The following is a 360,812-nucleotide window of genomic DNA, read 5'->3' on the forward strand; positions in this document are numbered from 1 at the left end:
CTGTTGCGGGGCGATCCGGACAAGCTGATGCCCGGGGAGATTCGCGATGCAGAGACCGGTTCGTTTGCCAAGTCGATGACGGAGACGGGCCATCAGGTGCTGTCGACGGTGCACGCGTCGAGCGCGTTCGGCATCGTGACGCGTCTGGTCAGCGAGGAGATCGGCATGCCGCTCGCCGCCGTCACTTCGCCGAACTTTCTGACGGCCATCGTCTATCAGAAGCTGCTGCCGGTGCTGTGCGTGCATTGCAAGCGTCCAGCCCCCGAGGCGCTCGACGCGGCCACGCTGTCGGTGATCGGCACGCTCGGCATCGATACGTCGAAGGTCTGTGTCGAAGGCCCCGGCTGCGAGCGGTGTCGCGGGCGCGGCACCGGTGGGCAGACTGTCGTGGCGGAAGTGTGCGAGCTGACTGACGAACTGCTCGATCTGCTGCGCGAAGGGCATTACTGGGAAGCCGAACGTCATTGGCGTGCATGCCATGACGGCGACCTGACCAGCCCTCACATGACCGGCAAATCCGCAATGGAGCACGCGATGTTCAAGATGTCGCAAGGCCTCGTCGATCCGCACGACGTCGAAGCCGCGTTCTGCAAGCTCAAAAAATTTCATTTCCGTCAGACGACGTCGCTCGGCACGTCTTCTGCGCGACGTCTCGCCAGCGTGTGACGTTGCACTGATGCCCGCCTGACGTTCTGCACCCACTGCCATGATCGAAGCTGCCAACCGCCTGCTCGCCAAACTCTCGCCCGCGCGTGACCCCTATCCCGGATTGACGAAGGCCAAACGCCGGTTCCGCAAGACCCGCGCCAAGTTCTACAGCGACTTCGCCGATGCCATCGAAGACGGCGCCAATCCGTTCGAACTGTTCTCGCGACGCCATGCCCGTGCCAAGGAGCGTCGCAATCCGATGGCGCCGCTTTACGCCGTATGGCGTGACCGTGCGAGTTCGAAGAATCTGCAAAAGTCGTGGGCGGGCACGATTCCCGAGGAAGACCTCGTCGTGATCGCCGCCGGCGAGAAGGGCGATCTGCCCGGCACGCTGCGTTTTCTCGCGCGCGTGGTCACGCTTCAGCAGCAAACCCGCGCGGCCATCGCCGGTGCGGTGGCGTTGCCGATCTTCATGTCCGTGCTGCTCGCGGCGATTCAGCTCGGCGTGGCGTACGGCATGATGCCGATCATGACGGAGATCATGCCGCCCGAGAAATTTCCGCTCGTCGGCGCGGGGCTTTACGTGATGTCCGGGTTCGTCGCGAACTGGTGGCCGTTCCTCTACGGCGTGCCGGTCGCGCTCGTGGTCATGATGTCGCTGTCGTTCCGCCGGTGGACGGGGCCGATGCGTCGCCGTCTCGATAACTTCGGCCCGTACGCGGTGTATCGCGACGTGCGTGCGGGGGAGTTTCTCGTCGCGCTGGCGGCACTCACGAGCGCCAAGACGTCGGTGTTCGATGCCGTCTCGCTGCTGCTCGCGCGCGCGTCACCGTGGTTGCGATGGCATCTCCTGCGCATGCGTGCGTCGCTCAAAAGCGAGCGCAGCATGATCAAGGCGATGGATACGGGCATCTTCAACGAGGAGGTGTTCGATCGTCTCGTCGAGTATTCCGGACGCACCAACTTCGACGCCGGCATTCGCAAGATCGGGTTGATGACGATTGAAGAAGTCGCGGAGCGCATCAAGACACGTTCCGCGACGCTGCGCTCGGTGCTGCTCGCGATGGTCGGCCTGACCATCATCTTCACCGTCGGCGGCATGCTGCAAATCGGCCACGCAGCCGGTGAGTACGCACAGTCGATGTTCTGACGATGACCGCGCTCGTCGATGTTCTGTGGGCGGCGTTTCGTGCCTTGCCGCGAGAGGCCGTGGCGGCAGCGATGGCTGTGTTCGGGTTGTTCGTCGGCAGCTTTCTCAACGTGGTCGTCTATCGTCTGCCACGCATGCTGGAAACGCAATGGGCCCAGGAGGTCGCGGCATGGTCGGGGCAGATGCCGCCGGTCACCCCGGTCTTCAACCTCGCGTGGCCGCCGTCGCGTTGCCCGCGATGCGAGACGCGTATCGCGGCCCATCACAATCTGCCGGTCTTCAGCTATCTGTGGTTGCGCGGTCGATGTGCCGCCTGTGGCACGGGCATCTCCATGCGCTATCCGCTCGTCGAGATGGTCGTGGGGGTGCTGTTCGCCGTTGTCGCGTGGCTATTCGTGCCCACACACCAGTACGCGGCCATGCTCGCGTGGTGCGGCTTCGGGGCGACGGCGTTCGCGCTGGCGCTCATCGACATGGACACGCGGCTGCTGCCGGACTGGCTGACGTTGCCGCTGCTGTGGGGTGGTCTGCTGTGCAGCGTGATGCACGTCACCTTGCCTGTCGACGAGGCGGTGCTCGGCGCAGCGCTGGGGTACGGTGTGATGTGGACGATTGCGGCGGTGTACCGCGCACTCACACAGCACGATGGCCTTGGCGGCGGCGACGCCAAGCTCGTCGCCGCGTGCGGGGCGTGGCTCGGGTGGATCGGGGTGCCGCTGATGCTGGCCTTCGGCGCGGTGGCCGCGACGCTCGCCTTCGCCGTCTTCGGCATGGTGCGCGGCCGCGCGTTGCGCGAGCCGCTACCGTTCGGTCCGTGGTTGGTGCTTGGGGCGCTGGCGAGTTTGTTGTGGGGCGAGCCGTTCCTAGACCTGTGGTTGCGCACGCACGGCTGAGAGACCCGGTTCGGCGGAGGATTGCGCTCGCGCTTCCGTGAGCGGAGCCTCCGCCCGACGCTCCCCATCGGCACGTGCTCCGGTCCCGGGCGTGATCGTCGAGGAGGACAGGGAAGCCGACGATGCAGAAGCACTCGCCAGTATCAGATCCGCGGCCTTCTCGCCGATCATCATCGATGGCGCATTGGTGTTGCCGCCGATGAGCGTCGGCATAATCGATGCATCGACCACACGCAGTCCCTCGACACCCCGCACGCGCAGTTCCGGATCCACCACCGATGCCGCATCGCTGCCCATCCGGCAGGTGCCGACCGGATGGTAGATGGTGTCGGCGCGCGCACGGATCAACGCGGTGAGCGCTTCATCCGATTCGATCCCGCGACTGTGCAACTCGTGTCCGCCGAACTTCGCGAGCGACGGCGCGGCGAGTATGCGCCGGATCACGCGCGCGCCGCGCAGCAAGGTGTCGACATCCTCCTGCGCTTGCAGGAATGCCGGGTCGATGAGCGGCGCATCGCGCATGTCGGACGACGCGAGCGTGACACGTCCCCGGCTCTTCGGTCGCAGCACGCAGGCGTGCAACGAGAGGCCGCGTCGCAGATGCAGACGTCGGTTGTGGTTGTCGCAAATGCCCACGAGAAAGTGCATCTGCAAGTCCGGTCGCGCGAGTGACGGATCGCTCTTGAGGAAGCCCCCGGCCTCGGCCACGTTGCTCGCGAACAGCCCGCGCCGGTCGCGCAGATAGTCGATCCCCTGCATGAGCAGATGCCACAACCCCGCCGGTGTGTAGCCGACGAGGTCGCGCTGAGCGACGTACTTGTTGACGATGAAGTCGATGTGGTCTTGCAGGTTTTCGCCAACGCCCGGCGCATCGACCCGGACTTCCAGACCGTGCGTGCGCAGTTGTTCGGCCGGGCCGATGCCCGAGCACATCAACAACTGCGGCGAGTTGAAAGCGCCGGCGCTCAGCACGATTTCCGCACGTGCGCGGATGGTTTGCAGTGCGCCCTGACGTTGCAGTTTGATGCCCGTCGCACGCTTGCCGTCGAAGACGATGCGCTGCACGAGCGCGTCGGTGATCACATGCAGATTCGGGCGCGACTTGCCGTGCAGATAGGCGCGCGCGGCGTTCCATCGCTGGCCGTCTTTCTGCGTCACCTGATAGACGCCCGCGCCCTCGTAATGCTCGCCGTTGAAATCGTCGGTGACCGGAAATCCGGCTTCGCGCGCAGCGTCGACATAGTGCTGCGAGAACGGATTGACGGTGCGCAGATCGGCCACGTTGAGTGGCCCGCCCGTGCCATGCCACGCGTTCGCGCCGCGTTCGTTGTTTTCGTTGCGACGGAAGTAGGGCAGCACGTCGTCCCATCCCCAGCCGGTACAACCGGCCTGTGCCCAGTCGTTGTAATCGTCGGGATGCCCGCGTGTGTAAATCATCGCGTTGATCGAACTGGAGCCGCCGAGTCCGCGTCCGCGCGGCTGATACCCCTGACGTCCGCCAAGTCCCGCTTGCGGCACGGTGCGATAGCCGTAGTTGCGGCGCGACGCGAACGGCACCAGGGCGGCGAGGCCGAGCGGCAGCCGCACCAGAAAGCTGTTGTCCGGCGGACCGGCTTCGATGAGTGCAATCGTGCTGCCCGGCAAGCCGTCGGCCAGACGCGCAGCGAGCGCGCAACCGGCCGAACCGCCGCCGACAATGACGTAGTCATAGTCCATGCTGTCATCCTCCCTTGGATGGCACTGCATTCACTCTGATGTTGCGGTGTTTTCGAATGCGTTCGCTGTGTCAACTGCGTCAGCTGTTTCGGCTTGTCGTTCTCGGCGATGCCGATGTCTCGTTCTTATCCTTCTTTGTGCATGTCCCGACTTCGTTGTGTCCCGAAGGGTGTCGGTGGCAGTGACTTTGCAGCGGCACTCATTGTAGGCAGACATTGCCCGCGTTCGGGGGTGAAGTGAAGCATTCCTCTAATTTGGATGACTTCACGGACGTGGGCGCTATGATGAAATGATCGCCTTTAGGTAACCGTCCCATGCTTGGCATCGTGACGTTACCCGACCGGTGGACAGCCGGTGCCCATGACGGCAGATGCGTGCCGCACGGGGGCTGGACAAGAACACGGAGACACGCACGGAGACACGGATGACCGAAGCCTGGCAGACGCATGACGTCACCAATCAGGTGCCGCCGCTCACGGATTACAACCTCTACGCGACCGATGCCGCCTTGCAGGCTGCCGTCGCCGCGTTCGATGCCGACTGGCATGCGAAGACGTTGCATCGGCAGGGCGCGCGTCTGGGCGAGGCCGAAGTGCAGCAATGGGCGCAGGACGCCAATCGTCACGAACCGGAGCTGCAATCCTTCGATTCGCGAGGCAATCGCATCGACCGTGTCGAGTTTCACCCCGCATGGCATTCGCTCATGGCGCTTTTGCGCGGTGCACAACTGCAATCGCTGCCGTGGGCGCATCCACGCGGCGGGGCGTTTGCCGCGCGCACGGCATCGTATTTTCTGCATGCGCAGAACGAGGCCGGCGCGTTGTGCCCCACGACGATGACGTTCGCGAGCATTCCCGTGCTCGCCAAGGAAGCGTCGCTTTTCCCCACGATCAAGGACAAGCTGCTCGCGCCGCAACACGATCCGCGCGATGTGCCGCTCGCGCAGAAGCACGCCATCCTCATCGGCATGGGGATGACGGAAAAGCAGGGCGGCTCGGACGTGCGCACGAACACCACGACCGCGACCGATGGCGGCGACGGCACGTTCTCGCTCGTCGGTCATAAGTGGTTCTTCTCCGCGCCGCAGTGCGACGCGCATCTGGTGCTCGCGCGTGAGAGCGACAGCGATGCGCTGTCCTGTTTCTTCGTGCCGCGCTATGCCCCCGACGGACGCAAGAACGCGGTGCAGGTGCAGCGTCTCAAGGACAAGCTCGGCAATCGCTCCAACGCCAGCAGCGAAGTCGAGTTTCAGGGCGCGTACGGCACGCGTGTGGGCGCGCCGGGTCGCGGCGTGCCCACGATCATCGAGATGGCGACGTACACGCGGCTCGATTGTGTGATCGGCAGTGCGGCGATGATGCGCACGGGCGTCGTGCAGGCGATTCATCATGCGCGGCATCGCACGGCGTTCGGCGCGAAGCTCGTCGATCAGGATCTGATGACGACGGTGCTCGCGGATCTCGCGCTGGAGTCGGAAGCCGCGACGTGGCTGGCGATGCGTCTCGCGCAGGCCTTCGACGCAAGTGCTGTCGATGACGACACACCGGTGCAACGCGCATGGCGACGCATCGTGCTGCCCGCCGCGAAGTTCTGGGTGTGCAAGCGCGCCCTGGAGTTTGCCGGGGAATGCATGGAAGTGTGGGGCGGCAACGGCTACGTCGAAACGGGGCCGCTCGCGCGGTGGTATCGCGAAGCGCCTGTGAATTCGATCTGGGAGGGTTCCGGCAACGTGATGTGCCTCGACGTGCTGCGCGCGATCAGCCGCGAGCCGGACGTCGCGCAAAGCTGGTTCCAGTGGCTGACCGAGCGCACCGCGTCACATGTGACGTTGCGCGCAGCACTGGCGCAGTTGCACGGCTGGCTCGCCGCCGACCCGGCCACGCATGCGGTGCGCGCGCGTGCCATCGCACAACAGATCGTGTTGCTCGCGCAGGCGGCGTTGTTGCTGGAACACGCACCGTCCGAACTGGCCCACGGGTTCATCGAGAGCCGGTTTTCGAACGCAGGGGGACGCGTGTACGGCGTGATGCCGCACACGCTCGCCACCGGTGTGCAGCGCGCATGGCTCGACAGAGCGTTTCTCGCGTGAGGGGTAGGGCTCGAAGCGCAAACGATCGGCACGAGACAGGCATAAGACACACGCAGCACGCGTGCCTGATGTGCATGATGCACTTTTCATAACGACAACACATCGACGGCGACCGCCGGTGCCTTCATGCACCGGGGCTTGCAGGGAGGAGAACGGCATGGGACACAAGGACGAGCCGGGCGCGCTTCACAACGAGCTTGATCAGAGACTTCACGATGGGCTTCATGCCGCGCAGGCGTTGCCTACGTCGCAGGGCGACGACATGGCGCGCGCACTGCTGTTGCCACGCTTCGACGCGATGCGTCGCGCACACGACGCCGCGCCGCATGTCGACTGGTCGACGCGCAAGCGTCACCTGACGGCGCTGCAAGCGATGCTGCACAAGTATCGCGAGCCGTTTGCGAATGCCATCGACGCCGATTTCAACGGGCGCTCGGCGCAGGAAACCGACATGCTCGAACTGTTTCCGTCGCTCGGCAACCTGAAGCATGCGCTGTCGCATACGCGTCGCTGGATGCGCGGTTCGCAGGGCTGGGCGAATCTCTGGCTGCTGCCCGCGCGGCGTGCGGTGGTGCCGCAGCCGTTGGGCGTCGTGGGCGTGATCGTGCCGTGGAACTACCCGCTGTTTCTCGCCGTCGGCCCGCTCACTGATGCGCTGGCAGCGGGCAATCGCGTGATGATCAAGGTGTCCGAAGTCACGCCGCGATTCGCGGAAGTCTTCGCGTCGGCCATCGCGCAAACCTTCCCGCCGGAGTGGGTGACGGTCGTCACTGGCGATGCGCAGGTCGCACGCGCTTTCTCGACGCTCGCGTTCGACCATCTGCTGTTCACGGGGGCGACGTCCATCGGTCATCACGTCATGCGTGCGGCGAGCGAGCATCTCACGCCAGTCACGCTGGAGCTGGGCGGCAAGTCGCCCGCCATCATCGGGCCCGGTGCGCGTTGGGAGCACGCCGTGGAGCGCATCATGCTCGGCAAGCTCCTCAATGCCGGGCAGACGTGCGTGGCCCCTGACTACGTGCTCGTGCCGCGTGAGAAGCTCGACACGTTCGTGACGACGGCACGGCAGGTGGCCGCCCGCATGTATCCGGACGCGGTTCATAACCCGCAGTACACGAGCATCGTGTCGGCGCGTCACTTCGAGCGGTTGTCGGGGCTGGCGAACGAAGCGGCGGCGCAGGGCGCAACGTCGCATGCGTTGTTCGACACGCCGGCGGAGGCTGCACGCCGACGTCTGCCGCCGGTCGTGCTGACGGGGGTGCACGACGGCATGCGCGTGATGCGCGAAGAGATCTTCGGCCCGTTGTTGCCCGTGGTGCCGTATGACGATCTGGACGCGGCGATTGCGTACGTGAACGAGCGTCCGCGACCGCTCGCGCTGTACGTCTTCGATACCGACAATACCCGTATCGACCGCGTGGTCGACGGCACGATTTCGGGCGGCGTCACCATCAACGACACGCTGCTGCATGTGGCCGAGCACTCGCTGCCGTTCGGCGGCGTGGGGCCGTCGGGCATGGGCGGGTACCACGGCGAGGCAGGGTTCCGCACGTTCTCCAAGGAGAAGCCGATCTTCCGTCAGGCGCGATGGAACGGCGCGGGGTTGCTCAACCCGCCGTACGGTAAGGTGTTCGCCGCCATGATCCGGCAGTTGATTCGCTGATCGCCGGATTCGTCAGCGGCGCACTGAGGCGCTCCCAATAACAAAACCCCCGCCGGTTTGACCCGGACGGGGGTTTTGTTTATCTGAGGCCGGTTCACACCGGCTTCAGACGTGATGCGGAGTGCCTTGGTGCGGTATCAGGCTACGGCGCGCAGACCGGCGTCGGCCAGCAGCGCGTCGGCGCGATCGGTGGCTTCCCACGAGAATTCCGGCTCTTCGCGGCCGAAGTGGCCGTAAGCGGCAGTCTTCTCATAGATCGGACGCAGCAGGTCGAGCATCTGGATGATGCCCTTCGGACGCAGGTCGAAATGCTTCTCGACCAGCTCGGCGATGCGCTGATCGCTGATCTTGCCCGTGCCAAACGTGTTGACCATGACCGACGTCGGACGCGCCACGCCGATGGCGTACGAGACCTGGATCACGCACTTCGAGGCCAGACCGGCAGCCACGATGTTCTTCGCGACGTAGCGGCCGGCGTAAGCGGCCGAGCGGTCGACCTTCGACGGATCCTTGCCCGAGAACGCGCCGCCGCCGTGCGGTGCAGCACCGCCGTACGTGTCGACGATGATCTTGCGGCCCGTGAGGCCGGCGTCGCCCTGCGGGCCACCGATCACGAAACGGCCGGTCGGGTTCACCAGGAACTTGATGTCGCCCTTGATCAGTTCGGCTGGCAGCACCGGCTTGATGACTTCTTCGATGACGGCTTCGCGCAGCGCTTCCAGACCGATGTCCGGCGCGTGTTGCGTCGAGAGCACCACAGTGTCGATGCTGTGCGGACGGCCGTTTTCGTACTTGATGGTGACCTGCGACTTGGCGTCCGGACGCAGCCAGGGCAGACGACCGTCGCGGCGCACTTGCGACTGGCGCTCGACCAGACGGTGCGACAGGTAGATCGGCAGCGGCATGAGTTCCGGCGTTTCATCGCAGGCGTAGCCGAACATCAGGCCCTGGTCGCCGGCGCCCTGATCGAGGTTGTCGTCATGCGCACGGTCCACGCCCTGCGCGATGTCCGGCGACTGACGGTCGTACGCCACCAGCACGGCGCAACCCTTGTAGTCGATGCCGTAGTCGGTGTTGTCGTAACCGATGCGACGGATCGTTTCGCGTGCGACTTGCTGATAGTCGACCGTGGCGGTCGTGGTGATTTCACCTGCGAGCACGACGAGGCCCGTGTTGCAAAGCGTTTCCGCAGCAACGCGCGCGTACTTGTCTTGCGTCAGGATAGCGTCGAGAACGGCGTCCGAGATCTGGTCGGCAACTTTGTCCGGGTGACCTTCGGAGACGGATTCGGAGGTAAAGAGATAGTCGTTCGCCACTTCTGGCTCCTCTAACGATATTTGGCGACTCACGTTGCCGTCATCGGAGGGGAAGCGGCGACGCTTTAGCGGAAAATTGGTCGAATGCGCTGCCTCAGTCGGGTTGCCCATTCGAATCGCCCCGCAAGTTGTCAGTTAACTCGGCGATGTCGCTTATTATACGCCCCTGAAGAAATCCTGCTTGCGACATGTCAACCACTCCCAAGAAATCGCTCGGGTACTACCTCAGCGTGGGTCTGCTGCGCGGACTCAATCTGCTGCCCTATAGCTGGGTCGCCCGTTTTGGCACGGGGATCGGCCATGTGCTGTACTCGATTCCCAGCTCCCGGAAGCGGGTGGTGCACACCAATCTGCGCCTGTGTTTCCCCCACTGGGACGACGCTACCCGCGAGCGCGTCGCCCGGGCGTCCTTCGTCCATGCGATCCGGAGCTATGCCGAGCGCAGCTTTCAGTGGTTTGGCAGCGGCAAGAAGCTGGAGCGGCTCATCGAACTCGACTCCGCCGTGGACCTGCGCGCGCCGGATATGCCGCCGACCATTCTGTTGGGTTTCCATTTCGTGGGCATCGAAGCGGCGTCCGTCTTCATCAACTACTCGCTGCATCGGCCTTGCGCGTCGCTGTACACCCCGATGTCCAACCCGGCGTTCGACGCCATGGCCCGTGAGCAGCGCGGCCGCTTCGACGCCGAGATGATCCCGCGTGGCGACAGCGCTCGTGACGTGTTGCGCATGTTCCGCAAGAAAAAACCCGTCATGCTGGCCGCCGACATGGACTACGGCGCGCGAAACTCCACGTTCGTGCCGTTTTTTGGCGTGCAAACCTGCACGCTGACGTCGGTTTCGCGGTTGGCCGAAGTCGGCCGCGCCCAGATTCTGCCGTTCATCGGCGAGGTACTGCCGAATTTCAAGGGCTACCGGCTCAAGGTGTTCCCGGTCTGGGAGAACTATCCGAGCGGTGACCCGGATGCAGACGCCCGTCGCATGAACGCGTTCCTCGAAGAACAGATTCTCAAGATGCCGGAACAGTATTACTGGGTTCACAAGCGCTTCAAGACGCGCCCCGAGGGCGAGCCGGGCGTCTATTGACCGGCACCGGATGCGCGTCAACCTTCTCCACTACAATAGCGGCATGAAGCTCAAATTCACCAAGATGCAAGGCGCCGGGAACGACTTCGTCGTGATCGACGGCATCTCGCAGACCATCGATTTCACGCCGGAACAGTGGCGTGCGCTCGCCGACCGTCATTTTGGCGTTGGCGCTGACCAGCTTTTGCTCGTCGAACGCGCGACGCTGCCGGGCGTGGACTTCCGCTACCGCATCTTCAACGCCGACGGCGGCGAGGTCGAGCATTGCGGCAACGGCGCGCGCTGCTTCGTCAAGTTCGTGCGCGATACGGGCCTCACTGACAAGCAGACGGTGCGTGTCGAGGTGCAGCAGGGCGTGATCACGCTCACGATGCGCGAAGACGGTCAGGTCAGCGTGGATATGGGCGCACCGATTCTCACGCCGTCCGACGTGCCGTTCGATGCCACCGGGCTCGAAGGCCGCCGCGAGGGCGACGACACGCTCTGGCCGCTCGACGTGGGCGGCAAGACCACGTGGATTTCCGTCGTGTCGATGGGCAACCCGCACGCCGTGCAGGTCGTCGAGAACGTCGATACCGCGCCGGTCGAGACGGACGGGCCGCTCGTCGAGCGTCACCCCCGCTTCCCGCGCCGTGTGAACGCCGGATTCCTGCAAGTGGTGAGCCAGCACGAGGCGCGTCTGCGCGTGTACGAGCGCGGCGCCGGCGAAACGCTCGCCTGCGGTACCGGGGCCTGTGCGGCAGCGGTCGCGGGCATCCGTCGCGGCTTGCTCAAGGCGCCCGTCGCCATCGAGACGCACGGCGGCACGCTCACCATCGACTGGGACGGCGCAAGCGGTCCGGTCATCATGACAGGGCCGGCTGCCACGGTCTTCGAAGGCACGATCGAGGTCTGAGACGGCAGCAGGACGCAGCGCAACGGCCTGCGCGCCCCGGAAGGTCATGAGGCGCAGGGCTGAGGTTACAGACGGATTCTGATTTAGCGACCCAGGCGGCCGCAGGCGCTCCTTGTGTTCGAGGGGCGGCCGGCGGCAGTTGACGAACAGCAGACGGACATTCATGAACGACCGAGATATTGCGGAATACCTGATCGCGCATCCCGACTTCTTCGAGCGCCACGCCGAATTGCTGGCCGGCGTGCGGCTCACCAGCCCGCACGGCCAGCGAGCGGTGTCGTTGCAGGAGCGTCAGATCGAGATGCAGCGCGAGAAGACCAAGCAGATCGAGCGGCGCCTGGCCGAATTGATGCGCTATGGCCACGAAAACGACGATATCTCGGGCAAATTGCACCGCTGGACCCTCGGTCTGCTCGGCGAGCGCGATCCGCATGCGCTGCCCGAAGCGATTGCCCGGGGTCTGCGCGACGTCTTCAACGTGCCGTTTGCCGCCGTGCGCCTGTGGAACGTGGCTGCGCCGTATCAACCGGCCGAGTTCGCCCGCAGTGTCAGCGAAGAGGTGAAGATCTTCGCGTCGAGCCTCGCAACGCCGTACTGCGGCGCCAATACCGGCTTCGAAGCCGTGACGTGGCTGGGCGCGCCAAGCGATCCCGCCTCGGTGGCGTTGCTCGCGTTGCGCGACCCGCAAATGACCGACGGGCCAGTGTTCGGCCTGCTGGTGATGGGCTCGGACGACGCCCGCCGCTTCCACGAAGGCATGGCGACCGATTTCCTCACGCAAATCGGCGAGCTGGCCGGGGCCGCCCTGGGCAAGCTGCGCGCCGACGACTGATGTCCTCCGGACCCCGGGCCGGGCGCGACGCCAAGGGTGCATCGGTGGCGCCGGCGGCATCGGCCTCATCCGATTCATCTGATACCCCGCCCGGGACGGACGACCGCGATGCCACCGATGGCGCTGACGACGCCACGCCGCTCGAACCGGGCATCCGCACCTACCTCACGTCTCTCGTCAGCGAGCGCAAGCTCGCTGCGCTCACGCTGGAAAACTACACGCGCGACCTGCGGCAATTGCAGCGTCTGGCGAGCGGTCGTGCGCTCGAATCGCTGCAACACGGCGACATTCGCCGCTTCGTCATGAAGCTGCATGCCGAGGGGCTGGTCGGGCGGTCGATTGCCCGCAAGCTCTCCGCCTGGCGCGGCTACTTCGCCTGGCTCGCTCAACGCACGGCGCTGGCCGCCAACCCCGTCGAGGGGGTGCGCGCGCCGAAACAACCCAAACCGTTACCCAAGGCGCTCTCGCCCGATCAGGCATCGGCGCTCGTCGAGTTTGCGACGGGCACGTCTGCCGAGGCGGTGCGCAACCGGGCGATGTTCGAGCTGCTGTATTCGTCCGGCCTGCGTCTGTCCGAACTGACGGGACTCGACCATCGGTATGTCGAGGCGGACGGCTACCGGTCGGCAAGCTGGCTGGATCTCGCCGAGCGCGAGGTCGTGGTGACGGGGAAGGGCAACAAGCGGCGTCGCGTGCCCGTGGGCGAGAAGGCGGTGCAGGCGCTGGCCGAGTGGCTGGAGATGCGTGCGCCGCTGGCGACGACCGAGCCCCACGCGCTGTTTCTCTCGGCGCGCGGCAAGCGTATCGGGGGACGGGCCGTGCAGCAGGGGCTGGAGCGTCACGCGCTCGCCGCCGGGCTGCCGACGCATGTCCATCCCCACATGCTGCGGCACTCGTTCGCCACGCACGTGCTTCAGTCCTCGGGCGATCTGCGCGCGGTGCAGGAGATGCTCGGTCACAGCAACATTTCGACGACACAGATCTACACGAAGCTCGACTTCCAGCATCTGGCGAAAGTCTACGATCAGGCGCACCCGCGCTCGCGCAAGAAGACCTGAGCAGGCTGCCGGGACCGGAGTCGGTGTAGAATCGCGTCCTTCCCCGCAAGTCCCGAACGCTGTCCTGAGAGCTGTCGCAGTGGGTCTCCCCAGCCGGCTGCCCCAGGCGCCGACCCGGACACGCTGCGCGTATCGCTCAGGCGCCCCTCGCGACGCGAGACTTGCCGTCACCCCGAATGCAACCGTTGGTCCGTCCCGCATGAATACCTTGACCCTCAAGCCCGGCAAAGAAAAGTCCTTGCTGCGCCGCCATCCCTGGATCTACGCCACCGCCGTGGCGCGTGTGGACGGCAACCCGGCATCCGGTGCAACGGTCGTGGTGCGTGCCGCCGACGGCCGCTTCCTCGCGCGCGCCGCGTTCAGCCCGGTGTCGGCCATTCGCGCCCGCGTCTGGACGTTCAACGAAAACGAGCCGGTCGATCACGCCTTCTTCAAGCGCCGTGTGTCGGCAGCGCTCGCGTATCGCGAAGAAATGGTGCAAGACACGGGCGCGACGCGTCTGATCTTCGGTGAGGCCGACGGCCTGCCGGGGCTGATCGTCGACCGTTATCAGTCCGCACCGGGCCAGCCCGCCACCGATCAGCTCGTCTGCCAGTTCATGGCGGCGGGCGTGGAAGCCTGGAAGGACGCCATCACGAAAGCGCTGGTCGGCGCGACCGGCTGCCCGAACGTCTACGAACGCTCCGACGCCGCCGTGCGCGAGCGCGAAGGCCTGCCGAGCCTTACCGGTGTGCTGGCGGGCGACGAACCGCCCGAAGCACCGGAATCACTCACCACGCATGAGAACGGGGTGAAGTATTACGTCGACGTGCGCAACGGTCACAAGACGGGCTTCTACGTCGACCAGCGCGACAACCGTCGTCTCGTGCAGCAGCAGGCCAAGGGGCGCGACGTGCTCAACTGCTTCTGCTATACCGGCGGGTTCTCGCTGGCGGCGCTGGCGGGGGGCGCACAGAGCGTGCTGTCCATCGACTCCTCGGGCGATGCGCTGGCCATCGGCGCGCGCAACGTGGCGCTCAACGGCTTCGACGCTGCCCGCGCCGAATGGCTCGATGCGGATGTCTTCAAGACCCTGCGCGCCTTGCGCGAAGAAGGCCGCACGTTCGACATGATCGTGCTCGATCCGCCGAAGTTTGCGCCGTCGGCGCATCACGTCGACCGCGCAGCGCGCGCCTACAAGGACATCAACATGGCGGGCTTCAAGCTGCTGCGTCCGGGCGGTCAGTTGCTGACGTACTCGTGCTCGGGCGCCATCGATGCCGATCTGTTCCAGAAGATCGTGGCCGGTGCGGCCGTGGATGCCGGTGTTGACGCCCGTATCCTGCGTCGCCTCTCGGCAGGCATGGATCACCCGATGCTCACGCAATTCCCGGAAGGCGAATACCTCAAGGGACTTTGGTTGCAGCGAATGTAAGTGTTCGCTATTGGTGTGCGTCGTCGTGTATCAACCCCGCATCAGCCCAGCGTCAGACCGACCACACCCAAAGCGATCAGGACGGCGCCGCCCACGCGGCGGCGCACCTCCCCTTCTCCGAGCACCCGCACGCCGAGCAACGCGGCGACCATCATCGACATCTCCCGGGCCGGGGCGACGTGCGACACCGGCGCGTACTTGAGCGCGGTCAGGATCAGGAAGTAGGAAATCGGCGAAATCGTGGAAATCACTGCGATCTTGCGCCAGTTGGCTTGCCAGAGCACCGCGATACGGGACGGGCGCGAGAGTGCCGCCGGTGCCGAAAGCACGACCCGCAGCACGTTCTCCAGGTAGTAATAGACGAGCGGCGCGAGCATCATGGTGCGGATCGCGTAGGCGTCCGCCAGTGTGTACGACGCGATGAACGCCCCCGTCAGTACCCCCCAGCCTGCGCCCGCGTGCATGCTCCCGCGCCGCAACAGTCGCTCGCCGCCGGCGATCACCAGCACGCCGCCGACCACCAGCACGATGCCGCCGACGGCCAGCCATCCCGGGCGTTCCCCCAGCAGCACGATCGCGCCGATCGAGGAGAGCAAGGGGCCGGTGCCGCGCGCGAGCGGGTAGACCACGGACAGATCGCCCACGCGATAACCGCGCTGCAAGACCAGCGTGTAGCCGTAGTGAAGCAGGGCGCTCACCGCGATGACGCCCCAGCCAAGCAGGGACGGCCAGCCGATGTCCGTGGCGCTCACGAAATACAGCGCGAGCGGCGTGTACAGGACGACCGTGACGAGTGCGTAGAGGAAGACCAACTGCGGGCCACCGCCTTCACGGGTGTCGATCCGTTTGGCGACGAAATTCCAGGTGGCATGCAGGAGCGCGGCGGTGACGACGAGGGCGAGGGCGGTGAGCGACATGACGAAGGGGGGTTTTGTGTCAATTGTATGACGCATTGCCCGTTCACTTCCGGTCACCTGCCGCAAATGGGAGTCCGGAAGGGGCCGGATGTCCCGGATGCGGGCCAATGCGCCCCCGGAATGCCCGGTTTGCCCTGGGGTTGCCCTGTTAACATGCCCGACATGCCCGACACATGGCCGCTTTCATCGCCATCCTTCGTCGAAAGCCCACTTTTGCAACTCGGTTGCAGCGCTGACGGCGCTGTGCTTAAATCGATTCATGAGCCTTACTCAATTACAACCGTATCTGGAAGCCGCCCGCGCGAGCTTGCAGGAGCAATCGGGCCGCGTGACCTCGGGGCGTGTACGTGTGCTCGCGTTGCTGCTCAAGGCTGGTCGGCCTCTCACCCATCAGGAAGTGCTGGCCGATCTGGCGACCGACACTGACCCGCTCGACCGGGTCACGGCCTACCGGGTGCTCGACTGGCTGGTCGCGCAGGGCTGGGCCATCAAGCAGGCGGGCGACGACCGCATCTTCCGCTTCGTCATGGCCGAGCATGTCGACCCCGCGCGTGCCAATGCGCCGCGCCCGCATACGCAGCACGGTCATTTCCGCTGTGTACGCTGCCACCGAACCTTCTGTCTTGACGATTGGCCGCAGCATCCCCAATTGAGCGAGCGCGAACTCAAGCGTCTGCCCGAGGGGTTCGTCGGCGAACAGGTCGAGCTGCTGATTCACGGCACCTGCGCCCAGTGCGCCGGCGCGACCAACTGAGTCACTTCCCGGCACCCTTTCGTCACCTCGGGTACAGTGAGTGACATTGGGGTGCTGCGGAGCCTATGTCCGCACCCATTTGCGCGTTTTTCACGCATTTCCGGATGGCCTCTGGCGGCCCCGGAAGTGCCGCTTCATAACAGGACCTTGCATTCATGACTCCCGTCACTATCCTGACCGGCTTTCTCGGCAGCGGCAAAACCACGCTGCTCAAGCGCATCCTGACCGAAGCGCACGGCATGAAGATTGCCGTCATCGAAAACGAGTTCGGCGAAGAGAACATCGATAACGACATCCTCGTGCAGGACAACGCCGAGCAGATCGTCCAGATGAGCAATGGCTGCATCTGCTGCACGATCCGTGGCGATCTCGTGCAGGCGCTCTCCGACCTGAACAGCCAGCGCGACGCCGGCTCGATCAAGTTCGACCGCGTGGTCATCGAAACGACCGGCCTGGCGAACCCGGGGCCGGTGGCGCAGACCTTCTTCATTGATGACGAAGTGGCTGACACCTACCGTCTGGACGCCATCATCACGCTGGTCGATGCCAAGCACGGCCAGCAGCAGCTCGATCAGCACGAAGTGGTGCAGCGTCAGGTCGGGTTTGCCGACCGCCTGTTCATCACCAAGGCCGATCTGGTCACGCCCGAAGCGCTGGACGATCTGAAGCATCGCCTTGCGCACATGAACCCGCGCGCGCCGCAGCAGGTCGTCGACTTCGGTCAGGCTGACCTGAAGCAGATCTTCGACATTCACGGCTTCAATCTGAACGACAAGCTCGACATCGATCCGGACTTCCTCGCCGCCGACGAGCATGCGCACGACCACGGTCACGACCATGACCACGATCATTCGCATTGCGATCACGATCATGGCAAGTGCGACCACGAAGGGCACGATCACGGGCATCACCATCACCATCATCACGCCCATCACGACGACGCCATCAAGTCGTTCGTCTTCCGCAGCGAGAAACAATTCGATCCGGCCAAGCTGGAGGATTTCCTCGGGAGCATCCTGCAGGTGTACGGCGAACGCTTATTGCGTTATAAAGGCGTATTAAACATGCGCGGTATCGACCGCCGGGTCGTGTTCCAGGGCGTTCACCAGATGATGGGTAGCGACGTGGGCACGAAGTGGCAACCCGGTGAGACGCCGAACACCAAGATGGTGTTCATTGGCGCAGAACTGCCGAAAGACATCATCCTGCAAGGGCTGGAACGCTGTCTGGTCTGAGCGGAATCGCCGAATCGGGTGACGGGAAAGCCCTTAATCGGGGCTGTCGAACGATTCGGTTACAATACCTGCCCACTGGGGCTGCCGCCAGCGAGCTGACGCGGCACTCTGGGGGGTAGGCAGGGGAGCACCGTCATGGCCACCGCCTCTCGCAAGACTGCCACCGCACGCCCCACGCGCCGGTCTGAACCGGCGCCGGAAGCGGGCGCCAAGCGTGCTCCAGCAGGCAAATCGAAGACGGGCGACGAGGCCGCCGCCAAGAAGGGGCCGCCCAAATCGTCCGGCAGGAAAGTAACCCAAGAAGCCGCCCGCGGCATTGCCGGTAAGCAAGACGTGCCACCCGCTACAGGGGCATCGCCGGATCATCCGAAAGAGACGCCACAGAAACCCATGAGCAAGCAACGACTTTTGACCGAGGCCGAAATTCTGAAGATGTCCGACAAGGACTATATGAATCAGGCTCAACTCGACTTCTTCAAGAATCGTCTGGAAGAACTGCAGGCCGAAATTCTGCGTAACGCCGGTCAGACGACCGAGAATCTGCGGGAAACCATCCTCGTGCCGGATCCGGCCGATCGCGCCACGATCGAAGAGGAGCACGCTCTGGAGCTGCGCACCCGCGATCGCGAACGCAAGCTCCTGAAGAAGGTGCAACAGTCGCTGGCTCGCATCGAGTCGGGCGACTACGGCTGGTGCGAGGAAACCGGTGAGCCGATCGGCGTGCCGCGTCTGCTCGCCCGCCCGACGGCCACGCTCTCGCTCGAAGCTCAGGAGCGCCGCGAACTGCGTCAGAAGCTGTTCGGCGACTGATAAGACGACGGGCCCGATACCGCGCGGTGGCGGCAATCGGGTACCTCGGTCGATCGAAGGCATGTCTTCCCGACATGCCTTTTTTCTTTTCTTTTTTGACGCCGACCGGCCGGCCACCGATTGACCCGGTCCGGATTGTCGTGTGCGCGCAACGCCTCGCCGGTCTCGCCGTACGCGCCGCTTTATGGCAAAATTGCAACTCAGTTGCAATTTAAGCCTCCCATGCCGTCCATCGATTCCGCTTCCCGCTCATGGCGCGCGCGTTCGCGTGCGCCGTTGGGGCGTGGGCGCAGCGGCTGGATTGCATGGCTCATCGCTGCGTTGCTCTGCGTGCAGATGTGGGGGTTGCAGCACGAGATCGCGCATGCGCGCGAGCTGGCCGGCATCGGGCAGCCAGCGTCGGCCCATGGCGTTGCCGGCACGAGCGCCGCAGGCCTTTCTCATGATGTCGATGAGGATGCCGACGACGACTCGGACGCCGCGATTGCCGCCGACTGGTCCGTGCAATCCGCGCGCACGACGCACACCAGTTTCGGCACCCATCACCATCACTGCCATCTCTTCGAAGGGGCGACGCTCGCGGCTGCGATGGCCGTGGCGATGCTCCAATGGACAGGCGGTGCCGACACGGCGCAGGCGCCCCTGCGCGCCAATGGACGTAGCCATGCGAGCGCCGTCCTTCTTCCCTTCGATTCCCGCGCGCCACCGGTCGCGGTCTGACGCTTCAACGTCTCCGACGTTTTCCACGCATCTTCGCCCGCACTGACTTCGACGTCCGCAGCGCTCCGGTGTCTCACCGGCCTGCCCTGTCGGCGTGTTGCCGTGCGCGCGTTCGTGCCGATTCACGGGCATCCGGGCACCGTTCGAGGACGGGCGCGCCCGCGCTCATCAGACCGACAAGAAACAAGACCGATATGGCCACTCCCTCTTCCGTCGCCGCCCGCGCGACGCGCTCGCTGCACTCACTCACCGACGACTTCCCTGCGGATGTCACGCCCGCCCACGTGGCCCATCGCCGTCGCGCGTTGCCGACACTCGCGCCGTTGCCGCTTGCGGCGGCGCTCACGTTCGCCGCATTCGGCACCTTCGTGCTGACGAGCCCGTCGGCGTTGGCCGCTGAAACGTCGACGTCGTCGCCCGCATCATCGGCACCGTCAGGCGCTGTCGATACGACGACCGCTACCGCTGCACCGGCAACTCCCGCATCAAACCGCGCGGCTGCGACTGCACAGGGCGAAGCCGCGCTGCCGGTCACTTTCGTGACGGGCAACCCGCTCGGACGCGCCGCTGCCGATCTCGCTGCGCCCATCACCGAGCTGGACGGTCTTGCGCTGGCGTTGCGCCGCGCCACCACGCTCGGCGAGACGCTCGACGGCCTGCCGGGCGTGTCGGCCACGTCGTACGGGCCGAACGTCAGCCGCCCGATCATTCGTGGTCTCGACGGCGACCGCATTCGTGTACTGCAAAACGGCACCGCCTCGCTCGACGCTTCGTCGCTCTCCTACGACCACGCCGTGGCGCAGGACCCGCTGAGCATCGAGCGCGTTGAGATCGTGCGCGGCCCGGCGGCACTGCTCTACGGCGGCAATGCCGTCGGCGGCGTAGTCAACACCATCGACAACCGCATTCCGCGCGAGTCGCTCACGGGCATTTCCGGGGCGACGGACTTCAGCTACGGCGGCGCGAACCGTGAGCGTGCGGGCGCGGCGCAACTCGAATTCGGCAACGGTCAGTTCGCGTTCCATGTCGACGGCTTCGCACGCAAGAGCGCCGACCTGCGCATTCCCGGCTTCGCCCGTTCTGCCCAGCAACGCGCGCGCGACGATGCCGATACGCCGCAACCGTCGGGCACGCTGCCCAACAGCAACGGACAGACGAGCGGCGCCGCAGCCGGCGCCTCATGGACGTGGGCCGACGGCTACGCCGGGCTGTCGTACTCCGGCTACGACTCCGATTACGGCACCGTCGCCGAAGAAAACACGCGCATCCGCCTGCGTCAGCAGCGTCTCGCGCTGGCGAGCGAAGTGCGCAACCTGAGCGGCCCGTTCACCGCGTTCAAGTTCAACTTCGGCTACACCGACTACGAGCACAAGGAAATCGAGAACGGCGCGACGGGCACGACCTTCAAGAACCACGGCTACGAAGGACGCTTCGAAGCGCGCCACGCGAAGATCGGCCCGCTCGAAGGCGCGGTGGGCGTGCAGTTCTCGCAGAACACCTTCTCGGCACTCGGCGAGGAAGCGTTCGTGCCGAAGAGCGACACCACCAACGTGGCGCTGTTCGCGCTCGAAGAGTGGGCCGTCAATCAGGCGGTGAAGCTCTCGTTCGGCGCGCGCATCGAGCATTCGAGCGTGAAGCCGAGCGCCGGCGGCAACGCGCGTTTCGACAATTTGCCGTCGCGTAACTTCACGCCGGCCAGCGTCTCCGCCGGTGCGGTGTTCGCGCTGGCGCCGGCGTGGTCCGTAGCGTTGAACACGGCCTACACGGAGCGCGCCCCGACCTTCTACGAGCTGTACGCCAACGGCCCGCACCTTGCGACCGGCGTCTTCGAGATCGGCGATCCGCAGGCCAAGATGGAAAAGGCGTTCTCGACGGACTTGTCGCTGCGCTACGAGAACGGCCCGAACAAGGGCAGCGTCGGCGTGTTCTACAGTCGCTTCACCAACTTCATCGCGCTGAACAACACCGGACTGACGGTCGACGGCGAAGAGAAGCCACTGCCGGTCTATCAATACGCCGGTGTGCCCGCCGATCTTTACGGCTTCGAAGCCGAGGGCCGTGCACGCGTCTGGCAGGGCTATGGCAATCTCGACGTCGAGCTGCGCGGCGACTACACCATTGGTCGCAATCGCGACACGGGCGAGCCGCTGCCGCGTATCGCGCCGTTGCGTCTGACGGCGGCGCTGGTCTACGGCCTCGGTCACTGGGGCGCACGTCTCGAAATGGTTCACGCGAGCAATCAGGCACGCGTGCCTGCAAACGATCTGACGACGAGCGGCTACACCACGCTCGGTGCTGCGCTCACGTATCAGTTCAAGGCGGGTGGCGCGCAGTGGCTGGCCTATCTGAAGGGCGAGAACCTGACCAATCAGGAAGTGCGTCTGGCAAGTTCGGTCCTGCGCGACATTGCGCCGCAGGGCGGCCGTGCGGTTCGCGTGGGATTGCGCACCACGTTCTGAGCGTTCAGACATCGCTGTAACACGTCAAATACGCCGCAAAATCGAAGCAATTTCCGAGAAATTGTTTCGCATCCTCCGATTCGCGCGGTGCAACGCCGCGCGAATCCCGCGATCCATGCCGCATCCTCGGGCATCGGCCAAACGTCGATGGCGCGTCTCTTACGACGCCGTCGACGCCTCTTGATATTCTTTCGATTGCCCTAAACTACAGTCACGTCTCGCCCGGCAGGGCGTGCCCGCATCGTCTTTCTCACAGAGGGATGCGAGGCGCGCGGCATCCGGGCCAATCGTTACGGGGCGCACGTCGCCCCCCGAAAAGGAACAGGCATGGAGCAATATCACGGCACCACTATCGTCTCCGTTCGGCGCGGCGATCAGGTCGCGCTTGGCGGTGACGGACAGGTCACGCTCGGCAACATCGTGATGAAGGGTACGGCGCGCAAGGTCCGCACGATCTATGACGGCAAGGTCATGGTCGGCTTCGCTGGCGCCACGGCAGACGCCTTCTCGCTGCTCGACCGATTCGAAGCGAAGCTTCAGAAGCATCAGGGGCATCTCACGCGCTCGGCCGTCGAACTCGCGAAGGACTGGCGTACGGACCGCATGCTGCGCCGTCTCGAAGCGATGATGATCGTCGCCGACGAGCAGACCACGCTGGTCATCACCGGCAACGGCGATGTGCTCGATCCGGAAGGCGGCGTGGCGGCCATCGGTTCGGGTGGCTCTTACGCCCAGGCGGCGGCGCGTGCACTGGTCGAGAACACCGACCTCACGCCGGCGGAGATCGTCAAGAAGGCGCTGACGATCGCGGGCGAAATGTGTATCTACACGAACGACAATCACATCATCGAATCGCTGCCGCCGAAGGCAGCGAAGTAATCACACGAACATCGACGAACAACGACGGATGACGCACGCACCGCAGCAGGTGGACTCCTGCGGTGCGAATAGCCGACCGGCGGCTGATCGGCACCACGACAGCTGTCCGGCCGGGCGTCACCTTCCTTGCGAACCCCTAATCTGGCGAACGTCATGACCCATATGACCCCCTCCGAGATCGTTTCCGAACTCGACAAACACATCATCGGCCAGCACAAGGCCAAGAAAGCCGTTGCGGTGGCATTGCGCAACCGCTGGCGCCGTCAGCAGGTGGCCGAGCCCCTGCGTCAGGAAATCACGCCGAAGAACATTCTGATGATCGGCCCGACGGGCGTGGGCAAGACCGAGATCGCCCGCCGTCTGGCCAAGCTGGCCGACGCGCCGTTCATCAAGGTCGAAGCGACGAAGTTCACGGAAGTGGGCTATGTCGGTCGCGACGTGGACAGCATCGTTCGCGATCTCGCGGAAATTGCGATCAAGCAGACGCGTGAAGCCGAGATGAAGAAGGTGCGTACCAACGCCGAGGATCGTGCTGAGGATCGCATTCTCGATCTGTTGCTGCCGACGGGCCGCGAATCGTCGCGCGACATTCGTTTCGGTTCGGCGTCGCACGACACCGAGCCGAGCGGTGAGGACAACGCGACGCGTCAGACCTTCCGCAAGCGTCTGCGCGAAGGCGCGCTCGACGACAAGGAAATCGAACTCGAAGTCGAAATCCCGGCACAGGGCATGGAAATCATGGGCCCGCCGGGAATGGAAGAGATGACCGAGCAGATCAAGGGCATGTTCGCGAATCTGGGCAACCAGAAGAAGAAGCGTCAGAAGCTCAAGATCAAGGACGCGCTCAAGATCCTGACCGACGAAGAAGCGTCGAAGATGCTCAACGACGAAGAAGTCAAGCAACTGGCGCTGCGTAACGTCGAGCAGAACGGCATTGTGTTCCTCGACGAAATCGACAAGATCGCCACGCGCAGCGAAGTGGGCGGCGGCGACGTGTCGCGTCAGGGCGTGCAGCGCGATCTGCTGCCGCTGGTCGAAGGCACGACCGTGAGCACGAAGTTCGGCATGATCAAGACGGATCACATTCTGTTCATCGCGAGCGGTGCGTTCCATCTGGCCAAGCCGAGCGATCTGATTCCGGAGTTGCAAGGCCGCTTCCCGATTCGCGTCGAACTCGAATCGCTGTCGGTCGAAGACTTCGAAGCGATTCTCACGCAGACGGACGCAAGCCTCGTCAAGCAGTATCAGGCGCTGCTGGCCACGGAAGACGTGACGCTCGAATTCGCACCGGACGGCATCAAGCGTCTCGCGGAAATCGCTTTCTCGGTCAACGAGAAGACGGAGAACATCGGCGCACGCCGTCTGTACACCGTCATCGAAAAGTTGCTCGAAGACATTTCGTACAGCGCGGGCAAGCAGTCCAGCGAAGTCGTGACGATCAACGCCGACTATGTGAACCGCTTCCTGGAAGAAGTGGCGCAGAACGAAGATCTGTCGCGCTACGTGCTGTAAGGCGTCGCGTCGCGCACGCCGAGAGAACGGCGTAACGTGACGCGCCGACGCCGCTCCGGTGACACCCCAAACGTTGAACGTCGTGTCAACTTTGGGGTGTTTTACATTCCGGGGCGTCGTGGGGCGAGAGCGTCGTGTCACCGGTCAAAAGCGGTTAAGGAGTCTGTCGATCCACGCGTCGCTGCCATCGGCGAATTCGCTCTCGAAAAGCAAGTCGGACGGTGCGGGCGAATGGACGTCCGGCGTGCCCGGGCAGAGGTTCGCCCAATCCTCTATGGTGTGTGGCGTATCGGTGTCGGCCGTGTCCGATGTGCGATGGGTGAACGGTAGCGGCGAGTTGTCATCTCCCATCGACGCGGGCAGGTATGGGCCAATGCCCTCGCCCTGCGTGCCTGGATACCAGTGCAGGACGACGGTCGGTACCGGATCGCGAGTGTCGTTCGCACCTCGTACATTGCTCAAGTCAGGGATATATGGCGTGCGTGACACCAGTTCTGCGTTGTCATTCAGCCGTCTACGGCCGCGTAACCTGAGCTTGCCGTCGACCGTTAATACCTCACGTAACTGGTTCGCGTGAACGCCAAGCCTGACTGCCAACTGTGCGAACCCTCCCGCTGCGGCGCAGAGTGCCGGGCCGTTGGCCTGCAACTGGCGTAGATTGGCCAGGCTGAATGCATGCTCCGTGCGATCGAGCCGCGCGCGTCCCAGATCCCGTAGTTCGCCGTCGGCATTCACATACTGGCTCAAGCTGGCGCGAGGGACGCCATACGCCAGCGCTACGCCCGTCAATCCCCCGAGTCGCGCATATTCCTCCTTCGGAATGCTCCGGATCACGTCGGCGTATTTGCTCACCCGGAAATACCCCAGTCTCCGGCCAGTGCTCCGATTCCCGGTCGTGATGCGCTTCACAATGGATCGTTGCACGATGGACGGATGTAGGGCGTCGTTCCCCTGAGCGTGCCACGTGTTCTCCAGCGTGGGCGTCGATGATGCGATCGCGTCGGTAGTTGCCGAACTGAGCGTCGGTAAGCCGACGTCCGGCATGCTGGAGATATTTGCGGGGTTCGGCGGTGGATGCGTCGCGTCGTGCAGACGATCGGTCGCAGGTTGCGGCAAGTGATGCCATTGAGGAGGGATTGGTAAAACGCGCATATCCGTCGCACTCCTGTGTGCAATGAAAGACGACAGGTGCGCGCATCGCCAGTGAGAGCAGAGGCGACCGTGGCAAGTCGCCGCTTCGGTGCGCGCAGTCGTGACAGGGTCGCCGAACCGGCGCTGCCACGATTCCAGATATCGAGCACGTTGGAGAACACAGGCGTGCCGGCGAAGCGCCGGCAATATGTCGCAGTACGTTGCTTAAGACAACGTATGGGGACACGATGCCCCAGAAGCACACCACGCGCTTGTGATGTGCTCCATGTCGCGTAGTTGCTACTGCTTGACCGGCCGCTTGAGCAGTTTGCGCTGCAACGTGCGGCGATGCATGTTCAGCGCCCGCGCCGTGGCGGAGATGTTGCCGTTGTGCTCGGCGAGCACGCGTTGAATGTGTTCCCACTCCAGTCGGGCGACCGAGAGCGGCGACGGGTTTTCGATGGCTTCGTCCGCCTGTGTTTCGCTGGCATCGCTGCGCAGCGACGCGAGAATCGTGTCGGCGTTGGCCGGTTTGGCGAGATAGTTGTCGGCGCCGTCCTTGACCGCCTGCACGGCGGTGGCGATGCTCGCGTAGCCGGTGAGCACCAGCATGCGGGCCTTCGGTTGCAGCGCCCGCAGCGGTGCGATGAGCGGCAGTCCCGAGTCGTGTCCGAGATGCAGGTCGACCGAGATCAGGTCGAACTGTCGCGTGCGTGCGGCAAGCAGCGCGGCTGCGCTGTCACCAGCGATCTGCACGTCGTAACCGCGACGCGTCAGCGCACGCGCGAGCGTTTCGGCAAAGACGACGTCGTCGTCGATGAGAAGAAAGTGGGAGGCGTTCATGTCTGACTCCGCGAACCGAAGAAGAAGGTGGCCAGCGGCAGGCGCAATTCGGCGCGCGTGCCTTGCGGCGTGTTAGGGGTGAGCGCGATGTCGCCGCCGAGACGCTGCGCGCTGGCAAAGGCGAGATACAGCCCCATGCCGTGCCCGCCATGGGTGCTCATGACCGGGGAGTTGCCCAGGCGGGTGCGAAGCTCGGCCGTCATGCCGGGACCTTCATCGCAAACGGTGAAGCGCACGTCCTCGGCGCCCGCGATCACATCGAGGGTGACCGACGACGGGCTGAAGTACGCCGCATTGTCGAGCAGGATGGTGAGGATCTGGCCGACCTGCACGGTGTCTTCGATGCGTGCCGTCAATTCAGGCGGCACGCGCAACTGAAACTGCACCTGCGGATGGCGCAAGCGCCATTGCGTGGTGAACGCGGGCAGCCACTCGGCCAGCGGCTGACGCACGGGTGCCGCCGCGCGCGTCTGCACGTGACCGATGGCGCTCTTGCATAGCGCGATCTGTTGTTCGAGCGTCTGAAGGTCCGGCTCGAACGGCTTCAATGCGCTGTTGCCCAGGCTCTCGCTGCGCAACTCGCCGACCACCACCGCCATCGTCGACAACGGCGTGCCGAGTTCGTGCGCCACGCTCGCGGCCTGTGCGCCGAGCGCAGCCATCCGTTCATCGCGCAGCAGCCGTTGTTCGGCGCGGGCGAGCTGGGCATCACGCGCGCGTAGCGCACGCGACATGCGCGACACGAACCATGCGATCACGAGCACGCTAACCACGAAATTCACCCACATCCCGGCAAGGTGCAGACGCAGCAGGTTGCCCGGGTCGGCGAGATCGAGCGGCACGTACTGGAAGTTCAGTGCGCCATAGGCCACGAGCGAGAGCAGCGCGAGCTGCGAGGCGTTGCGCCACGGCAGCACGGCCGCCGCAATGGCCAGCCCGGGCAGGAACAGGGAGACGAACGGGTTGGTCGCGCCGCCGGAGAAGAACAACAGCGCGGTGAGCGCGGCCAGATCGACGAGCAACTGGCTCATCAGATCGAGATCGGTACGACGTTTTGCCCGCTCGACACCGCGTCGCGCACGTATCCAGGTGAGGACGTTGAACAGCACTTCGAGCGCGACGATGGTGAGCATCGGCTCCAGCGGCAAGCGCACGCCGAGCCAGAGTTGGGCGACGCCGATGGTGGCGAGCTGGCCGACGATGGCCAGACAGCGCAACCAGAAAAGCTGGACGACGTTGGTCCGCTCGATGGGAAAATGAGTCATACGATAAGTGTACCAAGTCCGGGTCACGGGCCATCCGGCGTCGCGAGGCGCTGCGACACTCTGCCGCAGCGCCGTGATGCCCCGTATCGCAATGCCCGCACACGCGTTCGGCGGCGCGCGACTACAATGGCCGTTCACGTTTTGCGCGACCGGTTGTCGCGCGATGTCTTCGTCGAAAAGACAGACATGAACCGACGATATTCAGTCCGTCGACAACAAAAAGGAGTTTGCATGAAGCACAAGCTTTTGGTGGCGGTCGCATTCAGTCTCGGTTTGGGCGCGGTGTCCGCCATGGCCCAGACTGCCAGGGTCGATGTCTCCGACGCATGGGCGCGCGGCACCGTTCCCGGTCAGACATCGTCCGCCGTCTACATGACGCTGCAAGCGCATCAGCCGACCACGCTCCTGAGCGTGAGCACGCCGGCGGCGGCCAACGCCGAAGTCCACGAAATGAAGCTCGAAGGCACGCTCATGAAAATGCGCGCGCTGCCCAAGGGCCTGCCGCTCGACGCGAACAAGCCGGTGGAACTCAAGCCGGGCAGCTATCACATCATGCTCACCGACCTGAAGGCGCCGCTCAAGAAGGGCGACACCGTGCCTGTGACGCTGAAGTTCGAGACGGCCGATCATAAGACGTCCGAGCAGCAGGTGCAGGCCACCGTGCGCGATCTGACGGCTGCCGCCCCGGCCGGTGGCGGCATGGCCGGTATGGCGCACGGTGAGCATAAGTAAGTCTCAATAAGCCATTCCCATGCGGTTGTCGCTCGCGCCGGGGCGTTTGCCCGGCGCGGTTCACCGCCGAGGTGGCGCTTCCGGAGACTGCCGACGTTATCGGACGATCAGACGATCAGACGACGTCACCCGGATCGGCAGCCGTGCCGTCGACCGAGACCCCTGCAGCGAGTAGCGCCTCACGCAGACAGGTCGGGCAGAGGCAGGCGTCGACATTCTGACGGGCCGATGCGGGCAGGCGTGGCCAGTCGAGGCACCAGCACTGCACGTCGCGGGGGCCGCTGTCCGGGGTGGTGCCGGCGACGTCAGGGGCGGCGCCCCGCCCGACGTCCGTGATCCTCGCGCCGCAGGCCACTTCCGCCCCGCATCGGGGGCAGCGCGTCGGGGCTGTCCTGCCGTCGCCCGAAGGTGTTCCCATTGTTCCCTGACCTCGCTGGCGATCCATCATTTCCACGTGATGAGAGGCGACGCGCCGTCTTCGTGACCGTACACGCCGCCCGCACCTTCTGCATCCGCCCCCGAGTTGCACAACTGCAACAGCGCAACGGCTGTCATCGACCGGCCACATGCGGCCAACTGCGGCCCGCAGATGGGCGGCGCACGAAGGGGTGAAAGAGTGACGAGGCAAAAATCGGGCACTGACGGGCGTCCTATGATGAGTGAAAGGGATGATACGCACGTAAGATGCTGTGCCGCTGACGGGGCGAGAATCGCCGCTTTTGCGGTTACCCCCCGGCACGTGCCGAGCGCGGGCGGCAGGCGTTGTCCGATGTGACCGTCGGACCCTTCCGATTCCCGTCAAAGCCCCGCACGTCAAGGCTTCTTGGCTGTACAATTCGCCCTGTTTCCTGGTCCATCCGCTTCACCTTCCGAACCTTCCCGCCATGTCCGATCAGCAACTGAACTCCATCGACGACATCGCACCCGCTCTCAAAGCCGAAATTCTGGCTGAGGCGATGCCGTACATCCGCAAGTATCACGGCAAGACCGTGGTGATCAAATACGGCGGCAACGCCATGACCGAAGAGCGATTGAAGCGCGGTTTTGCGCGCGACGTGATTCTGCTCAAGCTTGTCGGCATCAACCCGGTGGTGGTGCACGGTGGCGGCCCGCAGATCGATCAGGCGCTCAAGAAGATCGGTAAGCAGGGCACGTTCATCCAGGGCATGCGCGTGACCGACGAAGAGACGATGGAAGTGGTCGAGTGGGTGCTCGGCGGCGAAGTCCAGCAGGACATCGTCATGCTGATCAACCAGTACGGCGGCCAGGCTGTCGGTCTCACCGGCAAGGACGGCGGTCTCATCAACGCTCGCAAGATGATGATGCCGGATCGCGAGAACGCCGGTCAGTTCCTCGACATCGGTTATGTCGGCGAAGTCGACTCGATCAACCCGGCCGTGGTGCGCGCGCTTCAGGACGACGCCTTTATCCCGGTAATTTCGCCGATCGGTGTGGGCGAAGACGGTCAGGCGTACAACATCAACGCCGACCTCGTGGCCGGCAAGCTTGCCACGGTGCTGGGCGCCGAGAAGCTGGTGATGATGACCAACATTCCGGGTGTGATGGACAAGGACGGCAATTTGCTGACCGACCTCTCGGCCCGCGAGATCGACGAACTGTTCGCAGACGGCACGATCTCGGGCGGCATGCTGCCGAAGATCTCGTCGGCGCTCGACGCCGCCAAGAGCGGCGTGAAGTCGGTGCACATCGTCGACGGCCGCATCGAGCATTCGGTGCTGCTGGAGATTCTGACCGAGCAGCCGTTCGGCACGATGATCCGCTCGCACTGAGCGCGACGTCGACAAGGCCGCCGGGGCGATCCGGCGACCTGCGAGTTACAGGCGGACCCTTCGGGGTCCGCTTTGCATTTGGGCGGCTCAATCGGGCGCCGTCAACTGACGCAGTTCGTCGAGCAGCTTTGCCGCCGGGCTCGGCAGAATGCCCTGACGGCGGCGGAAAGCGGTGAGCGTACGTGTGGCGCGCACGGACGCAATCGGCAGCGTATCCATCACCCGTGCCGAGGCTTCGACGTCGTACATCGGCTCAGGCATCCACGTCAGGAACCCGCAGCGCGCCACCATGCTCTTGAGCACCGGCACCGAGCGTGTCTCCACGACGATGTTCGGCAGGCCCAGCCCGTGCGCGGCGAACACGCCCTGCATGTGCGCGTAGGGCGCAGTGCCGCGCGGCGGAATCGCCCAGCGCTCGTGCAGCGTATCCGCCAGCGTAATCGTCTCGCGCTGGCGCAACGGGTGATCGCATCTGGCAACAACGTAACTGTCGTCTTCCCAATGGCAGTCGGTGATCGCGACGATGTCGTCCGTGTCCGGTGCGACGGTCGAGAGCGCCAGATCGATTTCATGCCGCATCAGTCCCTGTGCGAGCCGGTCCCACACACCTTCAATGATCTCCACGCGCAGATTCGGCCAGCGGTTGAGCACGCGGTCGACCGCGAGCGGCAGCACATGACTGGCGATGGCACCGACGGCGCCGACCTTGATCGTGCCCTTCGCCAGCCCGCGCATCGCGTCGATCTCCTCGCGCGCATGCTCGGCTTCGCGCGCGAGCAGCATGGCGTGAGGCAGCAGCGCGTGGCCGAATGCCGTGAGCTCCATCCCCTTGCTGTGACGCTCGAACAGCGGCGCGCCCAACTCCGTCTCGAGACGCTTGATCGTGCGGCTGAGCGCTGGCTGCGTGAGATGGAGTTCGGTGGCGGCGCGCCCGAGACTGCCGGTGGCAACGATGGTCGTGAAAGCGCGTAGCTGCTGGAGATTGAGGCTCATGGTGGACGACGAAACTCCCGAACGCGGATCAACGGAGATGGCATGGACCGCAAGGATGGCGAGGGTGGCGTGGGCAGCGGTCGTCAAAAAGTCATGCAAAAGCGTAATGACTTCGGCACACAAAAGCAATTCCGATGCATATATCGGCTGCCTATACTTTTCGAACCGCCAAGAGACCAACGCCTCCATGAAAGACAGCCGAGAACTCCATGCCGGCCAGCACGCCGGCGCACCCCAGCCCCTCACCGTGCGCGAGGTCGTGATCGACCTGATGCGTCGCCACGGCATGACGAAGGTCTTCGCCAATCCCGGGTCGACGGAACTGCCGTTGTTTCGCGACTTCCCCGAAGACTTCGACTACGTGCTGGGTTTGCAGGAAGCCGTCGTTGTCGGCATGGCCGACGGATACGCGCAGGCCACCGGCAACGCAGCGTTCGTGAATCTGCACTCCGCCGCCGGTGTCGGCAATGCGATGGGCAACATCTTCACGGCGTACAAGAATCAGACACCGCTCATCGTGACGGCCGGTCAGCAGGCCCGCTCGATCCTCCCGTTCGACCCGTTCCTCGCCTCGGTGCGCGCCACCGAACTGCCGCAGCCCTACGTCAAGTTCAGTCTCGAACCGGCGCGTGCCGAAGACGTCCCGCTCGCGCTTGCCCGGGCGTATCACATTGCGATGCAGGAGCCGAAGGGACCGGTCTTCGTCTCCATTCCGGTGGACGACTGGGATCGCCCGGCCGAGCCGGTGCCGCCGCGTCAGGTGAGTACGCGCGTGCAAGCCGAGCCGGCGGCGCTGGCGCAACTCGCGGCGGCGCTCGATGCGTGCGAGCGTCCCGTGTTCGTGGTCGGCTCGTCGATCGATCGGGCGGGGGCGTTCGACGCCGTCGTGGCACTCGCCGAGCGTCACAACGCCCGCGTGTTCACCGCACCGATGTGTGCGCGCTGTGCCTTCCCGGAAGATCACCGTCTGTTCGCAGGGTTTCTGCCGCCGATGCGCGAGAAGATCGTCGGCCTGCTCGGTGGTCACGATCTGATTCTCGTGATCGGCGCCCCGGCGTTCACGTATCACGTGGAAGGCGCCGGGCCGCACGTGCCGGAGGGGGCATCGCTGTTCCAGTTGGTCGAGGATCCGGGGCTGGCCGCATGGACGCCGGTCGGTGCGTCGGTTGTCGGCAACGTGCGTCTGGGTGTGGAAGCGTTGCTCGCACGTGAGATGCCGAACGAGCGCGTCGCGCCGCCTGTGCGTGCCGTGCCGCCGGTCGCGACGGTCAACGCGCCCGGTGAGCCGATGACGACCGCGTTTGCGCTTCAGACGCTGGCGCAAGTGCGCGACGCACAAGATATCGTCGTGGAAGAAGCACCGAGTGCGCGACCTGTCATGCAGCAATACCTGCCGTTCACGCAGGCGGGCACCTTCTACACGATGAACAGTGGCGGCCTCGGCTATTCGATGCCGGCGGCTGTCGGGGTGGCAATGGCCCGGCCCGGGCGCCGCATCGTCTGCCTGATCGGCGACGGCTCGGCCATGTACTCGATTCAGGCGCTGTGGAGCGCGGCGCAGGCACGGCTGCCCATTACCTTCGTTATCCTGAACAACCGACGCTACGCCGCGTTGCAGGAGTTCGCACCTGCGTTCGGGTTCGGCCCGAAGGATCCCGTGCAGGGCACCGACCTGCCGGACCTCGATTTCGTGCGCATGGCCGAAGGCATGGGGGTACGGGGACAACGCGTGGAGCAGGGCAGCGCGTTGCGCGACGTTCTGTCGCACGCCATCGATAGCGGCGAGACGCGCCTCGTCGAACTCGTGGTGGCATGATGCACAGCGCATTCCCTGCATCCTTCGATGCATCCCTCCATGCCCCCAACCACGTGGCGACGACCGGCGCGCGAGTCGGCGCATCGCCGGTGTCGAATCAGGAGACGTAAGTCCATGTCAGTCCAACAACATCCCGAAGTTCTCACGATGCTCATCGGCGGCCAGCGTGTCGCCGCCGCCCACGGTGCGACGTTCGAGCGACGCAATCCGCTCGACGGCGAAGTGGCGTCGCGTGCGCCTGCTGCGAGCGTCGACGATGCCCGCGCCGCCGTGCGCGCCGCATCGGACGCCTTTCCCGGATGGTCGAACACCGGCCCCGGCGAGCGCCGCGCGCTGCTGACGAAGGCGGCCGACCTGCTCGAAGCGAAGCTGGAGCAGTTTCAGGTCGCGATGGCGGCCGAGACGGGGGCGTCCGGCCTGTGGGCGGGATTCAACGTGCATCTCGCGGCGCAAGGTCTGCGTGAAGCGGCAGCCATGACGACCCAGATCGCCGGCGAGATCATTCCGTCGGATGTCCCCGGCAGTCTCGCGATGGGCGTACGTCAGGCCGCGGGCGTGGTGCTGGGCATCGCGCCGTGGAACGCGCCGGTGATTCTCGGCGTGCGGGCGTTGGCGCTGCCGCTTGCATGCGGCAACACCGTCGTGTTCAAGGGCTCCGAGTTGTGTCCGGCGACGCACGGCCTGATCGCCGACGCGCTCGACGAAGCCGGTCTGCCGCCGGGCGTCGTGAACTTCATCACGAACGCACCTAGGGACGCCGGGGCCATCGTGCAGGCGTTGATCGCCGAGCCCGCCGTGCGTCGGGTGAACTTCACCGGTTCCACGCGCGTGGGGCAGATCATCGCGGGGCTGTGCGCCGAACATCTCAAACCCGCGGTGCTCGAACTCGGCGGCAAGGCCCCGTGTCTCGTGCTCGACGACGCCGATCTCGACGATGCCGTGAACGGCGTGGCCTTCGGTGCGTTCGCTAATTCGGGGCAGATCTGCATGTCTACGGAGCGCATCGTGGTGGCCGAGGCGATTGCCGACGTGTTCGTCGACAAGCTCGCGGCCAAGGCGCGCGCGCTGCCGCTTGGCGATCCGCGCCATGGCCCGGTCGTGCTGGGTTCCGTGATCGACATGTCGACGGTCGAGCGCTGCAACGCGCTGATCGACGACGCGCTCGCCAAAGGCGCGAAGCTGCTGTGCGGCGGCCGTGCCGAGACGACGCTCATGCCCGCGACGCTGCTCGATCACGTCACGCCGGACATGCTGATCTACACCGAGGAGTCGTTCGGCCCGGTCAAGGGCATCGTGCGTGTGAAGGACGACGAAGCCGCCATTGCATGCGCCAACGATAACGCGTACGGCCTCTCGTCCGCCGTGTTCAGTCGCGATATCGCGCGCGCGATGGGCGTTGCGAAGCGCATCGAGTCCGGCATCTGCCATATCAACGGCCCGACCGTGCACGACGAAGCGCAGATGCCGTTCGGCGGCGTGAAGTCGAGCGGATGGGGACGCTTCGGCGGCAAAGCCGGCGTTCATGAATTCACCGATTTGCGCTGGATGACGGTGCAGACCACTCCGCGTCATTACCCGTTCTGAAGCTTCATCACCACCATACCGCCGCAGCCGGGACACCGGAATAGACGGCCGGAGGAGACAACCGTGTCACAACCGTTTGAAACCGTCCCTGCGGGCGCGGGCGCCGTATCTGGCGCTGCGTCCGGCGCTTCGTCAACGCTCCCGGCCAGCACATCAGGCAGTCCATCAGGCGGCACACCGGCCAGCCCGTCGGACCACGCAACCCGCCATCACGACACCCCGACGGCGGCCACGCCGAACTTCGGTCGCGTGGTGGCTGCCAGTTGCTTCGGCACGGCCATCGAGTGGTACGACTTTTTTGTCTACGGCTTTCTCGCCCCCATCGTGTTCGATCGGCTGTTCTTCCCGCAGCTCGACCCGATGACGGGCATGATCGCCGTGTTCGCAACGTTCGCCGTCGGCTTCGTCGCGCGCCCCATCGGCGGCATCGTCTTTGGTCACTACGGCGACCGCATCGGGCGCAAGTCGATCCTGTTGTTCACGCTGATTCTGATGGGCGTCGCCACCACGCTCATCGGCCTGCTGCCCACGTACGCCATGGTCGGCATGTGGGCGCCGATCATGCTCGTGACCTTGCGCTTCATTCAGGGCTTTGCGCTCGGCGGTGAGTCCGTGGGCGGGTTGCTGATGACGGTCGAGGGCGCGCCCGCGCATTTGCGCGGCCTCTTTGGCGGACTGATTCAGGCAGCGGGGCCGACGTCGATCGTCGGGGCGTCGCTCGCCATCGTGCTCATCACGCGCTTGCCGGAAGACGATTTGCTGACGTGGGGCTGGCGTCTGCCGTTCCTCGTGAGTCTGCTGCTCGTGGCGCTGGGGACGTATGTCCGCCTGAAGGTGGAGGAGTCGCCGAGCTTCAAGGCGGCGGAGCAGCATCGCGACATCGCCAAAGTGCCGGTCGCCGAGGTCATCACGCATTACTGGCGCCCGACGCTCGTCACGTTCTTCATCTGTCTGGCGGAGACGAGCTTCTTCTATCTGGTGGCGATTTTCTCGCTGTCCTACGGCACCAAGACGCTCGGTCTGCCGCGCAACGTGATGGCCGATGGTGTGCTGTACGCGAACATCCTCGCCATGCTCACGATCCCCGCGTTCGGCATGCTCTCCGACAAGCTGGGACGCCGTCCGATGTTCCTGATGGGGCTGGTCGCCACGGCGATTTTCATCTATCCGTTCTTCCTCATGATGGGCAGCAAGGAGACGACCTTCGTCGTGCTCGCCATCGTGATCGGCGCGGGCGTGATCCATCCCATGATGTTCGGTCCGGAAGGCAGCTTCTTCTCCGAGTTGTTCGACACGCGGGTGCGCTTCTCGGGCGTGTCGCTGGGCAAGCAGATCGGCACGGTGATGGGCGGCGGTCTGGCGCCGATGATTGCGGCGAGTCTGCTGGCGTGGAGCCACGGGCAGATCTGGCCGGTGATCGTCTATTTCCTCGTGCTCGCGACGATGGCGCTGATCTCGACGGTGCTCGTGCGCGAGACGAGGCATCGGACGATGTGACGATCCCCGCGACTTCCCCTCGACGTCGATGAAAACCAACAGCCCCGCTCGCGATGCGAAGCGGGGCTGTTGGTTTTTGAACCCGCTGCCGCGACCTCAGCGACCTCAGCGACGACTCCGCTCAGAGGTCGAGCACGAGCATGGCGGACTTGCTGCGCGAGCAGCACGGCAGGATCTGATCGTTGGCGGCGCGCTCGTCGTCCGTGAGGTAGACGTCGCGATGGTCCGGCGTGCCGTCGATCACACGCGTGAGGCACGTGCCGCACACGCCTTGCTCGCACGACATCTGCACTTCGACACCCTGCGCCGCGAGCGCCGCGACGATCGTCTCGCCGGCCGGCACGTCGATCACGCGGCCGCTCGAATGCAGCTTCACCTGAAACGCCCTGTCGGCCTCGCCATCCGCAGACTCGTGCACCGGCGCGGCGAAGTACTCGCGATGCACATTGCCTTCGGGCCATTGCGCGGCTTCCGCTCGGGCGAGCACGGCCTCGATAAAGCCCGCCGGGCCGCAGACATACAGATGCTTGCCTCCGGACGGCTGCGCCAGAATCGCATCGAGATCCGCGCGTTCGCCTTCGCTGTCGAAGTACAGGCGCGTCTTCGCCGCAATCCCTTCGCGTGCGAAGCGGTCGCGAAACGCCGTGCGTGCCGGTTCGCGTGTGCAGTAATGCACTTCGAAGGACGCCTCGCTCGCCGCCAGCGCCTCGGCCATACAGAGAATCGGCGTCACACCGATACCGCCTGCAAGCAGAATGCTGTGCTTCGCCGAATCGGCGAGCGGGAAGTGATTGCGCGGCGCGCTGATCTCGATCTCCGTGCCCACCGTGAGCGCATGCATGCCGACCGAGCCGCCACGCGATTGGGGATCGCGCAGCACCCCCAGGCAGTAGCGGTGCGTCTCGCCCGGCGCGTTGCACAGCGAGTATTGCCGCACGCAGCCGTCTGCCACATGCACGTCGATGTGCGCACCGGCAGTGAACGCCGGGAGCGCACTGCCGTCGACACTCACCAGTTCGAATTCGCAGATGTCGGTGGCGACATCGCGCTTGTTCGCCAGCCGGACCTTCATGCTGCGTTCTCCACACCGGCGCTCGCCGTGCCAGCGCGTTCGGCGTCGATCAGACGGTCGAGCACTTTGCGGGATTGCACGCCGCCCGCGTCGATGTTGAGCTTGAGAATCTTCTTGTCCGGGTACGCCGACAGGTTGCGCTGCTGTGCTTCGAGGACCTCCTGGTCCTCGGCGAAGATACCGCCCTGGCCCTTCTTGATCGCGGCCGTCAGTTCGGCATCCTGCGGCTTGAAGTTGCGTGCCATGCCCCAGAAATACCAGATCGATTCGTCGGTCTCCGGCGTGATGAAGTCGACGACGATGCTGCCGGCCTTCTTGTCGGCGGGGGCGTCGTAGCCGCCATGACCGGCGTGCGCGACACCGACTTCGATCATCACGTGGCTCGGCGGCGTGAAGCGGCAGACTTGCCAGCGGTCGCACGCGACCTGATCGTCCAGACCGTTCGCGCGCAGTGCACCCGCCCAGAACGGCGGCGCCTTGATGTTTTCCATGTGACGCGCCGTGATCACCATGTCGCCCTCGACGGTCGTCTTCGGCGGGGCTTCTTCGATCTCCTCCTGCCCGATGCTCGTCGCGTGCACGTAGGTCTCGTGCGTGAGGTCCATCAGGTTGTCGATCATCAAGCGATAGTCGCACTTGATGTGATACAGGCCGCCGCCGTACGCCCACTGCTCACTCACCGCCCACTCCAGGTGCGGGATCTCGTCGGGATTCGCGAGTGCTGCATCGCCCGGCCAGACCCAGACGAAGCCGTAACGCTCGACGCACGGGAACGACCGCGTCTTCGGAAAGCCGCCGACACGTTGACCGACCATCTTCGTGCACTTGCCGCCGCCGTCGACCGTCAGGCCGTGATAGCCGCACACGAGGTGCCCGTCCTTGACGAAGCCCAGCGAGAGCGCGGCGCCGCGATGCGGGCAGAAGTCTTCGAGCGCAGCGGCGTTGCCATTGCCGTCACGGAAGAACACCATCGCTTCGTTGCAGATCTTGCGGCCCAACGGCTTGTCGGCGAATTCGTCCGGCGTACACGCGACGTACCAGGTGTTTTTAAGGAACATGATCGTTTGTCTCCTTGGCGTGCCTTGTCAGGGGTGCGGCGCGCTCTCGTTTCGATAAGGGATGGGTCGGATTCGGCGACGGCGCGCGCCTCAGAGCAACTGCGCGCCCATGCTGTGTTCTTGCGTCACGATGTGCTCGCGGCACATGAATTCGGCGCGATCGGGCTGCCGCGCGGCAATCGCCTCGACGATGGCGTGATGCTGCCGATGCGCGTAGGCGATGATGTCTGCGTACTGGCGCCGGTCCTCATGACCGAACGCTACCGTGCGGGGGGCGACGAACGGCACCAGATTGCAGCGCGCGATGAAACCTTCGAGCAGGGGATTGCGAGCGCCGGTGACGAGCAGGTCGTGAAAGCGCGCATTGAGCGACGCGTAGCCGATCTGGACTTCGGGCGTCATCGTGTGATCGGCGAGCAGGGCGTCGCCCTCGGCCAGCAACTCGCGCAACTGCCGGAGCAGTTCCGCGCTCGCGCCTTTCTCGGCAAGCAGGCGTGCGGCGTAGCCTTCGAGCGCGCCACGCAGATGCAACGCTTCGACACTCTCCTCACGCGTGTGCGCCCGCACCGCGTAGCCACGCTGTCCGGCGCGCACCACCAGTCCTTCCTCGGCGAGCACCGGCAGCGCCTGACGCACCGGCATGCGCGACACGCCCAGTTGCTCTGCGAGCTTCGCTTCGGCCAGACGCTCGCCCGGCGCAAGTTCGCCCTTGAGGATCATTTCGCGCAATTGAACCGTGGTCGGGGTGGGATGCAGCATGCGTCTCCTTTCGTTTCCTTTCCTGCGTGCCAGACAAGCGGGGCTTGGCGGCATCGGCTTTTTTTCATTATGGGATCCCGTAATTCGTAAACGCATTGGTAAATACCCTTGTTTATGCCAATACGGGATCCCGGATAGACTCGGCGCTGCATAAATGCGGGCTCGGATTCACGAACGGATTCTGCGGCCCGGGCATGACAAAACAAGAGACGGAGACTTTCAGCGTGGCAAAGATCATTGGCGGGATCGGGACGTCGCACGTGCCGACCATCGGTGTGGCGTACGACAAGGGCAAGCAGCAGGATCCCGCGTGGGCGCCGCTGTTCCAGGGCTACGAGCCCGTAGCGAAGTGGCTCGCCGAGAAGCAGGCCGACGTGCTGGTGTTCTTCTACAACGACCACGCCACCACGTTTTTCTTCGACATGTATCCGACGTTCGCCCTCGGCGTCGGCGAGTCGTTCCCGATTGCCGACGAAGGCGCCGGGCTGCGCCCGCTGCCGCCGATTCGCGGTGACGTGGCGTTGCAGGCGCATATCGCCGAGTCGCTCGTGAACGACGAGTTCGACATCACCGTCTTCCAGGACAAGCCGATCGATCACGGTTGCGCGTCGCCGCTGCCGCTGCTCTGGCCGCACAAGCCGGACTGGCCCGGCACGGTCGTGCCGATCGCCATCAATGTGTTGCAGTACCCGTTGCCGACCGGGCGTCGCTGCTACCGCCTCGGTCAGGCGGTGCGTCGCGCCATCGAGTCGTATCCGGAAGACCTGCGCGTGGTGGTCGTGGGCACGGGCGGCCTCTCGCATCAGATTCACGGCGAGCGCGCGGGGTACAACGACGAAGCGTGGGACCGCGAGTTTCTGGAACTGCTGGAGCATGCGCCGGAGAAGCTGACCGAACTCAAGCACGTGGACTACGTGCAGCGCGGCGGTGCGGAGAGCGTCGAACAGATCATGTGGCTGTCGATGCGTGGCGCGATGGGGCCGCGCATCAAACGTCTGCATCTGAACTACTACCTCGCGACGACGACGGCGATGACCGTCGCGCTGTTTGAAGACGACTCAGAGGAGGTGGTCGCATGAATCCGCAACTCGAAGGTATCGAAGCGATCACCGGCACCTATGCATTCGATCTGCGCGTGAGCAACCGCACGCTCAAGCTCAATCGTTTCTTCTGGCACATGATTCGCGCGGAGAATCGCGAGACGTTCCTGAACGATCCCGTCGCCACGATGACCGCCGCGGGACTCACGGCGGATGAACAGGCCATGGTGCAGGCGCAGGACTGGCTCGGCCTCGTGCGTCACGGCGTGAACTTCTTCGTGCTGGAGAAGTTTGCCCGCGTGGTGCGCAAGACCAATCTCGAAGTCTATGCGCTCATGCGCGGCGAGACGCTCGACGAGTTCATGGCCACGCGACGCGTGCCCACCATGCGCTGACATGGCCATCGACACTGCCATCAGCCTGACGAACGCGCCGGCCGCGCCCCGGCTGGCGTGCCACGAACGCGGCACGTGGAGCCGTGCGCCGCAAAGCACCGAGGCGACGCTGCTGTGCCGCAAGCTGCGCGGCTTGCGCGCCATGGTCGCGGTGCTCGAATGCGACTCGGTCGCGCGTGCGGCGCGCATGCTGCATCTGTCGCAATCGGCCGTGGCGCGCTCGATCTCGGACATTGAGGCGGAGCTGGGTTTTCCGCTGTTTCACCGCAGCGGGCGCGGCCTGATTCCGAATGCCGCGGGTCAGCGGCTCGGGGTGCGTGCCACGCGTGCGCTTGCCGAACTGGCGAACGGCTACCGCGAAGCGTTCGCGGCGACGGCGTCGCAGGCCGACGGCGGTGCACGTGCGGCAAGCCGCTTCGCCGCAGTGGTTGCGCCGCAGCAACTTACGAGCTTCATCGCCGTGGCCGAGTTGGGCAGCGGCCCGCTGGCGGCGAATCGTCTGCAATGCTCTCAGCCGACGATTCAGCGCAATCTCGATCAGCTCGAAGACCTCATCGGCATCAAGCTGTTCCGACGCACGCCGCGCGGCACGCGTCTCACGGACGAAGCGTTGGCCTTGCTCGGTCCGGTCAAACGCGCGCTCGCGGAACTGGCGATTGCGGAAGACGAACTCGCCCCGTTCGGCGGACGTCAGCAGGGCACCGTGATCGTGGCGGCGTTGCCGCTGTCGAGTGGTTTTCTGTTGCCCAAGGCCATCGACAGCCTGCTGCACAAGTCGCCGTATCTCACGGTGACGGTGGTCGACGGGACTTACGAAGCGCTCGTGCGTCAGTTGCGACAGGCAGACGTCGACATGATCGTCGGCGCCTTGCGAGCGAACGACGTGCCGCCGGACATTCGTCAGGAAGCGTTGTTCGAAGATCATCTGTCGGTGGTCGCGCGCGCCGATCACCCCTGCCTGACGTCTGGCCGAACGCCAACGCTCGCGGAACTCGCAGAGTACGGCTGGGTAAGTCCGTTGCCGTGCACGCCCGCGCGCGGCGTCTTCGAGCGCGTATTCCATGCCGAAGGGCTGGCGCTGCCTCGCACGCAGGTGCACGCGAGCAGTTCACCGGTGGTGCGCGGGTTGCTGTCGTCGAGCGACCGGTTGGCGTTGCTCTCGCCTGTGCAGATTACGTCGGAGTTGCGCACGGGCGAACTCGCCGTCGTGCCGGTGTCGTTGCAACACGCGCGTCGCTCGATTGGCGTGGCGACACGTCGTGACGGATTGCTCTCGCCAGCGGCGGAGCAATTGCTCGACGAATTGCGCGCGCTCGCGCCGACGATGCAGCATCCGACGTAAAAGTACCGTGACGAGCGCGAATCGCGCTCGCCAACCCGCTTGCGAGCGCGGCGAAATTCGACGAATTCGCCATGACTTGCATGTCTCGCCTCATTCCCCCGCCCGCGATTTTCGCGGCGCGGCACACTCCCTGACGACTCCCCGCTCCGCCTTGTGTGGCGGGCATTCCATCGGCGGAACGCCATGCGTCCCGCAGCGCGAAATTCCCTTCGAAAAATTCATCTCGAAACCTAGGGGAAATCTCGGGGATATACGAAAAACGCAACGCTCGACGCGAGAAGGTCGTTCGACGTCGACATTTCGTCTGCCTAAGCTGTTCCGCATCACATAGAAAAGGCGCGCCATCCCCCGGCGCGACCTCACAACCGATCGGCGCCGCTAACGCCGACGAGGAGACGACACCATGAACAAGCGCCATCTCTGGCTTGCGGTAGCACTCGCGAGCGTCTGCCAATTCACCGCTGTCTCGGCCCGCGCCGAGGAAATCAAGGTCGGCATGCTGGGGCTGTTCTCCGGCTCGGCGTCGTGGTGGGGCACGGAATACCGTCGTGGCGTCAACCTGTGGCTCGAACAGAACAAGAACAAGGTCGGCGACGACACCATCGTCGTGCTGGAGCGCGACGAAGGCGGCGTGAACCCGCAGCGCACGCGCCAGCTCGCACAGGAACTCGTGGTGCGCGATCAGGTGCAGTATCTGTTCGGCGGCTCGTTCACGCCGAACGTGCTGGCGATGGCCGATGTCGTGAACCAGACCAAGACGCCGCTCGTCATCGGTAACTCGGGCACTTCCAGCGTCACGCTCAAGTCGCCGTACTTCGTGCGCACCGGCTTCACGCAGTGGGCCGTGAGCGTGCCGCTCGTCGAATACGCCGCGAGCAAGGGCGTGAAGAATGCCGCCATCGTGGTGGCCGACTTCGCGACCGGTTACGACGCCATCGACGCCTACAGCGAGACGTTCAAGAAGTCGGGCGGCAAGATCGCCGTCGAAGTGAAGGTGCCGCTGGGCACGACGGACTTCTCCAGCTATCTGCAACGCGTGCGCGATGCGAAGCCGGACGCCGTCTTCATGTTCATGCCGGTCGGCCCGATGTCGGCAGGCTTCGTGAAGGCGTTCAAGGAGCGCGAACTCGACAAGGCAGGCATCCAGCTCTTCGCCACCACCGAGACCATGGAGTCGGATCTGCCGGCCATCGGCGACAGCGCCCTGGGCACGATCACCGCGCTGCACTACTCGCCGTTCCTCACCACGCCGGAGAACACCGCGTTCGTGAAGGCGTACAAGGCCAAGTACGGGCCGGGCGCGCTGCCGTCGATCGCCTCGGTGTCGGCCTACGACTCGATGACGCTCATCGCGCAGATGATCAAGGCGACGAAGGGCAAGAAGGACGCCGACAAAGCCATCGCCGCCGTGAAGGGCTACTCGTGGGTGAGCGCCCGCGGTCCGGTGTCGATCGATCCGAAGACGCGTGAAATCGTGCAGAACGTGTACATTCGTCGCGTGGAAACCATCGACGGCAAGCTGGGCAACAAGCCGATCGAGACGTTCAAGTCGGTCGTCGAGCCGTGGCACCTCAGCCACCCGCAAGTGGCTGCAAAGTAACGCAGGCGATGTCCCCCCTGATTCGCTCTGTTCGTTAGGTTCCGGTAATTCGTCATGACGCAATCGCTTGCCACTTTCCTGTCGTTGTCGATCGACGGTGTGGCCTACGGGATGCTGCTGTTTCTCATCTCCGTGGGCCTCACGGTCACGCTCGGCGTGATGCGCGTGGTCAACCTCGCGCACTCCGCTTTCGCCATGATCGGCGGTTATTTCACCTTGTGGGCCATGCAGCGTGCCGGGCTCGATTTCTTCGTCGCGCTGCTCGTCGGCGTGCTCGGCACGATGGTGCTGGGCGCGGTGCTCGAGCGCACGCTGTATCGCTGGGTCTACACGGCCAACGGTCTGGGGCAGTTGCTCATGACGATCGGGCTGGCGTTCATCATCTGCGCGATCGCCAAGAACCTCGCCGGTACGGAGTTGCAGACGATTCCGGTGCCGCAGGGATTGCGCGGCACGTGGGACTTCGGTGCGTTCTCGGTGTCGGTGTATCGCATCTTCGCGCTGGTGTGCAGTGCGGTCGTCGCCTTCGGCATCTGGCTCGGGCTGGAACGCACGTCGTTCGGTGCGAAGCTGCGCGCCGCCGTCGACAACCCGCGCATGGCGCGCTGTGTCGGCATCGACGTACCGCTCGTGTTCTCGATCACGTTCGCTATCGGTTGCGGTCTGTCCGGGTTGGGCGGTGCGCTGTCGAGCCAGATCCTGCCGCTGGAGCCGTACTACGGCCTGAAGTATCTGGTGCTCGTGCTGATCGTGGTTGCCGCCGGTGGTCTGGGCAGCTTGCGCGGTTCGCTGTATGCCGGGCTGCTGTTGGGCCTGATCGACACGCTCGGCCGTTACTACGTGCCTGCGCTCGGCGCTTTCATGATCTACCTGGCCGTGCTGGCCATTCTGCTGATCCGCCCGCAAGGGTTGGTCGGCCGCGCCTGAGCGGAGGATGACGATGTCGCAAACGAATCCTTCGCCGTCGACGGCCAACATCGGGCAAGTGGCCCCGGCGCTGCGTCGCAAGCGTCTGGGCATGCTCGACGCGCTGCTGCTGCTCGCCGCCGTCGCCACATACTTCTTCGCCGATCTGTATCTCGCGCTCGCCACGAGCGTGCTGATCATGATCATCTTCGCGCTCTCGCTCGACCTCGTGCAGGGCTATTGCGGTATCGAGACGCTGGGGCACGCGGCCTTCTTCGGCAGCGGCGCCTATGCGGCAGGACTGTTCGCGCTGCACGTGTCACCGAATCCGCTGCTGGGGCTCGTGGCGGGCGCCGTGGTCGCGGGTGTCGTGGGACTGATCACGGGTGTGGTCGTGCTGCGCGTGAGCGGCCTCACGCAGATCATGCTCACGCTTGCCTGCGCAACGCTGCTCTATGAAGCGGGCAACATCGCCAAGTCGATCACGATGGGCGACGACGGCCTGACGGGCTACACCATCGCGCCGGTGCTCGGCTTGTTCGAGTTCGATATCTACGGCCACACGGCGTATCTGTATGCGCTGGCGGTGTTGCTCGTCGTGTATCTGTTCACCCAGTTCCTCGTGAACTCGCCGTTCGGGCTGACGGTGCAGGGCATTCGCGAGAACGCCATGCGCATGTCGCTGCTCGGCGTGCGCGTGGGGCTGCGTCGTCTGATGCTCTACACGATCGCCGCGGCGGTGGCCGGTGTCGCGGGTGCCCTCTCGGCGCAGGTCAACAACATCGTGGCGTTGGACACGCTGTCGTTCACGCTGTCGGCCAACGTGCTCGTGATGCTCGCCCTCGGCGGCACCGGACGTCTCTATGGTGCAGTACTCGGCGCGGTCGTCTTCATGGTGCTGTCCGATCGCATCGCCGCCATCGACCCGACGAACTGGCTGGCCGCGCTCGGCGTGCTGCTGATCGTGGTGGTGCGCTTCGCGCCGGACGGGCTGATCGGCGTGGTCGATCGCATGGCGGCACGCGTGCGGCGTCCGGCCCCGGCGGTGACGTCGACCGATAACGGCAACGGCAATACGCATCACGCGCTCAACGCGAAAGCAACGACCACGGACAAGGAGGTGACGCCGTGAGCGCTGCACTCGAAATTCAGGGACTGTCCAAACGCTTCGGTCAGTTGGACGTGACCCGCAACGTCAGCTTGTCGCTGCCGGTCGGCGCGCGTCACGCGCTGATCGGGCCGAACGGCGCGGGCAAGAGCACGTTGATGAACCTGCTCACCGGCGTGCTTAAGCCGAACGCGGGCGTGGTGCGTGTGGGCGGGACGGACGTCACGTCGATGCCGTCGCACAAGCGCGTGAAGCTGGGCCTGGCCCGCACGTTCCAGTTGAACACGCTGTTCGACACGCTCACGGTCGCGGAGAACGTGGCGCTGGCGCTCACGTCGCGACGCGGTCTGGACGGGCGCATCGGCAAGCCGCTGGCGAGCCGCCCGGCTGTGGTCGAGGAAGCGGCGGAACGGCTGCGCGAACTCGGCATGATCGATCTCGCCGGCAAGCGCATCAACGAACTGGCTTACGGACAGCGGCGTCAGGTCGAGATCGCGCTGGGCCTGGCGCTCGATCCGAAGGTGCTGCTGCTCGACGAGCCCGTCGCAGGCGTGCCGTCGGGGCAGGGACGCAAGCTGTTCGAACTGCTCGAACGCCTGCCGCAAGACGTCGCCGTGATGGTCATCGAGCACGACATGGATCTGGTCTTCCGCTTTGCGCGCCGCATCACGGTGCTGGTCGAAGGCGCGGTGCTCATGGAAGGCGAGAAGGACGAAGTGCGCAGCGATCCGCGCGTGCGCGATATCTATCTGGGGCGTCGCCATCATGACTGACATTCTGCTCGAAGCCGGCGGACTCAGTGCCGGGTATGGCGAGACGATCGTGCTCGAAGACCTGAGCCTGCGCGTGGCGGCCGGTGAGGCCGTTGCCATTCTCGGACGCAATGGCGTGGGCAAAAGCACGCTGCTGCTCAGTCTGCTCGGACTCACCACGCGCCACGGCGGCGTGTTGCGCTATCGCGACGACGACATCACGTCGTGGCCCGCGTACAAGCGGGCTCGTGCGGGACTCGCGCTGGTGCCGCAGGAACGCGAAATCTTCAAATCGCTTTCCGTCGAAGAGAACCTGCAAGTGTCGGCGATGGGCGATGTCGCCGGCGCGACCAATGCCACCAATACCGGGGGCGATGACGCCTGGACGCTGGCGCGCGTGTACGACCTGTTCCCGCGCCTGAAGGAGCGGCGTCGCAATCTCGGCAACCAGCTCTCGGGTGGCGAGCAGCAGATGCTCGCCATCGGCCGCGCACTCATCGGCAATCCCCGCGTGATTCTGTTCGACGAGCCGTTCGAGGGGCTCGCACCGGTGATCGTCGATCAACTGGTCGACGCGTTCTGGAAGCTGCGCGCCGACGGCGGTATGGGTGTGGTGCTTGTGGAGCAGCACGCAGAGCTGGGGCTGGAACTCACCGATCGGGCGCTGGTGCTCGACCGGGGGCGTCAGGTCTGGGCGGGACGCAGCAGCGATCTGACGGCGTCGCCGGAATTGCTCGGCTCGCTCGTCGGGCTGGAAAGCGCCTGAGCGGCGCTGACGACATCTGCAACACAAGCGACACGCAAGCGGCACATGCGACACATCAGCCACACGTATCAGAGTCAAACACATGAGCACAACACAGCACACCAATGCCGCAGGCCCGTCGGCGCCATCGGGTCTCTCGGGTCTCGTGGTCAGCGCGCACTCGGCCGACTTCGTCTGGCGCGCGGCAGGCACCATCGCCACGCACGTCACGCAGGGTTACCGCATGAAGATCGTCTGCCTGTCCTTCGGCGAGCGTGGCGAGTCGGCCAAGCTCTGGCGCAAGGGCGCGGAGATGACCGAAGCGAAGGTCAAGACCGCGCGTCGTGAAGAGGCGCAGCGCGCCGCTGACATTCTGGGCGCGGAGATCGAGTTCCTCGACATCGGCGACTACCCGATGCGCGTGTCGGACGAAACGCTCTTCAGGCTCGTCGACATCTATCGCGAATTGCAGCCGTCGTTCGTGCTGAGCCATTCGGAGAAGGACCCCTACAACTTCGATCACCCGCTGGCGATGCACGTCACGCAGGAAGCACGCGTGATCGCGCAGGCCGAAGGTCACAAGCCGGGCGAGAAGATCATCGGTGCACCGGCGGTGCTCGCGTTCGAACCGCATCAGACCGAGCAGTGCGAGTGGATTCCGAACACCTTCGTGGACATCACGCCGGTGTGGGAAAAGAAGCGCGCCGCCATCGAGTGCATGGCCGGTCAGGAGCATCTCTGGGATTACTACACGCGCGTGGCGCTGCAACGCGGTGTGCAGGCCAAACGCAACATCGGCATCACGGCGGCGCGCGACATCAAGTACGCGGAAGGGTTGATGCGTCTGACCCCCGTCGTCGCTCAGCACCTCTCGTAAGCCATGCCGTCACTGTCACCCGTTATGGAGTCACTGTCATGATTCGCGGCGTTGTCGTTCGTCAAATTCCCCGTGTCGATGCCGCCACGCTCGACATTCTGCGCAGCGCCGGCAGCGCTACCGTACACGAGGCGCAGAGCCGCCTCGGCCTGATGGCGACGTATCTGCGTCCGATCTATACAGGCGCTAGCGTTGCAGGCAGCGCCGTGACGGTGCTCGCACCGCCCTCCGACAACTGGATGCTGCACGTGGCGGTCGAGCAGGCGCAGCCGGGCGACATCGTCGTGGTCGGCGTGACCTCGCCGTGCGACGACGGCTACTTCGGCGATCTGCTCGCCACGTCGATGAAAGCGCGCGGCGTCGCGGGTCTGATCATCGACGCCGGTTGCCGTGACATCGGCACGCTCACCGAGATGCAATTCCCGGTGTGGTCGAAAGCCATCTCGTCGCAGGGCACCGTCAAGGAAACGCTCGGCTCCGTGAACGTGCCGGTGGTGTGCGCCAACCAGATCGTGAACCCGGGCGACGTGATCGTGGCAGACGACGATGGTGTCGTCGTCGTGCCCTTCGCCACGGCGCAGGTCGTCGCCAGGGCTGCCGCGGCTCGCGGTGCCGACGAAGCCTACAAGCGCGGCGTGCTCGCGGGCGGCACGTTGGGACTGGACTACTACAAGATGCGTGAGCGCCTCGCGGCAAAGGGCTTGCGCTACGTCGACTCGATCGACGAGTTGACGAGCGAGTGAGCGGTCCGTCCATGATGCATTCCCAAACGCGCATTCGCGCCGCCGTCATGCGCGGCGGCACCTCGAAGGGGCTCTACTTCCTCGCCGACGATCTCCCGGCGGATGTCGCCACGCGCGACGCCGTGCTGCTCGCCGCGATGGGCTCGCCCGATGCGCGCCAGATCGACGGCATGGGCGGGGCGAACCCGCTCACGAGCAAGGTCGCCATCGTCTCGAAGGCGACGCGCCCCGATGCCGACGTCGACTATCTGTTCGCACAAGTCGTGGTCGACGAAGCGCGTGTCGACTACGGACAGAACTGCGGCAATCTTCTCGCGGGCGTAGGGCCGTTTGCGATCGAGCGAGGGCTCGTCGCTGCCACGGGCGACGTGACGGACGTCGGCATTCACATGGTCAACACGGGACAGGTAGCGGTTGCCACGGTGCAGACCCCGGATGGCGTCGTGAAGTACGACGGCGACGTGGCCATCGACGGCGTACCGGGTACGTCCGCGCCGATTCCACTGATGTTCCGCGATACCGCCGGCTCGTCCTGCGGCGCACTGTTTCCGACCGGGCAGCGTCAGGAGGTCGTCGAAGGCATCACGGTGACGTGCATCGACAACGGCATGCCGCTCGTGCTCATGCGTGCGCAGGACCTCGGATGTTCCGGTGCGGAGTCCTGCGACCAGCTCGAAGCCGGGCCGGCATTTCAGGCGATGCGCGAGCGGATCGAGGCGATCCGTCTTGCCGTCGGTCCGCGCATGCATCTGGGCGACGTGCGCTCGCGCACGGTGCCGAAGATGTGTCTCGTCGCGCCGCCGCAAGCCGGGGGAGCGCTCGCCACGCGGTGCTTCATCCCGCATCGCTGTCATTCGTCCATCGGTGTGCTCGCGGCTGTGAGCGTGGCGACGGCGGCGGCATTGCCGGACACCGTCTGTCATGAGATGGCCGTGGTGCCGGACGGCGACGCGCCGCTGCTTTCCATCGAACATCCGACGGGTGAATTCACCGTGCGGCTGGCGCTCGGTCTCGATGCCGACGGCACGACGGCGGTGACCGGTGCAGGTTTGCTGCGCACCGCGCGCTGGCTGTTCGACGGCGAGGTGTGCATTCCCACGCGTGTCTGGACGCAAGGAGAGGTGGCATGAACTTCGAACGTCCCCCGTTGCTCATGCTTCCCGGCCTGCTTTGCGATCAGGTCGCGTGGGCGGCGACCGCTGCCTTGTTGCCCGAATTCGATTGCCGCGTGCCTGCCTGGGGCGCGCTCGACACCATTGGTGCGATGGCCGAGCACGTGCTCGCCACGACGCCGGAGCCGCGCTTCGCGCTCGCCGGTCATTCGATGGGCGGACGCGTCGCGCTGGAGGTGGTGCGTCGCGCACCCCACCGCGTGAGTCGTCTCGCGTTGCTCGATACCGGTTATCAGGCGTTGCCCGATGGCGAAGCCGCCGAGAAGGAACGGAGCGGTCGCGCGGCGTTGCTCGCCCGTTCGCGCGAGCACGGCATGCGCGCCATGGGACAGGTCTGGGCGACCGGCATGGTGCATCCCGATCAGATCGGCACGCCGCTGTTCGACGCGATTCTCGACATGATCGAGCGCAGCGATTCCGAGCAGTTCGCGGCGCAGATCCGGGCGTTGCTCGGCCGGCCGGACGCCACGCCGCAACTGGCCGACATCTGTTGTCCGACGCTCGTGCTGTGTGGTCGGCAGGACACCTGGAGCCCGCTCGCCCGTCACGAAGTCATGGCCGGCGCGATTCCCGGCGCGGTGCTGAGCGTGGTGGAACACAGCGGCCACATGAGTCCGATGGAGCGGCCCGAAGCCGTGTCCGACGCGATGCGCGCGTGGATGGCGTTGCCGTCGGTGGAGGTTTCGCCGTCATGACGCAGCCATTCTCGCTGGAAGATCCGCAGCCCCTACAAACCGAAGGCGATGCGCCGCAGGACGAGATCGTCGATCAGCAGAGCCTCGACGCACTGCGTGCCAAGCAGGCGTGCCACGACCTTGTGATGCGCTTCGTGTTGTGCAACGACCGGCGCGACCCGCACGGACTCGCGGCGCTGTTCGCGGAGAAGGGCGTGCTGGTGCGACCCAATGGGGAGACGTTGGTCGGTCGCGCGGCCATTGCCGCCGCGTACGCGGATCGTCCGGCAGGTCGGCTCACGCGGCACCTCGTCGGCAACGTGCTGATCGACGTGACGTCGGCCACCGGCGCCATCGGCAGCAGCACCGTGTTGCTGTGGAGCGGCTCGGCGCAGGACGTGCCGGGGCCGTTCGGGCGTCCCGCGCAAGGCCGTCAGGTGATGGGCGAGTTCGAAGACACGTTCGTGCGCACCGCGCAGGGCTGGCGCATCGCGCGCCGCGAAGCCCGGTTCACGTTCGTACGCGAGGCGTGAGCGGCAAAGCGCGCCAGAGATGCCAGAGATGCCAGAGATAGCGAGGGCCGACGCCGAAGGCAGCACAGGAGGCGGCGCCGGTCACTCGCAAGCGCAGGAAAGCAGTACCCGGAGGCGGCCGCAGTGCCGTCCCGAAAAAGGCTGGGCCGAGGGCAATGCCACCGGTTCGGAGGGTGTGGTTTGGAGTAGCGGTATCAAAAAACAAGGGGACAGAAGTGAAAGTGAAATACGCATTGGCCGCTGGCCTGCTGCTGGGTGCAGGCCTGGCGCACGCGCAAAGCAACGTGACGCTGTACGGGATCATCGATACCGGCATCGCCTATTACAACAATGCCGCCAACGGTGGCAGCTTCGTCGGCGAGCCGACCCTCACGGGTAAGGTGCCGTCACGCTTCGGCTTCAAGGGCGTCGAAGATCTGGGCGGCGGTCTGAAGGCCGTCTTCACGTTGGAAAACGGCTTCCAGCCGGGTACCGGCGGCCTGAACTATGGTGGACGTCTGTTCGGCCGTCAGGCGAACGTCGGTCTGTCGGGTTCGTGGGGGACGTTGCTCATCGGCCGTCAGAACAACATGACGTTCTACGTCACGGGCAACGCCGACGTGATCGGGCCGTCGATCTTCTCGCTCGCGAGTATCGATCCGTACATCGCCAACGCACGTAGCGACAGCGCCATCGGTTACATGGGCAAGTTCTCCGGCGTGACCGTCGGCGCGACGTACAGCTTCGGTCGCGATGCGTCGTCGGCAGGCGGCCCGTCGGCGACCAACTGCGCGGGTAACGTCGCGGGCAACTATCAGGCGTGCAAGCAGTTCACCGGCCTGATCGGCTACGACTACGAGAACTTCGGTATTTCGGCGTCGTACGACCAGATGCGCGGCAACACGGGCGCCGCCGCTCCCCTGACCAGCTCGAATTACACCGATTCGCACTCGGTCATCAACGCCTACTACAAGTGGTCGTCGGGTCGCGTGGGTGGCGGCTGGATCCACCGTAACGTGAGCGCCGATGCCGCATCGCTGCGCTCGGACATCTACTTCATCGGCTTCACGTATCTGCCGACGATCACGTGGGCGTTCGACGCGCAAGCCATTCGCTATCAGTTGAAGAGCCGTGCCAACGCGACGATGCTCATCGGCCGCGCCACGTACTCGCTGTCCAAGCGGACGTCGCTGTACGGCATGGCCGGCTGGGTGGCGAACAGCCAGAACGGTGCGGTGGCGATTGCCGCCGGCGGTTCGGTCGTCACCGGTGGCAATCAGTTCGGCACGATGCTGGGCATTCAGCACACGTTCTGAGCGAGCGGCACCTGACGCGACACTAAGCGCGATATCAAGCGCGATATCAAGCGCAACACCAAGCGCGACATCAAGCGCGGCACCGCGTAGCGAGCACGTGTGAGGCGTCCGGGGGGACGACGCGCACGTGACGCGGTGCTGCGTCACTCCCTGTTGCGGGCGCATGCCGTGGTGGCGTGCTGCGCACCACCAGAGAGTGATCCGGCAGACGTTGTGCGGCATGACCGTGTGCAGCCGAACATTCCCCGAGCTGCACCATTGCGCATGATTTTCCTGCCCGGCCCGGGCTATGATGCCGACACAGGCACTGGCTGGCGAGAAGCGATTCCCGGGCCGAGACTTTTTCCTTTCACGACGTTTTCTCCATGAAGCCACCGATGGCCCCCGCCGCACCGCTCGCCGAAGGACTCAGCGCGAGTGCGCGCCGCATTGCCGTGCCATCCATCCTGCTGGGCACCTTCCTCGGCAATCTCGATGCCTCCATTGCCAACGTTGCGCTGCCGACCATCGCGCGCGATCTCGTGGCCGATCCGGCGGCGACCGTCTGGGTCGTCAACGCCTATCAACTGATTTTCGCGATGGCCGTGCTGCCGCTCGCGGCGCTGGGCGAGAAGCTCGGTTACCGGCGGGTGTTTCTGTTCGGCGTGGCGGGATTCACGCTGGCATCGCTCGGCTGTGCGCTGGCGCCGAGCCTGTCGTGGCTCGTTGCGGCGCGCGTGGTGCAGGGGCTGTGTGGCGCGTGCATGTCGACCATCGTCCCCGCGTTGTTGCGTATGGTCTTTCCGCAACACATGGGCGGACGCGCCATCTCTTTGCTTGCCCTGACGGTCGCGCTGTCGACGGCCGCCGGGCCGAGTGTCGCGGCGGCAATCCTGTCGCTCGGCGACTGGCGCTGGCTGTTCGCCATCAATCTGCCGATCGGACTGGTGGCGCTGGCGGCGTCGGCGCGGTTCCTGCCGCGCACGCCGGGGGCCGAGCGTCGCATCGATGTGCCGGGGGCGTTGCTCAATGCCGCGACGCTCGCGCTCATCATCATCGGTCTGGGACACATCGGTGAAGCGGGCCATCACGGCGTGGCCGCGTTGCAGATCGTGCTCGGGCTGATCGTCGCCGTGGTGCTGGTGCGCCATCAGCGCAGCCGGCAGGCGCCGTTGTTGCCGCTGGATCTGCTGCGCGTGCCGGTACTGGCGCTGTCGTCGCTCACGTCGGTGGCGTGCTATATGGCGCAGACGCTGGCGTACGTCGGCATGCCTTTTCTGTTGCAGCACACCTTCGCGCGTGGTGAAGCGGCGACAGGGTTGCTGATTACCCCGTGGCCGCTGGTGATCGTGTTCGTCGCTCCGCTGGCCGGGCGTCTGTCGGATCGCTTCGACAGCACCCGCATGAGCGCACTCGGGCTGGGGGTGTTCGCGGCAGGACTGGCGTTGCTCGCGTGGCTACCTGCCGGTGCGAGCGACTGGGCCATTGCATGGCGTATGGTGGTCTGCGGCATCGGTTTCGGTTTTTTCCAGACGCCGAACAACCGGATCATCATGATGGGCGCACCGCGCGAGCGCAGTGGCGCGGCAAGCGGGCTGATGACGATTGCGCGCACGGTGGGCATGACGCTCGGTGCCGCAGTGGTGGCGCTGCTGTTCGATCTGTATGGCGACGGTGGCGCGCGGGCGGCCATGATCTGCGCGACGGCGCTGGCCGCGCTCGGGGGCGGGGTCAGTTTGTTGCGGGTCCGGGCGAAGGCGCGGGCCGGCAGGTAAAACGACGGACGCTGTGAGCATCCGCCGCGGCTTTCGATATCTTGTATGGGGAATGTATGGGAATCAAACGACGAGGGCAGGCGGCGTAAGGCGGGCCGGGCGAATTTGTCAAAGCGGGCCTCGCGCGATAGCATCTTGCCTTGCTGTGACGGCGCCGCGTTCCCGGGCTTGAGGGACGCATTCACTGATGGCGTCGGTCATGTTCACGTATCTCCTCGCAAGAATCCGCTATCTCCGTGCCTTCTTCTCACGTTCTGAGCCGGCGACGCCGGGCGCTTCGCGCCCGCAGCGAGCACGGCACGCGCGGTCCGGTCTGGCTGTTCGATCTGGACAACACGTTGCACCGCGCGTCTCACGCGATCTTTCCGCGCATTAACCGCGCGATGACCGCCTATATCGTCGAGAAGCTGGGGTTGGGGCAGGACGAAGCCAATCTGTTGCGCTCGACCTACACGGAACGCTATGGCGCGGTGCTGCTCGGACTGATCCGGCATCACGCGATCGATCCGCATGAATTTCTCGCGCGCGTTCACGAGTTGCCGCCGCTGGCCGAAGTGCTGCGCGCCGAGCGCGGCATCGCGCGACTGCTGGCCGGTTTGCCGGGACGCAAGATTCTGCTGACGAATGCGCCCGCGCATTACGCCATGCCGATCGTCGAGGCGCTGGGCATCCGTCGGCATTTCGAACGCTGCGTGAGCATCGAGGACATGGCGGACCGTCGCGCCTGGCGCGCGAAACCGGACGCGACGATGCTGCGCCGCCTGCTCGTGCGCGAGGGGCTGGCGCCCGCGCAGACGTGGCTCGTCGAGGACACGCGTACGCACCTCAAACATCTGCGACATTTCGGCATCAAGACAGTCTGGATCACGGGGCATCTGCCGATCAGAAACAGTCTTGGCAAGGTCATGCCGCGAAGTGGCCGCCCACACTACGTGGATATCAAAGTACAATCTCTGCGCGAGTTACGGGCGTGCCTAGCGACCGGGGAAGGCGCGAAACGCGTGGCCCGGGCAGTCCGACAATCAAATCCCAACTGATAACGACCAGACGATGCAGCAGGAAAACTCTTCGAACGGCGCCGGTTACGGCACCGCCGATGCGCTGGAGGCCGCGCCAGCGCCGGTGAAGACCACCCGTCCCAAGCCGGGCGAGCGCCGCGTGCAGGTATTGCAAACCCTTGCCGCCATGCTCGAAACCCCCAAGGGCGAGAAGATCACGACGGCTGCGCTGGCGGCGCGCCTCGACGTTTCGGAAGCGGCGCTCTATCGCCACTTCGCGAGCAAGGCCCAGATGTTCGAAGGCCTGATCGAATTCATCGAACAGACCATCTTCGGTCTGATCAATCAGATTTCCGCACAGGATCAGGACGGCGTGTCGCAAGCACGCGCCATCGTGCTGATGCTGCTCGGTTTCGCCGAGAAGAACCCCGGCATGACGCGCGTGCTGACCGGCGAAGCGCTGGTCGGTGAACACGAGCGTCTGCAAGAGCGCATGAACCAGTTGCTCGACCGCATCGAGGCGTCGCTGCGCCAGGTGCTGCGTCTGGCGGCGGCACAAGGCACGTTACCGGAAACGTTCGACGCCAATTCGCGGGCGAACCTGCTCGTGTCCTACGTGCTCGGCCGCTGGCACCGTTTCGCCAAGAGCGGCTTCAAGCGCTCGCCGGCCGAAGGCGCTGAGCCGCAAGTCGCGGCACTGCTGCGCTAAGCCGGTGGTCTGCGCCCTGTGCGCAGATTACGTTATACTTTTGCAACACGCGATGAGGCCGACGCAATACCGTCGGGCCTTGTCGCGATGATTGGCGCGCCGATTTGGTGACTCGCTTGCGGGCGCGCGAATGACTCTGCCGGAGACACTCCGGCGTGGGACATTCACTAAAAATGCGGCTAAAGAGGTCGTTCGCGCACCCCGCCGTTTTTCCGTCGACCCCTTTTCCCGCACAGAACGCTTCAGGACTTCGTCCGTCGATTCGTATCGTCTTATGAATCGGCGCAGACGTTGACCGGCATGTTTCGGACAGGGATTTATGGAATCTTCAATCGGAATCGTCACGCCGCAGCGGATGCATTTCGCTGAGCCGCTGGCATTGCAGAACGGCAGCACCCTCGCGGGCTACGACCTGATGGTCGAGACCTACGGCGAGCTCAATGCCGATCGCAGCAATGCGGTGCTGGTGTGTCACGCGCTCAATGCGTCGCATCACGTGGCGGGCATCGCCGCCGACAACCCCAAGGATGTCGGCTGGTGGGACAACATGGTCGGCCCGGGCAAGCCGCTCGACACCAATCGCTTCTTCGTCATCGGGGTGAACAACCTCGGTTCGTGCTTCGGATCGACCGGACCGATGAGTCTCGACGAATCCACCGGCACGCCCTACGGCGCGCGCTTCCCGGTCGTCACTGTCGAGGACTGGGTCAACGCGCAGGCACGTGTGGCCGATGTCTTCGGCATCCGCAAATTCGCCGCCGTGATGGGCGGCAGTCTCGGCGGCATGCAGGCGCTCGCGTGGAGCATCATGTATCCCGAACGAGTGGGGCACTGTCTGGTGATCGCCTCCACACCGAAGCTTTCCGCACAGAACATTGCGTTCAATGAAGTGGCGCGCTCGGCCATCCTCTCAGATCCGGATTTTCACGGCGGCGACTATTACGCACATGGCGTGGTGCCGCGTCGCGGGCTGCGCGTGGCACGCATGATCGGGCACATCACGTATCTGTCCGACGAAGACATGGCGACCAAATTCGGCCGGGCATTGCGACGTGCCGAAGCGCTGGTCGACGATATCAAGGCCGGGGCAGACGGTAATGGAAGCGGTAACGGAAACGGCAAGGACGACGGCTACCGCTTCAGCTTCGACGTGGAGTTCGAAGTCGAGTCTTACCTGCGCTATCAGGGCGACAAGTTCGCCGAGTATTTCGACGCCAACACGTACCTGCTGATCACGCGCGCGCTCGACTATTTCGACCCGGCGCGCACGGTCGGCGGCGATCTGGCGAAGGCGCTGTCGCACACGACGGCGAAGTATCTGATCGTGTCGTTCACGACCGACTGGCGTTTCGCGCCGACGCGTTCGCGCGAGATCGTCAAGGCGCTGCTCGATACGCGTCGCACGGTCAGCTACGCCGAAATCGATGCGCCGCACGGTCACGATGCTTTCCTGCTTACCGATTCGCGTTACCACAATCTGGTGCGCGCCTATTACGAACGTATCGCCCAGGAGGTCGGGGTATGAGTCAGTCCACCATTTCGGCGAACGGCGTAGGCGGTGTGTCGCTCAGTGCGCAGGCGGCGCAACTGGCGGCGTCGCGCGATCGTATCTCGGCGTCGCTCGCGGATCGTCCCGACTTCCGGGTCATCGCACGATGGATCGAACCGTCGTCGCAGGTCCTCGATCTCGGGTGTAGTGACGGGTCGTTGCTGCGTCTGCTGACCGATGAACTCGGTGTGAGCGGGTACGGCATCGAGATCGACGACGCGGGCGTGCTGGCGTCGGCGCAGCGCGGCATCAACGTCGTTCAGCAAAATATGGAAGACGGCCTGAAGCTCTTCGAGGATCAGAGCTTCGACACGGTCATTCTGTCGCAGACGTTGCAGACCATTCACCGCACGGCGGACATCTTGCGTGAGACGGTGCGCGTGGGACGCGAAGCCATCGTCTCTTTCCCGAATTTCGGCTACTGGCCGCATCGTCTGTCGGTGTTGCAGGGACGTATGCCGGTGTCGAAAAGCTTGCCGTTCCAGTGGCACAACACGCCGAACGTGCGTGTGCTGACGATCAAGGATTTCGAGGCGCTGGCGCCGGACGTCGGTGTGAAAATTCTGGATCGTGCGGTGTTGCATAACGGGCGACTCGTGTCGGTGGGCGCGAACTGGCGTGGTAGTCTTGCGGTCTATCGCGTCAAGCGTTCCTGAACCGACGGCAGCGTGCGGGGCAGCGTAGCGCCGGGCCCCTGACGGAAGCAGACACGGGGGCCGGGTGCCATGCACCGCAGGCGGCTGGCCCCAACTGTCCTTTCCATGACCGATTCGCTGCGGCCCGACGACGGGCGCGTCTTTCACCCCACGCGGATGCTCATCTGCGTGATTCTCGGGTTCACCTCCGGTCTGCCGCTTTTCATCCTGCTCAATCTCGTGCAGGCATGGTTGCGCAGCGAGCATGTCGATCTGAAGTCGATCGGTCTGTTCGCACTGATTCAGTTCCCCTACACCTGGAAGTTTCTGTGGGCGCCGCTCATGGATCGTTTCGCGCCCAATCTGCTGGGCTGGAAACCGGGGCGGCGTCGCGGCTGGATGTTCATCACGCAGTTGCTGGTGGCCGGGGCGGTGGCGATCATGGGGACGTATTCGCCGCAGCGCGATCTGATGACGATTGCGGCGCTCGCGGCGGCGCTGGCATTCTTCAGTGCAAGTCTCGACATCTGTCTGGATGCCTACCGGCGCGAGCTGCTGTCCGACCGTGAGCAGGGGCTGGGTACGGCGATGCACGTGAATGCCTACAAGGTGGCGGGTCTGGTGCCGGGATCGCTTGCGCTGATCATGGCCGACCATCTGCCGTGGTCGCAGGTGTTTTTTGCGACGGCAGCGTTCATGCTGCCGGGCATCGTGATGACGCTGGTGGTGAAGGAGCCGGAGATTCGCGGCACGCCGCCGAAGACGTTGCGCGAGGCGGTGGTCGAGCCGTTCCATGAATTCGTGACACGCGGCGGGTGGTCGCAGGCGTTGCTGGTGCTGGCGTTCATCTTTCTGTACAAGCTGGGCGATTCGATGGCGACGTCGCTGGCCACGTCGTTCTATCTGGATCTGGGTTTCACGAAGACGCAGATCGGCGTGGTCGCGAAGGCGACGAGTCTGTGGGCGAGCGTGGCGGGCGGCATCATCGGCGGGATCTGGCTGATCAAGCTGGGCATCAACCGGGGGCTGTGGGTGTTCGGCGTGCTGCAACTGGTGTCGGTACTGGGCTTCGCATGGCTGGCGGAAGCGGGCGCGGTGGTGGCGGGGTTGGGGGCGGTAATCGCGTTCGAGGCGTTCACGGCGGGGTTGGGGACGGCCGCGTTCACGGCCTACATTGCGCGCACGACCGACCCGCGCTACACGGCAACGCAGTTCGCGTTGTTCACGAGTCTGGCGTCGGTGCCGCGCACGTTCGCGAATGCGGGTACGGGCTACATCGTGGACGGTGTGGGCTGGCTGACGTTCTTCCTCATCTGCACGGCACTCGCAGTGCCGGGCATGCTGCTACTACCCAAGGTCGCCCCGTGGGGCGCCGACGACGACGGCGGTGATGGCGTGCCTGCGGCAGGTGGGGCGCGGTAAGCCTGATCGATGTGTGGAAAGCGCGAGGTAGCGCAAACAAAAAGGCCAATCCCGCAAGGATTGGCCTTCTGTTTTTCGCTTGCTGTACCTGCCGCAAGACTTACAGTGCGTGATCGTAGTCCACCGTCAGCGGTGCGTGATCGCTGAACTTGATGTCGCGGAACACCGACGTAGTTTTTGCCTTGCCTGCGATACCCGGCGTGGCGATCTGATAGTCGATGCGCCAACCGACGTTCTTCGCATACGCCTGTCCGCGATTGCTCCACCACGTGTATTGCTCGGCGCGCTGGTCCAGCGTGCGGAAGACGTCCACATAACCGTGATCGTCGAACAATTGGGTGAGCCACGCACGTTCCTCTGGGAGGAAACCCGAGTTCTTCAGGTTGCCCTTCCAGTTCTTGATGTCGATTTCCTTGTGCGCGATGTTCACGTCGCCGCACAGCACGACTTCGCGTCCTGCGGCCTTGAGCTCAAGCAGGTGCGGCATGAAGTCGGCCATGAAGCGGAACTTCGCTGCCTGACGCTCCTCGCCGCTCGATCCCGACGGGATGTACACCGAGATCACCGACAGATCGCCGTAACGCACCTCGACGTAACGACCTTCCGCGTCGAACTCCGTATTGTTCCAGCCGATGACGATGTCGTCCGGCTCGCGTCGCACGTACACGCCCGCGCCGCTGTAGCCCTTCTTCTCGGCGTAGTGGAAGTAGCCCTGATAGTCGTGCGGCTTGAGAAAGTCCGGCGTCATGTCCGGCAACTGCGCCTTGATTTCCTGCACGCAGAGGATGTCGGCGTCCTGATTGCCGAACCACTCGAAGAAGCCCTTCTTGGCGGCCGATCGCACGCCGTTCAGATTCGCGGTAATGATGCGCATGAGTGTCGAAGTGTCGAGGTGTCGCGCCGTCGTGCGACAACACGACAGCTAGGGGGAAATTTGTCAGCGGCAAGGATACCGCAATCGTCGGATGACGTCGGATCGCCCCCCCCCCGCCCGCAAACCGGACATGCCGATGTCGTGACACGTGGGGCGACCCCGGCATCGGCACGCGCCGTCGCACATGGCATGGCAGACAAACTTTCGCCTCCCGTCAGGTGCGGCGCGCTCCGCCCGCGATGGCGGCCTTGGCCTCGCCGTCGCCACCCGGGCCGAGAATGTCGCGGGCCAGCGCGAGCCAGCGTCGCGCCGCGTGCGAGAGGTAGGAGTCGCGCCGCCATGCCATCGCCAGATCCCACGGAATTTCCGGGTCGCGCACATCGGTCATCACGAAACGCTTCGGATCCAGCCGCGCGCAGAAAGGCTCCGGCAACAGCGCGATGCCCACGCCGTTGTCCACCATTGAGGCAATGAAGTCCCACTGGCTGGAGCGTCCGGCAATTTTTGGCGTGAAACCTGCCCGCTGACACGCGGCAATCACAAACTCCGAGAGCGCAAACCCTTCGCCATAGAAGACGAAAGGCTCGTCGCGCAATTCACCGAGACCGACCGAGGCGCGTCCTTCCCAGCGAGAGTCGCGCGGTGCGATCAGACGCAGCCGGTAGTGACACACCGGCAGCACCTCCAGCACTGTCGGATCCACCGGCAGCAGCACCGCGCCCAGTTCGATCTCGCCCGCGAGCAACGCCTGCTCGATGGCCCGCGATCCGGTCTCGAACAACTTCATCTCGATGTCGGGATAGTGCTGGTGAAATGCGCCGATCACCGGGATGAACAGATCGCCGCCGAGCGGGGGGATGCCGATGGACAGCTCACCCCGGGAAACGGTCTCGAGGTCGGCCAACTCCTGTTGCAACCGCGCGTGGGCTGCGAGTACGTCCTGACCGCGCTCGAAGACAACGCGTCCCGCGTCGGTCAATTGCAGCCGACGTCCCATGCCGCGCTCCTCGCGCAACATCAGCGGCGTGCCCAGTTCGTCTTCCAGTGCCTTGACCATCTTGCTCACGGTCGGCTGTGTGACGAAAAGCGCTTCGGCTGCCGCCGTGAAGCTCTGCTGTCGCACAACTTCAACAAATCCTCGTAACGCACGCAGTTCCATTTTGGTTCTCTCGAATGCACCTTAATGGTGCCGAATCGACGTAAGCCCCGTCCCGCAAGGCTTTTTCATGCACTATTAGGGTTAATACTTAAATTATTCCGATTTGGAATCGATTTGATACGATTAATTCATTATATTTATGTTGCGGTGCTTCCTATACTCCTCTCCATATTCGTGAAAACCCTTATGGAGTCCGCCATGACCAAGACGATCGCCAGCCGTGTGTATACCCGCAGCAAGGGCATTGTCAGCGTGCTCTGGCAGATTGCGCTCCTCACGGGTATCTATCTGGCAGCCGATGCTGCGTCGCGTCATTTTCATCTGCCCCTGCCGGGCGGCGTGCTGGGTCTGCTGGTCGTCGTGGCCCTGCTCATGAGCGGCGTGCTGAAGACGGAGAAGATCAAACGCGGCGCGGAGTGGTTTCTGGCCGAGATGATCCTCTTCTTCGTGCCGCTGGTCGCCGCCGTCATGCAATACACCGACCTGCTGCGTCAGGAAGGCCTGCAACTGCTGGCCGTGATCGGCGTGGGCACGGTGCTCGTGATGATCTCGACGGCGCTGGCCGTGGACTTCGCCTGCCGTGCCGAACGTCATCTGAAGCGCGCCCTCGTTCGCATTCCGGCTCGCCGTGCGCATGCGCACGACGCCCGCTGATGCCGCGCGAGTCTTGCCACACTTTCCGCGCGTCTAGCGGTTGCCGGGACTTGTCATGAATCATACGGCGCTCCTGCTGCTCGTTCTTACCGTCTTCTTCTATTACGTCTCGAAGCGCCTTTACGCGCGCTTCGGCAAGGTGTGGCTCGGGCCGGCGATTCTCGCCCCGATCCTCGTCATCGGCGTGATGATCGGCGGCGATATTTCCTATACGACGTACATTGCCGACTCGCGCTGGCTCGTGTGGCTGCTCGGGCCCACGACGATCGCCTTTGCGGTGCCGATCTACGAGCATCGCGACATCATCCGCCGTCACGCCTTCGCGCTGACATTCGGCGTGCTCGTGGCGATGGTCGTGGCCGTGGGCAGTTCGTACGTGCTCGCCCGGTTGTTCGAACTGCCGCCCGAGATGGCGCGCAGCCTGCTCGCCCGTTCCATCTCCACGCCGTTCGCGCTGGTCGTATCCGATCAGCTCGGCGGCTCGCGCGATCTCGTCGGGCTCTTTGTCATCATCACCGGCCTGATCGGCATGCTGCTCGGCGAGGCATTGCTCTCGTGGCTGCCGCTGCGCACGCGCATGGCCCGTGGCGCACCGTTCGGCGCAGGCGCGCATGGGTTCGGCACGGCCAAGGCGCGTCAGATCGGTGGCGAAGAGGGCGTCGTCGCCAGCCTCGTCATGATGATCAACGGCGTGCTCATGGTGCTCGCCGCACCGTTGATCGCCCATCTCCCGCTCTGAGAAAAAATAACCCTTCGGGCGTCGCCCCTGACGCAACGCGGCCCATCAGTTTTGCTACAATGCCGGGGTCTTGAGGAGCGTTGCGACAGCCGAAGTGCTGCCAGGCTCAAGATCCTTCCTATTGGCCCCGCCGGCCGCCGGATTACCTCCGGATCGTTGGCGAGTGGGCCCCAAGAACGGCGCTCACGTCCCAACTATCTAGACTTTAGAGAAAGGAGGCGTGATGAACGCCGTAGTCGATTCGAAGTTTTCCGATTTCCACGTTGCCGATATCAAGCTGGCCGACTGGGGCCGCAAAGAGCTGACCATCGCCGAGAGCGAAATGCCGGGTCTGGTCGCCACGCGCGCCGAGTTCAAGGCCAGCCAGCCGCTCAAGGGCGCCCGCATCGCCGGTTCGCTGCACATGACCATTCAGACGGGCGTGCTCATCGAGACGCTGACCGCGCTGGGCGCCGAAGTGCGCTGGGCCTCGTGCAACATCTTCTCGACGCAGGACCACGCTGCTGCCGCTATCGCCGCTGCCGGCATTCCGGTGTTCGCCTTCAAGGGCGAGTCGCTCGACGAATACTGGGAATACAGCCACCGCATTTTCGAATGGCCGAACGGCGAGTTCGCCAACATGATTCTCGACGACGGTGGCGACGCCACGCTGCTGCTGATTCTGGGCAGCAAGGCCGAGAAGGACATCTCGGTCGTCGGCAACCCGACGAACGAAGAAGAAGTCGCGCTGTACGCGTCGATCAAGCGTCACCTGGAAGTCGATCCGCAGTGGTACAGCAAGCGTCTGTCGCAGATCAAGGGCGTGACCGAAGAGACCACCACGGGCGTGCACCGTCTGTACCAGATGGAAAAGGACGGCACGCTGCCGTTCCCGGCCATCAACGTGAACGACTCGGTCACCAAGTCGAAGTTCGACAACCTGTACGGCTGCCGCGAGTCGCTCGTCGACGGTATCAAACGTGCTACCGACGTGATGATCGCGGGCAAGATCGCGCTCGTGGCCGGTTACGGCGACGTGGGTAAGGGCTGCGCGCAAAGCCTGCGCGGTCTGGGCGCCACGGTGTGGGTCACGGAAATCGATCCGATCTGCGCGTTGCAGGCGGCGATGGAAGGCTACCGTGTCGTGACGATGGATTACGCTGCCGACAAGGCCGACATCTTCGTGACGGCGACCGGCAACTTCCACGTGATCGATCACGACCACATGGCCGCGATGAAGCATCAGGCCATCGTGTGCAACATCGGCCACTTCGACTCGGAAATCAACGTGGCGTCGACCCGCAAGTACCAGTGGGAAAACATCAAGCCGCAAGTCGATCACATCATCTTCCCGGACGGCAAGCGCATCATCCTGCTCGCCGAAGGCCGCCTCGTGAACCTCGGTTGCGCTACGGGCCACCCGTCGTTCGTGATGAGCAACTCGTTCACGAACCAGACGCTCGCCCAGATCGAACTGTTCGTGCACGGCGCCAAGTACAAGAACAGCGTGTACGTGCTGCCGAAGCATCTGGACGAGAAGGTGGCGCGTCTGCACCTGGGCCGTATCGGTGCCGAACTGACCGTGCTGAGCGACGATCAGGCGAAGTACATCAGCGTCGACAAGAACGGTCCGTTCAAGCCGGCTCACTACCGCTATTGATCGTTCGTTGGTGTCGCCGGGCTGCCGCTAGCGCTTGACGATGGCGTCAGGCTGCCGGTGCCTCGCACGGAGGGGTGCGGCGCGCCGGCAGGCGGCGAGAACACGGTGCGGCGGCGTCAGTTGCCGCCGCGCTCGCATTTCCCTGTATTTCCCAACGCCGGTGACGGTAGACGTCCGTGCCCGGCATGCATAACGGAGCTTGCCATGCGTCTGCTGCTGATTTGGCTCATCAATGCCATCGCGCTTCTCGTTTTGCCGTACATCGTGTCGGGCGTTCAGCTCAAGGGCATCGGCACGGCGCTGATCGTTGCGGTCGTGCTCGGCCTGATCAACGCGTTCCTGCGTCCGTTGCTCGTCGTGCTCACGTTGCCCGTGACGGTGGTCACGCTGGGGCTGTTCATCTTCGTCATCAACGCGCTGTTGTTCTGGCTCGCTTCACACGTGGTCAAGGGCTTCGAAGTCTCGGGCTTCTGGGCGGCGCTCTTCGGCTCGCTGCTGTACAGCCTGATCTCGTGGATTCTGTCGGCGCTGGTGTTCGGCGGCGAACGCGCCACCAACGTCTGAGTCTCAACGCCGTCACGCCATCGTGTCGGCGGTTATTTGCAGGAAACCCGTAAGTCATGTCGCAAGCTCTTCGTGCCGATCAGGCCCTCGTCTCCCGGGGGCTTGCCGCGTCGCGCACCGTCGCCCAACGTCTGATCGATGCCGGTCGCGTGTATTACGCGGGCACGGAAACGGCGCTCAAGAAGTCCAGCCAGCCGGTGGCGAGCGACGAAGTGCTGGAAGTGCGTGCGGCGGCCGACGGCCTGCCGGGTGAAGATCGCTACGTGTCGCGCGGTGGCCTGAAACTCGCCGGCGCGCTGATACAGACGGGACTCGACGTGACGGGGCGTGTGGCCCTCGACGTCGGTCTTTCGACCGGCGGCTTCGCGGATTGCCTGTTGCAGGCGGGCGCGGCGCAGGTCGTGGGTGTGGACGTCGGACACGGACAACTGCATCAACGACTGATGGGCGAGCCTCGGCTGGTGTCGCTCGAAGGGATCAATGCACGGCATCTGTCGCGCGCGATGCTCGACGAACGTCTGGCTGAAGCCACTGGCGCCACGCCAGACGACGCCCCGAAGACGGTGCCCGAAGCGGGCTTCGATCTGATCGTCGGCGACGTGTCGTTCATCTCGCTCACGCTGGTGCTGCCGGCGCTTGCACCGCTGCTGGCCACGGGCGGCGATCTGCTGATGCTGGTCAAGCCGCAATTCGAAGTGGGACGGGAGCACATCGCGCGTGGTGGCCTCGTGAAAGATACCGCGCAGTACGCGCAAGTAGAGACAAAAATCCGCACCGCCTGCGAAGCGCTCGGACTGACGGTAGCCGCCTGGCTCGACAGTCCCATCGCCGGCGGCGACGGCAACCGGGAGTTTTTCGTGCACGCCACGCATGCGGCATGAGCGGCTCTCTCGATAACAAGACGATCATGACGCAACCTTCCTTCAGTTTCGAATTCTTCCCGCCCAAGACCGCCGACGGCGCGGAGAAGCTGCGCGCTACGCGCGAGCAACTGTTCCCGCTCGGCCCGAAGTTCGTCTCGGTAACGTTCGGCGCCGGTGGTTCGACGCAGCAGGGCACGCTCGACACCGTCATCGAAATCCAGCGCGAAGGCGTGGAAGCCGCACCGCACCTGTCGTGCGTCGGCTCGACCAAAGACAACATCCGCGAGATCCTCAATACCTACCGGGGTAACGGCATTCGTCACATCGTGGCGCTGCGCGGCGACCTGCCGTCAGGGATGGGCGAGATCGGTGAGTTCCGCTACGCGTCGGAGCTGGTCGAATTCATTCGCGCCGAGACCGACGACTGGTTCCACATCGAAGTGGCCGCTTACCCGGAATACCACCCGCAGGCGAAGTCGCCGCGTCTGGATCTGGAGCACTTCGCCAACAAGGTGAAGGCGGGCGCGAATGCGGCGATCACGCAGTATTTCTTTAATGCAGACGCCTACTTCCGTTTCGTCGACGATGCTTCGCGGCTCGGCGTGACGGTGCCGATCGTGCCGGGCATCATGCCTATCACGAATTACTCGCAGATGATGCGGTTCTCGGAGATGTGCGGCGCTGAAGTGCCGCGCTGGATCGCCAAGCGCCTTGAAGGGTTTGGCGACGATCGCGAGTCGATCCGGGCTTTCGGCCTCGATGTGGTCACGGCACTGTGCGAGCGCTTGCTCAAGGACGGCGCGCCGGGACTGCACTTCTACACGCTCAACGCCGCGTCGGCGACCAAGGCGATGTGGCAGCGTCTCGGTCTGTAAGGGGCGTCGCGCAATCGTTTGCCAATCGATTGCGGGTCAGAAGTCAATCCTGATCATAATTGGGTGATTTCCTATGCAAAAACACCACAAATCCTCCATTCGGTAGGGATTTGGTGTGTTGTTACGCGGGTGAAGCTTCAGTAATATCCCTCGAGAGTTCGGTGGCGTCATGCTGCCGAGCGTCAACTCAACCTCGAGGAGCCTATGAAACAGACTCTCACCCTGCGTTTGCTGTTGGCTGCAACTGCGCTGGCCGGTGCGACGGCGATGATGCCCGCATCTGCTGTCGAGCTCCCGAACAAGACCCTCGTCTACTGCTCCGAGGGCAGCCCCGCCGGTTTCGATCCGGGGCAACTCACCACCGGTACCGATTTCGATCCCGCCGACGCCATCTACAACCGGCTCATCGCCTTCGTGCCGGGTGAGACTGGCGTGATGCCGTCGCTGGCCGAGAAGTGGGATATCTCGGCGGACAACAAGATCTATACCTTCCACCTGCGCAAGGGTGTGAAGTTCCACACCACCGATTACTTCAAGCCTACGCGCGACTTCAACGCCGAAGACGTGAAGTTCACGTTCGAGCGCATGGGCGATCGCGAAATGCCGTTCCGCAAGGCCTATCCGACGGAATTCCCGTATTACGTGGACATGGGCATGCAGGCGGACATCGATCGCATCGAGATCGTCGATCCGTACACCGTGCGCTTCGTGCTCAAGAAGGTCGACGCGCCGTTCATCCAGAATCTGGCCATGTCGTTTGCGTCGATCCTGTCGAAGGAATACGCAGACAAGCTGCTCGCGGCGAACAATCCGCGTGACATCGCCCTCAAGCCGGTCGGCACCGGTCCGTTCATCTTCCGCAGCTACACGAAGGACGCCACGCTGCGCATGGACGGCAATAAGGAGTACTGGAATACGAACCTGCCGCCGAAGGTGGGCAAGCTCGTCTTCGCCATCACGACGGACGCCAACGTGCGTATCCAGAAGCTCAAGCGCAACGAGTGCCAGGTGGTGACGTACCCGCGTCCGGCGGACGTGGATGCGCTCAAGGCCGACATTCAGGCGCAGGGCAAGGCATCGAAGATCAAGATGCCCGATCAGGTCGGGTTCAACCTCGGCTATGTGGCCTACAACGTCAAGAAGGCGCCGCTCGATCGCGTGGAAGTGCGTCAGGCGCTCGACATGGCGATCAACAAGCAGGCGATTCTCCAGTCGGTGTACGGCTCGGCCGGGCAGTTGTCGAACGGTGCGCCGATGCCGCCGACGCAATGGTCCTACGACAAGAACATCAAGCAGGCCGCTTACGATCCGGAGAAGGCCAAGGCGCTGCTCGACAAGGCGGGCGTGAAGGGTGTCGAGATCACGCTGTGGGCCATGCCGGTGCAACGTCCGTACAACCCGAACGGCAAGCTGATGGCCGAGATGATTCAGGCCGACTGGGCGAAGATCGGCGTGAAGGCCAACATCGTCACGTACGAATGGGGCGAGTACATCAAGCGTGCCAAGGCGGGCGAGCATGACGCCATGCTCATCGGCTGGACGGGCGACAACGGCGACCCCGACAACTGGCTCGGCGTGCTGCTCGGCTGCGATTCGATGAACGGCAACAACTTCTCGAAGTGGTGCTACAAGCCGTTCGACGACCTGATCAAGCAGGCACGTCAGACCACGGACCAGAAGGAGCGCACCAAGCTCTACACGCAGGCGCAGGAGATCTTCACGCAGCAACTGCCGTTCTCGCCCATTGCGCACTCCACGCAGTACAAGCCGATGGCGACGAACGTGAAGGGCTTCAAGCTCAGCCCGTTCAGCCGTAACAGCTTCGCCGGCGTGTCGCTCGACTAAGGCTGGACGCCGCTGGACGAAGTGGTATCAAGCCGGATCGGGTGATCCGGACCGGACATCGCCGACGATCTCGGCGCTGTCCGGCGCACACAACAAGAAAGTCGACTGGCCCGGCCGCCGCGCCCGGGCCAGCTCGCAGCAAGTGGACAGAAGACCGTCCGAGACTGACTAACGCGGCAAAGTGCGGTCCGTCCCTGCCGGGGGCGGGCGGCGCGCGATGCCCCCACGGAACATTCCTATGCTGAGATTCGTCCTGAGACGACTAGGCATGGTGATACCGACGTTCATCGGCATCACTATCCTCGCGTTCGCGCTCATTCACCTCATTCCCGGCGATCCGATCGAGGTGCTGGTGGGCGAGCGTAATCTCGACCCCGTCATGCACGCCGAAGCGATGAAGCGACTGGGGCTCGATCAGCCACTCACCACGCAATATTTCGTCTATCTGAAGCACGCGGCGCAGGGTGACCTCGGACGCTCCATCGTGACCAACGAGGGCGTGCTTCACGAATTCTTCGCGCGTTTCCCCGCCACGCTCGAACTGGCCTTGTGCGCGATGATTTTCGCGCTGGTCGTGGGCTTGCCCGCTGGCGTGGCCGCGTCGCTCAGACGCGGCAAGATGCTCGACCACACCACCATGGGCGCAGCGCTCACCGGCTACTCCATGCCGATCTTCTGGTGGGGGCTGCTGCTCATCATGCTGTTCTCCGTCGACTTGCAGTGGACGCCCGTGTCGGGGCGCATCGGTGTCGAGTACGACGTGCCCAGCGTGACCGGCTTCATGCTCATCGACACGTTGCTGTCGGGAGACGAAGGGGCGTTCGCGTCGGCGTTCAGCCATCTGATCTTGCCGACCATCGTGCTCGGCACGGTGCCGCTGGCGGTGATCGCACGCATGACGCGCTCGGCCATGCTCGAAGTGCTGCGTGAGGATTACATCCGCACGGCGCGGGCGAAGGGGCTGTCGCCGTGGCGCGTGATCGTCGTGCATGCCCTGCGCAATGCGCTGATTCCGGTCATCACGGTGATTGGGCTGCAAGTCGGCACGTTGCTCGCGGGGGCGGTGCTCACCGAGAACGTGTTCTCGTGGCCCGGCATCGGCAAATGGCTGATCGACGCCATTCTCCGGCGCGACTATCCGGTGGTGCAGGGCGGCATTCTGCTCATCGCGACGGGCGTGATTCTGGTCAACCTGCTGGTCGACGTGCTCTACGGCGTCGTCAACCCGCGCATCCGGCACTGAGGAGGTCATCGATGAGTGACACGCCTGCTACGCTGCCGCCCCCCGCCGCGGTCACGGCGACGCCTCGCGCGCGCCTGATCCGGGAGTTCCTGCGCAGCTTTACCTCCAACCGCGGCGCGACCGTCGCGGCCATCATTCTGTTGCTGATGTTCGCGGCGGCGATTCTCGCACCGCTGATCTCGCCGCACAGCCCCATCGAACAGTACCGGGACTTCGTGAAAATCCCGCCCGCGTGGTTCGAGGGCGGCAACGCCAGATTCCTGCTGGGCACTGACGAGGCCGGACGCGACATTCTTTCGCGCCTGATCTACGGCTCGCGTCTGTCGTTCTGGATTGGTCTGTCGTCGGTGGTGCTGTCGCTGATTCCCGGCATTCTGCTCGGGCTGCTGGCGGCCTTTTTCCCGCGCTGGCTCGACACGCCGATCATGCGTCTGATGGACATGATGATGGCGCTGCCTTCGCTGCTGCTGGCGGTGGCCGTGGTGGCCGTGATCGGCCCGGGGCTTGCCAACACGACCATCGCCATCGCGATCGTGACGTTGCCCGCGTATGTGCGTCTGACGCGTGCGGCGGCCATCGGCGAGTTGCAGCGCGAATACGTCGTGGCGTCTCGCATGGCGGGCGCAGGCACGCTGCGTCTGATGTTCTCGACGGTGCTGCCGAACTGCGCGGCGCCGCTCATCGTGCAGGCGACGCTGAGCTTTTCGGTGGCCATTCTCGACGCGGCGGCGCTCGGCTTTCTCGGCCTGGGCGTGCAGCCGCCGCTCGCGGAGTGGGGCTCGATGCTCGCGTCCGCCCGCGACTACATGGAAAGTGCCTGGTGGATCGTGACGCTGCCGGGACTTGCGATCGTCATCTCGGTCCTTGCCATCAACCTGGTCGGCGACGGCCTGCGCGATGCCCTCGACCCCAAACTGAAGCGAATCGCATGAGTCTGCTCTCCATTCGAAATCTATCGGTCGACTTCGACGGCGCGCGCGCGGTCGATGCCATCGACCTCGACGTCGGTCAGGGCGAGATTCTCGGCGTGGTCGGCGAATCCGGTTCGGGCAAGAGCGTGACGATGCTCGCGCTCATGGGCCTGATCGACGCCCCGGGGCGCGTGAGCGCCGACGAGGTGCGCTTCGACGGCAAGGATCTGCTGGGCGCGTCCAAGCGTGAGCGTCGCAACATCGTCGGGCGCGACGTCTCGATGATCTTTCAGGATGCGCTCACCAGCCTGAACCCGAGCTACACCATCGGCTATCAGATCGGCGAGGTGCTGCGTCGGCACATGGGCTTGCGCGGACGGGCGCTGCGCGAGCGCATCGTCGAGTTGCTGGAGCAGGTCGAGATTCCCGATGCCGCGAACCGCCTTGGCGCCTACCCGCATCAACTCTCCGGGGGGATGAATCAGCGGGTGATGATCGCGATGGCGATCGCCTGCCGTCCCAAGCTGCTGATTGCCGACGAGCCGACGACCGCGCTCGACGTCACCATTCAGGCGCAGATCATGGCGCTGCTGCTGCAACTCCAGAAGGATTACGGCATGTCGCTCGTGCTGATTTCCCACGACCTCGCAGTCGTGGCCGAAGTTGCGCACAAGGTGGCGGTCATGTATGCGGGACAGGTCATCGAAGTCCAGCAAGTGCCGGCGCTGTTCGATGCACCGCACCATCCCTACACGGAAGCTTTACTTGCCGCGATCCCCGAGCACAACCGAGGGGTGCGCCGGCTGCATACGCTGCCGGGGGTGGTGCCGGGGCGCGACGACCGTCCGGCGGGGTGTCTGCTCTCGCCGCGGTGTCCTTACGCTGACGCCCATTGCCGCGAGGCGCAGCCCGCGCTCACGCCCTACGTCGGGCCGAGTGCTGTGGGTTCACCGCGTGTGCGGTGTTTCAAGCCGTTGCCGCATGCGGTGGCTGAGGTCTCGGGTGGTCGTTCGACGGGAGGTGCGCAATGAGTGAAACGGTTTTCGCGACACCGCCGGGAAGTCCGCAGGTGGGGGCGTCGGGTGGGAATGTGGTGTTATCGGCGCAGGATTTGACGCGTTTTTATACCGTGGGACGCGGCATGTTCCGTGGGGTGGCGAGCGTCAAGGCGCTCAATGGCGTGTCGTTCGAGCTCAAAGCCGGCCGTACGCTGGCGGTCGTCGGCGAGTCGGGGTGCGGCAAATCGACGCTGGCGCGGGTGCTCACATTGATCGAAGCCCCCACGTCCGGCAGACTCTTCGTCGATGCGACCGAGACGACGGCGGCTTCTGCGGGCGAACTGGCGCCGTTGCGCACGCGGATTCAGATGGTGTTCCAGAACCCGTATGCGTCGCTCAACCCGCGCAAGACGGTGGGACAGGCGCTCGATGAGCCGCTGGCCATCAACACGTCGCTCAGCCGCGCCGAGCGGGGCGAGAAGATCGCCGAGATGATGCGTACCGTGGGTTTGCGCCCGGAGCATGTGGCGCGTTATCCGCACATGTTTTCGGGCGGCCAGCGTCAGCGCGTGGCGATTGCCCGGGCGATGATTCTGTCGCCGGCGATTGTGGTGGCGGACGAGCCTGTTTCGGCCCTGGATGTCTCAATTCAGGCACAGATCCTGAATCTTTTCATGGATTTGCAGGACCGATACGCGACGAGTTACGTATTCGTGTCGCATAATCTCGCGGTGGTCGAGCATGTGGCCGACGACGTCATGGTGATGTATCTCGGCCGCGCGGTCGAACACGGTCCCAAGGCCACCGTGTTCGGCAAGCCGCTGCATCCGTACACCAAGGCGTTGATGTCGGCGACGCCGGCGATCAAGGCGTCCGAGCGTCGTGTGAAGATTCCGCTGATCGGCGAATTGCCTTCGCCGCTGCGTCCGCCGCCCGGGTGTGCCTTTGCGCCGCGCTGCCCGTATGCCATCGACCGTTGCCGTGAGGAAGTGCCGCAATTGCGCGAATTCGAGGGACGTCTGGTGGCGTGCCATCGTGTCGAAGACATAGAGGGATAACGAGATTGGGTGGACCACCACGCGCGACACCTGTTCGCCGGGGCGTTGCTTTGACCGGCTGGCTGCTGGGTTGCTTGCTCATGACGCTCGCCGTCACGCTGGACGCGGCATCGACTGCGGCCCCGCGCGCGGTGGTGCCGCGAACCTTCCCGTTGGTGGTCCCGGAGCCCGGTGAACCGCCGCCGGGCGCCAATCTCCCGTTCTATGAAGCCCGCAAGGGCGACATGACCATCTACGTGATGGGCACCCTGCACGTCGGCAAGCCCGACGACTACCCGTTCCGCAAAGTCGTGGTCGATGCGCTGCGCGTGTCGAAGGTGGTGGCGTTCGAGCTCTCGCCCGACGATCTGACGATGTCGCAGGACGACGTGCAGAAATACGGCATGTGTACGCGGGCCTGTCTGCCTCGGTTGATTCCTGCGCCGTTATGGCGCAAGTTGCGCGACCGGCTCAAGGGCAATCCGCCCATGCTCGCCGAGATTCGTCACATGCGGCCATGGCTGGCGGCGCTGCTCGTCGAGACGCTGGACTCGATGGGCGCCGATTTGCAGACCGAGTACGGCACGGAAAACCAGTTGGAGAACATCTATCGCGGCCGGATCGTCGGTCTCGAATCGCTCGCCGAGCAGATGGATGCCTTCACCGGTCTGACCGGGGCGCAGCAAAACGAGCTGCTGGCTCAGGAGTTGGTGCTCACCCCGAAGACGGCGACGGCGCAGGTCGAGGAGTTGCACCGGCTGTGGCGGGCGGGGGATGCCGAGCTGGTGTTCGACTGGTCGCAGAGCAAGGCGGCGCAGGTGCGACGCAACGTGGCCCTGGCCGACGCCATCGACGAGCGCATTCTCTACTCGCGCAACCGGCGTTTTCTCGCACGCATGCTGTTCCTGGCGGACCCGGGCAAGCCGGTATTCGTCGCGATCGGCACATTGCATCTCGGCGGCCCGCATGGCGTGCTGCAACTGCTGCGCGAACACGGGTTCTCGGTCGCGCAGCGTTGAAATATCGGTAGTCGATCCGACCGTCCGACCCGGTCATCGGAAAATTGGGCGATTCGCATAGGAATCGCCCGAGAAATCTCCCGACCCGATTGACTCGCCCATCCCTGACGATTAATTTGGCAACACTCGTGTGAGTGGCCCCCCGCCCAAATCCTAGTCAGGAATCACGATGCAGATTGTCGATCAGCAGAACGCCGATTCATTTGTGCGCCGCCAGCCGGTGTTCGCCCCGATCCCCGTGCCTGAGCTTTACCCGCTCAGCGCTGAAGAAGAAGCCCATATCCGCCGCGAAGCGCAGATGCTTTACGACGCGACGATTCGTGGACTTGCGGATGTCGCCGCAGGCCGCAAGTTACCGAGCGAGGTTGTCAAAACCGGATGCTCCGTCGATCTCAATCCCGAATACTTCGAGACACCCCACGATCCCGACGAGATCGATGTCGAAGAATTTTTTGCAGTGCTGATGGGGCTGAGAGATCTGGAGGCCGGACGGGTGGTGCCGGATGAGATTGTCAGTGCCGAAGCCGATGAATGGATGCGGAGGCTTCAGGAGCAACTGTGAGCGCGACGATTCTATGGTCGAAATTGGCCCAGAGGGATCGCATCATTGCCAGGACATCGCTGGCGAACTTCAATCTGAACGCCGCCCTTGCCTTCGAGAATGCCGTGCGGCGTTCAGTCAACATGCTTCGCACCTTTCCTTCCATCGGTCGGCCCGGCCACATACCCAACACCCGGGAGCTTGTCTCGCACAAACGCTACCGAATGATCTATCGCTTAATGGAGAATGAAGTACTGATCATGAAACTACATAACGTCAGTCGGCCGTGGCCGCCCAAAAACCATCATTTTCATGATTGATTAGTGTGTTACCCGGCGGCCCCCGCATCCCTTCACGCGAGCATCCCTCGCGCTTCGATAAAGCTGATGATCTCCTGAAGGCCTTTGCCTTCCTTCATGTTCCCCATCACGAACGGACGCATTCCCCGCATCTTCTGCGTGTCGGAGCGCATGATGTCGAGCGACGCGCCGACGTACGGGGCGAGATCGGTCTTGTTGATCACCAGCAGATCAGACTTGGTGATGCCCGGGCCGCCCTTGCGCGGAATCTTCTCCCCACCGGCGACATCGATCACGTAGATGGTGAGGTCCGACAACTCGGGGCTGAACGTTGCCGCGAGATTGTCGCCACCGGACTCGATGAAGACGACGTCTGCATCCGGAAAACGATCGAGCATGCGTTCGACGGCTTCAAGGTTGATCGATGCATCTTCACGAATCGCCGTGTGCGGACAACCGCCCGTCTCGACGCCGAGAATGCGTTCGGGTTCCAGCGCACCCGCGACCGTGAGCAGGCGCTGGTCTTCTTTCGTGTAGATGTCGTTGGTGATGACGACGAGATCGTAACGCTCGCGCATGGCCTTGCAGAGCATCTCGGTCAGTGTGGTCTTGCCGGAGCCGACGGGGCCTCCGATGCCGACACGCAGCGGCGGATTCTTCTTGGTACGACGGGCGTTGGCAGTTGTCGTCATGGCGAATGTCGTGGTGGCAGTGAAATTGCGAAATGGGGCTAGATGAGACGAAATATGACGAAGTAGAACGACAGCGAAGGACGCGATGCTCCGCGTCAGGCAAGCGTGACTACGAGCGGAAAAGCCGTGAGTACTGCGTCTCGTGACGCGACGCAAGAATGGCGAGTGCCGGGGAAAACGTATTGATCTGGTCGTCTGGCAGCGACGCTGCCCGATGCGCGGCTTCGACCACGCGCGCACGCAGCGCGACGATCACGCGTTGCGCCGCAAGCTGTCCGAGCGGGACAGCCTTGAGCGCACCGGCAACCTGATTCTCGAGCCAACTGAACGCATAGGCGACGAGCGTGTCCGGCAGCGCGGCACCGTGCGTCAGCGCGGCGAACGCGAATGCCGTCGGCAGGGCAATCGGCTTGATCGACGACAGGTATGCGCGCTGCTCCGCGTCGCCCCATTCGAGCGACACGGCGAGTTGCGTGAGTGACCAGCCCATCTGTTCCGTCTCCGCACGGAGTTCGGCCGCTTCGCGGGTCGCGAGCAGCCAGTCGTTGACGTGCTTCAGCGCAGCCTTATCCCGTGCTTGCCAATGACGCCACTGTCGTGCGAGCAGGGCCAGCTCACCCGTCGTGAACACACCGTCGAGCTGACTCGCGATCCATCGCTCGGCACTGGGCGCGTCGTGGATGATGCCGTGCTCGACCGCGGCTTCAAGGCCTTGCGAATAGCTGAAGGCGCCGATGGGCAGCGCAGGCGAAGCGAGATGCAGCAGCGCCGCGAGCGATTGCAACGACGCCGCTGCAACCGGCTCAGTGAGAGGACTGGCCAGACTTGCCGTCATCGGTCGGACTCACAGTAGGAGAGGCAGGGCTTGCGTCTGTCGCAGCGACTTTCTCGTCATGTGCATGACCGCAGCCTGGGCCATGCACATGTCCGTGATCGTGGTCGTGCGAGTGTCCATGCGCATGATCGTGACCGCAGCCTGGGCCATGCACATGTCCGTGGTCATGGTCGTGCGAGTGTCCATGCGCATGATCGTGACCGCAGCCTGGGCCGTGCACATGCCCATGATCGTGGTCATGGTCATGTCCATGGTCATGCGAATGCCCGTGATGCTCATGAAACACTTGCTGTGCGAGCGCGAAGTCCTCGGCGAACGTCGCATCATGCCCATGCTTGTGACCGCCGCCATAAGCGCCAGCTTCCGGCTCGAACGGCATCAACGCTTCCGCCACGTCGACGTCCAGCCGCAGCAGCATGTCGCGCAGCACCGGGTCGTATTCGAGCTTGAGATAACCGTCACCGACTTCGACAGGCGTATGACGATTACCGAGGTGATACGCTGCACGCGTGAGCGCGAGCGCAGTCGATGCCGTCACGAGCAGCACGGTCTCGGGCGCAGCCTCCACGCGGATGAAGCCACCGTCGTCAGCGACCAGCATGTCGCCACCCCGCAGCACCGTGCCGCGCGGCAGGAACAAGGCGACGTCCTCACCGGTTTCCAGCGTCGCCCGCAGACGGCTCTTGCTGCGCGCGTCGAACGGCAGCACGAGCGCCGGGGCGCGACGCGCGAGCGGTGCGGCGATGCGTCCCGCTTCGAAGCGCTTTTCAACACGACGCAGCGTCGACGACGAGGGGTTGTCCGCCGGAGCGGGCGATGCGGAATCTTGCGGCATGGGTCAGAAAAGGAAATAACGTTGCGCCATCGGCAGCACGGTCGCCGGCTCGCACGTCAGCAGTTGGCCGTCCGCGATGACCTGATAGGTCTCGGGGTCGACGCTGATCTGCGGCAGCCAGTCGTTGTTGATCATGTTGGCCTTGGTCACCTGCCGGATATTGCGCACCGGCACGATGCGCTTGGACAGCCCGAAACGGCCCGCCACGTCGCCATCGTACGCTGCTTGCGACACGAACGTCAGCGAGGTGCGCGCCATGGCCCCGGCCCGTGCCCCGAACATCTCGCGGTAATGCACCGGCTGCGGCGTCGGGATCGACGCGTTCGGGTCGCCCATCAGCGCCGTCGTGATCATGCCGCCCTTGAGAATCAGCGACGGCTTCACGCCGAAGAACGCCGGCTCCCACAGCACCAGATCCGCCCACTTGCCGACTTCCAAAGACCCGATCTCATGCGCCATGCCGTGCGTGATCGCCGGGTTGATCGTGTACTTCGCCACGTAGCGCTTGACGCGGAAGTTGTCCGACTGTGACGAGTCTGTCCCGAGCGCGCCGCGTTGCACCTTCATCTTGTGCGCCGTCTGCCACGTGCGCATGACGACTTCGCCCACACGCCCCATTGCCTGCGAGTCCGAGGAGATCATCGACAGCGCGCCGAGGTCGTGGAGGATGTCTTCCGCCGCAATCGTCTCGCGACGGATGCGCGACTCGGCAAACGCGATGTCCTCCGCAATGGCCGGATCGAGGTGATGGCAGACCATCAGCATGTCGAGGTGTTCGTCGAGCGTGTTGATGGTGTACGGCCGGGTCGGATTGGTCGACGACGGTAGCACGTTCGCCTCGCCGCATACCTTCAGGATGTCCGGAGCGTGACCGCCGCCGGCGCCTTCGGTGTGATACGTGTGAATCGTGCGACCCTTGATCGCCGCGACGGTGGCTTCGACGAAGCCGCCCTCGTTGAGCGTGTCGGTGTGAATGGCGACCTGCGTATCGGTGGCGTCGGCCACGGACAGGCAGGCGTCGATGGCGGCAGGCGTGGAGCCCCAGTCCTCGTGAAGCTTCAGGCCGATGGCGCCGGCTTCGATCTGCTCCATCAACGGCTCGGGCTGACTCACGTTGCCCTTGCCGAGGAAGCCGAGGTTGATCGGCCAGCCGTCGGCGGCCTGGAGCATGCGCTCCATATGCCACGGCCCCGGCGTGCAGGTGGTCGCGTTGGTGCCCGTCGCGGGGCCGGTGCCGCCGCCGAGCAGCGTCGTCACGCCGGACGATAGCGCCTCTTCGATCTGCTGCGGACAGATGAAGTGGATGTGCGAATCGATACCGCCGGCCGTGACGATCATGCCTTCACCGGCAATGACCTCCGTCGCCCCGCCCAGCGGAATCGTCACGCCCGGCTGGATGTCGGGATTGCCCGCCTTGCCGATCCCCCAGATACGGCCATCCTTCAGGCCGATGTCGGCCTTGACGATGCCCCAGTGATCGATGATGACGGCGTTGGTGATGACGGTATCGACCACGTCGGCGCGGGTGCGCTGCGACTGCCCCATGCCGTCACGGATCACCTTGCCGCCGCCGAACTTCACCTCTTCGCCGTAGATCGTGTAATCGCGTTCGATCTCGATGATGAGTTCCGTATCGGCCAGACGCAGCCGGTCGCCCGTCGTCGGGCCGAACATTTCCGCATACGCGCGGCGAGAAATCTTCATAGCGCCCCCATGACGCGACCCGCAAAGCCGTAGACGCGGCGATCGCCCGCCAGCGCCACCAGTTCGACCGTTCGTTGTTGCCCCGGCTCGAAGCGCACCGCCGTCCCGGCGGCGATATTCAGGCGAAAGCCACGCGTGGCGTCACGGTCGAATTGCAGGGCGTCGTTGACCTCAAAGAAGTGGAAGTGCGAGCCGATCTGGATCGGACGGTCGCCGGTGTTGGCAACCGTCACGCTGAGGGTCGGACGACCCTCGTTCAGCGTGATTTCGCCATCGGCAGGCAGCAGCTCTCCGGGAATCATGGGCGTCTCCGTCTCCGGGAAATGTTCGGGTGTCTCGATCAGGTCGCCGCGACGAGCAGCGTCGCGCCGTAGGCGAGCACGCCCGCGCCGAGCAGACGCGGCAGCCACACCGTGCGGTTGCGCAGTGCCACGCCCGCGGCGATGCCGATGCAATGCAGCATGCCGGTCGCGGCCAGGAAGCCGGCCATGTAGTGCATGGCGCTCGCTTCATCAGGCAACTCCGCGCCGTGCGCGAAGCCGTGGAAGATCGCGAACGCACCGACGATGGCGGCGCCGGCCCAACCGGGCAGTTGTGCGCGCGTGGCCAGCATCAGACCGAGCACGAGCAGCGAGACGGCGATCATCGGCTCGACCAGCGGCAGGGAGAACCAGTGCATCATGCCGAGCAGGCCGCCGGCGGCGAGCATCGCGACGAAGGCGAGCGGTGCAGCCCACACGCGTTTGGACGTCAGCGAACTCCACAGTCCGACCACGATCATCGCGCACAGGTGATCGGCGCCGGTCAGCGGATGCAGGAAGCCTGCGGCGAAGCTGCTTGCGGCGTCGTGGCCCGGATGCCCCGGGTGGGCGAGCGCGACGCCGGACGTCGCGAGCAGCGCGAGGCCGGTCGCCACGCGAGCGAGGCGACGTGCGCCGTTGGGAGTGACGGAGGTCGTTTCGCTCACGTCGTGCAGGTGGTCGGGGCGGGGCATGGGGGGACGTCCTAAAAGAATGGTTATCGAGGACAAATCAATCGGGTCACGGCGACGTTCTGTGTCATTCAGCGCCTGGCTGACGACACCGAGGTGTCCGTGACGCTCAGGGAATCGGGTGATGCACGGTGACGAGCTTGGTGCCGTCCGGGAAGGTGGCTTCCACCTGAATGTCCGGAATCATCTCGGGCACGCCTTCCATGACGTCGTCACGGGTGAGCAGCGTCGTGCCGTAATGCATGAGGTCGGCGACGGTGCGTCCGTCGCGCGCGGCTTCCATGAGGGCGGCGCTGATAAACGCCACGGCCTCGGGGTAGTTCAGTTTCAGACCGCGGGCACGCCGCCGTTCGGCGAGCAGGGCAGCGGTGAAAATGAGCAGCTTGTCTTTTTCGCGTGGCGTGAGCTTCATCGTGACAGGTGAATTTCAATGCGAAGGGGTCAGGGGACGGGCGTCGTTGCCGCACATCATAAGCACGAGTCCAACGCCGCGCCACTGGGTTTTACCGTCGCCGTGTTACGCACCAAAACCGTGCGAAATCCGCGGCGTCGCGACGGGGCGTGCGGCGTGGAAACTGCGACGACGTGCCCCGGTTTCACTGCGAAATCATTGAGAGATGAACCGCTGCAATTCCTGCGTGGCGGGCTGCGTGAAGAGCTGTTCCGGATCGCCGGATTCCCAGATCTTCCCCTGATGCATGAACACCACGCGGTCCGACACGTGGCGGGCAAAACGCATCTCGTGCGTGACGAGAATCAGCGTCATACCTTCCGCGGCCAGGTCTTCGAGCACCTTGAGCACTTCCGCGACCAGTTCCGGATCGAGCGCCGAAGTAATTTCGTCGCACAGCAGCACCGCCGGGTGCATCGCGAGCGAACGGGCAATCGCCACGCGCTGCTGCTGGCCGCCGGAGAGTTGTGACGGATAGCTGTCGAACTTGTCGGCCAGCCCTACCTTCGCCAGCATGGTGCGGGCCACTTCGCGCGCCTCGGCTTTCGACGTCTTCTTGACGACCTTCTGCGCGAGCATCACGTTCTCGCCCGCCGTCAGATGCGGGAAGAGGTTGTATTGCTGGAACACCATGCCGACCTTCAGGCGCAGGGCGCGCAGATCGGTGTCACGTGCGCCGACGAGCACACCGTCGACGTCGACGCTGCCGGCATCGAAGCTCTCCAGGCCATTGAGCGTGCGCAGCAATGTGCTCTTGCCCGAGCCGCTCTTACCGATGATCGATACGACCTGACCGCGCTCGACTTCCATGTCGATGCCTCGCAGCACGGGGTTTTCGCCGAAGCGCTTTTGCATTCCCCTGACTTTAATCAGCGACATGGAGTTTCCTTTCGAGATGACGCGCCCACAGCGACAGCGGGTAGCAGGCAGCGAAGTAGAGCAGTGCGACGAGGCCGTACACGGTGAACGGCTGGAACGTCGCGTTGGTAAGCATGGTGCCGGTCTTGGTGAGTTCGTCGAAGCCGATGATCGACGCGAGCGCCGTGCTCTTGACGACCTGCACCGAGAAGCCGACCGTCGGCGCGATGGCGATGCGCAGCGCCTGCGGCAGGATCACGTGACGCAACTGTTCGCCGTAGCGCATGGCGAGGCTCGACGAGGCTTCCCACTGACCGTGCGGGATGGCGTCGACGCAGCCGCGCCAGATTTCCGTCAGATAGGCGCTCGTGTAGAGCGTGAGGCACACGGCGGCGGCCACCCACGGCGACACCTCCAGGCCGAGCAACGGCAGCCCGAAGAACACCAGAAACAGTTGCATGAGCAGCGGCGTGCCCTGAAACACTTCGATGTACAGCGCCACGGCGCGCGCGGCCCACTGCACGCGACCGACACGAATGACCAGCAGCAACAGCGCGACCAGTCCGCCGCACACGAAGGCGATGGCCGAGAGGGCGAGCGTCCAGCGACCGGCGAGCATCAGCCCGCGCAGCATGTCCCACAACGAGAATTCGATCATCGCGCACCTCCCTTGACCTTGACCATGCCGCGGAACAGGCGTCTGGCGCAGCGCATGAGCACGCGACGCAGCGCGATGGCGAGCACGAGATAGAGCGCGGTGACGATCAGATAGCTTTCGAAGGCGCGGAACGTGCGCGACTGCACGAAGTTCGCGGCATACGACAGATCCGGCACGGAGATTTGCGACACGACTGCCGAGCCGAGCATCACGATGACGATCTGGCTTGCGAGCGCCGGGAAGACCTTGGCGAACGCTTGCGGAAGGATCACGTGACGCAGAATCTGCCCTCGCGTCATGGCGAGCGACAGCCCGGCTTCCGAGAGTCCGCGCGGCACCGCCCGCATGCCGGCGCGGATGATCTCGGTGGCATAGGCGCCGAGGTTCAGACTCATGGCGATGATGGCGGCGGTCGTCTCGTCGATGCGAATGCCCAGACTGGGCAGACCGAAGAAGATGAAGAAAAGCTGAACGATGAACGGCGTGTTGCGAATGAGTTCGACGTAGGCGCCCGCAAAGAGTCTGGACCAGTTCGATCCTTCCTCGCGGGCGACGGCGCACAGCGCACCGATGATCACGCCGATGACCGTGGCGATGGCTGTGAGCACGATCGTCAGCGCGGCGCCGCGCACGAACAGCATGAAGTATTGCCGCAGATCGGCAAAGTCTAGGACGTAATGCATGAAGCGGACATGGAGGGATGCACGTGGGCGGTCAGCGAGGCGTGACGCTTAAGCGTTTCTTGCGCCTCGGGGAGTTATGCGTGTCTGCGGTCGATCAAAGGTCGGTCGGCAGCGGCATGCCGAGCCACTTCTGCGAGACCTTGCCCAGCGAGCCGTCTTTCTTCGAGGCGGCGATGATCGCGTTGACCTTGGCGAGCAGACGCGGCTCGTTCTTGTTCAGGCCGACGAAGCAGGGCGAGTTCTTGATGAGGAACTTCGGCTCGGGCAGCTTGGGCGGATGCTTCGCGACGATGGCGGCGGCCACGACGTTGCCCGTCGCAACGAGTTGCACCTGACCCGACAGGAACGCCGAGATGGTGCCGTTGTTGTCTTCGAAGCGCTTGATGGTGACGTCAGCCGGGGCGACCTTCGAGAGTTCGAGGTCTTCCACGGCGCCGCGCGTCACGCCGATGGTCTTGCCCGACAGGTCGGCGGGCTTGGCCACGGCGAGGTCCTTCGGACCGAACACGCCGTTATAGAACGGGGCGTAGGCGTCGGAGAAGTCGATGACCTTCTCGCGCTCGGCGTTTTTGCCGAGGCTGGAGATCACGAGATCGGCCTTGTTCGTCGTGAGGTACGGAATGCGGTTGGCGCTGGTCACCGGCACGAGTTCGAGCTTCACGCCCATGCCCTTGGCGAGCAGCGCTGCGGTGTCGATGTCGTAGCCGACCGGCTTCATGTCGGCGCCGATCGAGCCGAACGGCGGGAAGTCCTGGGGCACGGCCACACGCAGGGTGCCGCGCTTGACGATGTCGTCGAGGCCGTCGGCGTGCGCGGCGCGCGGCATGACCACCGCGAACGCGGCGATGGCGCTCACGCTCAGCATCAGCGTGGCGAAGAGACGGCGGGCACGGGCGCGCGCGCCGAGCGTGGCGGCGATGGTGTCGTGAGCGGTGGTGGAGCGGATGAACGGCAGCATGTCGGCAACCTCGTGGGTCGGGGGCGAAGCATTCCGGTAACAGGAGTGTTCCGGCGGCCGGCTCATCTGGTCTGACCGGTCGATACAGTGAGGTAGCAGGAATCGTGCCCGGGATCGTCAAATCGCGTGCAGGCTTACGGCACAAGGCGAAGAGGCGCGTCGGCCAACGAAGGGCGACATCGGCGCGGGCTGGCGCGCAAAGGCGCGTTGCCCGAAGTTGGTGCGTAAACGTGAGGGCCCACGCGCACCCTGGTAACGGATATCACCGTAATGGTGCGTGGTGGTGGAGAGGTGGGCGAGGGGAGGAGTGAGGGGGGAGAGGGGGAGACGGGGCGAGAGAGGGCGCGCGAGGCGCCGGGTGTCAGCGCGACGTCTCACAGGGATCGGCGCGGTGACTTGACGGCGAGGGAGCGGAAGCTGACAGTGGCGGCGTTGCGATCGGATCGCTTTCCCAACTGAATGCTTCGCCGGAGATATGACGATGTCAGCCCAGCTACACCTCGACCCCACCAAGTCCGCGTTGCTCGTGATGGACTATCAGCCGTTCATCCTGCAACACAACGTCGCGCCGGAACGTCACGCCGGGATTCTCGGCAAGACCGCGCAATTGCTTAGCGCGGCCCGTGCCGCGAAGATGACGGTGGTGTATGTCCAGGTCGGGTTCCGCGCCGGCCATCCCGAAGTCAGCGCGCGCAATCGCATCTTCTCGGGGATCAAGGCGAACGGCGTGCTGCTGCTCGATCAGCCGGACACGGCGATTCACGACGATGTCGCACCGCAAGCCGGCGAAGCGGTCGTGATCAAGCATCGTATCGGCGCATTCAGCGGCACCGACATGCAGACGCTGCTGCGCTCGGCCAACGTCGATACGCTCGTGCTTGCCGGTGTGACGACGAGCGGCGTGGTGCTGTCTACGACGCGTCAGGCGTTCGATCTCGATTATCGCGTGGTGATTGCGCGTGACTGCTGCCCGGACCCCGACAGCGAAGTCGAGCGGGTGCTGCTGGACAAGGTGCTGGCGCGCAACGCGGATATCGTCACCGCACAGGACGTGCTCGGCGCATTGTCAGCGTGAACGGCAGGCATCGGCACGTGCGTTGCGGTCGTGTCGATGCGTGTATTGAGGCGTACACGAGGTACGCCACTCGTCAGCGGGCCCTTCGTCGGGCCTGTTGATACGGCTCGTCGCCGGAGTACAGGTCGCTTTACCTCGGAGCGATCAATCCTGCCCGGTGTGCTTGAGCAGGCTGTCGCGCATTTTCACGATGGCCTTTTGCGTGCGGTCGAATTCCTCCGGATCCAGTCCGGTCGCGGCGACCAGATCACGCTGCCCACCCTTCTCGCGTAGCTGTCTGCCGGCGTCCGTCAGGCTGACGATGACTTGCCGTTCGTCGGCGGGATCGCGCTGCCGGCGCAAATAACCCAGTTCTTCGAGCTTTTTCAGGATGGGCGTGAGCGTGTTCGATTCGAGGAACAGCTTCTCCCCCAGCTGCTTCACGGAAATACCGTCGTGTTCCCAGAGCGCCACGATCGCAATCCACTGCGTATAGGTCACGCCGAGGTCTTCGAGCAGGGGCTTGTAGGCACGGCCGAAGGCCAGGTTGGCCGAATACACCGCGAAGCACAGGAAGTCGGAAAGCTGAGGCAGCGCGGGCTCGGGAGTCTTCGATTTACTCATGTCGGTCGGGTCGGATCAGTCGATTTACGATATACATCGTATCCGATTTAATCGGAATGCGTTGACTTTTGGATTTCGTTGCTGCAATATGCATCGCATCCGATCAAATCGGATGCGAATCAAAAGAAGTATCCACCGACGAAACCCAAGAGGAAATCATCATGGCAAGCAAAGTGCTCTATACCGGCAAGACCCACACCACTGGCGGCCGCGACGGCTGGGCCCGCAGTTCCGACAGCAAGCTCGACATCAAGCTGTCCGCCCCCGGTTCCACCGGCGCGGGCACGAACCCCGAGCAACTCTTTGCTGCGGGCTGGTCTGCGTGCTTCATCGGCGCGATGGGGCTGGCGGCGGCCAAGCTGAAGATCCAGTTGCCTGCCGATACCGCTGTCGACGCGGAAGTCGATCTCGCGAATGCCGATGGCGCGTACTTCCTTCAGGCGCGTCTGAACGTCAGCCTGCCCGGGCTCGAGCGCGATGTCGCCCGTTCGCTCATCGACGCGGCACACCAGACTTGCCCGTATTCCAAGGCGACCCGCAACAACATCGACGTCGAGCTGAACCTCGTCGGATGACCTGACTTCCGGAGACATCGACATGCCATCCGCAAAGCGCTCGCGCTCCATGCGCTCTCTTCGTGCGGTCCGCCTGATGGCGGTTTCCGCGACCGTGCTGTCCATCGGCTTGATCACGTCCGCTGCGGCTGAGGCCGCACAACCGGTCGGCGAGACAGCGACGGCAAGCGCATCGACGCAAGCCGTCGACACCTCGATTCGTCCGTTTCACTACCACGCCTCGGACCAGGCGTTGAAGGATCTGCGTCGGCGTATCGTCGCCACCCAATGGCCCAGCCGCGAACTGGTGAACGACGGCTCGCAGGGTGTTCAACTGGCCACGATGCAGCGGCTGGCGCAGTACTGGGCGAAGGACTACGACTGGCGTCGCGTGGAAGCGAAGCTCAATGCGCTGCCGCAGTTCGTGACGACCATCGACGGCGTCGACATCCACTTCATCCACGTACGCTCGAAAAACAAGAACGCCTTGCCGATCATCGTGACGCATGGCTGGCCGGGGTCGGTCATCGAGCAACTGAAGATCATCGATCCGCTGACCAACCCGACAGCGCATGGCGCTCAGGCGGACGATGCCTTCGACGTCGTCATCCCGTCGTTGCCGGGCTATGGTTTTTCCGGCAAACCGACCGAACTCGGCTGGGACCCGGCGCACATTGCGCGTGCGTGGACAGAGCTGATGCGTCGACTCGGCTATCAGCACTTTGTCGCGCAGGGCGGCGACTGGGGCGATGCCGTGACCGAGCAGATGGCGGTGCAGGCGCCGCCGGCGTTGCTCGCGATCCATACGAACATGCCGGGTGCCGTGCCCGACGAGATTCAGAAGTCGCTCGATGCACATCAACCGCCCCCAGCTGGTTTATCGGCGGACGAAAAGCGCGCGTACGAGCAACTCGACTTCTTCTATTCGCACGGGCTGGCCTATGCGCAGGAGATGAGCGCGCGTCCGCAGACGCTCTACGGCATTGAAGATTCCCCGATCGGTCTGGCGGCGTGGATGCTCGACCACGACGCCCGCAGCTACGCGCTGATTGCCCGCGTGTTCGATGGCAAACAGGAAGGGCTGACGCGCGACGACGTGCTGGACAACATCACGTTGTACTGGCTCACCAAGACTGCGGTGTCGTCGGCGCGGTTGTATTGGGAGAACAAGCTGGCGTTCTTCGCGCCGAAGGGCATCAAGATCCCGGTTGCGGTCAGCGCGTTCCCGGACGAGCTTTATCAAGCGCCCGAAAGTTGGGCCAGAAAGGCGTTCCCCAACCTGATCTACTACAGCCGTCCGGCCAAGGGCGGTCACTTCGCCGCATGGGAGCAGCCGGAAACGCTGACGCAGGATCTGCGTCAGGCATTCAGGTCGATGCGTCAATGAGGGTGTGACAGAGTGGCGGCAAAGGGCGGACGTGGTTCGCCCTTTGTTGCGTCCGTCGCCGTGCTTTGAGTCGTATCAGGTCGACCAGATCCGCAGCGGTTCGGCGGGAACGTTGTGCACGAGCGGGCGGAGCTTGAGCCAATGGGCGATGAGCAACCGGCGGGCTGTCTCCATGTCGTGACTGAGCACGCGCAGCACCAGCACATTGCCCGGCAGGCAGGTGATGCCCGCGCGAATCTCGTCGTCGAACGGCAGTCCTTCGGCCAGCGCCTCGGCCAACTCACGCGTGCATGCCGGACCCACAGCCCACAGTGCGGCGAAGACGGGGAAGCCCGCGAGGCCGGTCGCGCCGGTGCGTTGGGCGTCGTCCGCGCCGAGCACCGCCTGCTCGGCCCACAGCAGACGGTCCTGCGCGTCGCGCAATTCGAAGTTCGAGCGCCAGCGGCCCTGCGTCCATTGCTCGCCAGCGGCCTGACGACCGAGGAGCGTCGCGTCCCAGCCGATCGCCGTGGCGTGATCGCCGAGTCGCACCGTGATCGTCTGACGCGCATCGGCATGCTCGAACACGATGTTCTCCAGCGGCAACCAGTCGAGCTTCGCGCCGTCGCGCACGGTGAGCTTGATGTCCTGCGTGCCGAAGCGCCCTTGCGACTTGTACCACTTGGTCGCGCCCGGCGTCGTCAGCACGGCGTGCGCGTTATTGCCCACGTCGATGTCGATGGACAGCGCATCGCCCCCCGCAACGCCGCCGGGCGGATGCACGACGACCGCGTGGCAGATACCCGGGCCTTCCGGGTGAAGCGACTTCTGAACGACGAGCGGGCCCTTGTGCCGACGCGTTGCAAGCACGGTGCGCGCCTGCTGACGCACGAAGCCGAGTGTGAGTTCGGCATGCCAGCCCGTGGATGACGTCGCGGGTGCCGCCGACGCCGATGTCGGCGCAGAGGTTGACGGCATAGCGGTGGGAACGTCTGGATGATTCATGAGAGACGGAAACTTGCGCAAGCGCGGGCGTGCCTGTGGACGGTGAGCGAATACCGAATCGCGGGTCGCGAACAACACGGCACGCAACACCGCTCGCGGGCTAACGGAATATCGCGACGAATGGCGCGAATCTATCACGCGCCGCGACGTCGCGACATCCCGTTCGGCGTTGGATGCGTCGACGCGTCGACGCGTCGTTACACCGCCACCATGTGCCGCACACCGTCGGCTTCCATATCCTTGCCCAGACCGCTCGCGACGATGGCCCCGCGACTCATCACGCGGTAGTGATCCGCGAGTTCGAGCGCGAAGTCGTAATACTGCTCGACGAGCAGCACCGTCATGCCGCGCTCATCCACGAGGCGTCGCAGCGTGCGTCCGATGTCCTTGATGATCGACGGCTGAATGCCTTCCGTCGGCTCGTCGAGAATCAGCAGCTGCGGATCGCTCATGAGTGCGCGTCCGATGGCGAGCTGCTGCTGTTGTCCGCCGGACAGATCGCCGCCGCGCCGCTGCTTCATGTCGCGCAACACCGGGAACAGCTCGTAGATGTCGTCCGGCACGCCGCGCTTGGCTTCACGCGACGGACGGCTCGCCGCGCCGATCAACAGATTCTCCTCGACGGTGAGGCGCGGGAAGATCTCGCGCCCCTGCGGCACGTACGCCAGTCCGCTCGACACACGGGCATAGGAGGGCGAGGACGTAAGCGTCTTGCCGCGCCACGCGATGCTTCCCGACTTTACCGGCACCACGCCCATGAGGCATTTGAGCAGCGTGGTCTTGCCCACGCCGTTGCGTCCGAGCAGCACGGTGAGTTGCGCGTCGGGCACCGTGAATTCCACGTTGCGCAGGATGTGACTGCCGCTGTAGTACTGATTGAGTGCGTGAATTTCCAGCATGGTCAGCGTCCCAGATACGATTCGATCACGCGCTCGTCGCGTTGCACCGCGTCGAGCGTGCCTTCGGCGAGCACCCGGCCTTCGGCCATCACCGTGACGAGACCCGTTTCGCCCGCGAGCGCCGCGACGAACGCCATGTCATGCTCGACCACCATCATCGAGCAATGGCCGCGCAGACGGTTGAGCAGTTCGGCCAACTGCGCCGTTTCCTCGTCGGTCATACCGGCCGCCGGCTCGTCGAGCAACAGCAACTGAGGCTGCTGCATCAACAACATCCCGATCTCCAGCCGCTGCTTCTGACCGTGCGACAACTGACCGGCGCGCACGTGCGCCTGATGTTCGAGATGCGTGAGCGCGAGGACTTCTTCGATACGGCGTCGCATCAACGGGGTGAGCATCGCCCACAGCGCGTGGAACCAGCGCTTGTCGCCGGCGCAGGCGAGTTCAAGGTTTTCCCAGACACTGTGATGCTCGAACACCGTCGGCTTCTGGAACTTGCGACCGACGCCAGCCTGCGCGATGGCGGGTTCGTCCAGTCGCGAGAGGTCGAGCGTCTGCCCGAGGAAGGCGCGACCCGAGTCGGGACGCGTCTTGCCGGTGATCACGTCCATCATCGTCGTCTTGCCCGCGCCGTTCGGACCGATGATGCAGCGCAGTTCGTCGGTCTTGATCGACAGCGAGAGATCGTTCAGCGCGCGAAAGCCGTCGAACGATACGGAAATGTTCTCGAGGTAGAGGATGAGGCCGTGCGACGTATCGATCTCACCCGGCACCACGAGGTGCGACATGCCGGTGGCGTCGCCGCTGACGGTCACGGAGGCATCCGGCGCGTCGGCCTCCTGCCAGCGAATGTCGTAGTCGGGTCTCATGCGCGGTCTCCGGAAACGGGATGGGGCACGTCGCCTTCGGCGGCAGCCGGCGCGTGCTGCGTGCGTTTGCGCGTGAGTTGCGAGACGAGTCCCATCACCCCCTGCGGCAGCAACAGCGGTACCAGCACGAACATCGCGCCGAGGAAGAACAGCCAGTATTCGGCGAAGTACGCGGTGAAGAAGCTCTTTGCACCGTTCACGATGAACGCACCGGCAATTGCACCGATGAGCGAGCCGCGTCCGCCGATGGCGACCCAGATCGCCATTTCGATGGAGTTGACCGGCGCCATCTCGCTCGGATTGATGATGCCGACCTGTGGCACGTACAGCGCACCGGCAATGCCGCACAGCATGGCGGACAGCGTCCACACGAACAGCTTGTAGCTGAGCGGCCGGTAGCCGAGGAACATGGCGCGCGATTCGCCGTCGCGAATGGCAGTCACGACACGGCCGAACTTCGACACGACCAGCGCGCGGCACAGCAGGAACGCACCGACCAGCACCGCGAACGTCACCAGAAACAGCACGGTGCGCGTGTTCGCCGAGGTGATCGAGTAACCCAGAATTCGCTTGAAATCCGTGAAGCCGTTGTTGCCGCCGAAGCCGGTTTCGTTGCGATAGAACAGCAACATGGCTGCAAACGTGAGCGCCTGCGTGATGATCGACAGATAGACGCCCTTCACACGCGAGCGGAACGCCAGATAGCCAAAGAGCCAGGCGACCACACCGGGCAACGCGACGACGAGAAACATCGCCCACGCGAAATGCTCGGTGCCGGTCCAGTACCAGGGCAGTTCCTTCCAGTCGAGAAACACCATGAAGTCCGGCAGGTCGCTGTGATACACGCCGTCACGGCCGATGCCGCGCATGAGGTACATGCCCATCGCATAGCCGCCGAGCGCGAAGAACAGGCCGTGACCGAGACTCAGAATGCCGCAGTAGCCCCACACCAGATCGAGCGCGAGCGCCGCGATGGCGTAGCACATGATCTTGCCGACGAGCGTCATGGCGTAAGCCGACAGGTGCAGCGGATGCGTGGCGGGCAGCACCAGCGCACACACCGGCACGATCACCATGACGGCCAGCACGAAAGCCAGCAACAGCGGGGCCACGTGTTTGGGCAGCAACCGCGCGCGTGCCGGAACATCCAGCGACATCGTCGGTGCAACGCCTTCGGGGAGAAAGTTCGACGTTTGCATTCAGGCCTCCGCGCTGCGCCCTTTGAGCGCAAACATGCCCTGGGGGCGCTTCTGGATGAACAGCACGATCAGGATCAGCACGGCGATCTTGGCGAGCACGGCGCCCCACACGGGTTCGAGCAGCTTGTTGGCGATGCCCAGACCGAACGCGCCGACGATCGTCCCGGCAAGCTGACCCACGCCGCCGAGCACCACGGCCATGAACGAGTCGATGATGTAGCTCTGACCGAGGTCGGGGCCGACGTTGCCGATCTGCGAGAGTGCGCAACCGCCCAGTCCGGCGATGCCTGCACCGAAGGCGAAGGCGTAGCTGTCGACGCGTCCCGTCTTCACGCCCACGCAGGCGGCCATGGCGCGGTTCTGCGTCACGGCGCGAATGAACAGGCCGAGGCGCGTGAGGTTCAGCACCGACCACGTAATCGCCACGACAGCCAGCGCGAACACGAGAATCACGATGCGGTTGTACGGCAGCATCAGGTTCGGCAGCACGGCAATGCCGCCGCTCATCCATGACGGATTGATGACTTCGACGTTCTGCGCGCCGAACAGCGTGCGCACCGCCTGAATCAGCAGCAGGCTGATACCGAAGGTCGTGAGCAGCGTCTCCAGCGGACGTCCATACAGATGCTTGATGACGGTGCGCTCCAGCACGAAGCCGACGGCGGCCGCGACGAGAAAGGCCGTCGGCACGGCAGCGACGAGATAGAAATCGAACGCACCCGGTGCGAAGCGCTGAAAGAGCGTCTGCATGACATAGGTGGCATAGGCGCCGATCATCAGGAATTCACCGTGCGCCATGTTGATCACGCCGATGAGGCCGTACGTGATCGCCAGACCGAGGGCGGCGAGCAGGAGCACGCTGCCGAGCGAGAGACCGGCGAAGACCGTGCCGAAGAACTCGCTGCGGCGCTGTGCCGACGCCAGTTGCGTGAGGGCGATGTCGGCGGCGCTGCGCACGGTGGCATCCGGCTCGGCGTAGGTGCCGTCAGCCTGTTTGGCGACGATGGGCAGCAGCAGGTCGCGCATCTGCGGATCGCCGGCGGCGGCGATCAGGTCGATGGCTTCGCGGCGCTTCTTCGGATCGGCGTCGTGCAGGGCCGTTTGCGCCCAGAGCTGATCGAGACGCTTGCGCAATGCCGGGTCCGTCTCCTTCTGGCGGGCTTGCTCGATGAGCGCCTTGAACGCGGGCGACGGGTTTTGCAGCATCGTGTCGATCGCTTGCGCACGCGTGTCGTGATCCGGCGAGAGCAGCGCACCGGCGGCCGCGGCGGTGGCGACCTTCGCGCGCAGCACGTTGTTGAGCGTGAGCGATCCGGCGTCGTCGGCCTTGACCGGCGCGCCCGTGATCGGGTCGACGTATTTGTCGTCCTTCTGAATGGCGATGCTGTTGCCCACGGTAGCTGCCGTGTCGTCGGCGAGCGCTTTGAGCAGGGCTGCGGCCTGCGGCGAACCGTCGGCAGCGAGGTGATCGATGGCTTGAGCCTTGGCGTCGAAATCGTCACCGGCGAGGGCGGCGAGATCGTCGTTGGTGACGGCCGCACGGGCCGTGGAGGACATCGTCAGCGCAGCGCCCAGAGAGATCAGGACAAGGGCGGCAGCGGTCCAGCGTCTTATCGTTATCATGCGAAACCTCTGCATGCGCCGGAAGCCGTCGGTGCGGCTCCGGCGCAGGGAATGGAAGGAAGATCAGACCTTGTCGGGCTTGCCTTCGTTACCCGCGATGAACGGGCTCCACGGTTGGGCGCGCACGGTCGACTTCGTCTTCCACACGACGTTGAACTGACCGTCCGGGCGGATTTCGCCGATCATCACCGGCTTGTGCAGGTGGTGGTTGCCGTCCATGACCATGTCGAAGCCGTCCGGCGACTTGAAGGACTGGCCGATCATGGCGGTGCGCACCTTGTCGACGTCCGTGCTCGCGGCCTTCTCGACGGCCTGCTTCCACATATGCATGCCGACGTAGGTGGCTTCCATCGGGTCGTTCGTCACGCGCTTGTCGCCGCCGGGCAGCCCCTTGGCCTTGACGTACGCGAACCATTCCTTCTTGAACGAATCGTTGGTCGGGTTTTTCACCGACATGAAGTAGTTCCACGCCGCGAGGTGACCCACCAGCGGCTTGGTGTCGATGCCGCGCAGTTCTTCTTCGCCGACGGAGAACGCCACGACCGGCACGTCCGTCGCTTTCAGGCCCTGGTTGCCGAGTTCCTTGTAGAACGGCACGTTCGAGTCACCGTTGATCGTCGAGATGACGGTGGTCTTGCCGCCCTGGGCGAACTGCTTGATGTTGGCGACGATGGTCTGATAGTCGCTGTGACCGAACGGCGTGTAGACCTCCTGAATATCCTTGTCGGCCACGCCCTTCGAGTGCAGGAACGCGCGCAGGATCTTGTTGGTCGTGCGCGGGTAGACATAGTCGGTGCCGAGCAGGAAGAAGCGCTTGGCACTGCCGCCTTCCTTGCCCATCAGATATTCCACGGCCGGAATCGCCTGCTGGTTCGGCGCGGCGCCGGTGTAGAAGACGTTCTTCGACATCTCTTCGCCTTCGTACTGCACCGGGTAGTAGAGCAGGCCGTTGAGTTCTTCGAAGACCGGCAGCACCGACTTGCGCGACACGGAGGTCCAGCAGCCGAACACGGCGGCGACCTTGTCCTTGGTGAGCAACTGGCGTGCCTTTTCGGCGAAGAGCGGCCAGTTCGACGCCGGGTCGACGACCACGGCTTCGAGCGGACGACCCATCACGCCGCCGCGGGCGTTGATGTCGGCGATGGTCATGAGCGCGACATCCTTGAGCGACGTCTCCGAGATGGCCATCGTGCCCGAGAGCGAATGCAGGATACCGACCTTGATGGGCTGCTTGCTTTGCGCGAACAAGTTCGGCGCCATGCCGGTAAGCGATGCGGCGCCCGAGAGGGCCGCCATCTGGAGTAGCGTGCGTCGTTTCATGGTACGTCTTCCCCTATTCCTGGTTAGACCGGAGGATCCGGTATTCGGGGACTAACGCAAGGGCCGTGCCAGCATGCGTGGATGTCGCCGCGATGGCGGCTTCTCACGTGTGCGAGCGACGTATCGGAGGCCGACCGGATGGCCGGAATTCACCTTGGTATTCAAACTTGCATCCAAGTTTTCCGGGCTTTGGCGCGCAGGCGAAAGTTGACCTCCCATCGTCCTTTCGGCCGAGGGGTGGCCGCCCGGCGAGAGGCACGTTGGTGCGGTGACGCGCTGAGTTGGTGCGCACCGATTTGGCGCGACGCTCGCGCTGTGGATCACCTTTGTGCATGGGAGGCCGGGTAAGGCTGGGCAATCGTCTGCCGATCTCCGCCGAGGCGGCCGGGCGCACGATCGGCGAACGCGATCCTCCCACTCGGTGGCACTTTTTGATGCATGATTGGCATTCGTGCCAAATCGGCCGACGGCAAGATGAGGACTCTCAACGATTCCCCACTTGTCTGATTCCACGCATATGACCGATACCGTCGCCGGGCGCGATGCGCCACCTACCGATCCAGCCGAGCTTGCGCGCCGCCGACTCGGACGCCGCTACGCCGCCGTGCTTGCCGCCTGCCAGGCGCTCTACACCGCCGCGCTGTCGGTCGACCTGACGCTCACGGGCCTCGTCGGCTACATGCTGGCGTCCGACAAGGGCTACGCCACGCTGCCGTTCTCGTTGATCACCGTGGCGTCTGCCATCACGACGATCTTCGCGTCGATGCTCATTCAGCGCTTCGGCCAGCGACTCGGCTTCGCGCTGGGGGCGCTGTTCGGCACGGTGGGCGGGCTGGTGTCGGTCATGGCGATCTACGAGCGTCACTTCGCCATGTTCTGCGCGGGCACGGCATGCGTGGGCGTCTTTCAGGCGTTCGCGCGTTATTACCGGTTGGCGGCGGCGGACGTCGTGCCTGTCGAAGACAAACCGCGTGCGATCTCCGTGGTGCTCACCGGCGGTGTGCTGGCCGCCGTGATCGGCCCGGCGCTCGCTGCCGGCAGCAAAGACTGGCTCGCGCCGGTGACGTTCGCCGGGTCGTATCTCGTCGTCACGCTTCTGTCGGGCGTCTCGCTGGTGCTGCTCGTGGGATTCCTGCGCGATCTGCCGGTGCATGCGGCAAGCGGCGCGGCGGGCGCTGCTCATGAGTTGCCGGCGCGGCCGCTGGGCGAGATCATGCGTCAACCGATTTACATGGCGGCGCTGGCGAACAACCTGATCGGCTTCATGGTGATGATGTTCGTGATGACGGCCACGCCCATCGCGGCCGTCGCCTGCGGTCACAGCATCGACGATGGCGCCCACATCATCGAGTGGCATCTGGTCGGGATGTATGCGCCGTCGTTCTTTTCCGGCCATCTCGTGAAGCGCTGGGGCGTGGTGCCGGTGCTGCTGCTGGGTATCGGCATGTCGGCGCTGTGCGGCGTGCTGGCGCTGATGTCGACGAGTCTCGCGTATTTCTATGCTGCGCTGGCGTTCCTCGGTGTCGGCTGGAACTTCATGTTTGTGGGCGGCACGACGCTGCTGACCATGTCGTATCGTCCGGCAGAGCGTGCACGTGCGCAGGCGGCCAACGAATTCATCACCTTTGCCGGGACGGCGCTGGCGAGTCTGTTCGCCGGTCAGTTGCTGGCGCGTTTCGGCTGGTCGACGATCAATCAGGCGACATTCCCGCTGCTGCTGATCGCGGCGATGGCGACGGTGTGGTACGCCGTCGATGCGAAGCGGCGCGAGATGCAGGTCGCGGCCTGATGCACACCCGTTCATGAGTTCATCTATGTGTCCGTCCCTGCGTCGATAGCCATCATGAATCCACCCGATCATCCACCCCGTCTGGTCGCGTTTCTCATCGTGCCGCCGTTCGTTCTGCTCGACCTGGCGGGGCCGTTGGATGCGTTTCATGCCGTCATCCGCAACTACACGGAGACAGGGCAGGAGGCGCCTTACCGAACGGTGGTGGTATCCGAGCATGGCGGGCCGGTGGAGACGGGGTCGGGCATTACGTTGCACACGGAGCCGATGCGCGCGCTGGACACGATGCCGGTCGACACGCTGGTCGCGGTGGGTGGCGCGGTGGCGCATCGTCCTGCGGTGCCGGGGCCGGTGGGCGACTGGTTGCGCGGCTATGCGCCGAACGTGCGACGCGTGTGTTCTGTGTGTGTCGGGGCGTTCATCCTCGGTTCGGCGGGGTTGCTGGACGGGCGTCGCGCCACGACGCACTGGCTGGATACGGCGATGTTGCAGCAGTGCTTTCCGCAGGCGCTGGTCGAGTCCGATCCGATCTACGTGCGTCAGGACCCGGTGTGGACATCGGCAGGCATTACGGCGGGCATCGACCTCGGGCTGGCCTTGATCGAGGACGACTGGGGCGTGGACGTTGCGTTGCAGGCGGCGCGTCGGCTGGTGGTGTTTCTCAAGCGCGCGGGCGGACAGTCGCAGTTCAGTCCGCCGTTGCAGGAGCAGTTCGCGGCGGGCGCACCGTTCGGCGATCTGCATGCGTGGATGTCCGAGCGGCTGGACGGCGACTTGTCGGTGATGCGTCTGGCGGAGCAGGCGAACATGAGTGCGCGCACGTTCGCGCGCAGCTATCTGGCGCGCACGGGATCGACGCCCGCGAAGGCGGTGGAACGGATGCGTCTGGAAGCGGCGAGATTCGCGCTGCTCGACACGGACGCCCCGCTAAAACGCATCGCCGCGCGCGTGGGCTTCGGCGACGAACAGAACCTGCGCCGCGCGTTCCAACGTCAGTACGGTGTCACGCCGGTGGCGTATCGGGAGAGGTTTGGAGTGGGGGAGACGGTGTAGCACGGGGTGGCGCGCTGCTTCTTACGACGTAGTGAAATAGAGACGGAAACGTAAAGAGCCGCCATTGGAGAGAAATTCGGAATCTGCCGATTCCCGAATACTCTGGGGCCGTCGATACTTCTTGCATCGCGATTCTTGCCAGACTAGCCCCATGTGTTTCCCCATATTCATACGTTATTGCTTGTGGTGCGTCCTTGTGACGGTGTTGTCGCTCTCAATGGTGGCAACCGCACAATCGCAACGGTGCAGCGCATCATGGCCTTCAGTGAAACCGATCTTCGAATCGTCAATTCGCTACGGCAGTCCAGAGCACAAAGCCAATCCTTTCATCATCGTTCAGATTGATGGACAGCGCTTCAAGATGTTGCTCGATACTGGGTCGAATCGTCATGTCATGTGGGATGCGCGGTTGACGAAAGGGAAGACGGCAGCGGGAGGTGGTGCAGAGGTGCTGATTGCTATTGCATCATCAACGCAGGCACGTTCGCGCCTGCTCGAGATAGAAGACGCTGGCGGACGCCGGATCAAGCAGAGCTTTTATGTCATCGACGAAACACCGCTGATGGCAGATGGATTTTCCGGAATCTTAAGCCCTCAGTACCTGGCGGATGACAAGGTGTCCATCTTGAATTTCAAAGATGATTGCTTTTTCGTGAGTGATCGATTCGAGCCGGTCGCCAATGGGAAATTTCGAATCGCGGACGGAAAGGCATTGCCTAATAGGCATCGGGTGATGGCGATACCCTTGGGCGTTCACAATGCTCGAATCCCAGTGATTGTCGACTCCGGTGCTCAAACGACGTCACTTCCACGCGCTCTTATCAAAGGCGGTCGGCCAGGGCGTCGCAGCCCTCCAACCACCGATTTGTTGGGCGTTGAGGTGGTAAGTGACCCGCTTACGAAGCAAGTCGATCTCTCTCTCAATGGAGAAATCCTTCCTCGTCATCCAGTTGCATCGCGAGCCGTACCGGTTGAAGGCGGCGTTGCAAGTCTCGGCGCGATAGGGATGGACATCCTCCGCAACAAAATTGTGTTCCACGACGATGACCGTTGCCGTTTCGCATTGTTAGAGCCGATCAATGCGGCGGGGACCGATCCCGCAACCGTACAAGAACATTCGTAGGCGATTTACGCCGCCAGCCTCCCTGCCGCCGCACGATCCAGAAAGCGGAACAGGCGAGCGTCATCCGAGTAGGCGACGTTGAAACGGAACCAGTGGCAAGGCTCGTTGTGCGCCAAGAAGAATTCGCCCGGGGCCAGCATAATGCTCTCGAGCAACGCGGCTTCGGCCAGCTCCCGTGCCGAGGGAGATGTCGACGGCAGACTCCCGCACACGAACATCCCGCCTTCCGGTTGCGCCAGCAGCGTCACCCCATGCGATTGCAGTTGCGTGATCAGGCGCGCACGCGAGCGCGTGAGACGGTCCGACAGACGTTCGATGTGCTTGCGGTGGCGTCCTTCGGTGAGGATCGCATGCACGATGCGCTCGTTGATCTCCGACGACGTGAGACCCGCCACCATCTTGCTGCGCGCGATTTCGTGCGCCAGATCGCGTGAACACGCGAGATACCCCACGCGCACCGACGGCGAGATCGTCTTCGAAAAGCTCGACACGTAGATCACGCGCGATAACCCGTCCATCGCAGCAAGCGACGGTGTGCCAGCCGGGGCCAGTTCCCGGTAGATATCGTCTTCGACGATCCAGAAACCATGCTGCTCGGCACACTGCAATATCCGATGCGCCGACGCCGGGCTGAGCGACGTCCCCAACGGATTCTGCAACGCCGGATTCACGAACAACGCGCGTGGCCGATGCGTCTGCGCCGCCTGCTCCAGCGCCGCGAGATCCAGCCCGGCTTCCGTGCGGGGGATGCCCACGACGTTCAGGCCCGCGAGCCGCAACACCGCCAGCAAATTGCAGTACGCCGGGGCCTCGACCAGTACCGTGTCGCCCGGCTTGAGCAACGTCCGCACGATCAGATCGAGTGCCTGCGTGGCGCCCTGCGTGAGCACGATCTGCTCAGGCGGCGCGTCGATGGACAACTCGCCGAGACGGCGTGTGAGCCACTGTCGCAACGGCCCGTAGCCGTGCGGATGCCCGTAATGCGCAAAGTGCGCGCCCGGCCCCTTCGACAACGAACGCAGCGCGCCATGCAGACCGTCTTCGTCCAGCCAACTGTCCGGTAGCCATCCACAACCGCTTTTCACCGCGATGGAGTCGTCCGCGAAGATTTCGGACAGCAGCCACGCATTGGTGACCTCGCTTGCCGTCGTCGCCATCGTCGGTTTGCCGCTGCGGGTGAGCGTGCCGACGTCGCGGGCATCGGCTGCGCCCGCCACGAAGAACCCCGCGCCGCGCCGTGCCACGAGCGTGCCTTGCGCCACGAGACGGTCGTACGCCTCGACGACGGTGAAAGTGCTGATGCCGTGGGCCTTCGCCAACGACCGGATCGACGGCATCCGCATACCGGCATGCAGCGTCTGGCGCTGTAGCGCGTGCTCGACTTCACGCACGATCTGGTCGACGAGCGCTTCAGGCTGGGCGCGGTTCAGGGAAAAGGCGAGCGGCTGGACCATGGGGGCAGGATCACGATAAGTGTCCGCTGCATTGGCTGTTGCCAATACAGTTTGAACGATTGACCGATACAGAATATACATTTTCCGAGTGACTGTACATGTCTGTACCGGTCGACCTCTCGTAGCATCGTTCCATCCACCCGTGGCGGCCGGTATTCGTCTCTGTATCCGTATTCGATAGCCGGCCTTGTCCCCGGACAACCCTGACCGAGCCAAGCCCCCTGGGGAGACCCGCGATGAACATGATGAAAGAACTGAATCTCGACATGACGGCGTTCTGGATGCCGTTCACCAACAACCGCCAGTTCAAGAGCTCGCCGCGTCTGCTGGTGAAGGCCGAGGGCATGTATTACACGTCGTCGGACAATCGTCAGATTCTCGACGGCACGGCCGGTCTGTGGTGCGTGAACGCGGGACACTGCCGTACGGAGATCGTCGAGGCGATCCGTCAGCAGGCCGGTGAGATGGACTTCGCCCCTACGTTCCAGATGGGCCACCCGAAGGCGTTCGAAGCCGCCGCCAAGATCGCCGAGATCACCCCGCAGGGCCTCGACCGCGTCTTCTTCACGAACTCGGGGTCGGAATCGGTCGACACTGCGCTGAAGATGGCGCTCGCCTACCATCGTGCCCGTGGGGAGGGCCAGCGCACGCGGCTCATCGGTCGTGAGCGCGGCTATCACGGCGTGGGCTTCGGCGGCATCTCGGTCGGCGGCATCTCGCCGAACCGCAAGGCGTACTCGGGCCAGTTGCTGCCCGCTGTGGACCATCTGCCGCACACGCTCAACATCAAGGAAGCCGCTTTCACGAAGGGCCAGCCGACGTGGGGCGCTCATCTGGCCGACGAACTCGAACGTCTGGTCACGCTGCACGACGCATCGACCATCGCCGCCGTGATCGTCGAGCCGCTGGCAGGCTCCACCGGCGTGCTGGTGCCGCCGCAGGGCTATCTGCAAAAGCTGCGTGAAATCTGCGACAAGCACGGCATTCTGCTGATTTTCGACGAGGTCATCACGGGCCTCGGCCGTCTGGGCAAGCCGTTCGCGGCACAGTATTTCGGCGTAACGCCGGACATCATCACGATGGCCAAGGGCGTGAACAACGCCGCGGTGCCGATGGGCGCCGTCGCGGTGAAGACGAACGTGCACGACACCATCGTGAACGCTGGCAACGCCGGCGCCATCGAGTTCTTCCACGGCTACACGTACTCGGGCCACCCGCTGGCCGCCGCCGCTGCCTGCGCCGCGCTCGACCTGTACAAGAACGATGGCCTGTTCGAGCGCGCCGCCAAACTGGCGCCGCACTTCGAGAAGGCGATTCACGGGCTGCGCGACCTGCCGAACGTTCTCGACATTCGCAATCTTGGGCTGGTCGGCGGTATCGAACTGTCGACGCGCGACGGCAAGCCCGGCGCGCGCGCCCACGAAATCTTCGTGAAGTGCTTCGAGAAGGGCGTGCTGGTGCGCTACACGGGCGACATTCTGGCGTTCTCGCCGCCGCTCATCATCAGCGAAGCGCAGATCGACGAACTGTTCGGCACGGTGGCCGAAGCGATTCGCGAGACGGCCTGAGCGTAGTGGCAGGGCGGGCACACGTCCGCCTCAGACATACCTGATCTATCAACGACAGGCGTCTGCCTAGCAGACGTCTGCCAACGACACAGCTTTCACGGATATCGACATGAATCAACGAGTCAGCACCGAACGTATCGAGCATTGGATTGGCGGCGCCGCCGTGGCATCGGGCGAAGCCGAACTGCGTTTCGGCGAAGTGACGAACCCGGCCACCGGCGAGGTGATCCGTCAGGTGGCATTGGGCGGCGCGGCAGACGTCGCGCAGGCGGTCGCCGCCGCCCGCGCCGCATTGCCGGCCTGGCGCGCCACGCCGCCGATGAAGCGCGCCCGCGTGATGATGAAGTATCGCGAGCTGCTGGAGACGAATCGCGAAGCGCTCGTGCAACTGATCACGCAGGAACACGGCAAGACGCTCGACGACGCCCGCGGCGAAGTCACGCGCGGCATCGAAGTCGTCGAGTTCGCCATCGGCATTCCGCATCTGCTCAAGGGCGAGATCGCGCCGCAGGTCGGCACGGGCGTCGATACGTATTCGATCCATCAGGCGGTTGGCGTGTGCGCCGGCATTACGCCGTTCAACTTCCCGGCGATGGTGCCGCTGTGGATGTTCCCGATGGCGGTGGCCTGCGGCAACACGTTCGTGCTCAAGCCGTCGGAGAAAGTGCCGTCGGCGGCGCTGCTGCTCGTGCGTCTGGCCAAGGACGCCGGGCTGCCGGACGGCGTGCTCAACGTCGTGAACGGCGACAAGGCGGCCGTCGATGCGCTGCTCACGCATCCGGATGTGAGCGCCGTGTCGTTCGTCGGCTCGACGCCCATCGCACAGTACATCTACAGCACGGCATCGGCGCACGGCAAGCGCGTGCAGGCGCTCGGCGGCGCGAAAAACCACGGTGTGGTGATGCCCGACGCCGATCTCGATTTCACCGTCGACGCCCTCATGGGCGCGGCGTACGGCTCGGCCGGCGAGCGCTGCATGGCGATCTCGGTGGCGGTGGCCGTGGGCGATGTGGCGGACGAACTGGTCGCGCGTCTCGCGCAAGCCGCGAAGTCGCTGCCGGTCGGCGACGGCACCGACCCCGTCGCGCAGATGGGACCGCTGATCACCCGCGTGCACTGCGACAAGGTGAAGGGCTTCGTCGACGCCGGGGTGGATGAAGGCGCCAGGCTCGTCGTCGACGGTCGCGACCTCAAGGTGGCGCAGCGCGACAACGGTTTCTTCATCGGTCCGTGCCTGTTCGATAACGTGACGCCGGAGATGTCGATCTACCGCAACGAAATTTTCGGGCCGGTGCTGTCGGTGGTGCGCGTGAATACGCTGGAAGAGGCGATCGCCCTCATCAACCGTAATCCGTATGCCAACGGCACGGCGGTGTTCACGACGTCGGGCGGCGCTGCGCGTCGTTTCGAAGACGAAATCGAAGTCGGCATGGTCGGCGTGAACGTGCCGATCCCGGTGCCGGTGTCGTACTTCTCGTTCGGCGGCTGGCGCAATTCGCTGTTCGGCGATCAGCACATCTACGGGCCGGAGTCGGTGCGTTTCTACACGCGCTCGAAGGTCGTGACCCGTCGCTGGTCGGAAGGGCGTCCGGCAAACGCCACGTCGTCGCTGGTGATGCCGACGCTGGGGCAGTAAGCATCGCGTCGATGCCGGGGAGGGCTCCGGCATCGCGCATCGCGCAAGTAAAAAACGCCGTCCGGGAAGTCCGCGGACGGCGTTGTCATTTGAACGGTTCGGGAGACGTCAGCGAGCCGGTGCGATTTCCACGCCCTCGTTGAGCAGGAAGCGGCGGATGCGTTGGGCAAACTCCAGCGCGTGCTCGCCGTCCCCGTGCAGGCAGACGGTCTGCGCCTGAATCGGCACGAACGTACCGTCGATCGCGCGCACGCGTTGCTCGCGCACCATCATCAACGTTTGCGCCAGCGCGTCTTCTTCGCGCTCGATCAGGGCGCCGGGCGTGCCGCGTTTGACCAGCGAGCCGTCCGGGTTGTAGCCGCGATCGGCGAACACTTCCTCGACCGCGTGCATGCCCGCCGCGCGTGCCGCCTTCACCAGTTCGCCGCCCGCCAGCCCGAAGACCGCGAGGTCGGTGTCGAACGCGCGAATCGCCTCGACGAGCGTCTCGGCCAGTGCCGGATCGCGGGCCGCCTGATTGTAGAGCGCGCCATGCGGTTTGACGTGCGTGAGCCAGCCGCCCTGCGCGCGTACCATCGCCGCGAGCGCGCCGATCTGGTACAGCATGCCGGCGCGAATCTCGTCGAGCGGGAGTTGCATTTCGGTGCGTCCGAAATTCTCCCGGTCGGGGAAGCTCGGATGCGCCCCGATGGCGACGCCGTTCTCCAGTGCCCATCGCACCACCTGTTGCATCGTGCCGGCGTCGCCCGCGTGCCAGCCGCACGCCACATTCGCCGAACTCACGAGCGCGAGCAGCGCTTCGTCGTCATCGCAACCTTCTCCGAGGTCGACGTTCAGATCGATCTTCGTCATACATTCTCCTGCGGGAACGGCAGCACTCGCTCTGGCCTCGGTTCCCGTCTTCTCTTCTTCACTCAGGCGCTCTTGCGCGGCAGCCGGGTAATGGCCACCAGCTTCGGCTTTTGCAAAATGCCGCGATCGTGCCAAGCGAGTGCGCGCTCGATCTGCTCAAGATAACGCAGTTGTTCGCGGATCGCTTCGCGCGCTTCGGCCGCCGTGCATTCCGAAAAATACAGCGTGCTGCCGAGCCGCGCCTGACCGAGCCGCCACAGATCTGCGCTGATGACGGTGCCGATCTTCGGATAGCCGCCGGTCGTCTGGGCGTCGGCCAGCAGAATGATCGGCTGGCCCGACGGCGGCACCTGAATGACGCCGGGCAGCACGCCGTGCGAGAGCAGGTCGTGCATGCGGTTCTTCTTGCGCGCGAGCGGCTCCGGCCCCGACAGGCGATAGCCCATGCGATTGCTGTTGGGCGTGACCTGCCACGGATTTTCCCAGAAGCTCTTGTGGGCTGCCGTCGTGAAGTCGTCATATTCCGGCCCGGGCAACACGCGTACGCGATGCGCCAGCGGGTCCGACAACCACAGCGGCGGACGCACGCCCAGCGGCTCGGCGTCGCGCGCGGCGGCGCTTGGCTGGCCGATGGCGATGCGGTCGCCGTCGCGCAGGGCCCGCCCCTCGAAGCCGCCGAAGCCCGCCGTGAGGTCGGTACTGCGCGAGCCGAGGGTTTCGGGCACGTCGATACCCCCGGCCACGGCGAGATACGTGCGCATGCCGAAGCGCGAGGGATGCAGCGTCAATGTCTGCCCGCGTGTGACGCGAAAGCGCCACCACGACCACACGGGCTGGCCGTCGAGTTCGGCATGGCAGTCGGCGCCGGTCAGCGCGACGAGCGTGGCCGACTTGAAGCGCAGTGCGCACGTCCCCATCGTGATTTCGAGGGTGGCGGCGTTCAGTGCGTTGCCCACGAGGCGATTGGCGACGGCGCAGGCGAGCGGGTCGAGGGCGCCGCCGCTGGCGACGCCGAATTCGCGCTGACGGGTTCGGCCCAGGTCCTGAACGGTAGTAAGCAGGCCGGCACGCAGGATGTCGATCACAGGTCGAGACTCGCGATGGTGAAGCGCACGCGGTCGCCCGGCGCCAGCAGGGCGGGCGGGGTCGCGGCGGGGTCGAACAAGGCGCGCGTGGCATGGCCGATGATCTGCCAGCCGCCGGGCGAACTGAGCGGGTAGATGCCGGTCTGGTTACCGCCAATGCCTACCGAACCGGCTGGTACGGACAGGCGCGGCTCCGCACGGCGGGGGGTGGCGATGGAATCGTCCAGCCCGCCGAGATAAGCGAAGCCCGGCTGAAAGCCAATGAAATAGACAACGTATTCCGGTGCGGTGTGGCGCTGCACGACGGTCTTCGGTTGCAGGCGCGCATGTTTGGCGACGTCGGCAAGGTCGGGGCCGTGCTTGCCGCCGTAGTGCACCGGGATCTCGATGTCGCGGCCGACCTCGCCGGCGGCGGGTGGCATCTGCCAGACCTCGCGCAGACGCTCGCTCAGCACGTCGATGTCGGTGGCGAGCGGGTCGAAAAGCAGCGTGAGGTTGTTCATGCCCGGCACGACTTCGCGCACGTCGGGCCAGTCGCGGGCGAGGGCCGCCACATGCCAGACACGGCGCTGCGTGGCGAGCGTGGGGGTCGTCCCCGCTTCGCATACGAGCGCACTGTCGCCGAGCGGCAGGATCTTGAGCGTTGTCATGGATTAGCGTGGATGACCGGGGGTGACGGTGGGGGTCGTAGCGCCGGTGAGGACGCGGGCGAAGGTGGCCGATTCTGTGACGATGGCGTCGAGCGCCAGATCGTGGGCCTCGGCGTCGAGATGATCGATTTCGAGGGCGTCGTACGCAATGCCGAGCGTTTGCGGCGCGGGGGTCATCGAATGCAGGGTGCGGTCGTAGAAGCCGCCGCCGTAGCCGAGCCGCAAGCCGTCGCGCGTGAAGCCGACGCACGGCACCAGCAGCAGGTCGGGCACCAGCACTTCGGTGTCCTGCGGCACCGGAATGCGGTAGCGGCCTTGCGTCATGGGCGTGTCGGGGCTCCAGCGATGGAAGACGAGCGGCGTGGCCGGGGCGGTGACGACCGGCAGTGCGGCCAGCCGCAGGGTGCCTGCGGGGGCGGCGCTCAGCCAGGCGGAGATGACGGCGCGCGCATCGAATTCGTGCTGGATCGGCCAGTAGAAGCCGATGCAGCGCGGGGCGCGGCGCGCGAGTTCGTCGGCCAGCCGCACGGCGAGTGCGCCGTCGCGTGCCGGACGGGCGTCGAGCGTGCTGCGAGCGTCGAGCAACGCGCGGCGCAATTGGGCTTTCGCGGCCGTTGCATCCGCCGCATTTCGCGACGTTTGCGCCGCCGATTGGGCGGGGTCCCGTGCTATGCTTGAATTCACTTTTTACCCGACGCTCCCCCGAAGATGTCCGAACGTTTGACCCGAGTATATCGCGCCGCCGCGCTTGCCCTGACCGCTGCCACGCTCGTGGCATGCAGCACGACCGAGGCGACCGGCCGTCCCAAGGGGCAGTCGACGGCAAGCCGCTCGGCCACGTCTGCCACATCGGCCGATACGCTGTCGCAGCGCTCGCCGGACGACATCTTCGTACAGTTGCGCGAAGCCGCCCGCAGCAACGATGCGCCGCGCGCCACCGCGCTCGCCGCCATGCTCTCCGACTACGACGTGCCGTCGTACGTCCAGTACTTCCAGATCAAGTCGCGCATGTTCGACCGCTCGGGCAAGGCGCTGATCGACACCCCCGACGACGATATCCGCGCCTTCTTGCGCGCGTATGACGGCCAGGCCATCGCCGACCGCATGCGCAACGACTGGCTGCTGGTGCTCGGCAAACGTCACGACTGGCAGACGTTCGATGCGCAATATCCGAAATTCGTGCTCGACGACGACACCCAGGTCAAGTGCTACGCGTTGATGTCGCGGGCCTCGCGCGGGGAAAACGTCACGCAGGCGGCCACCGATCTGCTGACCACGCCGAAGTACTACGGCGAGGGATGCGTCGACATGATCAACACGCTGGCCGCGAGCGGTCAGTTGCCGCGCAAGGAAGTCTGGCATCAGATTCGTCTGGCTTACGAGGAGAACTACACCTCGCTTGGCAAGCAGATCGCCGACGCGCTCGGCGCTGTGCGCCCGGACGACAACCTGCTCGATATGGCGGCGTCGCGCCCGGCGCAGATTCTGGCGCGCGGCGTGGACGGCTCGGAGGCGTCGCGTCAACTGGCGTTGCTCGCCGTCGTTCGCATGGCCCGTTCGGACGCCATGCTCGCCGCCAGCAGCTTCGGCAGCATTGCCGGCAGCCTGTCGCAGGACGAGCGCGCCATCGGCTGGGGGGCGATCGGCATGCGCGGCGCGCTGTCGCAGAACCCGATGGCGATCAACTGGTATCGTCAGGCGGGCAGCGCCAAGCTTTCGAATACGGCACAGGAATGGAAGATCCGTGCGGCGTTGCGTGCGGGTGACTGGAACCTCGTGCGTACCGGCATCGAAGCCATGCCCACGGCATTGCGCGACGACGGTGTCTGGACTTACTGGTATGGCCGTGCGCTGCGCGAAGCCGGTCAGGGCGATGCCGCCCGGGCGCAGTTCCAGAAGATCGCGTCGCAACCGAACTTCTACGGCCAACTGGCGAACGAGGAACTGGGCAACAAGACGGCACTGCCTGCACGTACCGTCGTGACGCAAGCCGAAATCGACGCCAACCGCTCGAACCCCGGTTTCCTGCGCGCGGCGAAGTTCTACGATCTGGGCCTGCGTTTCGAGGGCAACCGTGAGTGGAACTGGGAACTGCGCAGCATGACGGATCGTCAGTTGATCGCCGCCGCGCAGTATGCGAACGGCATCGAGCTGTTCGACCGCGCAGTGAATACGGCGGATCGCACGAAGGTCGAGCATGACTTTACGTTGCGCTATCTGATGCCGTTCCGCGACAAGGTCGATCGTTTCTCCAAGAGTGTCGATCTCGACGAAGCGTGGGCTTACGGTCTGATTCGTCAGGAGTCGCGCTTCATCATCAATGCCCGTTCGTCGGCCGGCGCCGGCGGTCTGATGCAGGTCATGCCCGCTACGGCCAAGATGGTCGCCAAGCAGATCGGCATGGATTACAGCCCGGGCATGATGCACGACATCGATACCAATATCCGTCTGGGCACGAGCTACCTGTCGGGTATCTACAATCAGTTCGACGGTTCGGCCGTGCTGGCGTCGGCGGGTTACAACGCAGGTCCAGGGCGCCCGCGTACGTGGCGCTCCACGCTCGATCGCCCGGTCGAGGGCGCGATCTTCGCGGAGACGATTCCGTTTAACGAAACACGTCAGTATGTCGAGAACGTGCTGTCGAATACCACGTATTACTCGGCCATCATCACGGGCCGTCCGCAATCGCTCAAGGAGCGGCTCGGCGTAATCCTGCCCCAGTGACAGGGCAGCGGTCGGGGCCGCGTACCCGTGGTCATAACGCGGAGGTGACGCATGCGCTATAACGTTTGTATCGTCGGTGGCACGGGCTTCATCGGTAGCCATCTGGTGGCGAGACTGGTGACGTTGGGACATGCCGTGCGTCTGCCCACGCGGCGCGTGGAAGCGGCCAAGGCGCTTGCGGTGCTGCCTGGCGTCGAACTGGTCGAGTGCGACGTACACGACCCGCGCGCGCTGGAGCGTGTGATCGCCGGTAGCGACGCCGTCATCAATCTTGCGGGCATTCTGCATAGCGACCGGGGCACGCCCTACGGTCGCGCGTTCGCTCGGGTGCATGTGGAACTGCCGCGGAAGATCGCGCAGGCGTGCACGGATCGGGGCGTCACCCGCGTCCTCCATATGAGCGCGCTGGGCGCCGACCCGAACGGCCCGAGCATGTATCAGCGCTCCAAGGGCGACGGAGAGACGGCGATTCGCGAGACGGGCATTGCCGCCACGATCTTTCGTCCGTCAGTGGTGTTCGGTCCCGACGACAACTTTCTGAATACGTTTGCGAAGCTGCAACGCCGCTTGCCCATCGTGCCGCTGGCGAGTGCGCAGGCCCGCTTTCAACCGGTGTATGTGGCGGATGTCGCGCAGGCGTTCGCCACCGCGCTCGAGAACGACACGACCGTTGGCAAGACCTATGAGCTTGGCGGCCCGGACGTGTACACGCTGGAAGCGCTGGTGCGCTTCGCCGGTGCGGCGTGCGGTTGCGAGCGTCCGATACTGGCGCTGCCGGACAGTACGGCGCGGCTTCAGGCCATGCTCTTCGAGAAGTTGCCGGGCGAGCCGATCATTACGCGCGACAATCTCGATTCGATGACCGTAGACAACGTCATGACCGGTCCGCTTGCACCGGAGCTCGGCCTGACGCCGAACGGGCTGGAAATCGCCGTCGATTACCTCAACGGCGGTATCTGGGAAAAAAAGATGGCGGATTACCGGCGCTTCGCCGGGCGCTGAGGTTCCCGGGCGCGCTGCCGGCGAACGTCGGTCCGCGGCTCGCCGCCTCGCCACCTCAAGTATTTGCCATCGCAATGACAACACGCGGCGTGACCTCGCCGCGTGGGGAAGGAAAGTCCTCATGCAACTCATCATCGCCAACAAAAAATACTCCTCGTGGTCGATGCGCCCGTGGGTGCTGCTCAAGCATTTCGGCATCGCATTCGAGGAGAAGAACGTGTGGCTCGCGCAGCCCGACTCGCGCGAACAGATCCTGCGGTATTCCCCCACGGGCAAAGTCCCCTGTCTGATCGACAACGGCATCACCGTGTGGGACTCGCTCGCCATCTCCGAGTATCTGGCAGACGCCTATCCGCATCTTCCGCTCTGGCCCAAAGCGCTCGGCGCGCGGGCGCATGCGCGCAGCGTCTGTGCCGAGATGCATAGCGGTTTCACGGCGCTGCGCACGCATATGTGGATGAACGTTGCGGCGCACTGGCCAGGCGCAAGCGCCACGCCGGAAGTGCTCGCCGATATCCGTCGTGTCGAAGCGATCTGGGAGGATTGCCTCGCACGCTATGAAGGGCCGTTCCTGTTCGGCGACTTTTCGATTGCCGACGCTTTCTATGCGCCCGTGGTGATGCGTTTCGCGACGTTCGAGCCGAAGTTATCCGTGCATGCGCAGGCCTACGCCGACCGGATTCGCCAAGTGCCGGCCGTGCAGGCGTGGGTCGCCGCGGGGCGCGCGGAGACGCAAAGCGTCGCTTTCTACGACGCGCGCCCATGAAGATCTACGCTGTCGGTGGTGCGATTCGCGACGAGATGCTTGGCCTGCCCGTCAAGGATCGCGACTACGTCGTGGTCGGCGCCACGCCCGAGGAAATGGTGGCGAAGGGCTTCCGCCCGGTCGGTCGCGACTTCCCGGTATTCCTCCATCCCAAAACACAGGCCGAGTATGCCCTCGCGCGTACCGAACGCAAGACGGCGCGCGGTTATCACGGCTTCTCGTTCTACTTCGCGCCGGAAGTCACCCTCGAAGAGGATCTGATCCGGCGCGACTTCACCATCAACGCGATGGCCCGCGAGGTGCTGCCGGACGACAGTCTTTCCAGCGTGCTCGTCGATCCCTACGGCGGCAAGCGCGATCTGGACGCGCGACTGTTCCGGCATGTGGGCGAAGCGTTCGCGGAGGATCCGGTGCGGATTCTGCGATGCGCACGCTTTGCCGCGCGGTTCACCGACTTTACCGTCGCCGACGAGACGCTTGCGCTCATGCGTGAGATGACCGGCAACGGCGAGGTGGATGCGTTGGTAGCGGAGCGTGTCTGGCAGGAACTCTCGCGCGGTCTGATGGAACATCGGCCGTCACGGATGTTCGACGTGTTGCGTGCGTCCGGGGCGCTCGCGCGTATTCTTCCCGAGGTCGAACAACTGTGGGGCGTGCCGCAACGTGCCGACTTTCATCCGGAAGTGGATACCGGCGTGCACGTGATGATGGTGCTCGACTACGCCGCGACGCAGGGCTATTCGCTGCCGGTGCGCTTCGCCGCCCTCACGCACGATCTGGGCAAGGGAACGACGCCGGAGGACGTGCTGCCGCGTCACATCGGACACGAAGGCCGTAGCGTCGGATTGCTCGGACCGCTATGCGCGCGCTTGCGGGTGCCCGTGGACTGTCGTGAGCTGGCGCAGGTCGTCGCGCGCGAGCATGGCAACATCCATGCGAGCGGGAAGTTCGGCGCGGGGGCGCTGGTGCGTCTGCTGGAGCGGTGCGATGCGTTGCGCAAGCCCGAACGGTTCGTCGAGATCCTGCAAGCCTGTGAGGCCGACGCACGAGGGCGGGGCGGTGACTTCGCCACTGCGCCGTATCCTCAGCGCGCGCGTCTGATGGCGGCGCTGGACGCCGCACGTAGCATCGATGCGGGGGCGGTCGCACGTCAGTACGCCGACCATCCCGCGAAAATACGCGAAGCGGTGCAGGCCGCGCGTATCGATGCCGTTGCCGCCGCCGGACTGCACGGCGAAGGGGAGTGAGCGCGACTCAGATCACTCGAACGCCTTGTCGTTCGGATTGGCGTAAAGCTGCTTGAGCTGTTCGCTCATCGGGAAGTTGAAGCTGATGTTCTTGGGCGGCACCGGCGATTCGAACCACTTCTTGTACATCGTGTTGATCTCGCCGCTTTTCATGACGCCCGCCAGCGTATCGTCCACGAGCTTTTTGAACTCGGCATCGCCGTGTTTCATCATGAAGCCGTAAGCCTCGAACGACTGCGGCGTGCCCGTCACGACCCAGTCATCGGGGGTGCGGCCCATCGTGCGGGCGCCGGCGAGCAGCACGTCGTCCATCATGAACGCCTGCACGCGTCCGCCTTGCAGCATCGTGAACGACTCGCCGTAATCCTTGCCGGAGATGACGTTCATGTTCATCTTCTTCTCGTTGTTCATCTTGTTGAGGATGCGCTCCGAGGTCGTGCCGGCATTGGTCACCACCGCCTTACCCGCGAGATCCGGGAAATCCTTCACGCCACTGGTCTTGCTCACGAGCAGGCGGGTGCCGGCAATGAAGAACGTGTTCGAGAAATTGACCTGTGCCTGACGCGCCTTGAGGTTCGTCGTTACGCCACATTCGATGTCGACCGTGCCGTTCTGCACGAGCGCGATACGGTTCTGTGAGGTGACGGGAATGAAGCGCACCTGAAGGTCGGGCTTCTTCAGACGGGTTTTCACCGCGTCGACGACCTTGTTGCAGAGGTCCTGCGAGTAACCGATGACGTTGTGATTGTTGTCGTAGTAGGAGAACGGGATCGACGACTCGCGATGGCCGATCGAGATCACGCCGCTGCTCTCGATCTTTTGCAGTGTTTCCGATGCGCCCTGAGCCAGCGCCGCGCCGGCGACCGCCATCATCGCTACGCCCAACACCGCACGCAACTCGCGTGCGCCACGCGCGCCACGCATTACCCCGGTCAATCGTGTTTCGGTCATGTCCTGCTCCTAAGAAGGTCTTTCCGTGATCCATAACTGAATCATTTGTTTCATGTTAATTTTTTTGCAACAAATGATCAAATCGTAGTTAACCCTGAAAAATGGCAGGGGTGGCGCGACGGAAAGCACAGGCGCAGCCCAAGGCGAGGCTGTCAGCGGAAGCGGGGGGCGGGGAAGAAAGCGAAACGCGTTGCAACAGGTGTTGCGACGGGAAAGAGCGCGCCGAGCGGCTTACAACAAACGAATCAGCAGGTTGAAGACGAGCGAGAGCAGGACGGTCGACGCAAACGGGAAGACCATCTCCTTGCCGCGCCAGCGCAGACGCACGTCACCGGGCAGGCGGCCGATGCCGAGCTTGGTGAGCCACGGTGCGGCCGCCGAGAGAACGCAGATCGCGAAGAAGATGGTGAACATCCAGCGAAACATCGGCGTGGCCTCTCGGTGGCGTCTGGTTGGGGGTAGGGGATGCGGATCAGAGCGCGTGACTGCGGTCGCCCGTGGCGAATCCGATCAGGCCCGCCCATTCGTCCATGCCGCGCCCGAAGGCGATGACCTTGAACAACTCGCCCATCTCGGCCTCGGACAACAGCTTTTGTGCCGCAGCGGCCGCCGGCAGGAAGGTCTTCGGATCGGTCGGGTCCAGCGCGCTCATCAGATCGACGATGCCCGCGTTCATCAGGAAGCGTGCTTGCGAGGTAAAGCCCAGCAGGTCGAGACCAGCCTCGACGCCTGCGTCGGCCACGCCCGAAAACTCCACGTGTGCCGTGATGTCCTGCAAGCCCGGGTAATAGAACGGATCGTCGTGCGCGTGATGTCGGTAGTGGCACATCAGCGTGCCGCCCGCCCGCTGCGGATGGTAGTACTCGCGGGCCGGGAATCCGTAGTCGATCAACAGCAGCACGCCACGGGCGAGCAGCGGCGCCACACTGCGCACAAAGGCAGCCGCCGCTTCGTGCGTCTCCGTCAGATATTCCTGCGTCGGCGGCAGATCGGCCAGCGCGTCGAGGGCTTCGGGCAGGCGGCCTGTGTAAAGGCGCTCCTCCCATGCGAAGCCATCCGGCGTAAGCACGACACCGCGCTCGAACCACACGGGGTGGCCGTTCGCGTCAGGGCGACGCGCCCACAGGCGCACCGGCATGGCGTCGAGCACTTCGTTGCCGAGCATCACGCCCTCGAAGGCGTCGGGTAGCTGGTCGAGCCACGTCACGCGATCGAGCAGATGCGGTGCGGACTTTTCGATGGTGTCGCGCTGACGCGCGCGAAGCTCGCCGGACAACTCCATGATCGAGTACTGCTCGCACGGCGTGCCTTGCGCATCGAGTGCGAGCAGCAGGTCGGCGGCGAGGCGACCGGAGCCGGCGCCGAATTCCAGCACGCGCGTGTCGCCCGTCTGCTCGAAGATCTCGCCGAGCTGGCGCGCCAGCGTTCGTGCGAAGAACGGTGTGAGTTCCGGTGCGGTGACGAAGTCGCTGCCGTCGGCGGCGAGACGTCCGAATTTGGCAGCACCGGCGGCGTAGTAGCCAAGGCCGGGTGCGTACAGCGCGAGTTCCATGAAGCGGTCGAACGGCAGCCAATCGCCGTTCGCCGCAATGGCGTCGGCGAGATATGCCGTGAGGCGACGCGAGTGTTCGAGCGCGTCCGTCTCCGGAACGGGTAAACTATGGGGTTTCGGTGCGGCCTGATTCATGCGGGCATTGTAACGGAGACCGTGCGGACTGGCTGCTATGGTTGACATCGCAGCGTCTGCGGGCGAAATCGGGGGATTTTGCGCCGATTTTTGCCGGTTTTCGATGGTTTTGGCGAGGTTTTCGCTAGTTTGCGCAACGTTTGCCCTCCGCCCGGAGGGCCGCGACGGCGCGAGCGATTGCCGAGTCCCGCCGCAAACCTTGCGCTGTGCCGCCCGAAGTTAGCTCATCGTCCTGCCCGCAGACAGGCATTCGACAGGAAATCGCCGCATGACCGTTGCATCGACGCCACGCCCCGCCTCCGCCGCAAGCGACACTGCCCGCACGTCCGACGTGCCGCGCGTAGCGCTCGTGACCGGCGGCGCACGTCGCATCGGCCGGGCCATTGCGCTGAAGCTGGCTGGCCTGGGCTGGGACGTCGCGGTCCATTACGAGCGCTCGCACGACGAGGCGCTCGAAACCGTCGCGGCCATCGAAGCCATGGGTCGCCGCGCGGTGGCGTTGCAGGCGTCGCTTGCCGACGAAGCCGCCACGGCCGGGCTGATCGCCCGCTGCCGTGAAACGCTGGGCGTGCCGCGCTGCCTGGTGAATAACGCCTCGCGCTTCGAATACGATAGCGCCGACGATTTCGGGTATCAGGCGCTGGAGCGTCACATGCGGGTGAACGCGGGCGCACCGCTTGTGCTTGCGCGCGAAATGCACGCCGCATTGGGCGAGACCGGGCGCGGCGTTGTCGTCAACTTGCTGGATCAGAAGCTGGCGAATCCGAATCCGGACTATCTGTCGTACACACTGTCGAAAGCGGCGCTCGATGTGGCGACGACGCTGCTGGCGCAGGCCTTCGCGCCGCGTCTGCGTGTGGTTGGCGTGGCGCCCGGTGTCACGCTCCTGTCGGTCGATCAGACCCCGGCGGGGTTTGCTGCGGCACATGCCGCCACGCCGCTGGGGGCGTCGTCCACGCCGGAGGACATTGCCCAGGCCGTCGCCTATCTGGCGGAGGCGCCTGCCGTCACCGGCACGGTGTTGTATGTCGATGGCGGGCAACATCTCGCGAGTTCGTCGCGGGACGTGAAATTTCTGACCGAGCCGGCCGATGCCGACCGGTCTCGTTGATTGTCATTACGAGTCTTCAAAATGCATAGCGCTCTTTCCCACCCCCGCCTGATGGACTGCCGTCGCATGTTCCTGCGCGACTACGAAGTGTTCATCAACATTGGCGTGCACGATCATGAGAAGCGTGGCGAGCAGCGCGTGCTGATCAACGTTCAGTTGTTCGTGCCGCTGGCCGAAAGCACGCCCACGGAAGACAAGCTCGACGAAGTGGTCGATTACGACTTCATGCGCGAGACGATCGCCAGGCGAGTGGGGCAGGGCCATATCCACCTGCAGGAAACCCTTTGCGACGATGTCGCGCGTGCGCTGCTGGCGCATCCGCGCGTGCGTGCCGTGGGTGTGTCGACCGAGAAGCCCGACGTCTACCCCGATTGCCACTCGGTCGGCATCGAAGTGTTTCAGATGAAGGATGCCTGACATGAGTGCCGTCATGCCCGAGACCGGTGCGCCGCTCACCGCCACCGCCAACCCGGCGAACGCTGCCACCGGTGCTGCCACCGACAGCGTGAAGAAAGCGCAGAAGCTCGCGTTCGAGAACAACAAGCTCGAAAAGCGTCTGTTCCGTCTGACGGGGCAGGCCATCGGCGACTACAACATGATCGAGCAGGGCGATCGCGTGATGGTGTGCATGTCCGGCGGCAAGGACAGCTACGCCATGCTCGACATCCTGCTCAAGCTGCGTGAGCGCGCGCCGATCGATTTCTCGATCGTCGCCGTCAACCTCGACCAGAAGCAGCCGGGGTTCCCTGAGCATGTGCTGCCGGACTACTTCCGTTCCATCGGCGTGGATTTCCACATCGAGAATCAGGACACGTACTCCATCGTCAAGCGCGTGGTGCCCGAGGGCAAGACGACGTGTTCGCTGTGCTCGCGTCTGCGTCGCGGCATTCTCTATCGTGTGGCCGGCGAGCTGGGCGCGACCAAGATCGCGCTGGGCCACCATCGCGACGACATCATCGAGACGCTGTTCCTCAACATCTTCTATGGGGGCAAGCTCAAGGGCATGCCGCCGAAGCTGCAATCGGACGACGGCAAGAACGTAGTGATTCGCCCGCTCGCCTATGTGCGCGAGCCGGATCTGGAGCGCTACGCCGAGTACAAGCAGTTCCCGATCATTCCGTGCACGCTGTGCGGCAGCCAGCCGAACCTCAAGCGTGCGGAGATGAAGTCGCTCATCCGCCTGTGGGAGAAGCAGCACCCCGGGCGTATCAAGTCGATTTTCAGCGCGCTGTCGAACGTGGTGCCGTCGCACCTGATGGACACGAATCTGCACGACTTCAAGAATCTGCGTGCGACGGGGCAACCCGATCCGCTCGGCGATATCGCCTTCGACGAAGCGCCCTGCGGCGATGACGGCGACGCGGGCATCATTCGCATCACGCAATTCGACGACTGATCGCACGCCGCGCTTCCTGACGCCTGGCCGCCCCTTTGCCGGGCGGCGGCGCAAGATCCCGACAGCCCTGATACCCGTCTTCCCATTCTCCCAATTTCGAATCGTCACGACGCCATGAACATTGTCATTCTCGCTGCCGGCATGGGTAAGCGCATGCGCTCCAGATTGCCCAAGGTGTTGCAGCCGCTCGCTGGCCGCCCGCTCCTCTCGCATGTCATTGCGACGGCACGCAAGCTCGCGCCTGGGAAGCTGATCGTGGTGATCGGGCATGGCGGCGATGCCGTGCGCGAAGCCGTGGCGGATGACGGCGTGTGCTTCGCCGAGCAGGCGCAACAGTTGGGCACGGGGCATGCCGTACAGCAGGCCGTGTCGCTGCTCGACGAGTCCGCCCCGACGCTCGTGCTGTATGGCGACGTGCCGCTCACGCGTGCCGAAACGTTGCAGGGCCTGCTCGACGCAGCGGGTAACGACAAGCTGGGCGTGCTGACCGTCGATCTGGATAACCCGACCGGCTATGGCCGTATCGTGCGCGACGCGGCGGGCAACGTGCAGCGCATCGTCGAACAGAAAGACGCCAACGAGGCGGAACTGGCGATTCGCGAGATCAACACCGGCATTCTCGTGGCTCCGACGCGCGCCCTGAAGGGCTGGCTTGGCGGTTTGAAGAACCAGAACGCGCAAGGCGAGTACTACCTGACGGACGTGATCGCCTGTGCAGTGGCGGACGGCGTGTCGGTCGTCACCACACAGCCGGCGTTTGCGTGGGAGCCCAACGGCGTGAACGACAAGGCGCAACTGGCCGAGCTGGAGCGCGACTATCAACGCAACGCGGCGGGCACGTTGCTCGCGGCGGGCGTCACGCTGATCGATCCGGCACGTTTCGATCTTCGCGGCGAGATCGTTTGCGGCACCGACGTCTCCATCGATGTGAATTGCGTCTTCGAAGGCAAGGTAACGATCGGTGATGGCGCGAGCATCGGCGCGAACTGCGTCATTCGCAACAGCACCATCGGTGCGGGAACGCACATTGAACCGTTCAGCCACCTGGACGGTGCGATGGTCGGCGCGAATGCGCATATCGGGCCTTATGCCCGTCTGCGTCCGGGGGCGGATCTGGCGGACGACGTGCACATCGGCAACTTCGTCGAAGTGAAGAATGCGGTGATGGGCAAAGGTTCGAAGGCGAATCATCTGGCATACGTCGGCGACTCGACCGTGGGTGCGCGCGTGAACATCGGCGCGGGCACGATCACCTGCAATTACGACGGCGCGAACAAGCACCGCACGGTGATCGAAGACGATGTGTTCATCGGCTCCGATTCGCAACTGGTTGCGCCCGTGACGGTTCGGCGCGGCACGACCATCGCTGCGGGCACGACCGTATGGAAGGACACGCCCGAAGATTCGCTGGTGCTCAACGGCAAGACGCAGGAAGCGAAGGCGGGGTATGTTCGCCCGCGCAAGCAGAAGCAGTAAAATCGGCGGTTATGTGCCGGTGAGCGCCTCCGATGCGCGTGCCGGCGAATGAAAAACGGATTTCATCCGATTGATCGAGCCAGACTATCTGGCACTGAGGGAAGCGAATATGTGCGGCATTGTCGGCGCGGTAGCGCGACGTAATGTAGTACCGGTGTTGGTCGAAGGGTTGCGTCGCCTGGAGTATCGCGGCTACGACTCGTGTGGCGTGGCGGTGTTGAAGGACGGTGTGCCCCAGCGGGCGCGCAGCGTGTCGCGCGTGGCAGACCTCGACGAGCAACTGGCGCAAACGAAGCTCGGCGGCGAGACGGGCATCGCCCACACGCGTTGGGCGACGCACGGCGCGCCGGTGACGGACAACGCGCACCCGATCTTCTCGCGCGACGAAGTGGCGCTGGTGCATAACGGCATCATCGAGAACCATGAGAGCCTGCGCGACGAGTTGCGTGGCCTGGGCTACACGTTCGTGTCGCAAACCGACACCGAAGTCATCGCGCATCTGATTCATCACATTCTGTCGAACGGCGCCGCCGACGATCTGTATCAGGCCGTGCGTCTGGCCACGCGTCGTCTGCATGGCGCCTATGCCATCGCGGTGTTCCGCAAGCAGGAGCCGCACCGTATCGTGGGCGCGCGTGCCGGGTCGCCGCTCGTCGTGGGTGTCGGCGATGGGGAGAACTTCCTCGCGTCCGACGCACTGGCGCTTGCCGGCACGACCGACCAGTTCATCTATCTGGAAGAGGGCGATGTCGTCGAACTCACGCTGCAAGGCGTGAAGATCGTGGATCGTAACGACGCTGTGGTGGAACGCGAAGTGCGCACGGTGCAGGCGTACACGGGCGCGGTGGAGTTGGGGCCGTATCGCCACTACATGCAGAAGGAAATCTTCGAGCAGCCGCGCGCGATCGGCGACACGATGGAAGGCGTAGAAGGCATTTCGCCGACGCTTTTCGGCGAGAAGGCCGAAGCGATGCTCAGCAGTGTCGACTCGATCCTGATTCTGGCGTGCGGCACGAGTTACTACTCGGGCATGACGGCGAAGTACTGGCTGGAGTCGCTGGCCCAGATTCCGACGCAGGTCGAAGTGGCGAGCGAATACCGCTATCGCGACAGCGTGCCGAATCCGAAAACGCTGGTCGTCACGATTTCCCAGTCGGGCGAGACCGCCGATACCATGGCGGCGCTGCAACATGCGCAATCGCTGGGCATGACGAACACGCTGGCGATCTGCAACGTGGGTACGAGTGCGATGGTGCGTCAGACGGCGCTGCATTACCTCACGCGTGCCGGCACGGAAATCGGCGTGGCGTCGACGAAGGCGTTCACGACGCAGCTCACGGCGCTGTTCCTGCTGACGCTGACGATCGCGAAGCTGCGTGGCCGCTTGCCGGCAGCGCAGGAAGCGGAGTACCTCACGCAGTTGCGTCACCTGCCGGCGGCGCTCAACAGCGTGCTGGCGCTTGAGCCGCAGATCATCGCCTGGGCGGAAGAGTTCGCCCGTCGCGAGAATGCGTTGTTCCTGGGACGCGGTCTGCACTATCCGATCGCTCTGGAAGGCGCACTCAAGCTCAAGGAAATCTCGTACATCCACGCAGAGGCGTACCCCGCAGGCGAGTTGAAGCACGGCCCTCTGGCATTGGTGACGGATCAGATGCCGGTCGTGACGGTGGCGCCGCGCGACGCGCTGGTGGAAAAGCTGAAGTCGAACATGCAGGAAGTGCGTGCGCGCGGCGGTCAGTTGTATGTCTTCGCCGACGCCGACACGCAGATCGCGAATGCCGAAGGTCTCCACGTGATCCGCATGCCGGAGCACTACGGCCAGCTCTCGCCGATCCTGCACGTGGTGCCGCTGCAACTGCTGGCGTACCACACGGCCTGCGCTCGCGGGACGGACGTCGACAAGCCGCGCAACCTCGCCAAGTCGGTGACGGTGGAGTGAGGTAGGGCGGCGGGGGCAGGGTCTTGGTGCCCTCAGCCAGACGCAATAAGAAGGCCGGCAGCGCGGTAAGCGTGCCGGCCTTTTTGCTTTGCATCGCGACGCGCAATGCCTGCGACGCCGGTGATCAGCAACCGATGACGCTCAGGTTACCGCCGACCACACCGCAAGTTCGTAGCCGTCCGGATCGATGAAATGAAAGCGCTGACCACCGGGAAACGAAAACACCGCACGGCTGATCGTCGCGCCTGCGTTTTCGATTCGGCGTTGCGTCTCGGCGAGATTGTCGGCATAGAGAATCACCAGCGGGCCGCCCGTACGCACAGCTTCACCGGTCGTGAACCCGCCGGTGAGTCGCCCATCGGTGAATTCCGTATAGGTCGGACCGTAGTCGGTGAACGTCCAGCCGAACACGCTGCCGTAAAACGTCTTGCTGCGTGCGATATCGCCGACATTGAATTCGATGTTGTCGATCTGACGATCGATGCCTCGATGGCTCATGACGCCTCTCCTGTCGCGGGCTGCGTCTCCGGCAGCACATAGTCGAACGCGTAAGCGTGTTGTCCGTCGGTGATCGTGATGAGCAACGTCCCCGTCAGGCCACTGAGCGCATCGGTGCCGGAGTCGGGAACGACAGTGATCGATTGCGCGGGCACGCCGCGTGTCATCGTCGAGCTGTGTTGCAGCACGAACGTTCCGGTGTGGCCCTCAAGCGTGCCGCGTACCGTCTCCATCGCGACGTAGCCCGCCGAGCCCGGGGTGCCGCTTCGAAACGCGAGCATCTCACCGTGCCCGGTCGCGCTCAGATCGCCGTGATACGTCTTGTCCAGCGAGAGACGCGCAAGTCCCGTACCTTCCGCAACCGGACTGAGCGGTTGCGGCCCGAGCTGGACATCGAAAAGACCTTTGGCAGTGCGATTCACTTACACGCTCCTCGGTTGAGATGACATATCACTCAATACTGTATTTTTGTACAGTATTGAGTGTACTCGAACCTGAGCAGGATGCAAGGCCGTTTTTGACTGGATCAACGCGAGAAAGTGAGCGAGCCAGTAAAAAAGGGAGCCCCTTGCGGAGCCCCCTGAAAATACTGGAGCACTCAAATCAACTACAAAAACATCTCGCGAAGATGTCGGCTTAGAACTTGTGGCGCAGGCCCGAGATCACAGCCGTTTGCGTCTTCGTGCTCGACAGGCCGCCGGCACCGCTGATCGATGCGGCCGTGGCGTCGCCGGCTGCCTTCTGATAGATACCGACCAGATACACGTCGGTACGCTTCGAGAGCAGATAGTCGACCGCTGCGTTGACCTGGTGATACTTCGGGCTCAGGTCGGCGAGCGTGGCGCTACGCGTGCTGGCGTCCGTGTACGTGTACGACAGGCCCAGCAGCAGCGACGGCGTCAGGTTGTACGTGCCGTTCAGTTCGTAGTTCGACACACGGGCACCCGTGCCGCCGACATAGCGCAGTTGCGTGTTGCTATACACGAAGCCGACGTTGGCCGGGCCGAACTTGTAGCTACCGCCCGCAGCCAGCACGCGCTGCTTGTCCACGCCGACCGTTGCCGTGCCGACCTTCGACGAGTAGAAGTCGCCGCTGTAGTCACCCGACACGGCACCACCGGTGTTGGCGCCGTTCGGCGTGCCGACTTCCAGGTAGCCGATGCCGAACTTGACCGGGCCGTTCGCGTAGCTCGCGCCCAGGCTCCATGCGCGGTTGTTCGCGAAGCCGGTGCCGCCTGCGCCGTTGTTGGCCTGGTTCGAGAAGCCGTACAGGCCGCCGAACGAGAAGCCGGCGTAGTTGGCGCTCGTGTACTTGATCGAGTTGTTGATACGGAACGAGTTGTACAGGTTGTCAACGTCGCCGACGTGCGCGCCGAGCTTCGTCGCAAACTGCTTGGCTGCCGTCAGGCCGCTCACGAAGTCGACCACGGAGTCGTACTGACGACCGATCGTCACGCTACCGAACGCCTTGTTCGACAGACCGACGAATGCCTGACGACCGAACTCGCGGGTGCCCTGACCCAGTTGGCCGTTCGTGATGTTGAAGCCGTTTTCCAACGTGAAGATGGCCGACGTGCCGTCGCCCAGATCTTCCGAGCCCTTCAGGCCCCAGCGGTTGCCCGATTGCAGACCATCGGCGGTCGTGAAGTTCTTGCTGCCGCCGACGTTGCTCACATAGGCGAGACCGCCGTCGAGAATGCCATACAGCGAGACGTTGCTCTGCGCGTGGGCTGCACCGGTTGCTGCGGCTGCGATAACGCCACACAGTGCGGCGGCCAATTGCGTCTTTTTCATCGGTCGATTCCTCTATCGATAACCTATTAGTCGATTCGAACCCTTTCGCCTGTGGACGGGCGCCCCGTGGGTTCGGGCCGAACTATATCGAACGAAGTCGTAATTCCATAGGTGTCTTAACGAAAAGGCATACGAACTGTCTTGTCGTTGCAACGCATCGAAACAGGTGCCGAAGAATCGCCACAATTTCATTTTCATGACACATGACTGCCGTATAAATCCAATGGCCGCGAAGTCCGGGAGTGCTCCTTCTCCTCAGTTGGACTGCATCAGACGTCGATTGCGCTCGGCGATCAATGCCGCATAGCGCTTGCGCACCTTCTCGGCGTACGTCTTTCGCAACGGTGCGCGGGTCTGACCTCCCCCTGCGTTATACGCACCGACCGCCTCCCATCCATAGCCGTATTGACGCACGAAGCCGGCAAGAATCCATGCGCCGGTGACGATCGACGTGCAGGCATCTTCACGCAATCGCCGCTCGCTTACGCCGTATTGCGAGAGGCTCGGCAAGTGCCGGCTGTTGATCTGCATCAGTCCGATGTCGTAGGTGCCATCCCGATTCACGTTGCGCGCCTTCATGTCCAGATTCGATTCGACTTGCGCGATGGCGTACAGCAATAGCGGGTCGAGTCGATAGCGCTCGGCCGCGACGTCCCAGCAGTCTGCGTGTGCGGATGGCGCGAACAGTGCCGCAAGCATCGCCGTTATCACGGCTATGGTTGCGCGCAGGGCGGGTGACGCGCTTAGCGCGGCGATGGGCGTCCACGCCGTGAAGATCTCGCGCCGCCTACGAGAACGTTGCGTCGCGTGCTGGCGTACTGGTCGCATAGGCTCCGATTTCTGCGTTGTGTGACTCGCGCGCCATTGTCGACGAGGCTCGGCCGAGATGGCTTGCAAAAAACGCACACCGCCGGTCCGGCAACGGGCCGGCCATCAATCGATTGGCTTTTCGTCGCTTGATGACGAAATCAATTGATGTCTCGTCATTTCGTCATAAATATCAGTTTTATAGACGAAATAACGCTACATTTCATCGGTCCCCCTCCCTAGAATGAAAGCACCGACGCGTCGCTGGCGAAGCCCGCGAGACGCCTCCGACCGACGTTCCTGAAAGGGGGAAAACATGAAGAAGATTGCCTTGCTGGGTGCGGGACACATCGGCCAGACCATTGCCCGTTTGCTGCATGACAGCGGCGACTACCGGGTGACGGTGTTCGACCGTAACGCACAGTCCCATCATGCGGTTCGCGAGTACGCACACGCGTTCGTCGAACTCTCCGGTAACGACACCGGCTCGTTGCAACGTGCCGTGTCCGGTTTCGACGCCGTGGTCAACGCGTTGCCTTACACGATGGCGACGAGCGCTGCGACGGCGGCCGTGGCGGCCGGTTGTCACTACTTCGATCTGACGGAAGACGTTGCCGCGACTCACGCCATCGCGCAACTCGCCGAGGGCGCCTCGACGGTCCTGATGCCGCAATGCGGACTCGCTCCCGGCTTCATCGCCGTCGCGGCGCACCATCTCGCCGCCTCGTTCGATCAGGTGGATTCCGTGAAGATGCGCGTGGGCGCCTTGCCCGCGTTCCCGACCAATTCGCTGAAGTACAACCTGACGTGGAGCGTCGACGGGCTCATCAACGAGTACTGTCAGCCCTGCGAGGCGATTCGCGACGGTGTCCGGCTCAGCGTGCAGCCGCTCGAAGACCTCGAACACTTCTCGCTCGATGGCGCCGAGTACGAGGCGTTCAATACGTCCGGCGGGTTGGGGACGTTATGTGAAACGCTGGCCGGGCGCGTGCGCGATCTCGACTACAAGTCGGTGCGCTATCCTGGGCACGGGGCGTTGATGAAGGTGCTGCTTAACGAACTCCGGCTCAAGGACGATCAGGAGACGATCAAGGCCATTCTCAAGCGCGCCATTCCCAGCACGTTGCAGGATGTGGTGCTGATCTTCGTGGTCGTGAACGGGCTTCGCGGCGGCACGCTCACGCAGGAAGTGTTTGCCCGCAAGATTTTCGCGGAGCGCAACAACGGGCACAGCGCCAGTGCGATTCAGATTACGACCGCCTCGGCGATCTGCGCCGCAGTGGACATGTTCTTCGCGAAGCAACTGCCGCAACGCGGGTTTATCCGTCAGGAGCAGATCGCGTTACCGGACTTCCTCGCGAATCGCTTCGGACAGGTCTACGCGCATTCGACGCACATTGAATCCCTGTCCTGACGAGACCCGAGGCAACGGCGTAGACAAAAAAACACGACGACCCGGCAAGCGGTGCACCCCCGCACCTCCGGGCCGTCGTTGAGGAAACGCTTTGGAGATTCTCTTGTAGTGATGGACTCGCGTCAGAAGCGGTGCTGGATGCCCGCCGTCACGCCAAGCTGCGTGTCTGCCGCGCCGGTCAGGTCACGTGACAGGCTGACCTTCTGGCCGTGCTTCGCGAAGGCGTAGCCGCCCGACAGGTACAGCGCCGTGCGTTTGGACATCGCGTACTGCGCGCGCAGCGAGATGAGCGTCGGATCGGCGTCGCCCGCGTCCTTGATGTCCTGATGGTAGATCGCACCGTACAGCGTGAACGCCGGCGTGAAGTCGTACGACGCGCCCAGCCAGTACATGTCGCTGCGCAGCGATGCGGTGCCCGCCGTCACGAACGTCTTCTTGTAGTTGCGATAGCCTGCCATCACCTTGGCGCCACCGAAGCGATAGCTCGCGCCGGCGTGAATGCCCTGGATGTAGTCCGTCGTGTCCGCCGGCGCAACGCTGTTGCCCGCGCCGTTCTGACGGTCATACGTCGCCACCACCGCGAACGGGCCGTTCTCGTAGCCGAGGGCGAAGTCGTATTTCGACGATGTCTTCGTGCTGCCGGCCACGTTGCCGAAGCCATACATCGCCCCGAACTTCAGGCCGTTGTAGTCGCCGTCGTAACGCACGACGTTGGACGAGCGCGAGAACAGGCCGTCCTTACGACCACCGGTCGCGGTCGAACTGGTCGCCCACGAGTAGTTCGGCGCATAGCCCATCGGGTCGAACTGGAGCATGTAGTCGTACGTCGTGGTGAACGTGCGGCCGATGGTGAACTGCCCCCACTTCTTGTGCGCCAGACCGACCGTCGCACGGCGGTCGAAGATCGCGCCCGGGCCGTCGTCGAACTGCCCGTTGACCATGTTGATGCCGCTCTCGAGGTTGAACACGGCCTTGAGATCGCCGCCGAGGTCTTCGGTGCCCTTGAAGCCGAAGCGCGACGTGTTCTTGCCTCCCGAGATTGCGCGCACGGCGCCGCCGTTGTCGCTGGCGTGGTTCACATACTCGACGCCCGCGTCGACGATCCCGTAAATCGTCACGTTGGATTGTGCGTGCGCCTGTCCGGCCAGCGTTCCCGCGGCGACCATTGCGGTCATGGCGGCCAACGCCATACTGCTTCGTTTCATTGTTGTCTCCTCTTTTTTGATTCTCGTGGTATTCGCGCGGGAGAGCGCCCGCGCATCGCATGAAAAGCGTGCGTGCCGGGTGGACGAATGCCCCCGGCACCCGCCGTCAGGCATTCGATTGCGCGAACGCCCAGCAGTCGTTGGCCGGAAACTCCACCCAGTGATGACCCGGTTCGCGCGGCACGTGGCCGAACGCGCGAAAGCGCAGCGAGCCGCAATGGAAGAGGTATTCCCAGCGGTCGCCGAGATACATCGACGTGACGAGTTGCGCGTTCACGCGGTTGTGGCCCGGGCCGTCGGCGACCTGCACGCGCTCCAGCCGGATGACGGCCTGCGCGTCCTGACCGGCAGCCAGCGTGTCGCGGGCGCGGGCTTGCAGCGCGAAGCCGTCGCCTGCGAGCGTGACGAGATCGCCGTCGACGGCGCTCACCGTGGCGTCGATCCGGTTGTTGCTGCCCATGAATTCGGCCGTGTATAGCGAGCGCGGCGATCCATAGAGTTCGGCCGGCGTGCCTTCCTGTTCGATGCGTCCGTTGCGCAGTAGCAGAATGCGGTCCGACATCGCCATCGCTTCGGTCTGGTCGTGCGTGACGCACAACGCCGACAACCCCAGCGAGACGATCAGCTCGCGCAGCCACGCGCGGGCTTCTTCGCGCAGCTTGGCGTCGAGGTTCGAGAGCGGTTCGTCGAGCAGAATGACGGGCGGGTTGTAGACAAGCGCTCGCGCAATCGCCACGCGCTGCTGCTGACCGCCGGAGAGCTGGAAGGGGAAGCGCTCGGCGAGATGGCCGAGACCGAGCTGATCGAGGGCGTTCTGCACGCGCTCACGACGCTCGGCCGCGCCCACCTTGCGCAGCTTCAGACCATAGCCGACGTTGTCCGCCACGGTGCGATGCGGCCACAGTGCGTACGACTGGAACACTAGCCCGAGCGAGCGTTGCTCGACGGGGCAGTCGATGCCCTTTGCGCCGTCGAAGAAGACCTGATCGTCGAGCGAGATACGGCCGTCGGACGGTTGTTCGAGGCCTGCGACAGCGCGCAGCAACGTGGTCTTGCCGCTGCCGGACGCGCCGAGCAGGCAAACGACTTCACCGGCCTTGAGTTCGAACGACACGCCCTTGAGGATGGGGTTGGTGCCGTAGCTCAGGAAGAGGTTGTCGACGATGAGCTTATCCATGCAATTTGACTCCGAAGCGCAACGCCACGCCCAGACCGGCGCCGACCATCGCGATGTTGATGACAGAGAGCGCTGCGACCTGATCGACCGCGCCGGTCGCCCACAGCGACACGAGCAGCGAGCCGATGACTTCCGTGCCCGGAGAGAGCAGGTAGACGGCGGTCGAGTATTCGCGCTCGAAGATCATGAAGATCAGCAGCCACGCGGCGAGCAGGCCGAAGCGAACGAGCGGCAGGGTGACGTCGAGACTCACGCGGCTGCGCGTGGCGCCCACGCTGCGGCCCGCTTCTTCCAGTTCGGGGCCGACTTGCAGCAGCGCGCTCTGAATGAGACGCATACCGTAGGCGAGCCACACGACCGTGTAGGCCACCCAGATGCTCCACATCGAGTTCTTCAGTTCGCGCAATCCAGGCACGAACAGGAAGATCCACAGGAACGCCAGACCGGCAAGCAGACCCGGCACGGCGCGCGGCAGCAGCACGATGTAGTCGAGCAGCTTCGCCGCCCAGTCGTTACGACGGTGCCCGGCGAACGCTACGAGCGAGTAGAAGCCCACGGCCATCGCCCCGCCGATCACGCCGATGCCCAGCGTGTTGAGAATGGCGCGCACGAGGTTGTCCTGCTCGAACAGCTCCGTGAAGTTCGACAGCGTGAGGACTTCGGCCAGCGCAACGCCTTCGCCCCAGTGCGTGACGAAAGAGCGCAGCACGATGCCCGAGATCGGCACGAACACCGTCACGACCAGCCACAGGGCAACGATGGCCAGCGCGACCCAGCGCCAGACGCCCAGCGGCAGCACCGTCTGACGACCGGCTTTGCCTTTGACCGTCACGAACTTGTTGGCGCGCTTGAGCAGGTGACGTTGCAGCAGCACGAGCGGGAACGTGATGGCCACGATGCACATCGCCACGGCCGCCATCAGGTGATACGACGGCACGCCCAGCTTGTTCGTGAGCTTGTAGAGATACGTGGCCAGCACGAGGTGACCTTCGGGGTCGCCCAGCACCAGCGGCAGGCCGAAGACTTCGAAGCCGAGGAAGAACACGAGCACGCCGGCGAAAAGCAGCGCAGGCATGGTCATGGGCAGGCTGACGTCGAGCGCGACCCGGAACGGACGTGCGCCGGCCACGCGGGCCGCTTCTTCGACGTCGGAACCGAGATTGCGCAGCGCGGCTGACGAGTACAGATAGACGTGCGGCACGTGCGTGAGGCCGACGATGATCGTGATGGCGAGCACCGAGTACACCGACCACGGCGCGTCGATCCCCGTGAGTTCACGGAACCACACCGAGTAGAAGCCCACGGGGCCGGCGGCCACGACGTAGCCGAAGGCGAGCACCATCGGCGAGACGAACACGGGCGTGAGCAGCAGCGGTTCGAGCCAGCGACGGCCCGGCAGGTCGGTGCGCACCATCAGGAACGCGAGAATGCCGCCGAACGGGATCGAGATGAACAGCATCCCGAACGCGATGATGAAAGAGTTCTTCACGGCCGACCAGAAGTCGGGGTCGGTGAAGATGAAGCGGTAACCGTCGATGCCGAACGTGCGACTGGCGTCGAAGAACGGCGCCGAGAGCAGGCTTTGCAGCACGATGAACGACAGCGGCAGCAACACCGCGATCGTGAGCACGGCAATGACGAGCCAGCGCGAGGTGGCGGCAAGCGCGCGCCAGGGGGACGCCACGTGAGGCGCGCCACCGTGAGGCGCACGCCCGGCAGGCACCGCAGAGCGGTTGGCGGTAGAAGACGACAGCATGAGGGTCTCCCTGCACCCCGCGGGGCGCATATCGAGAAAGGCTTGGGGAGAGGCGCTGCGTAGCGATGTCCTGACGATGTCGATAGGACGTCGATACGCGAGCGCCGGTCTTGAGGCTTGAGACTTAGGGGTGAATCAGCATCCGCTGGCCGCAGACTTCACGGCGTTATCGAGGCGAAATCAAGGCGCTAACTACGGCATCAGCGCTTGATCGACTGTTGCCAGCGCTTGAGGAATTCAAGTCGCTTGGACTGATCCAGATAGACGAGCAGGCCCGCGCCGATCGGAATCGGCTTGAGCGCCGCGCCGAGTTGCTGCGTGAGGTTCGCCATCGAGGTTTCGCCGTCTACGTCCGCACGGATCGAGAACAGGTTGGCCTGATTGGCGAGCAGCGTCTGGCCACGTTGAGAGAGCAGATAGTCGATCCAGAGCTTCGACGCGTTGGGGTTCTTCGCCTTCTTCGAGATCGTGACCAGACGGCTCACCACCTGCGTGTAATCGCGCGGATAGACGTAACCGATGGACGGATCCTTCTTCGCCTTGGCGAAGGCGTACGAGCCGAGGATGTTGTAGCCGATGAGGTTTTCGCCCGACGAGATGCGTTCCATCATCGCGCCCGTGCTCGATTGCAGCTTCGGGTTGAGCGCACCCATGGCGCCCACGAGCTCCCACGTCACTTCCGGATTCACGCGGGCGTCCTGCGTCAGGTAGTTGAAGCCCACGCCAGACTTTTCGATGTCGTAGGTCGTGACCTTGCCCTTGAACTTCGCGGGATTCGCCTGCAACAGCTTGATCAGCTCCATGCGCGTTTGCGGGACTTCGTTCGCGGGCAGCAGGCGCTTGTTGTAGACGATGGCGAGCGGTTCGTACGTCGTGCCGTATGCCTGCTTCTGATACTGCGCCCAGCCGGGGATGTGCGCGGCTTCGGGCGACTCGTAGCTGGCCATGGTGCCGTCGTTCACGAGCTTGACCTGAAGGTCCATCGCGGAGCTCCAGAGCACGTCGGCGCTGGTGCTGTTGGCGGCATATTCGCTGATGAAGCGGTTGTACAGCTCGGTGCTGTTCATGTCGTTGTACTCGACCTTCACGCCGTACATCGACTCGAAGTCCTTGATGAGCGGACGCACGAGCGCGGTGTCGGTCACCGAGTACACGATCAGCTTGCCTTCTTTCTTCGCGGCGTCGATGGTGGCCTGATAGTTGGCCGGGTAGCCGGCCGGTACCTGCGCGTGGGCTGCGGGCAGGGCGGCCATAAGCGTCACGGACGCCGCTATTGCGCCGAGTGCGCCGATCGCTGTCTTTTGCTGCATGTCATCCTCCGGAAGATCCCTTGAGAGGGATTTGTCGTTTTCGCGTGGCGCATGTTAATTTGCCGAAACTTTCAATTCGCTTTCGATTTCCTTTCGAATCCGGCCTGCGCCCCCTTTTTCGGGTCATGGATTTCCCTAGTGTCGGTGAGTGCGCTCATCCGCCCAAGTCGTGCGATTCAACGATCGACACGCCATCGAAAGCGAATTCTGCGGCGCTTCAGTGGTCTGGCATCTCATGCGTATCCTGCTTGTCGAAGACAATCCGAGTCTGGCTAAATCGCTCTCCGAAGCATTAGCGCAGGCGAACTTCGCCGTCGACTGCATGCACGACGGCGAAGCGGCCGATCACGTGTTGCGCACGCAGGAGTATTCGCTCGTGATTCTCGATCTCGGGTTGCCGCGTCTGGACGGCCTCGAGATCCTGCGACGCCTGCGCGCGCGGCGCAATCGTGTGCCGGTGCTGATTCTCACCGCGCACGGCTCGCTAGAAGATCGCGTGAAGGGGCTCAATCTCGGGGCCGACGATTATCTTTCAAAGCCGTTCGAACTCGACGAGCTGGAAGCGCGCGCCCGCGCACTGATCCGTCGGTCGCAGCATCACGAGAGCGCCGACGTCACGTGCGGGCCGCTCGTCTTCGATGGTGTGGAACGAAGCTTTCGTCTGGACGGCGAGCTGCTGGCCCTGACCAAGCGCGAGCGTGCCGTGCTCGAAGTACTGATCCTGCGCGGCGGACGCGCGATCAACAAGGAGGCGCTCTCCGAGAAGCTGTTCGGCATCGATGAGTCGGTGAGCCCCGATGCCATCGAAATCTACGTTCACCGGCTTCGCAAGAAGCTCGAAGGCAGCCGCGTCGCCATCGTCACGTTGCGCGGGCTGGGTTATCTGCTCGAAGAGAAGGCCGACGCCGCACCTTCTGCTGGCTGAGCGCGATGTCTCAAGATTGGCCGCCAGGCGCACCGCGTTTTCGTCTCACGCCGTACTTTTTTTGACGTCCTCCGTTCCATGCCGCAACCGAATCTTCGCCGCCAACTGGCGCTCTGGCTGCTGTTCCCGCTGCTTGGGCTGCTCGCTCTCGACACCTGGCTGACTTATCAGCGCGCGATGAGTGCGGCCAACTCGGCGTTCGACCGTTCGCTGGAGTTCTCGATCAAGTCGATTCGCGAAGGCACGCAACTGATCGACGGTGAGGTGCAGGTCAACCTGCCGTACCTCGCGCTGGAGATGTTCGAGTCGGATCGCGGCGGCAAGATCTATTACGTGATTCGCGAAGGCGGCGACGGCACGCAGGGCGGCGGCAACGATGGGCGCGCGGTGACGGGCTACCACGACTTGCCGTTGCCGCCGGTTCGGCTGACGCCCGAGCCGTACCACACGGCGTTCTACGACGCCGAATATCGCGGCGAGACGCTGCGCATGGGCGCGCTGCAATTGCCGGTGCATGACGTGCCGAATGCGAAGACGCGTGTGGTGTGGATCGTGGTTGGCGAGACGACGGAGGCGCGTCACGAACTGGCGCGTCAGATCCTGACCGGCGCCCTTCAGCAGGAAGTGCTGCTCGTGGTGCTGGCGCTGGCCATCGTCTGGCTCGGGGTGACGCGTGGTCTGCGTCCCCTGAACCGGCTCTCGGCGAAAGTGGCGGCGCGTGGTGAAGACGATACGACACCGCTCGATAACGTCGACTTGCCGACGGAGGTCAAGCCACTGGTCGAGTCCATCAATCAGTACGTAGGACGCGTTGGGCGCATGCAGGCCGCACGACAACGCTTCTTCGCCGATGCCGCCCATCAACTGAAAACACCGCTCGCGATCATTCAGGCCGAGTCCGAGCTGACACTGCGCGAATCGCTGAGCGCGCACGCGCGAGAGCGCGTCGAGCGGCTCAATCATGCGGTCAGGCAGGCCGCGAAGAGTGTCCGGCAGTTGCTGTCGTTGTCGCGCCTGGAGGCGGAGGGCGGTCCGCCCATGGCGATGGCCTCGCTACGACTGGACGACGTGGCCCGCAGCGTCGCGCTCGACTGGTCGCCGGTCGCTCGTGCCCGCCGGATCGATCTGGGCTTCGAGCACGACGGTGCGGTGACGGTTCACGGGCAGCGCGAGTTGCTGGCGGAGTTGTGCGGCAACCTGATCGACAACGCCATTCGGTACGCGGGGGACGAGGCGGTGATCACCGTTCGCACGCGTCTCGACGGGGTGGCGCCCGTCCTTCAGGTGATCGACAACGGGCCTGGCATTCCAGTGCAGGAGAGAGACGCGGTGTTCGAGCGCTTCTATCGTCGCGAGCACAGCGGCACCCCGCAACAAAACGCTGACGGCTCCGGACTCGGACTGGCGATCGTCAGGGAAATCGCCCGCAAGCATCACGCTCAGGTGTCGCTTGGCGATGCCCCCGGCGGCGGCCTCGAAGTCACCGTCCGATTCCCGGTGGACGGTATCGAATGAGTTTGCTGGATGAATTTTCCTTCAATCCCGATTTTGTGGGATGGATATTCCACGAAACCAGATATGCACAGCTAAATTCGCAAGCCTTTTCCCGCTTCCGGCGCGTACGATCGTTGCAACTTTTTTATGGCGGGGGCCGATCATGCGCGACAACGAATCATTCCATTACTTCGACTACGCGGCGACGACACCGGTGGACGCCACCGTGATCGCGGCCATGGCCGAATGTCTGGGCGTCGATGGCGTGTTCGGGAATCCGGCGTCCAGCTCGCACGCCGCGGGTGTCAGCGCGCGCCGTCTCGTCGAGCGCTCGCGGGCGCAGGTTGCGGCACTTATCAATGCCGACGCCAGTGAGATCGTCTGGACCTCCGGTGCGACCGAATCGAACAATCTCGCCCTCAAGGGCTATGCCGAACGGGGGCAGGCCCGAGCGCACCTGATCACGAGCGTTCTCGAACACAAGGCCATTCTCGACACGATGGCCTATCTGGAAAAGGGCGGCGCGCCCGTGACCTATGTGACGCCTTCGGCCAACGGCGAGATCACGGCAGATGCCGTTGCCGCAGCGCTGCGTCCTGAGACCGGACTGGTGTCGCTGATGCTCGTCAACAATGAACTCGGCACGCTGACCGACGTGGCTGCCATCGCAAAGGTGGTGCACGCCGCCGGTGCGTTGCTGCACGTGGACGCCGCACAGGCCCTCGGCAAGACGCCCATCGACGTGAAGGCCATGGGCATCGACATGCTGTCGATGTCGGCGCACAAGGTGTACGGCCCCAAAGGCATCGGTGCGTTGTACGTGAACAAGGACGTGATGGCGCGTATCGCCCCGCAGATCCACGGCGGCGGCCATGAGCGCGGTCTGCGCTCGGGCACGCTGGCGACGCATCAGATCGTCGGCATGGGCACGGCCTGCGAATTGGCCCGGCAGAACATGACATCGGATAACGTGCGCATTGCGGCGCTGAGCCGCCGGTTGCTCGATGGGGTGCTCGCGCTCGACGGTGTGGTGCACAACGCGGGCGCCGCCAGGCGCATTCCTCACACGTTGAGCCTGACCGTCGGGCATCCCGGCTTCTTCACGTTCATGCTCAACAGCAATCTCGCGGTGTCGTCGACCTCGGCGTGCAACTCCGGCTCCGGCCAGCCGTCACACGTGCTGAGCGGCATCGGGCTCGACAGTGAAGCGGCGAGCCGTACGGTGCGCCTGAGTCTCGGCCGTTTTACTTCCGAGGCGTCCGTCGATTTTGCGATTGCCTGCTTCGAGCGCGTGGTTTGTCAGTGCCGGGCGCTGGCGGCTTGATGGCGGTCTTGCGTCCCTTTCCCTCATTGCGCGTGTCGGTATCCGACGTCGCCAGTGCGGAAGTTTCCTGCTGCAACCACTCGCGGAACGCCGCGAGCCGGGGCAGCGTGGCGCACTCCGCGCGATACACCACGTAATACGCGAGCGGCGACGAACAATCCACCTCGGGGTAGAGCCGCACCAGACGGTTTGCCGCGAGGTCGTCGCGCGCGAGCACGCTGCGGGCGAGCGCGATGCCATGCCCGTCGATGGCCGCTTGCAGGACCGCGGCCGAGTTGTTGATCTTCAGCCCGGCGCGCGTCTCCAGCGACGCCAGCCCCGCGCGCTCCAGCCACTGCGGCCACGTCACATAGCCTGCGCTCTTGTCGATCGACAGATCGTGGATCAGCGTCATCCCTTTCAAACCGGCCGGCGTCTTCAATGCCGCATGCGCGCGTAATAGCGACGGCGCACACACCGGAAACACCTCCTCGTCCATCAGCTTCTCCGCCACGAGCCCCGGCCAGTGACCGAGTCCGTAGCGCACGCCGATATCGATGCCTTGCGCGACGAAATCCACCGGCTTGAGGTTGGTGTCGAGGCGCACGTCGGTGTCGGGCCACGCGCTCTGAAAACGGTCGATGCGCGGCAGCAGCCATTTCGCGGCAAAGGCGGGGCTCACCGCCACCGTCAGCACGCCGACGGTCGAGCCTTCACGGAGCTTGGCGAACCCAAGGTTCAGACGATCGAAGCCGTCGCGCAGGTCGGGCAGCGCGCGCTGGGCGGCCTGCGTCGGCACGAGCCGGGCGCGCCCGGAACTGCTGCGCTCGAACAGCGACAGGCCGAGCCATGCTTCGAGGCTTCGCACCATCTGACCGACGGCGGCGGGCGTCACGTTCAACTCGCCGGCAGCGGCGGAAAAACTCTGATGGCGTGCGCTGGCTTCGAAGGCGCGCAGCGCATTGAGGAAGACGGGAGCTTTCATATGAGAAAGATTTTCTTTCGATGCGACGCAGAATAACTGATTTGTGAAGCCGTTGCCCGGAGCGAACAATGCAGACATCGAAGGTTCGGTTAGTCGATATATGGCGACCGGGGCCTGCGAATCCCAACGTATCTCTGGAGTCATCAAATGCATAGTTTTTCTTCCAAGGTTGCCATCGTGACAGGTGGCGGTTCGGGCATCGGCAAGGAAGTGGCGGCACGACTGGTTGCGGCCGGCGCGAAGGTGGTCATCGGCGGGCGTGACGAGGCCAAGCTCAAGGCCGCGGCCGCGCAGATCGATGCGAGCGGCGCCGCCGTGCGCTATCTGGCGGGCGACATCGCGCGTCCGGAGACGGCGCAGGCGCTGGTGGATCTGGCGACGTCGGCGTTCGGCGGCGTGGACATTCTCGTGAACAACGCCGGGGTGTTCCGCCCGAAGGCGTTCCTCTCACTCACTGAAAGCGAGTACGACGGCTTTCTCGACATCATCCTCAAGGGCAAATTCTTCATGGCGCAGGCGGCTGCCAAGGCGATGTCGTTGCGCGGCGGCGGCGCCATCGTGCAGACAGGGTCGCTGTGGGCGTTGCAGGCGATCGGGGCGACGCCCTCGTCGGCCTATTCCGCTGCCAACGCCGGCGTGCACGCCCTCACGCGCAACCTCGCCATCGAACTCGCGCCGCTGCACATCCGTATCAACACCGTGGCGCCCGGTGTCGTGGAGACGCCTGTCTACAACACGTTCATGAGCGACGACGAAGTGAAGGCGACGCTGCCGGCATTCAACGCATTCCACCCGCTCGGCCGCAACGGTCAGCCGCGCGACGTGGCCGAAGCGATTCTGTTCCTCGCATCGGATGCCGCCGGTTGGATCACGGGCACCGTGCTGCCGGTCGATGGCGGCGTGATGGCCGGCCGTCACGCCTGAGGAGGACCTTGTCATGAAAGACTGGAACGGTTACCGCAGCGAACTGCTGGCTCGCGTCGGCGAGTATGCCAAGGCGAACCCCGAGTCGATGCGCGGCCTGCAAATGATCGACAGCGGCGCCGCGAAGATGGGGCATCTCGATGCGAAGACGCACGAACTGATCGCACTGGCTGTCGCGGTCACGACGCGTTGCGATGGTTGCATCTCCGTGCACACGAAGGCGGCCATCGAGCAGGGCGCCACACGCGAGGAAATCATCGAAGCGCTGACGGTCGCGATCTCGCTCAACGCCGGCGCGGCGCTCACGTACACCGCGCGCGTGCTCGATGCGCATTCGGCTTTCGTCAACACGCGTTGAAGACCTGGGAGACATCTCATGAAGCTGCAAGGCAAGCGTGCGCTCATCACGGGCGCGACGAGCGGTATCGGTCTGGCTACGACGCGATTGTTCGTGGAGGAGGGGGCGCGCGTCGCTGTCGTCGGCCGCGACGTGGCGCGCATGGAAGCGCTGCGGCAATCGTTGGGTGAGCGCGTCGTGCCCATCCTTGGTGACGTTCGTCGCGTCGACGACCTGCACCGTATCCGCGACGAAGTCGTTCAGGCGCTCGGTTCGCTCGACATCTTCTTCCCCAACGCAGGCGTTGCTTACGCGACACCGCTGGCTGATACGACCGAGGCGCAGTACGACACGTTGATGGACATCAATGTGAAGGGCGTGTTTCTGTCAATGCAGGCGATGGCGCCGATACTCAGCGATGGCGCGTCGGTGATTCTCAATACGTCGTGGCTCAACGAGGTGGGAACGCCGGGAATGTCGATGCTCTCGGCGTCGAAAGCGGCAGTTCGCTCGTTGGCGCGCACCTGGTCGAGCGAATTGCTGGCACGCCGCATTCGGGTGAACGCCGTGAGCCCGGGCGCGATCGATACGCCGATTCTGGACCGTCGGGGCGCGACGCCGGAAGAGAATGCGCACGCGAAGCAGCAACTGGCGTCGCGGATTCCGGTCGGTCGACTCGGCACGGCGGAAGACATCGCTCGTGCGGCGCTATTCCTCGCGAGCGACGATTCGCGCTACATGCTCGGTGCGGAAATCGTGGTGGACGGCGGGTTCTCGGCGCTGTAACCGTCGTGGGGGTGGGTGAAATTCGTCGTCTTGTATTATGCTTTGAACGACTTGCGATATAGCTGACTCCAATTCTCTCCCTCTCCCCACCCACCTTCATGTCGGAGGTATGTATGAGCAAAGAGAAAGAACGTCTGGACACCGGTTCGACAACCGGAGCAGGTGCCCCGGCGGCAAGCGACCGGAACACGTTATCGGTCGGTGCAGACGGCCCCCTCCTGCTGCATGATGTTCACTTCCTTGAGCAGATGGCGCACTTCAACCGGGAAAAGGTGCCGGAGCGTCAACCTCACGCCAAGGGCGCCGGTGCCTTTGGTATTTTCGAAACCACGGAAGATGTGAGCAAGTACACCAAGGCCTCGCTGTTCAGGAAGGGCGCCAAGGTCGACATGCTCGCGCGTTTCTCCACGGTCGCGGGCGAAGCCGGCAGCCCCGACACCTGGCGCGACGTGCGCGGTTTCTCCCTGAAGTTCTACACCGACGAAGGCAACTACGATCTCGTCGGCAACAACACCCCGGTGTTCTTCGTACGCGATCCGATGAAGTTTCCGCACTTCATCCGCAGCCAGAAGCGTCTGCCGGATTCGGGGCTGCGCGACAACCACATGCAATGGGACTTCTGGACCAACAATCCGGAGTCCGCGCATCAGGTGACCTATCTGATGGGTGACCGGGGATTGCCGCGCACCTGGCGTCACATGAACGGCTATGGTTCGCATACCTACATGTGGGTCAATGCGCAGGGCGAGAAATTCTGGGTCAAATATCACTTCCACACGCAGCAGGGCATGGAGTTCTTCTCCAACGCCGAAGCGGCCAAGATGTCGGGCGAGGACGCTGACTTCCATCGTCGCGACCTGTTCGACGCCATCGCGCGCGGCGACAACCCGAGCTGGATCCTGTCGGTGCAGGTGATGCCCTACGCGGACGCCAAAGCGTATCGCTTCAATCCGTTCGATCTGACGAAGACCTGGTCGCACAAGGACTATCCGCTGATCAAGGTGGGCAAGATGACGCTCAACCGCAATCCGGAAAACTTCTTCGCGCAGATCGAGCAGGCCGCGTTCTCGCCGGGCAACACCGTGCCGGGTATCGGCCTTTCGCCGGACAAGATGTTGCTCGGCCGGGCCTTCGCTTACAACGACGCCCAACGCAATCGCATCGGCACGAACTTCCATCAACTGCCGGTGAATCGTCCGAAGGTGCCGGTGCAGACCTATATGTTCGACGGCCATATGGCTTACGAGCATAGCGGCAACGCGCCGGTGTACGTGCCGAACAGCGGCGGGCGTCCGTATGCCGATCAGACGGGCGCGGCCGACGACGGCTGGGAGTCGGATGGTCCGATGGTGCGCAGCGCCTACACGCTGCACAAGGACGACGACGACTTCTCGCAACCCGGCGACCTGGTGCGCCATGTGTTCGACGACGCGTCGCGCACGCGACTGGTCGAGACCGTTTCGGGCGCGCTGCTCGGTGGCGTGCGCAGTCCGGTGCTTGAACGCGCATTCGACTACTGGAAGCAGATCGATCCGGACGTCGGCGCGCGTATCGAGAAAGCGGTGAAGGACGCGAAGAAGTAAACCCACTACTCCCACTGACGGAGTGACGGCGGGCGACGATGCACGACATAGTCCCCGCCGTTTTCATGGGTGAAAGGTTTGGCGTCCAGGGTGGCAATGCCTCCGAGAATCCGAGTTGCCGTGGGGGTCGCCCGCAACTGTTCTCGCATGGACGCGTCCATGCCATCGATTATCTTGGCCACACTGGTGTCCGCCTCCTGAATCGCACGTTCGGGATCGTAACTTCCCATCAAGTGCAGATATTCGGTCGCATGCTCGCCGAAGACCGTGCTGAATATCGTTTGCGATTCGAAGAGCATGATGAAGAGCGTCGGCGCGACGACCACGACCTCGAACTGCTCGCTCGACGCGTTGATGGTCAGTACGTCCTTGATGCGATCCTCCTGATCGTCGATGACGCCAGAGTGCGTCGAGTGAACGTCATGAATCACGAGCGTCTGAAGTTGCCGGAGATAAATGACGTCGCCCGCCGTCGAAGGGACGTCACTCAACGAGCTGGGGCAATAAAAGCGCGACGTCTCGACAAGGGTTTCGGGCAGCCATGCCTGAAGGAACGCAATCGCGTCGTTAGAGGGGCAAACAATGCTTCGTAAGTCCATGAACGCGTCTCCTTAGTTCGCACAGCTCATGCAATGCGCGCCTTCTTCCATGCACGCGCGGTACTTGCGTTTCAGTCCCAAGGCGAAATCCCGCTGCGCCAGACAGAATTCGATGTCGTCGCCTGTCCAGCAAAGAATCGTGGCGGGCTTGATCGAATTGACCAGATTGCGCGCGGTGTCAGAATAGTTGCCGCTGACGAACAGACAACCGATCAACGACGACGGGCGACGCGTGAGATGCGCGAGCAATGTTGCGATCGGCTCCTTGTTCGCGGCTCGCTTCGTTCGTGTCGACGGCTTCGAATAGTCCTTGCACTCGACAATGGCGGCGATGCCACCGGAATAGATCATGCCGTCGACCTGCTCGATGATCCTCCGGTCCTCGTGCCGCACCCGGAACGGCCACCTGACCTTCGCCCCACTAAGCTCGAAGCCTTTGAGCACGAGGTATTCCAACGCTCTTCCCGCATCCCAACCCGGTGTCGAACATTGTTTGACGTCGCGCCACAACCCCGCAACCTCCTCCCACCCATACCCCTTCACCCGTTCGATGTATTCCCTGTCCGCGACCATGCTGTCCTCCTTGAAGCTGAAGGCGATTCTAGGGGCGTTGGGGCGGACAAAACGGCAACTGGCCGATTTATCGGAATCCGCCGATGCGGTTCGGCATTTCGTCTGAGATATCGTCGAAAAATGTCACACATTGTGAGTGCGCTCGCTTCCTGATAGCATGGCGACTGCTGCACGGAGATGGCATACCTCCGGCGTTCGTTTCGCAAACCGCCCCGCCCCGGGGCTGATGATGCCTGCAAGATCCTGGCGTGCCGGGAGGTTGCGGGCTATGCGGACGGGCGATTTTCTCGTTCCCCACGAAGTCACCCCGCGTTTCCCCTTTCTGTCGCGTTCAGGCATGTTGTCGACGGCGTCGTACGCCGCGATTCACGATGTTTGCCACCATGAAGATGTTCCACGACTCTCCATTGCGTGACCTGTTCGGTGTCCTCCCGCGTGCCGCCCACGCCAGCCTGCTGGCCGCGCTCGTCGGCGTGATGGCCGGCAGTGCCTCCGCGCTGTTTCTCGTCGCGCTGGATCTCGCGACCGACACGCGCCTCGCCCATCCCTGGCTGCTCTGGGGGCTGCCGCTCGGGGGCTTCGCCGTCGGCTGGCTCTACCTTCGGCTCGGCGCGAGCGTCGAGGCGGGCAACAATCTGCTGATCGACGAAATCCACGATCCCCGGCGGGTGGTGCCGTTGCGCATGGCGCCGCTCGTGCTGTTCGGCACGGTCATGACGCATCTGTTCGGCGGCTCCGCCGGACGCGAAGGCACCGCCGTCCAGATGGGCGGCGCGCTGGCCGATCAGCTCACGCACGTTTTCCGATTGTCCGGCGAGCAACGTCGTGTGCTGCTGATGTCGGGGATCGCGGCGGGCTTCGCCTCGGTGTTCGGCACGCCGCTCGCGGGGGCCATTTTCGGGCTGGAGGTGCTGGCGATCGGCCGCCTGCGCTATGACGCCTTGCTGCCATGCCTCGTCGCCGCACTCGTGGGCGACGCCGTCACGCACGCCTGGGGCGTGAATCACACCGTCTATACGATTGCCCCCTCGGCATTCGGCGCATCGATGACCCTCTCGGGGGCGTTCAGCGCGGCGGTGGCCGGCGTGCTTTGCGGACTGGTCGGCATGGCCTTCGCGCAGGCGACCCACGCGACGTCCGCTTTCATGAAGCGTCGTGTGGCCTACGCACCGCTGCGTCCGCTGCTGGGCGGTCTGGCGGTGGCGATTGCCGTCACGGTGCTGGGCACGCCGCAGTATCTGGGGCTGGGCATTCCGACCATCGTCGACGCATTCCATACGTCGCTGCCGTGGTACGACTTTCTCGGCAAGCTCGTCTTCACTGTCGTGACGTTGGGTACCGGATTCAAAGGCGGCGAAGTCACCCCGTTGTTTTACATCGGCGCGACGATGGGCAACGCGCTGTCTCACGTGTTGGCGCTGCCTGCGCCGATTCTGGCGGGCATCGGTTTCGTTGCGGTCTTCGCGGGGGCGGCCAATACGCCGATCGCGTCGACATTGATGGCCATCGAAATCTTCGGCCCGCAGATCGGTGGATATGCGGCCCTCGCCTGCGTACTGGCGTATCTCTGCTCGGGACACACGGGGATCTATCGTGCGCAACGGGTGGGGCACAGCAAACACGGCGCGGTCCCCGAAGGCACGCGGCTTGCGGATGTGCCTGCGTGGCGCAGGATGCTGCGTACGGGCGTCGCGTCCAAGGACACGGTCGCCGTCGACCCGAGCGACAGCCTGCCCCGCGCCTGACGTCAGGCAGTTTCCGGACCGATAGCGCTATCGTCCGAGGCGTGCCAGGTCGGTGAGGGCGCGTTGGAACGCCGACGCGTTCTTCATGCCCTGATCTTCGTGGTTGGTGTTGAAGAGCACGTGCGTGTCGTCGGCGAGGGCAGCGATGCGCGCCACACGGGCGGAAATGTCGATCAGCTCGCTCGCGCTGTATTCGTAGACGAAGCGTCCCGACGACGCCGTGATGCCTCGTCGATTCCACGCTGCCGCGTTCCGGCCATGCAGACGGACGACGCACAGGTCGTCGCGCGTCGTAGCCCACACGGCGGGTACCGTGTTGTCGAAGCCCGTCGGGCTGTCGACGATCGTGTGCGCCGCACCTGTTTCACGCAGCATGGTGAGCGTGGCCGTCTCTCGCGACGGCGAATCGAACCAGCTGCGATGGCGGAATTCGATGGCGTGCCGCTCGCCGTCCAGCCGTTCCGCCGTCTCGAAGACGAGTGCGCGCCCGGCCCGGTCGTTCCGGACGTGGGGCGAAAACTGGAAGTGGATGGCCGTCAGTTGCCCGCTCTGGCGCAGAGGCTCGATGGCTTCGAGATAGCGTCGCCAGAGTTCGTCGCGCAATTCGGCCGGGATGTCGTCGGGGGCGATCTGCGTGTCCTGCGTCGGCGATGTCGGTGATGACCCGCCCTTGGCGATGTTTGATCCCAAGGCCCGTGCGATATCCGGCGGCAGGGCGCTCACCGGCGTGGTATGCCCCGTGAACGCGCGAAACGCCTTGATGTGAAAGCGAAACGATGGAGGCGTGCGTTGGGTCCAGCGCCAGGCGACGGCGGCGTCAGGCAAACGGTAATAGCTGCTGTCGACTTCCACCAGATCGAACTGGGAGGCGTAATGGCGCAACCGTGCCTCCGGCGTATGGACGCCCGGCGGGTAGAACCGTCCGCACGCGATGAGCGTCGGGTCGGTCCAGGAGGAGGTGCCGGTGCGGATCGTCATCGTGTCGGCGAATGGCTTGCCTGTTGGACGCTTGGGAGGGAGACGACGGTGATTCGTCCGAATTTCCGCGAGGGCTCGATGGGCATCGGGCCTGTCGTTATAATGTATAAATATACAGTACTCTTCGAGCGTACCTTCTCCGTTTTCACCTCGCATGTCAGAACCCTCGTCCGCCGCCGCCCGCGATCCGTGGGCCGAACTCAATGACCGCCAGCGCGAAGCGGTCGATTATGGCGTGGGCGACGACGGCGCGCCGGGCGGGCCGTTGCTCGTCATCGCCGGGGCAGGTTCGGGCAAGACGAGTACGCTCGCGCATCGGGTGGCCAATCTGATCGTGCGCGGCGCCGATCCCAACCGCATTCTGTTGCTCACGTTCTCGCGGCGTGCGGCGGGGGAGATGGAGCGGCGCGTGGGCGCGGTGCTGCAAAAGGTGCTGCGGCTGGCGTCGTCCCAGCCGCCGTCGCTACCGTGGGCCGGCACGTTTCACGCCATCGGCGCACGGTTGCTGCGCGATTTCGCGCCGCGCATTGGCCTGTCGGAAGCGTTCACCATCCACGATCGCAGCGACGCCGAGGATCTGCTCGGGCTAGTGCGTCACGATCTCGGGTTCTCCGCCACGCAGTCGCGCTTCCCGCTCAAGGGCACGTGTCTGTCGATCTACTCGCGCGTAGTGAACAGTCAGGCGCCGCTGGACGAAGTGCTGGCGAAACATTTTCCGTGGTGTGCTCAGTGGGAAGCGCAACTCAAGCAACTTTTCGGGGCTTACGTCGACGCCAAGCAGGCGCAGCATGTGCTCGATTACGACGATCTGCTGCTGTATTGGGCCGAGACGATGGCGGCCCCGGCGCTGGCGCGCGAACTCGATGGCCGCTTCGATCACGTGCTCGTCGACGAATACCAGGACACCAACCGTCTTCAGGCGCAGATTCTGCTGTCGATGAAGCCGCAGGGACGCGGCCTCACCGTCGTGGGCGACGACGCGCAGTCGATCTACGCGTTTCGCGCCGCCACGATCCGCAACATCCTGGATTTTCCCGGCCAGTTCGCCGAACCTGCGCACGTGGTCACGCTGGAGCGCAATTACCGGTCGACGCAGCCGATTCTGGATGCCTCGAATGCCGTCATTGCGGAGTCGAGCGAGCGTTACGCCAAGGCCTTGTGGACCGACCGGCAATCGACGCGGTTGCCGCAGCTCGTCAATGTCAGCGATGACTCTGGGCAAGCGCGCTGGGTCGCGGATCAAGTGCTGGCGCAGCGGGAAACCGGCACACGGCTCACGCAGCAAGCGGTGTTGTTCCGTACTGGCAGCCACAGCGCCGCGCTGGAACTGGAACTCACGCGTCGCAATATTCCGTTCGTGAAGTTCGGCGGCTTGAAGTTTCTCGAAGCCGCGCACGTGAAGGACATGCTGTCGATCCTGCGTTGGGCGCACAACCCGGCGAGCCGCTTGTCGGGGTTCCGCGTCGCGCAGTTGATTCCCGGCATCGGCCCGGTGAGCGCCACCCGGTTGCTCGACGCCATGGCGCAATCCGCGACACCGGCACAGGTGCTGGCGGCATTCAAGCCACCGGCGGCAGCGACTGCGGAGTGGAAAGCGTTCGTCGATGTCTACATGACGTTGCACGACACGCGGCTCGCGTGGCCGGCGGACGTCGATCTCGCGTTGCGCTGGTATGCGCCATTGCTCACACAGCGTTTCGACGACGCGGCCGTGCGTCAGGCTGATCTCGAACAACTGGCGCGCATTGCCAATACCTACGGTTCGCGCGAGCAGTTCCTCACGGAACTCACGCTCGATCCGCCTGATGCCACCAGCGCGCAATCGGGGCCGCCGTTGCTCGACGAGGACTATCTGATTCTCTCGACGATCCACAGCGCGAAGGGACAGGAGTGGCATTCGGTCTATGTGCTCAATGTGGTCGACGGCTGTATTCCGTCCGACATGAGTACGGGGGACGACGAGGACATCGAGGAGGAGCGACGTCTGCTCTACGTGGCGATGACACGCGCCAAAGAGTCGTTGCAGTTAGTCGTGCCGCAGCGGTTCTATGTACACCAGCAAACCGGCTTGGGCGACCGTCATGTGTACGGCACACGCAGTCGCTTCGTCTCAGACAAGATGCTGCCGCTCTACGACATCTTCCCGAAACCGCGCGAGGACGAGATGCCGCGCGGTCCGGTCGGCGACGTGAAGGTGCATATCGATGTGGCGAGGAAACTTCGTAATGCCTGGACGTGAGATGACGGCGCAGATCGTGCTGCGCGAGGGGCGGGCATCGGATGTCGACGCGCTGACTCAACTGCTCATGCAGACCTATTTCTCGACGTGGGCGCCCGTGCTGCGCACTGAGATTGCCGCGACGTTCGCATCAGGTGAACGCACGCGCGCCTACGTGCAGGCCCAATGGGCCGAGTTCGTCGTCGCGGTGCCGCAGGGGGCGGATGAGGACGTTATCGGCATGGTGCATGCGGTCGGCGACTTCATCGACGCGCTGCACGTGTCGCCATCGCAGCAGCGCCGGGGCATTGGGGCGTTGCTGTTGGCGCACGCTGAAACGCAAATGCGCGCACAGGGGCATCGGGTGGCGCGCCTCGAGACCGACACCTTCAATACGCAAAGCCGCGCTTTTTACGAGCGACACGGTTACGCCGAGGTCGCCATGTATCCCGACGAAGAGTGGGATAGCGGTTTGACGACGGTGCTGCTCACCAAACCGCTCTGACGCCGCGCGCACGCCGACATCATCGGCTCGGGGATTCCTTGGATACGCAGCGGCAGTGTGCCGCAGGCGTCCCGCAGCCGCGCCTGGAAAGCACGGGAAACTTTCGTCACGTTTCGATGGTGAGGCGCGGAAATTTTCTAAAGTTGCCGTCTTTCGTGCATCAGGTATAGTCGCCGCATCGGCGGCGGAGCACTGCGCCTCGACCGTCGGAAAAGTTTCGGAAAGCATGATCACGATGAAATCCGGGAGACGTGAATGCAGCGGGTGGTGGATCAGATGACGTTGTTGCCGATGGGCTTGTTGCTCGTCTGCATGGCGATGGGCACGGCATTGCTTGCCGTTGTCGTCGCCTGGCTGGCACGCGTCACGCTGTTCGACCGGTTGAAGGATCCGTCCGAAGTGCGCGGCTCCGTTGCGGACGTGGTCCACGGCAGCCTGCTGGCCTTCATCGTGTTCGTGCTGGCCCACGTGCTGACGGATGTGCGGGCGAACCTCGGGCATGCCGACGATCAGGCACTGCACGAGGCGTCGGTGGTTCGTCGGCTCGATCGTGAATTGAAGGCCGTTGGCGACGACGATGCCAAGTCGGCGCGCGTATTGCTGCGCGGCTATGTGGCGTCTGCCGTTACCGACGAATGGAAGACGCTGAGCACCGCCGACCCCGAGCTTTCGCCGGATACCGAGACGGCCCTCACGGCGTTCGTCGGCGCGACGCGCCGGGTGATCGCCCGACATGAGGACAGCGCCAGTTCGATTCGCACATTGCTCGACCGTCTGGAAGAGGCGAGGCAGGGACGCTTCGAGAATTCGACGAAGACGGTTCCCGGCGTGTTCTGGTGGGTGATCTCGCTGTTCATGCTCGCGGCAATGGCGATGAATGGTCGGTATCCGGGCTCGTGGAAGAGCAACGTGATCGTCGCGATGCACATGGGTGCGATCGGCATGGTGATTGCGCTGATCGTCAATCTCGACGAACCCTTCCGCGGCTCCTCGGGCATTTCGCCCGTGCCGCTGGCGAAATCCGTCGGCATTGTAGTGCCGAACTGAAGTGCCGACTTGGTGTGCGCGATTTGATGTGCCGAATGAGGTATCGCGCAGAGGCGGTGTGCCGGGCACGACATTCGAAAGCGCTTTCCGCCGGACACCGGCACGCAGACAAATTGATTTGACGATTTACCAGAACCGCCGGTTTTCCGGCACCTAGCCCGACTCAGGACGCCCCCCGATGACTACGCATCCTACGATGAGCCGTAAGGCCATCGCGACCCCGCACGCCCGTCACTTTGCGACGATTGACGCGCACGACCCGCAACCGCCCATCCCGTCGGCAGGGTTCGACCGCGCCGGTGCGTCGATGTCGAAACCTGCGCCGCGCAACTGGCGCCGCTGGTGGGCACTGTTCGCGATTCTGCCGTTCGTGACGTCGGTGGCGGGATGCGGATTGCTGGCGGCACCGTGCCGGGTGGCTTCGGCCGGCTTGAAGATTATTCCGGGGGTTGGGGGTGTGCTGGCCGCGCCGACGGATGCGTGCGCTGCCGCGATCGACTGACCGCAGAAAAAAAGAAAGCCCGCGCGTTGCGGGCTTAATCCATATCAGGAGGAGACATGGAGGAGACGAGTTCAGTATAGGACGGCGTGTTGCGATGCACCATATGTATTTTTACGTAAGTGTCCGCTTGTTGCGTATACGCAACGGAAAATAATCATCATGAAATCAATGAGTTATTTTCGGTGTCGCCGTGCTGTTCAACGAATCCCCCCGGAGAAATCCGAGTCATGCCTCTAGTTATTGTGCGCGTGCACCCTTCTTCGTTGCCATCAGTTGCAGCAGGAACGGTACGGAGTCGCGCAGGGACGGGTTGACCGTCGCATCGTGATCCAGTCCCTGATAGACGCGCACGAGCGTCTTCGTACCGGCTCTGGTGACGTCGCGGGCGAAGGCCTGCTGCATGATGAGCGGCACGTCGATATCTTCCGATCCCATGCCGATGAACACCGGATGCTGGATGCGCAGCGTCGGATAGCGCAGTGACGGTGTCTGGCTGTCCAGCAACTTCTGAATGTCCGGCTGCATGCTGTTGCCGGCGTTCAGCCCGGCGGCAGTGGAATGGTCGGTCAGCGTGTCGATGCACAGCGTGCGCGCTTCGTTGAGGACCGGCAGCGCCTGCGGCGAGAAGTACTTCGCCGGGTTCAGCGACGGATCGCGGTCGGCGGCCGACAGGAAAATGTACATCGCGTATGGAATCTTCGGGTCCGGCGCGCCCGGATCGGGCTGACCCGAGAACAGCTTGCTGGCCGACGTTTGCGCGTTGAAATATGGCGTGCCGGTCAGGATTGTCGCGACGACTTTGACGTCCGGCGCGTACTGCGGCTGGTATCCCGCGGCGGCGAACGCGGCGTGCGCTCCTTGCGACTGCCCGATGAGCACCACGCGGTTCTGTAACGGGAAGACGCTGCGCGCGGCCAGCAGGCTGTCGAGCACGCTATACGCTTCGGCCCGCGAATTCAGATAGTGATGCAGCCCCGGCGAGCCGAGGCCGGCGTAGTCCGGCGCCACCACCGCGAAGCCGAGCGAGAGCCAGGTGTCGAGATATTGAATGTCGCGCGGGCTACGGACATTGAGCGACGGGGCACAAGTGCTGGCGATGCCGACCGTGCCGTGCGCCCAGAGGACGACCGGCCAGCCGCCCGGCGGTGTCGGCCCCTTGGGCAGGAAGACAGCGCCGGTGTCCTCGCGGGCTTCGATGCCGCCGACCCCATCGATGGAGCTATAGCGGATCTTGAACTGCGCGCTGGCTTCCGCGAGTCCGTAGTCGGGATTGAGCGGTTGCCGTTCGACGATCGCGCCGTGCGGAATGGTGACGGGAGCGGCCTCGGGCGTAATCGCATGTGCGGCACGGCCGATGACCAGACTGGCGAACAGCGCGGCGCTGACATAGCGCCACAGGCGGTTGAACATGTTGAACTGTCCTCGTATTGGATGATGCGGGATGCTTGGGCGAGCAGCGCTCGCGCACTGCCCGGATGCCTGCTGCTCTTGCCTGGCCAATACGGGTGACGTTACACCGTCCCCCTGTGAAAGTCTCAATAATGCCGAATCGATGCGTCCCCGACCGTGACGTTCGCGCCTCCTGGCAATCAGGCGCGACCGGATGCGACTGAGTGCGATCGGCCGCGATCAAGCGCGATCAAACACGTCGAGGCGCCCTGCGGCGCACGTCAACCGTGCGACGCCTGACCGCCTTGTGCCTGCGTTGCTGCGGCTTGCTCGGCCTCGCGCCACGCACGGCGCGAGCGACGCATCCGGCGCAGCGCCAGCGACGTCATGGTGATCCAGCCGAACGGACGCGGATCGACGAGCATGCTCACCGCGCGCGCATAGTCCAGCACCAGACCCGGCGTCCACGCCATGGTCTTGGCGCGCTTGCGCAGTTGCGCCGCGACCCACAGCTCCGGCGTGAGCCACAGCCGGACGAACGTCCACCAGCCGGCATCGGCGCCGTTCTGCAATTGCCCCACACGACCCTCGATAGCGGCTTCGAGCGCCTTGGCCACACTGCTCGAACAGTTGCGGTGCGTGAGGTTATACGTGGCGTTGCGCTGGTATGTCTGCCAGAAAGCGGCCAATTGCTGCGGACTGTAATTGCGAATGCGAACCTTGACCGTCGACGGACACCAGGCCTTCGATTCGGTTGCGTAGTCCGGCTGGAACGTGCCGGGCACGTCGTTCTCGCGGGTGGCGCGCAGCAACTGTCCGAACTGATCCGGCGAACGGTCGATTTCCTTCGCGGGGTAGAGACTCACATAGACTCCCTCGTGGCTCTCTAGCGCAGCGTGGCCGGTCGAAATCACGCCATTCTTGTCGACGGCAGCGATATAGCGATCGATCACCGGATGCCGACGTGCAGGGGCTTTGGAGGACCCCGACGGCGTCCAGACGTGCACCGTCAGCGCGGGTTCGGCGTCCGTGGGCGGACCGTCCCAACGCGGGGCGCGGGGACGATCGCGCCACAGGCGGCGCTTGTCTTCCGGGCTACCGAGAATCTGCTCGACGCGGAAGTCGCCACGCATGCGTCGCGCGCGCATGGCGAGCACGAGCACGTTCCACCCGGTGAAGACGAGGCCCAGTCCGATGGCGTACGGCAGTGTGCCCTTGTAGTGCGTGGGATACGGCTGGTAGAAGAAGATCGCCACGCCGATTTCCAGCAGACCGCCGACCATCGCCCAGATCCAGCGCGGATAGCGCACCACGTAGGCCGCCACGCATTGCAGCAGGCCGTCTGCGAGGAACAGCGTGCCGAACAGCATCGACAGCCAGAAGTTGCCGTTGAACTGATGGAAGACGAGTACGAGCAATGCCGCGACCGTGAACGTACCGCCCTTGAGTCCGCGCACGAGCCGTTGACCGCCCACGCCGATGGTCGCGATGGCAAGCGTCGCCAGCCCTTCGAGCAGCAGCAGCCACGCGAAGACCTTGAGCGGGAAATGCACCACGCCGTCGAGCGCATCGACGATCAGCGCCAGGCCGAAGGCAAAGAAGATCGCGCCGATCCAGATCAGCGCACGAGCCCGGCGGCGCAGGTAATTCACGCCAAGCAATAACAGAATCAGACGTACCAACGAGAGTCTCCATCGCATGCGCGCGTCCCGGCAAGGGGACGACACGCACCCCGAATGCGGGAGGGTTAGAACTAATTTGGGATGCCGCTTATTTTTGTCGCTATCTTAGCGCGTCAACCGTGACAGACCAAAAAACAAAGGCGGTGCGTCCCTTACGGGGCGCACCGCCTGTTGTGGCAGACGATACAGACGCATCGCGACCTCACCGGGAGGCACGATACGTTGGTGGGTCTCAGTCCTTCTTGCCTTCGAGCTGCGGCAGGGCGTCGTCGCCCGTCGACGTCAGCAGACCGGCCTTCGCGTAAGTCATCAGCTTCTCGCGCGTGTCGACGATGTCGAGCGTGCGCATCGTGAGCTGGCCGATACGGTCGAGCGGTGTGAAGACCGAATCGCCCTTTTCCATCGTCAGGCGTTCCGGCTTGTACGTCAGGTTCGGCGAGGTCGTGTTCAGCAGCGAGTAGTCGTTGCCGCGACGCAGTTCGATCGTCACTTCGCCGGTGACGGCGCGCGCCACCCAGCGTTGTGCCGTCTCGCGCAGCATGATGGCCTGCGGGTCGAACCAACGGCCCTGATACAGCAGACGGCCCAGACGACGGCCGTTCTCGCGGTATTGCTCGATGGTATCTTCGTTGTGGATGCCCGTCACGAGGCGTTCGTAGGCGATGAACAGCAGCGCGAGGCCCGGGGCTTCGTAGATGCCGCGGCTCTTCGCTTCGATGATGCGGTTCTCGATCTGGTCGCTCATACCCAGACCATGACGGCCACCGATGCGGTTGGCTTCTTCGAACAACTCGACGGCGTTGGCGAACGTCTTGCCGTTCAACGCCACCGGCTGGCCTTCTTCGAAGCGAACCGTGACTTCTTCAGCCTTGATCGCGCAATCGTCGCGCCAGAACGGCACGCCCATGATCGGCTGCACGATCTTGATGCCCGAATTCAGGTGCTCGAGATCCTTGGCTTCGTGCGTGGCGCCGAGCATGTTCGAGTCCGTCGAATAGGCCTTCTCGACCGACATCTTGTAGTCGAAACCGTTGGCGATCAGGAATTCCGACATTTCCTTACGGCCACCGAGTTCGTCGATGAACGTCTGGTCCAGCCACGGCTTGTAGATTTGCAGACCCGGGTTGGTCAAGAGACCGTAGCGATAGAAACGCTCGATGTCATTGCCCTTGTACGTGCTGCCATCGCCCCAGATGTTGACGCCATCTTCCTTCATGGCGGCCACGAGCATCGTGCCCGTGACGGCGCGGCCGATCGGCGTGGTGTTGAAGTACGTGACGCCGGCGGTCGAAATGTGGAACGCGCCCGATTGCAGGGCGGCGATGCCTTCGGCCACGAGTTGCGCACGGCAGTCGATCAGGCGGGCGTTCTCGGCGCCGTAACCCATCGCACGGCGCGGGATGTCTTCGTAATCAGGTTCGTCCGGCTGACCCAGATTGGCCGTGTAAGCGTAGGGAATCGCGCCCTTTTGGCGCATCCAAAGCAGCGCAGCGCTGGTGTCGAGACCGCCCGAAAAGGCGATGCCGACCCGTTGTCCCGTGGGGATGTGTTGCAGAATCGTGGTCATCGGCGTGAAAAAGCTGGGTTTTTAACCTGTCAAGTATCCCCGTCCGGACTAGGGATGGTCAAGTCTGATGGGCGATTCGTGCCGTTTCGTGCCGCTTTGTCCGGCTTCCCGGCGCTTTTCCCGCACGCCAGGACTGCATTCCAGCGATGTCATCCTTTCATCGCGTGGCGTCGCGTCGGACTCGCTCACCACTGCGTGCCGGCCACGCTGCATGCAGACGCCAGAAAGTCCGAAAACGCCCGGATCACGAGCGATGCCTGACGATGCTGCGGATAGACGACATAAATCGACGACGGCGTGGGCTCGAAGTCGTCGAGCACCGTCACGAGACGCCCGCCCAGCAAGGCCGGCGCGACGATGAACACCGGCAGCCAGGTCAAGCCCAGCCCGGCGACGGCGGCGTCGCGGGCCAGTTCGCCGTTGTTCACGCGAAGACGCCCGGACACCGGGATTTCCAGCGGATGCCCGTCGCGCGCGTAATGCCAGTTCACCCGCTGGCTATGGCCGTAGGGCAGCAGCGCGTGATCGCGCAGGTCTTCCGGGGTTTGCGGCGCGCCGTGAGCGTCCAGATAGCGCGGGCTGGCGCAGGTGACCATCCGCATGGGCGCGACCGTCCGGGCGATCAGCGATGAATCGGCCAGCGCGCCGATGCGCACCGCCACGTCGTAGCCTTCGCCGATGATGTCGACGGTGCGGTCGTTCAGTTCCAGCTCGATCGTGACGTCCGGATACGTCGTGAGAAACGAGGGGATCACCGAGCCGAGGAACATTGTGCCGAAGGACATCGGCGCGGAGACCCGCAGATTGCCGCGCGGGCGTTCTCCCTGACTGCTCACCGCCAGATTCGCGGCTTCGACGTCGTCGATGATGCGCTTTGCCCGCTCGTAATAGATCCGTCCAAGGTCAGTCACCGACAGCCGCCGCGTCGTGCGCAGCAGCAGGCGAGCGCCGAGCGACTGCTCCAGCGAGGAGATGCGACGGCTCACGAACTGCTTCGACAGGCCGAGCTTTGCTGCCGCGCCGGTAAAGCTCATGGCGTCCACGGCGGTGACGAAGATACGCATGTCGTCGAGCAGATCCATCGGTCCGATTTCCGTCGTCAGAAAGAGTGAGAGAAAGCATGAGGGGGAAGCGGGTGACAACTCACGGATTCCTATCCGCATTGTCACCCTGAAGCCGACAATCTTAGCCGAGATGGCGAGGCGCCATGGTCGACGGGGATATCCTCGCCGTCGATGCCGGTGTCTTTCGGGGCGGGTGGACGCGGACCACGAACGTCCGCGCCCACGTCCGACGCCATCGTCCCCGACTACCGAAGCGCCAACCGAAGCCCCAGCAGGATCGCGCCGGTGCCCGCGACCGCCAGCGCCGTCGGGCGATGGCCGAAGATGCCCCAGTCGAGCAGCGCCGTGACCACGGGCACCAGATAGAACAGGCTGGTGACGGTCACGAGATTGCCGGAGGCGATCATCCGGTAGAGCAGTAGCGTGGCGCCCACCGAAATCACCAGCCCCATGTAGAGCAGGGGCAGCCAGAAGCCGACGGTGCCATCGATGTGCCACGGCTGCGTCGGTGCGACGAGCAACGCGAGTGCCAGCCCCACGGCGTACTGCAAGGGCAGCACGTCGAGGGGGGTCTGCCGCGAGCCTTTCTGCGCGAGCGTGCCGAGCGTCATGCAGGCGAGTGCGCTCAGCGCCCAGATCGATCCCGCTGCCGACAGTCGGGCGGACATCAGGCTCTGGGCGACGACGAGCGCCAGCCCGGCGAGCGCGACGGCAAGACCCAGCAGACGGCGCGCACTGTGACGTCGCTCCAGCGCCACCAGCGTGAGAATCGGCTGGACACCGAGCACCGTCGCCAGCGCCCCCGGCGTGATGCCGTTGGCCAGCGCGAGCAGATACGCAGCCTGGTAGCCGCCGATCAGCAATACGCCCGTGCCGGCGACCTGCCATCGCGTACCGGCGGCGGGCCACCATTGGCGTCTCGTGAGCGCGATGAGCGTCAGTGCGGCGAGTGCCACACCCAGACGAATCACGAGAAAGGCAAACGCCGACGCATGCGTCAGCCCCCATTTGGCGGCGAGTGCGCCGCCGCTCCAAAGCAGAACGAACAAGAGCGTTGCGCCATGCCGGCGCCACGCGAGACCATCGAGTTGCATCGATCTTCCCCAGTGCAGTCTGTCCGCCTCGTGCTGCCGCTGCGTCGGCCACGTGCATGGCGCGTGCGCGGGCGTGCTGACATCGACGTATCGACTCGCCCATGCATCGATGCATCAAGGCATCAAGGCATTGCAGTGAACCGATTCGTGCAAAGCAGCGTCATCGCGTCTGACGCAACGCGCAGACAGGCGGGACAGAACTGATATTCAGATGAAAAGGTGTTGTGCCGGGTGACGAACACCCGGCGCGCCAGACGTGGCGTCAGGCCACTACGGCGCTGACGACCACCACAGCGGGCGGTGCCACGCCGGACGGCGGGGGAGGCGCGACGGCCGCAAAACGTCCGCGCAGCCGTGCGCTCGCACCGCGTTGCGGCGGCGATACGGCGAGGCGGATGGACGAGTCAGCGGTCATGGATCGATGAGAAGAAAGGTAACGCCCGTCACTCGACGGGCGTGGACACACTTTACACGGCGGACTCTGAACGAGCAAGCGCGCGTCCGATAGTTTCAGGCGGTGGGCCAGTCGCCGGTGCGCTCGACGCTGGGCGACGCCTCGCCGTCGCGCCACGCGGCGGGCAGCGCACCGCGCACGCGCCGCACTTCACGCACGTGCAGACGGACTAGTCGCAGCGCGCCTTCGAAGCCGCTTTCGGTCTCGTCGTGCCAGAGCACCTCGGCATCGCCCGCGACGTGCAGAAAATCGCCCGATGCGAAGTCGACGAACACCAGCCCCGCGCGCGGATTGACGTGCAGGTTGCCGAGCGTGTTGTAGAACGAATTGCCGCGAAAGTCGGGCCACATCAGCGTGTTCGCATCCTCCACGCGCACGAACCCCGGCTTGCCGCCGCGATGCGAGACGTCGGTGCCCGCGCTGCGTTGCGTTGCACCGTCTCCCGCGTAATGCGTCGCGATGAAGAACGTGTCGGCGCTGGCGATCTGCCACTGGGCTTCGTCGTCGAGCGAGGTCTGCGACGGCTCGGCCACGGGCGGCGCGTCATGTTCCTGCGGTGTGATCTCCCGCTTGCGGATGTACTGCGGGCAATTGCCGAAGCTTTGCGCAACGCGCAGCGTGAAGCCTTGCGCATCGACTTCCTCGACGGTGCCATTCATCCGATTGCGACGGCGCGTTGACGGCTCGATGCCGAGTAACCCGACCGACGCCCCCTGCCGCACCGCGCTGTAGAGCGGATCGGTCGGCGGCGCAAACGCGTTCACGCGCAGCAGCGTCGGGTCGGGCGAATGGGCAAAGCCGGGCGTGCCGCTCAACAACGTGGCCCACGGTTGATCGTCGGCATCGAGCGCGCCCATCACGACGAACGGCAGTTGCGCGAAGAACTGACGGTGCTGATCCGGCATCGCGAGACGAATCACGCGCCCGCCGATTTCCGCCATCGCTTCACGCGAGCCGGCCAGCGTCTGCACGTAGATCTCGCCGGCATGGAACGGCGATTCGAGTTGAAGGGGTGTCGGGGCGGGGGCGTTCATGCGTCTCTCCTTCAGTTCAGGCGACATCCGGCCGGAGGGGGCGGCCGAACCTTTGGTCAGGCGGCAAGCGCATTCAGACCGCAGGCCGTGGGGGCCATCGGTACGAAACGCGGCATCGCTTCGATGCGAGCCAGCCAGGCGCGCACGGCGGGATACGGCTGGAGCGAGACGTTGCCTTCAGGGGCATGCGCCAGATACGTGTACAGCGCGATATCGGCAATCGTCGGCGTGGCGGCGGTGACGAACGCCGTCGCCTTCGGCCCGCTCAGATGTGCTTCCAGACGCGTGAGCAGCAGCACGCCGCGCTCGATCATCGCGGTCGTGTCGACGTTGCGGTTGAACACCACCGCCACGCGCGCGGCGGCCGCACCAAAGGCGAGATCCCCGGCAGCGACGGACAGCCAGCGCTGCACATCGGCGGCGGCCACGGCGTCTTGCGGCAACCACGCGTGCGACACGTCGTAGCGATTCGCGAGATAGACGAGGATCGCGTTGGAATCGGCGAGCACCACGCCGTTGTCGTCGATGGCGGGCACCTGACCGAACGGGTTGATGGCGAGGTAAGGGGGCTGCTTGTGTTCACCGGACCCCAGATCGACGTCGACCGTCTCGTAAGGCAGGTCGAGCAGCCGGAGCATCAGCTCGACGCGATGGCAATGACCCGACAGCGCGAACCGGTACAGACGGATCGGGCGAGCGGGAGCGTGGGCATGGGTGTCGGCAGGGCGGGTCATAGGGCATCTCCGTTGGCAAGAACATAGGGAACGTGCGGATGCTGGCGTCAGAACCGTCACGCGATAAACGCATTGTCCATCTCGCCGATTTCCGGATAAATGGCGTCAACCTGATTTGACTACTCCGAAAATCGGAGTAATGATGCGCCGCATGGACAAACTTCGCGCAATGCAGACCTTCGTGGCCATCGTCGATCAGGGCAGCCTGAGTGCGGCGGCGCGCGCGCTCGATTCCTCTCTGCCCGCCGTGGTTCGCACGCTGGCGGCGCTGGAAACGTCGCTCGACGTGCGCCTGCTCAATCGCACCACGCGCCGTATCGCGCTCACCGAAGAGGGGCGGACGTATCTCGACACCTGCCGTCAGATCCTGAGCGAGTTGCACGAGGCTGAGGCGCGGCTGGCGGCGCGTCATGAGGCACCGACGGGCACGCTTGTCGTCACTGCGCCGGTGCTGTTCGGGCAGTTGCACGTGGCGCCTGCGTTGTATCGGTTCCTTCGCGCCTATCCGGCAGTGAAGTGTCGCCTCATGCTCAACGATCGCGTGGTGAATCTGTGGGAGGAGGGCATCGACGTCGGCATCCGCATTTCACCGCTGGAGGATTCCACGCTCGTGGCGCAAGGCATCGGCGCGATTCGTCGCGTGGTGGTGGCGAGCCCGTCGTGCATCGCCGAGCAGGGGGACGTGAAGCATCCGCGCGAGCTGATCGGCAAGAATTGCATCCTGTCGCACGGCGGCGGCTACGGTCAGTGGCGCTTCTGGGAGGGCGGGCGAGAGTCGGTCGTTGCGGTCGACGGCAATCTCGAAATCAGTCACGGGATGACGGCGGTCGAAGCATGCATCGATGGTGTTGGCTACGGTTGCTTCCTGTCATATCAGGTGGCGGGGGCGTTGGCTGATGGGCGGCTGGTGCGTGTGCTGACGGACTTCGAAGGGCCTGCCCGGCCGGTCAGCATCGTCTATCCGCATGCGCGCCTGTTGCCGTCGCGCACGCGCGCTTTCGTCGAATGGATGAAGCGGGAATTGCGGGATGTCGCGATGACGTGAGGCGTCGGACGATGCGTGTGAGGCGGATGTATAGCGGATGTGAAGCTGACGTCAAGCGGACAAAAGAACGCGGAAAGCGACGGCGCCGCTTCCCGCTTAAAAAGCCCGCCGACGCCAACCGGCGGGCCGCTTCGTTCTTCGTTCGATCAGGATGTCGTGAGACATCCGGTACTAAATCGGTACTACGGGCCGCAGAGGTTGTGAAGATTACCAGCCACGGTGCCAGCCGCGATCATGACGCTCTTCCCAGCGACGGTGTTCCCAACGGCGCTCGCGCCAGTCGTCCCAACGATCGCGACCGTAGTACACGACCGGTTGCGGCGCGCGATACACCGGTTGCGGTGCCACGTACACCGGCTGCGGCGCGACATAGACCGGCGCAGCCACGACAGGTGCGGGCACGCCGAGGTAGAGACCGACGTCCACACGAGCCGAGGCAGCGGTCGATGCGACTGCGGCGGCGGCGCCGAGGGCAGCGATGATCAGAATGCGTTTCATGGTGTCCTCCATGAGCGCTCGCAGCAGGATGCGGGATGCAATCGACACTACGCGCGCGGTGGCAATGAAGCCGGTGAGTCGGATGGGTTCGGTAGCGCTTCGGACGTTGCCGTCGGTGTGAGCCTGTCGTCGAACCGTTGATGCCAGTCTAGCGACGGCCTCGCGTAGCAGGTGCTACGAGGGTGTTGGGGATGTGTCGTTTTGTAACGCCGGTGGACGTGCCGGATGCAGACTGGGACCGACACACAAAAGGGTCGGCATATCCATCGCAGAAAAAACAAAAGGCGTCACGCGAGAACGCGGACGCCTTTTGCTTTTTGTTCGTTGGTAGGCTCGATTGGATTCGAACCAACGACCCCCACCATGTCAAGGTGGTGCTCTAACCAACTGAGCTACGAGCCTAGAAAGACCGCGAGTATAGGGTGAATTTCAGAAGCTGGCAAGCGTTTCGCGAGAAATTCCTGAAAAAAGTGGGTGCGATGCTCATTCGCCGCGCTTGGGCGGCTTCGCTGGCTTCGTCGACTTGGCCCGCGTGCTCCGCGTGCGCCTTTTCGTTGTCTCTTTCGTTGCCTCGCTGCCTTCCGCCGGCTTCATGGGCGAGGGCTCCTTTGGTGCGATGGGTTCCCTCGACTCCCTCGTCCCGGACGTGTCGACCGTCGCGAGCGGCGCTGCGACCGGCCCGTTGCGCTTCGGCTTGATGCGCACCCAGATCCCCTTGTTGCTGCCGCTGCCCGAGCGTTGCTCCACGTCGAACAATCCGGTGGTCGCCACGAGGTCGCTGAGTTTGCCGAAGCCGTAGTTGCGCGCGTCGAAGTCCGGGGCCTGCTTGGCGATGTGGTTGCCGATGGAGCCGAGGCTTGCCCAGCCGTCTTCGTCGGAGACGGCGGTCACCGCATTGCGCAGCAGTCGCACGAGTCGCGTGTCGCGTTTGAGTTCGGACGCGCTGCGGCGCTTGCGCGGCGTGGGGGCTTCGTCGTCGTCAGGTTCATCGTCCTGGCGCAGCAATTCCGTGTAGATGAACTTGTCGCACGCGGTGACGAAGGGCTGCGGGGTCTTGCGTTCCCCGAAGCCGTACACGATCAGCCCCTGCTCACGGATGCGCGATGCGAGCCGTGTGAAATCGCTGTCGCTGGACACGAGACAGAAGCCGTCGAAGCGCCCGGTGTAGAGCAGATCCATCGCGTCGATGATCATGGCGCTGTCGGTGGCGTTCTTGCCGACGGTGTAGCGAAATTGCTGGATCGGTTGAATCGAATATTCGAGCAGGCATTTCTTCCAGCCGTCGAGATTCGGTTTCGTCCAGTCGCCGTAAATGCGCTTGACGCTCGCGACGCCGTATTTGGCAACTTCGGTGAGCAGGCCTTCGACGATGGCGGGCGCGGCGTTATCGGCGTCGATCAGTACGACGAGCGTGGGGCCTTGAGCGGCCACGGGCGTTGTCACTGGCATGAAAGGGTTCCTTGGACGCGAAGACAAATGTGTGTGGAAGCGAAGACGCTTTCGATCCTCTCGAACGCCGTCTTCCCAACATTCGCGCATTATGGCCCGGAACGATGACCGCCACGCATCATCCCGCCAGTCATGAGACGGCCGCAACGCGATCGCGCTCGGTCATTGCGCCCAGCGTCTGCTTCTCGGCGAACGCCTACGCCTGCGCGGCGGCCTGCTCGATAAGCGAAATCACGCGTTGCGGATCGCGAATCTCGTTGGCCAGCAGCAGGACGACTTTCGCGAGCAGTAACTCGCGTTTGGCTTCCGGCGCGGCATCGATCGCCAGCGCGAGCGTGTCGTAGATGTCTTCGAGGCCGGCGATGGCGGTTTGTTGGGCGGTCATGACAGGGCTTCCCTAAATGCAGTTCACGTAGCGCTATGTAGCGCGATGGAGCGACGATCCGGTGACGTCGTCGATCAGACGCGCGCCGTCGCGTGCGCGAGCGCATCGGCCAGACGTGTCGCGTCGAGCTTCAGCCAGCGGGCGCAGATGTGGTGATCGGGGCGCACGAGATACGTCGTGCCGTCCTCTGCACCGTATTTCGCGGCCGCGTGGCCCGTCGGGTCCGGCAACGTCAGATCGGCACCGGCGACGCTGTGTTGCGACAGCGCGAAGGCAACGACTTGCACCGGCACGCCGCGCTCGCGCCACGTCACGACTTCCTGACGGAGCGTGTCGTCGAGCGGCGGGTCGCCGAACGTCACCAGATGGAAGGCCGCACCGAGGTGATCGTAGAGATAGTCGTTATCGCCGAGCTTCACGTTGGGGGCCGGCGCGCCGACCGTGGGGCCTGCCGCCATCGTCGCGTTGTCGTCGCTCGGGCTGTTGAGCGGCGAGTCGCGATAGTCGTGCGCGCGCGACGTGCGCCAATGAAATAGCGGACGTACGAATTCATGATCGAGCGAGAGATCAAGTACGGCGTCGCGCAGCACGCGAAAACCGTGCGAGGGCGGCGTCATGAAGCGGGTGCTCTTGCCGGCTTCCGCAATGATCTCGCGCGCGGCGCCCACACGGTCATGCGTGTACGACGCCAGCAGCGGTTCAGGGGCCGCGCCCTTGACGACCGCTGCCAGTTTCCACGACAGATCGATGGCGTCCTGAAAGCCGGTGTTCGCGCCGCGCACACCGAAGATCGGCAGCAGGTGGGCGGCGTCGCCCGCGAAAAGGATGTGGCCGTGGACGTAATCGGGAAGCGTGAGCGCGCGGGCCGAATACACCGAGCACCAGTCGAGGTCCCACGGCTTGCCGCCGAGACCCATCATGTCCAGTTGCGCGTTGATGCGCTCGCGAATTGTCTCGGGTTGCAGCGCATGTTCGGACGTCTCGTCGACCGGCAACTGATAGTCCACGCGCCAGATGCCGCCCGGCTCGCGATGCATCAGCACCGTGTTGCCGGGATTCCAGTCGGGCGCGAAGTAGGCAAGGCGCTCCGTCGGCAGATCGAGGTCGATGCGAATGTCGGCGATAACGAAGCGCCCCTCGTAGCTCGCGCCTTCGAAGCGCAGGCCGAGCGCGGTGCGCACCGTCGAGCGCGCGCCGTCGGCCGCCACGAGCCACGCGGTGTGTTGCGTGTACTCGCCCTCGGGGGTGTCGATTTGCAGCACCACGCCGCCTTCACTGCCATCGTCCTGAGCGACCGGGGTGAGCCCCACGAGCTTGTTGCCCCAGCGAATCTCCACGAGCGGTTCGCGCTCGATCGCGTCGACCAGATAGCTCTCGAGCACATTCTGTTGCAGGTTGATGAGCGGCGCGAAGCGGTCGTCTTCGTCGACCGGCGATTCCATGCGGAACACGCGCTGGCCGCGGTAGTACGAATTGCCGCTGGTCCAGGGCAGCCCGTTGGCGACGACGGCATCCGCCACCCCGACCGCTTGCAGAATCTCCTGCGAGCGACGCGTAAAGACGATGGCTCGGCTGCCTTCCGAGACCTGCTGCTCCGCTTGCAGCACGACGCAGCGCACGCCGTGACGCGCGAGCGCAAGGGCCGTGACCATGCCGATGGGACCGCCGCCGACGATGGTGACGGGCACCGTTGGCGCGTCGCTCTGTGTGGCAGCGCGCGGATAGAAATGGGGATAGACGCGATACGCGTGATAAAGCGACGCGCGCGGGGTGGTCTCTGGTTTATGCATGATGCGGCACCCGGAAAACGGCTCGGCGCACGGGCTGCGGATCCCTTGCCGACGCGAGCGCGACGCAGGGGCGCAAACATCACGCGCAAATGGCGCACGGCGTCATCGAGCTTTACGAGATTTGGTTGCTAACGCAACAATTCTAGTGTGCTAAGGTTGCGTTCGCAACAAAATATCGACCCATTTCGTCTAGGGGAAAACACTGAAATGCGGCCATCCCACAAATCGCTCGACCAGTTCCTGACGTACAAGATGCACCGTCTGATGAAGCAGCACGATCGGCGCATCTCGCAGTCGTACGCGGACGGCGCGCAACTCAGTCTGGCGGAATCGCGCGTGCTGGCGGCCGTGGGGTCGGCAGGGGCGTTGTCGAATTCGGAACTGGCGCGTCGCGCGAATCTGGACAAGAGTCAGGCGAGCCGTGGCGCCGACGGGCTGGTCACTCGCGGGTTGGTGCGGCGTGCGCCGGACGATCACGACGGTCGCGCGGTCAAAGTCACGCTGACCCCCGAGGGCGAACGTGTCTGGCGCGTGGTGATCGACGCCGCTCGCGCGCATTACGAGCAACTGTTCGACGCCCTCTCGGACGACGAGATGCGCGTGTACGAACGTCTGCTCGACAAACTGCTGCTGCGCTCGGACGAACTCGACGAGCAGGGTTGAGCGGCGCGTAACGTTTCCACCGATGGCAAAAAAAGGGCACCCGAAGGTGCCCTTTTTGCGTCATGCGAAGCGCGATAAAGCGCGATGAGATCGCTATCGCGCCATCGTCATCCGGCCATCAACCAAATGCCAGCGTCTTCGTCAGATCGCCCGGCGGGTTCGTGCCGCGTGCGGCGAAGGCCGCGTTACGGTAGGCAATGCCTTCGAGCGTCGGCAGGTCATGCAGACGCGTGACGAAGCGCAGGATCGACGTCGTGTCGTAGAACGTGTGATCGACGACGCCACGCCTGGCGAACGGCGAGACCACGATGGCCGGAATGCGCGAGCCCGGACCCCAGCGGTCGCCCTTCGGCGGCGCAACGTGATCCCACCAGCCGCCGTTCTCGTCGTACGTGATCACGACCACCATGTTGTTCCACTGCGGCGACTTCATCAGGTGCGCGAGCACGTTTGCCACGTGCTGGTCGCCCGACTCCACGTCCGAATACCCGGCGTGCTGGTTCAGATTGCCCTGCGGCTTGTAGAACGTGACGGCGGGCAGCTTGCCGGCAATCGCGTCGGCGATGAATTTGTTCGAGATCGGGCTGTCGCCTTCACCGCCATCGCGCAGGTGCGTCTCGCGTGCTGCCGTGCCCGGCGCGAACTGGGCGAAGTAGTTGAACGGCTGATGGTGGTACTGGAAGTTCGGCTTGTCCGCACCGCCCTTGTGATCGAGCGCCGACTGCCATGCCCCCGCGTACCAGGCCCACGACACCCCCTTGTGCGAGAGCAGATCGCCAATGGTCGCGTAATTCTGCGGCGGCAGCGTCGACGGGTTCGACGGATCGGCCAGATGCTTGTCGCCCGAGGCCGCAGGCTTGACCGGCGACGGCTGGTACGCCGGCATCATCGTGTTCACCGCGTAGTTGTCCGGCGTGATGGCCCCGTCGCGCACGAACTTCGGCTTGCCGTCGGCCGCCGAGGCCGGCGAGTCCGGCGCCACTGCCAGACGCACCCCTTGCGGGCCGTCGGCCAGCACGGCGATCTTGTCCTTGGCCGGGCTTTGCGCGGCGTTCGGATACACCGGCGGGCGTGCCGTCACGAGGAACTGGTGATTCAGGAACGAGCCGCCGAAAGCCGCCATGAAGAAGTTGTCGCACATCGTGTACTGCTGCGCGATCTTGTACATGTCGAGCGTCTTGGCCGTCTCGCCGTAGTAACCCATCACGAGGCCGCCCGAGTCGGCCCAGGCGGCGAACTGGTTGTTCGCGCCGTCGTTGATCTGCATCTGGTTCTGCCAGAACAGATGCCACAGGTCGCGCGTGATGACCGACTCCGGCAGCAGCTTGCCCTCGGTGTCCTTGAGCATGAACGGCGCGTTCGGTTGACGTGCGATGTCCTTCTCACCGATGTGATACTTCTTGCCGCCGATCATCTGCGAGCGCGGCACGAGGCCGTCGAAGACCGGAGGCAGCAGCGACATCGGCGTCTTGCCGTCGCGATCGAGCTGCGTGTAGGCCGACGCGGCAACCTTCGACAGCGGCTTCTCAAGACCGGGGAAGTCGGCGAACAGGTTGTTGAAGCTGCGGTTCTCGAGATAGATCACGACGACTGTCTTGACGTTCGCCTTGAGCTGGGCGTCGAACGTACCGCCGGGCGCGACGGCCGTGGGTGCACCGGCACCGCCTTCCGCTGCGCAACCGCTCAACGTGGCCCCGGCCGCGCCGGCAGCGCTGATCGCGGCCAGTCCCTGAAGGATGCGGCGGCGCGACGGGTTCGTCGGATCGTCTTCGTGCGAGAGATCGGTGTCGACCGAGGGATCGTGCGGCTGGGGTGTGGTGTCGTGCGTCATGATGTCCTTGTTTGACGTGTCGGGCAGTGGGGCGCGCGTGAGCGTCCGCGACCGGGCGGCAAGGACTGACGGACAACGGGCCGAAAGGCGGCGCACGCCACATCGTCAGCTTGCCCGGGGCGGGCGAGGCAAGCGACGTTTGTACGCGGGAATTGTGACGTTTCGGTGACATCGTCGCCGCGTCACGCAGAGCGAAACCTGGCGGGGAGGTGGCGTGTACCGATCAGACCGACGGCGCGGCCTGACGGCCCGGATACCCCGTGTCCTCGAACAATCCCGTCTGGAATTGTTCGACCAGATCGTCGAGCAGTGCGCGCAGGGCGCTCGGCATCTGCTTGCGGGAGATGTACACGCCGTAGACGGTCATCTCACGTGGCACGTAATCCGGCAGCAGCGCGCGCAGCGTGCCGTCGCGCAGATGCGGCAGCGCCGAGTACACCGGCTGCATCGAGATACCCGCGCCCGCGAGCGTCGCGGCAAACACCACGTTCACTTCATTGGCTGACAGATTGCCGCCCACGGGCACGCCGAGCGGTGCGCCGTTATGCGTGAATTGCCAGAGACTCTTGCCGAAGTAGGTGTACGTGAGGCAGTTGTGAAGCGCGAGGTCTTCGGCGCGCTCGGGTGTGCCGTGACGCTGAAGGTAGGACGGCGCCGCGCACACCACCGAGTGGCAGGTCGCCAGCTTGCGGGCGATGAGACCGGGAGACGGCTCCGACGTGACACGGATCGCGAGATCGATGCGCTCGTCGACCAGATCGACCGTGCGGTCCGCCACCACGAGATCGATGGCCACGCCCGGATGCCGGACGATGAAGCGAGTGACAGCCGCTGCCAGAAACGCCTGCCCGAGCGACGTACTGCACGCCACGCGTAACAGACCTCGCGGCGTGCTGTCGGCGTTCGATGCGCAAGCCAGATCGTCGGCGATGCCCAGCATCTCGCGGCAGCGCGGCAGGGCGTCGTTGCCGGCGTCCGTGAGACTCACGGCCCGCGTGGTCCGGTGCAGCAGGCGCGTGCCGAGCCACGCTTCGAGTTCGGCTAGATAGCGCGAGACCATCGCACGCGACATATCGAGACGCTGTGCCGCCGCTGTGAGCGAGCCGCGCTCAGCCACTTCGGTGAAGACCCGCATCGCAGTCAGACGGTCCATGATTTGCTCGATCGATGCAACAAAGTGATCGTCATTATGGGCTTTTTTTGCGCGAGTGGCGCGACTACGATGGCACTCATGGAACGCGCCGAACCGGTCGTGCATGTCGTGTCTGACATGCGATGGCGGCGCTGCATCACCGAGGACACCCTGAAATGCCCCAAGCCACTCTGCATTACATTGCCGACCCGTTGTGCGGCTGGTGCTACGCCGCTGCGCCGCTGGTGCGCGCTGCGCGTGACGTCACCGGACTGGACGTCGCGTTTCACGGCGGCGGCATGATGGCCGGCCCGAACGTTCAGCCGGTCACGCCGCAACTGCGCAATTACGTCATGCCGCACGATCACCGGATCGCGGCGCTCACCGGCCAGCCGTTCGGCGATGCCTACTTCGAGGGCCTGCTGCGCGACAGCACGGCCGTGTTCGACTCCGCACCACCCACGGCGGCCGTGCTGGCGGCCGAAGCGCTCGCGGGGCGCGGCCTCGACATGTTCGCGGCAGTCCAGCGCGCCCATTACGTCGACGGCAAACGCATTGCCGATCGCGATGTGCTCGTCGACCTTGCCGCTGACCTCGGACTGGATCGCGATGCTTTCGCGAAGGCGTTCGACGAACAGGATGCCGCGACGCTCATGCAGCACTTCCGCGACAGCCGTGCGTGGCTCGCCCGTGTCGGGGGCAGCGGCTTCCCGACGTTCGCGCTGGAGACCGACGGTCAGTGGGAACGGCTCGAACCGGGCCGCTACCTCGGCCAGCCGGACGCGTGGCGGGATGCGCTTCGTGAGCGTCTGCTCGCCATTCAAGCGGCCGCGGCGACCCATACCACTGCCGGGACCGCAGACGGATTGCCGCAGTGCGGCCCCGACGGCTGCGCGATCTGAGTCGCGGCGTGCGCCGTCTTACCGCATTCGCTCCGCATTCGCATTTCGAACACCCCCTCACCTCCAGGAGAGTCCTGATGAAAGTCGCTTTGATTGGTATCACCGGCCGCGTCGGTACGCGCGTTGCCGAAGAACTGCTGCAACGTGGTCACACCGTCACGGGTATCGCGCGGAATCCCGAGCGCGTCGAAGCCGAAAAAGGCCTCACCGTGGTCAAGGGCGACGCCGCAGACCCGTCGTCGCTCGCGCCGCTGCTCGCCGGGCATGACGCTGTCATCAGCGCCGGACGCTTCGTCTCGATGGACGCCGCCAAGCTCATCGACGCCGTCAAGCGCGCCGGTGTGCCGCGTCTGCTGGTCGTAGGCGGTGCAGGCAGTCTGGAGATCGCGCCGGGCAAGGCACTGATCGATACGCCCGAATTCCCGGAGGCCTACAAGCCGGAAGCGAGCGCTGGCCGCGTGTTTCTGCAAGTGCTGCGTGCCGAGCCGAAGGACTCGCCGCTGAACTGGACGTTCCTGTCGCCGGCAGCCCTGTTCGAACCGGGCGAGCGCACGGGCAAGTTCCGCATCGGTGCGGACGGTCTGCTCGTCGACGCCAACGGCAAGAGCTGGATTTCGATGGAAGACTATGCGATCGCGCTGGTCGACGAACTCGAGAAGAACCAGCACCCGCGTGCGCGTTTCACGGTCGGGTACTGAACGTCGGAAGCCTTCGACGCCACAGCAGTGACGGCAGCGCGCGCCGATGCCCGGTGCCCGGTGGAATCAGCGCGCCTGCCGGAATGTGAGGTTGTAGCGCACCGCTTGCGCGTCGAAGCTGCCTTCGACGCTGGCAATGCCGTGGTAGACGAGTCGCGACGGGCCACCCCACACGACGACGTCGCCCGGCTCCAGCCGCACGCGGCGCGTCCGGTCGCTGCGTTGCAGCCCGCCCCACAGGAAGACGGCCGGCAACCCGAGCGACACCGACACGATGGGCGCGCCCAGCTCGCGTTCGTCGCGGTCCTGATGCAGCGTGAGACGCGCGTCGAGCGTATAGCGGTTGATGAGGCACGCGTCCGGCGCGAAATCACGGTAACCGGCCGCTTCCGACGCGTCACGCGCCAGATCGACGAACGATGCAGGCATCGACGGCCACGGCTGCTTCGAGAGCGGATCGTGCGTGCCGTAGCGATACCCCATCTTGTCGCTGATCCATCCCACGTCCCCGCAATTGGTCATTGCGACCGACATCCGCTTGCCCCCCGGCGTCAGCCAGTGACGCAGCGGCGCCCGCGCAATCACACCATCGATATCCGCGTGCAATGTCGTCAGACGCGAGCGCGCGAAGCCGCGCAGCACGAACGCGCCCGGACCGAGTTCGTCGGCCTTCGGGGCGTTGGGGGCGTTGGGGGCGGTGGCGTCGTTGCCGAAGAGGTCGAGCGTCATGTCACTTCATTGGGGGCTGCGGGGCTTTCGTAGACATCGATGGGCGGAAAGTCACGTCGCATCGTGCAGGATTACGCCCAGCGTATGACGCAGGCCACTGCGCACGCGACTCACGCCGTGCCGCATGTTGACGCGGTACACGCCGCGCGTGCCATTGACCGGCCGGTGATGCACGGCGAACACGACGGCGTCGCCTTGCGTGAGCGGCACGACTTCGGCGCGCGACTGCATGCGCGGACGTTGCTCCGTCAGCACGAACTCGCCACCCGTGAAATCTACGCCGGGCTTCGACAGCAGAATCGCCACCTGCAACGGGAAGACGTGATCCCCATAGAGGTCCTGATGCAGGCAATTGTAGTCGCCTGCTTCGTAACGCAATAGCAGCGGCGTGGGGCGGCGCTGTCCGGCGTCGTGACACTGTTCTAGGTAGGCGCGATGCGTTGCGGGATAGCGGGTTTCGATGCCCATCGCCTTATGCCAGCGATGGGCGATCTCGCGTAGCGGTGCGTAAAACGTTTCACGCAATTCGGCGACGAGCGGCGGCAGCGGGTAAGCGAAGTACTGATACTCGCCTTGCCCGAAGCCGTGACGCGCCATCACGATCCGGCTGCGAAAGCGCTCGGATGTCGGCGCGGTACTGCTTCGTCCATGCTGCCCGTTTGGGTTGCCGTACATCTCGCTGAGCGCGTGACACTCTTGCGCGCTCAGCAAGCCGGGAATGCGCGCCGCGCCGAAGCCGTTGAGTTCGTCTTCGAGCGCGGCCCAGTCGAGCGACGGCACGCGATCGCTCACAGCTTCACCTTGGCGGTGACGTCGCCGTGTTCGTCACGCTCATGCGCGAGCAACGCTCGTTTGCGTTCGACGCCCCAGCGATATCCGGAGAGCGCGCCGTCGTTGCGCACGATCCGATGGCACGGAATTGCCACAGCCAGCGTGTTCGAGGCACAGGCCTGCGCCACCGCACGCACGGCCCGAGGCGATCCGATGCGTTCGGCGATCTGCGCGTAGCTGGCCGTCTCGCCGGCGGGCACGTCGCGCAGGGCTTGCCAGACGCGTTGCTGGAAGGCCGTGCCGCGCACATCGAGCGGCAGCGACAGACCGACGTGTGGCGACTCCACGAAGCCCACGACCTGCGCGACCCAGCGCTCGAACTCGGCGTCGGCGCCGACCAGCTCGGCCTTCGGGAAGCGATCCTGCAATTCGCGCACGAGCGCTTCGGGATCATCGCCGAGCGATATTGCACACAGACCGCGTGAGGTTGCGGCGACCAGTAGCGCACCGAGCGAACATTGCGCCACAGCGAAGCGAATCGATTCGGCCTTGCCGCCAGCGCGGAACGCGGCGGGCTTCATGCCGAGCAGAGCATCGGCGCTGGCGTAGAAGCGGCCGTTGGAGTTGAACCCCGCGTCGTAGTACGCCGACGTCACGCTCTGGGCCGCGGGCAATGCATCGCGCACGCGCTCGGCACGACGCGCATTGGCATAGGCGCGAGGCGTCACGCCCGTCACCGAACGGAACAACCGGTGGAAGTAGTGGGGGCTGAGGCCGGCCTGTGCTGCAAGCGTCTCCAGCGTCGGCGGCACGTCGGCCGTTTCGATCTGACGGCAGGCGGCAGTGACCAGTGCGGCGTGACGCGCATCGAGCGCGCCCTGATCCGGCTTGCATCGCTTGCAGGGACGAAAGCCCGCTCGCTCGGCTGCCGCCGTATCGGCGTGGAACGCCACGTTTTCGCGTCGCGCGAGCCGTGCGCCGCACGACGGTCGGCAGTACACGCCGGTCGTGCGCACGGAGTAGAAGAATTCGCCGTCCGCCTGCTTGTCGCGTGCCACGACTGCGGCCCATCTGGCGTCGTCGGTGGCGTAGCGGTGAGCGTCGGATGCACGACGTCCGTCGGCGTCCACCTGACGCGGACCTGCGGTGTCGCTACGTGGCATCGACGGGCGTTTGGCGGTCATAGGATGAGGTTGCATCGCGAGGATCTCCCGAGGACTGATGACGAGCCTTCAGTCTAGGGAGTGGGTCGCCGTGCTGCGCTCCGTTTCTTGCTATTGAATTCGACGCATGACGTCGCACACCGGGGTCAGACGCCGGGCGGCATGGTCGTGCCGAGCTTCGCGGCCAGACTCATCACCATCACCAGCACGAGGGCTTCGATGGCCACCACGCGTGCGAAGGCTGACGTGTCGAGCGGTGTCTCGCCGGTATCGAGCGCCAGGCGCGGTAGAAAGTGCCAGCGGTTCCACGCCCCCAGCAAGGCGGCACAGGCGACGAGCACGAGCTTCGTCACGAGCCATGCCAGATAGGGGGCATTCTGCGCCGAAAACCATAACGAGGCGTTCTCGCCGAGCGTTCGCCATGCGTTGAACGCGCCGGTCACCAGCGCGACGACCATCGCCAGCGTCGCCACGGACGAGAGCCGGTCGCCGTACGCCGCGCGTGCGCCCACGGGCCAGTGACGCCAGCCCGGAATCGCGCATCCGGCGACGAGCAGCGCCCCGGTCCATGAAGCTGCCGCCGCAACGTGAAGCGTGTGAATGCCGATGGCGAGCCACGGCATCGACGCATCGGCCGCATGCCCGGTGCTTGCCCGCGCCAGCGCAAGGATCACGGCGCCGGCGGCATAGACCCACCGTGCATAACGTTCCTGAAGATGCTCGCGACGGTGGTGCCGGTCGCGTGGGTCGTCTGCGATGGGCATGACGGCACGCAGCCGGCGTCGCGCGTCGTACCACGCCCATGCGCCCGCACACAGCAGGGCGGCGCCGAGTCCCGCGACCCATTGCGCGCGGCCGAAATGCGATTGTGTGAGGACCAGCCACAAGTCGGCGGCCATGGCGGACGACGTCTCCCAGTCCCCACCGGTCATCGCTTCGGTGCTCGCGAGCACATAGGCCAGCCAGGCGAGCACGGCCAGCCCCGCCGCGAAAGCGGGGAGTACGCGCACGGTGAGCCCGCGTCGCACGGCGTGCGGGCTGCGCAGCAGCAACACGCCGAGGGCGAGCGCCAGCGCGAGATTGAGCAGACCCGCCGTTGCGGGTTGCCACGTCCCGGCAGCCAGATCCGCCGACATCACTTCACGGTGAACTTGAAGGTGCCCTGCGTGCGATGGCCGTCGCTGGCCACGGCGACCCAGTTCGCCTGATAGTCACCGGCCGACAGGGCGGGGACGGCGAGCGTGAGCGTCTTGCGGGCCGCGTCGAGTTCGGGCTTGGCGTCGGTCACTGACTTGCCCTTCGCATCGACGACGGTGAGCTTCGAGAGCGCGCCTTCGAGCGCCGAGTCGAACGTCACACGCACCACTTTCGGCGCGTCGACCGTGGCTTGCGCGGCGGGCTCGCTCGACGCGATGTGTGCGTGCGCCCATGCCCCCTGCGAGAGACCGGTCAGGCCGATGGCGGCCGCCACGGCGAGGCCCTGGACGACACGGCGCAGTCGGCCGTCGGTACGCAGCGCCGGGGCAGGGTGAGCATCGTGGGAAGCGAGGTTGGAAGTGCGCATATCGGATTCGAGTCGAGACAAATAGATCGGAGAGATCGCGAAGAGATCGGTAAGACGTCATCGGTGAGGCATCAGCGACAAGACATCAGCGTTGAGACATCACCCACAGGACGTCGGGGGCGCGGACATCGCGGCCCGGCAGCGCGTGGGGCCTTCGTGTCGAACGCACCCGCCGCACTGCCTGCGCAGTATCGCAGACCTTGCAGACCGGCGCAGCGGCGCGCGGGTTCCAGCCGTGGTGCACCCGCGCGGCAAAGTGTCGCGCCGCGACGCGGCGTTTCAGGAGACGAACTTCGCCCCCGTCGGGAGAGGAAATGTCGCTGACGTGTCGATTATGTGCAACTGAGTTGCAAAATCGGAGGGCTCGCCGTATCATTGCGCAATATTGCAACTGTGTTGCATGTAGAAAATGTGCGGTCTTCATCCGCCATGCGATGTCCGGTGATTGGCTGGCATCGCCACGAATGCGCGCCGACGCGCCCGCGATGGTGTGACGCTGTGCCGGTCCCCCCGACGGCGCGCGCCAACGGCGTCACGACCTGCCGTGCCGGTCTTCCCAGGCCCCGGTGCGGTGAGACCATCCTCGGGGATGGGCCGTCGGTGCGCATCCTTCGGGCGAAAGCCTGCCCCCAGAACACAGGATTTTGTTGTCATGACTCTCCCGCTCTCTCCCGCTGGCCAGACCGACCGGAATGGCCCAACTGGCGACGTCGATCGCCGTCTGCCCGTGACCGTGCTCTCCGGATTCCTCGGAGCCGGCAAAACCACGCTGCTCAATCACGTGCTGCGCAATCGCGACGGCCTGCGCGTGGCCGTTCTCGTGAACGACATGAGCGAGGTCAACATCGACGCCTCGTTCGTCGAGCGCGGAGCGATCAACGCGGGGGCGGCGCTCTCGCGCACCGAAGAGCGTCTCGTCGAGATGAGCAACGGTTGCATCTGCTGCACGTTGCGCGAGGACTTGCTGATCGCCGTGCGCGAACTCGCGCAGGACGGCCGCTTCGACTATCTGCTCATCGAGTCGACGGGGATCGCCGAGCCGATGCCGGTGGCGGCGACGTTCGAGTTTCGTGACGAAGCAGGCCAGTCGCTGGCCGACGTCGCACGTCTGGACACGATGGTGACGGTCGTCGACGCGCTGCACGTGCTTCAGGACTTCAACGGTCTGGACACGCTCGCGCAACGTGGCGAAGTCGCCGGTGACGAAGACGAACGACGTCTCGCCGAGTTGCTGACCGAGCAGATCGAATTCGCCGACGTGGTCGTGGTGAGCAAGGTCGATTGCGTCGACGCGTTGCAACTCGACGCCGTCAAGGCGCTGATCACCGGTCTGAACCCGACGGCCAAAATCGTGCTCGGCGAGCGCGGGCAAGTGCCGCTGAGCGAAGTGCTCGGTACGGGGCGCTTCGATCCGGATCGCGCCGAACAGATGGCCGGTTGGGCGCAGGCGCTGGTGGGCGAACACGATTCCGAAGCCGATACCTACGGTGTGACGAGCTTCGTGCTGCGTCAGCGTGAGCCGATGCATCCGGCGCGCTTCGCGTCGTTCATGTCGATGCCGTTCGATGGCCTGATTCGTGCGAAGGGCTACGTCTGGGCGGCGAATCGTCCGGCGTGGGCGCTGGCGTATTCGCGTGCGGGCAATACGGCCACGCTCGAAGCCGTCGGCCAGTGGTGGGCGGCGGCCGATCCGGAGCATTGGCCGCCGGCTGGCGATCCGCAGCGAACCGCCATCGAAGCCAATTGGGAAGCGCCTTGGGGCGACCGCATCAACGAAGTGGTGTTCATCGGGCGCGATCTTGATCGCGACGCCATCGAGAAGGCGTTTCAGGCTTGCCGCCTGAGTGTCGTCGAACTCGCGCAGGGCGACGCCGCCTGGCGCGATGCCGCGCACGCGTTGCCGCTGGAAATGGATGACGAGCCGAGCAGCGTCGCGGACACGGCGGGCGCTGGCGCATGAGTCGTGCGAGTCCGGCGAAGGCTCAGACCCAGCCAGTGGAGCGCGCGCTGAGCCGAACGGCGCAGGGCCGCTCGCGCACGCAGGTGTCGCCCGAGGCACGCGCGCAGTTCACGTTGTCGCGCAGTTTCGTTTTCGAAGCGGCGCACACGTTGAACCGGCGCGACATCGACCCGCCGAGCATGGATGCGAGTCGCCGCATCCACGGTCACAGTTACCGTGCGACGGTCGAGGTCACAGGTTCGCCTATCGGTGAGTCGGGCATGGTGCTCGATCTCGCGCAGTTCGACGTGGCGCTCTCTCGCGTGAGCGAGCGCCTCGATCATCGGCTACTCGACGATGTTGCCGGGCTCGGGCCGGCGACGCTGGAAAATCTCTGCGCTTTCATCTGGCGCGCGCTTGCGCCACATCTCGTAGGACTCTCGCGCGTGACGGTCAGCCGCGACGCGCGCGGCGACGCCTGCTCGCTGTCGATGCGAGACGCCTGAGCGGTGAGCGCTGACGGTGCGCTTGTCGTTCGCGCGCCGATGCGTTCGAGACATGCCGACACCCTGCGTCGGCACAAAAAAGTGCGGCCGGCACCGTGAGGTACCCGCCGCGTGGACACCGAGGGAAGGCGGTGTCCGAGGGGCGGCGCACGTAGGGAAGCTACCGTACGCCGCGTCCACGGGTTGCGAGTTGCCTCGCATTTCGCATTAACTCGCTTTAACGCTGTCGCTTCGCCTTAGAAATCAGGCGTTTCCACCGGACGAAGATCGAACACGAGCACTTCGGCATTGTTGCCGTTGGCGATCGTGAGCGCGGTTTCGTCGCGCACCCGCACGCCGTCTCCTTCACCCAGCGCAACGCCGTTCACACTGACGCTGCCGCGTGCGACATGCACGTAGGCGTAGCGGTTCGGTGCAAGCGTCAGCGTGGCCGACTCGTCACCGTCGAACAACCCGGCATACACGCGCGCATCCTGATGGATGTGCAGCGAGTTGTCGCTGCCGTCCGGCGAGATGATCTTGCGCAGTTGGCCGCGCTTTTCTTCCGGCGTAAAGCGTTGTTGCTGATACTCGGGGGCGATGCCCGTCTGGTTCGGCACGATCCAGATTTGCAGGAAGTGCACCGGCGACGTGGGCGAGTGGTTGAACTCGCTATGCGCCACACCGCGTCCGGCGCTCATCAACTGCACGTCGCCCGGCTCGATCACCGATCCCGTACCCATGGTGTCCTTATGTTCGAGCGCGCCTTCGAGCACGTACGAAAAGATCTCCATGTCGCGGTGCGGATGCTTGCCGAAGCCCTGCGCCGGCGCCACGCGGTCGTCGTTGATCACCAGCAGGTCGGAGAAACCGACTTGCTTCGGATCGTAGTAATTCGCAAACGAAAACGTGTGGCGCGAGCTCAGCCAGCCATGGTCGGCAACGCCTCGGTCGGTGGCTTTTCTGATGTCCAGCATGATGGGCTCCTGTCTACATTGTGTCGTTAAGAGGCTTGGTTGGCCTCGATGAATGACATTTTAGAGTCCCCGTTGAAAACTACAATCTGCTTTAATTGAGAATAATTGTCCTGAAATAGATGACAATCGGATGAGGCCATTTTCAGCCGAATTTCCGAGGGCGGGACAGAGGATTCTTAGACAGTGGGGTGCAACAGGCTGAAAGCCGGTGAAAGCGCAGACAACGGTGCGCGCGCCGTGCCTCGATGTGCGAGACTACGAACCTTCATTCGAAAGGTCAGCCAGCCGGCCAGCGCGACGGCAGGCAAGGCTGATTCATCGGCAGCCGCTCATGCTTACGAGGTGTGAGGGCTGCGCCACCCGTCCGATCCACGCTTTACTGGAGCATCGTCATGAGCCGCAGTTACGCCTTCCGTATCGTCAATGTCTTCGCCGAATCCACCTTCGGCGGCAATCCGTTGTGCGTGTTCGAAGACGCGCGAGGCATGAGTGACGACGAGATGCGATCGCTTGCGCGCCAGTTCAATCTCTCCGAGACGACGTTCATCCTGCCCTCGGAGACGGCCGACGCTCACGTGCGGATCTTTACCCCCGGCTACGAGATGCGCTTTGCCGGCCACCCGACGCTCGGCACGGCGCATGTGCTGCGCGCTATTCGCAACCTGGACGATAAGGTTGTGCTTCAGTTTGCGGCGGGTCTGGTGCCGGTTCAGGCGAAGGGCGATCACTGGACGCTGACGGCGCCGTCGACGGGCGAGCCCAAGATCGCGAAGGCGCATGAAGCCGACTCGGACATCGCCGCGCTCGTGCGCCTGACCCGTGACGATCTGGCGCAGTCCCCGCAATGGGTTGACACCGGCGCCGACCAGTTGCTGATTCCTTTGCGCAACGCCGAGGCCGTCGCCCGCGCCCAACCGGACAGCGCGAAGCTGGAGCGCTGGCCGCTGTCGAGCCTGGAGCGCAAGACCGGCTATGTCTTCTCCATCGACGACCGGTCGGGCGACGAATTGCAGGTCACGGCGCGCTACTTCTTCACCACGCAAGGGGGCGGCGTGAGCGAAGATCCGGGCACCGGCTCGGCGTGTGCGAACCTTGGCGGCTGGCTGATCGGACAGGGATACCCGTTGCCGGTGCGCGCACGCGTGTCGCAGGGCGATGCTGTCGAGCGTCCGTGTCGTCTGACGCTGGAAGTCACGGTTGATCGTGAGATCCGCGTCGGCGGGAATGTGATCGAACTCGCGCGCGGCGAGGTGCGTCTGTAAGGCGCTGAGGTACGAGTATGTATGCATTGGCAGCACCGGTAGAAACCGAGCTGGATATCAAGAAGAGCCGGTTTATCGGCATCGTCATGCCGGTGGCGTCGCGTGAAGCGGCCATGCGCGAACTCGACGCGCTGCGCGTGCGCTTTCCGAACGCCACGCATTACTGCTGGGTACTGTTGTGCGAGGGGGCGTCGGGTTTCGACGACGACGGCGAGCCGGGAGGCACCGCAGCCAAGCCGATGTACAACGTGCTCATGCACAAGGGGCTGGCGAACGTGTTCGCTGTGGTCGTGCGTTATTACGGCGGCATCAAGCTTGGCGCCGGCGGACTGACCCGAGCGTACGGACAGGCGGTAAGCGAAGCGTTGAAGCTTGCGACGCTCACCGCTGTCGAACCGACGATCGAGCCGCGATATCGCTGCACGTTCGCGCATGAGGCGACGTTGCGCCGGTTAGCGGAGCGTCACGGCGCGCAGGTGCTCGACGCCGCTTACGATGACGCCGTCATGCTGAGACTCCTGCTGAAAGTGCGTGACGTGGAAGCGTTCGAGGCCGATGCTACCGAAGCGTTGAGTGGCGGTCTCGAACGTTGTCCGGACTGACACGACAACCGCAGCGCCTCGCCATCCGGCCGCTGAAGTTCTTGGTGAAGCGTTCGCGGTGAATTGGCTGGCGGTGCCCCCCTCGCACGTCGGCTCGCGAGGGCAGCACCGCCGTTGCCTGACGATCAGCGCACGTTGATCACGCCCTTCATGCCGGCTTCGAAATGGCCCGGCTCCAGACAGGCGAAGTCCACCGTTCCGGCTTGAGTGAAATGCCACACGAGCGTTTTCTTCTGACCGGGGTCGACGGTCACGGCGTTCGGCTCGGCGTGAGTCATGCCGGGCATCTGCTGCATCATCTTCGCGTGCTCGGCGAGCGAAGCCGTGGTGCCCAGCGTCAGCTCGTGACGGATCTTGCCGTTGTTGGTGACCACGAAGCGTACGGTGTCGCCGCGCTTGACGGTGAGCGTGGCGGGCGAGAAACGCATCGTGTCGCGCATGTCGACGTCGACGGTACGCGTGGCGTTGGCGTCGTCGCCCGGTTCACCGATGGCGGTCGCTTCACCGCCGTGGCTGTGTTGCATGTGCATGGCGTGGGGATCGTCGGCAAACGCGGGCGTGGCGAGGCCGGCGAGCGTGAGCATGGCCGCGCCGATGAGCGCCGCAGCCATGGGGCGCTTGCCGCGTGACGAGGCGCCGCGTTCGAAGCGCGATGTCACGTCGGGCACGTCGGGCATAACGTGCGACGCGCCGTGAGGTGCGACCTGCGAAGTGACCCGCGAAGCGACCTGCGAAGCGGCATGCGAAGTGAAGGGCGAACGAATCATGATTTGACTCCGGTTTTGCCTGCGGGGGCAGGCTGACGATGGGTAGAGGGTAACGCTGAAGTGCTGCCTTGCCATGGACTCGCGACGGAGCCACGTGGCGCGCGATACCAGCCGGGATCGCGATAACTGTCGCGCGGCAAGTCCTGCCTCACTTTGAGGGTGGTGAACATGCCGCCCATTTCGATGGGGCCGTATGGGCCGGTGCCTGTCATCATCGGCAGTGTGTTTTCGGGCAGGGGCATCTCCATGCCGTTCATCGAAGCGCCCGTCTCGCCCATGGCCATGTAGTCGGGAATAATGCGCGCGATCTTCGTCGCGATGTCGCGCTGACTCACGCCGAGCATGGTGGGCACGTCATGGCCCATCGGGTTCATCGTGTGATGCGACTTGTGGCAATGAAACGCCCAGTCGCCGGGTTCGGTGGCGTCGAACTCGATGGCGCGCATCTGCCCCACGGCGACATCGGTCGTGACCTCCGGCCACTGGGCCGTTGGCGGCACCCAGCCGCCGTCGGTGCCGGTCACCTTGAACTCATGGCCGTGCAGATGGATCGGGTGATTCGTCATCGTGAGGTTGCCGATCCGAATACGCACCCGGTCGCCCTGACGTGCCACGAGCGGATCGATACCCGGAAACGCGCGGCTGTTCCACGTCCACAGATTGAAGTCCGTCATCTCGTTCACGCGCGGCGTACGCGTGCCGGGATCGATGGCGTAGGCGTTGATGAGGAAGACGTAATCGCGATCGACCGGCAGGAACGACGGGTCTTTCGGATGCGTGACCCAGAAGCCCATCAGGCCCATGGCCATTTGCATCATCTCGTCGGCGTGCGGGTGATACATGAAGGTGCCGGGGCGTCTGGCTTCGAACTCGTAGACGTACGTCTGTCCCGGCGCAATGGCGCGCTGGTTGAGGCCTGCCACGCCGTCCATGCCGTTGGGCAGCCGCTGGCCGTGCCAGTGCACGCTCGTCGCTTCAGGAAGCTTGTTGGTGACGTACAGGCGCACACGATCGCCCTCGACGACTTCGATGGTTGGGCCCGGACTCTGGCCGTTGTAGCCCCAGAGGTTGGCCTGCATGCCCGGTGCGATTTCGCGCACGACTGGCTCGGCGACAAGGTGAAACTCCTTGACGCCATTGCGCATGCGCCAGGGCAGCGTCCAGCCGTTGAGCGTGACGACGGGGTGGTACGGCCGTCCGTTGGGCGGGGAGAGCGGTTTGGCGGTGCTGGCGTCGTCGCGTGTGGCGGCGTCGGGCAGCGCGGCAAGGCTGGTGCGTTCGACGGCGGCCGCGCCCATGACGGCGAGGCTGGCGTCACGCAGGAATCGTCGGCGTGACGTCATTGGCCGCCTCCGCCCACGCTCTCGCGAAACGCCGTGTCGGCGAGCCAGTAGTCGGACGTGGCGTCGATGTAGGCGAGCACCGTGTCGCGTTGTTCGCGTGCGTCGGTCAGCAGATCGAAGACGCTGGCAAGCATGCCGTTGTAGCGCAGCAGCCATTCGTCGGAGACGCGCTGGCGCATCGGCAGGATCGTCTTGCGGTAATGCTCGGCGATGTCCCACGCGGCGACGGTCTGGGCGCGGCGCGTTCGAACGTCGGCGCGCGCCGCGACGGCGGCGTCCGCGAGACGATCCACGCTTTGGCGGTAGCGCGCTTCGGCGCCGGCCACGCGCGTCGATCCCCAGTCGAACAGCGGCACTTCCAGCGAGATTTCATAGCCGTGCTCGCTGGGCGAACCGGTCGCGCTGTTGTTGCGGTATGCCGTGTCGAGCACGTTGACGAACCGTGTGACACGCGTGAGACCGAGGTCGCTCGCGGTGGCGTCGAGCGCCGCGCGTGCTGCGCGAATATCGGCGCGCTCACGCATCGCCTGCGCTTCTGCGTCTGGCCATGCCGGGCGTGTGCGAGGCAACTCGGGGAGTCGAGCGGGCAGCGTGAAGTGCAATTGCTGACCCCATAAGCCCATCTGTCGCGCGAGTTGTTCGCGCGCCGTGTTGGCCTGCTCGCGGGCACGCGCGAGACGGGCTGCTGTGTCGGCGTAGACAAGGTTCTCCTGGGTCCGGCGCATCGCGCTGAAGTTGCCTGCGCGCGCCATACCGTCTGCGAGTTCGCTGGCGGCTTGCGTCGCAAGTCCCGTTTGTTCGAGGATCTGCACGCGCTCCTGTGCGGCGACCGCTTCGATCCATGCACGCCGTGTCAGCGTCGCCTGTTCGACGACGGCCTGTGTGACCTGCGCCTGCACTTGCGCGAAGCGGCGCGCTTCGACACGAGAGGCGAGCGGCATCGTCAGCACGCGGACGAAATCAATGCCCCATGTGCGTTCGATGCTGATGTCGCCACCGCCTTGAACGCGCTGGAACGCGAAGCGTGGATTGGGAAGACGTCCCGCCTGCACCAGCGAAGCCTCGGCAATGCCGAGTTCCGCGTAGGTGGCCTGCAACCCGCGATGGTTGAGCAGCGTGAGTTGAACGGCGGCGTCGATATCGAGTGGGCTTGCGAGCAGGTCGTCGCGCGCTTTGGCGAGTGCTTGTGCGCTGGCGTCGTCGCGGGCCCAGACGGCGGGTTTGCCGAGGCGTTGCTGCGTGGCGTCGGCCACGGATTTGAAGCCGCCGTCGTCGCTGAACGTCGCACATCCCGATAGCGCGAGCGTGGCGATTGCGGCCGCGAGGATTGGCGTGCGTCGGTGCAGTCGCAGCCTTGGTGGTTCGGCCGCGTGGCGTGTGACCGAAGGTGCGAGCGAGGCTGCGTGTGGGAATGACAGCGCGGTCGTCATCGTGCGCCTCCCTGCATGTTGTGCCCCGCATGCGGGGCCAACGCACCGCCGGAATTTGACGGCATCGGCATCGCATGCCCCATCGCTTCGTGCCCGGACATTGAGGGTGCCGCAGAACCGGAATTGGACGGCATCTGCATGGCGTGGCCCATCGCCGCATGTCCTGTGCCGGACACGCTGGCATTGACCATGCGCCAGTCGCTCGTGGCGACGGACAACGCCGGTCGGGCGAAGTCGTGCAATACGTTGTCTGGGACGGGGGCCGTCGGTGCGTCCGGGGACGCAGGGTCGGCGGCGCTTGCCGGTGGTGTTGCGCTCTCGGCGCCGATGGCAGGCGCGGCGCTCGCACCCCACAGCGATAGCGCGACCGGCATGCACCAGGCATGCCGTCGTAAGCATGAAAACGTCATCGAAAGACTCGTCGTGCTGGCGATGCCGGACGGTGTGGCGCGATGAAGCCAATGGCTCGCGCAAGGTCCGGCGTCGCACGTTCATCTGGCAGACGGACTCATGGCACAGGCGTCAGGCGGATGCGCATACGCAAATACGTAAGCCGCTCGCGGGACACTGCGTCAGGTCAGTCCGACGGGGGAACGGAGACGGCGCGCATCCGGGGCGAACGCATATGGCGCGGGAAACGGCCGATACGACGTTCGACCCGATGCAGGGCCGTCAGGCGACGACGTGTTTGGGAGGACGTTCGAGGACCGCGACGATGGCACTCGTGGCCGACGTGCGAAGGAAGGGAATGGCGGTGGACGGCTGTGCGTCCGGCAAGCGCAATACGAGGCTCGGCGGCAGCGCGGTGCATACGACGCACGCCGCACAGGCGGAACAACTGGTGTGATGGGTATGCGCGCTCTGGGTGCCTTGCGAACCCGGTGAAGACGCATGCGTATCACCGAGCATCGTATCGGCGTGGCCGCTTTGATCACTGTGATGCCGCATACCGGCCATCATCGCGTCGCTGTCGCCCGTCGTCACGGCGTGATGCATTCCCATCATGGCCGAAGCGTCGTTGCGTGCGGTGGCGACGGTTTGCATCGCCATCGGTGCCGCGCCGGCAGGCGTTCCCGGCGCGCAATGCGTGCGCAGTGACGCCATGGCCTGTAACGGCAGGGTCACGCACAACAGCATCAGCACGAGGAATTTGCGCCAGCGATTCATGCCGCGCAGTCTAGCACCGCCCGCGCCCCGCTCGCAAATCGACGTGCGGCGCCCGATCGTGCGCGGTATCTCGGCCGTCCCGGTCAATGTCCGGGCGGATACACATTGCCATGACAAGGTCGCAGGGCCGATCGCGACAGTCAGCACGGTCAATGCTCGAACAGATGAAACGTTTCGAAGTGCGTGCGCCGACGGGACAGCGCGATGAGATTGACGACACAGACCACCGCGACCAGCACGAACAACGGGGCCGACACTTCGACCGTGTCATGCGCGAGCAATGAGAAGACGGTCAGCAGGATCATGAGCGAGAGCAGCATGCGGTGCAGCCATGCGGCGAGACGCAAATGGCGCTCGGACTGGGCGATGAGCACCACGAGCGAGACGTAGAACGGTGCCGCGATCGCGGCAAGCACACACAGCGCCAGCAACACCCCGAGCACGCTGGTCAGCAACTCGTGCCCGTCGGCAGCGCTCGATTGCACGCCGACGACCGTCGCGGCTGCGAGGTAGAGCAGCATCAGACCATCCAGAACGATCGCAAGTCGGTTCATGACATCTCTCCGGCGAAAAAGGTGCGGAGGTAAAAAAGCGCTGTCCCCTCGCGTTCGACACGACGTCAGCCGCCGTCGGCCGCCGAGGTGCCGGGCAGCATCAACCCGAGCCACACTGCGGCGGCGTCGAGACTCGCCGGGTCCGATACGGCCTGCACCCGATAGATCGCGATGTTGCCGCTGTCGTCGGCGCAGAACAGGTCGCGCTCCAGATCGGCCGCCAGGTCGAGTCGTTGCTGGACACGATAGAAGCCCAGCGGCGTGAGGTCCTGCACCAGCGCCGCGAGCGTTTCGGGATAGAGATAGACATGAGACGGCCAGTGACCGTGCCGCAGACGAAACTTGCCAAGTGCCGCGAGAACGTGAGCGAGCGTGCCGCCGTGGCCGCGAACGAAGTCGATCAGGAACGTTGCGCCGACACCGTTCGCCGCTCTGGGCTTGCGTGCAGGGGCCGGGTCCGGTTCGCCGGGACGAAGACCGCCGGGTGGCGTGGGGTGTCCCATGGCTCACCTCTCGCCGTACGTGTGTGCGCACGCGAGCGAAGCTCGGCGCACGGCTGACGATGTACGGATATTCACAAACCCTCCGCAGACGGCCAGGAGGTGAGTGCCCAGTGAATATTGGTCTTGTGATTCGATAGTTGCAGAGCGGCGCGACGGACGAAATCCGCACTTTCGCTTAATCCGTCGGCATGAGGGCGCGGGCAGGGGAGTCGAAACTGAATAGGGAACGCCCGAACATGGCAGGCACAAATGGAAACCGGCGGGCTAAGCCGCCGGTTGAGGCCCCATCGGGGCATCGCCAGCCGCGTGTACCGGCGCGGCATGGTATGGGCCAAGGAGACTTGGCACCAGGGGGTATTGCCGTCATACACTGAACCGCGATGGGTTCCCGGCCGTGCCCGTGCAGCTTCGCTGCGATTTGAGTATAGGTCGTCTGCGTCAGGTGCCAATCGGCTTTTTGCATGAGGGCGCCTCGCGTCCCCTGCGAGAACTATCAGGCGGACACGCACTCGAATTGACGCACGATTTCCCTTGTGACCGTGGTTTCGTCGGCGCAGAGATTGCGTTCTAATGGCACCATTCCAGGCGATGTCGCAAAGTGGCGCAGCCCCGCATGGCAACCACGCTGTCCGCCGCCGTACCCCAGTCAAACATTCCAATAATGTCAACGAAATCTCTACAACGATGGACCTTGCTGGCATGCCTGTGTGCAGCACAGTCGGCATTTGCCGCCGACCAGTGCGAGGGCATCCTCCTGCTGGCGAAAAGCGCGCAAACCGGGTTTGAAGACATCACCGGCCCGCTGGTCGCGAAAAACGACCGCGGCGAAAGCTATCAGGCGACCTATTCGGTCCCGGGCGGCGACTGCAAGGTTTTCCGTGCGACCGGACTGGCACCGACTTACGAGTGCATCTGGGATTATCAGAAGATCACGCCGATGGACCTGCGCACGCAGGCGCAGAAGTTCGCCACCGACGTGGCGCGCTGCACCCGCGGGGTCACTACCATGCGTACGACCACCACGAACCCGGCTGGCCTGCCTGCCGAATGGCAGAGCGCGAGCAAGAAATACGCGCGCCCGGTCAATTTCACGATCACCGCGCAGGACCTGATGACGCCGCGTGGCGAGCGTCTGCGGGAGATCTCGCTGTCGGTCGAAAAGCAGGTCGACAAGTAATCCGACGTTCTCAACGTGGGCAGGTTGCGCGCTCGCCTTGCCCCGTCTGGTAAGGCCTGGCGGCATTTTTGAGCGGATGGCGGACGCTTATCCGCCGCCCCTCATGCCCCCGGTTACAAACGGTTGCAGACCGCCCCGCGCGTTAACACTTTTTCGGTCGACGCTCGTTCGACTGACCCGGTACAGTCATTCTTGAGGCGTATGGCGCACGTGCAACCCGCAGGTGCCGACCGCGTCTCGTGCCAACCGGCCCCACATTCGTGGCCGGGGTGATGTGGCTGAACCGAAATGAGTGCCCGACTTCGCTGCTGTTTCCTGTTACTGCTAGTGTGTGCCTACCCTGCCTGGGCCGATGGCGGGCGTGGGCGCGAGATGCTGGACGTCAACAAAGCGTCGTTGCGCGAAGACATCAGCCGGTTCAACGCCGATCGCGGTCGTGGCCAGGCCGCCTACCCGAACTGGGCCGCACCCGCCGAACCCCGCGAGCGTCAGTACACGTCGCAAGGCGAGCCGCGTGGCGAGCGCGGCGGTAACGGTGACGGCGGTCGTCGCAATCGCTGATCCGCCCCGATCACGTCGTAGCCTCCTGTCGTCGTTTCTCCCACCCGACTTTCTCTTCCGCATTCCCCCGTCACTGAACCGAATGTTGCACATGTGCAACATTAGATGCGTTCCCCCATCCGCAAAGTCGTCCGTCGGTCGCGCTTGATTGATGCCCATGATTGGTGCTTATCACGGCGAATGTGAGTCATCGCTAACCCCGAAATAAGCGGGTTATATCGATCCCGTTATACCGGGATTAATTGTGGCGCGGGTGGTCGTCCGATTTTTGTCTCCCCACCATTTCCCGGCCACTTCGTGTGGTGCATTTTTCCTGGCCGTTCCGGCCTTTCTGCGCACGGCATGGCTATGCGAGAATCACGGCCGTTTTATCAGGGAGGCGCTTCTCAAAAGGGCGCCGGCAGGTCCCGTGCAAGGCGGGAACGGGCACACAAAATACATAAACCAAGGAGAAGTCAATGAAGCGCAGTATGGCCAAGGGCATTGGCGGGGCCGTCGTATTGGGCGCCTGCATGGGCGCGATGAGCGCACCGGCATTCGCACAATCGAACGTCACGTTGTACGGTCAGGTCGACGCCTGGGTGGGCGCCGTCAAGAACCCGGGCGAGAATCGCGCCTGGACGCAGGGTGGCGGCGGCATGTCGACGTCCTACTGGGGCATGAAGGGTAACGAAGATCTCGGCGGCGGCCTGAAGGCCGTGTTCGTGCTCGAAGACTTCTTCCGTCCGCAGAACGGTCAGTATGGCCGCTTCGGGGGCGACTCGATGTTCTCGCGCAACGCCTACGTCGGTCTGCAATCGGATACGGCAGGTACGGTCACGATCGGCCGTCTGACCACGTCGTACTTCGTCTCGACGATTCTGTTCAACCCGTTCGTCGATTCGTACACCTTCAGCCCGATGGTGTTCCACACGTTCATCGGCCAGGCGGGTCAGGGTATCGTGGGCGACTCCGGCTGGAGCAACGCCGTGATGTACACCACACCGAACTTCAAGGGCCTGTCGGGTAGCATCTCGTACGCCTTCGGCAACAAGGCGGGCGAAACCGGCCAGAACAAGTGGAGCGCCTCGGCGCTGTACTTCAACGGCCCGTTTGCCGCGACCGTGGCTTACCAGCAGGTCAAGTTCGACGCACAGCCGGGCGACATGGCCGGCATGGTCGGCTTCCGCAGCCAGCAGGCCGTGCAAGTGGGCGCGACGTACGACCTCCAGGTCGTGAAGCTCTTCGGTCAGTACCAGTACATCCGCAACAACATCACGGGCGGTGGCGTGTCGGAGAACGGCGGCCAGCTCGGCGTGTCGGTGCCGCTCGGTAACGGTCAGGTGCTCGCGTCGTACGCGTACACGAAGAGTTCGGGCACGAGCAACGTCAACCGCAAGACGTGGGCGCTGGGCTATGACTACAACCTGTCGAAGCGCACCGACATCTACGCGGCTTACATGAACGACAAGGTCAGCACGCTCTCGGGCGGCGACACGTTCGGCGGCGGCGTTCGCATGAAGTTCTGAGCGCGACGGGCGCGCATGTCGTCGCATGTCGTCGCATGTCGTCGATACGCGCCGCGACCGGCTGTGCCAACGAAGGGCAGACATCCGTCTGCCCTTTTTCATTGGCGTGCCCGATGACAGACGCCCGGCGCTCATGTCCCGAACATGCCATCGCCGCGCCGTTCGCGATTCCTTCCGCCGACGTTTCGCACAGCGGTTCCGTGTGTCACCGATCCGACGTGTCCGCGCTATGATTTGTGCACCGCGCAAGACGGTATTCCCGCCACCATTCGACACAACCGGAGCAGAGACGACATGACGATTCAGCACGTAGGCATCATTGGCGCAGGCACGATGGGTAACGGCATTGCACAGGCCTGTGCGGTGGCCGGACTGCCGGTGACGATGGTCGACATCAGCGACGTGGCCGTGCAAAAGGGCGTGGCGACGATTGCCGGCAGCCTGGACCGCCTCATCAAGAAAGACAAGCTCACTGTCGCCGACAAGGATGCCGCGCTCGCTCGCATCGCCACGTCGACCGATTACGCGGCGCTCGCCAAGGCCGACATCGTGATCGAAGCGGCGACGGAAAACTTCGACCTGAAGGTCAAGATCCTCAAGCAGCTCGAAGGCGTGGCAAAGGACGGTGCGATTCTCGCGTCGAACACGTCGTCGATCTCGATCACCAAGCTCGCCGCGATCGTCGCGAAGCCCGAGCAGTTCATCGGCATGCACTTCTTCAACCCGGTGCCGCTCATGGCGCTCGTTGAGATCATTCGCGGTCTGCAAACGAGCGACGAGACGCACGCGCGTGTCGATGCGCTGGCCCGCTCGCTCGGCAAGTCGCCGATCACGGTGAAGAACGCGCCGGGCTTCGTCGTCAACCGTATTCTCGTGCCGATGATCAACGAGGCGTTCTTCGTGCTGGCCGAGAATCTGGCGACGCCGGAGGAGATCGACGAAGGCATGAAGCTCGGCTGCAATCATCCGATCGGGCCGCTCGCGCTCGCCGACATGATCGGTCTGGACGTCTGCCTGTCGGTGATGAACGTCTACTACGAAGAGTTCGAAGACTCGAAGTACCGTGCGTGCCCGCTGCTCAAGGAGATGGTCGCGGCCGGCTATCTGGGCCGCAAGACGGGACGCGGCGTCTACACCTACTGAGCCTGATGAAAACCGGCGCGTGCAAGGCGCGCCGGTGTCGATACGCGGCGAAGTCTCGCCTCGCGCCGCGCATCATGACGGCGCGCGACGACGACCCCTGTCACGCACCGTCGGCGATTTCGTTCGAGTCCGCCGAGGGTAGCCCCGCCGGGTTCACCGATTCCAGCGAGTTCGACGCGCCGTAGCCGCTCGACGACCCACCTGCCGACCCGCTCGCCCCCGACTCGCTCGACGTGCCCAACGTGGAATCGCTCGTCGATCCCCGATTCGATTTTTTTGCCGATCCGCCTGACGATCCGCGTGAACTCGACGTTCTCGACAGCGACCCTCCGCTACTCATGCTGCCCATGCTGCCGCGACTGCTCAGGCTGCTGCGTCGAGGTCCGAGCGGGCGCGTGAGCGACACGGTGTACGGCTCGCCCTGCCGGTGCCCGATGTCGGCGAACGCGGCGTCGAGCACGCGGCGCGTCTCCATCGGATCTTTTGTCATTGCGAAGCCAACGGCTTTCACCCGGCTCCAGGGGTCGAGCAACACGGTGGTGTCCTGCGCGCCCATGATGAGCCCGGCGAAGTTGGTGCCGGTGATGCCATCGGTACCCGGCCCTTCGAAGTCGATCGGCGTGGCGAGTTCGAGCGCGTCGATCAATTCCACGGACTCCGTATACAGCACCAGCGCATGCGGCGAGCGATGCTTCGGCTGCACCGTGATCATGCGAACGCAATCGCCATGCACGCCGCCTTCGATCAGGAAATGAAACAGGATCTCGGCGTTTTCCTGACAAAACGCCTCAGTGCCTGGATTCAGGCGGTAATGGCTCGTGGTGACGAAGGCGGCCAGACGCTGTTGCTCGAAGAGCGACGCATCGGGCGGCACCTGTTCAAGCGCCACGCGAATGGCGTCGCGATTCTTGAGGATTGAGTAGTCGCGATACGGACGCAGATCCGGTCGGTTGGTGCGCATCAGCTTCATGCGGGAGACTTCGGCATAGGCGCCGAGAATGGCGTTTTGCACGTCGTCGTCGCGCAAATGACTGAGTACGGCATCGACCTCATGACGATTCAGCGCGATGCTGTCCGGCGTTGTCACCCGACTGTTTCCGCAGCCGCCACCGCAGAGCCGCAGCGGCGCGTGGGCTTCCCATCGGCCGGTCTGAGGGTCGTAAGTCACGGGCACCTGCGCCAACGTGCGTTGTGCCGAGTCGACGAGCCAATGATCTCCACTCGATCCACGCGTTGTGCGGTAGTAACCGGCTTCGCCGCGCAGGTAGTGGCGTCCATCGACGAGCACGATGCGCGCAGCACCACTCGCGGGCAGCTTGTCGTCGGTAATCTGCTGTTCATACCCTTGCAGATAGGTGCGCTCGCCGATGATGGCCATCGCAGCGGCATCGTCGGTCATGATGGCCGACGCGCCTGCGGCGACCCGCGCTTCGTCGTCGATGCCTGCGTGCTCGATCACGACCTCACGTCCGCCCGAGGCCATCTTTCGGTCGACGGCGTCGAGCGTCTTCCGTGGCGCCTGCACCGCATGTCCCGACGAACCGCCGGGCGGCGTCTCCGGCATCGCGTGGATCTTGCCGCCCTTCGCCCCCCGCCGAGCCGGTCGCATGGCGTTGCCGAGCGGACGCGTCATCACGCGCGGATCGGCGTTCTGGAGAATGGAGACGATGCGATCCGTGGAAATGGGTTTGCCGTCACGACTGTCGGCCACAACGTCGGTCACCTCGGACGGCAAACGCAGGATCGCCACTTCCGGAAGCAGGCCGGTCGCCACGTCCATCATGTGGGTGCGTTGCTGGATTTGCTCGCGCGTTTGCTGGCTGACGTCGTGCCCGGTGAGCAATGCGTACATGTCGACGACCGAATTGCCGAGATTCTTGAAAGGCTCGCTGCCTGCGCCGATCGATCTGAGCACGTCCTGCGACGAGTACTCGTGTTTGATCGTCATTTGCGGGGCGATGGGTTGCGCGATTACGTCGGCGTCGTCATTTCGGGCGACGGGCGGCTGCGCGTGAAGGCCCACGCAGCCGGAATCCTGTCGCTCCGAATCATCGCCGTTGCGACAGCGCGGCGCAATCTTCGGTACGAAGCTCGCGGCAGGCACGACGAGATTTGCCACGAGCATCAGCGCGAGTGCCGCTGGCCAGACGGTTGGTGCGCCGGAACGCACGGGCATCTTCAGGGGGGGCGTTTGCCCGCGCCTGCAGGTGTCGGGCGATGTCGTCGACATCCGCGCGTGGATAAGGGTGTCGCGAAAGCGCGCGCGTGCCGACGGCGCCTTGCCGGCGTGCGCCGATGCCCGGCGATATCCGATTGAAGACGGGAGCGAGTATCCGGGTGCGAGGGCGCCGACTTGGCGATACGTAGCATAGGGCATGACAACGTCTCCGAAAGTCAGATGGCGAAGCGTGCAGCGCGTCAGGTGGTTCGTGTCGCGACATTTTGTAACGGAGGGCGGGGCGGGCGCCAGGACGTATCGGCGTCGGAGTGGCGGCGGACCGGGGGATTTGCGTCGAAGGTGGCGCTCGAACCGGAGATGGATGCCGACCCCGTCGCAGCACTCGCCGCACTCGCCGAACTTGACGCACCTGACACGCCCGAGCCGTCCGACGTCCCCGACATCGTGCCCGCGCTTCCCGCGCTGGCGACGCTGCCCAGACTGCTCTGGCTGCTCAGCGTGCCCTTGCGTACCGCGAGCGGCCGCGTTACCGATACGGTGTAGAGGCTTCCCGTTCGGTGGCCGATATCGGAGAACGCGGCGTCGAGAATGTCGACGGCGTCCTGTGGACTATCGGCACGCGCGAACGAAATGGCCTTGCTGCGGCTCCACGGATCGAGCAAGACCGTGGTGTCGCGTGTCATATAGGCGGCCCATGCGAACTGTGAGGAAGAAATGCCGTCCTGATGCAGACTGAGGCGCGGATGTGGCGTCGACGCGTCGAGCATGTCGATCAGACGGTGCGACTCGGTGTACAGCACCATGACGTGCGGCGGGCGATTCTTCGGCTGCACGGTGATCATGCGGAGCTGGTTGCTGTCGACGGCGTCCTGAAGCAGGAAGTAGAACAGAATCTCCGCGTTTTCCTGGCAGAACGCTTCCGCAGCGGGGTGCGAGTAGTAGTACCGCGCCGTGACCTCCGAGGTCAGGCGCTGTTGCTTGACCAGCGGCAACCGACGGTCGATATCCTTCATTGCAATACGCAGCGCTGCCCGGTGATCGACGATCGAGTGATCGCGCATGCCGCGCAGATCGGGACGATTGGAGCGAACCAGATGCAGTCGGCCGAGATCGGCGAATGCATTTTGAATGGCTTCCTGTGCCGATTCGTCAGGCAGGTGGCGCGTTGCGGCGAAGATATCGTCGTAACTTCGCGAAATGCTGTCCGGGGTGGTGGGACGGCTCGACCCGCAACCTCCCCCGCACATGCGCAACGGCTCGTGCGCGGCCCATTCGCCGGTCGCCGGGTCGAACGTGACGGGCACCTGTGCGCGCGTCTGGCGCGGGGCATCGATAAGCCAGTGATCGGCGCTGATGCCGGGCGCTGCGCGGTAGTAACCGGCTTCCCCCCGCAGATAGTGATGACCGTTGACAATGACCAGTCGAGTCGCTGTTGCCGCTGGCAATTCAACGTCCGAGAAGCTCTGTTCGTACCCGTCCAGATGCTCGAATTCCCCCCGAATCGCGAAGCGGCTCACCGGCTTTTCCCCCGTCGACAGGTTGTCCGGCACCCCCACGATGCCGGTCCGATCCTCCGCTGGCGGATGCCAGGCTGGCGATTGGACCGGCGGCGAAGCGTCGTGCACGATGGGTCCCTTCTGCGGTGTCGAGTGCGGCGCCGGATGAGATGTCTCCGGGGCGCTGCCCCCACGAGGCGAAGCAAATTGCGCGATGCCGATGAGTTGGTCCGTGGACAGGGGTTTCCCATCCAGACGATCGACGGTGATGTCCGAGATCTCTGCCGGCAATCGCAGCCACTGGACTTCGGGAATGAGGCCTGTCGTGATGTCGATGGCCGTTGTCCAGCCCCTCACTTTCTCGCGCACGTCGTGCGAGATTTCGCGTCCGGTGACGAGCGTATAGGCGTCGGAGATGGATTCACCGGTGCTGGAAAACGGCGCGCGTGCGGCGGCCACGGCGCGCAGCAGGTCGACGGGGGCGTATTGGGATTTGATCGACGGATTTCTGACGCGCTCGATATGCACGGCGTCCCATACCGAGGCGGCAGAGGTGTCGTCGTTGCGGTCGGGCGATCTTGCCGGGTCGATGGGATCGTGCCGTCTGTGGGGGACGGCTGCCGACAAGGGGGCGACGAAGTTCGCAGCGAGTATTAACGCGAATGCCGCAGGCCAGACAGTGTCGCCGCGTCGGCGCGGACAGCCCGAGTCGGCGCGTGATGTGGCGTGGGCATTGCGCGATGCCGGTGCCGTGCGCGCACTGCGAAACGTTCCCGGAAACGAGGATGCGCTGCGTTTGCGCAAGGCGTGGGACGGCGGGGCGTGCGGCGCGCCGTAACACGCAGGCGTGTGAATGGCGCGACGATGCGTGATCAAAGGCATGGCGAAATCTCCAGAGAAAACGCTGCATTGACGATGAACGGCGAGCGGGGGCTCCTGGGCTACACGATCACGTGCGTGCCGGAATCCTTCGAGACGTCGCCCGCCGCCGGACCGTTCGCCGCGCCCGGCGTCTGGCCCGGCACGCTGCTCCAGCTGGTTGACCCGGACGTGCCGCTGGACAACCCGCCACTGCTGCCGCTGCGACTGCTGCCGGCGCTGCCCAGACTGATCGAGCTGCCCCGACGAGTGCCGAGCGGACGTGTGATGGACACCCGATACATGCTGCCCGGCCGATGCCCGATGTCCGCGAAGGCGGCGTCGAGTGTGTCGACGAGATCGACCGCGTGATTGGCATGCGCGAATGAGGTGGCGCGCGCGCGGCTCCACGGGTCGAGCAGCACGGTGGAGTCGCGCGACTCGTAGACCTCGCGCGCGAAGAGCATGTCGTTGATGCCGTCGGGTTCGAAGTTCAGTGGCGGTTGTGGCGTGGCGGCTTCGAGCAGGCCGATGAGGCGCTCTGACTCCGTGTAGAGCACCAGCACGTGAGGCGGCCGGTTCTTGGGCTGCACCGTGATCATGCGAATACGGTCGGTGGGTATGTCGTTGGCGAGCAGGTAGTGAAAGAGAATCTCCGAATTCTCCTGACAGAACGCCTCGCTGTAGTGATTCCAGTAGTAATGCATTGTCGTGATCAGCGAGGCCTCTTCCTGTTGCTTGAGCAGTGGCATGTTGCGCTTGATCCGCTTCATCGAAACCCGCAACGCCGCGCGGTGATCGATGATCGAGTTGTCTCGCGTCATATGAAGATCGGGCCGATTGCTTCGTGTCAGATGCAACATGCTGAGATCGTTGAACGCATAGCGAATGCCATCTCGCATGTGTTCGTCATGCAGATGTGCGAGCGCGTTGATGATCTTCTCGCGGTCGATGGCGATGCTGTCGGGCGAGGCTTCGCGGCTCGATCCACAGCCGCCGCCACAAAGCCGTAACGGCTTTTCCGCGTGCCATGTCCCCGTGACGGGATCGAAGAGAACGGGCACTTGCGCGGCGTGATCGCCGCCGCGTGGCGCCGAAATCAGCCAGTGATCGACACTGTGCCCGCGTGTTGCGCGGTAATAGCCGGCTTCGCCTCGGAGATAGTGCTTACCGTCGATGAGGATCAGGCGGCTGTCGGCGTCGGCAGGCAGGTGCTCTCTGAGCCATGTCTGAGCGTATCCCTGCAAATGTTCATGCTCGCCTTCGATGCGCCATGATGGAATGCGCGATGGCATCACATCATTTTCCGGTTGAGACGCGAGGGCGACGCCGACCGGTTTTTCGAGTGATGCCTTTGCGTGATCCGCTTTCGCTTCGGGGGGCGTGCGTTGTGTTCGGGCGTCGTGGCGTTCGGGGTAGCGATGCTTGTGCATCTCACGCCAATCCGGACGCTCGCGAACGATGCCGCGACTCTGCCAGTTGCGCGGGTCCGCAGATTGCACGACGGAAGTGAGACGTTCGACGCCGACCTCGCGACCTTCGATGCTGTCGGCGGCGATGCCTGCCGCTTCCCCCGGGATTCTCGACAGGCCGACATCGGGAATCAGGCCGGTTGCGAAGTCGAGTGCCTGCGTCCACTGGGCAACCGACTGGCGTGTGTCGGCACTCACCGCGTTGCCGGTCACCAGCGTATACATCTGAAGCAGTGCGCCGCCGGTATTCCGGAACGGTGCGCTCGACGCTGCCACCGCGGACAGGAATTCGGGCAGGGTGTAACCGGCTTTGATGGCGCGGGCTTCTACAGGGCGAATCGCGACAGCGTCGCTGGCGTCGCTTCGTATCGCCCCATTGAGGCTTGGTGCGTCGATACGCGTTTGGCTTGCCTCGGCTTCGGGGGCGAGCGCATTCTGTGGGCGTCTCGCGCGTTCCCTGGGAATGCCGCTGCCTGCTGGCGACATCATGTTCGCGACAAGCAGCACCGCGAAGGCGACCGGCCAGACCCGGTGCGTACGATGCGACGGCATCGCGCTGCGCCGGATGCGCGTCGCCCCCGTCTGCCGGCGGTCTGCACGAGGGTGTGCAGTCTGTGACACCTGAGCGGTACGCGCGCGACGAAATGAATGCGCCAGACCGGTGCCCGCACGTGACGGCGCCTGTGTCGTCGGCGCGCCGGGCGTCATTGCGTAGCGAGGTGCCGACGCAATGGGTCGGCGATGTGAAACGTATGACATGGGAACGTCTCCGGAAGCGCGCCGATGCGGTGGTGCGAGTCGCTCGGAAAGCATCGAGTCCGTGTACCGCATCGTCGCGCGGGCGGGGGGCAGGTTCAAGCGTGTGGGACGCGTCAGAAGGCGTCCTCTGGCACATCGTCCGACGACGATGGCATGTCCAGATCGGGGAGCGGATCGAAGACGTTGGCGTTGCTCTCGCTCCCGAGACTGACGGGGCTGCCGGCACTGCCCGAGCTACTGGTGCTGCGCATGCGAGAGCCGGGCGTGTGCGTGCCGAACGGCCGGGTGATCGATACGACGAACGGATGTCCATCACGGTGCCCCAGTGCGGCGAGTATGCGATTGAGACGTTGCTGGACGTCACGATCGGTGAACGTCCCGCCAAACCCGGTGGCTTTCGTGCGACTCCATGGATCGAGCAGCAGTGTCGTGTCGCGGGTCAGGAAGACGGCGCGGGAGAACATGCGGTCGCCGATGCCGTCGGGGCGTCCGTGGATCAACGGCTGGGGCGTGGCCACGTGCAGCATGTCGATGAATGTCTCCGATTCCGTGTAGAGCACCATCACGTGTGCCGGGCGATGCTGTGGCTGGAAGGTGATCATGCGGATTCGCTCCTCGGGCACGCCGCTTTCCAGCAGCAGATGGAACAGAATCTCGGCGTTCTCCTGACAGAAGGCTTCCGCCTGCGGATTGTCGGAGTAGTACATCGCCGTGGCAGCGGCGACCTGCTGCTGCTGTTGCAGCAAGGGGGCATCGCGGTCGATGTTGCGCATGGCCTTGCGCAGTGCGGCGCGGTGTCCGACGATGGAGTAGTCGCGAGTGCCGCGCAGGTCGGCGCGATTTCCGCGCAGCAGACGCAGACTGCTTAGATTGCCGAATGCCGCCTGAATGGCGTCCTGTGTGTCCAGGTCGGGCAAATGCGAGATGGCGGACGCGATGGCCGGCCATCCGTCCACGATGCTGTCGGACTCGGGAAGGCGCTTGCTCTGATTGCATCCGCCGCCGCACAGTCGCAAGGGCGCATCGGCGCGCCACTCGCGGGTCTGCGGGTCGAAGGTCACGGGCACCTGTGCGCGGCTGTGACGGGGGGCGTCGACGAGCCAGACGTTCTCTTGCATCTCGCGGTCAAGACGGTAAAAGCCGTTCTCACCGGCGAGATAGTAGTGACCGTTGATCTGGAACATCTGTGAATGCGGGGCGAGGGAAAGGCGTTCGGCGGAAATGGGCTGTTCATATCCGGCGAGATGCTCGCGCTCTCCCGCGATACGATGGCTGGAGGCCGCGTGTTGCGGGATGCTCGGCAGTACCGCGACCGGTTCGGCCGGCAGAGCCTCGTCGGCGCGCTCGCGCGGCATCGATCCGTCTGCGCCTTCCGATGGGCTGTCCGGCGCGTTGTCGGGCACGAATTCCGACGCCCTTTGCGTGGGATGGTCGGCCGCGTCATGCCCTGCGCCGTTGGCGCCTTCAAGCACCGGCGCGCCATCGTCGGACTCGCGGCGGCCTTCGACTGACAGTTGATCAAGCAGCGCTGCACGGGGCGTCTCCTCCCGCGGTTGCCGCTTTTCCGACGCGGCCGGCGCCACGACAGTTTCCGCGTTCACGTCGGCGCGCCACGTGCGCGGGTCGAGCGCCTGCATCAGGGTGGCAACGTCGCTGGCAATGGGCGAGCGTCCTTCGATCTGTTCGACGGCGACGTGTGAGATATCGCCGGGCAGACGAGACATGCGCACCTGCGGCATCAGTCCGGTACTGAAGTCGATGATCTTGCCGCTGCGCCGAATGTTCTGTCGTGTCTCAGCCGCAGGCGCTTCGCCGATGAAGACTTCATAGGCGTCGCTCAGCGACTCTCCGAATTTCTCGAACGGCGAGCGCGATGCCGCCACGATCCGTAGCATGTCCATCAACGTGTAGTCGGTGCGCAAGCGATGCGGCTCGACCGGGCGAATGTCGACGTCATCCGGCGGGACCGTGGTGCTCGATGGTGGCATGGCAGGGACTTCGCGTAACGCGACGGGTGGCAACTGCGGTAGTGAATACGTATCGTCGTGCGCCTCGGCGATCAGGTTGCGTCTGGGCAGCGCCCCGGCAGCGGGGGCTGCGAGATTGGCGACCATGAGGATCGCGAGCGCGGCGGGCCATCCGCCTGCACGCCGTTGCGCATTCGCGTTGTCGGCGGTGTGCGTCGCACACCTGGCTTCGCGGCTGGCGACGAGGGGCATCTCGCGCCGGTAGCCCGCGCGGCGGAAGGTGCGATGGAATCCTTCCGGCGCGCTGGCGGACGGCTCGCGACGTTGCCGTGCGTGAGACAACCCATAGTGCGGCGTGTGCCGGATGATGTGATGCGAGACGTGCGGCATGGCGGCCTCTCCCGTAGTGAGGGCCACGAAACGCGACACATTGGGCGGGTGCCGACGTTCCTGTGGCCCGGGATGAGAAGACTGCCATTGCCCCGACGCCCCCGGCTTGCGCATCGGTCGAAACGATTATCGGTTTATGACAGTGCGCGTGCTTGTGCGTAGTAGACGTACCATCAAACGGATGGCTCGAAGCTGTCGTCGGACGACGAAGGCACGTCCTCCCCGGCACCGTGGGCGCCGTCATGCTTCGCCGCGACGTCTTTGGCGTCTCCCGTCTGCATCCGCTTCGCCGCGCCCCGTAGATCGGCGATGCTCTGCTTGACGAGACGGATGCGATCGCGCGGCGCAGGATAGGGACGCGTGACGGACACGACGAACGGATTGCCCGCACGGTGCCCGGCGTCGGCGAGCGAGACGTCGAGCATGCCCATCATTTCCTCGATGTCGTCGGCGTGCCGGAACGACGATGCCTTCACCCGGCTCCAGGGATCGAGCAGCACGGTGGAGTCTCTCGTCAGGAACACGGCGGCGGTGAATTTCTCGCCGTTGATGCCGTCGACATGTCCCGCGACGGGCGGTTGCGGCGTGTTCAGTTCCAGCAGATCAATGAATTGGTCCGATTCCGTGTAGAGCACCATGACATGTGGCGGATGCCCTTGCGGCCGCACGGTGATCATCCGGATGTGAGGCGACGGCACGCCGCGCGTGAGGAGATAGTGAAAGAGGATTTCGGCGTTCTCCTGACAGAACGCTTCGGGGCTGAGCGTGTAGAAACCCGTCTCGGCATAGTTGTCGTAATGAATGGTCGTGATGGTGGCCGCTTCGCGCTGCTGCTCGAACAGCGTCGCATGAGGATCGAGGCGCATGAGTTGCGGCACCAGTACCCGGCGGTGCTCGACAATCGAGTTGTCACGCATCGCGCGCAGGTCTTCACGGTTCGTGCGCATCAGGTGCATGCGGCTCAGATCGTCGTACGCCTTCAGAATCGCTTCGCGCACCTGTGGGCGCTTGATGTGACGGATCGCGTCTGCGACCTGATTCATGCTCGTGCCGACGCTGTCCGGCGTCGACTCGCGGCTGGGGCCGCAGCCGCCGCCGCAAAGACGCAATGCCCGCTCAGCGCGCCACGTGCCGGTGCGTGCGTCGAACGTGACGGGGATCTGCGCACGTGTGCTGCGAGGCGCGTCGACGAGCCAGTGTTCGTCACCGGAAGCGTCCGATGTGCCGGGTGCGCGCGTGACACGGTAGTAGCCCGCCTCACCGCGCAGATAGTGATGGCCGTCGACGAGGATGAGTTGCGCGCGCGGTTCGGGAGGGAGCGATTCCGGCGACAACTGCTGCGCGTAGCCCGTGAGGTATTCGTGTTCTGCGTCGATGTGTGAACGTCGTGCGGATGTCGCCGATGCGAAGACTTGCCCGTCCTGCTGCACATCCGGGATCTCGTTGGCGACGGCTTCGTCAGGTGCAGCGACGAGGGCGCCATCAGGTAGCGCAGCGGCGAATGGGGCGAGGGGGGCGTCGGCACTCATGTCGGGGATGTCGGGATCGACGTCGGCGATTGCGTCGGACCGTATCGCGTCCACCGAATGCCGCGAGGCATCCAGCACGTCGGTCTCGCTTTGCTCGACCACATCGGCTTGCACAGCCTTCGGTTCCGCAACCTCGCGACCCTGTACCGCGGCGGACGAGAGCGCCGGGTTTCCCGGCGCCACGTCGCGGAACTCGCCATCGGCACGCATGGGAACCTGCGCGCCGAGCGAGCGCGGATCGCTCATCTGGATCAGCGAGGCGATGCGCTCCGCGACAGGCATCTCACCCTGTGCCGCGTCTGCGGCGAGGCCAGCCACATAGGCGGGCAGACGCAGTCGCTGCACGGACGGCACGAGGCCAGTGATCTGGTCGATGAAGTCGCCGATGCGCCGCATCGTCGCCAGCGTGTCACTACCGATCGATTCCCCGCTGACGGCGAAGCGAAGGTCGTCGATGGACTGTCCCAGATGACGGAACGGCGCGCTCGCCGCCCCGACCGCTCTCAGCAGATCCGGGAACGGGTAATCGGTCTTGATGGCGACGCTTCGGATCGGCAGGATCCTGATGTCATCCTCGATGCTGCCCGGTGTGCCGACGTCAGGAGGATGGCGCTGACGAAGCCCGTCGGCCGGAATTTCAGGCATCGCCGACGCGCGCACTGCGAGATTGGCAACGACGGCGAGTGCGAGCACGGCAGGCCACGCGGACGCGCCATCGCGCTGCGAGGTGTTGTGAGGGCGATGCGGCGCAGTACGGGCGTTGCTGGGGGGGAGGGCGGTGAGCGTGTTGGCGCGTTGCGTGATTCGCGAACCGCGAAAGCGCCGGGGAAACTCGTGTGCACTGTGCGTGCTGCGAGCATTGCGGCGTGAGTCGGATGCGTGTGAGCGCGTGTAGGAAGGCGGGGCGACGATCGCGCGATGGTGGGACACATACGGCATGGGCAGACCTCCGGAAGACGGGCCGGGCATGCGCAGCGCTCACTGCGATACCCAATGCCCGGGGGGAGGAGATTGCCATTACGAAGCGCGCCGATGCTTGTGATTCGGCCGGGCGCGCTATCGATTTCGACGGCCTGCCCGCGCGTGCGCGCTCAGGCCGTCAACGCGTCACCCTGCCAGTCGCTTGCGCATGTCGTCGTATTCCTGCTTTAGTCGCGCAATGATCTCTGCGGCCGGACGCACGTCGTCCATCAGCCCCACACCCTGACCCGCGCCCCAGATGTCTTTCCAAGCTTTCGCCTTGGAGAAGTTCATCGCGGACTTGTCGGCCGTGGGCAGGTCGTCGGGATCGAGCCCCGCATTGAGAATGCTCTGGCGGATGTAGTTGCCGGACACGCCCGTGAACAGGTTCGTGTAGATGATGTCGTTCGCGCTGGCGTCGACGATGGCCTGCTTGTAGTTGTCGCTCGCGTTCGCTTCCGTCGACGCGATGAAGCGCGTGCCGATATAGGCGAGATCCGCGCCCATCGCCTGCGCGGCGAGAATCGAACCGCCGTTGGCGATCGAGCCGGAGAGCACGATGGGACCGTCGAAGATCTTGCGCACTTCACCGACCAGCGCGAACGGCGAGAGCATGCCGGCGTGCCCGCCGGCCCCGGCCGCCACCAGAATCAGGCCGTCTACACCGGCTTCGAGCGCCTTGTTGGCGTGACGCAGATTGATCACGTCGTGCAGCACGATGCCGCCGTAGCTGTGCACCGCGTCGAGCACTTCCTTGGGCGGCGCCCGCAGGCTCGTGATGAAGATCGGCACGCGATGCTCGACGCATACGCGCACGTCATGTTCCAGTCGCTGGTTCGACTGGTGCACGATCTGGTTGACGGCCAGCGGCCCGACGACCGCGTCCGGATTCGCCGCCTTGTACGACGCCAGCTCCTCGGTAATGCGCGAGAGCCAGTCTTCGAGAATCTGCGGCTCGCGCGCGTTGAGCGCGGGGAACGAGCCGACGATACCGGCCTTGCACTGCGCGAGCACCAGTTCCGGATAGCTCACGATGAACATCGGCGAAGCCACGACGGGCAGCGCCAGGTTTTGCAGAATCTTGGGAAGGGCCATGAAGTCTCCTGAATCCGGACGTTCGGCAAGCGGCGCCTGCGGCATCCATCGCACGTAGGGGGCCGTCGCATCGTTGCTGTCGGGGCAAGATGCCTGCCGCTGGAAAGATGAGGCACATTCGCGAACGATCGTTCGATTATAGGGGGATTCGGACGTTGCCCGACGGGCGGTCACTCGAAGAAAGCTTCGGTTCTTGCCTCGCGATGTCGCCCCTATCAGGGAAAGTCCTCTTGGGATGTGACCAGACGCTGACTACGATGAAGACGCGTGCCAGGGGACATCGGCATCAGGGTGTCGCAGGACGAGCGCCGCGTTAGCGACCGCAGCGTTCGTCCGGCACGTCACGTCCTCAAACGCCGCTTGCCTCACGGCCAAGCGGCGTTATTTTTTGCCCCGCTCATTCCGGCCATTCCGGACGCTCCGGCGATTTCCGCCATTCCCGCCATTCCCGCCATTCCCGCCATTCCCGCGCCTCGACCGGCTTCAGTCATCCCGGCCATCGCGTGCCGCCGGGCGTCCGACCCCGTCAAACGGCGTGCAGCGTGTCCGTCTCGCTCGCATAACGCAGGGCACCGGCTTTCGCGAGCTCCGCCACCAGGGTGTCGAGCAGCGCCGGCCAGCCGGACGGCGGGGCGAGCATCGCTGCCGCATTGCGCCACGCGCGCGCAGTGTCGAGCGTGGCCTTGAGCGCTGCGCTCGTCATCTCCCCTTCAGCCATCAGACGGAAGACGATCAGCACCTTGAGGGCGTTGCGTGCATTGCGAACCGGATCACCTTGAAGATAGTCGAGTCGGGAGCGGGCGGCGGCCAGCGCGCCGTCGATATCGTCGAACGGCTTGCCGTGACCGGGAATGACGACCGACACGTCGATCTGTTCGATGAGGTCGAGCACGGCGGCCTGCTCGGCAAATCCCGACTCGCCGTCGAGTTCCGGGAAGATGACGCCGAAGCCACGCTCCCACAACGCATCGCCGGAAATCAGGATGCCGTCGGCCGCGTTGTACAGCATGAGCGCGTGCGGATCGTGCCCCGGTGCGCCGAGCACGAGCCATTCGTGGTCGCCGAGCGGCACGGTGTCGCCGGGCGACAGGGTGTCGTCGAACGTGAAGCGCGCGCATTGCTGGCCGGTTGCTTCGAACGACAGACGGCGCTCGTCCCAGTGACGCACCGGATCGGCTTCGGCCGCCGGCACCCACGTACGGCAACCGTAGCGCGCCTGGAGCGCGGCGTTGCCGCCGCAGTGATCGGAATGCAGATGCGTATTGATGAGGCGTGCGAGCGGCTGGCCTTCGGGCAGCGCGTGTGCGACAAGCGCGAGCGTCTGTTCCGAATGGCTGACATAGCCGCTGTCGACGAGCGCGGGTTCGTCGCCGGAGAACAGCACGTTGTTCGATGAGAGCCAGCCGCGCTCGAACACGCGCAGCCCGGCGGGCAGGGCAAGCGAGGTCATTGGGCGTATCTCATGGCGTCGTTGGGTGACGGACAGGGGGAGCGGATCGCCGCGCTCACGCCGGCTTGGCGCACACGAGGATCTTGGCCGTGGCGGCGATCACCGTCTCGCCGTGCTGGTTGACGGCCTCGCCGTCGAGCGAAACGATATCGCCCGCGAGCTTCTCCTTCCACAGGCTGTCGGTGACGGTCCAGCGCACGGTGATGTCGTCACCCGCATGCACGGCGCGTCGCAGCTTCATGTCGAATTCGAGCCCGAGCGGTTGCGCCGTCTTCGAGTAGTGCGTGGCGAGCAACGCGGCGAGATAGGACATCTGCTGCGTGCCCGACGAGATCAGCCCGCCGAAACGGGGATCGGCGGCGGCGTATTCGGCGTCGAGATGCAGCGGATTGAAGTCGTGCGCGAGCGTGGAGAACTCACGGATCGAATCCGGCGAGAAATGATGACTGGCGGAGAAGGTCTCGCCGACGGTAACGATTTTTCCCATATGCGATGACTGAAAGTTGGAGCGATGCGCTGAAGGTGCCATCAGGCGTCGTTCATGCGTCGTGCTTGCCCGCGATCACGCGACGGTACATCTCGGGCGGCGGTTCGTGTTCTGCGCGTCGTGCGGGCAAGTGCGACCAGACGAGCCGCTTCGCGTCGTCCGTCATCGTCGACCACGACGCGATCTCGTCGATGGTGCGCCAGCATCCCGAGCACCAGCCCGTCGCCGGATTCATGCGGCAGATGTTGGTGCAGGGCGAGGGGACGGGGGCGTCGGGAGCGGTCATGTGCGGGGCGTGAGGATGAACGATGGCGTCAGACAGGCAGACCGAGTTTGGCAGCTTTCTCGCGCAGCTTGCCGTGAAAGCGTTCCTGATCGACGATGACGCGCTCATGCGTGCCGGCGCTCACCTTGTCGAGCCCGTCCCACGCTTCGACTTCGAAGCGCAGCGTGCGGCCCGTGACGTCGACCAGTTTTCCCTGAATGCGCAGCGTGTCGCCGGCCGGTGTGGCGGCCAGATGCGAGAAGGAGACGAGCGTGCCGAGCGACTGCTCGCGCGGCCAGTCGAGATACGGACGAATGGCTTGCAGGCACGCGCATTCGAGAATGCCCGCAAGATAGCCGGTCGCGAGGACCGCAGGCATCTCACGGCAGAGTTCGACATCGTCATAGAGTTCGGGCACCACGGCTTTCTTCGGCACGCGATACGTCCACTCGAATGTCAGTCCCGGCACAAGTTCGGGGCTCGGCATGGCAGGTCTCCTTGAGGTTGTTGTCCTGACTGCGCGATGACGTTGGCCAGCGCCTGACGATGGCCGGTCAGGCGCGCAGGGCGACGTCGACGACCGGTGCGCCCGTCATGGCCACCAGTTGCTGCGGCGTGAGATTGAATACGGCGTGCGGATGACCTGCGGCGGCCCACAGGCTGGCGAGCTTCAGCAGGTCTTCGTCGATCAGCGTGACGGGCGACACCACATGCCCGATGGGGCTGACGCCGCCGATCGAGTAGCCGGTCTTCTCCTTGACGAAGCGAGCGTCGGCGCGCGCGAGCTCACCGACTTGCGCGGCGACCTTCTTCTCGTCCACACGATTGACACCGCTGGCGATGACCAGCACGGGGGTGTCGTCGGAGGCGCGGCGGAAGATGATCGATTTCGCGATCTGTGCAACTTCGCAGCCGAGACCGGCGGCGGCTTCGGCAGACGTCTTGCCCGTGGCCGGCAGCAGGACGATGGGCTGATCGTGGCCCATGCCCGCGAGCAGGCGCGCGACGTGGCGTGCGCCTTCGGGCAGGTCCTGCGCGTCGGCGGATTCGGGGAGGTGCGGGGTTTCGCTCATGGTCGGGTCCATTGGCCTCGCGCGATTCGCGCGAGGCGTAATCAGTGGATGCAGTGGATGCAGCGCATGCAAAGTGCCGCGGCGTGAGACAACGGTGTCACGCGCTGGCGGCGACGTCCTTCATCTTGGCGAGCATCGCGCGGCCCACGCGCGACGCGTTCGGGCGGCCGATGGCCTGCGAGATGTAATCGCCGGTATGCACCACGGCTTCGAGGTCGATCCCGGTCTCGATGCCAAGGCCTTGCAGCAGATACAGCACGTCTTCCGTCGCGACATTGCCCGTCGCGCCCTTGGCGTACGGACAGCCGCCGAGACCGGCGACGGACGAGTGGAAGATCGAGATGCCCGAGAGCAGGGCGGCGTAGATGTTGGCCGTTGCCTGACCGTACGTGTCGTGGAAGTGACCCGACAGGCGTTCAATGGGGAACACTTTGGCGCAGGCTTCCATGACTTCGCGGGTGCGCGAGGGGGTGCCCACGCCGATGGTGTCCGCAATGTCGATCTCGTCGCAGCCGAGCGCGGCGAGCCGCTGGACGACGTCCACTACGCTGGCGACCGGCACTTCGCCCTGATACGGGCAGCCGAGCGCGCACGAGATGCTGCCGCGCAGACGCAGGCCTGCGTCCTTGGCGGCACGCGCGACCGGTTCGAAGCGCGTGATGCTCTCTTCGATGGAACAGTTGATATTGCGCTGCGAGAACGCTTCGCTCGCGGCGGAGAAGATGACGACTTCGTCGGCTTTCGCGGCCACTGCGCCCTCGAAGCCCCGCATGTTCGGCGTGAGCACGGAGTAGATCGTGCCCGGACGACGCGTGATCCCGGCCATCACTTCGTCGCCGTCGGCCATCTGCGGCACCCACTTCGGCGAGACGAACGACGTTGCCTCGATATTGGCGAAGCCCGCCGCGGACAGACGGTCCACCAGCGCGATCTTGATATCCGTGGGGACGGGCTGCTTCTCGTTTTGCAGGCCGTCGCGCGGGCCGACTTCAACGACTTTCACACGTTGCGGCAGATGGGTTGCGGACATGGGGATCGGTCTCCTCTGATTCCTCTGTTTCGTCTGATGGGGCTCGGCAGCGGCGTCCTGGATGTTAAGTACGTGATGGACGGCGCGGGCGGTAAATCAGTAGCCGCGCGTCAGATCGACGATGCCGGTAATCGTTTCGCCCCGCGCCAGCGCGGCGATCTTGCCTGCGATCTGCGCGACGGTTTCGTCACGCAGCGTCAGCGCTGAGATGTGCGGCGTGACGGTGACGCCCGGCGTACGCCAGAACGGATGCTCGGCGGGCAGCGGTTCGGTGCGGAATACGTCCAGCGTCGCCCCGGCGATCTGACCGCTTTCCAGCGCCGCGAGCAGGTCGTCGTCGACCAGATGCGCGCCGCGTGCGACGTTGATCAGGTACGCGCCCTGCGCGAGTTTGGCGAACAGCCCGGTGTTGAGGACATCCACCGTCTGCGGCGTGAGCGGCAGCAGATTGACGAGAATCCGCGCGCCACGCACGCACGTGTCGAACCCGGTCTCGCCGTGATGCAGTTCCACACCGCTGTCGTCGTGACGCTCGCTCCGGCTCCAGGCGCGCACCGGGAACCCGAAGGTCTTCAGCGCGCGGGCGACGTGTGCGCCGAGCGTGCCGTAGCCGAGGACCGCGACGGGGAAGTCCGCGAGCCGGTTCGGCTTCTGGAATTTCCATTGCGTTTGCGCCTGCTGCGCGTCGAAGGCGTCGAGACGACGGAAGTAGCGCAGCGCGGCGGCGCTCACGTACTGCGCCATCTGGCCGGCCATGCCGGCATCTTCCAGGCGCACGAGCGGCACGCCGGCCGGCAGACGATGGGCGTCTTCGCCGCGGCTGCCCAGCACGCCGTCGACGCCTGCGCCCATGTTGAAGATGGCCTTGAGCCGCTCGCGCGGTTGCAGGACTTCGGCGTTGGGCTTCCAGAGCACGAGATAGTCGGCGGGCGCGGTATCGCCCGGCTGCCAGCCGCGGATGTTGGCCTGCGGCAGGTGCTCGGCGAGACCGGTTTCATAGGCGGCAGTCTTGCCGTCCGGCGAGTAGATGAGGATGTCCATGAATTGCAGGGGCCGCCGGCGCGGTCGCGTCGACTCGATTTACGTTAACGTCAAGTGTAACGCAGCTTCCGGGTCGTCGCGTATCGGGGCGGGGCCCGAGAGGTTCGGCAGGCGGGGGCGGTCAGCGCGCGGTGGCGCTACGCAAGGTTTCGAGCTTGACGGCAAAGTTGTGATTGTCGTCGGCCACCCAGACCTCGCCGTCCTGAATGGTGCATTGCAGGCGCATGGTGCGCGACGCGAGCGCCGTCAGCGCTTCGGCCGACTCGTCGGCGAGCATGCGCACGCTGAGGTTCGACAGACGGTTGATCTGCGATTCTGTCGCCTGCCACCAGACGGCCGCCGGCTTGCCGCCGTAAGCGATGACATCCACGTGCTCCGCGCGCCCCGAGGCTTTGACGAGACGGCGGGCGTCGGGCTGGCCGACGTCGATCCAGCGCACGATGTCGCCGCCGAAGTCGTGTTCCCAGAGGTCGGGCTCATCGGCAGTAGAAATGCCTTTGCCGAACGAGAGACGCTCACCTGCATAGAGCATGAACGCGAGCACGCGCACCATCATGCGCTCGTCGGTTTCCGACGGATGACGGGCGATCGTGAGATTATGGGAGGCGTAGTAATGGCGGTCGAGGTCGGTGATCTGCACCTCGGCCTTGTAAATGGTGGCTTTGAGTGCCATACCGGGAGACCGCAGGAATGAAGAGAGTCGCAAGCATACACCAGCGTGCGGTGTGCCCTGCGACAGCGCGTTCGGCGCCGCATTCGCCGCCCAAGCTCGCTATACTGGCGACTTCGTCTTACCAGAAGCATCCCCCATGCCGGTTCCTGCACCGCAAACCATCGACGTCAACGGGTATCCCATGGCCTACGTCGAAACCCCCGCACCTGCCGATGCCGTCGGCGCCCCGTTAGTGCTGGTCCACGGCTCGCTCTGCGATTACCGTTACTTCAAACCGAACATGGCGCCGCTGGGACAGCGTCGGCGTGTCATTTCGGTAAGTCTGCGCCACTATTTCCCCGAAGCCTGGAATGGCCACGACGGTACCTTCTCCGGCGAGCAGCACGCCGAAGATCTGGCGGCGTTCATCACGGCGCTCGGCGTGGGTCCGGTTCACGTCCTCGGTCACTCGCGCGGTGGTTATGTCGCGCTGCGCACCGCCTTGCTCGCCCCCGACACCGTGCGCTCGCTGATTCTGGCCGATCCCGGTGTCGAGATCAGTGGCGGACCGATACAGGTGCCGCTCGATAGCGAACGCGGCAATTTCCGTCAGAAGGCATTGGAAGCGATCGAGAGCGGCGATGTCGACGGCGGGCTCGCGCTGTTCATCGACACGGTCAGCGGCCCCGACACATGGCGCCGCATGGTGCCGTGGTTCAAGCAGATGGTGCGCGACAACGCCCGCACCCTCATCGGCCAGGTGGCCGAGCCTCGCACGCCGCTGCCGATCGACGCCCTGGGCGCACTGCATGCGCCGGTGCTGCTGATGGGCGGCGCGGAGAGCCCGCCCCCCTATCCGGACGTGCTGAACGCGCTCGCGCACGCCATGCCGGAAGCCCGTCGCATGCTGATTCAGGACGCTTCGCACGGCATGAACCTCGCCAATCCGATTGCGTTCCATCTCGCCGTGGACGCCTTCCTCGGTAACGACTGAGCGTTTGCGCGCCGCGCGCCAGGCACCGATGTGCCATGCGCGGCCCGTTGTCTGTTGCGAATGCCCGTCGAGCCGGTCGTGCCCCGGTAACTTCGGGCGCGGCAAGTCTGCCGCCGCGAATACGCGTGTCGCCGTCATTCGTCGCGCAACATGCCGTGCCCCAGTCGCAGGCTCAACGTGCGCACCAGATCGGCCATCCATGCCTGATCGCGATCCGACAGTTTCTGCATCGCACGATTGAGCGACGGATACGGATCGCAGGGCGCCGCAACGCCCGAGTCCGCTACCAGACCGCCCGACGCGTCGAACGCCAGCAGCTCGTGCGGCGGCAACCCCAAGGTGTCGGCCAGAATGCAGATGTTGCGCAGCGAGATGTTGCGTTTGCCGCGCTCGACACCACTCAGATAGGAACGCGCCAGGCCGCTCTCCAGCGCAAGCTTGTCCTGCGCCCAGTTGTACTTCTTGCGCAAACCGGCGAGATGTCTGCCGAATCGGAATAAATTGGTGTCCATAAAAAAGTTTCCTTGTTAGGGACGAGAAGATTGGAACAAAAATCCGGCATCGGGGGCGGTGCCTCGGGTGTCCCTCGTTTGTGAGGCACGAACTACCGGGGGCGCCTCGCAGATTTTTTGTGGACTTTCGGAGAAGGCACAACGAGCGCTGTCGTCCCGACGATATGGGTGGCGCTATTTCGCGTACCGCGTAATCACGCGGCGCTTCGTCCGATGGCAGCGAAGCGTGTGCCGCCTTTGCGTCAACCCGCGCCGCGCAGTGTGACACTGGTCTGACCGGTTGAAGTAGAGCGGGGATTCTGAAAGGTTCCGCGTTGGGATGTCACTCGATGTTGACGGGCCGAGCCGGAAGTTGTGTCGAGCTGTGCGAAATTGCCGTAGGCGTCGAAGCGCTGTCATTCCTGTCGCCATTGACGTGCGCGCTCGCATGCGCTGTCACGACGCGACGCATGAATGCAAGCGTCGCGCACGTCTGGGCTGATTATTTTTAATAGGTTAAACAGTGACTCTTACGAGACGAATGTGCGCATTGTGCCGCCGATAACGCAGGGGGACTTTGCGCGATGTCCTAAGAATCAATTGCCGCAGGATCGCTCACTCGTCGTCGTTGCGACGCATACGCAACGTGTCGTCATGCGAGCGTCCCTCGGATGGGCTTTGACGAGGGGCGTCCGAAGGCGCCCCTCGCGCGTTCATGGGATCGCCGATGGGCGTCACCTTGCGGACGGCACCCGACGCGTCGACCGTCGCCGACGGACGGGCAGTTTCGGTATCACTGTGGGGCGCGCTGGCAGCGTAGCTCGCTTGTGCCGACATCTGCGACGGTGCCGATGTGGCGAGTAGGCGGTGTGTCGGAAAGCCCGATTCGAAATCCGGACGGACCGGCGTGCGTGCCGGACCGCCGTCATATGGCGGGCGGGGCAGGCCGGTGTCGGTCGTCATGCGCCGCTCGTTCGCTTCGTCTGCGTCAGTGTCTGCGTCGTCGCACAGTGTGTCGAAGGCGTTGCGATCTTCCGCAAAGGTAGGCTCGTGGGCATCGCCGGAAGGTTGCTCATGCGCCTGCGCATTCCCCCCCGCTCCGGTGGGCGGCGTGGCATGACTCAAGCGGGAACTGAGGCTTCGAATGATTTCCGCGAGCCAGACCTGATCGCGGTTTTCGAGCTTGCACAGCGACCGGCTGATTTGCGGCAGCGGGGTGCGCTCGGACTGCATGGCGACATCTTCGGCGCCTGCCGATGCCTGAGCGAAGCGCAGCATCTCGGAAGTGGGCACGCCGAGTGTGTCTGCCAGCACGCAGATGTTGACGAGCGCGACGTTGCGTCTGCCGCGCTCGATGCCGCTGACGTAAGAGCGTGCCAGACCGCTCTCGAGTGCCAGCTTCTCCTGCGACCAGCCGCGCGCTTTCCGCAGGCGGGCCAGGTGGTCTCCGAACAGCGCGAGTGGATTCGTTTGCATGGCGGGACTCCGTTGACGAGTCACACAGCGTAATCAATCCCCCCGCGCCTTGCGACGTTATATCGCTCTACTCCCCATGCGTTACAGCCGGGCCTCTATAAAGAGTCGGCGACGCTGATAGCGCAAAATTTATCGGACACTTCCCAATTCGTCCGCGATAGCAGGCATCGGTTCACGCGCTTTGCGAATCGGTCGATGCCAGTTTTCGCCCAATGTCACGCCACCGAGAATGAGCGCGCCGCCCGCGAGGTGATACACCGCGAGATGCTCGCCGAGGCCGAAGGCGGCGATCAATGCCGTGAAGATCGGCACCAGATTGATGACGACGGTGGCGCGGCGCGGTCCGATGCGCGCCACCCCGACCATCCAGATGAACGGTGCGATGACCGAGACCGGGATGGCCGCGAAGGCCAGCTCGGGCAGGTTATCCATGGAGATGCCGGCCTTCTGCGAGATCAGATAGAACGGCAGCAATGCGATGACAGCGAACGTGATCTGCGCGTAAAGCGACGGCAGCGGGGCGAGTGGCAGATGCCATTTGCGCAGCAGCACGCAGTAGAACGCGTAGGCGAGCATGGCGACGACCATCATGGCGTCACCCACGCCGATGCCCTGATCGGCCAGATGCAGCAGCGAGCCATGGCCGACCACCAGCAACACGCCGCCGATGGAGAGCAACCCGCCCGCCAGCGCGCCTGCGGTGAGCGCGTCGCCCAGCATCACCACGGCCAGCGCGAGTGTGGTGAGCGGCAGCAGCGCCAGAATGATGCCCATGTTGGTGGCACTCGTGTAATGCGCGGCCGAGTAGGCGATGCCCTGATAGAGCGCCATGCCGAGCACGCCGAGCGTGGCGTACTGCGCCATGTGCGGCACCAGATCCCGGCGTGCGCGCCACAGCTTGGGCAAGGCGAGAGGCGTGAGGATCAGCCACGCGGCAAACCAGCGCAGAAACGCAATCTCGGCGGGAAAGATGTGACCTACGGCGAGCTTGTTGACGATCACGTTGGCTGACCAGATAAGGACGGCGGTCAGCGGCAGAATGAAATTGGCCATGATTCGATGCAGTGTGCCGGTCGGGTGGCCGACCGGCGGTGAAGTGCGAACTGGAGCAGATTGTCCGCCCGAACCGTGACCGTCACATAGCGAATTTCAGACAAAAGATAAGGGTTTTCAGACGCGACGTCCGACCTGCCGAATCGCGTCTGATATCGGGGAGGGGGCTGCCGGATCGCTCGATGACATCCGTCGTCAAGCTGTCGCGGGACCGTCGCTTACCTGACGCTTACGCTTCGCTCACTCCTCGCTCACCCGCCGTTCACCCGCCCCCGGTGGCCCCCCGCCCTTGGCCGCAGGTAAAATGGCGCTTCCGGGCCTTCCACGTAGCGTACGTAGTCCTTGCGCGACGTCGGCAATCCCCGGTCCCACGGTGCGAAGGCATCGTGCGCGTTTCGTGATTCGTGATGGGTGATCGGAGCAGCATGGTGTCAGTGAGTCAGCAAGACCGTCAGGCACGTGCCGACGGTACGCAACAACGCCACACGGCGTCGCCTTCGTCTTCCTTGTCATCCGCTGCGGGTATCGACCCGGCGTTCGCGGGGAAGGGCAAGCGGTTCGTGCGTCGCATCTATCGTCTGCGGACCATCGGTCTCGGCATTGGCTTTTTCTGTGTCGCGGGCGTCTTCTACCGGCAATCGCCTCCCACGTCGCTCTGGCTCTGGGCGCTCGTCATTTTCCATGGCTTCCTCTGGCCGCATCTGGCATGTGTGCTGGCACTCTCGCGCCCGGTGCCGTATCGCGCCGAACGCGCGAATCTGATGATCGACGCGGCGTTCGGCGGCTTCTGGGTGGTCGCGATGCAATTCAATTTGCTGCCCAGCGTGGTCGTGCTCGCGATGATGTCGATGGACAACATCGGTGCGGGCGGCGTGCGGTTGTTCCTTCAGGGGCTGCTCGCGAACGTGGCGGGCGGACTGATCGGTATTGCCGTGCTCGGCTTCGTCTGGTCGCCGGCCTCTGACACGTTCAATGTCCTGACTAGCTTGCCGATGGTGATTCTCTATCCCATTGCGCTCGGCAAGGTGACCTACGATCTGGCGCAGAAACTCGCGCAACGCTCGCGTGAGATGGAGCATCTGTCGCGACACGACGGGTTGACCGGTCTGCTCAATCGCCGTGCATGGGAGCAGCGCTTGGCCGAGGTCCACGCTCATTGCGTGCTCACCGGGCAACCGGCGTGTCTGGTGCTGATGGATCTCGATCACTTCAAGCGCATCAACGACACGCTTGGGCATGCCGCTGGCGACACCGCGTTACGACGCTTCGCTGGACTGTTGCGTCAGCGTCTGCGAGACATCGACGCCGTAGGCCGATACGGTGGCGAAGAGTTCGGTGCGGTGCTGGTCAACACCGGCGAGGTGGCGGGACGCGACTTGATGCATCGGCTGCTCGCCGACCTGCGCGCCCGCGTGGCGCAGGCCGAAGCGACGATGTCGTCTGAGGATGCTCAGCGGGTCGCGCTGGCCGAGTGCACGGTCAGCATCGGACTGGTGCCGTTCTGCGCGGCATTCGATACGCCGCAGGCGTGGCTTCAGCAAGCTGACCGGGCGTTGTACCGGGCAAAGCGTCAGGGGCGCGACGGGATGGTGGTTCTCGATGCCGGTGCGTATCGAGATCGGGCGGATGGTGCGCAAGCCTCCGCTATGCCGTAACCCGGATGGGTCATCGCTGCGGTGCGGCGTCGGAACGATGCTGAGCGGGACTGGACGGGGAGGGGGAGAGCTGACGATGTGAAGGGGCTGACGGCGCATGCGTGGCCGACAGCCCACTGCGCCGATCAGCGCGCGCAGAGGCGGGTGAACGCGCCGCGGAGTGCGGCCGGCAGCGCGGCAGCAAAGCTGAACGGACGCGCCAGGGCTGCGAGCCCCTCGCCATTGAGCACCCGGGCACCTTCCAGATGCGTTGCCAGGACGCAGAAATCTTCGCGGCGCATACCTACGCGCTGACAGGCGTGATCGAGTTGCTTCAGGTCGTTCGGGTGCAGCGTGATGGTGAGGGTAACGCGCTCTAGGTCGGTGTTCATGACTTTCAATTTTCTCTTTTTCAAAACATCGGGCATGACGCTCTGATGAAGCGCATGCCAAGCGCCTGTGCGATAACGCAGGCGAGCCGGATCCGACTGCGCTGGATCGGCCGGTACGGCGAACGTCGCGGATACACCGAAGGAACGGCATCGCGTCATGGTGACGACGAGGTCGGTTCCGACGAAGCACGCGAAGTGTGATCGTGGCGTCGGTTGTCTTATGCAACACGTGGGCAATACGAGGCTGTGGGCGCGCAATCCGCCGCCTGAGTGATGCGCGGGCGGCGGTACGGCACTGACGCGTGAGAGCGATGCCTCGTAACTACGGGGAGGGATGACTCTCCATCCGGCCATGAGACTTGCGCCGGAATACAGCATGAGTACTGCGAACTGCAACTACGGATACAGCGATAAAGCGCGGCAACGATCGTCACCAGACGTCGGCGACAGGAACTGCACAGCGTTGCCTGTTGCTGCTACTGCGGGTACTGCCAATATTGCGATGACTGCGAGGTGTTACAGAGACTGCTGGGTATGACGAGATACTGCGTTGATGCGAGACCTTCCAACTACAGGACTGCGGGTGATGCGTGTACAGCGATGCAGACTTCGAACTTGCGATACTGCGACTTGCTGAACTGCTACTGCGGATTGCACTGCAACTTCGGATAACGCCGATAAAGCGGAACTACGAGAAACACAAACTTCCGAACTGCTACTGCTACTGCTACTGCTACTGCTACTGCTACTGCTACTTCTACATCCACTACCAACTACCGGATGTCGCTGGCTTACGCGGCATCCTTGAACTGAATGCGGGGGCAGGCCGTCACGCGATGACTGCGGCGGTAGCGCAGTACACGCTCCACATGCGCAGATGCTGCGGTGCGCATCGCACGACGATGCAGTTGCTTCACTCGCGCTGCCGAAATCGAAATGGCGAATGCCGCGACGAACAACCAACTTACGAAAGCCACAACCCTTCTCCCGGAAACGATGGCAGCGCCAGACAAACCGGTGCGCATCGAATTCGTTGGGAAATCAAAAAGCGTGAGTGCCGCCGGCTGCCACTGCATGTAACTTCAATGGAGTGAATTCTAATGAGATTCCCGAATAGGGTAAACCCTTAAAATCGTAAATAGTGTATTTTTTTAGACGAATGACATTGATATTCCAAACATCCGTTTGAATTCAAAGTGCCTTGAATTCATGGCGAAATCGGCCCGAACCCGCGTGGTTCCTTGCGTTCGGGCCGATAACGGTGTGAGGCGACGATCAGAAGCTATGCTTCAAGCCCATACCGAGTAACAACTGCGTGCGCGCACCGGCGTCGAGGCCGTACGACCCGACCGAAGCGGTGGCTTCCACAGCACGCCCCTGATTCAGCGTCTTGCCCACGGCTTGCTGATAGCCGCCGATGACGTAAGTGGACGTGCGCTTGGACAGCGCGTAAGTGACCCCCGCATTGAACTGGTTGTAATGCGCGCCGATCGTGCCGTCGGCACGCATGCGTGTGTAGCTGTAGCCAATGCCGGTGTTGATGGCGGGCGTAAGCGCATAGGTGGCGAACGCATTGACGGTGTCGAATTTCGCCGTGCCGGTGAACAGTGACAAGTTATCGCTGGCGTATTGCGCGTTGGAGAACGACACACCGAGAATTGCAGGCCCCACGGCGTATTTCGCGCCGACGCGTGCAATGCGCACTTTGCTCGCCGTCCGAAAACCGGCATTGATCGGCGAATTGAACAGCGAACCGGCGCTGCTGGTCCATTCGCGATACGGCCAGTCGGGATTGCCGGTGAAGACGCCGCGATTGCTGCCGCCATCGGCGAAGAAGTAGCCCGCCGCCAGTGCGATCGGGCCGTTGCTGTAGGCGCCCGCCAGACCGTAAGACCGGCCCGCGCCTTCCTTGCCCGCGACGTTGCCGGTCGCGTACATCCCTTCGAATTGCAGGCCGCCGAAGTTCGGCGTGGCGTAGCGGATCGCGTTGTTGATGCGCGCGCCGTTGTCGTAGTTGTCGACGTCGCCCGGTGTGGCGAAGAAGCCGCCGAAGACGCCGTCGGCGGTCAGGCCCTGCACGAGGTTCACGACCGGGTCGTACTGACGGCCGATCGTGACTTCGCCCCATTCGGCGCTTCTCAGACCGACGATGGCCTTGCGGCCGAAGGCCAGACCACCGTTGCCCATGCTGCCGTTCACAGCGTTGAAGCCGCTCTCGATCTGGAACAGCGCGGAGAGACCGTTGCCGAGCGATTCCGTGCCGCGCAGGCCCCAGCGGCTACCGCCGATGATGTTGCTCGTAATGCCGGAAAACGACTCGGGGCCGCCGGCGCCCGCCGTGTGGTTGGCGTGCACGAAGCCGGAATCGATCGTGCCGTACAGCGTGACGTTGCTCTGCGCGCCAACGCTCGCCGGCAAGGCGAGCAACGTGAGCGATGCGGCGAGCGCGAGGGCGCGCAGGCCGGTTTTCGAGTGTGGACGTTGGTTCATGGTGTCGGGCGCTTTTGCGCGCTTGGTTGAAATCGACACCGAGAATATTTCTGAACCCCTATTCGGATTCCTTATGAAAATTCCGAAACAACGTAAGTCCGCATGGCAGCGACCGCCACTCCTGGTCGCCAACGGATTTTCTAGGAACCCTCCTTAGGAAACACGCCCAAACCCCGCGAAAAGCGGTCACGCGAAGCGACCCGCTTCGCGCGTATCCCTCGATCTCGTCAGTTGTCGTCCCTGCGCAGACCCGCGCGGCGCAAGGCGACCCGCGACAATGCCGCCCAATCCAGTTGGCCCTCATCGTGCGCAAGGCTGTCGAGGTGGTTGTCACGCAACACGCTCGCAAAGGGCATCGGCACGTTCGCCGCTTCTCCGGCAAGCAAGGCGAGGCGCACGTCCTTGGCGCCGAGTGCCAGTTTGAATCCCGCCGGTTCGAAGACTTGTTTCGAAATGGCCGCACCGTATCCGGTGTAAGCGGGCGTGTTGAACATCGTTGCCGTGATCATCTCGAGAAAATCGCTGCCTGCCACGCCGTGCCCTTCGGCGAGCGCGGCGGCTTCGCTCATCGCCTCGATGGCGCTCGCGATCATGAAGTTGCCGGCGAGCTTCACGACGTTCGCCTGTTCGGGCACATTGCCGAAGCGCCAGGTGCGCTGACCCAGCGCGTCGAACAACGGCTGGACCGTGTCGATGACGTCGGCGGCGCCGGCGGCCAGAATGTTGAGCTTGCCGGCTTCGGCGACGTTCACGCGTCCGAGCACCGGTGCCGCGACGTACCGCAGGCCGAGGCCTTCGCATTGCGTGCGCATTTCGCGGGCGAACGCGAGCGACACAGTCGCCATGTTCACGACGATGGCGCCAGGCGTGAGCGCGCTCAGGGCGCCGCCGTCGAGCAGCACGGTGCGCGAGGTGTCGTCGTCCGCGAGCATGGCGATGAGCACGTCACTGCCGAGCGCGGCGTGCGCGGGGCTGGACGTCGGCACAGCGCCCTCGGCCGCGAGCGCATCGACGGGGCCGGGCGAGCGGTTCCACACGCGCAGCGGGAATCCCGCCTTGAGAAGATTGCGCGCCATGGGGGCACCCATCGTGCCGAGTCCGAGAAATCCGATGTTCATACGTTCTCCTGATGCAAAGGAAGGTCGTGCTGCGCGGGCGATGACCGCCGGCGTCGGAGGACGACGCAACGCGCTAGTCCGAAGCATGACACCGGGCGGAGGATTTCGCAGTCGAGCCTTGTTATCGGATGCACGGGCATTGCGCGACGCAAACGAGGCTCGCCTTCTTCGGTATAGGCAACGCTGCTTGCAGGACTAACCTGCTGCGGCTCTGCCGACTATCGATGCGCAAGCGCGGCGCACGGCCGGCGCGAAATTCGCCGTGGCGGCGGCTGCAAAGGTAAGATGCCCGCATATCGGTTGTCCTGGAGACGTACCCCTGCGCGTCTGCATTGCCGATAGCCTCCGACTTTTCCATTCGCCATGACCGTCCGCTACAACTGGCCGAGTTTCAAGACCCTGCCGTATCCGGTCTACTTCCGCTACGACGAGTTCGATGCGCAGACCGCGTGGGTGCCGCATCGCCACGACTGGGGCACGTTCAGCTACGTGGCCAACGGCGTGATGCAGATCGAGATCGAGGGCGCGCGGTTTCTCTCCCCGCCGCAGTACGCCGTGTGGGTGCCGCCAAAGGCTACGCATGCGAGCTTCAACGCGGAAGCCGTGATCTACCGGTCGGTGTACATCGACGCTTCGCTGGCGCGCGAGCTCCCGGCCCATGCCGCGACATTGCGTATCAGCGGCCTGCTGCGTGCGATTCTGTGTGACTTCGCCGAGCGCGGCGTCGCCTGCCCGGAGACCGAAGCGGACAAGCGTCTCGCGCATGTGCTCGTCGACCAGATCGCACTGGCCCCGGCCGAGCCGCGTTTTCTGCCACAGGCGAGATCGCCGTCGCTGGTGCGTGTGCTGGAAGCGTTACAAAGCGAGCCCGGGGATAACCGCACGGTCGAGGCATGGGCGACGACGGTCTCCATGACGGAGCGCACGTTCGCGCGTCACTGTCTGACGGAATTGGGGATGACGTTGGGGCAATGGCGGCAGCGCATGCGTTTCTTTCGCGCCATCGATGCCCTGGAGGCGGGGCGCACCGTGAAGTCCATCGCGTTCGATCTGGGCTACGCGACGCCCTCGGCCTTCATCGAGATGTTCACGCGCCAGTCGGGACTGACGCCGGAGCAATTCCGGCGTCAGGTGATCTTCAGCGCACAGGCGCACGACTCGGTGTGAGTCGGACGGCGCCGTGCGCTGCAATGCAATTTACCGCTTGAACGCCAGCAACTGCGCGCCTTCCGGCACCTGATCGCCCACGGCGTACAGCACTTCTTCGATCTCGCCATCGGCCGGCGCGCTGATGGTGTGTTCCATCTTCATCGCTTCCATCACCAGCAGCGGCGTGCCTTTCTCGACCTTCGTCCCGGCGGGCGCGAGCACGGCGATGACCTTGCCCGGCATCGGCGCGGTCAGACGGCCTTCACCGCCTTCCTGTGCGCCGGCCTGTGCGAGCGGATCGTGCCAGCGCAGCGTCCACGACTGACCGTCGGCGAAGACGTGAGCCGTCTCATGCTCGAAGTCCACATGGCCCTGCACGCGACGCTCACCGAGCGTCACGCGATACACGCTGGCGTCGTGCGTGTAGCGATACGGATACGTCTGTCCGTCCACCGTGAGCGTGCTCGCTTGCGCGTTGCTCGTGAGGATGACGTCGAGACGCGTCTCGCCATGATCGAACGACAGCATGCGGCGATAGTCGCCGTTCAGCCGCCAGCCGGTCGCCGATTGCCACGGCGAATGACGGTCGACGCTGTCCTGATACTTGCGCAGGCCGACGACGGTCTCGCGACCGAGCTGCGCGGCCACCGCCAGCGCGAGCGTCGTGGCGGGCACCGGGGCGGCAGCCGGGAACAGCGTGTCGCGATGGCGTTCGATGAGGCCCGTGTCGAGATCGGCACCGGCGAACGGCTCGCTGGCGACGAGGCGTCCGAGGAATGCGATGTTCGTCTGCACGCCGACCACGCGGTACTGACCCAGTGCGCGTCGCATGCGGGCGAGCGCTTCGTCGCGGTCTTGCCCCCACACGATCAGCTTCGCGATCATCGGGTCGTAGAACGGCGAGATGGTGTCGCCCTCGCGCACGCCCGAATCGATACGCACGGCCGCCGGTGAGGCTGCGCCACCGATCTCGAACTGCACCGCAGCGGGCGGGCGTAGCGTCGACAACGTTCCGGTGGACGGCAAGAAGTTGTTGTCCGGATTCTCCGCGTAGATACGCGCTTCGAGCGCGTGTCCGTGGATGCGCAGTTCCTCCTGCCTGCGCGGCAGCACTTCACCGGCGGCCACGCGCAACTGCCACTCGACCAGATCGAGGCCGGTGATCATTTCGGTGACGGGGTGCTCCACCTGAAGACGCGTGTTCATCTCCATGAAGTAGAACGAGCCGTCCTGATTGGCGATGAATTCGACCGTCCCCGCGCCCACGTAGCCAACGGCACGTGCGGCATTGCAGGCCGCCTCGCCCATCGCGCGGCGACGCGCTTCGGTCATGCCCGGTGCCGGCGCTTCTTCCAGCACCTTCTGGTGACGACGCTGCACCGAGCAGTCGCGCTCGAACAGATAGACGCAATTGCCGTGCGTATCCGCGAACACCTGAATCTCGATGTGACGCGGCCGCGTCAGATACTTCTCCACCAGCACGCGCTCGTCGCCGAAGCTGCTGGCGGCTTCGCGCTGGCACGAGGCGAGCGCGGCGCGGAATTCCTCGCTGCGTTCCACCACGCGCATGCCCTTGCCGCCACCGCCTGCGCTGGCCTTGAGCAGCACGGGGTAGCCGATGTCGTCGGCACGGGCGTGAAGGAATTCAGGATCCTGATTGTCACCGTGGTAGCCGGGCACCAGCGGCACGGCCGCGCCTTCCATGAGCGTCTTGGCGGCGCTCTTGCTGCCCATGGCGTGAATGGCGCCGACCGGCGGGCCAATGAAGACGATGCCTGCTTCGTGGCACGCGGCGGCAAACGCCTCGTTCTCGGACAGGAAGCCGTAGCCCGGGTGGATGGCCTGAGCGCCGGTCGCGCGGGCAGCGTCGATGATGGCGTCGATGCGCAGATAGCTGTCGCGTGCGGCGGCGCCGCCGACGTGTACGGCTTCGTCGCACACGGCAACGTGCTTGGCGTGCGCGTCGGCGTCGGAATAGACGGCCACCGTGCGAATGCCCAGCCGTGCGGCCGTAGCGGCCACTCGGCAGGCGATTTCGCCGCGGTTGGCGATGAGGATCTTGTCGAACATGTTGCCTCCGGAAAATGATCGATTTGGGCGGCGCTTGCCCCCGACGATGCCGCTTGTGACGGCAGGCCGGGGCACTTGCACCATTCTCTTTGCTAATCAGCTCGACCGCCACAGCGAATCGTCTTGCGCGATGTCGTCGCTGTGGCGGTCGTTCGTCCGTCAATCCTTCTACGCTTGCATCCGTCTACACCAACCTGTCAGCGTCGGTCGCCCGCCGTTCCGTTCAGTGGGTGGCGCAGGGCTTGAGCGGGTCGCACGCGTCAGCGCTCTCGGCATTTTCCGTGCCGAGCTTGTCTTCCGTCGACGTGCGCATGCCCAGGCGTGCGAGCAGCGCGCGGTCGTGTTCGGCCTGCGGGTTCTGCGTCACGAGCAGCTTCTCGCCGTAAAACATCGAGTTCGCGCCGGCGAGGAAGCACAGCGATTGCAGCGCGTCGTCCATCATCTCGCGCCCGGCCGACAGACGCACCATGGCGCGCGGCATCGTGATACGTGCGACGGCGATCATGCGCACGAAATCGAACGGGTCCACGCTCTCGTTGTCTTCGAGCGGCGTGCCCTCGACCTTCATCAGGTTGTTGATGGGCACCGACTCCGGGTACGGCGACATGTTCGCCAGTTGCGCGATCAGACCGGCGCGCTCACGACGGGTCTCGCCGAGACCCACGATGCCGCCGCAGCAGACCTTGAGCCCGGCGTCGCGCACACGGGCGAGGGTGTCCAGACGATCCTGATACGTGCGCGTGGTGATGATCTGACCGTAGAACTCGGGCGACGTATCGAGGTTGTGGTTGTAGTAGTCCAGACCGGCGTCGCGCAGTTGCTGGGCCTGACCATCGCGCAGCATGCCGAGCGTCACGCACGTCTCCAGGCCAAGCGCCTTGACGCTGCGCACCATCTCGCCCACGGCATCGACCTGATGCGGCTTCGGGCTGCGCCATGCAGCGCCCATGCAGAAGCGGGTCGCGCCCGCATCCTTGGCGCGCTGGGCGGCGGCCACGACTTCCTCGACGGGCATGAGCTTCTCGGCTTCCACGCCGGTGTCGTAGCGTGCCGACTGCGGGCAGTAGGCGCAGTCTTCCGGGCAGCCGCCGGTCTTGATCGAGAGCAGCGTCGAGAGTTGCACGGCGTTGGCGTCGAAATGCTCGCGATGCACTTGCTGCGCGCGGAAGATCAGATCGTTGAACGGCAGGGCGAACAGCGCTTCGATGTCGGTAACGGTCCAGGGCGTGTCGTTGCGGCGCAGGGCTTCGTCGTGTCCGTGAGCGGCGGTGTGGGCGTGAACTTGCATGGTGGGATTCCTTGAATTCTGTGGGTTCTGTATGTTCGATAGGTTCGATAGCGGGCGCGAGCGAGGTTCGCTCAGGGCGCCGTATGTGGCCGTGGCGTGAGCGACTGCGCTGCGCGAGGCAGCGCCGCGTCGACGAGCGGCGCAATGTCGAGATAGCCGGAAGCCGTGGCGGCGTCGGGGTGCGGCAGATGCGGCACACGCCCGAGCAGCGGCGCGCCGAGTCGTGCGGCAATCGCGTCGACGTTCGCGTCCACATGACGCATGTCCGGATCGACGTGATTCGCCACCCAGCCTGCGAGCGTCAGCCCGCGCGAGGTGATCGCCTCGGCGGTGAGCAATGCATGGCTGATACAACCCAGACGCAGGCCGACGACGAGGATCACCGGCAAGCCGAGCTGACGTGCGAGATCGGCCGTATCCGGCGCGCTCGCGTCGGGGCCGAGCGGCACGCGAAAGCCGCCGACACCTTCGACGATCACGAGATCGGCGCGCGCGGCAATGCGCGCATAACCCGCGCGAATCACGCTGCAATCGAGCGCAATGCCCTCGGCAGCGGCAGCGATGTGCGGCGCGGTGGCGTCCTTGAGCACATACGGGCAATACCAGTCATCGGGCAGTTTCAGATTGCTCGCCTGATGCAACTGCTCGACGTCTTCATTGACGAAGCGCCCGTTGTGTTCCGATGCGCCTGCCGCCACCGACTTCAGCCCGGCGCACACCAGTCCGCGACGGGCCGCGGCGTGCAACAGTGCGGACGAAACGAGCGTCTTGCCGATCTCGGTATCGGTGCCGGTGACGAAGAACGCGTGACGCGCGGGTGTCGCGCGCTCGGCGGGCATGCCGACATCGGTGACGTCGAGTGAGAGGTTCCGGTCAGTCATGGGCAGGGGCCTCCCAGTCGCGATCAAGCTGGTTGATGGCGCGGGTCAGACGCTCGACGTCTTCGGCCGTGTGCGCGGCGCTCAGGGTGACGCGCAGACGCGACGTCCCCGGCGCTACCGTAGGCGGTCGAATCGCCGGCACCCACAGCCCGGCTTCGGCCAGCCCCGCTTGCGCATGCAGCGCCGCGGCGTTCTCGCCGAGGATGATCGGTTGCACGCCCGTGGGCGAGACCATGTGACGCCAGTGCGTGAGCGTGAGCGAGTCGCGCAGTTGTGCGATTCGCGCCTGCAACGTCGCGCGACGCTGTCGGCCTTCATCGCCCGCAATGATCTTTAGGCTGGCGAGCAACGCGTGCGCCTGCGACGGCGCCGCCGCGGTCGTGAAGATGTACGGACGCGCCCGATTGATGAGCCACTCGACGACACGGCGGTTCGCCGCCACGAACGCACCGCCCACACCGGCGGCCTTGCCGAGCGTGCCGATGATGACGAGGTTCGGCGAGCGCATGTCGAAATGCTCGAATACGCCGCGTCCGTTCTCGCCGACGACGCCGAAGCCATGCGCGTCGTCCACGATCAGCCAGGCGTCATGACGTTCCGCGAGGGCCAGCAATTGCGACAGCGGTGCGATGTCGCCGTCCATCGAGAACACGCCGTCGGTGACGATCAGTTTCGTCTCGGCGGTGCTTGCTTCGAGCAGTGCCGCGAGCGCGTCGACGTCGCCGTGCGGATAGACGTGAGTCCGCGCGCGCGACAGACGCGCGCCATCGATCAGCGACGCGTGGTTGAGCGCTTCGGAGAAGATCTCGGCATCTTTGGTCGCGAGCGCCGAGATCGTCGCCAGATTGGCCATGTAGCCGGTGCAGAAGTACAGCGCGCGAGCGTCCACCAGATGCGGCGACATGAATTCGGCGAGCGCGTCTTCGAGTTCCGCGTGGGCCTGCGAATGGCCGCTGATGAGGTGCGATGCCCCGCTGCCGGCGCCGTAGCGCTGCGCGCCTTCGACCAGCGCGTCGACAACCTTCGGATGGGCAGCAAGGCCGAGATAGTCGTTGCTGGCGAAGGCGAGGACCGGGCGGCCGTCGGCTTCCACATGCGGACGGCAAGGGGTGGATACCACGCGATGGCGACGACGCAAATGCTGGCGGTCGATTTCCGCGAGGCCGGCGTCGAGACGATCGAGCAAGGGATGCTGCGTCATGCCGTCACCTCCGCACCGGAACCGATGTGTTGCATGGTGACGTCGAACGCCGCGAGCGTTTGCGTGGCGAGCCAGTCGACGGTGCCGTCGTCGAGCACGTAGGGCGGCATCAGATACACCGTCGAGCCGATGGGGCGTAGCAGCACGCCGCGCGCACGGGCTTCGGTATAGAAGCGCTTCGCGAAGGCGCCGGCGGCGCCCTGTGTCTCCGGCAGCACGGCGTCGAACGCCCAGATCATGCCGCGATGACGGAAGTGCTTCGCGCGCGGATCGTCGGCCAGCGGCGCGAGGGCTTGCGTGAGGCGCGCGGCGCGTGCGGCATTGGCGGCGAGCACGTCGTCGTCGGCAAAGATGTCGAGCGTGGCGAGTGCCGCACGGCACGCGAGCGGATTACCCGTGTACGAGTGCGAGTGCAGGAAGCCGCGCGCGGTGTCGTCGTCGTAGAAGGCGTCGTAGATCGCGTCACGCGAGAGCACCAGCGAGAGCGGCAGATAGCCGCCGCTGATGCCCTTGGACAGCGTGAGCAGATCGGGCCAGATACCGGCCTGCTCACTCGCGAAGAACGTGCCCGTGCGGCCGCAACCGACGGCGATCTCGTCGGCGATCATGTGTGCGTCGTGCTTGTCGCACAGCGCGCGCACGAGGCGCAGATATTCGGGGTCGTGCATCGCCATGCCCGCCGCGCATTGCACGAGCGGCTCGACGATGACGGCGGCGATGCGTCCCTCGCGCTCGGAGAGCAGCGCGTCGAGTTCGGCGGCGGCGCGTCGGGCCACGTCGATGGCACTTTCGCCATCGCGTGCGAGACGCGCGTCCGGCGATGCCACCACATGCGCGTGACGCAGCAGCGGGTCGTAGGCATCGCGGAAGAGCGCGACGTCAGTCACCGCGAGCGCGCCGAGCGTCTCACCGTGATAGCCGTTGCGCACGCACACGAACTCGCGCTTGTTCTCGTGGCCGCGATTGCGCCACGCATGAAAGCTCATCTTGAGCGCGATCTCGACGGCGGACGCGCCATCGGACGCGAAGAACGCATGGCCGAGCACGCCGCCGGTCAACGCCGACAGCCGTTCGGCCAACGACACCACGGGCTCGTGCGTGAAGCCCGCGAGCATGGCGTGTTCGAGGCGACCGAGCTGATCGATGAGCGCCGCGTTGATGCGCGGGTTCGCATGGCCGAACAGGTTGACCCACCACGAGCTGATCGCATCGAGGTAGCGCTCGCCGTCGGTGTCGACGAGCCAGGGACCTTCGCCGTGAGACAGCGCGACGAGGGGGAGCTTTGCCTGTTGCTTCATCTGCGTACAGGGGTGCCAGACCTGCCGCAGACTGCGCGCGGCCAGGTCGCCGGGGTTGCCACGATTGCCCGCCTGGGTTACGGCGGCATTCGCGACGTTAGGGCGCAGGGAGGCGTCCATCGTTGACTCCTTGGAGGGCCGGAACTCACGACGTGCTTCATCAAGTACGTCGTAACGTGCACTGGGCACGTCGTTCGTCCGGCTGGCCTGTGCATTGCAGGGGACTGCGGATTGCTGCACGTGGCCGGAGGTGGGGGATGGGCGCATGGTAGGCAAAGCGATTTGGCAGGGCAATAGGCGGAATTAATGCGAGAACTCGCTATTTTGTGAGCCGTAAAAAGATTTTATCGACAAGTTCGTAAATCTCGCCGGTAACGTTGCGGCATCTCCGCTGTCACCCCTCCCAAAAAAATTTTGTAACCGATGAAGCGTGCCGATATCGGCGGGTGCGGCCTCTAAACTCAGGAGGCGTCGCGCCACGACGGCGAACGCTTCTCAAGGAACGAGCGCACGCCTTCGCGGCCCTCGTCGGACGCACGGATCTTCGCGATGCGATCCGCCGTGTCGGCGATGGCGGCTTCGTCGATGGCGCGTCCGGCGAAGTCCTGCACGAGGCGTTTGCATTCCTTCACGGCGTTCGGGCTGTTGTCGACGAGCGCCTTGGCCAGCGCGCCGACCGTGCTGTCGAGCGCATCGGCGGCGACGACCTCGTGCACCAGACCGAGACGTTGCGCCGTGGCTGCCGTGAAGCGCTCTGCCGTCACGAAGTAGCGGCGCGACGCCTGCTCGCCGAGCGCACGAATCACGTACGGGCCGATGGTCGCGGGAATCAGGCCGAGCTTGGCTTCCGACAGGCAGAAATGCGCCGTGTCGACAGCGACGACGATATCGGCCACCGCGGCGAGTCCCACGCCTCCGGCGTAGGTGTCGCCCTGCACGCGCGCGATCACCGGCTTCGGGCAGCGGTAGATCGTGTTGAGCATGACGGCGAGCGTCATGGCGTCGGCGCGGTTCTCGGTGTCCGAGTATCCGGCCATCTTCTTCATCCAGTTCAGGTCGGCGCCGGCGCAGAACGCCACGCCTTCGGCGGCGAGCACGATAGCGCGCACGTCGTCGTTCGAGGCCAGCGCGCGGAACGTGCCCGTCAGTTCTTCGATGACGGTTTCATTGAACGCGTTGCGCACGTCCGGGCGGTTGAGCGTGACGGTGGCGACGTGAGCGTCGACACTGAACTTGAGCGTTGCGAGATTCATGACGAAATTCCTTGATGTACCGGGGCCGGGGACCGAGATAGCGGATGGCATCCGCTTACATGCGGAATAGGCCGAAGCGCGTTTCCGGAATCGGCGCGTTGAGCGCGGCGGACAGCCCGAGGCCGAGCACGGTACGGGTGTCGGCGGGATCGATCACGCCGTCGTCCCAGAGGCGCGCGCTCGCGTAGAACGGATGGCCCTGACGCTCGTACTGATCGCGGATCGGTTGCTTGAAGGCGTCTTCTTCCTCGGCGCTCCACTGGCCGCCCTTGCCTTCGATGCCGTCGCGTTTGACGGTCGCGAGCACCGACGCCGCCTGTTCGCCGCCCATCACCGAGATGCGTGCGTTCGGCCACATCCACAGGAAGCGCGGCGAGTAGGCGCGACCGCACATGCCGTAGTTACCTGCGCCGAACGAGCCGCCGATGATGACGGTGAACTTCGGCACGTTCGCGGTGGCGACGGCCGTCACCATCTTCGCGCCGTGCTTGGCGATGCCTTCGTTCTCGTACTTGCGCCCGACCATGAAGCCCGTGATGTTCTGCAAGAAGATCAACGGGATCTTGCGCTGGCAGCACAACTCGATGAAGTGCGCGCCCTTCTGGGCAGACTCCGAGAACAGAATGCCGTTGTTCGCGACGATGCCGACCGGATAGCCCCACAGATGCGCAAAGCCGCACACGAGCGTGGTGCCGTAGCGTGCCTTGAACTCGTCGAACTCAGAGCCGTCGACCAGACGCGCGATCACTTCGCGCACGTCGAACGGCTTCTTCGTGTCGGCGGGAATCACGCCGTACAGTTCGCGGGCGTCGTACTTCGGCTCGACCGGCGCTTTGACCGCCACGCTCGCCGGTTTGCGACGGTTCAGGTTCGCCGCGATGCTGCGCGCGATGGACAGTGCGTGGGCGTCGTTCTGTGCGAAGTGATCGGCCACGCCCGACAGACGCGTGTGGACATCGGCGCCGCCGAGGTCTTCGGCGCTCACTTCTTCGCCGGTCGCGGCCTTCACCAGCGGCGGTCCGCCGAGGAAAATCGTGCCTTGCTCCTTGACGATGATCGACTCGTCACTCATCGCGGGCACATACGCGCCACCGGCGGTGCACGATCCCATCACCACGGCGATCTGTGGAATGCCCTGCGCGGACATCTGCGCCTGGTTGTAGAAGATGCGGCCGAAGTGATCGCGATCGGGGAAGACGTCATCCTGATTGGGCAGGTTCGCACCGCCCGAATCCACCAGATAGATACACGGCAGGTGGTTCTGCTCGGCGATCTCCTGCGCGCGCAGGTGCTTCTTGACCGTCATCGGGTAGTACGTGCCGCCCTTGACCGTGGCGTCGTTGCACACGATCACGCATTCCTGACCGGACACGCGTCCGATCCCCGTGATGATGCCTGCACCCGGTGCGTCGTCGTGATACATGCCGGTCGCGGCGAGTTGCGAGAGTTCGAGGAACGGCGAGCCCGGATCGAGCAGTTGCTGCACGCGATCGCGCGGCAGCAGTTTGCCCCGGCCCGTGTGTTTCTTGCGCGCAGCCTCTCCGCCGCCACCGGCCAGTTGCGCGATGCGTGCGCGAAGTTCGTCGACCACGGTCTGCATCGCGGACGCGTTGCGTGCAAAGTCTTCGCCGCGCGGGTTGAGTTTGCTTTCGAGAATCGGCATGTGACGAAATCCGGTGGAGTTGTGAGTTGTCGTTGAGTGTTTTGGCCAGCGGGTGCGACGGTTCGTGCGATGCACGAACCGTCGCGCGCCCGTCCGAAATCAGTCGAACAGATCGCCGTCGAGGTAGCGCCAGCGCCCATCGCCGTCGCGCTCGAAGCGGCTGCGCTCATGCAGCCGATGCGCGCGTCCGCCGATCTTGTAGCGGGCGACGAACTCGACTTCGGCGTGGGTATCGTCGCGTTGCAGATGCGCCTTGACCTGAAGGCCGAGCCACTGCGGGGCGTCGTCGAATTCGAGCGAGGCGGGACGCGTGCTCGCCGCCCACGTATCGAGCAGATACGGGGCGTTCTGGCGCACGAACGCCGTATAGCGCGAGCGCATCAGCGCTTCGGCCGTCGGCGCAACATCGCCGCGCTCCAGATAACGGGCACAGCAGTCCTCGAACGAGAGGCCGCCGCAGGGGCAGGCTTCGCGTTCGTTGTGCTGCGGCGGTTGGGGTCTTGCCATCGTGTGTCTTGCCTTGTTGTCAGATTCTGCCGTGCTTCAGACAGGCCTCGACCTGCAGGAAGCGGTCGAAGCCCCAGAACGGTTCGCCGTCCACGATCACGAACGGCGAGCCGAACACGCCGCGCGCCATCGCCAGATCGATCTCCGCCTTGAGGTGATCCTTGGCGGCGGGCGAGTGCATGCCGGTGTCGAGCGCTGCGCCATCGATGCCCAGCGCTTCGCCGAGCCGCACGAGTTCCGCCGGGTCGCCGATGTTCACGTCGTCGACGTAGAGCGCGCGAAAAATCGATTTCGCGAATTCCGCCGACAGGTCGCCGCCGCGATGATCCTGTACCCACAGCACGGCGCGCTCGGCGGCCTGCGTGGGAATCGGGAAATGCGTTGGCCGCTTGTAATCGATGCCGTGAAAGCGCGCCGTGCGTTCCACGTCGTGCCGCAGATACTCCGTCTTGATCGGATGCTGCACCGGCGCGCCCGTGCCGTTCACCTTGTAGACGATGTCGAGCAGGATCGGATGCCACGCGACGCCACGTCCGTTACGCGAAGCGATGTCGTCGATGCAGGTGCTCGCAAAATACCCATAGGGGGATGCGAAGTCGAAATAAAAGTCGATGGCGGACGTCATGTTGGCTCCGTTCCGAGTGACGTTTCTGGCCCGCGAATCAAAAGATACGGCGGTGTGGCACTAGCTTGTTATCGGTGACTTCGGGACTGCGTGATGCCTCGGTGACAGCGTGGTTTCCTGCGTGAGTCGGTGCGTTGTCAGGTGTTCGTCGTGCAATGCCCGCGCGTTACCACGTGAGCGCGTTGCCGTCGTAGTTGTAGAAGCCGCCGTTGTGCGTGGCGCGCTGCCCCGGCGCTCGTGCGAGCACACGGCGCATGCCGGTCACGCTCGTCTGCACGTCGATGTCGGCGTTCTCGCCGCCCATGTCGGTGCGCACCCAGCCCGGGTGCATGGCGACGCACGTAGCGCGTTGCGCTTCGAGCGACACCGCCTTGACCACCGAATTGACCGCCGCTTTGCTCGCGCGATACAGCCAGCTACCGTTCGATTCCATCAGCGCGACGCTGCCCATGCGGCTCGACAGGAAGCCGAACGCGCCGCCTGCCGCTTCCACGAAGGGCAGCACGAGCGGGGCGACCTGCATGGCGCCGAGCACGTTGGTATGGAAGACGCGATCGAATTCCGCCTGCGTGATCGGGGCGAGGCCGGTCGTGCGCTCGGAGTTCACCCCGGCGTTGTAGATCGCGACGTCGAGTTCCACGCCGTCGAGCTGCCACGACAGGCCGGAGAGCGATTCCACGCGGGAGACATCGAGCTTCAGCGCCTGTGCGCCCAGCTCGCGCAGGGCGGCCAGGGCGTCGTCGCTGCGGGCGGTTGCGAAGACCTGCCAGCCATCCTCGCGGTACTGCCGAACGAATTCCATGCCGATGCCGCGTGAGGCGCCGATGATGAGGGCTGTTTTCATGATCTTCCCGATCAGACGAGTTCGATGGCCATGGCGGTCGCTTCACCGCCGCCGATGCACAGGCTCGCGACGCCGCGTTTGCCGCCGGTCTTGCGCAGCGCGCCGATCAGCGTGACGAGAATGCGCGCACCGGACGCACCGATCGGGTGACCGAGCGCACAGGCGCCGCCGTGAATGTTCACCTTCTCGTGAGGCAGGTCGAACTCGTGCATCGCCGCCATCGTGACGACGGCGAACGCTTCGTTGATCTCGTACAGATCGACGTCGGACGTCGACCAGCCGGTCTTCTCGAACAGCTTGCGCATCGCACCGACCGGAGCCGTGGTGAACAGGCCCGGCTGCTGTGCGAAGGTGCTGTGTCCGGCAATGCGCGCAAGCGGCGCGAGGCCGAGGCGTTTGGCCGTCGATTCGCGCATGAGCACGAGGGCGGCGGCGCCGTCCGAGATCGACGACGAGTTCGCGGCCGTCACCGTGCCGTCCTTGCGGAACGCGCCCTTGAGCGTCGGGATCTTTTCGGGATTGGCCTTGAACGGCTGTTCGTCCTGATCGACGACCGTGTCGCCCTTGCGGCCCGGCACCGTCACGGGCGTGATTTCCCATGCGAACGCGCCGTCCTTCGTGGCGTTCTGCGCGCGTTCGAGCGAGGCGATGGCGAAGGCGTCCTGCGCTTCGCGGGTGAACGTGTAACGGTCGGCGCATTCTTCGGCGAAGGTGCCCATCAGGCGGCCCTTGTCGTAGGCGTCTTCCAGACCGTCCATGAACATGTGATCGATGACCTGACCGTGACCCATGCGCATGCCGGCACGTGCCTTGGGCAGCAGATAGGGGGCGTTGCTCATGCTCTCCATGCCGCCGGCGACGATCACGTCGGCACTGCCTGCGGCGAGCATGTCGTGGGCAAACATGGCGGCGCGCATGCCCGAGCCGCACATCTTGTTGACGGTGGTGGCGCCTGCGGCAAGCGGCAGACCGGCACCGAGCGTGGCCTGACGCGCCGGTGCCTGTCCCTGACCGGCGGGCAGCACGCAGCCCATCACGACTTCATCGACCTGCTCCGGTTTCAGGCCGGCGCGTTCGACGGCCGCGCGAATGGCGGCGGCGCCCAGTTGCGGGGCAGCGACATCGCCGAACACCCCCTGCAGGCCCCCCATCGGTGTGCGGACGGCGGAAACGATGACGATCGGGTCTTGTTGCATGGCAATCTCCTGTAACGGGTAGAAAGCGCGGCGCTAGGCGCGTGGATGGCGTAATTCGGCCATCGCCTGCACGCAGCGGTCATAGACACGCGGCAGTGCTTCGAGGCTATTCACCGACATGCGCAGGTCACGCACCAGACCGTCGCGCAGGCCGTACACCCAGCCATGCACCGTGACAGCTTGATGGCGTGCCCAGGCGTCGCGCAGCACCGTGGTATGACAGATATTCACGACTTGTTCGATGGCGTTCAACTCGCACAAACGATCATGACGCGCGTCGCGCGAGGGCAGCGCGTCGATCTGGTCGACGTGGCGCTCGTAGACATCGCGCACGTGGCGCAGCCAGTTGTCGACGAGCCCCATCTTCGCGCCGTCGAGCGCTGCGCCCACGCCACCGCAGCCGTAGTGGCCGACCACCATGATGTGGCGCACCTTCAGCACTTCGACGGCGAACTGCAAAACCGACAGACAGTTCAGGTCGCTATGCACGACCACGTTCGCGATATTACGGTGGACGAACACTTCGCCCGGCGCCAGACCCGTGATCTGGTTGGCCGGCACGCGCGAGTCCGAGCAGCCGATCCAGAGGTATTCCGGGGCCTGTTGCTTGGCCAGCCGCTCGAAAAAGGCGGGATCTTCCGCGTTCACGCTGGCGACCCAGGCGCGGTTGTTATCGAGCAGATGGATGAGAGGTTGGTCTTTGTCTTCGGTCATGATCGTGTCATCCGGCGGGCGTGTCGTTAGCGGGTTCGTTCAAGGCGCCGAAGGCTCAGGCGGCCGCTGCGCGGGGCGGGGCGCTCGTAGCGCGGGCAGGACGACCTGCGCCGTAGCGATTGACGAAACGCAGCGCGACATCGTACGGATAGAAGTCGTGCATCTGTCCGGCGCGTACCCGATCCTGAAAGCCTTGCCACAGGTCGGGATCGAAGAAATCCGGATGATGCTGGTTCAGATAGCGCCGCACGCGCGCGTCTCCCGTCAGAAACGTTTCGAACGTCTGCGGAAACACGTCGTGCGGGCCTACACGGTACCAGACTTCCCCCGACATCGCCTCTTCTTCGTTACGCGGCTCGGGCACCCGGCGGATGTGGCAATCCGTCAGATATTCCAGCTCGTCGTAGTCGTAGAAAACTACCCGGCCGTGACGCGTCACGCCGAAATTCTTGTACAGCATGTCGCCCGGAAATACGTTCGCGGCCATCAGTTCCTTGATCGCGTTGCCGTATTCGCGCATGGCGTGATCGACCTGTTCGTCCGACGCGGTTTGCAGCCACAGATTGAGCGGTGTCATGCGCCGCTCGATATAGCAGTGGCGGATCACCAGCGCGTCGCCGTCGACTTCCAGCAGCGAGGGCACTTCGGCCTGCAACTGGGCGAGCAGGGCGTCGTCGAAACGCGAGAGCGGAAAGGCCACGCTGGAGAACTCCAGCGTATCGGCCATGCGGCCCACGCGATCATGCTGCTTGACCATCAGATACTTTGCTTTCACCTGCTCGCGCGTGGTCTCCTTGGGCGGCGCGAAGCGCTCGCGGATCAGCTTGAAGACATACGGATACGACGGCAGCGTGAAGACCAGCATCACCAGTCCGGCAATGCCCGGTGCGCTCACGAACTTGTCGCTCGAATGCTTGAGGTGATGCAGAAAATCGCGATAGAACAGATTCTTGCCGTGCTTCTGCAAACCCAGCGAGGTATAGATTTCCGCCTTCGGTTTGCTCGGCATGATCGTGCGCAAAAACTGCACATAGGCCGACGGCACCTCCATGTCGACCATGAAATACGCATGCGTGAAGCTGAAGACTACGCGCAGTTCGTCGCGTCGCAGCAGGACGGTGTCCAGCGCGAGTTTGCCGTCGTCGTCGTGCATGATCGGGACGGAGAAGGGCGTGATGACGTCGCCGTTCACGATGCGCCCCACGATGTACGCCGCCTTGTTGCGAAAGAACAGCGATGCCAGCACGTGGATCTGGAAATTCGGCGCGGCATCGAACGTGTCGGGCGTGCCGAACGTTGCCTCGATCGCGCGCATCACATAACCCACGTCGCGTGCCAGATCGGCGAACGGGCGTTTCAACTGGAAATTCGTGACGATGCGCGAGAGCGTGGCGGCCATGCCGTCCTGCGCCGGATAGTAGACGCGATAAGTCGGTCTGGCGGCGGGGGCGTCGTTCTCGATGTACTCCGTCGCCACAGCGGGGCGCACGAAGATGAAACGGTTATTGAAGTACGAGCGATGCAGGATCTTGCAGCACACCGAGTTGAAGAACGTCTCGGCGAGTTCGGGCTGACGATGCTCGGTCAGCAAGCCGATGTAGTGCAGCTTGACCTGTTGCCAGACGTCGTCGTCGAGCGATTGCGCGTCGAACTCGTCTTCCAGCGTGACGATGCATTCGCGCACGCGTTCGTCGTAATAGGCGATGCGATCGCGCTGGAGCTTCTGGATACCCGTGAAGTCACCGGCTTCGAAACATGCCTGCGCCGCGACACACACCTCGCGGAAAATGCGGTAATGCTTGTCGAAGCCGTCCAGCATCGTGCGGGCGACGTCGAAAGCAAACTGCGACGACAGGAGTTTCGGGAAGTGATTCATACCGGTCGGGACAGGCGCGGAGCGAGCTTGCAACGATTGTAGCGCCGCTGCCCGCGCCTGATGGTCCGTCTAGCCTAATGTCGGTTCTGCGTGACGGGACTCGGGGATTACATCGTTTCCGCGAACAGCTCGCGGCCGATCAGCATGCGACGGATTTCCGACGTGCCTGCGCCGATCTCATACAGCTTCGCATCGCGCCAGAGGCGTCCGACCGGGTACTCGTTGATGTAACCGTTGCCGCCCAGAATCTGGATCGCTTCGCCGGCCATCCACGTCGCCTTTTCCGCCGTATAGAGAATCACGCCGGCGCAGTCCTTGCGCACCTGACGCACGTGATCGCTGCCCAGCGAATCCAGTTGACGGCCCACGGCATAGAGATACGAGCGGCTGGCTTGCAGGATCGTGTACATGTCGGCGACCTTGCCCTGAATCAGCTGGAACTCACCGATCGACTGACCGAACTGCTTGCGGTCGTGGATGTACGGAACGACCACGTCCATGGCGGCCTGCATGATGCCCAGCGGACCCCCGGCGAGCACCGCGCGCTCGTAGTCGAGGCCGCTCATCAATACCTTCACGCCGCCGCCGACCTGACCGAGGATGTTCTCCTCCGGCACTTCCACGTTCTCGAACACCAGTTCGCCCGTGTGCGAGCCGCGCATGCCGAGCTTGTCGAGCTTTTGTGCAACGGAGAAACCCTTCATGCCCTTCTCGACGATGAAGGCCGTCATGCCGCGCGCACCGGCTTCGATGTCCGTCTTGCCGTAGACGACGAGCGTGTCGCAGTCCGGGCCGTTCGTGATCCACATCTTCGTGCCGTTGAGCACATAGCGGTCACCGCGTTTCTCGGCGCGCAGCTTCATGCTGACGACGTCCGAGCCGGCGTTCGGCTCGCTCATCGCGAGGGCGCCGACGTGTTCGCCCGACACCAGCTTCGGCAGGTACTTCGCCTTTTGCGCGGCGGTGCCGTTGCGGTGGATCTGGTTCACGCAGAGGTTCGAATGAGCGCCGTAGGACAGGCCGACGGACGCCGACGCACGCGAGATTTCCTCCATCGCGATCATGTGGGCGAGATATCCCATGTTCGCGCCGCCGTACTCCTCCGAGACCGTCATGCCGAGCACGCCGAGGTTGCCCATCTTGCGCCAGAGGTCCATCGGGAACTGGTCGGTGTGATCCACTTCCGCCGCGCGCGGGGCGATTTCCTTCGAGGCGAAATTCGACACCGATTCGCGCAGCATGTCCAGGTCTTCGCCGAGCATGAAATTGAGGCCGGGCAACGTCGTCATGACACAGTCTCCAGTGGGTGGCGCGTGGCGGTTCGCCCGCGCGTATGTTCGATGGTGCTTGGTAAGCGATGAATCTACGATCAATCAGCGTTCGTGATGCCGAAAGTCGCGCCGTTGGTGGAGCGATAACCGGTGCGATGTATCGCTCAGCGCGCGACGCCAGCCGCCGTGGCGGAATGGGGGGCCAGCACGAAGAGCGTTTGTTGCATGAGGGCGCAGAGTGTCCATTTGCCGTTGTCGACGGCGAACAGTTCCGCCGTGGCGACGATGAGCGTGCGTCCGGCTTTGACGACCTGACCGCGTCCGACCAGTGTATCGCCCTTGCCGGGCGCGAGAATGTTCAGTTTGTACTCGGCGGTGACCAGTTCCTGATCGACCGGGATACGGGTATAGCCGGCATAGCCGCCGGTCGAATCGGCGATGGCGCCGATCACACCGCCGTGGAAATAGCCTAGTTGCTGATTGACCTTGTCGGAGAACGGCAGCGAGATTTCGCAGAAGCCGTCGGCCAGATGCGTGAGTTGTGCGCCCCAGTGGGTCATCACGCCTTGTTTGTCGAAACTGGCGCGAATTTTCGCGGCGACGGCGTCGTCGAGCGGAGCGGCATGAGAGACAGGGGCGTTGGCCATGGTCGGGGTCGTGACAGGGACGCAAGGGGCTGGGATAGCCGGGTCCAGAGATACTACTTTACGTTTACGTAAACGTAAAGTCAGGGCTTTCCTGAATCGAAAAGAAGGGATGACGCTTGATCATCGTTCGGTGATGGGGGGCTGGTAGAGATGTAGGGGGAAAGCGATTCCGGTGCGAGGCCGAGCGAGTTGAAGTGCCGGAATGGCGAGAATCAGAGGAAGGGTGTTGGGGAGTTGGGGAGTTGGAGGGGCGGGGATCGGTGCTGCCCTGACGGAGAGACTTTCAGGTGGAACGGAGTCAGGGTAGTGCCGGTCCCCGCGGCCCTGGGAGGAGGTCAGGGCTGGGGGAGGGTGAAGCGGGTTGTGGTGTACGGCCCGTACGCCGGACAGGGCGCACGCCGAACAACCGAACAGCAGGCCAGCAAACCGAACCGCAAAAACTCAGTGAGACGCCGCGGCCGTTTTCACGCGACGCGCGGAAGGCGGCACGACTTCCCCGGCCGCTTCGAGCAAAGCGTGGCACTGGGCTTCGTGTTGGGAGACTTCGTCGAGCGTGGCGTGGAGGTCTTCGAGTTGCTGTTCGAGGACCTGACGATGCGCGGAGAGTGTCTCAAGGAAGACTTTCAGTTGCGGCACCGTGTCCTTCGGCGACTCGTACAGATCGAGAATCGACTTGATCTCGGAGAGCGTGAGCCCGAGGCGTTTGCCGCGCAGCGTCAATTTCAGGCGCGTGCGGTCCTGGCCCGTGTAGACGCGATGGCGTCCGCCGGGGCCTTCGCGGGCCGGGGTGAGCAGCCCCTGATCCTCGTAGAAGCGGATCGCGCGGGGGGTGATGTCGAACTCGCGGGCGAGGTCGGTGATCGTGTAGGTGAGCATCGGATCGGGTTACGCGAGTCGGGACTCGGGGTTGGGCACAATGTCGGGCGCTGGAGTCGGCACGAGGTCGAGGTCAAGCGTGCGGTGAATGTGCGGTTAAGCGACTACTTACCATTACAGATAGAATTGCCGTTTACGTTAGCGTCAACTTGCATCGTATGCAATCGGTGATGGCGTCAACCTGACAACAAGAGAACAAGCCCATCTGGAGCGTGGCCCCCGTGAATGCCCTTGAACAACAACTGAACTATCCCCTTGGCGACTTTCTGCCTGATGGCGGTACCGTGCACGAAGTCGTGCCGGGCGTCTTCTGGGTGCGCATGCCGTTGCCGTTCGTGCTCGATCACATCAACCTGTGGTTGTTGCGCGACGAGATCGATGGCGTCAAAGGATGGACGGTGGTCGACTGCGGCATCACGCATCCCCAGATCAAGGCGTACTGGGAGCAGGTGTTCGACAGCGCGCTCGGTGGCGAACCGGTGCTGCGTGTCGTCGTCACGCATTGCCATCCCGATCACCTGGGTCTGGCGCACTGGATCTGCAAGGGCGGTGACAAACAGCGTTGGGAAGCGCGCCTCGCCATGTCGCTCGGCGACTACGCTTGGGGGCGTCTCATGTCCGAGGGCGACAACAATAATGCGGCCAACGCGGGCGGCGAATTCGCCGTCGCGCACTTCCTCGCGCACGGCCTTGCCGACGAAGCGATGATCGAGCAGATCCGCAATCGCAAGTCTTATTTCAGCGACCTCGTCCCGGAGGTCCCGTCGCGTTACTTCCGTCTGAAAGACGGCGATACGCTGCGCATCGGCGGCAGCGACTGGCGTCTGATCGCCGGCTATGGTCACTCGCCCGAGCACATGGCGTTGTACTCCGAGCAGCACAACGTGCTCATCTCGGGCGACATGGTGCTGCCGCGTATCTCCACCAACGTCAGCGTTTTCGACATCGAGCCGGAAGCCAACTCGCTGCAACTGTTCCTGGACTCGCTGGGCGTGTATCTCGATCTGCCCGCCGACTGCCTGGTGCTGCCGTCGCACGGCCGACCGTTCACCGGATTGCACACCCGGATTCGTCAGCTTCGCGATCACCATGCGGCGCGTTTGCAGGAAGTGCGTGAGGCGTGCGCGAAGACACCGCAAAGCGCAGGCGACATCGTCCCCATCATGTTCCATCGCAAGCTCGATGCGCACCAGACCACCTTCGCAATGGGCGAAGCGCTCGCGCACTTGCACATGCTCTGGCGCGCGGGCGAACTCAAGCGCGAGCGCGATGCCAAGGGGGTGTGGCGGTTCTCGCCGGTCTGAGTGCGTGACGTTGGCTTCGCCGTGCAATGCGGTGCGACTGCCGAACGCTAGCCAAAGTGGGCGAAGTGGGCATTGACGGCATCGTCATTGACGTCGACTTCGACAGCCCACCGAATCGGAAAGCAAGGCGAATCGATCACCTTATCTTCATCCGTGCCGACACCAGGCCCGACCAACGGCATTCACGAGCGCACCAACGCAAAACGCCCCGAAGCGCAGGCTCCGGGGCGTTTTTCATGGTGCAGTAATACTTGCGGCGTGTGCCGTACACGTGACTTATGACATCACGCGTGTTGTGCCGACGCCTGAATACTCCTGCCATCTCGGCCGAGCAGACCGTAGGTGACGAGGCTGATCGCCACCGTCAGCAGAATGTAATACGCCGGTGCAAGCGGGTTCTGAGTGACCTTGATCAGATACGTGATCCAGAACGGCGCGAGGCCGCCGAACAGCATCACCGAAACGTTGTACAGAATCGAGACGCCTGTGGAGCGCACACCGACCGGGAACACTTCCGTGACAGCCGTCGGGAACGCGCCCCACACGAAGCCCATGCAGATCGCCGGGAGAATCTGCGCGAGCAGCAGATTGCCCATCGACGGCGCACCGTGCAACCGCGTGAACATCCAGAACGACGTCAGCCCGTAGAGCAGCACGAAGAGCAGAATCAGCGGCTTACGGCCCACCCGATCCGAGATCCAGCCCGTGAGCGGGCACATCGCGGCAATCAGCATGGCGGCGATGAACGTCGACAGGCTCGCGGCGCCTTGCGTCAGACCGAGTTGCTTCACGGCGTAGATCGGCGTGTAGATCAGCGTGACGTAGAACGACGTCGTGGCCGCGACCGTCAGACCGAAGCCTGCGATGAGCGAGCGATAGTGCTTCGAGAAGACGTCCGCGAGCGGCGTGCGGCGCGTGGGTTCGCGCGCCGCGGCATAGGCGAGGAATTCCGGCGATTCCGTCATGCGGCGCCGGATGTAGAAACCCACCGGGCCGATCAGAATCCCGAACAGGAACGGCAGACGCCAGCCCCACGATTCGAGCGCTTCTTTCGACAGCCCCGAGTTCAGCACGTACGCGCACAGCCCCGCGAGAGCGACGGCGAGTGCCTGCGAGCACATCTGGAAACTGCCGTAGAAGCCGCGCAGATTCGGCGGCGAGAACTCGATGAGCATGGCCGTCGAACCGCCGAATTCGCCACCGGCGGAGAAGCCCTGGATCACGCGCGCGAGCAGGATCAGCAGCGGCGCGGCGAAGCCGATGGTCGCGTACGTCGGGGCGATGCCGATGAGGCCCGTGCCAAGCGCCATGAGCAACACCATCACGGAGAGCGCCGACTTGCGTCCGGCGCGATCGGCGTACAGCCCGAAGGCGAGTCCGCCGATGGGGCGGAAGAAGAACGCCACACCGAGTGATGCCACGCTCGCCAGCAGCGAGGTCGTGTCGTTATCCGCGGGGAAGAAGAGTTTCGCGATGACCACCGCGAAGAGACCGTAGACCGTGAAATCGAACCACTCGAATGCGTTGCCCAACGTGGAGCCGATGACCGCTTTGCGTCGCAGCGCCGGATCGATGACCGGCGTGCCGGTAGGGGTTGTCTGCATGTGCCTCTCCTGCTTGGTTGAGAGTGCCGCAGGCGGATCGGTAGCCGACAGACAGGTCGTCGACACGCGTCCGCTCTCTGGCGGCGAGTCCGGATTGACGTCGTGTTTACCTCTGTTCAAGTTACACGGACACTCTAACGCAGGTTTGGAATGCACCACAACGGGTCAAAAATACGACCGAATCTTGCGCAGGACGGCTTGTTTCACGCATGGAATGCGACAAAGGGGGGATGTTGCTTCAGCGATTTCCCCGGCTGCCTTTCCAGCGATAGTCGCGCTGACCGACCCAGTCCCAGCCCCCGGTGTACGGATTGAATTCGTAGCCCTCGCGGTATTCGCTGGTGTAGCAGCCGCCTTTCTCCAGATAGCAGCGCTCGCGCAGGAAGTGCGCGGCGTCGCGCGACGAGCGAGGTTGGGCCGGTGCGACGACGACGGGAGGACGCGGCCCGACGATCACCGGCGCTGGTGTGACGATGACAGGGGCGGGGCCGATGATGGTTGGCGCTGGTGTGACGACGACAGGGGCTGGCGGGACAATGGTCGGCGCCGGTGTGACGATGACGGGAGCGGGTGAGATGACGGCCGGCGCCGGTGTGACGATCACCGGTGCGGGGGCCACGATGGTGGGCGCGGGGCGCACGTATGACGCAGGCGGTCCGACGACCTGCCAATTGCCTGGATCCATCGCGGCGCATCCGGCTAACGCGGCAACGACGGGCACTGCGATCAGGCGGAAGACGTGAACAGAGGAGATGACCGGAATAAAGGGGACAAAGGGGACAAAGACGGCCGGGCTGGAGACGCGTCGGAGAAAAAGCTGACTGAGGAATCGGCGTGGGGCGACGCCGCGTAAGTAGCAAGCACGCGATTCGGCTTGCGAAGACATGGCGTTCATGGGAGCACCGCAGGTTAGGAATGCGGGGCACTGTATCGCGCCAGACTCGCCATGCTTCGGCTTTCCGGCGCTTTTTGGGGGATGTCCGAGCCAGACATCCGTGAGCGGCGTGGGCAGTGCTTAACTCGTCGCTCGACGCGCCCCTGAACCCGCCACGCCGGGGTGGCGCATGTCGATCTCGTCGACGCTTACCGACGCGCCGTGTCCGGGGCCGAGGCTCAGGACTTACGGCTTGTATCGCCCTCGTCGCTCTCGCGCTGCGTCGAGTTTCCCGTATCCGTCGCCCCCGCAGCTTTCGCGGCCCTTGCCGCCTCGCGCGCTTGCCGCTGCGCCATCGTCGGCTTACGGGGCGCGCGGGCGAACAGCATGTCGTAGAGCCAGCGCGGCAGGCATCGCATGGCGAATGCCACGATGCCCATCGGCCACGGCAACACCGCAAAACGCTTACGACGGGCGATCGCGGCAGCCGCCTTGCGGGCGAACTTGTCCGAGTCCATCAGGAACGGCATCGGGAACGGATTGCCGTCCGTCATCGGTGTGCGAATGTAGCCCGGCGCGATCGTCACGACAGCGACTTTGTCCGCACGCATCTCGACGCGCAGGCTTTCCAGATATGTCATTGCCGCCGCCTTCGACGCACTGTACGCCCCATGCCCCGGCAGTCCGCGAACCCCCGCAACACTGCCGATGCCGACAAGCGTGCCGCGCTTGCGCTCGCGCATGGGGCCGACGAACGGGCTGAACGTGGCGACCATCGCCATCCAGTTCGTGTCCATGACGGAGGCGAAGTGCGGCAGGTCGGCCGCATCTTCCGTATTCACACCGTGACTGATCCCCGCATTGGCGATCACGATGTCCGGCACGCCGTGGCGTGACATGAAGTCGCCGGCGGCCGCGCGCAGCGCGAGGGCGTCGCGCACGTCGAGCGCATAGCAATGCACGGCATGCGGGTGTGGCAGCGTGGCGGCCAGATCGGTCAGCTTGTCGCCGCGACGGCCGACGAGGCCCAGAATTGCGCCTTGCGCAGCATAGTGACGCGCGAGCGCCTGCCCCAGCCCGCTGGACGCGCCGGTGATGAAGACCTTCGGAGATGTCGTGTGTGTTGCCATATAACGCAAAAGCCCGGCCGGGGCCGGGCTTTGTGAGCGGCGAAGCTTACAGCTTCTTCGCGCGGATCTGATTGATGATCGAGTCGGCCGTCTTGAGCGCCGCATCGAACGTTTGCTGCTCGGTCGTGGCCGGCTTGCCGGCCTTTTGCATCGCGTCGCCCGACGTCGCCGGCGAGACGAGGTACTTGCCCTGAATCGCAATCGTCGGCACGCCGTCGATCTTGTAGTCCTGCCACGTCTTGTTGGCCGTCTTCACGTTGGCAGCCGTCGAGAAGCCGTTGTAGGCGTCCATGTACTTCTGCTTGTCGATGCCGAACTGCGCGAGGAAGTCGGCTTGCTGCTGCGCCGTGAGCAGATAGTTGTGCTTGACGTGGATCTCGTTGAAGACCTTCGGCGTGAGTTCGGCTTCACGGCCAAGCGCCGTCAGTGCGAAGAACATGCGGGTGTGCGGCTCGAAGCGGTCCTGGAAGGCGACCGGCACGCGCTTGAACACGACGTCCTTGCCCTGCGCCTTGACCCACTTCTCCAGCGTCGGCTCCAGCGCATTGCAGTGCGGGCAGCCATACCAGAAGAATTCGGTCACTTCGATCTTGCCCGGACCGGCCGACGTCGGCTGCTGCGGAATCGTCAGATAGTCGGTCCCCGCGACCGGTGCTTCAGGCGAGGCCGAGGCGACACCCGAGAGGAAACCGAAAGAAATCAGTACGGCACCAAGAAGTTTTTTCATGATCGTTGTTTAGGAGTGAGGCAGACGCGTCGCGTATCGGCGGCGCACCCGCGAAACCATATCCCGGATTCAGGCAAATTAGCCAGTGCATATGACCGGCGATGCGCTGCCGGGTTCAACGTCCCGCTTCGGCAGCGAACGCAGCCCCAATGATGCGGGGTTTTGCCATTCCTTGCCGGGCGGGGGCCTGACAGTTTCGAGGGGAGAAACAAAAGGCGTTGCCCTTACGGTGCAACGCCTCTCGCGTTCATTGCTTCGTGAAACGGATGACTGCCGTGTCGTACCCGCCGTCCTGCAGGCGTTGACGCACGTGATTCATCTCGTCGAGCTTGCCGTACGGGCCGAGACGCACGCGGAAGAGCGTCAGACCGTTGGCATCGCGCTGCGTGACCTTCGCTTCGAAGCCCGACAGGGCCAGCTTGGCGCGCAGTTGTTCGGCGTCGCTCTGCGACTTGAACGCGCCGACTTGCAGGTAGTAACCCGTGCTGGCGTTATCCGTGGCGCTCGCGGGCGGCGTGGTCGGGGGCGCGACCGGCACCGTCGACTTGCCGTTCAGGATGTCGGCCGGCGACGGCTTCGTCTGGGCCGGCGGCGTGGCCGGGGCCGTCGGGGCCGAGGCGACCGGCGGCTGCACCGGAACGCCCGGTACGAGCGGCGACGACTCGACCGCCGATGCCGTATCCGGCACGGCAGCGCCCGACGCGGCACCCGGCAGCGGCGTACGCGGCTGGAGCGACTTGTTCGGGTCCGGTGCCTGTGCGGCCGGCGAGTTGTCGGCCGGACGCGGCGGCGTCTTTTCGACGAACGGCGTCGGCGTCTTCGTGATGTAGAGCGCAACGACGACGGCAACGGCCAGCCCAACGATCAGGCCGAGCACGATGCCCAGAAAAGTACCGCCCCGCTGGCGGGGTGGTCGACGTGTGTTTGCCATCGAGTCGATTCCGTCCTTACAGAGTTCCGATGCGGCTTGCCGTTCGGAGTGGTTGGATAACTTACATCTTGGCCGGGGCCGACACGCCCAGCACGGCAAGCCCGTTGCGCAGCACCTGACGCGTCGCCGCCAGCAGCGCGAGACGCGCATGCTTCACGGTTTCGTCGTCCACCAGCACGCGATCCGAGTTGTAGAAGGAGTGGAACGCGCCTGCCAGATCCCGCAGATAGAAGGCCACGGCGTGCGGCGCAAGTTCCTCGGCGGCACGCGTGAGCATGTCCGGGTACTCGGCGAGCAGTTGCAGCAGCGCGAGCGCGCGTTCGCTGTCGAGCGGCGCGAGATCGGCGTTGGCCAGTGCGGCTTCGTCACCGCCCCATTGCGTGAGGATCGAGCAGATACGCGCGTGCGCGTATTGCACGTAATACACCGGGTTCTCGTCGTTCTGCTTGAGCGCGAGATCCACGTCGAACACGAATTCGGTATCGGCCTTGCGCGAAATTAGGAAGAAACGCACGGCATCGCGACCACGGCGCAGGGCGTCTTCACGCTCGGTGGGGTCCGTCACCGGCGTTTCTGCCGTAATGCCGCCCGACCATTCGATCAGGTCGCGCACTGTCACATAGCTGCCCGCGCGCTTGGAGATTTTCACCTCTTCGCCGTTGCGCATGACGGTAACCATCTTGTGCAGCACGTAGTCGGGGTAGCCCTTCGGAATGCCGATGCCCAGCGCTTGCAGGCCGGCGCGCACGCGGGCGATGGTGCCGTGGTGGTCCGAGCCCTGCACGTTGATGACCTGATGGAAGCCGCGATCCCACTTGCGCGTGTGATACGCAACGTCCGGCACGAAGTACGTGTACGTGCCGTCGGACTTGCGCATCACGCGGTCCTTGTCGTCGCCGTAGTCGGTCGTGCGCAGCCACAGCGCGCCTTCCTGCTCGTACGTCACGCCGGCGTCGATGAGCGCCTGCACGGTGCGTTCGACGCTGCCGTCGGCGTACAGCGACGATTCGAGATAGTACTGATCGAAGATCACGCCGAACGTCTGCAGGTCGATGTCCTGCTCGCGGCGCAGATACGCCACGGCGAATGCACGGATCGAGTCAATATCTTCGATGTCGCCGCTGCCGGTGACGGGCGCGCCGTCGGACGCCTGCACGGTCTTGCCGGCGAGGAAGTCCTGCGCGATATCGCCGATGTAGTCGCCGTTGTAGGCCGACTCCGGCCATTCGGCGTCGCCCGGCTTGAAGCCGCGTGCGCGGGCCTGCACCGACATGGCGAGCGTCTGGATCTGCACGCCGGCGTCGTTGTAATAGAACTCGCGGTGGACCGCACGGCCCTGCGTGCCGAGCAGCGCGGAGATCGTGTCGCCGAGAGCCGCCTGACGGCCGTGACCCACGTGCAGCGGGCCGGTCGGGTTAGCGGAGACGAATTCGATGAGCACCGGCACCGCTTCGTTGCTGGCGGCGCGGCGGCCGAAGGCGGCGCCTTCGGTCAGGATCGCGCGGGCGACCGACTGCTTGGTGGCATTGGCCAGGCGCAGGTTGATGAAGCCCGGGCCGGCGATTTCGACGGCGTCGACGAGACCCTTGGCACGGGCGTCGGCGAGCATCGCGTCGGCAATCTTCTGGGCCAGCTCGCGCGGATTGGCGCGCAACGGCTTGGCGAGTTGCATCGCCACGTTACAGGCCAGATCGCCGTGTGCGGCGACTTTCGGGCGTTCGAGCAGGATGACGGGCGCGGCAGGCGCGGTGCCGTCCGCAGGCATCAAACCGGCGACGACGTCGCCGATCAGCGCGACGAGAGCATTCTTTTGGGCGGGTAGCATTGGCGGGTGTTTCGGGCGTCCAGACACGTCCGGACAGGCAGTTGAATCGTCAGCACCGGATTTTAACAGGTGTATGATGAAGTCACGGTACCCCTCCTTGCGTAACAATTCAGGGACGGTGGTGGTGATAACTCGAAAAGGGAGCCAACCATGCTGGTAACGTTCACGGCGCATGCGTCGCCTACGATCAACATGCTGGAGAATCTGGCGCAATTGCTGCTGGGTATCGTCGGGAAGAAGGTCGGCGAGCGCGGTGCGATCGGGTCGGATGAGACGGGAGCCGCCATCGCGAAGCTCGAAGCGGCTATCGCGGAAGACAAGGCCGCTGCCGACAAGGAAAACGAAGGCAAGAAGTCCGACGAGCGCGATGACGACAATCGTCTGCGTCTGTCGCAACGTGCCTATCCGCTGCTGAACATGCTGAGGGAAGCGAACGCCGAAGGCGGCGCTGTCATGTGGGAAGTCAGCCGCTGAGTTCAGCGCACCGGGCCATCCCGGTGCATGCGACGAGCGCACGAAACGAGCGCACAAAAAAGCAGGCCGCAAATTGCGGGCCTGCTTTTTTTTCGGCGGCCGTTTCGAGAATTACTGGGCCTTGCCCGGTGCGTTATCCGGCGCGTTCGTGGCGCCATTACCGGTGTTGCCGTTGTTCGGGGTCTTCTTGGTGCTGTGACGCGGCTTCTGCGCCTTGGAATTCGGATGCGGGTCCGACGGCGTCATCGTCTGTGCGCCCGGCGTCGGTGCCTGACGCGAATTCGGCGAGGCCTGACTCGGCATCGGAGTCGACGGGTCCGTCGTCGTGCCTCCGCCAGGGCCGGCTGCGCCGCCACCTGCCGAACCTTGAGCGAAACTCAGTGCCGAGGCACCGGCGAGGGTCAGGGCGGCGACGGACGCTGCGATCGAATAAGTCAGCTTCTTCATCAGATGGACTCCTTTGCTTTGCGCTGCACACGGAAGGAATATCTTTCGTGCAGGCATCACTTGCGTTAGTGAGATTCCAGTCTAAGAAGCTGAGTCACGCTGTGCTGTAAGGCTTTGTAATGGAATGTAATTCGGAAAATTCCTGGGAACTTTCCCGATTTCTCTCGCGAATACGTAATCAACGCCCGTCGTGCGGCGCCTAATGATTAGTCATCCGAACGACTTGACCAGAACACCTGATTGACGCCGGGAAGCGTTTCCAGATGATCGGTGAGCGCATCGAGTTCGCCGGCCTTGACGGCGGTCGGCAGCAGCAGCGCCTCGATTTCGACTTCCGACTCGCCGAACGGGTGGATGTCGAGCGCACGCACCGGGTAGTTCGACGCTTCGAGCCACGCTTCCACCTTGTCGAGCACGTCGCGCTGCGTGGTGCGGGCGCAGATGACGGACAGCGCATACGTGGCTTCCGAGGTCGCCTCGTTGATCGGCGCCCGGTTGATGCGGTTGACGACAGGCCGCAGCAACGTGTTGGCCGCCAGCACGAAGAACGCCACGACGACGGCTTCGACGATCAGGCTGGCGCCCGCTGCCGCACCGACGGCGGCTGATCCCCACAGCGTGGCGGCGGTGTTCAGGCCGCGCACCGACGCCCCGTCCTTCATGATCGCGCCCGCGCCGAGGAAGCCGACGCCCGACACGACATACGCAATCACGCGCGTATCGCCCGGCATGAGCCGCATCGACAGATCGACGAATGCGGCGGCGCCAACGGCCACCAGTACGTTGGTCCGCAACCCCGCTGTGCGTTGCCGGACCTGACGCTCCACGCCGATGATCGTGCCGAGAATGAACGCCACGGCGAGCGACACGAGGGTGTTGAGCAGCGGGAGGAGGTGGAAATTCTGGATGCTGTTCAGGGCTTGCATGGAACGTCTCGACAGGAGCCTGCGGTCATGTTGCGCCGCCGCATTATGGCACCGGGATTTGACGGGGGGAAGGCATGCTGCCGGGAGGGCGGGGCGACGTGTTGTTTTTCGTCGCCCCGGTAGCGATGACGAGGATTACGACAGTTGCGGGGCCAGCAGACGGCGCGCCGTGGCTTCATCCACGCCGGTGCGCTCCATGAAGTCCTCGACCTGATCGGGGCCGATCTTGCCGAGCGTGAAGTACGTGCTGTCCGGATGCGACAGGTAGAAGCCCGAGACGCTGGCGGCCGGCAGCATGGCCATCGATTCCGTCACGCTCATGCCGACGTCGTGCGCTTGCAGGTAGTGGAACATCGGGCCCTTGACCGAGTGCTCCGGGCAGGCGGGATAGCCGGGGGCCGGGCGAATGCCGATGTACTTCTCCTTGATGAGCGCGTCGTTGTCGAGCTGCTCGTCGGCCGCGTAGCCCCAGAAGTCACGGCGCACACGTGCGTGCATGCACTCGGCGAAGGCTTCGGCCAGACGGTCGGCCAGCGCCTTGAGCATGATGGCGCTGTAGTCGTCGTGCGTGGCGAGGAAACCGGCTTCCTTCGCGTCCACGCCGAGCCCCGCCGTCACGGCGAACACGCCGATGTAGTCGGCCACGCCGCTGTCCTTGGGGGCGATGAAATCGGCCAGCGAGCGGTTCGGGCGACGCACGCCATCCACCACCGGGCGCTCGCTCTGCTGACGCAGGTTGTGCCACGTGAACGCGACTTCCGAGCGCGACTCGTCGGTGTAGATCTCGATGTCGTCGTCGTTCACCACGTTCGCCGGCAGCATCGCGATCACGGCGTTGGCCGTCAGCCAGCGGCCCTTGATCAGGCGATCGAGCATGGCCTTGCCGTCCTCGAACACGCGCCGGGCCGAGTCGCCGACGATCTCGTCGGTGAGGATCGCCGGGTACGGTCCGGCGAGGTCCCACGTCTGGAAGAACGGACCCCAGTCGATGTAGTCCGCGAGTTCGGCCAGATCGTAGTTCTTGAACAGGCGCCGTCCGATGAACTTCGGCTTCGGCGGCACGTAGCTCGACCAGTCGACCTTGAACTTGTTCTCGCGCGCGGTGGCGAGCGACACCATCGGCGTGGCCTTGCGGTTCGCATGCTGTGCGCGCACGCGGTCGTAATCCGTCTTCACCTCGTCGAGGTAGCGCTCGGCGGCGTCGTCGGAGAGCAGGTTCGAGGCGACCGAGACGGAGCGCGAGGCGTCCGGCACGTAGATGACCGGGCCTTCGTAGTGCGGCGCGATCTTCACGGCGGTGTGCACGCGCGAGGTCGTGGCGCCGCCGATGAGCAGCGGAATGTTGCGCAGACGGAAGTAGTCGTCGCGCTGCATTTCCGACGCCACGTAGGCCATCTCTTCCAGGCTCGGCGTGATGAGTCCCGACAGGCCGATGATGTCGGCGCCTTCTTCCTTCGCCTTGGCGAGTATCTCGGCGCACGGCACCATCACGCCCATGTTGACGACTTCGAAGTTATTGCACTGAAGCACCACGGTGACGATGTTCTTGCCGATGTCGTGCACGTCGCCCTTGACCGTGGCGATCACGATCTTGCCCTTGGAGCGCACATCCTCGCCGGCAGCGGCCATGCGCGCCTTCTCTTCCTCGATGAACGGCACGAGGTGCGCCACGGCCTGCTTCATCACGCGCGCGCTCTTCACGACCTGCGGCAGGAACATCTTGCCTGCGCCGAACAGGTCGCCCACGACGTTCATGCCGTCCATGAGCGGGCCTTCGATGACCTGAATCGGGCGACCGCCCGCATCGGCGATCTTCTGGCGCACTTCCTCGGTGTCTTCGACGATGAAGGTCGTGATGCCGTGTACCAGCGCATGCGCGAGACGCGCTTCGACCGGCTGATTGCGCCACTCCAGATTCTCTTCGCGCTTGGCGGCGCCGCCCTTGAAGCGGTCGGCGATCTCCAGCAGACGCTCGGTGCTGTCCTCGCGACGGTTGAGCACCACGTCTTCCACGCGCTCACGCAGTTCCGGGTCGAGGTTCTCATACACGCCGAGCTGACCGGCGTTGACGATGCCCATGTCCATGCCCGCCTGAATCGCGTGGTACAGGAACACCGTGTGAATCGCTTCGCGCACGAGATCGTTGCCGCGGAACGAGAACGAGACGTTCGACACGCCGCCGCTGATCTTCGCGCCGGGCAGGTTCTGCTTGATCCAGCGCGTGGCGTTGATGAAGTCGACGGCGTAGTTGTTGTGCTCTTCGATGCCGGTGGCGACTGCGAAGATGTTCGGATCGAAGATGATGTCTTCGGGCGGGAAGCCCACTTCGTCGACCAGCACGCGATAGCTGCGCTCGCAGATTTCGGTCTTGCGCTGGTAGGTGTCGGCCTGTCCCTGTTCGTCGAACGCCATGACCACGGCCGCCGCGCCGTAGCGGCGAATGCGCTTGGCGTGATGCACGAAGGCTTCCTTGCCTTCCTTGAGCGAGATCGAGTTGACGATGGCCTTGCCCTGCACGCACTTCAGACCGGCTTCGATCACTTCCCACTTCGACGAGTCGATCATGATCGGCACGCGCGCGATGTCCGGCTCCGAGGCGATCAGGTTCATGAAGCGAACCATCGCGGCCTTGGAGTCGAGCATGGCCTCGTCCATGTTGATGTCGATGACCTGCGCGCCGTTCTCGACCTGCTGGCGGGCAACCGCGAGCGCTTCGTCGAACTGGCCGTTCAGGATCATGCGTGCGAACGCTTTCGAGCCGGTGACGTTGGTACGCTCGCCGACGTTCACGAAAAGCGTGCCCGCGCCGATGTTGAAGGGCTCGAGGCCGGACAGGCGCATCGGCTGGACCGACGGTTCGACAGACGTTTGACTCATGGGGCAATCCGTTCAGTGGTTAGTGCATCGTGCGGACGAGGGGTGATGCGTCGCGCCTATACGCCGCTTCGTCGCTTCGTCGCTTCGTAGCTTCGTAGCTTCGTAGCTGCGTCGCCTCGTCGCTTACGCGTCCTCGTCATTGCGATACTGCGACGGCCAGCGACGCGGCTTCACGTCCGCGAGCGCCTTGGCGATCTCGGCGATGTGCTCGGGCGTGGTGCCGCAGCAGCCGCCGGCCAGATTCACGAGACCGGCCTGTGCGAACTCCTTGAGCAGGCCGGACGTCACGTCGGGCGTCTCGTCGAAGCCCGTGTCGCTCATCGGGTTGGGCAGGCCGGCGTTCGGGTAGACCGACACATAGGTGTTGCACAGCTTGGCCAGCTCGGCGATGTACGGGCGCATGAGCGTCGCGCCGAGCGCGCAGTTCAGGCCGAAGGTGAGCGGACGTGCGTGACGCAGCGAGTTCCAGAACGCTTCCACGGTCTGGCCCGACAGAATGCGCCCGGAGGCGTCCGTCACCGTGCCGGAAATCATGATCGGCAGGATCTCGCCGGTGTCCTCGAACAGTTCGTCGATGGCGAAGAGCGCGGCCTTGGCGTTGAGCGTGTCGAAGATCGTCTCGACCAGGAACAGGTCCACGCCGCCTTCCATGAGCGACTTCGCCTGCGCGTAGTACGCGTCGCGCAACTGGTCGAAGTCGACGTTGCGTGCGCCGGGGTCGTTCACGTCCGGGCTGATGCTCGCGGTCTTGGGCGTCGGGCCGACGGCGCCGGCGGCAAAACGGGGCTTGTCCGGCGTGCTGAACGCGGCGCAGGCTTCACGGGCCAGACGCGCCGACTCGCGGTTCATCTCGTCGGCCAGATCTTCCATGTGGTAATCGGCCTGCGCGATCGTCGTCGCCCCGAAGGTGTTCGTCTCGATGATGTCGGCGCCGGCAGCCAGATACTGACGGTGGATTTCGCTGATGACGTCCGGGCGGGTGAGCGAGAGCAGCTCGTTGTTGCCCTTGACGTCGTGCGCGAAGTCGGCGAAACGCGCGCCGCGGTACTGTGCTTCGTCCAGCTTGTACCGCTGAATCATCGTTCCCATGGCGCCGTCCAGGATCAGGATGCGCTGTTCGAGCAGCGCAGGCAGGGTCTGACCGCGCGTGTATGGCAGTGCATTCGGCAGTGCATTCGAAGCGGCAGGCCGTGCGCTTGCGGCGGATGGGGTTGCGGTGCTCATGAAGGACGTCGCCTTGGAGTGGCCGGAAAACCTATAATTGTAATGGTTTTCGCGAATGCCGCCCGCGCGCCGACGCCCGAGAACGGGGCTGTCGGGACGCCCGCAGGGCGGTGTCATCCAACTTTCCCGAAGTTTTGTCGACGAAATGGAATTCCTGCTCCCGAGCGCCGCTCACAAGTTCCTGCAAGCCAATGCCAACGCGCTGTTCGTGGATTGCCGCAGCGAGATGGAACACCTGTTCGTCGGCCATCCGGTCGGCGCCATCCACGTGGCGTGGAACGACGGCCCGGACTGGGAGATCAACCCGCACTTCGTGCAGAGCGTGCGCAAGCTGGCCGGGGCCGGAGGCGAGCGTCCCGTCATGCTCATCTGCCGCAGCGGCAACCGCAGCATGGCGGCGGGCGAGGCGCTGGAGGCGGCGGGCTTTGTGAATGTGTACGGGGTGCTGCACGGCTTCGAGGGCGATCTGGACGCCACCCATCACCGCAATGCCGTCAACGGCTGGCGTTTCGATGGGTTGCCATGGCAGCAATGCTGAGCCGGCGTCCTGCCGACGCCCGGCAAGCCTGATAAGCCTGGAAGGCCTGAAAAGCCTGACATGAGGTCAGGCGTACGGCCGGATTCCCATCCCATGAAAAAACCCTCGCCGAGGCGAGGGTTTTTCGTGTGGCTGCACCGCGTGGGTGACGGCTTTCAATGGAGCACAACCGGGTTCGTCATGAAGTTATCGAACTGACCGAGGAATTCGTCGACTTCGTCCTCGGAAGGTTCGGTGGCAATCAACTTCTGCACTTCTTCACGGAATTGCCGGGCAAGCGAGCCGTCGAGGAAAATCTCACGGCCTGCGGTCTTGTCCACGATTTCATAGCCACCGGCGGACAGCGAATGATTGCCGTTATCGGCGGCAAACTCCACGACACAGTAATTCGGGCTGTTGTAAATCATGAGCATGGCAACTCTCCTGGTGTTCCTGCATGGTCCTTGGTAACCCACATAGGGGCGACGCGGCGCGATTTCAAGAGGCAGTGCCCCATGATTCGCTTATCGGCACACCGGCTGACGAATTCAATGGTTTTGGCCCTCCTTTTATCAAAGGTTCCGCAACAAGTCCCGCAAGTTCCTCATTTCCACCATTTTGCAGGTTTCAGACCTTAGATGCGGCCCCTGCCAAAAATGTTGCAAGGGCTTTGGTTACGAACTGTTTCTGCTCGACGATCGACAAGTGCGCGGCGTCAGGCACGATCTCCAACTGGGCCCCGGCGATCCCGTCGGCGATGCGTCGCGCCACGGCGGGCGGCGTCGAGGGATCGTTCTCGCCCACGAGCACCAGCGTCGGTGCTTCGATTTCCGACAAACGATTTCGCACATCGAACGCTGCCAGAGCTTCGCACGCGGCCGCAAAGCCTTCCGGATCGGCATGCGCCACCAGCGCGCGAATGCGTTCGGCCGTCTCGGGGTGATGTTTGCGAAAACGCTCACCAAGCCAGCGTTCCAATGTGCCGGCGGCGAGTTCCTTCATGCCGTGGGCACGGGCTTTCGCGGCGCGCTCGAGGAAGAGTTTGGCGTCGGCGTCGTCGTAGCCGCACGTGGTGTCGATCAGCGTGAGGCTGGCAATGCGCTCAGGAGCGTCCAGCGCCACCTGCTGGGCGACGGCGCCGCCCATCGAAATGCCGACGAAGTGGGTACTCGGGATTTCCAGCGAACTGAGCAGGGCGGTCGCGTCGACGGCCAGTTGTCCGATGGAATAGGGGCCGCGGGTCACCTCGCTGCGGCCATGCCCCCGACTGTCATAACGCAGGACCCGAAAGTGAGCCGTCAGCTCGGGCACGAGATCGTCCCAGACGGTGAGATCGGCCCCCAACGGATGCGCGAGCGTCAGCCACGGTCCGTGACCCTCCACCGCATAATGAATCGATGCTCCGTTGGCGCTGACTTTCATGGGAGGCCCCCTGGTATCGTCACTACGTTGCGAGGTGATGTCGTCGGGCGTCGATGCGTCGAAAATGCTGTCGGGATGATTCTGATTATGTCAGGAAGATCAGGATCCTGCTGAGCGTTTCGTAGTAGTTGGGCAACACTTCGCCGCGCACCCGCGTCACAGCGGTATCGCTCGAAATTCTAAGGAATCGAAGGGGATTTCTCAGGGGTGGAAAACCCTGCGTGCCGTAGGGGTTGGGGCGGTTCGGACGGGCTAAGTCACCTCAGCTCCCGTTGCGTCCTGGCCCGCTCACTGCGCCGACTTTTCGGTAAAGATCAGCTCGAATTCGGTGCCCGACGGCTCCGTCTGCCTGACACGCACCGGCAACCAGTCGAGCGACGGCGCCAGCCAGATATCCACACGACGCTCATCGCCCGATTTGCGCGGCAAGCGCGTGAAGTGACGCGTCTCCACATAGCCCGTCGGCGTTCTCATCGTCTCGCTGCCGACGTACTGCACCGGCCACACTTCGCTGCTGTCCGTGTCGACCACCGTGAACTCGTGCGTCACGCCGACTTGCGTGTACCGCTCGGGATTGCCTCTCGCGTAGCCGGCCAGTTGCATCATCACGCTGAAGCGGTCCTGCGCGCCGGGGGCGAGGGGGACGGTTTGCCCGGAGCGCGAGAAATGCAGCGTGGACAGCGTGGGGGAGGCATCGCGATGGAAGTCGGTGATGTATTCGGCGCGGCGTCCGCGCTTTTCCACATAACGGGACGGTGCAATGCCGTTGACGTCGTAACCGCCCTCGCTGATGAACTCGAACGTGCCGAAAAAGATGATCGGCACCGAGATGCGCAACTGGTAGCGCCCGTTGTCGTTCACCCAGTGCAGTTGGCCGGTCTGGTTGCGCACGCCGTTCATGAGCGCGTCGTACGTCAGGGTGACGGAGGGCGGCGGGTCGAACTTGTCGCCGTTGGCGGCTGCCGCAGTGAGCGGGATGCTCGGCGGTGCAGCGGCGGCGGACGCCTTCGCGCCGGTCGTATCCCCTGCGCCTGCCGCCGTTTCCGACGCTGCCAGCGGCCCGGGCGTGTCGGTCGCCACCGGCGCGGCGAGCGTGTCGGGCGGGGCTTCGACCGGTGGTGTCGGCTGGGGCGGGCGTGGCTTGACCACCGGCTTGGGCGGTGGTGGTGCGGGCGGCGCTGGCGGCGGTGGAGGCGCGACCGGCTTGAGCGGGATGAGCGTAATCGGAATGCTCGGAATCGGCGTGTCGTCGAGCATCGTGCGATGGCTGGCGACCCAAAGTGCGATGAGCAGATGAACGACGAAAACCGCCGCCAATACGCCCATCCACAGCCTCCAACGTCGGCGCGGGCCCCTTGGGCCTTTCGGTAATTTCGGTGGTTGCTGCCCCTTCGAACACTTCGACGCCTTTGACCCCTTTGACCCCTTTGACCCCTTTGACCCCTTTGACCCCTTTGACCCCGTCGGCGCGAGCGACGTTTGCGCCGAATCCCCGGACGCGTCAGGGCCGACCGGGTTCGGCGTCACGTCGGCATCGGCGTGGCGAGAGGTGTTGGAAGAGCTGGGCGGGCGCGAAGACACGAGAATCGATGAGTCGGGACGTCAGAGCGTCAGGATCGCACATTGAGATGAACTCGGTTCGACAGCGCCCGTTCGGCCGCGTTCGCGGCGCGTCTTCCAGCGTCTTCCCGCGTCGTGTCGGGTGCCGCGGCGCTTCACTCAACGCCGGTTCCCGGGGGCGTGCGCATGCCCGAGGTCGGCCGACAGGTTTTGGGCGAGTGTGCGCAGTGCCGTGTCGATCGGACCGCCCCAACTCGCATCGAAGCGGCTTTCGGGGCCGAGCGCCATGAGGCCCATCACGAGTTGTCCCGTCGCATCGAACACGGGCATGCAGAAGGCGTTGACGGAGGGGAGCACCGTGCCCTCGACCCGCGACGCCCGGTGGGCGCGCACGTCGTCGAGCACGGCATCGTACTGCGCGCGTGTGGCGGGCAGATGGTGACGCGACGCATGCTGAAGATCGGCCAGCGCCGCATCGATGAGCGGCGCCGTCTGACGCGCGGGGAGATAGGCCGCGAACAGGCGTCCGGCGGCGGATTCGAGCATGGGCATGACGTCGCCCAGCCGCAGCGGCACGCGCATCGGGAAGGTCGATTCGAGCCAATGCACCACGGTCGGTCCCTGATTGCCCCACACGGCGATGCCAACCGTCTGATCGATGGCGTCGCGCAGTTCGGTCAGGGCGAAGCGGGCGGCCTTGAAAGCGTCGATCCGGGCGAGGTGTGCGAGCCCCATGCGCAGCGTGAACGGGCCGAGGTCGTAACGTCCGCTCACGGGGTCCTGCACGATGAGTCCGAGCCGCTGGAAGCTCACGAGATAACGGTGCGCCTTGGCGGGGTTCATGCCGGCGGCGTGCGCGAGGTCGCGCAGCATCATCGCGTTCGACGCTTCGGTCAGCACTTCGATCAGACGAAAGCCCACTTCGATGGACTGGATGCCCGAGCGGGTCTTCTCCTCGTCGGGTGCGGCGGCGCTGCCTTCGTTGCCCTCGTCGTTCTCATTGCGGGGCTCGCGATCTTGACCGCTGTCGTGATCCGTCGTGTTGTCGTGTTCAGGCGCTGTCATGTGTCTCTGTCATTGTTATCGTGGCCGCCCGATCTTCCCGGCCGTCGCCGGCGATGCCCTCGGGTAGAATCCTCGGCTTCACGCGTCATTCTATCGGGCCTCGTGCCCGAGACACGACTTGTCCGATTCCTCCGGTCCGAACCCCGAACCCGCTCGCAGACTCCATTGCCATGAAACTCGCTACCCGTAAGGACGGCACCCGCGACGGCCAGTTGATCGTCGTCTCGCGCGACCTGTCGACCGCCTGCATTGCCGACGCCATCGCCCCCACGCTGCAACGCGTGCTCGACGACTGGACGTTCTACGCGCCGCAACTGCACTCGCTCTACACCGAGCTGAACCATGGCCGTGCGCGCAACACGTTCGCGTTCGACCCTGCCGAATGCATGGCGCCGTTGCCGCGCGCGTATCAATGGGCGGACGGCTCCGCCTATGTGAACCACGTCGAGTTAGTGCGAAAGGCGCGCGGCGCCGAAATGCCGCCCGAGTTCTGGACCGATCCGCTCATGTATCAGGGCGGCAGCGACGACTTCATCGGGCCGACGGACGACATCGTCTGCGCGTCGGAAGACTTCGGCATCGACTTCGAAGCCGAGGTCGCGGTCGTGACGTCCGACGTGCCGATGGGGGCGAGCCCGGCGCGTGCACTCGAAGGCGTGCGTCTGCTGATGCTGGTCAACGACGTGAGCCTGCGCAACCTGATTCCGGCGGAACTGGCCAAGGGCTTCGGTTTCTTCCAGAGCAAGCCGGCGAGCGCGTTCTCGCCGGTGGCCGTTACGCCCGACGAGTTGGGCGACGCGTGGCGCGAGGGCCGCGTGCATCGTCCGCTCATGGTGAAGTGGAACGACAGGAAGTTCGGCGCACCGGAGTGCGGCGAGGACATGGTGTTCGACTTCGGGCAACTGGTGGCGCACGTGTGCAAGACGCGCAACGCGCGTGCCGGGACCATCGTCGGTTCGGGCACGATCTCGAACAAGGACCGCAGCCGGGGCAGCGCCTGTATCGCCGAGAAGCGCATGCTGGAGACCATCGAGAAGGGCGCGCCGGAGACCGCCTTCATGCGCTACGGCGACCGGGTGCGTATCGAGATGTTCGACGCGCAGGGCAAGACGATCTTCGGCGCCATCGATCAGGCGGTTGCCCCGCTGGACGAGTAAGCGGCGGCGTTTGATTGGCCTCGTCGCCCACGCGGCTCGTCATCGGCTGTGTCGGTCTGATGTCGGTCTTGTGTCGCTTCATGTGATCGATGCGCGCCGACACGGCAGCACGCCCGACCGCCCGGACGGGAAAATGAACCGGGCCGAACGCCGCGTCCGGTAAGGCTTTGCGGGGTGTCAGGGGGTAACGTCATAGGGTGAACCCGGATATGGCGGGGAATTCTGGCTCCGCTATTCTTTGTCTCCTTGAGTCGGTGTGACTGCCTGGCAGGTTCGCGCACCGGCCCTAACTTTCGCCAGCGCGGCGCGCGGTGTCCGTCTTGAGACACCGGCGTTAGAGAACAACACCAGCGCCGGCCAGACCAGGAGATTTTCCATGCGAAACCCCGTGCGCACTGCCCTGCTGGGTGCGATGTTGCTGGCGTTGGCCGGCGGCGCTGCCGCTCAGGTCAAGATTGGCGTGAGCATCTCGCTCACCGGCCCCGCCGCTTCGCTCGGCCTTCCCGCGCGCGACACGATCAGCATGCTGCCGAAGGAAATCGGCGGCGAGAAGGTCGACTACATCGTGCTGGACGACGCGTCCGACACCACGACCGCCGTTCAGAACACCAAGAAGCTCATCTCCGAGAACCACGTCGACGCCATCATCGGCTCGTCGATCACGCCGAACACGCTCGCGATGCTCGACGTGATCGCTGCCGGCACCACGCCGACGATCTCGCTCGCTTCGTCCGCCCGCATCATCGAACCGGTCGACGCCAAGCGCTACTGGATGTTCAAGACCCCGCAGACCGACGCGCAGATGGCCTCCGCCATCGCCGAGCATGCGAGCCGTCACGGCGTGAAGACGATGGCCTTCATCGGTCAGGGCGACGCGCTGGGCGAAGCCTTCTACGAAGAAGTCGCCAAATTCGCCGCCCTGCACAAGATCAAGATGGTCGCGAGCGAGCGCTTCGCCCGTACGGACCCGAGCGTGACCGGCCAGATCCTCAAGATCATGGCGCAGAACCCGGATGCCGTCGTCGTGGGTGCCGCGGGCACGCCGGCCGCGCTGCCGCCGAAGGCGCTCGCCGAGCGCGGCTACAAGGGCCTCGTGTATCACAATCACGGCGTGGGCAATAACGACTTCCTGCGCGTGTGCGGCAAGGACTGCAACAACACGTACCTGCCGGCCAGCCCGGTGCTCGTGGCATCGCAACTGCCGAACGATCATCCGGCCAAGGCCGTGGCGCTCGACTACATCAAGAAGTTCGATGCCAAGTACGGCGCCGGCAAAGTGGCCGCCTTCGGCTCGTATGCCTGGGATGCCGGCATTCTGCTCCAGCGTGCGATTCCGATCGCGCTCAAGAGCAACGCCAAGCCGGGCACGCCGGAATTCCGCAAGGCCCTGCGCGACGCACTGGAAACGAGCAAGGATGTCCACGTCTCCAACGGCGTGGTCAACATGAGCCCGACCGATCACCTCGGCCTCGACCAGCGTGCGCGCGTGATGGTCAAGATCGACAACGGCAAGTGGGTGATTGCGCCGTAATCTCGATGACGACCCTCTGAATGCGAGACGGTACGAGACGATACCGACCGCTCGCATCGACCTGTTGACCGTCGGCGGCGCTGGCCTGTGTCGGTGCCGCTGTTCCATCCCCGCCTGTGCGGGGATATTTTTTTGGAGCGGTAAGCCATGTCGCAAGACCCGTATCAACACTATCAGTCGCTGCAATTCAAGCGGCATCCGAACGGCGTGCTTGAACTCATCATGGGCGCCGGTGCGAACAAGAGCGGTCTGTCGACGGCCGACCACCGCATGCATCAGGAACTGGCCGACGTGTGGCGCGACATCGACCGCGACACCGAAACGCGTGCCGTCGTGATCCGTGGCGAAGGCAAGGGCTTCTCCGGCGGCGGCGATCTGTCGCTCGTGGAAGACATGGCCGACGATTTCGCTGTGCGCGCCCGTGTCTGGCGCGAAGCGCGCGACCTCGTCTACAACGTGATCAATTGCAGCAAGCCCATCGTCTCGGCGATGCACGGCCCGGCCGTCGGCGCAGGGCTGGTGGCGGGCCTGCTCGCAGACATCTCGATCGCGGCGAAGACGGCGCGCATCATCGACGGGCATACGCGTCTCGGCGTAGCAGCGGGCGATCACGCCGCCATCGTCTGGCCGCTGCTGTGCGGCATGGCGAAGGCGAAGTACTACCTGCTGCTGTGCGAGCCGGTGACGGGCGAGGAGGCCGAGCGCATCGGCCTCGTGTCGCTCACGGTCGACGAGGCGGACCTGCTGCCCAAGGCATTCGAAGTCGCCGACAAGCTCGCGCGCGGCTCGACGACGGCGATTCGCTGGACGAAGTACGCGCTCAACAACTGGCTGCGCAGTGCCGGGCCGTCGTTCGATGCGTCGCTGGCGCTCGAATTCATGGGCTTCGCCGGCCCGGACGTGCGCGAAGGCATCGCCTCGCTGCGCGAACGCCGTGCGCCGGACTTTGGCGGAGACGCGCCGTTCTGAAGGCGTCTTTCCGTCCCTTTCGGTGGCTGCCCGTGTGCAGTCCCTGCCGCCGCTCGGGACGCCTCTGCCGACCGTCCCTTTTTGACACACCACTGGCGCACGCTCGGCGTATGATCGATAGCCATACGCCCCGTGCGCCTGGCTTGGCCGGCAAGCCGTGCGTCCCCGACCGTGACTGGAGATCGTAATGAGCGATTCGACGAGTGCCATGCCGAACGGCTTCGACATTCTCAAGAAGATGTGGGAGGCTTTCAGCCCGCCCGCGACTTTCACCTCGCCGCTGACGCAATTGATGCAGAGCGCCGCGCCGTTGCTCGATCCCAACGAAATCGAGAACCGTATCGCCGAGATGCGCGCCGTCGAGCAGTGGCTCACGCTGAATCTGAACGTGCTGCGCTCGACCATTCAGGCGTTCGAAGTGCAGCGCGCGACGTACGCCACGCTGCGCGCCTTCGGCACGGGCAGCTTCGGTGCGACGGGGACTACAGGGGCGGCAGGCGCGTCGGACACCGGGACTGCCGACACGAGCAATAGCAGTGCGTCGAACTTCTGGCGCTCGCCGTTCGCCACGCCGGAATCGGCGCAGGACGTCGAACCCGCGCCCGAGGCCTCGGCAAGCGAGGCTGAGCCGGATGAGTCGGATGCACCGCCGGAGACGGAAGGCGGGCCGGACGCCGAACCGCAGGGCGCAGGTGCTTCGTCGTCGCCGTTCGCCCAGGCGAGCAGCGCTTACGGCGCGCTCGACCCGTCGATGTGGTTCAACGCGATGCGGGCGCAATTCGACCAGATTGCCGCCGCCGCACAAGCCGCCGGTGTCTCGGCCGCGCAGATGACGGAAGCCGCAGCGGCCCAGATGTCCGAAGCGGCCACCAAGGCGACGCATGCGGCGAGCGGCGCATCGAAGGCCGCGGCGGGAGCGTCGTCGACCGCCGGCAAAGCCTCCGGAAAGACCGGTGCTGCGGCGAAGAAGCCCGCAACGAAAACGGCTGGCAAGACTGCCGCAAAGCGTGCACCGGCCAGCAAGAAGACGCCCGCGAAATCGGCAGCCGTGAAGACGTCGGCCAGGACATCGACGAAAACCGCCACCGGGACGTCGGCAAAGGCAACGGACAAAGCCACGGACAAGGTGGCCAAGGCGCCGTCCGCGACGGGCAAGCAGACTGCCTGGAAGTGGTGAGCGTCGTCGGGCGGCGAGGATTGCCGATGATCGTTGACGATTGTCGTAAGCCCGGCGAATCACGGAGCAGGCGAATCGACGGATACGCAGGATCGCAAGGACGGAGAAGGGATAGTTGCACGGGGAGACGACAGCGGCGTTGACGGCGAGATCCGTCGGCATACGCGGCTGACGCGACACAAAGCAAAACGAGAGCGAAGGCAGGAGGAGGCCCCATGATCTCAGGCGAACGTACCGGTCTCGTCCTGATGGGCGGCGGCGCACGCGCTGCGTATCAGGTCGGCGTGCTCGCGGCGATTGCCGCCATTCAGCGCGAGGTCCTGCCGTCGCGGCGAGCGATCCCGTTTCCTGTGGTGTGCGGCACCTCGGCCGGCGCCATCAATGCCGCAGCGCTCGCGTCGCACGCCGACGATTTCCAGCACGGAGTAATGAAGCTCGACGCCGTCTGGCGACAGTTCCACGCGGGGCAGGTGTTCCGCGCCGACTCTCTCGGCATGGCCGGGACCGGCGCGCGCTGGCTCGCCGCCCTGTCGCTGGGCTGGGCGTTGCGCCGCTCGCCGCGCTCGCTGTTCGACTGGTCGCCGCTCGCCGACATGCTGCGTCAGGCCATCCGTCTTGACCGGCTGCCGGAGGTTTTCGCTTCCGGCGCGCTCGAAGCGTTGTCGGTCACTGCGCTGTCGTACTCGTCCGGCAAACACGTCACCTTCTATCAAAGCGCCGAGCCGATTCAGGCATGGAAGCGTTCGCTGCGGCTGGCGCGTGCCGTGCCGCTGACGGTGGAGCATTTGCTGGCGTCGAGCGCGATTCCGTTCCTGTTTCCCGCCATCGAACTCGATCTCGACGGACAGCCGGAGTACTTCGGCGATGGCTCGATGCGGCAGATCGCGCCGCTCAGTCCGCCGATCCATCTGGGCGCGACGCGGGTGCTCATCATCGGCGCCTCGCATGGGCAGTACGGGCTGGACAGCAGCGGCGAGCGCATCGGCGGTTATCCGAGCCTCGCGCAGATCGGCGGTCAGGCGCTGGCCAGTGTGTTCATCGACGGCTTGTCGGCGGATCTGGAACGCTTGCAGCACATCAACAACGTGCTGCGTTACGTGCCCGAGGCGCAGCGCGAGTCGAGCGGGTGGCGTCCCATCGACACGCTGCTGATTTCGCCGAGCCAACGGCTGGAGCCGATTGCGGCACGTCACCTGAAACAGCTGCCGCGCGCGGTGCGCACGATGCTCGGCGCCATCGGGGCCGACGCCGAACGCGGTGCGGCCTTTGCGAGCTACTTGCTGTTCGAGTCGTCTTACACGCAGGAGCTCATCGCGCTGGGCGAGGCCGACGCCTATGCGCAGCGCGACGCGCTTGCCGCCTGGCTCGTGGCCGAAGCGGATGGCACCAGCCCGCTCGACGACGTCGAGGCCGGTGCGGTCGGCGGAGCCGAGCCGCCCGCGAACTCGCCGCTGTCGATCGATCCGGATGCGGCGGTCGCCGATACCGGAAAGCCTGCGGCGTAGGACGCGATGCTTTTCGTCAGATCGGCGCGCATCGGGTCACGTCGTTGCCGCCACTTGCCTTGCCGGACATCCCGTCCGAATCGTTGTCGTTATTGAATTCAGTGCCAATGCCGAAGCCCTCACACGCCGCTGCCGCCCATATCGACTGCCCGTATCCGTCGACCTTCTGGCGTGATCCGTCGCTCCCGTTTCTCGAAGCCCGTGAGGTGCTCGACGGACGTCGCGTGTGCTACGCGCTGCACAGCCATGAGACGTTCTCCATCGGCGCGGTGACGGGCGGGCGCAGCACCTACCTCAACGGACGGGCGCGGGAGACCGTGGGGCGCGGCAGTGTGGTCGTGATGAACCCCGACGCCGTGCACGCCTGCAATCCCATCGGGGACGAAGCCTGGGCCTATCGCATGTTGTTCGTCGATACGACGTGGTTGCGTGATTTGCAGCGCGAACTCGGGTTCGGGCACGGGCAGGATCTGCACCTCTTCGATCCGATGTCATCGACCGATCCGGCGCTCTACGACGGGCTGAACCGGCTTTACAACGTTTGCACCGATGCGTCGCGCGACCGGCTGGAGCGCGAGAGTGTGGTGCAGCAGTTCTTCATCGACGTGCACGAGCGACTGAACCCGGCGCCCAAGCCGATGCGGGACGATTCGCACAAGCTCGGCCGCGCGGCAGATTTCATCCGGGCCCATTGCTGCGAAGCGCTCACGCTCGCGCAGATTTGCGATGCAGCAGGGCTTTCGGCGTCGTACCTCACGCGAGCGTTTCGCGCGCAGTACGGCCTCACGCCGCACGCGTTTGTCATGAATCAGCGCATTCAGTACGCGCGGGCGCGATTGCGTCGCGGACATGCAATTGCCGAGGTGGCGCTCGATGCGGGCTTCGCCGATCAGGCGCACTTTCAGCGGACCTTCAAGCAACTGCTGGCCGCGACGCCCGGGCATTACCGCGACACGCGTGCGGTATGAGGCGATGGGGCGCGATAGGGGTGATGGAGGGCGATAGCACTCCCCATACGTGAACGGGCGCCGTCATCCCGCCACAATCCAGCCGCAGTCCGGTCGCCGTCCGACCGTCATCCCGCCGCCACCAGATACGCGGCACTTGCCGCCAGCAGCGCGGCCATCCCCCGGTTGAGATAACGCATGCGCTTCGCGTCGCGCATGTGATGCCGCAGCATCGCCCCCGCCGCAGCCCAACAACCGACCGACAACCAGCACACGACAAAGTAGATCGCCGCGAATTGCCAGATGCGTGCGGGGTCTCCGCCGGTGTACGCCCCCATGCCGGCCAGTGCCGCGAGCCAGGCCTTCGGGTTCAGCCACTGCATGACGGCGCCGCGCGACATCGTGGGGCCACGCTGCGTTTGCCTGTCATCGGGAGAGGCGAGTTCGCCGTCGTCGACCGCCAGCTTGTAGGCCATGTACAGCAGGAACGCTACGCCGAACCACCGGATCGCGTGCATCAGTATCGGCATGCGTTGCAGCAGTTCATAGACGCCGAAACCGACCGCGACGAGTAACACCACGAAGCCGACCGTCGCCCCGGTCACATGACGCAGACTCGGCATGAGGCCGTAACGCGCCCCCGAGCCGAGCGCGACGACGTTGACTGGCCCGGGGGTAATGGAAGCCGCCAGCGCGAAGGCGGCCATCGAATAGAAAAGGGTCATCGGAATCCTCGTTGCAGGCACGTCCGCAAGATGGCGGGGAGTGCGAGGTTCCAACGGTAGGCTGACTCGCGCGTCGCGTATTGAAGAAAACTGCCCTTTGCGGGCTACGACAGGATGGCGTGACGCTGGCCGCTATCGGAGGCTGTCCGTCGGCGCGGCGTGTCGTGCGGCCATGGTCTGCGCTGAGGTGGCAGGAACGACGATGGGCGAGATGGTCGATTGGCGGCGTCGTGGCTCAGAGAAACAACCGGTGACGGAGCCAGCGGATCAAGCGTCCAAGGAAGGGAAGCTTCAGGTAGAGGTCTTCCGTGGCGTCCCAATAGTCGCGTTGATAGGCGACGCGGCCGTCCACGGCGAGGCGCAGGTGTGAGGCGCCGTGAATGATCTGTTCGTCATCGAGCCAACGCCTGGTGTGGAAGTGGAGATTCCAGACGAGCAGCGCCTGATTGTGCTGCAAGAGTTGCGCCGTCACCTCGACGCGCGGCACTTCGAGGCGCTCGAACATGCGGGTGAGGAGTCCGGCCACTTCGGCGGCGCTACGCACTTCGTGAAGTGGTGTCTTGACATAGACGTTCGGCGTGTAGAACTCGCCCAGATTGCCGATGCTCTGGCGCGTAAGGGTTTCGAAGTAGTGCGTGAGGCGCGTGAGGGCCGCCGTGTGGTCGATGTCCATCGATGCATAGATCCCGTAGATGCACAGGCACGCGGAACCGACGCCGCGCGGGATGAACGGCACGGATCGGCAGGGAAGGTGCCGCCATTTCGTCGGGCTCGCCTGGCGAGCGCCACCGGTTCGCTCAGCGCGCGTCGCTGATCAGTTCCGCACGCAAGTCGGGGGCGCTGGTACGCGGGTCCAGCCAGATGGCGAAGAACGCGCGACCGAAGGCGTCGCCCGCGATCTGGCCGATGAGCTTGCCGTCGGAGAAGAAGCGTGTGCCGTCACCCGGCCGGAAGACGCCTGTGATGTGCTGTCCCGCCGACACGTCCGGCAGAATGCGGGCGAGTTCGTCGGCCCAGCGCTGCCGTTCCTCGTCCGTACCCACTTGCAGCTTGCTCATCTCGATCAGACTGCGCTGCACGAGCGTGTGCGACTTGAAGCTGCGCGCGTAGCGTACGTCGAGCACGAGCGGATGCGCGCTCCAGTTCGCGTTGATGCGCTCGGCGCCGGAGAAGAGCGACGCGTCGTAAAGATGGAAGCCCAGTCGCGAGAACGACCCCTGACCGACCAGATGGGCGGCCGGAATCTCTTGCGAGGCCAGTTGGCCGACGTCGAACGCGTATGCGCCCGGGGCCGTCGCCACCGCCATCAGAAGACAGGCGGTGCGTAGCCATGCGACAAAGTCGGGGCGCAATGTGAGGCGTGATGTGATGAGTGACGTGACGTGTGCCGCAACGTGCGTCGGCGGCGTCACGCATGCCCGGTTCGCCCGGTCTGCCTGGTGTGCTCGAAGTGCCATGCTCGGCTCCTTATCGGACAAGGATCCAGTCGAGTCGGTAGGCCCGTTGGCGGCGCTCGGCTCGTTCCGCCGTGGCGCCTGCCCATCATGCATGTTGCGTAATTGCGACTGAGAACTATCCTCAAAGCGGGGAGCCGCTGCCGGACGGGGCATCGCAAATGCGGAACGATTGCTTTCTAGCGTAGACCATCGGACGCTGCCCGCGCAGGCCCGTGGCACAAGGACATACCCTGACGCACCGCCGTGGGGCGTCCGTCGGAAGACGTGTCGGACGTCGGACTGGCGGGGCACCGGAGCGTGTTCGGTGACGTGTGCGGAAAAACCTGTCGCCCTCTGAGCTTAGGGGCTTTCCGTGACAATTTGACAGGCGTCAAAATTACGACGCATTACCGTCACGTGAGTGTCAAACGTCACGGTAATGAAGGGGAATTATGTTATGATTCAAGAGTTTGCCCATATTTTAGTAGGGTCGCTCTAAGCCATATCGCCAGGATGCGGCCAGATAACAGGCGTGAAATCGCCGTCCTTATGCGACGGCAGGGTTCAAGACGTGGAACCGGACGGCGGGGGCCGACCGTGACACGCTCACCGTTTTGTCTGTCGAAATTCGGCGTAAACTTTCACAATACTATCTTGAGTCCTGGTGTAAGGTCTCGCGACCTTGGGGGTAATTGAAATGACCGAAATGCTGTATCCCGAACTGTACAAGTCGCTGGAGGCAGTGCGTTGGAACATGGAAAGCGATATTCCGTGGGACAAGTTCGACGCGAGCCAGCTCACCGACGATCAGGCGCGCACCATCAAGATGAATGCCATCACGGAATGGGCCGCACTGCCGGCGACCGAGATGTTCCTGCGCGACAACCGTGACGACAGCGATTTCTCCGCCTTCATGAGCGTGTGGTTCTTCGAAGAGCAGAAGCATTCGCTGGTGCTGATGGAATACCTGCGCCGCTTCCGCCCGGATCTCGTGCCGACCGAAGCGGAACTGCACGCCGTGCGTTTCCCGTTCGATCCGGCCCCGCCGCTCGAGACGCTGATGCTGCACTTCTGCGGCGAGATTCGTCTGAACCACTGGTACCGCCGTGCTGCCGAGTGGCACACCGAGCCGGTCATCAAACATATCTACGAAGTCATCTCGCGCGATGAAGCCCGTCATGGCGGCGCTTATCTGCGTTACATGAAGAAGGCACTGACGAATTTCGGCGACAACGCACGTGCGGCATTCGCGAAGATCGGTGTGTTGATGGCGGCGGCGCGTCGTACCGAAAAGCCGCTGCACCCGACCAACCTGCACGTGAACAAGGATCTGTTCCCGAACGACACGGTGCAGTCGCGTCTGCCGGAGCCGGAGTGGCTCGAACACTGGCTCGACGAGCAGATCAAGTTCGACGACAGCTGGGAAAAGAAGGTGGTCGAGCGCATTCTGCACAACATGTCGCTGCTGTTCGAGCGCACGTTTGCGACCGCGCAGGACCTGAACCGTTATCGCAAGGAAATCACTGTCCGCCTGGCGGCAGTGGCTGCACCGGCACCGGCCGTGGCGGCGTCGGCATAAGTCGGCATGGCATTCGCGATCGCACGATAGATAGTGCGGTAATGCGGTAATCGCAAAAAAGGGGCTTCGGCCCCTTTTTTGTTGCACCGGTGCATGGTGATGCAGGCGGTGAGTCGGGTCGTGGGACAATAGCGCCCATCGGCGCGTCGGCAGCGAATCGCGCACTTACTTCGATCGATCGTCATGTCATCTTCCCAAGTCATTTCTCCGGCCGATTTCGAGGCCAAGATTCTCTCGCGCGAAGCGCTGGCAGCGTTGGCGCCCACATTGCCCCGCCCGCTCGTGTTCACCAACGGCGTGTTCGACATTCTGCATCGTGGTCACGTGACCTATCTCGCGCAGGCGCGCGCGTTGGGGGCATGCCTTGTCGTCGCCGTGAACACGGACGCCTCCGTGCGAACGCTCGGCAAGGGCGACGACCGCCCGATCAACAACGAGAACGACCGTGCGGCGTTGCTGGCCGCGCTGCAAAGCGTCGACTATGTGGTGACGTTCGGTGAATCGACACCTGAAGCACTGATCGCGGCGGTGCGTCCCGACATCCTCGTGAAGGGCGGCGACTACGACATGGACAAGCTGCCGGAGTCTGCGCTGGTGCGTGGCTGGGGCGGCAAGGCGGTGGCCATTCCGTTCGAACATCAGCGCTCGACGACGTCGCTGCTCAAGAAAGTGCGAGCCCAATCATGACGCTCGCGCCGCTCGTAGAAGTCACGCGTGGCGCGAACGGCGTCGATACGGTCGAGTGCGTGCATTACGGCTCGGTGGCCGTCGTCGACGCTCAGGGGCGCCTTCGATATGCCGCGGGCGATCCGTCGTTCCTCACGTTCTCTCGCTCCACGCTCAAACCGTTTCAGGCGTTGCCGTTCGTGGAAGGCGATGGCGTCGCTCACTTCGGGCTGACGCAACCGGAGCTGGCGCTGCTGTGCGCGAGCCACTCGGGGGAATCGTTTCACGTCGACGGCGTGAAAAGCCTGCTGAGTAAAGCCGGATGCGACGAGCATCATCTGCAATGCGGATGCCACGTGCCGACGTTCTATTCGGCCACCGGCAAGCGCGCGCCTGCCGATCTCAAGCCGACGTCCCTGCATCACAACTGTTCGGGCAAGCACGCGGGTTTTCTCGCCTATTGCGCACAGCACAACCTGCCGCTCGATACCTATCTCGATCCCGCGCACCCGTTGCAGAGGAAGATTCGCGCACGCGTGGGCGATGTCGTGGGTGTCGATGGCGATGCGCTGCCGCTCGGGATCGACGGTTGCTCCGCCCCGAATTACGCGTTGCCGCTCGATAAGCTGGCTGCCGCGTATGCGCGCCTTGCCGCCAGCGACGACGCAGCGCTCTCGACGCTGTTCGCTGCGATGACGCAGCAGCCCGAAATGGTCTCAGGCACCGCGCGTAACGATCTCGCGTTTATGCGCATGGCTCCCGGCGACTGGGTGGCGAAGATCGGTGCTGACGGCGTGCAAACCATCGGTGTGCGCTCCGCCGGACTGGGGATCGCGATCAAGGTTGTCGACGGCAACATGCGCGCGCTCTACACCGCTGCGGTTGCCGTGCTCAAGGCGTTGGGGCTGGTGGACGCGCCCGAGGAAACCGGCCTCGCCCCGTGGGTGTCCCCGGTGGTGAAGAACGCACGTGGCACACAAACGGGCGTGGTGCGACCGGTGGTGGCGCTCAAACGTGTTGCTTAATGCGGTGGTAGCGCGGCGCTTGACAGGGGCGCCAACAAGCGCTCCCGATGGGGCCGCGAATCAGACCGTTCACGACGCCGGCCATTCGCCCATGAATGGACCTGTTAATGAGCCCGTCAATGAACTCGTTAGTGGACTCGTTAATGGACTCATTAATGGACCCGTCAATAAGTCTATTAATGAGTCGGTGGATGCGTCTGTCAATGAAACCGCTAATGGATTCCGGCCGGCGGGCTACCTGCCGGTGACGGGCACGCCTTGACCAACTGTGCCGACCACTGCTGGGTAACAACGCCACGAACCTGCGTGACGGCGTTGGCATTGATACCGGCAATGCGATAAACGATCCGGCTCTTGGCGTTCGGCCTTTCGCTCAACTGCGGCGTGAGCCCTTTCTTTTGTGCAGTGGCCATCAGACGCGTCGCACGATCCTTGTCGTTGAACAACCCGAGCGAGACGACCAGCGTCGAGCCTTCGTCGTTCACCAGAAAATACTCGGTCACGCCTGCCGAACGCAATGCCGCCACCTGCTTGTCGGCAGCCGCTTTGTTCGGCACCGGATCCAGATGCACCCAATAGCGCTTGTCGACGGCGATGGACTGGATGTCGCCCTGACCGGCCGGCAATCCGGCCAGCAACAAACCGCGCGCCTGCTGCGCATCGCTGGCAGCAAAGGGACCGACGTCGAGGCAACTCGATGCTGCGGCTGCCGCCGTGGCTTGCGATGCGCCCGATGTTCCCGATTCTCCCGACACTGCCGCAGGGGCCGCAGCGGCGAGCGCCTGACTCGCGGCGGCGGATGGTGCCGACGAGGCGGGCGCATCACTGCCATCGTTTGCGCCGCTTGCACCGCCCGGTGCTACAGCGGCATTGGTGGAATTGGCGGCTCCACTGGCTGGCGTGGGGCCGCTGATCTCCACCCCGGTAAGGCGAACGTGTGCGGGGTCGAGTTGTGCCGTGATGCGTGTCGGTTCCCGACCGGTTTCCGGCAGCACGTCGCGCCACTTCAGCCAGCCAAGTTGCACGGCGGCAAATGCCGCATTGGCTGCGAGAAACATGACGAGCAACAACGCACGCAACATCTCAGACTCCCCTTCGTGCAGGTTCGGCGGCGCGAGATGCGCCCGCCGGCGTATCGGTCGGTGCGGCATTCGCCGCAGAGGTGCCAGTCGTCGCCGACGGGGTGGATTCCGCGTCGCGAAGCGCCACTTCGTACAACCCGGCTGGCACAAGTTGATCGTGTTCGGTGAAGGGCAAGGTCAGCGTTTGCGCCAGCGCATGGCGCGCACCTCCCGACAGCACACAACGCACCGGTGCGCCGAGTTGCGCTTCCAGTTGCGCGTGGCTCCGCTCGACGAGGCCGGCCTGAGCGGCGGCGCACCCGCGCAGAATCGCTTCTGTCGTGCTGCGCGCGAATGCCTGTCCACCGGACGGCATTGTCGCGTCGAGCGTCGGGAGTTGCGCAGTGCCCTGCGCGAGCGATTGCAGCATCAGCGCCGGTCCCGGTGCGATCAGTCCGCCAAGGTAGTCGCCATTGCCTTGCAACGCTTCGACGGTCGTCGCGGTACCCAGCGTCACGATCAGCAGATGCTCACCGGGCCATGCGGCATGGGCGCCGATCAAGCTGGCCCAGCGATCGCTCCCGAGCTGTGTCGGGACACGATAACCGTTGCGCACACCGGCGCGTGATTCGCCCGCGCGCAGGACTTTCAGCCAGTCGGCGGATGCCATGCCCCAGAGCGTCTGCAACGTCATGCGCACCGCTTGTTCGGCGGCGTCGCCCGCCACGTTCGTCAGCCAGACCCCAGCCGGTTCCGGGCAGACGAATCCGTCTTCCTGCCCGCCCTGCCCGATGGCCAACGGTGCCATGTTGGGGGCGAAGTGCCGATCGCTGTGTGTGCCGGGGGCGTTGGGTGCGGCCGATGCATCCGAGGCGGGGGATGCGTCAGCCGTGTCGGCAGCCCCGGCACTGAGCGCTGACCAGCCCGCCCGAATTTGCGTGGCGAGGGTTCGCCATTCGGCGTGGTCCACGGCGCCGCTGGCGAGAAAGGCGGGCGATGCCGCCTGCCAATGGCCAGGGCGCACCGCAGGTGCTAGCGCCCATTTGATCCGGCTGTTGCCTGCGTCGACCAGTAGCCACGGCGCGGGGTGAGTGTCTTCCGGGCGCTCTGCGACACCTGCGGTAGCCTTCGTTGCCTCAGCCACCTGAGCCACCTTGGACGTGGCGGCCATATCGGCCTCGCGTGCCGATGTGGCGCGCTCGGGAGATGTCGTCGAATTCCGCCGCGATGTGCTCATCAGCGGGCTCCCCGGGTGTCCGTCGTGTCTCTTGCCGACGACGCGTCGAGCAGGCGCACCGACACTTCACCGCTGGCGATCGTGCGTTCGCCTTCGTGGGTCGCCACACGCAAGCAACCCTGTGAGTCGACGCCGAGCGCCATACCGTGCAGCACGTCGCGGCCATGTTCGATCACGCGGATCGACGCGCCACCGTAGGCATGCATCGCCTCCCAGTCTTCGCGGAAAGCGCCGAATCCCTGGGCAGCAAAGCGTTCGAGCATGGCAGCGAGTCGCTGCACCAACGCGGTGAGAACGGACGACATGTCCGGGGCCACCAGCACCGATTCGAGGGCGGCCGGTGGGGTGGCCGGAACGGCGGTCGCCGTCGGCGTGCCCGCGCCGGATGCGGCGGGTGCTGCTGAGGCTACGTTTGCCGCTGCTGTGGCATCGTCGATCCGCGACGCCACGTCGCCAGCCTGTCGCAGATTCACGCCGATGCCGATGACCACGCCGATGCGGCCCGGCCCGGCGGGTACCGTTTCGATCAGAATGCCCGCGAGCTTGCCGCCGCGCAGCAGGACGTCGTTGGGCCACTTGAGACCCAGCGCCTGCGGTGCCGACAACGGCAGATCCGACAGACCCTCGACGACGGCGACGCCGGTCGCGAGCGACAACCCGGCCAATTCGGCCGGGCCGCCGGGCATCACATAGGCCAGCGAAAACGTCAGGCTGTCGCCCGGCAGGCTTTGCCATGCCCGACCGCGCTGCCCGCGTCCGGCCGTTTGCTGGAGCGCGGCGCGCACGATGGGCGCACACGCGACGTCTTCCCGAAGACGTGCAAGAAGATCGAGATTCGTGGAACCCGTGGTATCGACGACTTCGATCTGCCAGCCTCGACAGGAGGCCGCCAGACGCGATCGGATGCGCGCGCCGTCGAGCTGACGGGCGGGCGTATGCGTCGATGGCGTCAAGCCCTCGCTGGCCGGACGTTCCGACGAGTCGGAATCCGGTGCGCGGTGCGGAACGTCAGGCGGGAAAGGTGCGGCGTTATTCATGGCTGCTATTGTAGCGGCGAGGCCGGGCCTGCGCCGCGCTGACCTGCGTCGAAGCCCGTATTTCGGCATCATCCGAGGCATGCGTCGGACAATTCCGGCTTGTTTTCAGGCCGCGCCGGGTTGCCATCGACCGGTCGCGCCTGTACCGTACAATGACCGCGTTTTGCTGCGCGTCTTGTATGGATTCATGCCGGATTCCGGCGGTTTTGTTGTCAGGAGAACCACCGTTTTGAACCTCGATGCCGTGCCCACTCTGGAGCTGACCCACTCGGCGCAAGGCCCAGTCGTCATGCTGCGTGGCCTGTGGACGGCGCTGGCGCTCTCGCAACGCAAGAAAACGTTGCTGGGGCTGGTCCATGCGTTGCCGCGCGGCGAGCTGGCGTGGGACCTCACCTGCGTCGAGCGGCTGGATCACGTGGGGGCGCAGGCGTTGTGGCGTTACTGGCAGCGCAAGTACCCCTCACGCGTCGCGCTCACCCCGACCCAGCGGGCGCTGTTCGATCACCTCGCTGAATTCGACCGCACGCGTCAGAGTCCGGTGCCTACGCGCCGTGTCGATCCGATCAGCCGTCTGGGCTACTCGTTGTTCACCCTCGGCGAACATTTGCGTGACGGCATCACCATGTTCGGCCGTTTCGTGATCGATCTGGGCCGGGTCGTGCGCCATCCGGCGCGCGCGCCGTGGCTGGAAATGTCCGCGAACATTTACAGTGCCGGTGCAAAGGCGCTCGGCATTACGGCGATGGTGGCGTTCCTCATCGGCATCGTGCTGTCCTATCTTTCCGCGCAGCAACTGAAGTTGTATGGCGCCAGCACGTTCATCGTCAACATTCTGGGGCTTTCGGTGATTCGCGAACTGGGCCCGGTGCTTTCCGCGATTCTCGTAGCCGGACGATCCGGGTCGGCGATCACCGCGCAACTGGGCGTGATGCGGGTGACCGAAGAGCTCGACGCGATGCGGGTCATGGATATCCCGCACGGATTGCGGCTCGTGTTGCCAAAGGTCATTGCGCTAGCGATCGCCATGCCGCTGCTCGTCATGTGGACGAACATCGTTGCGCTGCTCGGCGGAGCGTTGGCGGCGAAGTACGAACTCGGCATCGGTCTGCATTACTTCTTCACGACGCTGCCCAACGCCGTTCGCATCGCGAACCTGTGGATCGGTCTGGGCAAGGGCGTTGTTTTCGGCATGCTGATTGCGCTCGTGGCGTGTCACTTCGGTATGCGCGTCAAACCCAACACACAGAGTCTCGGCGAAGGCACCACGCAGTCGGTGGTCACTTCGATCACGGTGGTGATTCTGGCGGATGCCGTCTTCGCGATTCTGTTCCGCAACGTGGGGATCGGCTAATGAGCGACGCTCTCGTACGCGATCCGTCCAAACGACCCGACTCGCCCGGGGCATCCAATGCCCCCGTCGCGCGAGGCGACGACGTGCTGTTCGGCGCGTCCGCCGGATGTCCGCCGGTCTCGTCGACATTGCCGGGCGACGCGCAGCCGGTGATCGAAGTGCGCGACGTCACCAAGCGCTACGGCACGCACACGATTCACGAGCATCTGGATCTCACGGTGCGCCAGAGCGAGATCATTGCGCTGGTCGGCGGTTCGGGCTCCGGGAAGACGACGTTGATCCGGCAGATTATCGGGCTTGAGGCACCGACCAGCGGACATATCAGCATCTTCGGTCATGACATCACGATGATCGACCGGCGTACCGCGCACCTGTTGCGTCGTCGCTCGGGCATGTTGTTCCAGCGTGGCGCGTTGTTCTCGGCGATGACGGTGTTCGACAACATTGCGCAGCCGTTGCGTGAGCTGCACACGTTATCGGAGGATCTGATCCGCGATGTCGTGATGTACAAGCTCGAGATGGTCGGGTTGTCGGGGCGCATGGCGAATCGCATGCCGTCCGAGTTGTCGGGTGGGATGATCAAGCGCGTCGGGATTGCGCGTGCCATTGCGCTGGAGCCGGAGTTGCTCTTTCTCGATGAGCCGACCGCCGGACTCGACCCTCAGGCGTCCGACGAATTCGTCGACATGATTCGCGGCCTGCATCGCTCGCTCGGCCTGACCGTGGTGATGGTCACGCACGATCTCGATACGGTGATGATGCTTGCCACGCGCGTGGCCGTGCTGGCCGATCGCAAAGTGCTCGTGAACGCCCCGGTCGAAGACGTGGTGTGTGTCGATCACCCGTTTATCCACAGCTTCTTCCTCGGTGAGCGCGGTAGACGCGCACTGCTGGCTTTGCCCGCAGCACGGCGCGCCAAGATTTCGGAGTTACTCGACGATGGAAAATAAATCGCACGCTTTCATGGCGGGCCTCTTCACGCTGGCATTGCTCGCGGCGGTGGCCGCCGCAGTGTACTGGTTCAATCGCGACAACCGTGTGCGGGTGCCTTACGACCTGGTATCCAGCACCAACGTGACGGGACTGAACCCGGAGTCGGCCGTACGGTATCGCGGTCTGGGGGTGGGCAAGGTCGAGTCGATCAAGTTCGATCCGCGCAAGCCCGGTCAGATTCTCATCCGCATTCTCGTGAACGAAGGCACGCCGATGACCAAATCGACGTTCGCCACACTGAGCTATCAGGGCGTGACGGGGCTCGCATTCGTGCAACTCGACGACGACGGGCATGACCGGACGTTGTTGCCGTCGTCCGAGACACAGGTCGCGCAGTTGCGTCTGCGCCCGAGTTTCGTCGACGAACTCCAGCGACGCGGGAACAACCTCGTGCATCAACTCGAAGAGGCGACGTCGTCGGTCAACAAGTTACTCGCACCGGAGAACCGCGAGGCCATTCTCGATTCGATCAATAGCGTGAAGATGGCGGCGCAAAGCGTGAATCGCGTGGCGACACAGTTGGAGCCGGTCACGAAGCAACTGCCGGAAACCGTACGCGAACTGAACGGCACGCTGTCGGGCGCACATCGACTGACGAACCAGTTGACCGATCCGCAGGGGCCGCTCGTGCGTAACCTCGATAGCGTGGGGCGCGCGGCAGATCAGGCGGCGTCGAGCCTCGCTGCCTTCCAGGGCGCGATGCAGACGTTCGAGGGCTCGCTGCAACAGGAAGCGTTGCCGCGTCTGAACCGTCTCTCCGACGATCTGCGCTTTACCTCGCAGGCCGTGGGGCAGGCAGCCGAAACGATCAACCGCAATCCGCGCGCACTGCTGTTCGGCACTTCGCCGCCCTCGCCGGGACCGGGTGAGGCTGGCTTCGCATGGCCGAACGGCACGAACGGGGCTGCGCAATGAGATGGACAATATGGCGCGCAATGGCGCGCGTAATGCGGCGCGCCACTGGGTGCGTAGTGATGTGGGTAGGGATGTGGGACATGAGGCGCGACACCGGCATGCAAGGGGATATCGAGATGACGGAACCGACCGGACGAGGTAAGGACATGCGAGTGACGAACATGGCTGCGAGGTTCTGCGTCGCGTTTGGCGTAGTCACGCTGGTGGCTGGGTGTGCGGCCCCCGCGCCGTCGGGGTCGCTGGCCCGTTTCGACCTCGGCCCGCCGGTGATCCCCGCTTCCGCCGTGGCTGGCGCCAGCGCGAACGGCGTGAATGCCACGAATGGTGTCGCTGCGCCAGCATCCGATGTCGCGGCTGCCGCCGCGAATGCACCTCGCCAATCGCCGCTCAAGGTCGTGGTCAATGCGCCGAGCTGGCTCGACTCCGACATGATCTATTACCGTCTGCCGGCGAGCGAAGGCGATCAGGCGCGCGTTTATGCGAACAGCCGCTGGCTGGCGTCGCCCGCCCGACTGTTTGGCGATCGGCTGCGGGCCGCGTTGTCCGTCGACCGGGCAGTGCTTGCTGCGGGGGATCCGGCGGCGGCGCCTGCGCTGCGCGTCGAGATCGAGGAGTTCGCGCAATACTTCGACAGCACGTCGGCAAGTCATGGCGTCGTGCAGGTGCGCGCAACGTTGTTCGATGGACCGAAGCTGCTCGCACAGACCACGCTGCGCGCACAAGCCCCTGCGGCCACGGCCGATGCCAGCGGCGGCGCGCGTGCCCTCGCGACGGCCAGCGATGCCGTGCAGACGCAATTGATCCAGTGGCTGGCCGGACGTGTGCCGTCACCCTCCGCGACGACACGCGCCCCTGCGCAGTCGCGCGCGGTGCCCGCAGCATCGTCGGGTGCGTCGGGGGCATCGGTCGCGCCAACGGCGCCGTCGCGATAGCCGGTCGTCTCGCCGATGCCCGAGCAAGACGTCAAACCCTGGCAACGACGCGCCTCTCCTCTTACGCGTCAGGCATTGCTGTGCCTGATTCTGCTGATCGCCTACGCGAGTCTCTATCCGTTCGAGTTTCAGCGCGCGGCGGTTGGCCCGTTCGACTATCTGTTCGCGCCACTTCCCCGATGGATGACGATGTTCGATGTCGTCACCAACGTGCTGGGCTACATACCGCTGGGCATGCTGACGGTGCTCGCCTTGCACCCGGCGTGGCGTGGCACGCGGGCCGTGCTCGCAGCGTTTCTCCTCGGGACGCTGCTCTCGTGTGGCATGGAGGCGCTGCAAACGTATTTGCCCACGCGCGTCGCGTCCAATGTCGATCTCGCCACGAACGCGCTCGGTGCGCTCATCGGCGGTGCGATTGCCGTGCCGTTGACCAGCCCGTTACTCGATCGTGGATGGCTTCGGCATTTGCGCTTCGCGTGGTTCGAGCGTCACGCCAGTGTGCTGCTGGTTTTGCTCGCGCTCTGGCCGTGGGCGCAGGCATATCCACAGCAATTCCTCTTTGGCGATGGCGATCTCGTGCGTCAGATCTGGCTCTGGCAGGACCCCGACGTCACGGATCTGGTGCTCGACTGGGTACCGAAGCTCGGGCAATTGCAGGACTATCTGTCAGAGCTCGACGCCGTGGCGAGTCACGCCTTGTGGGAGACCGTGGTGACGGCCAGCGGCACGATACTGGCGGGGATGCTCGCCACGCTGGCGATGCGTCGGACGGCGCCGCGCGTGCCGCTGCTCTGCGCGATGTTCGTCAGCGCATTCGCGATCAAGGCGATCGCTTCTGCGTGGCAGTTCTCGCCGGCGCAGGCGTTCGACTGGGTGACGGCCGGGGCGATCTACGGTGTGGTCATCGGTGCGCTGGTCCTGAGCGTCGCCGGGCGCGGACCGCGCGCGTTGCGAGGCGCCGTCGCGCTGGCGGCGCTCATCGTGCTGCTCGTCTTCGTCAACCTCCTGCCCGCGAATCCTTATTACGAGGCGGCGCTTCAGTCGTGGCGTCAGGGGCAGTACGTACACTTCAACGTCCTGGCGCGTTGGCTTGCGTGGACATGGCCGTACCTGGTCCTGATCTATCTGCTCGCGATGTTCGACCCGAGCCATCGTGGTCCCGCACGCACTGTGGGAAAGCAGCGCTGAATGGGGCGCGATGAAATTCCCCACGCATTGTTTCCAATTCGGAAATAGCGTATTGGCCGTCAGCCCATTGGTGATACGCCCCGTCAATCCTAAACTCTCATGTAAGGCACGCTGATACTTGGTGCGCCACGACCGCCCGGCATCGACAGGCAGATCCCGGGCGGTTTTCATTGGGAGAGAAGATGAGCACCTGGGGATTGGCGTTTGCGCACAAGACACGGCAGCGCGTACTGATGGCCGTGATCGCGGCGGCCACGGGCATCGAAATGCTGGAGAACGGCATGTTCGTGTTCGCGTCGTCGCATATCGCGGGCGGCGTTGGCGCGGCACCGGAAGAGTATGCGTTCGTCTCCACGCTCTACGCCGTCGCCGGTATTCTCGTCATCCTCAAGCAACGCTGGCTCGCGTCTCGTCTGGGCTATCGCACATTCCTGGCCGGCGCGCTCACGCTCATGGCGTTCGGCGCATGGCTGTGCGGCATGGCGCACAACCCGATGCAACTCGCCGTCGCCCGCTTCGTGCTCGGGCTGGGCGCGGGATCGCTGTTCACCGCCAGCCGCATTCTCATCAACCTTTGCTTTGCTCCCGAATTGCGGCTGCGTGCGCTGCTCTTCTTCACCTACGGTTTCTTCGGCGGACAGATTTCCGCACCGCTGCTCGCGAGCTATCTCGTCGATCATTTCCTGTGGTCGTCGGTGTTCTTCGCGGTCGTGCCGATTGCGCTCGCCGGGGCCGTCGCCTCATGGCTGTTCATCCCCGATTTTCGCGAACGTCTGCGCGACGAAGGCGAGTTCGAAATGCGCGGTATCGTGTTCTTCGCCGCTGGCGTGCTGTTCGTCGAGGTGATGATGCAGCGCTCGCGCTTCGACTTCTTCTCCAATCCGTTGCATCTGCTCGAACTGTGCCTCGTCGGGGCGATCTGTGCGATCGGCTATATGTGGCATCAATACTCGCATCACAAGCCGCTGATCGATTTTCGCGTGCTGGTGCGCAACCCCGTCTATGTGCTCGGACTGGGGGGGTACGCCGTATATTACTTCTTCTCGTATTCGACGTCGTATCTGTTCCCGATCTACATGCAGCAGGGGTTGCAATGGAGCGTCGAGCACACCGGGTATCTGCAGGCGGTCGCGTCGGTGACGAGTCTGGTCGTTGCGGTGATCTACACGCTGGCACGTCCGAAGTTCGTACAACTCAAGCCGTTCGTGCTGCTGGGTTACCTGTGCCTGCTCGGATATGCGTTCCTGCTCTCGCAAAGCTATCAGGGGGTGTCGAGCCAGTGGCTGATTGTGCCGATGGTGCTGAGCGGTTTCGGGGGCGTGTTCGCGATGATTCCGATTGCCGAACTGACGTTTCGCGGGATGGACGAATACGTCTTCCAGCATGGGTATCAGACGAAGAACATCGTGCGTCAACTGGTGAGTTCGATGTCGGTGTCGGTCATGGCCGTGCTGATGCAGGATCGTCAGGCCGTGTTCATGCATCAACTCACGCCCGCGATGACGCCGCTCAATCCGGCTTACAACGCGGCCGTCTCGCAGGCGCAGCAGACGTTCTCGGCGAGTGTCGATCCGGCGACGGCGGCGCATATGGCGTCGGCCTGGGTGGGGAGCCTCGCCTCGCAGCAGGCGCTGGTGCTGTCCTGCGTGAACGTGTTCTTCGGGTTTGCGTGCCTCGCGGCCTTCTGCGCCGTGTTCATGGCGGTGCAGCGGCGTTTGCGCTGAGGCGTAGCGCGGCTCTGGTGTCCCGATGGCGCAGGGACGCAGGGGCATCGATGCGCTCCCGAGCCGCCACCCTCTACCGGGCAACCGGGGCTCATGTCCCGGAATCCGCATTTCCACGTTCCCGTCGTGTCATGCCCGCCGCCCGGTAGCCGGGTGCGCCCGCAAGGGGCGGGCAGGTCGGTTAGAATGGCCCGCAACACGCCCGAAACAGGGCTTCCGGCTGCCAAATCCCCCACAAAACACCGACATGGCTACCCCGTCGCAGTACTACAAGCATCACGTGTTTTTCTGTCTCAACCAGCGCGAACCCGGCGCCGACCGACCGTCGTGCGCCAACTGCAACGCGCAGTCGATGCAGGAATATGCCAAGAAGAAGGTCAAGCAACTCGGTCTGGCCGGTCCCGGCAAAGTCCGCGTGAACAAGGCCGGATGCCTCGATCGCTGCGAACAGGGCCCGGCCGTGGTGATCTACCCCGAAGGGACCTGGTACACCTATATCGACGAATCCGATATCGACGAGATCGTCGAGAAGCATCTGGCGCAAGGCGAGATCGTCGAGCGTCTGCTGATCGACTGATCGGGTCGGCCTATCGGGTCGGCGCACCAGCTCTCAGGATTTTTCGTCGGCTACGCGTTGCGTCCGGGCTCAACTGCCCGGCGCGCATGCGTGCGGCATTTCAGCCCACTATCGCTCATGAACGCTCAGACTGAACGCTTCACCATCGACGGCCCGGTCGGCGCCATCGAAGTCGCCATCGATCGTCCCGCAGGCACTCCGCGTGGCATCACGCTCGTCGCGCATCCGCACCCGCTGTTCGGCGGCTCGCTCGACAACAAGGTCGCGCAAACGCTCGCGCGTGCTTTCGTGCAGCTCGGTTACGCCGTCGTGCGCCCGAACTTCCGGGGCGTGGGCAAGACCGAAGGCGAGCATGACAAGGGCATCGGCGAGCGCGACGATCTGCTCGCGGTGATCGGCTGGATGCGTCAGCAACCGGGCTGGGAAAGCCTGCCGCTCGCGCTCGCCGGTTTCTCGTTCGGCACGTTCGTGCTCTCGCACGTCGCCAGGACGCTGGAGGCGGCCGGCACGCCGGCGCAGCGTCTGGTGTTGGTCGGCACGGCCGCGAGCAACTGGGAAGTGGCCACGGTGCCGGCCGACACGCTCGTCATTCACGGCGAGCAGGACGACACGGTGCCGCTGCAATCGGTGCTCGACTGGGCGCGTCCGCAGACCTTGCCCGTCGTGGTAATCCCCGGCGGCGAGCACTTTTTCCACGGCATGTTGCCGCTGCTGAAACAGATCGTGGTCGACGCGTGGCGTCATTGATACATCCGACGAAAATTTTGCGTAATTTCGACAGCCAGCGCTCGCTTCGCTGGGGACGTCAAATCGTGACGGGTATAATTCGCGTCTGAACCATGTCATGCCGTGTCGGGTCTATGTTCCCGACAGGCGTGGCTCCGGTGCTTCGGTGCCGCCGTCTTCTTCGCCGTGCCGCGCTCGCCAGAGCGTGAGTTGCACGGCGCTCCTTCAAGCGCAGATGCCTCTGAGTTTTACTTCGCTCACTTCGTTTTCCTCATCGCCAATGAAATTCAACGCTTCGCTGTCCCGTGCCGCCGTCGCCGCGGCGATTGTCGCTTGTGGCTCGCTCGCTACGCTTCCCGCCCGTGCTCAACAGATCCCGCCGCCGCCGATGACGGCCAAGGCGTGGACCATCGTCGACGTGACCAGTGGTCAGGTGCTGGCCGCCGGTGACCCGGATGCCCGCGTGGAGCCCGCGTCGCTCACGAAGATCATGACGACGTATCTGGTCTTCGAAGCCCTGCGCGACAAGCGCATTTCGTGGGAACAGACCGTCATTCCGGGCGAATCGGTCCGCAAGGTGGGCCGCGACGAATCGCGTACGTTCATCGAAGCCGGCAAGCCGGTCTCGGTGCACGATCTCGTGTACGGCATGATCATCCAGTCGGGTAACGACGCCTCCATCGCGCTGGCCGAGCTCGTCGGCGGCTCGCAGCCGGGCTTCGTCGAACTGATGAACCGCGCTGCGCAACGCATGGGGTTGAAGAACACTCATTACACGAACGTCGACGGTCTGACCGACCCGCAGCACTACACGACCGTGGCCGACATCGCCACGCTGTCGACGCGCATGATTCAGGACTTCCCCGAGTACTACAAGGTCTACTCGGAGAAGAGCTTCACGTACAACAACATCCGTCAGCCGAACCGTAATCGTCTGCTGTACCTCGATCCGACGGTCGATGGTCTGAAGACAGGTCACACGAAGGAAGCCGGTTACTGCCTCGTGTCGACGGCGTCGCGTCCGCTGCCGGGCGCTCCGGGCGTGAACCGCCGCGTGCTGTCGGTCGTGGTCGGTGAGCCGACCGAGCGCGCCCGCGTGCAGGACAGCCTCTCGGCCCTGAACTACGGTTACCAGAACTTCGACACGCTGCGCGTGTACGGCGCGAACCAGGTCGTGGCCACGCCCAAGGTCTGGAAGGGCAAGGACAGCGAGCTGAAGATCGGCGTGAAGAAGGACACCTTCATCACCGTGCCGAAGGGCATGGCCGACAAGATCAAGCCGCAACTCGAACTGCGCGAGCCGCTGATCGCACCGATCGCCAACGGCGCGCAGGTAGGCACCGTCAAGGTCATGGCCGACGGCAAGCAACTGGCCGAATTCCCGGTCGTGGCGCTTGGCGACGTGGCACAGGCCAGCTTCATCGGCCGTGCATGGGACGCCCTGCGTCTGATGTTCGTGAAGAAATAATCGTCAAGACCCTTGCATCATGAATAACCCCACCGTCTGGCTCAATGGCGAACTGATCCCGCTCGCCGACGCAAAGATTTCGGTCCTCGACCGAGGCTTCCTCTTTGGTGACGGGATCTACGAAGTCGTGCCGGTGTATCACGGCAAGCCGTTCCGTCTCGCGCAACATCTGGACCGGCTGGAGCGCAGTCTCGCGGAGATCCGTATCGCGAATCCGTACACGCGGGCCGAATGGGAAGCGCTCTTCGCGCGTCTGTCGGCCACGTGTCCGGCTGACCCGCACAGCGTCTACGTGCAGGTCACGCGTGGTGTCGCACCGCGTCAGCACACGTTCCCCAAGGACGTGACGCCGACCGTGTTCGGCATTGCCACGCCGCTCACGCTGCCGAGCCGCGAGAAGGTGGAGCAGGGCGTCGGCGCGGTCACGCATGAAGACCGCCGCTGGCTGAACTGCCACATCAAGTCGACGTCGCTGCTGGGCAACGTGCTGATGGCGCAATACGCTGCGGATCACGAGGTGCAGGAAACGATCCAGTTCCGCGACGGGCTGCTCACGGAAGCGTCGTCGAGCAACGTGTGGGTGATCAGGCACGGTGCAATGGTCGCGCCGCAGCGCGATAATCGAATCCTCGAAGGGATCCGCTACGGCGCGCTGGAGACGCTGGCGCAGGAATGCGGCATTGCGTTCGAGGAGCGTGCGGTGAGCGAAGCGGAAGTGCGCGATGCCGACGAACTGCTCATCACGTCGGCCACGAAGGAAATTCTGGCGGTCGTCACGCTCGACGGCAAGCCGGTGGGCGACGGCAAGCCGGGCCCGGTCTTCCGCGCGCTGTATGCGGCGTATCAACGCGCCAAGGAGGCACTATGACGACGGAAGAGAAGAAGAGTCTGATCGAGTTTCCGTGCGACTTTCCCATCAAGGTGATGGGGCACGCGCAAGACGGCTTTGCGCAGGCCATCGTGGAACTGCTGCGTGAGTTCGACGCGCAGTTCGACGCCGCTACGGTGGAAATGCGCCCGTCCAGCTCGGGCAAGTATCTCGGCCTGACCGTCACGGTGCGCGCGCATTCGCAAGCGCACCTCGACGACATCTACCGAAAGCTGACCAGTCACCCGATGGTCAAGGTCGTGCTGTAACAACGAAGTGAGACGGCGCCGGCGCGCGCGAAGGTCATGCGCGCGTCGGTGCGCCGTCGTCGGGCGGCATGCCGGGGGGCATCCCCAGTTGTGCGCCCGTCGCCATCTCTCCCGCCGTTGCGGCCATGCCGGCCGCCAGCGCTGCGGGGCTCGGCTGCGCGGGACGCCGACGCGTGTCCTTCACCAGATCGAACGCCGCCACCTCCTCCAGAAACCACGTCCGGAATGCCTGAACGCGCTGCGCGCTCAGCACGGCGGGCGGGCATACGAAGAAATAATCCCATCCGCATGGCGTATCGACGTCCGACAGGCGTACGAGGCGCCCGGCCATGATGTCGCCGACGGCCAGCGAGCGCCGTACCAGCGCGACCCCCTGCCCAACGATCGCGGCCTGCGAGAGCATGCCCGAATCCTCGTACATCATGCCCTGCATCGGCTCGGGTAAATCGAAGCCTGCCGAGGCGAACCAGGGCGCCCACGGTTCGTCGTGTGAGCGCAACAGCGTGCTGGCGCGGAATTCCTCGGCGGTCTGCGGTAGCTTGCCGTCGTTGTAGGTCGGACTGCACGCGGGGAAGAACACGTCGTCGAGCACCTTCTCGATGTGCAGCCCCGGCCAGTTGCCCTTGCCCATGCGCAGGGCGATGTCGACGTCGTCGCGCTCGAAGTCGGTCAACTGCGCGCTGCACCGCAACTCCACTTCCAGTTCCGGATGCCGGTCGATGAAGCGGCCGATGCGCGGCGTCAGCCAGCGACTGGCGAACGACGGCATGGTGGTCAGCACCAGCCGGCGCTCGCTGCGCGTGCCCGCTTGCAGTTTGCGCGTGGCCTGCGCGATGTCGGTCAGCGCGGCGCGGATCGAGGTGGCGTACTGGCGTCCCGCTGGCGTGATGCTGATGCGTTTGCCGTTGCGGGCGAACAGCGTGGTGCCCAGTTCCTGTTCCAGCGCTCGAATCTGATGGCTGATGGCGCCGTGCGTCACGAACAGCTCTTCGGCTGCACGGGAAAAGCTCTCCAGGCGAGCAGCCGCCTCGAAGGCGCGCAAGGCGCTAAGGTTGGGAAGTCTCCGAAGATCCATGTGAGCTCTATTCGCAAGGCCGTGAAAATATGTCGTTTGGTGCGGCGCCTGCCAGTCCCTATGATTCAGTCATTGTCTCGCACTGAGTGGGGGTCGTAAAATGCAAAACAATTTGACAAAGGTTCAGTACGTCTACGGTCTTCGCCCGGGCGAAGTCATCACGCTCGAATTGCACCAAGAGCATACGCTTGTCGCACGCGGCGCGCCGGTCTGGGTGACGCGGGCAGGCGATCCGCGCGATTACTGGCTGGTTCCTGGCCAGCGCCTCGCCGTCGAGCCGGGCCGCCGTTACTGGATGTCGTCGGACGCCGTCGGCGAAGCCCAACTGGAGCGCGAAGTGTCGCGCCGGTTTCCACTGGCCCGCGTGCTCCGCAAGTGGCTGGCCGGTCGCCGGGCCGCCCGCGAAGCCAACTCCTGCACGGCCGCTGCCTGACGGTCGGCAGCCGTGATCGGGAGGAGCGGCCGTCTGGCCATCTTCTCGGCCACACCTTCCGATAATGGCAGGGAATCTCCCGCGCGCTCTGTGGCGACATTCGCCAGAGAGCGCGTGTTTCGTTTAAGACGGCGCTGGCGAGACGCTTCGGCGAAGCGGCCAGCGCCCTGCATGTGTCAATCGAATTCACAACAAGATGCGCAACAATCGGGGAGAAAATCCCTCGATAGCGCTCAAAACAAGAGAAGTCGTTCCCCGATGAGCCAAGTGCCGCCCCCCGCGCCCCTGACATCCTCCGCTGCGCCGAACCCCCAGGCCGATGAACGCCTCGGCCGTTTGCTGATGATCGCCGCCATGGTGATCTCGGGCACGATCGGTTATTTCGTGCTGATGTCGGGACAACCGGCGCTGAACGTGGTTTTCTTCCGTTGCCTGATCGGCGCCGTCAGCCTTTGCGCATGGTGCGCGTGGCGCGGCTACTGGCGCGGCCTGCGCATGACGCGCTGGCAGATCGTGAATGTGACGCTCGGCGCCATCACGCTCGTCTCCAACTGGTACTTCCTGTTCACGGCCTACCGCATGACGTCGGTGGGCATCACGACCGTCGTCTACAACGTTCAGCCGTTCCTGTTGGTGCTCGCCAGCGTGATCGTCACGCGCGAGCGGCCGTCGCTCGCTACGCTGGCCTGCCTTGGCGTAGCGTTTGCGGGGCTTGTGATTCTGGCCGAGCCGGGCGGTGTGCATGGCGCGAACTATCTGCTGGGCGTGGCGAGTGCACTGGCCGCTGCGTCGCTCTACGCCGCGACCACGCTATTCACCAAGAAGCTTGCCGGGACGATCCGGCCGGAGGTCATCGCCGCCCTGCATATGACGATCGGTGCGGTCGTTTTCGTGTGGATGGCCGATTTCCGGCACCTGCCGTCGGCCCCGCGCGAAATCGGCGCCATCGTCACGCTGGGGCTTTTCCATACGACGTTCATGTATCTGCTGCTGTACGGCGCGTTCCAGAAGGCGTCGACGTCCAGCCTCGCGGTGTTCGGTTTCGTCTATCCGGTCGTGGCCGTGGCGGTCGACTTTCTGGCGTTCGGGATCGTGCTGCACCCGACCCAATGGCTTGGCGGCGTGATGATTCTGCTGGCGGCCGGCTGGTACGCCCGTGGGTTGGGGACCTCGCCCGCGGGACATCGAGCAAGACCGGCGGGGTTTCGCTAAAATTGCGTCCATGACCTCCCCGATCGAAGTTTGCTGGCGTGGCACGGAAGACTACGCCACATCGTTCGATGCCATGCGCGCGTACACCGACGCGCGTGGTCCGAACAGCCCCGACCAGCTCTGGATCGTCCAGCATCCGCCCGTCTACACGCTCGGACTCGCCGGCGATCCCGCTCACCTGCTTGTCGCCAACACCGGCATCCCACTGGTCAAAGTCGACCGTGGCGGCCAGATCACGTATCACGGCCCCGGTCAGGTGGTGATCTACCTGCTCGTCGACCTGCGTCGCCGCAAGCTTGGCGTGCGGGAAATGGTGCGGCTGATCGAGCAGGCGGTGATCGACACCCTTGGAGCGTATAATCTCGACGTTGAGCGCCAGGCCGGCGCGCCAGGCATCTACGTGAGCCGGGGCGACGGCACCGCAGCTCACGCCGGCGCGAAGATCGCTGCGCTCGGGTTGAAAATCCGCAATGGATGCAGTTATCACGGCGTATCGCTGAACGTCGCCATGGATCTGCGTCCGTTCGACTGGATCAATCCGTGCGGTTACGCCGGTTTGCAAACCGTAGACATGGCCACGCTAGGCGTGGCTCCCCGCTGGGACGAAGTGGCCGCGCGACTGGCGCAGCAACTCGGTCATCACCTCGAACAGCACCCCGCGACGACCGATGTCGCGCCGAAGGCCGATCAAGTAACGGCCACGGGCGCAAACGCCGCCGCCTGATTGGACGTTTGGAAAGCCCCCACCATGACCACCGTGACTCAGAACGTTATCGAGAACGACGCCGCGAACAAGGAAGTTCGCACGATCGACGGCGAATACGACGCCACCGCCAAGCAGAAATCCCAGGCCAAGACCGCACGCATCCCGATCAAGATCGTGCCGATCGAGCGACTGAAGAAGCCGGACTGGATTCGTGTGAAGGCTGCCACGCACACGTCCCGCTTCTACGAGATCAAGCAGATCCTGCGCGAGCACAACCTGCACACCGTGTGTGAAGAAGCGAGCTGCCCGAACATCGGTGAATGCTTCGGCAAGGGCACGGCCACGTTCATGATCATGGGCGACAAGTGCACGCGCCGCTGCCCGTTCTGCGACGTCGGCCACGGTCGCCCCGATCCGCTCGACGCCGACGAGCCGCTCAATCTCGCGAAGACCATCGCGGCAATGCGTCTGAAGTACGTGGTGATCACCAGCGTGGACCGCGACGACCTGCGCGACGGCGGCGCCCAGCACTTCGTCGACTGCATTCGTCACGTGCGCGAGCTGTCGCCGCAAACCCGTATCGAAATCCTGACGCCGGACTTCCGTGCGCGTCTGGATCGTGCGCTGGGCATTCTCAATGCCGCACCGCCCGATGTGATGAACCACAACCTCGAAACGGTGCCGCGCCTGTACAAGGAAGCGCGCCCGGGCTCGGACTACCAGCACTCGCTCAATCTCCTGAAGGAGTTCAAGGCCGCGCATCCGGATGTCTCGACGAAGTCGGGCCTGATGGTCGGTCTGGGCGAGACGGACGACGAAATCCTCGAAGTGATGCGCGACATGCGCGCACACAACGTCGACATGCTCACGATCGGTCAGTACCTGCAACCGTCGGAGCACCATCTGCCGGTGCGCCGCTACGTGACGCCGGACACGTTCAAGATGTTCGAGGAAGAGGCCTACAAGATGGGCTTCACCCACGCCGCTGTCGGCGCGATGGTGCGCTCCAGCTACCACGCCGACGTGCAGGCGCACGAAGCGGGCGTGGCCGACGCGATCTGATTCGCCTTACGGATCGGCCCGCCGCATCGTACGAAGCACGGGCCGGTCTCAGGCGATATCGCCCATATCGGACTCTCCGAAGTTGCGCGTCTCGCCTTCCCATTTCCGCAAATCGATGTATCGCAGGGCACCGGGCACAACGCCAAAGTCAGGGTGATCGGTAAAGTGCTCTCCGCCATTGGTGTGCAGGATCATCGGTTTGCCCGGCGCGGTCAGGCCGATGCCCTGATGTAGCAGCAGATACTGGCGCATGTGCACGGCCTCGATCAAGCGCTCCATATCTGCGCCGGCAAACGTTGGCGAGAATCTCCAGGTCGGCACGGCCTCCGCAGCGTCCGTTTGAACGATCGGGCCGACAGATGCCAGTTGAAAGTGCGCTCCCAGACCCACGCGGTAACCTGTGACCCACAACAGGTTGATCCAATTGCGATAGCCTGGCGGGCCCGACAGGACTTCGTCGAGCACGTCGCCTGCCGGAATGCCCAGCCCTAGCCGCTCGTACACGAATACCACGGTATGGTCCCCGCCTGCGGTGTAGTCGGGGTGCCGCGCCATGATGTCTTTGGCGATGTCGATGGCACTCTGCGCACTGGCGACCACCATCGATAACTCAATAGCGGCGCTCCATAGGCCGGGTGGCACTTCGGCAGGTCGTATCACGCCATCGAGGAAATGTGCTGAGAGTCGCGGGTCATGAACCAACTGCGTATTGTCTTCGGTGATGGGCGTCCGGATAGGCTCGGCATCCGGTTGGTCGACGGGCAATAACACCCATTCGAGACCGCTGCTATTTTTCGGCGTCGTCATGGTAAACCTCGCAGTGAGCGGGCAAAGACCCTGCCCGGAATGCCACCGACTTTACGCCCGGCGGTCCCCGCAGGCAGCTGTCAACGTTGACAGGAGGCGTGCCAATCGCGCGGCATGGCGCGGCCTTTGCGACCTGAGATGCTGACGTCGCCTGCCCGGACGCCTCACTGAGAAGCGCACTACGTCCCCCATTTGCCACAAAAGATGGCATGAAGATGGCGTGAAAATGACATGTACGTCGCGCCGCCTCGCATTTCCATTACGAGCCGTCACAGCCGCCATCGGCATTTCTGCCGCCGCATCGTCCGCAAGTCCCCGTCCCGTCTGGTTCTCCCGCCTATTTGCTGCGAACGCCGCCGAATTTCCCCTCTCCGCCCGTTCCAGCGGGCGAAATATGTTGTAACAACCGTCATCTTGTTCCTTGCGGTGGGCTGTTCCAGAATATTGAAGTCCTGTTTTGCACCTCAAAACAGGATGCCCGCACGTGAGGAGATTGCATGTCGCGCCAGGTCATCGAAGGCCGCTATTTCGTGGAGACGCCGCCAGGGCAAAGCATTGCCCTCGTGCTGGACTCGCCACACAGCGGCGTCGTGTTTCCGGCGGACTTCGACACGATCGCGCCGACGCGGGCCATTCACGACTGCGGCGATGCCCATGTCGACGAACTCTGGTCGGTCGCGACACATCATGGCGCGACACTCGTGGCGGCGCTGTTCCCGCGCGCGTACATCGATCCGAACCGTGCCGAGCACGACCTCGACCCCGAACTGCTCGCGAGCCTGTGGCCGCACGACGCGCGCCCGCAAGCCTATAGCGAGCGCGGTGTCGGACTGCTGCACCGCTTCGCTGCTCCCAATGTCCCACTTTACGACCGCCGTCTGACGGTGGCCGAAGTTGAGCGCCGCATCCACGACTACTACCGGCCTTATCGCCACGCGCTGCGCGATGCGCTCGATGCCGCCTGGGAACGCCACGGCGCGGTCTGGCATCTCGATTGCCATTCGATGGGCTCGCGCGGCGGGGCGCTCGACCCCGATGCGGGCATGTCGCGCCCCGATGTGCTCGTGAGCGATGGCGACGGCACCACGGCCGATCCGGCTTTCTCGCGTTGGGTGATGGCGGAATTCACGCGTCTGGGCTTTCGTGTGGCCTACAACGTGCCCTATCGCGGCGGTGATCTGGTGCGCCACTTCGGGCGCCCGGCTGCGCGACGTCACAGCGTGCAGATCGAACTGAACCGGGCGCTCTACCTGGACGAATCTTGCGGCGAGAAGCATGACGGCTTCTCGGCGCTGCAAGCGCAACTTGGCCAATTCGCGGCGTCGCTCGCCGCCTATGCCGAACAACATAGCGAGGAAGTTTGATGGACTACACAGTCGCTTCAGTCGACACGGCGCTTTCGCTGCTGTCGCTGGTCGGGGAATGTCCCGGCCTGGGTGTGACGGAACTGGCGCAGCGTGCCGGCCTGAACAAGTCGCGGGCATTTCGTCTATTGGCGACGCTCGAACAGCACCGCTGGGTGGTCCGCGAGGGCAGCCCGGTCACTTACGTGCTCGGCGCGCAGGCGCTGGTGCTCGGCGTGGCGGGGCACGAGCAGGTCAATCTCGTGAAGGTGGCGCATCGTCACCTTCAGGCGCTCAACCGCGCGCTTAACGAGAATATTCAACTGCGTGTGCGCGACGGTCTCGAATCGCTGTGCGTCGCCCGCGTGGAATCGACGCACGAGCTGCGCGTGCACGGCGTGGTCGGCAATCGCCGTCCGCTGTACGTGGGCGCTTCGGGCCGTGTGCTGCTGGCGTTTGCCTCGGACGACGTTCGCGCGCAAGTGCTGGGCCGTCCGCGCAAGCGCTTCACGGCAGGCACGCTCATCGAGCGCGACGAACTGGCGGCGGAACTGCTCAACGTGCGACGTCAGGACTGTGCCGTGAGCTTTGGCGAACTCGCACCGGAAGCTGTGTCGGTGGCGGTGCCGGTACGTGATGCCTCCGGTGAAGTGATTGCATCGCTCTCGGCGTCGGGCCCGTCCTCGCGCATGACGCGCGCGCTGCTGCCGGACATCTCGTCGCGTCTGTCGGCGTGCGCAGCGGAAATTTCCGCCGCACTCGGCTACCAGACGCCGATGCCCGAGGCGCTGTCCGCCTGAGCGACACCGTCTGACAAAGCCGTCAGGACGATGGTGGGCGATCGCGCCTGCCGTCGTCTGCGCTATCTTCGATGCGTGACTTCGTCAGGATAGCGGTTCAAGGCGGCTTTCGATTTTTTCAACGGACCGTTGTGGCGTATCCCGCTCGGGGAATGCCCGCACCGTCGCCGTCATATCGCGTGAAATTTCCCAATTTCACCGGATTTTCTGGAAATCCAGAAAGTTTATCTGCCTGGTTTCTGGTTTTTCGTATAACCGGACATCGGGTTTTCCACAGCTTCCCACAGTAAAATCAACGACTTGCATCGCTGGCATAAGTATTGCTTTCTAACGCGCGTGCTGCCGGGGCGTCCGAATTCCCATCCGGAATCCGGAAACCCAGAGCAAGCCGTTCTAATAAGAGAGAGGAGACCTTATGTTCAAGCAATGTCTTGCCGCCGCAGCGCTGTGCGCGGCTTCGCTTCACGCGTTTGCCGACGATCTGGTGCGTTTGGGGAATCTGAAGTTCGCCCACTACGGCGCCGTGTCGTACATGAAGGTGATCGGACCGAAGTACGGCCTGAAGATCGAGGAACGGATGTTCGCCAAGGGCGTGGACATCATGCCGGCCATCGTGGCCGGTCAGATCGACGTGTCGGCAAGCGCGCTTGATGCCGCGATCGCAGGTCGTGCGCAGGGCGCGCCGATCTATGCGGTCGCCGGTTTTGCCAAGGGCGGTGTGCGTCTCGTGGCGAAGAAGGGCCTGCCGATCACCAAGGTGGCCGATCTCAAGGGAAAGAAAGTCGGCGTGGCTCGTGGCGGCGCTCAGGAACTGATTCTGTACGCAGAACTGGCGAAGGCCGGTCTGACGTGGTCGGATCAGCCGGGCAAGGACGTGCAGATCATGTTCATGGCGTTCGCCGATCTGAATCAGGCGCTCGCCGCCGGCAGCATCGATGCGATGTGCCAGTCCGAACCGCAAGCGTCGCAATCCATCAACAAGGGCTTCGGTGTCGAAGTTCTCAAGCCGTACGACACGCCGATCGGCGAGCCGGTCCGCGCGCTCGTGATCACCGAGAAGCTCTACAAGGAAAAGCCGGACGTCGCGCAGCGTCTGATGTACGCGTTCGTCGAAGCGACCGATTACTTCATCAAGAACCCGAAGGCCGCCGAGAAGTTCGTTCGCGAGGACATGTTCAAGAACCAGATCACCGAGCAGGATTTCACGGACGCCATCGGCAACTCGCCGTACAGCTACGACCTGAGCCTCTCGCACGTGCAACTCACCACCGACCTGATGAAGAAATACGGCGTGGGCAAGTTGCAGGATCCGGTGCCGAAGGCTGAAGACTGGGTCAAGCTCGACCTGCTCGCCAAGGCGAAGACCAAGCTGAACATCAAGTAAGGCGAGGCGAACGGATGTCCGCAGTTCTTCCCAATTCGGGGGCCTCGCGCACCACGCGTCTGTTGCGTGGTGTGCTGATTCCGGTCGCGGTCGTGGTGATCTGGCAGATCGTCACCGGCCTCGGCTGGATCAACCCGATCATTCTCCCGTCACCGCTCGCCGTCGTGATCAAGTGGTGGCAATACCTCAAGCCGACCGTCGCGATGGCCGACGGCTTCAACGCGTGGCTTCAGTCGAGCGAACTGCTCATGGACGCCACGCACAGCCTGTATCGCGTGGTGATGGGCTTCCTCGTCGGGGCGGGCATCGCCTTGCCGCTCGGTCTGCTCATGGGCACGAGCACGCGCGTCTACGGCCTGTTCAATCCGCTGGTGCAAGTGGTGCGTCCGATTCCCCCGATCGCGTACATCCCGCTGGCCATCCTGTGGTTTGGTCTGGGCAACCCGCCCGCGTTCTTCCTCATCGCGCTGGGGGCGTTCTTCCCGGTGCTGATGAACACGATCGCCGGTGTGCGTCACGTCGACGGCATCTACCTGCGTGCGGCGCGCAACCTCGGCGCCGGCCAGTTGACCATCTTCCGCCGCGTGATTCTGCCGGCGGCCACGCCGTACATTCTGTCGGGCGTGCGGATCGGTATCGGCACGGCGTTCATCGTGGTGATCGTGGCCGAGATGATCGCCGTGAACAACGGTCTGGGCTATCGCATTCTGGAAGCGCGCGAGTACATGTGGTCCGACAAGATCATCGCCGGCATGCTGACCATCGGCCTGCTCGGTCTGGTGATCGACCTCGGCATGGATCGTCTCAACAACCACCTGCTCAAGTGGCATCGTGGTCTGGAAACCAAGTAAGGCAAGGGAGACGACCGACATGCTGATTCAAATCGATCACGTCAACAAACAGTTCCCGGTGCCCGGCGGTGTCGTCGATGCCCTCAAGGACATCGACCTGAGCATCAACGCGGGGGAGTTCGTCTGCCTGCTCGGGCCCTCGGGCTGCGGCAAGTCGACGTTGCTCAACGCGCTCGCGGGCTTCGTGCAACCGACGTCGGGCGCGATCCGTATCGACGGCCGCGCCGACGCGGCAGCCGAACCTGGCCCGGACCGCGGCATGGTGTTCCAGGAGTACGCGCTGTTTCCGTGGATGACGGTGGCGCAGAACATCGCCTTCGGGCTCGAAATCAAGGGAATGAAACGCGCCGAGATCAACGAGCGCGTGGACCTGCTGCTCGGCAAGCTCAATCTGCGCGAATTTCGCGAGCGCTTTCCGCGCGATCTGTCGGGTGGCATGCGTCAGCGCGTGGCGATTGCCCGCGTGCTGGCGCTCGACAGCCCGATCATGCTCATGGACGAGCCGTTCGGCGCGCTCGACGCGTTGACGCGTCGCACGTTGCAGGACGAGCTGCTGCGCATTTGGGAGGAATTCAAGAAGACGATCATTTTCGTCACACACAGCATCGAGGAGTCGATCTATCTGGCCGACCGGGTCGTCGTCATGACGTACCGGCCGGGCACGGTCAAGCGGGACGTGGTCATCGACCTGCCCCGTCCGCGCGACACGGCAGGCAGCGAATTCAATGAATTGAAGAAGGAGCTGGCCCAGATGGTGATGGAGGAGCAAATGCGCTTTGCGCAAAGCGAGATTCGCGGGGTCACCGCGGATTGATAACAAGGGCGGTGGCTTGCCCCACTGCCTGAAGAGGAAACAACATGCAAACCCAGACCAAAAAACCCTTTTACCGCATCCTGTACGTGCAGGTGCTGTTTGCCATCGTCATCGGCATTCTGCTCGGGCACTTCAAGCCCGATCTCGCCGTTGAGATGAAGCCGCTTGGCGACGCGTTCATCAAGCTCATCAAGATGATCATCGGTCCGGTGATCTTCTGTACGGTCGTGACCGGTATCGCCGGCATGGAAGACATGAAGAAGGTCGGCCGCGTTGGCGGCAAGGCGCTGATCTACTTCGAAGTCGTGTCGACGCTGGCACTGGTGATCGGCCTGGTCGCCACGCACGTGCTCAAGCCGGGCGCTGGCTTCAACGTCGATATCAACTCGCTCGATCCGAAGGCGATCGCCGGCTACGCCGCGAAGGCCGCGCACGGCGACACGTTCACCGACTTCCTGCTGCACCTGATCCCGAACACGATCACCGATGCGTTCGCCAAGGGTGAAATCCTCCAGATCCTCGTGATCGCTATCCTGTTCGGCGCCGCGCTTGGCGCGATCGGCGAGCGTGGCCGCGTGGTGACGAACTGGATCGACAGCGTGTCGGGCGTGCTCTTCCGCGTGGTGCACATCATCACCAAGGTCGCTCCGCTGGGCGCCTTCGGTGCCATGGCCTTCACCATCGGCAAGTACGGTATCGCCTCGCTGGTGCCGCTGGCCAAGCTCATGGGCACGTTCTACCTGACGTCGTTCCTGTTCGTGATCGTCGTGCTGGGTCTGATCGCCAAGTTCACGGGCTTCTCGATCTTCCGCTTCCTCGCCTACATCAAGGAAGAGCTGCTGATCGTGCTGGGTACCAGCTCGTCGGAAGCCGCACTGCCGCACCTGATGGAAAAGATGGAAAAGGCCGGTTGCTCGAAGTCGGTGGTGGGTCTGGTGATCCCGACCGGTTACTCGTTCAACCTCGACGGCACCAACATCTACATGACGATGGCCGTGCTGTTCATTGCACAAGCGACGAACATCGACCTGACCTGGGGCCAGCAGCTCACGCTGCTCGCCGTGGCGATGCTGACCTCGAAGGGCGCGTCGGGCGTGACCGGCGCCGGCTTCATCACGCTGGCCGCTACGCTGGCCGTGATCCCGACGATCCCGGTCGCCGGGATGGTGCTGATTCTCGGTATCGACCGCTTCATGAGCGAATGCCGTGCGCTGACGAACATCGTCGGCAACGGTGTCGCGACGATCGTCGTGTCGGCCTGGGAAAAGGAACTGGACCGCAAGAAGCTGGCCGAGGCCATGTCGGGCAAGCAAGGTCCTGAGCTGGCCTGACGGCCGGTGGCAGGGGCGGCGGAGCGGTCTCTCATGACGCCGCCGCCGTCCCGCCAGAGTAACGTTCGTAACGTTTGCCACCGGGCGGCGCGGCACAGGCACAATAGCGCCTGAGCTTCGCCGCCCGGTGGTCCTTGATGCTCGTGAATATGCACGGGTCTGGCGATGCCGACAGGGGGTGCCCACGCGCCTTCTGTCGCCATCGTACGAACCGGCAACCGACGTCAACAAGGCGTATTTCTTCACTCACGCCCTAATGGCTACCCTGCACGACAACATGAGCCGCGCCCGTTCGAGCGACACCTCGCAAGGTGCCGCGTCGCCCGCAAGCGCAGCGACCCCCCGGCGCGACGAAGTCCCCATCGATTTCGAGAGGACTGTACCGATGCGCCGTTGGTCGTGGATCGTCGTCATGTTGCTGGCGAGTGTCCTGTTCTGCTGGTTGACGTACGCCCTGAGCTGGCAGCGCGGCGTGGCCGACCTGCGCGTGAACGCCGGCGCGCGCGTGGAGCGCTACGCGGGCAGCCTGCGCAGCACCGTCGACCGCTACGAGTTCCTGCCGTACCTGCTCTCGCTGCATCCGTACGTGCACGACCTGCTGCTCGACCCCAAGAACAAGGCCGTCGTGCAGCGCGCCAACGACTATCTGTTCGACGTGAACCAGCGCGCCAAGGCGTCGGCGGCGTATGTCATCGATGCCAATGGCCTCGCGCTCGCGGCCAGCAACTGGCGCGAGAAGGCGACGTTCGTCGGGCAGGAGTATCGGTTCCGTCCGTATTTCATCGACGCCATCAAAGGCGCCTTCGGTCGCTTCTATGGCGTGGGCACGACCTCCGGCGAGCCGGGGTATTTCGTCTCCCAGCCGATTCTGGTCGACGGACAGATCCACGGCGTGGTCGTGGTGAAGCTCAACCTGGAGTGGTTCCAGCGTGCGGGAGCCGATGCCTCGGAGCCTGTGGTCGTCGCCGACGATCATGGCGTGATCTTCCTGTCGTCCGAGCCGCGCTGGCAGTATCGTTCGCTCACGCCGCTCGCACCGGATGTCAAGGCGGCGCTCGACAGCACGCGTCAGTACTACAACCAGAACGTCACGCCGCTCGCGTGGAGCGAAGACGAGCGACTCGATGCCGATGGTGAAGTCGTGACCGTTCGCGACGGTCGAGGCTCGGGCAAGACCCGCCGCTTTCTCGCGGTGCAGCGCAAGCTGGGGGAGCCCGACTGGACGCTCATGTACTTCGCGCCGCTCGATCAGGTGATCGCCAACGCACGCATCGCGGCGGTGGCGGCAGCGTGTCTTGCGGCGTTCACATGTCTGTTGGGCGTGGCGTGGAATCAGCGTCGTCAACGTGTGCGCGATATGCTCAAGAGCCGCGAGTTGCTGCAATCGGCGTATGCCGAGCTGGGCGAACGCGTGGCTGAGCGCACCGCCGATCTGCAATCCGCGAACGAACGTCTGCAAACCGAAGTGCAGGAGCGTTCACGCACCGAACATGAATTGCGCGAGGCGCAGAGCGAACTCGTGCAGGCGTCGAAACTCGTGGCGCTGGGCCAGATGGCGGCGGGCATCACGCATGAACTGAATCAGCCGCTCTCCGCGCTGCGCAGCTTCTCGGACAACACGCGCGTACTGATCGAGCGTCGCGAGTACGACGCCGCGCAGGAAAACCTCGAAGCCATTGCGTCGCTCACCGATCGCATGGGCAAGATCACGGGGCAGTTGCGGCTTTTCGCCGGACGCGCGCGTCGCGGCGACATGGAAGCCTCGGTGGCGCGCGCATTGGATAACACGCTGATGCTGTTGCGCGGACGTCTCGCCGGCATCCAGGTAACGACAACGTTTGCCAACGGACTCGAAGACGTTCAGGTGGCGTGCGAAGGGTTGCGGCTCGAACAAGTGCTGATCAACCTGGTGGGAAATGCCATCGACGCCGTGGTGGGGGCCGCGAGCCCGCAAGCCTCGCCGTCGATCTGGATCGATGTCGACGCGGACGACCTGTGGGTGCGCATTTACGTGCGTGACAACGGGCCGGGGATCGCGGAGGCACATATGCCGCGTCTGTTCGAGCCGTTTTTCAGTACCAAGGAGGGCGGTCAGGGCATGGGGCTCGGACTCGCAATTTCGTCGTCCATCGCACAAGAGAACGGCGGCCAGTTGGTCGCGCGCAATGTTCCGGGCGGTGGCGCAGAATTTCTCGTGACGCTGCGCCGCGTGCAACGCACCGGCGCGACAATCGCATGATGTACAAGAACCTCCAGATCCTATTTGTCGAAGACGACGAACTCGTGCGGCGTGCCACGCTGCAGAGCCTGCAACTCGCCGGGCTCGATGCCTTCGGACTCGCCTCGGCCGAAGCTGCGCGCGAACGTATTACGCCGGACTTCGCCGGCATTGTCGTATCCGACATTCGCCTGATCGGCATGAGTGGACTCGAACTGCTCGCGCATTTGCGTCAGCACGCGCCGGAAGTGCCGGTGATTCTCGTTACCGGTCACGGCGATATCTCGATGGCGGTGCAGGCCATTCGCGACGGCGCTTACGATTTCATCGAGAAACCCTTTGCGCCGGATCGTCTGATCGAGTCGGCCAAGCGTGCGCTCGAGACGCGCAAGCTCATGCTGGAGAATCAGGCGCTGCGCCGCGAACTGGCGGAGCAGGGCGGCCGTGCCTCGCGCATCATCGGACGCAGTCCGTCGATGGAGACGCTGCGCACGCTCATCGCCAATGTGGCCATGACGGATGCCCCTGTCCTCATCAACGGCGACACCGGCACCGGCAAGGAACTGGTCGCGCGCAGCCTGCACGAACTGTCGCGCCGTAGCGATGCGCCGTTCGTCGCGCTGAACTGCGGGGCGTTACCCGAAGCGATTTTCGAGAGCGAGATGTTCGGTCACGAAGTCGGGGCGTTCACCGGCGCGGCCAAGCGTCGCATCGGCAAGCTTGAACACGCGTCGGGCGGCACGCTGTTTCTCGACGAGATCGAGAGCATGCCGGCGGCGTTGCAGGTCAAGTTGCTGCGCGTGTTGCAGGACGGTGTGCTGGAGCGGCTCGGCTCGAATCAGTCGATTCGTGTGGACTGCCGTGTCGTGGCTGCGGCGAAGGGCGACATGGAAGCGCTCGTGCGCGAGGGCACGTTCCGTCGCGATCTGTATTACCGGCTGAATGTGGTGACGCTGGCGCTGCCGCCGTTGCGCGAGCGGCGCGAAGACATCCTGCCGCTGTTTGAACACTTCATGCTCGATGCCGCCGTGCGGTATGGACGGCCCGCACCGGTGGTGTCGGATCGGATGCGTCAGGAACTGCTGCAATCGGATTGGCCCGGTAACGTGCGCGAACTGCGTAACGCTGCTGACCGCCTTGTGCTGGGGGTGGCGAGTGCGCCGGAAAGCGATGGCACGCTCGCGCCGCTGCCGCTCAAGGAACAGGTGGAGCGTTTCGAGCGCGCCGTGCTGCAAGAAGCGCTGGAGCACAGCAAGGGCAACGTGGCCGCGACGGCCGAGGCGCTGCACGTTCCCAAAGCCACGCTGTACGAAAAGCTCAAGCGCTATGGCTTGCATACGCGTGGACACGGCGAGGGCGGGACGGGTGGTGATGGTCGATGATGGGGGGCGGCTCACGGTTTGTGGCGGGCCGCTGGTGTCCCCGGTTTCATCGAGGCCAAACAAAAAGCGCCCCTTGGGGCGCTTTTTCGTTCGTTACTGGTCGACGCTTGAGGCTAGAGACTTACGGCTTCGCGTCGACGTGCGTCAGGCCTGCTTTGCGAGTGCCGTCTCGATGAGCTTGTTCAGTTCGGCATATTCCGGCTCGCCGACGTACTGCTTGAGCACCTTGCCGTTACGGTCCACGACGAACGTCGTCGGCGTGAGTTGCACGTTGCCGTATTGCTTGGCGACGCTGCCGTCCGAGTCCATCGCCACCTTGAAGGGCAACTGACGCGTCTGCGCGTAATTCATCACGTACATCGGCGGATCGTAGCTCATCGCCACGGCGACGAATTCCAGTCCCTGACCCTTGTACTTCTCGTACGTTTTCACCATCGTCGGCATTTCCTTCATGCACGTGACGCAGCTCGTCGCCCAGAAGTTGACCAGATAGACCTTGCCCTTGAGCTGGTCGGTCGCGAGCTTCTGGCCGGAGAGCAACGTGAACGTGGCTTCGGGCGCGCGCTTCTGTCCGGCGAAGGTGAAGTAGGCGGCGATAGCCACGGCGGCGATGATCGCGATGGCGATGATCTTGCCGAGAGGAGACTTGCGGGAGGTCGTAGCGCTCATGACACAGCCGAGTGGGTGATTTTGGGGGACGAGTCGACGTCGATTCTACTCTGAATCTCAGCGCGTCGTGGTGCCGTTCCCCGGGGGCAAACGGGCGCGGCCACGGGCGATGGCGTCGTCGAGATAAGCGCCGTAAAAGTCCGGCAAGCCGGCACCGATCAACGGGTCGGCAACGGGGCGGCCGCTCGTATCGAGGAACAAAACCGTCGGCGATACCTTGACGCCGTGGGCACGCGCCCAGACGACGCCCGTCGTCGTCGACCCATCGAAATCGCGCACCGGCGTTGTACTGTCCATGCCGATCTCGCGCACTTCGTACTTGCCGCTGCGCACCAGCGGTGCGAGTTCGCGCTGACGGATCGGGCCGCAATAGACGCAGTCGCGCAACGACACCAGCACGATCAGCGGCATGTCGAGCGACGCCGCCCGGCGCGCGTGCGCCGAGAAGTCCGTCGCCAGCGGGACAGCGGCCTGTTGCTGCGCCGCCACCTTGCTGTCGAGCGGTGCCGGTGCGGCAGCGCCTTCGCGCGGATACGTGACGCCGGTGGCCTGCGCCAGTTCGAGCCTGGGTTGCGCTTCGCCGGACGACGGTGCAGCGGCCACCATGCCTGCGGTGAAAGCACCGGCGATCCAGACGAGGGCGTTGCGGACGAGGAGGGATGTCATGGCGTCGATCATACCGGGATCCGTCTCGGCTCGTTCGTGGCGCGCCGGTGAGGCGAGGACATGGGGGGATATCGCGGGGATATCCCGTTGAATGCCGTTGACGCGATGTTCATGCGGCGTTCTTCCTGCCGCAACGCCTGATGGATAATGGCGGCTTCCGATCCACCTCCACACTCCACCGTTATGAATCGCGTTGTCCGTGTCTGCGTGATGTTTGCCGCGACTGCCGTGCTTGCCGCCTGTTCCCCGCGCTACGATTGGCGCGAAGTCCACGACAAGGATGGCGCGTACGCCGTCGCCTATCCCGCCAAGCCGACGCAGGACGAACGTGAGGTCAAGTTCGCCTCCGGGCCGTTGCCGATGCGCATGCAAGCCGCGCGCGTGGATGCAGCACTCTTCGCGGTGGGTGTCGTCACGCTGCCCAGCGACGATGCCACGCTGCGCCAGACGGTCGTTGACGAACTGCGGCACGGATTGCTCGCCAACGTGAACGAAAGCACGGCGGCACCTTCGCAGGTGATGGTGCGTCAGGCGGGCGACGCTCCCGCATTGCCCGGCATGGCCGTCTCGGCGAAGGGTGTCGCCAGCGTGGGGAGCGACAAGGCCGAGCGCTTCGTCTCCGCCCGCTTCGTCGGACGCGGCACTCACGTCTATCAGGTTGTCGTGATGGCGACGAAAGCCCCGAGCCAGGAACAGGTCGATCAGTTTCTCGACTCGTTCACGTTGGAGTAACGCTTTCTCGCGGGCGTTGCCGCTTTGCCGCGACTGGCGATAAGCGCCTGCGCTGCCGTTTGAGGCGTCGTGCCCGCTTTTCGTCACCTTCCTTGGACAACATCGCCCGAAGCGCAGGCGAAATGCCGTTCGGTGATGCCGGCGAGTTCGTTGGCTCAAGTGGGCGCCTCCCGGTACTGCACGGCTTCGGCGATGTGGTGGGCGTCGATCGCATCGCGCTCCGCCAGATCGGCAATGGTGCGCGCCACGCGCAACACCCGGTGGTAGGTACGGGCAGACCAGTGATGCTGCGTCACCGCCCGGTGCAGCACGTCCTGCGCGGGCGACGCCAACGCGCATTGCGCTTCCAGCGCACGATTGGACAGGCTGCAATTCAATTGCCCCTGACGCGATAACTGACGCGCTTGTGCCTGCCGCACGCGCTCGGCCACCGCTTCACTGCACTCACCTGTGGCGGGTGCGGCAAACGTTTCGGCGCTCAGTGCTGGGACTTCGACATGCAGATCGATGCGATCGAGCAACGGCCCCGACAGGCGGTTGCGATAGCGCGCCACTGCCTCGCTCGTGCAACGGCAAGTTCGCGCGGGATGTCCCAGATCGCCGCAGGGACACGGATTCATCGCCGCCACCAGTTGGAACGTCGCGGGAAACGTCGCGTGACCGCCCGCCCGCGAAATCGTGACGTGTCCCAGCTCCAGCGGTTCGCGCAGCACCTCCAGCACACGACGCTGAAACTCGGGCAATTCGTCGAGGAACAATATGCCGCGATGGGCGAGACTGATCTCCCCCGGGCGTGGCACGCTGCCGCCCCCGACCAGCGCCGCAGACGATGCCGTGTGATGCGGCGCACGAAACGGACGACGTCCCCAATGCCGCATGTCGAACCCCCGCGCGCTCAGACTGGCGAGCGTCGCGGCTTCTACCGCCTGCGCCTTGGTCAACGGCGGCAGCAGTCCTGCGAGGCGTGTCGCCAGCATCGACTTGCCGGTACCCGGCGGCCCGTAGAACAGAATGTGATGGCCGCCCGCTGCCGCCACTTCCAACGCGCGCTTGGCGTGCTCCTGCCCCTTGATGTCGAGCATGTCGGCCATGTCACCTGTCGGTGTGCCGGTCAGGCCCTCGTTATCGCCGGAGGCTCGCGGGACGACAGCGCGGGGGAGCGGCGTGGCGACATCCGGTTCGGCGAGATGGGCGCAGACGTCCAGCAAGGTCCGGGCGCCGTAGACCGTCGCTTCTTCGACGAGTGCCGCTTCCTGTGCACTGCTCACCGGCAACACCAGTGCGCGCGCCGACGGTTGCGCTGCCATCGCGCTTGCCATCGCCAGTGCGCCGCGCACGGGGCGTAGTTCACCCGTCAGCGACAGCTCCCCCGCAAACTCATGTGTGCGCAGACCCGCCTCAGGCAGTTGGCCGCTCGCTGCCAGAATGCCCAGCGCGATCGGCAGATCGAAGCAGCCGGATGCCTTGGGCAAGTCGGCCGGCGCCAGGTTGATCGTGATACGCCGTGCCGGAAACTCGAAACGGCTGTTCTGCAACGCTGAGCGCACCCGTTCCCGGCTTTCCTTGACCTCCGTATCCGGCAGACCGACGAGCGACAGTCCGGGCAGTCCATTCGCCAGATGCACCTCGACCGTAACCGGCCGCGCCGCCATTCCCGTAATCGCCCGGCTGCTGACAACCGCCAGTGACATGACCTTCCTCCTTTTTCATCTCCGGTAATCCCCGTCTGTTCCCAACCGCCCTGTTCACACGATGTCGTCGCAACAGGAGGTGTTCTGCCGCGTTGCTGTTGATAGTCATGCAAGCCTGCGGCACAGCGCAACGTCTTATCGGCGCAAATACGCGGTGGGGCGGGGGTTTTCGGACTCAGGGTGTGGCGTGTCCGGAATCGTCTGCGATGCGAATAGGAGGATTCCGATTACTTATTCGGAAGTCAGGAGTCAATCGGCGGTGGGGCGCCAGTGATGGGGCGAGAGGGTGACAGGGTGATAGGCAGGGGGCGGAGACGAGAGCACCGAGATCGGAGAGGGGCGCAGCGCATGGCATCGCGCAGGCGCGCGAGCCCGAATGTAACAAGGGGCGCTTTCGCGCCCCCGTGAGTCCTTAGTCTTGCGCTTCGCTGCGCAGGCCTTCGAGTTCGGCCACGCGCTTTTCCAGCGCTTCGAGCTTCTCGCGCGTGCGGGCGAGCACCTGCGCCTGCACGTCGAATTCCTCGCGCGTGACCAGATCGAGCTTGGTGAAGCCCTGGTTGAGCAGGCTCTTGACGTTGCGCTCGATATCCTTGGCGGGCGATTGCTTGAGCATCTCGCTCACCTTGGCTTGCATGTCTTGCAGGATCTCGTTCGGTTTCATAAGCCTTCCTCTCGTCGTTTCTTTGCACCGATCTGGTGCTTGCACCGTCAGTGTGCTTCCCCGTGCCGGCCAGACCGGTGCAACGTGGTGCATCCGGCGTGGCTTTCAATGTTGGCGCAACTCTAACACCGTTTTTTGCGCCCAGCCAGCCAAGCGCCCCGGCCCATCGGCCCGGAGATGAGCATTTGACACCGTCTGCCGGGATTCGTTGTTCCCGGGGTGTCGTACCCCCGCATCACCGTCCCCGCAATTTTGCCAATTTTTTATCCCGAAATTCGTATTGTGCGCGTCGCAGCGCATGTGGTCGAAGGAGCTGGCACGGGAGTTGCTCTACCCAAGTTCAGAACCTGCCACACGCTGTACCAAGACGTTGAAAATTCAACTTAGGGGAAAGTGATGAAAAAAGTGTCAACAGCGGTAACCACTGCAATGGCTGGCTTTGTGTTCTTCGGTGCTATGTCGATGTCGGCAGGCGCATTTGCGCAGGCTGCCACTGATGGCGCCGCACCGGCAGCAGCGCCGGCCGACGCCGCCGCCGCGGCAGCCGAGCCGCTGACCATTACCGCTAACGTCGGTCTGTTCTCGGACTATCGCTTCCGCGGTATTTCGCAAACGGCCAAGCGTCCGGCAATTCAGGGCGGTTTCGATATTGCACATGAATCCGGCTTGTACGCCGGCGTGTGGGCGTCGAACATCAGTTGGATCTCGGATGGGAATTCCGCCGTCAGCGCGCCCATCGAGATGGATTTTTATGGGGGCTGGAAGAAGGAAATCATCCCTGACTGGACCATCGACGTCGGTGGTCTGCAGTACTACTACCCGGGCTCGTATCCGACGGGCCAGTTTTTCCCGCGCCCGCATACGTTCGAACTGTATGCCGCCGTGGGTTGGAAAACCATCACGCTGAAGTATTCGCACGCACTGACCCGTCTGTTCGGTCTGGTGAGCCCGGACGGTCAGGACACGACCAACAGTGGCTACCTGGATTTGACGGGTACCTACGACATCGGCTTCTGGGGCCTGTCGGCCGTGGGCCACGTGGGTCACCAGTGGGTGCATAACTTCGGTGCAGCAAGCTATACCGACTGGAAGATCGGCCTGTCGAAAGACCTGGGCAAGAACTTCACCGTGTCGGTCTCCTACGTCGATACGAATGCCGACGAGAAGTACTACACCGCCGCGAACTCCGGCAAAGTGCTCTCCAAAGCTACCGTGGTCGTAGGGTTGTCGAAGACATTCTAAGGAGCGACTCATCATGAAGCTGATTACCGCAATTGTGAAACCCTTCAAGCTCGACGAGGTGCGTGAAGCGCTCTCGAACATCGGCGTGGCGGGCATTACGGTGACCGAAGTCAAGGGCTTCGGCCGCCAGAAAGGCCATACCGAGCTGTATCGGGGTGCAGAATATGTCGTCGACTTTCTGCCGAAGGTAAAGATCGAGGCGGTAATCGGCGACGCGCTGCTCGATCAGGCGATCGACGCCATCGAGCAGGCGGCCCGCACCGGCAAGATCGGGGACGGCAAGATTTTCGTGTCCAACGTCGAGCACGTGGTCCGTATCCGCACTGGAGAGACCGGCGAAGACGCGCTGTAAAGGTCCTAAACAAGAGACAACAATCATGAAAAAACTGCTTGCCAAACTCCTGCTCGCCGCCGCCTTTGCTGGCGTTGCGGGCACCATGGGCCTCGGCTCGACCGCGGCGTTCGCGCAGGACGCCTCGGCGCCTGCCGCCGCTTCGGAAGCGTCTGCGCCTGCCGCTGCTGTACCCGCTGCCGCACCGGCATCTGCCGCTCAGGCCGCTGCACCGGCCGCGCCGGCCGCCGCGACCCCTGTCCCCGCGAACAAGGGCGACACCGCGTGGCTGCTGACCTGTACCGCACTTGTGATTCTCATGACGCTGCCCGGCCTGGGCCTGTTCTACGGCGGTCTCGTTCGCTCGAAGAACATGCTCTCCGTGCTGATGCAGTGTTTCATCATCTTCTCGCTCGTGGTCGTGCTGTGGGCGATCTACGGCTATAGCATCGCGTTCACCGAGGGCGGGGCCTTCTTCGGTGGCTTCGATCGCCTGTTCCTGAAGGGCATGACACCGGATTCGGTGGCGGCCACCTTCAGCAAGGGCGTGAACGTGCCGGAGTACGCCTATATGGCCTTCCAGGCAGCGTTCGCCGCGATTACCTGCGCGCTGATCGTCGGTGCCTTCGCCGAACGCGCCAAGTTCTCGGCCGTGCTGCTCTTCACCGTCATCTGGTTCACGTTCTCGTACCTGCCGATGGCGCACATGGTCTGGTTCTGGGCGGGCCCGGATGCCTACACCGACGCGGCCGCCGCTGACGCTGCCACCGCACATGCCGGCTGGCTGTTCCAGAAGGGCGCGCTCGACTACGCAGGCGGCACGGTGGTTCACATCAACGCCGCTATCGCAGGTCTCGTGGGTTCGTACATGGTTGGCAAGCGCGTTGGCTTCGGCAAGGAAGCGTTCAAGCCGCACTCGCTCACCATGACGATGATCGGCGCCTCGCTGCTCTGGTTCGGCTGGTTCGGCTTCAACGCCGGCTCGGGCCTGGAAGCCAACGGCGGCGCAGCACTCGCCTTCGTCAACACGCTGCTCGCAACGGCCGCTGCCACGCTGTCGTGGACGGCCGGTGAGTGGATCGGCAAGGGCAAGCCGTCGATGCTCGGTGGCGCATCGGGCGCGGTGGCCGGTCTGGTGGCCGTGACCCCGGCAGCCGGTTTCGTCGGTCCGATGGGCTCGATCGTGCTCGGCCTGCTCGCCGGTGTGATCTGCCTGTGGGGCGTGAACGGTCTGAAGCGCCTGCTCAAGGCCGACGACGCACTCGACGTGTTCGGCGTGCACGGTGTGGGCGGTATGCTCGGCGCGATTCTGACGGGCGTGTTCGCAGCACCGTCGCTCGGCGGCACGGGGATCTACGACTACGTCGCCAACGCCGTGGCACCGGATTACTCGATTGCCGGTCAGGTCTGGATTCAGTTCCAGGGCGTGGTGACCACGCTCGTGTGGTCGGGTGTCGTGGCCTTCATCGCCTTCAAGATCGCCGACATCGTGCTGGGTCTGCGTGTGCCGGAAGACGAAGAACGCGAAGGTCTGGACATCACCTCGCACGGCGAATCGGCGTACCACAACTAAGACGACGGATCACCGCTTATCGACGGCAATCGTCGGTCAGTCAGGCTTTGCCCCGGTTTCGGCCGGGGCGACAAGAAGGAGTCGCTGGTGGCCGGTCGGACAGCCGGCACCGGCATTGCGCGGGCACCCGTTGGGGTGCCCGTTTTTTTGTCTGCGGTCTTTGCGCACGTGATGGCGGTGCGGGGGCTTCCCCGCTTTCCACACCTTCCGCGCTTGTGATTCGCGATCCCGCCCCCATGTCCTCTCATCGCAGCATTGCATCGGACCTCCCCGGCCGGTGCCCCTTCCAGGGGCATGGCAAACGGCGGGGGCGTCTGGCGGATGCTCTACAATCGATATTCCATCTGGATATGAGAGAAGCATGGTTCCGCATCTCGTCACGGCCCTGAAAGGCCCCTTGCTCGACCTGGAAAAGAAGATTCTCGATGCGACGCCCGCCATCGAGCGCTGGTTCCGGCTCGAGTGGCAGGAGCACACGCCGCCGTTCTACTGCTCGGTCGACCTGCGAAATGCCGGCTTCAAGCTCGCTCCCGTCGACACCAATCTCTTCCCCGGTGGCTTCAACAATCTCGCGCCCGAGGTGCTGCCGCTCGCCGTGCAGGCCGCAATGGCCGCGATCGAGAAGATTTGCCCCGACGCGAAGAATCTGCTGCTGATTCCCGAACGACATACGCGTAACTCGTTCTATTTGCAGAACATCGCGCGTCTGTCGACGATCATGCGTCACGCCGGGCTGAATGTGCGTCTGGGCAGTCTGTCGGACGACATTACCGAGCCGACGACCATCGAGTTGCCGGACGGTCAGCACGTCGTCATCGAGCCGCTGGAACGCACGCCGCGCCGTCTGGGGCTCAAGAACTTCGATCCGTGCTCGATTCTGCTCAATAACGACCTGTCGGCCGGCATCCCGCCGATTCTCGAGGGGCTGCACGAGCAATATCTGCTGCCGCCGCTGCACGCGGGCTGGGCGATGCGTCGCAAGAGCCAGCACTTCTCGGCGTACGACGACATCGTCAAGAAGTTCGCCAAGATGATCGACGTCGACCAATGGATGCTCAATCCCTACTTCGCGAAGTGCGAAGGGATCGACTTCGACGAGCGTGTCGGTGAGGAGAAGCTTGCCGATACGGTCGATGCGGTGCTCAAGAAGATCAACAAGAAGTATCGCGAGTACGGCATCACCGAGAAGCCGTTCGTCGTGATCAAGGCCGATGCCGGGACCTACGGCATGGGCGTGATGATGGTGCACGACGCCGCCGAGATCAAAAACCTGAACCGCCGCGAGCGCACCAAGATGAGCGTGGTGAAGGAGGGCCTCGAAATGCACGATTTCATCGTGCAGGAAGGGGTCTACACATTCGAGCGCATCAACGAAGCCGTGGCCGAACCCGTCGTCTACATGATCGATCGCTATGTGGTCGGTGGCTTTTATCGTGTACACACCGGACGCGGTACCGACGAGAACCTGAACGCCCCCGGCATGCACTTCGTGCCGCTCGCGTTCGAGCACACGGCGCTGCCCGACGTGCACGCCAAGCCGGGTGCCGCGCCGCCGAACCGCTTCTATATGTATGGCGTGGTGGCGCGTCTCGCGCTGCTGGCGGCGTCGGTCGAACTCGAACGCACCGATCCGGACCCGGAAACCTACTGATCGCGTGATGGCGTCATGGCTCGATAGCGTCATGACGCATTGAACCGGGCGCGGCGAGTGACAACTGGCCGCGTTCTTTCGGTTTCGGCGTCTCTTTGAGAAGTTTCTGAATTTGATGCGAGGCTGTGTCCGCGTGGCGGCGGCCTCATGCGCGTCTCGTCCCGAGAGGCGAAAAGAAAAAGACGCCCGGCTGGCCCCCCGACTAGCCGGGCGTCACATTTACCGGTCGCCTCATGCAACGACCGGAAATCGGGGCTTTCCTGGGCGGTCCCCCCCGCAAACTGGCTCCCTGCGCATCCCCTTCACGCTTCGGATCGGTGTACTGTGCCGGTCCGTCGTCCGGTTCGCATCAGCAATGAAGCGATGATGCGACCGATCGACGCCCTCGACATCCCCCGAACGGGGGATGTCCGTCAGTGTTGAAGTGGAATAAGAAATTTCCTCGAAATTGCCTTTGGCCAGGAGCGACTTGCGAATGCAGGGCGACTTGCGCACACGCCTTCGTCAAATCCATCAATTGCCGATGCCCGTCATCGGCTATCTGCCGCTGTGGCTGGAAACGCTGCGTCTTTGGCTCGATGCCGACGGCGTGGCGGCGCTCTGGTGCCATGCGCAGGAGGGCACCAGAGCGGTGAGTGAGGACGGATCGACGGATGCCACTTGCTGGTACGCCCCGCAGGCGCCGCTGGCCGCGTGCGAGCGGTTGGCGGCCAGCGGGTGGACCATGCCGTCTGTGGCCGAACTGCAACACGCGCTCCCGCAGGGGCGAGTGATGTCCACTCACCAGCGCCGGGGCCGGGCGGGCGCCGTGGGGGCCGGAGAGGCCGGGGCGGCCTTATTGCCGCGTCCGGCGGCGCTGGCCGCGTGCCTGCCAGACGGCGATTTGCTCGACGTCTGTCTGCTGCCTGCACAACGAATTCCGGACACGCCCCCGTCGTACCAGGATGTCGCCCCCATCGGGGCATTGCGGCTGCTGGTGTCGAGGCGGCGTGAGCATCCGCGATTCACGTCGCGAGAAATCGCCGCGTTCGAGACGGCCGCCGCCGGGTTCGCTACGGTGCCGGAGCGTGCGCCATTCCCGGCATTTCCAACATTTCCACCGCATGCCGTGATGACCTCCGCCGTACCGGACCCTGGTCCGGAAGTGTCGGACGCCATCGGGGCCGACATTACGGGCACGCTGGTCTGGCATCGCCGCCAGCCGGAGTGGGCCGATCCTGCGGCACTGGCGCTCATGCGCCGGGTCTGGCGTCTCGTGCCGGGGCGTGCATGGCCCGATGCCTGCGTCGTGGTGCAGGCATGCCAGCGTCTGGCCGACGAGCTCATGCTCCACCCGTGCGACGCCCCGCCTGCCGGCGCGCAGGTGTGCGCCTCGGTGCCGGTGCCAGGGGGAACGCTGCATCTGCACGCCACCCATTTGTGCGGGATGGGGGGCGGTGCGACCGAACGCGTGCGCATCGCGCTACATCTTGCCGTGCCGCCGGCCGTCCGGTTGTTACAGCGGCTATGGGAGACAGCGCTCACGCCTGTGCAGCGGGAGATTGCCATGCGCCTGCTCGCGGGCCAGTCGCGCACGCAAACGCGCGAGGCGTGCGCCATCGGCGTCCAGACCCTCAAGACACACCTGTCGCTCATGCGCGCGCGCCTGGATCCGGTGCGCGATGCGTCGCTGTTGCTCGGACTGGGCGGGCAGGGCGCAGTCGGTGGGTGGCAGCGGTTTGATGGGCCGACAGCGGCCGTAAACGCCGGCCGACGTGATTTGTGCGTCGACGCACTGCGCAGCGACAAAACGACGGCTCGGCTAGAATAGATGCCTGTCGCCGCAGCTTGCGGTGTGTGCATCCGAACCCCCAAGACTCCCGCCGATCGATGCAGATTCTCTTTATCGCCGACCCGCTCGACCAATTCAAGATCTACAAGGACACCACGTTCTCGATGATGCGCGAAGGTGCGCGTCGCGGGCACCGCATCTTTGCATGCGAGCCGCACGAGATGGCGTGGCAAGGCGCGACGGTCGATGCGCGTGTGAAGGAAATTCGTCTGACGGGCGATGCCGACGCCTGGTACGAAGTCGTGGAGACGCGCGTTGCCGCGCTGACCGAATTCGACGCCGTGCTCATGCGCAAGGACCCGCCGTTCGACATGGAGTACATCAACTCCACGTGGCTGCTGGAGATCGCCGAACGTGCCGGCGCGCGCGTGTTCAACAAACCGAGCGCGATTCGTGACCATTCCGAAAAGCTGGCGATCGCCGAATTCCGGCAGTTCGTGGCGCCGACGCTGGTGACGCGCGATGCGGGGCGTCTGCGCGCCTTCCACGCCGAACATGGCGACGTGATCTACAAGCCGCTCGACGGCATGGGCGGTACGGGTGTGTTCCGCATCGGCCCGGACGGCCGCAACCTCGGCGCCGTTATCGAGATGCTCGGCGAGAACGGTGCCCGTTCGGTGATGGCGCAACGCTTCATTCCCGACATCAAGCTGGGTGACAAGCGCGTGCTCGTGATCGGCGGCAAAGTGGTGCCGCATTCGCTCGCGCGTATCCCGCAGGGCAACGAAGTGCGCGGCAACCTCGCAGCAGGTGGCCTCGGCGAGGCGCGCGATCTGTCGGCGCGCGATCGTGAGATCGCAGAGTCGCTGGCGCCGGTCCTCTGGCAACGCGGCTTGCTGCTTGTGGGGTTGGACGTGATTGGCGATTACCTCACGGAAGTGAACGTCACGAGTCCGACGTGCTTCCAGGAAATCACGGATCAAACCGGTTTCGACGTGCCGAAGATGTTCATCGACGCGCTGGAACTGGCCGTCTGACGGACATTGGGGTCGCGCGGCGGTAATCCCGTTGGTAGCGGCCCCTAACCTGATGAAATTTCAGGATTAATTCGGGATTTTGGCACGCCTGCTAAAATAAGAATCCCAAAATCGACAGGTTCGCGTTCGTCGTTGTGTTTGTATCCCGAACACTCGCGGCGCCCGGCGCGCCTAGCATCATGGCTGGAATTCTGATCATTGCCCACGCACCGCTGGCTTCGGCACTTCGCGAGTGCGTTTCGCATATCTACGGCGGTTGTCCTTCGCGCATCAGCGCGATCGACGTTGTCCCTGACCAGGACACCGCGGCGCTCGTAGACGTCGCCAAAGAACGCCTCGCGCAACTGCGCGAAGAGAACGGCGTGCTGGTCCTCACCGATCTGTTCGGGGCGACGCCATCGAACGTGGCGGCGCAGCTGGTAGGACCGAAAGTGCGTGTGCTCGCAGGGGTGAACCTGTCGATGCTCATCAAGGCGGTGTGCTATCGCTCGGTGCCGCTCGACACGCTGGCGGAGAAGGTGCTTTCGGGCGGATCTAAAGGTATTCTGGAAGTCGGCGCGGGTGCGCCGGCCACACACACTACGTCACACTGAAACATGCTTCGACAAGAAACGACGATCGTAAATAAATTGGGCTTGCACGCCCGGGCATCCGCAAAGCTGACGCAACTGGCGGCGAAATTTCAGAGTGAGGTCTGGCTGACCCGTAACGGTCGGCGTATCAATGCGAAGAGCATCATGGGCGTCATGATGCTGGCGGCGGGGATCGGCTCGAAGGTCGAAGTCGAAACCGAAGGTACTGACGAAGCGCAGGCCATGCAGGAAATTCTCGACCTGATCGCGAACAAGTTCGGCGAAGGAGAGTAACGCCCGGCCGTGTTTTCGCCGCACCACCGCGCACTGTCGCCGAAGACAGAACACACAGATTTCGGTCGAATCACCCGCCTCTGAACTGGGGAGACTTCCTTGTCTTTCACCCTGCACGGCATTCCCGTTTCCCGGGGCATCGCGATCGGACGCGCGTATCTGCTCGCGCCCGCCACGCTCGATGTCCCGCACTATCTGCTCGATCCCAGCCAGATCGACGATGAGGTCGCGCGCTTCGAAAGCGCTCAGGCAACCGTCCAGCAAGAACTCGACACGCTCAAAGCGGAGTTGCCGGACGACGCCCCGGGCGAGATGGGCGCGTTTCTCGACGTTCACTCCCTGATCCTCAACGACACGCTGCTCGTCGATGCCGTGGTCAAGCTCATTCGCGAGCGTCGCTACAACGCGGAATGGGCGCTCACGACGCAGCTCGACGTTCTCGTTGCGCGTTTCGAAGACATCGAAGACGAATACCTGCGCGAGCGCCGTGCGGACATCGAACAGGTGACCGAGCGCGTGCTCAAGGCGCTCGCCGGTGCCCCCGGTATCCGTCATGTGGTGGACGAGACGCCGCGCGACGACATGATCGTCGTGGCCCGCGACATCGCGCCCGCCGACATGCTGCAATTCAAGTCGCAGACGTTCAAGGGCTTCGTCACGGACCTCGGCGGCAAGACGTCGCACACGGCCATCGTCGCCCGCAGCCTGGGTATTCCGGCCGCGGTCGGCGTCGCGCAGGCCAGCCTGCTCATCAAGCAGGACGACGTGATCATCATCGACGGCGATCACGGCATCGTCATCGTCGATCCCGCGCCGATCGTGCTCGAAGAGTACAGCTACCGGCAAAGCGAGCGTGCGCTGGAAGAGCGTCGTTTGCAGCGCCTGAAGCATTCGCCTGCGCAGACCATTGACGGTACGCACATCGAGTTGCTCGCCAACATCGAACTGCCGGAAGACGCCAAGACCGCGGTGGCAGCCGGCGCTGTCGGCGTTGGACTGTTCCGCACGGAATTCCTCTTCATGAACGAGGAGGAAGCGCCCGAGGAAGAGGCCCAGTTCGAGGCCTACAAGCGCGCGGTCGAATCGATGCAGGGCTTGCCGCTCACGATCCGGACCATCGACGTGGGGGCCGACAAGCCGCTCGACAGTCACGAGACGTACGAGACCGCACCGAATCCGGCGTTGGGACTGCGTGCCATTCGCTGGAGCCTGTCCGAGCCGCGTATGTTCCTGACGCAACTGCGGGCGATTCTGCGGGCGTCGGCGTTCGGCAAGGTGCAGATTCTGTTCCCGATGATCGCGCATGCGCAGGAAATCGATCAGACGCTCGAACTCGTGCGCGAGGCCAAGGCGCAGCTCGATGCTGCGGGTCTGCTCTATGATCCGAACGTCAAGCTCGGGGCGATGATCGAAGTGCCCGCCGCTGCGCTCACGGTGCCGATGTTCCTCAAACGGCTCGACTTCCTGTCCATCGGCACGAACGACCTGATTCAGTACACGCTGGCGATCGATCGTGCGGATAACGCCGTGGCGCATCTGTACGACCCGCTGCATCCGGCGGTCCTTCGTCTGATCGCCATGACGATTCGCGAGGCGCACGCATTCGGTGTGCCGGTCGCGGTTTGCGGAGAGATGGCGGGGGATCCGACGGCAACCCGTCTGCTGCTCGGCATGGGGCTGCGCGAGTTTTCGATGCACCCGAGCCAGTTGCTTCAGGTCAAGCAGGAGATCCTGCGGGCGCACCTGCCGGATCTGGAGCGCCCGGTGCAGGAGCTGCTCGCGGCGACCGAACCGGAAGAAATGCAGGCGGCGCTGGCTCGTTTGGCGGTGGCCTGACCGAGAAGCGGCAAGCTGGCTTTCGCGTTACGCGAAACGAGAAGCGGACGGTCCTTTACAGGGCCGTCCGCTTTTTTGTGTTCGAAATTTGGGGGGCCGCCGAGTGCATCGTCGGCCATTTCCCATGCCGTCAGGGGCGCTGTCCGCAGACTTTGCACTCCGGATTGCGGGCACAGTGCATGGTGTGCCAACTCATCTTGCGTCCGTCGAGCATCTGGAGACGCCCCACGAGCGGCGTGCCGACGCCGGTAATCAGCTTGATCGCCTCGGCGGCCTGCATGCTGCCGATGATACCCACGAGCGGCGCCAGAACGCCCATCGTGGCACATGCCTGTTCGGGGAACGGCTCGTCGGCGGGGAAGATGCATTCATAGCAGGGCGACGCGTCGTTACGCACGTCGAACACGCTGATCTGTCCGTCGAAGCGCAGGGCGGCGCCGGAGACGAGCGGCACGCCTGCCGCCACGCAGGCGCGATTGACCGCGTGACGTGTGGCGAAGTTATCCGAGCCGTCGAGCACAACCGTGGCGTCGCGCGCGATCGCCGTGAGCCGGGCTTCGTCCACGCGCTCGTTGATGACGTTGACAACCACGCCCGGATTGATCTGTGCAATGCGCGCCCGCCCGGATTCCACCTTGGGCTGGCCCACACTTTGTGTGTCGTGAAGGATCTGGCGTTGCAGGTTGGTCAGATCGACGACATCGTCATCGATCAGCGTGAGGCGTCCGACGCCGGACGCCGCCAGATAAAGCGCTGCCGGTGAGCCGAGACCGCCGGCGCCGACGATGACCGCATGCGCGGCGAGCAGACGCTCCTGCCCCTCGATACCGAGTTCGTCGAGCAGGATATGGCGGGAGTAACGCAGCAACTGATCGTCGTTCATCGCAACACGCAAAGGGATAAAAAAACCGTGCCGGCTTTCGCGGGCACGGTTTGTAGTGTAAAGCGGATGCTTACTTCTTGTCCGTCGGCTTGGCCGGTACGACGGTGTCCGTCTTCGGATCCGTCTTGGCGCCAGCGGCAGGCGTAGCGGCCTTGGCAGCGTCCTTCGGCAACGGGCCGGCGTTCGCTTCCAGGCGCGACTTCGTGCGCTGGACCGGCTCGCCCTTGATCTGGTGAACAGCCTGCTGGAGCATGAAGTCGTCGGCGCTGCCCAGATCCGGCAGGCGTTCTTCGCGTTCCTTCTTGCGCTCTTCCGGCGTCTTCTTCGCGTTCTCTTCTTCGAGGCGGCGCAGTTCTTCCAGGCGGCGGGCTTCGCGGGCGTCGATTTCCTTCTGCTCGTCAGGCGTTTGCGTGTTGTGCAGGTGGTTCTGGTAATCGATTTCGCGCGTCACCAGCACGTCGTCCGGATCGCCCTTCGGATTCTGGTCGACCGGCACGTCCGGCTTGATACCGATGGACTGGATCGAGCGACCGCTCGGCGTGTAGTAGTAAGCCGTGGTCAGACGCAGCGCGGTATCCGGCGACAGTTGGCGCACGGTCTGCACCGAGCCCTTGCCGAACGTCGTCTTGCCCATGATCGTGGCGCGCTTCGAGTCTTGCAGTGCGCCTGCCACGATTTCCGAAGCCGACGCCGAGTAAGCGTTCACCAGCACGACCATCGGCACCGTCTTCCAGAACGGCGCTTCACCCTTGAGCGGATCTTCCGGGCTGGCCGACAGACGGTAGTTGTCGAAGGTGGCATCGTACGTTTTCTTGGCGTCTTCGATCTGACCGTTGGTCGACACGACCACTGCGCCTTCCTTCAGGAATGCGGCGGACACGCCGACGGCCGACTGGAGAATGCCGCCGCCGTTGTTACGCAGGTCGAGGATCAGGCCCTTGAGCGGCTGGTCCTTGGCCAGTTCCTGGAGCTTCTTGGCCAGATCCGGCACGGTGCGTTCCTGGAAGCTCGTGATACGGACGTAGGCGATACCCGGTTCGAGGATCTTGCCCTTGATGCTCTGCACGCGAATCTCGGCACGCACGATGGAGACCGGGAACGTGCGTTCTTCCGACTTGCGGAAGATCGTCAGCGTGACCTTGCTGCCCGGGGCGCCACGCATGCGCTTGACCGCCTGGTCGAGCGTCATGCCGCGTACGGGCTTGTCGTCGATGCGGGTGATCAGGTCGCCCGGCTTCAGGCCGGCCTTGAAAGCCGGGCTGTCTTCGATGGGGGAGATCACCTTCACGAGACCGTCTTCCTGCGAGATCTCGATGCCCAGACCTGCGAAGCGGCCGCGCGTCTGCTCCTGCAGTTCCTTGTATTCGTCCTTGTCGAGGTACGACGAGTGCGGATCGAGGCTCGACACCATGCCCTTGATGGCTGCGGTCAGCAACTTCTTGTCGTCGACCGGCTGCACGTATTCGCGCTTGATCTGACCGAACACTTCGGCGAGCAGACGAAGCTGTTCGAGCGGCAACGGTGTGGTAGCGCTTTGTGCGGAAGCCTGAGAGAACGCGAGGGTGGCTGCCGCACCGGTCGCAAGGCCCAGCACGATCAGGCCGATGTGTTTGAGGGTTTGGCGCATATAGGCGTGGAATTTCCCGGAATTTTGGGGCGCACCCCAATGGGCGCGCGCACTTTGGCGAAGTATAACCGTTTGCCCGCAGGCGGGACATTGCCCATTCGACAGGTAGTTTTCCTGAGTGGTTCTACGAAAAGTTCCATTCAATGCGACGTTGTGACGCGAACTTCGGCGAACATCGCCCGATAGTGCACGGCATTGGCCGTCGGGACGCGGCCTGCGAGGTTTTGGAAAGTCTCAGGCGAAAGCCGCTGGCAGGGCCGGGATCGTGTTACCGCGCATTACGCCGTGCGGAGCTGACGTGGCGGCGCCTAGGGAGTTTCCCGGGGCGCTCGACGTGGATGGCGGGAAGATGGCGTGGCTGTCAGGTGCGACGACCCGCTCGGGGCGCCGTCGTCGCGGACCTTGCACGATGCTTACTTCGACTTGCCTTGCGCGGCGACAGCGGCCAGTGCGCCGGCAATCTTTTCCTGATCGCCGAGGTAGTAGTGACGGATCGGCTTCAGCTCGGCGTCCAGTTCATACACGAGCGGCGTGCCGTTCGGGATGTTCAGGCCGGCGATATCGTCGTCCGAAATATTGTCGAGGTGCTTGATGAGCGCACGCAGCGAGTTGCCGTGGGCGGCCACGAGCACTTGCTTGCCGGCACGCACGGCCGGTGCGATCGACTCGTTCCACAGCGGCAGCACGCGCGCCACCGTGTCCTTCAGGCACTCGGTGAGCGGGATTTCTTCGCGCTTGAGCTTGGCGTAGCGCGGGTCGTTGAACGAGCTGCGTTCGTCGTTCTCGGCCAGCGGGGGCGGCGGCGTATCGTAGCTGCGACGCCACACGTGGACCTGATCGTCGCCATACTTCGCGGCCGTCTCGGCCTTGTTCAGGCCGGCGAGCGCACCGTAGTGACGCTCGTTGAGACGCCAGCTATGCACCACCGGGATCCACATCTGGTCCATGGCGTCCTGCACGTGCCACAGCGTGCGGATGGCCCGCTTGAGCACCGAGGTGTAGGCGAGATCGAATTTGAAACCGGCGTCGGAGAGCAGCTTGCCGGCCTGAGCGGCTTCGGCAACGCCCTTTTCGGTCAGGTCGACGTCGACCCAGCCGGTGAACCGGTTTTCTTTGTTCCACGTCGATTCGCCGTGGCGAATAAGAACGAGCTTGTACATGAGCAAACTTCAGTCAGAGTAGGAAAGCGGGGGCAGCCGACAGGGGGCGGGGGCGGATCGTCGCACCGGCCGCCGCCAAGCCCGGCAAGGGTTTGGCATGGCGTTCCCGGAGACGTTCGGCGCTCGAAAAAAGCCGCAGCCGACGTCCGGCGCAACGATTGGCAACGACACCCGTCGGCGCAATCACGGAATATTTTATAATGATCGGATTCTTTTGATTATTTTCAGGTGGTTTGTGAAGTTCTTTGCCGATTACACCAACCTTGCGCTGATCGCCATCGCCCTCGTTTCGGGCGGCATGCTGGCCTGGCCGGTATTCAAGCGCGGCGGTCGCGGTCTGTCGACCATGGAAGCGACCCAGCTCATTAACCGCAAGGGCGCCGTGGTGCTCGATGTCCGTACGGCAGAGGAATTTGCCACCGGCCACCTGCCATCCGCGCGCAACGTGCCGCTCGACGACGTCGAACAAAAGGTCGCGGGCATCATCAAGAATAAGGCTGCCCCGGTACTTATCGTGTGCAAGAGCGGTCAGCGTTCGGCGCGCGCTCAGACGCTGCTTCGCAATCTTGGTTATGCTGAGTCGTTCAGCCTCCAGGGCGGTGTCGCCGCCTGGCAGGAAGCCGGCCTGCCGGTCGTCAAGTAATCCAGGAGTTGCAAGTCATGCCGAAGATCGTGATGTATAGCACGCAAGTGTGCCCGTACTGCCAGATGGCGGAACGTCTGCTGCGCCAGCGCGGGGTTCAGGAAATCGAGAAGATCCTGATCGACAAGGAACCCGCCCGTCGCGAAGAAATGATGACGCGCACGGGGCGTCGCACCGTACCGCAAATTTACATCGACGAACGTCATATTGGCGGTTACGACGATCTTTCGGCGCTCGATCGTGCCGGTGGTCTCGTGCCGCTCTTGCAAGCCGCCTGATACCGCCTGCAAAATAGGCGCCCAGCCGCGTGACTGCGTGGCTGTCTTCATTCCAAGGAAACGAAATGTCCGACCAGAATCAGCCGTTTTTCAGCATCCAGCGCGCTTACCTGAAAGATCTGTCGCTCGAGCAGCCGAATTCGCCCGCGATCTTCCTCGAGCAGGAGATGCCGACCGTTGAAGTGCAGTTGGACGTGGCGGCAGAGCGCCTGGCGGAAGAAATCTTCGAAGTCGCCGTGATCGCCACCGTGACGGCCAAGATCAAGGACAAGGTCGCTTTCCTGGTCGAAGGCAAGCAGGCTGGCATCTTCGAAATCCGTAACGTGCCGGTCGAGCAGCTCGACCCGCTCATCGGCATTGCCTGCCCGACGATCGTCTACCCGTATCTGCGTGCGAACGTGGCCGACACGATCAGCCGTGCCGGCTTCCAGCCGATCCATCTGGCGGAAGTGAATTTCCAGGCGCTCTACGAGCAACGTCTGGCACAATTGGCCGAGCAACAAGCCGCCAACGGCGAGACGCCGGCCCCGGGCATCGTGATGCCCGACGGCTCGTCCGCTCAGACTCACTAAGCGCTTGCGCTTCATCGACGCCGTGGCCGGCTCCGAGCCGGCGATGGCGTCGAGGTCCCCGTCATGAAGATTGCCGTATTCGGCGCAGGTGCCTGGGGCACCGCGATGGCGAGTCACATGGCCGCACGCCATGACGTTGTCCTGTGGGCGCGCGATGCTGCGCTCGTGGCGCAATTGACCGCCTCTCACGAGAATTCCGCTTATCTCCCCGGCTCCCCGTTGTCCCCCCGTCTGCGATTCGAATCCGACTTCGCGACGGCGATGGCGCACGGCTCGGGCGAGCACGCATTGTGCGTGGCTGCCGTACCCGTTGCGGGTCTGCGTGCGCTGGCAGGGCACATGGCGCAGGCGCCCAATGCGCCGCAGAACCTGATCTGGCTTTGCAAGGGTTTCGAGGCCGATACCGGCCTGTTGCCGCATCAGATCGTTGCCGAGGTCTTCCCGGCGGTGGCCGGCGGTTCGTTGTCCGGGCCGAGCTTCGCGCGCGAAGTGGCGCAGGGTCTGCCTGCGGCATTGACGATTGCGAGCGCAGTACCGTCCCTGTGCGATCTGACGATTGCGGCTTGTCACTTCGGCGCGCTACGCATCTATTCGAGCGACGATCTCGTTGGCGTCGAAGTCGGTGGCGCCGTAAAGAACGTACTGGCGATTGCCACCGGTGTGAGCGACGGCCTGGGTCTCGGGTTGAATGCGCGTGCCGCGCTGGTGACGCGCGGTCTGGCCGAGATGACGCGTCTGGGCGTGGCCTTGGGTGGCAAGCCTGAGACGTTCATGGGTCTGGCCGGTCTGGGTGATCTGATTCTGACGGCGACCGGCGATCTGTCGCGTAACCGGACGGTCGGGTTGCAGTTGGCGTCGGGCAAGTCGCTCGACGAAGTGCTCGCATCGCTGGGCCACGTTGCCGAGGGCGTAAGATGTGCTCGTGCGGTACGCGATCTGGCGCGCGCCCATGGCGTCGAGATGCCGATTACCGATGCCGTATGCGCGACGCTGTTCGACGGGCTGCCGGCCCGTGCGGCCGTCGAGGCGCTGCTGCGACGCGATGCCCGCGCCGAGCGCGAGGACGACTCGACTCAGGGCTGATCTTTCTCAGACGACGGCGTCCTGCCGTCGACACTCGCAACAAGGGAGGCCTACCCATGTCGCAAGTTGTCCGTCTTCACGCCTCCCAGGGCGATATCACGCAATCCACGGTCGATGCCATCGTCAACGCCGCGAACGAATCGCTGCTCGGCGGTGGCGGCGTCGACGGTGCGATCCATCGGGCTGCCGGCCCCGAACTCCTCGAAGCCTGCCGAAAACTCCAGGGTTGCCGCACCGGGCAGGCGAAGATCACGCCCGGATTTCGCCTGAAAGCCAAATTCGTCATTCACACGGTCGGCCCAGTCTGGCACGGCGGCGCGCATGACGAGCCGGCATTGCTTGCCAGTTGCTACCGGGAGAGCCTGCGTCTGGCCGCAGCGAATGGATGCCGACGTGTCGCGTTTCCGGCCATCAGCTGCGGCGTTTATGGTTATCCGGCAGAGCTCGCCGTACCGCTTGCCGTATTTACCGTGCGCGACGCGCTACCGCATTTCCCTGGCATCGACCACGTGGAGTTCGTATGTTTCGATGCGGCGATGTACGCGGCATACCAACGCGAACTCGCGAGTCAGGACCCGCCGGCGTAGTCTTGCTGACGCCATGCCTCGAACACCACCACGGCGACCGTATTCGAGAGGTTGAGACTGCGGTTGCCGGGACGCATCGGCAGTCGCACGCGCTGTGTCGTTTCGAACGTGTCGAGCAATGCCGGGTCGAGGCCTCGCGTCTCCGAGCCGAAGACGAACCAGTCCCCGGGTGCGAACGACAACTGACCGAACGGACGCGAACCGCGCGTGGTCAACGCGAACATGCGTGTGGGATCGGGCGACTCCGCCGCCAGAAACGCGGCCCAGTCCCGATGCACCTTCATCTCGGCGTACTCGTGATAGTCGAGGCCGGCGCGGCGCATGCGTGCGTCGTCGAGCGGAAAGCCGAGCGGCTCGATCAGGTGCAGGCGTGCGCCCGTGTTGGCGCACAGGCGAATCACGTTGCCGGTGTTCGGTGGAATTTCGGGGCTGACGAGAACGACGTTGAACATGAGCGTTGGGCAAGTTAAGGAGTGGGCGGCGTGCGCAGTACGACCGCAGCGAGGACGTGGGCCGCGCCTGCACGCTTGAGGGCGGCCGCGGCGGCATCGCAGGTCGCCCCGGTGGTCATGACGTCGTCGATCAGGACGATACGGCGGGCGTGAACACGCGCGTCAGCGACGAATACGTCACGTAGATTGCGCCGCCGTTCGTCGCGGGAAAGACGTCGCTGAGCGGCAGTCGTACGGTCTCTGTGCAGCATTTGCGTACTCGCAGGCAGACGCACCCGGCGTGAGGCCACGCGCGCGAGCTCCCACGCCTGATTGAAGCCGCGCGACGCGAGCCGGGAAGGTGCCAGTGGTACGGGCACCAACAATGGTGCCTCGCCGCCGTGATCGTGGCTCGCCAGAACGTCGCCAAGGCGTTCGCCGAATTCGCGCGCTAACGGCAGAGCGCCGCGGTATTTCAGACGAATCATCAAAGTATCGAGCGGTGGCACGTAGTCTGCGAGCGTCAGCGTTGCATCGAACGCTGGCGGGTGTCGCAGACAGGGGCCGCACAGGATCGCGGTCGGGGTGCGACAAATTGTCGCACTTTCCGGGTCGAGCCCGACCGTTCCCTCCGGGCACAACGTCGGCCGCGGCAATGCAATGGCGCACCGGTAGCAACGCGTCGACGCACCGGGACGCGCAGCGTCGAAGGCAACCGCGCACGCCACGCAGATTTGCCTCGACGCCCGTCGCCGACAAATGGCGCAGTGATCCGGCAGCGCGATGCGCAACAATCCGCTCGCGAGCCTGGCTGGCGTCATGAAGGGGAAAGTGGGCATGGGCACGGCGGTGAGCGTAAGGGCTTGGCTGAGAGGTGACCGGAGGACGGGCGGACGGGGAATGATTCCCTCTGCCTCGTGAACCCCATCGGTCGCGTTCATATGGCGTCGAGGCACGTGGGGTGGCCGTTTGGCCGTGTCCGATGCATTCCGACAGCAGCGAGTATACTGCCGACTCGCCTTTTCGCCTGTCCCATGAAGCCTTCCGACGCTCCCCAAAACCCGTCCTCTGCGTTCTCCGCACGCTTTTTGCGCACCGCATTCGATCGTCGCGCCCCGAACTGGCAGGACGCCGATTTCCTGATGCGCGAGGTGGCGTCGCGACTGGCGAGCCGACTCGATTACATCAAGCTCAAGCCTCGGCGGGTGCTGGATGCCGGTTGTGGCACGGGCGGCGATCTGTTGAACTTCGGCGAGCGCTATCCCGACGCGTATCGCGTAGGGCTGGACGCCTCCTATGCCATGGCGAAGGCCGCCGCATCGGCGGGCGCGACCACCGGCTGGCGACGCCTGTTACGCAGCACGCCGCCCTACGGCGTGGTGCAGGCTGATTTCTCGGCGCTGCCGTTTGCCTCACGCTCGTTTGATCTCGTCTGGTCGAACCTCGCATTGCACTGGTACCGCGAACCGCATCGCGTCATTCCCGAGTGGCACCGCGTATTAAGTACCGATGGTCTATTGATGTTTTCGGCCTACGGTCCCGATACGCTGCGTGAGTTGCGTGCTGCCTGGGCGGAAGTCGATGACGTTGCGCATGCGCTTGAGCCCACGGATATGCACGATCTGGGCGACATGATGGTGGCGAGCGGATTCGATACCCCGGTGACCGACATGGAACGGCTCACGCTCACGTTCGAATCGCCTGACACCCTGCTGCGTGACGTGCGGCTGCTGGGCGTGAATCCCCAGCCGGAACGTCGCCAGGGCCTCACCGGGCGGGCGCGAATTGCGGCGCTGCGTGAGGCGTTGGAGCGTCAGCGTGGCAGCGATGGCACCATCGCGCTGACGTTTGAACTGGTCTACGGCCACGCCTGGAAGATTCCCGAAAAGACCGATGCCGCCGGTAATGCCGTCGTGCGTCTTCAGGACATCGGTCGCGGCGGCAGGCCTCGCTAAGCCGCGCATCAGCCCCCCGGAACCCCCGTCGTCGCAAGGATGACGGTGACGAAATCGGCGGAATTTCCGCCGATTTCTTTTTCTACGCCCGCTTTCCTGTTGCCCGTTTTCCCCACATGTCAGCCGCCGTACGGCGGCTGGACATGGCTGTCCGATGCCTGTTGTCGCATAGCCGCAGCCTGCGTCCTACACGACCATGCAGGTATTCCGCGCGCCGCTGCTTCGCTTAAATATGGCTTCACGGCGTGCATGAACGCGGGACGAATGTGAGATCGATGCGGTATCGATGCAGTAGCGATGCGAAGGGGGATGCCTCTCATCGCAAGGTCCGCGCAATCCACATCATCCACGTCATCGTGTCGCCGCTGGGCGAATTCTCGGGAGGTGGGGAGTGGGTAATCAGCACGAAACGTCGGCCGTGCCGCAGTCAATCGAAGTTGCGCGAAGCGATCGTCTGCGCGACTTACCGAACCTGCGTGTCGATGCAGAGTTCCTGCGCCCGACGGTCCCGGTATTCACCACGATCGAAGGTCTTTGCGCCGCATCGGTGTCTCTCAAGATGGAGGGGCTGAACGCGGCGGGGTCGATCAAGCTCAAGACGGCGCTTCAACTGATCGACGATCTCGAAGCGACGCATCGGATTCGTGCGGACACCTGCATTCTCGAATCGTCGTCGGGAAATCTCGGCGTGGCGCTCGCGTTGGTATGTGCCAATCGCGGCTATCGCTTTACTTGTGTGACCGACCCGAATACATCGCGACAGGCGGTGCGAACCATGCAGGCTGCAGGGGCTCGTGTCGTACGCGTCGATCGCCGTGATGCACAGGGCGGATATCTCGCGACGCGCATCGCATGGATTCGGGAGCAGGTCGCGCGAGACCCGCGTTGTGTCTGGGTCAATCAATACGCGAATCCGGCCAATTGGCGCGCGCATTTTCGATGGACGGCGCCGGAGATCTTCTCGGCATATCCCGACGTCGATCATCTTTTCGTCGGCGCCGGCACGACGGGCACCTTGCTGGGATGTCTGCATTACGTACGCGCGCATCGCTTGCCGACCCGGGTCGTCGCCGTGGATGCGCAAGGCTCGGTCACCTTTGGTGGCTCGCCGGGGCCGCGTCGTATTCCCGGTCTCGGCACCAGTTGCCGTCCGCCGCTGTGTGAGCCGCCGGACGCCGAATCTCCCGATGCGATCGTCTATGTCCCCGAGGCCGACACGGTGCGGATGTGCCGCACGCTGGCACAACGCGGGTTGCTTATCGGCGGGTCCACAGGCAGCGTGTTGCGCGCGGTACAGGTGTCTTCGGCAGAGATTGCCGCGAGCGACACGGTCGTGGCCATCGCACCGGATATGGGAGACAAATACCTCGACACGATCTACGACCCGGACTGGGTAGCTTCCTGTGTCGAGGGATTCGACAAGGCGTCGGCGTCACCCGACGTGCCATCGTACGACGTTGAAACGGTTTCGCCCGCGCTGACATGAACGCACTTCCGACACCGCAATTCCGCGTATTTACGGGTGAGCAGATCGACGCAGCCGTTCGCGACGGCAAGCGTGCCATCCTCGCTACCGTCGAAGCCGCGTATCGCGCGCACCACGCCGGACGAACCGTCAATCCGGAGAGTCAGTTTCTGCGATTCCCGCAGGCGCAGCGCAACCGCATCATCGCCTTGCCTGCACATATTCAAGGCGATAAGAGCGACGACGGCGATGAAAGCGAAGCGATCACGGGCATCAAGTGGATATCGAGTTTCCCCGGGAACATCGACCGGGGTGTGCCGCGCGCTTCCGCTGTGCTGATTCTTAACGATGTCGCCACCGGTTATCCGATGGCGTGTATGGAAGCGAGCATCATCAGTGCGGCACGCACTGCCGCCAGCGCTGTTAGCGCGCTGAGGTGTCTCACGCGAGGCGACGCGGCTCGCGAGCGCCGTGTGGCGTTTATCGGCGCCGGCGTGATTGCACGTCACGTCGCCGCATGTTTGCCGCTAGCCGAACTGCCGATCGCAGAGGTTGTGGTCCACGACCTGAATGCCGGGTACGCGCAAGCACTTGCCACCCGGATCGCAACGCAGGTCGGTCTCGAAACGCGTACCGAAACGTCGTTGGAGCATGCCATCCGGCAATCGGACGTGATCGTGTTCGCCACCACGGCGGCGTCTCCCCATCTGCACGACCCCGAGTGGTTCTCGCACTGCCCGGTCGTGTTGCATTTGTCGTTGCGCGATCTCGCGCCGTCGATCGTGCAGGCGTCCTGCAACATCGTCGACGACATCGACCACTGCCTGCGGGCGATGACATCGCTGCATCTCACGGAAGTCGCCACCGGGCACCGGCGCTTCGTCACGACCTCGCTGCCGCATCTGCTGTGCGGAGGAGAACTGCCCACCCGTGATCGGCCCATTGTCTTTTCACCCTTTGGACTCGGCATTCTCGACATCGCCGTCGGGCGTTGGGTCTATGAACGCCTCGCCGACCGGCAGGCACCTGTTCCTCGTTTTTACTTTGATTTGCAACGCGCATGACCACAGCTTTCCTTCCCCCTTCCTGCTCCTCGACGTCTTCCTGCGATTCGAATTCGCCTGTCACCGATGGCTTCGCCGACGTTCTCGTCGGGCTGCAATACGGCGATGAAGGCAAGGCGAAGATCATCGATACCCTGGCCCCGGGGTATGACGTGATCGCTCGCTTTAACGGCGGGGCAAACGCCGGACACACCATCGACACGCCGCAGGGGCGCATTGCGCTCAAGCAACTCCCGTCGGGGGTCTTTCATCCGCACGCCATGCTGTACATCGGCTCGGGATGCGCTATCAATCCGTGGAAGCTGGCCGATGAGATCGAGCAATTGCGGCAGATGGGCATCTCGCTCGAGGGGCGTCTGCGAATCAGTGCGCGTGCAGCGCTGGTGCAGCCACATCACATTGCGATGGACCGGCGTGGCAGTGAGACGATCGGTACGACGGGAAACGGTATCGGACCTTGCTATGCAGATCGCGCCTTGCGCGTGCGCAACGACACGCGCGTCAACCTGATGCTCGGTGACCTGCTGGGCAACGAGGCGGATACCGTGGTGGCGATGCGGGAAATATTCACTCGCATGATCAATGCGGATGGCGGCACGTCGCCGTGGGTCGCCGAGATGTCGGACCTGCTGCTGGGTTTGCCTGGCGTGGCAAAACAACTGCGGGCTTACGTCGAACCGGACCGCGGGTGGCTCACGACGCGTGTCAAGGCGGGAGCAAAGGTGTTGTTCGAAGGTGCGCAGTCCGTGCTGCTCGATGTGGTCGATGGCAGTCAGCCCTTCGTCACGTCGAGTCACACGGTACCGGCCTACGCGTATGTCGGCGGAGATCTCTCGCCCAAGTACCACCGGCGAACCATCGGTGTGGCCAAAGCCATCATGTCGCGCGTGGGACGTGGGCCGTTTCCGTCGGAGCTTGGAGGGGAACGTTCGGCGCAGTACTGTCACGACGCTTCGCAGTCGAAGACCGGCAAGTCCGAGGAGGCGTCGCGCTTCTCGCCGGACAAACTGCTGCGTTCGAATGATCCGTTCGAGGTGGGAACCGCATTGCGAATGCTGACCGGTGAATACGGTACAGGAACCGGTCGGCCGCGTCGTATCGGCATGCTGGATCTTGCGCAGTTGAGAGACGTCATCAAGATGCATGCCGTCGATTGTGTTTACCTCAACAAGGTGGATTGCCTGGCCCATTACCTGCACTCCGCCTACCAGGGGGTGCCGATGCGCTTGCATCGTAATGTCGTCTCCGGCGACGTCATGCCGGACATCCTGATTTATCCGGGTTTGACCGAGCAGTCGCTGACCCTCGGGCGTGAGGGGAAGGTGGATGCCGCGATGAACAGCTTCATCGACTTTATCGAACGACACATCGGCGCGCCATTGGCAGGGCTGGGGCTCGGTCCGGAGCGAGCGAGTCTCGTATCGCTGGCGGAGCATTCACCGATGCCAGTCGCGGCGCTCAGCCCCCATGACTGACATGCCGATCAACAGGGACGCGTCTCCCCATGTTCCGGATCGTGTCGGCGCGCACGAGACACGCAGGTCGTGGCGGGAGGTCGCGGCCGTCACGCGCGCTACGGCCGAGGCGCCGTTTCCGCCATTGCTGCCGGGGCATCTGTTCTTCAACGTGTCGCTCATGCCCTATGCCACGCATCCAAAGGTCTGTGAGCGAGGACAGGCAACGCGGCAGCGGCTGAGCGCGTTGCGTCTCGAGGACTATCTGAACAAGACGGAGCGTGTCGAGTTGCATATCGTCAACCGGGCCATCGAGCGGATGCTTGATGTGCCGGGAATGGCGTCGGTAAGCCGCGACGATTTGCTGGCGATCTATACCGATGAAGGTTTTCACACCTGGATGATGGCGCGGTTTCGGGCGCAGTTGCTTCGCGCGACGGGCTGCGCGCTCATGCTTCGGCCATCGCGGAGCGTGATGCAGGTGCTGGCGCTGTGTGAGGCGGTGCCGTCCGAGCATCGTGGCGTCGCCCTCGTGGCCGCAGCCATGGTGACGGAGACGTTGATTACCGGCACGTTGCGTCAGGCCGGTGCGGGCAACGCGATCTATCCCCCGGTGCGTACGTTGCTCGCCGAGCATGGTGCAGATGAGATGCGTCATCAGGCGGCGTTCGTGCGGTTCGGCGAGGCGTGGGTGCCGTCGCTATCTCGTGACGAACGGAGGGTGTTCGACGAACTGATCCCCGAGTTGTTGTTGGCCTTTCTTTCGCCCGAGCTGCCAGCATGGCAAGCGCATTTGTGCGAGGTGGGTCTGAGCGCGTCCGATGCCGATCAGGTGTTACGCGAAAGCATCGACCCGCTGGCAGTCGGGGTCCAGATGATGGAGGCGGCGCTGGTGCCTCGACGACTGTTCGAGCGCCTGGGACTGTCGTGTGCCGAACGGTTTGCGCAGCACGCGAGTCGCTGGCGGCCGCCTTGAGGACGCGGCGTGTTCTTTCGTCGCGTCGCGATGCTCGTGGATATCGCCTGGAGACACGCTTTGGAAAGTGCCCACTCGCGGGCGAGACGACATCGCAGACGACGCAACGCGGCACGAGAGGCGGCGCCGTGAGCGGGACGTCGTCGCCAGTGTATCGATGCAAACGATCAGGAGGGATGTGTGACTTGCCATTGGCTTGCCCCCGATTTGACGATGAGCGCGCCGGACTACCGTGCATTGCTCGGCGCGGCGCTCGCTTTCAAGCGTCGATATCCGCTTCATACCGAGGGCGCGCTTCGGAACAGGACGATCTACTTCCTTTTCCATAACGCATCGCTGCGCACACGCAGCAGCTTTCAGACGGGGTTGGCCAGACTGGGCGGAAATGCCATCGTGCTCGATCCGCACAATGGCATCTACACGCCCGCACTCCCGGACGCGGAAATTCCGTACACGACGGAACGGGTGGCCGACGTGGCGCGCGTGTTGTCGTCATACGGCGATGCGATAGCCATCCGTATGTACGGCGCGCCTGCCGGATGGGTTTACGGTGCGGCGCATCGACACCTCGAAGCTTTCGCCGAATCGAGTCAGGTGCCGGTCATCAACATGGAGTGCGATCGCTTTCACCCATGTCAGGCGCTTGCCGATGCGATGACGTTACGGGAGCAATTAGGGGGGCTGACGGGGCGGCGTCTGTGCATCAGTTGGGCCTATTCGGGGAGTTGGCATAAGCCCGTGGCCGTGCCGCAGAGTCTGTTGCTGGCGGCTGTCAAAACCGGCATGGATGTGACGCTGGCGCATCCCACGTCGTTTGCGCTCGACCCGCAGGTGATGATGGCGGCGGAACAATTTGCTGCGCAGACTGGCGCCCGTATTCGGGTGACACATGATTTGCGCGATGGAGTCGCCGATGCGCATGCCGTCTATGCCAAGTCGTGGTGCAGTCTCGATCATTTGCCGAAACGTCACGGTGACGCCGTTGACGAAGCCGCGATGTGTGATGCGTTCGAGCGGCATCGGGACTGGTGCATCGATGCAGACGTGATGCGCCTTGCCGCACCGGGTGCCGGATATCTTCATTGTCTGCCGGTGGATCGCGGGCAGGAGGTGTCCGACGATGTGGTGGAGGGGGCGTCGTCATGGGTGTTCCAGCAGGCGGCGAATCGACTCCACGCCCAAAACGCCGTGATGGCGCATCTATTGAATCCGGGGTGTCTCGCGTGACGCCGCCGTTCTCGTATCGGTACGCCTGCGTGCGCTGTGCCACGCCGCAGGCCTGGGGAGCGATTCGTTATCGCTGCGAAGTCTGCGGGCAGAACCTTCGCGTGGAACGCAAGACGGATACGAACTCGATGTCTGCTGCCGACATCGTCGACGCATTTCGTGCGAGTCAAACGCACGGGATGTGGCGATACGCCGCGCTCCTGCCGGTCGAAGCGAGTTGGGGAAGCCGTTTGCGGGTCGGCGGAACGCCGATGGTCGACTGCGGCGAGGATGACGGGGGCAGAGGTGGCAGCAGCCATGCCGGCGGTGGGGTTCGGCTCTGGGTCAAGGACGACTCGCGAAACCCAAGCGGTTCGCTCAAGGATCGAGCCACCGAACTGGTGCTCGCCGTGGCGAGACGGGCGGGGTGCGCGCAAGCCGTGACGGCGTCCACCGGCAACGCGGGGGCCTCGCTGGCGTGCATCGCGGCGTCGCAAGGCATGGAGGCGACGGTAGTCGTGCCGTTCAATACGCCGCGAATCAAACTGGCACAGATCCGTGCTTATGGCGCCCGGCTGCTTGAGGTCGATGGCACTTACGACGATGCCGTGGAAGTCGCCGAGCGGCTGGCCGCCGATGCTCGCGTGTGTTGCCGCAACACCGGATTCAATCCGTTCACGCGGGAAGGCAAGAAAACCTGTGCGTTCGAGATTGCCGAGGCTTTCGACTGGCACGTCCCCGATTGGGTCGTCGTGCCAACGGGTGACGGCAACATCCTGTCCGGCATCGCTGCGGGTTTTCTCGATCTCTACGCGTTGGGCATCACGTCCGCGGTGCCGCGATTGCTGGCCGCGCAGGCCAGCAGCTCGAACAGCATCTCGCAAGACTGGCGGGAGAACGATGAGACGTGCGCGCTGCCTGAAGCGCCGACGGCCGTGACGCCCGATACCGTGGCGGACAGTTTGTCGGTGAGCCGTCCCAGAGACCACTTTGCGGCGCTGCAGGCGTTGCGCGTCACACGTGGCGCATGCATCGCGCTGGAGGATGCCCGCATCGTCGAGGCGTCGCGTTCGCTCGCGCAACGCTTCGGTCTATGGTTCGAACCCTCGACCGCCGCGGGATATGCAGCGCTGCATGCGTGCCTCGCAACGGGTCGCATCAAGGTCGGGGCACGTGTCGTGTTGCTCGGTACGGGGAGCGGGATGAAATCGCCGCAGGGCTTCGACAGCGTTAGCGCGCAGCCGGTGACGGGGGGCGTCGCGCGGGTGCCGGAGCGTCCGCCTGCTGAACGACATGCCAACGACCCGAGGGAGCGCACATGAGACACGTCGTGCCGGACAGACGTGAGCACGTCATCGTCGTCGGTGCGGGCGTCAGCGGATTGACGACCGCCGTCGCCATGTCCCTCGCGGGGTGTCGCGTCACCATTCACGCGGCGGAGGGCCCAGCGCAGACGACATCGGCGTTGGCGGCCGCGATCTGGCATCCGTTCTATCAAGCGCCCGATCTTGTCTATCTGGCCCGAGCTCGACATACCTACGCGAAGATGCAGCGGCTGTCGACGGATAAGGCGTCGGGCGTCCGCATGCGATCGCTGACCGAGTATTTCCGTCACGACGCCGGCGCGCCGTGGTGGGCCGATTGCGCGAGGGATCTCGAGCGGTTGCCGGATGACGACGTGCCGACGCGCTTCGCCTGCGCTTACCGGATGGACGTACCGGTGGCCGACACCGGGACTTACCTTCGATACCTGATGCACATGTTCCTCGAGCTGGGCGGCAATTACGTCCAGCGTCGCGTCGACGATGTGACGCGGCTACTCGGCGAGGCGGACGTCGTCGTGAACTGCTGCGGCTACGGCAGCCGTCAGTTCGGTGACGACGCGTTGTCGTTGTCGCGCGCCATTGTCCTGCGCGCCCGCCGTGACGATGCCGTGCGTGAATGCTTCATCGATGACTCGGATCCTGCGGCACCGACGTACGTCGTGCCGCGATGCGACGACATCGTGTTGGGCGGTACGGCCGATCCGGGGCTGACGTCCACGGTGATCGGGGCGCATCAGATCGAAGACATCGTGCTGCGCTGCACCCGGCTATGCGAGGGCGTTGCGGCGTTGCAGGTGATCGACGCGCGTATCGGATTTCGTCCGATGCGTCATGTGCCGCGTGTCGCGCGTGACGATCAGCATCCGGGGCTGTTCCACAACTACGGTCATGGCGGCGGTGGCTTCACGTTGTCGTGGGGGTGTGCGAACGATGTCCTGCGGCTGGCCGGTATGACGTCTGCCGATGCGCCACGAGCATCCGCAGGCAGCGACGGGGCACGGCCATAAGCAGACGCAGGAAACCAGACGCAGGAACACAGGGAGAACCGATGGAACTGGACCCGTCGACACTCGACGAAGCGAGCATCTACAACTTCATGATGAGCACGATCCTGCCGCGCCCGATTGCGTGGGTGAGTACCGTCGATGCTCAGGGGCAATCGAATCTCGCCCCATATGCCTACTTCATGGGCGTGTGCTGTGTGCCGATGACCGTGCTGTTCTGTCCAGTCGTGCCGCCGCCGCCGAAGCGTAAAAAGGACACGTTGCGCAACATCGAAGCGGTGCCGGAGTTCGTCGTGAACGTGGCCAGCGCTTCATGTATCGACGCGGTCAATCTGTCGGCGGCGCCCTTGCCTGCGGGGGAGTCGGAGTTCGACCTGACGGGGGTGACGCCGGTGCCGTCCTCGCGTGTGCGTCCGCCGCGCGTGAAGGAGGCCGCCGTCGCATATGAATGCCGCGTGCGCGACATCATCGAGATCAGTGCTGCGCCGGGTGGGGGATGGGTGGTGCTCGGTACGGTCGTCGCGGCACATGTCGACGATGCGCTGCTCGATCCCGTCACCTGCCATGTGGATCTGCATGCGCTGCGTCCCGTGGGACGTCTCGGCGGCGGGGCCTTTGTGAACGCGGCCAGCGACACATTCACGTTGACACGCTACAAGACGCTGGCCGATCTGGCGGCTCGCAAGTGATGGGCCGGGATGCGGGGGCGACGTCGTCGTCGAGCAGCCCGTAATCGCTTGCCAGCTTTGCGGCATGGTGCCGGCTCGATACGTCGAACTTGCGCATGACGCTGCGCAGATGGAAGACGACGCCGTGCTCGGAGAGGGTGAGAATGCGTCCGATCTCCCATGACGTCTTGCCTCGCGCCACCCATCTCAGGCACTCGCGCTCGCGCGGCGTGAGGACGGGCGCACTGCGACGTGCGGCCTCGCGTTGCACGAGGCGCCACACCGCTTCGTGGACGTGCGTGGCCAGCGCGACGCCGGCGTGCTGCATCCACGTCTGCATGCAGTCGTGCGTCGTTGCATGCGCGTGAGGCTGACGCAGACGCGAAAGCGGCGTGGGCGTGGCAGGCGGCAGCGACGGTGTGCGCCAGGGCGAAGACAGGCTCAACGTTCCCAAGGCGCCGGATGGCGTGTAGACCGGATACGTCACGCCGAAGCGCAATCCCGCCTTGCGTTGTTCATCGAGCAGTCGCCGGGTTTCGGGGGACGCATACAGCGACGGCTTCCACTCCACTGGCGTCAGTTGACGTGCGGCCAGGGCAAGTGCCGGATCGATGGCAGCGAAGTGTTGCGTGTCGTAGTGCGTTTGCCAGGCCGGCGGCAGATTCGCGAGACGTGGCGTCGACGTGGTGCCATCCGGCAACGGAAATTGACCGAGATAGCAGAAGTAGCGCTGCCGCAACGCGCCGCACAGCGACGACAACAACGTGCACAGCGTGTCGAAATCGGTGGCTGCCGATAACGCGTTCAGGCCATCGGCAAACGAGCGATGAGGGAGACGGCGCGTGGCTTGCATGGCATGACGATGTAGGGAACATGTTTCGCTTGTAGCATGCGTCTCATGAGCGCGCGCATCGTCGGTTGCTGAGTCGGTGTGCGAGGCGTCGCCGTGCTGTCGCTATCGCACGTCATCGCATGCCCTGGCATCACGTGTGCACAACGGCAACGCCGCGAACTCGCCGATAACGCAGGGCGCGACATAACGTCGCATGCGAATTCTGCTGCACCGTCTACTGTTGATGGATATCGGACGAATCCCGCATCGCAGCGAAGTGCATCGTGCGATGGATGGGTAGGGCGATGCGAGGGCAGACGTCGGGAGCGAGTGCGGAGCATCGATTTCCGAAGTTGTCGATCAGGGTATTCAGGACACCGCAACGAGTGCCGTCGTGTTGCAATGTGTCAAACCGGCGACGCATAGGGAGTATCCCGTAGTTGCCCGGCCGCTGGGATTTTTCGCTAGGGGAATTACCGGATTTCCCTTTTGCATCAATGGGTTCAGGAGGATGCTATGGCGCGCCAAATACTCGGTATCAATGTTGTCGCTTGGAGAATGCGCGTTCTATAATGCGGCAGTTTGTCGCGGCCCGGACGCATCAAGTTCCCGGCCGTCGGACATGAAAGACCCAAAATGCCCCACGGGTGACGGCGATGCTCGCAGCCTCTTCTTCCGATGCCGGATCGGTGACGAAGGAATGGACGCACAAGCGTAACTGCGCGATATCGCCGCGCCAGTTTGTCCTGTTCTACCTGTCGTTGGCCGCCGTTTCATTGGGTGTTGCCTTGATTGCGGCGTGGCGCGGTGGGTGGTTGGTCTTGCCGTTCACAGGCCTGGACTTGCTCGTGGTGGGCGTTGCGTTCGTCATTCATGCCCGGCATGCCACAGATTACGAGGTCATTCGGTTGTCGCCCGTGAGCCTAGTGGTCGAGCAACGTTCAGCACAGAGGTTGACGCAATTCGAGTTCAATCCCCGCTGGGTGCGCATCGACATCGAGAAGCCGCCGCGTACGCGCATTGTCTTGCGCTCGGGCAGCCGCTCGGTCACCGTCGGTGCCTATCTTGCGCCGCATCGCCGCGAAACGTTTGCGCGCGAGCTGCGCCGTTGTCTTGCCCAACAGGCCTGAGAGAGATGGAGACGATCTCGGGCGACCGCCAGGGAGGATTTGGATGGTAATTTTGGGTAAGGAAGCTATGAAAAAAACGAAACACGCCTTGGCGGCTTTCCTTGCGGGCGCCTCACTGCTCGCCGGCGCTCCGGCACTGGCGGCGGTCACGGATATGCCGGGGGGGCCGGCCGTCAACGAACTCAACTTCCAGCCGCCGGTCACGAAACTCGCGGAAGAGCTTCACAGCCTTCACACCATGATGTTGATCATCTGTCTGGTGATCTTCCTCGCGGTGTTCGGCGTGATGTTCTACTCGATCATCAAGCACCGCAAATCCAAAGGCCATCAGCCCGCGAATTTCCATGAAAGCACCACGGTCGAGGTGATCTGGACGGTCGTACCGTTCATCATCGTGATTCTCATGGCGCTGCCCGCCACGAAGACCGTTGTCGCCATGAAAGACACCACCAACGCCGACATCACGATCAAGGTGACCGGCTACCAGTGGAAATGGGGCTACGACTACCTGAAGGGCGACGGCGAGGGCATCAAGTTCCTCTCCACGCTTTCCACGCCGCGCAATCAGATCGACGGCACGGAGCCCAAGAGCAACACGTATCTCCAGGAAGTCGACAACCCGATGGTCGTGCCGGTCAACAAGAAGGTGCGTCTGATCACCACGGCCAACGACGTCATTCACTCGTTCTACGTGCCGGCGTTCGGTATCAAGCAGGATGCTATTCCGGGCTTCGTGCGCGATACCTGGTTCAAGGCGGAAAAGGTCGGCGAGTATCGCGGCTTCTGTACGGAGCTGTGCGGCAAGGAACACGCGTTCATGCCGGTCGTCGTGAAGGTGGTTTCGGAAGACGACTACAACAAGTGGGTCGACACGCAGAAGAAGGCGATGGCGGCGTCGGCCGACGATCCGAACAAGACCTACACCGTGCAGGAATTGATGGAGCGCGGCCAGAAAGTCTACGCGTCGAATTGCGCGGTGTGCCACCAGCCGAACGGCAAGGGCGGCGGTGCGTTCCCGGCGCTCGATGGCGGCAAGATCGTGACGGGTCCGGTGGCTGACCACATCAGCATCGTGCTGCATGGCAAGAATGCGATGCCGAACTGGTCGCATCTGAATGACGTGGAGCTTGCGGCCGTCATCACGTACGAGCGCAATTCGTGGAGCAACAAGACCGGCGACGTCATTCAGCCGGCGCAGGTGCGCGAAGCGCGCGGCAACAAGTCGGCCAATGCGGCCGGTGCCGCCGATGCTGCCGTCAGTGCAGCGAAGAACAGCTAAGTCGTTCGACCAGTTCGAAGCAAGGAGATTGGGTATGAGTTCCATCGCTCACGATCACGTGGCGGGTCACGACGATCACGCGCACGACCATCCGCACGGATGGCGTCGCTGGCTGTTCGCGACGAATCACAAGGACATCGGCACGATGTACATGATCTTCTCGTTCGTCATGCTGCTCTCGGGCGGCGTGATGGCGCTGATGATCCGTGCGGAATTGTTCGAACCGGGCCTGCAGTTCATTCGTCCGGAGTTCTTCAATCAGCTCACCACGATGCACGGGCTGGTGATGATTTTCGGCGCGATCATGCCGGCGTTCGTGGGCTTCGCGAACTGGATGATCCCGTTGCAGATCGGCGCGTCGGACATGGCGTTTGCGCGCATGAACAACTTCAGCTTCTGGTTGCTGCCGGTCGGCGGTCTGCTGCTCATCTCGTCGTTCCTCGTGCCGGGCGGCGCCACGGCTGCCGGCTGGACGATGTACGCACCGCTGTCGGTGCAGATGGGACCGGGCCAGGATCTGGCGATCTTCGGTGCGCACATTCTCGGCGCGTCGTCGATCATGGGCGCGATCAACATCATCGTCACGATCCTGAACATGCGCGCACCGGGCATGACGCTCATGAAGATGCCGATGTTCGTGTGGACGTGGCTGATCACCGCCTATCTGCTCATCGCCGTGATGCCGGTGCTCGCCGGTGCGATCACCATGCTGCTGACCGACCGCCACTTCGGCACGTCGTTCTTCAACGCAGCGGGCGGCGGCGACCCGGTCATGTACCAGCACATCTTCTGGTTCTTCGGACACCCGGAGGTGTACATCATGATTCTGCCGGCGTTCGGGATCGTGTCGCAGGTGATTCCGGCGTTCTCGCGCAAGCCGCTGTTCGGCTATAGCTCGATGGTGTACGCCACGGCATCGATCGCGATTCTGTCGTTCATGGTGTGGGCGCACCACATGTTCGTGACGGGTATGCCGGTCACGGGCCAGTTGTTCTTCATGTACGCGACGATGCTGATCTCGGTGCCCACGGGCGTGAAGGTCTTCAACTGGGTCGCCACGATGTGGAAGGGCGCGCTCACGTTCGAGACGCCGATGCTCTTCTCCGTCGGCTTCCTCTTCGTGTTCACGATGGGCGGCTTCACGGGGCTGATCCTCTCGCTCGCCCCGCTCGACATTCAGATGCACGGCACTTACTACGTGGTGGCGCACTTCCACTACGTGCTAGTGGCCGGGTCACTCTTCGCGTTGTTCTCAGGGTTCTATTACTGGGTACCGAAGTGGACCGGCCACATGTACAACGAGTGGCGTGGCAAATTCCACTTCTGGGGCTCGCTCATCACGTTCAACGTGACGTTCTTCCCGATGCACTTCCTGGGGCTGGCCGGCATGCCGCGTCGCTACGCCGACTATCCGGCGCAGTTCACGGACTTCAACCAGTTGGCGACCATCGGCGCCTTCGGCTTCGGTCTGATGCAGGTGTACTTCCTGTTCTGGGTGGCGCTGCCGACGTGGCGCGGCGGCAAGGCGGCGGAAGCCAAGCCGTGGGACGGTGCGGAAGGGCTGGAGTGGACCGTGCCGAGTCCGGCGCCGTTCCATACGTTCGAGACGCCGCCGAAGGTGCATTGATCATGGCGCTCAGTCCTGAACAGCGCGCGAGGAACCTGCGCACCGGGCTGATTCTCGGCTCGGTGGTGCTGGTGTTCTTCGTCGGTGTGATGATCAAGACCAAACTTCTGGGCGGTATCTGAATGGGCGGCCTGCGACGCATCAACGTGCGCACCTTCAGCAAGTTGTTGCTGCTGGTCGCGGTGATGTTCGGCTTCGGATACGCGATGGTGCCGTTCTACCGCGCGTTCTGCGATCTCGTGGGCATCAACCAGCTGGGCGATCGCACGACCGAAATCAGCGCGCGCAATTCGCAGGTCGACGAGAGCCGCACGATTACCGTCGAGTTCGACGCCAACGCGCAGGGACCGCTGCGCTTCAAGCCGGCGAAGAGCAGTCTGACGGTGCACCCGGGGCAGATCGCGACCATCGAGTACGAAGTGGCGAATCAGCAGCCGCACGAAGTTCGCGCGCAGGCGATTCCGAGTTACGCCCCGGCACAGGCGGCGAGCTACTTCAAGAAGATCGAGTGTTTCTGCTTCACGCAGCAGACGCTCAGGGCCGGCGAGGCCAAGGAGTTTCCGGTGGTGTTCGTGGTGGACACGAAGCTGCCCAAGGATGTGAATACGATCACGCTGTCCTATACTTTTTTTGATCTCGGCAAGAACGATGCCAATCAGCGCGATCAGCGCGCGGACGCCCCGACGGGTTCGCAGGTTGGCGAGGTGAACGCAGGAGCGACAGGAGGAGGCAAGGGCGGCAATGGATGACCTGAAGGAGGCGACCCAGCGCAAGCTGTCGTTCGTCCAGACCATCGGTGCGGTGTTCTGGTCGTTTTTCGGCGTGCGCAAGGGGCGCGATCACGATCGCGACATGGCACAGCTCAACCCTGTGCATCTGATTGTGGCGGGGTTGATCGGGGGCATCCTGTTTGTCGTGGCGCTGGTGCTGTTGGCGAAGCTCGCCATTCGGCTCGCGACGTGAATGGCATAGACAAAGAGAACCAAGCCTGGAGAGATAAGAATGAGTGGTCAACACCAAACGGCGCCTTACTACTTCGTACCGGCGCCCTCGCGCCATCCGGTGAGTTGCAGCGTCGGCCTGCTGGTGGTGCTCGGTTCGGCCGCCGCGTGGGTCAACGGCCAATCGTGGGCGCCGTGGACAGCGTTGCTCGGCCTGCTGTGGGTGCTGTGGGTACTGCGTGCCTGGTTCGGCGACTCCATCGCGGAGTCGGAGGGCGGTCTGTACGGGCGACGCATCGACGTGTCCTACCGCTGGGGCATGAGCTGGTTCATCTTCTCCGAGGTGATGTTCTTCGCGGCGTTCTTCGGTGCGCTGTTCTACGCACGCACGCTGGCAATGCCGTGGCTCGGCGACCTCGATAACAAGCTGCTGTGGCCCGACTTCACCGCCGTGTGGCCGAATGCCGGTCCGGCAGGCGTGGTCGATGCGTTCGAGACGATGGGCCCGTGGCCGATCCCGACGCTCAACACGGCACTGCTGCTGACCTCGGGCGTCACGCTCACGATCTCGCACCACGCGCTGCGTGCGAACCATCGTGGCAGCGCGATCTTCTGGCTGTTCGCCACCGTCGTGCTCGGCTTCGTCTTCCTCGGCTTCCAGGCGTACGAATATCACCACGCCTACACCGAACTGAACCTGAAGCTGACCTCGGGCGTGTATGGCTCGACGTTCTTCCTGCTCACGGGTTTCCACGGGTTCCACGTGATGTTGGGCGCGATCATGCTCTCCGTGATGCTGATCCGTCTGATGAAGGGGCACTTCACGCCGGATCATCACTTCGGCTTCGAAGGCGCCGCATGGTACTGGCACTTCGTGGACGTGGTGTGGCTCGGGTTGTACGTCGTGGTCTACTGGCTCTGACGTCGATACCGATCTCGCTCTGGGACGCCGCCGGTTTCCGGCGGCGTTTGTATTTCCGCGACGGTTGTCCGACGGATTGCCGGGCGGCCGGTTGATGTGCTGAAACGGGAGACATTGCCGGATAGGCCAGTAGGGGCTTTCAGGGCGATATCGGCGCAAAGTAGGCGCAATGCGGCCTTATGTCGCACGAGGCTGGATGCCCCGAACGTGGCGACGTTGTGCCCTGTTGTGCGATGCCTTGCGAGCGTCGAGCGGCAGAATCCGGCAGAAAGCAGGGAGAACGCGGGACGCCAGCGCGAGAAAGGACGAAGGTGGGGTTGGGTGCGGCGATTTGCCGCAGGAGTGTGGCGCGGGACTCAGTATCGTATGCCCGTGCTGTGAATCCAGCCCATCCAGTTGGCAAACAGGATGAGCAGGAACAGCGTCACCGACAGGCCGACACGCACCGCAAGCGATTGCACGGTGCGATTCGATCGGCCCTTGTCCCGCATCATGAAAAACAATGCGGACGCCAGACTGCCGAGAATCAGGACGAAGGCGATGGCAACGATGATGCGCATGATCTGTCCGATGACGGGAATTCGTCATTATCGGGCAACGCATCCGCGCTGGCACGCTGCAATGCAGTGTGGCGCCCCGGCGTTGCACTTCATCGAACGACAGCCGGACAAGGAACGTACGTGTTGAAAACCCTTTTGCGCGGTATGCGACCGGTGCCGGCGGTGCTGATTCTGCTGGGCGTGATCCTCACCGCAGCGCTCGGCGTGTGGCAATACCAGCGCGCGCAGATGCGTCTGGCGCGTCAGGCGCAGATCGAGCAGGCCGAACACGCGCCGGTGGTGGCGCTCGGCGCGCAGACGTATGCGATAGACGACGTCACGCATCGTCGCGTTCGTGTGACGGGGCGCTTTCTGCGCAACCGCGTGGTGTATCTGGATAACCGCCCGCGCAACGAGCTGCCCGGTTTCTACGTGGTGATGGCGTTGCAGGTGTCGCCGGATCACGTGGTGCTCGTCAATCGCGGGTGGTTGCCGCGCGACTTGCGTGATCGCACGTCGATCATGCCGTACGCCACGCCGGCCGGAGACGTCACCATCGAAGGCATTGCTGCGCCCGATCCGTCGCGCGCCTTCGAACTGGGACATGGCGGCTCGGCGGCGGGAATGTCGATTCGTCAGAATCTCGATGTGGCGGATTACGCGCGCGAGACCTCGCTGCCGCTGCAACCGTTCGTCATCATGCAGACGAACGACACGGGCGACCATTTGCTGCGCGACTGGCCGGCGCCGGCGACCGGCGCGGATCGCAACTATGGTTATATGGCGCAGTGGTTCGGCATGTCGCTGATTCTGGCGCTGCTGGGACTGCGTCTGGCGTATCGGCGTGGACGCCGGATGGCTACGGCCACCGACGATTTCAAGCGGGCATGACGGCATAGGGATACAGGGCAAAGATGAGTGCAGACGTGAGGACCGACATGAGTGCCGATGCAAGCGCCGGACGCACCGGCACCCCCGCCATCGACCCGGTGCAGCGACGCCGCGCGCGTCGCATGCTCGTGTTGCTGTTCGCCGTGTGCGCGGCGCCGGCAGTGGCCGCGTATCTGATGTATTACGTTTTCAAGCCGCAGGGCGGTACGTCTGCCTACGGCAAGCTGATCGAACCGCAGCGTCCGCTGCCTGCGCTGGTGGTGCACGACGACGAGACGGGCGAAGACCTCCCGTTATCGTCGTTGCGCGGCAAGTGGCTGATGATCAGCGCGGACACGGCCACCTGTGACGAGAATTGCGTGAGCAAGCTCTTCTATATGCGGCAGATCCGCGTGTTGCAGGGCAACGAACGCACACGCGTGGAAACGCTCTGGCTGGTGACGGACGGCGCGCCGGTATCGAAGCAGATCGACGGCGCCTATGAAGATACCCGCCGCCTGCGCGCCGATCCGATCGCACTCGCCTCGTGGCTACCGACGCAGGACGGCACAGGCCTGCGCGATCACATCTATCTGGTCGACCCGCTGGGCAACCTGATGATGGCGTTTCCCAAGAATGCGGACCCGGGCAAGATCAAAAGCGATCTGTCGCGACTGCTGAAGTGGTCGGGTACGGGTTGAGGGGCGGGGTGAGCGCTCGCCGACGTGGCGACGACACACTGCCATCTCACAAGACAGTCCGTGCGCGAGGGCGCGCCGGATACGACGAAGAATTGATGCGGAACTGACGTAATACCGATGCTTTACCTTCTGGAACTGGGCTTCATCGGCCTGTGTATCGCGGTGCTGCCGCTGGGCTGGGTGCTGCTGCGCCGCGACGCCAACAAGTACCGCAAACTGGCCTGGGTGACGACCTTTCTCACGCTCGACCTGATCATGTTCGGCGGTTTCACGCGCCTGACGGACTCGGGGCTGGGGTGTCCCGACTGGCCGGGGTGCTACGGCACCTCGTCGCCGTTCGCCGCACACGCCGACATCCACGAGGCGCAGATGCTGCTGCCCACGGGCCCGGTGACCTTCGTGAAGGCATGGATCGAGATGATCCATCGCTATTTCGCCATGGCGGTCGGCGTGCTCATCATCACGCTGATGGTGATGGCGTGGGTCAAGCGCCGCGAACTGAAGCAATCGCCGTGGCTCGCCACGTGGCTGCTGGTGCTCATGTGTGTGCAAGGGGCGTTCGGTGCCTGGACCGTCACGATGAAGCTGCAACCCGTGATCGTCTCCATTCACCTGATGTTGGCGCTCACATTGCTGGGGTCGCTGGCGTGGCTGGCATCGCGACAGATGCCGCTGGCGAGCGTGGCGGCCGATGCCGGGGCGTTGCGCTGGCGCTGGGCGGCGTTGATCGGTCTGGCGCTGCTCGTCTTCCAGATTGCCCTTGGCGGATGGGTAAGTACCAACTACGCTGTATTGGCATGTACCGACTTCCCAACGTGTCAGGGTCAGTGGATACCGTCGATGGACTTCCATAACGGCTTCAGGCTATGGCGAGAACTGGGCAAAACCGCCGGGGGCGAGGTGATTCCGATGGACGCGCTCGTGGCGATTCATTGGGCGCACCGCACGTTTGCCGTCGTCGTGGTGCTGTATCTGGCGTGGCTGGCGAGCGTGCTGCGACGTCATGCCGCGCTCAGAAAGCTCTCAATTCTGGTATTGATACTGGTGCTCGTGCAATTTGCCACGGGACTGTCGAACATCGTTTTCCAGTGGCCGTTGCTCAACGCCATCGCGCATAACGGCGGGGCGGCGGTCCTGCTGCTTTTGCTCGTCATGTTAAACTACCGCATTCGCGCCGCCCGCCATATCGAAGCGGCGCGTGTTGCGTCCGGCCTGATGAATCAGGCAGACCTTCCGGCCCGCCAGCAGTCTCTCTCCGCGGAACCGGCCGCCGCACCGCTCGGCGCTCCTTCTGCGCCGTCTGGCCCGGCGTAGCGCATTGCCTTCAGAGTGTATGAAAAGCACGACCCTTCCCCATCCGCCGGCTAGCCGTATCGCGCAGTACTGGGCGCTGACCAAGCCCCGCGTGACGCAGCTCGCCGTCTTCTGTGCCGTGATCGGCATGTTCCTGTCCACGCGCGGCATGGTGCCGTGGCAGGTGCTGATCGGCGGCACCATCGGTATCTGGCTGCTCGCCGGATCGGCCTTTGCCGTGAACTGTCTGATCGAGCAACGTGTGGACGCGCTCATGCGCCGCACCGCGTGGCGTCCGTCCGCGCGCGGCGAGATCGCCCCGTGGCAGATCATCGTCTTCTCGACGATCCTGGGCGCCGCCGGCATGGTGGTGCTCTACACGTTCACCAATGCGCTGACGATGTGGCTCACACTGGGCACGTTCGTCGGTTATGCCCTGATCTACACCATCATCCTCAAGCCCTCCACGCCGCAGAACATCGTGATCGGCGGTGCTGCCGGTGCAATGCCCCCGGCGCTCGGCTGGGCGGCCGCGACCGGTGCCGTGCCGGCCGATGCGTGGATTCTGGTGCTCATCATCTTCGTCTGGACGCCGCCGCACTTCTGGGCGCTCGCGCTGTATCGCCGTCAGGACTACGTGAACTCCGGTTTGCCGATGCTGCCGATCACGCATGGCGAGAAGTACACGCGCCTGCAGATCCTGCTGTACAGCGTGGTGCTGTTCGCCGTGTCGCTGCTGCCGTTTGCGCATCGCATGAGCGGTTATCTGTATCTCGCGTCTGCGGTCGTGCTCTCGGGCATCTTCCTCGGTTACGCCATCAAGCTGTGGCGCAAGTATTCCGACGAGCTCTCGCGTTCGATGTTCCGCTACTCGATCGTCTATCTCTCGCTGCTGTTCGCAGCGCTGCTGGTCGATCACTACGTGCAGATCTATCTGCTCGGCTGATCAGGCTTTAGCAAGAACCGGGCGGCGCCGGCTTTTCGATCCGCCCACGCTGCATCACGACGACAGGCGCGTTACGGTATTCTCTGCCGGCGCGCCTGTTGGTTTTTCGGAAGGCGTTTTTTCCATACGTTCTGGGGTCATTCGTTCATGAATCTTGCTGTCATCTGGTTGCGCCGCGCGATGTTGCTCATGGGGCTCACTGTGCTTCTCGCCGCGTGCGGCAAGGACGGCCCGACGTTCACGAGTCTCGATATCACCGGCAACAAGGAATTCGCGCAGAACTTCTCGTTGCAGGACCCGCAGGGCAAGACGCGCACGCTGGCCGACTACAAGGGTAAGGCGGTGGTGATGTTCTTCGGTTACACGCATTGCCCTGACGTTTGCCCGACCACGATGGCCGAACTCAATCAGGTTATGCAGAAGCTCGGCGCCGACGACGCACAGCGCGTGCAGGTGCTCTTCGTGACGGTCGATCCGCAACGTGACACGCCGGAGTTGATGGGCCAGTACGTGCCGGCGTTCAACCCGGCCTTCGTCGGATTGCGTCCGGCGGACGATGCGGCGCTCAAGGAAGTCACCAAGTCGTTCCGTGTGGTCGTGAACAAGGTCGAAGGCTCGACGCCGAACAACTACACCATCGATCACACCGCTGGCATCTACGTCTTTGATCCGAACGGACAACTGCGCCTATTCATGCGTCCGGACGAACCCGTCGACGCGATGGCGAAGGATCTGAAGACATTGCTGAGCTGAGTTGAACTGAGAGGTTTCGACCCGTGCGCGAACAGGGGCGAGCCTCACCGGCCCAAAAAAATCGCGCCCCTTGAGGCGCGATTTTTCATTTCCGGCGTCATGTTTGCTACGCCCCGAGCACCGCAGCGCCCGACGCGTATCGTCAGTCTCAACTACCTTCCTGACTCCGACGCTCCAGATCGTCGTGCGCTTCGAACCACATCACGTTGATGATGCCGAACGCGAGCGCGAGGCCAAGGCCGAGAATCCAAGAGAAGTACCACATGTCGCGACTCCTTGATCAGTACATCGTGTGCGGGTTGTCGTTGACCGTCTCGATCGTCACGCGGCCACGGATCACGCGATACACCCAGCCGGTGTAGAGCAGGATGATGGGCAGGAAGACGATCACGGCGATCAGCATGATTTGCAGCGTGAGCTGGCTCGACGTGGCGTCCCAGACCGTTAGGCTGCTGCCCGGCGCGGTGGCGGACGGCATGACGAACGGGAACATCGAGAAGCCGGCGGTGAGGATGATCCCGGCCATCATCAGCCCGGTCACGACGAACGTCCAGGCATAGGCGCGGCTCGTGGCGAGCAACGCCGCGAGCAGGGCGCACAGGCAGGCCACGACCGGCGCCGCGATCATCCACGGATAGGTGTGATAGTTCGTGAGCCACAGCCCCGGCCCCGTGGTGACCTGCTTGAGCAGCGGGTTGGCCGGCGAATCGGTCGGGCCCATCTGCGTGATGGCGAAGCCGTCGACGTGCGTCGCGACCAGCACCCCCGCCACGAGGAACAGCAGCAGCGTGCCGAGCGCGGTGAAGCGCATGATGCGTCCGGCGCGCGCCGCCACGATCGGGTCGGCCTTCATGCGCAGGTGTGCCGCGCCGTGCGTGAGCAGCATCAGCAGGCTCACCAGCCCGCACAGCAGCGCGAACGGGTTGAGCAGCGCCCAGAACGATCCGGTGTACGTGGAGCGCAGAGTGTTGTCGAACGAGAACGGCAGGCCGAGCAGCAGGTTGCCGAAGGCCACACCGAACACCAGCGACGGCACCGTGCTGCCGACGAACAGCGCCCAGTCCCATGACGTACGCCAGCGTGCGCTCGGCAGCTTGTTGCGATAGTCGAAGCCGACCGGCCGCAGGAACAGCGCGAACAGCACCAGCAGCAGCGCCCAGTACAGGCCGGAGAACGCCGCCGCGTAGACGAGCGGCCACGCGGCGAACATCGCGCCGCCGGCCGTCACGAACCAGACCTGATTGCCCTCCCACGTGGGGGCGACGGTGTTGATGATGACGCGTCGCTCCGCGTCGTTCTTGCCGAGGAAGGGCAGCAGCGTGCCGGTGCCCATGTCGAAGCCGTCGAAGAAGGCGAAGCCGATCAGCAGCACGCCGATGAGCACCCACCAGATCAGCTTGAGTACGGTGTAATCGATCATCATGATGTGGTTTCTCCCTGACGATCAGACCGAAGTGGCCGGACGGTCGCTTGCGATGGCAGACCCGCCGGATCCTTGCGTCTCGAAGTGATAGCGGCCGGTGTGCAGCGACGACGGGCCGAGCTTGACGTACTTCACCATCAGGAACATTTCAATGATGAGCAGCGCGGTGTAGAAGATGATGAATCCCGCGAGGCTCATGTACAGATCGGTAGCCGAGAGCGACGATGTGGAGAGATGCGTCGGCAGAATGCCGGCGATGGTCCACGGCTGACGCCCCACTTCGGCGACGATCCAGCCGAACTCGGCCGCGAGCCACGGCAGCGGAATCGCCCACACGCACCAGCGCAGGAACCATGCCGAGCGCGGCTTGAGCAGACGGCGTCGCGCGCACAGCCAGAACGCCCACAGGAACGTGAACAGGAACAGGAAGCCGAGGCCGACCATGATGCGGAACGACCAGAACACGGGCGCGACCGGCGGAATCGTGTCGTTGGCCGCCATGTGGATCTGTTCGGGCGTGGCGTCGACGACGTTCGGTGTGTACTTCTTGAGCAGCAGGCCGTAACCGAGATCGTCTTTGTACTTGTCGAACTCGGCACGCACCGCGGGCGACGTATCGCCGCTACGCAGCTTTTCGAGCGCCGCGAACGCCAGCATGCCGCGCTTAATGTTGTCCTTGTGCTCGTCGCGCAATTGCGTGAGACCGATCACCGGTGTGTCGACCGAGCGCGTGGCGATCAGACCCATCGCCCAGGGAATCTTCACCGCGTAGTCGGTGCGCTCTTCCTTCTGATTCGGGAAGCCGAACAGCGTGAACGATGCGGGCGGTTTGGCCGTCTCCCATTCCGCCTCGATGGCGGCGAGCTTGACCTTCTGCACTTCACCCGTGGTGTAGCCCGACTCGTCGCCCAGCACGATGACGGAGAGGGTCGAGGCCAGCCCGAAGCCCGCAGCGACCGCGAAGGAGCGCAACGCGAACGGCACGTCGCGACGCTTGAGCAGGTACCACGCGGAGATGCCGAGCACGAACATGGCGGCGGTCACGTAACCGGCCGAGAGCGTATGCACGAACTTCACCTGCGCCACCGGGTTGAAGACTACTTCCCAGATGCTGTTGAGCTCCATGCGCATGGTCTCGTAATTGAAGTGCGCGCCGACCGGATTGTTCATCCAGCCGTTCGCCACGAGAATCCACAGCGCGGAGAGGTTCGAGCCGAGGGCCACCGCGAACGTCGTCGCCAGGTGGCCGATGCGCGAGAGCTTGTTCCATCCGAAGAAGAACAGGCCGACGAACGTCGCTTCGAGGAAGAACGCCATCAACCCTTCGATGGCGAGTGGCACACCGAAGATGTCGCCAACGTAATGGGAGTAGTACGCCCAGTTGGTCCCGAACTGGAATTCGAGCGTGAGACCGGTGGTCACGCCCATCGCAAAGTTGATCAGGAAGAGCTTGCCCCAGAACTGGGTCATGTCCTTGTAGATCTGCTTGCCGGTCATCACGTAGACCGACTCCATGATGACGAGCAGCCACGACAGGCCCAGTGTGAGCGGGACGAACAGGAAGTGATACAGCGCCGTTATGGCGAACTGCAAGCGCGAGAGGTCGACGACTTCGCTACTGATCATGGCGGACACCTTGATTTTTGGTGGGGGACTGCGCTTCGACGGCCTGCGGCCCGATGAGGGCGCGGGCCACGACGTCCGGCGGCAACTGCATGTGCTTGGCCATCGGAGCGTCGAAGAACGCGTGCTTCAGAATGAAAAGGAGTACTACCTTGATCGCGAGTACGATCAGGATTTCGAGGGCAAAGCGGGAAGGGCGGGTGCGCCAGCGCCGGATTATCCAGGCTAGTGCGCCGGATGCCGGTGGGGCGGCGGATGCGGTGGCTGACGTCGATGTCGGTGCGCCGCCTGGTGCGTTGCCTGACGACACGACAGCGGCGGCGGTCGCGGCGAGAGGCTTCGGACTGCTAGGAGAGTGGGTGTCCATCCGTGACGGCTCCTGGCGTCGAAAGTCGTGTGTTGGGAACAGCGTCGACTTTCGGCGCATTTTGCCTTATCGCTTGAAAATGTCAAACCGCAGCGCACGGGGGCGGATGACACGCAGATGACGCTGGTTCGATGCGGATCTGCCGCCACGAGCGTGGCAGATGAGAAGCGGATTCGAGACAAGGGTCCGGCGCGGCGAACGGCCCCCGGGCCGTCCTTCGCACGTAGCATGGCCACGTACGAGCCGATTCTATCGACGGGCCTGGGGCACGACCTTGCGATGCATCAAGTCTCGCGCAGATGGCGGGTGAACTTTCGATGGACAAAAAAAGCCCCGTGAATGTCACGGGGCTTTGTCGGCCTTTATGGGGCTTGGCTGCCGGCGGTTTTCTGCCGGCGCGGAGCCGGGTGTCGTGTGGCAATTTGTCGCGTGTTGCCTGGGACGTCCCCGACTCGGGTGTTACGCGTGCATCGTCACATCGTCAGGCGCGCCGCCATCAGGCGTACGCTTGCAGTGCACCCTTCATCTTCTTCATCGCGGCCACTTCGATCTGGCGGATGCGCTCGGCGGACACGCCGAATTCGTCAGCCAGCTCGTGCAACGTGGCGCCACCGCTGCCGTCGTCGGCGACCGACAGCCAGCGCGCTTCGATGATGCGGCGGCTACGCGGGTCGAGACGGCCGAGCGCCGTTTGCAGACCATCGCTTTGCAGATGGTCGCGCTCGCGCGCTGCGATCACGGCGGTCGGCTCCTGATGGGAGTCGGCCAGATAGGCGATCGGGGCGAAGCTTGCGCTGTCGCCGTCGTCGCTATGACCTTCGAGCGCGATATCGCCGCCCGACATGCGGGTTTCCATCTCGATGACGTCTTCACGCTTGACGTTCAGATCGCGGGCGACCTGATCGATCTCTTCCGGCGTGAAGGCCTGAAGGCCCTGCTTCTGGCTGCGCAGGTTGAAGAACAGCTTGCGCTGCGCCTTGGTCGTGGCGACCTTGACCGTGCGCCAGTTCTTCAACACGTATTCGTGAATCTCGGCCTTGATCCAGTGCATGGCGTACGACACGAGCCGGACACCCTGCGTCGGGTCGAAGCGCTTGACGGCCTTCATCAGGCCGATATTGCCTTCCTGAATCAGGTCCGCATGCGGCAGGCCGTAACCGAGGTAGTTACGCGCGATCGAGACCACCAGACGCAGGTGCGAGAGCACGAGCTGACGAGCGGCTTCGAGGTCGTCTTTTTCACGCAGACGCTTGGCGAGCGACTGCTCTTCCTCGGCGGAAAGCATGGGAATGCGATGGACAGCCTGAATATAGCTGTCGATATTGCCCAGACTGCCCGGCAGCATCAACGCCGACGGGGCAAGAGCGAGGGCACGCGAATTCGGCGCCGTGCCGGTGGCCGGCGTCGTCGGATGCTTGTTGGCGGCAGTACTCAAGTGGTGGACTCCTGGTTAGCCTCTGGGAAAGCATTTTAGCACTCTCTTTCGATGAGTGCTAAAGACGTTAGAACCCTTACCGGGCGGGAAGTTTCCGGTGTCTCGGGGTTTTCCAGCACCCCCCGTCAAACGGGAGAAGTCACTGGCGCAAACGTGACTCGGATGGTGTAAATTGCAACCCAAGCCGCGAGCGAATAGTGATGGCGAAGACGGGAGGATCAGCATGGCTGGCAAGCACATTGACGAGGTGCGGCGACGCGAATCGGCGCGCTTCGAGGCGATGATCGACGGCAATATCGACGTGCTCGAAACGCACCTTGCGGATGGTCTGTTCTACGTCCATTCGAACGGCAAACGCGAGTCGAAAGGCGAATTTCTCAACGCCCTCAGCTCGGGCCGCCGGAAATACGCCGCCATCGATGTCACTTCCCAGGAGCTACGCGAATTCGGCGACACGGTCGTCGTGACTGGCAAACTCGACGTCGAGCTGGAAACCGCGACCGGCTCACTCAACTCTCAGATGGTCTACACCGCCGTGCATGTGCTCGAAGCCGGTGTCTGGCATCTGATCTCGTGGCAGGCGACCCGCATGGCGCCGTCGGACTGACATCTCCGGCGGCGCTTTTCCATGCTTCCCATGGGTTGCTGCGTCACCCGCCTCTCGCCCGACACGGATCGGGCGTCCTCTCCAAAACAGAAGATTTGATGGCTTTCGGGATGAATTGTTCCGAAAAAATCGGATTTTTCTTAGGTATTTCGCGTTTGCGTCGGAATTCGAGCGAATAGCCGACGTTGCGGGCGTAATGCAGGGGCGCGGTAGGAAACCTGTCTCACGTAGCGACGCCAAGCCGCTACGACGGTCGGTATCGTCGGTATCGTCGATGCCGGGCGCCAGATCGCGCCGCGGCGCCGCCGATCACCCTGTAGTCCCGAGTGCCTGACAAATCACTTCGACTTGACGGGCGATCGGGGCGGGCACCGGAACGTCGTCCGCGAGCACGGCCTCGATCCACCGGGCGGTGGCCGGCGCGCCGGCGGCAGGGAGTGACGGCGGCGTGCCGGTGGCGCCTTCCTCGGCCGATTGCCACAGACGGTAGGTGCCGTCCGAGAAGCCCTCGATGGCGGTCTGACGCCGGGCGTCGGCGACAGGTTCGCCTTCGGTGCCGCGAGCGAGCAGCACGCCCGGGGCGGCGCTGTTGGCAGCGTCGGCGAACATCTCGCCCAACGTCTCCCGATACTCCGGATGGGTGTAGTTCACCAGACGCAGCGCCGGTCCGGCGAACGGTTGCAACAGCTTCACGACCGTATGCCCAGAATTGCGTACGCCCAGCGGTGCGCGCATCTCCAGCAGGCGTTCCAGCGCGGGCGAGAGCGCGGCGATCGGCAGATAGGCGACGCGCCGGGCGCGCAGCGCCGCTTCGGCTTCGGCGGCCGAGCCGCACGCGTGATGTCCCAGTTCCGCAAAAATCGCTTGCGTGCCGACGCGATTCACCCCGCTGTGATGTTGCCCGTGGACCAGCACCGGGATGCCCTCGCGTGCGAGCAACAATGCCAGCAGGGGCGTCAGATTCGGCTGTTTTCGCGCGCCGTTGTAGCTGGGCAGGAGCACGGGAGGCGGCGCGTCGGTCGGTGCGACGAGCGGCGTGAAGGTGGCATGCGCCGCGTCGAGCATGGCGCGCAGTTCGACGGGGGTCTCGCCCTTGATGCGATACGCGATCAGCACGCCGCCCAGCTCGGCGGGCGACACGCGTCCGGCGAGGATGGCGTCGAACAGCGTGCGGGTTTCGTCGGCGCTCAGTGCGCGGGCACCCTTGGCGCCACGGGCGATGATCTTGAGCAGCGGGGCGCAGGCAAATGGGGCAGCGGAGGTCATGACGTTTCTGTCGACGTTCGTGGACGGATGCGAGGATGCATCCATCATACGCAATCATGTGTCATCGGGGCGAGCGCTTGCAGTACCATCTCGGGTTCGGATGCGACGTCTGACGCCGGGTACGGCCCACGCATCTCCCCCATTTCCGCTTTCGAGGTCTGCCATGTCCACGCTGTACAGCTATTTCCGCAGTTCCGCCGCGTATCGGGTGCGTATCGCTCTGAACCTGAAGGGGCTCGACTACGACACCGTACCGGTGCATCTGGTACGCGACGGCGGTGAACAGCTCAAGCCGGCCTACCGCGCGCTCAACGTCAATGCGCTGGTGCCGACGTTCGTCGACGGCGACGTGAACATCCACCAGTCGCTCGCCATCATCGAGTATCTGGAAGACGTGCATCCCACGCCCGCCCTCTTGCCGGCAGACCCTGTCGCACGTGCACAGGTGCGTGCGCTGGCGCTGGACATCGCGGCCGACATCCATCCGATCGACAACCTGCGCGTGCTGCGTTTCCTCAAGCACGACATGGGCGTGACGGAGGAGCAGAAGAACGCCTGGTACGTGCACTGGATCGTGGAAGGCTTCACGGCACTCGAAGCGCGCCTCGCGGCGCAGAAGGCACCGGGCAAGTTCGTGCTCGGCGACACGCCGACGCTTGCGGACTGCTGCCTCATCCCGCAGATCTACAACGCCAGACGCTTCAAGGTGGACCTCACGCCGTACCCGCGCATTGCGGCCATCGACGCACACTGCGCCACGCTCGAAGCGTTCCAGCGCGCGGCGCCTGAAGCCCAACCCGACGCAGAGTGAGAGAGTACGCAACTCGATGATCGATCCGGCTTTCTGGCGGGGCATGGCGCTCGGCGCCAGCCTCATCATGGCAATCGGTGCACAGAATGCATTCGTATTGCGTCAGGGGATTCTGAAGCGTCACGTAGGCGTGGTGGTGACGGTCTGCGCGATCTGCGACATGGTGCTGATCGCAGCGGGCGTGGCCGGCATGGGCGGCATCATCGCCGCGTATCCGAGCTTCATCACGATCGTGACGTGGGGCGGTGCGGCGTTCCTGTTTCTCTACGGCTTGCGCGCGTGGCGTGCAGCGTTTCGTGGCGTGGGGGCGTTGCAGGCGGACGGCAGCAAGGCTGCCACGCAGAACATGACGTGGCAGCGCGCAGTCGTGCTCGTGCTGATGCTCTCGCTGCTTAATCCGCACGTGTACCTTGACACGGTGATTCTGCTCGGCGGCATCGGGGCGCGTGAGACGGCGCCCGCCAACGTGTGGTTTGCCGGCGGTGCGATGATCGCGTCCGTGCTCTGGTTCACGACGCTGGGCTACGGCGCGCGGTTGCTGGCGCCGCTGTTCTCGCGCGCTCGCGCGTGGCAGATCCTCGACGGCTTCGTCGGCCTGATGATGTGGGGGCTATGCGCAGGGCTCGTCGCGCAGCAGATGTAACGACGGTTGAGGGATGAAAAACGAACGGCCCGCCACGAAAGTGTGCGGGCCGTTCGTTTTTTGCAGGCGCTTGTGCGCGCCGGGGATGCTTATGACGCTGACGACACTTATCCGAGCAACGCGTCGGCGAATTCGCGTGCCGAGAACGGTTGCAGGTCTTCGACCTTCTCGCCCACGCCGATGAAGTACACCGGCACCGGACGCTGACGTGCAATGGCCGCCAGAATGCCGCCCTTGGCGGTGCCGTCGAGCTTCGTCACGATGAGGCCGGTGAGCGTCAGCGCGTCGTCGAACGCCTTGACCTGCGCGAGTGCGTTCTGGCCGGTATTCGCGTCGATCACGAGCAGCACTTCGTGCGGCGCGCCGTCGGCGGCCTTGCCCAGCACGCGCTTGATCTTCTTGAGCTCTTCCATCAGATGCAACTGCGTGGGCAGACGGCCTGCCGTGTCCGCCATCACGATGTCGATCTTGCGGGCGCGCGCAGCGCTTACGGCGTCGAACACGACGGCGGCCGGATCGCCGCTTTCCTGTGCGACCACGGCCACGTTGTTACGCTCGCCCCAGATCGCCAGTTGCTCGCGAGCGGCGGCACGGAACGTGTCCCCGGCGGCGAGCAGCACGGACTGGCCGTAGTGCTGGAAATGCTTGGCGAGCTTGCCGATGCTGGTCGTCTTGCCCGCGCCGTTCACGCCCGCAATCATCACGACCATGGGGGCCTCGCGGCCCAGCACGAGGCTTTGCTCCAGCGGGCGCAGCAGCTCGACCAGGAGGTCGTGCAGCGCGCGCTTGACCTGTTCGCCTTCCGTCAGACGCTCGGTCTTGACCTTCTTGCGCAGGGCGTCGAGCAGGAACGTGGTGGCTTCCACGCCCGCATCGCTCATCAGCAGCGCGCCTTCGAGTTCTTCGAACAGATTCTCGTCGACCTTCACGCCGACGAAGATGCCGGTAAGGCCGGCGCTCGTCTTCGACAGACCGGCTTTCAGGCGGGTGAGCCACGAACGCTTGGCGGCCGGTGCCGGGGCAGGTGCGGCGACGATTTCGCCGATGGCTTCGCCCTGAGAATCCTTGACGACCACAGGGGCCGGCGCGGGGGCGGGAGGATCGATGGCTTCGGCCGCTTCGATCGGGGCGGCGGCTTGAACCGCCTCAGCCGCCTCAGCCGCTTCGGCCGGTGCCGGTGTAGGCACAGGTTCAGGCGCCCGTGTTTCCGCGATGTGCGGCGTCACGGCGGGTACGGCTTCGACCGGCGCGGCAGGCGTTGGGAAATTAGCCTGAGCCGGCTCGGACGGCGCCGCATTTTCCACGGGCGCCGCTACGGGAGCCACGGGGGCAGCAGGCGTGGGCTCTGCAACGGGCGGCACGGGCTGAGCGGCCGGTGCGGCCTCGACGGCGCGCGTGGCCGGTGTCGGCGCGGCAGGCTGGACCGGCGCCGTTTCCACGGCCGGGGGCGTGCTTGCCTGCGGCGGCTGTGCGGGCGGCGCTGACGGCGCAGAGGGGGCAGCGGGCGACGCGACGGGCGTTTCGGCGTCGGGGGAGGCTTGCGATTCGGTCGGTGCCGGGCTCGTCTCGGCGGCCTTGTTACCGCCCGACTTGAAGCGCTTGAAGAAACTGAACATGGGGTGAAGAACTCGACGTGGGGGCGCGCTATCGGCGTGCGGCTAAGAATTGTCGTGCCATTCGCGTCGCACAAAACGCCCTACAATGGGCGGGTCGTTGTTTCCGACGCGGGAAATGCGACGTATTTTATCAGACGCGAATCGACGTCCATGACGGGCGAAAGGGGATCCATGACGGGAACCATGCGCTGGCGACACGCCTTTGCCGGACTGGCTCTGGCGGGTGTGATGAGCCTGGGCTACGCCGCCGACACCGTTGGCAATGGCGGCAGCAAGACGACGGACAACACTTCGGAATTCACGCTCTCGAACGGCCTGCGGCTGATCGTGCGCGAAGATCACCGGGCACCGACGGTCGCCCACGTGGTCTGGTATCGCGCCGGGTCGCTCGACGAGTTCAATGGCACCACCGGCGTTGCGCACGCGCTCGAACACATGATGTTCAAGGGCACCAAGACCGTCGGTGCGGGCCAGTTCTCGCGACAGGTCGCCGCGCTCGGCGGCCGGGAGAACGCCTTCACCAGCAAGGACTACACCGGGTACTTCGAGCAGACGGAGAAGTCGCGTCTGCCGGAGATGATGCGTCTCGAAGCCGATCGTATGGCCAATCTGACGCTGTCCGCCGACGAGTTCGCCAAAGAGATCCAGGTCGTGATGGAGGAACGCCGTCTTCGCACGGACGACCAGCCGCGCGCGCTGCTCTACGAGCAACTGATGGCCACCGCGCTCGTTGCGAATCCGTACCGTCGCCCGATCGTCGGCTGGATGGACGATCTTCAGCACATGACCGTGCAGGACACCCGCGACTGGTATGAACGCTGGTACGCCCCGAACAACGCCGTGGTCGTCGTGAGCGGGGATGTGGACCCGGCACAGGTCAAGGCGCTCGCGGAAAAGTATTACGGTCCGATCAAGTCGCACACGCTACCCGAGCGTCGGCCGCAGAACGAGCCGGCACAGATCGGGGTGCGTCGTGTGTTCGTGAAGGCGCCCGCGGAGAACCCGAACGTGATGCTCGCGTGGCGCGCACCGCGCCTGAACGATGTCGAGAAGGATGACGACGTCTATGCGCTGCAAGTGCTCTCCGCCGTGCTCGACGGTTACGGCAATGCGCGTCTGACGAGTCGTCTGGTGCGCGAGCAGCGCATTGCGAACGATGTCGGGGCGAGCTATGACGGCGTGGGTCGCGGCCCGCAGTTCTTCATCATGGATGCCACGCCTGCGCAGGGCAAAACCCCCGAGCAGATCGAGAAGGCTTTGCGCGCACAAGTGGCCGACATCGCAGCGCATGGCGTGACGGAAGCCGAACTCAAGCGCGTGAAGGCGCAGGTGATTGCGTCGCAGATCTACAAGCGCGATTCGGTCTTCGGGCAGGCGATGGAAATCGGTCTTAACGAGATGTCGGGGATTTCGTGGCGTCAGATCGACCGCATGCTGGAGAAGGTGAAGGCGGTAACGCCCGCGCAAGTGCAGGCCGTGGCCGGCAAGTACTTCGGCGACGAATCGTTGACGGTAGCGACGCTGGTGCCGCAGCCCATCGACGAGGCGACACGCAAGCGCCGCGCCCAAGGGGCGGAAGACCTGAAGAACATGCGCTGAGAGGGCCACACAATGATGAAAATTTCCGCACTGTTGCGTGCGTTCTCCGTGCCCGCGCGAACGGGATTGACGGCTTCCGTGGCGTCTGTGGCTGCGGGTGCGCTGGTGGGCCTTGTGCCGCTCACGGCGAGTGCCGCGTTGCCGATCCAGAGCTGGATCGCGCCGTCCGGCGCCAAGGTGATGCTCGTGGAGAGCCGCTCCATTCCGATGATCGACCTGAACATCGACTTTGACGCCGGTAGCCGTTACGACCCGCCGGGCAAGTCGGGGCTGGCGTTGCTCACGGCCGGGTTGCTCGACTCGGGCGCTGCGGCCACGGGCGGACGTCCCGCGCTGAGCGAGGCGCAGATTGCCGACCGTTTCGCCGACGTGGGGGCCATGGAGGGAACGAGCGCCGGACGCGACGCCGCGACCATCACCATCCGCACGCTGTCTTCGGCGGCCGAGCGTGATGCCGCCGTGAGTACGCTGGCGCAGTTCCTGCAACATCCCACGTTCCCTGATGCGGTGCTCAAGCGCGAGACCGCACGGCTGTCGTCGGCGATTGCCGAAGCGGACACGAAGCCGGAAGCCATCGCCGAGAAGGCGTTCCGCAGCGCGATCTATGGCAGCCATCCGTACGGCGTGACGCCGACGGTCGCCAGCGTGAACGCAGTCAAGCGTGACGATCTGCTGCGCTTCTATCGCGACATGTACAGCCCGAAGCGGGCCGTCGTCTCCATCGTCGGGGACATCGATCGTGCGCAGGCGGAGAAGCTCGTCGCGCAACTGACCGATGCGATGCCTGCCGGCGTCGTGCCGCCGAAGATGCCGCCGGTCGCCGCATTGCGCAGTGCTGTGCAGATCGACTTGCCGCATCCGGCCGAGCAGGCCCATATTGCGACGGGACAGGCGTCGATGGCGCGCAGCGACCCCGACTACTTCCCGTTGCTCGTGGGGAATTACGTGCTGGGCGGTGGCGGGTTCGTGTCGCGTCTGACGGCCGAAGTGCGAGAAAAGCGCGGTCTGACGTATGGCGTGTCGAGCGGGTTCGTTCCGCAGTTGCAGGAAGGGCCGTTCGAGATCAACTTGCAGACGCGTCGCGAGCAGGCGCCGGAAGCCCTCAAAGTCGTGCGTGAGACGCTGGCCGAGTTCGTGCAGAACGGACCGACCGACGAGGAGATGAAGGCCGCGAAGGACAACCTGACCAACGGGTTCCCGCTGCGACTCGACAGCAACCGCAAGCTGTTGGCGAACGTGGCGGCCATCGGCTTCTACAACCTGCCGCTGGACTATCTCGATACGTGGACGAGCAAGGTCGAGGCCGTGACTGCTGCGCAGGTGAAGGAAGCCTTCGCACGTCACGTGCAGCCGGATCGTCTTGCGACTGTCGTGGTGGGGCCGAGCAATGTCTTCGGCGCGGCGAGCGCCGGTGCTGCCGCACCGAGCGCTACGCCCGTCGCGAACAAGGCGGCGAAGTGACCAGGTCAGTGAGCCGCTAAGTGAGCCGCTAAATGAGCAGGTGAGGATGACGCGCGGTTGCAGGCGATCGCGCGCCATCGCTCCCGGTCGCTCCCCGATGGTTTCCTCATTGCTCCCCTCATCGAAGAATCCGCCGCCGCAGCAATACCAGCGCCACCGCGAAGCCGACCACGGCGTAGATCGCCAGGGCACCGGCGTGCAGCCACGGCTGGTCGATGGCGCGTCCGAGCATTGCAGGGCGAATCAGCGCCACGGCGTGCGCGAGCGGCAGCCACTCGGTGATGTGACGTGCTGCGGCCGGCAGTTGCGACAAGGGGAAGAACACGCCCGAGAGCAGCAGCATCGGTGTCATCACGAGCGTTTGATAGAACATGAAGAAATCGTAGCTTGGCGCGAGTGCCGTCATCACCATCGCCAGACTGGCGAACGCCAGACCGGCCAGCAGCACTGCGGGCAGTACGACCGCCAGACTCTCGACGCGCGCATAGCCGAGCACACTCGCCACGAACAGAATCGCCACGCCCGAGAGTACCGCCTTGCTCGCCGCCCAGACCACCTCGCCGAGCACAACGTCGCCGAGCGTGAGCGGCGTGTGCATCAGGGCTTCCCAGGTGCGCTGCACGTGCATGCGCGAGAAGCCCGAATACATCGACTCGAAGCTCGCGGAAAACATCACGCTGGACCCCACGGTGCCTGCGGCCAGAAACGCGATGTACGACGTGCCGTCGACGTCGCCGACCATCATGCCCAGCCCGAACCCCAGCCCGAACAGATAGATCATGGGGTCCGCCAGATTGCCGAACATCGAGGCAATGGCGAGCTTGCGCCAGACGAGGAAGTTACGCCGCCACACGCCCATCCAGGGCGTAACGCCCGGCAGATAGCGCGGTGCGTCGGGCCGCATGCCGCGTGGTGCTGTCGTGCGCGGCGGCGCTTCGGTCGAGGTCATGGCCGACGTATCGGGGCTCGCCGTGGTCTCGCGTCGATCGTGCTCAGTCATCGCGCATCTCCCGTCCGGTGAGCTTGAGGAAGACGTCTTCCAGATTGGCGTGACGGTGCAGATAACGAACGCCGGGCTGGTCGCGTAACGCGTTCACGACAGGCGTGGCGTCGCGAACGTAGCAGAAGTGCGTCTCGCCGCTGGTTTCGATGCGCTCGGCGAACGGCGCCAGGCTTGCGAGCAGCGGCTGCGGCACATCGCCGAACACTTCCACGACATCGCAACCGATCTCGCGCGCGACCAGTTCCGGTGGCGTGCCTTCGGCGATCTTACGTCCGGCATCGATGACACAGAGCCGGTGGCACAGGCGCTCGGCTTCCTCCATGAAATGTGTCGTCAGCAGAATCGTCTTGCCCTCGTTCATCAGCGATTTGAGCCGCTCCCAGATCAGATGGCGGGCTTGCGGATCGAGCCCGGTGGTCGGCTCGTCGAGCACCAGCACATCGGGGTTGTTGATGAGGGCGCGGGCCAATGTGAGGCGTCGCTTCATGCCGCCCGAGAGTTGTCCCACGCGGGCATCGGCCTTCGATTCGAGGCGCGCGAAGGCCAGCAGCGCGGGGACGCGCTCCTTGATGTCGGCAGAGGAGAGTCCGAAATAGCGTCCGAAGACGGCCAGATTCTCGCGTACGGTGAAGTCGGGGTCGAGATTGTCGAACTGGGGGACGACACCGACGCGCCGGCGGGCTTGCGGTGCCTGTTGCGGCACGGGTAGGCCGCCGAGACGGATCTCGCCGCTGTCGGGCGTGACCAGCCCGAGCAACATACGTAACGTGGTGGTCTTGCCTGCGCCGTTCGGTCCCAGCAGGCCGAAGCATTCGCCGGGCGCGACACGCAGCGACAGGTGATCGACCACGGGGCGGCCGTCATAGGCCTTGCATAGCTCGGTTACCTCGATGGCGGCATCGGTCATGGTGGGGCGGGCTGTCTCCTGCGATGTGGTATGTTTCGCCTCAACAATGTAGCGTGAATTGCCATGATTTTGGATTTTCAGCGTGCGCAACGACGCGCGCGTCCCCATTTTTCCGCCGTCTGTGGCGTGTCCGATTCCGCTGATCCGGCGGTATTGCGGAGTCCGGCATGAAGTCCGGTCCGGGTAACGTCGCACGCGGCGCGCCGCAACAGGTCCGCATCATCGGCGGCCAGTGGAAGCGCACGCCGCTCCCGGTGCCGTCAGGCGACGGCCTGCGCCCCACGCCCGACCGCGTGCGTGAGACGCTGTTCAACTGGCTCGGGCAGGACCTGACGGGCATGCAATGTCTGGATGCCTTCGCGGGCAGCGGAGCGCTCGGCTTCGAAGCCGCATCGCGCGGCGCGCAGCGCGTGTTGATGGTCGAGGCCGCCGCGCCCGCCGTTCGTCAACTGCGTGCCAATCAGGCGAAGCTCGGGGCGAATCAGATCGAGATCGTGCAGGCCGACGCGAGGCGTCTGATAACCACACTCTCGCCCGGGGTTTTCGATGTGGTTTTTCTGGATCCGCCCTTCGCGAGTGGCTGGCTGAACGATCTGCTTGCGCCTGCTGCGCGCCTGCTGACGCCGAACGGTGTGATCTACGCCGAATCCGACATCCCGCTCGAAGACGATGCGCTCGCCGCGCTCGATCTCTCATGCGTGCGCCGCGCGAAAGCCGGAGCGGTGCATTATCATTTGCTTGAATCGATTCCGAAAACCTAGAGACCACAATGAACAAGTACGCAGTATCGGTCCCCAGCCGCGAGGAGACGTTGGCATGGTAGTGGCGATCTATCCGGGGACGTTCGACCCGTTGACCCGAGGACACGAGGATCTGGTCCGCCGTGCGGCGGGCATTTTCGACAAGCTCGTGGTCGGGGTGGCCGATAGCCGAAACAAGAAACCGTTCTTCACGCTGGAAGAGCGCATCGACATCGCGCGTGAAGTGCTGGGGCACTATCCCAACGTGAGCGTCGAAGGGTTTTCCGGCTTGCTGAAGGACTTCGTGCGCAAGCATCAGGCGCGCGTGATCGTGCGCGGTCTGCGCGCCGTTTCCGACTTCGAGTACGAGTTTCAGATGGCGGGCATGAACCGCTACCTGCTGCCCGACGTCGAGACGATGTTCATGACGCCGTCCGATCAATACCAGTTCATCTCGGGCACGATCGTGCGCGAGATTGCCCAACTGGGCGGCGACGTCAGCAAGTTCGTCTTCCCTTCGGTCGAGAAGTGGCTGGTCACGAAGGTCGGCGATATGGCAGCGAAGCCCTGATCCCACGTCGTTCGCCATGCGTCGTTCGTTGCGACGCAAGGACAAAACCCCGCAGCGTGTTGCCACATTGCGGGGTTTTTTGTTGCGCGCGCGTTTAAGCGCAATTACTTAAGTTCGATTACCTAACGCGTTGCGAGCGTCGCAAGCATCAGAAGCCCGTCGGCAACGGTGCCTGCATCCATTTGACCGACATGGCGTTCAGACGACCATCTGCCTTCGCCTTGTCGATGATCGCGTTCAGCTTCGCCACCATTGCCGTCTCTCCCTTGCCGACGCCGATGTAGCAGGGCGTTTCCTCGACCGGGAATTTCAGATCGAAGGCGCGCTGCTTGCTCTTCTCGCGCACGGCGTTCGCGACGATGTTGCCCAGCGTGACCAGTTGCACCTGACCGGCCAGATACGACGCCGCCGTAGCGTTGTTGTCCTCATAGCGCTTGATGCTGGCGCTTTGCGGCGCAACGGCCGTGAGCGCCAGATCCTCGGTCGAGCCACGCGTCACGGCGATGGTCTTGTTCGCGAGGTCGGCGGATGTCTTGATGACGATGTCCAGCGGGCCGTACACGCTCTTGGGGAACGGCGCGTAAGCCTTCGTGAAATCGATGGCCTTCTCACGCTCGGCATTCTTCCCGAGCGACGAAATGACGACGTCGACCTTGCCGGTGGTCAGATACGCGATCCGGTTCGTGCTGATGACCGGCACGAGTTCGACTTTCGCACCGATCTCCTTGCCGATCAGCTCTGCCATGTCGATGTCGTAGCCGTGAACCTTGAGGTCCGTACCGATCGCGCCGAACGGCGGGAAATCCTGCGGGATGGCAATGCGGATGACGCCGGTCTTCGCGATGGTTTGCAACACGTCGGCATGGGCGACGCCCACCAGACTTCCCAGCGACGCAACGACCACCGCTTGCAGCATCCGGCGACGGCCGGCTTGATGAAGGAACGCACGCATCGATCAAACTCCTTGGCTAAGGCAACAACGAAAAACGAAAAGGGGGCTTGCGTTCCCAAGTGGGGCGCAGACAATTCCGGTCGTACTGGTACGACCAGTTGCGTCGAATACAAAGCACTAAACGTGCCAGCCGGTTGGACACGTCGGGCGAACGCCCGCCGTAAGAGGACGGTCGGCGAGTCGCGGCAGGAAAGCAGGCGCAGAGCGCGCCGGTTGGGAGGAGGCGGCTGGAGGAGGTCGGACGCGATAAGGGGCAAGGGAGCGCTGCGCTGGATTGACGATGCCGGACGTAAGCGCTGCACGAAGCCGCGCGCTTCATGCACCAAGACGAACCGTGCGAGAACGAACCGGTGCATGGATACTGTAACAACGGTCGATGTGGATTTGCCTTGCGCGCGTATCAGCCCGCGCGCCGGAGTGTCCCCCATGCCGACCGCGCGCCACGGACCACGCGTTGCGTTCCACGCGCTCGGATCACGGCTTGTGCGGAATCTTGCGCCCCTTCGCCTCGGCCGATGTCAGTTCGCGCCGGTCCATGACGTAGTCGGTGGCGCCAGCGAGACGTTCCACGACCAGATCGATGAAAGCTCGCACGCGCGTCGGTTGCGCCGTGCGGCTCCCGTAATAGACATGTACGCCCATATGGTCGGTGACGTGTTCGGTGAGAATGGGGACCAGTCGTCCAGCGCGAATCAATGGCGTTGCCGACAGACCCGACAGCAGTCCGATCACCTGCCCCGAGAGGACCGCTTCGGTTTCGAGTTGCGCATCGTTGGTCGACAACGAGGGCGAGACATCTAGCGAGACGACTTCGCCCCGAACCTTCAGCAGCCAGGGCAGCACGCGACCGCTACCGGGGTGCCGGAACACGCTGCATCGATGCGCGCCTAACTGCTCGATCGAATTTGGTGCGCCATGTCTCGCGATATAGGCCGGCGCAGCACAGGCGATCAATTGCATGTCGAACAGGCGCCGGACAGCGACACCATCTTCCGGGGCAGAGCCGATCCGGAAGCCGACATCCACGCGATCCTCTACCCAGTTGCCGATTCGGTCATCAAGTTTGACGTCCGGTTGGATGCCGGGATGGCGCAGGCAAAAGGCATCGATCAGTGGCCAGAGCACCGGCACAAACGAGTATTTGGGCGCAACGATACGCAGCGGCCCGGCAATCTCGTCTTTCGCCGTACGAACCCGATTGACGACGCGCTCCAATGCCGCGAGTGCCGGTTGTGCCGCTTCGAGAAACTCCTGTCCCTCGTGCGTGAGTGCGATGCTCCGCGTTGTCCGATGCAACAGCCGCACGCCCAGCCGCAGCTCGAATGCGGCAAGTGCCTGACTCGCGGCCTGCGGACTGACCCCCTGCGCGGCCGCCGCGCGACGAATGCTGCCAAGCTCGATGGCCTTTGCAAAGGTCTCGATCGCACGAAAGTCGATGGTGTTCATCTGACGCTCCTGAGGGTGATTGCGCGCCAGTATCAATCTGAACTTGCTACCGAATCAATAGATAGGTATCTAGTGAATTGATAATGCCATTTCTACAATGGGTTCTCACAACGTCAGGAGAACCTCATGAACCCCAACATTCAGGGCAAGATCGTCGTTATCACGGGCGCCAGCAGTGGCCTCGGCGAAGCCGCCGCCCGGCTGCTGAGCGCCAGCGGCGCGCATGTCGTGCTCGGCGCGCGTCGACTGGACCGTCTCGGGGTACTGGTGGACGAGTTGAACCGTACCGAGCATCGCGCGATTGCTGTCGCTACGGACGTCACCGTGCGAAGCGACGTCGCGCGTCTCGTCGATACGGCCGTCGAAACCTTCGGTCGCATCGACGTCATGCTGAACAACGCAGGGCTCATGCCGCTCGCACCGCTCGCGCGTCTGAACGTCGACGATTGGGATCGCATGGTCGACGTGAACCTCAAAGGGGTGATGTACGGTATCGCGGCGGCGCTGCCCCATATGCAGCGTCAGATGTCCGGACATTTCGTGAACGTGTCGTCCGTGGCCGGCCACAAAGTCATGAACAACGGTACCGTGTACAGCGCCACGAAGCATGCTGTACGAGCACTGTCCGAAGGATTGCGGCAAGAGACAAAACCGTGGAATCTCCGGACGACCGTCGTATCCCCGGGTGCCGTCGATAGCGAACTGAAAGACAGCGTCACCGAGTCCGATATTCGGCAAGGCATGCACGACTTCTACCGGGCTACCGCGATTCCGGCCGATTCGTTCGCTCGGGCTGTCGCGTTCGCGATCGCACAGCCCGACGATATGGACGTGAACGAAATTCTCTTTCGTCCGACCCGGCAAGTGCCCTGACACAGGTTCGCCATGCGGGTGGCCTCGCCCGTCACATCCTGTAGCTCAGCGTCACCATGACGTTGCGCGGCTCGCCATAGAGCGCCTGATTGTAGAAGCCCGTCATCGTGTAATAGCGCTTGTCGAAGAGGTTGTTGACGTTGATGGCTACGCTCGCGTTCGATGTCACGTCGTAGCGGGCCATCAGCGATGCGATGGCGTATGCACCCTGTCCGACCTGCACCGGTCCGTTGGGACCGAGTGCCGATTGCGAGAAGCGGCTCTGCCAGTTCACGCCACCGCCCACGGTCAGGCGGTGCCACGCGCCCGGCAGGCGGTAGGTCGTGAACAGGCGTACCGTCGCACGCGGAATCTGGCTGTTGAGTCGCGATCCGTCTCCATTCGATGCCGTGAATTGCGACGCCCCGGCATACACGTTCCATCCGGGAAGCCACTCGCCCTGGATGTCCAGTTCGATGCCTTTCGAGCGCGTGTCGCTTGCCGCGTAGTAAGCGAGTGAGCCGTCGGGCAGGTAGTGGCCGGTGTCGGTCTGTGCAACGTTATCGAGCCACGCGTCGAAGAGCGCCACCGACGCGTTCAGACGACCGTCGAGAAACGCCCCTTTCAGGCCGATCTCGGCGTTCTTGCCCGAGGTCGGCGCGAGTACGTTGCCGTTTCGGTCGCGGTAGGTCTGTGGATTGAAGATCGTCGTATAGCTGGCGTATGCGGAGTAGGTGTCGTCAATGTCGTAGACCACGCCCGCGTACGGCAGGAACTTGGCCGTCTGCTTGAAATGGAATGTTCCCTGATCAACTTCGTAGTTGCTCAGACGTGCACCCACGATCAACTTCAGCGGTGTGGCAAGGTTCCATCGCACGGCCCCGTAAGCGCCGCTCTGCTTCACGTGGGTCTTGGTGAGTGCGTAAGGTGTCGAGGCCCAGTCGGGCTCGGGGTACGCGCCGGTCCACCGATAAAAGTCACCGATCGACGTCGGCGTGAAGACGAAGCCCGTCTCGCGGTCATCGGCCTTCTGGTCGGACATCATCGCGCCGAAGGTCAGTTCATGACGTCGTCCCAGCAGCGTGAACGGGCCGGTGGCCATGACGTCGAAACTGTTCTGTCATGGTTGGTCTTCAAAAATGGAAAAAGCCTGATACGCAGGGCGAGTGACGTATCAGGCTTTCCAAGGGCTCTTTCGAGCCGTAGTCTTAGGAGGAGAAAATGCGTTGCAACCTCGCCCGCTGCATTTCTATTTATGCGGCGGCGGCAGCCTTGCGAAAGCTCTCAAAGCTCTTCTTTCCGTTGCGGACAATATTCACCGTAGTGTCTTGCGAGAGCTTCTTCCCGCCTCGCTTCGCAATCTCAATGGCAATGAGTCCGAGCAAGTAGGTTTGCAGACCTGCCGTCCCTGCGCCCAATGCGGAGACGAGCAACGGAGCGCCAGTAAATGCAGCCCCCCAACTAAGCAAGCGTGCCGCCTCGACAAAAACCTGACGACCAATCATGTTGACGGTTCCGAGGGTGCCGAACGATGCAGCAATCGTCTGCAAGCTGATTTCGAGTCCATAGATGGACGCGATGTGGTTGATCATCAGGGTGTTCTCGGCAATGATCGCGACCGACACTGCAGGCACAGGTACGGCTCCCGTCGCGCAAGCAGCCAGCACATACTTCGTCATGACAGCCTGTGCTTGTTGTTCGATATCTTCGTTTGTGGACATCTTCGCTTCCTTCGTGATCAATATGGTCTGACATCTTGGACATGGGTGTCGGCTATCGCACCGGCAGATGAAATTTACTGCAAATGTGTATTGTATGCAAATGTGCGTTTTATGAATATTGGTATTTGGCGCAAAATTCCAGTATGATTCTCGAATGTGTATGGTCGAGGCTTGCTATGTCTGAAATGAAAACGGTGACTACATACGGCGCGATTCTGGGTGCCGTGCTGGCGCAGATTAGATCGGCTGCGGGGTTGAAGCAAAGCGATCTTGCCGAGGCCGCCGGTGTTGGCCCTTCGACTTGGTCGCGTATCGAAAAGGGCGAAAGCTCGCTATCGACAGACCAATTGAAGTTGGCCTCTGACAAGTTGGGTATTTCCCCATCCAAGATTCTGGAGATGGTTGACGTAGCGGAGAAGGCTGCTGCTGAGAAGGGGGTGAAGCGCGAGCCTGTTGGCGATGCGCAATGGACTGCGGCTGCTAGTGCGATTGCGCTTGGATTAATGCCAGTGGTGGGTCCCATGCTGGGCGGCATCATTGGAGCCGCCCTGAAGTATCAGCTTGATAAGGTGAAGAAGTAGCCGGATTTCAGGCGTAATTTGGGCCACAAGACCAGGTTCACGGCGTACTTCTATGAGTTTGTTTTCGCTGCGCTGTCGCTTGCTGCAACAAACTGCTCTGCTGCGTCTTCGTTTCTGGCGAAACTCAGCTACTTGCATCGCGTGCTTGCAGAACAACATATCTGGGCAAACAGCATTTAGTTCGTAAGCAACGGCGCTGCGTAGCAAGCAGGTGCGAGAACTAAATGCCCCTGAGCTGCGTAGTAGCTCAGGTGTCGGGTTATGTGTTTGTGTGTAAGGGGCAGCATCCAGAATTTTTAGTAAAGGCTTCGCAAAACCCTCTTCCGCCATGGAAATTGGTTTTACTTGTGGCCCTGAGACACCCTCTTCTAACGTTATCTGGGAAGATCAACCCATCTGTACCGCTATAGCAATACCAGCAAGTAAGCTGCAACGTTCACGCCTCTTACCCCTTCTTCGCCCCTAGCCGTTTGTCCCGAGTCGCTATAGAACCTCGGACAGCCATGCAACGCTTGCGCGTTGCGGTGGTACTGTATCTACGTATGTCTAGACATCTCCCACCATGACCGACCAGTACGTGTGCACCGGCCTTACCGCTCTTTGTAGTTTTGTTTGTGGAATGGGTGAAACCCGCAAAGCCGTCTGGTCAAGATGACCTGCCCCCTTCAATAGGGCCAATGGGCTTCTAGCAAAGTCCCTTTAAACCTGCTCCTGGAAAGCGGCAGGAGCATCCGCGGTTGCTCGATGTTTCGCCGCAAACTCTGACGGCGCAAGGTAGTTCAGTGCGCTGTGCGGCCTTTGCTCGTTGTAGTCCTGACGCCATGCCGCGATGACAGCCCGAGCGTGCG

Annotated in this window: 337 protein-coding genes, 1 tRNA gene, 5 pseudogenes and 2 riboswitches (1 of these 345 only partly in view); of the genes and pseudogenes, 182 read left to right on the top strand and 161 right to left on the bottom strand. The window is 64.2% G+C overall.

Features of this window, described 5'->3' with window-relative positions:
* The 3 genes in view from C5N93_RS20475 to C5N93_RS20485 are tightly spaced (at most 40 nt apart) and all read left to right on the top strand, a layout consistent with a single transcriptional unit that may run on beyond the window.
* Positions 1-666: the final stretch of an ATPase, T2SS/T4P/T4SS family gene (locus tag C5N93_RS20475; protein ID WP_242560695.1), read on the top strand. Its footprint begins 1,059 nt before the window's first position; 666 of the gene's 1,725 nt are visible here — the last part of the coding sequence; the start codon falls outside the window, past its left edge; the stop codon is at positions 664-666.
* A 40-nt stretch (positions 667-706) separates the two neighbouring features.
* The gene (locus C5N93_RS20480) at positions 707-1,798 is read left to right on the top strand and encodes a hypothetical protein (protein ID WP_242560696.1); all 1,092 of its coding nucleotides are present in this window, start codon (positions 707-709) and stop codon (positions 1,796-1,798) included.
* Between the two features lie 2 nt (positions 1,799-1,800).
* Positions 1,801-2,691 (top strand): A24 family peptidase, encoded by an 891-nt coding sequence (locus C5N93_RS20485; protein WP_242560697.1) that lies wholly within the window; start codon positions 1,801-1,803, stop codon positions 2,689-2,691.
* Between the two features lie 132 nt (positions 2,692-2,823).
* On the opposite strand, the pseudogene C5N93_RS20490 reads toward C5N93_RS20485, so the two are convergent.
* Positions 2,824-4,407: pseudogene (locus C5N93_RS20490) on the bottom strand (GMC family oxidoreductase N-terminal domain-containing protein); the annotation flags it as partial.
* Positions 4,408-4,831: 424 nt separating this feature from the next.
* On the opposite strand from C5N93_RS20490, the gene C5N93_RS20495 reads away from it, so the two are divergent.
* Positions 4,832-6,496: an isovaleryl-CoA dehydrogenase gene (locus C5N93_RS20495; RefSeq protein WP_242560698.1), complete on the top strand. Its 1,665-nt coding sequence runs from the start codon at positions 4,832-4,834 to the stop codon at positions 6,494-6,496.
* Positions 6,497-6,758: 262 nt separating this feature from the next.
* Positions 6,759-8,159, top strand: coding sequence for a coniferyl aldehyde dehydrogenase (locus C5N93_RS20500; RefSeq protein WP_174980949.1), 1,401 nt, complete (start codon positions 6,759-6,761; stop codon positions 8,157-8,159).
* Between the two features lie 137 nt (positions 8,160-8,296).
* Here the strand turns inward: C5N93_RS20500 and metK are convergent, their stop codons facing one another.
* On the bottom strand, positions 8,297-9,475 hold the full coding sequence (gene metK, locus C5N93_RS20505; protein WP_069343019.1) for a methionine adenosyltransferase: 1,179 nt from the start codon (positions 9,473-9,475) through the stop codon (positions 8,297-8,299).
* Positions 9,476-9,663: 188 nt separating this feature from the next.
* Here metK and C5N93_RS20510 point away from each other — a divergent pair, with 188 nt between their 5' ends.
* From C5N93_RS20510 to C5N93_RS20530, 5 genes are all read left to right on the top strand, one after another.
* Positions 9,664-10,560 carry a lipid A biosynthesis lauroyl acyltransferase gene (locus tag C5N93_RS20510; protein WP_242560699.1) on the top strand — a complete coding sequence of 299 codons (897 nt, stop codon included), beginning with the start codon at positions 9,664-9,666 and terminating at the stop codon, positions 10,558-10,560.
* Positions 10,561-10,603: 43 nt separating this feature from the next.
* Positions 10,604-11,455, top strand: coding sequence for a diaminopimelate epimerase (gene dapF, locus C5N93_RS20515; protein WP_150720798.1), 852 nt, complete (start codon positions 10,604-10,606; stop codon positions 11,453-11,455).
* 163 nt (positions 11,456-11,618) lie between these two features.
* Positions 11,619-12,287, top strand: a complete 669-nt coding sequence (locus C5N93_RS20520; protein ID WP_242560700.1) for a DUF484 family protein — start codon at positions 11,619-11,621, stop codon at positions 12,285-12,287.
* Positions 12,287-13,345 carry a tyrosine recombinase XerC gene (gene xerC / locus C5N93_RS20525; protein WP_242560701.1) on the top strand — a complete coding sequence of 353 codons (1,059 nt, stop codon included), beginning with the start codon at positions 12,287-12,289 and terminating at the stop codon, positions 13,343-13,345. Before C5N93_RS20520 ends, xerC begins: the two co-directional genes overlap by 1 nt.
* Positions 13,346-13,544: 199 nt before the next feature.
* Complete coding sequence (locus C5N93_RS20530) at positions 13,545-14,759, top strand: class I SAM-dependent rRNA methyltransferase (RefSeq protein ID WP_242560702.1); 1,215 nt, start codon at positions 13,545-13,547, stop codon at positions 14,757-14,759.
* Between the two features lie 41 nt (positions 14,760-14,800).
* Here C5N93_RS20530 and C5N93_RS20535 read toward each other — a convergent pair whose 3' ends face one another.
* On the bottom strand, positions 14,801-15,676 hold the full coding sequence (locus tag C5N93_RS20535) for a DMT family transporter (protein WP_242560703.1): 876 nt from the start codon (positions 15,674-15,676) through the stop codon (positions 14,801-14,803).
* A 259-nt stretch (positions 15,677-15,935) separates the two neighbouring features.
* Here C5N93_RS20535 and C5N93_RS20540 point away from each other — a divergent pair, with 259 nt between their 5' ends.
* From C5N93_RS20540 to hslU, 7 genes are all read left to right on the top strand, one after another.
* Complete coding sequence (locus C5N93_RS20540; RefSeq protein WP_150720803.1) at positions 15,936-16,430, top strand: transcriptional repressor; 495 nt, start codon at positions 15,936-15,938, stop codon at positions 16,428-16,430.
* A 155-nt stretch (positions 16,431-16,585) separates the two neighbouring features.
* Complete coding sequence (locus C5N93_RS20545; protein WP_069343025.1) at positions 16,586-17,665, top strand: GTP-binding protein; 1,080 nt, start codon at positions 16,586-16,588, stop codon at positions 17,663-17,665.
* A gap of 390 nt (positions 17,666-18,055) precedes the next feature.
* The gene (gene dksA / locus C5N93_RS20550; protein ID WP_069343057.1) at positions 18,056-18,475 is read left to right on the top strand and encodes an RNA polymerase-binding protein DksA; all 420 of its coding nucleotides are present in this window, start codon (positions 18,056-18,058) and stop codon (positions 18,473-18,475) included.
* Between the two features lie 222 nt (positions 18,476-18,697).
* Positions 18,698-19,195, top strand: a complete 498-nt coding sequence (locus C5N93_RS20555; RefSeq protein WP_242560704.1) for a hypothetical protein — start codon at positions 18,698-18,700, stop codon at positions 19,193-19,195.
* A gap of 194 nt (positions 19,196-19,389) precedes the next feature.
* Entirely contained in the window at positions 19,390-21,654 is a 2,265-nt protein-coding gene (locus C5N93_RS20560) for a TonB-dependent receptor (RefSeq protein WP_242560705.1), read from the top strand.
* 327 nt (positions 21,655-21,981) lie between these two features.
* On the top strand, positions 21,982-22,533 hold the full coding sequence (gene hslV, locus C5N93_RS20565; protein WP_069343027.1) for an ATP-dependent protease subunit HslV: 552 nt from the start codon (positions 21,982-21,984) through the stop codon (positions 22,531-22,533).
* A 153-nt stretch (positions 22,534-22,686) separates the two neighbouring features.
* Complete coding sequence (gene hslU, locus C5N93_RS20570; RefSeq protein ID WP_242560706.1) at positions 22,687-24,045, top strand: ATP-dependent protease ATPase subunit HslU; 1,359 nt, start codon at positions 22,687-22,689, stop codon at positions 24,043-24,045.
* A 144-nt stretch (positions 24,046-24,189) separates the two neighbouring features.
* Here the strand turns inward: hslU and C5N93_RS20575 are convergent, their stop codons facing one another.
* The 3 genes from C5N93_RS20575 to C5N93_RS20585 all read right to left on the bottom strand — a co-directional run bounded on the left by C5N93_RS20575 (position 24,190) and on the right by C5N93_RS20585 (position 27,284).
* Positions 24,190-25,197 (bottom strand): hypothetical protein, encoded by a 1,008-nt coding sequence (locus C5N93_RS20575; protein ID WP_242560707.1) that lies wholly within the window; start codon positions 25,195-25,197, stop codon positions 24,190-24,192.
* Positions 25,198-25,476: 279 nt separating this feature from the next.
* Complete coding sequence (locus tag C5N93_RS20580; RefSeq protein ID WP_039407290.1) at positions 25,477-26,019, bottom strand: response regulator transcription factor; 543 nt, start codon at positions 26,017-26,019, stop codon at positions 25,477-25,479.
* Entirely contained in the window at positions 26,016-27,284 is a 1,269-nt protein-coding gene (locus tag C5N93_RS20585) for an ATP-binding protein (protein ID WP_069343029.1), read from the bottom strand. Before C5N93_RS20585 ends, C5N93_RS20580 begins: the two co-directional genes overlap by 4 nt.
* 231 nt (positions 27,285-27,515) lie before the next feature.
* On the opposite strand from C5N93_RS20585, the gene C5N93_RS20590 reads away from it, so the two are divergent.
* Positions 27,516-28,016 (top strand): copper chaperone PCu(A)C, encoded by a 501-nt coding sequence (locus tag C5N93_RS20590; protein ID WP_150720808.1) that lies wholly within the window; start codon positions 27,516-27,518, stop codon positions 28,014-28,016.
* 884 nt (positions 28,017-28,900) lie between these two features.
* Positions 28,901-29,806, top strand: coding sequence for an acetylglutamate kinase (gene argB / locus C5N93_RS20595; protein ID WP_069343031.1), 906 nt, complete (start codon positions 28,901-28,903; stop codon positions 29,804-29,806).
* Positions 29,807-29,893: 87 nt separating this feature from the next.
* Here argB and C5N93_RS20600 read toward each other — a convergent pair whose 3' ends face one another.
* Positions 29,894-30,799, bottom strand: a complete 906-nt coding sequence (locus C5N93_RS20600; protein WP_242560708.1) for a LysR family transcriptional regulator — start codon at positions 30,797-30,799, stop codon at positions 29,894-29,896.
* A 187-nt stretch (positions 30,800-30,986) separates the two neighbouring features.
* On the opposite strand from C5N93_RS20600, the gene mdlC reads away from it, so the two are divergent.
* The 3 genes from mdlC to C5N93_RS20615 all read left to right on the top strand — a co-directional run bounded on the left by mdlC (position 30,987) and on the right by C5N93_RS20615 (position 35,696).
* Entirely contained in the window at positions 30,987-32,615 is a 1,629-nt protein-coding gene (mdlC, locus tag C5N93_RS20605; RefSeq protein WP_242560709.1) for a benzoylformate decarboxylase, read from the top strand.
* A 114-nt stretch (positions 32,616-32,729) separates the two neighbouring features.
* Complete coding sequence (locus tag C5N93_RS20610; protein WP_242560710.1) at positions 32,730-34,199, top strand: aldehyde dehydrogenase; 1,470 nt, start codon at positions 32,730-32,732, stop codon at positions 34,197-34,199.
* Between the two features lie 63 nt (positions 34,200-34,262).
* Positions 34,263-35,696 carry an MFS transporter gene (locus tag C5N93_RS20615; protein WP_242560711.1) on the top strand — a complete coding sequence of 478 codons (1,434 nt, stop codon included), beginning with the start codon at positions 34,263-34,265 and terminating at the stop codon, positions 35,694-35,696.
* Between the two features lie 121 nt (positions 35,697-35,817).
* On the opposite strand, the gene C5N93_RS20620 is transcribed toward C5N93_RS20615, so the two are convergent.
* From C5N93_RS20620 to C5N93_RS20630, 3 genes are all read right to left on the bottom strand, one after another.
* The gene (locus tag C5N93_RS20620; RefSeq protein WP_242560712.1) at positions 35,818-36,768 is read right to left on the bottom strand and encodes a PDR/VanB family oxidoreductase; all 951 of its coding nucleotides are present in this window, start codon (positions 36,766-36,768) and stop codon (positions 35,818-35,820) included.
* The gene (locus C5N93_RS20625; RefSeq protein WP_242560713.1) at positions 36,765-37,826 is read right to left on the bottom strand and encodes an aromatic ring-hydroxylating dioxygenase subunit alpha; all 1,062 of its coding nucleotides are present in this window, start codon (positions 37,824-37,826) and stop codon (positions 36,765-36,767) included. Before C5N93_RS20625 ends, C5N93_RS20620 begins: the two co-directional genes overlap by 4 nt.
* Before the next feature lie 90 nt (positions 37,827-37,916).
* A complete protein-coding gene (locus C5N93_RS20630; RefSeq protein ID WP_069343037.1) occupies positions 37,917-38,585 on the bottom strand; it encodes a GntR family transcriptional regulator in 669 nt (222 codons plus the stop codon).
* Between the two features lie 224 nt (positions 38,586-38,809).
* Here C5N93_RS20630 and C5N93_RS20635 point away from each other — a divergent pair, with 224 nt between their 5' ends.
* The 20 genes from C5N93_RS20635 to C5N93_RS20730 all read left to right on the top strand — a co-directional run bounded on the left by C5N93_RS20635 (position 38,810) and on the right by C5N93_RS20730 (position 58,834).
* A complete protein-coding gene (locus tag C5N93_RS20635; RefSeq protein ID WP_242560714.1) occupies positions 38,810-39,664 on the top strand; it encodes a gallate dioxygenase in 855 nt (284 codons plus the stop codon).
* Complete coding sequence (locus C5N93_RS20640; RefSeq protein WP_069343038.1) at positions 39,661-40,020, top strand: protocatechuate 3,4-dioxygenase; 360 nt, start codon at positions 39,661-39,663, stop codon at positions 40,018-40,020. The genes C5N93_RS20635 and C5N93_RS20640 overlap by 4 nt, the downstream gene beginning before the upstream one ends.
* A gap of 1 nt (position 40,021) precedes the next feature.
* Entirely contained in the window at positions 40,022-41,362 is a 1,341-nt protein-coding gene (locus C5N93_RS20645; protein WP_242560715.1) for a LysR family transcriptional regulator, read from the top strand.
* Between the two features lie 403 nt (positions 41,363-41,765).
* Positions 41,766-42,962 carry an ABC transporter substrate-binding protein gene (locus C5N93_RS20650; protein ID WP_069343040.1) on the top strand — a complete coding sequence of 399 codons (1,197 nt, stop codon included), beginning with the start codon at positions 41,766-41,768 and terminating at the stop codon, positions 42,960-42,962.
* 54 nt (positions 42,963-43,016) lie between these two features.
* The gene (locus C5N93_RS20655) at positions 43,017-43,889 is read left to right on the top strand and encodes a branched-chain amino acid ABC transporter permease (RefSeq protein ID WP_242560716.1); all 873 of its coding nucleotides are present in this window, start codon (positions 43,017-43,019) and stop codon (positions 43,887-43,889) included.
* Between the two features lie 13 nt (positions 43,890-43,902).
* Positions 43,903-45,000, top strand: a complete 1,098-nt coding sequence (locus C5N93_RS20660) for a branched-chain amino acid ABC transporter permease (RefSeq protein WP_242560717.1) — start codon at positions 43,903-43,905, stop codon at positions 44,998-45,000.
* Positions 44,997-45,749: an ABC transporter ATP-binding protein gene (locus C5N93_RS20665; protein WP_069343043.1), complete on the top strand. Its 753-nt coding sequence runs from the start codon at positions 44,997-44,999 to the stop codon at positions 45,747-45,749. Before C5N93_RS20660 ends, C5N93_RS20665 begins: the two co-directional genes overlap by 4 nt.
* On the top strand, positions 45,742-46,494 hold the full coding sequence (locus C5N93_RS20670; RefSeq protein ID WP_242560718.1) for an ABC transporter ATP-binding protein: 753 nt from the start codon (positions 45,742-45,744) through the stop codon (positions 46,492-46,494). The genes C5N93_RS20665 and C5N93_RS20670 overlap by 8 nt, the downstream gene beginning before the upstream one ends.
* Positions 46,495-46,576: 82 nt before the next feature.
* The gene (locus tag C5N93_RS20675) at positions 46,577-47,350 is read left to right on the top strand and encodes a PIG-L deacetylase family protein (protein ID WP_242560719.1); all 774 of its coding nucleotides are present in this window, start codon (positions 46,577-46,579) and stop codon (positions 47,348-47,350) included.
* Positions 47,351-47,388: 38 nt separating this feature from the next.
* The gene (locus C5N93_RS20680; protein ID WP_242560720.1) at positions 47,389-48,093 is read left to right on the top strand and encodes a 4-carboxy-4-hydroxy-2-oxoadipate aldolase/oxaloacetate decarboxylase; all 705 of its coding nucleotides are present in this window, start codon (positions 47,389-47,391) and stop codon (positions 48,091-48,093) included.
* Positions 48,094-48,104: 11 nt separating this feature from the next.
* On the top strand, positions 48,105-49,223 hold the full coding sequence (locus tag C5N93_RS20685; protein WP_242560721.1) for a 4-oxalomesaconate tautomerase: 1,119 nt from the start codon (positions 48,105-48,107) through the stop codon (positions 49,221-49,223).
* Complete coding sequence (locus tag C5N93_RS20690) at positions 49,220-49,960, top strand: alpha/beta hydrolase (protein WP_242560722.1); 741 nt, start codon at positions 49,220-49,222, stop codon at positions 49,958-49,960. Before C5N93_RS20685 ends, C5N93_RS20690 begins: the two co-directional genes overlap by 4 nt.
* Positions 49,957-50,472, top strand: coding sequence for a nuclear transport factor 2 family protein (locus C5N93_RS20695; RefSeq protein ID WP_242560723.1), 516 nt, complete (start codon positions 49,957-49,959; stop codon positions 50,470-50,472). Before C5N93_RS20690 ends, C5N93_RS20695 begins: the two co-directional genes overlap by 4 nt.
* A gap of 215 nt (positions 50,473-50,687) precedes the next feature.
* A complete protein-coding gene (locus C5N93_RS20700; protein ID WP_242560724.1) occupies positions 50,688-51,767 on the top strand; it encodes a porin in 1,080 nt (359 codons plus the stop codon).
* A gap of 365 nt (positions 51,768-52,132) precedes the next feature.
* Complete coding sequence (locus C5N93_RS20705) at positions 52,133-53,521, top strand: MFS transporter (protein WP_242560725.1); 1,389 nt, start codon at positions 52,133-52,135, stop codon at positions 53,519-53,521.
* A 236-nt stretch (positions 53,522-53,757) separates the two neighbouring features.
* Positions 53,758-54,558, top strand: coding sequence for an HAD-IA family hydrolase (locus C5N93_RS20710; RefSeq protein ID WP_242560726.1), 801 nt, complete (start codon positions 53,758-53,760; stop codon positions 54,556-54,558).
* Positions 54,559-54,571: 13 nt separating this feature from the next.
* Positions 54,572-55,228, top strand: a complete 657-nt coding sequence (gene slmA, locus C5N93_RS20715) for a nucleoid occlusion factor SlmA (RefSeq protein WP_063389806.1) — start codon at positions 54,572-54,574, stop codon at positions 55,226-55,228.
* A gap of 319 nt (positions 55,229-55,547) precedes the next feature.
* Complete coding sequence (locus tag C5N93_RS20720; RefSeq protein ID WP_242560727.1) at positions 55,548-56,753, top strand: homoserine O-acetyltransferase; 1,206 nt, start codon at positions 55,548-55,550, stop codon at positions 56,751-56,753.
* Positions 56,750-57,433 (top strand): methionine biosynthesis protein MetW, encoded by a 684-nt coding sequence (metW, locus tag C5N93_RS20725; RefSeq protein WP_240493506.1) that lies wholly within the window; start codon positions 56,750-56,752, stop codon positions 57,431-57,433. Before C5N93_RS20720 ends, metW begins: the two co-directional genes overlap by 4 nt.
* 105 nt (positions 57,434-57,538) lie before the next feature.
* Positions 57,539-58,834 carry an AmpG family muropeptide MFS transporter gene (locus tag C5N93_RS20730; protein ID WP_150720829.1) on the top strand — a complete coding sequence of 432 codons (1,296 nt, stop codon included), beginning with the start codon at positions 57,539-57,541 and terminating at the stop codon, positions 58,832-58,834.
* Between the two features lie 100 nt (positions 58,835-58,934).
* Here C5N93_RS20730 and C5N93_RS20735 read toward each other — a convergent pair whose 3' ends face one another.
* Positions 58,935-59,708 (bottom strand): exodeoxyribonuclease III, encoded by a 774-nt coding sequence (locus C5N93_RS20735; protein ID WP_242560728.1) that lies wholly within the window; start codon positions 59,706-59,708, stop codon positions 58,935-58,937.
* A gap of 214 nt (positions 59,709-59,922) precedes the next feature.
* Positions 59,923-60,867: a LysR family transcriptional regulator gene (locus C5N93_RS20740; protein WP_069342034.1), complete on the bottom strand. Its 945-nt coding sequence runs from the start codon at positions 60,865-60,867 to the stop codon at positions 59,923-59,925.
* Between the two features lie 198 nt (positions 60,868-61,065).
* On the opposite strand from C5N93_RS20740, the gene C5N93_RS20745 reads away from it, so the two are divergent.
* From C5N93_RS20745 to C5N93_RS20810, 14 genes are all read left to right on the top strand, one after another.
* Entirely contained in the window at positions 61,066-61,521 is a 456-nt protein-coding gene (locus C5N93_RS20745) for a CidA/LrgA family protein (protein ID WP_242560729.1), read from the top strand.
* 55 nt (positions 61,522-61,576) lie between these two features.
* The gene (locus C5N93_RS20750; RefSeq protein WP_069342036.1) at positions 61,577-62,260 is read left to right on the top strand and encodes an LrgB family protein; all 684 of its coding nucleotides are present in this window, start codon (positions 61,577-61,579) and stop codon (positions 62,258-62,260) included.
* A gap of 66 nt (positions 62,261-62,326) precedes the next feature.
* Positions 62,327-62,452, top strand: a riboswitch (S-adenosyl-L-homocysteine riboswitch).
* A 31-nt stretch (positions 62,453-62,483) separates the two neighbouring features.
* The gene (gene ahcY, locus C5N93_RS20755) at positions 62,484-63,899 is read left to right on the top strand and encodes an adenosylhomocysteinase (protein ID WP_150720831.1); all 1,416 of its coding nucleotides are present in this window, start codon (positions 62,484-62,486) and stop codon (positions 63,897-63,899) included.
* 204 nt (positions 63,900-64,103) lie between these two features.
* Positions 64,104-64,463: a phage holin family protein gene (locus tag C5N93_RS20760; RefSeq protein WP_242560730.1), complete on the top strand. Its 360-nt coding sequence runs from the start codon at positions 64,104-64,106 to the stop codon at positions 64,461-64,463.
* 56 nt (positions 64,464-64,519) lie between these two features.
* Complete coding sequence (locus C5N93_RS20765; protein WP_242560731.1) at positions 64,520-65,344, top strand: TlyA family RNA methyltransferase; 825 nt, start codon at positions 64,520-64,522, stop codon at positions 65,342-65,344.
* A gap of 26 nt (positions 65,345-65,370) precedes the next feature.
* On the top strand, positions 65,371-66,201 hold the full coding sequence (metF, locus tag C5N93_RS20770) for a methylenetetrahydrofolate reductase [NAD(P)H] (RefSeq protein ID WP_242560732.1): 831 nt from the start codon (positions 65,371-65,373) through the stop codon (positions 66,199-66,201).
* Positions 66,202-66,468: 267 nt separating this feature from the next.
* Complete coding sequence (locus tag C5N93_RS20775; protein ID WP_242560929.1) at positions 66,469-68,046, top strand: ABC transporter substrate-binding protein; 1,578 nt, start codon at positions 66,469-66,471, stop codon at positions 68,044-68,046.
* 238 nt (positions 68,047-68,284) lie between these two features.
* Positions 68,285-69,289: an ABC transporter permease subunit gene (locus tag C5N93_RS20780; protein ID WP_242560733.1), complete on the top strand. Its 1,005-nt coding sequence runs from the start codon at positions 68,285-68,287 to the stop codon at positions 69,287-69,289.
* Between the two features lie 11 nt (positions 69,290-69,300).
* Positions 69,301-70,221 (top strand): ABC transporter permease subunit, encoded by a 921-nt coding sequence (locus tag C5N93_RS20785; protein WP_150720835.1) that lies wholly within the window; start codon positions 69,301-69,303, stop codon positions 70,219-70,221.
* Positions 70,218-71,231, top strand: coding sequence for an ABC transporter ATP-binding protein (locus tag C5N93_RS20790; protein WP_242560734.1), 1,014 nt, complete (start codon positions 70,218-70,220; stop codon positions 71,229-71,231). Before C5N93_RS20785 ends, C5N93_RS20790 begins: the two co-directional genes overlap by 4 nt.
* Positions 71,228-72,256 (top strand): peptide ABC transporter ATP-binding protein, encoded by a 1,029-nt coding sequence (locus C5N93_RS20795; protein ID WP_069342044.1) that lies wholly within the window; start codon positions 71,228-71,230, stop codon positions 72,254-72,256. The genes C5N93_RS20790 and C5N93_RS20795 overlap by 4 nt, the downstream gene beginning before the upstream one ends.
* 80 nt (positions 72,257-72,336) lie before the next feature.
* A complete protein-coding gene (locus C5N93_RS20800) occupies positions 72,337-73,254 on the top strand; it encodes a TraB/GumN family protein (protein ID WP_242560930.1) in 918 nt (305 codons plus the stop codon).
* A 169-nt stretch (positions 73,255-73,423) separates the two neighbouring features.
* On the top strand, positions 73,424-73,816 hold the full coding sequence (locus tag C5N93_RS20805) for a hypothetical protein (protein ID WP_242560735.1): 393 nt from the start codon (positions 73,424-73,426) through the stop codon (positions 73,814-73,816).
* The gene (locus tag C5N93_RS20810; protein ID WP_242560736.1) at positions 73,813-74,115 is read left to right on the top strand and encodes a type II toxin-antitoxin system RelE/ParE family toxin; all 303 of its coding nucleotides are present in this window, start codon (positions 73,813-73,815) and stop codon (positions 74,113-74,115) included. Before C5N93_RS20805 ends, C5N93_RS20810 begins: the two co-directional genes overlap by 4 nt.
* Before the next feature lie 32 nt (positions 74,116-74,147).
* Here the strand turns inward: C5N93_RS20810 and ureG are convergent, their stop codons facing one another.
* The 11 genes from ureG to C5N93_RS20865 form a co-directional block, all read right to left on the bottom strand.
* A complete protein-coding gene (ureG, locus tag C5N93_RS20815; protein ID WP_069342047.1) occupies positions 74,148-74,786 on the bottom strand; it encodes an urease accessory protein UreG in 639 nt (212 codons plus the stop codon).
* A gap of 109 nt (positions 74,787-74,895) precedes the next feature.
* Positions 74,896-75,621, bottom strand: a complete 726-nt coding sequence (locus C5N93_RS20820; RefSeq protein ID WP_242560737.1) for an urease accessory protein UreF — start codon at positions 75,619-75,621, stop codon at positions 74,896-74,898.
* On the bottom strand, positions 75,590-76,402 hold the full coding sequence (gene ureE / locus C5N93_RS20825) for an urease accessory protein UreE (protein ID WP_242560931.1): 813 nt from the start codon (positions 76,400-76,402) through the stop codon (positions 75,590-75,592). The genes C5N93_RS20820 and ureE overlap by 32 nt, the downstream gene beginning before the upstream one ends.
* A gap of 57 nt (positions 76,403-76,459) precedes the next feature.
* Positions 76,460-78,160 carry an urease subunit alpha gene (ureC, locus tag C5N93_RS20830; RefSeq protein ID WP_242560738.1) on the bottom strand — a complete coding sequence of 567 codons (1,701 nt, stop codon included), beginning with the start codon at positions 78,158-78,160 and terminating at the stop codon, positions 76,460-76,462.
* Positions 78,157-78,462 carry an urease subunit beta gene (locus tag C5N93_RS20835; protein ID WP_069342051.1) on the bottom strand — a complete coding sequence of 102 codons (306 nt, stop codon included), beginning with the start codon at positions 78,460-78,462 and terminating at the stop codon, positions 78,157-78,159. Before C5N93_RS20835 ends, ureC begins: the two co-directional genes overlap by 4 nt.
* 38 nt (positions 78,463-78,500) lie before the next feature.
* Positions 78,501-79,154: a HupE/UreJ family protein gene (locus tag C5N93_RS20840; protein WP_242560739.1), complete on the bottom strand. Its 654-nt coding sequence runs from the start codon at positions 79,152-79,154 to the stop codon at positions 78,501-78,503.
* A gap of 106 nt (positions 79,155-79,260) precedes the next feature.
* Positions 79,261-79,563, bottom strand: coding sequence for an urease subunit gamma (locus tag C5N93_RS20845; RefSeq protein ID WP_039407388.1), 303 nt, complete (start codon positions 79,561-79,563; stop codon positions 79,261-79,263).
* 195 nt (positions 79,564-79,758) lie between these two features.
* Positions 79,759-80,481 (bottom strand): amino acid ABC transporter ATP-binding protein, encoded by a 723-nt coding sequence (locus tag C5N93_RS20850; RefSeq protein WP_069342052.1) that lies wholly within the window; start codon positions 80,479-80,481, stop codon positions 79,759-79,761.
* A complete protein-coding gene (locus C5N93_RS20855) occupies positions 80,468-81,118 on the bottom strand; it encodes an amino acid ABC transporter permease (RefSeq protein WP_242560740.1) in 651 nt (216 codons plus the stop codon). The genes C5N93_RS20850 and C5N93_RS20855 overlap by 14 nt, the downstream gene beginning before the upstream one ends.
* Entirely contained in the window at positions 81,115-81,801 is a 687-nt protein-coding gene (locus tag C5N93_RS20860; RefSeq protein ID WP_150720844.1) for an amino acid ABC transporter permease, read from the bottom strand. Before C5N93_RS20860 ends, C5N93_RS20855 begins: the two co-directional genes overlap by 4 nt.
* A gap of 94 nt (positions 81,802-81,895) precedes the next feature.
* On the bottom strand, positions 81,896-82,666 hold the full coding sequence (locus C5N93_RS20865) for a transporter substrate-binding domain-containing protein (RefSeq protein ID WP_069342118.1): 771 nt from the start codon (positions 82,664-82,666) through the stop codon (positions 81,896-81,898).
* A 574-nt stretch (positions 82,667-83,240) separates the two neighbouring features.
* Here C5N93_RS20865 and C5N93_RS20870 point away from each other — a divergent pair.
* Complete coding sequence (locus C5N93_RS20870) at positions 83,241-83,834, top strand: isochorismatase family cysteine hydrolase (protein WP_242560741.1); 594 nt, start codon at positions 83,241-83,243, stop codon at positions 83,832-83,834.
* Between the two features lie 144 nt (positions 83,835-83,978).
* On the opposite strand, the gene C5N93_RS20875 is transcribed toward C5N93_RS20870, so the two are convergent.
* Positions 83,979-84,437, bottom strand: coding sequence for a MarR family transcriptional regulator (locus tag C5N93_RS20875; RefSeq protein WP_242560742.1), 459 nt, complete (start codon positions 84,435-84,437; stop codon positions 83,979-83,981).
* Positions 84,438-84,598: 161 nt separating this feature from the next.
* On the opposite strand from C5N93_RS20875, the gene C5N93_RS20880 reads away from it, so the two are divergent.
* Together C5N93_RS20880 and C5N93_RS20885 are read left to right on the top strand one after the other, a co-directional pair.
* Positions 84,599-85,012 carry an organic hydroperoxide resistance protein gene (locus C5N93_RS20880; protein ID WP_242560743.1) on the top strand — a complete coding sequence of 138 codons (414 nt, stop codon included), beginning with the start codon at positions 84,599-84,601 and terminating at the stop codon, positions 85,010-85,012.
* Positions 85,013-85,034: 22 nt separating this feature from the next.
* Positions 85,035-86,378 (top strand): epoxide hydrolase, encoded by a 1,344-nt coding sequence (locus C5N93_RS20885; RefSeq protein WP_242560744.1) that lies wholly within the window; start codon positions 85,035-85,037, stop codon positions 86,376-86,378.
* A gap of 75 nt (positions 86,379-86,453) precedes the next feature.
* Here the strand turns inward: C5N93_RS20885 and C5N93_RS20890 are convergent, their stop codons facing one another.
* From C5N93_RS20890 to urtA, 6 genes are all read right to left on the bottom strand, one after another.
* A complete protein-coding gene (locus C5N93_RS20890) occupies positions 86,454-87,335 on the bottom strand; it encodes an urease accessory protein UreD (protein ID WP_242560745.1) in 882 nt (293 codons plus the stop codon).
* A 224-nt stretch (positions 87,336-87,559) separates the two neighbouring features.
* Positions 87,560-88,261: an urea ABC transporter ATP-binding subunit UrtE gene (urtE, locus tag C5N93_RS20895; RefSeq protein ID WP_069342058.1), complete on the bottom strand. Its 702-nt coding sequence runs from the start codon at positions 88,259-88,261 to the stop codon at positions 87,560-87,562.
* Between the two features lie 2 nt (positions 88,262-88,263).
* A complete protein-coding gene (gene urtD / locus C5N93_RS20900; RefSeq protein WP_242560746.1) occupies positions 88,264-89,130 on the bottom strand; it encodes an urea ABC transporter ATP-binding protein UrtD in 867 nt (288 codons plus the stop codon).
* Entirely contained in the window at positions 89,127-90,329 is a 1,203-nt protein-coding gene (gene urtC, locus C5N93_RS20905; protein WP_242560747.1) for an urea ABC transporter permease subunit UrtC, read from the bottom strand. Before urtC ends, urtD begins: the two co-directional genes overlap by 4 nt.
* Positions 90,330-91,952, bottom strand: a complete 1,623-nt coding sequence (gene urtB, locus C5N93_RS20910) for an urea ABC transporter permease subunit UrtB (protein ID WP_242560748.1) — start codon at positions 91,950-91,952, stop codon at positions 90,330-90,332. It lies immediately after the preceding gene.
* Between the two features lie 63 nt (positions 91,953-92,015).
* Positions 92,016-93,272: an urea ABC transporter substrate-binding protein gene (urtA, locus tag C5N93_RS20915; RefSeq protein ID WP_242560749.1), complete on the bottom strand. Its 1,257-nt coding sequence runs from the start codon at positions 93,270-93,272 to the stop codon at positions 92,016-92,018.
* 517 nt (positions 93,273-93,789) lie between these two features.
* On the opposite strand from urtA, the gene C5N93_RS20920 reads away from it, so the two are divergent.
* The 3 genes from C5N93_RS20920 to C5N93_RS20930 all read left to right on the top strand — a co-directional run bounded on the left by C5N93_RS20920 (position 93,790) and on the right by C5N93_RS20930 (position 97,237).
* On the top strand, positions 93,790-95,061 hold the full coding sequence (locus C5N93_RS20920) for an MFS transporter (RefSeq protein ID WP_242560750.1): 1,272 nt from the start codon (positions 93,790-93,792) through the stop codon (positions 95,059-95,061).
* Between the two features lie 54 nt (positions 95,062-95,115).
* Complete coding sequence (locus C5N93_RS20925) at positions 95,116-96,114, top strand: helix-turn-helix domain-containing protein (RefSeq protein WP_242560751.1); 999 nt, start codon at positions 95,116-95,118, stop codon at positions 96,112-96,114.
* Between the two features lie 265 nt (positions 96,115-96,379).
* Positions 96,380-97,237 carry a retroviral-like aspartic protease family protein gene (locus C5N93_RS20930; protein ID WP_242560752.1) on the top strand — a complete coding sequence of 286 codons (858 nt, stop codon included), beginning with the start codon at positions 96,380-96,382 and terminating at the stop codon, positions 97,235-97,237.
* A 5-nt stretch (positions 97,238-97,242) separates the two neighbouring features.
* On the opposite strand, the gene C5N93_RS20935 is transcribed toward C5N93_RS20930, so the two are convergent.
* The gene (locus C5N93_RS20935; RefSeq protein WP_242560753.1) at positions 97,243-98,691 is read right to left on the bottom strand and encodes a PLP-dependent aminotransferase family protein; all 1,449 of its coding nucleotides are present in this window, start codon (positions 98,689-98,691) and stop codon (positions 97,243-97,245) included.
* Between the two features lie 236 nt (positions 98,692-98,927).
* Between C5N93_RS20935 and C5N93_RS20940 the strand changes: the two genes are divergently transcribed.
* Both C5N93_RS20940 and C5N93_RS20945 read left to right on the top strand, forming a co-directional pair.
* A complete protein-coding gene (locus tag C5N93_RS20940) occupies positions 98,928-100,259 on the top strand; it encodes an aspartate aminotransferase family protein (RefSeq protein ID WP_139133171.1) in 1,332 nt (443 codons plus the stop codon).
* A 109-nt stretch (positions 100,260-100,368) separates the two neighbouring features.
* On the top strand, positions 100,369-101,895 hold the full coding sequence (locus tag C5N93_RS20945; protein WP_242560754.1) for a CoA-acylating methylmalonate-semialdehyde dehydrogenase: 1,527 nt from the start codon (positions 100,369-100,371) through the stop codon (positions 101,893-101,895).
* A gap of 108 nt (positions 101,896-102,003) precedes the next feature.
* Here the strand turns inward: C5N93_RS20945 and pxpA are convergent, their stop codons facing one another.
* From pxpA to C5N93_RS20965, 4 genes are all read right to left on the bottom strand, one after another.
* Complete coding sequence (pxpA, locus tag C5N93_RS20950) at positions 102,004-102,747, bottom strand: 5-oxoprolinase subunit PxpA (RefSeq protein ID WP_242560755.1); 744 nt, start codon at positions 102,745-102,747, stop codon at positions 102,004-102,006.
* A 62-nt stretch (positions 102,748-102,809) separates the two neighbouring features.
* A complete protein-coding gene (locus C5N93_RS20955) occupies positions 102,810-103,832 on the bottom strand; it encodes a biotin-dependent carboxyltransferase family protein (RefSeq protein WP_242560756.1) in 1,023 nt (340 codons plus the stop codon).
* The gene (pxpB, locus tag C5N93_RS20960) at positions 103,829-104,482 is read right to left on the bottom strand and encodes a 5-oxoprolinase subunit PxpB (RefSeq protein ID WP_242560757.1); all 654 of its coding nucleotides are present in this window, start codon (positions 104,480-104,482) and stop codon (positions 103,829-103,831) included. The genes C5N93_RS20955 and pxpB overlap by 4 nt, the downstream gene beginning before the upstream one ends.
* A 3-nt stretch (positions 104,483-104,485) precedes the next feature.
* Positions 104,486-105,166, bottom strand: a complete 681-nt coding sequence (locus C5N93_RS20965) for a 5-formyltetrahydrofolate cyclo-ligase (RefSeq protein ID WP_347403317.1) — start codon at positions 105,164-105,166, stop codon at positions 104,486-104,488.
* A gap of 24 nt (positions 105,167-105,190) precedes the next feature.
* Between C5N93_RS20965 and C5N93_RS20970 the strand changes: the two genes are divergently transcribed.
* From C5N93_RS20970 to C5N93_RS20985, 4 genes are all read left to right on the top strand, one after another.
* Entirely contained in the window at positions 105,191-107,206 is a 2,016-nt protein-coding gene (locus C5N93_RS20970; RefSeq protein ID WP_242560758.1) for a lytic transglycosylase domain-containing protein, read from the top strand.
* Between the two features lie 51 nt (positions 107,207-107,257).
* The gene (locus C5N93_RS20975; RefSeq protein ID WP_242560759.1) at positions 107,258-108,208 is read left to right on the top strand and encodes a complex I NDUFA9 subunit family protein; all 951 of its coding nucleotides are present in this window, start codon (positions 107,258-107,260) and stop codon (positions 108,206-108,208) included.
* A gap of 121 nt (positions 108,209-108,329) precedes the next feature.
* Positions 108,330-108,974 (top strand): glutathione S-transferase family protein, encoded by a 645-nt coding sequence (locus C5N93_RS20980; RefSeq protein ID WP_242560760.1) that lies wholly within the window; start codon positions 108,330-108,332, stop codon positions 108,972-108,974.
* Positions 108,971-110,221 carry a multifunctional CCA addition/repair protein gene (locus C5N93_RS20985; RefSeq protein WP_242560761.1) on the top strand — a complete coding sequence of 417 codons (1,251 nt, stop codon included), beginning with the start codon at positions 108,971-108,973 and terminating at the stop codon, positions 110,219-110,221. The genes C5N93_RS20980 and C5N93_RS20985 overlap by 4 nt, the downstream gene beginning before the upstream one ends.
* A 12-nt stretch (positions 110,222-110,233) precedes the next feature.
* Here C5N93_RS20985 and C5N93_RS20990 read toward each other — a convergent pair whose 3' ends face one another.
* The 3 genes from C5N93_RS20990 to C5N93_RS21000 form a co-directional block, all read right to left on the bottom strand.
* A complete protein-coding gene (locus tag C5N93_RS20990) occupies positions 110,234-111,094 on the bottom strand; it encodes a glutamate/aspartate ABC transporter substrate-binding protein (RefSeq protein WP_242560933.1) in 861 nt (286 codons plus the stop codon).
* Between the two features lie 309 nt (positions 111,095-111,403).
* The gene (locus C5N93_RS20995; RefSeq protein WP_044453465.1) at positions 111,404-111,598 is read right to left on the bottom strand and encodes a DUF2905 domain-containing protein; all 195 of its coding nucleotides are present in this window, start codon (positions 111,596-111,598) and stop codon (positions 111,404-111,406) included.
* Between the two features lie 46 nt (positions 111,599-111,644).
* Positions 111,645-112,859 carry an SAM-dependent methyltransferase gene (locus tag C5N93_RS21000; RefSeq protein ID WP_242560934.1) on the bottom strand — a complete coding sequence of 405 codons (1,215 nt, stop codon included), beginning with the start codon at positions 112,857-112,859 and terminating at the stop codon, positions 111,645-111,647.
* Positions 112,860-113,127: 268 nt separating this feature from the next.
* Between C5N93_RS21000 and C5N93_RS21005 the strand changes: the two genes are divergently transcribed.
* The 5 genes from C5N93_RS21005 (at position 113,128) to glmS (ending at position 118,781) form a co-directional block, all read left to right on the top strand.
* Positions 113,128-113,970: an SDR family oxidoreductase gene (locus C5N93_RS21005; protein ID WP_242560762.1), complete on the top strand. Its 843-nt coding sequence runs from the start codon at positions 113,128-113,130 to the stop codon at positions 113,968-113,970.
* A 21-nt stretch (positions 113,971-113,991) separates the two neighbouring features.
* Positions 113,992-114,387 carry a dihydroneopterin aldolase gene (locus C5N93_RS21010; RefSeq protein WP_046290474.1) on the top strand — a complete coding sequence of 132 codons (396 nt, stop codon included), beginning with the start codon at positions 113,992-113,994 and terminating at the stop codon, positions 114,385-114,387.
* Complete coding sequence (gene ttcA, locus C5N93_RS21015; protein ID WP_242560763.1) at positions 114,380-115,366, top strand: tRNA 2-thiocytidine(32) synthetase TtcA; 987 nt, start codon at positions 114,380-114,382, stop codon at positions 115,364-115,366. The genes C5N93_RS21010 and ttcA overlap by 8 nt, the downstream gene beginning before the upstream one ends.
* Before the next feature lie 114 nt (positions 115,367-115,480).
* Complete coding sequence (glmU, locus tag C5N93_RS21020; RefSeq protein WP_242560764.1) at positions 115,481-116,842, top strand: bifunctional UDP-N-acetylglucosamine diphosphorylase/glucosamine-1-phosphate N-acetyltransferase GlmU; 1,362 nt, start codon at positions 115,481-115,483, stop codon at positions 116,840-116,842.
* Positions 116,843-116,951: 109 nt separating this feature from the next.
* A complete protein-coding gene (gene glmS, locus C5N93_RS21025; RefSeq protein ID WP_242560935.1) occupies positions 116,952-118,781 on the top strand; it encodes a glutamine--fructose-6-phosphate transaminase (isomerizing) in 1,830 nt (609 codons plus the stop codon).
* Positions 118,782-118,922: 141 nt separating this feature from the next.
* Here glmS and C5N93_RS21030 read toward each other — a convergent pair whose 3' ends face one another.
* The 4 genes from C5N93_RS21030 to C5N93_RS21045 form a co-directional block, all read right to left on the bottom strand.
* Complete coding sequence (locus C5N93_RS21030) at positions 118,923-119,279, bottom strand: VOC family protein (protein WP_242560765.1); 357 nt, start codon at positions 119,277-119,279, stop codon at positions 118,923-118,925.
* A complete protein-coding gene (locus C5N93_RS21035) occupies positions 119,276-119,701 on the bottom strand; it encodes a DUF3224 domain-containing protein (protein WP_242560766.1) in 426 nt (141 codons plus the stop codon). Before C5N93_RS21035 ends, C5N93_RS21030 begins: the two co-directional genes overlap by 4 nt.
* Positions 119,702-119,915: 214 nt before the next feature.
* Positions 119,916-121,073: a porin gene (locus C5N93_RS21040; RefSeq protein ID WP_242560767.1), complete on the bottom strand. Its 1,158-nt coding sequence runs from the start codon at positions 121,071-121,073 to the stop codon at positions 119,916-119,918.
* A gap of 255 nt (positions 121,074-121,328) precedes the next feature.
* The gene (locus C5N93_RS21045) at positions 121,329-121,772 is read right to left on the bottom strand and encodes a transglycosylase SLT domain-containing protein (protein WP_242560768.1); all 444 of its coding nucleotides are present in this window, start codon (positions 121,770-121,772) and stop codon (positions 121,329-121,331) included.
* 424 nt (positions 121,773-122,196) lie between these two features.
* On the opposite strand from C5N93_RS21045, the gene C5N93_RS21050 reads away from it, so the two are divergent.
* The gene (locus C5N93_RS21050) at positions 122,197-123,294 is read left to right on the top strand and encodes a saccharopine dehydrogenase C-terminal domain-containing protein (protein WP_242560769.1); all 1,098 of its coding nucleotides are present in this window, start codon (positions 122,197-122,199) and stop codon (positions 123,292-123,294) included.
* A gap of 122 nt (positions 123,295-123,416) precedes the next feature.
* Here C5N93_RS21050 and C5N93_RS21055 read toward each other — a convergent pair whose 3' ends face one another.
* The 4 genes from C5N93_RS21055 to C5N93_RS21070 form a co-directional block, all read right to left on the bottom strand.
* Positions 123,417-124,484: a porin gene (locus C5N93_RS21055; protein ID WP_242560936.1), complete on the bottom strand. Its 1,068-nt coding sequence runs from the start codon at positions 124,482-124,484 to the stop codon at positions 123,417-123,419.
* Positions 124,485-124,605: 121 nt separating this feature from the next.
* The gene (locus C5N93_RS21060; RefSeq protein ID WP_242560770.1) at positions 124,606-125,676 is read right to left on the bottom strand and encodes an ABC transporter ATP-binding protein; all 1,071 of its coding nucleotides are present in this window, start codon (positions 125,674-125,676) and stop codon (positions 124,606-124,608) included.
* Positions 125,669-127,432, bottom strand: a complete 1,764-nt coding sequence (locus tag C5N93_RS21065; protein WP_150720872.1) for an iron ABC transporter permease — start codon at positions 127,430-127,432, stop codon at positions 125,669-125,671. Before C5N93_RS21065 ends, C5N93_RS21060 begins: the two co-directional genes overlap by 8 nt.
* Positions 127,433-127,632: 200 nt before the next feature.
* Positions 127,633-128,685, bottom strand: coding sequence for an ABC transporter substrate-binding protein (locus C5N93_RS21070; RefSeq protein ID WP_242560937.1), 1,053 nt, complete (start codon positions 128,683-128,685; stop codon positions 127,633-127,635).
* Positions 128,686-128,977: 292 nt separating this feature from the next.
* On the opposite strand from C5N93_RS21070, the gene C5N93_RS21075 reads away from it, so the two are divergent.
* From C5N93_RS21075 to C5N93_RS21085, 3 genes and pseudogenes are all read left to right on the top strand, one after another.
* Entirely contained in the window at positions 128,978-129,667 is a 690-nt protein-coding gene (locus C5N93_RS21075) for a response regulator (protein ID WP_150720874.1), read from the top strand.
* Between the two features lie 78 nt (positions 129,668-129,745).
* Positions 129,746-131,182 carry a sensor histidine kinase gene (locus tag C5N93_RS21080; protein WP_150720875.1) on the top strand — a complete coding sequence of 479 codons (1,437 nt, stop codon included), beginning with the start codon at positions 129,746-129,748 and terminating at the stop codon, positions 131,180-131,182.
* Between the two features lie 142 nt (positions 131,183-131,324).
* Positions 131,325-132,482: pseudogene (locus C5N93_RS21085) on the top strand (aminotransferase class V-fold PLP-dependent enzyme); the annotation flags it as partial.
* On the opposite strand, the gene gcvA reads toward C5N93_RS21085, so the two are convergent.
* Positions 132,406-133,449, bottom strand: a complete 1,044-nt coding sequence (gene gcvA, locus C5N93_RS21090; protein ID WP_242560771.1) for a transcriptional regulator GcvA — start codon at positions 133,447-133,449, stop codon at positions 132,406-132,408. The pseudogene C5N93_RS21085 and the gene gcvA sit on opposite strands and share 77 nt — an antisense overlap.
* 147 nt (positions 133,450-133,596) lie before the next feature.
* Here gcvA and C5N93_RS21095 point away from each other — a divergent pair, with 147 nt between their 5' ends.
* The 4 genes from C5N93_RS21095 (at position 133,597) to C5N93_RS21110 (ending at position 137,079) form a co-directional block, all read left to right on the top strand.
* Positions 133,597-134,373 carry an SDR family NAD(P)-dependent oxidoreductase gene (locus C5N93_RS21095; RefSeq protein ID WP_242560772.1) on the top strand — a complete coding sequence of 259 codons (777 nt, stop codon included), beginning with the start codon at positions 133,597-133,599 and terminating at the stop codon, positions 134,371-134,373.
* Between the two features lie 13 nt (positions 134,374-134,386).
* Complete coding sequence (locus C5N93_RS21100; RefSeq protein ID WP_069342096.1) at positions 134,387-134,731, top strand: carboxymuconolactone decarboxylase family protein; 345 nt, start codon at positions 134,387-134,389, stop codon at positions 134,729-134,731.
* 18 nt (positions 134,732-134,749) lie between these two features.
* The gene (locus C5N93_RS21105; RefSeq protein ID WP_242560773.1) at positions 134,750-135,496 is read left to right on the top strand and encodes an SDR family oxidoreductase; all 747 of its coding nucleotides are present in this window, start codon (positions 134,750-134,752) and stop codon (positions 135,494-135,496) included.
* 113 nt (positions 135,497-135,609) lie between these two features.
* Positions 135,610-137,079 carry a catalase gene (locus C5N93_RS21110; protein WP_150720879.1) on the top strand — a complete coding sequence of 490 codons (1,470 nt, stop codon included), beginning with the start codon at positions 135,610-135,612 and terminating at the stop codon, positions 137,077-137,079.
* Positions 137,080-137,084: 5 nt separating this feature from the next.
* Here the strand turns inward: C5N93_RS21110 and C5N93_RS21115 are convergent, their stop codons facing one another.
* Together C5N93_RS21115 and C5N93_RS21120 are read right to left on the bottom strand one after the other, a co-directional pair.
* Positions 137,085-137,678 carry a hypothetical protein gene (locus C5N93_RS21115; protein WP_242560774.1) on the bottom strand — a complete coding sequence of 198 codons (594 nt, stop codon included), beginning with the start codon at positions 137,676-137,678 and terminating at the stop codon, positions 137,085-137,087.
* Positions 137,679-137,690: 12 nt separating this feature from the next.
* Positions 137,691-138,251 (bottom strand): hypothetical protein, encoded by a 561-nt coding sequence (locus tag C5N93_RS21120; RefSeq protein WP_242560775.1) that lies wholly within the window; start codon positions 138,249-138,251, stop codon positions 137,691-137,693.
* A gap of 164 nt (positions 138,252-138,415) precedes the next feature.
* Positions 138,416-138,494, top strand: a riboswitch (Fluoride riboswitch).
* Between the two features lie 128 nt (positions 138,495-138,622).
* Here C5N93_RS21120 and C5N93_RS21125 point away from each other — a divergent pair.
* The gene (locus C5N93_RS21125) at positions 138,623-139,996 is read left to right on the top strand and encodes a voltage-gated chloride channel family protein (RefSeq protein ID WP_242560776.1); all 1,374 of its coding nucleotides are present in this window, start codon (positions 138,623-138,625) and stop codon (positions 139,994-139,996) included.
* A gap of 27 nt (positions 139,997-140,023) precedes the next feature.
* Here C5N93_RS21125 and C5N93_RS21130 read toward each other — a convergent pair whose 3' ends face one another.
* On the bottom strand, positions 140,024-140,974 hold the full coding sequence (locus C5N93_RS21130) for a DUF72 domain-containing protein (RefSeq protein WP_242560777.1): 951 nt from the start codon (positions 140,972-140,974) through the stop codon (positions 140,024-140,026).
* Positions 140,975-141,128: 154 nt separating this feature from the next.
* On the opposite strand from C5N93_RS21130, the gene C5N93_RS21135 reads away from it, so the two are divergent.
* The 4 genes from C5N93_RS21135 (at position 141,129) to C5N93_RS28485 (ending at position 145,246) form a co-directional block, all read left to right on the top strand.
* Positions 141,129-143,213: an ATP-dependent helicase gene (locus C5N93_RS21135; protein WP_242560778.1), complete on the top strand. Its 2,085-nt coding sequence runs from the start codon at positions 141,129-141,131 to the stop codon at positions 143,211-143,213.
* Positions 143,200-143,697: a GNAT family N-acetyltransferase gene (locus C5N93_RS21140; protein ID WP_242560779.1), complete on the top strand. Its 498-nt coding sequence runs from the start codon at positions 143,200-143,202 to the stop codon at positions 143,695-143,697. Before C5N93_RS21135 ends, C5N93_RS21140 begins: the two co-directional genes overlap by 14 nt.
* Positions 143,698-143,952: 255 nt before the next feature.
* Positions 143,953-144,744: a DUF4239 domain-containing protein gene (locus C5N93_RS21145; RefSeq protein ID WP_150720885.1), complete on the top strand. Its 792-nt coding sequence runs from the start codon at positions 143,953-143,955 to the stop codon at positions 144,742-144,744.
* A gap of 307 nt (positions 144,745-145,051) precedes the next feature.
* Positions 145,052-145,246, top strand: coding sequence for a DUF6726 family protein (locus C5N93_RS28485; RefSeq protein WP_343032058.1), 195 nt, complete (start codon positions 145,052-145,054; stop codon positions 145,244-145,246).
* 237 nt (positions 145,247-145,483) lie between these two features.
* Here C5N93_RS28485 and C5N93_RS21155 read toward each other — a convergent pair whose 3' ends face one another.
* From C5N93_RS21155 to C5N93_RS21190, 8 genes are all read right to left on the bottom strand, one after another.
* Positions 145,484-146,656, bottom strand: coding sequence for an alpha/beta fold hydrolase (locus C5N93_RS21155; RefSeq protein WP_242560780.1), 1,173 nt, complete (start codon positions 146,654-146,656; stop codon positions 145,484-145,486).
* A 260-nt stretch (positions 146,657-146,916) separates the two neighbouring features.
* Positions 146,917-148,317 (bottom strand): hypothetical protein, encoded by a 1,401-nt coding sequence (locus tag C5N93_RS21160; protein WP_069342107.1) that lies wholly within the window; start codon positions 148,315-148,317, stop codon positions 146,917-146,919.
* A 232-nt stretch (positions 148,318-148,549) separates the two neighbouring features.
* On the bottom strand, positions 148,550-149,884 hold the full coding sequence (argG, locus tag C5N93_RS21165) for an argininosuccinate synthase (RefSeq protein WP_069342108.1): 1,335 nt from the start codon (positions 149,882-149,884) through the stop codon (positions 148,550-148,552).
* Positions 149,885-150,069: 185 nt separating this feature from the next.
* Complete coding sequence (locus tag C5N93_RS21170; protein ID WP_069342109.1) at positions 150,070-150,966, bottom strand: LysR family transcriptional regulator; 897 nt, start codon at positions 150,964-150,966, stop codon at positions 150,070-150,072.
* Positions 150,967-151,193: 227 nt separating this feature from the next.
* On the bottom strand, positions 151,194-152,042 hold the full coding sequence (locus C5N93_RS21175; RefSeq protein ID WP_069342110.1) for a DMT family transporter: 849 nt from the start codon (positions 152,040-152,042) through the stop codon (positions 151,194-151,196).
* 262 nt (positions 152,043-152,304) lie between these two features.
* Positions 152,305-152,457 carry a hypothetical protein gene (locus tag C5N93_RS21180; RefSeq protein WP_174980921.1) on the bottom strand — a complete coding sequence of 51 codons (153 nt, stop codon included), beginning with the start codon at positions 152,455-152,457 and terminating at the stop codon, positions 152,305-152,307.
* Between the two features lie 95 nt (positions 152,458-152,552).
* A complete protein-coding gene (locus C5N93_RS21185; protein ID WP_242560781.1) occupies positions 152,553-153,530 on the bottom strand; it encodes a pyridoxamine 5'-phosphate oxidase family protein in 978 nt (325 codons plus the stop codon).
* A gap of 56 nt (positions 153,531-153,586) precedes the next feature.
* A complete protein-coding gene (locus C5N93_RS21190; RefSeq protein ID WP_242560782.1) occupies positions 153,587-154,264 on the bottom strand; it encodes a glutathione S-transferase N-terminal domain-containing protein in 678 nt (225 codons plus the stop codon).
* A 151-nt stretch (positions 154,265-154,415) separates the two neighbouring features.
* On the opposite strand from C5N93_RS21190, the gene C5N93_RS21195 reads away from it, so the two are divergent.
* Complete coding sequence (locus tag C5N93_RS21195; RefSeq protein ID WP_242560783.1) at positions 154,416-155,309, top strand: LysR family transcriptional regulator; 894 nt, start codon at positions 154,416-154,418, stop codon at positions 155,307-155,309.
* 207 nt (positions 155,310-155,516) lie between these two features.
* On the opposite strand, the gene C5N93_RS21200 is transcribed toward C5N93_RS21195, so the two are convergent.
* The 5 genes and pseudogenes from C5N93_RS21200 to C5N93_RS21220 all read right to left on the bottom strand — a co-directional run bounded on the left by C5N93_RS21200 (position 155,517) and on the right by C5N93_RS21220 (position 159,431).
* Positions 155,517-155,807 (bottom strand): hypothetical protein, encoded by a 291-nt coding sequence (locus C5N93_RS21200; RefSeq protein WP_150720893.1) that lies wholly within the window; start codon positions 155,805-155,807, stop codon positions 155,517-155,519.
* A gap of 325 nt (positions 155,808-156,132) precedes the next feature.
* A tRNA-Val gene (locus tag C5N93_RS21205) sits at positions 156,133-156,209 on the bottom strand.
* Between the two features lie 291 nt (positions 156,210-156,500).
* Positions 156,501-157,256 (bottom strand): annotated as a pseudogene (locus C5N93_RS21210) (NYN domain-containing protein); the annotation flags it as partial.
* Positions 157,257-157,452: 196 nt separating this feature from the next.
* Positions 157,453-157,641 carry a DUF2783 domain-containing protein gene (locus C5N93_RS21215; protein ID WP_150720894.1) on the bottom strand — a complete coding sequence of 63 codons (189 nt, stop codon included), beginning with the start codon at positions 157,639-157,641 and terminating at the stop codon, positions 157,453-157,455.
* Positions 157,642-157,715: 74 nt separating this feature from the next.
* Complete coding sequence (locus C5N93_RS21220; protein WP_242560784.1) at positions 157,716-159,431, bottom strand: FAD-dependent monooxygenase; 1,716 nt, start codon at positions 159,429-159,431, stop codon at positions 157,716-157,718.
* A 207-nt stretch (positions 159,432-159,638) separates the two neighbouring features.
* Here C5N93_RS21220 and C5N93_RS21225 point away from each other — a divergent pair, with 207 nt between their 5' ends.
* Entirely contained in the window at positions 159,639-160,094 is a 456-nt protein-coding gene (locus C5N93_RS21225; RefSeq protein ID WP_242560785.1) for a MarR family transcriptional regulator, read from the top strand.
* A gap of 118 nt (positions 160,095-160,212) precedes the next feature.
* Here the strand turns inward: C5N93_RS21225 and C5N93_RS21230 are convergent, their stop codons facing one another.
* Positions 160,213-161,925 (bottom strand): acid phosphatase, encoded by a 1,713-nt coding sequence (locus tag C5N93_RS21230; protein ID WP_242560786.1) that lies wholly within the window; start codon positions 161,923-161,925, stop codon positions 160,213-160,215.
* Between the two features lie 223 nt (positions 161,926-162,148).
* Complete coding sequence (locus C5N93_RS21235; RefSeq protein WP_242560787.1) at positions 162,149-163,078, bottom strand: LysR family transcriptional regulator; 930 nt, start codon at positions 163,076-163,078, stop codon at positions 162,149-162,151.
* A gap of 155 nt (positions 163,079-163,233) precedes the next feature.
* On the opposite strand from C5N93_RS21235, the gene C5N93_RS21240 reads away from it, so the two are divergent.
* Both C5N93_RS21240 and C5N93_RS21245 read left to right on the top strand, forming a co-directional pair.
* The gene (locus C5N93_RS21240; RefSeq protein ID WP_242560788.1) at positions 163,234-163,959 is read left to right on the top strand and encodes a DsbA family protein; all 726 of its coding nucleotides are present in this window, start codon (positions 163,234-163,236) and stop codon (positions 163,957-163,959) included.
* A 77-nt stretch (positions 163,960-164,036) separates the two neighbouring features.
* On the top strand, positions 164,037-164,657 hold the full coding sequence (locus C5N93_RS21245) for an NAD(P)-dependent oxidoreductase (RefSeq protein WP_242560789.1): 621 nt from the start codon (positions 164,037-164,039) through the stop codon (positions 164,655-164,657).
* A 66-nt stretch (positions 164,658-164,723) separates the two neighbouring features.
* Here C5N93_RS21245 and alkB read toward each other — a convergent pair whose 3' ends face one another.
* From alkB to C5N93_RS21270, 5 genes are all read right to left on the bottom strand, one after another.
* A complete protein-coding gene (gene alkB / locus C5N93_RS21250; RefSeq protein WP_242560790.1) occupies positions 164,724-165,386 on the bottom strand; it encodes a DNA oxidative demethylase AlkB in 663 nt (220 codons plus the stop codon).
* A 51-nt stretch (positions 165,387-165,437) separates the two neighbouring features.
* Complete coding sequence (locus C5N93_RS21255; protein ID WP_242560791.1) at positions 165,438-166,178, bottom strand: 2OG-Fe(II) oxygenase; 741 nt, start codon at positions 166,176-166,178, stop codon at positions 165,438-165,440.
* Positions 166,175-167,356 (bottom strand): bifunctional DNA-binding transcriptional regulator/O6-methylguanine-DNA methyltransferase Ada, encoded by a 1,182-nt coding sequence (gene ada / locus C5N93_RS21260; protein ID WP_242560792.1) that lies wholly within the window; start codon positions 167,354-167,356, stop codon positions 166,175-166,177. The genes C5N93_RS21255 and ada overlap by 4 nt, the downstream gene beginning before the upstream one ends.
* A 110-nt stretch (positions 167,357-167,466) precedes the next feature.
* Positions 167,467-168,456: a CopD family protein gene (locus tag C5N93_RS21265; protein WP_242560793.1), complete on the bottom strand. Its 990-nt coding sequence runs from the start codon at positions 168,454-168,456 to the stop codon at positions 167,467-167,469.
* Positions 168,456-168,884 carry a copper resistance protein CopC gene (locus C5N93_RS21270; protein ID WP_242560794.1) on the bottom strand — a complete coding sequence of 143 codons (429 nt, stop codon included), beginning with the start codon at positions 168,882-168,884 and terminating at the stop codon, positions 168,456-168,458. The genes C5N93_RS21265 and C5N93_RS21270 overlap by 1 nt, the downstream gene beginning before the upstream one ends.
* A 652-nt stretch (positions 168,885-169,536) precedes the next feature.
* Between C5N93_RS21270 and C5N93_RS21275 the strand changes: the two genes are divergently transcribed.
* Complete coding sequence (locus tag C5N93_RS21275) at positions 169,537-170,844, top strand: GTP-binding protein (RefSeq protein ID WP_242560795.1); 1,308 nt, start codon at positions 169,537-169,539, stop codon at positions 170,842-170,844.
* The gene (locus C5N93_RS21280) at positions 170,841-171,329 is read left to right on the top strand and encodes a 6-carboxytetrahydropterin synthase (RefSeq protein ID WP_347403318.1); all 489 of its coding nucleotides are present in this window, start codon (positions 170,841-170,843) and stop codon (positions 171,327-171,329) included. The genes C5N93_RS21275 and C5N93_RS21280 overlap by 4 nt, the downstream gene beginning before the upstream one ends.
* A gap of 236 nt (positions 171,330-171,565) precedes the next feature.
* Here the strand turns inward: C5N93_RS21280 and C5N93_RS21285 are convergent, their stop codons facing one another.
* A complete protein-coding gene (locus C5N93_RS21285; protein ID WP_242560796.1) occupies positions 171,566-172,285 on the bottom strand; it encodes a pirin family protein in 720 nt (239 codons plus the stop codon).
* Between the two features lie 392 nt (positions 172,286-172,677).
* Here C5N93_RS21285 and C5N93_RS21290 point away from each other — a divergent pair, with 392 nt between their 5' ends.
* Positions 172,678-173,547 (top strand): PhzF family phenazine biosynthesis protein, encoded by an 870-nt coding sequence (locus C5N93_RS21290; RefSeq protein WP_242560797.1) that lies wholly within the window; start codon positions 172,678-172,680, stop codon positions 173,545-173,547.
* A 17-nt stretch (positions 173,548-173,564) separates the two neighbouring features.
* On the top strand, positions 173,565-174,149 hold the full coding sequence (locus C5N93_RS21295; protein WP_242560798.1) for a YigZ family protein: 585 nt from the start codon (positions 173,565-173,567) through the stop codon (positions 174,147-174,149).
* A gap of 125 nt (positions 174,150-174,274) precedes the next feature.
* Here the strand turns inward: C5N93_RS21295 and C5N93_RS21300 are convergent, their stop codons facing one another.
* The 3 genes from C5N93_RS21300 to C5N93_RS21310 are packed head-to-tail and all read right to left on the bottom strand — an operon-like array spanning position 174,275 to position 177,689.
* Positions 174,275-174,916, bottom strand: coding sequence for a cupredoxin family protein (locus C5N93_RS21300; protein WP_242560799.1), 642 nt, complete (start codon positions 174,914-174,916; stop codon positions 174,275-174,277).
* The gene (locus C5N93_RS21305; RefSeq protein ID WP_242560800.1) at positions 174,913-176,259 is read right to left on the bottom strand and encodes a copper oxidase; all 1,347 of its coding nucleotides are present in this window, start codon (positions 176,257-176,259) and stop codon (positions 174,913-174,915) included. The genes C5N93_RS21300 and C5N93_RS21305 overlap by 4 nt, the downstream gene beginning before the upstream one ends.
* A complete protein-coding gene (locus tag C5N93_RS21310) occupies positions 176,256-177,689 on the bottom strand; it encodes a TolC family protein (protein ID WP_242560801.1) in 1,434 nt (477 codons plus the stop codon). The genes C5N93_RS21305 and C5N93_RS21310 overlap by 4 nt, the downstream gene beginning before the upstream one ends.
* 138 nt (positions 177,690-177,827) lie before the next feature.
* Between C5N93_RS21310 and C5N93_RS21315 the strand changes: the two genes are divergently transcribed.
* Positions 177,828-178,145: a hypothetical protein gene (locus C5N93_RS21315; protein WP_242560802.1), complete on the top strand. Its 318-nt coding sequence runs from the start codon at positions 177,828-177,830 to the stop codon at positions 178,143-178,145.
* Positions 178,146-178,361: 216 nt separating this feature from the next.
* On the opposite strand, the gene C5N93_RS21320 is transcribed toward C5N93_RS21315, so the two are convergent.
* The 3 genes from C5N93_RS21320 to C5N93_RS21330 all read right to left on the bottom strand — a co-directional run bounded on the left by C5N93_RS21320 (position 178,362) and on the right by C5N93_RS21330 (position 179,913).
* Positions 178,362-178,856: a hypothetical protein gene (locus tag C5N93_RS21320; RefSeq protein ID WP_242560803.1), complete on the bottom strand. Its 495-nt coding sequence runs from the start codon at positions 178,854-178,856 to the stop codon at positions 178,362-178,364.
* A 149-nt stretch (positions 178,857-179,005) separates the two neighbouring features.
* Positions 179,006-179,410, bottom strand: coding sequence for a hypothetical protein (locus tag C5N93_RS21325; protein WP_242560804.1), 405 nt, complete (start codon positions 179,408-179,410; stop codon positions 179,006-179,008).
* A 65-nt stretch (positions 179,411-179,475) separates the two neighbouring features.
* The gene (locus tag C5N93_RS21330; RefSeq protein ID WP_242560805.1) at positions 179,476-179,913 is read right to left on the bottom strand and encodes a hypothetical protein; all 438 of its coding nucleotides are present in this window, start codon (positions 179,911-179,913) and stop codon (positions 179,476-179,478) included.
* A 613-nt stretch (positions 179,914-180,526) separates the two neighbouring features.
* Between C5N93_RS21330 and C5N93_RS21335 the strand changes: the two genes are divergently transcribed.
* The 4 genes from C5N93_RS21335 to C5N93_RS21350 all read left to right on the top strand — a co-directional run bounded on the left by C5N93_RS21335 (position 180,527) and on the right by C5N93_RS21350 (position 184,302).
* Positions 180,527-181,090: a hypothetical protein gene (locus C5N93_RS21335; protein WP_242560806.1), complete on the top strand. Its 564-nt coding sequence runs from the start codon at positions 180,527-180,529 to the stop codon at positions 181,088-181,090.
* A gap of 288 nt (positions 181,091-181,378) precedes the next feature.
* Positions 181,379-181,651: a hypothetical protein gene (locus tag C5N93_RS21340; RefSeq protein WP_242560807.1), complete on the top strand. Its 273-nt coding sequence runs from the start codon at positions 181,379-181,381 to the stop codon at positions 181,649-181,651.
* A gap of 512 nt (positions 181,652-182,163) precedes the next feature.
* Positions 182,164-183,159, top strand: a complete 996-nt coding sequence (locus C5N93_RS21345) for a porin (RefSeq protein WP_242560939.1) — start codon at positions 182,164-182,166, stop codon at positions 183,157-183,159.
* A 294-nt stretch (positions 183,160-183,453) separates the two neighbouring features.
* Positions 183,454-184,302, top strand: a complete 849-nt coding sequence (locus C5N93_RS21350) for a 3-hydroxybutyryl-CoA dehydrogenase (RefSeq protein ID WP_242560808.1) — start codon at positions 183,454-183,456, stop codon at positions 184,300-184,302.
* Between the two features lie 100 nt (positions 184,303-184,402).
* Here the strand turns inward: C5N93_RS21350 and C5N93_RS21355 are convergent, their stop codons facing one another.
* The 14 genes from C5N93_RS21355 to C5N93_RS21420 all read right to left on the bottom strand — a co-directional run bounded on the left by C5N93_RS21355 (position 184,403) and on the right by C5N93_RS21420 (position 203,026).
* Positions 184,403-186,478: a hypothetical protein gene (locus C5N93_RS21355; RefSeq protein ID WP_242560809.1), complete on the bottom strand. Its 2,076-nt coding sequence runs from the start codon at positions 186,476-186,478 to the stop codon at positions 184,403-184,405.
* Positions 186,479-186,720: 242 nt separating this feature from the next.
* A complete protein-coding gene (locus C5N93_RS21360; protein ID WP_242560810.1) occupies positions 186,721-188,859 on the bottom strand; it encodes a hypothetical protein in 2,139 nt (712 codons plus the stop codon).
* A 59-nt stretch (positions 188,860-188,918) separates the two neighbouring features.
* A complete protein-coding gene (locus C5N93_RS21365) occupies positions 188,919-190,859 on the bottom strand; it encodes a hypothetical protein (RefSeq protein ID WP_242560811.1) in 1,941 nt (646 codons plus the stop codon).
* Between the two features lie 320 nt (positions 190,860-191,179).
* Positions 191,180-193,423 carry a hypothetical protein gene (locus C5N93_RS21370; RefSeq protein WP_242560812.1) on the bottom strand — a complete coding sequence of 748 codons (2,244 nt, stop codon included), beginning with the start codon at positions 193,421-193,423 and terminating at the stop codon, positions 191,180-191,182.
* A gap of 173 nt (positions 193,424-193,596) precedes the next feature.
* Positions 193,597-195,891 (bottom strand): hypothetical protein, encoded by a 2,295-nt coding sequence (locus C5N93_RS21375; RefSeq protein ID WP_242560813.1) that lies wholly within the window; start codon positions 195,889-195,891, stop codon positions 193,597-193,599.
* A 168-nt stretch (positions 195,892-196,059) separates the two neighbouring features.
* A complete protein-coding gene (locus C5N93_RS21380) occupies positions 196,060-197,007 on the bottom strand; it encodes a nitronate monooxygenase family protein (RefSeq protein WP_242560814.1) in 948 nt (315 codons plus the stop codon).
* A gap of 526 nt (positions 197,008-197,533) precedes the next feature.
* The gene (locus C5N93_RS21385; RefSeq protein WP_242560815.1) at positions 197,534-198,457 is read right to left on the bottom strand and encodes an MBL fold metallo-hydrolase; all 924 of its coding nucleotides are present in this window, start codon (positions 198,455-198,457) and stop codon (positions 197,534-197,536) included.
* Between the two features lie 55 nt (positions 198,458-198,512).
* Positions 198,513-198,944, bottom strand: coding sequence for a MaoC family dehydratase (locus C5N93_RS21390; RefSeq protein ID WP_069343226.1), 432 nt, complete (start codon positions 198,942-198,944; stop codon positions 198,513-198,515).
* 52 nt (positions 198,945-198,996) lie between these two features.
* The gene (locus tag C5N93_RS21395; RefSeq protein ID WP_242560816.1) at positions 198,997-199,230 is read right to left on the bottom strand and encodes a DUF1289 domain-containing protein; all 234 of its coding nucleotides are present in this window, start codon (positions 199,228-199,230) and stop codon (positions 198,997-198,999) included.
* A 28-nt stretch (positions 199,231-199,258) separates the two neighbouring features.
* Positions 199,259-199,696: a thioesterase family protein gene (locus C5N93_RS21400; RefSeq protein ID WP_069343224.1), complete on the bottom strand. Its 438-nt coding sequence runs from the start codon at positions 199,694-199,696 to the stop codon at positions 199,259-199,261.
* 67 nt (positions 199,697-199,763) lie between these two features.
* Positions 199,764-200,282 (bottom strand): YbaK/EbsC family protein, encoded by a 519-nt coding sequence (locus C5N93_RS21405; RefSeq protein WP_242560817.1) that lies wholly within the window; start codon positions 200,280-200,282, stop codon positions 199,764-199,766.
* 97 nt (positions 200,283-200,379) lie between these two features.
* Complete coding sequence (locus C5N93_RS21410) at positions 200,380-201,312, bottom strand: hydroxymethylglutaryl-CoA lyase (RefSeq protein ID WP_242560818.1); 933 nt, start codon at positions 201,310-201,312, stop codon at positions 200,380-200,382.
* 96 nt (positions 201,313-201,408) lie between these two features.
* On the bottom strand, positions 201,409-202,353 hold the full coding sequence (locus tag C5N93_RS21415) for a glyoxylate/hydroxypyruvate reductase A (protein ID WP_242560819.1): 945 nt from the start codon (positions 202,351-202,353) through the stop codon (positions 201,409-201,411).
* 121 nt (positions 202,354-202,474) lie between these two features.
* A complete protein-coding gene (locus tag C5N93_RS21420) occupies positions 202,475-203,026 on the bottom strand; it encodes a YaeQ family protein (protein WP_242560820.1) in 552 nt (183 codons plus the stop codon).
* A gap of 136 nt (positions 203,027-203,162) precedes the next feature.
* Here C5N93_RS21420 and C5N93_RS21425 point away from each other — a divergent pair, with 136 nt between their 5' ends.
* Entirely contained in the window at positions 203,163-203,999 is an 837-nt protein-coding gene (locus tag C5N93_RS21425) for an alpha/beta hydrolase (protein ID WP_150720932.1), read from the top strand.
* Positions 204,000-204,133: 134 nt separating this feature from the next.
* Here C5N93_RS21425 and C5N93_RS21430 read toward each other — a convergent pair whose 3' ends face one another.
* From C5N93_RS21430 to C5N93_RS21440, 3 genes are all read right to left on the bottom strand, one after another.
* A complete protein-coding gene (locus tag C5N93_RS21430; protein ID WP_242560821.1) occupies positions 204,134-204,511 on the bottom strand; it encodes a helix-turn-helix transcriptional regulator in 378 nt (125 codons plus the stop codon).
* A 594-nt stretch (positions 204,512-205,105) separates the two neighbouring features.
* Positions 205,106-205,966 (bottom strand): helix-turn-helix domain-containing protein, encoded by an 861-nt coding sequence (locus C5N93_RS21435; RefSeq protein WP_242560822.1) that lies wholly within the window; start codon positions 205,964-205,966, stop codon positions 205,106-205,108.
* 129 nt (positions 205,967-206,095) lie between these two features.
* Positions 206,096-207,019: a DMT family transporter gene (locus C5N93_RS21440; RefSeq protein ID WP_242560823.1), complete on the bottom strand. Its 924-nt coding sequence runs from the start codon at positions 207,017-207,019 to the stop codon at positions 206,096-206,098.
* Positions 207,020-207,444: 425 nt separating this feature from the next.
* Between C5N93_RS21440 and C5N93_RS21445 the strand changes: the two genes are divergently transcribed.
* Positions 207,445-208,674 (top strand): diguanylate cyclase, encoded by a 1,230-nt coding sequence (locus tag C5N93_RS21445; protein ID WP_242560824.1) that lies wholly within the window; start codon positions 207,445-207,447, stop codon positions 208,672-208,674.
* A gap of 125 nt (positions 208,675-208,799) precedes the next feature.
* Here C5N93_RS21445 and C5N93_RS21450 read toward each other — a convergent pair whose 3' ends face one another.
* The 4 genes from C5N93_RS21450 to C5N93_RS21465 form a co-directional block, all read right to left on the bottom strand.
* Positions 208,800-209,081: a hypothetical protein gene (locus tag C5N93_RS21450; protein WP_139133269.1), complete on the bottom strand. Its 282-nt coding sequence runs from the start codon at positions 209,079-209,081 to the stop codon at positions 208,800-208,802.
* A gap of 755 nt (positions 209,082-209,836) precedes the next feature.
* The gene (locus tag C5N93_RS21455) at positions 209,837-210,022 is read right to left on the bottom strand and encodes a hypothetical protein (protein ID WP_242560825.1); all 186 of its coding nucleotides are present in this window, start codon (positions 210,020-210,022) and stop codon (positions 209,837-209,839) included.
* A gap of 298 nt (positions 210,023-210,320) precedes the next feature.
* A complete protein-coding gene (locus tag C5N93_RS21460) occupies positions 210,321-211,535 on the bottom strand; it encodes a porin (protein ID WP_242560826.1) in 1,215 nt (404 codons plus the stop codon).
* Between the two features lie 227 nt (positions 211,536-211,762).
* Positions 211,763-212,653, bottom strand: a complete 891-nt coding sequence (locus C5N93_RS21465) for an NAD(P)-dependent oxidoreductase (RefSeq protein WP_242560827.1) — start codon at positions 212,651-212,653, stop codon at positions 211,763-211,765.
* Between the two features lie 363 nt (positions 212,654-213,016).
* Between C5N93_RS21465 and C5N93_RS21470 the strand changes: the two genes are divergently transcribed.
* Complete coding sequence (locus C5N93_RS21470; protein WP_242560828.1) at positions 213,017-213,820, top strand: helix-turn-helix transcriptional regulator; 804 nt, start codon at positions 213,017-213,019, stop codon at positions 213,818-213,820.
* A gap of 30 nt (positions 213,821-213,850) precedes the next feature.
* On the opposite strand, the gene C5N93_RS21475 is transcribed toward C5N93_RS21470, so the two are convergent.
* The 16 genes and pseudogenes from C5N93_RS21475 to C5N93_RS21550 all read right to left on the bottom strand — a co-directional run bounded on the left by C5N93_RS21475 (position 213,851) and on the right by C5N93_RS21550 (position 232,012).
* Positions 213,851-215,872 carry an acetyl/propionyl/methylcrotonyl-CoA carboxylase subunit alpha gene (locus C5N93_RS21475; protein ID WP_242560829.1) on the bottom strand — a complete coding sequence of 674 codons (2,022 nt, stop codon included), beginning with the start codon at positions 215,870-215,872 and terminating at the stop codon, positions 213,851-213,853.
* A gap of 307 nt (positions 215,873-216,179) precedes the next feature.
* A pseudogene (bioB, locus tag C5N93_RS21480) lies at positions 216,180-217,160 on the bottom strand (biotin synthase BioB); the annotation flags it as partial.
* Positions 217,161-217,231: 71 nt separating this feature from the next.
* Positions 217,232-218,041 carry a dethiobiotin synthase gene (gene bioD, locus C5N93_RS21485; protein WP_347403319.1) on the bottom strand — a complete coding sequence of 270 codons (810 nt, stop codon included), beginning with the start codon at positions 218,039-218,041 and terminating at the stop codon, positions 217,232-217,234.
* Entirely contained in the window at positions 218,034-219,242 is a 1,209-nt protein-coding gene (gene bioF, locus C5N93_RS21490; RefSeq protein ID WP_242560831.1) for an 8-amino-7-oxononanoate synthase, read from the bottom strand. The genes bioD and bioF overlap by 8 nt, the downstream gene beginning before the upstream one ends.
* Complete coding sequence (gene bioA, locus C5N93_RS21495; RefSeq protein WP_242560832.1) at positions 219,239-220,660, bottom strand: adenosylmethionine--8-amino-7-oxononanoate transaminase; 1,422 nt, start codon at positions 220,658-220,660, stop codon at positions 219,239-219,241. Before bioA ends, bioF begins: the two co-directional genes overlap by 4 nt.
* Positions 220,661-221,001: 341 nt before the next feature.
* Complete coding sequence (locus C5N93_RS21500) at positions 221,002-221,793, bottom strand: enoyl-CoA hydratase/isomerase family protein (protein ID WP_242560833.1); 792 nt, start codon at positions 221,791-221,793, stop codon at positions 221,002-221,004.
* A 55-nt stretch (positions 221,794-221,848) separates the two neighbouring features.
* Positions 221,849-223,456: a carboxyl transferase domain-containing protein gene (locus C5N93_RS21505; protein ID WP_069343211.1), complete on the bottom strand. Its 1,608-nt coding sequence runs from the start codon at positions 223,454-223,456 to the stop codon at positions 221,849-221,851.
* Positions 223,457-223,555: 99 nt separating this feature from the next.
* Complete coding sequence (locus tag C5N93_RS21510; RefSeq protein ID WP_242560834.1) at positions 223,556-223,963, bottom strand: YchJ family metal-binding protein; 408 nt, start codon at positions 223,961-223,963, stop codon at positions 223,556-223,558.
* A 19-nt stretch (positions 223,964-223,982) separates the two neighbouring features.
* Positions 223,983-224,588, bottom strand: coding sequence for a DsbA family protein (locus C5N93_RS21515; protein ID WP_069343209.1), 606 nt, complete (start codon positions 224,586-224,588; stop codon positions 223,983-223,985).
* Between the two features lie 166 nt (positions 224,589-224,754).
* Entirely contained in the window at positions 224,755-225,432 is a 678-nt protein-coding gene (locus C5N93_RS21520; protein ID WP_242560835.1) for an SDR family oxidoreductase, read from the bottom strand.
* Between the two features lie 11 nt (positions 225,433-225,443).
* The gene (locus C5N93_RS21525) at positions 225,444-226,628 is read right to left on the bottom strand and encodes an acetyl-CoA C-acetyltransferase (protein ID WP_242560836.1); all 1,185 of its coding nucleotides are present in this window, start codon (positions 226,626-226,628) and stop codon (positions 225,444-225,446) included.
* 33 nt (positions 226,629-226,661) lie between these two features.
* Positions 226,662-227,342, bottom strand: coding sequence for a carbonate dehydratase (gene can, locus C5N93_RS21530; protein ID WP_150720946.1), 681 nt, complete (start codon positions 227,340-227,342; stop codon positions 226,662-226,664).
* 55 nt (positions 227,343-227,397) lie between these two features.
* Positions 227,398-229,218 carry a bifunctional isocitrate dehydrogenase kinase/phosphatase gene (gene aceK, locus C5N93_RS21535; protein WP_242560837.1) on the bottom strand — a complete coding sequence of 607 codons (1,821 nt, stop codon included), beginning with the start codon at positions 229,216-229,218 and terminating at the stop codon, positions 227,398-227,400.
* Positions 229,219-229,325: 107 nt separating this feature from the next.
* On the bottom strand, positions 229,326-230,507 hold the full coding sequence (locus C5N93_RS21540) for an isovaleryl-CoA dehydrogenase (protein WP_242560838.1): 1,182 nt from the start codon (positions 230,505-230,507) through the stop codon (positions 229,326-229,328).
* Between the two features lie 146 nt (positions 230,508-230,653).
* The gene (locus C5N93_RS21545; RefSeq protein WP_150720948.1) at positions 230,654-231,136 is read right to left on the bottom strand and encodes a PaaI family thioesterase; all 483 of its coding nucleotides are present in this window, start codon (positions 231,134-231,136) and stop codon (positions 230,654-230,656) included.
* A 441-nt stretch (positions 231,137-231,577) separates the two neighbouring features.
* Entirely contained in the window at positions 231,578-232,012 is a 435-nt protein-coding gene (locus tag C5N93_RS21550; RefSeq protein ID WP_242560839.1) for a MerR family DNA-binding transcriptional regulator, read from the bottom strand.
* Between the two features lie 221 nt (positions 232,013-232,233).
* On the opposite strand from C5N93_RS21550, the gene C5N93_RS21555 reads away from it, so the two are divergent.
* Positions 232,234-233,316: an MBL fold metallo-hydrolase gene (locus tag C5N93_RS21555; RefSeq protein WP_150720950.1), complete on the top strand. Its 1,083-nt coding sequence runs from the start codon at positions 232,234-232,236 to the stop codon at positions 233,314-233,316.
* A 284-nt stretch (positions 233,317-233,600) separates the two neighbouring features.
* Here C5N93_RS21555 and C5N93_RS21560 read toward each other — a convergent pair whose 3' ends face one another.
* The 6 genes from C5N93_RS21560 to argS all read right to left on the bottom strand — a co-directional run bounded on the left by C5N93_RS21560 (position 233,601) and on the right by argS (position 240,407).
* The gene (locus C5N93_RS21560; RefSeq protein ID WP_069343200.1) at positions 233,601-234,920 is read right to left on the bottom strand and encodes an MFS transporter; all 1,320 of its coding nucleotides are present in this window, start codon (positions 234,918-234,920) and stop codon (positions 233,601-233,603) included.
* A 238-nt stretch (positions 234,921-235,158) separates the two neighbouring features.
* Complete coding sequence (locus C5N93_RS21565) at positions 235,159-235,605, bottom strand: hypothetical protein (protein WP_242560840.1); 447 nt, start codon at positions 235,603-235,605, stop codon at positions 235,159-235,161.
* Positions 235,606-236,033: 428 nt separating this feature from the next.
* Positions 236,034-236,924, bottom strand: coding sequence for an SDR family oxidoreductase (locus tag C5N93_RS21570; RefSeq protein WP_242560841.1), 891 nt, complete (start codon positions 236,922-236,924; stop codon positions 236,034-236,036).
* 46 nt (positions 236,925-236,970) lie between these two features.
* On the bottom strand, positions 236,971-237,651 hold the full coding sequence (locus tag C5N93_RS21575; protein WP_150720954.1) for a thiol:disulfide interchange protein DsbA/DsbL: 681 nt from the start codon (positions 237,649-237,651) through the stop codon (positions 236,971-236,973).
* 247 nt (positions 237,652-237,898) lie between these two features.
* Positions 237,899-238,582, bottom strand: coding sequence for an SPOR domain-containing protein (locus C5N93_RS21580; RefSeq protein ID WP_242560842.1), 684 nt, complete (start codon positions 238,580-238,582; stop codon positions 237,899-237,901).
* A 61-nt stretch (positions 238,583-238,643) separates the two neighbouring features.
* Positions 238,644-240,407 (bottom strand): arginine--tRNA ligase, encoded by a 1,764-nt coding sequence (argS, locus tag C5N93_RS21585; RefSeq protein ID WP_242560843.1) that lies wholly within the window; start codon positions 240,405-240,407, stop codon positions 238,644-238,646.
* Positions 240,408-240,557: 150 nt separating this feature from the next.
* Between argS and C5N93_RS21590 the strand changes: the two genes are divergently transcribed.
* Entirely contained in the window at positions 240,558-240,881 is a 324-nt protein-coding gene (locus C5N93_RS21590; protein WP_242560844.1) for a DUF1840 domain-containing protein, read from the top strand.
* Positions 240,882-240,992: 111 nt separating this feature from the next.
* Here C5N93_RS21590 and C5N93_RS21595 read toward each other — a convergent pair whose 3' ends face one another.
* From C5N93_RS21595 to C5N93_RS21610, 4 genes are all read right to left on the bottom strand, one after another.
* Positions 240,993-241,328 carry a hypothetical protein gene (locus tag C5N93_RS21595; protein WP_150720958.1) on the bottom strand — a complete coding sequence of 112 codons (336 nt, stop codon included), beginning with the start codon at positions 241,326-241,328 and terminating at the stop codon, positions 240,993-240,995.
* Between the two features lie 206 nt (positions 241,329-241,534).
* Complete coding sequence (locus tag C5N93_RS21600; RefSeq protein ID WP_150721121.1) at positions 241,535-242,245, bottom strand: MgtC/SapB family protein; 711 nt, start codon at positions 242,243-242,245, stop codon at positions 241,535-241,537.
* 144 nt (positions 242,246-242,389) lie between these two features.
* A complete protein-coding gene (gene metH / locus C5N93_RS21605; protein ID WP_242560845.1) occupies positions 242,390-245,131 on the bottom strand; it encodes a methionine synthase in 2,742 nt (913 codons plus the stop codon).
* Positions 245,132-245,254: 123 nt separating this feature from the next.
* The gene (locus C5N93_RS21610; protein WP_242560846.1) at positions 245,255-246,355 is read right to left on the bottom strand and encodes a homocysteine S-methyltransferase family protein; all 1,101 of its coding nucleotides are present in this window, start codon (positions 246,353-246,355) and stop codon (positions 245,255-245,257) included.
* Positions 246,356-246,500: 145 nt separating this feature from the next.
* Between C5N93_RS21610 and C5N93_RS21615 the strand changes: the two genes are divergently transcribed.
* Positions 246,501-246,893, top strand: a complete 393-nt coding sequence (locus tag C5N93_RS21615) for a rhodanese-like domain-containing protein (protein WP_150720960.1) — start codon at positions 246,501-246,503, stop codon at positions 246,891-246,893.
* Positions 246,894-247,048: 155 nt separating this feature from the next.
* On the opposite strand, the gene C5N93_RS21620 is transcribed toward C5N93_RS21615, so the two are convergent.
* The 4 genes from C5N93_RS21620 to C5N93_RS21635 all read right to left on the bottom strand — a co-directional run bounded on the left by C5N93_RS21620 (position 247,049) and on the right by C5N93_RS21635 (position 250,919).
* Positions 247,049-247,306, bottom strand: a complete 258-nt coding sequence (locus C5N93_RS21620; RefSeq protein ID WP_069343189.1) for a DUF3567 domain-containing protein — start codon at positions 247,304-247,306, stop codon at positions 247,049-247,051.
* A gap of 193 nt (positions 247,307-247,499) precedes the next feature.
* Positions 247,500-248,294, bottom strand: coding sequence for an alpha/beta fold hydrolase (locus C5N93_RS21625; RefSeq protein WP_242560847.1), 795 nt, complete (start codon positions 248,292-248,294; stop codon positions 247,500-247,502).
* A gap of 288 nt (positions 248,295-248,582) precedes the next feature.
* Complete coding sequence (locus C5N93_RS21630; RefSeq protein ID WP_242560848.1) at positions 248,583-249,620, bottom strand: DUF3108 domain-containing protein; 1,038 nt, start codon at positions 249,618-249,620, stop codon at positions 248,583-248,585.
* 393 nt (positions 249,621-250,013) lie between these two features.
* The gene (locus C5N93_RS21635; RefSeq protein WP_242560849.1) at positions 250,014-250,919 is read right to left on the bottom strand and encodes an IclR family transcriptional regulator; all 906 of its coding nucleotides are present in this window, start codon (positions 250,917-250,919) and stop codon (positions 250,014-250,016) included.
* Positions 250,920-251,089: 170 nt separating this feature from the next.
* Here C5N93_RS21635 and C5N93_RS21640 point away from each other — a divergent pair, with 170 nt between their 5' ends.
* From C5N93_RS21640 to C5N93_RS21665, 6 genes are all read left to right on the top strand, one after another.
* A complete protein-coding gene (locus tag C5N93_RS21640) occupies positions 251,090-252,076 on the top strand; it encodes a fumarylacetoacetate hydrolase family protein (RefSeq protein ID WP_242560850.1) in 987 nt (328 codons plus the stop codon).
* A 412-nt stretch (positions 252,077-252,488) separates the two neighbouring features.
* The gene (locus C5N93_RS21645) at positions 252,489-253,607 is read left to right on the top strand and encodes an ABC transporter substrate-binding protein (protein WP_242560941.1); all 1,119 of its coding nucleotides are present in this window, start codon (positions 252,489-252,491) and stop codon (positions 253,605-253,607) included.
* Positions 253,608-253,754: 147 nt separating this feature from the next.
* Positions 253,755-254,576 carry an enoyl-CoA hydratase/isomerase family protein gene (locus C5N93_RS21650; RefSeq protein ID WP_069344691.1) on the top strand — a complete coding sequence of 274 codons (822 nt, stop codon included), beginning with the start codon at positions 253,755-253,757 and terminating at the stop codon, positions 254,574-254,576.
* A 187-nt stretch (positions 254,577-254,763) separates the two neighbouring features.
* On the top strand, positions 254,764-255,753 hold the full coding sequence (locus C5N93_RS21655; RefSeq protein WP_242560851.1) for a PhaM family polyhydroxyalkanoate granule multifunctional regulatory protein: 990 nt from the start codon (positions 254,764-254,766) through the stop codon (positions 255,751-255,753).
* Positions 255,754-255,968: 215 nt separating this feature from the next.
* Positions 255,969-257,258, top strand: a complete 1,290-nt coding sequence (locus C5N93_RS21660; protein WP_069344689.1) for a patatin-like phospholipase family protein — start codon at positions 255,969-255,971, stop codon at positions 257,256-257,258.
* Between the two features lie 107 nt (positions 257,259-257,365).
* Complete coding sequence (locus C5N93_RS21665) at positions 257,366-258,226, top strand: AraC family transcriptional regulator (RefSeq protein WP_242560852.1); 861 nt, start codon at positions 257,366-257,368, stop codon at positions 258,224-258,226.
* A 107-nt stretch (positions 258,227-258,333) separates the two neighbouring features.
* Here the strand turns inward: C5N93_RS21665 and C5N93_RS21670 are convergent, their stop codons facing one another.
* From C5N93_RS21670 to C5N93_RS21680, 3 genes are all read right to left on the bottom strand, one after another.
* The gene (locus tag C5N93_RS21670) at positions 258,334-258,930 is read right to left on the bottom strand and encodes a LysE family translocator (RefSeq protein ID WP_242560853.1); all 597 of its coding nucleotides are present in this window, start codon (positions 258,928-258,930) and stop codon (positions 258,334-258,336) included.
* 235 nt (positions 258,931-259,165) lie between these two features.
* Positions 259,166-259,603 carry a nuclear transport factor 2 family protein gene (locus tag C5N93_RS21675; protein ID WP_242560854.1) on the bottom strand — a complete coding sequence of 146 codons (438 nt, stop codon included), beginning with the start codon at positions 259,601-259,603 and terminating at the stop codon, positions 259,166-259,168.
* A 124-nt stretch (positions 259,604-259,727) separates the two neighbouring features.
* Positions 259,728-260,387, bottom strand: coding sequence for a chalcone isomerase family protein (locus tag C5N93_RS21680; RefSeq protein WP_242560855.1), 660 nt, complete (start codon positions 260,385-260,387; stop codon positions 259,728-259,730).
* 685 nt (positions 260,388-261,072) lie between these two features.
* Here C5N93_RS21680 and C5N93_RS21685 point away from each other — a divergent pair.
* From C5N93_RS21685 to C5N93_RS21695, 3 genes are all read left to right on the top strand, one after another.
* Positions 261,073-261,945, top strand: a complete 873-nt coding sequence (locus C5N93_RS21685) for a ferritin-like domain-containing protein (RefSeq protein ID WP_170836165.1) — start codon at positions 261,073-261,075, stop codon at positions 261,943-261,945.
* 183 nt (positions 261,946-262,128) lie between these two features.
* On the top strand, positions 262,129-262,632 hold the full coding sequence (gene rfaE2 / locus C5N93_RS21690; protein WP_242560856.1) for a D-glycero-beta-D-manno-heptose 1-phosphate adenylyltransferase: 504 nt from the start codon (positions 262,129-262,131) through the stop codon (positions 262,630-262,632).
* Positions 262,629-263,636 carry an asparaginase gene (locus tag C5N93_RS21695; protein WP_242560857.1) on the top strand — a complete coding sequence of 336 codons (1,008 nt, stop codon included), beginning with the start codon at positions 262,629-262,631 and terminating at the stop codon, positions 263,634-263,636. The genes rfaE2 and C5N93_RS21695 overlap by 4 nt, the downstream gene beginning before the upstream one ends.
* Positions 263,637-263,848: 212 nt before the next feature.
* Here C5N93_RS21695 and C5N93_RS21700 read toward each other — a convergent pair whose 3' ends face one another.
* Genes C5N93_RS21700 through C5N93_RS21710 form a run of 3 tightly spaced genes read right to left on the bottom strand, consistent with a single transcriptional unit; the run spans position 263,849 to position 266,971 of the window.
* On the bottom strand, positions 263,849-264,718 hold the full coding sequence (locus tag C5N93_RS21700) for an SPOR domain-containing protein (protein WP_242560858.1): 870 nt from the start codon (positions 264,716-264,718) through the stop codon (positions 263,849-263,851).
* 1 nt (position 264,719) lies between these two features.
* On the bottom strand, positions 264,720-265,934 hold the full coding sequence (locus C5N93_RS21705; protein ID WP_242560859.1) for a type III pantothenate kinase: 1,215 nt from the start codon (positions 265,932-265,934) through the stop codon (positions 264,720-264,722).
* Complete coding sequence (locus C5N93_RS21710) at positions 265,934-266,971, bottom strand: biotin--[acetyl-CoA-carboxylase] ligase (protein ID WP_242560860.1); 1,038 nt, start codon at positions 266,969-266,971, stop codon at positions 265,934-265,936. The genes C5N93_RS21705 and C5N93_RS21710 overlap by 1 nt, the downstream gene beginning before the upstream one ends.
* A gap of 289 nt (positions 266,972-267,260) precedes the next feature.
* Between C5N93_RS21710 and C5N93_RS21715 the strand changes: the two genes are divergently transcribed.
* From C5N93_RS21715 to C5N93_RS21765, 11 genes are all read left to right on the top strand, one after another.
* Complete coding sequence (locus C5N93_RS21715) at positions 267,261-268,322, top strand: ABC transporter permease (protein ID WP_242560942.1); 1,062 nt, start codon at positions 267,261-267,263, stop codon at positions 268,320-268,322.
* Positions 268,322-269,272, top strand: a complete 951-nt coding sequence (locus tag C5N93_RS21720) for an ATP-binding cassette domain-containing protein (protein WP_242560861.1) — start codon at positions 268,322-268,324, stop codon at positions 269,270-269,272. Before C5N93_RS21715 ends, C5N93_RS21720 begins: the two co-directional genes overlap by 1 nt.
* Positions 269,262-270,230 (top strand): MlaD family protein, encoded by a 969-nt coding sequence (locus C5N93_RS21725; protein ID WP_242560862.1) that lies wholly within the window; start codon positions 269,262-269,264, stop codon positions 270,228-270,230. The genes C5N93_RS21720 and C5N93_RS21725 overlap by 11 nt, the downstream gene beginning before the upstream one ends.
* A gap of 80 nt (positions 270,231-270,310) precedes the next feature.
* Entirely contained in the window at positions 270,311-271,162 is an 852-nt protein-coding gene (locus tag C5N93_RS21730) for an ABC-type transport auxiliary lipoprotein family protein (protein ID WP_242560863.1), read from the top strand.
* A 15-nt stretch (positions 271,163-271,177) separates the two neighbouring features.
* Positions 271,178-272,350 carry a VanZ family protein gene (locus C5N93_RS21735; RefSeq protein ID WP_069340402.1) on the top strand — a complete coding sequence of 391 codons (1,173 nt, stop codon included), beginning with the start codon at positions 271,178-271,180 and terminating at the stop codon, positions 272,348-272,350.
* Positions 272,351-272,532: 182 nt separating this feature from the next.
* Positions 272,533-274,074: an MFS transporter gene (locus tag C5N93_RS21740; protein WP_242560864.1), complete on the top strand. Its 1,542-nt coding sequence runs from the start codon at positions 272,533-272,535 to the stop codon at positions 274,072-274,074.
* 247 nt (positions 274,075-274,321) lie between these two features.
* Entirely contained in the window at positions 274,322-274,651 is a 330-nt protein-coding gene (locus tag C5N93_RS21745; protein WP_150720981.1) for a (2Fe-2S) ferredoxin domain-containing protein, read from the top strand.
* A gap of 117 nt (positions 274,652-274,768) precedes the next feature.
* A complete protein-coding gene (locus tag C5N93_RS21750; RefSeq protein WP_150720982.1) occupies positions 274,769-275,398 on the top strand; it encodes an alpha/beta hydrolase in 630 nt (209 codons plus the stop codon).
* Between the two features lie 259 nt (positions 275,399-275,657).
* Positions 275,658-276,845, top strand: coding sequence for a D-alanyl-D-alanine carboxypeptidase family protein (locus C5N93_RS21755; protein WP_083253548.1), 1,188 nt, complete (start codon positions 275,658-275,660; stop codon positions 276,843-276,845).
* Positions 276,846-276,864: 19 nt separating this feature from the next.
* Positions 276,865-277,713 carry a D-amino acid aminotransferase gene (locus C5N93_RS21760; RefSeq protein WP_150720983.1) on the top strand — a complete coding sequence of 283 codons (849 nt, stop codon included), beginning with the start codon at positions 276,865-276,867 and terminating at the stop codon, positions 277,711-277,713.
* A complete protein-coding gene (locus C5N93_RS21765) occupies positions 277,710-277,982 on the top strand; it encodes a DUF493 family protein (protein WP_069340396.1) in 273 nt (90 codons plus the stop codon). Before C5N93_RS21760 ends, C5N93_RS21765 begins: the two co-directional genes overlap by 4 nt.
* 34 nt (positions 277,983-278,016) lie before the next feature.
* On the opposite strand, the gene C5N93_RS21770 is transcribed toward C5N93_RS21765, so the two are convergent.
* Positions 278,017-279,057, bottom strand: coding sequence for a transcriptional regulator GcvA (locus tag C5N93_RS21770; RefSeq protein WP_150720984.1), 1,041 nt, complete (start codon positions 279,055-279,057; stop codon positions 278,017-278,019).
* 100 nt (positions 279,058-279,157) lie between these two features.
* Between C5N93_RS21770 and C5N93_RS21775 the strand changes: the two genes are divergently transcribed.
* The 4 genes from C5N93_RS21775 to lipA all read left to right on the top strand — a co-directional run bounded on the left by C5N93_RS21775 (position 279,158) and on the right by lipA (position 282,470).
* On the top strand, positions 279,158-279,490 hold the full coding sequence (locus C5N93_RS21775) for a DUF2917 domain-containing protein (RefSeq protein WP_150720985.1): 333 nt from the start codon (positions 279,158-279,160) through the stop codon (positions 279,488-279,490).
* 258 nt (positions 279,491-279,748) lie between these two features.
* Positions 279,749-280,702, top strand: coding sequence for a DMT family transporter (locus C5N93_RS21780; RefSeq protein ID WP_242560865.1), 954 nt, complete (start codon positions 279,749-279,751; stop codon positions 280,700-280,702).
* A gap of 10 nt (positions 280,703-280,712) precedes the next feature.
* Positions 280,713-281,426, top strand: coding sequence for a lipoyl(octanoyl) transferase LipB (gene lipB, locus C5N93_RS21785; protein ID WP_242560866.1), 714 nt, complete (start codon positions 280,713-280,715; stop codon positions 281,424-281,426).
* Between the two features lie 24 nt (positions 281,427-281,450).
* Complete coding sequence (gene lipA / locus C5N93_RS21790) at positions 281,451-282,470, top strand: lipoyl synthase (RefSeq protein ID WP_242560867.1); 1,020 nt, start codon at positions 281,451-281,453, stop codon at positions 282,468-282,470.
* Between the two features lie 48 nt (positions 282,471-282,518).
* On the opposite strand, the gene C5N93_RS21795 is transcribed toward lipA, so the two are convergent.
* Positions 282,519-283,277, bottom strand: a complete 759-nt coding sequence (locus C5N93_RS21795; RefSeq protein ID WP_242560868.1) for a hypothetical protein — start codon at positions 283,275-283,277, stop codon at positions 282,519-282,521.
* A 497-nt stretch (positions 283,278-283,774) separates the two neighbouring features.
* Here C5N93_RS21795 and C5N93_RS21800 point away from each other — a divergent pair, with 497 nt between their 5' ends.
* The 8 genes from C5N93_RS21800 to C5N93_RS21835 all read left to right on the top strand — a co-directional run bounded on the left by C5N93_RS21800 (position 283,775) and on the right by C5N93_RS21835 (position 293,400).
* Positions 283,775-284,641 (top strand): N-formylglutamate amidohydrolase, encoded by an 867-nt coding sequence (locus tag C5N93_RS21800; protein WP_242560869.1) that lies wholly within the window; start codon positions 283,775-283,777, stop codon positions 284,639-284,641.
* Positions 284,641-285,420, top strand: coding sequence for an IclR family transcriptional regulator (locus C5N93_RS21805; protein WP_069340389.1), 780 nt, complete (start codon positions 284,641-284,643; stop codon positions 285,418-285,420). Before C5N93_RS21800 ends, C5N93_RS21805 begins: the two co-directional genes overlap by 1 nt.
* Before the next feature lie 415 nt (positions 285,421-285,835).
* Positions 285,836-286,804: an ABC transporter substrate-binding protein gene (locus tag C5N93_RS21810; protein WP_069340388.1), complete on the top strand. Its 969-nt coding sequence runs from the start codon at positions 285,836-285,838 to the stop codon at positions 286,802-286,804.
* A gap of 14 nt (positions 286,805-286,818) precedes the next feature.
* Entirely contained in the window at positions 286,819-287,655 is an 837-nt protein-coding gene (locus C5N93_RS21815; protein WP_242560870.1) for an ABC transporter permease, read from the top strand.
* Positions 287,656-287,674: 19 nt separating this feature from the next.
* Complete coding sequence (locus tag C5N93_RS21820; protein WP_242560871.1) at positions 287,675-288,469, top strand: ABC transporter ATP-binding protein; 795 nt, start codon at positions 287,675-287,677, stop codon at positions 288,467-288,469.
* Between the two features lie 44 nt (positions 288,470-288,513).
* A complete protein-coding gene (locus tag C5N93_RS21825) occupies positions 288,514-289,800 on the top strand; it encodes a dicarboxylate/amino acid:cation symporter (protein ID WP_242560872.1) in 1,287 nt (428 codons plus the stop codon).
* A gap of 178 nt (positions 289,801-289,978) precedes the next feature.
* Positions 289,979-292,039 (top strand): sensor histidine kinase, encoded by a 2,061-nt coding sequence (locus tag C5N93_RS21830; protein ID WP_242560873.1) that lies wholly within the window; start codon positions 289,979-289,981, stop codon positions 292,037-292,039.
* On the top strand, positions 292,039-293,400 hold the full coding sequence (locus C5N93_RS21835; protein ID WP_150721125.1) for a sigma-54 dependent transcriptional regulator: 1,362 nt from the start codon (positions 292,039-292,041) through the stop codon (positions 293,398-293,400). The genes C5N93_RS21830 and C5N93_RS21835 overlap by 1 nt, the downstream gene beginning before the upstream one ends.
* A 144-nt stretch (positions 293,401-293,544) precedes the next feature.
* Here C5N93_RS21835 and C5N93_RS21840 read toward each other — a convergent pair whose 3' ends face one another.
* Both C5N93_RS21840 and C5N93_RS21845 read right to left on the bottom strand, forming a co-directional pair.
* A complete protein-coding gene (locus tag C5N93_RS21840) occupies positions 293,545-294,069 on the bottom strand; it encodes a TlpA disulfide reductase family protein (protein ID WP_069340383.1) in 525 nt (174 codons plus the stop codon).
* 57 nt (positions 294,070-294,126) lie between these two features.
* Positions 294,127-294,735 (bottom strand): thioredoxin, encoded by a 609-nt coding sequence (locus tag C5N93_RS21845; RefSeq protein ID WP_242560874.1) that lies wholly within the window; start codon positions 294,733-294,735, stop codon positions 294,127-294,129.
* Between the two features lie 210 nt (positions 294,736-294,945).
* Between C5N93_RS21845 and C5N93_RS21850 the strand changes: the two genes are divergently transcribed.
* Positions 294,946-295,467, top strand: coding sequence for a hypothetical protein (locus C5N93_RS21850; protein WP_242560875.1), 522 nt, complete (start codon positions 294,946-294,948; stop codon positions 295,465-295,467).
* Between the two features lie 155 nt (positions 295,468-295,622).
* Here C5N93_RS21850 and C5N93_RS21855 read toward each other — a convergent pair whose 3' ends face one another.
* Both C5N93_RS21855 and C5N93_RS21860 read right to left on the bottom strand, forming a co-directional pair.
* Complete coding sequence (locus C5N93_RS21855) at positions 295,623-297,158, bottom strand: YifB family Mg chelatase-like AAA ATPase (protein ID WP_242560876.1); 1,536 nt, start codon at positions 297,156-297,158, stop codon at positions 295,623-295,625.
* A gap of 412 nt (positions 297,159-297,570) precedes the next feature.
* On the bottom strand, positions 297,571-297,819 hold the full coding sequence (locus tag C5N93_RS21860; RefSeq protein ID WP_069340380.1) for an accessory factor UbiK family protein: 249 nt from the start codon (positions 297,817-297,819) through the stop codon (positions 297,571-297,573).
* 396 nt (positions 297,820-298,215) lie between these two features.
* On the opposite strand from C5N93_RS21860, the gene C5N93_RS21865 reads away from it, so the two are divergent.
* From C5N93_RS21865 to ptsP, 9 genes are all read left to right on the top strand, one after another.
* Entirely contained in the window at positions 298,216-299,061 is an 846-nt protein-coding gene (locus C5N93_RS21865; protein WP_242560877.1) for a TorF family putative porin, read from the top strand.
* A gap of 13 nt (positions 299,062-299,074) precedes the next feature.
* Positions 299,075-299,413, top strand: coding sequence for a P-II family nitrogen regulator (locus C5N93_RS21870; RefSeq protein ID WP_010804740.1), 339 nt, complete (start codon positions 299,075-299,077; stop codon positions 299,411-299,413).
* 85 nt (positions 299,414-299,498) lie between these two features.
* On the top strand, positions 299,499-300,965 hold the full coding sequence (amt, locus tag C5N93_RS21875) for an ammonium transporter (protein ID WP_242560943.1): 1,467 nt from the start codon (positions 299,499-299,501) through the stop codon (positions 300,963-300,965).
* A gap of 361 nt (positions 300,966-301,326) precedes the next feature.
* Complete coding sequence (gshA, locus tag C5N93_RS21880) at positions 301,327-302,616, top strand: glutamate--cysteine ligase (protein WP_069340377.1); 1,290 nt, start codon at positions 301,327-301,329, stop codon at positions 302,614-302,616.
* Positions 302,617-303,091: 475 nt separating this feature from the next.
* A complete protein-coding gene (locus C5N93_RS21885) occupies positions 303,092-304,426 on the top strand; it encodes a hypothetical protein (RefSeq protein ID WP_242560878.1) in 1,335 nt (444 codons plus the stop codon).
* A gap of 59 nt (positions 304,427-304,485) precedes the next feature.
* Positions 304,486-305,424 carry a glutathione synthase gene (gshB, locus tag C5N93_RS21890; RefSeq protein ID WP_150720998.1) on the top strand — a complete coding sequence of 313 codons (939 nt, stop codon included), beginning with the start codon at positions 304,486-304,488 and terminating at the stop codon, positions 305,422-305,424.
* Between the two features lie 179 nt (positions 305,425-305,603).
* On the top strand, positions 305,604-306,017 hold the full coding sequence (locus tag C5N93_RS21895) for a PTS sugar transporter subunit IIB (protein ID WP_069340374.1): 414 nt from the start codon (positions 305,604-305,606) through the stop codon (positions 306,015-306,017).
* A gap of 3 nt (positions 306,018-306,020) precedes the next feature.
* A complete protein-coding gene (locus C5N93_RS21900) occupies positions 306,021-306,290 on the top strand; it encodes an HPr family phosphocarrier protein (protein WP_242560879.1) in 270 nt (89 codons plus the stop codon).
* A gap of 99 nt (positions 306,291-306,389) precedes the next feature.
* Positions 306,390-308,126 (top strand): phosphoenolpyruvate--protein phosphotransferase, encoded by a 1,737-nt coding sequence (gene ptsP, locus C5N93_RS21905; protein ID WP_150720999.1) that lies wholly within the window; start codon positions 306,390-306,392, stop codon positions 308,124-308,126.
* A gap of 130 nt (positions 308,127-308,256) precedes the next feature.
* On the opposite strand, the gene moeB is transcribed toward ptsP, so the two are convergent.
* The 3 genes from moeB to gpmA all read right to left on the bottom strand — a co-directional run bounded on the left by moeB (position 308,257) and on the right by gpmA (position 311,796).
* Entirely contained in the window at positions 308,257-309,009 is a 753-nt protein-coding gene (moeB, locus tag C5N93_RS21910; protein WP_242560880.1) for a molybdopterin-synthase adenylyltransferase MoeB, read from the bottom strand.
* 70 nt (positions 309,010-309,079) lie between these two features.
* Complete coding sequence (locus C5N93_RS21915; RefSeq protein WP_242560881.1) at positions 309,080-310,636, bottom strand: S41 family peptidase; 1,557 nt, start codon at positions 310,634-310,636, stop codon at positions 309,080-309,082.
* Positions 310,637-311,049: 413 nt separating this feature from the next.
* Positions 311,050-311,796 (bottom strand): 2,3-diphosphoglycerate-dependent phosphoglycerate mutase, encoded by a 747-nt coding sequence (gene gpmA / locus C5N93_RS21920; RefSeq protein WP_150721001.1) that lies wholly within the window; start codon positions 311,794-311,796, stop codon positions 311,050-311,052.
* Positions 311,797-312,031: 235 nt separating this feature from the next.
* Between gpmA and C5N93_RS21925 the strand changes: the two genes are divergently transcribed.
* From C5N93_RS21925 to C5N93_RS21945, 5 genes are all read left to right on the top strand, one after another.
* Positions 312,032-312,439 (top strand): rhodanese-like domain-containing protein, encoded by a 408-nt coding sequence (locus tag C5N93_RS21925; protein WP_069340369.1) that lies wholly within the window; start codon positions 312,032-312,034, stop codon positions 312,437-312,439.
* A 17-nt stretch (positions 312,440-312,456) separates the two neighbouring features.
* Positions 312,457-312,717 (top strand): glutaredoxin 3, encoded by a 261-nt coding sequence (gene grxC, locus C5N93_RS21930; protein WP_023597820.1) that lies wholly within the window; start codon positions 312,457-312,459, stop codon positions 312,715-312,717.
* 65 nt (positions 312,718-312,782) lie between these two features.
* Positions 312,783-313,289 (top strand): protein-export chaperone SecB, encoded by a 507-nt coding sequence (secB, locus tag C5N93_RS21935; protein ID WP_039395381.1) that lies wholly within the window; start codon positions 312,783-312,785, stop codon positions 313,287-313,289.
* 63 nt (positions 313,290-313,352) lie between these two features.
* Positions 313,353-314,372, top strand: a complete 1,020-nt coding sequence (locus C5N93_RS21940) for an NAD(P)H-dependent glycerol-3-phosphate dehydrogenase (RefSeq protein ID WP_242560882.1) — start codon at positions 313,353-313,355, stop codon at positions 314,370-314,372.
* 56 nt (positions 314,373-314,428) lie between these two features.
* Positions 314,429-314,959 carry an O-acetyl-ADP-ribose deacetylase gene (locus C5N93_RS21945; RefSeq protein WP_242560883.1) on the top strand — a complete coding sequence of 177 codons (531 nt, stop codon included), beginning with the start codon at positions 314,429-314,431 and terminating at the stop codon, positions 314,957-314,959.
* Here the strand turns inward: C5N93_RS21945 and trmL are convergent.
* Together trmL and C5N93_RS21955 are read right to left on the bottom strand one after the other, a co-directional pair.
* Complete coding sequence (gene trmL / locus C5N93_RS21950) at positions 314,941-315,411, bottom strand: tRNA (uridine(34)/cytosine(34)/5-carboxymethylaminomethyluridine(34)-2'-O)-methyltransferase TrmL (RefSeq protein ID WP_150721004.1); 471 nt, start codon at positions 315,409-315,411, stop codon at positions 314,941-314,943. The two genes, C5N93_RS21945 and trmL, sit on opposite strands and share 19 nt — an antisense overlap.
* Before the next feature lie 14 nt (positions 315,412-315,425).
* A complete protein-coding gene (locus C5N93_RS21955) occupies positions 315,426-316,331 on the bottom strand; it encodes a phosphoribosyltransferase family protein (RefSeq protein WP_242560884.1) in 906 nt (301 codons plus the stop codon).
* A gap of 93 nt (positions 316,332-316,424) precedes the next feature.
* Between C5N93_RS21955 and C5N93_RS21960 the strand changes: the two genes are divergently transcribed.
* The 9 genes from C5N93_RS21960 to C5N93_RS22000 all read left to right on the top strand — a co-directional run bounded on the left by C5N93_RS21960 (position 316,425) and on the right by C5N93_RS22000 (position 326,528).
* The gene (locus C5N93_RS21960) at positions 316,425-317,345 is read left to right on the top strand and encodes a methyltransferase domain-containing protein (protein ID WP_242560885.1); all 921 of its coding nucleotides are present in this window, start codon (positions 316,425-316,427) and stop codon (positions 317,343-317,345) included.
* A 418-nt stretch (positions 317,346-317,763) separates the two neighbouring features.
* Positions 317,764-318,831, top strand: coding sequence for a 2,3-diaminopropionate biosynthesis protein SbnA (gene sbnA, locus C5N93_RS21965; RefSeq protein WP_242560886.1), 1,068 nt, complete (start codon positions 317,764-317,766; stop codon positions 318,829-318,831).
* A complete protein-coding gene (sbnB, locus tag C5N93_RS21970; RefSeq protein ID WP_242560887.1) occupies positions 318,828-319,874 on the top strand; it encodes a 2,3-diaminopropionate biosynthesis protein SbnB in 1,047 nt (348 codons plus the stop codon). Before sbnA ends, sbnB begins: the two co-directional genes overlap by 4 nt.
* On the top strand, positions 319,871-321,349 hold the full coding sequence (locus C5N93_RS21975; RefSeq protein WP_242560888.1) for an adenylosuccinate synthetase: 1,479 nt from the start codon (positions 319,871-319,873) through the stop codon (positions 321,347-321,349). Before sbnB ends, C5N93_RS21975 begins: the two co-directional genes overlap by 4 nt.
* Before the next feature lies 1 nt (position 321,350).
* On the top strand, positions 321,351-322,304 hold the full coding sequence (locus C5N93_RS21980; RefSeq protein WP_242560889.1) for a diiron oxygenase: 954 nt from the start codon (positions 321,351-321,353) through the stop codon (positions 322,302-322,304).
* 213 nt (positions 322,305-322,517) lie between these two features.
* A complete protein-coding gene (locus C5N93_RS21985) occupies positions 322,518-323,531 on the top strand; it encodes a hypothetical protein (RefSeq protein WP_242560890.1) in 1,014 nt (337 codons plus the stop codon).
* Positions 323,528-324,832 (top strand): pyridoxal-phosphate dependent enzyme, encoded by a 1,305-nt coding sequence (locus C5N93_RS21990; protein ID WP_242560891.1) that lies wholly within the window; start codon positions 323,528-323,530, stop codon positions 324,830-324,832. Before C5N93_RS21985 ends, C5N93_RS21990 begins: the two co-directional genes overlap by 4 nt.
* Positions 324,829-325,842 carry an FAD-dependent oxidoreductase gene (locus C5N93_RS21995; RefSeq protein WP_242560892.1) on the top strand — a complete coding sequence of 338 codons (1,014 nt, stop codon included), beginning with the start codon at positions 324,829-324,831 and terminating at the stop codon, positions 325,840-325,842. Before C5N93_RS21990 ends, C5N93_RS21995 begins: the two co-directional genes overlap by 4 nt.
* Before the next feature lie 41 nt (positions 325,843-325,883).
* The gene (locus tag C5N93_RS22000) at positions 325,884-326,528 is read left to right on the top strand and encodes a flavin reductase family protein (RefSeq protein ID WP_242560893.1); all 645 of its coding nucleotides are present in this window, start codon (positions 325,884-325,886) and stop codon (positions 326,526-326,528) included.
* Here the strand turns inward: C5N93_RS22000 and C5N93_RS22005 are convergent.
* Complete coding sequence (locus C5N93_RS22005; protein ID WP_242560894.1) at positions 326,479-327,360, bottom strand: autoinducer binding domain-containing protein; 882 nt, start codon at positions 327,358-327,360, stop codon at positions 326,479-326,481. The genes C5N93_RS22000 and C5N93_RS22005 overlap by 50 nt on opposite strands.
* 635 nt (positions 327,361-327,995) lie before the next feature.
* On the opposite strand from C5N93_RS22005, the gene C5N93_RS22010 reads away from it, so the two are divergent.
* From C5N93_RS22010 to C5N93_RS22040, 7 genes and pseudogenes are all read left to right on the top strand, one after another.
* Positions 327,996-328,469 (top strand): DUF2244 domain-containing protein, encoded by a 474-nt coding sequence (locus C5N93_RS22010; protein ID WP_069340362.1) that lies wholly within the window; start codon positions 327,996-327,998, stop codon positions 328,467-328,469.
* 43 nt (positions 328,470-328,512) lie between these two features.
* A pseudogene (gene coxB, locus C5N93_RS22015) lies at positions 328,513-329,682 on the top strand (cytochrome c oxidase subunit II); the annotation flags it as partial.
* Positions 329,683-329,782: 100 nt separating this feature from the next.
* The gene (gene ctaD, locus C5N93_RS22020; RefSeq protein ID WP_069340360.1) at positions 329,783-331,375 is read left to right on the top strand and encodes a cytochrome c oxidase subunit I; all 1,593 of its coding nucleotides are present in this window, start codon (positions 329,783-329,785) and stop codon (positions 331,373-331,375) included.
* A gap of 2 nt (positions 331,376-331,377) precedes the next feature.
* The gene (locus tag C5N93_RS22025) at positions 331,378-331,497 is read left to right on the top strand and encodes a cytochrome oxidase small assembly protein (RefSeq protein WP_217426338.1); all 120 of its coding nucleotides are present in this window, start codon (positions 331,378-331,380) and stop codon (positions 331,495-331,497) included.
* Positions 331,498-332,124, top strand: coding sequence for a cytochrome c oxidase assembly protein (locus C5N93_RS22030; protein ID WP_069340359.1), 627 nt, complete (start codon positions 331,498-331,500; stop codon positions 332,122-332,124).
* A complete protein-coding gene (locus C5N93_RS22035) occupies positions 332,117-332,338 on the top strand; it encodes a DUF2970 domain-containing protein (RefSeq protein WP_069340358.1) in 222 nt (73 codons plus the stop codon). The genes C5N93_RS22030 and C5N93_RS22035 overlap by 8 nt, the downstream gene beginning before the upstream one ends.
* Positions 332,339-332,377: 39 nt before the next feature.
* Complete coding sequence (locus C5N93_RS22040) at positions 332,378-333,238, top strand: cytochrome c oxidase subunit 3 (RefSeq protein WP_069340357.1); 861 nt, start codon at positions 332,378-332,380, stop codon at positions 333,236-333,238.
* A gap of 356 nt (positions 333,239-333,594) precedes the next feature.
* On the opposite strand, the gene C5N93_RS22045 is transcribed toward C5N93_RS22040, so the two are convergent.
* Entirely contained in the window at positions 333,595-333,798 is a 204-nt protein-coding gene (locus tag C5N93_RS22045) for a twin transmembrane helix small protein (protein ID WP_044453748.1), read from the bottom strand.
* A gap of 120 nt (positions 333,799-333,918) precedes the next feature.
* Between C5N93_RS22045 and C5N93_RS22050 the strand changes: the two genes are divergently transcribed.
* The 5 genes from C5N93_RS22050 (at position 333,919) to C5N93_RS22070 (ending at position 338,340) form a co-directional block, all read left to right on the top strand.
* On the top strand, positions 333,919-334,668 hold the full coding sequence (locus C5N93_RS22050; RefSeq protein ID WP_242560895.1) for an SURF1 family protein: 750 nt from the start codon (positions 333,919-333,921) through the stop codon (positions 334,666-334,668).
* A gap of 47 nt (positions 334,669-334,715) precedes the next feature.
* A complete protein-coding gene (locus tag C5N93_RS22055; protein WP_150721018.1) occupies positions 334,716-335,348 on the top strand; it encodes a cytochrome C oxidase subunit I in 633 nt (210 codons plus the stop codon).
* A gap of 117 nt (positions 335,349-335,465) precedes the next feature.
* A complete protein-coding gene (locus C5N93_RS22060; protein ID WP_242560896.1) occupies positions 335,466-336,662 on the top strand; it encodes a COX15/CtaA family protein in 1,197 nt (398 codons plus the stop codon).
* 19 nt (positions 336,663-336,681) lie between these two features.
* The gene (gene cyoE / locus C5N93_RS22065) at positions 336,682-337,587 is read left to right on the top strand and encodes a heme o synthase (protein ID WP_069340353.1); all 906 of its coding nucleotides are present in this window, start codon (positions 336,682-336,684) and stop codon (positions 337,585-337,587) included.
* 147 nt (positions 337,588-337,734) lie between these two features.
* Entirely contained in the window at positions 337,735-338,340 is a 606-nt protein-coding gene (locus C5N93_RS22070) for an SCO family protein (RefSeq protein WP_069340352.1), read from the top strand.
* 148 nt (positions 338,341-338,488) lie between these two features.
* Here the strand turns inward: C5N93_RS22070 and cydX are convergent, their stop codons facing one another.
* From cydX to rpoH, 5 genes are all read right to left on the bottom strand, one after another.
* Positions 338,489-338,605 (bottom strand): cytochrome bd-I oxidase subunit CydX, encoded by a 117-nt coding sequence (gene cydX / locus C5N93_RS22075; RefSeq protein WP_042114280.1) that lies wholly within the window; start codon positions 338,603-338,605, stop codon positions 338,489-338,491.
* A gap of 15 nt (positions 338,606-338,620) precedes the next feature.
* Positions 338,621-339,757 carry a cytochrome d ubiquinol oxidase subunit II gene (cydB, locus tag C5N93_RS22080; protein ID WP_242560944.1) on the bottom strand — a complete coding sequence of 379 codons (1,137 nt, stop codon included), beginning with the start codon at positions 339,755-339,757 and terminating at the stop codon, positions 338,621-338,623.
* 27 nt (positions 339,758-339,784) lie between these two features.
* Positions 339,785-341,389, bottom strand: a complete 1,605-nt coding sequence (locus C5N93_RS22085) for a cytochrome ubiquinol oxidase subunit I (protein WP_242560897.1) — start codon at positions 341,387-341,389, stop codon at positions 339,785-339,787.
* Positions 341,379-341,813 carry a cytochrome oxidase putative small subunit CydP gene (gene cydP / locus C5N93_RS28490; RefSeq protein WP_347403320.1) on the bottom strand — a complete coding sequence of 145 codons (435 nt, stop codon included), beginning with the start codon at positions 341,811-341,813 and terminating at the stop codon, positions 341,379-341,381. The genes C5N93_RS22085 and cydP overlap by 11 nt, the downstream gene beginning before the upstream one ends.
* Before the next feature lie 436 nt (positions 341,814-342,249).
* Positions 342,250-343,098 carry an RNA polymerase sigma factor RpoH gene (rpoH, locus tag C5N93_RS22095; RefSeq protein ID WP_240493420.1) on the bottom strand — a complete coding sequence of 283 codons (849 nt, stop codon included), beginning with the start codon at positions 343,096-343,098 and terminating at the stop codon, positions 342,250-342,252.
* 313 nt (positions 343,099-343,411) lie between these two features.
* Here rpoH and C5N93_RS22100 point away from each other — a divergent pair, with 313 nt between their 5' ends.
* Positions 343,412-343,795, top strand: a complete 384-nt coding sequence (locus tag C5N93_RS22100; RefSeq protein WP_242560899.1) for a nuclear transport factor 2 family protein — start codon at positions 343,412-343,414, stop codon at positions 343,793-343,795.
* Between the two features lie 309 nt (positions 343,796-344,104).
* On the opposite strand, the gene ybiB is transcribed toward C5N93_RS22100, so the two are convergent.
* Complete coding sequence (gene ybiB / locus C5N93_RS22105; RefSeq protein WP_242560900.1) at positions 344,105-345,061, bottom strand: DNA-binding protein YbiB; 957 nt, start codon at positions 345,059-345,061, stop codon at positions 344,105-344,107.
* Between the two features lie 163 nt (positions 345,062-345,224).
* Between ybiB and maiA the strand changes: the two genes are divergently transcribed.
* Together maiA and C5N93_RS22115 are read left to right on the top strand one after the other, a co-directional pair.
* Positions 345,225-345,872 (top strand): maleylacetoacetate isomerase, encoded by a 648-nt coding sequence (gene maiA / locus C5N93_RS22110; RefSeq protein ID WP_150721023.1) that lies wholly within the window; start codon positions 345,225-345,227, stop codon positions 345,870-345,872.
* A gap of 16 nt (positions 345,873-345,888) precedes the next feature.
* Positions 345,889-346,515, top strand: coding sequence for a LysE/ArgO family amino acid transporter (locus tag C5N93_RS22115; RefSeq protein WP_069340346.1), 627 nt, complete (start codon positions 345,889-345,891; stop codon positions 346,513-346,515).
* Positions 346,516-346,622: 107 nt separating this feature from the next.
* Here the strand turns inward: C5N93_RS22115 and ftsY are convergent, their stop codons facing one another.
* Positions 346,623-348,131, bottom strand: coding sequence for a signal recognition particle-docking protein FtsY (gene ftsY, locus C5N93_RS22120; RefSeq protein ID WP_242560901.1), 1,509 nt, complete (start codon positions 348,129-348,131; stop codon positions 346,623-346,625).
* Positions 348,132-348,359: 228 nt separating this feature from the next.
* On the opposite strand from ftsY, the gene C5N93_RS22125 reads away from it, so the two are divergent.
* A complete protein-coding gene (locus tag C5N93_RS22125) occupies positions 348,360-349,730 on the top strand; it encodes a pitrilysin family protein (protein WP_242560945.1) in 1,371 nt (456 codons plus the stop codon).
* A gap of 12 nt (positions 349,731-349,742) precedes the next feature.
* Positions 349,743-351,191, top strand: coding sequence for a pitrilysin family protein (locus tag C5N93_RS22130; RefSeq protein WP_242560902.1), 1,449 nt, complete (start codon positions 349,743-349,745; stop codon positions 351,189-351,191).
* 118 nt (positions 351,192-351,309) lie between these two features.
* On the opposite strand, the gene C5N93_RS22135 is transcribed toward C5N93_RS22130, so the two are convergent.
* Both C5N93_RS22135 and nodI read right to left on the bottom strand, forming a co-directional pair.
* Entirely contained in the window at positions 351,310-352,095 is a 786-nt protein-coding gene (locus C5N93_RS22135) for an ABC transporter permease (protein WP_174980962.1), read from the bottom strand.
* 88 nt (positions 352,096-352,183) lie between these two features.
* Positions 352,184-353,101: a nodulation factor ABC transporter ATP-binding protein NodI gene (nodI, locus tag C5N93_RS22140; RefSeq protein WP_242560903.1), complete on the bottom strand. Its 918-nt coding sequence runs from the start codon at positions 353,099-353,101 to the stop codon at positions 352,184-352,186.
* 167 nt (positions 353,102-353,268) lie between these two features.
* Between nodI and rsmD the strand changes: the two genes are divergently transcribed.
* On the top strand, positions 353,269-353,862 hold the full coding sequence (gene rsmD, locus C5N93_RS22145; protein ID WP_242560904.1) for a 16S rRNA (guanine(966)-N(2))-methyltransferase RsmD: 594 nt from the start codon (positions 353,269-353,271) through the stop codon (positions 353,860-353,862).
* A 55-nt stretch (positions 353,863-353,917) separates the two neighbouring features.
* The gene (gene coaD / locus C5N93_RS22150) at positions 353,918-354,412 is read left to right on the top strand and encodes a pantetheine-phosphate adenylyltransferase (RefSeq protein ID WP_069340341.1); all 495 of its coding nucleotides are present in this window, start codon (positions 353,918-353,920) and stop codon (positions 354,410-354,412) included.
* A 148-nt stretch (positions 354,413-354,560) separates the two neighbouring features.
* Here the strand turns inward: coaD and C5N93_RS22155 are convergent, their stop codons facing one another.
* Together C5N93_RS22155 and C5N93_RS22160 are read right to left on the bottom strand one after the other, a co-directional pair.
* Positions 354,561-355,364 (bottom strand): transporter substrate-binding domain-containing protein, encoded by an 804-nt coding sequence (locus C5N93_RS22155; protein WP_242560905.1) that lies wholly within the window; start codon positions 355,362-355,364, stop codon positions 354,561-354,563.
* A gap of 474 nt (positions 355,365-355,838) precedes the next feature.
* On the bottom strand, positions 355,839-356,810 hold the full coding sequence (locus C5N93_RS22160) for a LysR family transcriptional regulator (RefSeq protein WP_242560906.1): 972 nt from the start codon (positions 356,808-356,810) through the stop codon (positions 355,839-355,841).
* 126 nt (positions 356,811-356,936) lie between these two features.
* On the opposite strand from C5N93_RS22160, the gene C5N93_RS22165 reads away from it, so the two are divergent.
* Positions 356,937-357,683: an SDR family oxidoreductase gene (locus C5N93_RS22165; RefSeq protein ID WP_242560907.1), complete on the top strand. Its 747-nt coding sequence runs from the start codon at positions 356,937-356,939 to the stop codon at positions 357,681-357,683.
* 31 nt (positions 357,684-357,714) lie between these two features.
* Here C5N93_RS22165 and C5N93_RS22170 read toward each other — a convergent pair whose 3' ends face one another.
* Positions 357,715-358,764: a TonB-dependent receptor gene (locus tag C5N93_RS22170; protein WP_242560908.1), complete on the bottom strand. Its 1,050-nt coding sequence runs from the start codon at positions 358,762-358,764 to the stop codon at positions 357,715-357,717.
* Between the two features lie 151 nt (positions 358,765-358,915).
* Positions 358,916-359,404: a DUF697 domain-containing protein gene (locus C5N93_RS22175; protein ID WP_277990385.1), complete on the bottom strand. Its 489-nt coding sequence runs from the start codon at positions 359,402-359,404 to the stop codon at positions 358,916-358,918.
* A 155-nt stretch (positions 359,405-359,559) separates the two neighbouring features.
* Here C5N93_RS22175 and C5N93_RS22180 point away from each other — a divergent pair, with 155 nt between their 5' ends.
* Positions 359,560-359,964 (top strand): helix-turn-helix transcriptional regulator, encoded by a 405-nt coding sequence (locus C5N93_RS22180; protein ID WP_242560910.1) that lies wholly within the window; start codon positions 359,560-359,562, stop codon positions 359,962-359,964.
* A gap of 699 nt (positions 359,965-360,663) precedes the next feature.
* Here the strand turns inward: C5N93_RS22180 and C5N93_RS22185 are convergent.
* Positions 360,664-360,812, bottom strand: a 149-nt coding sequence (locus C5N93_RS22185) for a transposase (RefSeq protein WP_242558397.1), incomplete at its 5' end; no start/stop codon positions are given.

Origin of the sequence: Pandoraea sp. LA3 (genome assembly GCF_022696215.1) — a bacterium.
GTDB lineage: Bacteria > Pseudomonadota > Gammaproteobacteria > Burkholderiales > Burkholderiaceae > Pandoraea > Pandoraea capi.

Bases quoted from the DNA above. Each gene is read 5' to 3' on its own strand.
- C5N93_RS20575 (WP_242560707.1), bottom strand. From the start codon at position 25,197: ATGCGCGTTTTACCAATCCCTCCTCAATGGCATCACTTGCCGCAACCT.
- C5N93_RS21375 (WP_242560813.1), bottom strand. From the start codon at position 195,891: ATGCCGTATGTGTCCCACCATCGCGCGATCGTCGCCCCGCCTTCCTAC.
- C5N93_RS21580 (WP_242560842.1), bottom strand. From the start codon at position 238,582: ATGGCAAACACACGTCGACCACCCCGCCAGCGGGGCGGTACTTTTCTG.
- C5N93_RS20870 (WP_242560741.1), top strand. From the start codon at position 83,241: ATGTCAGCCCAGCTACACCTCGACCCCACCAAGTCCGCGTTGCTCGTG.
- C5N93_RS21475 (WP_242560829.1), bottom strand. From the start codon at position 215,872: ATGTTCGACAAGATCCTCATCGCCAACCGCGGCGAAATCGCCTGCCGA.
- C5N93_RS20745 (WP_242560729.1), top strand. From the start codon at position 61,066: ATGACCAAGACGATCGCCAGCCGTGTGTATACCCGCAGCAAGGGCATT.
- hslV (WP_069343027.1), top strand. From the start codon at position 21,982: ATGGAGCAATATCACGGCACCACTATCGTCTCCGTTCGGCGCGGCGAT.
- C5N93_RS20775 (WP_242560929.1), top strand. From the start codon at position 66,469: ATGATGCCCGCATCTGCTGTCGAGCTCCCGAACAAGACCCTCGTCTAC.
- C5N93_RS21335 (WP_242560806.1), top strand. From the start codon at position 180,527: ATGGCAACCACGCTGTCCGCCGCCGTACCCCAGTCAAACATTCCAATA.
- C5N93_RS21055 (WP_242560936.1), bottom strand. From the start codon at position 124,484: ATGGCGTTGGCCGCCATGACCGCAATGGTCGCCGCGGGAACGCTGGCC.
- C5N93_RS21915 (WP_242560881.1), bottom strand. From the start codon at position 310,636: ATGCGCCAAACCCTCAAACACATCGGCCTGATCGTGCTGGGCCTTGCG.
- slmA (WP_063389806.1), top strand. From the start codon at position 54,572: ATGCAGCAGGAAAACTCTTCGAACGGCGCCGGTTACGGCACCGCCGAT.
- C5N93_RS21760 (WP_150720983.1), top strand. From the start codon at position 276,865: ATGAATAACCCCACCGTCTGGCTCAATGGCGAACTGATCCCGCTCGCC.
- C5N93_RS21185 (WP_242560781.1), bottom strand. From the start codon at position 153,530: ATGAACGCCCCCGCCCCGACACCCCTTCAACTCGAATCGCCGTTCCAT.
- C5N93_RS20600 (WP_242560708.1), bottom strand. From the start codon at position 30,799: ATGAGCCTCAATCTCCAGCAGCTACGCGCTTTCACGACCATCGTTGCC.
- C5N93_RS21820 (WP_242560871.1), top strand. From the start codon at position 287,675: ATGCTGATTCAAATCGATCACGTCAACAAACAGTTCCCGGTGCCCGGC.
- C5N93_RS21070 (WP_242560937.1), bottom strand. From the start codon at position 128,685: ATGGCCGCCCTGCCCGCAGCCCACGCGCAGGTACCGGCCGGCTACCCG.
- C5N93_RS21470 (WP_242560828.1), top strand. From the start codon at position 213,017: ATGACCGTCCGCTACAACTGGCCGAGTTTCAAGACCCTGCCGTATCCG.
- C5N93_RS21010 (WP_046290474.1), top strand. From the start codon at position 113,992: ATGCATAGCGCTCTTTCCCACCCCCGCCTGATGGACTGCCGTCGCATG.
- C5N93_RS20720 (WP_242560727.1), top strand. From the start codon at position 55,548: ATGGAATCTTCAATCGGAATCGTCACGCCGCAGCGGATGCATTTCGCT.
- C5N93_RS22165 (WP_242560907.1), top strand. From the start codon at position 356,937: ATGAACCCCAACATTCAGGGCAAGATCGTCGTTATCACGGGCGCCAGC.
- C5N93_RS21770 (WP_150720984.1), bottom strand. From the start codon at position 279,057: ATGGATCTTCGGAGACTTCCCAACCTTAGCGCCTTGCGCGCCTTCGAG.
- C5N93_RS21660 (WP_069344689.1), top strand. From the start codon at position 255,969: ATGATCTCAGGCGAACGTACCGGTCTCGTCCTGATGGGCGGCGGCGCA.
- C5N93_RS20820 (WP_242560737.1), bottom strand. From the start codon at position 75,621: ATGACGGCAAGTCTGGCCAGTCCTCTCACTGAGCCGGTTGCAGCGGCG.
- pxpB (WP_242560757.1), bottom strand. From the start codon at position 104,482: ATGACAACGCTCAAGATCCTGCCGCTCGGCGACAGTGCGCTCGTATGC.
- C5N93_RS22005 (WP_242560894.1), bottom strand. From the start codon at position 327,360: ATGCAAGCCACGCGCCGTCTCCCTCATCGCTCGTTTGCCGATGGCCTG.
- ahcY (WP_150720831.1), top strand. From the start codon at position 62,484: ATGAACGCCGTAGTCGATTCGAAGTTTTCCGATTTCCACGTTGCCGAT.
- rsmD (WP_242560904.1), top strand. From the start codon at position 353,269: ATGAAGTCCGGTCCGGGTAACGTCGCACGCGGCGCGCCGCAACAGGTC.
- C5N93_RS21510 (WP_242560834.1), bottom strand. From the start codon at position 223,963: ATGGCAAGACCCCAACCGCCGCAGCACAACGAACGCGAAGCCTGCCCC.
- C5N93_RS21825 (WP_242560872.1), top strand. From the start codon at position 288,514: ATGCAAACCCAGACCAAAAAACCCTTTTACCGCATCCTGTACGTGCAG.
- urtD (WP_242560746.1), bottom strand. From the start codon at position 89,130: ATGAGACCCGACTACGACATTCGCTGGCAGGAGGCCGACGCGCCGGAT.
- hslU (WP_242560706.1), top strand. From the start codon at position 22,687: ATGACCCATATGACCCCCTCCGAGATCGTTTCCGAACTCGACAAACAC.
- C5N93_RS21705 (WP_242560859.1), bottom strand. From the start codon at position 265,934: ATGAGCACATCGCGGCGGAATTCGACGACATCTCCCGAGCGCGCCACA.
- C5N93_RS21540 (WP_242560838.1), bottom strand. From the start codon at position 230,507: ATGACGACGTTGCCCGGCCTCAATTTCATGCTCGGCGAAGACCTGGAC.
- C5N93_RS21725 (WP_242560862.1), top strand. From the start codon at position 269,262: ATGGAAAATAAATCGCACGCTTTCATGGCGGGCCTCTTCACGCTGGCA.
- C5N93_RS22085 (WP_242560897.1), bottom strand. From the start codon at position 341,389: ATGATCAGTAGCGAAGTCGTCGACCTCTCGCGCTTGCAGTTCGCCATA.
- ctaD (WP_069340360.1), top strand. From the start codon at position 329,783: ATGAGTTCCATCGCTCACGATCACGTGGCGGGTCACGACGATCACGCG.
- C5N93_RS21980 (WP_242560889.1), top strand. From the start codon at position 321,351: ATGCCGATCAACAGGGACGCGTCTCCCCATGTTCCGGATCGTGTCGGC.
- C5N93_RS21640 (WP_242560850.1), top strand. From the start codon at position 251,090: ATGAAACTCGCTACCCGTAAGGACGGCACCCGCGACGGCCAGTTGATC.
- C5N93_RS21000 (WP_242560934.1), bottom strand. From the start codon at position 112,859: ATGAATCAGGCCGCACCGAAACCCCATAGTTTACCCGTTCCGGAGACG.
- C5N93_RS21315 (WP_242560802.1), top strand. From the start codon at position 177,828: ATGGCGTGGCCCATCGCCGCATGTCCTGTGCCGGACACGCTGGCATTG.
- C5N93_RS21610 (WP_242560846.1), bottom strand. From the start codon at position 246,355: ATGAGCACCGCAACCCCATCCGCCGCAAGCGCACGGCCTGCCGCTTCG.
- C5N93_RS21045 (WP_242560768.1), bottom strand. From the start codon at position 121,772: ATGCTTGCGGCACTGTTCGCGCCATCCGCACACGCAGACTGCTGGGAC.
- C5N93_RS21505 (WP_069343211.1), bottom strand. From the start codon at position 223,456: ATGCCGATTCTCGAAAGCAAACTCAACCCGCGCGGCGAAGACTTTGCA.
- C5N93_RS21430 (WP_242560821.1), bottom strand. From the start codon at position 204,511: ATGGACACCAATTTATTCCGATTCGGCAGACATCTCGCCGGTTTGCGC.
- C5N93_RS21575 (WP_150720954.1), bottom strand. From the start codon at position 237,651: ATGAAAAAACTTCTTGGTGCCGTACTGATTTCTTTCGGTTTCCTCTCG.
- gpmA (WP_150721001.1), bottom strand. From the start codon at position 311,796: ATGTACAAGCTCGTTCTTATTCGCCACGGCGAATCGACGTGGAACAAA.
- C5N93_RS20750 (WP_069342036.1), top strand. From the start codon at position 61,577: ATGAATCATACGGCGCTCCTGCTGCTCGTTCTTACCGTCTTCTTCTAT.
- C5N93_RS21190 (WP_242560782.1), bottom strand. From the start codon at position 154,264: ATGACCCGCCCTGCCGACACCCATGCCCACGCTCCCGCTCGCCCGATC.
- nodI (WP_242560903.1), bottom strand. From the start codon at position 353,101: ATGACCGATGCCGCCATCGAGGTAACCGAGCTATGCAAGGCCTATGAC.
- C5N93_RS22130 (WP_242560902.1), top strand. From the start codon at position 349,743: ATGATGAAAATTTCCGCACTGTTGCGTGCGTTCTCCGTGCCCGCGCGA.
- C5N93_RS21560 (WP_069343200.1), bottom strand. From the start codon at position 234,920: ATGCAGACAACCCCTACCGGCACGCCGGTCATCGATCCGGCGCTGCGA.
- pxpA (WP_242560755.1), bottom strand. From the start codon at position 102,747: ATGACGAAGATCGATCTGAACGTCGACCTCGGAGAAGGTTGCGATGAC.
- C5N93_RS21050 (WP_242560769.1), top strand. From the start codon at position 122,197: ATGAAGAAGATTGCCTTGCTGGGTGCGGGACACATCGGCCAGACCATT.
- C5N93_RS20610 (WP_242560710.1), top strand. From the start codon at position 32,730: ATGTCAGTCCAACAACATCCCGAAGTTCTCACGATGCTCATCGGCGGC.
- C5N93_RS21735 (WP_069340402.1), top strand. From the start codon at position 271,178: ATGCCCGAGCAAGACGTCAAACCCTGGCAACGACGCGCCTCTCCTCTT.
- C5N93_RS21080 (WP_150720875.1), top strand. From the start codon at position 129,746: ATGCCGCAACCGAATCTTCGCCGCCAACTGGCGCTCTGGCTGCTGTTC.
- C5N93_RS22025 (WP_217426338.1), top strand. From the start codon at position 331,378: ATGGCGCTCAGTCCTGAACAGCGCGCGAGGAACCTGCGCACCGGGCTG.
- C5N93_RS22125 (WP_242560945.1), top strand. From the start codon at position 348,360: ATGAGCCTGGGCTACGCCGCCGACACCGTTGGCAATGGCGGCAGCAAG.
- C5N93_RS20670 (WP_242560718.1), top strand. From the start codon at position 45,742: ATGACTGACATTCTGCTCGAAGCCGGCGGACTCAGTGCCGGGTATGGC.
- C5N93_RS21465 (WP_242560827.1), bottom strand. From the start codon at position 212,653: ATGAACATCGGATTTCTCGGACTCGGCACGATGGGTGCCCCCATGGCG.
- C5N93_RS22115 (WP_069340346.1), top strand. From the start codon at position 345,889: ATGATCGATCCGGCTTTCTGGCGGGGCATGGCGCTCGGCGCCAGCCTC.
- bioF (WP_242560831.1), bottom strand. From the start codon at position 219,242: ATGACGCAGCATCCCTTGCTCGATCGTCTCGACGCCGGCCTCGCGGAA.
- C5N93_RS21095 (WP_242560772.1), top strand. From the start codon at position 133,597: ATGCATAGTTTTTCTTCCAAGGTTGCCATCGTGACAGGTGGCGGTTCG.
- argG (WP_069342108.1), bottom strand. From the start codon at position 149,884: ATGACCACGATTCTGCAACACATCCCCACGGGACAACGGGTCGGCATC.
- C5N93_RS20495 (WP_242560698.1), top strand. From the start codon at position 4,832: ATGACCGAAGCCTGGCAGACGCATGACGTCACCAATCAGGTGCCGCCG.
- C5N93_RS21865 (WP_242560877.1), top strand. From the start codon at position 298,216: ATGAAAAAAGTGTCAACAGCGGTAACCACTGCAATGGCTGGCTTTGTG.
- C5N93_RS21345 (WP_242560939.1), top strand. From the start codon at position 182,164: ATGGGCGCGATGAGCGCACCGGCATTCGCACAATCGAACGTCACGTTG.
- C5N93_RS20540 (WP_150720803.1), top strand. From the start codon at position 15,936: ATGAGCCTTACTCAATTACAACCGTATCTGGAAGCCGCCCGCGCGAGC.
- C5N93_RS21280 (WP_347403318.1), top strand. From the start codon at position 170,841: ATGAGTCGTGCGAGTCCGGCGAAGGCTCAGACCCAGCCAGTGGAGCGC.
- C5N93_RS20695 (WP_242560723.1), top strand. From the start codon at position 49,957: ATGACGCAGCCATTCTCGCTGGAAGATCCGCAGCCCCTACAAACCGAA.
- C5N93_RS20985 (WP_242560761.1), top strand. From the start codon at position 108,971: ATGAAGATCTACGCTGTCGGTGGTGCGATTCGCGACGAGATGCTTGGC.
- C5N93_RS21230 (WP_242560786.1), bottom strand. From the start codon at position 161,925: ATGACGCACGACACCACACCCCAGCCGCACGATCCCTCGGTCGACACC.
- C5N93_RS21350 (WP_242560808.1), top strand. From the start codon at position 183,454: ATGACGATTCAGCACGTAGGCATCATTGGCGCAGGCACGATGGGTAAC.
- C5N93_RS21795 (WP_242560868.1), bottom strand. From the start codon at position 283,277: ATGACGACGCCGAAAAATAGCAGCGGTCTCGAATGGGTGTTATTGCCC.
- C5N93_RS21995 (WP_242560892.1), top strand. From the start codon at position 324,829: ATGAGACACGTCGTGCCGGACAGACGTGAGCACGTCATCGTCGTCGGT.
- C5N93_RS21240 (WP_242560788.1), top strand. From the start codon at position 163,234: ATGCCCCAAGCCACTCTGCATTACATTGCCGACCCGTTGTGCGGCTGG.
- C5N93_RS21940 (WP_242560882.1), top strand. From the start codon at position 313,353: ATGAAGATTGCCGTATTCGGCGCAGGTGCCTGGGGCACCGCGATGGCG.
- C5N93_RS21850 (WP_242560875.1), top strand. From the start codon at position 294,946: ATGTTTGCCGCGACTGCCGTGCTTGCCGCCTGTTCCCCGCGCTACGAT.
- C5N93_RS21525 (WP_242560836.1), bottom strand. From the start codon at position 226,628: ATGCAACAAGACCCGATCGTCATCGTTTCCGCCGTCCGCACACCGATG.
- gshB (WP_150720998.1), top strand. From the start codon at position 304,486: ATGCAGATTCTCTTTATCGCCGACCCGCTCGACCAATTCAAGATCTAC.
- secB (WP_039395381.1), top strand. From the start codon at position 312,783: ATGTCCGACCAGAATCAGCCGTTTTTCAGCATCCAGCGCGCTTACCTG.
- C5N93_RS21135 (WP_242560778.1), top strand. From the start codon at position 141,129: ATGTCAGAACCCTCGTCCGCCGCCGCCCGCGATCCGTGGGCCGAACTC.
- C5N93_RS21855 (WP_242560876.1), bottom strand. From the start codon at position 297,158: ATGTCACTGGCGGTTGTCAGCAGCCGGGCGATTACGGGAATGGCGGCG.
- C5N93_RS21320 (WP_242560803.1), bottom strand. From the start codon at position 178,856: ATGAATCGCTGGCGCAAATTCCTCGTGCTGATGCTGTTGTGCGTGACC.
- glmS (WP_242560935.1), top strand. From the start codon at position 116,952: ATGTGCGGCATTGTCGGCGCGGTAGCGCGACGTAATGTAGTACCGGTG.
- C5N93_RS20585 (WP_069343029.1), bottom strand. From the start codon at position 27,284: ATGACTCATTTTCCCATCGAGCGGACCAACGTCGTCCAGCTTTTCTGG.
- C5N93_RS21340 (WP_242560807.1), top strand. From the start codon at position 181,379: ATGAGTGCCCGACTTCGCTGCTGTTTCCTGTTACTGCTAGTGTGTGCC.
- C5N93_RS22030 (WP_069340359.1), top strand. From the start codon at position 331,498: ATGGGCGGCCTGCGACGCATCAACGTGCGCACCTTCAGCAAGTTGTTG.
- C5N93_RS21380 (WP_242560814.1), bottom strand. From the start codon at position 197,007: ATGGCCCTTCCCAAGATTCTGCAAAACCTGGCGCTGCCCGTCGTGGCT.
- C5N93_RS21040 (WP_242560767.1), bottom strand. From the start codon at position 121,073: ATGAAAAAGACGCAATTGGCCGCCGCACTGTGTGGCGTTATCGCAGCC.
- urtE (WP_069342058.1), bottom strand. From the start codon at position 88,261: ATGCTGGAAATTCACGCACTCAATCAGTACTACAGCGGCAGTCACATC.
- ureC (WP_242560738.1), bottom strand. From the start codon at position 78,160: ATGAAGATTTCTCGCCGCGCGTATGCGGAAATGTTCGGCCCGACGACG.
- C5N93_RS21180 (WP_174980921.1), bottom strand. From the start codon at position 152,457: ATGACCGCTGACTCGTCCATCCGCCTCGCCGTATCGCCGCCGCAACGC.
- C5N93_RS21520 (WP_242560835.1), bottom strand. From the start codon at position 225,432: ATGAAAACAGCCCTCATCATCGGCGCCTCACGCGGCATCGGCATGGAA.
- C5N93_RS22040 (WP_069340357.1), top strand. From the start codon at position 332,378: ATGAGTGGTCAACACCAAACGGCGCCTTACTACTTCGTACCGGCGCCC.
- C5N93_RS20580 (WP_039407290.1), bottom strand. From the start codon at position 26,019: ATGAACGCCTCCCACTTTCTTCTCATCGACGACGACGTCGTCTTTGCC.
- C5N93_RS21215 (WP_150720894.1), bottom strand. From the start codon at position 157,641: ATGACCGCCCAACAAACCGCCATCGCCGGCCTCGAAGACATCTACGAC.
- C5N93_RS28485 (WP_343032058.1), top strand. From the start codon at position 145,052: ATGTCGAAACCTGCGCCGCGCAACTGGCGCCGCTGGTGGGCACTGTTC.
- C5N93_RS21450 (WP_139133269.1), bottom strand. From the start codon at position 209,081: ATGCCCGATGTTTTGAAAAAGAGAAAATTGAAAGTCATGAACACCGAC.
- C5N93_RS21285 (WP_242560796.1), bottom strand. From the start codon at position 172,285: ATGCTGGACATCAGAAAAGCCACCGACCGAGGCGTTGCCGACCATGGC.
- metW (WP_240493506.1), top strand. From the start codon at position 56,750: ATGAGTCAGTCCACCATTTCGGCGAACGGCGTAGGCGGTGTGTCGCTC.
- C5N93_RS21550 (WP_242560839.1), bottom strand. From the start codon at position 232,012: ATGCTCACCTACACGATCACCGACCTCGCCCGCGAGTTCGACATCACC.
- C5N93_RS21630 (WP_242560848.1), bottom strand. From the start codon at position 249,620: ATGGGCGTATTGGCGGCGGTTTTCGTCGTTCATCTGCTCATCGCACTT.
- C5N93_RS20920 (WP_242560750.1), top strand. From the start codon at position 93,790: ATGACCGATACCGTCGCCGGGCGCGATGCGCCACCTACCGATCCAGCC.
- C5N93_RS21780 (WP_242560865.1), top strand. From the start codon at position 279,749: ATGAGCCAAGTGCCGCCCCCCGCGCCCCTGACATCCTCCGCTGCGCCG.
- mdlC (WP_242560709.1), top strand. From the start codon at position 30,987: ATGAAAGACAGCCGAGAACTCCATGCCGGCCAGCACGCCGGCGCACCC.
- C5N93_RS20780 (WP_242560733.1), top strand. From the start codon at position 68,285: ATGCTGAGATTCGTCCTGAGACGACTAGGCATGGTGATACCGACGTTC.
- C5N93_RS20765 (WP_242560731.1), top strand. From the start codon at position 64,520: ATGTCGCAAGCTCTTCGTGCCGATCAGGCCCTCGTCTCCCGGGGGCTT.
- C5N93_RS21175 (WP_069342110.1), bottom strand. From the start codon at position 152,042: ATGCAACTCGATGGTCTCGCGTGGCGCCGGCATGGCGCAACGCTCTTG.
- gcvA (WP_242560771.1), bottom strand. From the start codon at position 133,449: ATGAAAGCTCCCGTCTTCCTCAATGCGCTGCGCGCCTTCGAAGCCAGC.
- C5N93_RS20530 (WP_242560702.1), top strand. From the start codon at position 13,545: ATGAATACCTTGACCCTCAAGCCCGGCAAAGAAAAGTCCTTGCTGCGC.
- C5N93_RS20805 (WP_242560735.1), top strand. From the start codon at position 73,424: ATGCAGATTGTCGATCAGCAGAACGCCGATTCATTTGTGCGCCGCCAG.
- C5N93_RS22160 (WP_242560906.1), bottom strand. From the start codon at position 356,810: ATGAACACCATCGACTTTCGTGCGATCGAGACCTTTGCAAAGGCCATC.
- C5N93_RS20535 (WP_242560703.1), bottom strand. From the start codon at position 15,676: ATGTCGCTCACCGCCCTCGCCCTCGTCGTCACCGCCGCGCTCCTGCAT.
- C5N93_RS20680 (WP_242560720.1), top strand. From the start codon at position 47,389: ATGATTCGCGGCGTTGTCGTTCGTCAAATTCCCCGTGTCGATGCCGCC.
- metF (WP_242560732.1), top strand. From the start codon at position 65,371: ATGACGCAACCTTCCTTCAGTTTCGAATTCTTCCCGCCCAAGACCGCC.
- C5N93_RS20860 (WP_150720844.1), bottom strand. From the start codon at position 81,801: ATGCATTACGTCCTAGACTTTGCCGATCTGCGGCAATACTTCATGCTG.
- C5N93_RS20645 (WP_242560715.1), top strand. From the start codon at position 40,022: ATGGCCATCGACACTGCCATCAGCCTGACGAACGCGCCGGCCGCGCCC.
- C5N93_RS20500 (WP_174980949.1), top strand. From the start codon at position 6,759: ATGGCGCGCGCACTGCTGTTGCCACGCTTCGACGCGATGCGTCGCGCA.
- C5N93_RS21750 (WP_150720982.1), top strand. From the start codon at position 274,769: ATGAACGCTCAGACTGAACGCTTCACCATCGACGGCCCGGTCGGCGCC.
- C5N93_RS21295 (WP_242560798.1), top strand. From the start codon at position 173,565: ATGTATGCATTGGCAGCACCGGTAGAAACCGAGCTGGATATCAAGAAG.
- C5N93_RS21105 (WP_242560773.1), top strand. From the start codon at position 134,750: ATGAAGCTGCAAGGCAAGCGTGCGCTCATCACGGGCGCGACGAGCGGT.
- C5N93_RS21360 (WP_242560810.1), bottom strand. From the start codon at position 188,859: ATGCCTTTGATCACGCATCGTCGCGCCATTCACACGCCTGCGTGTTAC.
- C5N93_RS21625 (WP_242560847.1), bottom strand. From the start codon at position 248,294: ATGAAAGTCAGCGCCAACGGAGCATCGATTCATTATGCGGTGGAGGGT.
- C5N93_RS21765 (WP_069340396.1), top strand. From the start codon at position 277,710: ATGACGACGGAAGAGAAGAAGAGTCTGATCGAGTTTCCGTGCGACTTT.
- C5N93_RS21840 (WP_069340383.1), bottom strand. From the start codon at position 294,069: ATGAGCGCTACGACCTCCCGCAAGTCTCCTCTCGGCAAGATCATCGCC.
- C5N93_RS21395 (WP_242560816.1), bottom strand. From the start codon at position 199,230: ATGACCGCTCCCGACGCCCCCGTCCCCTCGCCCTGCACCAACATCTGC.
- C5N93_RS22135 (WP_174980962.1), bottom strand. From the start codon at position 352,095: ATGCGGCCCGACGCACCGCGCTATCTGCCGGGCGTTACGCCCTGGATG.
- C5N93_RS21065 (WP_150720872.1), bottom strand. From the start codon at position 127,432: ATGCTGTCGTCTTCTACCGCCAACCGCTCTGCGGTGCCTGCCGGGCGT.
- argB (WP_069343031.1), top strand. From the start codon at position 28,901: ATGTCCGATCAGCAACTGAACTCCATCGACGACATCGCACCCGCTCTC.
- C5N93_RS21265 (WP_242560793.1), bottom strand. From the start codon at position 168,456: ATGTCGGCGGATCTGGCTGCCGGGACGTGGCAACCCGCAACGGCGGGT.
- C5N93_RS20485 (WP_242560697.1), top strand. From the start codon at position 1,801: ATGACCGCGCTCGTCGATGTTCTGTGGGCGGCGTTTCGTGCCTTGCCG.
- C5N93_RS20620 (WP_242560712.1), bottom strand. From the start codon at position 36,768: ATGAAGGTCCGGCTGGCGAACAAGCGCGATGTCGCCACCGACATCTGC.
- C5N93_RS21270 (WP_242560794.1), bottom strand. From the start codon at position 168,884: ATGCGCACTTCCAACCTCGCTTCCCACGATGCTCACCCTGCCCCGGCG.
- C5N93_RS20970 (WP_242560758.1), top strand. From the start codon at position 105,191: ATGTCCGAACGTTTGACCCGAGTATATCGCGCCGCCGCGCTTGCCCTG.
- C5N93_RS20800 (WP_242560930.1), top strand. From the start codon at position 72,337: ATGACGCTCGCCGTCACGCTGGACGCGGCATCGACTGCGGCCCCGCGC.
- ada (WP_242560792.1), bottom strand. From the start codon at position 167,356: ATGCAACCTCATCCTATGACCGCCAAACGCCCGTCGATGCCACGTAGC.
- C5N93_RS21355 (WP_242560809.1), bottom strand. From the start codon at position 186,478: ATGCCCGTGCGTTCCGGCGCACCAACCGTCTGGCCAGCGGCACTCGCG.
- C5N93_RS21060 (WP_242560770.1), bottom strand. From the start codon at position 125,676: ATGGATAAGCTCATCGTCGACAACCTCTTCCTGAGCTACGGCACCAAC.
- C5N93_RS20625 (WP_242560713.1), bottom strand. From the start codon at position 37,826: ATGTTCCTTAAAAACACCTGGTACGTCGCGTGTACGCCGGACGAATTC.
- C5N93_RS21805 (WP_069340389.1), top strand. From the start codon at position 284,641: ATGGACTACACAGTCGCTTCAGTCGACACGGCGCTTTCGCTGCTGTCG.
- C5N93_RS21590 (WP_242560844.1), top strand. From the start codon at position 240,558: ATGCTGGTAACGTTCACGGCGCATGCGTCGCCTACGATCAACATGCTG.
- C5N93_RS21730 (WP_242560863.1), top strand. From the start codon at position 270,311: ATGAGGCGCGACACCGGCATGCAAGGGGATATCGAGATGACGGAACCG.
- C5N93_RS20855 (WP_242560740.1), bottom strand. From the start codon at position 81,118: ATGATCGAATTCTCGTTGTGGGACATGCTGCGCGGGCTGATGCTCGCC.
- C5N93_RS21005 (WP_242560762.1), top strand. From the start codon at position 113,128: ATGACCGTTGCATCGACGCCACGCCCCGCCTCCGCCGCAAGCGACACT.
- C5N93_RS20835 (WP_069342051.1), bottom strand. From the start codon at position 78,462: ATGATTCCCGGAGAGCTGCTGCCTGCCGATGGCGAAATCACGCTGAAC.
- C5N93_RS21330 (WP_242560805.1), bottom strand. From the start codon at position 179,913: ATGGGACACCCCACGCCACCCGGCGGTCTTCGTCCCGGCGAACCGGAC.
- C5N93_RS22010 (WP_069340362.1), top strand. From the start codon at position 327,996: ATGCTCGCAGCCTCTTCTTCCGATGCCGGATCGGTGACGAAGGAATGG.
- C5N93_RS21120 (WP_242560775.1), bottom strand. From the start codon at position 138,251: ATGGTCGCGGACAGGGAATACATCGAACGGGTGAAGGGGTATGGGTGG.
- C5N93_RS21200 (WP_150720893.1), bottom strand. From the start codon at position 155,807: ATGAAACGCATTCTGATCATCGCTGCCCTCGGCGCCGCCGCCGCAGTC.
- C5N93_RS20945 (WP_242560754.1), top strand. From the start codon at position 100,369: ATGAATCAACGAGTCAGCACCGAACGTATCGAGCATTGGATTGGCGGC.
- C5N93_RS21700 (WP_242560858.1), bottom strand. From the start codon at position 264,718: ATGTTGCGTGCGTTGTTGCTCGTCATGTTTCTCGCAGCCAATGCGGCA.
- C5N93_RS21645 (WP_242560941.1), top strand. From the start codon at position 252,489: ATGTTGCTGGCGTTGGCCGGCGGCGCTGCCGCTCAGGTCAAGATTGGC.
- bioD (WP_347403319.1), bottom strand. From the start codon at position 218,041: ATGACTGACCGGAACCTCTCACTCGACGTCACCGATGTCGGCATGCCC.
- ftsY (WP_242560901.1), bottom strand. From the start codon at position 348,131: ATGTTCAGTTTCTTCAAGCGCTTCAAGTCGGGCGGTAACAAGGCCGCC.
- C5N93_RS22055 (WP_150721018.1), top strand. From the start codon at position 334,716: ATGAGTGCCGATGCAAGCGCCGGACGCACCGGCACCCCCGCCATCGAC.
- C5N93_RS21975 (WP_242560888.1), top strand. From the start codon at position 319,871: ATGACCACAGCTTTCCTTCCCCCTTCCTGCTCCTCGACGTCTTCCTGC.
- rfaE2 (WP_242560856.1), top strand. From the start codon at position 262,129: ATGTCATCTTCCCAAGTCATTTCTCCGGCCGATTTCGAGGCCAAGATT.
- ybiB (WP_242560900.1), bottom strand. From the start codon at position 345,061: ATGACCTCCGCTGCCCCATTTGCCTGCGCCCCGCTGCTCAAGATCATC.
- C5N93_RS21665 (WP_242560852.1), top strand. From the start codon at position 257,366: ATGCCGAAGCCCTCACACGCCGCTGCCGCCCATATCGACTGCCCGTAT.
- C5N93_RS21650 (WP_069344691.1), top strand. From the start codon at position 253,755: ATGTCGCAAGACCCGTATCAACACTATCAGTCGCTGCAATTCAAGCGG.
- C5N93_RS21235 (WP_242560787.1), bottom strand. From the start codon at position 163,078: ATGGACCGTCTGACTGCGATGCGGGTCTTCACCGAAGTGGCTGAGCGC.
- sbnB (WP_242560887.1), top strand. From the start codon at position 318,828: ATGAACGCACTTCCGACACCGCAATTCCGCGTATTTACGGGTGAGCAG.
- C5N93_RS21385 (WP_242560815.1), bottom strand. From the start codon at position 198,457: ATGACCTCGCTTGCCCTGCCCGCCGGGCTGCGCGTGTTCGAGCGCGGC.
- ureG (WP_069342047.1), bottom strand. From the start codon at position 74,786: ATGACGACAACTGCCAACGCCCGTCGTACCAAGAAGAATCCGCCGCTG.
- metH (WP_242560845.1), bottom strand. From the start codon at position 245,131: ATGAGTCAAACGTCTGTCGAACCGTCGGTCCAGCCGATGCGCCTGTCC.
- cydX (WP_042114280.1), bottom strand. From the start codon at position 338,605: ATGTGGTACTTCTCTTGGATTCTCGGCCTTGGCCTCGCGCTCGCGTTC.
- C5N93_RS20790 (WP_242560734.1), top strand. From the start codon at position 70,218: ATGAGTCTGCTCTCCATTCGAAATCTATCGGTCGACTTCGACGGCGCG.
- C5N93_RS20640 (WP_069343038.1), top strand. From the start codon at position 39,661: ATGAATCCGCAACTCGAAGGTATCGAAGCGATCACCGGCACCTATGCA.
- C5N93_RS21075 (WP_150720874.1), top strand. From the start codon at position 128,978: ATGCGTATCCTGCTTGTCGAAGACAATCCGAGTCTGGCTAAATCGCTC.
- C5N93_RS21290 (WP_242560797.1), top strand. From the start codon at position 172,678: ATGAGCCGCAGTTACGCCTTCCGTATCGTCAATGTCTTCGCCGAATCC.
- cydP (WP_347403320.1), bottom strand. From the start codon at position 341,813: ATGCGCCGAAAGTCGACGCTGTTCCCAACACACGACTTTCGACGCCAG.
- C5N93_RS21675 (WP_242560854.1), bottom strand. From the start codon at position 259,603: ATGGACATCGACCACACGGCGGCCCTCACGCGCCTCACGCACTACTTC.
- C5N93_RS22170 (WP_242560908.1), bottom strand. From the start codon at position 358,764: ATGGCCACCGGCCCGTTCACGCTGCTGGGACGACGTCATGAACTGACC.
- C5N93_RS21305 (WP_242560800.1), bottom strand. From the start codon at position 176,259: ATGACGTCACGCCGACGATTCCTGCGTGACGCCAGCCTCGCCGTCATG.
- C5N93_RS21425 (WP_150720932.1), top strand. From the start codon at position 203,163: ATGCCGGTTCCTGCACCGCAAACCATCGACGTCAACGGGTATCCCATG.
- C5N93_RS20785 (WP_150720835.1), top strand. From the start codon at position 69,301: ATGAGTGACACGCCTGCTACGCTGCCGCCCCCCGCCGCGGTCACGGCG.
- C5N93_RS20940 (WP_139133171.1), top strand. From the start codon at position 98,928: ATGAACATGATGAAAGAACTGAATCTCGACATGACGGCGTTCTGGATG.
- C5N93_RS21720 (WP_242560861.1), top strand. From the start codon at position 268,322: ATGAGCGACGCTCTCGTACGCGATCCGTCCAAACGACCCGACTCGCCC.
- C5N93_RS21325 (WP_242560804.1), bottom strand. From the start codon at position 179,410: ATGAACCGACTTGCGATCGTTCTGGATGGTCTGATGCTGCTCTACCTC.
- C5N93_RS21845 (WP_242560874.1), bottom strand. From the start codon at position 294,735: ATGACATCCCTCCTCGTCCGCAACGCCCTCGTCTGGATCGCCGGTGCT.
- C5N93_RS20685 (WP_242560721.1), top strand. From the start codon at position 48,105: ATGATGCATTCCCAAACGCGCATTCGCGCCGCCGTCATGCGCGGCGGC.
- C5N93_RS21115 (WP_242560774.1), bottom strand. From the start codon at position 137,678: ATGGACTTACGAAGCATTGTTTGCCCCTCTAACGACGCGATTGCGTTC.
- C5N93_RS21420 (WP_242560820.1), bottom strand. From the start codon at position 203,026: ATGGCACTCAAAGCCACCATTTACAAGGCCGAGGTGCAGATCACCGAC.
- C5N93_RS20545 (WP_069343025.1), top strand. From the start codon at position 16,586: ATGACTCCCGTCACTATCCTGACCGGCTTTCTCGGCAGCGGCAAAACC.
- C5N93_RS21710 (WP_242560860.1), bottom strand. From the start codon at position 266,971: ATGAATAACGCCGCACCTTTCCCGCCTGACGTTCCGCACCGCGCACCG.
- C5N93_RS21695 (WP_242560857.1), top strand. From the start codon at position 262,629: ATGACGCTCGCGCCGCTCGTAGAAGTCACGCGTGGCGCGAACGGCGTC.
- C5N93_RS21445 (WP_242560824.1), top strand. From the start codon at position 207,445: ATGGTGTCAGTGAGTCAGCAAGACCGTCAGGCACGTGCCGACGGTACG.
- C5N93_RS21740 (WP_242560864.1), top strand. From the start codon at position 272,533: ATGAGCACCTGGGGATTGGCGTTTGCGCACAAGACACGGCAGCGCGTA.
- C5N93_RS21835 (WP_150721125.1), top strand. From the start codon at position 292,039: ATGTACAAGAACCTCCAGATCCTATTTGTCGAAGACGACGAACTCGTG.
- C5N93_RS20885 (WP_242560744.1), top strand. From the start codon at position 85,035: ATGCCATCCGCAAAGCGCTCGCGCTCCATGCGCTCTCTTCGTGCGGTC.
- C5N93_RS21775 (WP_150720985.1), top strand. From the start codon at position 279,158: ATGCAAAACAATTTGACAAAGGTTCAGTACGTCTACGGTCTTCGCCCG.
- urtA (WP_242560749.1), bottom strand. From the start codon at position 93,272: ATGAAACGACGCACGCTACTCCAGATGGCGGCCCTCTCGGGCGCCGCA.
- trmL (WP_150721004.1), bottom strand. From the start codon at position 315,411: ATGTTCAACGTCGTTCTCGTCAGCCCCGAAATTCCACCGAACACCGGC.
- cyoE (WP_069340353.1), top strand. From the start codon at position 336,682: ATGAAAAGCACGACCCTTCCCCATCCGCCGGCTAGCCGTATCGCGCAG.
- aceK (WP_242560837.1), bottom strand. From the start codon at position 229,218: ATGAATCACTTCCCGAAACTCCTGTCGTCGCAGTTTGCTTTCGACGTC.
- grxC (WP_023597820.1), top strand. From the start codon at position 312,457: ATGCCGAAGATCGTGATGTATAGCACGCAAGTGTGCCCGTACTGCCAG.
- C5N93_RS21985 (WP_242560890.1), top strand. From the start codon at position 322,518: ATGAGCGCGCCGGACTACCGTGCATTGCTCGGCGCGGCGCTCGCTTTC.
- C5N93_RS21945 (WP_242560883.1), top strand. From the start codon at position 314,429: ATGTCGCAAGTTGTCCGTCTTCACGCCTCCCAGGGCGATATCACGCAA.
- C5N93_RS21245 (WP_242560789.1), top strand. From the start codon at position 164,037: ATGAAAGTCGCTTTGATTGGTATCACCGGCCGCGTCGGTACGCGCGTT.
- coaD (WP_069340341.1), top strand. From the start codon at position 353,918: ATGGTAGTGGCGATCTATCCGGGGACGTTCGACCCGTTGACCCGAGGA.
- C5N93_RS21815 (WP_242560870.1), top strand. From the start codon at position 286,819: ATGTCCGCAGTTCTTCCCAATTCGGGGGCCTCGCGCACCACGCGTCTG.
- C5N93_RS22180 (WP_242560910.1), top strand. From the start codon at position 359,560: ATGTCTGAAATGAAAACGGTGACTACATACGGCGCGATTCTGGGTGCC.
- can (WP_150720946.1), bottom strand. From the start codon at position 227,342: ATGACCGAAGACAAAGACCAACCTCTCATCCATCTGCTCGATAACAAC.
- C5N93_RS21220 (WP_242560784.1), bottom strand. From the start codon at position 159,431: ATGCATAAACCAGAGACCACCCCGCGCGCGTCGCTTTATCACGCGTAT.
- C5N93_RS21620 (WP_069343189.1), bottom strand. From the start codon at position 247,306: ATGCTCATGATTTACAACAGCCCGAATTACTGTGTCGTGGAGTTTGCC.
- C5N93_RS21500 (WP_242560833.1), bottom strand. From the start codon at position 221,793: ATGAATCTCGCAACGCTCAAGTTCAGTGTCGACGCTCACGTCGCCACC.
- C5N93_RS21745 (WP_150720981.1), top strand. From the start codon at position 274,322: ATGGCTACCCCGTCGCAGTACTACAAGCATCACGTGTTTTTCTGTCTC.
- C5N93_RS21755 (WP_083253548.1), top strand. From the start codon at position 275,658: ATGAAATTCAACGCTTCGCTGTCCCGTGCCGCCGTCGCCGCGGCGATT.
- C5N93_RS21030 (WP_242560765.1), bottom strand. From the start codon at position 119,279: ATGAGCCATCGAGGCATCGATCGTCAGATCGACAACATCGAATTCAAT.
- C5N93_RS21570 (WP_242560841.1), bottom strand. From the start codon at position 236,924: ATGGCAACACACACGACATCTCCGAAGGTCTTCATCACCGGCGCGTCC.
- C5N93_RS21410 (WP_242560818.1), bottom strand. From the start codon at position 201,312: ATGTCCGCAACCCATCTGCCGCAACGTGTGAAAGTCGTTGAAGTCGGC.
- C5N93_RS21460 (WP_242560826.1), bottom strand. From the start codon at position 211,535: ATGAACCAACGTCCACACTCGAAAACCGGCCTGCGCGCCCTCGCGCTC.
- C5N93_RS20560 (WP_242560705.1), top strand. From the start codon at position 19,390: ATGGCCACTCCCTCTTCCGTCGCCGCCCGCGCGACGCGCTCGCTGCAC.
- C5N93_RS21400 (WP_069343224.1), bottom strand. From the start codon at position 199,696: ATGCCGAGCCCCGAACTTGTGCCGGGACTGACATTCGAGTGGACGTAT.
- xerC (WP_242560701.1), top strand. From the start codon at position 12,287: ATGTCCTCCGGACCCCGGGCCGGGCGCGACGCCAAGGGTGCATCGGTG.
- C5N93_RS20865 (WP_069342118.1), bottom strand. From the start codon at position 82,666: ATGCTGAGCGTGAGCGCCATCGCCGCGTTCGCGGTGGTCATGCCGCGC.
- C5N93_RS21275 (WP_242560795.1), top strand. From the start codon at position 169,537: ATGACTCTCCCGCTCTCTCCCGCTGGCCAGACCGACCGGAATGGCCCA.
- C5N93_RS21370 (WP_242560812.1), bottom strand. From the start codon at position 193,423: ATGCCGCACGTCTCGCATCACATCATCCGGCACACGCCGCACTATGGG.
- C5N93_RS20510 (WP_242560699.1), top strand. From the start codon at position 9,664: ATGTCAACCACTCCCAAGAAATCGCTCGGGTACTACCTCAGCGTGGGT.
- alkB (WP_242560790.1), bottom strand. From the start codon at position 165,386: ATGACGCTCGACCTCTTCGGCAACGACGCCACCGCCCCCAACGCCCCC.
- C5N93_RS20740 (WP_069342034.1), bottom strand. From the start codon at position 60,867: ATGGAACTGCGTGCGTTACGAGGATTTGTTGAAGTTGTGCGACAGCAG.
- ttcA (WP_242560763.1), top strand. From the start codon at position 114,380: ATGCCTGACATGAGTGCCGTCATGCCCGAGACCGGTGCGCCGCTCACC.
- C5N93_RS21405 (WP_242560817.1), bottom strand. From the start codon at position 200,282: ATGAGCGAAACCCCGCACCTCCCCGAATCCGCCGACGCGCAGGACCTG.
- C5N93_RS21390 (WP_069343226.1), bottom strand. From the start codon at position 198,944: ATGGGAAAAATCGTTACCGTCGGCGAGACCTTCTCCGCCAGTCATCAT.
- C5N93_RS21110 (WP_150720879.1), top strand. From the start codon at position 135,610: ATGAGCAAAGAGAAAGAACGTCTGGACACCGGTTCGACAACCGGAGCA.
- C5N93_RS20520 (WP_242560700.1), top strand. From the start codon at position 11,619: ATGAACGACCGAGATATTGCGGAATACCTGATCGCGCATCCCGACTTC.
- C5N93_RS20995 (WP_044453465.1), bottom strand. From the start codon at position 111,598: ATGTTTCGCTGGATGTTCACCATCTTCTTCGCGATCTGCGTTCTCTCG.
- C5N93_RS21715 (WP_242560942.1), top strand. From the start codon at position 267,261: ATGCTGCGTGGCCTGTGGACGGCGCTGGCGCTCTCGCAACGCAAGAAA.
- C5N93_RS21195 (WP_242560783.1), top strand. From the start codon at position 154,416: ATGGACAAACTTCGCGCAATGCAGACCTTCGTGGCCATCGTCGATCAG.
- C5N93_RS20935 (WP_242560753.1), bottom strand. From the start codon at position 98,691: ATGGTCCAGCCGCTCGCCTTTTCCCTGAACCGCGCCCAGCCTGAAGCG.
- C5N93_RS20980 (WP_242560760.1), top strand. From the start codon at position 108,330: ATGCAACTCATCATCGCCAACAAAAAATACTCCTCGTGGTCGATGCGC.
- C5N93_RS21365 (WP_242560811.1), bottom strand. From the start codon at position 190,859: ATGCCGTCGCATCGTACGCACCGGGTCTGGCCGGTCGCCTTCGCGGTG.
- C5N93_RS20845 (WP_039407388.1), bottom strand. From the start codon at position 79,563: ATGAAGCTCACGCCACGCGAAAAAGACAAGCTGCTCATTTTCACCGCT.
- C5N93_RS21170 (WP_069342109.1), bottom strand. From the start codon at position 150,966: ATGGATCTGCTCGACGACATGCGTATCTTCGTCACCGCCGTGGACGCC.
- C5N93_RS22070 (WP_069340352.1), top strand. From the start codon at position 337,735: ATGAATCTTGCTGTCATCTGGTTGCGCCGCGCGATGTTGCTCATGGGG.
- argS (WP_242560843.1), bottom strand. From the start codon at position 240,407: ATGCTACCCGCCCAAAAGAATGCTCTCGTCGCGCTGATCGGCGACGTC.
- C5N93_RS20480 (WP_242560696.1), top strand. From the start codon at position 707: ATGATCGAAGCTGCCAACCGCCTGCTCGCCAAACTCTCGCCCGCGCGT.
- maiA (WP_150721023.1), top strand. From the start codon at position 345,225: ATGTCCACGCTGTACAGCTATTTCCGCAGTTCCGCCGCGTATCGGGTG.
- C5N93_RS20875 (WP_242560742.1), bottom strand. From the start codon at position 84,437: ATGAGTAAATCGAAGACTCCCGAGCCCGCGCTGCCTCAGCTTTCCGAC.
- C5N93_RS20630 (WP_069343037.1), bottom strand. From the start codon at position 38,585: ATGCTGCATCCCACCCCGACCACGGTTCAATTGCGCGAAATGATCCTC.
- C5N93_RS20850 (WP_069342052.1), bottom strand. From the start codon at position 80,481: ATGTCGCTGATTAAAGTCAGGGGAATGCAAAAGCGCTTCGGCGAAAAC.
- C5N93_RS21685 (WP_170836165.1), top strand. From the start codon at position 261,073: ATGCTGTATCCCGAACTGTACAAGTCGCTGGAGGCAGTGCGTTGGAAC.
- C5N93_RS21860 (WP_069340380.1), bottom strand. From the start codon at position 297,819: ATGAAACCGAACGAGATCCTGCAAGACATGCAAGCCAAGGTGAGCGAG.
- C5N93_RS20925 (WP_242560751.1), top strand. From the start codon at position 95,116: ATGAATCCACCCGATCATCCACCCCGTCTGGTCGCGTTTCTCATCGTG.
- C5N93_RS22155 (WP_242560905.1), bottom strand. From the start codon at position 355,364: ATGCGTGCGTTCCTTCATCAAGCCGGCCGTCGCCGGATGCTGCAAGCG.
- C5N93_RS21140 (WP_242560779.1), top strand. From the start codon at position 143,200: ATGCCTGGACGTGAGATGACGGCGCAGATCGTGCTGCGCGAGGGGCGG.
- C5N93_RS21900 (WP_242560879.1), top strand. From the start codon at position 306,021: ATGCTTCGACAAGAAACGACGATCGTAAATAAATTGGGCTTGCACGCC.
- C5N93_RS20795 (WP_069342044.1), top strand. From the start codon at position 71,228: ATGAGTGAAACGGTTTTCGCGACACCGCCGGGAAGTCCGCAGGTGGGG.
- C5N93_RS20655 (WP_242560716.1), top strand. From the start codon at position 43,017: ATGACGCAATCGCTTGCCACTTTCCTGTCGTTGTCGATCGACGGTGTG.
- C5N93_RS20890 (WP_242560745.1), bottom strand. From the start codon at position 87,335: ATGCCGTCAACCTCTGCGCCGACATCGGCGTCGGCGGCACCCGCGACG.
- C5N93_RS21155 (WP_242560780.1), bottom strand. From the start codon at position 146,656: ATGTTCAACCGCCTGTGGCGCTATGTCAGCGCCGCGCTGTTCGCCAGT.
- C5N93_RS21800 (WP_242560869.1), top strand. From the start codon at position 283,775: ATGTCGCGCCAGGTCATCGAAGGCCGCTATTTCGTGGAGACGCCGCCA.
- C5N93_RS21870 (WP_010804740.1), top strand. From the start codon at position 299,075: ATGAAGCTGATTACCGCAATTGTGAAACCCTTCAAGCTCGACGAGGTG.
- urtC (WP_242560747.1), bottom strand. From the start codon at position 90,329: ATGCAAACGTCGAACTTTCTCCCCGAAGGCGTTGCACCGACGATGTCG.
- C5N93_RS21955 (WP_242560884.1), bottom strand. From the start codon at position 316,331: ATGAACGCGACCGATGGGGTTCACGAGGCAGAGGGAATCATTCCCCGT.
- C5N93_RS21145 (WP_150720885.1), top strand. From the start codon at position 143,953: ATGCAGCGGGTGGTGGATCAGATGACGTTGTTGCCGATGGGCTTGTTG.
- C5N93_RS22045 (WP_044453748.1), bottom strand. From the start codon at position 333,798: ATGCGCATCATCGTTGCCATCGCCTTCGTCCTGATTCTCGGCAGTCTG.
- C5N93_RS21100 (WP_069342096.1), top strand. From the start codon at position 134,387: ATGAAAGACTGGAACGGTTACCGCAGCGAACTGCTGGCTCGCGTCGGC.
- C5N93_RS21435 (WP_242560822.1), bottom strand. From the start codon at position 205,966: ATGCAAACGAATCCACTCGCGCTGTTCGGAGACCACCTGGCCCGCCTG.
- C5N93_RS20840 (WP_242560739.1), bottom strand. From the start codon at position 79,154: ATGCCCCGCCCCGACCACCTGCACGACGTGAGCGAAACGACCTCCGTC.
- amt (WP_242560943.1), top strand. From the start codon at position 299,499: ATGGGCCTCGGCTCGACCGCGGCGTTCGCGCAGGACGCCTCGGCGCCT.
- C5N93_RS20760 (WP_242560730.1), top strand. From the start codon at position 64,104: ATGCGTCTGCTGCTGATTTGGCTCATCAATGCCATCGCGCTTCTCGTT.
- C5N93_RS20990 (WP_242560933.1), bottom strand. From the start codon at position 111,094: ATGATGGCGGTCGCCGGCGCGGCGCTGGCTCAGGGCGCATCGGAAACA.
- C5N93_RS22035 (WP_069340358.1), top strand. From the start codon at position 332,117: ATGGATGACCTGAAGGAGGCGACCCAGCGCAAGCTGTCGTTCGTCCAG.
- C5N93_RS21615 (WP_150720960.1), top strand. From the start codon at position 246,501: ATGGAATTCCTGCTCCCGAGCGCCGCTCACAAGTTCCTGCAAGCCAAT.
- C5N93_RS21895 (WP_069340374.1), top strand. From the start codon at position 305,604: ATGGCTGGAATTCTGATCATTGCCCACGCACCGCTGGCTTCGGCACTT.
- C5N93_RS20555 (WP_242560704.1), top strand. From the start codon at position 18,698: ATGCCGTCCATCGATTCCGCTTCCCGCTCATGGCGCGCGCGTTCGCGT.
- dapF (WP_150720798.1), top strand. From the start codon at position 10,604: ATGAAGCTCAAATTCACCAAGATGCAAGGCGCCGGGAACGACTTCGTC.
- C5N93_RS20675 (WP_242560719.1), top strand. From the start codon at position 46,577: ATGAGCACAACACAGCACACCAATGCCGCAGGCCCGTCGGCGCCATCG.
- C5N93_RS21130 (WP_242560777.1), bottom strand. From the start codon at position 140,974: ATGACGATCCGCACCGGCACCTCCTCCTGGACCGACCCGACGCTCATC.
- dksA (WP_069343057.1), top strand. From the start codon at position 18,056: ATGAGCAAGCAACGACTTTTGACCGAGGCCGAAATTCTGAAGATGTCC.
- C5N93_RS20975 (WP_242560759.1), top strand. From the start codon at position 107,258: ATGCGCTATAACGTTTGTATCGTCGGTGGCACGGGCTTCATCGGTAGC.
- moeB (WP_242560880.1), bottom strand. From the start codon at position 309,009: ATGAACGACGATCAGTTGCTGCGTTACTCCCGCCATATCCTGCTCGAC.
- C5N93_RS20650 (WP_069343040.1), top strand. From the start codon at position 41,766: ATGAACAAGCGCCATCTCTGGCTTGCGGTAGCACTCGCGAGCGTCTGC.
- glmU (WP_242560764.1), top strand. From the start codon at position 115,481: ATGAACATTGTCATTCTCGCTGCCGGCATGGGTAAGCGCATGCGCTCC.
- C5N93_RS21125 (WP_242560776.1), top strand. From the start codon at position 138,623: ATGTTTGCCACCATGAAGATGTTCCACGACTCTCCATTGCGTGACCTG.
- C5N93_RS20880 (WP_242560743.1), top strand. From the start codon at position 84,599: ATGGCAAGCAAAGTGCTCTATACCGGCAAGACCCACACCACTGGCGGC.
- gshA (WP_069340377.1), top strand. From the start codon at position 301,327: ATGGTTCCGCATCTCGTCACGGCCCTGAAAGGCCCCTTGCTCGACCTG.
- C5N93_RS21680 (WP_242560855.1), bottom strand. From the start codon at position 260,387: ATGGCACTTCGAGCACACCAGGCAGACCGGGCGAACCGGGCATGCGTG.
- C5N93_RS21310 (WP_242560801.1), bottom strand. From the start codon at position 177,689: ATGACGACCGCGCTGTCATTCCCACACGCAGCCTCGCTCGCACCTTCG.
- C5N93_RS22060 (WP_242560896.1), top strand. From the start codon at position 335,466: ATGCTTTACCTTCTGGAACTGGGCTTCATCGGCCTGTGTATCGCGGTG.
- C5N93_RS22100 (WP_242560899.1), top strand. From the start codon at position 343,412: ATGGCTGGCAAGCACATTGACGAGGTGCGGCGACGCGAATCGGCGCGC.
- C5N93_RS21960 (WP_242560885.1), top strand. From the start codon at position 316,425: ATGAAGCCTTCCGACGCTCCCCAAAACCCGTCCTCTGCGTTCTCCGCA.
- urtB (WP_242560748.1), bottom strand. From the start codon at position 91,952: ATGATAACGATAAGACGCTGGACCGCTGCCGCCCTTGTCCTGATCTCT.
- C5N93_RS20690 (WP_242560722.1), top strand. From the start codon at position 49,220: ATGAACTTCGAACGTCCCCCGTTGCTCATGCTTCCCGGCCTGCTTTGC.
- rpoH (WP_240493420.1), bottom strand. From the start codon at position 343,098: ATGCTGCCGGGCAGTCTGGGCAATATCGACAGCTATATTCAGGCTGTC.
- lipA (WP_242560867.1), top strand. From the start codon at position 281,451: ATGACCACCGTGACTCAGAACGTTATCGAGAACGACGCCGCGAACAAG.
- C5N93_RS21545 (WP_150720948.1), bottom strand. From the start codon at position 231,136: ATGGCCAACGCCCCTGTCTCTCATGCCGCTCCGCTCGACGACGCCGTC.
- C5N93_RS22000 (WP_242560893.1), top strand. From the start codon at position 325,884: ATGGAACTGGACCCGTCGACACTCGACGAAGCGAGCATCTACAACTTC.
- C5N93_RS20590 (WP_150720808.1), top strand. From the start codon at position 27,516: ATGAAGCACAAGCTTTTGGTGGCGGTCGCATTCAGTCTCGGTTTGGGC.
- C5N93_RS21635 (WP_242560849.1), bottom strand. From the start codon at position 250,919: ATGACAGCGCCTGAACACGACAACACGACGGATCACGACAGCGGTCAA.
- C5N93_RS21655 (WP_242560851.1), top strand. From the start codon at position 254,764: ATGAGCGATTCGACGAGTGCCATGCCGAACGGCTTCGACATTCTCAAG.
- C5N93_RS21440 (WP_242560823.1), bottom strand. From the start codon at position 207,019: ATGGCCAATTTCATTCTGCCGCTGACCGCCGTCCTTATCTGGTCAGCC.
- C5N93_RS21670 (WP_242560853.1), bottom strand. From the start codon at position 258,930: ATGACCCTTTTCTATTCGATGGCCGCCTTCGCGCTGGCGGCTTCCATT.
- C5N93_RS21565 (WP_242560840.1), bottom strand. From the start codon at position 235,605: ATGGATCCAGGCAATTGGCAGGTCGTCGGACCGCCTGCGTCATACGTG.
- C5N93_RS21595 (WP_150720958.1), bottom strand. From the start codon at position 241,328: ATGAAGAAGCTGACTTATTCGATCGCAGCGTCCGTCGCCGCCCTGACC.
- C5N93_RS21885 (WP_242560878.1), top strand. From the start codon at position 303,092: ATGCAGGGCGACTTGCGCACACGCCTTCGTCAAATCCATCAATTGCCG.
- C5N93_RS20735 (WP_242560728.1), bottom strand. From the start codon at position 59,708: ATGCGCATCATTACCGCGAATCTGAACGGCGTGCGATCGGCCGCCAAG.
- C5N93_RS20705 (WP_242560725.1), top strand. From the start codon at position 52,133: ATGAAGCCACCGATGGCCCCCGCCGCACCGCTCGCCGAAGGACTCAGC.
- C5N93_RS20730 (WP_150720829.1), top strand. From the start codon at position 57,539: ATGACCGATTCGCTGCGGCCCGACGACGGGCGCGTCTTTCACCCCACG.
- bioA (WP_242560832.1), bottom strand. From the start codon at position 220,660: ATGGACGCCTCCCTGCGCCCTAACGTCGCGAATGCCGCCGTAACCCAG.
- C5N93_RS21515 (WP_069343209.1), bottom strand. From the start codon at position 224,588: ATGACGTCCGCCATCGACTTTTATTTCGACTTCGCATCCCCCTATGGG.
- C5N93_RS21810 (WP_069340388.1), top strand. From the start codon at position 285,836: ATGTTCAAGCAATGTCTTGCCGCCGCAGCGCTGTGCGCGGCTTCGCTT.
- C5N93_RS21225 (WP_242560785.1), top strand. From the start codon at position 159,639: ATGCGGCCATCCCACAAATCGCTCGACCAGTTCCTGACGTACAAGATG.
- C5N93_RS21415 (WP_242560819.1), bottom strand. From the start codon at position 202,353: ATGGACATCCTCATCTACTCGCCGGACGGCAAGACTGCCGCCTATGAA.
- C5N93_RS21300 (WP_242560799.1), bottom strand. From the start codon at position 174,916: ATGATTCGTTCGCCCTTCACTTCGCATGCCGCTTCGCAGGTCGCTTCG.
- C5N93_RS20660 (WP_242560717.1), top strand. From the start codon at position 43,903: ATGTCGCAAACGAATCCTTCGCCGTCGACGGCCAACATCGGGCAAGTG.
- lipB (WP_242560866.1), top strand. From the start codon at position 280,713: ATGACCTCCCCGATCGAAGTTTGCTGGCGTGGCACGGAAGACTACGCC.